The sequence below is a fragment of the Streptomyces doebereineriae genome, assembly GCF_031845645.1.
Taxonomy (GTDB): domain Bacteria; phylum Actinomycetota; class Actinomycetes; order Streptomycetales; family Streptomycetaceae; genus Streptomyces; species Streptomyces canus.
In genome coordinates, this window is the sequence record NZ_JAVREZ010000005.1 from 1 (window position 1) to 456,394 (window position 456,394).

Sequence of the window (456,394 nt, forward strand, 5' to 3'; positions counted from 1 at the left end):
GGCCAGCCGCCGTACGCGCAGGCGCACGATGACCGGGCGGCCGTCAACCGGCACGTCCCTCACCGTTCGGCGGTGATAACCGTGCACCTTCGCTGTCGGCGTCCCGCACACCGGACACGGCACCGCCCCGTCCCGGGTCCGGGCCGAGACCACCACCACGTCACCGCCGTCCGCCACGTCCTCGACAACCAGCGCCGAAAGCCCCGAAAACACCGTCCCCATAAGGGAGTTGATATCCACCACAAGATCATGATTAAGGGCGGCTACTCGGCGTCACCACCGACTACGGGCCAGAGCCAAAAACAAGACACTCCCCACTATTGGCTGAGAATGGGCATTTGCAGTGCAAGGGCAGGACGGCAAACCCGACCAGTTCGGAAGGTGGGGGTTCCGTCCCCGCTAAGCCGGATCCGGCACCGCGACGGCGTCCTTCGCGTCGACGACGACGGTCAGCGGCTGTTGAAGCCGGGTGCGAAGCGCTGGGCGAGGTCGTCGGAGGCACGGCGCTCGGTGCTGGAGCTGGGCTTGGTCCCGTCGCCCGGCATGCCCAGCCGGAGGCCGAGCACGGACACAGCGAGCACGATCAGCGCGCACCTAGATCCACGGGAACACTGCCGTTGCAGGCTCTGACCACCGCGAACTCGTCGTAACTCACCAGCTTGCACGTAACCCCGAGGCGGCGATCTTGTAGCGCTTGGGACGGAGGTCCAGCATGAGGAATTCCTGGGCCTCGGTGGAACTCCGTCACGCCGGTGGGCCGTGGTGCTGTTCAGCGGCTTGCGCGGATCATCACGGTGAGGACGGGCGAGGCCACTGACGGCTGGCTCTGCCCGATGTCCTCGTATCCCCATGACTTGTAGAGCGCGTGGACCTTTCCGTCCCCAGCGGCCGGGTTGACCATGAGGGTGACGAAGGGCTCGTCACGTGTGGCGAGGAGGGCGTCGTGGATACGCCGGGCAGTGCCGGTCTTCCGCCAGGCCGGCCGGACGCCGATTTCCTTCAGGGCAATGGCCGGTCGCTGGGTGTACTTTTCCGCCGGAGCGGGGCTGGTGCGCTGCCAGTACCGATCGCCGTGATCAATGGTATTGCCGTAGGCGTAGCCGACCGGATGCTTGCCCGCGTACGCGAGGACAGCCGCGAACCCAGGCTCGGTGCTGTGTCGGTCCAGACGTTCGCCGAACGCGGTGACCGCGTAGTTCGGCAGGTGGAGGAGTGGGGCGCGCACTTCGGCGTACACGTCGAGGAGGTCGCCGCGGGCGGTGTCGAGGGTGGTGAAGGTGCGCAGTTCGATGGCGGGAGCCGTGGTCATGCGGCCATCCTCCAGGTGGCAGCGTGCTCGGTCCAGGTCTGCACGCTGGAGCTGCCCGGCGCGGTGGCGCGCAGTGCGGCCCCGAACTCCTGCAGCATGCGCGTGACCCGGGCGTGCTGGGTAGCGGCCTCGGCGGGGACCTTCTTCGCGGTGGCCGTGGCGGCGTCGGCGGCGCCCTGTGCGAGCTGGGCGTGCGCGAGCCGGGTCGTGGTGATGGCCCGGGAGCGGATCATGTGGGGCCGGAGGGCGGACAGGCAGCGGTGGGCGTGGTATTCGGCGGTCGAGTAGTCGCCGAGCGCCAAGTGCGCTGACAGGGCGAGGGAGTCCAGTTCGGCCTGGTCGTAGAAGGCGAGCATCCACACCGGTCGGTAGTCGGCGGGGTCGGCGCGCAGCATGGCGTCCTGGGCCTGTTCGAAGGCCCGGCGGGTGCCGGTGCGGTCCTGTGCCGCGCCGTGGATGGCGCCTTGGCGGGCCAGGCCGAGGGAGGCGAACAGAGGGTCTCGGCGGGTGAGGTGCAGGTTGCGGGCTACGTCGTTGGCCGCGAACGCGTCTGCGGGACGGCCCATGTGCCGGTACATGGTGCCTGCGTGGCTCCAGATGCGGAACTTGATCGCTTGGTCGCCGGACATCTCCGCGAGGGCCTGGGCCTCACGCATGTGCGCCTTGGCGATGTCGTAGCGCCGGCCGTCGATGGCGGCCCACATCGCTGAGGAACGGAACGCCGCTGCGGAGGCGTAGAGGCTGCTGCGTACCCGTTGGCTGGCGCTGCCCGCGTTCTGGAGATTCAGGGCCTCGTCGGCGAGAGCGGCGGCTCGCTGCTCGATGCCGAGCTGGCCGCCATGGCGGTGGTCGCTGGCGATGATCTCAGCGAAGCGCTTCTGTAGACGGTCGACGTCGCTCATGCCGATGCGGCGCTGGGATGCGGTGCCGGGAGCGGCGGCTGCCGCGGCGGCAACCGCCGCGATCCCGCCGACGAGGGTACGGCGCTTCATGTCGAGGTCCTCCTGCTGCGGTGGGGCTGGGGTGGACGGAGTCCGGCCCCGTGGCACGAACCCTAGAGCGATGGCGGGCAGGCCGCTGACGTCTTCAAGCGCCTTGCGGGTAGCCGACTTGGGCCACGTGACCCGGCCTGCTTTCCAGTCCCGGACCGATGAACCGTCGAGGCCGCCATGTCTTCCGGTCAGTTCCTCTAAGGCCCTGTTCACAGCGTCAGCAAGGCTGTTGGAGCTGTAGCCGTGTTCGGCCATCCACGCCTCAAGAACGGTGTTGCGCGCGGTGTCCATGTCCGCACGGTAGCCCTCACCTCCCCTGACCCGCCAGGTAAAGAGAAGGTCAAATCACCCTAGGTCCTTCCGATGGGCGGACGGCTGATCGCCCTAATCACCTTGCGCAGGAAGGGAGTTGTCTTGGTGTCGGTCGCCCGCCACGCCCGCCGTGCGGGCGGCTGTTGACGGCCCGGCCCGCCCCTGAGGTTCCCCCGCGGGGACGGGCCGGGCGCCGAGACGACGCGAAGGCTCAACCCCAATGACGAGTCCCCTTAAGCCAGTTCAGGCCGCCCCCACAGGCCACCCCGCCTACAGCCAGACATTCCCGTGCGAACCGTCCACGGCCAAAATCGGCCGCAAGCTCGTCCGTGACGTCCTCGGCGTATGGCACCTCGACAACCTTGCCGACGTCGCCGCGCTGATCATCTCGGAGCTGATCGCGAACGCTGTCAGGCACACCCCGTGCGGCTCGATCCGCCTGATTATTGGGCGGCCGAGTGCGACACGGTTGCGCGTTGGGGTGGTGGACCGGGCGCCATCGCGCAAGCCGGTGCTCGGGCAGGTCGGGGAAGACGACGAGTCAGGCCGTGGCCTGCTCCTGATCGACGGCATCGCCGACCGCTGGGGCTATGACCTGCACGGCCCGGACGAGCGCCCACGGTGCAAAGAGGTCTGGGCCGAACTCTTCATGAAGGGCGACGAGTGAAGCCGGCCGTGGCTACTCCGCCCGTGCCGGACGTCGCCCGCCTCCGTCCCCGCCAGCAGATGGCCATGGAGTGCGCACGCTGTGCCCGGTACCTGGGAACGAGCGGCGAGATCTTGGGAGACGTACGTCATCGGGGCCTGCTGTTCCAGCTCTGGGTGTGCGGGCCCACTTGCCGGTCGCCCACCCCTGGCTCGTGGACGGGAGCTCAGACGTGACCCCCCGCGTGCATGAGTGCTGGGTCACCGGTGAGTGCTGGCTCGGGTGCGAGCGCACCGGAGTGCCCGTGATCTGGCTCGGCCCACTGCAGTGGGACGGGCAGCACGCCCCGGTCCACGCCTGCGAGCCGTGCCTCGACCGGCTCAAGGCTCAGGCGCTCGCCTACTTCATGGAGCGGCGGCCGGCTTCCGTCTGACCAGACTCCCGCCTCCGGCCGTGCGGACTGTGCCGTACGGCCGGAGGCGGGCACCACCGCACAACAACATCCCAACCACTCAGAGGAGTTGGCATGACACGCAGCACCGTAGTACCGAGCAGCACTCATGTGAGCCAGCAGACCCCGAGGACGTCGGACGGCTTCGACCTGGACGTGTCCCTCGTCGAGGTCGCCGACGCCGCGGGTCTGGTCAACCTGACCGACGACAACTGCGGAACCACCTGCGGCGCCTGCACCACCAACGTCGCCTGACCCGAGGCCTCACGTCGCTCCGGGCTGGTGCCGCCGCGCCCTGTGGCGTGGCGGCACCAGCCGCCCGTCCCTCACCTACGGAGGTAGTGGTGGATGCTCCGCGCCCAGCGTTCCGAACCGGCACGACCGCTCTCGTACGAGCCGTTGCCCGGCCGACACTGCCGTGTCCTCCGCTTCCGGACCTCAACGATCACTCTCCCAACGGGTCCGCCACCTGTGTCGCCTGGCTGCGCGAGATCTGGGCGAGCGGCGACCTCGTCGAAGCCCTGGAACACGCCAGCCCGGTTCTGGCCGCGCAGTTACGGACCCTGTGCACGGCCGATGAGCCCTCAACGCGAGACGTCCGGCGCGCGGCACTGTCCGTGGCCCGCTACCTGCTGCGCTCCCAGCACCGGGCGACGCCATTCGGGCTTTTCGCCGGCGTGACCATCGCCGAATTCGGTCCGCAGGCGGGCGCACGCTGGGGTGTGGGGCACGTGGCCATTGGCCATGCGGGCGCAGAGTGGTTGGCCGCCGTCGTCGAGAGGCTGGAGTCCTGCCCCGGCCTCGTCGAACGGCTGCCGGTGGTCGTCAACAACACCGTGACGAGCCGCGGGGACCGGCTCATCGTGCCGTTTCAATCCGATGTCCACGACGATCGGACTCGCGCGGTTGAGGCGTCCCTGACCCTCACCGAGCCCGTGCGCGCGGTCCTTGCCGCAACGCGGGCGCCGGTCCGGGTCGGTGTGCTCGCGAACCAACTCCAGGCGGAGTTCCCCGAGGCCGGACCGGAGAAGGTGCGCCGGCTGCTGGAAGAGCTCATCCAGCGGCGTGTCCTGATCACGACCTTGCACACCCCCAGCACCGCGACCGACGCCCTCGGGTATCTACTCGACCGACTCGACGCGATCGACACCGACAGCCTCCCCCCGGTCGCGGAGATGCTGCGCGAGCTACGGGCGATCCGGACCGGCCTGAAAGAGTGCACTTCGCGGGGCGGGCGGGACAGCGTCGCAGCGCGCATGAGGGCCCTCGTGCCAGGTCTGCGCCGCCACCCTGTAGCACTCGACCTGCGCCTGGACGCGCAGCTCGTACTGCCAGAAGCGGTCGCCCGCGAGATCGAGCGCGCGGCCCTGATCCTGACCCGAGTCAGCGCCCGCCCGTACGGCACCGCGGCATGGGGCGCGTACCACCAGCGGTTCTACGAGCGGTACGGCATCGGAACGATGGTGCCGCTCCAGGAAGTCGTCGCGGATAGTGGTACTGGCTACCCCGAGGGCTACCCAGGCACCCCGCCCGGCGCCCGTCGACCTCGCGTGTCCGCTCGGGATGACGCCCTCGTACGGCTGGCGCAGGCCGCCGTGCTCGACGGCCGCGACGAGGTGGTCCTCACTGACGAGTTGATCGACGCTCTGGACGTAGGGCCCGACGAATCGCGGGTGCCGTCACACCTGGAGGTGGGGGTGCGCGTCCATGCGGCAAGCGTTGGCGGGCTGCAGCGCGGGCAGTTCCGGCTGGAGGTCCTGAGCGTGTCTCGCGGCGCTGGCGTCTCCACAGGCCGGTTCCTCAGTGTCCTGGCCTGCGCCGACCGTGTGGCCCTGGCTGCCGAGCTGGCTGACCTTCCGACCGCTGACAGGAACACCGTGCCTGCGCAGCTGTCCTTTCCGCCGCTCCTGCCCGAGAGCGCCCACATCACACGCGCGCCGCGAGTCCTGCCCATCGTGATCAGCCTCCAGGAACACCGGGCTCCCGCTGACGATGTCCTCACTCCTGCGGACCTGGCGGTGGGGTGCGACGGCCGCCGCATGTACCTGGCCGCCCCCGAGCGCGGCCAGCGCATCGAGGCCGTCGGGATGCACGCGCTGAACCTCCACACGCATACTCCGCCGCTGGTGCGATTCCTCACCGAGTTGTCGCGTGCGCAAGGCGCGCAGGTCACTGTCTTCGACTGGGGTGCTGCGGCGGCGATGCCCTTCCTGCCGCGCCTGCGGTGCGGGCGCACGGTGCTTTCCCCGGCCCGCTGGCGGCTGGAGGCGACCGAGCAGCCTGGTCGCGCATGTCCTTGGGCGGAATGGGACTCCGCCCTCACCGACTGGCGGGCTCGGCGGCGGCTACCTCGGCGGGTCTACCTCGTGGAGGACGACCGGCGTCTCTTCCTTGACCTCGACGAGGCCGGCCACCGGACGCTGCTGCGCCAGCACCTCGACCGAGTGGGCCTGGCCGTGCTCGTCGAGGCGGCGGAACCGGGGGCGTTCGGTTGGTGCGACGGTCGCGCCCACGAGGTAGTGGTGCCGCTCAAGGCGGTCCGGCCGCCGGCGTGGCCGGCGCTTCCCGCGCCCACCCCGGCTCGCGCCCTCTCCCCAGCCCAGAGGCAGACCCCGGCCTCTTCGTCGCTGTTGCTGGCCACCTTGTATGGAGACGCACGCCGCCAGGACACCCTGCTCTCCTGCCACTTGCCCGATCTGCTCGAACGGCTCGGTGGCCCGCCGTGGTGGTTCATTCGCTTCCGCGACCCCGAGCAGCACTTGCGTCTGCGCATCGCGCTACCCACGTCGGAGGCGTTCGCCGAAACGGCTCGAACCGTGAGCGCGTGGGCCGACGAGCTGCGCGGCACCGGTCTGCTGGCGGACTTGCGGTACCCCACCTCCTATCGAGAGATGGGCCGTTGGGGATCCGGCCCTGCATGGGACGCGGCCGAGGAAGTGTTTCGGGCGGACTCGCGCGCCATCCTGGCCCAGCTCTCGCAGCCGCGGCGCCCACACGAGCGCACGCTGGTGGCCGCACACACGGTCGCCATCGCCTCCGCGTTCCTCGGCAGCACTCAAGCCGGGATGCGCTGGCTGATCGACCACATCCCGCACACAGCGCCCGTGCCCGTACCGCGCCCGCAGTTCACCGATGCCGTACGTCTGGCCGACCCTGGCGACGACTGGGCGGCAATGCGCGGCGCCCCGGGAGGAGCGGCGATCGTGTCGGCGTGGGCCGATCGCGACGCGGCGCTCGCCGCGTACCGCCAGCACCTGCCAGGTCCCCACACGCAGGGCATCGCCCTCGACGACGTCCTGATCTCCCTGCTGCACGTCCACTTCGTACGGCACATCGCGGTGAACTTCCCCGAAGAAGAGGTCTGCCGCTACCTCGCTCGCGCTGCAGCCCTGGCCTGGACCGCCCGCACCATTGGGAGGACACAATGACCACACAGGCTGCGATGGACCTGACCGAAGCCGTCGCCGAGCAGCTCGCCGACCCCCACACGCCGTACCTTGGGCCAGTGGTCTCTGATCGGCAGCACCTTGCCTATGGCTTGCCCGGCATCGCGCTCCTGCACATCGAGCGGGCTGCGGCCGGCCTGGGGCCGTGGCAGCGCGCCCACGACTGGCTCGCCGCCGCCTCCCGCGAACCGCTCACCAGCGGCCCCGACAGCCACCCCTTCTACGGGGCGCCCGCCTTCGCGCACGCTCTGGCCTGCGCCGCCCATCACCTGCCCGGCGCCTACCAGCGCGCGCTCGACACTCTCGACCGACAAATGGCTAACGACGTGAGCCGCCGCGTCGACGCCGCACACCGCCGCATGGACGCCGGACTCCTCCCAGCACTCGCGGAGTTCGACACCATTCGCGGCCTGAGCGGATACGGCTCCTACCTCCTGCGCCGCAACCCTGGCAGCGCCGCCCTTCGTGCCGTACTCGACTACTGCGTACGCCTCACTCAACCGATCACACACGACGGCGAGAACTTGCCCGGCTGGTGGACGGACACAGGGCCCTCGGGCCACCCGGACGACCGTTTCCGAGGCGGACACGCCAACAACGGCATGGCGCACGGTATCGGCGGCGTGCTCGCGCTCCTGGCGCTCGCCGCCACGCAGGGCACCGTCGTCAACGGCCACGACGACGCACTGGACCGGATCCTGGTGTGGCTGGACCGATGCCGAGAGGACACCGGCCGAGGCCCGGCGTGGCCGTATTGGGTCACCCGAGACGAGCTGCGCACCGGCCGCCTCACCTCGTCCACGCCGAGGCGGCCGTCATGGTGCTACGGCACCGCAGGCCTCGCCCGCGCCCAGCAACTCGCCGCACTCGCCCGCCGCGACGACAGCCGCCAGCTGGACGCCGAGAACGCGCTCGTCGCCGCCCTCACCGACCCCGCTCAGCTCAAGGCCACGACGGACAACGCCCTGTGCCACGGCTTCGCCGGCCTCGCCCACGTCGCCGCCCGCGCGGCCGACGACGCCCACCCCTCAACCGCCGGACAGCTCCGCGCCACGATCCCGGCACTCCTAGCCGCAGTCCAACCGCCGGGCACCGACCCCGCACACGCCGCCACGACACTCATTCAGGACGAGGACCGCGGCCCCGGCCTCCTCGACGGCGCAGCCGGTATCGCACTGGCCCTCCTCGCGCCCAGCACCGCCGAACCGCCCCGATCCACCTGGGACGCCTGCCTGCTCATCGCCTGACCCCATCGACCGAAGGACACCCGCATGCCCCCGGACCGCTCCGACCGCTGGCAGCAACACAACATCACCTTCGCTAACCGCGAGAGCGCCCAGCGCACCATCGTCGAACGCATCGCCCCTGTCCTCCTCGCCACCGAAAGGGACGGGCAGCTCACCGGCTGGTGGTTCATGAACAAGCAGCCCTGGCCGCTGCGGTACCGCGCGCACGAGCCTTCACCCGCCGTAGAAGCGCTGCTGAGCGACCTCGTCAAGAACGGCACGGCCGTGTCATGGCTGCCCTACATCTACGAACCCGAGACCCACGCCTTCGGCGGGACCCAGGCTATGGACGTCGCCCACGACCTGTTCCACAAGGACAGCCGCCACCTGCTCACCCATCAACCAGGCCCAGAGCAGCTGGGACGCCGGGAAACCGCCGTGCTGCTGGCAAGCGTGATGATGCGGGCGGCCGGCCTGGACTGGTTCGAGCACGGCGACGTATGGGTAAAGGTCGCCGCCCTCCGACCGGCCACCGGCCTTGTGCCCTCTGCGCGGGCCGCCGAACTGGCGCCCGCGATGCGGAAGCTGATGACGGTAAACGCCCATAGCCTGTGCCGACCGAACGGCCCGCTCGCCGGGCACAACGAGTGGGTCGCCGCTTTCGAGCGGGCGGGCACCGCGCTAGCCGACCTCGCAGGCCGCGGCGCCCTCACCCGCGGTCTGCGAGCCGTCATTGCCCACCACATGATCTTTCACGCCAACCGCGCCGGTCTCCTCCGGGACGACCAAAGCGCCATGTCCAACATCGCACGAGAGGTAATCATGGGAACGAGTGACCACACCGAGTCACCCACCGAGGCAACGGCCGAGACGCATAGCGTCAGGGCGGTGCACACCAACACGATCGCCACCCCCACGGCTGACGCCGAACGCCTCCGCAACGCCCTGGTCGACCAGCTTCGCGCAGATGGGCACGCCCGCACGGCCGCAGTCGAGAATGCGCTGCGGACTGTGCCCCGTCACGTGTTCGTGCCGAATGCGTCGCTCGAAGACGCCTACGCCAACGCACCAGTGCACATCAAGTACGACACCGACGGCACATCGATCTCGTGCGCATCCCAGCCGGGCGTCGTCGCCCTCATGCTGGACCAGCTCGACGCCCAGCCCGGCGAGCGCATCCTCGAACTCGGCGCCGGCACCGGCTACAACGCCGCTCTCCTCGCCCACCTGGTCGGGGAGAACGGGCACGTGACCACCCTCGATGTCGACGACGACCTTGTGAAGGGCGCTCGCGCACACCTGGCCGCAGCCGGTCTCACCAACGTCCAGGCCGTGACCCGCGACGGGGCCCTCGGCTACGCCGAAGGAGCGCCGTACGACCGGATCGTCGCCACCGTGGGCGCTCACGGCGTACCGCACGCCTGGATGCAACAGCTCGCCCCCGGCGGGCGGCTCCTCGTCCCCCAGCGCCTGAAGGGCACCGTCTCCCGGTCCATCGCCTACGAGCAGCGCGACGGTCGATGGGTGTCTCTTGGCAGCGAGATGAACACGTTCATGCCGCTCCGGCGGGGCATCGCCGACGACGACCGCCGCGTCATCCCGCTCAGCGCAGACGGCACCGTCCGGCTTCAGGCCCCCGCTGGGCAGAACATCGACGCCGATGCCCTGGCCGGAGTCCTGGGCCAGCCGCGCAGTGAGGAGTGGACCGGCATGACGGTCCGCGCCATGGAGTCGCCGGAGTGGATGGAGCTGTTCGTCACCTGTTCCCTTCCCTCCGGCCTCATCCGGATGCTGTTCCCCCAGAACGCCAAGGGCACTGCGCTCACGGAGGACCCCTACCCCTCGTCGACTGCGGCCGTCGACAAGGGCGCCGTCACCTACCTGGCGCGACGCGTGTCGGAGAAGAAGACCCCCGAGGGCGACAAGCTCTGGGAGTTCGGCGTCATCGGCCACGGTCCCGGCAGCGACGAGCTCGCCACGAAGGTCGCCGACGCCATCCGCACCTGGGACCGCGAATACCGTGGTCGCGAGGCCACGTTCGAAATCCAGCCCCTCGACGCCCCTGCCATCGAGCAGCGCCCCGGACTCTTCGCTCTCGACACCCCGCTGAACCGCATCGTCGTCGACTGGCGGTGACGCTCCTTGCATAGCGGACGGTGCCCGCCGGCGTACGGCTCGCGGGCACCGTCGCCCCAGCACTTCTCACTCACGCCCGGGGAACCCATGGACCCGCACGGACCCATAGCCCAGCGCTTCCCGCTCGTCGCCCGATTCCGGCCCGCCTGTCTGCCCCTGCCCGAACGCGTGGGCGGCCTCGTCGACCTCGCCGAGACGGCGGTGAAGAAGGGCGACCAAGGGCTCGCATCCGCCGTCTACAACCAGGCCGCGCTCATCGCCTCCGATCTCGGCCTTCCCGATCTCGCCCGCGAGATGTGTCACCAGCACGCCGCCGCCTACCTCGACGCGTGCCCCCTGCCCGGCATGAGCGCAATCCGAGGGCTGGAACCGGTCGTCAACCTCGCCCGCCTCCAGATCCGCGCCGGCCACACCGATGAGGGACGTCAGCACCTACTCGACCTGTACAAGGCCGTCGAGGCAGGCACAGCTGCCCGGTTCGAGGGCGTCGCCGTACCGGCGGACATCACTGCGACCGGCGAGGACCGCCACGAGGTCCGCGCGTGGCTGTGGCGCGTGCTCCTCGCCGACGGAACGCGCACGCTCACCACCGAGGGACGTTGGGCGGAGGCCCTGAGACGCCTCGAGACTCACCTCGGCGTAGGCAAACGCATGCTCGACGGACGCCAAGTTGCCATACTCACTGCCCTCGTTGCAGGTGACACGGCATGGGCAGCTGTTCTCCTTGCCGAAACGATGCCCGGCGATCCGTGGGAGCAGGCCATCACGGCATGCTTGACCGTCCTGTGCCGCCGCTACGCCGAGCTGCCGGTCGAAGACGAATTGGCGGCGTTGGCGAACACCTATCTGGAGTGGCCGGCCGAACCTGGGACGACCGTCTTCGACATCCGTCTCGGCCTTACCGTCCTCGACGCGATCGGTTCCGCCGAGGCTCCTACCGCCCACCGCATCGTCGAGGACCTCCACCGCAGGACGGCCGGTGCCGAAGACGGCTACGCGGCCCGCGAGAACCTGGCGCACCGTCTGTTCACCGCGATCGCCACGGACAGGCAAACCCAGGACTGCCGCGCTCTCATGCATGCCTGCGCCCTCGGGGCAGGGACCATCCCGGACGAACTGCAAGGACGGCTGACGTCGGCTCTAAGCGCCAGCGACATTGTGATCCGGGACAGTCTTGCGCGCCCCTCCAAGTCCGGGCGTACAACTCGGTGATCTGCATGAGTGATCAGCCAGGCACGGGATTTGGTGCCGACCTCGGTCAGCTGATCACTGCAGCGCAGCAGCACTGGACCATCGGCATCGCAAGCATCGGTCCCCGTCCGAGAAGTCGGCCTGATCCATGGCGGGGATCATTAAGGGGTGAGTGGGTCTGTGTGACGAGGCTCCGGCATTCGCCCACGGCAGACGAGGAAATGGCCCACGGGTCTGGAACCCCGTCCGGGATCATGTCAACGTACAACGACCCTGAAAACGCCAGGTCAGCCGCAGGGCGCCATCGAAGGTCAGCCTGCGGAAGGGCTGGCCGCTATGGCAGTACGCATGCCGAGCTCGGTCTCACGACCGCGTCCCGCTCCGAGGAGGTCCGCCTGTCGAGTCCCGCCTTCCGATTCGCCTTCATCACGCGCCCTATCCCGCTCGGCGCCGCGAACGCCTGGGCTGACCCGGAGACGGAGGGCTTTGACGCCATTTCGAAGGCCCTGCCTCTCTTGTCTGCACGCCAGGATCTATTGGCGAGGATCTGCTGTAGCGCGGTTGCCGCCGTGGCTGAGAGGCCCCCACATACATCGCTGCGCACCGCAGCACAGCAACGCGCCACGGCCCCTGGGATGTTGGCGCTGTGAGGTCGTGGGGCCCGAAACCTCGATCGGCTCACCGGCGGCAGCAGGGCGATACATAGCAGAAGATGCCCGGTTACCGAAACCGGGGATCTTACAGAGCATTGATGGTGTTCGCATTCGGCTGTGCTTGGCGGTGGAGCCGTGACGGACGCAGTTGCTAGAGCCGCAGGTATTCGTGAGGAGGAAGTAGGGCGAGCGTGTGGTGGGACGGCATGCCGGGCAACAACCGACGCGTACTGGCCGATTCATTCGCCCCCACACACCTGGGGGTGGTCCTGCACGTCCCAGCGCATTGCTGACCCCGTTTGCAACATGACGACGTCGCCGACGTCGCGCCAGCCCGTTCGCTTGTGACGTCGGCGAATGGGAGCAGGCCATGTCCTCAGCAAATCTCCGAAGCAGGCTCAACGCTGGGCTCATGCAGGACGGCTCCTTGGGTCTCGACTGAGGGATCGTTCAATTGCTCAGCTATTTAAACAGAAAGGCGATGAAATGTCGCAGGGCGGAAGCTATCGACTCCTAACCTCGGCAGAGGTAGCCGAGTGGTTGCAGGTGAGTGAGATGACCATCAAAAATAAATACCGGGCTTGGGGCCTCCGTCCTCAGAAGGTTGGACGGCTGTTGCGGTTCCGGGAGCGAGACGTTATCGCGTATCTGCAATCTCGATACGGATAAACCGCAGGATCTGGTGCGTGCGTAGAATGGGGAATTTTGGCTAAGGTCTTCCAGAAATGCAAGGAGGACGAGAAGAGTAAGTACTATCTCTGTCTTGCCAGTAGGTGCGGACACCCGTGGACTGTGCGATACCGGGAACCGGGCGGAAGGTCGGGAAGCCAGCGGGAGAAGTCCTTCGAAAAGAAGACGCCGGCTGACCAGTTCGCGGCCAAGGTTGAGCGTGAGAAGGACCTCGGAACCTACATCGCTCCGTCGGGGTTCTTGACCCCCTTGGTGACGGTGTACCGGGAGTTCATCAAATCGGGAGACAGGGTTAGCGGAACTCGATACCAGTACGAGACCAGCCTGCGCCTGCACATCGAGCCGTACTTTCAGAGTCAGCCGATCGGTGCCGTGAAGCCCAAGGACCTGGTGAACTGGCTCCGATGGATGGTCGAAGAGCGCGGGTACGAAGAGTCAACGGCTGTCAACCGCTATGAGACTCTCAGTGGCGTCTTCAGCTACGCCGTGGCCAACGACTACATCACCAAGAACCCCTGCCATCACATGCGAGCCGGCCGTCAGCGTGCCAAGCGCAGGGCGAAGAAGACGATCCGACTTCCCACGCTTGCTGAGATAGCCGCGATAGCCGCCAACATGCCTGGTCAGTACCAGCTGCTGGTCTGGCTGATGGCGGGTTGTGGCCTGCGGATAGGTGAGGCCATGGCAGTGACCTTGCAGCAGTTCGACTTCGAGGCAGGTCTTCTCTACGTCGATCGTCAGATCACGCAGGACGGAGCGAACGAGGAGCCGAAGACCAAGCGGCAGAAGGTCATCACCAAGGGGCGCGGGCGCGCCCACATCATCCGCCACCTCAAATGGCGCGACCACGATGAAGTCCGAGCTGTGCCGCTTCCGCGAACGATCGAGGCCAAGGTGAAGGAGCACCTGATATTGCATGGGACCTTCCGGGTGGAGAAGGGCCTGAACCGCATGGAGGGCGACTACCTGTTCGCCAACGTCGGGCGCACCAATATCCTCATGTACTCGCTCGTGGACCGGCTGTGGCGCAATGCCCGGAAAGCCGCAGGTATCACAAGGAAGATCACGACGCACTGGATGCGCCACTTCTTTGCCTCGGCAGGCCTCGCGCGCGGGGTGCCCGTGACGGACATGGCGGAGTGGCTCGGGCATCGGGATCCGAAGATCACTCTTCAGACGTACGCTCACGTCATGCCCGACGCGCCGGACCGCTTGCGATCTGTCATGGACGCGGTCTTCAACCTGGAGACAGAGCTCAGTCTGCCGCTCGAGTTCGAAGCGGTCGTCGAGGCGGCGTAGCCCGCGCCACTCCTGAGGCCGCTGGCCACCTACCAGGTCAGCGGCCCTCGCGGCCGAATCTGGCGGGCCCCTGTCACGGATCGCGAACAACTACTGTGGTCGGCCGACTTCGTGAGGCGAGATGGTCCCGTTGCGTCGGGTGCACTTGACGGAGCGATCGTGAAGGTGAGTTAGAGGGGGGAGCACGCCATCGCGCCGCCGTAGGGCGCCGCGCCTGGCCCGGCGCACGCCTTGGACAGGTCCTTCAGACGTTGCCGGGACAACCGCGCGCCTGTGGTGCGCCGTGCGTGCTCCCTTTGCGCCCTGCGCACGCTCCAACTCCGCCTGTTTCAAGGTGACTTTGTCTCTTACGTTGGTCTGTTCGCTTCAACAAAGGCGGGCTCCGGTGCGGTGTGGGCCGGCTCGGGTGACCGGTTCAACTCAAGGGGTGACACGTGGAAGCGATCACGGGGCATATACGCCGGCAGACGGTGGCCGCCCGGGCGCGGCAGTGGGCCGACGCGCTGGTCGACTTCGGGCCCTACAACACGCTCTTGCATTTCAAGGACACCAAGACGGCGTCACTGGATGTCACTGGTGCTGTGCCGCAGTCTGTGACCTCGCTGCTGGCAGGCCGCCGGACCCGCCTGGCTGCCCTCTTCCCTGATACCGCCGACCACATGGCGGCCTGTACCCGGGCACGTAGCCTGCGCCGCAAGATGGTGGAATTGGATGAGGAACAGGGCATCGAGGCTGGCCGCTTGGCTCTGGGATTGCTGCGTGTTGAGCCCCCGCCCACCCGCGGCAGGACGCCTGTCCCTGCCCTGCGCGCCCCGCTTCTCCTGCAGCCTTTGAGTATCCAGCCGCGCACCGCCACCGAGAACGACTTCGTCCTCGAGACGGCGGGCGAGACGGAGACCAACCCGGTACTGCTGTATGCCCTCAGCCGCCAGTACGGTCTGGACGGCGACACCGAGGAACTGGCCGACAAGATCACCACGGGCATCGAGGAGTGCGCGGATCCGGCCGACTACATGCGCCTTGCCTACGGGATCCTTCAGGCAGCGTGCGCTCGCAGCAACCTGACGGTGGAGCTGGAAGAGCGCATCGTGGCGGGCGTCTTCAGCTTCGACCGGCTCCCCATGGTCAAGGACCTCACCAGCGCCACCGACCTGCTGGCAAGCCACCCCGTGATCGCGGCCCTCGCTGGCGACAGGGAAGCCAGCCGCGCCCTGGCCGAAGACTCAGGTCCCCGTCGGCCAGCCAGCGCCGACGACATCCCGCCCAGATCGGAGTACCTGGGTCCTGGACGCGGACGCCTCCCAGCAAAAGGCCATCAGCGCGGCCCTTACCGGCTCCCACCTGGTGATCGAAGGCCCGCCCGGCACGGGCAAGAGCCAGACCATCGCCAACCTGATCGCCGTCTTCTCAGCCCAGGGCAAGCGGACGTTGTTCGTCGCTGAGAAGCGAGCTGCGATCGAAGCGGTCACCGACAACCTCGCCCGCGTAGATCTGGACGGGCTCGTATTCGACCTCCACGGCAACAAACTCAGCCGTCGCCAGACCGCCCAGCAACTGCACGACGCGCTGGAACGAGCCGGCCAAGAAGCTCCGCCCCGTCCCGCCGACCTGCACACGAACCTGGCACACCACCGCCAGCAGGCCCTGCAGCACATACAGGAGTTCCACCAGCCGATTGAGCCCTTGCAGATCAGCGCACACCAGTTGATCACCGGCCTGATGGGCAGCCCACCCGATCACCACACCCGCCGGCGCCTGCGAGGCCACCAATTGCGCCGCCTTCATGGCGATCACTTCCGCCAGACCGAACAGGACCTGCGGGCCTTCGTCGCCAAGAAGGGCCTCGCCGTCCGTCGCGGAGAGTCACCCTGGTCCCACCTGCCCGCCCGCACCGACGGCGAACTGCACGCCGTGGTGACCAGCTTCGATCAGCTGACCGGCCGGGCCCTGACCGACACCCGTCGCGCCCTGGAGAAGCTGGTGGACACCGCCGGACTGCGCCGAGCCGATGACATCGAAGGCTGGCATGCCCTGCTCACGCTGCTGCACGACGTCACCGAGACGCTGGCCCGCTTCGAGGCGGCCGTCTTCGCCCCCGGCCTGGACGACCTCATCGCCGCCACCGCCGACCGAAGCTGGCGTAAGGAGCACCAGCGGAACATCGGCTGGTGGCAGCGCCGAAAGCTGATCAAAACAGCACGCGGCCTGTCCAAAGAGGGCCAGCGCGACCGCTCCGCCCTGCATTCCGCCCTTCGCCAGGCTGCTGACCAGTACACCCGCTGGCAGACACACGCCACGACCCGCGACACAAGCCCCTGGACCGTTCCCGGACTGACCGGTGTCGCAGCCACGTTCACCGAGCTGCGCAACTAACTGGCCGCGATAGCCCTGTGCGTACGCTGGGGCGACTGGGAGACCACCGCCACCGACGAGGTGGACAAAACCATTCAGCGGCTCGACCAGGACCGCGACACCCTGCTGCGGATGCCCGAGCTCAACCAGCTCACCGACCGCCTCGAAGCCGCCGGACTCGGCGGCCATCTGGACGAGCTGGCCCAAGCGGACGCCACCCCCGACACCGCCGTCGGCACCTTCCGCCACCTGTGGTGGTCATCTGTCCTCGATGAAGCGCGCATGCGCTCCCCCTACCTGCGCTCCTTCACACGCACCGAACACGACCACACGATCGAGCAGTTCCAACGCCTCGACCGCACCCACCGCGACACCAACCCCGCACGCGTCCGCTACGAAGTCGCCACTCACCTCAGGCAGACCCGCGACGCCCACCCCGACCAAAGCACCCTCGTGCGCACCCAGGCCGACCGCAAGTCCCGGCACCTGCCGCTCCGCAGGCTCGTCGACAAAGCCCCCGACGTACTGATGGCCGCCAAACCCTGCTGGGCCATGTCCCCCCTCGTCGTCAGTCGTGTCCTGCCGGCCGCGCGCCTGTTCGATGTCGTCATCTTCGACGAAGCCAGCCAGGTCCTGCCGCACGACGTGATCACCTCCATCATGCGAGCCCGCCAGGTCATCGTCGCCGGCGACCCCCACCAACTGCCGCCCACCACCTTCTTCCACCGCCTGCTCAGCGGAACAGACGAACACATCCACGACGATGACGACGAGGCAACCCCGGACGTCTTCGAATCACTGCTGGACATGGTCTGCAGCCACCTGCCCCATGTCCACACCCTCAAATGGCACTACCGCAGCCGCGACGAACGCCTCATCGCCTTCGCCAACCACACCATCTACAACAACGCTCTCGTCACCTTCCCGGGCACCACCCAGGCCAGCCCTCTGCGCCTGGAGACCGTCGACGCCCACACCCGCCCAGGCCACCACGGCTCCTCCGAGGAAAAAGTACACCGCGTCGTCGACCTCGCCCTCGCCGCCAACGCACCGGTGCCTGGGGCGACCCGGCGTGGTCCGCCGCGGGCTGCATGGCGGACCTGCTCGCGGTGCTCTTCCAGCCCGGGGATCAAGGAGCGGGTCAGGCCGCTGAGTTGCTTGCGGGACATGCCGGTCAGCTCGGGTGCTGCAGGTCGTGGACCGTGAGGGGGCGAGATCCCTCAGCTGACCCCCGCCTTGCCAGGGAAGGTATGGGGCCGGTTGATGATCTGCTGGGTGAAAGGTGTAGTTCCAGTTCTCCGTGGAAGCGGTGGCGTGTGATCGGCAGGGCGGCGATCACCTATTCGCTGATGCGGATGCCGGTGGGGTACTCACCGCTGTCGAATTCGGCGTGCACCGTCAGACCGGTGCGGCTGGTTGTCGCGGCAATAGACTGGAGCATGACTTCATGGCTGGTCAGAGGCCTGCCGCGCCAGTTCATGGTGATGTGGGAGAACAGCCGGAGCTCGATCTTGTTCCACTTCGAGGTGCCGGGCGGCAGGTGACACACGGTGATCTCCAGGCCGGTCTCGGCGGCGAGGTCCGTCAGGTGGGTCTTCCAGCCTCGGGTGCGGTAGCCGTTGGAACCCCCGCCGTCGGCGGTGATCAGCAGCCGACGTGCGCGGGCCTGCCACCAGCGGCGGATCGAGGCGACGGCGAACGCCGCCGTGTCGTGATCGGTGCCGATGCTGACCGCCGGTGTTTGCCGCCCTGTCGTAGATCCCGTACGGAATCGCCTTCTCGGCTTGGCCGGGAAAGTCGTCCGTGTTGACCCTCACGGGCTGCCCGGTGGGCCGCCATTCGTGCCCGGCGTTCTTGTACTCGCCGATCAGTTCCTTCTTCTTGGTGTCCACGCTGATCACCGGGTCTCCGGCGTCCCCGGTGGCCAGGTGCCTGCTCGTTGAGGTAGCGGAACTTGGCGTCCCTATCCGGGTGCTGAGCGCCTTCAATGGTCTTGGCGTTGGCCTGCAAGCTGAAGCCTTCCTCCGGCAGCAGGCCGGCGACTGTGTCGGCGGAGACCCGGTGGCCCTGCCCGGTCAGCTCCGCCGCCGCTTCCGAGTCGACTTCGTCGTCCAGCGCAACGGCGACATCGGATCGCCCCGCTCGTAGGGCTCGACCAACGCCAGCAGCGCTGGCCGCAGCCCCGCATCCAACTCGGTCACCTTCATCCGGCCTCCACCAGACCGACGCACCGCCCCAACGGGGCCTGGCCGGACTCCAGTTCAGCCACGCCGCGAGGACTGTGCCCTCCCGAACCCCGGCCGCAGCGGCGACGAGCCTGATCCCGCCATGCCCTAGCGACCGCGCTTCCGCCCCTCTGGCCAGCCGACGCTGACGCTCGTCCAGGTGGGGCAACAGCACTTGGACCTTCGCGGCCAGGATGGCCTCGATTCCCTCCGGTCTCCCCATACCAGAACAACGATCCCCGCAGCTGGAAGCCACGACTTGTTTCCCGGCAAGCCATTAGCGGGAACACACCCGGAAACGTTCTAGTTGTTGCGCTCGGCCGTTTCCCGGATCGTGAGGTCCAAGACGAAGGACCGCAGTCTTATATTGTGGATAGCGCTGAGTCGCATAGCCTGGTCATGCAAAGTCCGACGCAGCTCTGCGACTGTCTGTTTTCTGATAGAAGCCGGACGTCTCCTGTACTTGTCCGGGGCTGTCCACTGCGACGCGGGGAAGTAGAGCGTGAGATACAGGCCATGTCCCGTCTCCACGCTGGGAACATAGTCGTTAGCGAGCTGGTGTTCCATGGCGGTGCTTAGTTTGGGGTGCCAGTTCCCTTTGACTTCGATGATCACCGAAGCAATTGGGGGATTTGGGCGTTCGGAGAGTCCGGGCTGAGGCTGTGATGATGCGGGGATCTGGAGAAGGAGATCGATTCGGTCGCCGGTTCCCCCGATATTGCGGTTTATCTGCACCTCGCGATTGATGAGGATTCCCTGGTCGGTGAGCTTGCGGCGAAGGAGGTCGGCCAAGTAGTCCGAGATGAGGTTTTCGTCCTTGGGGAAGCGCAGGCGCTGCCGAGTGCCCTTGCTGCCCTGGGCTTCGCCCGGCACCTCGTTCCACAAGATCGCGGCTGGGTGAGTTCCCTGTGTGAGGTCATTCTGCAGGGCCGCGAAGGTTTCGATGACGAGGTCTGTGAGGTCATCTCCGTCATGGACGAGGCGAGTGCGGGAGTCTCGAATGAGGGCGGCCAGCTCTTGCGGTGTGGGGCGCTTCCAGGACTTCTCCCGATGCGTCCGCTCGGATTCCCGTACCAGCGCAGCAAGTGCCTTGCTGTGCGGTTGTGTAGCCGACAGGCGCACCAAGAGCTGAACTGCTTCTGCGGTCCCCCTGGCTGCCAGGCGTTCCAGGGTGGTGTCCCGGTGCTGCCGAGTTCGCTCTTCGGATGTGACCCAGCCAGATGTTGGCTCGATGGGGAGTGTAGGGAAAGGATGCTGAGCGGCCAGCAGACCGGCAAGTTCCGCCAGGTATGAAGTGGGCAGTCCGATGAGCCATGCCGACCCCGCACGATCGAAGAGATGGGCCATGATGAGATTCAGCCCGCTGTCGTCGGCACGTATTCTCGCTGCTACGCAGGGCCAGTATATCTCCGGTGCTTCGTTGAGAAGCACGGCCATGAGTGCGGCGTGAAGTCTGGAAACGGGGGTGGGTGGACCCTCGAATAGTGCCTCGCTGACAGCTTTGAGTGATCTGGTCCGTGCAGCTGGCTCGGAGTGCTCCAGAAGCATGCGAAGAACAGTGGTGACCGAGTACTCGACGTTTCGCTGCCTGTCGTTGTCGCAGTGCCCCTCTGCCTGGAACGCCAACTGAATAATTCCGGCCAAGGAATTAGATAGTTGGTCCTCCAGGTGCTGCGTCCACATGTGCTGGGCCAGCGCTGCCTCGATGCATGGGCTGCCGTCCCGAAGACAAGTGCGGATCAGGTGCAGGTAGGTGTCGCTCAGTTCCTGGTGCGCATGCGTTCGGGCGTGCCTGAGTAGGTCAGCTTGGCGCTCTGTCCCGTCCGTCCCACCGAGACCGGCAGGGAAGGCCAGAACAAGGGGTGCCCATCGTCGCCACGTCTGAGGAGAGATGGATGTGGGACCGCTTGGGTGTCGCGAATGCAAGTCGAGTGCAAGGTAACCGGCCCATGCCGGCCAGTAGATGGTGTCCGTGCCGATCCATTCAGGGGAAGGCTCAACGGCGGTGAGATAGTGCACGGCAGCGGTCCTCAACCGGTCGTCGGCACCTGCGGGAAGGATGCGGACGCCGGGTAGGGCAAGAATGTCGTGGCCGATGTCCGTGCCGGACCGACCCGTGTCGGGGTGGAATCGCAGCTGAGTGCACAGACGCCAGAAGCTGTCGGTCATCCCTGCTTCAGCGTCCTTCAGCAAGTCGGCTGTGATTTGGACGTACTCTTCATAGCCGTCCCAGGTACGGGGGGCCGGCTTTCTCGCAGCGCGTGTCAGGTAGCTCTCACGCTCAGCCTCAGCACGCGGACTGTCCAAGGGCAGCGCCTCAAGATGCCAGGCGAAGACTTCCTTCCACACCCGGGTCCCTTCTCGGGCCCAAGCCGCCTCCTGAGCTTCCGAGTCCTGCGATGACCAGATCCACCTGATGACTGACCATGCCTGCGGTGCCGCATCCAGACTCAGGCCGGCTTCCAGGTCCAGGAGCCAACTGAGGTCTTCTCCGTCCAGCAGATGGTCGCGTTCGTCATCCAGCCGTGGTCCAGGCTGGGTGCGTTGTCGGTGCAGCTGGTACGCGGAGCGTCGGCTCCACCCCTGTACCAGCAGGTATCCGTCCTCATCATCCTGCGCCAAACTGATAAGTTCTGCCGCCAGAAGGCGTCGGAGAGCCCGAGCCTGCTCCGCGGTAGGGGAGTCGGGAGGAACGCACAGAGGCGCAGGAACCGACAGGGATGGATACAACTTCAAGGCCCGATGCAGCCAACGCGCAACTGCGGGAATGCGCTCGACTGCCGCCGGACCATGGAGGGACCGGTCGAGGAGTCCTTGCGTCATTTCGTCCGCGCGTGCCCACCCCGCCCAAGCCGCTGTTGCCGATCCCGACGAGCTACCGATCAGAGTCTCGCCAGCCCACTTCAGCACCGGGATCACATCGTCTTCGGCCAGTTGATCGGGCAGCGCGGAGCAGAACCGGGCGTACTCGCCACTGTAGTTCTTCCTACGAGGCGAAGTGAGGGCGGTGAGCATTTCGCTGACCGTAAGGCAATTGGGCCAGCAGGCTTGCAGGACCGCACCGCGCAGTCCGTCGTTGAGATCTCGCTCTGGGTGATCCATGAGTTCACGCAGGACGGGCTTCATTTGCGGACCGGTGGCCAGGAGGTCGAGGGAAGCAGCTACGTTCACCGCCAGTCGCCGGATGTCTGCGGTCCGTCGCGTATCGAGAGCTAGCCGAATCACCTCAGGCAGAAGGGCCGACTGCTCATTCTGAGCAGCCAGAATCAGGGCGAGCTCGGCCTCCTCGTCGGAATATCGGGAGGAAGATTCGGCAGCGTGTTGCTGATCGGCGAACTGAGACTTGAGAGCCGTTCGAAGCTGGTGTGTGAGTCTCGGGTGGTCGAGTCGATACCGGTGGCGGTTCCACCATGGTTCTGCGTGGAGGTCGCCGTCACGAGCCAGGCACAGCAGCCGTTCGACGATCAAGTGGTGGCAGTTAGAGTCATCAATGTATGCGCTGTAGGAGGCGATAGCTTCGGTGTCTGCCTCGATGAGCCACGGTGCGAGACCCGGTCGGAGCGCGATCAGCCAGGCAGCCGTCTCCCGCAAATCACTGCGGATACCGGGAGAGCCGATCTCGCCGCGCTGGATGAACAGTCCGCGCAGCTGAGCGTCAGGCAGGTGATGATCCGCCAGGTAACGGGCAGCCAGGTATGCAGCGATGGAAGCATGTGCGACGCCTACGACACCGGGGCCGTTACTGACGAACAGTGGGCTGCTGAGCACACTTTCCACCAGCAATGGGTCCAATGTAAATGCTCCTTGGGGCGCGCTTTCCACGGCGCCGATCAAGTCATCGATGGCAATGTGGTGATCGTCCGTGAACGGCCGACGGGTGGTGTCGACAGCCGATGCTCCGGTCAGCAGGCTGTAGCAGGCCAGCCGGGCGGCCACCATGAACCGCTGCTCGTGACTGCCCGCCAGCTCAACCTGATTCCGGTTGTCGCCTTGCCCCATTACCATGAGCGGAAGGGCACGGCCGTAGAGCTCAACCCGGCGGGCCGGAAGGCGCCGCTCCGCCAGATACAGGTTGAGGAGCAAGGACAAGGTCAGGGGCGTCCGGGCCAGAGCGCCCGCCCCCGCTTTGGCTACTGCCGTGCGAAAGCGTTCCGGATCCAGACCATGTGACAATGCTGCCTGGTCGAGGTCAAGGCGTCTCAGCGGGGCAAGCACGTGCGCTTGACTGATTCCGAAGGCTTTCTTCACGGCCCGACGCATCGCATCGGTGTATGCCATGCTTCGGCAACCGATGAGTACCTGGAGCTGTGTGCAGTCGAAGTACTCGGAAAGGTCGGTCAGCCAGCCGGTGATCTCCTTGGGCCTGGCCTTGCACTCGTCCACACCGTCCAGTACCAGCAGCACTCGCCCGGAAGGCCGCGGGCCGGGAACTGGCCTCAAGCCTGCAACCGGCGTGCGCTGGAGAAGATGGCTCAGGGCGGGAGACGCCTTCCGGATCAGATCCTCCCAGGTCCTCACCTCGCCGAGGTCTACCCAGCGATGGGCCACGATGGGGCCGGTCGCCGACCGGGCAGAGTGGGCGTCCACGACCGTCTGGAGAGCATAGGTCTTGCCCGCTCCGGCTTCGCCTAGAAGCACTGCTGACTCGGTGCACGCATCGAGGAGAGGGATGAGCCCAGGCGATAGCCCTTCGGAGAGGGGGCCCCTCCAGCGATCGATCAGGAACCCGTCTTCGTCAAGGCGCGGAAAGTCGCCCTCCACAGTGCAATAACGGTCCAGCTGCACACGCCGCTCCCTCGGGCCATGACCTACTCCCCAGAAGGCTAGGCCCGACCAGTGACAGTCGTACCCCCGTACAGGCCGCAGGGTGTTGTCTTGCTGAGGGGCCATCGCCTTGCACAGCGGCCAGGGGGCTTGCCTGGACGCCAAGAGGCGGCAGTTGTGCGCGGTGCCGTGGGCGTCGGTCTGACTGCTGGCGTAGGTTCCGGATGATCCGACGGGTCCTGGCGAGACGGGTGTCCAAGCCATCGGTCACCGCGAGCGCCCCCGTACACGCCATGTCCTGCCGCTCCTCCCAGTCCCGCTCGGCGGCCTGTAGCAACATCACAGTGGCGGACAGGTATGTCGTGCAGATCCAGGGTGAGGAGCTGTGGGAGGTATCCTCCAGCCAGGTCGAAGGTGGCGGCGACGATGACGTCGTGCGCGTTGCCGGTGAGCTGCACCTGGTGCTGGCCGGGCGCTACAGTCCAGTCGTACCGGCTGATGTCCCATCCCGACATGGAGTGAAGGCAGTCGGCACGACGACAGTCATTGCCGCCGGCGCTTGCCGGTTGCCCCAGTCGTGCGGGCAATGAACGCTGCCCTCCCCTCTCCCATGGCTGTACCGTCCGACATACGACGGGCAGTGGCGATGAAGCAGCGCAGCCGCAGGTCGGCGAGACTCTCGATGAAGTACCGGTCGGAGAGTGACGATCCCGGTGGGTGTGTGAGCTTCGCGCTCATCCACTCCACCAGGGTGGATCCTGCCCCGCGTGCGGTCCGGGGCCGGTCGAGGTGGGCCTGGTCCTCCCGGCCGCCGGTTGCCCGCGTCCAGGTTTGGTCGAGCGCGGTTCGGACCTCGTGACGCAAGGCGTCGAGTTCGTCCATGCTTGCGTGGACGAGGCGATCCAGTCGCTCCTCGGGCGACGTCTCTTCCCGGCGCGCCATCTGGGATGCGTGGTTGATGGCGGCCATTTCCCAGACCGGTAAGGGGTCGTTGCTCTCTGCATCCGAGTCCAGGGCCAGCGCCGCTTCCAGGTCGGCCATGAAGGCGAGGTCGTCTTCGGGTAACTCCGGCAGGTTGAGGCCGGTGAATACTCCAAGAAGGCGCTCGTCGACTTCCGCCCGGGGTGCGCGGGAGAGTTCGGGAACGCGACGCAGGTTGATGCGCATCTGCCGGATGGCCCTTCCTCCCCGTTCGAGATCGAGGCGGGCCTCGGCCTCAGCTTCTTCGTATTGCGGCGTCAGCTCGCCTCGCCACTCCTGAGGCACGGATGCCGCAACTTTCGCGACCTCGTCTTCCTGGGAGAACCGGCTGGTGAAGTAGACACGGGCCAGCGCGAGTTTGAGCGCGGACTCAGGTACGGGAGCGCCATCGAAGAATGCCATCAGGGCGAGGTCGTCCACACTGCGGCGTGGGCCGGCATGTCGGGCCAGTGAGAGCACCAGTTGCTCGGTTCCGGGCGGGTACTCCGTCCTGGTGCCGGCCCGGCCCATGTAGTCGACACGGGGGCGGGGGAGGAGGCCGTGCTGTCGCCAGCGTTCGAGCTGGGTGGCGCTGACCGGGTGGCCGGCGGCGGTTGCCGCGTTCATCAGATGCTGATCGGCGCGGCTTGGTGCGGTTCGTGGCATGAGGGAACGCTACGGATCCAGGCGGGGTACTTACTCGGCGGAAGACGCGGGGGTCTAGTAGCCCGGCATCGCGGATCAGCCTGGAGGGCACCTGAGCATTGCTGGGCGGCGCAGCGCGCCTCGCCGACGGGGCTGTACGAGGCGCGGCGTCCGCGACGGTGACGCACACGTCGATGTGGACGGCTTGGCGCGCGGGGGCCGCGCGGGGGGCCGCGTGCAGTGATCGGGGGCTGACTACGGAGTGTGACTTCAGTGGGCGGTGTCCTGACTGCTGCGGGTTGATCGATCCCGCGTCTACCGCCCGAACCAGCACGCTCCAGTTCCGGTGCTGGTTCCGTGCTGACTCATAGGCCCTCGAAAGAGGAAAAGCCGCAGGTCCTAGCCCCGATCGAATGAGTTGTCGTACCACTCGATGGTGGTGCCGATGAGGCTCGCTGTGACAACTCTGCGCATGTCGCGCGGGGTTGGGGCGGGCGCTGCGGGTGCGGTCATATCGGTCACTTCCGGGCGGGTGCGGGGGTTCTTCGGGTGCTGCCCAGGCTAGGAATGGCCGCTGAGTCATCCCATGTGGCGTAACCACATACTTTGACGCGTTCCGGTGGTGCGGGAGGCTGTGGAGTTCATCTCGTCAGGGGCCCGCTGCTGTCAGGGGGCCCTGCACAACGGCTCCGCACCCCGTGCGAGGGGTGCGGAGCCGTTCACCGTGCGGTGGCTCAGCCGACGGCCATCTTGTTGATCCAGCCGCCCCCGCTCTTGCTCACGATCTCCGTGCCGGAGCCGGCCAGCTCGCTCCGGGAGCCGGAGTAGAAGCGAACCGCGCCGTCGGTGCGGACCGTCCAGATGTCCGGGATGTTATCGCCGTTGGCGTCGGGCGTGCCGAACAGGAAGCGGATGTTGCCGCTGCCCCATCCCGAGGCCCCGTACTGTTCGTCCGCCCCGGCCGAGGAGTTGACGCCCGCCGCCAGCGAGTTGAGATCGACCCCGCCGTCCGACGCGGCCGGTTTACCGGTGCGCAGCAGGAGCCGGCTGGAGACGTCGGTGCGGTAGACCAGGTCGGTGATCCCGTCGCCGGTGATGTCCTGGACGGTGACGATGTCACGCTCGGTCCAAGCAGAACTGGATAGCCGGACGGCCTGCTCGATGCTGGCGCCGTTGTAGCCGGTGAAGGCCCAGAACGCGTCGCCGACGGTGAGGAAGAAGTCTGTCTTCCCGTCCCCGGTGGCATCCCCGGCCGCCACGATCTGGGTGATCGCCGAGGGGGTGGGTGCGTTCGACGGCAGCAGCACCCGCTGGCGCTTGTCGATGTTCACGGCACCGTAGCCGTCGCCCGGATAGACCCACAGCGCGTTCTCGCGGACGGCCACGAGATCCTGGAGCCCGTCACCGCCGTAGAAGTCGCCGAGATGGGTGATCAGGGTGTTCTTCCAGTACCCGGAGGGCGCGGCGGCGTAGGCGGGAAGACCGTCGTCGCCGTTGGGGTCCTTGGCGGGGTTGCCGCGGTAGGCGCCCGACATGGAGTAGTCGAGGTCGCCCGTGCCCTTGGCCAGGTCCGTCGTGGACTCGGACGGGTAGAGCCGCAGATTGCCGTTGGCGTCGACCACCATCAGGTCGGGCCGCCGGTCACCGGTGAAGTCGCCCGGCGCGTCGGCCTTGTCCCTCGGGGTCACGTAGAAGAAGTACTTGAGCGGCTGAGACGCGTTTCCGGCGTCGTCCACCGCACGTACGTACAGCACGTTCGGTCCGGCGAGCGGTGGTTTGACGTTCGTGATGGAGGTCGTCGTGGTGGTCGGTGCGCCGTTGGCGCGGCCGGCTGAGAAGGGGTATGACGCCTGGTTGAAGCCGTACTCATAGCGGACCACGTCCGTCTGCCGGGCGCGGAAGACGAAGGTACCTGCCGTGCCGAAGGTGACCGTGCTCCACTTCGAGTCCTCGGAGTCGTTGGCGAATCCGTTGTCGGCGGCATCGGCGTCCGGGAACTGCGTGGAGGACGCGAGCGGCGGTGAGGGCTTTGAGGTATCGAACACGAAGCGGCAAGGGATCTTGCTGTGCGAGTAGGCGGAGGCGGCGCCGTACTTGTCGACGGCCTTGGCGCGCCAGGAGTACGTGGTGCCGTTCACCAGCTTCAGCCCGGTGCTGCCCGTCGAGAACGGATCGGTGTGCACGCGCGCGGAACTGTTCTGGCTGCCGACCGAGACCTTGCCCTTGCTGCCGAGCAGGTTGGCCGTGCTGCCGTTCGTCGGCCACAGTTCGAAGTTCACCGAGGCGAGGTTGCCGTCCTTGTCGGAACTGTTGCCCCAGAAGGTCAGCGACGACGCCCCGACGTTGATGTACGGCGACGTGGTGTCGCAGCTCAGGTCCGGGTCGAGGTCGAGGCTGCTCGGCGTGGCGGGCGGACGGTTGTACGACAGGTCGACGTACGGGTCGTTGCCGCCGTTGGCCTGGAACTTCTTCCACGAGTACTGGGAGTTCTCGTCGGAGGCGCGCATCCCGATCGTCATCGTCTTCCAGCCGCCGGCGACGGCCTTGACCGCGCTCGGCTTGACGTCGAAGACGACGTATTCGTCGGGACATGAACCGGACTTCCAGCCGTGCGCGAAGCTGCCTCCGCCGATCTTGTTGCCGCTGTTCATCGCCGGGGCGTTCTTCCAGTTCGTCTTCGAACTGATCGTCCCGGTGAGATGGACGGTCATGGCGCGGGCGCTGCACGACCAGGAGTACGTCTCCAGGGCGCGCAGTTTGGCGCTGTGCACCGTGGAGCCCTTGAGGTCCGGGTCCCAGTCGATGCTGAAGAAGGAGCGCGAGGTTCCCCAGGTGTCCGACTCGAATCCGACCCGAGCCTCGTCGGTGCCGCCCCGGTTGAAGTTCTTGCCGTTGTAAAACGTGGCGTTGGGGTGGCGGCTGTAGGCGGTCGTCCAGTCGTTGGTGTGCTTCTTGATCGACGGGTCGACGAAGACGGGGTACACGGTCGTCGGGTCGGCGAGAAACGTCTGGTCAGGGCTGAACGCCCAGGTTCCGGCGTCGAGGTCGACGTCCACGAGCGAGCCGTGGGAGTCGGGCTGCGGGCCGTTGACGCCGGACAGGGAGAGCGTGGCGGCGGCTCCGGTCTGGGAGGGCAGCGGGCTGGGCTCCGGCGGTACGGGCGGTGAGGTGCCCTCCATCTCGGCGATGACGGAGGGGTCGGCTGCCTCGTCGGTCGCCGCCGGCAGCGTCTCGGGAGTGAGGTCCTCCTGATCGGTGTCGGCGACCTCGTCGGTCGGCTCGGGCGACTCGGACGGCTCCTCCTGGGGGCTGCCGGTCACGTCCGGTTCGGAGGGGATGACCTCGGGGGCGGTCGGTGAGGCGCTGCTGCCCGCTTGGCCGTCGGTGAGGGCCGGGGTGCCGGCGCTGTCCCACATCAACGGGGTCGGTGCTTCCGCCACGTCGGCGCCGTTCGTGTCGGTGGCCGACACGATGCCGGTGACCGGATCGAGCGCGAAGTCGAGGTCCGGGGAGCTGAGGCCGTACGCCAGACGCGCCACGCGCGGATCGGTCGCGGCCTGACGGTTCTTGACGACCAGGAGCTGAGCGAACCCGCTGTCGGCCGCCGTCAGGACGAGATCGACGCCGGGCAGGATCTCCGGGTACAGGGCCCGCGGCCCGTCGATGACGGGGGTCGGCACGGCGTCCGGCCAGGTCAGCATGATGGCATGACCGTCCACCGTGAGCGTCACCAGCGGGTTCGCGGTGGCGGTGGCGGCGGCACTCAAGGCGGAGGCGTTCGCGGCGCTGCCGAGCAGGGGGACCTGGCGCGGAACGGAGCGGGTGGTGTGCCGGGCGGCGTGTACACCGGTGGCGCCCGCGCCCGTGGTCCCGTCGGCGTACGAAGCGCCCCGGGCGCCCGTCGGACCCGCCGGCTTGTCCGCACCGCCCGAGAAGACCATGCCCACGTTGGTCGCCTTGGGCGCCCAACCGCCGTCCACCCGGCGCAGATCCGTGCCGATGGCCTGCCAGACCCCGTCCACCTTGGCCCGGATCGGGCTCGCGTGGATCCGGCGCTGGAGCAGTCCGTCCGGGCGCGCCCAGGTCGTCGCGTACGCCGTGCGCAGCGCGGTCGCCTCGACGGCCTTGCCGGTCTTCTTGGCGCGTGCGGCGGCGACGGTCTCCGTCAGAGGCGCCGCCTGGCGGGCGTGGGCAGGGCGCCGTGGCTGGTCCTCTTCGCCACCGCTCAGAGCGACGACCGTGAGGCCGGACGCTGCGATGACGGCGGCGGCGACGGCCGCGACCGTTCGGCGCGCGGGCGAGCGGCGCCATCGGCGCCAACGGCTCGGCATGAGAATTCCCTTCCCCCTGTGCAACAGCTGTGGCAGATGCGGCGACAGCCGACAGATCATGGCTCAGCTCCCGGAGGCCGTCACCCGGCGTTGTGGCGCGGACGGCGCCGGGCGGCGTACGGAGTCCCGCGCCGTTCGCGGCCCGCACATCGGCCCGTGGCGTTCCCGCAGAGGTGCACGGGCGCCCATTCGGCGCACAACAGGACATGCCTGGAGGGAATTTGGGAGGACTGCTCCGCAAGCGGGTGACACACCCCAAAGGCGACGCAGATGCCCATGAGCCTGATCGGCGGCATCAGTGGCTCTTTGCCGCAACTGGCGCCAGGGTAGCCCGATTTGTGGCCGTGATCATCATCACATGACTACAGGTCGTCTGGTTTTTCTTCACAAGTGCCGCACAGAATCAGCCCGTTCACTGGCCGCACCTGCGCACTGACCGGGTGCGGCCTTCTGTCGCCCGGGGGGACTCTGTTCGTGCCTGCTTTCCTGTCCGCGCGCCGCGCTCGTCGCATGCGCCGTGGCCCCCTGCGCTCAGCGTTGGCGCCCGTCGTCGGTGCGATCCTGCTGGTGGGGCTGACCCCGTTGACGGCCGTCGCCCAGCCGCCGAACCCCGGGGCGGCCGAAGTCGCCCGCGAGGACGTGTCGTTGGTGGAGATCCCGGCCGAGCAGCGGGTCGCCGGCAACACGCACAACGCCGGGCTCGACAGCATCGAGGCCGCACCGCCCCCCGACCTGGAGCAGGCCCCGGCCGGCACCGTCACCCCGCCCACGGGCGGCACCGGCTCGGTCACCTTCGGCGCCGCGGCCGCCCGGCAGGCCGGTATGCGGGCCACCACCGGTACCGCCGTTCTCGAACCGGTCGGCACCCTGCCCGTGAAGCTCGGCCAGGCCCCCGGCGCCGCCCTGCCCACCGGAACCTGGCAGGTCGGCGTCTCCCCGCGCACCGCCCCCGAGGCCGACGGCATCGACGGCGCGCTCGTCACGGTCACCGCCCCCGCCACCGGCTCCGTCCCCGTCTCGGTGCAGCTCGACTACAAGGCGTACCAGAACCTCTACGGCGCCGACTGGGCTTCCCGGCTCACCTTCGTGCAGTTTCCCGAGTGCTACCGCACGACCCCCGACGTCGAGGAGTGCCGGGCCTACGAGGAGCTGGAGACGGTCAACGACGCCAGCGCCAAAACCCTGACCGCCACCGTCGACACCGCCGCCGACGGCACGGTGACACCCGCCTCGTCGACCGCGTCCGCGGCGACCGGCACCGGCGCCGTCCAGGCGGCCTACCGCACCGGAGCGAGGCAGGCGGCGGCCGGCGGTGACAGCGCCGTGATCGGCGCGGTCGACTCCGGCGCGGGTGAGAGCGGCTCCTTCAAGGCGACTCCGCTGGAATCCAACGGCAAGTGGTCGGCGGGCGGCTCGTCCGGCGCGTTCACCTGGTCGTATCCCATCGACGTTCCGCCCACGCCCGCCGGTCCCGCACCGGAGATCTCCTTCGACTACAACTCGCAGAGCGTGGACGCGAAGACGTCCACCTCCTCGCCGCAGGCGTCGTGGATCGGCGAGGGCTGGGACTACAACCCGGGCTACATCGAGCGCCGTTACCGCACCTGCAAGGACGACCGCGAGGACACCGCGGCCGGCGCCGCCAACAACACGGCGAAGAAGGCCAAGACCTCCGACCTGTGCTGGGTGTCCTACAACGCCGTGATGTCGCTCGGCGGCGCCACGACCGAACTGGTCCGCATCGGAGAGACCGACCGCTACCGCCCGCAGCACGACGACGGCACCCGCGTCGAGCTGAAGACCGGCGCCGCCAACGGCGACAACAACGGCGAGTACTGGGTCGTCACCAAGCGGGACGGCACCGTCTACACCTACGGTCTCAACAAGATCGGCGGCGGTCACCAGGACACCCAGTCCGTCTTCACCGTGCCCGTCTTCGGCAACCACCCCGGGGAGCCGTGCCACGCGGCCGCGTTCGCCGACTCACGCTGCCAGGGCGACACCACCAAGCAGCAGGCCTGGCACTGGGGGCTGGACAAGGTCACCGACGTCAACGGCAACGTCATGGTCGTCAACTGGCTGCAGTCGGCGAACTACTACGCCGTCAACAAGAAGTTCAAGACGCCCGAGAAGTACATCCGCGGCGGTCTGCCCGATTCCATCGAGTACGGGCTGCGCGAGGACGCCCTCGGCGCCACCCCGGCCGCGAAGATCGACTTCCTGCTCTGGCAGCGCTGCCTCCAGGACACCACGGTCTGCGACTCTGCGAAGTTCGACGACACCAAGAACCCCGCCTCCTACCGCCCCTGGTGGGACAGTCCCGGCAATTTGAACTGCAAGAGCGACTCCAAGCTGTGCCCCGCCTTCCCGTCCTTCTGGAACCGGCTGAGGCTCGGCGGCATCACCACGTATGCCCAGCGGCCCGGTGTCGCGGGTCTGTCCAAGGTCGACACCTATCTGCTCAACCAGTCCTTCCCGCGCGACTGGTACGACACTTCGCCCGGCCTGTGGCTCAACTCCATCCAGCATTACGGCTTCCGTCCCGGCGACACCAGCGGCACCCTGCTCACCGAGTCCGGCGTCAGCTTCCAGCCGTACGTCGTCGGCACCGGCTCCGCGCACCCCCTCAGCACATATCTGAAGGACCAGCAGCTGCCCAACCTGGTGCCCCGCAGCTCCTCCGACCCGCGCCCAGGGTTCACCCGGCCGCGCATCGGTGCCGTCGCCACCGAACACGGCGCGGACATCGAGGTCACGTACAAGGGCGGCTGCCGTGTGCAGCCCGGCGTGGCCCCCGAGGACAACCACGGCACCTGCTTCCCCGTCCGCTGGTCGCCCGACGCCGAGGTCGAGAAGCCCGCGCTGGCCTGGTTCAACAAATACGTCGTTCACACCGTGACCGAGACCGACCGGATCACCGGCGTCTCCGCCCGCATGTCGACGCGCTACGACTACTCGGGCGCCGCCTGGGGCAAGAGTGACGACGAGTTCAGCAAGCCCGCCCTGCGCACCTACAGCGAGTGGCGCGGTTACCAGCAGGTGGCCACCTCGAAGGGCAACAAGATCTCGCCGGCCCCGGGCCGCCCGCAGACCCAGTCGTACTCGGTCACCCGCTACTTCCGCGGTGCCGGCGGGCCGGTCAAGGACTCCACGGGCAACGTCACCCTGGCCGCCGACGACATCGCCCCCTACGCGGGCATGACCGCCGAGACGATCACGTATACGGGGACCGGCGGCAAGATCGCCAGCCGGGTCCTGAACCGGCCCTGGGCCAAGCAGACCGCCTCCCGGCAGCGCGATGGCGACCTCACTGCGCTGACGGCCTACCGCAGCGGCTTCCAACGCAGCGACACCCTGCAGACCGTCGGCAGCAGCTGGCAGGGGGTGCGCACCACCACCGTCGTCGACGACGTCTACGGACTGCCGCAGCAGGTCGAGTCGGCCGTGGTCAAACCCGACGGCAGCGGCGGTGAAACCCTCAGCGACCAGAGCTGCGTCAAGACGCTCTACGTCATCAACGAGGCAGCCAACCTCGTCGGTCTGCCCAAGGAGATCCGCACCACCTCCACCTCCTGCGCCGGCCACGCCACCGCCGACCCGGCCACCCAGGTGATGAGCGCCGTCCGCACCAGCTACGACGGCGGAGCCTGGGGCGCCGCGCCCACCAAGGGCCTGGCCACGACCACTGCGACGCTCAACGACGACGGCACCGCCTACTCGACCGTCATGACCAACACCTTCGACCCGCTGGGCCGGGTGCGGAAGATCACCGACCCGCTCAAGGGCGTCTCGGAGACTCAGTACACCCCTGGCGACACGGGGGGACCCGTCACAGCGATCAAGAAGATCAACCAGAAGGGGCACGCCTCCACCACGGCCCTGGACCCCGGCCGCGGCCTGGCCCTGTCGGTGACCGACGCCAACGAGCACGTCTCGCGCATGGAGTACGACGCCTTCGGCCGCCTGGTGAAGGGCTGGTCGGCCGACGCCGCGATGCCCGACGTCCTCATCGACTACCAGATGGCGACCGCCACCCCGACCGTCACGCGGCCCACTGCCGTCACCGTCCGCTCCCTCAAGGACAACGGCGGCTACAGCCGACAGGTGACCGTCTACGACGGCCTGATGCGCCCCGTGCAGACGCAGAACGAAGCCCACGGCCCCGGCCGGATCGTCCAGGACACGCGCTACGACGACCACGGACTCGTCTCCGAGCAGACGGGCTCCTATCTCGCCAAGGGCGAGCCGGAAACCGGCCAGTTCAAGCGGGTCAGCGACTCCCTGGTGCCGAATCTGGTGCGCAACACCTACGACGGCCTCGGCCGCCCGGTGCGCAAGACCACCGTGCAGAGCGGCAGCCCCGTCTGGTACGACACCGTCGAGTACGGCGACAACTGGACCATCTCCCGCCCGGCCGGCGGCGCCTCACCCGCCGTTCGCGCCTACACCGACCCGCGCGGCCGGATCACCCGTGTCGATCACTCCACCAACCGCACCCAGGACGAGTGGCGCACCACCCGGTACTCCTTCGACGCCCGGGGCAACCGCACCCGCATCGAGGACCACGCGGGCAACCTCTGGACGTACGGCTACAACGCCCGGGGTCTGCTGGCCTCGGCCACCGACCCCGACATCGGCAGTGCCTCCTTCACCTACGACGCGCTCGGCCGGCAGGCCAGCGCCACCGACTCGCTCCAGCGCACCACGTACACCGAGTACGACGCGATCGGACGCGTCCTGAACGTCCGTCAGGGCTCCACGACCGCCGACCCGGTCAAGTCCTTCACGTACGACCTGCCGGGCGCGCTCGGCAAGGCGGCGAGCTCCACCCGGCACGAGGGCGGCGCCGACTGGACCGACCGGATCACCGCCTACGACGACAAGTACCGCCCGACGACCCGGGAGATCGTCGTCCCGTCCCAGGCCGGGCCCAAGCTCGCCGGCACCTACACCTACCGCTACGCGTACACCGAAAGCGGCAAGCAGCTCTCCGTCAGCGTCCCGGCGATCGGCGGTCTGGCCGCCGAGAAGGTCATCACCCGCTACAACGAGGACGGTCTGGCCGAGTCCACCTCCGGCCTGAGCTGGTACACCTCCGACGTCACCTACTCCGCGTACGGCGAGCCCCTGCGGACCGTCAGCGGGCCCCAGCCCTACCGGGTGTGGACCACCAACTTCATCGATCAGGAGACGGGCCGCCTCCAGCGGACCGTCTGGGACCGCGAGACCGCGTCCTCGCACCGCATTTCCGACTCCTACTACTCCTGGGACCGCGCGGGCAACCTCACATCGGCGGCCCGCAAGCAGGCCGACGGCGCCACGTCCACCTGGGACAACCAGTGCTTCACCTATGACTACCTCGGTGAGCTGGTCCACGCCTGGACCTCCGGCCTCGACGTGACCGCCGCCACCGGCTGCAAGTCTGCCTCCGGCACCGCCTGGGGCTACCGCAGCGACGGCCAGAGCAGCGCCGGGCCCATCGCCGAGGCGCCGGACGCCGTCACCGACGCCGCCGCGCCCGACGCCGAGATGCAGGCGTCCCTCGACGCCGCGGCGCCGGCCACCGGGTCGGTCGCCACCACCGCCGGCTCCTACTTCCAGTCCTTCACCTTCGACGCCGTCGGCAACCGGGCCTCTCTCACCGACCACGACCCGGCGAACTCCGCCCTGGACGTCCGTACCGCGTACGGCTACGGCAAGACCGTCGCGGGCAACGGCACGAGCGCTCCCACACTCACCCAGCCCCACCTGCTCAGCAAGGTCGACCGGCCCACCGGCACCGACCCCAGTTACGTCAACGACGCCACCGGCAACACCACCGAGCGCCACCTCACCGGCGGCGACCAGATCCTGGACTGGAACGCTGAGAACAAGCTCGCCTCGGTCACCGGCACGGGCGACGGCGCCGGACCGATCACCGGCCTGAACGGCAAGTGCGTCGACCTGCAGACCAACGTTCTCACGGACGGCACTCCGATCCAGCTCCACGGCTGCAACAGCACGCCTGCGCAGGCGTGGCAGACCACCGGCGACACCCTGCGCATCCGCGGCAAATGCGCCACCGTCAACGGCGCCCTCGTCCAACTCGCCGCCTGCAACGGCAGCACCACGCAGAAGTTCACGCTGCGCAGCACCGACAAGGCCTTCGTGCACGCCGCGACCGGCAAGTGCCTGGCGGTGCCCGGCGGAACCGATGCCGACGGCACCGACCTCCAGGTCGCCACCTGTGCCGCTGGCGCCGCACAGCAGTGGACGCTCGCCGACCGCACCACGTACGTCTACGACGCGGGCGGCAACCGCATCCTGCAGAAGTCCGCGGCCGGGACCACCCTGTTCCTGGGCGAGACCGAAGTCACCACGGACCCCAAGGGAAATCTGCTCAAGGCCAGCCGTATCTACCAGCACCCCGGCGCCCCCTCCGTCGTCCGGGTCAGCAAGTACGGTGGCTCCGACCACGTCCTGAGCGTGCTGCTGAACGACACCGTCGGCACAGCCACCACCTCCGTGGAGCAGAGCACCGGCCAGCCCGTCACCCGCCGCGCCTTCAAGCCGTACGGCGAGACACGCGGCAACCGGCCCGAGACCTGGCCCAACGCGCGCAGCTACCTCGGCACCGGCATCGACGACACCTACTCCGGACTCACCCACATCGGCGCCCGCGAGTACGACCAGTCGACCGGCCGCTTCCTCTCGGCCGACCCCGTGGTCGACTTCGCGGACCCGCTCCAGATCAACGGCTACGCCTACGCCAACAACAACCCGATCACCAAGAGCGATCCCGACGGGCTCCAGCCCATCGAGTGCTGGGAAGGCACCGCCGTCTGCCGCGGCGGACGCATCATCAGGGTCAAGAACGACGACGTGAAACCCGATGAGGCGCTCACGGAGGCCAAGGTCTCCAAGGGCGGCAAGACTTATCGCGTCTTCTATGACGACCGGGGCGTCCCGCACACCGTCGGCTCACCGCAACCGCTCCAATCGGAGCGCGTCGCCATCAAGTTCATGAACGACGACCTGCGCTCGTCGCTCAACCTGTACGACCCGAAGACCGGCAACGGCAGCGAGTACCTCTGGCAGGACGACAAGGGAGTGATTCCCGAGAAGAAGGGCCTGGTGCACGACGCGAACGGCAACCACCGGGTGGCCGGCGTCACAGCCGACTTCATCAAGGTCACCTGGAAGAACGGCAAGATCGTGGATGTGGAGACCTGGGACGCGAACGAATCCAAGCGCGCCGTCGACGCGGAATCCGTCGACGCCATCCGGAAGACCATCAACCGCAAGCTTGACGTCGATGGCACCAAACCGCAGAGCCAGAAGGTCGTCTTTGTCGCGCACAGCATGGAACAGGCCCAAGCCGTCGCGGACAAGTTCGTCGGCAACGCCAACGTGCGAGTGATCTTCGCGGGTGACGGCAAGCCGGGATCCACGATGTTCGACACCCATATGTCGGGCGGTCTGCGCGGCGGGAGCGTCTCGGGGAGCCCCAGGTCGGGCAGCGGCGAGAGCGGCGGCGGCAAGCGCGGCGGCGGCGGTCTCGGCGGCAAGCTGATGAACGGCGCCGGCATTCTCGGCGACCTGACGTTCATCTGGGAGGGCTGGAAGACCTTGGAACGCGGCTGCGACGACGTCGTCGTCTCCTGCGGACCCCCGCCCACCGCCTGACCGGCGCGGCCTGCCAAGGTGGGCCGCGCACCGCACCACACCGCACCACCCGCACCGAGCACGGACTGCACCGCAGGAGGAACACCATGGGCAAACAGCGCATCACCGTCTGTCTGCCGCCCGTCGGCCCCGACGGGCTCAAGCAGGCGATCGGGCAGGCCATGGACCCCTTCTGGTACGACCGTGAGGACCGTCCCCATCCGGACTGGGTGGGGGAGTGGAGCTACTGGTTCGTCTCCGGGGCGGGCTGTCTCTTCGACGTGCTGCCCGGCCACGAGGACGACCCCCGGCTCGTGCGCTACGACGACTGGACCGAACCCCCGGAGGACCTGCCGCCCTCCCGCTGCCACGGCGGCCCGCGCGGCATCCTCGACCTCGACACGCCCCGCGCCGCCGAGGCTCGCCGGGCCGGCGACACCTGGACGGCGTACCGGGCCTTCTCCGACCGCTACCCCCCGGCGCTTCCCTTCCACCACTTCGCCGAGCGGGCCAGGACCCTGGACCCCGAACACGCCAGGGAGGCGGCCGTGACCGCCTTCCGGGAACAGCCCCTCATCCGGGCGATCAAGGCCAACCCCGCGCTGGAGGAGCGGTTCGGCTCCGACCCCGCCTACCACTTCGACGAGGACCTCGGGACGTACGTGACCCGCCACGTGGCCGCAGTGTTGCCCACCGCCGCGTTGCTCACCCTCGACGGGCGGTGGGTGGAGGGCGGCGGCCTCGACTACGAACGCATGTTCAACAGCTATCTGGACGGTCTTCCTGCCGACACGATGGTTGTGCGGGTGCTCTACCACTCGTGACGCGGCAGGGCATCGGCGCTCGTGCGATGACGGAGCGACGCGCGATGGGCGTTCGGGTGCGAGAAGTTGACTATGGTCCTTGAGATCTACTGGCGGCCGTTCTGCTGTCGGCCGAGAAAGTCGCGGCTGCGACAGCGTGGGCGCCAGGATCGTCCCATGCAGCCGGTCTTCGTTCTTGTGCACAGTCCGTCCGTGGGGCCCTCGACCTGGCACCCCGTCGCCGAACACCTGGTGGCAGCGGGGCATCAGGCACGGGTGCCGTCCCTCCTGCACGTGGGCGCCGGCCCCGCGCCCTTCTGGCCCCGTGCGGTCGACGCCGTACGCGACGACCTCAGCGAGGTCCCGGTCGACACACCCCTCGTGCTGGTCGCTCACAGCAACGCAGGCCTGTTCCTCCCGGCGATCCGCTCCGGCCTCGACCATCCGGTGGCCGCGTCGGTCTTCGTCGATGCGGCGCTGCCGGCCCGGATCGGCCCCACCCCTGTCGCCCCGCCCGAGTTGCTGGAGTTCCTCCGCCCGAAGGCCGTGAACGGCAGGCTGCCGCGCTGGACCGACTGGTGGGACGAGGCAGACGTCGCCCCCATGTTCGCCGATCCGCAGGTGCGACAGAACGTGGTGGAGGAGCAGCCCGCTCTGCCCCTGTCCTACTACGAGCAGCACATCCCGGTCCCCGACGGCTGGGACGACCACCCCTGCTCCTACCTGCTGTTCGGCCCGCCGTACGAGGGACTTGCCGATGAGGCGCGCCAACGCGGCTGGCGGGTGGCCCACTTGCCCGGCGCACACCTCCACCAGATCGTCGATCCCACCGGCACGGCCCGGCACCTCGTCGAACTCTCCGCTCACTGAGAAGTAACCGGTGTACGGCCGCAGTTGGGAGAAGGCTAAGGTCACCCAGACCGCCCTTTCGACGCCGTACGCGATCGGGGCCGTGGCGGTCCGGCAGGCCGAGTCGGAGAGGAAAGGGCGGTACGACGTGCCGAGTTGGGATCGCAGGCTGACGGCCGCCGGTGTGCGGGAACGTGCCCTGCGCGAGGACTACTCGACGGCTGCGCGGGTCTTCGCCCGCAGAATCCTCGCCCACTACGCCGCCGTACGTCTGCTGGTGGCTCCGGCACTGCACCCGCACGTGGTCGCCGCCTACGCCTTCCTGGCCCGTACCGACGACCTCGCCGACCAGGGGCCGCTGCACGAACGCCTGCCCCGCTGGCGGGCCTGGGCCGAACAGGTCACCGTGGGGCTGGAGTCCGGGCGCGCCGACGACCCCGTCCTGCGGGCCTTCCTGCACACCGTGGCCGCACGGCGGCTGCCCCATCACTGGGTGCACACCTATCTCAAGGCCACCACCGAAGAACTGCACTTCACCGGCCACGCCACCGAAGCCGACTTCCAGCGCTACGTCGACAACCTCGCCCTGCCGGCCCTGATGCTGATCGAGGACCTGCAGTACGAGGGCGGCGGCGACGAGGTCTTCCGGTCCCGCTGCCGGTCCTTCGCCGAAGGTCTGCAGCGACTGGACTTCCTGACCGACCTCACCGACGACCTGGCCGAAGGGCGCCTCTACCTGCCGCAGGAGGACCTGGACCGCCTCGGCGTCACCCGCACCGACCTCGAGCAGGGCCAGGACACCCCGGCCGTAAGGGAGTTGGTGGCCCTGACCTGCCGTAGGACCAGAAAGTCGTTGACCGACTCGCGAGCTCTCCTGGACTCCACCGTGCCGGGCTTCCGGCCATTGCAGCGGGCTCTGCTGGACCTGGCCGAGCACCAGTTGGCCCGTGTCGAGAGCACCGGTACGTCCGTCACGAGGCGCGCGGTGGGCTACGGCATCCGCGTGCCGGTCGCCGTCCTGCTCCGAGAGAGGCGTCAACTCACGGGCAGTGCACCGCTCGACGGGTGAACGGGCTTAGTCGGACTGCCCGTGCGACCGAATCCGTGCAGTGGTCGCCGCCCACCGGATCGGGCTGGTCGGCGCGATCCGGCAGACGGCACTGGGTTGATCTGCACGCCTTCGGGACGCGCCGACCCGTCAGTGGCGCACCTTCACCTTGCTGAGCGCGGCCACCCCGAGCGCGGCCACGGCGATCTGGATCAGCCACTCGACCCAGTCGACCCCGTCGGTGTCGGCGACATCGAGGCCTGCCGCGATGCCCGTGCCGATGAAGGCGGCCACGATGCCGATCAGGATCGTCCACAGGATGCCTATGCGCTGGCGCCCGGGGACCACGAGCCGGCCGAGGACACCGATCACGATGCCGATGACTATCGCGCTGATCACGCCTGAGATCTCCATGCGGTGTCACCCCCTCTGTAGTTGGTGACGCACGAGTGCCCGCCGAAGGGGTGCACACTCCACAGCCTTGGCCATTGCTTTGGCAACGTCTCGCTGAGCAAGGAGGCTTCGGTGCCGGTATCGCCTCCGATTCCGGCGTCAACGTCTGGCTGCCACTCAGGGAGACGGTGTGAAGAGCCCGTCCGGCCTGAACCGGGAGGACCGCGCGGATTTCGAGAGGGTGTGGTGTCTGGCCCTCAAGCCAGGACTGTCCGGCCGCTCGAGGGGCGCAGGGCCCCGGCCAAGACTGGCAGATTTCCCACGGCGGCAGCCGTACTCGCGCCGCTCGTGTCGGCTGCCGCGGCGGCCCTTTCCTGTTCATCGAGTACTAACTGCGCCTCGCTGCCCCGATGGTGGCCGACGCCGCTGGATGGCCCTTCCGTCGGGCCGGATCAGTTCCGCGAGTTCCCGAACAGCAGGCGATAGCCGATCAGCAGCACCAGGGAGCCGCCGATGGCCGCGCCCCAGGTGTAGAGGTCGAAGAAGTGACTCTCCACCGGGCGGTCGAGGAAGCGCGAGGAGAGCCAGCCGCCGACGAACGCTCCCGCGACCCCGATGAGGGTGGTGCCGATCAGGCCGCCCGGGTCGCGGCCCGGCAGCAGGATCTTGGCGATGGCTCCGGCGAGCAGACCCAGGATGATCCAGCCGATGATGCCCACGTTGTAGTCCTCCAGTCGGGACGGGACCGGGGAAAGTCCGCCGGGCGCCGACCCTTCGAGTTGCCTGATTGCGCAAGCCTAAGGACTGATGAGTGGGACGAAGGAGCTCTGCCGTGCCTGGTGACAAGTCGTCGATGTTCTTTCACACGCTTATTACATTGCGCAATCGATGAACTGGAGGCGCTCTCGTGGACCGCGCCCCGCCGCCCTTACACTGAGACAGCACGCGTGCGTCGACAGTGACCGGGACGGGAGGGGACCGTGGCGACACTCGCCGGTGGGGAGGATCCGTCCGCCGAAGTGCTGACGGAAGCGGCCGCCGTGTTCGGACTGCTCGCCTCCGCCGCCCGGCTGCACATCATGTGGGCGCTGTCCCAGGGCGAGAGCGACGTCACCCATCTCGCGGACCGGGTCGGCGGCGCGTTGCCCGCGGTCAGCCAGCACCTGGCGAAACTGAAACTCGCCGGGCTCGTCCGCTCCCGCCGTGAGGGGCGCCGACAGGTTTATTACGTCGACGACCCCGACATCGTGACCGTGGTCCGCGTCATGGTCGGCCAGCTCACGGCCCGTACAGCCCCGGCCGCGGCGCGCGGCCCCGTCTCGGGCATGCCTTGATTCCGCCTCCGTAAGTGAAGGCGAATATGTCCGCAAGGTTGCCGCGATCGTCCATGAGATCTCTCACCTGTGAAATCTGGCGGGCTCTGTGATGCCCGGGCCAGGGGTTTGTTAGATTGCGCAACTACGCAACCCAGGCCGAAGTTCCTGCTTGGCCTGCCTGTACTCCGCCGCGCTTGCCCGGCCGCCCACCCCATGGCCCGGCCTGAGAGGCCCGACCGTTTCCTGGGAGTGGTAGATGAGCGACCCGTGGGACGGCCCGGGCGGTCAGGCCACGCGCAGCCGCACCGGCCGGGTGCCGGAGCAGCGGGCGGACGAGCCGGGCGGAGCGCCTCGGCCCGGAGGCCGGGCCGCGGCGCGGGCAGCGGCCCGCTCGCACGGTGGCAAGGGCTCGCGTCGCCGGGCCCGCCCGGTGCGGCGTGGCAGGCGGGTGTTGAAGATCGTCGGAATGTGTCTGGCGATCCTCGTCCTGGCCACGGCCGGTGCCGGATGGTGGTTCTACCAGCACCTCAACGGCAACATCAACAGCGTCTCGCTCGACGGCAAGGGCGGTTCGGAGAAGGCCGACGCGTTCGGGCGCACCCCGATCAACATCCTGGTCATGGGCTCGGACGGCCGGACCAGCAAGGCGGACTGCAAGCTGGGCGGCGGCTGCTCCCAGACCGGCGTACAGACCGGAAACGGCAACGCGGACGTACAGATGGTGGTGCACATATCCGCGGACCGCTCCAACGCCACCGTCATGAGCATCCCCCGCGACACCATGGTCGACGTCCCGGCCTGCAAGGACAGTGAGAGCGGCCAGTCCACGTCCGGCTACTACGGCCAGATCAACAGCGCCCTTCAGTACGGTCCCGCCTGTCAGGTGGCCACCATCCACCAGCTCACCGGCATCCCCATCGACCACTTCGTCAAGCTCGACTTCTCCGGCGTGGTCAAGATGTCCGACGCGGTCGGCGGTGTCTCCGTGTGCGTCGACCACAACGTGTACGACACCTACTCGCACCTGAAACTGTCCAGGGGCAGCCACACCCTCAAGGGCGAGGCGGCCCTGGAGTTCGTCCGCTCCCGCCACGGCTTCGGGGACGGCAGCGACCTCGGCCGCACGGTCTCCCAGCACATCTTCCTCAGCGCGATGATCCGGAAGTTCAAGAGCGCGGGCACGCTCACCGACCCCACCGCTGTCTACGACCTCGCGGACGCCGCCACCAAGGCGCTCACCGTGGACGACGGCCTCGGCAGCGTCAAGAAGCTGATCGGGCTCGCGGCCGACGTGAACAAGGTCCCCACCAAGCGGATGACCTTCACCACCATGCAGACCGTCGCCGATCCCAACAACACCAACCGGGTCGTGGTGGGCGCGGGTGCCAAGGACCTCTTCTCCAGCATCGCCGACGACCAGTCCCTGACCAACGGCTCCGGCAAGAAGTCCGCGGCGGCCTCCGCAAAGGCCACGGCCTCGGCGGTACCCGCCTCCGAGATCGCCGTGACCGTCGAGAACGGTACCGAGATCACCGGCCGCGCCTCCGCGATCGCGAACGCGCTCACCGGCCAGGGCTTCAGCTCCGCGACGACCACCGCCAACGCGCCGAGCCCGGCGACCACCACCACCCTCACCTACGGCACCGGTCGGAAGGCCGAGGCCCAGACGGCCGCCAGGGCGCTCGGGCTGTCCACCTCACACCTCGAGGAGGGCGCCGGTACCGGTCTGACCCTGGTGATCGGCAGCGACTGGACGAGCGGCACCACGTATCCGGGCGGTTCGGCCTCGCCGGCGCCCGCCGACACGAAGGCCGCGGTCTCCAACGCACACGCCCAGACCGCCGACGAGGCCAAGACCTGCGCCAAGGTCAGCCCCTACAAGACGGTTTCCCTCAACGGGGTCCCGATGACACCGGAGCAGGCGTACGCGGCGGCGCCCAACAAGAAGGACTCCGACGAGTGAGGCGGGGACGGGGGCTGCGGTTGTACAGTTGCGCAAGTTGGCAACCGTGAGTGTGAGAAGGGACGTGCGGCATGCTGCGCAACGGACTGGAGCCCTGGCACCTGCTGGTCGTGGCGGTCATGATCATCTTGCTGTTCGGCTCGAAGAAGCTGCCCGAGGCCGCCCGCGGGCTCGGCAAGTCGATGCGCATCCTCAAGAGCGAGGCCAAGGCGATGAAGGAGGACGGCACCGCGCACTCCTCCGCCGCCCCGGTTGAGTCCGAGCAGCATGTCGTCCGGTCCGCGCCTGGAGAGACCACGGCAGCGCAGCCGACGGCCGAGAACGACCCGGCCCACTGAGCTTCCGTACGGCGTCCTTGACCGGGCGACGGTCTCCTCGGCATGGTCGAAGAACCCGCCGTCGATCAGGGGGCCCAACGGCCGTACAGCAGAGGCGTGTTGCGGCGCGGAGCGGCATGGGCGGCGGCGATCGCTGTCGGTGGGGGCCACTAAGCTCCCGCCCATGAGTGAGGCAGACGAAGTCCCCGGCAGACGAGTCGTCGACGGGCGCTTCGAGTTGGAAGCCCGTCTCGGCGGCGGCGGGATGGGCACGGTCTGGCGGGCCAGGGATCTGGTGCTGCACAGGATGGTCGCGGTCAAGGAGGTCCGACCGCCCGACCGGGACCTCGCCGAGTACGACCCCGACAGCGCGCGGATGCTGCGCGAGCGGGTGTTGCGCGAGGCGCGGGCCCTGGCCCGGATCGATCACCCCGGCGTCGTCACCATCCACCACATCGTCGACGGCGGCGACGGCACCTACCCGTGGATCGTCATGGAGCTGGTCAGCGGCGGCTCGCTCGCCGACCGGCTGGCCCGGGGGCCGATGCCGCCGGCCGAGGCGGCGCGGATCGGCCGGGGCGTGCTGGCCGCGCTGGCCGCCGCACACGAGGCCGGAATTCAGCACCGGGACGTCAAGCCCGCCAACGTCCTGCTCAGGTCCGACGGGCGCCCCGTCCTCACCGACTTCGGCATCGCCGCGATCCGCGAGACGACCAGCCTCACCGTCACCGGCTCGATCATCGGCACCCCCGACTTCATGGCACCGGAGCGGATCTCGGGCCACGAGGGCGGTGCCGCCTCCGACCTGTGGTCACTCGCGATGATGCTGTACACCGCCGTGGAGGGCCACCACCCGCTACGCCGGGGCAACACCCTGGCCACCCTCGCCGCCGTCCTCAACGAGGACGTGCCGCCGCCGGTGCTGGCCGGTGCCCTGGGGGACGTACTGATGAGCGTGCTCGTACGGGATCCGGCGGTGCGGCCGTCGTCCGCAGTGTTGGACCGACGGCTGGCCGAGATCGAGTCGGGGTCCACCGGTCCGGTCACCGCGTGGCCGCAGTCCACCACCCCGTACCCGCTGAACCCGCCGTCCGCCGGTGCGGCCCCTGCGTACCCGGGGGCCTTCGCCCCGCACACGGCTCCCCTCGCCGGAGCCCCCGCTCCGGCGGGTGCAGCAGGCCCCGGCGGATTCGGGCCGCCGCCCGTCCCCGCCGGGCACGGCCAGCCGGTGACCTCGCCCGTCCGAGCGGGACGTAAGAGCCGGCCGGGACCGCGTGTCCTACTCGGCGTCTCGGGAACCTCGCTGGCCGGCGCCCTGGTCCTGATGTGGTGGCTGCTGCCCTTCGGTGGAGACTCGGGCGGATCGGGCGACGCGGCGGACAGCGGCGCCTCCTCCTACTCTGCCTCCTCCTCCGTCACATCGGCCCCCGAGCCGACCGGCTCCCCGGCCGCCGCCCCGGCCGTCCAGCAGTCGAAGGACACGACGACCACGAACCTGCTCACCCCCGGCGGCATCCGCACCGCCATCCAGGCGTTGCAGCAGGAGACCGGCCGGGACAGGTTCGGCGACTTCACCGTCTACGAGGACTTCGCGTCGGCGGAGCTGATGGTCAACGGCAGCGACAGCAAGTACGACACCTACACCTACCGTCCGGGACAGGGCGTGGAGAAGGGCATCATCAAGGGCACCCTGTCCGGCGGCGACCAGCCCTTCCGCCTCGACGGCTTCAACTGGGACAAGATGCCCACGCTCCTGGAAGAGGCCCGGAAGAAGCTCAACGTCGACCATCCGAACACCCGTTACGTGATGGTGAGACAGCCCAACGACATCTTCGACACCCCCCTCGGCGTGGCCGTCTACCTCAGCAACGAGTACAGCCAGACCGGCTACCTCGAGGCGAACACCAAGGGCAAGGTGACCCGCGTCATGCCCGCGGAGGACTGAGGGCCGTTCGGTCTCACAGGCGGATGACGACGAGAGCGGTGTCGTCGGCGTTGCCGGTGGGTGGGAGCAGGTCCGCCAGCAGCGCGTCGGCCAGGACCTCGGGGTCGGCGCGGCGGTGGCGGGTGAGCGCGTCGGCGAGGCGCGCCAGCCCCGTGTCGATGTCCTCGGTGCGGCGTTCGATCAGACCGTCGGTGTACAGGACCAGCGTGGCGCCCTCGTCGAAGGGCGTGATGGCCTCCGGACGGATGGTGTGTTCGAGGCTGGCACCGAGCGGCGGGTCGGTGGCCCGGTCGAGGAAGGTGACCGTGCCGTCGGGGTGGAGCAGGGCGGGCGGGAGGTGGCCCGCGCTGCTGTACGTGAGGGTGTGCTCGCCCCAGTCGACGAAGGCCGTCGCCGCCGTCGTCGACTCGGCGCCGTCGACGGAGCGGGCGTACAGCCCGAGCGCCTCCAGAGCCCGGGCAGGGCCGTCGGCGACGCGGGTGGCGGCGCTCAGCGCGCTGCGCAGCTGGCCCATGACGCAGGCGGCCGCCAGGCCGTGGCCGACCACGTCACCGACGGCCACCGCGAGACAGTCGTCGGGCAGGTCGACGAGGTCGTACCAGTCACCGCACACGTTCAGGGAGCCGACGGCGGGCCGGTAGCGCACGGCCGCCTGATGGTGGCCGAGGGGTCCGGGGGCGGGCAGCAGGGCCTCCTGCAGAGCCAGGGCGACCTCGCGTTCGCGGGCGTGTGCCTTGCGCAGGCGTTCGTTGACCTCCTGGAGTTCCCGGGCGCGGGTGTACAGCTCGGCCTCCAGCACGCGTGCCCGGCTGTCGCCGCCCGGTCCGCCGCGGGCGCGAATGAGTTCGGTGACCTCCTCCACCCGGTGCACGAGGAGTTTCACCTTCCCGTCGGTGCCGAGGACGGGCGCGTTGACCGGGCTCCAGAAGTGCTCATGCCAGTGGCCGGGCCGCTGGGGATCCTCGATGTCGTAGCGGAGAACCGCCATCGTGTCGCGCTCCCCGGTGGCCACCGCACGCAGCATCGACTCCCGCGTCTCCCGCATCCCGGCCGCGGCCGAATCATTGGGGTTCTCGGGGAAGACGTCGAAGATGTAGTGGCCCAGCAACTGCTCGCGGGCGCGACCGGTGAGCCGTAGGAAGTCGTCGTTGACGTCGACATACACCAGCTCGGGCGTCAGCAACGCCACCATGCCGGGCAGAGCCCGGAATACCGCCGCGTAATCGATCTGCGGTTTCCTCATGTGCAGCCTGCCTCGACACGAGCCATCATGATGTGATTTTCCACGATAGAGGGGAATGGGCCGCAGCCTCGACAGCTACCGTCATCACGCGACAGCGAACGACATGGTTGGTTTTCTCATGGGCGCGGTCCCCGGCCGCTCGCCCGAGTCCCGGAAGGACCCACTCGAATGCGTTACGCAGTCCTCGGTACGGGCATCGTCGGCCGGACGCTGGCCGGCAAACTCGCCTCCCTCGGTCACGACGTCGTCATCGGCACCCGCGATCCAGGGGCCACCCTCGCCCGCACCGAACCCGACGGCATGGGCAACCCGCCGTTCGCCCAGTGGCACGCCGACCACGACCAGGTGCGTCTGGAGACCTTCGAGGCGGCGGCGGCCTTCGGCGAGACGGTCGTCAACACCACCGCGGGCGAGCGGAGCCTCGATGCCCTGCAAGCGGCCGGCGCACCCCGTCTGAGCGGCAAGGTCCTCATCGATGTCGCCAACCCGCTGGACTTCTCCGCCGGGCGGCCGACGCTGGACCCGGTCAGCACCGACAGCCTCGGCGAGCGCATCCAGCGGGCCTTCCCCGACGCGAAGGTCGTCAAGACCCTCAACACCATGAACTGCTTCGTCATGGTGGAGCCGGCCCGCGTGGCGGGGGAGCACACCGTGTTCGTCAGCGGTGACGACACCGGGGCCAAGAAGGCCGTCACGGCACTGCTGGGCTCCTTCGGCTGGCCCGAAGCGAGCGTCATCGACCTGGGCGACATCACCACCGCCCGCGGCGTCGAGATGCTCCTGCCGATCTGGCTGCATCTGTACGGCACGCTCGGCCACGGCGACTTCAACTTCCACATCCAGGGGGCCCGGCCCGGCCGCTGACCCCGGGGCCCACTGATCCGGCGTGAGCCGTTGAGCAGGGCTTCGAACGGCGGAGGGGTGCGGTCCGGGCGGCTCGAGCTCATGCGGCGCGTGGAAGGCCTGGCGCCGCGCTGAGCCCAGGGGCTTGGTGGGTTTCCGTTCGCGGCGATGAGTTCCGGCCGGGTCGGGAGTCTGCTCCGGAGACCGTCATAGCGACCGTACGACCAGACATCACGGAGGAACCATGACCACCACACCGGACGACGACCCGAGCACCGCGCTGCCCGACCGCCCGCCCGTCGTCGACCTGGCCACCTGGCAGAGCGCCCGTGACGAGCTTCTGGTCCGCGAGAAGGCCCACACCCGCGACGGCGACGCCATCGCCGCGGCTCGCCGCCGGCTGCCGATGGTGGAGTTCGACGGGACGGTCGAGGTCGTCGGCCCCGACGGCCCGGTGCCGTTCCTGGACCTGTTCCAGGGGCGCGACGAGCTCGTGGTCTACCAGCACATGTGGTACGACGGCGCTCCGCACCAGGGGCAGTGCGAGGGCTGCACCACCACGGCCTGGCACCTGAAGGACGCCGTCTACCTCAACGCGCGCGGCGTCTCGTTCGCCATCGTGACCACGGGCCCATGGGACGAGGTGGCCTCCTACGTCGAGTTCATGGGCTACTCCCAGCCCTGGTACTCGGTGCGTGGCGTGGACGGGCCGGTCGGCGGTGACATGGGGTACCTCACCTGCTTCCTGCGCGACGGCGATCGCACGTTCCTCACCTACTCCACGACGGGCCGTGGCAACGAGCGGGTCAGCGGCTCCCTCGGCCTGCTCGACATGACCCCCTACGGCCGTGGCGAGACATGGGAGGACAACCCCGAGGGCTGGCCCAAGGGACGCGGTGCGTGCTGGACCTGGCGCTCCGACGCGGAGGGGAACCCCACCTGGGGCCCGACCGGCCGCCCCGTGCCGCAGTGGACCCGCCCCGGCGCGACCCCGGTGCAGACCCTCGGCCGACGCGGTCACCACCACTGACAGGCCTTCGTCGACGGCGCCGGCGAAGGGGCCCGGCGCCGCTCTGACCTTCGAAGGACGTACCTGTCGGCGTCCCCGACAACCGCTGCCCCGCTTTACAGCGCTCTCTCAGCCGGCAGGCGGACGCACCGAATCCCGGATCACGAGCTGCGTGCTCAGCACGACGTGGTTGTCGGAGGTGAACCCCACCTCGCGGTCCAGGGCTAGGCGTACGGCGGTGCGGCCCAGCTCCTCGTACGGGACCCGGACCGTGGTGAGGGCCGGGGTCAGGTCGGCGGCGAACGGGACGTCGTCGAAGCCGACCACGGAGACCTCGCTCGGGACGCTGAGTCCGGCCTCGCGCAGGGCGGCCAGCGCCCCCAGCGCGACCACGTCGGACCCCGCGAACACCGCCGTGAACCCGACGCCCGCGCTCAGCGCTTCCCGGGTGCGCAGGTAACCCGAGGCGCGGGTGTAGTCCCCGCTCGTGTCCAGCTCGTCGGCGTGCGGCACGCCATGGGCGCGCAGCGCGTCGCGGTAGCCGAGGCGGCGCTCCTCCGCGCTGCTGAAGCCCGGCGCGCCGCCGAGGAAGAGGACACGCCGGTGGCCGGCCGTCAGCAGGTGCGCGGTGGCCTGGAAGGCACCGCCGCGGTTGTCGTAGTCCACGACCGTGGCCGGTACACCCGCGGGCAGCGGCGGCCTGCCGCACAGCACCAGCCGGGACCCGGCGGAGTCCAGCGCCTTTGCATAGCCGGCCATACGACGGTGATAGGCGTCGTCCGTCACGGTGCCGCCCACGAGGAGGACCGCCGCCGCGTGCTGCTCCCGCATCAGCTGGACCAGGTCGTCCTCGCGCTTGGTGTCGTCCTTGGTCGAGCAGACCAGGCTGAGGCGGCCCCGGCTGCCGGCCTCCTCTTCCACCCCCGCCGCCACATGGGCGAGGGAGGGGCCGGTGATGTCACGCAGGACGAGGGCGATGGGCCCGGCGACCCGGCCGGAGAGCGCCTTGGCGTGGACGTTCACGACGTAGTGGAGGGAGTCGACGGCGGCCATGACCCGCTCCCTGGTCTCCGCAGACACCGGGTAGTTGCCCGCCAGCGTCCGGGAAACGGTTGCTACGGAAACACCGGCCCTCGCGGCGACGTCGCGGATCGTGCTGGGCCTGTCCGCCGGCCTCCTCTTCCGCTTCGCCCTCTTCGGCTCCTGGGCGCCGACTGGCCCCTCTTCCTCGTCCGTCACGACTCCGACGTTACTGCACCGGCTCAGGCTTGTGACTTCCGTCGGTCGGAAAGCGCTCTGTCGGGGCCAGTAAGCGTTTACTGCGGATGGCTGTCACGGCTGCCGCCGAAGTCAGACCGCCCGGTCCGCATCAGGCACTGTTGACCAGATCCGCCCTGCGCACCGCATGCGCGAGCGGCAACCCCGCGCAGAGCAGCGTCAGTTCGTCCACGACCGTGCGCCCGAGCCGTTCCAGCTCGTTGCCGAGCGAGCCCGCGATGTGCGGGGTGAGGAAGACGTTCGGCAGCCCGTACAGCGGCGAGTCCGCGGGCAGCGGTTCCGGTTCCGTCACGTCGAGCACCGCGCTGATTCGCCCGCTGACCAACTCGCGCTGGAGCGCGCCGGGTTCGACGAGCGCGCCCCGTGAGGTGTTGACGAGGACCCCGCCGTCGGGGATCAGTGCGAGCCGCCGGGCGTCGAGGATGCGGTAGGTCTCGGGGGTGTCGGGCGCGTGCAGACTCACGATGTCGGCGGTCCGCAGCAACTCGTCCAGCGGCAGCGGTACGGCGCCCAGGGCGGCGGCCTCGGACGCGTCGACGTAGGGGTCGTACAGCGACACGGCGAAGTCGAAGGGCCGGAGCAGCTCCAGAACCCGGCGTCCCACCCGGGAGGCCCCGATGATCCCGACGCGTCTGCCGACGTTGCCGACCGCGGCGTGGTCGCCGGTGGCCGGGAAGACGTGCTCGGCGCGGAACCGCTCCCGCAGCCGGAAGGCGTCCTTCCCGGCCAGCAGGATCGAGGCGAGCGTGAACTCGGCGACCGGCAGGGCGTTGGCGCCCACCGCGCTGGAGACGGCGATGCCGCGCTCCCAGACCGCCTCGCCGACCCAGTCGCGCACGCTTCCGCCGGCGTGCAGCAGGGTCCGCAGCCTGGGTGCTGCCGCCAGCGCGTCCGTGTCGACGGGCGGACAGCCCCAGCCGGTGATCAGCACCTCCGCCTCCGCCAGGGCGCCCGCCACGTCGGGATCGCCGAAGTCCCGTACGACCAGGGTGGGATCGATGCCGGCGAGCGACCGGAGCCGGGCCATGAGCCGGGTCGGGAAGAGCTCGGGAAGGTGCACCGGGTTCATGGCGAACACGGCGCGGGGCAGCTGCGGCATGGGCTGGCATCTCCGGCTCAAGGGACCTGGTTTCAGTAAACGTATTCCAGCCTAGGGACAGTTCTGTCGACCGGTCAATGCTCGTCGTGAGGTGAGTTCCGCGCCGTCCCTTCCGCTCCCCGAGGACGAGACATGAGGAGAAAAGGCAGGTAGAGGGAGTGTTTGGCCACCTCGGAGAAAGCTGGGCGAAACATATGAGTCCCTTCCCCTTGTCGAAAGCTGCCCACAGGTCCTACCGTCCACCCAGCAAACGGTTACTAAATCCGTTTCCTTCCTCGCCGGCGCTGTCCCGCCCGCCCCCTCCCGGAGGACCGATGAGCACCACCATGCGTACGAGAGCCGTGGCCGGTGCGGCCGTCGCGCTCTCGCTGTCCCTCGTCCTGTCCGCCTGCGGAGGTGGGGACGACACCGACTCGACGGCCAAGACCACCAAGGGCGATGTGCAGTTGGAGTTCTGGAGCTGGACCGAGGGGATCCAGCAGCAGGTCGCGGTCTGGAACAAGGAACACCCCGAGACGCAGGTGAAGTACGTCAACGCGGCCGGCGACACCGTCTACCAGAAGCTGCGTGCCGCGATCACCTCGGGCAACGCGCCGTGTCTGTCGAAGATGGACGGGATGAACCTGGCGAACTTCGCCGCCGACGGACTGCTCACCGACATCACCAAGCAGGCCGCCCCGTACAAGTCCCGCTACACCACACCCGCTTGGAACGCCGTGAGTCCGGGCGGTGCCACATACGGCATCCCCACCGGTTCCTCCCCGCTGTTCACCGCCTACCGGGCGGATCTCCTCGCGAAGTACGGCGTCCAGGCCCCGAAGACCTGGGACGACGTCATCGCCGCGGGCAAGGCCGTGCAGAAGAAGGACAAGAACGTCAAGATCTTCAACATGGCGGGCGAGGACCCCAGCACCCTCGTCGACCTGTCCTGGCAGGCCGGCGCACAGTGGTACAGGATCGCCGGCGACCACTGGGGGATCGGCTTCACCTCGCCCGAGGCGCTCAAGGCAGCCGACGTCGTCCAGCAGTTGGTCGACAACAACCTCGCCTCCAACGCCTCCTACGCTGACCCCGGCGTCTTCAAGACCTGGGACCTCGGCAGGACCATCCTGATGACCACCTCCACCTGGCAGTTGCCGATCTACGACACCAACTTCCCCAAGTCCAAGGGGAAGTGGCAGCTCGCCGACGCGCCGGTGTTCGACACCGCCAAGCCGCAGACGTCCAGCAACTTCGACGTCACCGCCGTACTCAAGGGCTGCAAGTACCCGGACCGCGCCGCCCAGTTCGCGACCTGGCTGTCCAGCAGCAAGGAGTCGCTGACCGCGCTCACCGACCCCGCGTCCAAGTCCGGGCTCTTCCCGGCGGTCAAGGACGTATCGCCGTACGTCGACAAGATCATCCCCACGGAGATGTTCAACGGGAAGTCGGACAGCGCACAGGTGATCACGACGGCCGCGTCCCGAGTGGGGGAGCAGTGGCAGTACGGGCCGGACTACGCGGCCATGTACTCCGAGATGCAGAAGCAGTGGGGCAAGGTCATGAAGAAGCAGCTCACCGTCACGGCGATGCTGACGGACCTTCAGGACTGGGTGCTCGCCGACCTGAAGAACAAGGGCGTCAAGGCCGTCGCGGCCGGCTGATCGGGAGACTGCCTTGTCCACCCTCACACGACCGCCGAAGGTCGCCACCGACTCCCCGGTCCGACGGACCTCCCCCCGCCGGACCGGGAGCCGGGGAGCCTACAAGGGCCTGCTGTTCCTGCTCCCCTTCCTCCTCGGCTTCGTCCTCACCTACGTCCTGCCGATCGCCTACGCCTTCAGCCAGAGCCTGCACGAGAAGAAGAGCAGCGGCATCGGCTTCGGTCCCACGAAGACCGTCTACACGGGCTTCTCGAACTTCGCGTCGATCCTCTCCGACGGCACCTTCTGGACCGGCGTACTGCGCACCCTGCTGTTCGGCGGTGCGCAGATCACGGTCATGCTGGGCATCTCCCTCTTGTTGGCACTCCTCCTCGACGGCATCGCCGCCCGAGCGGTCCGCTTCTTCCGCGCCGGCCTGCTCATCCCGTACGTCATCCCGGGTGTCGTCTCGACGCTGATCTGGCTGTTCCTCTACAGCCCGACCGCCAGCCCCATCCTCGACATGGCCGACAGAGCGGGCCTGCACTTCGACTTCTTCGGCGGCCTCAACACGTATGTGTCGCTGGGCAATCTGCTCACCTGGCAGGGCATCGGCTTCAACATGATCCTGATCTCCGCCTCGCTTCAGGCGCTGCCGCGCGAGCTGTACGAGGCCGCCCGTCTCGACGGTGCGAAGGAGTGGCGGATCGCCTGGTCGGTCAAGATCCCCAACATCACCGGGATCCTGGTGCTGACCGGCATGTTCTCCCTGATCGGGAGGCTCCAGCTGTTCACCGAGCCGCTGTTCCTGCGCTATGTGGCGCCGGAGTCCATCAGTACCGACTTCACCCCGATGCTGGAGATCTTCGACCGGGCGTTCAAGACCGGCGACTACCAGTACGCGGCGGCCGAGTCGCTCGTCCTCGCGGCGGTCACCGGCATCCTCGCCTTCGTCTTCTACCGCGTCACGAACAGGAAGATGTCATGAGCAGCATCGCCACCGGGGGCGGTGCGCGCCCCACCCGCCGCGCGGTGGCCCTCACCACCGGCCTCCTGATCGTCTTCCTGCTCTACTCCCTGGCCCCCACCTGGTTCCTGCTGGTGTCGTCCACCAAGAACCAGACCGACCTGTACTCGACCTTCGGCCTCTGGTTCTCCTCCAACCACCTCGCGGACAACTTCCAGGCCGTCTGGGACTACCACGACGGGGTCTTCGGCCGCTGGATCCTCAACTCCGTGCTCTACTCCACGGTCGGTGCCGCGGGCTCCACCCTGATCTCGCTCGCCGCCGGATACGGCCTGTCGAAGTTCGGCTTCCGGGGCCGCGGTGCCCTGTTCGGGATGATCGTCGGTGCCTCACTGCTGCCCAGCACCCTGCTGGCGTTCCCGCTCTATCTCGTCTTCGCGGAGATCGGCCTGACCAACACCGTCTGGGCGGTGCTGATCCCGTACTTCATCAACCCCTTCGGCGTGTACCTCGGCAAGGTCTACGCCGACAGCTCGGTGCCCACGGAGCTGATGGAGGCGGCCCGCATCGACGGCGCGAACGAGCTGCGCATCTTCGCGTCGATCGCGCTCAGGCTGATGCGCACCGGCGGCATCACCATCTTCATGCTCGACTTCGTCAACATCTGGAACAACTTCTTCCTCCCCCTCTTCATGCTCAACGGCGAGCGCTCCTTCCCCGTGACCCTGGGCCTCTTCTCCTGGGTGCAACAGGCGCAGACCTCCCGAGACATGAACACCCTCGTCCTCACCGGATCCCTGCTGTCGATCATCCCGCTCGCCGTGTTCATGTTCGCGCTCCAGAAGTACTGGCGCAGCGGAATCCTCATGGGCAGCCTCAAGTAAAGGAACGCCATGCCCAACTCACCCGGACGTCGTGAGGTGTTGAAGTACGCCGGTACGGCGGGTGCCGCCGTCGCCGTGCTCGGACTGCCGTCGGCCCCCGCGGCGGCCGCGCCGCTCGGGACGCGCGAGCCCGCACTCCTGGACATCGTCGTCCTCGGCGACGCGGACTCCGAAACCGCACACAGCCTCACCGCGACCCTCTCCGACACGGTCACCGGCGGTCTCGGCCAGCCGGCACGGGTCCTCAACCCCACGGTCCCGGCGTCCTATTGGGGCGGCACGCTCACGTTCGACGTCGCCGTCCACCCGACCGGCACCACCTACGTCACGGTGCGACTGTGGGGAGACGACCACGACGACACCTCCGACGAGGCGGCCTCCGGTACGAACATGTGGCGCCTCCAGCTCTTCTGCGAGGGCAAGCAGGTCGGCTATGAGGACCAGGGCGCCGTCGACAGCCTCGACATCCTCGACACCGCGCCGCGCACCCCGGGCCGCTTCTTCTTCCACACGCTGCCGCTGCCGGAGAAGATGACCGCCGGCAAGGACAAGGTGACGCTGGAGATCCGCGCGATGGGCCGCATCTGGTCCTACGGCCAGGACGCCTCGCAGCTCTACCGCACCATGACCACGCCCTCGCGCGGCATCTACCGCGTCTACACCCACACCGACCCCTGCTTCGTGCCGCCCAAGGGCGAGGTCCAGGGCACCGCGCCCGACCCGAAGACCCGCACCGGCGGTGAAGAGGTCCTGGACGCCATCAGAGCTCGGGTGCAGAAGGACCAGAGGGACCTCCTCACCACCGCCGACCCGGCCACCCTGGACGGCTGGGCGATGCAGTCGCTGGCCGAGGGCTACCTGTGGTCCGGCAGTCCCGCGCACCAGAACCCGGCCGCCCTGGACCGCGTGCTCCAGGCCATCGACGGCCGCTACCTGGCCTGGAAGTCCGACGCCACCGTCATGACCGGCTCCGACCAGCAGTGGCAGGGTTTCGGCCGGGTCGGCCTGGTGCTGGCCCTGCTGTGGGAGCACCTGGGGAACCAGCTCGACGCACAGGTCACCGGATCGCCGTACGCGATCACCAACCCCGGCTTCGAGAACGGCGCCGACACGCCCACCGCCTGGCAGATGCCCGGCTGGGCCGCCGCCGGCGGCGGCACCTGGGCCCGTGACACCACCGTCTCCCGCTCCGGTACGGCCTCGCTCAAGCTCCAGGTCGGCACCACGAACGGCTACAGCTACGTCAACTCCGGTGCCAGGGTGAAAGTCGGCTCCGGCACCTACACCTACGGCGCCTGGATCAGGACCGACGGTGTCACCGGTCTCGGCGCCCACATCGACCCGCTGTTCTACGACGCGAACGGCAAGCTGGTCGGCAGCGACCACAAGGTGTACGCGAGCAAGGGCACCCACGACTGGGAGTACGTCACGCTCGTCTTCGCCACCCCGACCGGCGCGACCCAGATGGAGATGCATCTGCGCCTGTCGGGTCCCGGCACCACCTGGTTCGACGACGTCACCCTCGTCGCCCCCGCCGACACGACCACCCCCGTGCCACCGGCGCGCCAGGACGCCTACGTCGACATGCTCAGGTCGAGCCGGGACTACTGGCGACAGCACTTCCCGCACTACAGCAACCAGGCGCAGATCTGCGCGATCGGCCTCTACCAGACCAACCGCGGCCTGAAGCTCCTCGCCCCGGACCTGGCCCTGCCCGAGGACAGGGCCCGCGACTACCTGTACCAGTCCATCGGCATGGTCCCCTACCTCGGCCCGGAGGACGCCGACGGCAACCCGACCAAGCCGCTCGGCGACAGCTACTACCAGGTGACGAAAGCGGGCCTGACCCGCGAACTCGGGTACGTCGGCAGCTACGGCGAGGTCGTCGACTGGCTGGTCATGATGTACGAGTCGGTCACGCGCGGGCACCAGGGCCAGGAAGCACCCGAACTGCGCGAGCAGATGGTCAGGATGACCAAGGCACGTGGCAGTTTCCGTGTCATCGACGTCGACAAGGACCACTGCCGGATCTCCCGTATCGAGACCGTCATCGGCTGGCGCAACGAGGTCTATCCGGGCGAGACCGCCTACGCCTCGCGCACCGCCTGGGACTCCAACCCCGTGATGTCGGCGGCCGTGTTCAAGGACCCCGACATCGTCGGCTGGACGCAGGAGATGGTCGCCGACGGCCAGCTCTACCCACAGCTCAACCTCCAGGCCACCCACCCCTGGACCCGCGTCGGCCTCAACGCCCTGCGTTTCCTCTCGCGTGACTTTCCCGAGTTCCAGTCCATGCCCGCCCGGCCCGGCCGTATCCCCACCGCCTGGGACCGGCCCGACTTCGTCCTCACCGACGAGGAGAACGGCTGCGTCGCGGTCAAGAACGGGGCGGAACTCCTCTTCGCCTCCCTCTACTTCCGCTCCCGCCAGGGTGTGAACAACTACGCCCGCGTCCACCACGTCACCCCCGTCGACCAGCGCTCGGCGACCGTCCGGGAGCGCTCCGCGGGCACCACCGACCAGACCTTCACCGCCCGCGACTGGGTCCTGTGGGACTACGCCATCAACGACCCCGGCGCCTCCCACATACCGCCCGGCGGCTTCCCGCCCCCCGGCGACGCCCTCCACCAGGCCCTCGAAGGCGACGTCTACCACCTCGCCCCCGTACCCGACGACGTCCCCGACCCCACCCTCGGCGTCCACTTCGACGGGGTCGAGACCATGCTCGTCGGCCGCGCTCCCTTCTATCTGTGCGAGTACGGCGACTACCTGATCGCCATGAACACCAGCACCGACAAGACGGTCACCCTGCCCGCACGCCCCGCCTTCGGTCCCGCACGGGACCTGGTCACCGGGAAGACTGTCGGCGCGGGACACCGGCCCAGGCTCGGGCCGCTCAGCACACTTGTCCTGTACCGGGGCTGATCCACGCCCCGGGTCGGACCCGCGTGCGACCTACCGGGAGGGAAGCGCCTGATGGGCCGAGTCCGTCTGTTCCACACCGACCTCGGTCCCGCCGGAGCACCGGCACTGCTGCTGGTGCACGGCTGGGGCGGTGACGGCAGGGAGTGGTCCCCGCACGCGGAGACGCTGGCGGGCCGGTTCCGTCTCGTCGTACCGGATCTGCGGGGGCACGGCCGCTCACCGGTGCCGTCGGACGGCAACACTCCGGTGGCCATGGCCGACGATCTCGCGGGGCTCCTCGAATCCCTGGGCACCGGTCCGGTGGTCGCCGTCGGACACTCCATGGGCGGGCAGGTGGCCAACCTGCTGGCCGTACGGCATCCCGCACTCGTCCGGTCGGTGATCGCCCTCGATCCCGCACATGGCGCACACGGCGCCGAGGTGGACGGGATCCCGGCCCGGCTCGCCGCATACCGGGAACGGGGGGCCCGCGCGGCCGCCGAGTTCGTCGCCGGGGCGTTCGGCCCGGACGCACCGCAGGGCCTGCGCACGGCCCACGTCCGCACCATGCTGGGCACGCCCGACCATGTCATCGCCCAGGCGTACGCCGGCATGTACACCGACCCGGGCGCGGTCGGCATCCGCCCGCACAGCGAGGTTCACCTCCGGCTGCGCACCCAGCCCGCGCTCACCGTGTGGACGTCGGAGGAAGCGGCCGCATGGGAACGCGGCACACTGCACGCGCCCGGATCCCGCGTGGAGCACTGGCCGGACTCAGGGCACTATCTGCACGAGGAGCACGTCGACCGCACGATCCGGCTGCTCCGCGACTGGGCGGATCGGGCGGCCGAGGGCTGAGAGACCCGCACCGACGGTCAGTCGCCGAAGTAGGCCCTGGCGACCGCGTAGGTGTCCTCATAGAGGTGGTAGCGGGTGATCCGGCCGTCCCGGACCGTGGTGTGCAGGGCGAACGCGGTGTCGATGTCCCGTCCTGTCTGCTTGACCTCGGAGACCATGCGCCCGATGAGCACCACGTCCTCGCCCTCGGCGATGACCTGGCGGAGGTCGACCTCCTTGGCCCGCACATGGGTCTGCAGCAGTTCGAAGAAGGTCCGCATGCCGTCCCCCGAGTCGACCTCCGGTACCCACGGAATGCCCGGCGGGTGCGGGATGGAGAACGAGACGGAGTCGGCGAACAGAGCCGCCGCCTCCGCGCTCTTCCCCTCGGCGAGCAGCGGGAACAGGCGTTGCACAGTCTGCGTCGGTGACTCTGCTGTCATGTGCGTCGACGTTACCGCCCGCTGACTCCGGAGCGGGGTCAGCTCGGCTTCAGGACGACCGCCTGGCCGCCCGCCGGGGCCATGGCCACGCTCAGTGTGCTGTCCGCGGTGACGGACCGGGTGCTGACCACGACCGGGGTCTGGTACGGCGCGGCCCCGGGGGTGCCGTCGGCGTACACGGTTGCCGTGTAGGTGCCACCGCCCAGGAACGACAACGGGATCGCCAGGACCCGGGAGGTCTCGTTGGTCATGGCCCCGAGGTACCAGGTGTCGCCGCTCCGACGGGCCACCGCCACGTACTCGCCGATCGACCCGGCCAGGGTCCGGCTCTCGTCCCAGGTCGTGGGGACGGCGTTGAACCAGGGCAGTCCCGGCCAGTTCGCCGGGTTGGCGTACTTGGACGGCTTGTCGTACCAGAAGAGGAAGTTGAGGGGCTGGTAGTACACCGCGGCCATGGCCATCTGGTGGGTGTTGGTCGTCTTGTCCCGTGACTGGCCGTAGCAGATGGTGTAGTCCATCGGGCCGCCGATGTTGCGGGCGAAGGGCAGCGTCACGTTGTGCGTGGCGGTCGGGAACTGCTCGTTGCCCCGGACACCTTCCAGGCTGATCCAGTTGGGGTAGGTGCGTTCGTAGCCGAACGGCCGCACGTCGTCGTGCATGTCGATGAGCAACTGGTACTTGGCGGCTGTCTTCGCCCAGTCGGTGATCTGGTCGGTCATCGTCCGCGTACCGTCGTTGATGAAGCCGAGCTTGATGCCCGCGACACTCCAGCCCTTGTAGAGGCCGAAGAGGGAGTCCGCGTCGGTCAGCGCGAGCCGGTTGACGTAGAGGAAGACACCGATGCCCTTGCTCGTGGCGTACGAGATGACGGACGGGAGGTCGATGGCCGCTATCGGTTCGGTCGCGTCGGTGGTCGTGAACTCGGGGCCGTACCAGCCGGCGTCGTACTCGACGTACTCCAGGCCCCGGGCCACGGCGAAGTCGACGCCCGCCAGGCCCGCGGCGGTGCTGAGCTCGCAGCGGAAGACCTTGCCCGGCTTGATCCACGAGGTGTCGGCCAGGGCGCCGGGCGGGGCCAGGTTGAGGATCAGCTCGGCGTTGTCGACCAGTTCGGCATGGGCGGAACCGATTACTACCGCGCGCCACGGCGTGGCGAAGGGAGTCGTGACCGTGCTGGCCGGCTCGACCGGGCCGGTGCCACGGGCGGTGTGTTCCATCAGGAAGGCGGACAGGGTGCCGGGCTGCCCGTCGGTCGAACCGAGCATCAGGCGCGGGAAGCCGAGCCGGGCCGACTCGCAGACGCAGGCGATGAGCCCGTCCGTGAGGGTGGCGGTGAGCGGCAGGTCGGTGAGGGGGCCGTTGTCCGTGGTGGAGGTGCCGGTGACCGGGATGGAGCCCGGCGCCACCGGGAGGTAGGCGTCCTCGTCGCGGGCGCTGTAGACGGTGGTGTCGTCGGGGAAGGCGAACGTGGTCAGTTCACCGGCGATGGTGGCGGTGCCTTCGTCGAGCAGGAGGTAGCGCAGCGCGACACCGGTCCGGTAGGCGCGGATCTGGACGCCGAAGCGGGCCCCCGAGGCGGTGTCCCGCAGGTTCCACCGCTGCTCCTGGTAGTGGTCGGTGACGGTGGCGTTGCGCCCGTACACCGGGTTCCAGGTGGTACGGGCGGTCCCGTGCTGGTTGCGGGTCACCTTCACGTCGCTGCCGAGGACGGTACCGTCGCTCAGTTCGAGGCCCAGGACGGACGTGTCGACGACCGTCCTGCCGTGGTGGTGGACGGACCACCGGAGCGCTCCGTCCACCACCGACATCGTGATGGCGTTGCCGCCCATGCGCGCGGTCGCGCAGTCCGACTGCCCTGAGCCGGCCGCTCCTTCGGCCGCGTGGGCCGGCTGCGCGGTGCCGGCCCCCGCCGCGGCCAGACCGACGGTGACGGCCGTGCCCTTGAGGACACCCCGACGTGACAGCGCCCCCGGGCTGCCGGCTCCGTTCCGCGCGGGCTCTTCCCGGTCCTGTGTGGTTCTCATGGTGGACGCGGCCTCTCCATCGAGTAAACGTTTTCTACTGGAGAACGTTGTACGTGTCCGAGGGAGCGGGGTCAAGACCTGCGGGAGGCCCAGGCGCCATGGATCGGCCTGGGCCTCGGGGGCGAGTCGGCGTCGATGCGCAGCCTCCCGCCGGCACGCCATGACTTGGTTCTCTAGATCTTCCGCATGCGGACGGCGACGAAGAACGGCGTCCGAAGAGTCTTGAGGTAGCGGACCTCGTCGACCTGGCGGGCGGCCTCCGTGGCCCGTGGCTCCACGAATCGCTCCAACGCGAAGCCGGCGTCGAGGAGTTCGCCCAGGAAGGTCTGCATCGTCATACGGCGGTGGGAGTTCGTGGTGCCGCTGTCCCCGAAACGCGTCTCGACACGGTCCTCGTCGAAGTAGGAGCCGCCGTGCCAGACCCAGTCGGCGGTCGGGTGGACCGTGGAGACCAGCAGGATCCCGCCGGGACGCAAGCCGCGGTGCAGTTCGGCCAGCAGTTGCCGGCGGGCCTCCAGGTGATGGTGCACCAGGGCCATGACCACCAGGTCGAACGAGTCGTCCGGCAGGAAGCCGAGTGGTTCCTCCAGATCGTGGTGGTACAGGGTGACGGCGGCATCGTCGCCGATGCGGTCGCGGGCATGGCGCAGCAGCGTCGCGCTGCCCTCGACGCCGACCACCTCGGCCGCGCCGCGCGCCCGCAGTTCCGTGACGTAGTGCCCGGCGCCGCAGCCGATGTCCAGGACCCGCAGCCCGGTGACATCACCGGCCAGGGCGAACATGGCGGGCCGGTCGGTGTGAGCGTTGTAGGGGCCGTCGGTCGCGTTGTCGGCGAAGTAGTCGCCGAGGGCCCCCTCGTAAGCGGTGTTGATACGCATCACCGCATGCTGCCAGGGATTCAAGCAGGGACAACAGACGAGGGCATGGGCTCGCGGTCCCCGGCCAGCCGCAGTGTCACGAAGGCCGCCAGTCCTGCCGTGACGCCGAAGGTGAGGGCGGCGGGGACGCCTGAGCCCAGAGCGGAGAACACGTGCACGGGACCCCACACGGCGGCGGTGTCGTCGATCGCCATGTGCAGGACCTGGCTTGCGAAGAGTCCCAGCACGGTCGCGCAGACCGTGCCCACCGCCATCGCCGGCACGGTGGTCCGGGTGAGCAGGCCGGGCAGCAGACGCAGTGACCACCACACCACGCCCAACAGGAGCCCGTCGGCGGCCCGGTACAGCAGCCAGTGTCCGAGGGGCGCGGTCGACGGCCCCGCCCAGGCGCCGAGCAGCAGCCACTGACGCAGCAGGTCACCGGGCTCGGACAGCAGGCCCGCGCCACTGAACGTGGTCTGTATCCAGGCCGCCGCCGACTGGTACGACAGGACCACCAGGGACAGCGCGACCACGGCGGTTCCGACGCTCGCCGCCAGTCGGGCGGGGCGCGCCGGCACATCGCGCCGGGGGAGTGGTTCCGCGCCCTTGGCGCAGACACGCGCCACGAGCACCGTGAGCAGGGCGGTCAGCAGCCCCGCGAACACCGGGACCGGTCCGCTCGAGGCGATCACCCCCGCCAGCTGCGTCAGGACCCGGTAGCTGCTGTGCGGCCGGGACGCGATCAGCCAGGGCGCGGAGACCGTCACGGCCAAGGTCGCGGACACCGGTGCCCAGGCCCACAGGGCGAGCAGCGTGGCCGGGGTACGGCCCCGCGTCGGCGGGATCCTGCGGAGCAGGAGCAATGTGCCGGCCAGGAAGAAAGCGAAGACGGCCACGAATCTGATCTGCATAGCGGTGCTGTACAGACTGGCGTACCGGGTGTCTCCGCCCGTGCCCGCGTCCGCGGATCCGTCGGAGGGCAGGGCCACCGAGGAATCGTACGACCAGGGCATGAGCCATCGCCGGAGTTCGTTCACGGAGTCCACGTCGAACACGCTGGTGCTGCCACGCAGTTGCAGTGCCTCCGCGCTCGCCCCCGCCCACCACAGCAACAGCGTGAACAGCAGGCCCCCGACCAGGGCCGGTATGACCGCGCGCCGGTATGTCATGTTGCTTCCCCCGTCTTGCCCCTGTGTCCGTGGGTGTCTCGAACAGAGGAAGAGTAGGGGCAGGTGATCGCGCGCGAACGGGCGGGGTGATCCGCTTCCAACTGATCCTTTTCGAGCGCGCATGACTCCCGGAGCCGACCCACCGCCGATACTGTCCACGTCGGCTGAACCAACGACCAAGGCAGAGAAGTTGACCTCGCAGACCCACCCCGTCGATCACGAACTCGTCCAGGCCGCGGCGCACGTCGCTCGCACACGGTGCCGAGGCGACAACCACACCATGGCAGCCGCGGCCCGTGCCCGCGACGGGCGGATCATCACCGCCGTGAACGCCTACCACTTCACGGGAGGCCCCTGCGCCGAACTGGTCCTCATCGGCACGGCGGCCGCCCAGGGCGCCTACGAACTGGAGACGATCGTCGCCGTGGGCGACCGCGACCGAGGGGTCGTTCCGCCGTGCGGCCGGTGCCGTCAGGTCCTCCTCGACTACTTCCCCGACCTCGAGGTGATCGTCTGCGAAGACGCCCGCACGCGGACCGTGCGCATCACCGACCTGCTGCCCGAGAGCTACGTCTGGGCCGACCATCAGCTCGCCGCCGAGTGACACCGACCGCCGCGACGACGGTGGCGACGGACGCGTGGCATGGTCATCGGTGTAGTGGACAGCAGCCTCGTAAGCCTGCCCGGGAGCCGGCGGCCCACCCGACACAAGGAGCGACAACCATGCGGTACCGCACACTCGGTAGCTCGGACCTGAACGTCTCGGAGATCTCGCTCGGGTCCTGGCTCACCTACTCCGGCGGCGTCGAGGCGGACGCGACCCGTGCCTGCACCGAGGCGGCCTTCGACGCGGGCATCAACTTCTTCGACACCGCCAACGCCTACGGGCGGGGAGCCGCCGAGACGGCCTGGGGCGAGATCCTGTCCGCCCACCCCCGTGACTCCTACATCCTGGCCACCAAGGTCTATTTCCCGATGTCGGACGACCCTGCCGACCGCGGACTGTCCCCCGCCCACATCGCCCAGCAGATCGACGCCTCCCTCACCCGCCTCAGGACCGACCATGTCGACCTGTACCAGGCCCACCGTTTCGACTCCAGTGTGCCGATCGAGGACACCGTCGAGGCGTTCCAGAAAGTCGTCGAGCAGGGCAAGGCCCGCTACATCGGCTTCAGCGAGTGGACCCCCGAGCAGATCCAGGCGGCGATCGACCTCGCCGGCCCCGATCTCTTCGTCTCCTCCCAGCCGCAGTACTCCATGCTCTGGCAGGCACCCGAGGCCGAGGTGTTCGGCCTGTGCGCCGCCAACGGCATCTCCCAGATCGTCTGGTCGCCGCTGGCGCAGGGGGTACTGACCGGCAAGTACAAGCCCGGACAACCCGTCCCCGAGGGAAGCCGGTTCGCTTCCGCGGACATGGCGGTCTCCCAGGACCTCGTCTACAGCGACGCCATCCTCGAAGCGGTCCAGCGCCTCGTCCCGATCGCGGAGGAGGCGGGGACGAGCATGGCCACCCTGGCGCTCGCGTGGGTCCTGCGCCGCGGCGAGGTCGCCTCCGCGATCACCGGTGCCTCCCGCCCCGACCAGGTCCACGCCAACGCCGCCGCCTCCGGCGTGGAACTGTCCGACGACCTGCTGACCGCCGTCGACCAGGCCCTCGGCGACGTCCCCGTCACCGAACCCACCCTCGCCCCCGGCGCCCAGGCCGGCATCAAGCACCGCTGAACTCGTACGGCTGACCGCCCTGGTGGGGCCCGCCGGAAGGCCCCGGTGACGCCGGTGCACCGGCACGAAACGGGCCAGGGAGACCGCCTGTCCGCCGTGGTGCGTCATCGGCGAACCCTGCCGATCCGGTGCGCGAGGAAGCAGCCCGCCACCACGGCACCGGCCGCGGCGGCGATGACGCCGGGCCGGCTCGGGCCGACTGATGCGGCCGCCGCGCTCGCGGGGAGAGCACGCTCACCGCTCCGCCCCGGTGTGCCGGACGTGAGCGGGGGCAGGTTCGCCCCCACCGTTCAGCGGCCGGTGCCGTGTGTTCAGCAGCTGCTGGTCCAGGTGTGCGAGTCCCCCCGGTCGTTGGCGCCCGCGTTGTACGGCACCTCCTGGCCGGGGCTCAGGCAGATGGTGACGCCGCCGCCCTGCCAGGCACTGGCGTACACCTTGACGTGGTCCTTGATGCCCGGGCCCGAGATGCCGTGGTTGGCCCACGAGCTGTCCTCGTCCGCGATGTTGCTCTCCCACCAGCCGTCGTCGCCGGTCCAACCCACCGCCAGTCCGCCGTAGTTGGCGTCGGTGTAGGCGCAGAAGCTCCCCTGGCCGCAGGGTGCGGCGGCCTGGGCCGTGCCCGGTACAACGGCCAGGGCGGTGCCGGCGGCGAGGAACAGTCCGGCCGCGGTGATGAAGGTCTTGCGCATGATGTCGATCCCTTCGATGTGGTGTTGGTGAGGTGACAGGAATGAGCCTCAGAGGCCGTGTCGCACGGCGTACCGGAGCCCGTGGTCCCGCAGCTGCCGGTGCTCGGCGATCACGTCGGCGTACTCGGCGCGCAGTTCGGCGGCGTACCGCTTCTCCAGCCGCGCACCGGTCCGGGCGAGGTCCGTGCGCCGCACGCACCGCGCCTCGGTCACGGCGTACCGCTGTTGCAGAGCGGTCGCTTCCCGTGGAGCGAGGCCACGGGCCCGGCGCTGCCACGCACTGCGCAGCTCCCCGGGGGTGTCGGCCTCCTGTACGGGTGCGACACAGTGCGACCAGCGGGCGAGCGCGGCCCGGTAGACCGGGTCCTGGGTCACCCGCCGGTGAGCGGCGGCAGCGAGGTTGTTGACCGTGACCTCGGTGCGGAACCAGCGGCCCAGGTCGCCGTAGAGGACCCGCTGTGCCTCGGCGAGACAACCGTCGCTGTTGGCCTGGACGACCAGCCCGGTGGCCGTGCGGGTGGACAGCTCGCGGCGCCCGGTGCCGAACAGGGCGTCGGACAGGCGCTGTTGCTCCTCCGAGGCACTGACCCCCGGCTCCCGAGAGCCGCGCTCCACCGGGATGCCGAAACCGTGCCGGGCCGCCCAGCCGGGATCGTCGATCCCGTACGGGAACTCCCGCTGCGGTGCGACTCCCCGACCCTGCCCATCGTCGCCGACGGAACGCGTCGGTATCTGTCGCTCCGTCAGACACCGTCGTACAAGCGCCGATTCGGCGCTCTTCAGCAGATCGTCCTGGGCACGGACGGACCGTGGTACGGACCCCGGACCGCTCCCGTCGCCGCCGTCCGCGCAACCGCCCCCCAGGGTGGTCACACACACGGACAGCGCCACTGCGGAGACAAACCTCGAAGCCCGCACCGCGGACACCCCCGTCCTTCCCCGGCCGTACCACAGCGGGCTCAGCCGTTTCCGACCTCTCGTCGGCTCGCAATCCAGTACAGGGGAGCGCGGGACGGCTGTGATCCTCGGAAGTCATAGGGCGGGTCTGGCAGGCGTTGCGTGATTGACGCCCCCGCGCCCCCTGCCTACCGTCGCCCCAACACATCTGAACAGGCAGGTTCGACGATGACAGACTCCTCGGGATCCCCCGACAGCAGATCCACCGTCCGGCAGCTCCAGGTGGAGACCCACGGGCTGGACGTGATCGGCGACGCCGAACGCAAGGGCACCCCGCGGACGCTGTTCTGGCCGTGGTTCGGCGCCAACGTGTCCATCCTCGGCCTGAGTTACGGCTCCTTCGCGCTGGGCTTCGGGATCTCCTTCTGGCAGGCGCTGGTGGCCGGCGTGATCGGGATCGTCTTCTCGTTCCTGCTGTGCGGCTTCGTCGCGGTCGCCGGCAAGCGGGGCTCCGCGCCGACGATGGTGCTCAGCCGTGCCGCCTACGGGGTGCGCGGCAACCGCCTTCCGTCGGTGGTCTCCTGGGTGCTCACCGTCGGCTGGGAGACCGTCCTGTGTTCCCTCGCCACCCTGGCCACGGCGACCGTCTTCGGACGGCTCGGCTGGGGCGGCGGCACCGAGACCCAGGTGATCGCCCTGATCGTGGTCGCGGGGCTCACCGTCGTCGGCGGGGTGATGGGCTTCGACCTGATCATGCGGCTCCAGACCGTGATCACCGTGGTGACGGGCGTGCTGACCGTCGTCTACGTCGGGCTGGTCGCCGACCACATCCACTGGAGCACCGTCAGCGCCCTCCCGGCAGGCTCCGCCCAGGAGTTCATCGGCGCGCTGGTCTTCATGATGACCGGCTTCGGTCTCGGCTGGGTCAACGCCGCCGCCGACTACTCCCGCTATCTGCCACGCACTTCGTCGAGCCGGGGCGTGGTCGGCTGGACCACCTTCGGCGCCTCCGTGGCCCCGCTGCTCCTGCTGGTCTTCGGACTGCTGCTGGCCGGATCGTCCACCACGCTCAACCAGGCCGTCGCCGCCGACCCGATCGGCGCGCTCACCACCCTCCTGCCCACCTGGTTCCTGGTGCCCTTCGCCGTCGTCGCGGTTCTCGGACTGGTCGGCGGCGCAGTCCTCGACATCTACTCCTCGGGCCTCGCCCTGCTCTCGGCGGGCATCAGGATCCCGCGCCCGCTCGCGGCACTCGTCGACGGCGTCCTGATGATCGCGGGCTCCCTCTACATCGTGTTCTTCGCCGACGACTTCCTCGGCCAGTTCATGGGCTTCCTCACCACCCTCGGCGTCCCCATCGCCGCCTGGTGCGGCATCATGCTCGCCGACCTCTCCCTGCGCCGCCGTGACTACGACGAGACCGACCTCTACCGTCCGAGCGGCCGCTACGGCGACGTGCCGCCCACCCCGCTGATCCTGACGGTTCTCGCCACCGCCCTCGGCTGGGGCCTGGTCACCAACTCGGCCGCGAGCTGGCTGGACTGGCAGGGCTATCTCCTCGACCCCTTCGGTCTCGGCGGCAAGTCCGGCGCCTGGGCCTACGCCAACCTCGGGGTGCTGGCCGCCCTGGCGCTCGGCTTCCTCGGCACGCTGGCCCTCGGCCGCGGGTGCGTCCGCGCACAGGAGGGCGCCGTATGACGACCGGATTGCTCGCCGTCATCGACATGCAGCGCGTCTTCGCCGAGCCCGGCAGTCCCTGGGCCACCCCTCGTTTCACCGAGGCGGCGGCAGGCGTACGGCGGCTGCTGCCGGCCTTCGCCGAACGGGTCACGTTCACCCGCTTCGTGGCCCCCGACGAGCCCGCCGGTGCCTGGCGGGCGTACTACGCGCGGTGGCCCTTCGCTCTGCAACCGCCGGACGCCCCGCTGTGGCGGCTCACCGACGAGTTCGCCGACCGGGCACCGCACATCATGGACGCGACCACCTTCGGCAAGTGGACCCCCGAACTCGCCACCCGTGTCGGCCCCGGGGGCCGCCTGGTCCTGGCCGGTGTCAGCACCGACTGCTGCGTCCTGTCCACGGCCCTCGCCGCCGCCGACGCGGGGGTCGAGACCCTGGTGGTGTCCGACGCGTGCGCCGGCGTCGACGACGACTCGCACGCCAGGGCGCTGGACGTGATGGAGCTGTACGGGCCGATGGTCCGGGTCGTCACCGTGGATCAACTGATCGGAGCCTGAAGGCGCTTGGCGATATCCGGTCGGTACCGGGCAGCGCTCGGCCGTGTTGAATCGCTCGTAGCGCAGCACGAACGGACGACTCCCACCCGCCAGGAGGCATCGTGACCGCCGCACCCGAGACCGGCCTCACCGAGCGGGAGATCATCGAACGGGCCGTGGCCCTCAGGCCCGCGCTGCTCGCACGCCAGGCGGAGACCGAACGGCTCACGCACTACCCCGAGGACACCCACGACGACTTCCTGAGGGCCGGCTTCTACCGGATCCTGCAGCCGCGCCGCTACGGCGGCCACGAGTTCGGCCTGCCCGTGTTCTACCGTGTGGTCGTCGAGATCGCCCGCGGCTGCCCCTCCACCGGCTGGGCCCTGTCCCTGACCGCCGCCCATGTCCTCCAGGCCTGCACGGTCTTCGACGAGAAGGCCCAGGACGAACTCTTCGGCACCGACGGCGACTTCCGGGCCGCCTCCACCGTCGCGCCGGTGGGCATCGCACAGCCCGACGGCCCCGACCATGTGATCCTCGACGGCACCTGGCCCTATTCCTCGGGCGCCCCCTACTCCACGCACTACCTCGGCCAGACCCTGCGCGCGGGCACACCCGTGCTGTTCGTCGCCCCGCGCTCGGCGTGGACGGTCCTCGACGACTGGCGGGGCGCCCTCGGTCTGCGCGGCACCGGATCCAACAGCATCCGCATGGACCAGGCCCGTGTCCCCGCGCACTTCACGCGTGAGACCAGCCTCCTGGACCTGCCCGTGGAGGGCGGCAGCGTCGGCTCCGAACTGCACGGCAACCCGATGTACGCGGGACGTGCGCCGAGCTTCTTCCACGGCGAGCTGGCCGCCGTCATGGTCGGCACCGCGTACGCCGCCGCCGACGAGTACGCCCGGATCGTCGCGGCCCGCCCCCTGCTCCTGGAGCCCGACCGCACCCGCGCCGACCTGCACGACTACCAGCGCCACCTCGGCGAGGCCCTCGGCGTGATCCACCTGGCCGAGGCGGCCCTCAGACAGACCTCCGAGGACTGGATGGAGGCCTGCCGCCGCAACGTCAGCGGCGAGGCACCCTTCACGGCGGTCGAGGACAACCGGCTCGCCCTGACGTTCCTGAACGCGGGGCGTATGGCCTGGGACGTCCTCCAGGGCATCCTGTTCCGCACGGCAGGCGCCCGTCACGCACGCGACGGCGAACGGATGCAGCGCTACTTCCGGGACGCGGCCACGTACTGGACCCATGTGGGACCCGGCATGTACGAGCCTCTCCTGCGGCGGGTCGGATGCGACACCCTCGGTCTGCCCTCCGAGCACATCGCGCTGATTCCCTGACGTCCCGAACGCATGCTCTGGGCACGCTCGGGTACGCGAGCAGCACCGCGCCCCGGGCGATCATGTCCGCGGGCGGGGCCGCACGACCGCCGCTACCAGGGGATCTGCCATGGACACACCCGCCAATGACAACACCGTCACACCGGCCCAGCGGGCGCTGGACGCGCTGACGCAGAACACCGAGGACGCGACGGCGCTGGACACGCTCGCCACCAGCGACGTGCTCATTCCGGTGCCCGACGACGCCGCGGACGAGGACACGACCGTGGCGCTGCCCGTGCTGGAACAGCAGGACGGCGCTCCCGTGGTGCCCGTGTTCACCTCGGAGACGGAGATGGCCGAACTGCTTCCGTTCGTCTCCCGCTACCGTCTGGTGCCGCTGGGCGCGCTCGCCGCGCAGTGGCCGGACGGGGATCTGTCGCTCTCGATCGACGCCAGCTCCTCGCATCCGCTGACGCTCACGTCCGAGGGCGTGCGCACACTGCTGGCTCGGCCCTAGGGGCTGATCACGCAGTGGGGCCCGGCCACCACATGCGACGGAGGGGGAGCGGCCGGGCCCGCAGAGGGGTGCGCACTGCTCCCGCCGCCGCACCCCGGTTCTCGCCTGCGAAAACAGAGATGAGCGGCGCCGACCCTGCTCATCCCCGGCGCGCGGTGCGATCGCCGTGACCCGACCATAGGACCGATCCGGCAGGCCGTCGCTCCGGAATACGTGGCGCATGTCCGCAAAACGCGGCGGATCGGCGGGCGCAACGGCTCATGCGGCGCGCAGGGTCTGCGAGGGTGACTCCCCGTAGCGCTCCCGGTACCGCCGCGCGAACCGGCCCAGATGGACGAACCCCCACGCGTGAGCCACTTGCGTCACGGTCGTCGTGCCCGGCGCCGCCGCCCGCAGCTGCCGGTGGACGCGCTGGAGCCGCACCTCGTGGACGTATGCCATGGGCGACATGCCGACATTGCTGCGGAAAGCTTCCTGCAGGGTGCGCAGACTGACCTGGGCGATGTCCGCGAGCCGGTTCGCGTCGTACGGCTCGGCGGGCAGCTCCTGAACGGCCTCCATGACCCGCTTCACCGACGCCGGGCGCATCGGTGGGGGAGGGGCCTCCAGCGCGTCGCGGAAGGTGTGGTCGGTGGCCAGCAGCATTCCCTCCAGGAGGGTCTGCTCGAGACGGCCGCGGATCATCGGATGGCTCAGCAGTCCGAGCGGGACGTTCCGCTCGAGCAGGTTCCACATCGCGAGGCGCATCCAGCTCAGGCCCGGCCCGCGAGAGACGTCCATGTACGGCCCGAAGCGCGGCGGGCGCCGCACCGACCGGCCCAGCAGCACCTCCAGCTGCCTGAGCACGGCCGCCTTGTCGATCTTGACGGTGAGTGCCTGGCAGTCGGCGGACCAGGTGTCGACGAGGATGTCCCGCGCCGGATCGAAGACCAGCGCCCGCCGCTCGGTCGCGAAATCCGTGCCCCCGTGCCCCTCCTGGACGCTGAAGCAGCCGCCGAAGGGCACGGCGACGTGGTACACGCCCGGCTCGCCGAAACTCATCCGCATCTCGGTGCCGAAGCGGACATCGCCCACGGTGAGCGCGCCGAGGTCGACGACACTGAGCCTGGTCTCGAACTCCGTGGCCCGGCCGATTACTTCGAGACGCAGGTCGTAGTAGTGGGCCGCGATGGCGTCGTGCGCCTCCTCGAGGGAGTTCGTCGCGTAGCTGTGGAACCCGGCGGCCCGGTCCTCTCCCACGGCCAAGGCGGCCACCCCCTTCCCCGCTCGGCGTCTGCTGTTCAACATGACCCGCGGACGGGCGGTCATGCCGGGCAGGAGCGGACGCGGGTTTCACAGCGCCTTTCCGGGGTTGAGAATGCCCCGCGGATCGAACACCTCCTTGATCCGGCGCTGCAACGCGTGCGCGGCGGGACCGAGTTCCTCGGCCACCCACTGCCGCTTGAGCACGCCCACCCCGTGTTCGCCGGTCAGCGTGCCCCCGAGCCTGAGCGCCAGCGCGAAGATCTCTCCGGCCGCCTCCCACGCGGCGTCCGGCAGCCGGTCCAGGTCCGGGTCGACGACGATGATCGGGTGCAGGTTGCCGTCCGCCGCGTGCGCGATGGTGAACACCGGAACGTCGTGCCGGGCCGAGATCGCCCGGATCTCCCGCACGGCCCGAGCGAGCCGGGAGCGAGGTACCGCGATGTCCTCGATCAGCGGCCGGCCCAGCCGCTCCAGCGCGGGCAGCGCGAGCCGGCGGGCGGCCAGCAGCGCCTCGGCCTCGACGGGATCCTCCGTCGTCTCCACCGTCGAGGCGAGGGGCTCGAGCAGCCGGGCGACGACTGCCGCCTCGGCCGCCGCACCCGCCCCGTCGCACTGCACCACCAGCAGCGCGGCCCCCCGCTCCCGCAGCGCCGGGTCGATGGCGTGCAGCACGGGCCCGTCGACGAGCTCGGCCAGCGCGGGTTCGACCCCGGCCCGGGCGATCGCGTACGACGCCTCGGCCGCCGCCTCGAAGGACGGGAAGTAGGCGGCGAGCGTGGCCGTCGCCACGGGAACCGGCCTGAGCCGAAGCGTCGCCGAGGTGATCACCGCGAGGGTGCCCTCCGAGCCGGTCAGCAGCGCGGTGAGGTCATAGCCGGTGACCCCCTTGACCGTACGACGACCGGTGCCGATCACCGTCCCGTCGGCGAGGACGGCCTCCAGACCGAGCACGCTGTCCCGGGTCACCCCGTACTTCGCGCACCGCAGACCGCCCGCGTTGGTCGCGATGTTCCCGCCGATCGTGGACAGGGCCGCACTCGCCGGATCGGGCGCGTACCGCAGTCCGTGCGCGCCAGCGGCCCGGTCCAACTCGGCCGTGATCACGCCTGGTTCGACGACGGTGAGCTGGTCGTCGGCCGAGAGTTCGAGGATGCGGTTCATCCCGGAGAGGTCCAGCACCAGGGCGCCCTCGTCCGCCGTCGCCCCGCCCGACAGCCCGGTGCCCGCGCCCCGGGGGACGACCGGGACGCGCAGTTCGTGGGCGTGCCGCAGCGTGACGGTCACGTCCTCCGTGCGCCGGGCATGCACCACGGCCAGCGGTTCGCCGGTGGGCCGGGTGCCCGAGCGGTCGGTGGCGTGGGCGGTGAGCACGCCCGGGTCCGTGCTCAGCCTGTCGGGCGGCAGATCGCGGGCCAGCAGCCCCAGGAAGCGCGCCGACACGGTGGTGTCCCGCGTTGCCGTCATGGGTTCAGCGCCTTCGTTCCGATCGCGAGCAGGGAGATGTCCTCCTGGGGCGCGTGCACCGGCGCGCACTGGATGTCCCGGAAGTGCCGCTCCAGAGGATTGCCACGCGACAGCCCCGGATTACCCAGCAGCCGTACCGCCAGCTCCACGGCCCGCACACCGTGCCGGTCCGCCAACACGCGGGCCCCCAGGGCCTGTTCCGGTGTGTATGACGTGTCGCCGGTGTCCAGTTTCGCGGCACCGTCGAACACCAGCTGCTCGGCGGCGGCCAGCAGCACCTCGATCTCCCCGGCCGTACGACCGAAACGTTCCGTACGGGCCACCGGGTGACCGAGGTTGGCGGGCACGCGTGCGTGGGCGAACGTGTGGAAGAACGCCTGCGCGGCCCGGGCGACGCCCAAGTAGAGGGCGGCGAGGGGGAGATGGAGGGCGGCGCCGGCCCGGTTGTCCTGCTCGGCGGCAGGGCCGTGCGGCCCGATCCCGATCACCTGCCCGTGCGGCACCTCCACGTCCCGGAAGGTCACGTCGTGGCTGCCGCTGGCCCGCAGCCCCAACTGGTCCCAGCGGCCGGTGATCTCGATTCCGGGCGAGCCGCCGGACACCACAAAGGTGCCCACGCGCGGCTCGTCCTCGTCGGTGGTCGCCCACACCAGGAACCAGTCGAGCCCCTCGGCCCCCGTCACGAACCGCTTGGTGCCACTGACCGCCCACCCGTCCGCCGTGCGCCTGGCGCGGGTCGCGGGCAGCCCGCCCCGTGCGGGGGACCCCAGATCGGGCTCCACGCGCGCGTGGTTGAGGAGCACGGGACGCTCGAAGGACTCCTTCACCACGCGCGCGTACAACTCCTCGGGCCAGTGCGGCTGTACGGCCTGACGGGCGTGGCCGGCGAGCGTCATCGCCGCGATCAGGGCGACGGACGGGTCGGCCCGGCCCAGGGAGTGCAGGATGCGGGCGCTCTCCTCGACGCCCGCGCCCCCGCCGCCGTACTGCTCGCCGATGGTGGCGGTGAGCAGCCCCGCTTCGTGGGCGATGCGCAGGGAGTCGGCCGGAAAGGCGGCCGTGCGGTCGTACTCCGCGGCCAGATCCGCGATGCGCCCGGTCACAGGGCCTTCTCGAGATCGGCGTTGAGCTCGGTCGTCCAGAACGTCTTCACGTCCAAGTGCTCCTTCAGCGCTCCTAGTTCGGTGAACACGTCCGCGACCTTCTGCTGCGAGGCGATGGCGTCGTCGCCCACCGTGCGGGCCTGCGTGGGGCGTTGCGCCTGGGCGTCCGTGAGGTCCTTCCTGGCCTGGGCGAGGGGCTGGTGGGTGGCGTCGGCGGTGACCTGGGCGAAGCCGTCGAGGCGGCCGTCGCGGACGTAGGCGTACGCCTTGGTGATCCGGGCGATCAGGTCGGCGGCGGCGGCCTTCTGCTTCGGGCTGTTCAGCACGCTGTCCCGCGCCGACCAGAGGAAGTTGCCGGACAGGATGTCCTTGCCGGAGCCGACCGTCGTGGCGCCCTGCTGGTGGGCGGTGATGATCGAGGTGCCGTAGGAGGCGAAGGCGTCGATGCCGCCGCCGTTGAGGGCGGCGAGGCCGTCGTTGGGGAGCAGGGGTTTGGCGTCGACGTCGGACCACTTCAGGCCCGCCTGCTTGAGCAGTTCGTAGAGGAAGTAGTGGGCGGTGGTGTTCTGGACGTAGCCGATCCTCTTGCCCTTGAGGCCGGCGATGCCGGTCACCTTCGAGCCCTTGGGCACGACGATCTCCTGGTTCAGGGTCGCGCCCTTCCGCACGGCGACGACCTTGAAGTTCGCGCTGCCGTCGGCGGCGGCGAAGACCGGTGGGATCTCACTGGAGGAGGCGAGGTCGAGGGCGCCTGCGCGGATGGCCTGGAGCTGCTGGTCACCACCCTGGAAAAGGCTCCATTTGATCTTGTACGGGGTCGAGTCGAGACCCGCGTATTTCAGGACGGCCTCCTCGGCCTTCCAGCCGGTGGCGCCGACGGTGAGGGTGACGGTGGAGGACTCCGCCTGCGCGTCGGTCCCGCAGGCCACGGCGAACGGCAGGAGCAGGGCGAGAGCGGCGGCGGACGTGCGCAGGGAACGTCGGAACAACACGGGGTCTCCATCAGGCGGCTTGGCCGGTGGCGGCGCGGTGGGCGAGTTCCTGCCGCACGAGCGGCAGGACGTGACGGGCGTAGTCGATGGCGTCGTTGAGCGGGTCGTAGCCGCGGATCGACAGCAGGTCGCAGCCGATGTCGACGTAGTCGAGCAGGGCCTGTGCCACGGTCTCCGGAGAGCCGACCAGGGCGGTGGACGCGCCGGCCGCGTTGGTGGCGACCGCCGGGGCGGTCCACAGACAGCGGTCGTGGACCTCGCCCCGCTCGGCGATGTCGAGGAGGCGCTGCGAGCCGACGTTCGCCGGGCGCCCGGCGGTGCGGTAGTGCCGCAGCAACTCGGTGTTGCGCGCCTGGTCCTTGAGGACGCCGAGCGTGCGGTGCGCCTTCTCCCAGGCCAGTTCGTCGGTGGGCGCGATGATCGGGCGGAACGACACCCAGATGCGCGGGTGGGGGCGTCCTGCGGCCTCGGCGACCGCGTTCACGGCGGCGATCTGTTCGCCGGTCTCCTTCAGCGGCTCGCCCCACAGGCCGAAGATGTCGCCCTGCTGTCCGCCGACCCGGTACGCGTCCGGCGAGGAGCCGCCGACGGAGATGGGGATCAGCCCGTTCACCGGCTTCACGTCCGAGTAATAGCCCTCGAACCGGAAGTGTTTGCCCTCGTGCGAGACCGGCCCGTCGGCCTGCCACACCTTCCTCAGTATCTGGATGTACTCGTCCGAACGCTCGTACCGCTCGGCCTTGTTGAGATAGTCGCCCTCCCTGCGCTGTTCCTCGTCGCTGCCACCGGAGATGATGTGGACGCTCAGCCGCCCGTCGCTGATCCGGTCCAGCGTGGCGAGGGCACGGGACGCGTGCGTGGGGAAGACGACGCCCGGCCGGTGCGCCAGGATCGGGCGGATGCGCTCGGTGTGGGTCGCGACGAACTGGGCGACCTGGAAGGCGTCCGGCGACGCCGAGTGATAGGCGACCAACGTGTGGTCGAAGCCGCCGTCGTCCAGGGCGCGGGCGTACCTGCGCAGATGGTCGCGGTCGAAGCCGGTGCGGCTCGCGGCGGCGGGACCGGAGGCTCCGGAGTCGGTGTGGACGGCACTGATGAACTCGACAGGCATGAGGGCTCCTAGTTGAGAAGAGACGTGTCGGACGACTTCGCCACGTCCACGTTCGGCTCCAGAACCCCGATGCCGTTCATGAGGTCGGCCACGTCCTGGACGGTCTTGTTCACGTCGTCGGTGATCGGCAGGACCTTGCCGTACGCCGCCGAGGCCAGCGTCCTCGCCACGGAGGCGTCGGCGCCGTTGCGGGCCTCGATGGTCTTGGCGTAGGCGTCCTGGTGGGTGCTGGTCCATTCCAGGGCGGTACCGAGCCGCCTGAGGAAGTCGGCGAGCGCGGCCTTCTTCGAGGGGTCGGCGAGGGCCTGGTCGGAGGCACCGACGAAGCCGTAACCGCTGACCCGGCCGTCGGCACCGTCCACGAGCAGCTTGCCGCCCTGCTCCAGACCGACGGCCTGGTAGACGCCGAAGGTCGCCCAGGCCTTGATCTTCCCGGAGGCGAAGGCGGCCTGCGCGTCGGTCGGCAGCAGGTACTGCACCTTCACGTCCGAGTAGCTGAGCCCGTTCTGCTCGAGCACATTGGCCAGCAGGTACTCGGCGATGCTGCCCTTCGCCGAGGACACCACGACCTTCTGGCCCTTGAGGTCCTTGACGCTGTCGATGCCGGAGTCCTTGCCCACGACGATGCCGACATGCCGGCCGTCGTTCTTCAGGGCGGCCACGTTCTTGAACTTCACCCCACCGCTGAGCGCCTGGAGGGCGGGGAGATCCGCGGAGTACGTCGTGTCGGCGGCGCCCGCCTGCACGGCCTGGTAGAGCGGGGCGGCGCCCTCGAACTCGGCCCACTTCACCTTGTACTTGGCGCCCTTGAGGGCATCGGAGGCGGCGACGATGGTCTGGAGGGTCTTGGCCTGGTCGCCGATGACGAGGGTGCCGTCCTTCGACGAGGCGTCCGCCGAGGAGTCCGCGCCGCAGCCGGTCAGCGCCAGCAGGGCGGAGAAGCTCAGGGCGGCGGCTGCGATTCTGCGGATCACGACGGGGTTCCTTCCAAGGTACGGGTCACGCCGAGCCAGTTCAGGAGGCGGGCGCGCAGGGAGACGAACTCGGGGGCGGTCAGATCACGGGGGCGCGGCAGGTCGACGGTGAGCTCGTGGGCGATACGGCCCTCGTCCATCACCAGGACCCGGTCGGCGAGCAGCAGTGCCTCCTCCACGTCATGGGTGACCAGGAGGATCGCGCAGCCGTGCCGCTGCCACAGCTCGGCCACCAGCTGCTGCACCCGGCCCCGGGTGAGGGCGTCCAGGGCGCCGAACGGCTCGTCCAGGAGCAGCAGTTCGGGCTCGCGGACCAGGGCGCGGGCCAGGGAGACGCGCTGGGCCTGGCCCCCGGAGAGCGTTTTGGGCCACACGGAGGCGCGGTCGGCGATGCCGACCTCGGCGAGGGCCCGCTCGGCCAGGGCACGGTCCGGACGCCCGGGCAGCCCGAGGACGACGTTGCGCCACACCTTCAGCCACGGCAGCAGCCTCGGCGACTGGAAGGCGGCACTGCGGCGGGCGGGCACGGTGACCTCGCCGCCGATCTCCTCGTCGAGCCCGGCGAGGATCCTGAGCAGCGTCGACTTCCCGCAGCCGCTGTGGCCGAGCAGGGCCACGAACTCGCCCTCCCGGATGTCGAGATCGAGTGCGTGCAGCACGGTGTTGCCGTCGAAGGCCCGCGAAAGCCCCCGTATCTCCACACTGTCGGCCATGTCTATGCCCCGCCCTCGAAGTTGGCCCGCCAGGTCAGCAGGCGGCGCGAAAGGATCCGTACGGCGAAGTCACAGGCGAGCCCCAGCAGCGCGTACACGACGAGGCAGAGCACGATGACGTCCGTGCGGAAGTACTGCTGGGCGTTGCTCATCAGATAGCCGAGCCCCGCGTCCGCGTTGATCTGCTCGGCGAAGACCAGCGCCAGCCAGGCGGTGGACAGCGCGTACCGGAGCCCCACGAGGGCGCCGGGCAGCGCGCTCGGCAGGATCACGTACCTGATCAGACCCAGCCTGCCGAGTCCCATCATCCGTGCGGCCTCGACGAGTTGGGAGTCGGTGGAGCGGATGCCGCCGTAGATGTTGAAGTACAGCGGATACGTCACGCCGAGCGCGACGAGGGCGATCTTCGGCGTCTCCTCGATGCCGAACCACACGATGAACAGCGGGATCAGACCCACCCACGGGATCGCCCGGAACATGCCCATCGAGGAGTCGATGACGTCCTCGCCGAGCCGGAACAGACCGGCGAGCAGGGACAGGCTCAGCGCGATCGCCGCGCCGATGAGGAATCCGGTCGCCGCACGGCGGCCCGACGCGGCTATGGCGCTGGGGAGTTCGCCGTTCCTGGTCAGCTCCACAGCCTGTTTGAGCACGTCGACCGGCGAGGCCAGGACGGTCTCGGGGAGGACCCCGGTGGCCGAGGTGAGGAACCAGAGCAGGACGAGACCGAGGGGGCCCGCCGCCCTCCGCACGGAACGGGGGATCGTGGCACGGCGGCCCGTCTTCGTGGTCCCGCGGATGGTGATCCGGGAGGGCTTGTCCAAGGTGGTCGGCAGTGCCGGTGAATGCGTCGTCATGGCCGGCTTCCCTTCGTGGCCGGGCGGTCCGGGTCGGCGGACCACGCGGACCAGGAACCGGGGAACAGGGCCGCTTCGAACCCGGCGATCTCCAGCGCGGCGATCTCGTGGGCGGCGGTGACGCCCGAGCCGCAGTACACGCCGATCCGGCCCGCCGTACCGGCACCCAGCTCCTCGAACCGCTTCCGGAGCTCCTCGGCCGGCAGGAAGGTGCCGTCCGCGGCGAGGTTCTCCCCGGTCGGCGCGGACACGGCGCCCGGGATGTGACCCGCGCGCGGGTCGACCGGCTCCACCTCCCCGCGGTACCGCTCGCCCGCCCGTGCGTCCAGGAGCAGCCCGGAAAGGGGCAGTTCGGCGGCTTCCTCCGCATCGAGAACGGGGAGCGCGTCCGCGCGCAGGACGACGTCACCCGGCGACGGATCCGGCGGAAGCCCTGACTCCAGGGGCAGTCCGGCGGCCCGCCAGGCACTGAGTGCGCCGTCGAGCAGCGTCACCCGGTCGAGCCCCGCGTGCCGCAGGAGCCACCAGGCCCGGGCGGCGGCCGTGTTGCCCAAGTCGTCGTAGACGACGACCGGTCGGCCCTCGCGGACGCCCCAGGCGCGCGCCGCCTCCTGAAGGTCCCCGATCGCGGGCAGCGGATGCCGGCCGCCCCCGGGGTTCGGGGCGGAGGCGAGTTCCGTGTCCAGGTCGACGTAGACCGCGCCCGGGAGGTGTCCCTCGGCGTAGTGCTCGCGTCCGTGTGGATCGCCCAGCGCCCAGCGGACGTCCAGCAGGGTCGGGGGAGTGGTGGAGGCGAGCTGCTCGCGGAGCTCCGCGACGGTGGTCGTGACGGTCATGCCCGCTCCTCGGCGATCAGCGGCAGCCCCGGGGACAGGCGCAGCCGCTCCAGGAAGAGGACGACCGTGGCGGCGGCGGTGCGGTGCAGGGCGTCGTTGAGGACGTCGTGCCGGCCACCGTTGAACAGGACCGTCCGGACACCCGCGTACGCGGCGAGGGCTTCGTCGACCGGGCTCACCGCGTCGTCCTTGCCGTGCAGCGCCAGGACGGGGATCTGAACGCGGTCGAGGTGGAGTTCGGGCAGTTCGGGGGCCGAGTCGAGCGCGCCCCGCCGGAAGTGCGGGTCATTCGCGAGGCGCCCCTGGTGGGTGGGGCAGCCGGTACGGGCCTCGATCTCGGCCTCCCAACTTCCCGATGTCCAGGGGGAGGTGGGCAGACCGGCGAGGATCAGGGCGTCGGCGCCGGGCGTCCGCTCGGCTGCCAACCGGGCGGCATACAGCGCGCCGGTGTCGGAGCCGACCAGCACCTTCGGGCCGGGCAGCGACTCGTCGGCGAGGAGCTTGGCCGCCTCGTCGAGCACGGCCGGGTCGGCGGACGCGTCGCCGAGGGCGCGGACCCGGTAGGCGTCGAAGGCGAGTCGGCGGCCGAAACGCTCGTACACACCGCCGTGTTCGCCACGGCCGGCCAGCACGATCAGGGTGCCGCGCGCGGCGAGACCTTCGGGTTCGTCCCAGGAGAAGGATGAGGGCATGAGGGGGTCAGCTCCCGTTTCAGGGCAGGGGGCATCCGTACGGAAAGGAGCAGCCGGAGACGGCTGTCACGTGTCAGCGGGAAGAGAGCGCGGTCGACTCGGACCGCGAGGAGTGGTTGCGGAGGATCAGCGACAGCGCGCGCTGCACGCCACGCCGAAGTCGATGACTCGGCGCTGCGTCAGAAGGGCAGCGGTAGCGGTCGCGTGCAACATGCGTTCATCATGACCGGCCGTGACGCACCGCGTCCAACGACGATTCCGCATCGAAACCGATCAGGGATCGCGATCGATCGCGCCGAGCGGCTAGGGTCGCGGCATGCCCCAACCCGTCCTGGACATCGTGGCCCTGCGCAGCCTGACCGCGATAGCCGACTGCGGCGGCTTCCACCGCGCCGCTCTGGCCCTCACCCTGAGCCAGTCCGCCGTCAGCCAGCACGTGCGCAAACTGGAGAAGGTCCTGGGGCGGCCCGTCGTGGAGCGTGAGGGACGCGGCACCCGCTTCACCGCCGAGGGGCGCCTGCTGCTCGAACAGGCCCGCCGGATCATCGCCGTCCACGACGAGGCCGTACGCACACTCCTCGGTGCCGACGGCGACACGGTCACGATCGGTTCCACCGAGCACGCCGCCGACCAGTTCCTGCCCCGGCTGACCGCCGCTGTCGAGGCGGTACGGCCCGGCTGCCGGGTCCGCTTCCGCATCGACCGTTCCGCACGGCTCGTGGAGGCCGTGGAGCGCGGGAGCGTGGATGTCGCGGTGTACGTCACCGAGGCCGCCGCGACCGAGGGCACCCGCGTCGGCGGCCTGCCGCTGACCTGGCACGCTGTGCCCGGCTGGGAGCCGCCGCGGGCGCCCGCTCCGGTGCCGCTGGTGGCCATCGAGGACCCGTGCGCGATCCGCCGCCGGGCCATCGCGACCCTGGCCGCGCGAGGAGTGCCCGCCACGGTCGTCGGGGACGCAGGCTATCTGGCGGGCGTCCTGGACATCGCCCGTACCGGGCAGGGAGTGGCGCTGCTCGCGGCGGTCGGCCCTGCTCCCGACGGGCTGACTCCCTACGAGGGTCTGCCCGAGGTCACCCCGATCCCCATGAGCGCGCTCGCCCGCCCGGGCGCGGATCCGGCAACCGTCGAGGCCGCCTTCGCCGCCGTACGGGAGTTGTTGGCGTAGAACGTGTCAGCCACTCACAGAGACGGAAGGGGCCCCCGCGGCACGGAGCGCGTCGATGACGGGAGCCCAAGCGGTCTCGCCGAGTGAGGCGTCGGCGTGCGGGGTCCCGCCGTAGCGGAATGTCTTCGAGGACTCGGCGGGGCCCTCGCCGGGGAACCGCGGCCGGTGCCCCGCGTCGTCATGGCTGATCAGGCGAATCGAGCCGCCGGCCGCACGGCGTCGGGCGGCCAGTTGTTCGGCATAGCGCAGCGAGGGCCACATGGCGTCATCACCACCCGCGATCAGCAGCACGTCGGCGCGCGCCCGCTCCACCGGAATCGCGGCGGTGTCCAGGTGCGTGGCGAACGTCCGCTCGCTGAGGTCGTACCACCCGCCGATGGCCACCGGGCCGTCGGCCCGCTCCGTCGGCCGCCAGGAGTCGTCCATGGGCACGAAAGGCAGGGGCCGTCCCCGCCAGGTCCAGGAGGAGCGATACGGATGCCGGTGGCCGTCCAGGCCGGGTCCGACGTTGCACCAGACCAGTGCGGTTGGCGACACGGCGACCACCACGTCCACGAGCGGCTCGTGGACCGCCGTGAGCAGGGCGGCCTCGGCGCCCTTGGACACGCCGAGCACGCCGACGCGCTCCACTCCGCGAGACCGCAGCAGGTCCACTCCCGCGACGAATGTCTCCAGGGGGATCTCGCAGATCCCGGCCGGCTGGCCGGGCCCGCCGAACCAGCGTATGGCCAGGGCGACAAGGCCCTGCTGAGCCAGAAGCCGCGCTCGCCGTCGCTCGACACGACCACTCGACCCCGCCAGGACCAGGACCCCGGCGCCGCCGCCGGCGGCCGGCTCCACCAGGACGCCTTCCCAGGGAGCCGTCACCTCGTGCTCGACGATCTCCGACACGCTCGCTCCGTCACGCATGCGCGGGATCCGCGTCTTCGATCACCACGCAGGCGTCCCTAGCCGTCGAGCATCTTCGCCAGCACTCCGCGCTGCAGCGGCAGCACCTCGGAGTGCAGGTCACGGCCCTTGCGGGTGAGGGACACCCATACGCCCCGCCGGTCCTCCACGCACATGGACCGCTCCACCAGGCCGTCCTTCTCCAGGCGGCCGATCAGCCGGGACAGCGCGCTCTGGCTCAGATGAACCCGCCCGACGAGATTCTGCACCCTGCACTGGTCGCCCTCCCGGGGCGACTCGGTGGCGAGGATGTCGAGCACCTCGAAATCGCTCGCTCCCAGCCCGTGCGGGTGCAGCACGCGGTCGATCTCGCACATCGTGCGCGCGTGCACCGCCAGGATGTCCCGCCACCGTTCCTCGAGGCCGGTCGAGACCGTGTTCACCGCCATACATGCACGGTAACACCGAGACGGCCATTTGTTTACTGTGCAACTAGTGCATGCGCAAGGAAAAGCGTCAGGCCTGCGGATCCTGGGTGATCCCGACCAGGTTGCCGTCCGCGTCCTTGACGAAGGCGATCAACTTGCCGCCGCCGACGTCCTGGACGTCCTGCAGCGTCTCGGCCCCGGCCGCCACCAGCGCCGCGAGCGTCGCCCGGATGTCGTCGACGTGCCAGTACGGCACCGGGCCGGTCATGCCCCGGGCGTGCCCGTTCGGGTCGAGGCCGACGTCCTGTCCCGCGTCCTTGAAACCGACGTAGTACGGCTCATCCGCATACGGCTCCACCCCCAGCAGTGCGCTGAACAGGGCCTTCGCCGCGGTCAGGTCCTTGACGGGGTAGATGATCGTCTTGAGGCCGGCGGTCATGGCGTGCTCCTTCGTGAGGTTCCCGACGGTCGTTGTCGGTGGTCTCACGCTAGGCCGGGGGAGGGCAGGCGCGCTTCTCCGATCCTGATCGGTCACCGCGCGCCGGAAATGAAGGCGCCGGTCAGGTCGTCGTGAGCGCGTTCCGGCGCACACTCGGCCGGTCGGGCGGGGCCGCCTTCTCTTCAACGGCTTGCCGGGCGCTGCCGCGTCGGGCGTGGGCGGCGGCTGGGAGGAGGGATGGTCACATGGTTGAGCTGCGGGCCCGACCCGGCCCGACCGTGTGAGCGTTCACGCGCGGGCCGATCCGGTCGCCCCGCCAGTGACCGCCCGCACCTACCGGCGCCCGCTGCTCGACGTGGGACCGAGGAGCGCCGACGACTGCATCGCCGGGCAGCCCGAACGCACCGAGCAGGACCGACTTTTCCGCAACCCTGCCGGCCCCGAAGCCCGGCCTCAGGTCGACTCGCGGCGGACCAGCTCCGTGGGCAGGATCACCGCCGCCGGATCCTCGCCACCCAACTGGGCCAGCAGCACCCGCACCATCTCGGCGCTGATGCGGTCGTAGGGCTGGCGGATCGTGGTGAGGGGAGGGGTGGCCTCGGTCGCGGCGATGGAGTCGTCGAAGCCGCCGACGGCCACGTCCTCGGGGATCCGGCGGCCGGCCCGGCGCAGTGCCGTCAGGGCGCCCAGCGCCATGAGGTCGGAGGCGACGAACACGGCGTCCAGGTCCGGAGCCTGCGCCAGCAGCCGTTCGGCGCCCGCCTCCCCGGCGGCCCGGCTGTAGTCGCCGGAGACGACGAGCCGCTCGTCGATCCCGATGCCCGCCTCCGTCAGCACCTCCTTGTAGCCGGCGAGACGGTCGACCCCGCCCGGTGAGTCCAGCGGGCCGGTCACGATGCCGATCCGGCGGCGGCCCAGGGACAGTAGATGGCGCACCATGTCACGGGCGCCGTCGCGGTCGTCCGCGGCCACGTAGCTCACCTTCGAGCCGGACCTCATGGGCTTGCCGCACTGCACGACGGGCACGCCCGCTTTGTGGAGTTCCTCGGCCACCGGGTCCGCGGAGTGGCTGGTGACCAGCAGCACGCCGTCGAGGTGGCCCGCCGTGATGAACCGCTTGATCCGGCGCCGCTCGTCCTCGGTGCCCGCCAGCATCAGCAGCAGGGGGATGTCGTGCGCGGCCAGTGCCTGGGTGCAGCCGCGCAGCAGGACGTTGAAGTTGGGGTCCTCGAAGAACCGCTCCTGGGGCTCCGTGAGCAGGAAACCGACCGAGTCGGAGCGGCCGGTGATCAGCGAGCGGGCGTGCCGGTTGACGACGTAACCCGTCTTGCGGATGGCGGCGTTGACCGCCTCCAGGGCGGGCGGGCTGACGTAGTGTCCGCCGTTGAGGACGCGCGAGACGGTGCCCCGCGAGACCCCGGCCTCGCGGGCCACGTCGTGGATCGTCGGTGGTCTGCGCCGGCCCCCCGCATTGTTCATGGTCAAGACTCTATGCCCCCGTGAGCGGCACGAGGGTGCTCGAGCAGCGGGACGGCACGGGCAGGATGCGACTGTGCTGGGATCGTGCACAGAAAAGCCTGCTGTAAGGCACTTGGCAAGGGTTACCTCTGTACGGTTATCTTGGGCCGCACACTTCTGGAGCCGTGTGTGCACGTTCCCAACGACTCGAAACGGGAGAGACCATGCCGGAGACCACCCCCAGGGGCCTCACCAGGCTTGCCTTCGGCGGGGACTACAACCCGGAGCAGTGGCCCGAGAGCGTCTGGGACGAGGACGTCCGGCTGATGCGCGAGGCCGGGGTCACCATGGTCAGCGTAGGGATCTTCTCCTGGGCGCTCCTGGAGCCGGAACCGGGCGTGTACGACTTCGGCTGGCTGGACCGGATCCTCGGCCTGCTGCACGAGAACGGCGTCCGCGTCGACCTCGGCACGCCCACCGTCGTCCCGCCCGCCTGGTTCTACCGCGCCCATCCCGACGCACTGCCGGTCACGGCCGACGGCACCCGCCTCGCGTTCGGCTCGCGCGGTGCCATCTGCCACAGCAACAGTGCCTACCGCGCGGCCGCCGCGAACATCACCACCCAGCTCGCAGCGCGTTATGCCGACCACCCGGCCCTGGCGATGTGGCACGTGCACAACGAGTACGGCGTCCCCGTGTCCGCCTGCTACTGCGACTCCTGCGCCGCCCACTTCCGCCGCTGGCTCCAGGCGACGTACGGCGGCGTCGACGCCGTCAACGAGGCCTGGGGCACCGCCTTCTGGGGCCAGCACTACACGAGCGTCGAGCAGATCGACCCGCCGCGTACCGCGGCCACCGTCGGCAACCCCGGCCAGGCGCTGGACTACAAGCGGTTCGCCGACGCCACCATGCGCGAGAACTTCGTAGCCGAGCGGGACATCCTGCACCGGCTCTCCCCGGGCGTCCCGGTCACCACCAACTTCATGACCGCGCTCAGCCAGTGCGACTCCGTCGACTACTGGGCCTGGGGCCGCGAGGTCGACATCGTCACCAACGACCACTACCTCATCACCGACGGCCGCCGCACCCACGTCAACCTCGCCATGGCCGCCGACCTCACCCGCTCGGTAGCGGGCGGCGCCCCCTGGATCCTGCTGGAACACTCCACCTCGGGCGTCAACTGGCAGCCCCGCAACCCCGCCAAGGCGCCCGGCCAGATGGCCCGCAACTCGTTGGCGCACGTGGCCCGCGGCTCCGAGGGCGCCATGTTCTTCCAGTGGCGTCAGTCCCGGCGCGGCGCCGAGAAGTTCCACTCGGCGATGGTCCCGCACGGCGGCACCGACACACGCGTGTGGCGCGAGGTCGTCGAACTGGGCGCCTCTCTGGACTCGTTGAGCACGATCCGCGGCACCCGCACCCAGGCGGACGTGGCCGTCCTGTGGGACTGGCACTCCTGGTGGGCGCAGAACCTCGACTGGCGCCCCAGCGAGGACCACGACGCGCGCGAGCGTGCCGACGCCTTCTACGAGGCCCTCTACGACCGACACCTCACGGTCGACTTCGCCCACCCGGAAGCCGACTTGTCGGCTTATCCCCTTGTCGTCGTCCCCGCCCTGTACCTGATGACGGAGGCTGCCGGGAACAACCTCAGGGCTTACGTCGAGAACGGTGGCACCCTCGTCGTGTCGTACTTCTCCGGCATCGTCGACGAACACGACGCCGTCCACGCGGGTGCCCATCCGGGCGCGCTGCGGGACGTCCTGGGCCTGACCGTCGAGGAGTTCTCGCCGCTCCTGCCGGACCAGCTGGTGCGGATCACCGGACCAGACGGCTCCGAGCTCACCGGCGACGTGTGGACCGAGTTCGTCGTGCCGCGCGGCGCCGAGACGGTGTGGACCTACGCCGACGGCCTGGCCGCCGGTCACCCCGCCGTCACCCGGCACCGCCACGGCGAGGGCACGGCCTGGTACGTCTCCACGCGCCTGGCCGCCCAGGGCCTCGACGCGCTGCTCGGCTGGGCCGCCGAGGACGCCCAGCTCCCCTCGCGCGCCGACCTGCCCCACGACGTCGAGGTGGTCCGGCGCAACGGGGAGTCCGGTTCCTACGTCTTCGTGGTCAACCACACCGCGTCGGAGGCCAAGGTGCCCCTGGACGCGGCGGGCACCGAACTGCTGACCGGCGAACGTGCCGCGGGCCGTCTCGCCGTCCCGGCGGGCGCCGTCCGGGTCGTACGGCTCGACGCCTGAACCGACTCCCCTCCGCCCGCGAGACCACGAGCCGCGGGCGGAGGGGGCTTCACTCCCAGGGGGTCGCAAGCCCGCGGACCGGCCTCACGGGCCCGAATCCGCCCGCGGTACGGGTTGGCCTCGTGGCCGGGCTTGGCCCCCGGGTTTCGGCTCGGCCCCCGGGTTCCGGATCGGCCTTGCGGTCCGGATCGGCCTTGCGGTCCGATGGGGCCTACCTCAGGGGGCGCAAGCCCGCGGGCCGGCCTCACGGGCCCGAATCCGCCTGTGGCCCGAATGGGCCTCACGGCTGGGCTCGGGCCCCGGGTTTCGGCTCTGCCTCGCGGTCCGGATCGGCCTTGCGGTCCGGTGGGGCCTACCTCAGGGGGCGCAAGCCCGCGGGCCAGCCTCACGGGCCCGAATCCGCCCGCGGTACGGGTTGGCCTCATGGCCGGGCTCGGGCCCAGGGTTTTCGGCTCTGCTCGCGGTCCGGTGGGGCCTACCTCAGGGGCCGCAAGCCCGCGGGCCGGCCTCACGGGCCCGAATCCGCCCGTGGCCCGAATCCGTCCGCGCCCTGAATCCGTCCGCGGTCCGCATCGGCCTCGCGGCTCGGCTCTGCCTCGCGGTCCGGATCGGCCGCGGGTCCCGGCTCTGCCACAAGCCCGCAGATTGGCCTTACGGCCCGTACCGGCCCCTGTCCCGTACCGGCCCCTGTCCCGGGCCAAGCCCCGAACCCCGGGCCAAGCCCCGAACCCCGGGCCAAGCCCCGAACCCCGGGCCAAGCCCCGAACCCCGGGCCAAGCCCCGAACCCCGGGCCAAGCCCCGAACCCCGGGCCAAGCCCCGAACCCTCCAAACGCAGCCGCGTTTTCCTCACCGGCCCCCGAGCGTGCCAACAGCCCTCTGTCCCAAAGGAGTTCCATCTCGGACAAGCTCGGTGACTCCGGGACAGGGCGGCTTCGGCTGCGGGACAGTGGACGCACGCAGAAGCAGGGGCGGAGGGGACGAGATGCTGAGGATCCCGGCCGGCCAGCGGCGCCTGGACATCCTGGAGTGGCTGAAGGACCCGGCTGCCCACTTCCCGGCGCAGCGGCACGGCGACCCCGCCCGGGACGGAGTCACCGCCGGCACGGTCGCACGCAAGCTCGGCGTGCCCCGCTCCGTCGCGGAGACCCACCTCGGCGTGCTCGTGGACATCGGCCTGCTGCGTACCAAGAGAATCCGGTGGCGTACGTACTACCGTCGCGACGAGATGCGCATCGCCGAGGTGGCGCGCATGTTCGAGAAGGGCTGGTAGCGACCCGCACCGGAAGGGCAGGCACCTGATGGACCGTTCCACCGCACTGACTCCCCGCCACTACGTCGCGATCGGCGGCCACGGCCCCGAGGACGTCGTCTCCGACACCCGCGGCCGGGTCCTTACCGGAGTGGCGGACGGCCGCATCCTGCGCATCGACGGACTGACGGAACCGCTCGCCGCCCGCGTCGAGGTGCTCGCCGAGACCGGCGGCAGACCGCTCGGCCTCGAACTCCTTCCGGACGGCGCCCTGTTGGTGTGCGACGCCGAACGCGGACTCCTGGGCGTCGACCTCGCCGACGGCACCGTACGCGTCATCGCCGACGAGGTGGCGGGGGAGCGGCTGCGGTTCGCCAGCAACGTGGTCGCGCTGTCCGACGGCAGCGTGTACTTCACCGTCTCCAGCCGTCGTTACCCCCTGGAGCAGTGGATCGGCGACATCGTCGAACACACCGGCACCGGCCGCCTCCTGCGCCTGGCGCCCGGCGACGACACTCCCGAAGTCCTGCTGGAGGGACTGCAGTTCGCCAACGGCCTCGCCGCGAGCGGCGACGAGTCCTTCCTGGTCGTCGCCGAGACCGGAGCCCGCCGGCTCACCCGCTACTGGCTCGACGGACCGCAGGCCGGACGCGCCGAACCCCTCGCCGAGAACCTGCCCGGCATGCCCGACAACATCTGGCGCGGCGGACCCGACGGCCCGGTCTGGGTCTCGCTCGCCGGTCCCCGCGTGCCCCCGCTCGACCTGCTGCACCGCGCCGCCCCACCGGTCCGCCGAGCCGCCGCCCGCATCGCCGTACGCGCCCCCTACCGCCCCACGGGCAGCATCGGCGTCCTCGCGGTCGACGACACGGGCGAGGTCGTCCACCACCTCGCCCGCAACCGTTCCCGCTTCCGCATGGTCACCAGCGTCTGCGAGGCCTCCGGCCACCTGGTCCTCGGCAGCCTCTGGGAGCGTGGCATCGCGCTGTGCGAGCCGCCCGCCGCGAAGTGACCCCGGTGGCGCCCCGGCGTTACCCTGGTCCTCGGTCGCGATCACCCTCGCGGCGCGGCGGTGGGGCCCGCCGTACCCGAACCGCGGCGAAGGCGCCGCCAACGGTCCCTACTTGCGACGGAGCGCGCCCGTGTGCCCGGGCCCCGGCGAGTAGGAGAGACACGACCATGACAGCCCCGGAGAGCCTCCGCGCCCCCGCCAGATCCGGGCGCCCGTCGCTCCGGCACGGTCAGGCGCCGGTCGTCGCGGTGGTCGCGATCGGCGGCGCCCTCGGGGCCACCGCCCGGTACGCCCTCTCCCTCCACTGGCCCACCCCGCCCGGCGGATTCCCCTGGGCGACCTTCTGGACCAACGTCGTCGGCTGTGCCGTCATCGGCGTGTTCATGGTCGTCATCACCGACGTGTGGGCCGCCCACCGCCTGGTCCGCCCCTTCTTCGGCACCGGCGTCCTAGGCGGCTTCACCACCTTCTCGACCTACGCCGTCGACATCCAGAAGCTCGTCGATCACGGTCGGCCGGCCATCGGCCTGACCTATCTCGCCGCGACGCTGCTCGCGGCCCTCACCGCGGTGTGGCTCGCGTCCACAGCGACCCGCCGCGTCCTGAAGTGGAGGCAGCCATGACGAGGCTGACCGGCAGCGCCCTGCGCGTGACCGTCTACGTCGGCGAGAACGACACCTGGCACCACAAGCCCCTTTACACCGAGATCGTGCACCGCGCCCACGCGGCGGGGCTCGCCGGGGCCAGCGTCTTCCGCGGCATCGAGGGTTTCGGTGCCTCCTCCCTGATCCACACCTCCCGGCTGCTGTCCCTCAGCGAGGACCTGCCGGTGGCCGTCGTCATCGTCGACACCGAGACCCGCGTACGGGAGTTCCTGCCGCAGCTCGACGAACTCATCACCGAGGGCCTGGTGACCCTCGACGACTGCGAGGTCATCCGGTACGTCGGCCGCGACGGGACCCAGAGCGCAAGTCAGGGCAGAACGGGCAGGAAGGGTAAGAAGTCGTTGTGAACTGGCTGCTGGTCGTCACGGGTGCCATGGTCGGTGCCCCGCTCCGCTATCTCACCGACCGCGCGGTGCAGTCCCGGCATGACTCGCTCTTCCCCTGGGGCACCTTCGCCGTCAATGTCACGGGCTGTCTGATCCTCGGCCTGCTCACCGGGGCCGTGGCGGAGGGGGCCGCCGGATCCCACCTCCAGCTCCTCCTGGGCACCGGTCTGTGCGGGGCCCTGACGACGTACTCGACCTTCTCCTACGAGACCCTCCGGCTCAGCGAGACCGGGGCACGCTTCTACGCCGCGGCCAACGTGGCCGCGAGCGTGGTGGCCGGTCTCGGAGCGGCCTTCGCGGGGGTGGCGCTGGCGCAGGCCGTGTGGGCGTAGGCCTCGACGCTTGTCCGCGTGTAGTAAGACTGTGCCCTCCGCACCTGCCGTCCCCTGAGAAGAACTGGATCCCATGAGCGTCATCAGCGTCGGTCAGGCCGTCGTCCTCGGAGCCGTCGAAGGGGTGACCGAGTTTCTGCCCGTCTCCTCCACCGGCCATCTGAAGATCGTCGAGGGCTTGATGAACATCCCCGTCGACGACGACGCCGTCGTCGGGTTCTCGGCCGTCATCCAGGTCGGCGCGATCGCCGCCGTGCTCGTGTACTTCTTCAAGGACATCGTGCGGATCGTCTCCGCGTGGGGGAGAGGGCTGGTCAACAAGGAGGAGCGCTACCACCACGACTACAAATTCGCCTGGTGGGTGATCGCCGCGACCATTCCGATCGTCATCGTCGGCCTGGCCGCCAAGCCGCTCATCGAGGGGCCGCTCGCGTCCCTGTGGGTGGTCGCGGGCTCCCTGATCGTCGGCAGCGGTGTGATGTGGGCGGCGGACCAGATGGGGCGGCACAAGCGCGGTGAGGACGACACCTCTTTCAAGGACGCGATGCTGGTCGGCAGCTCGCAGATCCTCGCGCTGCTCTTCCCCGGCTTCTCCCGCTCCGGTGCGACCATGTCCACGGCCCTGATGCTCGACCTGGACCGCGTGGCCGCCACCCGCCTGTCGTTCTTCCTGGGCATTCCCGCCCTCACCGGCGCCGGCCTCTACGAGCTCAAGGACGCCCTCGGTGCGGGCGTGGGGGCGGCTCCGCTCGCCGTCGGCACGGGCGTCTCCTTCGTCGTCGCCTACGCCTCCATCGCCTGGCTGCTGAAGTTCGTGGCCAAGCACTCCTTCAACGCCTTCGTGGTCTACCGGATCGTCGTGGGCCTGCTGCTCTTCGGCCTGCTGGCCACGGGGACACTCGGAAGCTGACCGCCACGGGGGTGCGAGGCGGCTCTCACTCCTCGCACCCCGTACGCCCGTCCCCTTGACAGCACCCTCCCACCGCCCGGAGTATCTCTCCCGTGAACCTGTCAGACAGCCGGACAGCCAGTCAGCCTCCGCGGCGCATCAGCGCCATGGAGGCGGTGCTGGCGCATCTGCGTGATGCCATCGAGCGCGGGGAGTACGCCATCGGCGACAAGCTCCCCTCCGAGGCGGAGCTCTGCCGCACCCTGGAGATCAGCCGGCCCGTCCTGCGCGAGGCCCTCAGGGCCCTGCAGACCATGGGCCTGACAGTCTCCAAGACCGGCAAGGGCACCTTCGTCGTGGCCAACGCGGTGGAGGACCCCACCTTCGGCGACTACGCGGCCAGCGACCTCCTGGAGGTGCGCCGCCACGTCGAGATCCCGGTCGCCGGGTACGCGGCCCGGCGCCGCACCCCGGAGAACCTGGACCACCTGGCCCACCTGCTGGACCGGATGGAACGGGAGACCGACACCACGGCGTGGGTCGCGATGGACACCCTCTTCCACCTCGCCGTGGCCGAGGCCGCCCAGAACCCGGTCTTCCGCCGGGTCATCGAGGAGATCCGGGACGCACTGGCGCGTCAGTCGGCGTTCCTCAACGAGCTGGGCGGCCGCCGGGAGCAGTCCAACCGCGAGCACCGCGCGATTGTCGAAGCGCTGATCGACGGTTCCGAGCACGACGCGGTGGAGGCCATGTCCCACCACCTCGACCGCGTAGAGACCACCCTCACCGACATCGTGCGTTCCCCGAACACGGGCACGGACACCCCCACGGAAGGCGAGTCCCAGGCGTGAGCGAGCAGTCCCTGCACGACGGCGTGCAGAAACGTTCCGGCCATGTCGACGCCGGAGACGAGGGCTACAGCAAGTCCCTCAAGTCACGACACGTCAACATGATCGCCATCGGTGGCGCGATCGGCACCGGCCTCTTCCTGGGCGCCGGCGGCCGCCTGGCCGACGCCGGCCCGTCCCTCTTCATCGCCTACGCGGTCTGCGGCGTCTTCGCCTTCCTCGTCGTGCGCGCCCTCGGCGAACTCGTCCTGTACCGGCCCTCCTCCGGCGCCTTCGTGTCGTACGCCCGGGAGTTCCTCGGCGAGAAGGGCGCCTACGTCGCCGGCTGGATGTACTTCCTGAACTGGGCCACCACCGGCATCGCCGACATCACCGCCGTCGCCCTCTACACGCACTACTGGGGCATGTTCTCCGACATCCCGCAGTGGGTGATCGCCCTCATCGCGCTCGCGGTCGTCCTCACCGTCAACCTCATCTCGGTGAAGATGTTCGGCGAGCTGGAGTTCTGGTTCGCCATCATCAAGGTGGGCGCGCTCGTGGCGTTCATGCTGATCGGCATCTTCCTGCTGGCCACCCAGCACCCGATCGACGGCCACCACCCCGGCCCGTCCCTGATCACCGACAACGGCGGCGTCTTCCCCAGCGGCCTGCTGCCCATGCTCCTGATCATCCAGGGTGTCGTCTTCGCCTACGCCTCGGTCGAACTGGTCGGCGTCGCCGCGGGCGAGACCGAGAACCCCGAGAAGATCATGCCCAAGGCGATCAACTCGATCATGTGGCGCGTCGGCATCTTCTACGTCGGCTCGGTCCTCCTGCTCTCGATGCTGCTGCCCTGGAACAAGTACACCGCCGGCGAGAGCCCCTTCGTGACCGTCCTGTCCAACATCGGCATCCCGGCGGCCGGCGGTGTGATGAACCTCGTCGTCCTCACCGCGGCCATGTCCTCGCTCAACTCCGGCCTGTACAGCACCGGGCGCATCCTGCGCTCCATGGCGATGTCCGGCTCCGCCCCGAAGTTCACCGGCGTCATGAGCCGCAGCCAGGTCCCCTACGGCGGCATCCTGCTCACCAGCGGCATCTGCGTCCTCGGTGTCGGCCTCAACTACGTGGTCCCCGCCGACGCGTTCGAGATCGTGCTGAACTTCGCCGCCATCGGCATCCTCGCCACCTGGGGCATGATCATGGTCTGTCACCTGCTCTTCTGGCAGAAGACCGAGAAGGGCGACCTCACCCGCCCCGGCTACCGACTGCCGGGATCCCCCTGGACCGAACTCGTGACGCTGGCCTTCCTCGCCTCCGTCCTGGTCCTCATGTACGCCGACGGCGGCGCCGGCCGCACCACCGTGCTGTGCCTCCCGCTGATCGTCGCGGCCCTGGTCGCCGGGTGGTTCGCCGTCCGGGGCAGGGTCTCCCGCACCTCCACCGAGAGCCAATCCACCGGCGCGTGATCGCTCGCGCGCACACCGAGCCCGAATCGACCGGCACGCACGCGTGACCCGCGTGACGTTCCCGGAGAAGCAGGAAGTGATGTACAGCAGTCCCGTCGCGGCCGCACCCCTGGTCCGTGAACCCCTCCACGCTCCCGTCGCCCACCTCATCCGCGGTGGGCTGATCGAGGGCACCCACTACGGTTCCGTCGTCGTCCTCGGCGGCGACGGGGACGTCCGTTTCCAACTCGGTGACATCGAGGCCGCGTTCTATCCGCGGTCCGCGCTCAAGCCGGTCCAGGCCGTCGCCATGGTCCGGGCCGGGCTGCCGCTGGACGGCGAGCTCCTCTCGCTCACCGCGGCCAGCCACTCCGGCGAGGAACGCCACCTCGCCGGGGCCCGGCGGATCCTGGAGCTCGCGGGTGTGTCCGAGGACGCCCTGCGCAACGTCCAGGACATGCCGTTCGGCCCGGCCGTCCGGGACGAGTGGATCCGGGAAGGCCGCGCGCCCTCGCGGCTCGCACAGAACTGCTCCGGCAAGCACGCGGCGATGCTGTACACGTGCGTGCTCAACGACTGGCCTCTCGAGGGGTACCTCGACCCCTCGCATCCGCTCCAGCAGGCGATCGCCGAGATCGTCGAGGACCTGACCGGGCAGCGGATCGCGAGGGTGACCGTCGACGGGTGCGGTGCGCCTTTGTTCTCCGTCTCGCTGCACGGCCTTGCCCGGGCCGCGGCACGGATCACCTCGGCGGCTCCCGGTACCCCTGAGGCCCGGGTCGCCGACGCGATGCGGGAGCATGCCGAGATGGCGTCCGGGGCGGGGCGGGACGTGGCCGCGATGATGAAGGCCGTGCCCGGGCTGCTCGCGAAGGACGGGTTCGAGGGCGTTCAGGTCGCCGCGCTTCCGGACGGGCGCGCTGTCGCCGTGAAGATCTCCGACGGGGCGAATCGGGCGCGGGTGCCGGTTGCTGCGGCGGCGTTGGCGTGGGCCGGGGTTTCGCCGGATCTGCTCACGGAGTTCCAGGGGGAGGCGCTTCTTGGAGGCGGCCTTGAGGTCGGGTGTGTGCGGCCCGTGCGTTCGCTGGAGCCGGTTGTTGCCTCGGCGTGTGCCTGAGGGCTCGGGCCGACATGTCGTTGTGCGGCTGCGCCTCGGCTGTGGCTGGTCGCGCCCGCGCGGCGGAGCCGCACATCGATACAGCCCCGCGCCCCTCAAAAAAACTCACCTGACCCCCTTCAGACAAGGACCCGTACCCTCATGACCGCCGTCATCCGCCGTGAGCACGACCTCCTCGGCGACCGCGACGTCCCCGTCGACGCCTACTGGGGTGTCCACACCCTGCGTGCCACCGAGAACTTCCCCATCACCGGTACGCCGATCTCCGCCTACCCGCATCTCATCGACGCGCTCGCCGCCGTCAAGGAGGCCGCAGCTCTCGCCAATGAGGAGCTCGGGCTGCTGGAGCCCAGGAAGGCCGCCGCGATCGTCGAGGCCTGCCGGGAGATACGCGACGGGAAGCTGCACGACCAGTTCGTGGTCGATGTGATCCAGGGCGGGGCCGGTACCTCGACCAACATGAACGCCAACGAGGTCGTCGCCAACCGGGCGTTGGAACTGCTGGGGCACGAGAAGGGGCAGTACTCCTTCCTGCACCCCAACGAGGACGTCAACCTGGGCCAGTCGACAAATGACGTCTACCCGACCGCCGTCAAGATAGCGACGGTCTTCGCGGTACGTGGACTGCTCGACGCGATGGCCGTACTTCAGGACGCGTTCGCCCGTAAGGCCGTCGAGTTCCGCGAGGTGCTCAAGATGGGCCGTACACAGTTGCAGGACGCGGTGCCCATGACGCTGGGTCAAGAGTTCTCGGCGTATGCCGTCATGATTGACGAGGATCGCAGCCGCCTTGACGAGGCCGTCCAGTTGATCCATGAGATCAACCTGGGTGCCACGGCGATCGGGACAGGACTCAATGCTCCCGTCGGGTACGCCGAGGCCGCCCGGCGCCACCTGGCCACCATCACCGGGCTGCCGCTGGTGACCGCGGCCAACCTCGTGGAGGCGACGCAGGACTGCGGTGCGTTCGTGCAGATGTCCGGTGTGCTCAAGCGGGTCGCGGTCAAGCTGTCCAAGAGCTGCAACGACCTGCGGCTGCTGTCTTCCGGGCCGCGCGCGGGCCTCGGTGAGATCAACCTGCCGCCGGTGCAGGCGGGTTCGTCGATCATGCCGGGGAAGGTCAACCCCGTGATCCCGGAGGTCGTCAACCAGGTGGCCTTCGAGGTGATCGGCAACGACGTGGCCATCACGATGGCCGCGGAGGCGGGACAGCTCCAGCTCAACGCCTTCGAGCCGATCATCCTGCACTCCCTGTCGGAGTCCATCACCCACCTGCGCGCGGCCTGCCTCACCCTCGCCGAACGCTGCGTGGACGGCATCACCGCCAACACCGAGGCGCTGCGCCGGACCGTCGAGAACTCCATCGGCCTGGTCACCGCCCTCAACCCGCACATCGGGTACACAGCCGCCACCGACATCGCCAAGGAGGCCCTCGCCAGCGGCCGGGGAGTGGCCGAACTCGTCCTGGAAAAGGGCCTGTTGCCCGCTGAGACCCTCGCCGACCTGCTGCGGCCGGAAGTCCTCGCGGGCAGCGGCTCCCCTCGGGCCTGACGGCGCCCGGCCTACCGTGACACCCACCAGGACCGGCCCGGAGGCACAATAGTGATCATGAACACGACGTCGTCGCTCGCCTTCCAGCCGGTCCTGGAACGCATCGCCGAGGAGATCGAACGGACCCCGGGCCGGGGCCGCGCCGCCGACTACATCCCTGCGCTCGCGGCCTGCGACCCGCGCAGCTTCGGTATGGCCGTCGCGGAGCTGGACGGCACGGTGTACGGGGTGGGCGACTGGCGGGAGCCGTTCTCCACGCAGTCCATCACCAAGGTCTTCACCCTCGCGCTCGACCTGGCCCGCGAGGGCGACGAACTGTGGGAGCACGTGGGCCGTGAGCCCTCCGGCAACCCCTTCAACTCCCTCGTCCAGCTGGAGTACGAGAACGGCATCCCGCGCAACCCGTTCATCAACGCGGGCGCCCTCGTCGTCACCGACCGCCTCCACAGCCGTACCGGAGACGCGGCGGGCGAGTTGTTGTCGTTCCTGCGCGCGGAGAGCGGCAACCCGGCCCTGGACTTCGACGAGGAGGTGGCCGCCTCCGAGTCCGCCCATGGCGACCGCAACGCCGCCCTGGCCCACTTCATGGCCGCGTACGACAACATCGACAACGACATCCCGGTCCTGCTCGACCAGTACTTCCGCCAGTGCTCGATCAGGGCGTCCTGCGCCGACCTGGCCCTGGCCACCACCTTCCTGGCCCGCCACGGCATCCGCGCCGACGGCACCCGCCTCCTCACCCTCAGCCAGGCCAAACAGATCAACGCCATCATGCTGACCTGCGGCACGTACGACGCGGCAGGCGACTTCGCCTACCGGGTGGGCCTGCCGGGGAAGAGCGGCGTGGGCGGCGGAGTCATCGCGGTGGTCCCGGGCCGCTGCACCCTGTGCGTATGGGGACCGGGTCTGGACGAGCGGGGCAACTCCGTGGCGGGGGTGGCGGCCCTGGACAGGTTCACGACGCTGACGGGTCTCTCCGTGTTCTGAGAAGGCGAGCGCGGGTCCCGCACCCGACCACGCACCGGTCACACCCCGGTCGTCACCTCGTCGCCTTCCAGCCACCCGAAACTGACACGCTGCCGACGTGTTGGCCAAGGTTCCCGTAGATCTCCGTCGTTGCCAGATCCTCGGTCTGGTCGGCACCGCCTTCCTCGCCGCAGGTGGTGAGACCTCAGGAGCTCTGCCCGCCCGCGAACTGCTCACCCCGGCCGCGCCCCAGGCGGCACTCGGCCTGGTCGGTGCCTACTTCGGCGTGGTCCTGCTGATCGCGGCCTGGCTCCTCCTCGGCCGCCTGGTGCGCAGCCCCACCAAGCGGCCCAGCACGCGCGAGCTCATGGCCGTCCTCGTCATCTGGTCTCTCCCGCTGCTGCTCGCCCCGCCCCTGTTCAGCCGGGACGTCTACAGCTACCTCGCCCAAGGAGCCATGGCCGACGCCCACATGGACGTCTACAGCCATGGCCCCGCCCTGCTCGGCGGTCCCCTCGCGGACGAGGTCGCCCCGATGTGGCGCAACACGGCCGCCCCGTATGGCCCCGTGTTTCTCGGCGTGGCCTCCGCGCTGGCCAAGGCGTCCCACGGCGAACTCCCGGCCGGTCTGCTCGGGATGCGGCTCGTCGCCCTGCTCGGCGTGGCTCTCATGGCGGCCGTCCTGCCCCGCCTGGCCCGTCACAGCGGCGCGGATCCGGCTGCCGCGCTCTGGCTCGGCGCCCTCAACCCGCTCGTACTGCTCCACCTGGTCGCGGGTGCCCACAATGACGCCGTCATGCTCGGTCTCCTCGGCCTCGGCCTGGTCGCCGCCCTTGGCCGGTGGCCGATCCTGGGCGCCGTCCTCGTGACGCTCGCCGCGCTGGTGAAGGCGCCCGCCGCCCTGGGACTGGCGGCGATCGTCGTGCTGCGGATCCGGGCCGGTGACCACCCGGCGAGGGCCGTCCTGACAGCCGCCGTCTCGGCGGCCGCCACCACCGTCGCCGCCACGGCCGTCGCGGGCACCGGTTACGGCTGGATCGGCGCCCTCAACACCCCCGTGTCCTCCGGGAACTGGGCCCCCACCAGCCTCCTCGGCCGCGCCACCGGAGCCCTGCTGGAACGTCTCGGCAGCGACCTGGCCCCACTGGCCGTCCCGGCCTGGCACGCCCTCGGCGTCGCGATCGCCGTCGTCGTCATCGGCCACATATGGCTGCGTCTTCGCCCGCGCCCCGTCTACGCCCTGGGCCTGAGCCTCGCCACCGTTGCCGCCCTCGGCCCGGCGATCCGCCCCTGGTACGCCCTGTGGGGACTGTTCCTGATAGCGGCTGCCGCGCCCAGCGCCTCGGTACGGCACCGGGTGGCCGCCGTGACGGGTGTGCTCGCGCTCGCCACCCTCCCGAGCGGCGGCCCGGCCGACGCCGGTCAACTCGTCCTCGCCCTCTCCGGAGGCGTCCTCGCCCTGGTCGTGCTCGTCCAGGCCCACCAGACGGTCCAGGCCCCGGTGACGGGACGTACGGCATGAGGACGTACGGCATGAGGGCGCCGGCCACGGATCGCGGCCGGCTGCTGCTGGCCCTCGTCGCCGTCGCGGCCGTCACCGCCTTCACGGCGACCGTGCCGCTCCTGCGCGACTGGTTCGACCTGCGCGTCTATCACGGAGCCGTCGACACCTGGGTCCACCACGGCGGACGGCTCTACGACTACCGGGTGCCGGGGACGCCGTACGGGTTCACCTATCCGCCGTTCGCGGCCGTCGCCATGCTCCCGATGGCCCTGTTCGACCTGCCCACCGCGATCGCGGTGGGCCTGCTGCTCAACCTGGCGGCCCTGGCCGTGGTCGTGCGCCTCCTCACCGGACGGGCCTGGCGCCGTCACGGCTGGTACGGCTGCGCTCTCGGCGCCTGCGCACTCGCGCTGTTCGAACCGTTGCGCGACACCTTCAGCTTCGGCCAGGTGAACCTCCTGCTGTTGGCGCTCGTCCTGGTCGACGCGTGGCTGCTCGGGACGGGTCGGGGACGCCGGGCCGGTGTCGGTATCGGTCTGGCCGCCGCGGTGAAGCTCACGCCTGCCCTGTTCATCGGCCTGCTTCTGGTCGCCCGGCGCTGGCGCGCGGCGGCGGTCGCCACCGTCGTGGCCCTGGCGGCGACGGGGTTCGCGGCTGTCGTGGCCCCGGACGCCTCGCGTTTCTACTGGACCGGCGCCCTGTGGGACACGACCAGGGTCGGCCGCCTCGACTATGTCTCCAACCAGTCGCTGCAGGGCATCCTGGCGCGGCTCGGCGAACCGGACCGCGCGGTCTGGGCGGTGGCCGTGGTGCTGACCCTCGGGGTGTGGGCCGTACGGGGCCGGCGGGCCGTGGTGGCGGGGGACTGGGCGGCCGCGTTCGCGCTGACCGGGCTGACCGCGTGTCTGGTGAGCCCGATCACCTGGGTGCACCACCTGGTGTGGCTGTTGCCCTCGTTCGCCGTGCTCGTGCGTACCGGGCACCTGCGGATCGCGGGCGCCCTGTACGCGGTGCTGTGCACGAGCGTGGTGTGGTTGTGGTTCGACGACGCGTCGGGCATCGACGGCTTCCTCGGCAGCAACACCTACACCTGGATCACCCTGGGCCTGCTGCTGTGGCTGCCGGTGGGTCAGCCGCGAGCCGCACGCCCGATCCGGGACCGCAGGGCCACGGCCATCGACCCCGCACCGAGTCCGGCGGCGCCGAGGATGGCCCAGGTCTCCAGCCAGCCCGGCCCGTCGTCGTGCGCTGCGACCGCCGCCGCGACCGGTACGGCGTCGGGCCCCGGCCGCGGTCTCGCCCGCAGCGCGTCCAGCGAGCCCACCGGATCCACCCGCCCGGCGGCGCCGAACCCCCAGTCGAGCAGCCGGCGCGCCTCCTCGTAGACCGCGAAGCCACCGCCCGACTGAGGGTTCATCACCGTCACGACCAGCGTCCGGCCGCCCCGGCGGGCGGCGGCGACGAGCGTGTTGCCGGCATGACTCGTATAGCCGTTCTTGATCCCGATCAGCCCGTCGTAGGGCTGCACCCCATCGGCGCCGGTCAGCAGCCGGTTGGTGTTCCGGATCCCGTACGACCATCCGCCCGGGCCGGGGAACGTCGCCTCGGCCGTGCCGCAGTACCGCGCGAAGTCCGCGTTGCGCAGCCCCGCCCGGCCGAAGACCGCGAGGTCGTACGCGGAGGAGACCTGCCCCGGGGTGTCGTAGCCGTCGGGGGAGCGGACATTAGTGTCACGGGCGCCCAGGGCGCGCGCCTTGGCCTGCATACGGGTGGCCGTCGTACGCCAGCCGCCGCTGAGCCGGGCCAGGACGTGCACGGCGTCGTTCCCGGAGTTGAGGAAGACCCCGCGCCACAGGTCGGCCACCTGGTAGGTCCGTCCCTGGGCGACCCCGACGAGACTGCTGCCGGGGCCGACGCCCGCGAGGTCCTCCGCGCCGACCGTGTGCCTGAGGCCGCCGGGCAGCACCGGCAGGACGGTCAGGGCGAAGAGGGTCTTGAGCGTGCTGGCCGGCGGGAGCCTGCGGTGGGCGTCGTGCGCCGCGAGGACCTCCCCGCTGTGGGCGTCGGCCACCACCCACGACAGCGCGGACACGTCAGGGATCCGGGGTGCGCCCCGGTGCGGCCGGACCTGGGTGCCGGAGTGGTACAGCAGGTCGGGCGCAGCGGCCGCGGCCAGTGGTCCGCCGGGCGCGGCGGGGTCGGAGCCCGTGTGCGCGGCCGCCGTCGAGGGGGCGCACACCAGAAGTCCCGTCATGCACAGTGCGCAGGCCGAGACGGCAAACCGGGAGGGAAATCCGATAGTCATACCGCAAAGCTAGGAACGGACCGGCCCTGCATCGCGCTGGCCGGGCCGTGGGGCGCCCGCGAGCACCCGGATGCCGCACACCGCCGGCGTGTCGCGGAGGGCGCGGGCTAGCCGGCGGGCAGCGTCGGCTGGATCCGGCGCAGGAAGGTCGCGTTGTCCGCCGTCTCGCGCATGCGTTCCAGGAGGGTCTCCAGGTTGGCCTGGCCGTCCCGGCTCTGCAGCGCCCGGCGCAGACCGTGCACGGTCGCCAACTCGGCCGTAGGCAGCAGGAGTTCCTCGCGGCGGGTGCCGGAGGGGTTGATGGCGACGGCCGGGAAGACGCGCCGGGAGGCGAGCTCGCGGTCCAGCCGGAGCTCCATGTTGCCGGTGCTCTTGAGCTCCTCGAAGTAGAAGTCGTCGGCGCGCGAGCCGGTCTCCACCAGGGCGGTGGCGAGGATGGTGAGCGAGCCGCCCTCCTCGGCGAGCCGGGCGGCGCCGAAGAACTTCTTCGGCCCGATCAGCGCCGTGGCGTCGACGCCCCCGCTGAGGGTGCGGCCGTTGCCGGGGGCCGCGTTGTTGTGGGCCCGGCACAGCCTGGTCAGGGAGTCGAGCAGGATCACGACGTCCTCGCCGGCCTCGACGAGCCGCTTGGCCCGTTCGATCACCAGCTCGGCGAGCGCGATGTGCTCCTTGGGCGTGCGGTCGAACGTCGAGGCGTACACCTCGCCGCGCACGGAGCGCCGCATGTCGGTGACTTCCTCGGGGCGTTCGTCGAGCAGTACCACCATCAGGCGGCACTCGGGGTGGTTGCCGGCGACGGCGGCCGCGATCTGCTGAAGCAGTACGGTCTTGCCGGTCTTGGGCGGGGCCACGATCAGCCCGCGCTGACCCTTGCCGACGGGTGCGATCAGGTCGGCGACCCGCCCGGTCAGGCCGGACGCCGGGTGTTCGAGACGGATCCGCTCGCGCGGATGCAGCGGAGTCAGGTCGCGGAAGGCCCGGCGGTTGGTGCCGGGCGTGCGGCCGTTGACCCGGGCGACCTCGGTGAGGGCGCGCTGGGTGCCGCGCACCCCGTCGACGAGATCCCCCTTGCGCAGGCCGAACCTGCGGATCAGCGCGGGGGAGACCTGGAGGTCGGTGGGCGAGGGCAGCAGGCCGGCGGCGCGCAGGTGGCCCTTCCCGCCCGCGTCGATGTCGAGGACGCCGGTGACGGCGCGGACCGGGGGCTGCTGCTGGATTGGAGGGTGTTCGAGAGTGGTGGTCATGGTGGTCGGTCCTTTCGAGGACGGAAGGCATGGGACATGCGGAAGGAAAGGGGGAAGCCGCGAGAGGGAAGGCGGACAGCGCCTTCGGCGGCGGGAAACAGCACCTCGGGTGTGGCAGGGCCACTGATCACGAGGTGGTGAGGAGAAGCCGGTACATCGACCGGCGAACTGAGGAGGAACTGGCACCGGCGCCCACAACAGGGCGTACACAAGTGCTGTCGGCAGCGTAGCACGCGACGGTCAGCGGTGGGCCAGAAGTCCGTAGAGAAGCGGGATCCGCGGCTCGGGAAGCCGCCACCAGCCGGACGGCGTGCGGTTCATGTGAGGCCAGCGCGGCCACGGCAGCTCCTCGCTCTCCCGGAGCCGCCGGACACTCAGACCCGCCCCCGTCAACGCGCCCAGGACCTCACCTATTCCGTGCATCCACTCGTAGCTTTCGGTGGCCCCCTCGACGGGCGGGCCGTCGGTGTAGGTGTGGGTCGCGTCCCGGTGCACGGGCCCCTCGCCACCCAGGTAGTCGTGGCGCAGCAGCAACTCGGGTCCCTCGCCCGGGGCGGGCTTCGGGCCCAGCGAGTTGAGCAGCGGATGGAACTCGACCACGTACAACAGGCCGCCCGGACGCAGCAGTTGGGCGATCACGCCTGCCCATCGCTCGAGGTCGGGGAGGTAACACAGGGCGCCCTTACCGGTGTAGACGACGTCGAAGCGCCGCCCGCCCAACGCCTCGACGGCGTCGTAGACGTTCGCCTGCACGTACTCGACGGCCACACCCGCCCGCGCCGCGACGGCGGTCGCGGCCGCCACCGACGCCTCCGAGAAGTCGAGCCCCACCGCGCTGGCGCCACGGCGGGCCAGTGCGAGAGTCTCCGTGCCGAGATGGCACTGGAGGTGGAGCACGTCTCGGCCGGTGAGGTCGCCGAGGTCCTCCCACTCGAAGGCGGCGAACCAGCGCTCGGGATCGAGGTCCTGGTCGAGGCCGTAGAACCGGCTGGCGAGGTGGACGGGGGTGCGGGCGTCCCAGTTGGCCTGGTTGGCCCGCATCAGCCGCGCGTGCTCGTCGGACGTCATGGCACCATCCAACCAGCCGTACGCGTGCCCCTCACTTTTCGTGCGCGTCGAGTGTCGATTCGGGTCGGTCCCGTTCGTCGGGTGGGTGTAGGAAGCTCATGAGGACCGGGAGGAATCCATGAAGTACATGCTGCTCGTCTGCGGCGACGACACCAACGACGCCTCGGGCATGGCCCCCGTAGAACCCTGGGTCGAGGAACTCGGGGACCGTGGCGTACGGCAGCACGGGCACCGGCTCGCGCTGCCCGCCGACGCGGTCACCGTGCGGGTGCGCGGCGGTGAAGTGCTGCGCACCGACGGGCCGTTCGCGGAGACCAAGGAGTACGTCGCCGGCTTCGACATCCTGGAGTGCGACAGCCTGGAGGAGGCCGTCGAGGCGGCCGCGAAGCACCCCGTGGCCACGATCGGCGCCATGGAGGTGCGCCCGTTCTGGGAGGACGAGGATGCCGAGGGGGAGATCCGCCGGCTCGACACCGAACTGACGGACGCGGCGCGCGCGGGGGACGTCGAGCGGGTGGTCGCCTGCTACGCGCGGGACGCGGAGGTCGTGGAGAACGGCCGACACCGCAGGGGCGTCGAGGCGCTCCGCAAGGCCTGGGAGGCGATGGGACCGGTCACCCGCGAGGTGCTGGAGTTCCGGGTCCACGTCGACGAGAGCATCGCGTTCGGCCACGCCCTCGTCCGCACCGACGGAAACCTGCTGCGCGTCACCACCGGCTACCGCAACGTCGGACCGCGCTGGCTGATCGTCCACGAACACGTCACGGAGGCCACGTCATGAAGTACGCCCTGCTGATCTGCACCCCCGTCGGCGGCGCGGAACTGAGCCCCGCCGAGATCGCCGAAGACCCCCGCTTCACCTCCTACATCGAGGAGGTCCGCAGCCGCGACGTCGTCAAGGGCGGCGCCCGTCTGCGTCCCGCCTCCGACGCCACCACCGTGCGCGTCCAGGGCGACGAGGTCCTGCTCACCGACGGGCCGTTCATCGAGTCCAAGGAGTACATCGCCGGCATCGACATCATCGAGGTCGCCGACCTGGACGAGGCGATCTCCCTGGCGTCCCGGCATCCGGCGGCGCTCGGGGGCGGCTCGGTGGAAGTACGGCCAGTGTGGGAGTGACGGCTGAAGAGGCGGTCGCCGCCGCCTTCCAGGAGGAGTGGGGCCAGGTCGTCGCCACCCTGATCCGGGTGACCGGCGACTGGGACCTCGCCGAGGAGTGCGCGCAGGACGCCTTCGCCCAGGCCCTCGACCGGTGGCGGCGCGACGGCGTCCCGCGCCGCCCCGGCGCCTGGCTCACCACGACCGCCCGCCACCGGGCCATGGACGTACTGCGCCGGGAGGCGGTCGGGGCACGGAAACTACGGGAGGCGGCGATGCTCACAGCACCCGAGGAGCCGTACGACGACAGCGGTGTCCAGGACGACCGGTTGCGGCTGATCTTCACCTGCTGCCACCCCGCGCTGCACATCGAGGCCCGGGTCGCCCTGACCCTGCGCACCCTCGCGGGCCTGACCACACCGGAGATCGCCCGCGCCTTCCTCGTCCCCGAGGCGACGATGGCCCAGCGCCTGGTGCGCGCCAAGAAGAAGATCCGCAACGCCGGCATCCCCTACCGCGTACCGCCCGCCCACCTCCTGCCCGAGCGCACGACCGGCGTGCTCGGCGTGCTCTATCTGCTGTTCAACGAGGGATACGCGGCCACCTCGGGGGCCGATCTCGTACGGCGGAACCTCTGCGCGGAGGCGATCCGGCTGGCCCGCGTGCTGGCCCGGCTGATGCCCGACGAACCCGAGGCCCTCGGTCTGCTCGCGCTGCTGCTCCTGCACGACGCCCGCCGCGAGACCCGTGTGGACGCGGACGGCGAACTGGTGACGCTGGAGGACCAGGACCGCACCGCCTGGGACCGCGCCGAGGTCGACGAGGGCGCCGCCCTGCTGGAGACCGCGCTGCGCCGCGGCCGTCCCGGGCCGTACCAGATCCAGGCCGCCATCGCCGCCTGTCACACCACCGCCGCCACGGCCGAGGACACCGACTGGGCCGACATCGCGGCTCTCTACGGCGAGCTGGTCCGCTTCGTGCCCTCGCCCGTGGTCCGCCTCAACCGCGCGGTGGCCGTCGGCATGGCAGAGGGCATGGACGCGGGACTGGCGCTGGTCGCGGAACTGGAACAGGAGGGTGAGCTGAGCGGCTACCACCTGCTTCCGGCCACGCGCGCCGACCTGCTGCGCCGCAGCGGCCGTACGACCGAGGCGGCGCAGGCGTACGAGCGGGCCCTGGAGCTGGTGGAGAACGACGCCGAGCGGCGCTTCCTCGAAAAACGTCTCGGGGAGTGTCGATCCGCTTAGCCGCCGTTCGTCGGTGGGGTGAAGGCAACCCCGAGACACCGGAGGCCCCCATGACCGCCGCCGACTCCCGCCGCTGGTACGCCCTTTGTCTGCTCTGTGTCGCCGGTTTCATGGTGATCCTGGACGCGCAGATCGTCGTCCTGGCCCTGCCGTCGATCGCCGACGGCCTCGGGTTCTCCGCGAGCGGCGCGCAATGGGTGATGAGTGCCTACCTGCTCAGCTTCGGCGGACTGCTGCTGCTCGGCGGCCGGGTCGCGGACCTGCTGGGCCGCCGCCGGGTCTTCATGACCGGCACGCTGCTGTTCGGGCTCTCCTCGCTGCTGTGCGGGTTCGCCGGTACGGCGGCTGTTCTGGTCGCCGCGCGTGCGGTGCAGGGCGTCTCGGCCGCTGTCATGGCGCCCACCGCGCTGTCGATCCTGCTGAACACCTTCGAGGAGGGCCCCGAGCGCAACAAGGCCCTCGCCCTGTGGTCCGGCAGCGGCGGCTTCGGCGCCACCGCCGCCCTGCTGATCGGCGGCCCCCTCACCGACGTCCTCGGCTGGCAGTGGGTCTTCTTCCTCAACGCACCCGTCGCCCTGGCCCTGCTGGCCCTGAGCCCGCTGCTGCTGCGCGAGAGCCGCACCGAGGCGCGCACCCGCTCCTTCGACCCGATCGGCGCCCTCACCGCCACCGGAGCCCTGGTCGCCTGTGTGTACGCCGTCGTCGAGGCACCCCGCGCCGGATGGCTGTCGTCGCGGACGACCGGCCTGCTGGCCCTCGCCGTCGTCCTCGCCCTCGTCTTCCTGCGTACCGAGTCCAGGACCGCGGCCCCGCTCGTCCCCCTGCGCCTGCTGCGTTCCCGGACGGTGAGCGGCGCCAACCTGGTCGTCTTCCTGCTCGGCGCCACCGCCTTCGGGATGTCGTACACCCTGTCCCAGTACGGCCAGGGCGTCCTCGGCTGGTCGCCGCTGCGCTTCGGCCTCGCCAACGTGGTGATGCCACTGGGCGCGGTCGCCGGGTCGTATGCCGGACAGGCCCTGGTCACCCGGATCGGCGCCCGCCCGGTCGCCGTGGGCGGACTGACGCTGTGCGCACTCGCCGCACTGCTGCTGGCCGGGGTGCCGGTGGACGGCGGCTTCCTGCGCGACCTGCTCCCCGCGCTGCTGCTCTTCGGACCGGGCGTCGGGGCCTGCGCGGTCGCCGGGTCCATCGCCGCTCTGACCGGCGTCGGCGAGCGGGACTCGGGAGTCGCCTCCGGCATCCAGACGGCCGCGTTCCAGATCGGCGGGGCTTTCGGGGTCGCCGTCGTCACCTCCGCGAGCGTGTCGCACACCGTCGGCACCGAGCGGCTCACGGCCCTGACGGCGGGCCATCAGGCGGCGTTCACCGCGTGTGTCGCGCTCGCGGTGGCCGGCATCGGCTGCGCGTCGGTGCTGCTGCGCGCGCCGCGGAGCAGCACTGCGGAGCCACTGCCGAAAGCCGCGGTCACGCGCCGTCGAGTGCGTTCGTGATCGCCTTCACCGGGCACGTGCCTCCGCCTCCTTCGCGATCTGCTCGAACCGTGCCCCCATCGCCGCCGCCAGGGCCTGCGCGCCCGACAGCGGACGGACCATCACCATCAGCCGGTCGATCAGGCCGCTCTCGTCGAGGTGGATGAAGTCGCAGCCGTCCAGCGCCCGTTCGCCGACCCGGGTCGCGAAGACCAGCGCGTGGTCGCGACCGTCCTCGCTGCTCAGCTCGCTCACATAGCGGAAGTCCTCGAAGACCTTGACGACAGCGCCCAGGATCGCCGCCGTGATGGCCCTGCCGTCGTACGGCTTGAACACCACCGGACTCGTGAAGACCACGTCCTCGGCCAGCAAGGCCTCCACGGCGTCGAGGTCGCCCGCTTCGACGGCTTCTCGGAACGCTCGCTGGCGAACTTCTGGCCCGCGACACCTCAGCAGCTCTACCGCGAACTGGAACGACTGGCGCGGGACGGGCTGATCGAGGCCCGCGTGGTGCAGCAGGAACGCAGGCCCAACAAGCGGCTGTTCACCCTCACCGAGACCGGCCGACGCGAGCTGAGCGCGTTCGCCGCCGAACCGCCCCGCAGACCGGCCGCCCTCCGTGACGAGTTCCTGATCAAGATCCAGGCCATGGACGGCGTCGATCCCGAGGCCACCCGGGCGCTGGTCGAGGAGCGCATGTCCTGGGCGCGCGGAAAACTCGCCCGCTACGAGCGCGTACGGGAGCGGCTCCTGGACGGCCGGACCGAAGAGCGCTATCTCGCGGAGGCCGAGCGGATCGGCCCCTACCTCACGCTCATGGGCGGAATCACCCTCGAAACGGACATCATCCGCTGGTGCGAGCGCGCTCTTGCCATTCTGAAACGCCGCGCTCCCCTAAGCTGACGCGGATGTTCAGCCCAGAAGGCCCCAGCCTCCGTGAACTCGCCGTCCAGGCGCTGTCGTCCGTCGAGCGCGGCTACGACCTGCTCGCCCCCAAGTTCGACCACACCCCCTTCCGTACGCCGGACTCGGTGCTGGACGCGGTCGCGTCCGCGCTCCGCCGCATGGGCCCCTTCGACGCCGGGCTCGACCTGTGCTGCGGTACCGGCGCCGGAGCCCGGGTGCTGACACGGGTCTGCCGGGAGAGCGTGACCGGGGTCGACTTCAGCGCCGGGATGCTCGACGTGGCCCGGAAGCGGACGCGGTCCGGGGGGCCGCGCGTGTCCTGGGTGCGGTGTGACGCACGCGCCCTGCCGTTCGCCCCCGCCTCCTTCGACCTCGTCGTGAGCTTCGGGGCCTTCGGCCACTTCCTGCCGGCCGAACTGCCCGGCCTGTTCGCCCAGGCCAGCGAGGTGCTCCGGCCGGGCGGCACGTTCGCCTTCCCGGTCGTCGCCCCGCCCCGCCCGTCGTCTCCCGCCTACTGGACGCTCCTCGGTTTCGACGCCGCGATGCGGGTGCGCAACGCCCTCTGGCGGCCGCCGTTCGTCATGTACTACCGGGACTTCCGGCTCGGGGACGTACGACGGGAACTGGAAGGGGCCGGCCTGCGGGTGGAGCTGTACGCCCTGCCCGAGTTCGGCGTGCGCCGGGACGGCAGCCCACGGGTCCGGATGGTCGTGGCGAAGCGTCCGGTCCAGGCGGTCCGGACGTCCACCTTGTCCGGACCGTCGTGAACCCTCGCGGATGCCCCGCCGTCACAGCACGCTGTACAAGGCGTCGATCAGCGCCATCTTCCGGGGATCGTCGGCTATGTGAGGACCCATCCGGTTCATCACATAGCCCAGGGAGACTCCCGCCTCCGGATCGGCCAGGCCGCACGATCCGCCGAAGCCGTCATGTCCGAAGGCCCGCGGATTCGGCCCGTACGAGCCGTTCGGTCCGCTGAGCCACAGGCCGAGCCCGAGCTCCGTCTCGCTGTCGAGGCCCGCGCCCAGCACCAGGTCGCGGCACCTGCCCTGGCTCTCGCGGACCCGCTCGGCGGCCTCGGGGGACAGGACCCGGTGGCCGTCATGGGCACCGCGGCCCGCGAAGATCCCGTAGAGCGCGGTGACGGCCCGGGCGGTGCCGTGGCCGTTCGCGGCGGGGATCTCCGCGGCTCGCCACTCGGGTGTGTTCGCCTCACCGGCCCCCACCATGGGGTTGGCCAGCGCGGCGATCGCCGCGGGCGCCAACTGGGCGAAGATCGCGGCCTGTTCGCTTGCCGACGCGGCCGGCGGATGCACCAGCTCGGCGGCCCGCCCGGCCTCCTTCTCCGGCAGCCCGATGGTGAAGTCGATGCCGAGCGGCCCCGTCACCTCCCGCTCCAGGAAGGCGCCCGGCAACAGCCCCGAGACCCGCCGGACGACCTCCCCGACCAGGAAGCCGTACGTGAACGCGTGATACCCGGACACCGTGCCCGGCTCCCACCAGGGCTCCATCGCCGCGAGCCGCTCCGTCGTCAGCTCCCAGTCGAAGAGCTCGGCGAGTGAGTGGGGTGCGCGCAGCCCGGCCAGCCCGGCCCGGTGCGACAGCAGGTGCCGTACCAGGACCTTCTCCTTGCCCCCGGCGGCGAACTCCGGCCAGTAGGCGGCCACCGGGGCGTCGAAGTCGAGCAGGCCCCGGTCGGCGAGGATGTGGGCGCACAGGGCCGTCGGGCCCTTCGTCGTCGACCACACGTTGACCAGCGTGTCGCGCTCCCAGGGGCGGGTGCGTGCCGCGTCGGCCCAGCCGCCCCACAGGTCCACGACCGTCTCGCCGCCGACCATGACGCTCACCGCGGCGCCCAGCTCGGCACGGTCCCGGAAGTTCTCCTCGAACGCCGTGCGCACTGCCGTGAAGCGCGCGTCACAGTGGCCGTGGACAGGTGGCTGGTGCTCGGACATGGGCCCTCCGTCGTCGCCGGAAGCCCGGACCGCGACACTGCGATCCGGGTCTCCCGAACATACCGACTGGTCGGACTGGAGGGAAGATTTCCGGCAGGACTCAGGCGTACGAGCGCAGCCAGCCCAGCTTCGCTGCCTCCTGGTAGGGGCCGCCGCCTTCATGGTCGTTGAAGTCGTAGACCTCGATGGCCTTGTCGTCGTGGCCCCAGGCGTTGAAGGCCGCGAAGACGGTGGAGGGCGGGCAGGTCTGGTCCTCCAGGGCCGCCGAGAAGAGCGCCGGCGCACGGCCGCGGCTCGCGAAGTGCACGCCGTCGAAGTAGGCGAGGGTGCCGAGGACGTCTTCGGAGCGGCCGCGGTGCGTCTTGAGGTAGAGGCCGATCTCCCGGTACGGATGACGGTCCGTCACGGTCGCCGCGCGCGGGAAGTCGCACAGGAACGGCACGTCCGGGGCGACCGCCGCCAGATCGGGGACCAGGCCGCCGACCGCGATCGAGATCCCCCCGCCCTGGCTGCCGCCGAGCACGACCGTGCGCGCCGGGTCGGTCAGCGGGTGCGAACGGGCCGCCTCCACCGCACGCACCGCGTCCGTGAACACCCGGCGGTAGTAGTAGTTCTCGGGCGCGTCGATGCCTCGCGTCATGAACCCGGGGTATGCGGGAGCGCCGGCCACCGGGTCCGCGGTGCCGCCACCGCCGCCCCAGGCACTGCCCTGACCACGGGTGTCCATCACGAAGTGCGCCCGGCCCGTCGACGCCCACAGCAGATGCTCGTGCGGCAGTCCGCGCCCGCCGCCGTAGCCGATGAACTCCACGACCACCGGCACCGGGGCGGAGACCTCGGCGGGGATCGTGAACCAGCCCTTGACCGGGTGGCCGCCGAACCCGGCGAACGTCACGTCGTACACCTTGACCGTGGTCAGGCCGGTGTCGACGAGGTCGAAGCGGGCGTTCAGATCGAACTCGCGGGCCTCCTGAAGGGTCTTGGACCAGAACGCGTCGAAGTCCTCGGGCTCGGTGGACTCGCTGCGGTACTCGCGCAGCTCGTCGATGGGGAGGTCGAACAGGGCCATGTAGGACCGCCTTTGCGAAAGGGACAGTGCCGGATGATCACACCGTACGTGCGTGGTCGGACGACTCGCCAGGCCTTTGCCGTGTCGGCTGGCTACCATGACGCCATGTCGACAGCCGTGGACCTGCTGGTCAAGGACGCCGGACTGCTGGTCGTGGACGGCGAGCGGGAGATCGCCGGCGGCTGGCTGGCCGTTGCGAATGGTCGGGTCACCGCCGTCGGCAGCGCGGGCACCGAACCCGAGGCCCGGACGGTCCTCTCGGCGGCCGGCCGCCTCGTCACCCCGGGCCTGGTCAACACGCACCACCACATCTACCAGAACCTCACCCGCTCCTACGCCCCCGCCGTGAACGGCTCCCTCTTCGACTGGCTGACCACCCTCTACCCCCTGTGGGCCGCTCTCGACGAGGAAGCCTCCTACGTCTCGGCGTACGTCGGCATGGCCGAGCTGCTCATGGGTGGCTGTACGTCGTCCTCGGACCATCTCTACGTCCATCCGCGCCCCCACCTCGTCGACGCGGAGATCCGCGCCGCCCGGGACATCGGCTTCCGCTTTCATGCGACGAGGGGTTCGATGACCCGCTCGGTGGAGGACGGCGGGCTCCCGCCGCGGAGCGTCACCCAGACCGAGGAGGAGGTCCTCGCCGACAGTGAGCGACTCATCAAGGCGCACCACGACGCCTCGCCGGGCGCGCTCATCAGGGTCGCCCTCGCTCCCTGCTCCCCGTTCTCCGTCACCAAAGAGCTGATGACGGCGACCGCCGAACTCGCGGAGCGCTACGACGTCCGGCTGCACACCCACCTCGCCGAGGACCGCGACGAGGACAACTACTGCCTCGAGACGTACGGCTGCCGGCCCGTCGAGTACTTCGAGGAGACCGGTTGGATGAGCGACCGCACCTGGGTCGCGCACTGCATCTACCCGAACGACGCCGAGCTGCGCCGCCTCGCGGCCGCGGGCGTCGGCGTCGCCCACTGTCCGAGCTCCAACATGCTCATCGGCGGAGGGACCGCGCGGGTGGCGGAGATGCGCGAGCTCGGGATGCCGGTGGGTATCGGCTGCGACGGTTCGGCCTCCACCGACCACGCCTCGCTCTGGATGGAGACCAGGGGAGCGCTGCTGCTCGGCCGTTACCGGGGCGGGCCCGGCGCGATGACCGCGCGCGACGCGCTGGACCTCGCGACCAGGGGCTCGGCCCGTTGTCTGGGCCGCGCGGACGAGATCGGTCACCTGCGTCCGGGGGCCTGCGCCGACCTGGTCGTCTGGGACCTGCACGAGGTGGCGCTCGCGGGCGCGCTCACCGACCCGGTGGAGGCGTGGCTGCGCTGCGGTCCGGCCCGCGCCTGGACCACGGTGGTCGGCGGACGCACCCTCGTGGACCGGGGCGAACCGGTGCTGCCGGGGCTGACGGACGCACTGCGCACACACGGGACCATCGCGCGCCGGATGCAGCAGCGGGCGTAGGCGCACCTGCCTGGAGAGGGGCGTCGGGAGCGGGCCCAGGCCGCTCGGTCAGGCGCGGCGGTGGGTCCACAGTGGTTCGGTGAGAGCCCAGTCCCGTTCCCACTCGGCGAGCCGGTGGCGGGCCGCCGCACCGCGGACGAGTGAGTGGCCGAGGAGGATCACGGCGATCGCGGCGCCCGCGCCACAGGCACCCATCGTCACCGTGTGCTGCCAGACCGCGGTCTCGTCCGGCGGCGGGGCCACGCTCCGGCCCCGGGAGTCGAACCACACGTCGACCTTCTCGCCCTGGTCGGTACCCGACGGGACCCGGGCGGTGGCCGTCTTCGCGGCGCCCCCGGCCTCCGTCCAGCGCACGGTCACCCGGTAGGAGCGCTCCCGGCCGCCCTGGACCGTGGGCAGCGAGTCCGGGACCCTGCCGACGACCTCCGCGCGGACCCGGTGGCGTTCGGAGCGCTGCGTGACCGCCACCGCACGGGCGTCGCCATGCGCCCACCAGCCCACGACCGCGCCCACCAGTGGCGCACCCAGCAGCATCAGAGCTGCGACGGCCAGCACCGTCCACGCCTCGACAACATCAGACCGGCGCCTGAGCGGATTACGCCGCCAGCGCCAGCCGCGCACCCGGGTTCGCATGTCGACCTCCGCACCACGCCCGCCTGCGAGTGGTCACACAGATGTAGTACCCCTCCATCCGCGTCGTTCACTTGTGGCGGAGCGCACATACGCACCACCGTCAGCCGAAGCGCTCGATCCGGATACGGTCCACCGGCTGACCGGCCTCCACCAGCAGCCGCGAGGCGTGCTCGGCGAACGCGTTGGATCCACACACATAAGCCTCCCACCCACCCTCGGGCTGCGCAGCCAGGAGCGGCGCGACATGTGCGGCCGCCATACGTCCCACCGGCACCCCAGGGGGAGCGCTCCGTGTGAACACAGGCGTGGTCTCGGCGCCGAACTCCCGCGCGTAGATGAGTTCTTCCGGGCTGCGCGCCGACACCAGCAGCCGCAGTGGCACGGACAGCCCGCGTGCCCGGTGGTGTCGCACCATCGACATCAGCGGTACGACACCGGAGCCGGCCCCGATCAGCAGCGCGGGCAGGTCACCGGGCCAGGCGAAGAACCCGCTGAGCGGACCGCGTACCTCGACCTCGTCACCGGGCTTCGCGACCGTGTGGAACCACCCCGAGACCTCACCGCCCTCGACATGGTCCAAGGTCAGCTCGATGTGCCCGGAGTCCTCCGGCGGGGAGGCGATCGAGTAGTGGCGCTGGGCCGTGTAGCCGTCCTCGGCGGTCAGCCTCAGCATCAGATGCTGGCCGGGCAGATGTCCCTGCCAGGCGGGCACCGCGAAACGGAACGTGGAGGCGTACGGGGTCTCGCGGCGGACCTCGGTGAGCGTGGCGGTCTGCCACTCGGCGGCGGCACGGTTGCTCACCGCGATACGTCCTGGCACCGCGAACCGCGTGACGGGGGCGAAGATCTCAGTCACCGGAGTACCGCTGCTCCTCCCACGGGTTGCCCCGCGCGTGATAGCCGTTCTGCTCCCAGAAACCCGGCTCGTCGTGATCCAGCAGCGTCAGCCCCGCGACCCACTTGGCGCTCTTCCAGAAGTACAGGTGCGGCACCAGCAGCCGGGCCGGCCCGCCGTGTTCGGAAGGCAGCGGCTTCCCGTCGTACTCCCACGCGATCCACGCCCGTCCGCCGGTCAGGTCCGCGAGCGGCAGGTTCGTGGTGTACCCGGTGTGCGAGTACGCGACGGCATGGGTGGCGGACCCATGGGGCCGCACCACAGCCAGGAACGCGTCCAGTGACACACCCGCGAACCGCACCCCGAACTTCGACCAGCTCGTCACACAGTGGATGTCACCCTCGTAGGCCGACGCGGGCAGCGTGTGCGCCTCGTCCCAGTCCCAGGTGCGCGGCTGTTCGACCAGTCCGTCCACCCGGAACGTCCAGTCGGCGGGCGACAGGTCCGGCGTGACCTCGGCGGAGAGCACGGGCCAGTCGTCGCCCGCGTCGTACTGGCCCGGTGGGAGCCCGGTGTTGTGGACGCGAGGGCGTCCGGTGAAGCCTCGGGTGACGTTCATGCCATAAACCGTACGCTGTCGCCGGGCGGCCTCCGTCCCAGGTCAGTGCCCCGATCATTGCGGCCGTATGAACACTGCTCGGGGCCGGGAATAGCCGTCGCGCGCCGCTCCTTGGCGCTGGAGTGCCGGGCCGGTGTCCCGGTGACAGTGCGAGGAGAGCGAGGAAGCAGATGCCGAAGGCGTACGTCTTCACGCGGTACGGCGGACCGGAGACCGAGTCGTTCGTGGACGTGGACCGGCCGAGTCCCGGGCCCGGTCAGCTCCTGGTGGCCGTCCGTGCGGCGGGCGTGAACCCCGTGGACTGGAAGATCCGCTCGGGCTACCGGCGACCCGGCGACAGCGGTGACCGCGCCTTCCCCGCGGTGCTCGGCAGCGAGGTCTCCGGTGTCGTGGCGGAACTCGGCGAGGGTGTCGAGGGGTTCACGGTCGGGGACGAGGTCTTCGGGAACACGCTCAGCGGGGGCTACGCCGAGTACACCCTGGTGCCGGTCGACATCGCCGCGCACAAGCCCGCCGCACTGTCCCACGTGGCCGCCGCCACCCTGCCCGTCGCCGCCGCGACCGCCTACGACGGCGTCCGCCAGCTCGATCTGCCCCCGGGCGCGACACTGCTGGTGACCGGCGCGGGCGGGGGAGTCGGCGCGGCGGCCGTGCAGATCGCCCGTGCCTTCGGACTCCGCGTGGTCGGCGTCGCGAGCGAGGGCAAGAAGGACTTCGTCGAGTCGCTCGGCGCCGACCACGTCTCCTCCGGGCCGGCCTGGACCGAGCGGGCCCGGGCGGCCGCGCCGGACGGCATCGACGGGGTGTACGACCTCGTCGGCGGCGAAGTGCTCGCCGAGGCCGCCGAGTTGCTCACCGACCGGACGAGGCTGATCACCGCCGGCGCCCCGGAGGAGGACGTGCGGCGGCTGGGTGGTACCCGCGTGACGCGGGCCCGCAACGCGGCCGTACTGGAGGAGCTGGCGCGACTCGTGCTCAAGGGCGACCTGGACCCGCACGTCACCGGAACGTTTCCCCTCGAGCGCGCCGGCGAGGCGCTGCGTGCGGTCGAGGACGGCCACGCCCGCGGCAAGACGGTCATCGAGGTCGCCCGATGACCGCCGGCGCCCCGCACGTCCTCGACAACCCCGCCCTCGCCTCCCTGACCGGCCCGCACGCCCACTTCGCCGAGAAGCGCGGCCGTGTCCTCCGTTACCCGGTCGACGTCTCGCCGTGGCTGGCCCTGCCCGACGCGCCCGATGCCGGCGACTGGGCCGACCTCGCGGCGCTCGCGGGCCCCGGCGCAGAGGTACCGCTGACGGCTTACGCGGGACAACTCCCGGAGGGCTGGGAGATCACGTTCCACGTCGAGGGCGTGCAGCTGGTGGACGACGGCCTCACCACCGCACCCGACCCGGAGGCGGTCCGACTCGGCCCCGCCGACGTCCCCGAGATCCTCGACCTGATCGAACGGACCCGGCCGGGACCCTTCCTGCCCCGCACCATAGAGATGGGCACCTACCTGGGCATACGCCGGGACGGCGCCCTCGTCGCGATGGCGGGGGAACGGCTGCACCCGCCGGGCTGGACCGAGATCAGCGCGGTCTGCACCGACGCCGCCGTCCGCGGTCAGGGCCTTGCGACCCGGCTGATCCTCGCCGTCGCGCACGGCATACGCGAGCGCGGCGAGACCCCCTTCCTGCACACGGGCGCGAAGAACACCGGTGCCATCCGGCTCTACGAGTCCCTCGGCTTCCGGCTCCGGCGCACCACCGCCTTCCTCGCCGCACGGGTGCCCGAGCGGTTGCCGGAGGCGGTGTCCTAGTCACCGTCAGTCGGACCGCGGCCAGGCGTTGTAACGCACCAGGTACCTGGCGAACCGCTCCAGGTCCTCCGGCGTCCAGTCCGCGAGCCGCTCGCCGACGGCAGCGCGGCGGCTCACGGTGACCTGGCCCAGGATGTGCCGGCCCGCCTCGGTCAGATGCAGTACCTGGACCCGGTGGTCCTCCGGGTCCTGGCGCCGTTCGACGAGGCCGGCCCGCTCCAACGCGGCGACCTGGCGGCTCACCGTGGACTTGTCCAGGGCGTAGTGGGCGGCCAGGTCGGTGGCGCGGCAGCCGTCGCGCTCCTCCAGATGCCCGAGGAGCGTGTACGACACCAGCGACAGCTCGGGATGCAGCCGGCCCGCCGAGGCCCGGGCCCGTCGCGCGAAGACCGTCATCTCGCGCTGGATCGTCTCCACGGCCGTTGCTGCTTCCACCGGACCTCCCTCGCAGTACTGGTTGCAGAATACAACTCGTGTCGTTCTGGGGTAGGGTGGCGCTCCGGCTGAGGGCGGTCCCAGTCGTGCGGGACCAAGGAGGTGAGACCCATCGACGCTGTGTCAGATCGGGTGCTCTCACCTCGAATCGGCGCGGATCACCGCCCGTAGGTGACCGCGGGAGCACCCTTCGGCTTCCGAAAGGCTCTCGGCTTCCATGCCTTCACTCTCTCCCCGCTTCACCTCTGCCGACTCCGTCGTCGCCGCACTCCGCACCGCGGGCTGTGTCTTCGCCGAGGACGAGGCACGGCTGATCCTCGCCGCCGCCCGCACCCCCGACGAACTGGTCGGCATGGTGGACCGCCGGGTCACCGGCCACCCTCTCGAACTCGTCGTCGGCTGGGCGGAGTTCCGCGGACTGCGGATCACCGTGGGCCCCGGCGTCTTCGTGCCCCGCCGTCGCACCGAGTTCCTCGTCGAACAGGCCCTCGCCCAGGTGCCGGGCGCCTCGGTCGTCGTGGACCTGTGCTGCGGCTCCGGTGCGGTCGGCGCCGCGCTCGCCGCCGCGCTGGGCCCGGTCGAGCTGCACGCCGCCGACATCGACCCGGCCGCGGTGGACTGCGCCCGCCGCAACACCGCCGACGCGGGCGGCCGGGCCCACACCGGCGACCTCTTCGACGCCCTCCCCGCCGACCTGCGCGGCCGGGTGGACATCCTCGCGGCCAACGTCCCCTACGTCCCCAGCGACGAGGTCGCCCTCCTCCCCACCGAGGCCCGCGACCACGAGCCCTTGGTCGCCCTCGACGGCGGTGCGGACGGACTGGACATCCTGCGCCGCGTCGCCACCGAGGCCCCTCATTGGCTCGCCCGCGGCGGCTGCCTCCTCGTCGAGACGAGCGAACGGCAGGCCTCCGCCGCCGTCGACGCCTTCACCCGCAGCGGCCTGACACCCCGCCTCGCGGTCTCCGAGGCGCTCTACGCCCACGTCGTGATCGGCACCAGGGCCTAGGCCCAGCCAGGAGCCCACGTCCCCACGCCCGGCGGTTCGGGCCGGGTGGCGTGCAGGTGTGCCCGGAGGGCGGCGAGTGCCGGGTGGGGGTTGTCGGCGCGCCAGATCAGGGAGTGGGGATAGACCGGCGTGGGCCTGTGCACCGGGATGCGGCGCAGGTCCTGGTCCGACGGCCAGACCAGACGGGTCAGCTCGCCGACGAGGGTCGCCAGGGCCGGGGAGTCGGCGATGGTGTCGAGAAGGGGGTCGGTGCCGAAGTCGGGGCCGGTGACCTCGATGGTGAGGCCGAAGGCGGCGGCGAGGTCGTCGTAGTAGGTACCCCACTCGGTTCCGGTGACCAGGCCGGGCATCCAGATGCGGTGCCCGGCCAGTCTGGAAAGTTCCACCGAGCGGGCTCCCGCGAGCGCGTGGTCGGGGCCGGTGAGCAGTTGGACCGGCTCGTCGTAGACCCGTACGGACTCGATACCGTCGGTCGACTGCCCCGCGGAATGCGGGACAGCCCGGAAGGTGGCGTCGATCGTGCCGGACCGGAGCGCGTCGACGGCAGCGTCGGCGTCGAAGAGGGTGACGACGTCGAGTTCGATGCCGGGGTGCGTGCGGTGGAAGGCGCGCAGCAGTTCGGCCGGCGCGAGGCGGCGGCCGATCACGTCTACGCGCAGGGCCCGGCTGCCCGGCCGTACCGAAGCGGCCGCCCGTTCCGCGGCCCGGAGCAGTTCGCGGGCGTGGGGCAGGAACGCCTGTCCGTCGATGGTGAGGCGGGCACCGCGCGGGGTGCGGGTGAACAGCCGCGCGCCGAGGTCCTTCTCCAGCGCGGCGACCCGCTTCGACACGGCCTGCTGAGTGACCGCCAGCCGGTCGGCGGCCTCCTGGAACCGCCCCGCGTCCGCCACTGCGACAAAGGTGCGTACGGCGTCGAGATCCATGCCGGAAGGCTAGACCGTCATGGCACAACCACAGGTTGTGGGCCGTCGGTGCCGTGGTTGTTTGATCTGCGGACCCGGCACTCGGTTGGATGGCGTCGGTCAACATGAGGTTGTCGACGAGGGGGTTTCGGGAGTGGGCGGGAGGCGGTCGCTGGGGCGGCGGTTCGGGTGGCTGTGGGCGGCCTACACGGTCAGTGCGCTGGGCACCTCGTTGTCGTTCGGCGCCTTCCCACTGATCGCCGTCCTGGTGCTGCACGCCGGCCCTGCTGCGGTGTCCGCGCTGGCGGCCGCGGGGCTCGCGGTCGGGGCCGCGGTGGCGGTGCCGCTCGGACCCTGGGTGGAGTTCCGCCGTAAGAGACCGGTGATGGTCGCGATGGACCTCGTCCGGTTCGCCGCCCTGCTGAGCGTGCCCGTCGCATACGCGCTCGGTGTGCTCGGGTTCGTGCAGCTGCTGGCCGTGTCGGTGGTCGTGGCGGCCGCCGACATCACCTTCGGCGCCGCCTCGGGAGCCTTCCTCAAGTCCCTCGTCGGCGGGGACGACCTGTTGATCGCCAACGGGCGGTTCGAGGCCACGAACTGGACCACCATCGTGATCGGGCCTCCCCTCGGCGGTGCCGCCATCGGACTCTTCGGTCCTGTGACGACCCTGCTGGCCGACGCCGTCAGCTATCTGCTCTCCGCACTGGGGATCCGGGCGATCGGTGGCGGCGAGCCACGGCCCGTGCCCGCCGGGGCGGCGAAGGGGTCCCTCCTGGAGGGCTGGCGATACATCCTGGCCAGTCCCGTCCTGCGTCCGCTGTTCTTCAACACGGTCCTGGTCAACGCCCTGATCATGGTGCCGGTGCCGCTGCTGACCGTCCTCATGCTCGGCCCGCTGGGCTTCGCCCCCTGGCAGTACGCCCTCGCCTTCTCGGTGCCCTGTCTCGGGGGCCTGCTCGGCTCACGGATCGCGCGCCCCTTGGTCGCCCGTTACGGACGGCACCGTGTCCTGCTCACCTCGGGCGTCCTGCGCGCGTGCTGGCCGCTCGGCCTGGCCTTCGTCGGTCCCGGTACCGCCGGGCTGCTGCTCGTGATGGCCGTCGAGCTCGGGGTGATCACCTCTTGCGCGGTCTTCAACCCGGTGTTCACCACCTTCCGGCTGGAGACGACGCCGACGGACCGGGTGGTCCGCACCCTCTCCGCCTGGTCGGTCACCGGCAAGCTGACCACCGCGGCCCTGACCGCCCTGTGGGGTCTGCTGGCCACCTTCACCGGAACCCGTGAAGCGATCGCGCTGGCCGGTCTGCTCCTGCTGGCCACCCCGCTCCTGCTGCCCCGACGACCCGCCGCCGTGCCCGAGGCGGGCCAGGACGCCCTGCGTTCCTCCGCCGGGTCCGCCTGACGCCGGTCTCCCTTGCCGTGCCGGGAGGCCCGCCGAGGAGGGTCGTTCCCAGGTGCCGGTGAAGCCCTGGGCGGCGGTCCTGGTGTCACCGCGGTGAGCCTGCCGGTCCCACCGTGGCGCCCTTCTCGAGCGCGTCGGCCCCCCTGGTATCGCTTTTCACGGTGACCCGGTCGCCGTCGATCTCCTCGACGGTGCCCGCTGAACCGCGGTCCCCTGCCGTCCGGTGACTGCGACGAGGACGCCGCCGCCGGAGTCGTACCGTCGGAGGGGCGTATGGGCCGTGCCGCCGGCGGCCAGGACGCCTGTCGGTACCGGTGGCGGCAGACCCCGTCAGGCCACAGGCGTCTGCACCCGTGCGATCAGCAGCGCCACGTCGTCGGAGTTGTCCGGCTGGTGCAGTGTGCGCAGCAGCAGGTCGCAGATCTCCTCCAGTGGACCGTCGGGGCCGTCGAGCAGGTCGAGGAGTGCGTCCAGGCGCTCGTCGAGCGGGTGCTGCCGCGTCTCGACGAGACCGTCCGTGTACAGGACGAGCCGGTCCCCGGGTGCGAGATCGACGGTGGTCGTGGAGAAGGCGACACCGCCCACGCCCAGTGGCGCCCCCGTGGGCAGTTCGAGCAGCTCGGGCGGGCGGCCGGGGCGCAGCCGTACCGGAGGCAGGTGCCCGGCGTTGGCGATCCGGCACTGTCCGAGCCGCGGATCGTGCACGGCGTAGACACAGGTGGCGATGGAGTGGTCCAGGTCCTCGGTGATCCGGTCGAGGTGTTCGAGGAGCTTGGCGGGGTCGAGGTCGAGGGAGGCCAGGGTGTTCGTCGCGGTGCGCAGCCGGCCCATGGTCGCGGCGGCGGTGATGCCGCTGCCCATCACGTCGCCCACGACGAGGGCGGTCTTGCCCTCGCCCAGCGGGATCACGTCGAACCAGTCGCCGCCGACCTCGGCCGTGGCGCCCGCGGGCTGGTAGCGGGAGGCGACCTCCAGGCCGCCGGTCACGGAGGGATGGCTGGGCAGCAGACTGCGCTGCAGGGTGAGAGCGGTGTTGCGGGCGTCCTGGTACCAGCGGGCGTTGTCGATCTGCACCGCCGCGCGGGCCGCCAGCTCCCGCGCGAGCAGCAGGTCGTCCTCGCCGAACGGCTCCGGATGGTGGACGCGCTTGAGGTCGAGGGCGCCGAGCACCTCACCGCGCGCGATCAGCGGTACGGCCAGATAGGAGTGCACGCCGGCCTCGGCCAGCAGAGTGGCCGCCTCCGGTGAGCGGGCGATACGGGCGAGGTCGTCGGGCCCGACCTGCGCCACCAGGACCGGGCTTCCCGTGCGTACGCACTCGGTGACCAGGCGCTCGGGGGCGTAACGGGCGACCTGCCCGGGCGGATCGGCCGCGCTCAGAACCTCCGGGGCACCGGCCGCGTCGACGGCCAGGGGACGCATCACGGCGGGTTCGGTGGGGCCGAGGGTGCTGGGTCTGCCCTGCACCACCGCCTCCAGCAGGTCCACGGCCGCCACGTCCGCGAGCTCCGGCACGGCCACGTCGGCCAGCTCACGGGCGGTGCGGTCCAGGTCGAGGGTGGTTCCGATACGGGCGGAGGCGTCGGCGACGAGCGCGAGACGGCGCCGGGCCGTCTCGGCCTCCACGGTCGCCAGATGCTGCTCGGTGACGTCCAGCACCGAGCCCGCCACTCCCAGGACGGTCCCCAGCGCGTCCTCGAGCCGGTACAGCGAGACCGACCAGGCGTGCTCCCTGTCCGGGTCCGCGGGCGTGTAACCGACCGTGTGCTGGTCGACGAGCGGTGTGCCGGTGCGCATCACCTCGCGGGCGGCGGCCTCGAAGGCGGCCACGTCGAGATGGGGCAGGACCTCGCCGATCTTCCGCCCGACGTGTTCCTCGGCCGGTACACCGTTCAGCTGCTCCAGGGCCGGATTCACCGAGACGTACCGCAGCTCGGTGTCCAGCACGGCCAGCCCGATCGGGGACTGCGAGACCATGCGCGTCGAGAGCGCCACGTCCCGCTCCAGCCGGCGCACGGTCTGCTGGTCGGCGCACAGGCCCAGCGCGTAGACGTCCCCGTGGTCGTCCAGCAGCCGCATGTTGCGGAACTCGACCAGCTTGGTGCCGCCGTCCTTCTGCCGGACGGGGAAGGCGCCGGCCCAGCTCTGCCCGGTCGCCATGACGTCGGCGAACAGCTTGACGACCAGGTCGGCATGCTGTTCGTGGATCATCAGATGCGCCGCGTACTGCCCCAGCGCCTCCCGCGCGGTGTAGCCGAACAGCTCCTCGGCCTGCGGGCTCCACAGCACGATGCGCCCCTCGGCGTCCAGCACCACCGAGGCCATGCCCAACTCGTCGAGCAGCCCGCTCGGCCGTACCGCCCCGCGCGGGGGCTCTGCGCCCTCGGCCGCGGGTATTCCGGCTGCACCCATTGCACGAACCGCCTTAGACCGTCCTCGCGGCACGCCGTACCCCCGTGCCGACTCCCCTTGTTCTACCGCGCTCAACCGTCTCCGTGACCACGCGGTCGTGTTCTTCCACCATCCCTCAACACGGGGGCGCGCGTCCGGTGAAGTCCGACGAGGTGACGAAAGCCGCTCATTCATTCGATTGGCCTGTACATGACTGCCGTGGGGGCGCCAGACTGTCCGCCGACCCACCTCACCCCCCGCACCAGGAGCCTCAGGAGTCCTCCATGCCCCTGCGCGCCGGACAGCGTTGTCACGCGCTCCTCGCCGCCCTCGTCACCCTCACCGCGACGGCCCTCCTGGCCGCCGCTCCGCCGGCCTCCGCCGCCGATACCTGGACGGAGAGCGGTTCCGACCGGGCCAACCCGCTCACCGAGAGCCAGGGCCTGACCTCGGTCGAGGTCCCCGCCGGAGCCGCCAACCGGTACACCGGCATCGGCACCATCCCCATCGGCGTCTCCAGTCGCGGCTGGAACCACGTGGGCGACCCCGACGCCTCCTACGACGGCCACTACATCGAGCCCTACCAGGCCGACTCCGGCACCGCGAAGATGTTCCGGGTGCAGGCGCCGGACGGCACCTGGTCCGAGTACGTCCACACCCTCAGCTCCGGGGAGGCGCTCAACAACTCCTGGGCCGCGATCTCGCCCGACGGACAGTGGATGCTCTCCGGTGAGTGGGGCACCATGACCCGCCTGCTGGTCTTCCCCACGCCCGGCGTCAACGGGAGCACCTCGCCCTCGGCGAACCTTCCGCAGGCGGCCACCGTCACCCTCGACCACGCCGTCCGCGACGTACAGGGCTGCGACTTCCTGAGCGCCACCCAGTTGCTGTGCTCCTCCGACGACCCGGCGGGCACGCTCTTCGGCTACACCAAGCCGCTCCTCCAGATCGACCTGTCCGCCGCACCGACCGGTTCGGCGAACGTCACCGGCCATGTCACGGCACTGCGTCAACTGCCCCTCAGGAGCTCCTGCTCGGGCGAGTTCGAGGCGGAGGGCATCGACTACGACCGCCGTACCGGAACCCTGCGGGTGATCGTCGTCTCCCCGGGCTTCTGTGTGCTGACGGACAGCAAGACGTACCGCTTCACCAGGAGTTGAGCCCCTCACGGGCGGGTGCCGGCCCTCGCGGAAATGAGGGTCGGCACCGATGGCGGGGTCCCGCGGCCGGGTGCGACGGTGACACGAACACCCCCGACCGACAAAGGGAGATCCCGCATCCACCCCCGTGAAGCACAGCCCGCACGTCCTTCTGCGCCCTCGCGGGAGGTGAAGCATGGGACACGCTGACACCCTGCTCGCCATGGGCGGCGCCTTCCTGGCCGCCGCGTTCCTCGCCCGCCTCGGCGGCCGGATCGGACTGCCGACCATCCCGCTGTTCATGCTCGCCGGGATCCTGCTCGGCCCGCACACCCCTGGCCTGGTCCTCGTCGAGGACGCACACGACTTCGAGATGCTCTCCGCGCTCGGCCTGGTGCTGCTGCTGTTCTACCTGGGCCTGGAGTTCCACGTCGACGACCTGCGCACCGGCGGCAGGCGCCTGCTCGCCGCGGGCGGCATCTACCTCCTGGCGAACGTCGGCGCCGGTCTCGGCTTCGGGTTCGCCCTGGGCTGGGGGACCCGGGAGGCACTGGTGCTCGCCGGGGTCCTCGGCATCTCCTCGTCCGCGATCGTCACCAAGATCCTCATCGACCTGGGGCGGATCGGCCGTCCCGAGACCCGGCTGATCCTCGGCGTGATCGTGGTGGAGGACATCTTCCTCGCGCTCTACCTCGCCGCGCTCCAGCCGGTCATCAGCGGCGCGCGCGGGCCGATGGAGGTGCTCCTGCAAGCGGGCAAGGCCTTCGGGTTCCTGCTGGTGCTGGCCGTCGCGGCCCGGTACGGGACGCGCTGGATCGGCCGGCTGATCCATGTCCGGGACAACGAACTCCTGGTCATCAGCTTCCTCGGCGCCGCGGTCCTCGTCGCCGGAGTCTCAGAGGTCCTCGGTGTCGCCGACGCCATCGGCGCCTTCATGGTGGGCCTGATCCTGGCCGGCACGCCCTCCGGCCCCCGCATCCGCCGACTGGTGCACCCGCTGCGCGACGCCTTCGCCGCGATCTTCTTCTTCGCCTTCGGGCTGTCCATCGACCCCGGAGTCGTCACGTCCGTCGCCGGACCCGTCGCCGCCGCGGCGGCCGTGACCGTCGTGATGAACGTCGTCGCCGGCCTGCTCGTCGCCCGTCTCTACGGCTACGGCGCCCACCCTGCGGCCGACATCGCCACGACCCTTGTGGCCCGGGGGGAGTTCGCCCTGATCCTCGGCGCGATGGCGGCCAGTGCGGGACTCGACGCACGTCTGGCGCCGTTCATCGCCGGGTATGTCCTTGTCCTGGCCGTTCTCGGCCCGGTGGCCGCGGGGCGGGCCCATCTGCTGGCCCGGGTGCTGGGGTCACGTCGTGCCCGGGAGCAGGGGGACGACGTCACACCGGAGCCGGTTTCGGTCGCGGTGGGGGCTGACGCCGAACGGTAGGGCCCCTGCGAAGGAGGAGTCATGCGCCAGCCCGATGACGAACACCTGGTCGATCTCGCGGCACGGCTGGAGCGTGACGACCCACGGTTCGCCCGCGCACTGGGGTCGGGCCGCCCCGCCCGGCCCCGCGAGTACCGGCGCACCCGCGCCTGGGGGAGTCTCGGCGTCGCCGTGACCCTCCTCGCCGCGGGAATGGCTCTGCCCGAGGGCATTCTCGTGGCCGCGGGCCTGGTGCTCGCCGGTATCGCCGTCCCGCTGTTCGACCCGCACCGGGATCGCCCGCCTCGCTGACCCCGCCGCCGGTAGTGCTCCGCGAAAGGTGGTGCTTTTCTGAGGGTGTGGCGCGGTTCGCGGGGAACCCGGCGGTCCGGTCATCGCCACGAGAGGAGCGATCACGATGGATCGTGAGCGAGCGCACGAGGAGTCCGTCTCCCTGGAGATCAGCGGTTGCAGCAAGGAGGACGCCCGGATCGTCTTCGACACGCTGGCCGCGTGCTTCGAGTCGGACCGGGGTACCGACGAGGTGCCGCAGCAGCTGCATGAGTCGCGGCCGATGGTGTGGCTGGGGACGTTCGAAGTGACGGAAGCGCGTTCATGCCCGCCGCCGGCACCGTTGTCGTCCTCTGTCGAGGCCGATGCGCAGGGAGGTTACTGGGCCATCGAGAGGCTTCGGACGACGTTGGACTCGATGTTCACGGTGCGGGACCTCGCGTCAGCGTCGGGGGATCAGGAGCGGGAGCTGCATGTGCGGCTCGAGAGTCGTTGACGGGTTGTTGATTTTCTACGGCGCCCGGTGGCCGGTCGCGCCCTCTCCGCACCCCGCGGGCGCGACCGGCCACCGTGTGATCAGCCCTGCCGCACCGGCACCACCACCATCTCGGCGACGTTGACGTTCGGCGGGGCCGCGACGGAGAACGCGATGGCCTCGGCGATGTCCGGCGCGGTCAGGGGCTCGAGGTCGGTGCGCATGCGGGACAAGGACGCGCGTGTCTCGTCGTCCCGCATGCCCGCGCCCAGCTCGGTGGTGGTGACCCCGGGCTCGATGTTCTTCACGCGGACGCCGCGCGGCCCGAGTTCGGCGCGCAGATTGCGCGTGAGGTGGGCGACGGCCGCCTTGGTGGCGCAGTAGACGGACCAGTCGGGGAAGAGGAGATGCCCGCCCACCGAGCCGACGTGGACGAGGTCCGCCGGGCCGCCGCGCGAGGCCGCTGCCAGGAGGTCGTCCGTGAAGGCGCGGGAGGTGTGCAGCAGACCGCGCAGGTTGACGTCGATCATGCGATCCCACTCGTCGGTCCCGGCCCGCTCGAAGGGGGCGCCGAGCATGACGCCGGCGTTGGCCACGACCAGGTCGACGGCACCGAGCTCTCCGGTGACGGCTTCGGCCGCCGCCGTGACGGCCTCGGCGTCCGTCAGGTCCACGGCGACGGGCAGGACCGATCCGGTGGCCGTGGCGCGCAGCTCGTCGGCGAGTGCCTTGAGGCGGTCCTCGCGGCGGCCCAGCAGCGCGACGCTCGCTCCGCCGGCGGCGAGGCGCCTCGCGGTGGCCGCGCCGATCCCGCTGGTGGCCCCGGTGACGACCGCGACGCGGTGGTTGAGGTTCCAGGTGTGTGTCATGCCGTCAACGGTGGGGCCCGCCCTGACCTGGGCCCAGGCCGTATCACCCCGAGGAGAGCGGATCGTAGGAGTACCGCGGCCACCTTGCGGACTCCCGTGGGCCCGTGACCGGACCTAGGGTCGACGGCATGGACAGTGACAACCGGCTCGGCCTCTTCCTGCGCGCCCGCCGTGCCCTCGTCCGGCCCGAGGACGCGGGGCTGCCGGCCGGGAGCCGGCGCCGGGTGGCGGGCCTGCGCCGGGAAGAGGTCGCGGTGCTGGCCGGGGTCAGCACCGACTACTACGTCCGCCTGGAGCAGGGACGCGAGCGGAACCCCTCGGCTCAGGTGATCGAGGCGCTGGCACGCGTCCTGGGCCTGGAGGAGGACGCCGTCGACCACCTGCACCGGCTGGCGCGTCCCGTCGCCGGCCGTACCCAGGGCCCTTCGCGCCCCCGGCCGGTCAGCCCCGCCCTGCTGCGGATGATGGAGGGCTGGCACCGCACTCCGGCAGTGGTCCTGGACCATTGCCTGACCGTGCTGGCCCACAACGTTCTCGGCGGCGCGCTGTTCGCCGGTCACACCCACAGCGGGGACCTGCTGCGGCTGGTCTTCCTCGACCCGGACGCCCGGGAGTTCTACCCGGACTGGGAGCCAGTGGCGGTGAACACCGTGGCCGCGCTGCGGGCCGCCGCCGGAACCGGTCACGAGGACCCGCGGCTGTTCGCCACGGTCGGCGAACTGTCGCTGCGCAGCGAGGAGTTCCGCAGGCTCTGGGCCCGCCACGACATCCGCCGCAAGACCCGCGAGAGCAAACGCTTCCAGCATCCGCTGGTCGGCGAACTGACCCTGGACTACGAGTCGTTGACCGTCAACAGTGCCCCGGGCCAGCAACTGGTCGTCTACCAGGCCGTTCCGGGAAGCCCGTCCGAGCAGGCGCTCTCCCTGCTGGGGAGTCTCGCCGCGGACGCGGCTCACTCCGACGAGGCCGCCGACAAGGACGCACACACCTGAGGGCACCGACGTGGTTCGTATCACCCCTCCCTGGTTATGCAACTAGTTGCACAAAGATGCCGCGGTCCTCTACAACAGAGAGGCACGAGACCGCGACGGAGGGGCCCCATGAGCCGATACCCGCACCTGCTGAACCCGCTCGACCTGGGCTTCACCACGCTGCCCAACCGCGTCCTGATGGGCTCCATGCACGTGGGCCTGGAGGAGGCCGAGCGCGGCTTCGAGCGCATGGCCGCCTTCTACGCGGAGCGAGCGCGCGGGGGAGTGGGCCTGATCGTCACCGGCGGCATCGCGCCCAACGACGAGGGGCGGCCGTACGAGGGCGGTGCCAAGCTCACCACCGACGCGGAGGCCGAGCAGCACCGGGCCATCACCGAGGCCGTGCACCGCGAGGGCGGCCGGATCGCGATGCAGATCCTGCACTTCGGCCGGTACGCCTACCACCAGGACCTCGTCGCCCCCAGCCCCCTGCAGGCGCCGATCAGCCCCTTCCCGCCCCGCGAGCTCACCGACGCCGAGGTCGAGCGGACCATCGGCGACTACGCCCGCGCCGCCCGCCTCGCCCGGCAGGCCGGCTACGACGGCGTGGAGATCATGGGCTCCGAGGGCTACCTCATCAACGAGTTCATCGCCGCGCAGACCAACCACCGCACCGACCGCTGGGGCGGGTCGTACGAGAACCGCATGCGCTTCCCCGTGGAGATCGTGCGGCGAGTGCGCGAGGCGGTCGGCGAGGACTTCATCATCGTCTACCGGCTGTCCATGCTGGACCTCGTCCCGGGTGGCTCGACGCTGGACGAGGTGATCACGCTCGCCAAGGCCGTCGAGGCCGCCGGGGCCACGATCATCAACACCGGCATCGGCTGGCACGAGGCCCGCATCCCCACCATCGCGACCTCGGTGCCGCGCGGCGCCTACACCTGGGTGACGAAGCGGCTCATGGGCGAGGTGTCGATCCCGCTCGTCACCACCAACCGCATCAACACCCCCGAACTGGCCGAGGAGTTGCTCGCCGACGGGTACGCGGACATGGTGTCGATGGCCCGCCCGATGCTCGCCGACCCGGAGTTCGTGAACAAGGCGGCCGAGGGCCGTCCCGAGGCCATCAACAGCTGCATCGGCTGCAACCAGGCCTGTCTCGACCACACCTTCAGCGGGAAGATCACCTCCTGCCTGGTCAACCCGCGCGCCTGCCACGAGACCGAACTGGTGCTGTCCCCGACCCGGCTGCGCAAACGCGTGGCGGTCGTCGGAGCCGGCCCGGCGGGACTCGCCTGCGCGGTCTCCGCCGCCGAACGCGGCCATGACGTCACGCTCTTCGACGCCGCGAGCGAGATCGGCGGCCAGCTCAACGTGGCCCGCCGGGTCCCCGGCAAGCAGGAGTTCGACGAGACGATCCGCTACTTCCGCCACCAACTCGACGCCCACGGCGTGGACGTACGGCTGAACACCCCCGTGGACGCGGGGGACTTGTCCGCCTACGACGAGGTCGTCGTCGCCACCGGCGTCACCCCGCGCACCCCCGACATCCCGGGCGTCGACCACCCCAGCGTGGTCGGCTACCTCGATGTCCTGCGCGACGGCGCCCCCGTCGGCGACCGGGTGGCGATCCTCGGCGCCGGGGGCATCGGCTTCGACGTCGCCGAGTTCCTCACCGACGGCGGCGACAAGGCGCACGAGAACCCCGAGACGTACTTCCGCCAGTGGGGCGTCGACATGGACTACACGGCACCCGGCGGACTCGCGGCCCCCGAACGCCCCGCCCCGCCGCGCACCGTGCACCTCCTCCAGCGCAAGACCAGCAAGGTCGGCGCCGGGCTCGGCAAGACCACCGGCTGGATCCACCGCACCGAGCTCAAGCACCGGGGCGTCACCATGGTCCCGGGCGTGCGCTACGACCGTATCGACGACGCAGGACTGCATGTCACCGTCGGCGAGGAGAGCACGGTCCTGGAGGTCGACACCGTCGTGCTGTGCACCGGGCAGGATCCGCGCCGGGATCTGTACGAGGAGCTCGTCGCCGCGGGCCGCAGCGCGCACCTGATCGGCGGGGCCGACGTGGCCGCCGAGCTGGACGCCAAGCGGGCGATCAAGCAGGGCACCGAGGTCGCGGCCGCCCTCTAGGGGGCGTCCCTAGGATGACTCCATGTCACTCCCGCACGCGATCCTCACCGCTCTGCTCGAAAGGCCGTCGGCGGGGCTGGACCTGACCCGTCGGTTCGACAGGTCGATCGGCTACTTCTGGTCGGCCTCGCACCAGCAGATCTATCGCGAGCTGGGAAAACTCGAGGCCGAGGGCTTTATCCGGGCCCTGCCCGCAGCCCAGCCGACCCGCGGGCAGAAGAAGAGCTACGAGGTCCTGCCCGCGGGCCGCGCCGAACTCGAACGCTGGACGGCCGCGGCGCAGGACCCCAAGCCGCACCGGGACACGCTGCTGCTGCGGCTGCGCGCGGCCGCCGTCGTCGGCACGGAGGGCCTCGAAGCCGACCTGCGACGCCATCTCGACCTGCACCGGCGGCAGTTGGCCGAGTACGAGGACATCGAGAAGCGCGACTTCCCGCCCGGGAACGACAGCGCGCAGGCCAGGCTTCAGCACCTGGTCCTGCGCGCGGGCATCGAACTGGAGACCTTCTGGACCCAGTGGCTCACCGAGGCACTGGAGGAGTTCGCCGGACTCCCGGACAGCTGAAGGGCTTTCAGAGGCGGTACGGCCGCGACCGGCGACGCAGGAACCAGACAGCGGCCACCCCGCCGACCGCGACCAGGCCGCCGCCGACTGCCAGCGTCAGGGTGCCGTAGTCCTTGGTGGCGCCGCCCAGGCCGCCCATGACACCACGGGACGGGGAGGCCGTTGCCGTCGCCGAGATCGTGGGTGTCGCGGCCCCCGAGACGATGATCGACTGGGTGCCCGCGGTGCTGTTGTTGAAGGCGCACCTTACGATGACGGTGTACGTCCCGGGGCTCACGCTCGACCAGGCCGCGGACTGCAGGGAAGTGGTTCCCGACAGGGCCACCTGGCGGCCCTGGCTGAAGTTCGCCTGGCTGCTGGTGAGCAGCGAGGCGGTGCCCCAGCCGCCGGTGGGCGCGGTGCGGGAGCATGCCGTGGTCGTGACGGAGACCGTGGATCCGGAGGTGCTCACGGAGATGCCCGGCGCGGCGGCGGCCGGCCCGGCGGTCAGGGCGAGCGGCAGCGCGGCGACGGCCGCGACGGTCAGGCCGGAGCGGAGAAGTAGCTGAGTAGTGCGCATGGACTGCCCTCCGGCGGCACGGTTGGCGGTACATCCGTGGCGCCGCCGAGGTGGGGGAAGGGCCGTGCTGCCTCAGGGAGAGCCAACGTGCATACGGTCCGGCCCGCATGCGGAGCGCCGCCGGGCAGGTGACGGGTTCCCCCGTCCGGCGCAGGCGTGAAGAGCCGTCACCGGTCACTGGCAGAGCCCGTCGTCACCGTCCTTTCGGCCGACAGTCCGCCCCAGGTGCCGTCGGGCAGCCGCGCCCGGATCCGCACCCGGTGGCTCTCCCCGGCCTCGCGTCCCAGGTAGAAGCTGTACGTCGCCCTGCCGCGCGGAGGCGTCCCGCCGAACACGAGCGAGGTGGCCGCCCTGCCGTCGAGGCGGACCTGGTACTCCGTGACGACGCCGTCCGTCTCGGGCGGCACCCAGGCCAGGTCGAGGTAGTACGCGCCGTCGGCCTCCCGCCGGGTGGTCGCACGGAAGTCCACCGGTGCGGTGCCCCGGCCGTCGTCGCTGCCCGGCGTGGTCAGACGGACGCTGTCGCCGGCCGGCGAGAGGTTGTCGGCCGCGTCCCGGGCCCGGACGGTGAAGGAGTAGCGGGTGCCCGGACGCAGCCCGGTGACCACGGCCGCCGTCTGGTTCCCGCCCACACTGTGGATCTTCGTATCGCCCTGATAGATGTCGTACGACACCACGTCCCGGTCGTCCGCCGAGGCAGCCCACGTCAGCTGGACGGCCCGGCTGCCCGCCGTCCGGCCGCGCAGCTCGCCGGGGCGTGTCGGGGCCGAGCGGTCCGCCGCCGTGGCCGCCGGAGTCGTCGCCCGCACCTCCCGGCTGGGTGGGCCGAGGCGTCCCTCCGTGTCACGGGCCCGCACGCTGAAGACATACGGAGTGGCGGGCCTGAGTCTGGTGACATCCACCATGTGCTGTGAGCCCGGCACATCCTTGACCTTCGTGGTGCCGCGATATACCTCGTAGCCGTGGATGCCCGCCTCGGAGGACACGGCGTTCCACATCACGTGCACGCTGGTCGCGCTGCCCGCGGCGGCGGTGACACCCACGGGTGCGGCGGGCAGCCGGTCGCTCTCGCCGTCCCCGGTCCCGCCCCACGCGCAGGAGGCGAGCAGCGCGAGCAGTGCGCAGAGCAGCGCGGAACGTCGTAGGGGAACGGGCACGTCGCTGCCTCCCCGGTGAGGGCATCACTGCAATGGTCCGGACCAATATGGCGCCGCTGTGTGTTCGTATCAAGAGGGCGGACCATATGGGTCGGGCTCGGCAGGGTTACGTATGCTGAGGGTCTTCACGGCCGAACTCTCCATGAGGAAAGGGGAGTTCGCGCTGGTGGCGCGGGCTGCTGTCGTCGCTGTCCCCGCGCCGGTACGGGTGGCCGGGAGGCCCGGGTTCGTCGAGGGCTCGGGCTCCCGGTCCTGCCCCGTCCGGACCCCTACGGTGGCCGCATCGCTGAGTCGGCATCAGATTGGGCTGAGTGCTCGTCGATGCCTCCAAGGAGAGGGTCCCTTATCGTGCGTGTCCAGTCGCTGACGCTGGCCGCGGCAAGTGCCGCTCTGCTCGCCCCGACGACGTCCCCCGCCACGGAACTCGCCGCCGCCCGGACGGAGCAGGCGGTGCGGCGCGAGGGCGACGTCGAGGCCGCCGACCTGCTGGCCAGGGTGCGGGAGTGCGCCCCCGTCTCACGCGGCCACTACCGCAGTGACGACGGCACGGCGGCGACCATCCCGGTCTGCGGCACCCGTCAGGCCGTCTTCTGGAAGGCCGACATGGACATCGACTGCGACGGCCGGCCCGGCAGCCACTGCAACCGCCGCACCGACCCGCTGTTCTCCGACGCCACCGCCTACCAGCAGTCCGACGGCCGCTACCTGAGCGCCGAAACCCTGCCGTACATCGTGGTGCCGGCCCCGAGCGGGATCTGGGACTACCGCGAGCACGGCGTGCGCGGCGGCGCGGTCGCGGCCGTCGTGTACGGGGACCGGGTGCAGTACGCCGTCGTCGGGGACGTGGGCCCGGACCGCATCATCGGCGAGGCGTCCTACGCCACCGCGAAGGCCCTCGGGATCCGTCCCGATCCGCGCGGCGGCGGAGCGCCCTCCGGCGTCACCTACATCGTCTTCAAGGACGTGCAGGTGAAGCCGATCGAGGATCATGCCGCCGCCGTCGCAGCGGGGGAGCGGCTGGCGAGACTGTTCGTAGGGGCGAAATGACGCGGGGCTAATCCGTCAGACCGCCGACCAGCCGTCGTCCACGGGCAGGACCACGCCGTTGATGTTGCTCGCCGCGTCCGAGGCGAGGAACACGATCGCGGCGGCCTGTTCCTCGGGCTCGGCCAAACGGCCGGCATTGACGAAGTGCGGGCCGAGCGCCGCCGGGCCGTGGGCCTCCCGGTCGGCGTCCACGACGATGGAGGTGGCGGTGCCGCCCGGGGCGATGGCGTTCGCGCGGATCCCCTGCTTGCGGTACATCACCGCGAGGTTCTTCGTCAGACCCACCAAGCCGTGCTTCGAGGCCGTGTAGGCGGCGCCCGCCGTGCTGCCGCGCAGGCCCGCCTCGGAGGCGGTGTTCACGATCGCGCCCCTGCCCGCCGCCAGCATGTGCGGGAGTACGGCCCGGGTGAGCAGGAAGGGCGCGGTCAGATTGACCCGTATGACCCGCTCCCACTCCGCGTCGCTCACGTCCGCGAGCGCCGACATCCGGTCCATGATCCCGGCGTTGTTCACCAGGACGTCCACGCCGCCGAACCGTTCCACGGCGGTTCGCGTCACCTGGTCCACCACGGCCTGCTCGCTGAGGTCGCCCGTGACGGCGACCGCGGTGCCGCCCGTCTCGTCGATCTCCTTGACGACGGTTTCCGCGGCCACGGCGTTGAGGTCCGCGACCAGGACCCGGGCACCCCGGGCGGCGAAGGCCAGGGCTGCCGCGCGCCCGATGCCCGAACCCGCTCCGGTGACGATGACGCCGCGTCCCTCGAATTCTCCGGCCATGGGGTGCTCCCTTCGGTCAGTGCCTGGTCCCGCGCGGGTGCTCCGTCGTGCGCTGTCGCCACCCCGGCCACGTTCACGCGACCGCCGACACGGGCACCAAGCGTGCGACGGCGGAGACCGAGCTGATGGATACCTTGCGCTCGGCCCTCGCCGTCGCGGCGAGAGGGGTCGGATAGTGGCTGTGGCGGGTGCTGTCACACCTTCCGGTAGCTGTACGCCTCCGCGGCGGCCGCCTCCACCGCCGCGAGGTCCGCTCCCGTCGCGGCCGTGACGACCGCGGCCACCGCGCCCTCGACGAACGGAGCGTCCACCAGTCGGGTGCCGTCCGGGAGTTCGTCGCCCTCCGCCAGCAGCGCCTTGACCGTGAGCACCGCGCTGCCGAGGTCGGCCAGAACGGCGATCCCGGCTCCCCGGTCCACGGCCGCGGCGGCGCCGGCGATCAGCTCCGCACTCGTACCGAGTCCGCCGCCCTCGGTGCCCCCGGCCGCCGCGACGAGCACCTCCGCGCCACCGCCCACGAGCCCCTTCGCGAGCTCCGCGACGGACGCGGCGACCTCCGCGCTGTGCGACACCAGCACGATTCCGACCAGCTTTGCGTCACTCACCTGCGGCCTCCGCGAGCGCGGCGATCAACAGGGCGGCCGAGGTCGCGCCCGGGTCCTGGTGTCCGATACTGCGCTCGCCCAGATAACTCGCCCTCCCCTTGCGGGCCTGCAACGGCGTGGTGGCCAGGGCCCCCTGTTCGGCGGCCGTCCGGGCCGCGGCGAAGCCGGTACCGAGTGCGTCGACGGCCGGCACCAGCGTGTCGATCATGGTCTTGTCGCCCGGGGCGGCCCCGCCCAGCGTCATGACCGCCTCCACCCCCGCTCGCAGCGCCTCGGCGAGCTGTTCCTCACTGACCTCACCGGCGTCGCCGAGTGCCTTGCCGGTCCGTCGCAGCAGGGTCCCGTACAGGGGCCCGGAAGCGCCGCCGACCGTCGAGATGAGCTGCCGTCCGGCGAGGGTGAGGACCGCCCCCGGCGTGTCCGGGGCCTCCTTCTCGAGGGTCGCGGCCACCGCGGTGAATCCGCGCTGAAGGTTGCTGCCGTGGTCGGCGTCCCCGATGGGGGAGTCGAGGGCGGTGAGGTGTTCCGCCTCGCGTTCGACGGAGGCGGCGGTCACCGTCATCCAACGGCGGAAGAAGTCGGCGTCGAGCACTGGATCTCCTTGCGTGGTCGGTACGTTGATCGCTTGCTCACACGCCCCAGCGCAGCCCCGGTGTCCTCACCGGCGCGTCCCACAGCCGCAGCAGCTCCTCGTCCACCTGGCACAGGGTGACCGAGGCACCGGCCATGTCGAGCGAGGTGACGTAGTTGCCGACCAGGGTGCGGGCGACGGCGACCCCACGGTCGGCGAGCACCCGCTGGACCTCGGCGTTGAAGCCGTACAGCTCCAGGAGCGGGGTGGCTCCCATGCCGTTGACCAGGACGAGGACGGGATTGCGTGGGCTCATGTCGTCCAGGATCGCGTGCACCGAGAAGTCGGCGATCTCCCGCGAGGTCATCATCGCCCGCCGCTCCCGGCCGGGCTCGCCGTGGATGCCGACCCCCAGCTCCAGCTCGCCGGCCGGCAGATCGAAGGTGGGGCTGCCCTTGGCGGGCGTGGTGCAGGCGCTCAGCGCGACGCCGAAACTCCGGGAGTTCTCGTTGACCTGCCGGGCGACCGCCTCCACCCGCTCCAGCGGCTGCCCCTCCGCCGCCGCGGCGCCCGCGATCTTCTCCACGAACAGGGTGGCGCCGGTACCCCGCCGACCGGCCGTGTAGAGGCTGTCCGTGACCGCCACGTCATCGTTGACCAGGACCTTCGCCACCTGAATGCCCTCGTCCTCGGCGAGTTCGGCGGCCATGTCGAAGTTCAGCACGTCCCCCGTGTAGTTCTTCACGATGAACAGCACACCGGCCCCGCTGTCCACGGCGGCCGCCGCCCGCACCATCTGGTCCGGGACCGGGGACGTGAACACCTCGCCCGGGCAGGCCGCGGACAACATGCCGGGTCCGACGAAACCGCCGTGCAGCGGCTCGTGCCCCGAGCCGCCACCGGAGATCAGGGCGACCTGCCCGGCGACGGGGGCGTCCCGCCGTACGATCACACGGTTCTCGACATCCACGGTCAACTCCGGATGGGCGGCCGCCATACCGCGCAGAGCGTCCGCGACCACGGTTTCCGGGACGTTGATCAGCATCTTCATGAGTTCCTCCGGGTCAGGATGGCAGATGGGCTCGTCGTCTGCGTTCTAACAGTTCAGAACCAGTGTGGCCAGTAGCCCCCGCCCAGTCGTACCCCCTGGCCTTCCGCCTCGATTCTCCCGGCACGATGCCGTCACCGCATGCGCCTGGCCGAGCGGCACCTCACGTCGCGAGCAGTTCCCGGCCCAGCCAGTCGGTGGAGCCGTGGACGCCGGGCAGGGCGAAGAAATAGCCGCCGCCGGTCGGGGAGATGTAGTCGACGAGGGGTTCGTCGATCAGACGGGTCTGGGTGGCCTCGAACTGGCGCTGCACGTCCTGCTGGTAGCAGCAGAACACCAGGCCCATGTCCAGGTTGCCGACATCGTCGATCCCGCGGTCGTAGTTGTAACCCCGGCGCAGGATACGGGAGTTGTCGGTCCTGCTGGTGCGCGGGTTGGCGAGGCGGATGTGGGCGTCGAGGGGTATCGCGGTGCCGTGCGGATCCTTGGCATAGCGCGGGACGTCGGTCTCCTTGGCACCGTCGAGCGGGGCGCCGGTGTCCTTGCGGCGGCCGAACATCAGCTCCTGCTCGGACAGCGAGACCCGGTCCCAGAACTCGACGAGCATCCGGATGACACGGATGACCTGATAGGAGCCGCCGGTCGCCCAGGCCGGCTCGCCCTGCCCGGCCCCGACCCACACGAGACGGTTCATCTCACGTGCCGAGGTCACCTCCGGGTTGGCGATGCCGTCCTTGAAGCCGAGGAGGTTGCGCTGGGCGCCGCTGGGGCGGGGGACGTTCTGGAAGCCGTCGACGCGCCACTTGATCTGCATCGCGCCACGGGTGTGCTTGGCGATGTCGCGCAGCGCGTGCAGCACCGTGTCCTGGCGGGCGGCGCAGAGTTGCAGGGACAGGTCGCCGTGGCAGGCGGCCGGGTCCAGGTTGTCGTTGGGGAAGGTCCGCATCGGGGTGAGCCGGCGCGGCTTCGCCTTCGCGAGGCCGTAGCGGTCGTCGAAGAGGGAGGCTCCGACACCCACGGTGACGGTGAGGGCGTCGGCGGGGACGTCCGGGCCGAGGATGCCGTTGTCGGAGGGCGGGGCGCCGACGCCGAGGTCGGCGGGGGTGCCGCCGGAGGTGAGGTAGCGGGCGCGTGTCGTCAACGTCCGTAGCAGGTCGGCCAGTTGTGCGCGGTCGTCGGTGATGACGTCGAAGGAGACGAAGGTGGCCGCGGCCGGTGCCGGGGTGAGGATGCCTGCCTGGTGGGCGCCGTGGAAGGGCACTTTCGCGGTGCCTGGGGTGTCCGCGGCCTGCGCCTCGGCCGTGCCGCCGCTCGCGCTCAGGGCGAAGGCGCCGCCGGCCAGTGCGGCGCTCGCGGCTGAGGCACCGAGGGCCGTCCGCACGAAGGAGCGGCGGCCGGCCCCCGCGGGACAGCCTGATGCTTCGGTCGACGGCATGGGGTGGTTCCCTTCGGGGCGTTCGTGGTCGTGGGTCTTCACGCGGACTTCCTGATCTCCAGCAGGTCCGGCACCGGCGAGAGGTCCTCCAGGAGCTGGCCTGTGGCTCCGTTCAGCCGCGCCCGCGCGGTCGCGTCGAGACGGTCGACCGGGGTCCAACTCCCGCCGTGGTGCGCGGAGTCGAGCAGCTTCTGCAGCCGGGCGGTGTCCGCGTCGACGGTGGGGAGCAGGTGCGGCGCGCGGGTGGTCAGCAACGGCCGCAGGACGGTGAGGAGTTCGCGGGTGCCGGTGAGGTTGGCGTCGGCGGTGGCGAGTTCGGTGCCGCTGCCCTGGTCGGCGTCGCCGGTGAGTTCGAACTGGAGGGTGTTCTCCAGGATCTCGTGGGCGCGCAGGGGCAGGTCGCCGGGATCGAAGTCCTGGGCGGGAAAGGCTTTGCGCAGGCCGGCCGCGTCGGCGGCGAGTTGCTGTGCGGGCGCGGTCAGTTCGCTCGCGGTCTGGCCGTGCCACAGCCCGTACTCGATCCGGTGGAAGCCGGTGAAGTCCTTGTCGTGCACTCCGCCGGGCAGCCCGTCGGGCCTGCCGTCGATCTTCTGGTCGTAGTCCTGGAACGTGCCGTAGGCGGCGCCGAGCGAGGAGTAGGTGCGCTGCGCGGTCAGCCAGTCGGTGCGGGCCGCACCGAGATGGCCGGCCGCGATGTCGTCGCTGAGCCGGAGGGTCCGGGCGACGAGAGTGGCCAGACCGCCGTCGACGTATGCCTTGTACGACGTGAGTGGCGCGGCGAGGTCGTGGGCGGAGACGGGAAGGACCGCGGTGGCCCCACCGCCACCCGTGACCCGGACCGCGCGGGAGGTGACCGCCTTGCCGCTGCTGGGCACACAGCGCCAGGCGTACGTGCCGCCCGCGACGGTCGCCACCAGGTCGCGGGTGGTGCCGGGAGCGAGGCCCTCGACCTCGCCGTAGACCGCGCCGGTGCCCGGGTCGATGAGGTACACCTCGGAGGTCTTGTCGCCGGTGTTGCGCATCTGGAAGGTCTGCCGCCCGGCCTTCGGCGCGGTGAAGCCCTTGCCGCAGTCCGTCTGGGACACGGCCACGGTCTGGCCGTCTGCGGGCCGGGAACCACCGAGGGCGACGGCTGCTCCCGCCAGTACGGCGGGTGCGGCGACGACCGCGACGGGGGCCACCCAGGCGGGGCGGCGGCGGGCGGGATGCGGACCAGCGGGCTTCGTCGCTCGCGCCTTCGGGACGGTCTTCGCGGGCCGGGTCGACGCGCCGCGCAGGAAGAGCGTCATCACGACCGCGAGATAGCCGGCGTACCCGGCCACCTGGAGCCAGGTCATGGTCGGCGTCAGGTTGAACACGCCCTGCACGAGGGTGCTGTACCAGGCCCCCGCGTCCACGCTGCCGCCGAGATCGACGGCGTACGACGTCCCGCCGGGCAGCACCTTGCCCTCCTGGAGGTCGCGCAGCCCGTACCCGAGCACGCCGGCCGCGATCACGATGAGGACGGCACCGGTGGCGGTGAAGAACTTCGTCAGGTTGATGTGCAGGACGCGGCGGTACAGCGCCCAGCACAGGCCCGCCGCGAGGACCAGGCCGATCCCGGCGCCGGTCAGCGGACCAGCGGACTCGCCGGCCGCGCGGGCCGTGGTCCACAGGAACAGCGCGGTCTCCAGACCCTCGCGGCCCACCGCCAGGAACGAGGTGACGATCAGCATGCCCGCGCCCATGCCCAGCGCTCCGGTGACCTTCTCCCGGATCTCACGGGAGAAGGTGCGCGCCGAGCGGCGCATCCAGAACACCATCGCGGTGACGAAGCCGACGGCCACCACGCTCAGCGCGCCGCCGAACGCCTCCTGGGCGGTCGCGGACAGGGACGCGGCGGTGAAGGTCAGCACCGCGCCGAAACTCAGCGCGAGGGAGATCGCGGCCAGGACGCCCGTCCACACCTGCGGCAGCCGGGACCGGGCACCGGACCGCACCAACGTGGCGATGAGAACGGAGACGATGAGCCCGGCCTCGAGACCCTCCCTCAGCCCGATGAGAAAGCTCGGAAACGCGTCGTCCCACATGGCTGCGGCGACCCTTCCTGACAGTTGACCTCGGCCGCCGTCGTCGTTTGGTTAGCGAAGGCACGCCTTACCTACGCCGACCATCATGCGTGCGGGTATGCCGCTGTCCGGTCATGGATCAGCAGTTATCCGGTCATGTCAGCGCAATGGGGCAGCAAAGATCGCCGTCATCTCAAGCGGCGCGACGCCGAACTCAACGACGCGCGCCGCCACTCGACCCCGTGGTGACCGGGTGGGGAGTCAGGCCCGCAGCGGATTGGCGCGGGACGCGGCCAGGAGGTACCAGGCGGTGGCGCCGGTGTGCCGGTAGGGGTAGTAGCCGAACCCGAAACCGGTGTCGAGCGGGCTGCTCGCCGAGACGACCCCGGAGCGGGCCGGGAGGGCCGTGCCACCGACCGTCTGGGCGTCGCCGAGGAGGTCCTGGGCGCGCTCGATCGAGCCGAGCAGGCGGCGGGCGCGCTTCTCGTCGCCGGAGTGGCCCCGGTCGCGCAGGGCGAGCGCGAGGTGGGCGGTCCCCTCGAACCAGACGCCGTTGCGGTCCGGCCTGGGCTGGCCGTCGGCTATGGGGGCACCCTCGTTCGCCGACAGGCTCGCGGAGCTGAAGGTGACGCCCTCGTAGGGCTGACCGGAGGGGACCGTGCTGTTGGGGCGGTCGGCCGTGTCCAGCACGGCCAGCTCGGTCGCCGCCCAGTCGAGGGAGCGGGAGTGGGCCGGGGAGGCGAGAGCGAGGTGGGTCCAGGTCTGGGTGTCCTCCGGGATCGGGGACTTGTTGATCGTCACACCGTCGTTGCTGCCCGTGTAGAAGAAGCCCCCCGACGGCTCCCACATCTTCTCGACGAAGGCCCTGGCCCGCGCACGGCGCTCCCGCCAGACCTTGTCGCCGGTCAGCCGGGCGAGCCGTCCGAACAGGCCGACCAGGTCGGTGTTGTGCTCGGTCGAGGTGAACGGCAGTTTCTCGTCGGCCCCGTTGACCCCGAACTTGTAGCCGCCCAGCGGCTCGTCGGTCCGTCCCACCCGCTCGATCCACTCGCCGATCCGCACCGCGCCGGTGAGGAAGCGCCGCTCACCGGTCCGCCCGGCGAGCGCGCTGAGCGCGATACCGGCCCACGCCATGTCGCCCACGGCGGTCCCGGTGAAGCCGAACTGCGTACCGACGTTGGCCGTGCCGTCCGCCTTGACGAACCCGTCCGGCTGCGGGGAGCCGTCGTAGAAGGTGTACGGCCCCACGTTGTAGGCCTGCCGCAGTCGGCCGTCGTCGTACACAGGGTCGTGGGCCTGGGCGTACAGCAGCGCGTCACCGAGGGCCACGGCCCGCGACTCGCCCGCGGGGCAGGCGAGATGAGCCAGGATCGCGAGGGCGTTGTCGTAGGTGAACGCCGTGCTGAACAGTCCCGCCTGGTCCGTGTAGCTCTGGGTGAGCCGGATCGTGCCGTGGTCCGGGTAGGCGTCCATGGCGACGGCGAGGAAGGCCTGCGCACGCCGTGGCGCGGAGGCCGCGGAGGTGGGCTGTGCGGCGCGGGCCGTACCGCTGCCGGCCGCGGTGAGGACCGCGACACCGAGACCTGTCCCGATGAGCGTACGGCGGCTGAGGGGTGGGCGGGGGCGGCCGGTCATGGGTCTCCTCGGGGAGGTGCGAGCGAGTCGTGAGAGCGCTCTCAAAGTGGCGGGATCATTCTGCTGTTGGTCCAGGAGCCGGTCAACGCTTCTGATCCGAACAGCAGTTGGCGCTCGGAAGAAGCGATGATCAGGCGAGGGGACGCGTTCGGGAATCGATCAGCAGGCGGCGCCGTCTGCGGGCGGGTGCTGATCTTCGGCGTGTCTTCATGCAGGCCCCGGAGGGACCAGCCTGCCGTGGGCGATGAGGGACGCGGCCTGTTTGAGGCGGCGGACGCGGATGCTGACGCTGTAGGCGTCGATGCCGGGGACAGCCGCCACGCGGGTCGTGAGGTAGCGGTAGAAGTCCTCCGCATCACGGCAGTTGGCGACGACCATGATGTTGTGGTCGCCGCTCATGGCGCCGGCGAAGGCCACCTCGTCGTGTCCGGCCAACTCCTCGCCGACACGGTGGAGATGGGCCGGGGCCACCCGCAACCAGAGAGTGGCGTTGAGGTGGTGGTCCAGACGCTCGGGGAGCAGGTCGACCTCGTAGGAGAGGGCACCCGAGGACTCCAGGGCGTCGAGCCGGCGGGTGACGCGTGCCTTCGACCAGCCGGTGAGTTCCGCGAGCCGGGTGTGGGTGGTACGGCCGTCCTCGGCGAGGGCTTCGAGGAGCGGGGTGTCCTCGGCGGTGGGTGGCTGGAGGGTGCTGGAGGGCGCGGGCGGCCGGTCGGCGGTGAGCCGGGCCACCTCGTCGGGGGTGAGATGGCCGCCGTATCCGGACCATTCGGAGGTGCCGACCGTGCCGAACGGGTGGATCAGCAGGTCGATGCTGACGTCCAGCACGGAGGCCGCCTTGGGCAACTGCCGGAGCAGGATGTCGTCGCGAGGAGCGTCGACCGGTGAGTGGATCATGCAGATGATCTCGGAGCCACCGGAGGCGAGACCGACGTAGGCGATGTCGGGCCGGCGGGTGAGGGCGTCCGCCAGCGGGGCGACACGGTCGGGACGGCAGCGGATGCGGGTGATCCAACGGGCCTGGCCGTGCGCCTCCGGGTTGATCAGGCCGATCACCCGCATCACGCCCTCGCGCCGCAGGGCCTGGTAGCGGCGGGCGGCGGTCTGCTCCGAGACTCCGGCGACCTCGCCGATGAGCCGGAACGAGGCACGGGGTGAGTAGCGCAGGGCGCGGAGGATTTTTCTGTCGATCTCGTCGGGCATGAGGGAAGTCTGGCACCACGAGGGGCATGGGTGGATGTTTCTGTTCACTTGTGGCTGTGGCGTTGGGGATCTGGCTCGCTCTCACCGATGCTGGCGCCAGCGAATCACTGAACGACCGCGGCGCGTGTCGCCGTAGAGGAGAGTTCCCCGTGAATGTCACGACTCCGGCACATGGGTCGGCGGACCGGCGGGCGGCCACGCTCGTCATGGCCTGCCTCGGCGCCTTCGTCGCCTATCTGCCGGTCACCACGGTCGCCGTGAGCCTGCCCGCCATCCAGTCGGCGCTCGGCGCGACGACCGCCCAACTGTCGTGGGTCCAGGACGCGTTCGTCCTGCCCATGGCCGCGTTCATCCTGACCGCAGGGGTCGTCGGCGACGTCCACGGGCGCAAGAAGGTGTTCCAGGCAGGGCTGCTGTTCTCCGCGGCCGGTGCCGTCGTCGCGCTCACCGCGCAGTCGGCGCAGGTGCTGTGGATCGGGCAGGCCCTCGCCGGACTCGGCGCGGCCACGCTGCTGCCCATCACGCTGGCGCTGATCAGTCACGCGGTGCCCGACCATCGGGAGCGCGGCAAGTTCATCGGCCTGTGGGCCACCTCGCTCATGGCGGCGCTGGCCGTCGGACCGATCGTCGCCGGAGTGATCCTCGACCACTTCGCGTGGCGCTGGATCTACCTGCTGGCGATCCCTGTCTCGCTGCTCGCCACCGTCTTCGCGGCACGGCTGCTGACCGACTCGCGTGCGCCCTACGAGCGGCGGCTGGACTGGCCCGGCCAGATCACCGCCACGGTGGCGGTCACCGCCCTGGTCTACGGCGTCATCGAGGGCGGAGCCGACTCCTTCACCGCCCCGAAGGTGCTGACGGCCCTCGCGGTGGCCGTCGTGGCCGGTGTCGCCTTCGTGCTCGCCGAGCGGCGCAGCGACAGTCCGATGCTCGACCTCGCGCTGTTCCGCAGCCCGGCCTTCACCGCCACCACGCTCGTCGCGATGATCGCCTTTCTCGCGCTGATCGGCTTCTTCTTCCTGCTCAGCCTGTACTTCGGGATGGTGCAGCAACTCGACACCCTGCAGGCGGGCTGGCGGATGCTGGTGGTGACCGCCTGCGCCATCCTGGTCGGCGGACCCGTCGGGCGCCTCATGCACCGGGTCTCCGCACGTGTGCTGATCACGGGCGGTCTGGTCGTCACCTCCGCCTCGCTGTTCTCGCTGACCGGTGTCGGCGCGGACACCTCCTTCGTCTCCCTGGCCTGGCGGCTGGCGCCGCTGGGGCTGGGAATGGGGGCCGTCATGACGCCGATGACCGCGACGGCCGTGGCCTCCGTGCCGCACCACCTGGCCGGTATGGCCGCGGCGGGCAACAACGCCTTCCGCCAGCTCGGCGGTGCGCTCGGCCCGGCCGTCCTGGGGGCGCTGCTGACCACCCGGGCGCTGGACAGCTTCCCGGCCCACCTCACCGACGCCGGGATGACCGGGGCGGCGGGGGAGCGGATCGCGACCGCGGCTGACCAAGGAGGCCTGGGCGCGGTCGCGGGGCTCGACCTCGGGGCGGACACGGGGCGCGTCATGGGCGCCTTGGGGGAGGCCTTCCTGGACGGTCTGCGCCTGTGCCTGACGGTCGCGGGGTCGCTCACGCTGCTGGCCGCGGTGGTGGCAGTCGTTCTGCTGCGCCGGCCCCGGAGCGCGGGGTCGGGGCACACGCAGGTCGCCGCGTCGGGTGGGGCGGGGGGTGCGGCGGCCGTCAAGGTGGTTGAGGTGTGACACCCGGGGTGGGTGGTGGGGCCGGTCCCGCGCCCGCCCCACGCTCCGCCACCACCGTTGACCGTCCCGCCCCTTGGGTACCCGTACGCCATGAGCACCCCCTTCCCGCCCCATGCGCTGCACGACTACGCGCTGCTGGCCGACGGAGAGCGCGGGGCGCTCATCGGGCCCGACGGCGCCATCGGGTGGCTGTGTGCGCCCACCTGGCACGACGAGGCTGTCTTCAGCGACCTGGTCGGGGGGCGGGGCGCGTACGCCGTCACTCCCACCGGCCGGTACGTCGTCGGCGGCTATTACGAAGAGGGCACGCTCATCTGGCGCAGCCGCTGGGTCACCGACGACGGAATCGTCGAGTGCCGTGAGGCGCTGGCCTTCCCCGGCGACCCGGACCGGCTCGTCCTGCTCCGGCAGCTGCGCGCGGTCGACGGGCCCGCCCGCCTCTCCGTGCTCCTCGACCCGCACAGCGGGTACGGCACAGCACCGGTCGAGTCCGTCCGCCGCAGCGACGACGGAGTATGGGAGCTGCGCACCGGCAGCCACCGATTGCGCTGGCAGGGCGCCCCACAGGCCGTCGCCGGAGAGCGGGGCCTCACCGCCGACATCGAGCTGAAGCCCGGCGAGCGGCATGAACTGGTCCTGGAGTGCGCCGTATCCCCACTGCCGGCCGACCTTCCGAAGCCGGCGCAGGCCTGGGCGGCGACCGAAGCGGCCTGGCACGAGACGGTCCCCGCGCTCGACGACACCGTCGCACCCGGCGACGCGCGGCGGGCGTACGCCGTCCTGCGCGGCCTCACCACGCAGGGTGGAGGCATGGTCGCGGCGGCCACGACCAGCCTGCCCGAGCGCGCCGAGGAGGGGCGCAACTACGACTACCGGTACGTGTGGATCCGCGACCAGAGCTACGCCGGACAGGCCGCTGCCGCCGTAGGAGCCCACGACCTCCTCGACGCCGCCGTCGGCTTCGTCACCGCACGCCTGCACGCGGACGGCCCCCGCCTGGTGCCCGCCTACACCGTGCACGGCGACCCGGTCCCCGCCCAGCGCGAACTCGACCTGCCCGGCTACCCCGGCGGCTTCGACCGCGTCGGCAACCAGGTCGGCGAGCAGTTCCAGCTCGACTGCTTCGGCGAGGCCCTGCTGCTGCTCGCGGCCGCCGAACGCCACGGGCGTCTCGACGAGGGCCACTGGAAGGCCGTCGAGACCGCCGTACGGGCCATCGCCGACCGCTGGCGCCAACCGGACGCGGGTATCTGGGAGTTGAGCGACCGGCTCTGGACCCACAGCAGGCTCATCTGCGTCGCCGGCCTACGGGCCGTGGCCGCCGTAGCGCCCCGCCGTCCACTCGCCGGCACCTGCACCGCCCTGGCCGACACCCTCCTCGACGCCGCCGAGCGGACCTGCCTCCACCCCGACGGCCACTGGCAGCGCACCCCCGACGACCCGTCGGTGGACGCCGCCCTGCTGCTGCCCGGCGTGCGCGGCGCCCTGCCCGCCGCCGATCCGCGCACCCGGGCCACCCTGGCCGCGTGCCGCCGCGAACTGGCCGACGACCACTTCCTCTACCGCTTCCGCCACGACGAGCGCCCTCTGGAAGAGGCTGAGGGCGCCTTCCTGCTGTGCGGGTTCGTCATGGCGCTCGCCGAACACCAGCAGGGCCGGGCCGTCGAGGCGTACCGCTGGTTCGAACGCAACCGCGGCGCCTGCGGCGCGTCCGGCCTGTACGCCGAGGAGTTCGACATCGCCCAGCGCCAGCTGCGCGGCAACCTCCCGCAGGCCTTCGTCCACGCACTGCTGCTGGAGACGGCCGCCCGGCTCGGCGAGTGAGTGAGCCGGGCGGCCGCCTCCAGCTGTGGCAGACCTGTTCCGACGGCGACCGCGAGGCAGACCGCGCGACACGGCCCGCGACACGGCCGTAGAGATGCCGGCCGGGCGCCATGGCCGTGGAAGATGTCAGCCGCGCCCCGGCCCGCCACTGCCGAACGAGCCGCTGCTGCCCTCGTTCCAGCGAGGCCGTTCTTGCGCCGGGCCCGTCCGGGTCGGACTGTTGCCGTGGCCCGGCAGCTCGTGCGGGGTCAGCCGGGTGTCGCTCCTGGGCACCTCGTCGGGCTCCCGGTTCTCCCTGACCTCACGGACCGGCCCGCCCTCCGGCATCCTCGGCTGTTCCTCGGGGGTGGGCGGCGGCGACTCGCGGCGCTTGACGCGGGCGCCCAGCCAGAAGGCACCGATCAGCACCGCCACGACCACCACACCCGCCGCGATCACTCCGGCCGCAAGGGCGCCCCGGCCCGCGGCCATGTCCATCCATTCGGTGTTCAGGGCTTGGTTCATGGCACGCGAGTACCCCTGGCACCCCGGGCGAACCGACTCGTCCCCCGGACGGAGGAAACCCCGGGAACACCGGGTTTGGCGGCTCGGACCGCGGCTACCCGCTCCGTGTGACGACTTCGACTTCCCAGCAGGAGCTCTTCCGGTTCCTGGAGGACCGCTTCGCGTGCGCCCAGGCGTGCACCGAGTGCGCGCGGGCCTGTGCGCTGCGTGCGAGCCTGGTCGATCCGGACGGGACCGAGGAGCAGGAACTACTGCGACGCAAGGGCATCATGTGCGCCGAGGTGTGCGACGCCACGTGCCGTGTGCTGTCCGAGGACAACCATCTTGACGAGGCCGGCATCCGTGTCCAGCTGGAATGGTGCCGGTCGGTCTGCCTGGAGTGCGCGCAGGTCCTCGACCGGCATGCCGGCGCCGAGGACGCCGCCAAGGCCTGCCGTGAGTGCGCCCAGGCGTGCACGGACTTCATGGCGACCCTCGTCTGAAAGAGCCTCTTCAGCGCCCGGGACGCGCGCGCCCGTGCCCGACGGACCCCTCCTGGCCGTTCCCAATTTCTGGAACACGTTCTACGGTGTGCGCCGTCAGGACCGGTTCAGGGGAGCCCTGGAGGCGCCGTGCATCTCGACCACACACCCGAGCAGCAGCGGCTGCGCACCGAACTGCGCACCTACTTCGCCGAGCTCGTCCCGGACAACGCGCACGCCCGCTTCACCGACCGCGACGCCCAGAAACGCTTCTACCGTGACACCATCCGGCGCCTCGGAACGGACGGCTGGCTCGGCGTCGGCTGGCCCAAGGAGTACGGCGGCCGTGGCCTGACCGCCATGGAACAGTTCATCTTCTTCGACGAGGCCGCCCAGGCCGGCGTACCCCTGCCGCTGATGGCCCTCAACACCGTCGGGCCGACGATCATGCGGTACGGCACCGAGGAGCAGAAGTCCTGGTTCCTGCCGCGCATCCTGTCCGGGCAGATCGACTTCGCGATCGGTTACAGCGAGCCCGGCGCGGGCACCGACCTGGCCTCCCTGAAGACGCGCGCGGTGCGGGACGGCGACGAGTACGTCGTCAACGGGCACAAGATCTGGACCACCAACGGCGACACCGCCGACTGGGTCTGGCTCGCCGTGCGCACCGACCCGGACGCCCCGCCGCACAAGGGCATCACCATGCTTCTGATGCCGACCACCGACCCCGGGTACTCCTGCACCGTCATCAACACCCTCGCCTCGCACGACACCACGGCCAGCTACTACGAGAACGTCCGCGTCCCCGTCTCGCACCGGGTCGGCGAGGAGAACCAGGGCTGGCGGCTGATCACCAACCAGCTCAACCACGAGCGGGTCACCCTCGCGGCCCACGGCACCATGGCGATCCGCGCCCTGCAGAACGTGCAGCGCTGGGCCATGGAGACCAAGCTCGCCGACGGCCGCCGCGTGATCGACCTGCCGTGGGTACGCCGACGCCTCGCCCAGACCCACACCCGCCTCGACGCGCTCAAGCTCCTGAACTGGCGGATGGTGGGCGCGGTGGAGGACGGCACCCTCACCCCGCAGGACGCCTCCGCGGTCAAGGTCTACGGCTCCGAGGCCCGCCGGGACGCCTACGCGTGGCTCATGGAGATCGTCGCGGCGGCCGGCGCACTGAAGGAGGGCTCTGCGGGCGCAGTGCTCCACGGAGAACTGGAGCGGGGCTACCGCTCGGCGGTGATCTTCACCTTCGGCGGGGGCAACAACGAGATCCAGCGGGAGATCATCTCGTGGATCGGGCTGGGGATGCCGCGGGTACGGCGGTAGCTGTGTGTGACGAGGTTTTTTTGTTGGCACTAAAGATGGATAGTTGGCACCAAGATCACGCCCGTGTGATCGGTGGCTGCTGCCAGGCGAGGCTCACCTGTGCGCCGGCTTCCGCTCGCGCTGTAGACACGAGGCTTGCGTAGGGGCCCGCGACGGTCGCGGCCTCGATCTGGAGCCATGCCTGGTGGAAGGCCATTCGTGCCAGCAGGCTGCTGACCTCGTCGGTGAGTTGTTGCCGTACGGCGGACGAGGGCTCCGGTCGGCGCCGTATGCGGTATGGCATCTCGAGTTACGCCTCGACCGCCGTCAGCGCTTCGGCGAAGGTCCTGGCCCGGTGTTCCCTTCGCACGGCGCGTTGGCTGAGGGCGTAGGTCAGGAAGGCGCCGAGGAGCGCGATGCACGGGACGATCAGCCCGGCTGTCTGAGCCCAGGTCCAGCCGCTGTCCGTCGCTTGAGCCGCCGAGACGACCTGCACACGTCACTCCCCGGGATGCCGTGCGGGGCATCCTTCACCAACCACTGGCCGCCGGACCCACCGCCGGTGAGCCGCCAGTAGTGTCGTGTGCCGTTCAGCTGGCTGAAAACTTTGACAGCCGGAGATCTGAAGCGCAAGCCGCTCGAGGAGCCCTGTCGCTCCCCGCGGCGGCATGACCCCTCCTCGGTGCAAACGCCATGTTGCGCGAGTGTTGACACCCCGTGGCCCAAGCATCGAGTATCTCGCCTACGAACACCCGATTGAATCGATTCAGTTCGCTTGGGTGCCGTTCAGCGCGATGCCGCCCCCTTCACGCTGCACTCCGCACAGCGAAAGTAGGAGTCCACGATGAACCATGTATCGCGCCGGTCCGCCCTGCGCTCGGCCATAGCCGTGGCTCTCACGCCCACTTTTGGTTCTCTTGCGCTTCCGGGGCTCGTGTCGACGGCGTCCGCAGCGGTTTCCTGGTCGGCGAGGTGGATCTGGGCGCCTTCCAGTGCGACGAACCAGTGGGTGGCGTTTCGTAGATCGTTCACGTTGGGTTCGGCTCCGTCGAAGGCGGTCACGCAGATCGCCGCGGACTCGAAGTACTGGCTGTGGGTGAACGGCACGCTGGTGGTGTTCGAGGGTGGGCTCAAGCGGGGCCCCAACCGTACGGACACCTACTACGACGAGATCGACCTCGCCCCGTACCTGCAGGCCGGTGGCAACACGGTCGCGCTGCTGGTGTGGTACTTCGGCAAGCAGGGCTTCTCGCACAGCAGCAGCGGCAAGGGTGGGCTGCTGTTCCAGGCCGACATCACGACTGGCTCCACTGTGACCCGGCTCGTCAGCGACACCGGTTGGAAGCACATCGTGCACCCGGGCTATTCGAACAACACGAGCGGAACGCAGGTCAACTTCCGGCTGCCGGAGTCGAACGTCTACTACGACGCCCGCAACGCCACGGGTATGGCCGGCTGGCAGTCCTCCGGGTTCGACGACAGTGGCTGGACGGCACCGACCGACTTCGGTGCCACGGGTGCGGCACCTTGGAACGCCCTGGTCGAGCGGCCGGTCCCGCAGTTCCGCTACTCCGGTCTGAGGTCCTACACCAACGCCGCGTCCCTGCCGGGCACCGGGCGGGGTTCCACCGCGATCTCGGGCACCCTGCCGTCCAACCTCCAAGTGACCCCGTACTTGAAGGTGGACGCCCCGGCCGGGGCGGTGATCGGCATCCAGACCGATCACTACGACGACGGTGCGGGCCTGGTGGGCATCGAGCCCGGAACGCAGTACAACATGCGCGCCACCTACGTCTGCTCCGGCGGAGTCCAGGAGTTCGAGCCACTGGCCTGGATGAGCGGGACGGCCGTGCGGTACACGATCCCGGCGGGCGTGACGATCCTGGAGCTGAAATACCGCGAGTCCGGCTACGACACCGACTTCGCCGGGTCCTTCGGCAGTAGCGACCCCTTTCTCGACACGCTGTGGACCAAGGCCGCCCGCACCATGTACGTCAACATGCGGGACAACTACATGGACTGCCCCACCCGCGAGCGGGCCCAGTGGTGGGGCGATGTGGTCAACCAGCTGAAGGAAGGCTTCTACACCTTCGACACCCGCTCCCACGCGCTGGGCAAGAAGGCCATCGCCCAGCTGACCTCCTGGCAGGAGTCCGGCGGGGTGCTGTACTCCCCGATCCCCACGACCATCTGGACCAACGAACTGCCCGTCCAGATGCTCGCCTCGGTGTGGTCGTTCTGGACGTACTACCTCTACACCGGCAACGCGGACGCCGTCACGGGCGCCTACCCGGCGGTGAAGAAATACCTGAACCTGTGGAGCCTGGACGCCGACGGCCTGGTCAACCACCGCGCCGGGGACTGGGACTGGGAGGACTGGGGCTCCGACATCGACGCCCGCGTCCTGGACAACTGCTGGTACTACCTGGCCCTCGACACCGCCGCAAAGCTCGCCGACCTCAGCGGCAACAGCGCCGATGTCGCCGGATGGAAGGCCCAGCGCGACAGCATCAAGGCCAACTTCGACCGCGTCCTGTGGAACTCCGCGCGCAACGAGTACCGCTCACCCGGCTACACCCGCGACACCGACGACCGCGCCCATGGCCTCGCCGTCGTCGCGGGCCTGGCCCCCACCTCCCGGTACCGGGCGATCACCGAGGTGCTGCGCACCCATCTCAACGCCAGCCCGTACATGGAGTTCTACGTCCTGGAGGCGCTGTATCTGATGGGCGCGGCCACGGTCGCCGAGGAGCGGATGCGCAACCGCTTCGCCGCCCAGGTCGCCGACCCCGCCTGCTACACGCTGTGGGAGGTGTGGGACAAGGCGGCCGGCACCGACAACCACGCCTGGAACGGCGGCCCGCTGTACGCGCTGTCCGCCTACGCCGCCGGTGTCCGCCCGACCAAGCCGGGCTGGCAGACGTACGAGGTGATCCCGCAGACCGGCACCCTCACAAAGATCAACACCGTGACGTCCACCGTCGCGGGTGATATCCGCTTCGGTATCACCCGCGACGGAACAAAGGTGACGCTGACCCTTACCTCCCCGAGCGGAACGACTGCGCGCGTGGGCGTGCCCACCTACGGTGGAGCGCAGCCGGTCATCAAGGCGAACGACACCACCGTCTTCACCGGCGGTTCGTCCACCGGCGGCGTCAGCGGACTGACCTACGACGGCAAGGACTCCTCGTACGTGTACTGGGTCGTCCAGCCCGGCACATGGACCTTCACGGCGACCGGCGTGGGCCGTCTCGACAACCTTGCCCTGGGCCGACCGGTCACCAGCAACAACAGCCTGGAGAACAGCAACTGGGGCCGCGGACGCCTGACCGACGGCACGCTCACCAGCGTGACCGGCGCCAAGGGCTACACCAGTAACGACTTCGCCTCCGCCGACGTCAGTGCCAGCCCTGTCTGGGTGGAGATCGATCTCGGCACCGACACCGACCTTGACGCCATACGCCTCTTCCCCCGCACCGACACTCCCGCCGCCGGCGGTGGCGGCACGGCGGGCTTCCCCGTCGACTTCACCATCCAGACCCGGCCCGACGGATCCAGCACCTACACCACCGTCCGCACCGTCACCGGACAGGCGAACTCCGACGGGCTGGTGCAGACATACGGCTTCAGAACCAGCACCGCCCGCTACGTCCGCCTGCAGGCCACGCGCCTCGGTACGCCCGCCTCCGATGAGACCACCAAGTACCGCCTCCAGTTGGCCGAGCTCACCATCCCCACCGCCGGGACCACCGCCACCGCCAACTACACGCTGGAGAACAGCGACTGGGGGAAGACCCGGGTCCTGGACGGCACCACCACCAGCGTGACCGGCGCCAAGGGCTTCACCAGCATCGACTTCTCCTCCGCCGACGTCAGTGACACTCCCGTGTGGATCGAGATCGACCTCGGCGCCGACCGGGCCATCGGCTCCGTCACCCTCCACCCGCGCACCGACGCCGGCGGGGCCGGCGGCGGCTCGGCGGGCTTCCCCGTCGACTTCACCTTCCAGACCCGCACCGACGGCGGAACCACGTACACCACTGCCCGCACCATCACCGGCGAGCCCAACCCCAACGGAGCCGCCCAGACCTACACCCTCACCTCCGCCAACGGCCGCTACCTGCGCCTGCGCGCAACCAGGCTCGGCAGGCCCGCCTCCGACGAGACCAGCAGGTACCGCCTGCAGTTGGCGGAGATCCGCATCAAGTAACACGCCCTTGGTCAGAGAGCAGCCCTCGGGGCCCGGCGTGTGCGCGAATGCGGCGATGGTTAGGGGTGGTTCTGAGCAGGACGATGCCGCGAACGTCCGGCGAATCTCCCGCGGCGATGCGGGCAGGCGCTCGCAGCAGAACAGCACCGGCAGGAAGAGCAGCAGCACGGGGTGGGAGGCGCAGCCGGTGTCCGGTGCCCTCCCCGAGCAGGAAAGCCGAGACCCAAGGCCACGATGAGTGCCTGGAGAAGGACTGGTCCTGGCCGGGACGCTCGCCGCACCGTCGGCGAGTGCATCGCCGGCGGCGGTAGGCGTCCGATGGACGGCCGGCGGTCGGCCATGAGCGAGCGGGACCTCCGCAGACGACTCGGGCCGAACCGGTCACCGACCCCGCACCCGCTGCCAGTAGTCGCGGCGCGCGTGTCCTTGGCGGTCACGGCGTTGCTGCTGAGGCTGCTTCGTTGATGTCGGCCGGGGTCAGGACGCGGTGCCTCCCGCCGCTACGGGCCGTCTGGATCATGGCCTGGCCCAGCTGCACACTGGTGGTGACGTAGCGCGGTGCGATGCGCCGCAGCACCGGGTACAGCGGACTGAGGACCCGGTACGCCAGGACGTGGACCCTGGCCTTCGCCTTGGTACCCGGCAGGGGCAGGACGAACGCAGGGCGGAACATGTGGGCCCGCGGTGACAGCTCCAGCAGGGCATTCTCCGTCTCGCCCTTCACACGCGCCCACATCATGCGGCTCTTGCCGGTGCTGTCGGTGCCGACGCCGGAGATGTAAGCGAAGGCGAGGCCGGGACTGACGGCCAGCAGGGCGCGGGCGGCGGCGAGCGGGAACTCGTGGGAGACGACCCGGTAGTCGGCCTCGCTCATGCCGATGGCCGAGGTCCCCAGGCAGTAGAAGCAGGCGTCGTAGCCGGTCAGCCGGTCTTGAACGGCGGTGAAGTCGGTGAAGTCCTCGTGGCGGAGCTCATGGAGCTTGGGGTGAGCGCGGCCGGTGGGGGTGCGGCCGACGACGAGGACGTCGGTGACGTCCTTGTCGCGCAGGCAGGCTTCCAGAGCCCCCTGGCCCACCGCGCCGGTGGCCCCGAAGATGATGATGCGCACAGTGAACCTCTTCTGTCATACGGCTTGGTCGGCCGGATGGCGGTTGGGCGCCTCAGACGGGGAACGTGACGTCGGTGAGCTGCTCGGACACGGCCCACAGGCGCTGCTGAACGGCGGTGTCGCGGGACTTCTTGCTGGAGGTGACCACCTCGGGGTAACCGCGGGTTCCGCCCATGCCGTTGGGGCCGTAGAACTGGCCGCCGGTGACGGCGGGATCGGTGGCCGCCCTCAGGCTGGGCAGCGCTCCCATGGAGGCCGGCTGGGCCAGCAGAGGCTGGAGCAGGTTGGCCCCCTTGCGCGCCAGGCCGCTCATGTTCTGATTGAGTTCGGTATCCGACGCGCCGGGATGCGCGGCGGCGGCGATGGTGGTGTGGTGCGGGGCGAGGCGGCGCTGGAGTTCGTAGGTGAACATCAGGTTGGCCAGCTTGGCCTGCCCGTAGGCGACAACCCGGTTGTAGGAGCGGTCGAACTGCAGGTCGTCGAAGTGGATGTCGGCCCGGATGCGGTGGCCGAAGCTGCTGACGGTGACCACCCGGGAGCCGGGCACGGGCAGCATCAGGTCCAGCAGCAGGCCGGTGAGCGCGAAGTGCCCGAGGTGGTTGACCCCGAACTGCATGTCGAACCCGTCCTCGGTCTTCTGCCGGGGGGTGTACATCACGCCCGCGTTGTTGATGAGCAGGTCGATCTTCGGGTGTGCCGCGTGCAGCTCATCGGAGGCCGCGCGTACCGACTTGAGACTGCCGAGGTCCAGGCGCTGGAGGCTGAGCTTGGCGCCCGGGGCCCTCTCGCTGATGCGGGCGAGGGCCTGGCGGCCCTTGTCGAGGTTGCGCACGGCGAGGACGACGTGCGCGCCGTGCTCGGCCAGGGCCCGCGCGGTCTGCAGTCCGAGGCCGCTGTTGGCGCCGGTGATGACGGCGACCCTGCCGTCCTGGGCGGGGATGTTCTGCTCGGTCCACCGGTCGGTCGTGCTGGCCATGATGATCAACCTCCATAACGTGAATGATGCTTCATGTTGTATGGTGAAGCATCATTCATCTTTCGTCAAATGATGCCGGAGGGCCGCCCTCATGACCTCACCCCGACCGCTGCGCGCCGACGCGGCCCGCAACCGCACCCGGATCATGACCGCGGCGCATGAGCAGATCACCGAGCACGGGCCAGAGGTGTCGATGGAGCAGATCGCCGCTGCCGCGGGCGTCGCGGTCGGCACCCTGTACAAGCACTTCCCGAACAAGAACGACCTGGTCACGGCCGTGGTCGCCGCCTCGTTCGAAACACTCGCCGACGACGCCGAGGAGTGCCTGCAACGCCAGAGCCAGGGTTCACCCGCCATGGCGGAGCTCACCGGATTCCTCAGCCGCGTGATGGACACCGTCGCCCACAACCGCGCTGTCAAAGCAGCCGCGTACGTGCTCAGTGCCGACCACACCGCTCACCCCGCCATGCGGGACGTGGAAACCCGCGTCACCCAGGCCCTCGGTCAGCTCGTCCGCAGCGCACAGGCTCAGGGCGGCCTGCGCGCCGACTTCACCCTCGACGACCTGTACCTGATGCTCTCCACCCTCCCCGCCGACCAGCCGCCCACCGCCCGTGCCCGATGGCTCGCCCTCCTGCTCACCGGCCTCACTGCACGCTGACCGGCCGCGCGGCCGGTGTGCACAGCGCTGTGCACACACGACTCGGAAGCAGCGGGGTGCTGCCCTGCCCATGTATCCGCCGGTCCAGGTGGGCAGCATTCACCCGGCGCCGCAGCAGGTCAGGGGCCAGTTCGGGCATAGCGTGCACCATCGTCGTACGGGGCGACGCGCACGGTCAGCTCCTTCCTCCTCAGCCTGATGAGCTTTCGCCGCAGGAGCGTGGGTGGGTGTGTGCAGTGCCGATTGTGCAGCTGTCTCCTGAGCGCTTTCCCGGTGCGGATGGCACGCTGGAAGAGCTCCATGACCTTCACCGGCACCGACGCGCGACGGGGTTTCTGCTCACTGGGCTGCCAGTCGAGTGCCGCACCTGCGCCCTCTGCGCTGCGGATTTCGAGTCGATCGCCAGGTTCAGCGATCCCAGGCTTTTCGCCGTCTGCCCGCCGCCATGCAGTCAGGCCTGCTGCCGGCCGACCCGCGACCGCCCATCTCGCCGGCCCGCGGGCGTCATCATCTCGAACTCCTGCACCGCAACGGTCCAGTTCGCCAGGCTCACGACCGCCGGCGCAGCGAGTCGGCAGGTCGGGGGGTGGCCGTCCAGCTGGCGAGGAGTTTGAGTCGTTCTTCGTCCGGGGTGCCCGGCTGGGCGGTGTAGATGGTCAGAGAGTGCGCCTCGCGGGCGGAGATGGGCAAGTCCAGTGGCTGGTAGGTGAGTTCCAGGGGGCCTGCGTCGGGGTGGTGGAAGCGTTTGACGCCGCCGTGGTGGATGCGCACGTTGTGGGCGGCCCACCGGGTGCGGAATTCGGTGCTGATGGTGGACAGCTCGCCGACGAGTTCGCGCAGTGCCTTGTCGCCTGGGTAGCGGCCGGCTTCGGCGCGCAGCAGGGCGACGGTGGTGTTGGCGGCGCGGTCCCAGTCGTCGACGAAGTCGTGGGCGGCGTCGTCGAGGAAGTAGTACCGGGCGAAGTTGGGGAGGCTGCGCTCACTGGTGGTGCGGCTGTCGAACATCGGCGCGAACAGGGCGCGGGCGAGTGCGTTGGTGGCCACGATGTCCAGGCGGGCGTTGGTGACGAATGCTGCGGACAGCGTCATGGAGTCGAGGAGCCACTGGACGTGGGGCGGGACGTCGACGGCTTTGCGGCGGCGCCGCGTTGCCGGGCTGGGGTGGGCGGCTTTGGCGAGGTCGAACAGGTAGATGCGTTCGTCCTCGCTCAGCTGCAGGGTGCGGGCCACCGCGTCGAGGACCTCCTCGGACACGCCGCTGATGTGGCCTTTCTCCAGCCGCGTGTACCACTCGGTGCTCACCCCGGCGAGGACGGCGACCTCCTCGCGGCGCAGCCCCGGTACGCGGCGCCGGCCGCTGGTGGGCAGGCCGACCTGTTCGGGGGTGAGCTGGGCGCGCCGGCGGGCGAGGAAGTCACGGATGTCGGCGCGGTTGTCGGGGCGGGGTTCCATGCTTTCCACGCTACGGCCCGTAACCCCGGGCAGGGGGGTTGAGCTTGTACCCCCTATAAACGCAGCCTCCCGCGCGGGCGGCAGGAGCGGTTTCGTGGGATGCGCACCCCGATCTCGATCGCTGCGGAGATGATGCATGACCACGCGAGGAGGAGCCCTCCACGCCCCTGCCGATGTAAGCGCCGGTGACCGCGGGCGTCCGCCTGCCCGGCTTCCGCTCGTCGTGTACGTGCTGGCCCTGGGCACGTTCCTGATGGGCACGACCGAGTTCGTGGTGGCGGGACTGCTGCCGGAGATCGCGGGCGATGTGCAGGTCAGTGTGGCCCGGGCCGGGCTGCTGATCACGGTCTTCGCCATCGGGATGATCGTCGGCGCGCCGCTGATGGCGATGCTGACGCTGCGGCTGCCTCAGCGGCTGACGCTGATCCTTGCCCTGGGCGTCTTCGCGGCCGGACACGTCATCGTCGCGCTCGGCTCCAGCTTCACGCTGCTGCTGGCCGCACGGTTCCTGACGGCGCTGGCAACAGGGGCGTTCTGGGCGGTGGCCAACGTGGTGGCCACCCGCGCTGCCGGCCCCGCCGCGAGCTCCCGCGCCCTGGGCGTTGTGGGCGCCGGCGCGATGCTCGCCAACGTCGTCGGCGTGCCGCTGGGCGCCTTCGCCGGACAGCTCATGGGCTGGCGGGGACCGTTCTGGGCCCTGGCCGTTTTCGGAGCGGCCGCCATGGCACTCATCGCTCGCCAGGTTCCGCACGACACCGACGGCGGCCAGACGATCTCCGTGCGCTCCGAGCTGGCGGCTCTGCGTTCGGGGCGTCTGTGGCTGGCACTCGCGGCCTGCACGACCACCACCGGCGGCGTGCTGTCGACGTACACCTACATCTCACCGCTGCTGACCGACCGGGCGGGTCTGGCCGCCGGCCTCGTGCCGCTGGTGCTGGTCGGCTTCGGCGTCGGTGCCCTGGCGGGATTCCTCGTGGGAGGCCGCCTGGGGGACCGTCGTCCGCACGCGACGACGATCGTGGCCCCCGCGGTGACCACAGCCCTGCTGCTGGCCATCTGCCTGCTGTCCACCCACGCCGTGCCCACGGTCGCACTGATCGCCCTGCTGGGACTCTTCGGGCTGGGCGCCAACCCGGTCCTCATTTCCCTGGGCGTGCGCTTCGCAGGGAAGGCGCCCACCCTGGGGTCAGCGCTGACCGTGTCGGCGTTCAACCTCGGCACCGCCATCGGTTCCTGGATCGCCGGACTCGCCCTCGAATCCTCCTTGGGCACCACGGGCCCCGCCGTCATTGGCACCGTCATTGCCGCATTGACCCTGATCCCCACGATCGCCATCGCACTCATCCAGCGCCGTCGCTTGGCGACATGAGTCCCATCAACCCAGCAGGTCGCGGCACTGCCGTGCCTTCCGCAACACGAACCGGCGCCGTAGGCGCCAGCACAACAGAGCAAGGAGAACCACCATGCGTGGAGTAGTGATGTACACGGCCGGCGACGTCCGGGTGGAGGAGCGCGACGATCCGAAGATCGTCGAGCCGACCGACGCCATCGTGAAGCTGACCGCGACCTGTATCTGCGGCTCGGACCTGTGGCCGTACCGCGGCATCGAGCCCGCCGATCACCAGGTCATGGGGCACGAGTACGTCGGCGTCGTCGAGGAGGTCGGCTCAGAGGTCAAGAACGTCAAGGTCGGCGACTTCGTCGTCGGGTCGTTCGTCATCTCCGACAACACCTGCGAGATCTGCCAGGCCGGCTTCCAGTCCAAGTGCGTGCACGCCGAGTTCGTCGCGCAGACGATCGGCACCCAGGCCGAGAAGGCCCGCATCCCGCACGCCGACGGCACCCTCGTCGCCACTCCGGGACAGCCCGAACCCGAGCTGATCCCTTCCCTGCTGGCCGCCTCCGACGTGCTCGGCACCGGCTGGTACGCCGCCGTCGCCGCCGATGCCGGGCCCGGCAAGACCGTTGCGGTCGTCGGCGACGGCGCGGTCGGCCTGATGGCCGTCCTCGCAGCCAAGCAGCTGGGTGCGGAACGCATCATCGCGATGTCGCGTCACCCCGAGCGGCAGAAGCTGGCCCGCTACTACGGTGCCACCGACATCGTCGAAGAACGCGGCGAGGAGGGCGTCGCGAAGATCAAGGAACTCACGGGCGGCCTCGGAGCGCACTCGGTGGTCGAGGCGGTCGGCACCCAGGAGTCCTTCATGCAGGCCGTCGGAGCCACGCGCGGTGGTGGGCACCTGGGCTATGTGGGCGTCAACTACGACGTGAAGATCCCCGGCATCGAGCTGTTCTTCGCCGGTATCCACACCCTCGGCGGCCCGGCCCCCGTGCGCCGCTTCCTGCCGGACCTGATCCAGCTCATCTGGGACCGCAAGATCGACCCCGGGAAGGTCTTCGACCTCACCCTGCCGCTGGAGCAGGCCCCCGAGGGCTACAAGGCGATGGACGAGCGGCGCGCCACCAAGGTGATCCTCACCTTCTGACCCGCATTTCGCGTCCTTGTCCGCCCCTCCACACCATCGCAGCAGACAGCGCTGGCCGAGGAACTCGTCTCCTCAGCCGCTCTGTCACCCCCATTGCGCGCCGACGTGTTGCTCTGACCCCGGAGCCGTCAAGGACCGTCCAGGCCGGCCTGGCCGCCGCCCCCCCGTCCGGCTGCCGGGCCATCCAGGGCCGCCGCCGCTTCCCACTCCCCGGAGGGTGCGGCGGCGGCCCGCCCCACCACACGAAGAAGCACACGCCGGAGGCAGTCCATGCTCAACATCGCAGACGTACTGCACCGCTGGTGCCGCACAGCCCGCCCCTTCGCCCTGGCCACCGTCGTCGACGTCACCGGCAGCGCACCCCTGCCCATCGGCACGTCGGTCGCGGTCGACGAAGCAGGCAACGCGGTCGGCAGCATCTCCGGCGGCTGCGTCGAAGGCGCGGTGTATGAGCTGTGCCAACAGGTGCTCCATGACCGGGGCGCCCCACAACGCGCCTGGTTCGGCTACTCCGACGACGACGCCTTCGCCGTCGGCCTGACCTGCGGCGGCGAACTCGACGTCCTCGTCCAGCGGATCGACCCCACACAGCAGCCCCACCTGACCGCCGCCCTTGCCGAGGTCACCGAGGGCCGACCGGCCGCCGTGGCCGAGATCGTGGACGGTCCTGACCACCTCCTCGGCGCGACTCTCAGCATCCTCGGCGACGGCCTCGCCGCCCAGGGGACCATGGACAGCGGACCGGTATACCGCGCGGTAGCGGACCAGGCCCGTGCCCTGATGCGAATGGGGCGCACCGGACGCGCGGAGGCTGGCGGCGGAGGAGAGGCTTGTCTCGAACCGCTGTCCGTGCTGGTACACGTCCACGCCGCCCGCCCGCGCATGCTGATCTTCGGAGCCGTCGACTTCGCCGCCGCCCTCAGCGAGGCCGGGGCCTTCCTCGGCTACCGCATCACCGTGTGCGACGCCCGCCCCGTCTTCGCCACCACGGCCCGCTTCCCGCACGCGGACGAGGTCGTGACCGACTGGCCTCACCGCTACCTGGAACACACCGAGGTGGACGAACGCACCGCCATCTGCGTCCTCACCCACGACGCCAAGTTCGACATCCCTCTGCTGCGCCTGGCGCTCGGCACTTCTGCCGCCTACATCGGCGCGATGGGCTCGCGGCGCACCCACCACAAGCGCCTGCACCTGCTGAGGCAGGCCGGCCTGGCCGAGGACCAACTGGCCCGGCTGCGATCCCCCATCGGTCTCGACCTGGGCGCCCGCACTCCGCAGGAGACCGCCGTCTCCATCACAGCGGAGATCATCGCCCACACCAATCGGGGCACCGGGCTGCCTCTGTCGGTGACCAGCGGCCCGATCCACCGGCCGGCCGTGAGAGAACGAGCTGCCATGAAGTGAGCCGGGCATTGAGTGCTTGCCGAGGCGGCGCTCCACGCGACGGAAGTAGTGGGTCGCACCGGACAGCTACCTCACGGGTCACGTGTATGACAACACCGTCCTGAACGAGGTGACTTGTCGGCTGTCCGTGGCGCTCGACCGGCCAGCGACGGCCGCACGCCCCGGCGACTACTACTTCCTCCGCTTCGAAGCCGTCGGCATTGGGCACGAGTGGCACCGCGACTTCACCCGCAACGTCGGCCGCGTCGCACCCGGTACGCCAGTACGCGTGCCATCTCCGAATGGTTGTCGGCTTGGTCGCCAAGTGTCAGGGGTTCATGGCCCAGATGGTAGTCGTGGGCCTGCTCAGGAGGGGGGTTGAGTTTATGCCCCCTATAGACACGACCTTCTTCATGCGCGGCTGATCCGGTTTTCTGAAGCATCGCAACTCGATCACGTCCCGCATCCCGTAATGCACGACTTCCCGCTTGAGCTGCCGCAGCGCCCTGTGCGCGGCTGATCCGTCCGTGATGTGAAGGCGTACGTATGTCCACTGAACTCCCTCAGTCCTCCGTTCCTCCCCCCACCGGAGTCGACGAGCCCTCCTCGGCCCCCACCCGGCGTACCTTCATCGCCACCACCGCGGTCGGTGGTGCCGTCGTTGCGGGCGGTGTGATCGGAGGCACCTTGCTCGTCGATGACGAGGCGGCCGCCGCCGAGGCCCCGCCTGAGAGCTGTGTCTCCCTTACGGTCAACGGCACCCGGCGGACCGTGACCGTGGACAACCGCACCTCGGTGCTGGATCTGCTGCGCGAGCACTTCGGCCTGACAGGGTCCAAGAAGGGCTGCAACGCGGGTGCTTGCGGGGCCTGCACGGTTTTGGTCGACGGGCGTCGGGTGAACTCCTGTCTGACGCTCGCGGTGCGGCTGGAGGGCGCCGAGGTCACCACCATCGAGGGCCTGGCCGACGGCGACGAACTGCACCCGCTGCAGCAGGCGTTCATCGACGAGGACGCCTTCCAGTGCGGCTACTGCACGCCCGGCCAGATCATGTCCGGGGTGGGCTGCATCAAGGAGGGCCACACCGGCTCCCCGGAGGAGATCCGGGAGTGGATGAGCGGCAACATCTGCCGCTGCGGCTGCTACGTGAAGATCGTGCGCGCGGTCGAGCAGACCGCCGCCCGGAAGTAAGGAGCCGCTGACATGCATCCCTTCTCCTTCACGAAGGCAGCCAACACCCGTGAGGCTCTCAATGCCGGTCGCGCGGGCGGCCGTTACATTGCCGGCGGCACCACCCTCGTCGACCTGATGCGCGAGACCGTCGAGCGGCCCGAAACCCTGGTCGACATCAGCGACCTGCCACTGCGCGAGGTCAGCGTCACCGAGCGCGGAGGCTTGCGCATCGGCGCCCTGGTGAGCATGGCCGAGAGCGCCGCCCACCCCAAAGTGCGCTCCCTCTTCCCTGTCGTCTCCGAGGCCCTGGAGCTGAGCGCGTCGGCCCAGCTGCGGAACATGGCGACCATCGGCGGCAACATCATGCAGCGCACCCGCTGCACGTACTTCCGGGACGTGAGCGCCGACTGCAACAAGCGTGAGCCCGGCTCGGGCTGTGCAGCGTTGCACGGCTTCAACCGCATGCACGCGATCCTGGGCGCCTCCGACGTGTGTGTGGCCACGCACCCGTCCGACGTGGCGGTGGCCTTCGCGGCGCTGGAGGCGACCGTGCACCTGCTGGGCCCGGACGGGGAGCGCACGGTGCCTTTCGCCGACTTCCTGCTGCGGCCCGGCAACACCCCCAACCGTGAACAGGCCTTGCGCAAGGGCGAGTTGATCACGGCAGTGGAGATCCCCGCCCTGCCGCGCCCGTTGAAGTCCGGCTACCTGAAGGTGCGTGACCGGCAGTCGTACGAGTTCGCCCTCACTTCCGCCGCCGTGGCGCTGCACATCCGCAGCGGGGTGATCCGGGAGGCGAAGGTCGCCGCCGGGGGCGTGGGCACGGTGCCGTGGAAGCTGCCCGCCGTCGAGAAGCACCTGGTCGGTGAGCGCCCCTCGGAGTCGTTGTGGGCAGCCGCCGCCGAGCGAGCCGCCGACGGGGCACGTCCCCTTGACCACAACCGGTTCAAGGTCGTGCTGCTCAAGCGGACCGTCGAACGTCAGCTGCGCATCGTAGGAGGTACCAAGTGAGCCCTCAGCCCCAGGCAGCCGTGGGTGCGCCGCTGTCCCGGGTGGACGGGCGGCTGAAGGTCACCGGCAAGGCGCGGTACGCCGCCGAGTTCGACGTCGACGGGGTGGTGCACGCGGTCATCGTCGACGCGAGCATCGGACGCGGCCGTGTCACCGGCGTCGACACCCGCGATGCCGAAGCCCATCCGGGCGTGCTGCGCGTGATCCACCACGGCAACGCGCCGAAGCTGCCGTACCGCGACAACCCCGGGTCGAACAACCTGCCCGGCCGCCGTCTGCGGGTCTTCCAGGACGACAAGGTCCTCTTCCACGGCCAGCCGGTCGCCGTCGTGGTGGCCACCACGCTGGAGGCCGCGCAGCACGGCGCGAGCCTGGTGAAGGTCCGCTATGAAGCCAAGCAGCCCTCGACCGACCTGACCGAGGCCAAGGCGGGCGAGCCGACCGAGTACGCGCGCGGTGACGCCGAAGCCGGCCTGCGCGACTCGGCGGTGCGGATGGACCTGACCTACCGCATGGCACGCAACCACCACAACCCGATGGAGACCCACGCCACCATCGCCCGCTGGGACGGGAACAAGCTCACCGTATGGGACAAGACCCAGTGGGTGGTGGGCACCCAGACGGAACTCTCCACGGTGTTCGACGTGCCGCTGGACTCCGTGCGGGTCATCAACCCCTTCGTCGGCGGCGCCTTCGGCAGCGGACTGCGCTGCTGGCCGCACACGGTCGTCGCCGCGCTGGCCGCCCGCGAGATGAAACGTCCGGTCAAGGTGGTCCTGACCCGCAAACAGATGTACTTCGGCACCGGCTTCAGGCCCTCCTACGAGTACCGGCTGAGCCTGGGCAGCGACCGGCGGGGCCGCCTGAAGGCCACGACCCACGAGATAGACGCGGAGACCTCGTCGTACGAGACGTTCGAAGAGGCCATCATGCTCGCCGGCCAGATGTTCTACAGCACACCGAACGTCAGCCAGGCGTACCGCAAGGTGCCCCTGGATGTGAACAGCCCGATCTGGATGCGCGGTCCGGGCTTCGCGAACGCCTCCTTCGCCATCGAGTCGGCCATGGACGAACTCGCGCACCGCCTCCGCATCGACCCGATCGAACTGCGCCTGCGCAACGAACCGGCCGAGGACGAGTCGAACAACCTGCCCTGGTCCACCCGCCGGCTGCGCGAGTGCTACACCGTCGGCGCCCGGGAGTTCGGCTGGCACCGGCACAACCCGAAACCCCGCGCGAGGCGTGACGGCGACTGGCTGATCGGTCTGGGCATGGCCGCGGCCGTGTACGACCCCAACAACATGGAGGCGCACGCACGGGCCCGCCTGAACGCGGACGGCACCGCGGTGGTCGAGGCCGCCGCCAGCGACATGGGCCCGGGCACCTACACCTCCCAGACCCAGGTCGCCGCCGACGCCCTCGGGCTGACCATGCGCGCGGTGACCTTCCGGCTCGGCGACTCCCTGTATCCGCAGACCCCGCCGCACGGCGGCTCCATGACCATGATGTGCGTCGGCTCCGCCAACCTCGACGCCTGCAACAAGATCCGCCGACAGGCGATCGAACTGGCCGTCGAGGACGAGGCATCACCCCTGTACGGCGCCAAGGCCGAGGACATCGTCGTGCGCAGCGGGCGCCTGCACGTGCGGGGCAACCCGGCCCGCGGCGAGACCTACCAGCGGCTGCTGGCCCGCAACAAGCTCACCCACCTCGAAGCCGACGGCTCGTGGTCCGGGCCACAGGATCCCGAGCGGCACTCGTATTACTCCTACGGCGCGGTCTTCACCGAGGTCGGTGTGGACGCGGCGCTGGGCCTGGTGCGGGTGCGGCGGATGCTCGGCGTGTACGACTGCGGCCGCATCGTCAGCCCCAAGCTCGCCGACAGTCAGGCACTGGGCGGCATGGTCGGCGGCATCGGCCAGGCGCTCCTTGAGCACACGGTCACCGACCACCGTGACGGCCGGATCGTCAACGCCGACCTTGCCGGCTACCTGGTCCCGGTCAACGCCGACATCCCCGAGATCAAGGCGATCTACCTGGAGGGCGAGGACATGCAGGCCGACCCGCTCGGCGTCAAGGGAGTCGGAGAGATCGTCCAGGTCGGGGTAGCGTCCGCCATCGCCAACGCCGTCTTCAACGCCACCGGCCGACGAATCCGCGAACTGCCCATCACGGCCGAGGCGTTGCTCTGAACCGGAGCGCCCCGGGCCACTGAGGAGCGGCCCGGTCGCCCGGGGCGCTCCATGCTCGTCCGGCAGTCGGTCCCCCGTCCGGCTGTCGGACTTCCTCGGTGGGCTGCCGTCGCGTACCCGCCTCGTCGGGCGCGGCGGCGGCCCGCCTGTCGCTCCGATCCCCTCGACCCACACGGAGAAATCCACCCATGCTGAACATCGCGGAGACGCTCAACCGTTGGTGCCGCGAAGCTCGTCCCTTCGTCCTGGCCACCGTCGTCGACGTTCGGGGCAGCGCACCGCTGCCCACGGGTACGTCGGTCGCGGTGGACGCGGAGGGCAACGCGGTCGGCAGCATCTCCGGCGGCTGCATCGAGGGCGCCGTGTACGAACTGTGCCGACAGGTGCTGCGCGGCGGGGGCACCCCGCAGCGGTCCTGGTTCGGGTACTCCGACGATGACGCCTTCGCTGTCGGGCTGACCTGCGGCGGCGAGCTCGACGTGTTCGTCCAGCCCGTCGACTGGTCCGACGGACCCCACCTCGCGGCAGCTCTGGGCGAGGTTGTGGACGGCCGACCCGCAGCCGTGGCCCAGGTTGTCGACGGCCCGGACGACGTCCTCGGCTCCACCTTGAGCATCCTCGCCGACGGCAGTATGACCCACGGCACGCTGGGCGACAGATCGGCGGACCGGCTGGTGGCGGAGGAGGGCCGGGCCCTGCTGCGGGCGGGCCGCAGCGCCCGCGTCATGGTCGGTGGCAGCGGGGGGGCGGATGCCCCGAACCGCCGACCGTCCACGCGTCGCACCCGCGCATGCTGGTCTTCGGCGCGGTCGACTTCGCCATCGCGCTCAGCCAGCGCGGTCGGCGCGCGGCCGAGAACGCCTGAACTATCACCCGTCAAGAACCGCACCCAGAGTGCCGATCAAAACGGACGCTCGGGCACGCGGGTGAGATGACGGCCGACCACCGGCGCCCCCACCGCGTCCACCGGGCCGGGCCCTGGACATGGCAAGGAACCGTCCCGGCCGCCTCGGTGGCCGACCCGAAACCGCAAAGGAGCAACTCCATGCGCGCTGCAGTACTGCACGCCCCCGGCGACGTACGTATGGAAGAGATCACCGCCCCGACCGATGCCATCATCCGGCTCTCAGCTTCCTCCGTCTGCGGCTCGAACCTGTGGCCCTACCGCGGCGGCGAGGCCATCGACGGCCCCACCCCATGGGACCCAGTACGTCGGTGTCGTCGAGGGGGTCGGCCATGAATCCGCACGGCGTCAGCCGCCGCAAACTGCTGGGACTGATCACCGCCGGCTCCGCTGCCGCAGCGGGGCTCCTGGCCGTGAACTGGCAGAACGCGTCCGGCCCCGGCTGGCCGGGCATCTCCCCGGTCAACGCCGGGGGCACACCACCAAGGCGGGGCGACAAGACTTTGGTCGTCTTCTACTCCAAGACCGGCAGGAACTTCCCCGACCTCAACCTCGAAGTCGGCAACACCGCCCAGGTCGCCGGATTCATCCACGACCGGGTCGGCGGGGACAGATACGAGGTTGTCCCGTCTGAGCCGTACCCGGCCGACTACGACGAGACCGACAGGATGGCGCAACGGGAGGCGAGTGAGCGCCTCTACCGTCCCATCAAGCCCGGCACACCCGACACCGACCAATACGGCACAGTCTTCCTCGGCTTCCCGGTCTGGTGGGGCGAACAGCCGATGGCGATGCAGACCTTCATGCGGGATCACGATCTGAACGGAGCCAGGATCGTGCCCTTCGTCACTCACGAAGGCTCGCAGTTCGGCAACTCACTTGAAATCCTCGAGCGCTACTACCCCCAGGCAGACGTCCTGGACGGCTACGCCCGGCAGGGCCAGCAGGTCTACCGCGATCCTGACGGCACCCGGACCCAGGTCAACTCCTGGCTGGAAGGACTGGGGTTCTGATGGCCAGGACGCTACTGCTGTGGGGCCTTGCCGCGGTGTTCCCGCTGCCCCTCGTGCTCACGCTGAACGCCCAGCTCACGGACGTGACGAGCATGCGGCTCTACATATCCCTGGGGCTGGTCGCGTACTGCTGGTGGCTGCTGGCGATCCTGCTCAGTGTGCGCCCGTCCTGGCTGGACCGGGCCGTAGGGCTGCGGCACATCTACGCGCTGCACAGTGTGCTCGGCATCCTCGCCCTCATCCCGGCATATCTGCACCGCGAAAATACTTTCGCCCCGAGCACCTGGGCCAGGGACCTCGGTGACTGGGCGCTCTGGGCGGCGTTCGCGGTGCTGTGCTATTCGCTCCTGTTCATGAGCGGATGGCTGACCGACAGGTCGCCTCTCCTGCTGAAGGTGAAGAGCCTGCTCGAACTTGTCTTCCGGCACCAGATCTCGGTCTGGATACATCGGCTCAACCTGGCCGCCGTCCTCCTGATCTGGCTGCACGTCCACCTGATCGACCGGGTGGCCCAGCACTTCGCGTTCATGGTCCTCTTCGACCTTTACACGGTGGTGGTGCTCGGTATCTACGTCTGGAAGAAGTGGATCGCACCAGACAGCTACCTCACGGGAAGAGTGCAGGACAACGTCGCACTGAACCGGGCGACCCGCAGGCTGGCGGTCACACTTGACCGTACGTCGACGACGTCACGGCCCGGCGACTTCTACTTCCTCCGTTTCGAGGACCCCGGCATCGGCCGGGAATGGCATCCCTTCTCCGCGACCGACGACCGTCACGACACCCTGACGTTCACGATCCGGCAGACCGGCGACTACACCCGCAAGGCCGGCGGCGTCGCGCCCGGAACACCAGTACGCCTGGAAGGGCCGTTCGGACAGTTCGACCAGACTGTCCGGCAACACCCTGCCGGTGCACCGCTCGTGCTCGTGGGCATGGGCGCTGGTGTCGCACCGCTGCTAGGTCTGATCTCAGCCCATCGCGGGGATCGGCGCATCCACCTGCTCTGGTCGGTCCGCCGTCCCGAGGACGCCTACTACGGCACCCTTCTGAAAGAGTACGAAAACCTCAGCGGCGGTCGCCTCACCATAACTGTCCGGACCGGGCGGTTCACCCGAGACGATCTGGCGCATGCCCTGTCCGAGGAGGAGGTCGCGACTGGGGCGTTCTTCGTCGTCGGGCCCAACCCGGCCGTGCTGGCCACCCAACGCACGCTGCGCCGCATCGGGGTATCAAGAGGCCGCACCCACCACGAGCGACTCACGATGTAGTTCCGGCTCATGCCAACTCAGCCGCCCCCATGGATAGTTCGCTGTTGACGCCGATGATCCGGTCCCCGTTCTCGTCGCTGGTCTCCAGCACGTCGGCGGCGAGGCCGATGCCCCGCGACGTTGGCAAGCACTGCCGGAGGGCCGACCGCCAGCGCGATCTGCCGGGCCACGTCGCCCAGAGAGCGGGCGTTCCTCAGATCGGCGCGGAAGACGGTGGCCTCGGCTCCGGTGTCGGACGGCCGTGTGGCGGTGTCGGCCAGGCCGGGTTCGTCGACGTCGATGAGGACCAGAGGCCGCTGTTGGCGTCGGCGGCACCGCGGTGCGGCCGCTCTGGTCGGGATGCGGCTCGCGTTCAGCCCGTCGTGGCGGAGTTTTGCCAGGGCAGGGGGCCGCAGACACCTACGAGTCGTCAGGCCGAGGATCCGCTGTCGATGACCAGGTCGGCGCCTACTACCGCGCCCGCTGCAGGCGAGGCGAGGTAGAGCACCGAGGCCGCCACTTCTTCGGCCTCCGCGACCCGGCCGAGCGGGTTGCCTGTCTTAACCCGCTCGGCACGGTCGGCCTCGGTCTCGCCGGGCAGCAGCGACATGGGAGCGGCGGAGGCGCCGGGGCTGACCGCGTTGATGCGGATGCCCTGGTGGATGTGGTCGAGAGCGGCGGCGCGGGTCAGCGCGGAGACCGCTGCCTTGGAGGTGATGTACGCGGCGCCGTTCGGGATCCGCAGGTGGGCGCCCAGGATCGAGGAGATGTTGACGATGGCGCCGCCGCCGTTCTCCTTCATGTGGGCGATCTCGTGCTTCATGGCCAGCCAGACGCCGGTGACATTGGTCCGCAGCACCGCCTCCCAGTCCTCCTCGCTCACCTCGCCGACGGGTACGGTTCCGCGGAGTATCCCGGCGTTGTTGACCGCGATGTCCAGTCCACCGAAGCGGGTGACGCTCTCGCGTACGAGGTTCTGGAGCTGGCCGGAGTCGGTGACATCGGCGGTGACGGCGGCGGCCGTGCCGTGCGCGGCCTCGATGAGGCCCACCGTCTCGTCCAGGGACGCCGCGGTGCGTCCTGCCGCGACCACGGATGCGCCCTCGGCGGCGAAGGCGAGCGCGATCGCGCGGCCGAGGCCGGAGCCTGCGCCGGTGACGAGGACGGTCTTGCCGGTGAAGCGGTTCATTTCGTCGACTCCCTTTGGATGGACTACTTGGTGCGGTGTCTCATTGGTGCGGTGTTTCAGGAGAGGGGCCGTGACGGAGAGGGCTGCCAGGGGGCGAGGCGTCGCTGGGGAGCGTGGGCAGGACGGCGAAGAGGACGGTGGGGAAATTTGGTGGCGGTGTCAGCACGCCACCCGCGAGCCCGGCCTGCTTTGAGTGCACGCCCTCGGTCTGTGCCGTTGGTTCTGGTGCTCAGTGGGCTGGGTGGATTCCCGGCCGCTGGTTTTCAGGGAAGCTGGGGGTAGAGCGTCGAGACGCCCCCCGACAGTGCGGCCTGTGCCTGGTGGGCGGCGTCGTCCGCGAGGATCTCGTAGGCGCCGGCGGCGATGCCGTCGATGGCGATGCGGGCGATGTCGGCGGGGTCGGACTTGGGCGCGTCGGCGGCCCGGGCCATGTCGGTGTCCATGTAGCCGACGTGCAGGCCGGCCACGCGGATGCCCTGGTCGGCGAGTTGGAGGCGCAGGGTGTTGGTGAGTGACCATTGCGCGGACTTGGCGGCGCAGTAGGCGCCGGCCTCCGGGAAGCTGAACCAGGACAGGCCGGAGAGGATGTTCAGGATCGCGCCGCCGCCGCCCGCTGCGATCTGGGGTGCGAAGGCCCGGACCACCGAGAGGGTGCCGAAGTAGTGGGTGTCCATCTCCAGGTGGATGTCGTTCAGGTCGGCGGCCAGTAGATCGGCCCCGGTGGAGGACCCTGCGTTGTTGATCAGGACGGTCACGTCGCCGGTGGCCTTGGCTGCGGCCGCGACGGAGGCGGGGTCGGTGATGTCGAGCGCGATCGGCTTGGCGCCGGGCAGGTCGACCTGGTCGGGGTTGCGGGCGCCGGCGTAGACCGTGGCGCCGCGGCTGAGCAACTCGGTGGCGAGGGCCCGGCCCAGGCCCCTGTTGGCTCCGGTGACGAGGGCGGTGCTGGTGGAGAGGTCCATGAAAAGCTCCTCGCGATGTGGGAAGGGCGCTGTGGAGGCGCATCGGCTGCGCCTGCTGAAGGGCTCCCTCGAGCAATTAAAGTACGATCATAATTCTATAAACTCGGTGACCACAAGACTTAAGGAGGCGGCCCGCGCCCTCGTCGTGTGGGGCTTCGAGGTGATCGGAACCGCTCGTAACACCGCGCGAGTCACCGCGCTCCCGTGTCGCGCAACGCCGGCTGCCGCTTGCGTTCAGAGCACCAGTGCGGAGGCGAGCGCGGGGCCGATCGCGCCGCCGAGGAGGTAGAGCAGGGTGAACAGCCCGATCGCTGTCGGCTTGTCCTGTTCGGGCACGGCGGCTGTGGCCGCGATGACCTGGGTGGCGTTGGCCGAGGTCGCGGCGAACAGCGCCAGGAAGATCCCGGACAGCAGGAGAACCGGCACGCTCGCGAAGATTGAGGCGAGTACGGCAACGGTCCCGGCTGCGACGAGGACGATCCGTACGTTCGTGCGGGAGAACCGGGCGGCGATGGAGGTGAATCCGAGGGTGGCGAGCGAGGCCAGCACCATCGCGACGAGCTGCCCGGTGGCGGCGGCGTCTTTGGTCCAGTGGGCGCGGGTGATGAGCAGTTGCGGGATGACGAACAGCAGGGTGAAGTACCCCGCGGAGAGAGCGAGTGTCAGGCAGGTGGCGGTCTGGAACCGCGTGGACCGGATGGTCGTCATCGGCACATAGCCGTCGGGGCGGCGGCGCGTATGGATGATGAGCAGGGTGATCGAGATGGCCGTCGCTGCCAGGGCCAGGCAGCGGGTTCGAGGCGACCATCACGACGCTTCCGGAGAGCACCCACTGTGCGGACTTGGCGGCGCAGTAGGCGCCGGCCTCCGGGAAGCTGACCCATGACAGGCCGGAGAGGATGTTCAGGATCACGCCACCGCCGCCCGCCACGATCTGGGGTGCGAAGGCCCGGACCACCGAGAGGGATCCCGCGACCGCTTCCACCCGGGCCGGTCGATGGGCGGGCCCTGTATCCGTTTCCGATGGGCCGCTTCCGCCGTGGGGGCTCATCCGACAGGCCGGTGGTGGTACCGGCCTGTCGGGGGCGCTTTCGGTCAGGCGAGGTTCTTGGTGAAGAACTCGTCGAACCTGTCGAAGGGGATGAGGTCTTTGCGGTCGTACAGGTCGACGTGGTCCGCGCCTGGGACGATTACGAGGTCGATGCTGTCGGGTGCCTTGGCCTGGAGGTCCTCGGAGTAGTAACGCGAGTGCGCGTCGGCGCCTGCCACCAGGAGGGCCTTGCGGGGTGCCAGCATGTCGATGTTCGTCGCCAGCTGGAAAGCGAAGAATGACATCGGCGTGGTGCCGGTGAATGCGGTGGTGGAGTTGATCGAGCGCGGGTGGTAGCCGCGCTCGGTGCGGTAGTAGTCGAAGAAGATCGCCGTGATCGGGTCGGCGTCTGCCGGGAGGGTCTCGGGAAGGACGCGGTTTGTGGGGGCGACGTTGCCGTTGTCGTCGAAGGGGACCTCGTGTGAGAGTCGCGCGTAGGTGCCGTTCTTGGCGTCGATCCAGCGCTGCCGGCTGAGGTGGTCCACGACCTTCTGGCGCTGCTCACGTGTGTAGTAGTCCTTGTGGCCGCGGGACATGCTGCGCGACATGTCGTACATCGAAGCCGTGGCGACCGCCTTGATACGGCTGTCTGCAGCCGCCGCGGTGAGCGCCATAGCGCTCAAGCCGCAGACGGCCTGCGCGCCGATCCGCTTGCGGTCAACGATCTTCTGCAGGCCGAGGAAGTCGACGGCGGCGCTGTAGTCCTCGGTGTAGATGTCTGGCGAGGCCACGTCGCGCACCGTGCCGCCGCTCTCCCCGGAGAAGGAGGGGTCGAAGGCAAGGGCGACGTAGCCGCGACGGGCGAACTCGTTGGCGTAGAGCCCCGAGGACTGTTCCTTGACCGCGCCGATCGGGCCGCTGACCACCAGGGCGGGCAGCTTGCCCCTGGCGTTCTTCGGCACGTAGAGGTCCGCAGCGACCTCGATGCCGTAGCGGTTCTTGAACCGCACGGAGGACCGCTCGACGTTCTTGTCCAGCGCGAAGGTGTAGCCGCCCTTGTCTCTGGCCTTGCCCTGTCCTGTAGCGCCCGCGGCGCGGCTCGTCTCCGCACCGAAGGAGGGCACAGCCGCGACGGAGGCGGCGGCGGTGGCGGCGCCGGTAGAGGCGATCAGTCCGAGCGCTTTACGACGTTCCATGGAGGCGACCTCATACTCGATCGGTGGAGGAAGGGCGCGACGGTCGGGATCTCGTGACCGAGGCGCGATTTCAGGAAACCGCTTCTGCGCCAGGCGTGGCAGGTCGCATTTATAGGGGGTACAAGCTCGACCCCCCACCCCCGCGGGGTGTGTGTCGTAGCGAGGAAGGCGCAGCGCACCGACGCCTCGGCCAGGCCGCCGCCATGTCCGAGGGCGGCCCAATTGGTGCAGGCGCCTCGGGCGGACGGCGTCCTTACTGGAGGAGTGCCGAACCGGGCGCGGACGAGCGCTGAGCGACAACGAACCGCGACCGCTTCCACGAGGCCCAGTGGCGACGATGCCTCGCCGCAAAAATCTTGCCACGGCCTGGCCCGCGCCATCTGCCACGGTGGCCGGGACGATATCCGCCGGCGTACCGCGAGGTCTGGGAGGACCAGTTTGCCGCCCTCGGCCTGGTCCTCGACACCGGCCTTATGGAACAACTCCCGCTACCTGGGCGCCGAGCTCCACTCGGAGGCCCAAACCACATCAGGGCCGGGGACGTCGTCCTCCCTGCTCAACGACCGGCACATCAGTTTCCGGCCAGCTGCCTGCTCAACATCAAAGAGAGGGAATGCGCCCGCTGCTGTCCAGCGCGGTTGGTGGGTGTGCTGGGGGACTCTACGGGGGCGCCGCGGTCTCCAGACTGAGCCCGGCGGGTACCGGGGCGAAGAGCTCTTGCGGTGCGCTGACGAATTCCGCGTAGGTTCCGTGGAGCCGGGTCATCTGCTTGACCACGCCCATCACCCGGTCGCCCACCCGGAACCGGGAAACCTCTGAGCCGACGGCGTCGATGGTTCCCGCGACATCCCATCCGAGCACGGCGGGGAAGGTGAGATCGAGTCCGGGGTTGCCTCGTCGGGTCCAGATGTCGACCGGGTTGACCGCGGCGAAGGCCGTCTTCACCCGGATGTCGTGCGGCCCGGTCTGCGGGAGCTCCACATCGGCGTAGGTGAGTTCGTCCGCCGGTCCGGTGCGGACGATGACTGCTGCTTTCATGCTGAGTTCCTTTCGGGGATCACCGTGAGTTCAGGGCGCTGATTTCGGGCTGTGCAGCGAGCAGAACACCAGTGCGGAGGCCGACGCGGGGCCGATCGCTGCGCCGAGGGGGCAGAGGGGGGTGAACACTGCTCGGGCACAGAGGCTGTGGCCCCGATGACCTGGGTGGCGTTGGAGGAGGTCTCGGCGAGTACCGCAAGGGTCCGGGCTGCTACGCGGACGATCCGCCGGAGACCGGGCGGTCATGGACGTAGATCCGAGGGTCGCGAGCGAGGCCAGGACTGATACCGAGTTGGCGGAGCCGTGGTGGGCGGTGCCGAGGGACGCCGTCTCGCATCGGCCGATGCTGGGCTTGCCCATCTGCAGAGCGATCTCCCGCACGCGGTTCCCGGTCTGCTGTCGGCGTCGACCGCTCCACCGTCATCCGCGCCGCGGGAAAGTTCGACCGGGTGACCGACAGCGGCGGCCGCCGCCGTGCGGCATTCTGCTGCGCGGCGGCGGCCTCATGTGTAGTGGTCGGGTCAGGACTTGGTGACGACCACTTCGTAGGTGGGTGAGGCGGGCGGGTCCTGCGGCGTGGGGCGGGTGTCGAAGTGGGCGTTCACCGCGGCGAGCAGGTGGCCGAAGCGCGCCGCCGTCGCCGGGACGCCGTAGGCCGGGCTGGTGATCTCCTTCCCGAGGGTGCCGCTGCGCAGGTCGCCACTGAGCTTGAAGCGGGAGATCTTGTTGTCGAAGCCCTGCACCACCCACAGGTCTCGGCCGTGGAGCACGAGACCGTCGGCGTTGGGTGCCTTGACGCCCTTGATCACCGTGGAGGCACCGGTGTGCGGGTTGATGGTGTAGATCCGCTGGTTCGCGAAGTGACCGACGATCAGCGTCTTGCCATCGGGCGTGGCCTCGATCCCGTTGAGGTTGTACTCGCCGCTCAGCTCGGCGGCCGGGCCGGTGACGTCGAGGGCGCGGACCTGTCCCAGGGTGCCCTGCTTGCCGACGGGCACGAAGTGGAGTTTTGCCTGGGCGGAGTCGGTGAACCAGGCGCCGCCCGCGGTGAGGACCACGTCGTTGATGAGGCTGGTGGTGCCGGGGGCGGCGAGTTGGAGGGTGGCGACCTCCGCACCGGTGGAGGTGCTGTACACGTACGCCTGGCCGCTCTTGTCACCGGCGACGAAGAGCAGACCGTGGCGCATGTCGGCCTTCATCCCCACTGCCGCCCGGCCAGCCGGGGCGTCGATGAAGCGTTCTGCGGTGCCGGTGCGGATGTCGCCGCGGTAGATGTCTCCGGCGTACAGGTCGCCCGCGTAGAAGGTCGTGCCCTTGCCTGCCGCGATGCCCTCGGCGGAGGTGGCGCCGGGCAGCGTGATGACCTTGTTCTGTACGGCCACGTGGTGGGCGGTGGGGGTGGCGGCGACAGCGGTGGTCGCCGTGTGGGAACCGGCGACGAGCAGTCCCGCCGCGAGAAACGTGACGGGTACGCCCTTCAGGACACGGGTGGACGAACGCTTCCAGAGGACTGTGCGCATGGCGTCTTCCTGTTGTGTGAGTTCGGGTGAGTCCTGGCCCCACCTGTCAGGTGGGGCGGATGCGGCCCTGCGGGGTGGCATCGGGTGTGTGTGCTGGCGCCGTGGCGGACGGGCCCGTGACGCGCAATGTCGGCTGCGGTGCGCGTCAGAGCACCAGCGCGGAGGCGAGCGCGGGGCCGATCGCGCCGCCGAGGAGGTAGAGCAGGGTGAACAGCCCGATCGCTGTCGGCTTGTCCTGTTCGGGCACGGCGGCTGTGGCCGCGATGACCTGGGTGGCGTTGGCCGAGGTCGCGGCGAACAGCGCCAGGAAGATCCCGGACAGCAGGAGAACCGGCGCACTCGCGAGGACCGCGGCGAGTACGGCAACGGTCCCGGCTGCGACGAGGGCGATCCGTACGTTCGTGCGGGAGAGGCGGGCGGCGATGGAGGTGAATCCGAGGGTGGCGAGCGAGGCCAGCACCATCGCGATGAGCTGCCCGGTGGCGGCGGCGTCTTTGGTCCAGTGGGCGCGGGTGATGAGCAGTTGCGGGATGACGAACAGCAGGGTGAAGTACCCCGCGGAGAGAGCGAGTGTCAGGCAGGTGGCGGTCTGGAACCGCGTGGACCGGATGGTCGTCATCGGCACATAACCGTCGGGGCGGCGGCGCGTATGGATGATGAGCAGGGTGATCGATATCGCCGTCGCTGCCAGGGCCGGCAGCGGGTTCGAGGCGACCATCACGATACTTCCGGAGAGCACCGCGACCAGCAGCGCGCCCCCGGCGTCGAAACGGCCGATGCCGGCTGTGTCTGGTGCCAGGCGGCGGCTGACGACGGGTACGGCGATCAGCGTGATCGCCAGCATGGAGAGCGCGACGCGCCACGACAGGACGTCGGTGAGCTGGGTGCCGATCAGCGGACTGACCGCACCGAACAGCCCCATCCCGGCGCTGATGGCACCGATCCTGCGGGCGGAGCCGGCCAGGGCGATGGCGAGCACGTTCAGGCCGGCTCCGCCGGCGGCCTGGGTGGCCCGTCCGGCCACGGCCAGGGGCAGCCAGGGCGAGACCAGGACGATGAGCGTGCCGGCGGCGACGAGCGCGGCGCTCGTGAAGAGCACCGTGGGCCTGCCGCGATGCCTCATGAGCGCGGCTTGCAGCGGTGTCGCAACCGCCAGGGCGAGCGCGAACACGGTGGCGAGCCAGGAAGCGGTCGCGGCGGTCGTGTCCAGCGCGGTGCCGATGTCGTCGAGGATGAGCACCGTCGCGTTGTTTGCGGCGGCCACCGGCGACGCCATGAGCACGAGCCACAACACCGGCACCAGTGGCCGGGAGAGCTCCCGCGCGGGGCTCTGGCTGGACGTGTGTGAATGTGCGGGTGAGTTGTCCGTCATGGTCTCCGCGCCTTCGGGGTGCGGGCGGGGGCTTCTCCGGTCGCCGACCGCCGGCGCCCCGCCCTTGAAAGGGCGGCAGGGCCAGGACCGCATTCTCGGTGCTGACCCTGCGCATCGGGTGTTACCAGGGCAGGATCTGCTCGTCCTGGTAAAAGGCGCCGGTGCCCGCCTCGGCGGGCAGGTTGACGACGTGCTTGATGCTGGCCGCGCCCTCCGCGAGGGGACGGCCGCCCTCACCACCGAGATCACTCGCCGTCCAGCCCGGGCTCGCGGCGTGAACGGTGATCCCGTCCTCGGCGAGCTCCGCGGCCAGCGAACGGGTCAGCGCGTTCAGAGCCGCCTTGGACGCGCCGTAAGCAGGAGTGCTCGCCCCCATGCGCGCCAGCGACGCGGCCTCGCTGGACACGTTGACGATGCGGGCACCCTGCGCCTTGCGCAGCAGCGGCAGCATGGCCTGGGTGACACGCCACGTGCTGAAGAGGTTGATCTCCAGTGCTTCCTGCACCACGCCGAGGTCGGCGGTGGATGCCTGCTGGGCGTAGTCGAAGATGCCACCGACGTTGTTGACCAGCACGTCAAGACGGCCGTGCTCGGCCTCGACCTTCTGCGCCGCGGTCTTGATGCTCGCCGGGTCCGAGGCGTCGAGCTGGACCGGGTGGGTGTCGCCGCCGATCTCTGCGGCTGCCTGAACTGCGGCATCGCCGTTGCGGGCGCTGAGCAGCACGGTGTCGCCGTCCGCGGCGAACTGGGCGGCGAGCTCGCGGCCGATGCCGCGGTTCGAGCCGGTGATGAGGATGACGCGTGCCATAGCTGTGTCTCTTCCTTGCGGGGGGATGGGTGGGGGCCGGCCGATACGGCCGCTGATGCGGCGTCCACTACGGACGCGCCCTCGGTCACCACCTTGGTTCCGCGAGAGCACAATGTCAAACAATCAGGCCCTGAAATCTGCTAGAGTTCAACATTATGGAATCTGAGTCGTCATCCGGCCGCGTGCTCCAGTCCGTGCAGCGGGCCTTCGAACTGCTGGAACGCGTCGCGACGCATCCCGAAGGCGCGCGATTGAGCGAACTCGCCGACGGCGCCGGCCTCAACCGCAGCACCGCACACAATCTGCTCGCCTCCCTCGAAGGGCTCGGCTACATCACCCAGGACAAGAAGGGCGCCGCCTACCGGCTGACCGGCAAGCTCAACCGCCTGCTGCGCCTGGACGCCGAGGCGGAGCACGCGCTGCGCGCCCGCATCCGGCCCGTGCTCAAAAACGTGAGCCAGGCATCGGGTGAGTCCACCTTCCTCGCGTTCGCCACCGGCACCGACTACCTGTGCGTGGACGCCGTGCAATCGGACCAGCCCCTGCACCTCGCCGTCAGGCCCGGCGAGCGAAAGCCGCTGATCGGCGAGGCGCTCGGCCACGCCCTGCTCGCTGCCGACGCAGACCTCGCCCACTTGGTCCGCGCCGATGACCCGGACCGGTGGGAACGCCACGCGCAGGAGATCGCCGACGCCAAGCACCACGGCTTCGCCCTCGACCTGGACAGCCAGCAGGTAGGTATCTCGTGTGTCGCGGTCGCGGTCACCCCACGCGCCGCGATCGCCGTCGCCGGGCCCACCACCCGCCTCCCGGAATCACGCCTCATCACGATCGGCCAGAAGATCCGCGAGGCACTGGACAAAGTGCGACCGGCCAACCAGGAATGGCTGTGACCCTGAACCACTCGAAAGCGGAAAGCCAGCGCATGTGAGAGCGCGCCGGCCTTACGGCGTAATCGGTCCGGTGGTCTGGGCGCAGGCTCTTCTTCAGGTGCGCCCAGACCACCCGCGGCCGGATTGAGGTCGGGGGTGTAGGTCGGGAAGCGGAAGACCGTCAGCCAGGGCCGTTTGCCGATCAGCTCGCGCATAGCGGCGTCGACGCGGTAATCCGGGTTCTCTCCGGCACACTGGTGACTGTGCTGCAACTCGGCCCCTGCTCTGCTGCATTGAGTGGAAGGCATCGCCGAACGCGGTACGCGCAGGCCTTCTGTCGCCCTCGGTGGGCGCGCATGGGTATCCCATGTTTCGGTGAAGCGGGCGTGCCGTGAGAGCGCCTGGACGGTCTTCGGATCATGCTGGCCTGGTCCGCCGGATTTGCTGATCGGGCGCCGCGCAGGAGGTGCGCACGAATCCGTAGAGGCGCTCACTCCGCGCGGTGTCGACGCGCCCTGTGCGTAGGAGGCGCCCTGCTGTGGTACCTACCAGTCGTGAGGGGCCATCTCCCCCCTGCCGCTGTGCCGCAATGACGGTCGCGCACTGCTGTCTGAAGTTGGGTGACCTGACGTGTCCATTTCCAGCCATGGGGGGATTCGTCAAACGAGGCACCAGTGTCGCGGTGAATCGTATGATGCGTCAGAACCGCATGCGGGTGGGGCACTTGAGGCGGTTACAACCGCCTGTGTCGTCGAGGCCGCGGGCCTCATCGCTCGGGGGATGCCGGTATACCTTGCCTGTCTGTATGCGGAGAACTTCCGGATCTTCGGCGCGGCGCCGTAGAAGGAAGGCGACAAGGACGCCAGCCTGAGCCTGGACTTCGGTCCTGCCACGAACGTCCTCGTCGGCGAGAACGACAGCGGCAAGACGGCCATCATCGACGCGATCCGCCTATGCCTGCTGACAACCGCGGCTGACTTCTACCGCATCACACGCGACGAATGTTCAGGGGCTCCGCTCGGCCTCGACTTCGTGCCCCTGATCGCAACTGATTCTGCTGAGGGTACACATGACTTTGTGCCTGCTCGACGTGGTTTCAACATGATGGAGCTTATGCCAGGGAGGCAACACATCGCTGGTTTCGGAAAGCCATACGCACTATTGATTACGGAAGGCGAGAGGGCGAGCCGGCTCAGGCATGGCGTCTGCCGGTCCGGCGGCGGCTGGCGTTGAGGGAACTCGACGCGTAGAGGGGCTTGAGCCCCGCCGTGCCCCCTGCGCTGCCGCTGCTCATGCTGAGCCTCGCCACACGAGGTCGGATAGAGGCACGCACACCCCGCGTGGAAACGCGAACACGCAACGCAGGAAATGCTTTGCCCCTCTCACCGGGACCCTGTGAGGCACGAGCAGACGCCTGCAGCTACGTGTGAAGCTCCTCCGCTCTTGGCAAGTTGGCCCCGTGCTCCTGGCGAAACACTCTGTGACCTGCGCTGTACCAAAGTGCCAACTATCTCTCTGATTCCGCGCCTCAAGGTGCTGGAGCTAATTGGCATCAGCGCAGGTCCCGAACGTGGCCTAGTGCCAACTACCGATCCTGGTCACACTCGCTGTGACGAGGATTTTTAGTTGACATAAAAGCGGGATGGTTGGCACTGAGCGGAGCGCTTGGCCTGACGCGCGATGGGCTTGGCTTGTTGGCGTCCTAGGCCCGCTGACCTTCTAATTCCTCCTTCAGGGCGTCGACGGCACGCAGCTCGGCCGCAGCCGGGAGTCCCAGAAAAGTCCCAGGGGACTCCCACCACCCCCGTCGTTCATGCATCCGCCCCCGGCAGTGATCCGACGAGTCGGCGCTCCAGGTCTGCCAGGAACCGGACTATCTCCTGCGACGGGAGGACAGCGGTGTCCATTCTCAAGGACACGACGAACTCGTTCGCCTCCTGGTGAGCGTTGAGGAAGAACTCCCAGTCATCCTTCTCCGTGCCTTGCCCTTGGGAGAACCGGGTCTGCGGCATCAGCTTCTCCGCCTGCTCCCTGGTGGTCACTTCTGGGCCGTCGACGCCGCGTGTCACGGTTCCGGATCGCGGAAGAACAAGTTGACGGCACACGATAGGTCCGCTCCGTCACCTCCGTCGTCAAAGACGGCCCGCAGCATTGCCGTGACATCGTCCGGGTTGCCCTCGCATGACAGAGCGGACTTCAGCGTGGCGAAGTGGGTGCGACGGACCTGCTCCTCCAGTGAGCCGGTGGCCGCCAGTTCGACGCAAAGGGGGAAGCTCTGGACCAAGGTGCCGGAGTACGAGTCGGTTTCCTCGGCGAACCGGTTGTGGGCGAGCATGAGAAGCCCGCAGCTCTGCTGACCGGACGCTTTCCCCAGGAGCTCCGCCGCGCACGCGAGGATCACGGAGTCAACGCTCGCCCGCCAGATCCTGGAGAGTCCGATCGCTGCGGCGCACACGGCCTTGGAACGCATGATGTGCTCGGCCAGACGGGGCTTCTCCGGGGCGTGCACGGCAGGAGGCATGGTGCGTCGCGGGAACTTCCCGACCTCCTGCTGCCAGTGCTCCACCGCGCGCGCGGATCGCTTGAGCCCCTCCGGGCTTGTCTCGATGAGCACGCGTTCCGCGGGGTGGGAGACCGGAGGCAGGTCGGGGCTGACGGTGCCTGCCGCGCGGGCCTGCATGATTGCCTGTAGTTCCTGAGTGACCTGCCGCAGCCCCGACGCGTCGGTCGCCATGTGGAACATGCCCAGTACCAGGGACTCGGGGACGCCTGCCGCGGTGACCACGGCGGCCCGGAGGGATATCTCGGGAATCGTGAACGGCGTGCCGGTGAGTTCTCGCCCGAGTTGTTCCACGGTCTCCGGGACATCCCCTCTCCCGGCGTGCCGACCTCGACCCTGAGCTGTCCGGCTGCGGGGACAACCTGGCGGGGGTCTCCGTGTTCGTCCAGGAAATACCGTGTACGCAGTGTCTCGTGCCGTTCGAGGACGGTCGTCAGAGCTGCGAGGACGTCATCCAGAGAGCAGCCGGTGGGGACGTCGACGGTGGCGGGCCAGCCGAGGTATTCGTAGCCCGGTGCGTGCCCGATGAGTCCTTGCCAGATCCAGCGCTGACCCCAGGTGAGGGGGTGGACGCCCGAACGGGTTCCGGAAAAGCTGACGGTGCGGAAGGTGGATGTGGTCATGGTCCGTCCTGGCACAGTGGTGAAATCGTCAGGGCTTCCTGGCTCTTCCACCAGGCTCTGCCGGCCGGCGGAAGGAGGTGGATCGGGAGCGGCTCGCTGGGACGGTGTGGTGCCCATGGTCCGGGATTCCGCGCGTGGACTGCGGGGACCGACCCCGCAGGAGCTGACCGAGATGCTGGCCACCGTCGGTTCCACCCCAGCCGGTTGGACGGTCGCCGTCCCCGGACGGACGAGGGTCACGGATCTCGCCGCGGCCCGTGCCCACATACGTGACCACCACTCCCGGGGAGCCACGAGGTGGCTGGAGTCGTTCGACCCCTGGTCACGAGATCCCCGCGAGGCACTCGACTGGGCGAACCACGGATCGCCCCATTGATCCGGAACGTCGGTGCCGCGCCCCCGGGACCAGGCCGGTCAGGCCAACTGCCCCTGGTCCGGGCTCCGTTCGGTCGACGCGTGCCCACCGGTCCCGGGTGCCTGCGGGGCAGTTCCCGGCCCTTGTGGCACGGGTCGCAGTCGGCGTCGGCAGAGGAAAGCAATGAGCAGGGCGAGGACCGCGGCGCCGGCGGGCAGCGCGAACGCGGTCCGCGCGCCGAAGGAGTCGACCAGCACACCCGCCGCGGAGGCGCCGATCGAGACGCCCAGCGTCAGGCCGGTACTGGTCCACGTCATGCCCTCCGTCAACTGGCCGCGCGGAACGAACCGTTCGACGAGCGACATGGCTGTCACCAACGTCGGGGCCACGGCCAGGTTCGAGACGAACAGGGCCACGGCCAGCAGCCAGAGGTTGTCGGCCGACAGCGGCAGGAGGGTGGTGACGGCCAGGAAGCCGACACCCAGCAGGAACCGCTGATGAGGAGGGCGCCCGGGGCGCAATGTCCCGAACACGATGCCGGCCACGCAGGAACCGAGGGCGTACGCCGCCAGTACAAGGCTGGCTGCCGCTTTGTGGCCCCGCTCGTCGGCGAAGGCGACAGTGGTGACGTCCACTGCTCCGAAGACCACACCGATGGCTGCGAACGTGCTGATCAACACCTTGAGCCCCGCGGAACGCAGGGTGCCGGGGCCGGACTTGCCCTCCTGCGGGTGCGGCGGCGGTTCGGTGGCGCGCCGAGCCACCAGCAGATACCCGCCGACGGTCAGAAAGACGACCGCGAGCAGCGGACCCGCCGCGGGGAACCAGACAGTGCACAGCCCGATGGACAGAATCGGCCCGACGATGAAGACGACCTCGTCGAAGACGGATTCCAGGGAGAACGCCTTGTGCATGAGCGGGGAATCCCGGTTCAGCTCCGACCACCGGGCCCGCGTCATGTTGCCCAGGCTCGGTGTGACTCCGGCCGCGGCCACAGACGAAGAGTGTCCAGTCCGGCGCGTCCAGGTGCACGAGAACCAGGAACGCGAGGACGGCGAGTACGGTCACGGCGACAGCGGGAGCGAGCACGCGACGTTGACCGTGGCGGTCCACCAGCAGGGATGTGTAGGGCGCCAGCACCGCTCCGGACAGCGCGAGCACGGCGGACAGTGCGCCGGCGATGTCGTAGCGCCCGCTGACCTGCGACATCATGGTCACGACGCCGATGCCGAGCATGGACAACGGCATGCGGCCCACCACCCCGGCCAGGAAGAATCCCTTGGTGCCCGGTGCCTGGAATATCGAACGGTAGGGGCTGCTCAAGACGGATTCCCGGGGATGTGTGGGGTGGATACTTGTCAGGAGATAAAGGGCAATTGGTCTAGAGCAGACGCTCTCTCAGTATGCGGGCGACAGTGGCGAGGTCCGTCAACAGGGTCTTGTCGCTGGGCCTGGCTGTGTGGATCCCACGCCACAGGGCGCGGCGGGGAGATTCGAAGCGAGGGCGGCCGGTGTGGGTCCCAGTGGCGTCGAAGCGGGCGATGCTGACGGGGCGAGCCGAGTCGTGGGCCGGCATGTCAACGCGCCAGCGTTCCTTGGGAGAAGCCGTGGTGAGGGCAAGGCCGGCCGGCCCGACAGTGCCGGAAAGAGAGAGGAACACACCACTCGCCGTATCGCCCTTCCCCGTGACGACGTAACCCCGGTCCGGATCGACAGTTACCAGCTCCACGGCGACGGTCCCGAGCAGCGAGCGGGCCATGACGAGCTGGGTCAGAAGGCCATCGGCGAGCTCGTCGGGACATGGCACAGCGACGATCGACTCGATCAGGGCCGCAGCACTGTCCAAGGAGTCCTGGATGCGCGGGAGAGTTTCGGCCCATATCGGTGCGGCCGCATATCCGGTGTCGACATAGAGCTCGATACCACGAGGGAGATCGTCGTCGTCAGGACGGGGACGGTCGACTAGGACCGCACGAGCCCCCGTGCACGAGGACGGCCAACCCGGGACCGTTCCGTCGACGACCAGGATGTCGGCGTGGGACAGCACCACACGGAAGTGGTCAGGCAGGCTTGCGAGGACAGGTGCGTGCCGTGCAGCAGTGACCGGGCCGTCGAAGGAGACGGAGACAGGGGTCATGACGCCGCCTTCAAGAGGGCTGTGGCGTCGTCAGCCAGGTCAAGGGCGTACAGCATGTCATCGAGGACCGCGGGCACATCAATCATGAGTTCGGTCCTCCCCTCCACCACATCGGCGAGGTGCAACCATTCGGCCTGGTAACCGTTGCTGGGAAACTGCCAGCCGCAGACGCTGCCCTTCGTGTCGGTGAGGGTCACCGTGGCGGATCCCGCCAAGACGTATGGCGGAGGGTAATCCACTCGGAGCCGGGTATCCGGAGCCCACGCCTCGAACGTCCAGTCCTGCTCCCAGGCTCCAGGCAGCAGGGCGAACAGTTCGGCGGTACGACCGTACTGGTCTCCTTCTCCTGTGAGCACCAGTCGGTAGCCGAACGGCTCCAGTAGTTCAGCGGAGACTACTCGGGCGCGACCGGGCATGAAATGCCGCAACGGCGGAATGACATGTGTGGCCAGACCCAGGACGCAGCCCCGCAGCAGATCGACAGCGGAGGGCTGCTGCTCTGAAGACGTGGGCGGATTCACGGGTGGAGGGCTTCCTGTGGCCAGGTCAGTGGCCAAGTCAACGAATTCCTCGTTGGGCGGCAGGTATACCCGGGAGCGCACCAAGTGGGTCCGGTCAGGCAGATCACCCCATGACTCCTTGGCAGCCGTCCACGCCGGGTCGTACGCATGCATCGCGCCCACCACAAGAGGGACGCCGCTCGCCGAAGCGGCCCTGGCGATCTGTTCGACCTCAGCTCTGCTCGTGGCCAGCGGCTTCTCACACAGGACGCCCCTCTTCCCGGCCGACAGGGCGGCGACCACATGCTCTGCGTGGAGTGAGTTCGGGCTGCACACCGCCACTACGTCCACGCTCTTGTCGGCGAGCAACTCCTCCACAGTGCTGCTGTGCCGTGCACCCACCCGGGCCGCGACCGTGGCCACGACGTCCGGGTCGACTCCCATGACGTGCGTGACATGCAGACGCTCGGCCAGGGTGGCCAGCGTCGGCAGGTGCACAGCCTGGGTGACGGGACCGGCGGCCAGCAGACCAACGCCCAGTGGCCTGTTCGTCGACCTCATGCCGTCACCTCGTGTTCGGCGGCGTCCTTGGTGCCCGCAACGCCGGGCCCGTTCCGCTGAGCGGTGCACGGGGATGCCTCGGCAACCGTCGAAGGGGCGGCGGTGCGGAACCATTCGATCGTCCGGCGGAGCCCTTCCTCCAACGACACCGTCGGTGACCAGCCGAGCAGTTCGCCCGCCAGAGAGATGTCCGGCCTGCGCCGGACCGGGTCGTCCTGCATGGCCGGGCAGTAGGTCACTTCGGCATCCACCCCTGTCAACTCCGCTACGGTGCGGGCGAGTTCCAGGATGGTGACCTCCGCCGGGTTCCCCAGGTTGATGGGGCCCGGGTGCTCCGATTCGAGCGTGAGCACGAGGCCGGCGATCAGGTCGTCCACGTAGCAGAAGGACCGTGTCTGTCCGCCCGTGCCGTTGATCGTGAGGCGCTCCCCCCTCAGGGCCTGTGTGACAAAGGCCGGGACAGCCCGGCCGTCGTCCGCCCGCATCCGAGGGCCGTAGGTGTTGAAGATGCGGACGATCGACGTCGACACGCCGAAGTGACGAAGGTAGGTCATGGTGGCGGCTTCACCGAAGCGCTTTCCCTCGTCGTACACGGAGCGCGGGCCTGTTGGATTCACCCGGCCCCAGTATTTTTCCGACTGCGGATGAACCTCCGGATCCCCGTACGTCTCGCTCGTCGAGGCATACAGGAGTCTCGCTCCCTTCTCCTGTGCGAGAGCGAGAGCGTTGAGGGTGCCGAGGGACCCCGCCTTCAGCGTTTCCAGCGGAATTCGCAGGTAGTCCTGCGGGCTTGCCGGACAGGCGAGGTGCGCCACCGCGGTGACCGGCCCCTCACACCAGACCTTCTCCGTGACGTCCATCTCAAACAGCGTGAAACGCGGGTTCTCAAGGCAAAGAGCCAGATTGGCCCGGGAGCCGGTGACGAAGTTGTCGATACACGTCACGTGGTATCCGAGGTCCAGAAGTCGCTCGCAGAGGTGAGATCCGAGAAACCCCGCTCCGCCGGTCACCACGACGTGTCGGTTGTCTCCATCAAGTTCAGGCATCGACAAAGGCACAGGACCATCCCGTCCGATAGAGGAATGAGGCAAGCGATGAATCACAGTGCGGGTGCGAGGTCTTCCAACCGCTGACCGGCCACCTGAGTCGGGGTGACGTCGAAAAGATTGCCCTCGACCTCCAGCTCGACCAGACGCGTGAAGCCGTCCAGCCATCCGGGCAGGCTGGTCAGGGACGCATGGGCGATCTTCAGCCACACAAGGTCGTTCAGCTCGCGGAGGCACTCGGGCAGCCTGTGCAGCGGATTGGAGCTGAGCCCGAGCCAAGTGAGACCCCTCAGCTCGGAGAACTCCGGCGGGAGGGTATCCAGGTGGTTGCCGCGCAGGTCGAGCCGTGTGAGGCCGCGCAGTGTCGGCAAGGACCCGGGGATGTCCCGGAGCAGATTGTCGCTGACATCCAGGCAGGTGAGTGAGTGCAGTGAGCCCAGCCGCTCAGGAAGAACCGGGATCCGATTGCCTCCAAGGTCGAGGCGCCGTAGCCGGCTCAAGCCGCACAGCGCTTCGGGGAACGCACGCAACTCGTTTCCGCTGATGACCAATGTGGTCAGACCGTCGAGTTGTCCGAGCCACTCGGGCAACTGACGCAGGCGGGTGTCTGCCAGCTGGACGACCGAGAGGCGCGACAGTTCGCGCAAGCTCTCCGGAACCTCGGACAAGCCGTTACCGCCGAAGTCGGCAACCGTCAGCTCCACGGCTTCCGCCAGACCGCCGGGGATACCACTGAGCCGGTTGCCGTGCAGATCGAGTGCGGTCAGACGAGGGAGGCAAAGGGCGTCCTCCGGAATGTCACCGATCTCGTTCGCCGCGAGTTTCAGCTGGAGCAGGGATCGTAGCGCGGTCAACTGCTCTGGGAATTCAGTCAGTTGATTGCCACTCAGATCCACGAGCGTCAACCGCTCCAGGTGGCGGGCTGACTCAGGTAGCCGGGTCAGCTGGTTACCGGCGCCCTCCAGCCAGGTCAATGACCCCAACTCGCCTAACCAGTGCGGTAGGTCGGCGATTTGGTTGTCCGCGATGTCCAACCAGGACAGTTCACGCAGAGCGCGAACCTCCTCCGGAAGACTGCTCAGCCCCAGCCCGGACAGGTCGAGAACACCCGAGTCCGCCGCGCGCTCGATCCGCTCATGGATCAGTACGTGAGAGTCCATGCCCAACCCTCCGCCTCGTCGGCCATCTCGTCCCAGAGCGAGTGATCGGTGTAGTCACGGCCGCATGGTGCGGTCCTCAGTTCCGGATCGTCGACGTCGATCCGTCCGCCGTTTGCGTCCAGATGCGCCAGGGCGGCCTTCGCCTCTCTGATCAGGGCGTAGTGCTCCACCGGCCAGCGTCCCCGGCTCAGGGAATCCACCCGGTGCCGCATGCGCCGCACCACCGATTCGGTCCACTTGAAGTGATGGACCTGGATGAAGCCTTCCGCCCGGGGCAGCCCGTTTCCGCCCACCGTTCCGTGATGTCCGACCAACAGCTCGACCCGTCCTCGCACGACCCCCGTCTTGAGCGGGAGCGCCTTGGAGATGCCGGTACTGACCGCGCCGGCGAGCGGATAGCGCTTCCAGAGCGGTGTCGCGTCCACCTCCAGGAGTTCGCCGCCGGCACCGACCCGGTCCAGGAAGCAGCCGTTCACATGGTCGGCTCCTGAGCGCTCACATTTCTCCAGGAGTTCATGGACGGGATGGCTGTAGACATGGAACTCGTCGACGTCCGCCACGACATACCAATCATCCGGCCGACGGCTCATGGCGTACGCCTTCAGCTTCTGGTTCAACCTGTCGCGCCAGGGCCCGAAATGCGAGTGCAGGGGCTCTACACCGACCGATCGGCAGGCGTCGCGCAAATGAATGTAGCCCTCGTCCGAAGGGTCCCCGGCATGGCAGATCAGCCGGAAGGAATCCACGCCGATGCTTCGGTAGTGCTCGACGAAGTGCGGCAGGAGGGCCGCGTCCTGGGATCCTACAACACTGACCACGTGCACAGGCGATGTGCTGGCCATGAGAAATCCCCCTCATTCTCATCAGTGATTGGGCGATGAAAGGAGTCGAGATAGATCGAGAATAAGTTGGCTGATCTGGCCTCGAATGTCAGATTCAGAAGCGTTCATCGCCAGATCCTGTGGATGGTTCTTCGCTACCGACTCAGGAGGAAGCGGCCACGCCAGAATGGCAGCCTGCACGGCCACGAAAGCAGTGCTCCGACGTCAATGGAGGTGGCCTACAAGCGCCTCCCCACGTGAATCCGGTCGACAGGCTTCGCAGTCCCGGATCAAGCGGTGCTGACGGCAACAAACTGCGTTTAGGCGCCGGTAGCCGAAAAAGGGACTGTCGAAGTATCGAAGCGCATCGAATAAAGCACAGTGACAGTAGGTCACGAGACAGCTGACGTCAATGTGTCTTCCCGCTGGAGCCGCCGGCAATCATGACGAGACTGGTTGGTCCGCGATAGTGCCGTAAGGAGACTAGGTGGCAAATGCCCCATTTGTTGCCGATCTGGCATCGATTCGATGCCCTCCGAGAGGCTCCGACCCTGCAGGACCGGCCATAGATGGCTGGAAAACAACCCTTGGCTCCCTTGTGCCGCATCCAGGGCACGGTCTAGCGTCGAGAAGTCGAAGCGCTTCGACTGTGGATAGTGATGACGACTGGATGCATCGTCAATTCACCGGCCTGCAGCTGGCGTTCACCGACTGGTCCCGGGGCCTCTGGCGCGGAGACCTTAAAGATTGCGAAAAAAGTCCCTACAACTCCAGTAGGTCACCCCGAGGCAGGCGCATCCTATGCAAGGGACAGGTTGACGCCTTGTTCTGGGCCTGCGTAAAGTCAACTTAGATAGCGCTTTCTAACAGGTGTATGCGGCTTATCGCGAGAGGCGATGGGCAAGAGCGACCGTTAGGGGAGTCGAGTTGCCGGACACGCTTGTTGTGACGTCACCGCACTATCGAACTTATGTGGCCGGAAATGTCGATGTTTCGCTCCTCTTCGGCGAGCTGGAGAAGAACGTTGACGGCGTAAGGGTTGCCCCATTCTCGCTGGAATCCGCTGCGGCCGGCGCTTATGACGTCATTCACGTGTACTGGCCGGAATGGGTGATAACTCGAGACCGCGGGACTCTCGCTGCCCGCCGGAGCGCGGAGGTGGTGCTGACTGCCCTGACAAGTGCGCGGCGGCGCGGCGCGAAGCTCGTCTGGGATGCGAATAACGTCCGCCCGCACGAGCCGGTCTGCGGTGAGGTCACCGCGAACTTCTTCCGGGACTTCTCCCGGATCTGTGACGTGCTTCTCGTGAGCAATGGCTCTCTGGCCGACGAATTCATCGACGAGTATCCTGCACTTATATCAGTCAGACGTGCACATCTCGGAAATTTGAACTATGCGGGAGCCTATCCCTCCGAGGGGATCGACAGAGATACCGCAAGAGCCCGACTCGGACTCCCTCCGGATAAGAGGATTGCCCTCGCGTTCGGTGTGGTCCGCCGATACAAGAACCTCCCGAGTCTGATGACGACCTTTCGAAGGTTCAGTCTGACGACGAGCGATGACGTTCATCTTGTCGTGGCCGGAAACGCCACCGACGTCCAGCTCCGCCGCGAGATCGAGGAGGTTGCCGCGCTCGCTCCGGACCTCTTCACCTTGGATCTCCGCAGCATCCCGGAGGAGCTCGTTGCGGTCTACTTCCGCGCAGCGGACGTCGTGTTGATCGCGACAAGCCAATCCGTGAAGTCGGGGGTCGCGGGACTGGCGATGACGCTCGGCACGCCCGTGTGGCTGCCGCGCCGCGGGGCGGCGATCGACTATGCGGACGAGGTGGGGAGGCCGGCTCTCAATCTCTACGAGGGCGGGATGACGGAAGGAATCATGCGTGAGGCGCTCAGCCCGGTTTCAACGGAGGCGCTTCCCACGCCGACCGCGCTCCTCGACGGGCGCCTTGGAGAGACCTGGCGAAGCTATGCCATGCGTGTGCTCGCGGTTTACCGCTCGTTGTTCGAATGAGAGGGACTGGAGTTTTCGTGGAGATCTTGGTGATGTCGGACAGAGGCTGCCTTCTATGGAAAAGGTCACGCGCCTTGGCTTCATGAGGTGATCCCGTGGGTCAGAGCAGCCTTCGAGAAGGGGAGCACATGAAGCAGACGACCGTTTCACCGTCGCCCCGAAGAGTTGACGTACCCTCAGAATTCGGACGCGTGGTCGTGATCGGTGGCTGCGGAGCTATCGGAGCCGACTTCGTGACGGCAGTGGCACCCTTCTTCGACATCAGCGTGATCGACCGGGACGTCGAAAAGGTCAGATTATGGCGCGATCGATGGGCCCAATATCCTGCGCTGAATGTCAAGGATGTGTCGTGCTCCTACGAAGCGCTTCGGGGAGCGGACGTGGTGGTTGTCACGATCGGCACCGAGGGCCCTGAAGGCGTGACCCGTGGCAGTCTCTTCGAGCTCATCGAACAGATCGCTTCGTTCCTGACCGATTCACAGCTCGTGATCCTTCGGACCACCATTGATCCGGGGACGACGCGAAGGCTGATGTCGATCGCCGACACCATCGCACCCTCGGAGTTGGACGTCGTGGTAGCCCCTGAGCGTTCGCTTGAGGGAGCGGTGGAGCGAGAGCTGCTCACGATCCCGCAACTGCTGGGCGGCCCTGCAAGGGCGGTTGACCGGGCAGAGCGGTTCTTCAGCACGATGGGCGTGGACGTTATTCGCCTCCCCGACTGGGAGTCAGCGGAACTGGCGAAGCTGATCTGCAACGGATACCGATACATGAGCTTTCAGCTCGCGAATCACTTCGAAATGCTCGCTTCGGAGTACGACTGTTCGTACGACGCCATCCGGCATGCGGTGCAGCGGGACTATCCACGCGCGTATGGCCTGAGCGCGGCCGGTCTGGTCGGCGGCCCATGCCTCCCGAAGGACACACGGATGTTGTCGGACGCGACCCCTGACGGGATGGTGGATCTGGCCGCCGCGGCCACCGCGATATCGGACGAGTACGAGGCGTGGGTCGCCGATCGGATCGAACGTCGGCTGATGGGCTTACGTGAACGGACGATCGGGGTCCTAGGGATGGGCTTCAAGGCCGGGTCCCAGGATCGGCGTGCCTCCCGCTCCATCTGGTTGGCCGAGCGTTTGGCAGCCGGCGGAGCGGTCGTCGTTGAGCTTGACGGCGTCGAACAGGCTCGTGACGTCCCGATGGATTGTCTCGTGGATGTCTTCGGCATGACAGAGACGGGTTATCTGCCGACCACGCGAGCCGGAACACCCGCGGCCGTATATGTCATAGGGGTCGGTTGGCGTTCGGGCCCGGGATCGCGAGATGACTGACGCGCCGGTGTTCGAACGCCTCCTCGCGGCGATGCGAGAGCGCGGCGGCGCCCCGGCTCTTGAGGATGGGCGGGAGTCTCTCTCGTACCTGACTGTGGCGTCCATGATCGACACCTGCCGTGCGGATCTCGCCACGGCTGGGTTGGTCGATGGCGACCGGGTCTCCGTGGTCATCCGCCAACGGTGCTCGGACGTCGTCAATTTGCTGGCCGTGATGACGGCCGGCGGGGTTGCCGTCCCCTGCGACGCTGTGTGGCCGGAGCACCGCCGGTCGCTGACGGAGAGCAACGCTGACGTACGGATGCGGCTCGATGGGGAGACATGCGTCGTCCTGAACAAGCCGGGCGCGTCGACCCGGCTGAAGCGGGACCCGAGGACCGATTCCCTGGCGCTCCTGATGTACACATCGGGCTCCACCGCGGAGCCCAGGGGCGTCATGGTCCAGGCGGACCAGATCGAGTTCTGTACCGAACGCATCGGCGAACGGTTGGCCTACACCGTGAAGGACCGAATCGCATGCCCGGTCCGCCTTTCATTCGATTACGGGCTGTATCAGATTTTTCTGGCGTTCTCGACGGGAGCCACATTGGTCCTGTGCGACGTGACCGACCCGTTCGGGTGGTTGCGAGACGCGATTCGCCATGCCCGTCCGACGGTGCTTGCGCTCACGCCGTCGATGGCCCGCGCCGCTGTCTCGAAGTGGCACCGGTCCGGGGAGGACGATCGTGTACGCCTCGTCACGTTCACAGGAGAATCGGTGGATCGCCGTGTAATCGCCGGGATGACAGACGCCTTCCCTCATGCCTCGATCGTGCTCATGTACGGGGTGACCGAGTGTAAAAGAGTCTCGATTTCCGAACCCGACGAATGGAGACGCGACCCCACCAGCGTCGGTCGACCCTTGACAGGTACCTCCGTCGTCATCCGCGACCAACGCGGTGATGAACTTCCCGCTGGCGAGGTGGGGGAGATCCATGTTCTCGGTCCGAATCTTTCGTCCGGCTACTGGCGAGATCTCGAACTCACAGAACGGAAATTCCCTCTGTACTCGGGACGGCGAGAGCTCGCGACAGAAGACCTTGGGTACGTCGATTCGTCCGATCGCCTGCACATCGTTGGCCGCATTGGCGACACGTACAAGGAGCGAGGACAGCGCGTGTCGGCTCAGGAGGTAGAAGCCGCGGCGCTGAGCTGCGACGGCGTCAGGGGAGCGGTCTGCATACCGCCGCGGGCCGAAACGAAGTCAACGCTGTTCGTGTCAGCGGACGATCGAGTCACCCAGCACGATCTCCTCGTGAGGCTCGGCCAGATACTGGGTACGGACCGTATCCCTCGTCGAATCGCCCGGGTCGACGAACTGCCCCTGACGCCAAACGGTAAAGCGGACAGGGTACAGCTCCGCAAGATCGCCGGCGAGAGCACGGGAAGCGCATGGTGACGGCAGAGTGGGTAATCGTCGCGTGGTCTCATCGCGGGGCGGTGACATGAACGACTTCGGTCCTTCAGAAGTCATAGATGCGGCGACCGGCGATCGAGCGTCATGGGGAGAACTCATGCGCGAGGCGAGCAAGCGCCTCGCCGAATGGCGCGGTGCCGACGTGAGTGGTGCGCCCACCATCGCGTTGACGCCACGTCGAGGCATCCCGGGAATCATCGACCTACTGGCCGCCTACCAACACGACGGTCATGCCGCAGTGGTGCCGGCCCAGTACCACACGGCGCCATCCTGGAGGCTGGACGTACCCACGAGCACGCCGAGCTCGACCGGCACCATCTCCGTACAGAACGGTGAACCGAGCCGCCTTCGCCACGAGTTGCCGTTCAGTACCTTCACGTCGCGGCTCGCGGGGAGACGGCTGTTCGCGGCGAGCGGTGGCAGCACGGGAACCCACCGGGTCGGCGAGGTCCCGGTAGGGAAACTCGACCCGTTGCCGGCCGCGTATCAAATGACCGGCCTGGGGCGGAACTCCCGCATGTACGTGGGCGGGCCGTGGTCACACTCAGCGTTCGTCTGGGCCTTCTATTCCGCACTCGAGTCGGGAATCACGGCAGTCGTCGCCAGCCACTTCAGGCCACGACAAGTCGTGCGTGCCCTCGATGACCTGAGTGTGGACTGGGCCCTGCTCCCGCCCACCGAGTTCCACGCCCTCGCGTCCACCATCCGGCAGGACGCGTGGAGACCTCGAAGCCTGCGAACCGTGGTGACGACGGGCGGGGCGACGCGCCCGGCGGCGCGCGACACCTGGTACGGCGCACTGGCACCCGACCGGGTGTTCGACATGTTCGCTACAACCGAGGGAATCGGCGTGCTCCTCGCCAACGGAGTGGAACAACTGGAGCGCCTGGGTACGTCGGGCCGTCCGGTCTGGGCCAAGGTACAGATCCGAGACAGCCGAGGCCGAGTCCTCGACCGGCCTGGCGAGGTCGGTGAACTCTTCATGAGATCGCTCTCCCGAGCCTCCACAGAGGCCGCGCCCTTCAGAAGCGCGGGGGACAGAGCCCGAATCGACGAGGACGGCTATGTCTTCCTGATGGGACGAACCGACGACGAGGTCGTGATCGAGGGGCAGAACATCAACCTGCACGAACTCGCGCGCGCGATCGAGCGCGCGACGAACGTCGACGAGGCAGTCGTCATCGAGGCCTCCTTCGGTGACGGGCAGAGCCCTCAACTGGGTGTTGTCGTCGTCAGCGATGAGACGGGTGTCGACGAGTTGCGACGCTGCGCGGCGCCCGTGATCGGTGAACTGTTCGGACCGCTGGCCATTCCGCGGCGATGGGTTGCCGTACGCGCACTGCCCACCACTCCGAACGGCAAAGTCGATTGGCGCAAGTTGACGCAGTTGCTCGACAGGACGAGTGCGCGCGGCGTACAAGGGGGAAAAAGTGAAGGTACGGAGCATACCTGCGAAGGCACTTGACGGTGCCGCCGTCGGAGAGTTGATCCGCGACATGTGGGATGACGAGGGGCAGCGTCTGTCGAGCCCGCTCCTTTTCGAGGACGTCAGGCACCGAGGAACGCCGGAGGAATGGCTGCCCCGCATCTGTGAGACGGCCGGCATCCACACAGTCGAATACATCGGCGGCAACTCACCACGAACGAAGGTCGCCGACACCGTCTATACCTCGACTGAATATCCGCAGAGGGAGACGCTGAGCCTGCACCAGGAGCTCTCCTACGAGACCCGTGCTCCGGAAGTTCTCTTGTTCGTCTGCGTCAATCCCCCGTCCATGGGAGGAGAAACGCCCGTTTGCGATGCTGGGGAGCTGCTGTCCGGACTTCCCGACTCGCTCACCGAACGCTTCGCGAAGCTCGGCGTACGGTACCGGCAGCATCTCCCCGCTGACGAGCGTCGTCCTGGGAAGACCTGGATGGCGCAGTTCCAGACGGAGTCCCGATCCGAATGCGAGAAGCACCTCGATGAGCGATCGCTGCGCTACTGGTGGGAGCCCGACGGGACCCTCCGCATCGACAGGGACCGGAAAGCCGTTCGCCACCACCCCCGTACTGGTCACCCGCTCTGGTTCAACCAGGCCGACCAATGGGACATCGGCATGAGCATGAATCAGCGCCAACTCTCCGTCTTCACGAGGATGTTCGGGCCCGACGCCGCTCCGCACTCTGTCACCTACACGGACGGCACCACCATCGACATGGGCGACCTTCGATTGATCAAGCAGACCGCGATACGTCTCGCCGACAAACCGCCCTGGGAACGCAGCAACGTACTCGTCGTCGACAACCGGCAACACATGCACGGCCGTATGCCGTTCGAGGGTGATCGACAAATCCTCGTCAGCATGGGTGATTTCGGAGGTGGAGAGTGAAAAACCTCCCGTGGGACACGTTCACCGCCCTCGTTGCGCAATTCCTGGTGAGACTGACCGGGGACGTCGAACGTGGCACAAAACTGGAAGAAGCAGGACTGGACTCACTGTCGTTGGTCGAGCTGGTCGCAGAGATCGAGACCCGGTTGGATGTCGAGTTCCCGGTCGAGATGCTCAACTGGGACACCTTCGCGACGGCGGGAACTCTCCATGCCGCGACAGTAGGTCTACTCGATGATGAAGAAAACTCGTCGTGACCGAACCCGGTGACCCGCGATTCGGGGCGACACATCGTCGGTTCGTCATTCCCACGGTCATCTCCCGCGCAACCATCGGCGGATCCACGTGCCAGATCGTGGTGGGCGTGCTGTCGAGTGGCTCGGCCACGCAGCGATCACAACGAGGCGAGCTCCGTGCCGAGTTGTTGCGCATCGCGTTGCGCGGTCAGGGGCTTGCCGATCCGTGCACCGTAGGCGTCGAGCACGATGCCAACGGTGCACCCGCGTTGTCATCGCCGCACATCGGATCCGTCTCCTTCTCCTACGACGGAATCTGGGCGGTTGTCGCGATCTCGCCGAGCGAGGGCCGGATCGGCGTGGACATCCAGATGCCACGGAGGGTCTCCCCGACGGTGCTGCGGAGATTCGCGCCGGATCTGGCCACGCGAGCCGACGACAAGAGCACCTACAGCGAGTTCGCACGTCGCTGGGCTGCGCGCGAGGCGGCAAGCAAAGCCGCCGGCACGGGCCTGCGCGGCGAACTCCTCAGAACGGTCCTTCCCGTCGCGCGTGCCGGACGGGACTTCGGCGCGACGTACACCGTGCTCGATGGATGGACCTTTCCCGCGCTGTCACTGGCCCACAAAGACTAAGGAGGAGCGTTGCTCAGATCCGGCCTGTGGGTCTGTCGTTCCAGTTTCAAAGCCGCACCGTGGACTTCGTCTGCCGTCGCGATGTTCTCCGTGCTGTTCGCCTGCGTTCCAAGCGCGCAGGTGCTCCTCATGGCTTCGCTGCTGAAGCAGCTCAGTGGTGACCGCGTTGGTCCGGGGTCCGTGGCGGTGACCCTGGCGTTGATCGTGATACTCGTCGGGTTGATAGGCCCGCTCCGGTCGGTTCGCGACTTCGTGGCCGAGCTCGTGCATCTCGATACGTGCGCCGCCCTGCAGGGACGCCTCGCGGATCGGGCGTCCCAGCTGACGCCGGCCGAGATCGCCGCTGAGGATCTCGCCTCTCAAATCGAGGGTCACAGCCGAGCAGTTGTTGATTACACATCTCGCGTGTACACAGACGCTTTGCTGGCCGCGGAAGCGATCTTCGGTGCCATCGGAATCGTTACCACGATGGCCGAGTACAGCTGGGTCGCGAGTGCTCTCACCGCCTTGAGTATCGTGCCGACTTTGGTGATCGGCTTTTATGTGAGCAAGGAGATGAAGACTACGTGGCTTCGTCTGGGGCGTATTTACAGGCGTGAGCGCTACATCCGGGAAACGCTGAGCAGCCGTTCTGCGCTCCTGGAGCTCACCGCTTTCGGGACCATGACCCGTATCGGCCGACTCGAGAAGGAGGCGCAAGCTGAAATATGCGCAGTAAGGAAGGATCCGATTCGCGCGGGGCTCCGAGTGACTGGAATTTCCGCAGGGGCAAGTGCGATTCTGTTCGGATTGGCCATCTTCAGTGTGTTCTCCAGCGTCGGCTATGAGCCGGAGGCCGTCGCTGCCGTGTACGGAGTATTCGGTGCGGTGAACGCCGTTGCACAGGGCGGGTCACGGGTATCGACGATTGTCCAGTACATTCCGACGATCGACGCTTTCGTGGAGTTTCTCGATCGACCAGAAGCCGAATCGAGCGCGCCGGCATCCTGGGGGAAGCCAGAGATAGATAAGATCGAAATGCGTGACGTGCACGTTTCGTACGGCGATGGCGTATTTGCGGTCCAGGGGGCGACGCTGCAGGTTTCGCGCGGAGAGATGATCGCGATAGTCGGGAAGAACGGCGCGGGCAAGACAACTCTCCTCAACGCATTGCTCGGCCTCGTTCCCATCTCTAAAGGGACTGTACTGGCGAACGACCGACCGGTTCACCCGGCGGCGCAGGAGTGGTGGCTGCGTGGGTTTGGCGCCATGGCACAGGACTACGGGAAATACGAGGTCACCGTGGAGGAGTCTGTCCGGCTGGGGTGTGCGGAAAGTACTGATTCACATGCGGTTGACTCCGCCCTTCGCGCAGCGTGTGCCGCCGACTTCGTCGAGAAACTTCGTGATCGTGAAAAGACCCAGCTCGGTGAAATCTGGGGGGGAACCGGTCTCTCAGGTGGTCAATGGCAGCGTCTGGCGCTCGCGCGTGTCTATCTGCGTGACGCGAACGTCTGGATCCTGGATGAGCCGTCCTCAGCAATAGATGCCGAGACCGAGGTGACACTTTTCGAAGAACTCCGCCGAACGAGCGGGACCCGCTCGACTGTCGTCGTGTCGCATCGGGCATGGACTCTCCGCCCGATGGATCGGATCTATGTCATGGACGAAGGGCGAATCGTCGAGCAGGGTTGTTTCGATGAACTCGTGCAGCAGAACGGCGCCTTCGCACGTCTCTTCCGAGAACAGACAATGAGCCTTTCGTGATAGAGCGGAAGAACAGTGAGGGGTATCGGGTGGATAAACGACGTGAACTGCACAGGGCCATCGAGGAAATCTACGGGCGGCCCCTGAAGGAGACTGACGACGTTTTCAGTCTCGGTGGATCCTCACTGCAGGCGCTGCAACTGGTCGTCCAGTTCGAAGAAGTGCTCGGGGTCCCCGTCGACGTCGAACGGCTCATCACGGCCGAGACCATCTCGGAGCTGGTCGACGAACTGGCGGCTGACGAACCCCGACTGGCAAGGGAGTGAGTAGACCGTGAGCCAAATCGATGGCACCCCGTCTCTCCGCTCGGCTGGTGAGATCCGGTCGAGATGCCCACGGCATCGTTCCGCGTTCGTGGCTCCGTCGGCGGATCGCGCCTGGACGCTGGGGGACCTGCTACAGGGGCCGCGCGAGGGGGAGTGGCACCAGGTCCTCGATGACGGGGCCCGTGCCCTCGTGATCTGTCGTGCGGGACGTTCCCTGGACGAGGTTTCCGCGGTCCTTCGACTGCTCGACGCGGCCGTGCCGATGGTGCTCGTCGACAGCCTGAACGCACGACAGAGCGAGGACGTGATCGAGACACTCGGGGCAACCCACGTGTTCGAACGGGGCGCGTTCCACCGCCGACATGGACGCCGCGCGACATCGGTTCATCGGGATCGCATGGTCACGCTTCCGACCGCCGGCTCCTCCGGGCATCCGAAGTACGTCGCGCTGAGTGCCGAGAGCGTCATGGGAAACGCTGCCGCCGTGGCCGCGAACCTGGGACTGAGGGACGACGACGTAGGTGTGACGACCCTGTCGCCGGCCTACTCGTACGGGTTGTCGAACGTGCTCGCACACACGCTTGCCGGCGCCACCATGCTGTGCGTGGACCACTCCATCGCGAGCCGGCGATTCTGGGAGACCATTCGCGACGAGGGTGCAACCAGTCTTGCCTTCGCGGCGAGTTCCGCCCCGTTGGTAGTCACAGCACTGAGACGCTCCATGATGCCAAGAACGTTGCGGCGAATCATGTTCGCAGGCGGAGCAGTCGACCGGTCTCTGGTGCCCGAGCTCTATCGTGAAACCGCCCGGGTCGGTGCTTCCCTGCATGTGATGTACGGACAAACAGAAGCCGGACCGCGCATCGCGATCAGCTCGCCCGATACCGAACCGAAGCACTGGGGCACCGTCGGTACGGGAATCCATGGGGTGCGCACCCGCGTGGTGGACTCAGCCGGCGCAGAACAACAGGCTGGTAAGGAGGGCCGGATCCAGGTCGCCAGCCCCTACATCATGGCGGGCTACAGTCAACGCGCCAGCGATCTGGCATCTCCAAGGGATCAAATTGATTGGCTCGATACGGGCGACCGAGGTCGGCAGGATGCCACCGGGCGGATGTGGATCAGCGGCAGGGCAGACGAAATACGGAAGGTCTCGGGATACCGGATCGACCTGAGAGACGTACGTGAACAAGCCGCGACCGTCTTCAGATGCTCCGCCGCGGCGCTCACCGGTCCGCATCTTGTGACTGTGTGCTTGGAGACAGCGGACCGCATTTCGTCTGATCAGCCGCAAGTGACCGAACTGGCCGAGCGATTGAATCTGCCCGCCGAACTCATCCGCATCGTCACGATCCCGAAACTTCCGCGTGGGGCCAGCGGGAAAGTGGACCATGTCGCGCTCGCAGAACGCACGGGATCCGCAGTGATCGAAACCGTGGAGGAAGAATGAACTCGAACAGCCGGATACTGATGACAGCCGAACCCTACGGTTTCGGCCCTTCGTCGAAGGCGCTCGCCATCGCGCGGGAGTTGGCTGAAGCTCATGGGATGAGGGCCTACTTCACGGGACTCGGCACAGCGTACTCCGCGGCGACTCGGGAAGCGGAGCTGTTCAGCGCCATCTCGACATCCGCGCGATACGACACCGACCTCCTCGCCGAGGAGGTGCGTGGACACGATCTGGTGATCTCCGTAATGGAGCCTTCACTTGCGCTCGCGGCAGCCGCCGAGGAAGTGCCGTGCCTGTACGTTGATTCGTTGTTCTGGATGTGGGACTGGCCCGACGAGTTCGCAGACCTTGAGGGGCCCCAGGAGCAACAGATCCGCCGGATCACCGAAGGTACGCGTCAGCAGCGTCGGGGCGCGCTGCGAGAAGCCATCAATCTTCCGATGCACGAGGCACAGTATGTTGCGCACAGGGTGGCGGCCCAGGTGTGCTACCAACGCTACGGCGGCGAGGCGGAGCCAACGCGATCGAGGGCACGCGACGCTTGCGCGGCGAAACCTACCGGAGCGATCGTCGACCGTGTGCCGGCGGCCAGGCAACTCGGCGGTGATTCACCTGCTTTGATAGTCAGCGTCAGTGGACTGTCGAACGAATTCACCGAAGAGTCATACGCGACAGGATGGACACGGGCGGTCATCGACACGATTGCCGATGCGATCAAGGGAACAGCCTTCGAGGGCAGCGGAACTCGTGTCGGCGGCAACGCTGACATTCTCGACACGCTGTCGGTGGGCGCCGACCGCTCGCTGGAGATCAAACCGTGGCACAGCCACGAGGACTTCATGCTCGACCTGAGCCGGGCTGCCGCGTTCGCCGCACCACCCGGCATCACGTCCATCGCCGAATCATGGGCGATCGGCGTGCCGTTCTTCGCACTTCCGATCCAGCACTACGCACATGCGTCGATCTTGCAGCGTATGCGTGGCAGCAACGCCGATGCGTTCCCTGGAATCGACGCGGGGGCCACACCGACGACGGGTGACCTGGTCGATGTGACCGCGACCGTGCTCAACTCCGTTATCGCGGATCTCCTTGAGGGAGGGCGGGCACGTACGGCAGCCGTCGATCATGTGCGAGAGTTCCTGGTCGGCCTCGCGGAGAACCGGACCACGTTCATCGCGCGCCAGGACCTTTGGCTTTCCCAGCTGTTCGGAAGCGCCGACGGCGCCTCGGAGGTTGTTCGTGAAGCGCACCGGCTCTGCTGAACGGCATGACGGTGACCTCGCACGTTCGGTTCAGGAAACGGTTCGGGGGAACCCCGGCAACAATGCCGGGGTTCCCCCGAACCGGACGCCGCTACGAAACCGACGCGCCTCAACTCACCGGTTGACCGTCCGACCGCCACAGCCAGCGGAGGGCATCGGGAAGCAGGACACCGCCGTGGTTGGGGCTGTGGCCGCCGTCGCCCAGGACGAGGCGGAAGTCGTAGTCGGCTTCCGCGAGCGCAGCCGCGACGCGCAGGTTGTTGGCGAGCCAGTTTCTGTCGGGCTCGTTCCAGCGCAGGTCACGATGGCCGGCTTGCATGAAAATGCGCAGCGGCTTGCGAGGGACACGGGGGATGAGGTCGGGGTAGGGGTTGCCGTCCGGCATCTGGGTGAAGCTGGACAAGTACCCGATCACCCGGCGGAATTTGTCCGGACGCAACCACGCCGCGGTGAAGGCGCAGTTGCCGCCGCTACTGCCACCGCAGATGCCCCACTGGTCGGGGTCTTCGGAGATCGAGTAGCGCTTCGTGACCTCGGGGAGGATCTCCGTCAGGAGGAAGTTGACGTACCGATCATCGAAGGCGTCGTATTCGGTGTTGCGGTTCTTCGGGTTCTCGGCATCGGGGAAGACGCCGGGGTCGACGAAAACGCCGATGGTGACCGGGATGTCACCGCGGTGGATGAGATTGTCCAGGGCGATCCCGCCGCGTACCTCCCCTTCGGGGTCCAGGTACCACCATCCGTCCTGGAACACCATCAGCGATGCCGGCTCCGAGGGGTCGTACTGCGCGGGTACGTGTACCCAGAACTTCCGTAAAGTTCCCGGGTAGATAGCGCTGTCATTCCATTCGAACTCGATCGTCTCCCCGACGGGTACACCAGGCTGCACGACGGAGTCGGGGCCATAGGCATAGCGAACGTCTGATTGATGAACAGGGAGTTGCTGGTAGGGCAGCTCGGTCGTCATGGGAGCCATCCTAGGAGAGATCGCGAACGGCCTCAACGGGTGTATGACAAGGATTTAAAGGATTTACGTGTTCTTCGGGAAGTCTTCGCCGTCTTGACTCCGTCGCGGAGAGGTGGCGAGGCGGGTGTCCGGTGGTGTCCCCGCCCGTGGTGCGGCTCGCTGGTCCCGGCTCGGCGAGCCCCAACGAGGTTTGCGGCGCGGCAGATTCAGCCGCGACCTGGGGATCGGTGTCTGGCCAGCGTTGCCCCTGGCCCGACCGACGGGGAGTCGCTGTGGTCGGCTGTCCGGATGGTCTGCCGTCGAGGCCGAACCTTTTCTCCAAGCCGTCAACTTCGGCCGACGGGGGCGGTGGGCTCGGTTCCGCCGTTCATAAACGTCCTCTGGGAGGTCACTACTCCAACCGGAGCTTCGAAACAGTCCTGCGTGAACAGGGCCGATCAACTTCACGCAAAGACCATGGGAGCTCTCTTCCTTTTCGATCGTCCAGCTGGGATAGTGAGAAACAGGAGAAAGCGCTTGCCGTCGGAGGGTCAGAAGGAAGGAGGAGTGCGTCGATCGCCGGCATTCATCAGTATCCAGCGGGAGGGCATGCCGTGGCTGTCACGAGGGCTGAACGAATGACGTGGGGCCAGGAGGAGATGTGGACTCTGTGGCAGGGGTATCCCGCTGCCCCTGAGTTACTTCTGTCCAGGGTGGAGATTTTCGACAGCACGGTGGAAGTCGAAAACCTTGTCAAAGCCCTGGACTTCGTCCGATGGCGACACGAGGGACTGCGAACGGTCTATGGCTTGTCCCCTCGGGGCGAGCCGACACAGTACGTACGAGACGACCTGGTGCCGGCGGTCGAGATCGTCCCCGTGGCCGATGACGAGGTGGAAGGTGAGTCGGCACGACAGAAGGCACGAATGAAAGGGGACTTGTTCTCTCTCACGGAAGAAGCCCCGTTCCGAGCTGTCATCGTGACTGCACCGACCAGAGGACATGTGCTGGTCCTGGTGATGCATCACATTACTGCCGATCACAACGCGATCCAGTTGCTCATAGCGGAGATAAAAGAATTTCTGGCGGGCGGGGCCGCCCGTCTGCCCGCGGCCTATCAGCCGACCGATATGGCAGCCGAGGAGTGTTCCTCCGCAGGCCGGCAACGCAGCGAACGATCGCTGGAACGGGCCGCGCAGATTTTTGCACAGGGACCGCAGGCCGTCTTCCCGGGCACCGTGGCCTCGACGGAACCCAGATATCTAGAGGCGTCGCTGTTCTCCCACAGAGCCTTTGACCATGCCGACCGCGTCGCGCAGCGAATGCGAATATGGCAGCCCTCGCTGTGGCTTGCCATCTTCACGGTTGTTCTTTCTGCGGCCTCCGGGCAGCGTCGATGCCTGTTCGAGATCATTGTTTCCAACCGCATCGACAGGCGCAGACTTGGAATTGTGGGGCATCTCAGCTCGACAACTCCCGTGCTCCTGGAAATGTCAGCCGGGCAGAGCTTCCGTGAACTCACGAAAGAGGTCGTGAGGGCGTCCCTCGACGTCGTCAAGTACGGCGACTCCGCCCGTTTGCAATACTGGGACCTGAAGGACGCTCAGATGCGGAAGCGAGGTCTCGAATATCGCAACCAGGTGACTTTCAATTACGTTCAGGAGTCGAATGCCAAGTCCCGCTCCAAGGCTCATCGCGTGATTCGTAGAAGGGCCCTCGCGGAATGTCGAGGCCTTGATTTCTACGTGGATCCAGGCACATCAGAGATCTTTGTCAGGTCCGACCGGCTCTTGGCCGGTGACCCGCAGGATTTTCTGGAGGAAATGGAGCGGGTGCTCGAGAGCCTGGTGGAAGGCGATGTGAACGCGGACGCCGTGGCCGCGGACCATCTCGCGAAGCTGAACCTTGAGAAGCCCCCCGGAACGACGATGTGCGATGGCAACTGGGTGAGGCCTGATCTGGTGCGCGCTGTGCTCTGCGAGCATCCGGCGGTCGGCTCGGTCGACCTCGTAGACGGTGATCGAAGGACGTCCGGGCTGAGGGTGCGGGCCCGTGTGAACAGAAGAGACGTGACAGAAGAGGACCTGCGTCGGTACATGGCCTCTCGCATGCTGGAAGATCCCGGGCTGGTAGTGCCGGACATCGCAGTCGTCACAGACCTGTGAGTCGCGTCCTGAGCCGGCTGACCGGCGGGTGGAGCAGACAGACACGGCCGACCCGGCGCTGACTGCTCGACACGGAGGGGACGGCCGCGTGACCGGCGGAGCCGTCGAACGCCCCGCCCTCTGAGGTACTTCGGAGAAAGGCAGACACCACTGTGACCACATTTTCCGTACCGTCCCCGATCCAGGTGACCGTGTGGGGCGAGAACCGCCACGAGAAGCGCGATGAGCACGTGGCCAAGATCTACCCACAGGGCATGCACACCGCGATCGCCGAGGGCATCGAGGAGAACCTCGGTGACGCCTGCACCATCCGCACGGCGACGCTGGACGACCCCGAGCACGGCCTGACCGAGGAGGTGCTCGCCGGGACCGACGTCCTCACCTGGTGGGGACACACCGCCCACGACGAGGTGTCCGACGAGGTCGTGGAACGGGTACACCGGCACGTGCTGTCGGGCATGGGCCTGTTGGTGCTGCACTCCGGCCACTGGTCGAAGATCTTCGTCAAGCTCATGGGCACCACCTGCACCCTGCGGTGGCGCAACGAGCACGACCGCGAACTGCTGTGGACGGTGAACCCCACGCACCCGATCGCCCAGGGAGTCCCGCAACCGCTCGTCGTGGACGAGGACGAGATGTACGGCGAGTTCTTCGACATCCCCGTACCGGACGAGCTGGTGTTCGTCAGCTCGTTCACGGGCGGTGAGGTTATACGCAGCGGCTGTACGTTCCGCCGCGGCCACGGCAGGGTCTTCTACTTCAGCCCCGGCGACCAGGACTACCCGGTCTACCACAACAAGGACATCCGCCGGGTGATCGCCAACGGCGTGCGGTGGGCTCGCACGGACCGGCCCGAACGCGGCCTGCCGGAGCTGCGGCGCCACGACACCGGCGACTTCTTCGACAGCCGGTCCTCCGCGGAGCCGCTGCGATGACCCACCGGACGATTCCCTGCGGGCCCGGCAACCCCCTGCGCGTGGTGGTGGTCGGTGCCGGCGCCATGGGACAGAACTGGCTGACCGCCGTCACCGACGAGCCCGGGACCGAGCTCGTCGGCATCGCCGACCTCGACTTGGACGTCGCCCGCCGGTCCGCCGCCGGCCTGGGGCGGCCGGACCTGCCAGTCGGCGCCGACGCGGTCGCGCTCGCGGCCGACACCGACGCCCAGGCGTTGGTCAACGTGACGGTTCCCGCGGCTCACCACCCCGTCACCGCCACCGCACTGTTCGCCGGGTTGCCCGTCCTCGGCGAGAAGCCGGTCGCCGACACCCTGGGCCGCGCCCTGTCCCTCGCGGCCGCCTCCGAGGTGACCGGCGAGTTGTTCATGGTGAGCCAGTCACGGCGCTGGAACCGCCAACTGTTCGCCCTGCGCGGGATGCTGGAGGAACTCGGCGCGATCGGCACGCTGACGACCGAGTTCTTCACGTCCCCGCACTTCGGCGGCTTCCGCGAGGAGATGGCGTACCCGCTGCTGATCGACATGGCGATCCACACCTTCGACTCGGCCCGGTTCCTGCTCGGCGCCGAACCGGTCTCCGCCTACTGCCAGGCGTACAACCCGCCGTGGAGTTGGTTCAGCGGCGACGCCGCCGCGAGCGCCGTCTTCGAGATGGAGGGCGGAGCGCGCTATGTGTACAACGGCAGTTGGTGCAGTCCGGGCGCCGAGACGTCGTGGAACGGCGCCTGGCGGGCGAGTGGTGAGAAAGGCTCGGCGCTGTGGGACGGCGACAACGAGCCGGTTCTTGTCGCGGACATACGACCTGCCGAGCGGCCCCGCTCCCCGTACGAGGGTGTCGGCGGAGCGCTGCGGGTCTTCGCCGAGTCGCTGCGGACGGGCAGTACGCCCATGGGCGAGGTGCACGAGAACACCATGAGCCTGGCGATGGTCGAGGCCGCGGTGCTGTCGGCCCGCACCGGACAGCGCGTGCTCCTCGACGACGTCCTGGACCAGGCGCGCGCGGCGGCGCTGCGCGAGGAGACCCGCTCGGACGTGCGTGCCGCTCTTGCCGGCTGGCCCTCGATTCGGGGCGTCCTCGCCTCCCGGCACCAGGCGCCGCCCGCCGCAGCTCCGGCCTGATTCTTCCGACTCAACGAACTGAACCCTGATTGGAGCCGATCAATGATTGCGTTTCTCCTGACGATTCGAGTTCGATCCGGAGCACACGACGGCACTGAGCGAGAGACACTGAAGCGATGGCTTGATCGCTATCCGATGCTCAGCGACAAGACCGTGCACAGCTGGGCGTCGTCGGCCGATGGGTCGGTCACCTGTCACTGGGGCGGGCATTCGGCAGATCATCTGGGCGGTGTGCGGTACTCGGCTACGGAGAGGGAAAAGTTCGCTCTGTTCGGCGGCAGGCCCGTTCTGTGGAGGAACGGCGAAGCCGATGGTCGTACGTCGATCGACCCGAAGACCTATCTCCGCGAACCAACGGAATGGTCACAGGACCTCGACGGGCGCCACGTCGTGGTCCGCGTCGACAACCGCACGGTCCATGTCCAGACCGACGCCGCGGGGTTGTTGCCCGTATACATTTCTCGAAATGCTGAGGGAATTCAGATCAGCAACATGGCTGCTCTGGTCACGCCAGTCGGTGCGCAAACTCGCCCACGAGCCTTGGCCGGACTGCTGGCAGGAGGGTGGAGTATCACGGGCGAGCCTCTGCGTGAAGGTGTCGAACGAGTGGTTCCCGGTACGGCGACCTCCATATCCCGCGACGGAGTGGTCACAACCGCGCACCTTCGGACCGATTATGCGGAATTGCTCGCAGCTGTCCCCGACTATGCGGAAGCCGAGCGACTCATGACTTCCCTTGCCCGCGCATTCGCCGACTGGCCTGGCAGGGAGACTCAACTGGCTCTCACGGGAGGTCGCGATTCCAGGGTCATCGCCGCTGTCCTGAGGAAGGCCGACATCACACCAGCCGTAGTGACGAACGCGTTCGCTGGGCAAGTCGGCTATCCGGAAACCGGGGATGTGCAGGCGGCTCGTCATCTTTCCATGATGTTGGGCTGGGAACATTCGGCCACCAAGACACGTGAGACCGCCGCGGTATACAGTCGGACACACTCGGTGCTGGAGTTGCTGCAACTCACATCAGCACAGACAACGTCTCTCACGGACATCATGGATGTCGATCTGGAGCCGGTGAACTCACTGCCGATCCTTTTCGACGGAGTGGCCGGGGAGATCGGACGCGGCGCCTGGACGGCTTACCTGGGTGGAGAATGTCCGACCGGGCAGACAGTCGATGAAATGGCTGCATCCCTCTTTGAGAAGATCACGCCTGGTTCGCCGCCCGCCCTTCTGAACGGCGACGGAAAGGCCCTCATCTACGACTGGCTGCGGGAATTCTCTCGTGAACAAACCGATCGAGGAGTCGCACTGGCGGACATACCGGAAGTGCTTCACCTGGAGCGACAGGCGTCATGGCACGGTCCGAACCTGTCGAATCGAGACCATCGCGAGGACACCGCGTCGCTGTATCTCTCGCCCAGGATCTGGCCGCACATGATAGGCCGTGGCGGAGGTGGCCATGTCGACGGAAAGTTCAATCGGACCCTTCTCCAGTCACTCGGACCGGATCTGGCGAAAATTCCCTACGAGACGGCCGACGCCTCCTGGCTGCAAGACAACTCGGTCGGCGCCACCATGAACGAAGAACGCAGGCGTAACACGCACATGATTCCCGTCGAGCCGATCGGTGCAATCCTGGATGTGGCTCGCACCGCCGCTCACTCCCACAGTGATCACCCCGCATGGGACGTCCTCGACCGTAAGCGCGTCGTGGAACTGCTGGAACGTGACCCGGAACAGATCCGAGGCGTTGAGCGCTATCAGCTGTGGAGCTTGGCGACAGCATTGGCCATGCCCGAAGGCTTGCGCTGACGCGCAAAGGAGGACTGGTGGGTTCCGTTGTCGCAATGGAGATGTCCTGGGGGCAGGCGCAGCAGTGGCATTGGATCAATGACATGCAGCGCGACCCCAGCCGATGGGCAGTCATCGGTGACGTAGTCGAATTCGGGTGTGAATCCAAAACGGCTCTGGAGGACGCCCTGCGTGTCCTCTTGGCGGACTACGAGCTGGATCTCTGGGCTGTAGCCGAGGCGCCCTCAGGCGAAGCACGGCTCTGGCAGAGCCCCCGTGAAGTTCCGGTCGAATGGACTGATCTACGGGGTGGTCCAGCATGGGCGGTACACTTGATTCACACCCGATTCTGTCATGGATACTATGAAATCGACGTGCATAAGGCGCCGATCCGCTTGTTCGGTTACACGCGCCAGGACGGGCGATTCTCGGTGGTCGCTGCCGTATCGCATGTCTTCGCCGACGGCGCCGGCCTGAAGGGGTTCGCGCGAGTCCTGTCCGATCGTCTTGCGGGGCGCCAGGTCCCCGTCGCCTCCCTTTCCGACGTGGTGCTGGCACAGCGGGCGGTGAGACGTCGAACAGCCGCGCCCGAAGCGGAGGTGTCCGACGGGTTCGACACCTACCATGCGTCCAACCACTGGGGTCGACTCAAGGCCCGCGAGAGCGGTGAGCTGGTTTTCCGTGCGGAGAAGGGTTCCGTTATCGGCGATACAAGGGCGATGACCACGTCCGGAACCATGGTGGCCGCGCTCGGTCGCGCCTGGAGAATGTGCCTGGGAGCGGACGCGAACGCGAAGGTTCCTCTGACGCTGCTCCACAGGCTTCCGAGCCCCGTAGCCGGCCGTGCTTACATGGGTCCGGGCGATGTGAACATCCTCCTCTCGGCTCCAGACCCCGAGGCGGACATCGTGGAGGAGGGCGCACATGTCTGGCGCTCTGTCGTCACTCAATCCCGGAAGCTACTCACTGATCCCCCGCTTGAAGCCGGGACTGAGCCGTGGAGGGCTGAACAGGAGAGATTCCAGCGGATGTTGCGCCTCAACGTCCGGGCGAACGCGTCGGAACTGGCCAGAAAGCCCGGCAGCGACCGGTTTAGCGTGCAGACGTCTTTGAACAACGGCCGTTGCCGAGCCCTGGCGGAGGTTGCGTTCACTCCTCAGGTGGTCACCATTTCCTGGGACATCCCCAGGGCTGCGGCGGCCCAAGGTCAAGCCGAGACGTTCGGACAGCTGGTTCTCACCAAGCTCCTCACCGCCGGTTGAACCGCCCGGGTTCGCCGCTTCCGGCCCCCGTCTCCTGCCGGCCGGTCCGGTCACCGAGGCTCACGCCTCGGTGATTTGCCGACCGACAGGCACGCTGACATCATCGTGAGCGTGATCACTGCCGACGTGTCGAACTGCCTGATATTGACGGGCATGCCGGGGGCCGGAAAGTCCACTGTGACCAGGCTCGTCGCCGAGCGACTGCCGCGTTCCGCCCGCCTCAGCGGCGACGAGCTCAACAGGATGATCGTCAACGGTTTCGTCTGGGCCCTGGGCGAGCCCGCTGACGAAGCGGCGCGACAAGTGGAGCTGTTGCACCGCAATCTGTGCGCGCTGGCCAACAACTTCACCGACGCCGGCTTTACGACGGTGATCGATGCGATCATCCCCTCCCGCGAAGAGCTGGACTTCTTCCTGGATCTCCTCGCCCCTCGACAGGTTCTGTTCGTCGTCCTCGCACCGGGCATCGAGATCTGCCAGTACCGAAACTCCATCAGGAATCCAAGCGATCGGTTCGACTTCGACGGTTACGAAGGCCTCGACGCCGATATGAAGCGCGAATTCGGGGACGCTGGCTGGTGGTTCGACACCGCGGCCCTCACTCCGGACGAAACCGCCGACCTCATCGTCCGCGAAGCCGGTCACCGAGGCCTGGTGAAATGACCGCACCGATGGGGGAGCATGGTGGGGCTACGCCCGCGATCTTGCGGAACTGGCCGCACAGAGAGCAGCCGCACAGAAACAGGGGCGGTGCACTGGACGTCGATCGTTCACGCTGTTCTCCGCCGACCGACCCAGTAGGTCTCCACGGCTGGACCGATCCACGCCCCAGGGCACGCGAACCCACGTCAGACCGTGCGTGATCGGGTGCAGTCTGCCACCAGTTCCCAACCTGAGCCCTTCAAGATTCGGCGAACCCGTCGGTTTCCGGTGACTCCATGATCAGCGCGGCGATCTGTGACGGCGATCTGTGACGGCGACATCGTGACGTACGCAGGCAAGACAGCGCCGATCAGGGCGACATCGTCGCCGCGCTCTTGGACGACGAGGCCACAGTCAAGGTCCTGCGCCGGCAGGACGGGCAGGTGTGGCTCATGCCCCGCAATCCGGCCTACCAGCCGAACCCCGGCGACCAGGCGCAGATCCTCGGCAAGGTCGTCGGCGTCCTGCGCCTTCTTTGAGAGACGGAAATCCCTTGGAGGCGGACCTGTTGGTCATGTCAAGCTGTCACCCATCAGCGGGTGTAGCTCAGGTGGCCAGAGCGCCGGCCTCCAAAGCCGGATGCCGCAGGTTCGACTTCTGCCGCCCCAGTCACTGAGGTCTTTCAGGGTGGCCACCGATCGGGTGACAGGCGTCGTGGCCGCAACGCACAAGGCTCCCGTGCCGTTGAGGGAGGTGTTCGAAGTCTCAACCCATCGGCGCAGGAGCCTTGTTGGTCCCTCATCCTGCCGCACTCGACCTGCCCCATGAGCTCATCGAGTGGGTCACGATGCTCATCGTCACCCGCGAGGGTGACCGCCGCTGCAAGCTCCCGCCGCACCTGCGTGCCCTGGTCGCTCTGGTGTACCTGCGCAAGCACGAGCCCTTCGCACAGATCGCCGCCGGGTTTGGCATCTCGGTCGGCACCGCGCACGCCTACACCACCGCGGTCATCGATCTCCTGGCCGCCCGCGCACCCGGCCTGTTGCGCGCTCTGCGCGAGGCAGACCCCGAGTTCGTGCTGCTCGACGGCACCCTGGCCGAGTGCGACCGCCTCGGCGACGGCCGCGCCGACTACTCGGCCAAGCACCGTCGGCACGGGGTGAACGTGCAGGTGGTCACCGATCCACACGGCGAGGTGCTCTGGTTGTCGCCGGCCCTGCCGGGGCGCTGCCATGACCTGACTGCGGCCCGTGCCCATCGGATCATCAGGATCTGCGAGCGCCAAGGGGTGCCGATCCTGGCCGACCGCGCTTACATCGGTGCCGGCGCGTGGGTGACCACACCGGCCAGACGGCCTGCGGGAGGGGGGCTGTCGCTCACCCAACAGACCGTCAACCGGGCGCTGTCGAGGGCGCGGGCCCCGGTCGAGGGTGGAGTTGCCCGTCTCAAGTCCTGGCGGATCTTCCGCAAAGCCGCGGTGCAGCCCGAATCGAATGACGTCAATCGCAGCAGCGGTCCTCGCTCTGGAGCGGCAACGCTGAAAGACCTCACTGATCCTCCTCTGCTGCGGGTCTAGAGCGCGAAAGCGCATTCAGCCCAGGTCACGGATCCCAGGTCATCAAGGCCTCCACCGCAGACCGCGGCCACCGGCGGGGCGACTCCGCGACCACGCGTCTTCCTCACCCCGAGATAGCGCCGCCCGTTGCAGAGCTGAGAAGGCGGCCGCTGGTCGACGGCTTCGTGTCCTGCGCCTGGACAACTGCGGCGGCGGTACGTTCGCGGTCGCTGTGGCAGGGGCGGCACTCGCTGTCGGCGGCGATGCCGGCCTCGGGGGTAGACAACGCTCCGCAGGCGGCACCGCACATTGCAGAGGGCCGCTCGCGATCTCCGCGAAGTTCAGATGCGCCGGCAGCACCCGCAAAGCCGTCCGCCCCCGCTCCCCGCGCCAGGGCGTCGTCTCGATCCGGTCCCGCAGCGCGGCGAGAACCTCGTACGCCTGGTGGCGCGACTCCAGGACTCGCGTGCTACTCACCAACGCCGAGGCGCTGGCCCACACCCGGCCGTTGTAGTCCAGCGAGCGCGCCTGCCCGGAGCGCAGCGCGATGTGCCGGGCGTGCGCCGACCACCCTCGTGGTCGGGGTGGAGCAGCAGCCGGGTCAGCTCGTCGACGGTTCCGCCGGCGCGGGCGACCTGGCAGGCGATGGCCGCCGTGATCGGGTGCCCATGCTCGGCCGCAGTACGGTGCGAACAAGCTCATTCGGCCCTCGGGGTGGCCCACGGCAAAGCTTGTACGGCCTGACCAGGCCACATGTAGCGGAAGTGCCACAACACCGGCAGTGGGGCCTGCCAGGTCTGCAAGCCTTTCGGGCAGGCGGCGACGATCGCCGCAGGTCAGGAACGTACACCGGTGCCAACTAAAAAGCCTGGGCACATCGCTTTTTGCGCAACGAGAGTCGAGTCTCTTTGTTCCAGGTTCGGCCGTGCGCTCACCGATCCGATCCGCTGCCGCATCCTGCTCGCGCTACGCGAAGCCCCGGCCTACCCCGCCGATCTCGCTGACGCGCTTGGCATCTCGCGTACCCGGCTCTCCAACCACCTCGCATGCCTGCGTGACTGCGGGCCTGGTCGTCACCGTGCCCGACGGCCGCCGCACCCGCTGGAGACGGACGGCGCGTGCGGCTGCCGCCCAGGCTGCGATTGCTGTAACTGACCGTCCGCAGAAGCCCGGAGGATGTCGGATCGGACCGCGAGACGCTCCTCGATTTGCCGATCTCCGTCAACTCCCCAGCGCGAGGAGGGCTGCTATGACGGAGATCAGAGCGAGTGCGATGAACAGGCTGGGATAGCCGCCGAGCGGTCCGGCCAGCGCGGCTCCCGCGAACGGGGCCAGGGCGGATGCGATGGTGGCCGGGGCGGCCAGCAGCCCGGACAGACGCCCGTACTGCATCGTGCCCCACCGGTCGGTGACGGCCGTGGCCTGGAGCAGGGTGAGGTTGCCGCGCACCATTCCCGCCACGATCGCGATGCCCACGAGGAGGGGGAAAGGGCCGGAGACCATCGCGAATGCGGCGGTGGTGATCCCGCCCAGAACGATCAGGGCGACAGTGCGGGTCGTGACACCGGTGCGGCAGGCGAGCGTGGCGTACAACGTACGGCCGAGGGTCTGTCCTGCGCCGCCCAGACCGAGGGCCCAGGCGGCGGCCGTGGGGCCGGCCCCGCGTGCGATCAGCAGGGGGACAACCGCGATGACGACGGCGTACATGGCGAAGCTGTTCAGCGTGAGCGCGGTGGCGAGCATCAGGAACGGTCGGCTGTGGACCACCGAGCCGCTGCGGGCTTCCCGTGGGGAGGGCGGCGTCGGTGCGGGCGGCCAGGGTGCTCGTAGCGCCAAGGCGTGGGCGGGGATGGTCACGAGGGCCAGGATCACCGCGAGTACGGCGTACGTGGCGCGCCAGCTCAGGTGCTCGGCGAGTGTGGCGGTGAGTGGAGCGAAGGCGGTGGAGGCCAGACCGCCGGCCAGGGTGACAACAGTGAGGGCGCGGACGCGGTCTTCGCCCCACCAGCGGGTGAGGGCGGCGAAGGCAGGCTGGTAGAAGGTGGCGGACATCGTCACGCCGGCCAGCAGCCAGGCGGCGGTGAAGACCGCGAGGTTGGGCGCGTAGGCGATGGTCGGTACGGCGACGACGCCCAGGACGGAGCCGGTGGTCATGACGGCGCGCGGGCCTCGGCGGTCGAGGATGCGGCCGACGGGTATGCCGGCGAGGGCGGAGACCAAGAGCGCGCCCGAGAAGGCGGCCGTGGTGGCGGTCGTCGACCAACCCGTGGCCGCGGTGATCTGCGGATTCAGCACGGGGAAGGCGTAGTAGACGACGCCCCAGCCGGTGATCTGGGTGACGCACAGAGCGGGCAGCGCGGCGCGAGGCCGTGACCGGTCCCCTGTTCCGGTCACGGCCTCGCCGGCACGGAGGTCGGTCATCGGCGGATCAGCAGCAGCCGCCCGCGACGGACGGTTCCTTCACGGTGACGGCGGTGTCGGCCGGGGCGGTGCAGCAGGTGCTGCCCTGCTGCTTGGCCAGGGAGTCGGCGTCGGCCTTGACGACGTAGACCTCCCAGCGTTCCTGGCCGGGGCCGTGGACCCAGACCTTGTCCTGGACGGCGTAGCAACAGGTCGTGTCGTCCTCCACGTCGGTGGCCAGGCCGGCCTTACCCAGGCGGGCGGTGGCGGCGTGCACCGCCTCGGTGGTCTCGACCTCGACGCCGAGGTGGTCCATGCGCGTTGCCTCGTCCACCGTTCCTTCGATCAGGACGAGCTTGAGCGGGGGATCGGCGATGGCGAAGTTGGCGTAGCCGTCGCGGAGTTTGTCGGGCGCGGTGCCGAACAGTTTGCTGTAGAAGGCGACCGAGGCGTTGAGGTCGGGGACGCGGAGGGCGAGTTGTACGCGGGGCATGGCGAATCTCCTTGTGCAGGTGGGGAGTTCAGCAGCTGCTGGAGGCGGTGACCGGGGCGCCGATGCCGATCTGGAGGGTGGCGGGGGCCGCGCAGCAGCCGCCGACTTCAGCGTCCTGTGCCGCCTCGGGGGAGTCGAACAGACCCGCGCCGCCGCACACGCCCGTGTCCGGGAGGGTCAGCTCGACGCGCTCGGCGGCCTCCTGGTCTCCGGCGAGGGCGGCGGCGATGGAGCGGACCTGCTCGTAGCCGGTCATGGCGAGGAACGTGGGGGCGCGGCCGTAGGACTTCATGCCAACCAGGTAGAGGTCCTTCTCCGGGTGGGAGAGCTCGTTGACGCCGTGCGGGTAGACGGTGCCGCAGGAGTGCTGGTTGGGGTCGATGAGCGGGGCCAGCGCGGTCGGGGCCTGCAGGCGCTCGTCGAGGCCGAGCCGGAGCTCGGAGAGGAAGGAGAGGTCGGGGCGGAAGCCGGTGAGGACGATGACCTCGTCGACCGGGTTAAGGCGGCGGCCGTCCTCGCCGACGAGGACCAGGCGGCCGTCGGTTTCGCGCTCGATGGCGTCGGTGCGGAAGCCGGTGACCGCGTCGGCGTGGCCGTCGTCGACGGCGGCTTTGGCGGCGAGGCCGAGGGCGCCGCGGGCGGGCAGCTGGTCGGCGGTGCCGCCGCCGAAGGTGGAGCCGGACATGCCGCGGCGCAGGATCCACACGGCCTTGGTGCCGGTGCCGTCGTCGGACGTGGCGAGGTCGGCGAGGTAGGCGAGCGCGGTGAAGGCGGAGGCGCCGGAGCCGATGACTGCGGTGTGCTTGCCCGCGTAACGGGCGCGCACGGCCGGGTCCTTGAGGTCCGGCACGCGGTAGGTGATCCGGTCGGCGGCCGCCTTCTCGCCGAGGGCCGGTAGGCCGCTGGCGCCGGCCGGGTCGGGGGTGGTCCAGGTGCCGGAGGCGTCGATCACCGCGCGGGCGAAGAGCCGCTCCTCGCGGCCGTCGGCGTGGGCGATGTGGACGACGAACGGCTGGGTCTCGCGGTCGGCGTCCACGATCCGGTCCCGGCCCGCACGGGAGACGCCGGTGACGGTGGCGCCGAAGCGCACCTGATCGCCGAGGACGTCGGCGAGCGGCTGGAGGTACTGCTCGGCCCAGTCCCCGCCCGAGGGGTAGGTGGCAGCGGCCGGCTTCACCCAGCCGGTGGGGGCCAGTAGCTTCTCGGCGGCCGGGTCGGTGACCTCGCCCCAGGTGGAGAACAGCCGCACGTGCGACCACTCGCGCACCGCCGCTGCGGCGACCGGGCCGGCCTCCAGGACCAGCGGGGTGAGGCCGCGGTCGACCAGGTGGGAGGCGGCAGCGAGTCCGGCGGGACCGGCTCCGATCACGACGACGGGCAGCTCGGTGGTGGCAGGCGCGTTCACGGTCGGCTCCTCGGTGTTTCGACATCCGTCGATGGCTTGTGCGGCCAGCATGGCACCTGATTCGACAAGCGTCAACATAGACATTCATCAAATCAAAGGGGGTTCGTTCATGGAGCACATCGACGTCGCGGTGATCGGGGATGGCCAGTCCGGGCTGGTCGCCGCGCATGCTCTTCTCGGGCACGTCGCGACTGGCGGCGGGGTTGTGGTCGCGCTACGCCGTCGACCCGGCTGGTCATCGACGACGGCTGCTACGGGGCCGCTGTCACCTCCGGACGGCCGGACCGTCGCCCGGTGTTCACCGGTGCCAGCGGCACGAGGGTCATCTGGGCCGACGGAAGCGCGGTGGAAGTGGACGCGATCGTGCTGGCCACCGGCTGCCGCCCCGACCTGGGCTACCTCGCCACCGTGAAGGGATGTCGCTGACGCACCCTGGGCTGGCGTACGTCGGGCTGGAGTGGCAGCGCAGCCTGTCGTCGAACTCCCTGCGCGGGGTCGGACGGGATGCCACCCGGGCCGCGCGGCATGTCGCGGCTCGCCTCTCCCGGGCCTGAGGCCGTCCGGCCTCGCCCCACTGGTTCGACATGTGTCAACATAGATGCATGTCGAATACGAAGGTGCTGCCGCTGCTCGAACCCGAGGTGTCCGAGGCTGTGGCGCCGTGCTGCCCACCTCTGACCGAGCGCCCGTTCACCGCGGAGGAGGCCGAGACGGCCGCGGGGATGTTCAAGGCGCTGGGTGACCCGGTGCGACTGCGACTGTTCTCGGCGGTCGCCTCACACGAGGGCGGCGAGGCCTGCGTGTGCGACATCTCCGACGTCGGGGTCTCCCAGCCGACCGTCTCCCACCATCTGAAGAAGCTCAAGGAGGCTGGCCTGCTCACCTCCGAGCGACGCGGCACCTGGGTCTACTACCGCGTCGAACCGTCCGTACTGGCCGCGATGGGCAAGCTGCTGACCATCGCCCCGGCCGCGGCCTGACCCCGACCTACGCGAGCAGGCCGGCGATCTCACGGGCAGCCTCGCGGGCAGGGCGTGCGACCCGGATGAGGGTGGCGGAGGCGGGGCCGGTCCAGTCGCCGTAGCCGAGTAGATGCAGCCGAGGCTCGCCGACCGCACGGATGTCCGTTGTGGCGATCTGGCCGCGTCGGCCGCGGAGTTGGAGCGGGGCCAGGTGGGACAGGGCAGGGCGGAACTCGGTGCACCAGATGACCGCGTCCCGCGGCGCGGGTGCCGTCGGCCCACTCAACGCCGCCAGGGACGAGGCGGGTGAACATCGGGCTCGCCTTGAGCAGGCCGCGGTCCCGGATCTCGCGGACAGGTGGGACGGCGACGATGTCGCCGAGCGAGCCGACGCCGCCGGTGTCGGTGCGGCCCTCGTCGAGTGCGCGGTGGCGGGCGGTGGCCGCGTCGAACAGGGCGCGGCCGTCGATGTCGTCGGCCAGAAAGCGCGGCGGACGCTGGGTCACCCAGGTCAGGTCGGTGTCGGTCGTGAGCAAGGTCGGCAGCGATCTGAGCGCGGGAGTTGCCGCCACCGACCACAAACAACCGGCGGCCCGCGAAGTCCTGGGGCCGCCGGTAGCCGACGGTGTGCAGTTGCCGGCCGCCGAAGTCCGCGCAGCCGGGGACGGCTGGGAGGGAGGGGCGCCACCAGGTGCCCGTCGCGCTGATCACCGGGCGCGCCAGGTGTCCGAGTCCGTCTCCACGTGCAGGAGTTGGCCGTCCTCGCATACTCCCAGCACGCGCACTGGTGGCTGGACCGGCAGCTCGTAGTCGCGCTGCGGCATGGGCCGCCCCGGCAGGGAGGAAGACCGCCGGGGAGAACAGGTGAAGCGAGTCCCAGGTGTGCTGCCGGCCCGGCCATGGCAGGCCAGCGCACTACAACACCTCGCCGGGGGCTGTGTGCTGATCCCCTGGCGCACGTCCAGGTAGCAGCGCAGCCGGACACTGGCTGCCGCGGATCCCACCAAACCCCGGCGGTGCCGCCGGTACGGCCGAGAGATCTGAACCGATACCGGGAATCAGGCGGCGACGAGCTCCTGCTCGCGGTCCGGCATTTCGACCTTGGGCTTCTTGTTCGGCAGCGAGAGCCGGAAGACCTTGTGCCACGCGGAGAACACCTGCTTGGGCAGCGGGCCGGTGACGTACTCCAGCTCGTACTTCTCGAACAGCGCGCGCACCTTCACCGCGACCTCGGCGTACCGGTTGCTCGGCAGGTCCGGGAACAGGTGGTGCTCGATCTGGTGCGAGAGATTGCCGGTCATGAAGTGCATGGCCTTGCTACCGCTGATGTTCGCCGAGCCCATCATCTGGCGCAGGTACCACTGGCCGCGCGTCTCGCCCTTGATCGACCGGCGCTCGAAGACCTGTACGCCCTCGGGGAAGTGCCCGCACATGATCACCGAGTGGGTCCAGATGTTGCGGACCAGGTTCGCGGTGAACGTGGCGGCGAGCGTGGGGAGGAACGACGGGCCCGACAGCAGCGGGTGGATCACGTAGTCCTTGAGCACCTGCTTGCGGATCTTGCGGCCCACGGCCCTGGCCTGCGCGCGGAACTCCGGGTTCTTGCGGCGGCGCTTGTGCAGGTTCTTGCCGAGCTCCAGGTCGTAGGCGGCGATGCCGTATTCGAAGAAGCAGGCGTTGAGGAAGTTCCACAGCGGCTGGCCGAGGTGGAACGGGTGCCACTTCTGGTCCTCGTCGACGCGCATGATGCCGTAGCCGAGGTCGTTGTCCTTGCCGATCACGTTGGTGTACGTGTGGTGCAGCTCGTTGTGCGAGTGCTTCCACTGCTCGGACGGCGAGACGTGATCCCACTCCCAGGTGGTGGAGTGGATCTTCGGGTCCCGCATCCAGTCCCACTGGCCGTGCAGGATGTTGTGGCCGATCTCCATGTTGTCCATGATCTTCGCGACGGAGAGCCCGGCGGTGCCGAGCAGCCACGCGGGCGGGAAGATCGAGAACAGCAGCACGCCCCTGCTGACCATCTCGAGTTTGCGCTGCGCCGAGATGACCTTGCGGATGTAGGCGGCGTCTTTCTCGCCGCGGTCGGCGATCACCTCGTCGCGGATCGCGTCCAGCTCGCGGCCCAGCTCCTCGATCTGCGCCGCGGTCAGGTGGGCGGTGGGGTCGATGGCGGTCAAGGTGCTCCTACCGGTCGATGTCGCAAGGGCCCGCCGCGGCGGACACGCAGGTCTGGATGAGGACGCCCGGCTCGGCCTCGGTGATCTCGCCGGTGCGCAGGTCGCGGACGGCGCCCGCCTTGAGCGGCGTGACGCAGCCGAAGCAGATGCCCATGCGGCACCCGGACGGCATGAGCACGCCGGCTTCCTCGCCGACGTCCAGCAACGGCGTGGCGCCGTCCGCGTCGACGGTCTTGCCGGTGGTGCTGAACGTGACCTCGCCGCCGTCGCCGGCGACGACGATGCTGGGGCGGAAGCGTTCGGTGTGCAGGCGCTCCGGGACGCCGTGCTCGCTCCAGTGCTTTTCGGCGGCGTCGAGCATGCCCGTCGGCCCGCAGGCCCAGGTCTCGCGCTCGGCCCAGTCGGGCACGAGTTCGGCGAGACGGGCGATGTCGAGCTGGCCGTCCGTGTCGCTGTGCACCTCGGTGAGCCGCAGCTTCTTGTCCGCGACCAGGTCGTGCAGTTCGTTGCGGAAGATCACGTCGTGCGGCTGTGGCGCGCAGTGGACCATGACGACGTCGTCGAACTCGGTGTCGCGCAGCATGCCCATCACGGGCGTGATGCCGCTGCCGGCCGTCAGGTAGAGCACCTTGGCGGGCTTGGCCTGCGGCAGCACGAAGTCACCGGTCGGCTGGTCGAGCTGGATCAGCGTGCCCGGTTTGGCCCTGCGGACCAGGTGGTTGCTGACCTTGCCGTCCGGGATCGCCTTCACGGTGATCGTGACGCGGCCGTCCTGGCGGTTCGTCGGCGAGGTCAGGGAGTAGGCACGCCACAGGCGCACCCCGTCGACGTCGACCCCGATCCGCACGTACTGACCGGCTGTGTGGCCGCGCCAGCCCCGTCCCGGCCTGATCACGATCGTCGCGGCGTCACCCGTCTCGGGGTGCACGGCCTCGATGCGCCCCCGCAGGTCAGCGCCCGCACGCAGCGGGCTGACCAGGTCGAGGTAGTCCGACGGCAGCAGCGGCGTCGTGACCATCTCCAGCAGTTTCCACGCCCTGCTGCGCAGGGCTGTACTCGTCATGACTCCAGCTTGCTGCGCCTCAAGGCGTAAAGTCCTGACCGCAGGACGTAAATCTGGTCGGCTGAATTGTTCGCAGGGAACAAAAACATGAGCCATGCAATCCAGAGGGCCAGCGAACTGGCCCTGGACGAGACGACGGTCACCGCACTGCGGGCCGCGCTGAAGACCACCGCCGACGAGGTCGTCCAGGCGATCATCGACGAGGTCCCTCCCTACGCCAACGCCCTTTCGGGCCACATGGGCGCCACCATCCGCCGAGCCGTCCGCACCGCTCTGGGACACTACCTGGACCTCGCGAGCGGGAACGCCACAGGCGGCGACGCTGGTGACGCAGCCTACGAGCTGGGCCGCGGCGAGGTCCGCGACGGGCGTTCGATGGACGCCCTGCTCAGCGCCTACCGCGTCGGCGCCCGCGTGGCCTGGCGATGCCTGGCAGCGGGTGCCGTACCCGCAGGTCTGCCCGCCGCGGAGGTCGCAAAGTTCGCCGAACTGACCTTCGCCTACATCGACGAGCTCTCCGCCGCGAGCGCCGCGGGCCACGCCGACGAACTGGCCGCCCGGGGCAGGGACCAGGAACGCCACCTGGAACACCTGGCCCGCGATCTCGTCGCCGGCGCGAGCCCGGACGTGCTGCTGGCCTCTGCTCAACGGGCCGGGTGGCAGCCTCCGGTTTCGCTGACCGCGGTCCTGCTGCCCGCCGGCCAGGCCCGGCCTGCCTACCGCGCGCTCGACCCGAGCACCCTCGTCCTCGACGATCTGCCGGATGCCACCGGCGTATTGCTCGTCCCCGATGCCGACCGATCACATCTCCTGCGCCAGCTGACCGACCGCGCCGCCGTGGTCGGCCCGGCCCGGCCATGGGCTCGTGCGTCCGCCTCGTACGCACGAGCCCAACGCGCGCGCCTGCTCTCCTCTCATATTCGCGACACCGAGGACCACCTGCCCGAGCTGGTGCTGAGCGCCGACGTGGACGCGTTCGCAGACCTGCGTGCCCGAGCCCTCGCACCGTTGCGGACCTTGCCTGTCGCGACCGCACGGCGGCTGGAGGAGACGTTGCGGGCCTGGCTGCTGCACCAGGGCAGGCGGGACGAGGTGGCAGCGGCGTTGTTCGTCCATCCCCAGACAGTCCGGTACCGGATGTCGCAGCTGCGGGAGCTGTTTCCGGATCTCGCATCGCCACACCGCGTCCTTGAACTGACGCTGGCGGTCGGTCTTGGGGTCAGCTGACGCGTCTTTCGACCGTTGGATCCGGTGGACGATGCGCACATCGAGCATCTGGTCGGTGACCGGCAAGGCGGCCAGGCCGGGTCACCAGGGGCGGGGGCCGGGCCGCTCGCGCCGGGGACCACCGTGGTTCTGCGACGGCCCCGTGCCTCCCTTCCGACAGGTCAGCCGGACGACCGACCGGGCCCGGCCTGACACACCGCGCGAGGGATGATGGGGATGGGATGACGGAACGTGAGGTCAGGAGCTTCCATGGCGACGCGTGTTCACCGCCCCCGTGAGGACGCGGAGTTCAATTTCATCCTCGGGGTGAGCAAAGTTCCGGTCCTCGCATACTTCACCGGGACATGGCCCAAGGCAATCGAGCCCTGCCGGGTGATGGACCTCGTCGTGGGTGGCATCGCCGACGAGTACGCGGGCCGCCTGACGGCCGTCCGCACCGACATCACGCGTTGTCCGGCCGCAACCGAGCGATACGGGATCACCGGAGCCCCGTCCTACGTCCTGCTGAAGGAGGGAGAGGCGGTGGCGCACGCCACGGGGCCTATGACCATCGCCGAGGTACGGAAGTTCCTGGACGGCCACCTCTGAGCGGCCGCTGCGGCACGTGGCCGCGACGCCCGTCACGTCTCGGGGTGGCGTCGGGCAGGTGCGCCGCCGTGGCAATGATCTCGGGGAACGAAGCCGTCAGATCCGGACCCGGCCTCCATCCCACCGGCCAAGAAGCGCCCGGTAGCCGTCCCCCTTGGGCTCGGCCGCGTGCCCTGGGACCAAGGTGGGATCCGGCATGGGTGTGGCGAGCATCGCTTCCGGCAGCGACCAGGTCTCGGGCGAGGTCTTCCACCCTGGGTGGCGAGTGGTGAGCTGTTCGCCCGGTCGGCGGGTGGCTGAGGTCAGCCGGGCGCGGGCGGGCGGTGCGAGGACGGTGGCGCCCTGGCGCAGGGCGGTGTTTTCCAGGGTGAGTTGTCGGATGGCCCTCTTCGTACAGCTCCAGCACGTCGTACGCGGTGCGGCGCCGGCGGTAGCCGCGAGAGGCGAGCGGCGGGGCGAACAGGTAGCTCTGACCGGACGGTTGGAAGTGTTCCAGCACGGCGACGGCTCGGGTCACCGGCACCGACCGGCCCGCCATCCGCACCCCCGGCCGGGACGGGTCCTCCATCAGCAGCGACCGGCGGCCCGGTGTGTAGAAGCCGCGCGAGCGGCCGTAGTCGAGGCCACCCTTGGGCGCGGCGTAGGCGGCCTGGCCGATCTGGCCGTCGTAGGTGGCGACGAGGACGCCCCGCTCGCCGTCCACGGGCTCGGACTCGGTGATGCGCTGGGCGGTGAGGCGGAGGACGTTGAAGGTGCCGACGAGGACCACGACGGCCTTCGCTCCGCTCGCGCCGAGCCTCAGGGCCACGGCGGACGGTGCGAAGGCGGTGAACGGTGGTACGTGGACGGCCCCGCGGCGCCGGATGCCGTGCAGGGCCACGACCAGATCGGCGGACTTGCCCTTCAGGGTGGCGACCGCGTCGCCGGGCCCGATCCCCAGGTCGGCGAGCGCGGCATCGAAACGGGCCGAGTCGCGGCGCAGCTACCCGTGCGTGGGGTCCGTGGCCGTCAGGTCCTTCCCGAGACCTTGAACCACCGCGTCCGCGGGATGCCGGTCGCAGAGCACTTCCGCGGCACAGACATCCGGAGCACCGAAGAGGCCCAGCAACTCCCGCACCCGGTCGGCCGACGGCCCGTCGGCGGTCGCGGTCACCACCGAGGCCGATCGTTCGTTCATGGCCACGTATTTTCGAGAGGCACGGCATCGTCACCCGCACCGCCTACCCGGAGATCCCCTCGCGGGTCGAGTACCGGCTCACCCCGCTCGGCGAAGGACACGCGCGCCGTCCTCGACACCATGGCCACCTGGGCCGTGACAGTCCCGGACGGCGAGCCCACAGCCACCGCGTGACCCGCGGACCAGCGTTATCGGATCGAGGATCCGATGGAGATGCCGCCGTCCACGTCCAGGACGACGCCGGTGATGTAGCCGGCGGCTTCGCTCGCGAGGAAGGCTGCGGCTTCGGAGATGTCCTCGGGCGTGCCGGTGTGGCGCATCGGGATCTTGTTGGTGAGTTTGTCGCGCGCCGGGCCGTTCATGGAGGCGAGCATGGGTGTGTCGATGAGGCCGGGGGCGATGGCGTTGGCGGTGATGCCGTAGCGGGCGCCCTCCAGCGCGAGAGTGCGGGTCATGCCGACGATGCCGGCCTTGGCAGCCACGTAGTTGGTCTGCCCGAAGTTCCCGCGCCATGACATGGACGAGAAGCTGACGATGCGTCCGTAGCCCTGGCGTTTCATCGGGCCGAAAGCGGCGCGCGCGCAGTGGAAGCCGCCGGTGAGGCTGACGTCGATGACCGCGTGCCAGTCGTCGTCGGTGATGTCCTCGACGCGGTTGTCGCGGATGATGCCGGCGTTGTTGACCAGCACGTCGAGGCGGCCGAGAGCGGCGGTGACGCCGGTGATCCAGTCATTGACCTGGGCGGAGTCGGTCACGTCCACCACGTCTGTGCGGAGTTTCGCGTCGTGGGCGTCGGCGATGGTCCGGGCGGCGTCGGTGAGGGCCTGTGCGTTGACATCGGCCAGCGCTACGGCGGCGCCCTCCGCGGCGAACCGGGTCGCCATGGCGAGGCCGAGGCCTTGTGCCGCGCCGGTGATGGCGACGACGCGTCCGTGGTAGCGGTTCACTTGGTGTCTGCTTTCGTGGAGTGGGGTGCGAGGAAGGCCCGCAGGGCGTCGGCCACCGAGCTCGCCGGCCAGTTGTCGGCGAAGGTGGCCAGTTCCTCGCGCAGGGCCTGCTCGGGGGCGATGCCGTCGATCCGGTGCAGGAGCGTTTTGAGCCGTTGCTGGGCGGGGCTGCTCTGGTCGGCCAGTTGTCGGCAGATGCGGGTGGCGGTGGCGTCGAGGTCGGCTGCGGGCACGATCGCGTGGATCCAGCCGGTGTGCGCGAAGGCGGTCGCGGGCAGCAGTTCGCCGGTGAGCAGGAGCCAGCGCGAGAGTCCTCGCCCGACCGCGCCGGGAAGTCGGACGCTGGATCCGCCGGCCGGTACGAGCCGCCGCTTCAGGTGGCCGTCGCCGATGAGCGTGGTGTCGGCGGCGACGACGACATCGCAGGCCAGCGCGAGTTCGAGGCCCCCGGCGACGGCGTGACCGTGCAGGACGGCCACCCAGGGTTTCGGGCTGGCCGCGATGCGGCTGAAGCAGGCCGACACGTCGGCCAGGAAGCCGACCGGGTTGTCGCCCCGCTCGTGCAGCTCCAGGAACTGGTGGAAGTCCCCGCCGGCACAGAAACTCGGCCCGTTGCCTGCCACGGCGATGACCGCGGTGCCGGGGTCGGCCTCGGCGCTGGTGATCTGCTTGTCCAGGGCTTGTACGAGGGTGACGTCGAGGGCGTTGCGCCGCTCGGGGCGGTTGAGCAGCAGCCACCGGACGGTGCCGCGTTGCTCGACGATGAGGGGGGCCGTGTCGGTCACTGTGCCTCTCGGCTGGAAAGTTCGGTGCGCCGGCGGCTGCGCAGCAGGTACCGCTGGGTCTTGCCGCTGGGCGTCTTGGGCAGGGCGTCGATGAAGTGGATGGTGCGCGGGTAGGCGTGGGCGGCGTAGCGGGTCTTGACCAGCAGCTGGAGTTCGGTGGCCAGGTCCGGCGAGGCGTCGTGGCCGTCGCGCAGGACGACGTAGGCCTCGATGACCTCGCCGCGGACGTCGTCGGGTGCGCCGATGACGCTGCACTCGGCGACGGCCGGGTGCTGGGCGAGGACGCTCTCGATCTCGAACGGGCCGATCCGGTAGCCGGCCATGATGATGACGTCGTCGTCGCGGGAGGAGAAGAAGAAGTCGCCGTCGGCGTCGATGCGCCCGGCGTCGCCCGTGAGGTACCAGCGGCCGTCGGCGGTGAATTTCGCGCCGGCCTGCCCGGGGATCTGGTAGCCGCCAAAGGTCATCAGCGGGCTGGCGGCGACGTCGATCGCGACCCGGCCGAGCACGCCTGGTTCGGCGGGCTCGTCCTTCTCGTCGGCCAGGACGGTCAGGCTCCAGCCGGGCACCGGCCGGCCCATCGATCCCTCCTTGAGGGGGTGGGCGAGTTCGGGATGGTGATGGTTGGCCAAGGGCATGCCGACCTCGGTCTGGCCGAAGTGGTCGTGCACGGCCAGGCCGAGCGCGGAGCCGGCCCACTCGTTGACCTCGGGAGTCAGTGGCTCACCCGCGCTGGACGCCCGTTCCAGCCGCAGACCCTGTGGAACCGGCACCGGCGAGGAGCGCAGTCCTCGGTACACGGTCGGGGCGGCTGCGAAGTCGGTGACCTGGTGGTCGACGAGGGTGCGCCAGGTCGTCTGGGGGGAGAACCCGCCGGACAGCAGCAGGCTGGGAATCCCGGCGGCCATCGGAGCGACGATGGCCGCGTACAGACCGTAGGCCCAGCCGGGGTCGGCGGCGCACCAGTAGCTGCCGTCCCGGGTGACGCCCAGGCCGTACTCCAGGTAGACCTGCCATCCGGCGATGTACGAGACGGGGTGGACGACCCCCTTGGGCTTGCCGGTGGTACCCGAGGTGAACATGTGCACCAGCGGTCCGTCCCCGCTGGTGGTGACGGCGGGCACCGGCTCCGGCGACGCGGCCGCGACGAGGTCGGCCAGCGACGCGTCACCGCGCTGCCCGCCGGTTCCGGTGACGACGACGCGGCGCTGGGGGTCGTCCGGCATGTCGGGGCCCGGGTCGAGTTTGTGGCGCTGGTCCGGGTCGACGACCACGACGTGCGCACCCGAGCCTTCCAGACGCAGGGCGATGGCCTGGGGCGCGAACGCGGTGAACAGCGGGACGTAGACCGCACCGAGCCGCCAGATCGCCAGGATGACGGTGACCAGGTCGGTGCTCTTGCCCATCAGGGTCGCCACCCTGTCACCCGGGCCGACCCCGAGCCCCTGCAGCGCCCGCGCACAGCGGTGGGAGTCCGTGGCGAGCTCTCCGTAGGACAGTGCGGAAGGCTCACCGGTGCCGTCGACGACAGTGAACGCGGCGCGGTCGGCGGGGTGTTGGTCGCACAGCAGCCAGGCCACATTCAGGGAAGGCGCCGTGAAGGTCGCGGTCAGTTCGGTGACCCGGTCGGCGGCGCTCACTGCTGGTCCTTGCGGTCGATGACGGGCAGGAGCAGGCGGCTGGGGTGGTTCGGGCCGTGATGGATGTGGTTGACCGCGGGGATCATCTGTTCCTCGCTCTCACGGGCTATGACGCCGCCGGTGTTGGTGTTGCGGTCGTAGCGGGGGAAGTTGCTGCTGGAGACGTCGACGCGGATGCGGTGCCCGGGGAGGAACACATTGGATGTGGCGGTCATGTCGACGGTGATTTCGTAGACCGTGCCGGGCTTCATGAGTTCTTCCGTGGCGAGACCATTGCGGTAGCGGGCGCGCAGGATTCCGTCGCACAGGTTGATCGCTTTGCCGTCGGGGAAGACGTCGACGAGTTTGGCGGTGAAGTCGGTGTCCACCGCCGAGGAGGACACGAACAGGGTCAGGCTGACCGGGCCGGTGACCTCGACAGCCTCATTGAGTACGGCGGTTGCGAAGCACAGGACGTCCTCGCGGCCGGCGACACTCCGCTGGTCGACCGGGCCGCCGAACCCCGGCGTCATCGGCAGGCACGCCCCGCCGACTGTGGGAACCGGGCGGCGCGGATCGTAGAGGTAGGTGTCGTGCCCGGCACCGGTCGGCGGCTCGGTGGTCAACGCGCCGTCGCCGTCCGCTGTGTTGGCGTGACCGGCGCTGGTCAGGTGGAAGTCGGTCCACTGCGTGTCGGGCAGCGGCCACTCCTGCTCATCACGCCACTGGTCGATGCCCATCACGAAGAGCTTCACGGGTGCCACGTCGTCCAGAGCGGTGGTGTCGCCCCGGAGCCAGCGGTCGAAGAACTTCACATGCAGGCCGGTCAGGCCCATCATCTGGGCACCGGCCAGCGGGCCGAAGGAGCGGTCGGGATAGACGCCACTCGTGGACATGTGATCCCACGGACCGATGACCAGCCGTTGCCCCTCACGCGCCTGCGCACTGCCCGCCTTCTGGCGGGCGGTGGTGTAGGTACGCACGGTCTGGCCGATGTACAGGTCGTACCAGCCACCGATGTTCAGCGCCGGGGCGGTGACGTTCTTGAGCTCGGGGGTGAGCTCCATGGCGTCCCAGTACCCGTCGTGGGAGGGGTGGGCCATCCAGTCGTCCCACCACTTGCCGTACGCCGCCAGGACCGGAACCTCGCCCGTCGGCAGCACATCGTTGAGAGACTCGGGAAACAGCGCCGCCTGTCCCAGCTGCCGCAGCTGGGACAGGGTGTCCTCGCCGGCCGCCAGGGACCGCTGCGCGTCGGCCGCGTACATCAGGGCGTTCCACCACGTGACCAGACTCAGTGACAGCGCGCCGCCCGCGGAGAACCAGGGCGCCTCGTAGTTGTCGATCGAGGTGAAGGTCGGCGCGATCGCCTTGAGAGCGGAGGCGCCGGTGGCGGCGGTCTCCCACTGGACCATCCCCAGGTAGGACGGCCCGAACATGCCCACCGTGCCGTCCGACCACGGCTGGTCGGCGATCCAGGCGACGGTGTCCTCACCATCGGCCCGGTCCGCCATATGCGGAACGAACTCACCTTCCGAGCGGTAGGTGCCCCGGCAGTCCTGCACCACCACCGCGTACCCGGGCTCCACCAGAGCCAGGAGGTCGGGGAAGGCTGACTGGCCGAAGCCCATCACGTCCTTGCCGTACGGCAGACGCACGAGCAGCGTCGGCGCCTTCCCCTCGGCCGGACGCCACACGTTGGCGGCAAGGGCTACGCCGTCACGCATCGGAACCCGGACATCTATCTCGTACAGGTGCTGCATCGGTGCTCCTCGTTGAGCCGACGGCATCGCCCTCGGATGTGGGTACGTTAAGAGGTACGTTCGTACCCTGTCAATTACCGTAGGAAGTCTCCTGCGATTCACCTGCGCGGGCTCCCCCGCCTGCGCTGGCGGACAGATGGCCCACGACGGGAATTCGGCGAGGGCCCCAGGCCCGCGAGGCGTGTGGATGCGTGGCGCTTCGCGCGAGCTCCTCAATGCCGCCGCGGTCGAGGGGTGGCTTCCGGGTGGCCGTCCGGCCGATGAGCACCGGGCCCAGGCACTGCTCTTCCGGCTCTTCCCGGCGCAGAAGCAGACTTCGTCGCGGTCGTGATGTGGAGTATGGAAGACATCCGCCTGGCTTTCGAGCGGGCGGCCGGCGGTGTTGAGGGCGGCGAATGTGCCCTAGACGTTGATGCTGATGCCGACGGGACCGCCCGACCTTCTTCGCACACGGCATGCTCATCAACACGCTCATGGCCATTGGGTTTCCCTCGGACTGACGGGGAGCAGGGCATGGAGTCATGCGAGCTGCTCCGGCTGCCGAGGCGGGCATCTACCCGGGGAGCGCATCGGTCGCCGAGGCTGCCCGGCGCGGCTTCATGGTCGTCGGCCAGGACACCGCGGCCGGTTCGTGTCCGACGGGAAGTGGGAGCGATGGACGTACGGGGAGAGCAACAGCTACGACACCGTGCTGTGTTTTCGCCCAGAACCTCAGGCCAGCGCGGATGGGGCGCGGGCAGAAGAGGCGGGGAGCAGCTGCTCCGCCCAGATGACCTTGCCTTCGCGGTTGTGTCGTGTGCCCCAGTGCTCGGTGAGCTGGGCCACGAGGAGCAGGCCGCGGCCGCCCTCGTCGAAGACCCGAGCGCGGCGCAGGTGCGGGGCGGTGCTGCTGGCGTCGAAGACCTCGCACGTCAAAGCTGACTGAAGGATCAGCCGCAGTTGGATGGGGCTCTTGCCGTAGCGAATGGCGTTCGTCACCAGCTCGCTGACCACGAGCTCGGTGACGAAGGCCATGTCATCCAGATCCCAAGCGGCCAGTTGATCGGCTGCGTGGGCGCGGGCCTTGGAGACGACTGCCGGGTCGCAGGGCAGAGCCCACGTGGCGACGTGACCGGCGTCGAGGGCGGTGGTTCGTGCCACGAGGAGGGCGACGTCATCTGCCGGCCGGCTGGGCAGCAGTGCGGACAGCACTTGGTCGCAGGTCTCCTCGAGCGATGCCGGCGCGCGGGCGAGCACGTCACGCAGCAATGCGAGGGCGGTCTCGACGTCACGAGAGCGGCTCTGGACGAGGCCGTCGGTGAACAGCACCAGCCGACTACCTGGAGGCAGTTCGAGCTGCGCGGATTCGAAGGGCAGTCCGCCCAGGCCCAGGGGCGGGCCGACCGGCAGTTCCGAGAAGTCGACCGCGCGCGGCGCGGAGGCGTCGCCGTCAGCGGGCGGGGCGGTCACCACGGCGGGCGGAAGGTGTCCGGCGCTGGCCAGGGAGCAGAGGCGGGACACGGGGTCGTAGACCGCGTAGAGGCAGGTGGCGCTGATCTCGTCCGTGCCCCGTTCCTCCTCGCGCTGCAGGCGGATGACCACGTCGTCGAGGTGGGTCAGCAGTTCGTCGGGTGTCAGGTCGATGTCCGCCAGAGTGCGGACGGCCGTCCGCAGCCGGCCCATGGTGGCCGCGGCATGCAGGCCGTGACCGATCACGTCGCCCACGACGAGCGCTACGCGGGCTCCGGAGAGCGGTATCACGTCGAACCAGTCGCCTCCCACGCCCGCCCGCGATCCGCTGGGCAGGTAGCGCGATGCCGTCTCGACGGCGGACTCGTCCGGCACGTGGTGCGGCAGCAGGCTGCGTTGGAGGGTGAGTGCGGTGGAACGCTCCTGGGTGTAGCGACGGGCGTTGTCGATGTTCACCGCCGCTCTGGAGGCGATCTCCTGGGCCAGAAGCAGCTCGTCGTCGTCGAAGGGCTCCGCCGTCTGACGGCGGACGAACTGTGCGAGTCCCAGGGGGCTTCCGCGAGCCCACAGCGGGACCAGGAGCATGGAGCGCGGGCCCAAGGCGCGCAGGGCGAGCTCGTGGTCCGCCGACAGCGCCAGCCATGGGGGGACGTCGTCGGCGGTGATGCGGAGCCGGGAAGGTTGTCCGGTGGCCAGTACCCGAGCCGGCTCCGAGTCTTCCCGGTAGGTGTGCGTCTGTCCTGTGACGACTGCTGGGTCCGGGCAGCTGTCCGAGACGGCCTGGGCGATGCGGCGGAGCGTCGCAGGACCGGCCACCGGGTGCGTCTCCTCCTCTTGGAGGGCGGAGGAAAGGAGGTCGACGGTGACGAGGTCGGCGAGGTGGTCGGCGCCGACGTCCGCCAGTTCCTGCGCGGTGCGGGTGGTGTCCAGGGTGGTCCCGATCCGTGTCCCGGCCTCGTTGATCACGATCAGCCGCCGCTGCAGCCAGCGGTCGCGTTCCTTCTGGTAGACCACTACAGCCTGTTCCGCCGTGCGATCGGCGTACTCGAAGGCCATCGCGCTCAGGGTGAGCGTCGTCGTGTTGATCAGCTCCTGGGACCCGGCGACGCGTGCCGTTTCCGTATTGAGCTGATCCAGCACACCTGCGTGGACGATCCGATGGACACGAAGGAGCTCACTGATCGGCACCCCGTGCTCGGCGAGTAGGCGGGCGAACTCGATGGCGGCGGGTGGCGTCCTGACCTCGGTCATACCAAGGCCGTGCTCCAGGAACTCCAGAATGTTGGCCATGTGTTCGGACAACGCCACGGGCGCCACGGAGGCGATGTCCTCGTACTTCCAGACCTCGGGAAGTGCGTCGAGCAGTTGGCGCAGCACGACGTCGGTCAATTGATCTGCTCGGGGTGCGAGGCCCCGAGCGAGATCGCTGAGGAAGGCATGGGTGTCGATTCCCATAATCAGAAGGTACCCCCACCCTGGCCGACGGACCGTGCCGCGCGGAGTCCGGTGGACGCGCTCGCCCACCGCCGGCCAGGGCGCGGTCAGCCGTTCACGGGGTGTGACCTGCGCGGCGGAGAACAGGGCGCAGGGTCTCGATGACGCCGGGGTCGTCCACCGTGGACGGGATGGGTTCGTCGCGGCCGTCGGCGATGCCGCGCATGGTCTTGCGCAGGATCTTTCCCGAGCGGGTCTTGGGCAGGGCGGCCACGACCGTGACGTCCTTGAGGGAGGCGACGGCTCCGATGCGCTCGCGTACGAGCTGGACGAGTTCGGCCTCGACCTCACCCGGTTCGCGGCCGGTGCCTGCCTTGAGGACGACGAGGCCGCGCGGTACCTGTCCCTTGAGTTCGTCGGCGACGCCGATGACGGCGCATTCGGCGACGTCGGGGTGGGCGGCCAGGGCCTCTTCCATGCTGCCGGTGGACAGCCGGTGTCCGGCGACGTTGATGACGTCGTCGGTGCGGCCCATGACGAAGACGTAGCCGTCGTCGTCGAGGTGGCCGCTGTCGCCGGTGAGGTAGTAGCCGTCGTAGCCGGACAGGTAGGAAGCGATGTAGCGGTTGTCGTCGTTCCAGAGGGTGGGCAGCGCGCCGGGTGGCAGGGGGAGTTTGACGACGATCGCGCCGTCGACACCCGCGGGCACGGGCTCACCCGAGGCGTCGAGGACGCGGACGTCCCATCCGGGCAGCGGGCGGCTGGGGGAGCCGGGCTTGATGGGGGTGGCTTCGATGCCGACCGGGTTGGCGACGATGGGCCAGCCGGTCTCGGTCTGCCACCAGTGGTCGATCACCGGCGTGCCCAGGAGCGCGCTCGCCCAGTGATAGGTCTCGGGGTCGAGACGCTCGCCGGCGAGGAAGAGATAGCGCAGGTGGGAGAGGTCGTAGCCGGCGGTGAGCGCGCCCTTCGGATCCTCCTTCCTGATCGCCCGGAAGGCGGTCGGCGCCGTGAACATGGTCTTGACCCGGTACTCGGCGGCGAGGCGCCAGAACTGGCCCGCGTCCGGCGTGCCGACCGGCTTGCCCTCGTAGAGGACCGTCGTGGCGCCTGCCAGCAGGGGCGCGTAGACGATGTAGGAGTGGCCGACGACCCAGCCGACGTCGGAGCCGGTGAACATCGTCTCGCCCGGGCCCACGTCGTAGACGGCGCCCATCGACCAGTGCAGGGCGACCGCGTAGCCGCCGCAGTCACGCACGACTCCCTTGGGCTTGCCGGTCGTTCCGGACGTGTAAAGGATGTACAGGGGATCAGTGGCGGTGACGGGAACGCAGTCGGCAGGCGGCGCGGCGGCGACCAGGTCGGCCCAGTCGAGATCGTCGGACCCCAACTCGGCACGTTCCTGCGGACGTTGCAGGATCACGCTCTTCTCCGGCTTGTGGGCCGCGAGTTCGATCGCCCGGTCGAGCAGGGGCTTGTACGCGATGACGCGCTTGCCCTCGATGCCGCAGGACGCGGAGACGACCACCTTGGGGGCCGCGTCATCGATACGGAGGGCGAGCTCGCGCGGGGCGAACCCGCCGAAGACGACCGAGTGGACCGCGCCGATACGTGCGCAGGCCAGCATCGCGACGGCGGCCTCGGGGACCATCGGCATGTAGATCACCACGCGGTCGCCGTGCCCCACACCGAGCTGAGCGAGCGCTCCCGCGAAGGCCGCCACTTCGTCCCTCAGCTGCGCGTAGGTGTAGGTGCGGCGGGTGTCGGTCACGGGGGAGTCGTAGACGAGCGCGGGTTGGTCGCCACGGCCGGCTTCCACGTGCCGGTCGAGCGCGTTGAAACAGACGTTGAGGCGCCCGTCGGGAAACCAGCGGTAGAAGGGTGCGCCCGAGGAATCCAGGGCGCGCTGCGGAGTGACGTCCCAGTCGATGCCCTCGGCCGCCTTCAGCCAGAAGCTCTCGGGGTCCTCGTTACTGGCGCGGAAGACATCCTCGTACGTTCCCATCGCGCACTCCTTTGTGGCATCGAGGGACGGTGGTGGGACCGCGTGCGAAACGGTGTCGGACACAAGTACCGCATGCCGGCCGGTACGGTCGAGCCGTCAGTGCGGCTGCTGCTCACGCGCCGAGGTGCTCACGGAGCCACTGGCCCATCTGCTGGATGGCCTGGTCCACCTCGGGTACCCGCCCCGCGCCCAGGACGAACGAGTGCTGTCCTTCGGGCATCGGGTGGACTTCGGAGGTGACCTTGAAGTCCGCGAGCCGGCGGCCGAGCTCGGCGCCGTCGTCGGCGAGGGTCTCGTACTCGCCGTAGTGGACGGTCGTGGGCGGCAGGCCGGTCAGATCGGCGTTCGCGATGCTGATCTCGGGTGAGGTGAAGTCCACGGCGGGGTCCTGCAACCAGGCTCCGCGGAAGAGTTCCAGCGTGCCCCGGCTGAGCATCTTGTCGTTGTCCTCGTTCTCGTCCACCGACGGGTTCTGGAGGGTGAGGTCGGTCCACGGGGAGACGCTGACGATCGCGCCCGGCGTCGCCTCGCCCTTCGCGAGCAGACGCAGCGGCAGCAGCACCGCGAGGGTGCCGCCGATCGAGTGACCGGTGCTGCCGATGTTCCGCGGCTCGTAGCCCTGCGAGAGCAGCCAGCGGTAGGCCGTCTCGGCGTCGTCGAGCTGGGCGGGGTAGGGGTGTTCGGGCGCCAGGCGGAAGTCCACGACGAGGGAGCGGGCTCCGGCCGCCTTCGCGATATGGCCTGCGGCCTTGCGGTCCGAGTGCATCGAAGCGGTGACCGACCCACCGAAGTGGAAGTGGAGCAGCGCCCGGTCGGGGTCGGCCCCTTCGGGGATGGCCCACAGGGCGGGGACGCCGCCAGCGTCCACCTCGGCGTAGGTGACGCCTTCCGGCTCGGTCGACGCCTTGTGGTTCGAGTCGACGATGTCGCGGATGACGGCCAGGTCGAGGCCGGGTGTGGCCGACTTCGCGCTCACGCTCGCCAGGAACTCCGCGAACTCGTGTGCCTCTGGGCTTACTCCCATGGTTGCGCTCCTTCTCGGACGGTGCAGGGCGGGGGCTTTCCCGCGGCGGCCGGGTCGATGTGGTCGTCATGACGCTACTTGCTGAGTATAAGAAAGTAAACTTAGGAGAGTCGGGATCACCCCATGAATGCGCGAAGGCGAGGCCCCTCTATTTCGCGACGGGCGGGCTGCGGTTCGGAAATGTGAATCGACCTTCAGGCTCACCGACGCGGTCCTGTGTGTGGACGTGGTCATGCGGCGCGGTGGTGGGGCGCCAGGGTGGTGTGGATCTGGTCGCGGATGTCGGCGAGGACGACTTCGTCGCTGCGGTGCAGGTACACGGTGGCGGTGGTGCCGATGTGGATGATCGCGGTGATCACCCGCGCCAGCGTTGCCGCGTCGGCGGCACCGATGTACTCGTCGCGGGTGAGCAGGTCGGTGATGCCGTCCTCAAGGCGGCCGGCAAGGGCCAGGCCCGCTTGCCGGTAGGGCTCGGCCGGGTCGCCGAAGACGAGTTCGTGCAGGTATGTGCGGCCGTTCTCGATGTGTTCCCTCAGGCACTCCACCACGGGACGGATGAGAGCGACGACCGGCTCCAGCACGCCCTGCCCGTCGGTGGCGTTCGCGGCGGCGAGGCCGACGTCGATGGCCGTGGCGAACTTCTCGTTCTGCACCATGATCAGCAACTCGGCCTTCGTGGACGCGTACAGGTAGAGGGTGCCGATCGCGACGTCGGCCCGGCGGGCGATCTGTTGCGTCGTGACCCTGCTGACGCCGTGTTCGGCGAACAGTTCGCGGGCTGCGGTCATGATGCGCTCGCGCTTGGCCTGTTTGGCCAGCTCGCGGCGCCCGATCGGCATGTGACCGCGTCCCATGGGGACCTCCCTTGACATTAATTCTGAGTAGACTCATAGTTGAGTGTACTCGGATCGATTGAGTGGGGCGAGACCCCAGGTGTCGCGCTGAACTGGCCGATCCAGCCTCAAACCTGGATAAATAGGATGAAGACAAGGAGCGGCGCCCGATGAGAGCGTTCGTCGTCACGAAGTACAAGGAGCCGCTGCAGGAGGCGGACGTCCCCGAGCCCACCGTGGGGCAGCACGACGTGCTTGTGCGGGTGGAGGCTGCCGGGCTGAACCCGCTGGATGAGAAGATCCGCGACGGTGAGTTCAAGCAGGTCCTGCCCTACAAGCTGCCGCTGATCCTGGGCAACGACGTCGCGGGCACCGTCATCGGCGTCGGGGCGGCGGTTCGCGGCTTCAAGCCCGGAGATGAGGTCTACGCCCGGCCCGACCAGAACCGCATCGGCACGTTCGCCGAGCGCATCGCCGTAGCGGAGGGCGACCTGGCGCTCAAGCCCGCTTCGATCAGCATGGAAGCGGCGGGCTCGCTGCCGCTGGTCGCGCTTACGGCCTGGCAGGCCCTGGTGGAGCGCGGGCAGGTGCGGCCCGGGCAGAAGGTTCTCATCCACGCCGGCGCCGGCGGGGTCGGTTCGATCGCGATCCAGCTCGCCGCGCACCTCGGCGCGAGCGTCGCCACGACCGCCAGCGGTTCCAACGCGCAATTCGTGCGCGCGCTCGGCGCGGACACGGTGATCGATTACCGCAGCCAGGACTTCGAGCAGCTCCTGACCGGCTACGACCTGGTGTTGGACAGCCTCGGTGGTGAGAATCTCGAGAAGTCGCTGCGGGTGCTCAAGCCCGGCGGCAAAGCCATCGGGATCGCCGGCCCCCCGGACCCCGCGTTCGCCCGCGAGGCCGGTCTGAACCCGCTGCTGCGCCTGGCGGTCGCAGGCCTGAGCCGCAAGATCCGCAAGCAGGCGAAGAAGCTCGGGGTGACGTATGAGTTCCTGCTTATGCGCGCCAGCGGCGACCAGCTCCGCCAGATCACCACCCTCATCGACCAGGGCGTGGTGCGCCCGGTCGTGGGCAAGGTGGTCGGCTTCGACGAGACCCCGCAGGCGCTGCAGTTCCTGTCCCAGGGTGGCATCCGCGGCAAGGCCGTCATCAGCAACAGCTGACTCGCCGCAACCGCGACGGGCGACACAAAACACACGAGGAGAATCCGTCATGAGTAGCACCGACACCCCGAACGAAGCCGTCATCACGGCCTACGCGAAGGCCCCGGCGCGCACCGTCAGCGCCGGTGGCGTCACCTACGCCTACCGCGAGCTGGGACCGAAGGGCGGCATCCCCGTCGTCTTCTTCGTCCACCTCGCCGCAACCCTGGACAACTGGGACCCCCGCATCATCGACCCCGTCGCGAAGGGCCGTCACGTCATCGCCTTCGACAACCGCGGGGTCGCGGCGTCCACAGGCCAGGTGCCGGACAGTGTCGAGGCGATGGCCGACGACGCCTACACCTTCATCAAGGCGCTCGGGTACGACAAGATCGACGTCTTCTCCTTCTCCCTCGGCGGCATGGTCGCCCAGGCCCTGGTGGTGAAGCACCCCGAGCTCATCCGCAAGCTTGTCCTCACCGGCACCGGGCCCAAGGGCGGCAAGGACATCGACAAGGTCGTCGGCACCACCTACTGGGACATCCTGCGCGCCACCCTGACCCGTTCGGACCCCAAGGAGTTCCTGTTCTTCAACCGCAACGCCGTCGGCAAGGCCGCCGGGCGCGCGTTCGTCAACCGGCTCAAGGAGCGCACCGTCGACCGTGACGCGAAGATCAAGACCAAGGCGTTCCAGACGCAGCTGAAGGCGATCCAGAAGTGGGGGCGCTCCACCCCCGACGACCTGGCGAAGATCACTCATCCCACGCTGATCGCCAACGGCGACAACGACCGCATGGTCCCCTCGGTCCTCTCCGATGACCTGCACCGGCGCATCAAGGACAGCGAGCTGATCATCTACCCCGACTCGGGTCACGGCGGGATTTTCCAGTACTACGAGGAGTTCGCCCCGGTCGCGGTCGAGTTTCTCGCCCGTTGACCACCGCCTGGCAGGAAGAGCCGGCCAGGGAGAGGGCCATCTCCGCCGCCCCGGGCCAGGAGGAGTACCGCCAGATCCACCTCGCCGAACACAACCCGGGCCGGTGGCCGGCGGAGTGGAGACCTAGATCCCCGTCGACCGGGAGATCGACGGGGTCGCGGAAGTCACCTTGCGATCGGCGCTCTACTCCGGCCCACCGAACTCGTCTCGCTGGACGTCGCGCCCACTGACGCCCCGTCGCCGACCGACATCCATCACGCATCTGGAGCCAGACCATGAGCGAGCAGAGCACCATCCACTACGAGCGCACCTCACCCAAGGTCGCGAAGATCACCTTCGCCAACCCGCCCGTCAACCTCATCGTCGGCGAGACCGTCCTGCGCCTCATCGAGATCGTCGAGACACTGGCCACTGACCCGGACATCCAGGTCGTGGTGTTCGACAGCGCCACCCCCGACTTCTTCTACAACCACTTCGACCTGGCCGCCGCCGCCGACTTCCCCGCCCCCGAGGACGAGAACGCAGTGCCGGCCTGGACGAGCCTGGTCCTGGCACTCTCCAAAGCGCCCTACATCACCATCGCGGCCATCCGCGGACGCACCCGCGGCGGCGGGAACGAACTCGCCCTCGCCCTCGATCTGCGGTACGCCAGCCGGGAGAAGGCGATCTTCGGGCAGCCGGAGGTCGGCAGCGGACTGCTCCCCGGCGGTGGCGGCACCGAACGCCTTCCCCGCGCCATCGGACGCGACCGCGCCCTGGAAGCCATCCTCACCAGCGACGACTACGACGCCGACACCGCCGAACGCTGGGGCTGGGCCACCCGTGCCCTCCCCGACAGCGAACTCGACGCCTTCGTCGACACGATCGTCGGTCGGCTCGCCTCCTTCGACCGCACGTCACTCGCCTCGGCCAAAGCCCAGGTCAACCGGGCCTCCCTACCCCCGGACGCCGATCTGATCGCCGCCTACGGCGAGTTCGCCCACTCCCTCACCCTCCCCGGGTTCCTCGCCCGCGCCGCCGGCACACAGGCCATCGTCGAGCAGGCAGGCATCGACTTCGAGTACCGCCTGGGGGAGTACATCGGCATCGCCAACCAGCAGCTCTGACAGCCCATCATGAAACGGACGCCGACGCAGCAGATGCTGCGGCGGTGCTCGTTTGTCGTGGGGGTCACCTGGTTCGTCGTCTCGTCCGTGCCGATCAGGAGCCGTTCAGGAGAAGAACATGGCGAGAAACTCCGTGACTACCGGAAACGGCCGATGGATCGGCGCTGTGGACGCGGTGGTGTTCGACGTCTTCGGCACCGTGGTCGACTGGCGCACGGGCGTCGCGAGGGAATTCGAGCGTGCCGGCACCCGCGCCGGGGTGCAGGCCGACTGGCTGGGACTCGCGACCGCGTGGCGCAGCCGATACGCGCCGACACTGCTGCGGGTGGTGTCGGGAGAAGTGCCTTGGCGGTCGCTGGACGAACTGCACCGGATGATGCTCGACGACGTGCTCACCGAGCATGGCCTGACCGGGTTCACGGACACCGACCGGGCCGAACTCGTCAGTGCCTGGCACCGCCTGAGCCCATGGCCCGACAGCCGCGACGGTCTGTCCCGGCTGCGCGAGACCCATATCACCGCCACCCTGTCCAATGGCAGCATCGCGCTGCTCATCCACCTTGCCCGCGTCGGCGGATTGCCCTTCGACGCCATCCTGTCCGCCGAACTGATCCACAGCTACAAGCCCGACCCAAAGGTGTACCTGATGGCCGGCGACCTACTCGAAGTCCCAGCGCCCAGGCTGCTGATGACCGCCTGCCATCTCGAAGACCTGCGTGCCGCCGCCGACGTCGGACTGCGCACCGCATACATTCCACGTCCGCTGGAATGGGGCCCCGGCCATCCGGCCGCACCGGCGCCGGACTGGGTCGACCTCATCGCCACCGACATCCCCGACCTGGCCCGACGACTCGCTCCATAGCGGACGATCCGACGCCGCCGGCCAACCGTCCGACCGCCATGGATCGCGGAACCCCGACCTGAAAAGACCACGTCGGGCCTCGGACCCACGCCTGGAAGGGGGACAGGCTCAGGCGTTCGTGCTGTGCAGGTCCGGGTAGGGCGCCTCGACCGGGCCGCTCACGGCCGACTTGACCTGTACGGTCAACTCGTCGGCCAGGACCTCGTGTTCGCCGGCCTCGACGGCGTCGTAGACCGTCGTCACCAGCTCCGCCGGCAGCAACTTCGGTCCGTCGGCGTGCGCGGCCATAGGGGCGTCGACGTAGCCCATGTGCACTGCCGTCACGTGGACTCCCTTGGGCGCGAGCTCGATGCGCAGAGAGTGCGAACGCGCGGGCGAGGAGGACGGGACCGAAGCAGTTCGTCTCCGCGCAGGCTCGCGTTGGGCGGGGATCGCACCCGCGTTGTTGATGAGCACGGTGACATCGAGCGTGAGGGGGACGATGCTCTCATCGACTCCTCGCCCGGCCGTGGGAGAATGAGCGGAGCCACATTCGAGCCCACACGGTAGTGACTGTCATCATAATTGATCGCAGTCAGGAATCTATTCCTGGAGGACACCGCCATGTCTGTCGCCCCCCAGTCGGTCGGACGGCGCGAGCGGAACAAGCAGGAGAAGTTCGACCGCATTGTCGCTGCCGCCAGTGAGCTGTTCGCCGAACACGGCGTCGATGAGGTCACGACCCAGCAGATCGCGGACAAGGCCGACATCGGCACCGGGACCCTGTTCCTTTATGCCAAGACCAAGGGCGAACTCCTCCTGCTTGTGCAGAACGCCAAGTACGCCGAAGCGCTCGAGCAGGGCCTGGCGGACGCCGAGACCGTCCCAGGCGTGCTGGACGCTGTGCTGGCGATTGTCCGGCCGATCGTCGAGTGCAACCGCACCCAGATCGACAACGGACGTACCTACCTTCGAGAGATGGTCTTCGGCGACCCCGAGGAGCCCCGGCACAGCGCAGCACTCGCCATCGTCGGGCAGGCCGAGGAGGCCATCGCCGCCGTGCTCCGCCGAGACGAGCGGGTCACAGCGGGCGACGCCGCGACGCTGGCACACATCGTGTCCGCCGTGATGTTCCTCAGCATGGCGATGAGCGTGAACATCGCCTTGAGCGTCGAGGAGATCGTGCAGGACATCCGGGGTCAGGTCGACGTCCTGCTGCCTCGCTGAAGTGCGGCCTGCGGAGTTGGCTGCTCCGCATAGGCCGGCTGCGCCGACGAGGGGAAGGCGGCGGAGGAATGCGCCTCCCGCGCCGACGGCGACAACATCGGACGCCCGCCAGTCCGGTTCGATCGGCGGGAGTTCACCGCACCGGACTCTCCTTGGCGTTCACTCCGGAAGCAGTTCATCGGCCCGTTCGGCGACCTCACGCCGTAGGGCGGTCCACAGGGCATGTACGGCGGGGTGCGTCACCGCTTCGCGGCGGACGGCCAGGGTGATGGGGAGCCGGATGTCGATCTCGTCGGCGAGCAGTCGGCGCAGTCGCGTCCGCTGGGCCAGGAAGGCCGGCAGGACGCCGATGCCGGCCCCTTGCTGGGTCGCTTCTAGCTGGGCGAAGACGTTCGTCGAGGAGAATGACGGGGTCATACCGGGAAGGTGACGTTCGATGTCGAGGTCGCCGACCTGCAGCATCGACTCGATGTAGAAGATGAGCGGGTGCTCGCGCAGCTCGGCCACCGTCTCAGGGCGGCCGTACCGGGTGAGGTAGTCGTCACTGGCGTAGAGCCCCAGCGTGTAGTCGGTGAGGTGCTCGGTCACCAGGTGACTGCTGGCGGGGACGCCGATGACGAGAGCGAGATCGAAGCCGGACGGGCGCAGGGCGAGCTGCCGTGTCGCGGTGATGAGTTCGACCTGCAGCCGGGGGTGCCGGCGGCGCACCCGTACGAGGGCGGGTGTGGCGAAGACGGTGCCGAAGCCGTCGGGCGCGCTGACGCGGACCGTGCCGTGCAGGGACGGCGAGTCCTGGCCCGCCACGGTGTCGACGACGCGGTCGATGGCCTCCTCGATCACGCGTGCGCTCTCCGAGACGGCTCGTCCGATGTCCGTCAGTGTCCATCCCTCCGCGCCCCGCTCGATGAGGCGCAGGCCGAGGCTCTTCTCCAGTGCGGCGATACGGCGTGACACGGTGGTGTGATCCACGCCGAGTGCGTCGGCGGCTGTCACCAGACGGCCGGTACGGGAGACCGCGAGCAGGTAGCGCAGATCGTCCGCGCGGAGTTTGCGCGGATCGACCGAGCGGGAGCCGACCGGCCGCGGAGCGGGGTTCTCGTCCGGGGAGTGGGGGCGCACGGCCCGACCGTATCTGCATTTCTGCACAGCGGCTGTGCGCTATTGGCCGTTGTTCGCACTTGGCGCGGGACCCCACAGTCAGGGCAGTGGGCGCCACCTGCCCCGCCGTGCTTGCCGAAAGGGCCGCCATGATCGCCAGCCTTTCCCTCCCGAGGATCCTGCGCGTCGGCGGCGGTGCCGTGGGCGAGCTGGGTGACGTCGTCGCAGGGCTGGGCCTGCGCCGTCCACTGCTGGTGACGGACGCGTTCCTCGCCGGCACCGGTGCGGCGGAACGACTGATGGCGACGCTCAGGGATGCCGGATCGCGGCCGCGCCTGTTTGCCGGCACCGTCCCTGATCCGACGACCGACTCGCTCGACGCGGGCCTGACCGTGTTGCGCGAGCACGGGGCGGACTCGGTGATCGGATTCGGCGGCGGCAGCCCGATGGACACCGCCAAGGCACTCGGCCTGTTGGGCGTCCAGGGCGGGCGGATGCGGGACTACAGAGCCCCGCACGTCAACCTCGGCCCGGCGCTGCCGGTGATCGCGGTCCCGACGACCGCGGGCAGTGGCTCGGAGGCTACTCAGTTCACCATCATCACCGACAGTGCCACGGACGAGAAGATGCTTTGCCCGGGGCCGGCATTCCTGCCGGTCGCCGCTGTCGTCGACTTCGAACTGACGCTGTCGATGCCGGCCCGGCTGACCGCCGACACCGGCGTCGACGCGCTCACCCATGCCGTGGAGGCGTATGTGAGCCGCAAGGCCAATCCGTTCTCCGACGGCCTCGCCCTGAACGCGATCCGGACCATCGGCCGCCACCTCCGCCGCGTCTACGCCGACGGGCGAGACCTCGAGGCTCGCGAGGCGATGATGCTCGCCGCGACCCAGGCCGGCATCGCCTTCTCCAACTCCAGCGTGGCGCTGGTGCACGGCATGAGCCGCCCGATCGGCGCTCACTTCCACGTGGCCCACGGTCTGTCGAACGCCATGCTCTTCCCCGCGGTGACCGCGTTCTCCGCGCCGGCCGCCGAGAGCCGGTACGCCGACTGCGCCCGCGCCCTCGGAGCCGCCACCGAGGGCCACAGTGACGCCTTGGCCGCCGACAAGCTCGTAGAGGCACTGCGATCACTGTGCAAGGATCTCGACGTGCCCACCCCTCGGGCCCACGGCATCGACAAGGACGAGTGGTTCCGCCTGTCGCCCCTCATGGCCGAGCAGGCGCTCGCGTCCGGGTCGCCCGCCAACAACCCCGTCGTACCCACCGTGGACGAGATCCAGGATCTCTACGCGCAGATCTACGCCTGACACCCGGCGCATGAGGAAGAGGAACATGATGGCCACGACAGCCAGGTCCGCGCGGACCACGAGGTGCTGACCCATGACTGACGCCGCTGCCACAGAGATTCTCGCCGACGTCCACCGGGGCGTCGGCCGCATCCTCTTGAACCGCCCCAAGGCGCTCAACGCCCTGACGACAGGCATGGTCGCCGCCATCGACCGCGTGCTCGCCGAGTGGGAGGACATCCCGCTGTCCGCCGTGGTGCTCGCGAGCACCAGCACGAAGGCGTTCTGTGCCGGTGGAGACATCCGCACGATCCGCGAGCACAGCCTCTCCGGGGACGCCGAGGCAAGTGAGCGGTTCTTCGCCTCCGAGTACCGGCTCAACGCCCGCATCGCCGAATATCCCGTGCCGGTCGTGTCGCTCATCGACGGAGTGTGCATGGGCGGCGGCCTCGGTCTGTCCGTCCACGGCAGCTTCCGTGTCGTCACCGAGCGCGCGGTGCTGGCGATGCCCGAGACCGGGATCGGGTTCTTCCCGGACGTGGGGGCCAGCTACTTTCTGCCGAGGCTGCCCGGCGCGATCGGTATGTACCTGGGCCTCACGGGGCACCGGCTCGACGCGGCCGACACCCTGTACACGGGGCTGGCCACGCACTTCGTCCCCGCGGACGGGCTCGACGCGGTCGGCGACGCGCTGGCCGACAACCCCGGCGACCCGGTGGACGTGGTCCTGAACCGTCTCGGCGGCCGTTCCCCGGTGGCGGAGAGCAGGCTGGCGGAGGTACGCGGGGAGGTGGACCGGGCGTTCGGCGCGGCGACCCTCGGCGAGATCGAGAAACGCCTGCGTCACCTCGACACCCCCTGGGCGGCAGGCGCACTGGTCGCCTTGGAGTCCGCCTCGCCGCAGAGCCTGGAGATCACTCACGCCCTGTTGTCCCGGGGCAGGCAGCGCACATTGCGCGAGTGCCTCGCCGCTGAACTCGCCCTCGCACGTACGACCATCCGCACGCCGGACTTCCTGGAGGGCGTCCGTGCGGCCCTGGTCGACAAGGACCGCACTCCCGACTGGCAGCGTGTGGCGCTCGGCGGACGGACATTGCCGTCCTGATCATGCCCGCGAGGAGGGCATGGCCCAGCGCCGGGGGCCGGCCGTGCGGGAGGGGTGGGTTGCGGTGACCGTGCCGTACGCAAGGGCTGGTGCCGGCACGGTCTCAGTCGTTGTCGGGCACCATCGAGACCACGACCTTGCCCGCCTTGGTGCGGCCCTGCTCGACGTACGCCATCGCCTCTAGCGTCTGGTCGAACGGGAAGGTGCTGTCGATGACCGGGTGGAGCTTCCCGCTGTCGTAGAGGGCGCCGAGCTTGCGCAGTTGGGAGCCGTTGGCCTGCATGAAGAAGAACTGGTAGCGCACGCCCAGCGCCTTCGCCTGCTTGCGGACCTTGCGGCTGAGCATGCTCATCGCCAGGCCCATGAAGGAGGGGGCACCCAGTTGCTTGGCGAACCCGGGGTCCGGCGGGCCGACGACACTGATGGCCAGACCGCCGGGCTTCAGCACGGTCAGCGACTTCTCGAGGTTCGCTCCACCCACGGAGTCCAGCACGAGGTCGTAGCCGGACAGCATCTTCGAGAAGTCTTCTTTGGTGTAGTCGACGACGATGTCGGCGCCGAGGCTGCTGACCACCTTCTCCGTGTCGGTGCTCGTGGTCGTGGCGACCGTGGCGCCGAGGTGCTTGGCGAGCTGGATGGCCGTCGAGCCCAGTCCACCGGCACCGGCGTGGATGAGCACCTTCTGGCCCGGCTGCACGTGGGCCCGGTCGACGAGGATCTGCCAGGCGGCCAGGGCCACCAGCGGCACGGCGGCTGCCTCGTGGAGGGTGAGGGAGGCCGGCTTGGGGGCGACATCGTCCATGTCGATCGCGATGAACTCCGCGAAGCCGCCGATCCGCAGGTCGCGCGGACGGGCGTAGACCTCGTCGCCGATTTCGAGGCCGTGCACGGCGGAGCCGACCCGCGTCACGACGCCTGCCACGTCGTGGCCGAGCACGAACGGAGGCTTGTACTTCAGGAGCTGTTTGAACTCCCCGTTCCGGACCATTTTGTCCAGCGGATTGATACTGGCGGCGCTCACTTTGACCAGTACGTCGCGGTCTCCGACAGTGGGCTCGGGTACGTCTGCGGCGCGTACGCCGTCCTTGCCGTACTTCTCGACGACGAATGCCTTCATGCCGGCCGCCTTTCTGTGTGGGTTTTTCAGTACTCGATGTGATTCTTCGCGCAAGTCACCCTGCGCGCCCGTTCGGGTTGGTGTGCCGACCACGACGCTACTTACTGAGTATGGAAAAGTAAACTCAGGTGAGCCGGGGTCACCGCCATGGATGCGCTCAAGGGCATTTGGGTGACCGCTGTCGTGCCGACCCCGGAGGGGGCGGCGGTCCTGGAGGTGAGGTCGCCCGAGTGAGCTGAGGACTCCGCCGCGGCGGGGCGTGGGGGAGCAGTGGCGGTTACGGGCAGGGGAGCGGACCGGAAAACGCCGGGCGCAGCATGTGCGGGATGGCGCTTCCGTTGCCCAACGACCGCTCAATCGCGTGGTGTCGGCCCTGGACGCGCAGTACCCGCGTCCAGGGTTCCGGGTCAAGAACCGTGTGGCGCGGTCAGGGCTTCGTGGGTGGACTCCAGGATCTTCTCCGACAGCTCTGTGCCAGCCGTGGCCCGGGCGAGCAGGATCGCGCCGACCAGGGTGGCCACCATGGCAAGGCCGTCGTCGGCGTCGGTGGACATCCACGCGGCGAATTTCTCGACGCCGGCCGCGTACGTTTCGAGGACCTCCCCGGCTGCGGGCTCGCGAGCCATGTCCCCTGCGAAGCCCGCGGTGGGACAGCCGGTGCCGGGCCGGTCGCGGTGCTCGGCGGACAGGTAGTAGTCGATGAGGGTGCCGCGCGCGGTGTCGTGATCGCCCTGGGCAGTGTCGAACGACTCCAGAAGCAGGTCGAGGTCCCCGAACGCGGCTTGGGCCGCCTCGACGATCAGCGCCTCCTTGGAGGGGAACTGCTTGTAGAAGCCGCCCGTGGTCAGCCCGATGGACTTCATCAGATCGGCGACGCTGATGCCGTTCACCCCGCGCTCCCGGAAGAGCTGGGAGGCCGCGGCGACCGCGCGCCGGCGGTTCTCGAGCGCTTGTGCTTGCGAAACGCGACTCATCATTCACCTGCCACGTTAGATACCAAGGTGCATCTATCGTATGCGAAGTGTCGTGCGGTCGGCCGCAGTGCCGAGCCGCATCTCTGGAGGCGGCCCTGTAGTGCTCGGTATGCGGGCGGTGGGCACGTCTCCGAAGGAGGTCGCCGGGCCGTGAGGGCCTGACGCGAAGTCGTCCTTGGCGACCATGCGCCCCACGAGTCTCCGTCCGAACCTGATCGGCAGTCGGCCTCGTGGCCCCGCGTGCACGTTGACTGGATCGCTTTAGATATCTATCGTAATCTAAAGCGAGATCGGAGCCGACGCTTCGGTCCCCACTCATCCGCCGGCCCAGAATCGAGATCCCCCCATGACCACGCAGAACAAGACCGCTGTCGTCACCGGTGCGTCCGCCGGCCTGGGTACCGCCTATGCGCAGCGGCTTGCCGACCGGGGCTACGACCTGATCCTCGTCGCCCGGAACACTGCGCGGCTGGAAACGCTGGCGTCGGACATCCGCAGCCGCACGGGCCGCGCGGTGGACGTCGTCGCCGCCGACCTCACCGACGCGGCGCAGATCTCCGTGGTCGAGGAGCGCCTTCGGACCGACGAGAGCATCGAGGTACTGATCAACAATGCCGGCGGTGCGCTGCTCACGCCGCTGACCGGCTCCGACGCGGCGGCCTACGAGGCGCTGATCAACCTCAATGTGACAGCGCTCACCAGGCTGACCATCGCGGTCCTGCCGGGGCTGACGGCCCGCGGGCGCGGCACCGTGGTGAACATCTCCTCTGCCATGGCTCTCAACATCCTGCCCGTCAGCGCCGTCTACAGCGGCACCAAGAGCTACGTGCTGACGTTCACCCAGGCCCTGCAGCAGGAACTCGCCGAGAGCCCCGTCAGGGTGCAGGCCGTACTGCCGGGCGCTGTCCGCACGGAGCTCTGGGACGGCTCCGGCGTCGACCTCGAGGCGTTCCCCGACGAGATCGTCATGAGCGTGGACGACGCCGTCGACGCGGCGCTCGCCGGCCTTGACGCCGGGGAGCCCGTCACCATCCTGTCCCTGCCGGAGATCAGCGACTGGGAGTCGTTCGAGAAGGCGCGTCAGGCGCTCGTCCCGAACCTGTCCCGGAAGGTCCCGGCCGATCGCTACCGCGGCTGACCGCCGCTCCGGCACGGGCGCCGTCGACCACCGACCACTTTTCTCCACGCGGCTGGTCATCGCATACGCGTTGGTTCCCGCGAGGCAGGCAGCCTGCCACCCCGCAGCTCACTCTCACCCTTACTTGAGGAAACATCCATGTCGAACGCCCTGTGGAACCCGATCGTCGCCGGGGAGATCTCCCTGCCGCACCGACTGGCGATGGCCCCCCTGACGCGCAACCGGTCCACCCCGGAAGGCATACCCACCGAGCTGAACGCCGAGTACTACGCCCAGCGCGCCTCGCACGCCCTCATCATCACCGAAGGCACCCAGCCCAGCGCCGACGGCCAGGGCTACCCGGTGACCCCCGGCATTTACACCGAGGAGCAGATCACCGGCTGGCGCAAGGTCACCGACGCCGTGCACAAGGCCGACGGACGCATCGTCATCCAGCTCATGCACGCCGGACGGATGTCCCACCCCGACAACACCCCCCACCACCGGCAGCCGGTGGCCCCCTCCCCGGTCCAGCCGACGGGCGAGATGTTCACCGCGTCCGGCCTCCAGGAGATGCCGGTGCCGCGCGAACTGTCGACCGAGGAGGTCGCCGCGACGGTCGACGACTTCCGGCGCGCCGCGGCGGCCGCCATCGCGGCCGGCGCCGACGGCGTCGAGATCCACGGCGCCAACGGCTACCTCCTGCACCAGTTCCTCGCCGACAACACCAACCAGCGCACCGACCAGTACGGCGGCTCCATCGAGAACCGCATCCGTTTCGCCGTCGAGGTGGCCACTGCCGTGGCCGACGAGATCGGCGCCGGCCGCACCGGCATCCGGATCTCCCCCGGGAACCCGTTCAACGACATCGCCGAGAGCGACACCCACGAGCTGTACCCCGCCCTGGTGCGCGCCCTCGCCCCGCTCGACCTCGCCTACCTGCACATCGCCCACGGCGGCGACGACGAACTCCTGCACACCCTCCGCAAGCTGTGGCCGAACACTCTGGTCCTCAACCGGGCCGGCACCGACATCGACACCCGCGCCAAGGACGTCGAAGACGGCGTCGCCGACGTCGTCACCGTCGGCACCATGGCGCTCGCCAACCCCGACCTGGTCGAGCGCGTACGCACCGGCGCGCCCCTCAACGCCCCCGACCCCGCCACCTTCTACGGCGGCGACGCAACCGGCTACACCGACTACCCCACCCACGCTGCCTGACGAACTCCGGCGATACCGGTCCTGGCGGGCCGGTATGCCCTCATGGCCGCATGGAGGTACCACGTGTCCGGCAGGCTCCTGTTGAAGGGCGGGCCATTGGGGCGAACCCCCGTCCGAGTCGGATGCGGCGCGCATCCAGGCGGAGCCGGGAGGTGGACGCGGGCGGTGTGCCGGGAATCCGGTGCGAACCCGTCGACGCCGACACCGACCACGTTCTCCTGCACAGTCACGTCGGGGGCTCCGTGCCGGCGTCGGCACCCGTCGACCGAAGGCTCGGCGGCCACATCGCCAAGGCTGCCGGGGCACCCGTACTGGTCCAGGACTTCCGGCGGGCACCGGTAGCCCTGGCGCTTCGCCTCCGCGACAAGAAGCAGCCCTTGCCCGGCGCCATCGTGCCGATCTCTCCCTGGTGCGAACGTCACCTGCGACGCACGCGACCTCGTCCCGATCCGGCGGGTGACGAGTCGTGGCGGAGTGCACGGCGTTCGGCTGATGTCCGACCGCTGTCCTGCCTACGACCGCGGCCGCGAGGTCGATGGCTCAGGGCCGGAGGCGGGCGCCGCTTCCCAGCCGTGCGGTGACGTCGCGGGGGGTGAGGGCGGAGTGGTCCGCGGAGCATTCGACGACGACGCGGACCGGGGCGTCGCAGTCGGTGTGGGTGACGTCCAGGACAGGCCCCTCGGGGCCGAGGGCGTATGCCTCGCCCCACTGGGTCAGGGCCATCAGGACGGGCCACAGGTCCCAGCCCTTGCGGGTCAGGCGGTATTCGTTGCGGGGGCGGCTGCCGGGCTCCCGGTAGGGGACGGTCTTCAGGATGCCGGCCGAGGTCAGCTTGCGGAGGCGGTCGCTGAGCACGGCTTCCGAGAGGCCGATGTGGAGGTGGAAGTCGTCGAAGCGGCGGACGCCGTTGACGGCGTCACGCAGGATCAGCAGTGTCCACTTCTCCCCGATCACGTCGAGCGTGCGCTGGACGGGGCAGTTCTCCGTGCTCGCCTCAAGCCACTCCATCCCCCCATCGTAAGGGACCTGGCTTCTCCATTGACAGCCAGGTGAACAAAAGTCTAGCTTCGCTTGGAAAAGTCAGCTGGCAGTCAGAGGGAAGGGCGCTGGACCGTGGGGCGAACGCGTACGTATCAATGGGACGATCCCGCGATCTCGGCGGAGGCAGCCGGACGTATGGCCGGCATCGACTTCCTGCGCGAGGTGCAGGCGGGCGGGCTTCCGCGGGCGCCGATCAGTCACACCGTCGACTTCGCCCTGGACGAGGTGGAGCCCGGCAGGGCGGTCTTCTCGCTGACCCCGGGGGAGGAGCACTACAACCCGATCGGCAGCATGCACGGCGGCGTCTTCGCCACGCTGCTGGACTCGGCGGCGGGCTGCGCCGTACAGACGCTCCTCCCGCAGGGGATGGCATACACCTCGCTCGACCTGACGGTGAAGTTCCTGCGGCGGGTCACTGTGGACACCGGCCCGGTGCGCGCCATCGGCACGGTCGTCAACAAGGGCCGCCAGACCGCCCTCGCGCAGGCCCAGTTGGTCGACGCCGAGGACCGTCTCCTCGCCCACGCCACCAGCAGCTGCATGCTCTTCCCGGTACCCGCCCCTCAGGTGTGACTCCGCGGGCAAGGCGGTCTGGGGCTGAGGGGGCACGCCCTGGCCGACACGCTCCTGGCTGCGGGGCACCCCGACGACCGTGTGGAACCGCTCCGCTGACAGGGGCGCGGACCGGATCGGTCGCGGTGCACGCCGGGCAGGCTCGGCAGGCGAAGCGATTTCCACGCCGGTTTTGAACACGAGACCCGAAGCGGCCCCTGCCGGTCGGCGCCAACGGGCTCAGGTTCCACAACGGCGCCCTGTGGATCAGCAACGTCAACAAGGGCACCCTGCTGCGCGTAGCGATCACCCAAGCCCGTCCTGACCAGCACGGACGGCCTCGCCTCGCCCTCCGCGCCGGCCGGCGCGGCCCACTGACCCGACCACGGACGGCAGCTGCGGCACCCGCCCCGGCTGCCGCGATGGAGGAACGCATCGTGCGCTACCCGAAGGAACACAAACACCACACCCGGCAGCGGATCATCACGACGGCCGGCCGCCGCCTCAAGCAGGACGGCATCGACGGCTCCGGCGTCGCGACCCTCATGAAGGACGCGGGCCTGACTGTCGGCACCTTCTACGCCTACTTCACCTCCAAGGACGATCTGGTCGCCACCGCGGTCGCCGACCAGATGCGCGCCCAGCACGAGAACATCGTCGCGCAGGCAGCTCCCGGCCGCGCCGGACTCGAGCAGATCATCCGCTGGTACTTCTCCACCCAGCAGCGCGACACCATCGACGACGGCTGCCCCAACGCCGCCCTCCTCGACGAGATCGCACGCTCCACGGACACCACCCGGCAGGCCTACACCGACGGCGCCCTGGTCCTCATCGACGGCTTCGCCGCCCGCCTGGCACCCCACGACCCACCCTCAGCACGCCTGAAGGCACTCAGCCTCCTCGGCATGATGGCCGGCACCCTGCAACTCTCCCGCGCCCTCACCGACCGGCAACTCGCCGACCAACTCCTCGAACAAGGCATCCACAACGCCCTCGCCCTGATAGACGCCGAACAGCACAACTGACACGAAGATCCGCCGTGGCGTGGGGGATGGCCGCTTGCGTCGCCGAACGGAGTGGGAGTGCAGATGCTGGGCCGGTGCCTGGCCTCACTGATGAAACCCTCGGGCTCGCTCGCCCGTCGCCTCCGTCGACTCTTTGGATTACGTTTGCAATACCATAGACTGGCTGAGTCGGTGAAGGGCAACCGGTCCTTCCGGCCGGCGAAGGAGTGTGTGGCGTGGTGCGGTACGGAAAAGAACACAAGTCGGAGACGCGGCGGCGGATCATCGAGACCGCGGGCCGCCGGTTCAAGCAGGACGGTATCGACGGCTCCGGGGTCTCGACGCTCATGAAGGACGCGGGGCTGACCAATGGTGCCTTCTACGCTCACTTCGCATCCAAAGACGACCTCGTCACCACGGCCATCGCCGACCAGTTGAAGGTGCAGGCCGAGAGCGTCGTCGCGCTGGCCGAGCCTGGCCGTGCCGGACTTGAGCAGATCGTGCGGGGGTACCTTTCGCCTCAGCACCGTGAAAGGCTCGGCGACGGCTGCCCAAACGCCGCTCTGCTCGACGAGATCGGTCGCTGCGCCGAGACAACAAGGCAGGCGTACACCGACGGTGTGCTGATCCTGGTCGAGGGCATCGCCGCCCGCATGGCGCCCGAGGCCCCGTCCTCCGCACGTGTGAAGGCACTCAGCCTCCTCGGCCAGATGGCCGGGACGCTGCAGCTTTCCCGCGCCTTGACCGACAGTCGGCTCGCCAACGAGCTCCTCGATCAGGGGGTGGACAACGCCCTGGCCCTGCTGGACGCCTGGCAGCGCGGCTGACGCACTCCCGCGCGCGGACCGGCCGCTCCAGTCCGCCTCCGCACCGGACGATCCGATCCGGGCGGGTCGGCGACGCCGGATCGTCCAGCCGGAGCGCTCCCTGACTTCATCATTGACAGTCAGGCAGGCCATGGCTAGGTTCATTTCTCGAACCAAGGTGGAGAGGCAGGGGCGTGGGACGGACGCGTACGTATGAATGGCAGGATCCCGCGATTGTGGGAGCAACCGCGGGACGCGTCTCGGGCGTGGAGGTGCTGCGCGACCTGCTCGAGGGACGCCTGCCCCCACCGCCCCTCGTAGCCGCGCTGGACTTCGCCCTCGAGGAAGTGGAGGAGGGCCGCGTCGTCTTCTCGCTGATGCCGGGCGAGGAGCACTACAACTCCCTCGGCAGTGTGCACGGAGGGGTCTACGCCACCCTGCTCGACTCGGCGGCCGGCGGGGCGGTCCAATCGACCTTGCCGCAGGGCACGGCATACACCTCGCTTGATCTGACCGTGAAGTTCCTCCGGCGGATCACCGTGGACACCGGTAAGGTCCGCGCGATCGGTACAGTCGTCAACAGAGGACGCCAAACCGCTCTCGCGCAGGCCCAGTTGGTCGACGCCGAGGACCGTCTGCTCGCCCACGCCACCAGCAGTTGCATGCTCTTTCCGCTCCCCGCGCCCTGATCCGCCACGGACGAGGATGCGCGACAGAAATGGGTTGCAGCTGAAGATCGCGACGCGAATGCTTCCACCATGAAGATGCACGCCAACCAGCTGACTGTGTCACCTGAGACGGTGCGCATATTGGTAGAGCGGCAGTTTCCTGAGTGGCGGAGCCTGCCGGTCAGGAGCATCGCGGCACAGGGCACGGTCAACGCCGTCTTCCGTATTGGCGACCGGTTCGCAGCCCGATTCCCTCTTGAGTCCGCAGACGTCGAATCAACGCGGCGCTGGCTGGAGTCCGAAGCGCAAGCGGCTCGCGAGCTGGCAGGTCGCACGCGTTTCCCCACACCCGAGCCGGTCGCGCTCGGTGAACCCGGGGCAGGCTACCCGCTTCCGTGGTCGGTGCAGACATGGCTGCCCGGCGTCGTGGCCGTCAACGAGGACCCAGGCGAATCGTCCGTGTTCGCCCGTGACTTGGCCGATCTCATCGGCGAACTGCGCGCGATCGACACGCACGGCCGCACGTTCGCCGGCACAGGCCGAGGAGGCGACCTGCGGTCCCATGACGCGTGGATGGAGACCTGTTTCAGAAACAGCGAGCATCTCTTGGATGTCCTTCGGCTGCGCCGTATCTGGGCGACTTTGCGTGATCTGCCGCGAGGTGCAGCTGAGGACGCCATGGCCCACTGCGATCTGATTCCCGGCAACGTGCTCGTGTCCGCCGGCCGGCTTGCGGGGGTTCTCGACGTTGGCGGCTTCGGGCCGGCTGACCCTTCGCTGGATCTTGTGAGTGCGTGGCATTTGCTCGAGGCTGAGCCGCGGCAAGTGCTCCGTGATCACCTGGGTAGCGACGACCTCGAATGGGAGCGAGGCAAGGCGTGGGCTTTCATTCAAGCGATGGGGCTGGTCTGGTACTACGTCAAAAGCAACCCGGTCATGAGCCGGACGGGTCAACGATCCCTGGAACGCATCCTTGCGGACAAGTCGCTCGCGTGACCTGATGGGTTCAAGCGGTGCGCCGGCTCATCGCCGCGTTGGCGGAGCGGGAGCTGCGCGGTAATTCTCAGGGTGCGGGGGACAGGGTGCCGCGGAAGGTGCGCCGGTAGGCGAGCGGTGAGATGCCGACGGCGGCGTGCAGGTGTTCTCACAGTGATGTGCCGCCGGCGAAGCCGACTTGGCCGGCGATCTCGTCCACCGGCCGGTCGGTGGTTTCCAGGAGGTGCCGTGCCCGGTCGACGCGCTGCTGGATCAGCCGGCGTCCCGGGCTCATGCCCGCCTCTTCGGTGAAGCGGCGGGCGAAGGTACGCAGGCTCATGTGGGAGTGTTCGGCGAGATCCGTCAGCGTCATGGGCTCGTGGAGGTTCTCCAGCGCCCACTGGCGGGCAGTGGCCGTTCCGCCGGCCGTGGCCTCGGGCACCGGATGCTGGATGCACTGCGCCTGTCCTCCGTCCCGCCACGGAGGGACGACGCACATGCGGGCCACCTGGTTGGCGACCTCACTGCCGTGATCCTTGCGGATGATGTGCAGGCAGACGCCAGCCCGGAAGCCGCACCGGCTGAGGTCAGCACATCTCCGTCGTCGATGAACAGGACGTCCGGATCGAGTGCGACCTGTGGGAAGCATGCGCGGAAGAGGTCCGCGACCATCCAGTGCGTGGCGGCCGGCCGACCGTCGAGCAGACCGGCCGCGGCGAGAACGAAGGCGCCGGTACAGATGGATACGAGACGCGTGCCGGCGGTGACGGAAGCGAGCGACTCCACCACGGCTTGCGGTACTTCCGTCGTGACGGTGGTGGGGGTGAAGGGCGGGATGACGACGGTGTCGGCGGTGCGCAGGGCCTCCGGGCCGTGCTTCGCGGCCCATGTTCCGCATACGGTCTTGCCGATGATCACCGCCCCTGCGGAACGCAGCCGTCGTACCGCCTCGGTGTCCTGTTCAGGCACGTAGTCCTTGAGATCGGTCCGACCACAGGCGGTCCGCAGACCAGCGGTGTCGTAGCTGTCCTTCAGCGTGATCGGCAGGCCGAGCAGCGGGCTAAGCCGCGCTCCGCGCCCGTTCGACGTCGAGGGTGACGATCGCGTCGAGCGTCTCGTTGTGGGCGTCGATGCGGTCCAGGTAGACCTCGCGGGAGGCGCGCCAGAGCGGCCGGACATCCCATCACGCGGCTGTCCGGGCATCCGGAGCGGCGAATGCCGCTCCAAGGGCAGCCGATCAAGCTCAGGACTCGAGAAACCCGAGCGCCCTTGCGACGAAGTCCTCGTGGTTCTGGAAGACCCCACCATGGGCGGCATCGGGATAGAGGGGGACGAGCTCGCTCTTGGGCAGGCGGGCGGCCAGGTCGATCGTGTTCCGGCTGGGCACCATCCGGTCGTTCTCGCCGTTTGCCACGAGTACCGGTTGGTGAATTGCCGACAGGTCTGACGGTGCCTGGCGGCCCCATCTTTTGATGGCCTTCATCTGGGCGCGGACCGACGTCAGCGAGATGTCCTTGTCGCGGTTGTCCGTACGCTCCTCCAGCCGCCGCAGGAAGGCGCGTCCTGCCCTCCGGCCGCTCGCGGTGTCGGTGAAGAAGATGGAGAGCTTCGGATCCTGGCGAGTCAGGGCGCCTCTGATCGTGGCCCGAACGGCCAGGGTCGGGACCTTGTCGATGCCGTGGCCCCCGGCGGGGCCGGTGCCCGCGAGGATGACCTTGCGGACGAGGTGCGGTTCTTCCGCCGCAATGACCTGTGCGACGAAGCCGCCCATCGACAGACCGAACAGATCGACCTGGTCGAAGCCGAGCGCGCGGATGAACCGCACCGCGTCGTGGGCCATCCCTTCGATGGTGTCCGGCGTGGAGCCGCCCGACCCGCCCACCCCGCGGTTTCCGAAGGTGATCACCCGATGCCGTGTGGCGAGCCCGTCGACGACTCTCGGGTCCCAGTTGTCCAGGTTTCCGGCCAGGTGGATCAGAAGGACCAGTGGCACGCCGTCCTCGGGGCCGAGTTCGCGGTAGGCGAAGTCCACCCCGTCCACGGACACGGAACGGGTCGGCGCGTTCTTGTACGACGATCGTGAGGGGGAAGGGGAGTTTCGCGGTGCGCTCATGGCCAGGTCTTTCATGTAGGTGGAGCAAGTAGACGAGTGGGCTGTCCGTCCCGGGCTTCCTCCGCGCCGGAAAGTGCTCTGATTCCGTGTGGCCGACGACAGTGCGCGCGTAAGGCGCGCGGGCGCGGTGCCCGACGCCGGCACCAGGCTCCCGCAAATTGAATTACGCTCATCATGCTAAGCGGCTGGTCGGCGGGCTGCAAGTGGAACCGTTGTCCCGCACGTGCCTCGTGGCCGGCGGCCCGCGTGACGCGATGTCCTCGTCGCTCCAGCGCCTCGCCAACCTCACCCCTACGGTCCGCGTACCGGCGTCGGCCGCGTCGGTTGCTACTGGGGGCAGGCCATGGGCGTGGCGTAAGGCCCGGTCGTCGGCCGATGTGCCCCGGCGGTGTGACCTCATGTGGGGCGCACCCCTTGCGAACGCATTGGAGTATGGCCATAATTCAATGGTCGGTGTGATGCTGAAGGGCTCAACCAGGCAGGGTTCCGAACCCTGCGGACCTTCTGCCGTCGTCCGGGTCGGGGCCGCAGCCGCAGTCCGGAACCCACGCAGAAGGGCACGGCCGTGAACGACGCAGAAGGAATACGGGGCGACGTGGTGACGTCGTACAGGAAGGCACCCACCCGCACCCTCACCGCCGGGGGAGTGACCTTCGCCTACCGCGACCTCGGCCCGAAGGCAGGTGTCCCGGTGGTCTTCATCACCCATCTCTCCGCGGTGCTCGACAACTGGGACCCCCGGGTCGTCGACGGCATCGCCGCCAGGCATCGCGTCGTCACCTTCGACAACAGGGGCGTCGGCGCATCCAGCGGCTCGACACCGAAGACCATCGAGGAGATGGCGAAGGACGCCGTCACCTTCATCCGGGGGCTCGGGCTCGAACATGTCGACATTCACGGCTTCTCGATGGGCGGCATGATCGCCCAGGTGATCGCGCAGGACGAACCGCAGCTCGTCCGCAGGCTGATGCTCACGGGCACCGGCCCCGCGGGCGGCGAGGGCATCAAGAACGTGACCCGGCTGTCCCATCTCGACACCGTCCGGGCCCTGTTCACCCTCCAGGACCCGAAGCAGTTCCTCTTCTTCACTCGCACCCCGGGCGGGCGCCGAGCCGGAAAGCAGTTCCTGGCGCGGCTCAAGGAGCGCACCCAGGACCGCGACAAGGCGATCTCTCTCACGTCCTACTTCGCCCAGCTCAAGGCCATCCACCGCTGGGGGCTCGCGCAGCCCCAGGACCTCTCCGTCATCCATCAGCCCGTGTTCGTCGCCAACGGCGACAACGACAGGATGGTGCCGACGAAGAACTCGTTCGACCTGGCCCGGCGACTGCCGAACGCCGACCTGGTCGTCTACCCCGACGCCGGCCACGGAGGCATCTTCCAGTTCCACGAGCAGTTCGTGGCGGAAGCCCTCGACTTCCTTGAGCGGTAGCGGGTGTCAGGGGTGGGCGGGCGGCGCGTTTGGCCGGGAGTGGGCATAGCCGAATGCCCGGAAGAGTCCTCGCCTCCGGGCATTGGCTCGATGCCTGCGCGTACCGCCCGCCGGAGGCCGACCTCGAACCGCCGCCATTGTTGCGGCGTGGTCGCGCCTCTCGGTCGATGAACGTCGGGGCGTTCTCGATTCCCCGATCGAGGACCTCGTCGGCGAGTTTGCGGTCGGTGAGGGCGCGGGACAGCTGCAGCGTCCCCACCATCATGGTGAAGAACCCGATGGCTCTGCCGCGAGCGGACTGCGGATCCGCGGGCGCCAGACGGGCGGCGCTCTCTTCCACGATGGCCGTCGGGCCCTCGGTGTACGCCTGTTTGGTGCCGTCCGCGCAGCCGCCGATCTCGTCGAGCAGCGCGGCGGAGGGGCATCCGGTGCCGGGCCGGTCACGGTGCTCGGGCGACAGATAGCCGCGAACGAAGTCCTCAAGTCCCTCTCGACCTGGCCGCAGCGTCGCACTGATCCGCCCGTGTGCGCAGTTCATGGGCGACGACGTTGGCGACGAGGTCGTCCTTGGAGGCGAAGTGGGCGTAGAACGCTCCATTGGTGAGCCCGGCGTCCGCCATCAGTGTGGAGATTCCCGAGCCGTCGATGCCGTCCTGCTTGAATCGGTGCCCGGCCGTCTCGATGATCCGTTGTCGCGTTACCTGCTTGTGCGCCGCGCTTGCTCCCCGCGGCTGAGTCTCTGAAAGTAAACTCAAACGGTTAGAATCGCTCACATGGATACGTGGACCGAAGTTCTCCAAGACACCGGCCTGGATCCCCGGCTCGACCGGGACACGTCGAACTGTTCCATCGCGCGGACTCTTGAGGTCGTGGGTGAGAAGTGGACGATCCTGATCTTGCGTGAGGTCTGGTACGGCTCGTCCCGCTTCAGTGAGTTCGAACGGGTCCTCGGCTGTCCTCGTAACCTGCTCGCGGCACGGCTTCGGATGCTGGTCGAGGAAGGGATCCTGGCCACCGAGACCTACAAGGAGCCGGGCTCGCGGAGCCGGCCGAAGTATGTGATCACGTCCAAGGGGATGGATCTGGTGCCGGCCGTGTTGGGACTGCTGAAGTGGGGTGACCGCTACCGTGCCGACCCGGAGGGGCCGGCGGTCCTGGCGCGGCATCGCGAGTGCGGTGCGCACGTCGACGTCCAGCTCCGCTGCGAACAGGGCCATCCGGTGCAGGCAATGGACATCGAGAGCGTCCCCGGCCCGGCCTTTCGGGTGAGGTCGCCCGAGTGAGCTGAGGCGGTCAGTCGTCCGCCATCGGGCCGCTCTGTCGTGAACGCGCCTGATGGAGGCGGACCTTGGTGCGGTTTCCGCAGCGGGACATGGAGCACCATCGGCGGTTGCGGGCAGGGGAGCGGTCCAGGAATCGCAGAGCGCAGCGGTCGGCTCCACAGACGCGTACGCGCCGGATCTCCGCGGACAGAAGCAGGTCGACGGCGTCCTGGGCGATGAGCGCCAGGGCGAGTTCGGGGTCGGCGGCGAGGGGCGTGGGCCCGGCGGGCTCCAGGCGGTCGTCGGTGATGACGAGTTGCAGGGCGGGTCTGGGGGCCGCCGCTGCCGACCGGTTGAGCAGCGTCACGTCGCCGTATGTGGGCGGTCGGCCGTCGGCGACCGCAAGTACGGCCCTGTCGACGCTCTCGCGCAGCCGCCGGGCGGACATGAGAACGGCCGCCGTGGCGGGCTCGGTGGTCGCCGGTGCGAGCAGAAGGGCCTCCCGGAGCCAGCCTGTCAGGTCGTCCGGTTCCCGGAGGGTCTCCACCGGAGTGGTTCTCCACCGGCTTCGCAGGGTGTTGGCGAAGTCCAGGCAGAGCCGTCCGCCGTCCCAGATCCACATGTCGTCCGTTGCCACGCCTTCATTCTGCACGCTAGCTTAACCGTCTAAGACGGTTAGCTCGTGTTGGCTCGTAGCTCACGTCAGGAAGGCGCACCCATGGGACAGCCGACAGTCACGACCGGAGTGACGCAGGTGGACGGGGTCCGCCTGCACTACGTCCGAGCCGGGGCCGGCCCTCTGCTCGTCCTGCTCCACGGCTGGCCGCAGACCTCCGACTGCTGGCGGCCGGTACTGGCGGATCTCGCCGCCGACTACACCGTCGTTGCGCCGGACCTGCGCGGATACGGCCTGAGCGACAAACCCACCACGGGATACGACAAGCGGCGGATGGCCGCCGACATCGCGGGCCTCGTCGAGGCGCTCGGCTTCGAGCGGGCCATGGTCGTGGGCCACGACCGCGGTGCTCGCGTGGGGCACCGCTGGGCGCTGGACCGCCCGGACCAGGTGGAACGGCTGGCCGTGCTCGACATCGTTCCCACCCGGGAGATGTTCCGCCGCCTGGACGCCTCACTCGCCTCCGGGTACTGGCACTGGCTGTTCCACATGCAGCCCGATCTGCCCGAGCGCCTCGTGGGACGCGACATCCGCGGATACCTCGAGTACTTCTTCGAGCGCTGGACCTACAACCGCCACGGACTCACGGCCGACGCGGTCGACGGCTACGTCCGTGCGTTCTCCCGCCCGGGCGCCCTGCGTGCGAGCCTCGACGACTACCGCGCCCTGGAGGAGGACACCGCGCTCGACGACATCGACGCCGCCGAAGGCCGCCGCCTGGCCATGCCGTTGCTGGCGCTGTGGGGTTCCGCGGGGCTGCCTGCCCGCCTGCCGACGCTGGAGATCTGGCGTGACTACGGGGACGACGTCACCGGTGCCGAGATCCCGGAGTGCGGCCACTTCATCCCGGAGGAGCAGCCGGAAGCCCTGTTGGCGCATTTGCGGCCCTTCCTGGCCGGTGAGGCGAGCCGCTGAGCAGCCCCCGGTGCCACCGGTGTCCCATGACCGGGCACGCCTGGGCGGGCGAAAGGCCGAGGGGCGGCCCCGCCGTAACCGGCTGAGCCGCCCATGGGTCCTGGCTTCAGGCCGTGACCGTGACGCCGGGCGGAGTATCTCCCAGGGCAAGGCCGGGGGTCACGCGGTCGGCCTTGCGCCGGCGGGGCATCAGCAGTGCGACGGCGGCGGCGAGGGCGACCGCGCCGGCTCCGACCCAGAGCGCCGGGATCAGTCCGTCCACGAACTGTGACGCGGATCCGTAGCCGCCCTGGGCGGAGAAGACCGCGGCCAGCGTTGCGACGCCGATGGCGCCGCCGACCTCGCGGATGGCGTTGTTGGCGCCGGAGGCGATGCCCTGCTCCTCCGGGCGGACGGTGCTCATGACGAGGTTGGCGCTGGGAGCGAAGAACATGCCCAGGCCGATGCCGCAGACGATCAGTGCGGGCAGCAGGTGGGTGTAGGCGACGTGGGGCTCGACGGTGATGGCCCAGAGGCCGAGGCCCACCGCGTTCAGGGCCATGCCCGCCGTGACGACGGGTGCGCCGCCGATGCGGTCGGACAGTGCCCCGGCCAGCGGTCCGGCGATCATGGGCATGGCGGTCCAGGGCAGCATCCGCACGCCGGCCTGCATCGGCGAGTAGCCGCCGACGGTCTGCAGGTACTGGCTGAGCAGGAAGATCGACCCGAACATGCCCAGCAGCATCAGCAGGCTGGCGGCGTTGATGGCGCTGAAGGAGCGAATGCGGAACAGGCGCATCGGCAGCATCGGGTGCTTGGCGCGCAGTTCGTACAGGACGAAGCCGACCAGCAGGGCCGTACCGGCGAAGAAGCCGCCCAGCACCGTGGCGCTGCTCCAGCCGTCGGTGTTGCCGCGTACCAGGGCGTAGACGATGCCGAACAGACCGCCGCTGGCCAAAACGGTGCCGACGAGGTCGAGGGTCGGGGTCGGGCCGTGGCTCTCGTTCAGGCGCAGCAGGGCGAGCGGGATCAGCGCCAGACCGAGGGGGACGTTCACCCAGAAAATCCACTGCCAGGACAGGTTTTCGGTGAGTGCGCCGCCGATGAGCGGTCCGGTGGCGACGGCTATGCCGCTGGCCGCGCCCCAGACACCCAGGGCAGCGCCACGCCGCTCGGCGGGGACGGCGGCCGACAGCAGGGTGAGCGTCAGCGGTGTCACGATCGCGGACCCGACGCCCTGCGCCGCCCGCGCGGCGATCAGTTCACCCATCCCCGGTGCGAGTGCGGCCGCGGCCGAGGCCGTGGTGAAGATCCCGAGCCCGATGGCGAACAGTCTCCGGCGGCCGAAGCGGTCACCCAGCGAAGCACCGAACATCAGCAGGACCGCGAAGGTGAGGGTGTAGGCGCTCACCGTCCACTCGAGGTCCTCAAGTCCGCCACCGAGATCCTCACGGATCGAGGGGAGCGCGGTCGTGACGATCAGGTTGTCCAGCGCGGTGATGAACCCGGCCGCGCTGGTGATGACCACGGCCCAGACGGCACTGCCGCCCCGAACCCGTTGCTTACTGTGCTGTTTCATGGCGTTCCCTGGGCAGACGTACTGGCCGATGGATCAATGACGTGAATGCCGGCGGGCGACGGCACGGGGAAGCGACAGCGAGCACCGGCATCCGTCGGACTCGGGGCTGATCGCTGGGCGGCTGCTCTCAGGGGAGCTGCGGGTAGAGCACGGACACGCCTCCGGCCAGTGCGGCCTGCGCCTGGCGGGAGGCGTCGTCCGCGACGATCTCGTAGGCGCCGGCGGCGATCCCGTCGACGGCGATCCGCGCGATGTCGGCCGGGTCGGACTTGGCCGCGTCGACGGCTCGGACCATGTCGGTGTCCATGTAGCCGACGTGCAGGCCGGCCACGCGGATGCCCTGGTCGGCGAGCTGGAGTCGCAGGGCGTTGGTGAGCGACCATTCGGCGGACTTGGCGGCACAGTAGGCGCCGAAGTCCGGGAAGCTGACCCACGACAGGCCGGAGAGGACGTTCAGTATCGCGCCGCCGCCGTTGGCCGCGATCTGGGGTGCGAAGGCGCGGGTCACCGACAGGGTGCCGAAGTAGTGGGTGTCCATCTCCAGGCGGACGGCGTCCAGGTCGGAGGTCAGCAGGTCGGCGCCGGTGGACGACCCCGCGTTGTTGACCAGGACCGTGACATCGCCGGTGGCCTCGGCGGCGGCCGCGACGGAGGCGGGGTCGGTGATGTCGAGCGCGATCGGCTTGACGCCGGGCAGGTCGACCTGGTCGGGGTTGCGGGCGCCGGCGTAGACGGTGGCGCCGCGGCTGAGCAGTTCGGCGGCGAGGGCCCTGCCGAATCCCCGGTTGGCTCCGGTGACGAGAACGGTGCTGGTGGAGAGGTCCATGGAGGTTCCTGGTGAAGTAGGTAATTGAATTACGATCATAATCTAAACGGGGAGGGGTGATGATCGCAAGTGCCTGCGCGGAGAGGATGCGCACGCCCCTGGCGCGCGACCGGCCCGCACATGACGCGAAAGGGGGCCCGCCCTACGCGGGCAGGCCCCATCGCGCGGTCCGGCAAAGGCGGACTCAGAGCTTGACGATCATCTTTCCGACGTTCTCGCCCCGCATCATGGCGAGGAACGCGTCCAAGGTGTTCTCCAGGCCGTCCCGGACGGTTTCGCGGTAGTGGAGCTTGCCCTCGGCGAGCCAGCCGCCGACCTCGCGGACGAAGTCAGGCTGGAGGTCCAGCTCTTCGCTGAACATGAACGCCAGGATGTCCGAACGCGTGACGGACAGGTTCCACAGGTTGCGCGGGCCCACGACCTTCTCGCCGTTGTACTGGGAGACCATCCCGCACAGGACGATCCGTGCGTGCAGCTTGAGGGCGCCGATCGCCGCCTCCAAGTGCTCGCCGCCGACGTTGTCGAAGAAGACGTCGATGCCCTCCGGTGCCGCCTGCGCCAGCTGCTCGGCGACCGGCCCGTTCTTGTAGTTGAACGCCGCGTCGTAGCCGTACTCCTCGATGAGCAGCTTGACCTTCTCGTCCGAGCCCGCGCTGCCGATCACCCGGCCGGCACCCTTCAGCTTGGCGATCTGGCCGACCTGGGTGCCGATGGCGCCAGCGGCACCGGAGACGAAGACTGTGTCGCCCTCCTTGATCTTCGCGAACCGCTCCAGGCCGATGTACGCGGTGAGACCGGGAACGCCGAGCACGCCCAGGTAGGCGGGGAGCGGTGCGAGATTCGGGTCCACCTTCTGAGCGCCTGCCGCGTCGAGGATCGCGTGGTCGCGCCAGCCGAGGGCGTGCACCACGTAGTCGCCGGGAGCGAAACCCTCGGCATGGGAGGACAGGACGCGGCCCACGGCGGGTCCGTCCAGCGGCGCGCCCACCTCGTAGGGATCGATGTAGGACTTCTTGTCGCTCATCCGGCCGCGCATGTAGGGGTCGACGGAAAGGTACTCGTTGGCGATCAGGAGCTGGCCGGGGCCGGGTGCGGGGAGGTCCACCTCGCGCAGCGAGAGGTTGGACGCCGTCGGTCGGCCCTCAGGGCGGCTGTCGAGGTGCCAGGCGCGGGCGGTGGTGGGCAGAGTCTGCTCGGACATGGATCGAACCCTTCGGTGGAGGTGGTGCTCTTCGGTGGAAGTGGTGCTCCGGCATTGCGAACAGAAAGGTCTGTCTACTAAAGAGAAAGGTTTGTCTGTACCGTCCTGGAGTGAGCCGCGAACGGCTGGCTCCAGGAGTTATCGGGGGCAGGCTGCGTCGAGGAGGTCGCGGGCCGTCCGCTTGGCGGCCTCGGCGGCGGCGTCGGCCCGTTCGACGCGTGTCGCCGCCAGCGTGCCGTCAATGAGGAGCGTGAGCTGGAAAGCGAGCATGTCGGGTTCCGCGGCGCCGGCCGCGGCCGCCAGGTCGCGCACCCAGTCGCGTACGGCGCGCTTGTGCTCGACGGTGATGGTGTGCGCCGTGCTGCCGGGTTCGTACTCCGCCACCGCGTTGATGAACGCACAGCCCAGCGTGCCCCCTCGTGCCGCGTGTTCCATTGCGACGAAAAGGCCGAAGAGCTGGTCGCGCGGGTCGTCGCCGGCCGCGGACGCCGCCGAGCGCAGCTGGCGTCGCCATCTGTCGTCCATGCGGCGCAGGTAGGCGGCGACCACGTCGTCCTTGCTGGGGAACTGCTTGTACAGCGTGGCCTTGGCGACTCCCGACTCGGCGATCAGCCGGTCCACCCCCACCGCGTGGATGCCGTGGGCATAGAACAGCTCGCAGGCGGTGTCGAGAATGCGGTCCCGGGCCGGGAGTCGCTTTGGCGCAGTACTCATGAGACGCAAGTTAACAGACAGGTCTGTCTGCTTCAATGGGGAGTGGCAGTGCGCGGCCCTCCTGGAGGGGCCGCTCTTTCATCCGCGAGGAGAGTTCGATGGGCAGCATTGATGGCCTGGATCTCGGGACGTTCGGGCTCTACACCTTCGACTTCGAGGTCCAACCGGCGGCGCTGATACGCGAGTCGGTACAGGAACTCGAGGAACGGGGCTGGCGGGCGTTGTGGGTTCCCGAGCTTCTCGGGCGCGACGCGCTCACGCACGCCGGCTATCTGCTCTCCAGTACTGAGCGGATGCGCGTCGTCAACGGCATCGCACAGATCTGGTCACGCGGAGCCCGGTGGGCGTATGGCGCCGCCCTCCTGTTGGCCGACGCCTATCCCGACCGGCATGTGCTCGGTCTGGGGTTCGGCGGCGGGCAGGGCCCGGGGACCAAGCCCCTGGCGGCCATGACGGCGTACCTCGACGAGATGGACGCGGTCGAGACTCCCAATCCACTGCCGAAGACTCCGATGCGCCGCATCATGGCCGCGTACGGGCCCAAAATGCTCGAGCTGGCTCGCGAACGCACGGCCGGCGCGCAGACCTATCACGTCAACGTGGCGCACACCGCGCAGGCGCGCGAGATCCTCGGACCGAACGCGTTCCTGGGCGTCGAGCACGCGGTGCTGTTCGAGTCGGACCCCGACAGGGCCCGCGCGATCGCGCGAAAGCACCTGCACGTCTATCTGAACTCCCCTTACAACATCGCGAAGTTCCGTCGACTGGGCTACTCCGAGAAGGAGATCGCCGATGGCAGCGACCGCATCGTCGACGACCTCGTGTTCTGGGGCGACCTGGACACCATCGTCGAGAAGCTCCATGCCCATGTCGAGGCCGGAGCCGATCATGTCGCCGTGCAGGTGATCGGGGTCGAGCCGGGCGAGTCCGCGATGCCGTACTGGCGCATGCTCGGCGAGGCACTCCTGCCCCAGGGAGGCGACTCCTGATTCGCGGTTCGTGCAGGGTGCCGCGTCCCATGACGGGTCGCGGCGCCCTGTGACCGGGGGCCTGCCTGAGCAGCCGCGCGGCCGGTGTCACGCGTTGGGGGAGGGGAGATCCTCGCGGAGGATTTCGCTCGACGCCGACTCGGAGACGGCGTCGACGAACTCGACCGGCCGGACCTTCCCTCCGACGCACCGAGGTGATTGACAGTGCCTACGGATCACTGAGGTGCCTCAAGGGCGCCATTCCGCATCTGCGCCGCGCCCGGGCCTTCGACGAGAGCGGCAGTGGCAGCGGCCCACTCGCTCCTGACCGGTGAAGCCCGGGACGCTGTGGGCCGCTCTGGAACCACGTTGATCAGGATCGGGCAGAGCGTGCGGCGTGGCCGGCACGCAGCGAGGTCTTGTCGATCTTGCCGACCGCGTTCTTCGCGAGGGCTTCCACCACGAAGAACGCGGTCGGGCGCTTGTAGCCGGTGAGGCTGCGCGCACAGAGGGCTTTCAGGGCCGACGGATCGACGGTCGACCCCGGTCGCGGCTGGACGTAGGCGACGACCACCTCGCCCCACTTCTCGTCGGGTACGCCGATCACGGCGGCCTCGAGCACGGCCGGGTCGCTTGCGAGCACGTCCTCGATCTCCTTGGGGTAGATGTTCTCCCCGCCGCGGATGATCATGTCTTTCGAGCGCCCGACCAGAGTCAGATAGCCGTCGGCGTCGAGGTGGCCGACGTCTCCCGTGTGCAGCCAGCCGTCGACGATGACGCGGGCCGTTTCGTCAGGCCGGCCGAGATACCCACGCATGACGTTGGGGCCCCTCACGACGACTTCACCGTCCGTGCCCGGCGCCATTTCGGTGCCGTCGGTGTCGACGATCCGGATCTCCTGGCCGGGGAAGGGAAGCCCCACGGTTCCGGCGCGTCGAGGGCCGGCGACGGGGTTGATGGTGGAGCCGCAGGTCCCTTCGGACAGGCCGTACCCCTCGACGAGCGGGAACCCGTACCGGGCCTCGAACCGGGTCAGCAGTTCGGCCGAGGCGGGTGCGGCGCCGCAGACTCCGAACCGCAGCGACGAGGTGTCGGGCCGGACGTCGTCCGGGAGCGCCGCGAGCATGCTGTAGATCGTCGGCACCGCGCTGAAGAAGGTGGGGCGCTCCTGCTCGACGAGTTCGAAGAAGGTGCGGGGGGCGAAGCGGCCCGCGATGACGACGCTCGCGCCCACGAGCAGCGGCAGAAGGACGCTGACCACGATGCCGTTGACGTGGAAGAGCGGCAGGATCAGCAGGCACCGGTCGGCCGGCCCGACCTCCAGCGCCCGGCGCCCCATCTCCACCATGGCGTCGATGTTGGCGTGGTCGAGCATCACGCCCTTGGGCACTCCGGTCGTACCACTGGTGTAGATGAGCAGGGCCGGCGTGGCCGGGTCCAGAAGCGGTGCTTGATCCGGCTCTGTTGTTCCTTCGTACAGTTCGCCGACCGCGAGTACGGCGACCTCGTGCGCCATGACGGCCGTACCGTCCTCGACCACCAGCAGGCGCGCACCGGAGTCCTGGAGCTGTCGGACCACTTCGACGTGGGTCATGCTCGGGTTGACCGGCGTGACGGTGGCGCCGAGCCGCCAGGAGGCGAACAGCAGGACCACGAACTCGACGCGGTTGGTCAGCTGGAGGGCGACGACGTCACCGGGACCGATCCCGTGGTCCTGGAGCTGACGCGCCGCCGTTCGGACCCGGCTCAGCAGTTGCGTGTTGGTGAGGGACCGGTGCCCGTCGGAGACCGCGGCTCCATGGGGGTCGAGCTCGGCACGGCGGTCGGGCAGAGAAGCGAAATTCATGGCGGGCGTACCTGTCTCGGGGTGATGCGATCCGGTCAGGGAGTCTGGACGGCGGGCGCCGGGTGCAGCCGGCGGACGAGGAACTCGGTCTGGTCGCGGACCAGTTGCTCGAAGGTCTCGCCGGTGTAGAAGTCGAAGTGGCCGGCGTCGTACCTCTTGATCTCTCCCCGGGGCGCGGTGCCCGCGTACCGGAGGGTCTGGGCGGGAGGCGTGACCGAGTCGGTGTTGCTGACACAGAAGAGGATCGGCATGGTGACCTTCCTCGCCGCACGCCCGGGCCGGTAGGCGGCGATGGTCGGGATCACCCGTGCCGCCACCTCGTTGCGGAATGTCGTGCCGGGCGGCTGGAGCGCCTGGTATCCGGGCAGGGCGTCAGGGGCGTTCATGAGGGCCGGTGAACCGGGGGAGGCGGCGATGGGAACCATCGCGGGCGCCCTGCCGCGGACCCTCGTCGCCAGATCACGGGCGAACACGGGGGTCATCCTGAGTGAGGCGAGCGGGCCCAGCGCGAGCGCGGAGGCGAGTCCGTCGGTGAACGGACACTGGGCCACGGCCGCACGCAGTTCTGGATGGCGTGAGGCGACGGTGATGGCGTGGCCGCCGCCGAAGGAGCTGCCCCAGACCGCGACCCGGGAGCGGTCGACGTCGGAACGGGTCTTGACGTGGGCGAGGGCGGCATCCCAGTCGGCGAGCTGACGCTTGATCGACAGGAGCTGGCGCGGGTGGCCGCCGCTGTCGCCGAAGTGCCGGTAGGTGAAGGCCACGGCGGCGATACCGGCCTGTGCGAAACGCTCGGCGAAGGCGTCCAGGCGCATCTCGCGGGTTGCGCCCAGGCCGTGTCCGAGGACGACGACGGGCGGGGAGGTGACACCCGTCGGGAGGTAGAGCCATCCGGCACACGTGCTGTCGCCGGAGGGGAACGTGATGTCCTGACGGGTGAAGGAGTGCGCGGTGGTCATCGTCGACTCACCGCCGCGTCGACTGCGTCGAGCGGTGCCCGGGCACACTGCCCGAGGTGAGCGCCTGCGCGTAGGTGTCCGGCCGGTAGAGCGGGAGCTCGCCGGTGGCGTCCGTCGTCTCCATGTAGTCGAGCATCAGTTCCTGCCCCTCCTTCGACATGACTCTGGTGAAGAACTCGGCGCGTTCGACGTGCAGGCCGTCCTTCAGCGACATCGAGCCGCCGAAGTACACCGACCTCTTGGCGGACGCGACCGACCCCTTCGACCGCTTGCCGAAGCGTTCCGCGAGTTCGACCGCCTGCGCGAGCACCTTGTGCTGCGCAACGACCTCGTCGACCGCGCCGTTGGCGAGAGCCTCCGCGGGCGTGAACGGCTTGCCTTCGAGGATCGCGGCCAAGGACCGGTGGGTGCCGATCAGACGGGTCAGCCGTTGGGTGCCGCCTCCGCCCGGGATGATGCCGAGGAGGATTTCCGGCTGGCCGATGAAGTAGTCCCCGTCGGCCATGACCCGCAGATCGCACGCCCAGGCGAACTCGGCGCCGAGGCCGAGAGCCGAACCGTTGAGGGCGGCGACGAAGAGGACACCGCTGGCGTTCATCCGGAGGAACGTCGTGTGCAGGCGCTCCAGTTGAAGGGCTCCGCGCATCGGGGTCCTGCGCATCAAGGGCCCGAGGAGACGGGACCGGTCCACGTGCTTCGCCGCGCGTACGACGGCTGCGGCACCCCGTCGGCCCACCGAAGGGCTCGCGGCGCCCTCTTCCTGCAGCCACCGCACCGCGGCATGGCTGACGAACCGCTCGGGGTGCGCCCCGGTGAAGACGACGGCACGGATGCCCGGATCGCGGTCGGCCCGGGCTACCAGCTTGTCCAGCTGACGGGCGATATCGAGGCCGAACTCCTGATGCGGGCCACCGTCGACCCGGACGATCAGGACGGCCCCGCGATCTTCGATCTCCAGATGGCCCTTGTCTTTGTACGGCATGGATTCTGCTCCCGTGCTGAGTTCAGGGGGATGGTGTGCGCGGACAGGCGCGGAGTGGACGCGGGTCGCGGCGAGGGGGGTCGGATGCGCCCCGACGGGCCGCGTCCGCACCGGCGCGTGATGAGGTGTCCAAGGGTGGACGCTGTGTCCGAGACGGCACGGCATGTGCGATGTGTACTATTGCCGTGACGAATGACATAACCAAGTTATTTCATGTGTGTCAACGGTGGAGGGGTGCGGGACATGGCAGGGCGGGCGAGGCTTGACGACGCACCGGAACGGCTTGTGCGGGCGGCCATCGGTCTGCTGGCCGAGCAGGGGCCATCGGCTTTGAAGGCGCGCACGGTGGCTTCCGCGAGCGGTCTGTCGACGATGGTGGTCTACAGCCACTTCGGTGGGATCCCCGAGTTGATGGGCGCCGTTGCCGACCATGGGTTCAGGGAACTCGGCAGCGCGTTCGCCCGGGTACCGGTGACGGAGGACCCGATCGCGGATCTCTTCGCCATGGCCTTGACCTGCCGTCGGCTGGCCCGCGAGAACCCTCACCTCTACGACCTGATGTTCGGGCTGTCGACTCGGGCGACGTACCGGCCCCTGTCGGATGCGGACCTTCGCCTGAGCGGGCATTCCCCGGCCTTTCGGGAAGCCCACGCTCATGTGATCGCGGCGTGCGAACGGCTGGTGCTCTCCGGCAGGGTCGCGCGGCAGGAACCCGAAGCCATCGCCGCCCAGTTGTGGAGTTTCGTACACGGTTACATCACCCTTGAACTGGCTGAGCACTTCGTCGAGTTCGACGACGCCGTGGCGCAGGTGCTCCTGCCGATGGGCGTGAACTTCTCGGTCGGGCTGGGTGACGAGCGGGAACGTGCCGAGGCCTCGCACGAGGCCGGCGCGCGCCTGTACGACTCGATCGGCCAAGTCCGGTAAGACGCCAGGGGGTTGGGCGCAGCCCGGTGCGCCGGTGCGCGGCTATGGCGACATGGTCTCCACGGCGGCGGGAGCATCGGTACCCGGCGTGACTTGGTCATGCCTCCCCAGCGCTGCGACCTCCCGTTCGAGGGACGGAACCGCCCGGGCCGCGAAGCGCCTTGCCCACGGCCAGGCCAGCGGTGAATTCAGCGCTCCCTTCGCCCAGTTGGCCACGGCGACCGCGCGAGGCACATACACGCGGCTGCGTCGGCGCACGAGCCCGTCGACGATCGCGGCAGCCGCCCGGTCGGCGCTCGTGGTGACGTTGCCCGGATAGGGCAGCCGGTTTCGCAGTCCATGGAAGGACGGGAGATCCGCTTCGGCGCCCCGGACGAGGTCCGTGTCGATCCAGGAGGGGTGCACCAGGCCGACCGTGACCCCGAGGTGTGCCACCTCCTGGCGGTAGGTCAGGGCGAGCAGCTCGGCCGCCGCCTTGCTCGCGCCGTACGAGGCCATCGCGGCCAGCGGCATGAACGACAGCGCGGACGCCACGACCAGCACGTGACCCCGGCTGCGCTCCAGATGGGGCGTCGCGTACTTGAGGGTGCGGAACACGCCGTTGAGGTTGATGTCCATCACCCGCTCGAACGATGCCTCGTCCGTCTGCCGCACCGTCCCGTACGCCACCACGCCGGCATTGGCGACGACGAGGTCGATGCCGCCCATGACCTCGGCGGCCTCGTCGATCGCCGACCGCAGAGCGGCGCCGTCGCGCACATCGGCCTCACACCATGAAGCGGCGGGGCCCAGGTCGTCGGCGAGGTCGCGCAATCGATCGGGCTCCAGCCCGATCACGGTCACACGAGCACCTCGGGCGGCGGCGAGGCGCGCCACCTTCTCGCCGATGCCGCGTGCCGCTCCGGTGACAACCAGCCTTCTGCCCAGCAAGTCACGTTTCATGGCGGCAACATAACTTCGTTATTGATGGAACACAAGGGGCCGTGCAGGCCGCTGCTCGCTTTACCTGCTGGGTCTCACGACTGGACGAACCTATGCTGGCCGTCATGAGACGGACATCCTTTGCGCAGTGGCCCTGCTCGATCGCGCGGACCATGGACCTGCTCGGGGACTGGTGGACGCCGTTGGTGCTGCGTGAGGCGTTCTACGGGATCCGGCGTTTCGACGCTTTCCAGGAGTCGCTCGGGATCGCCCGCAACACGCTGACGGACCGGCTGCGCCGGTTGGTGGAGGAGGGGCTGCTGGAGAAGCGGCCGTACCAGACGGAGCCGGTTCGGCACGACTACGTGCTCACCGAGATGGGGCGCGACTTCTACGGCGTGCTGCTGGTGATGAACCGGTGGGGAGACCGCTGGCTGGCCGGGGAAGCGGGCCCGCCGGTGACGATGCTGCACGATGTGTGCGGGCGGGAAACCCATGCCGAGGTGGTGTGCGCCGCCTGCGGCGAGCCCATGACCGCGGACAACACCCGCGCGCGGATGGGCCCCGGCTATCCACCGCATGTGGCCGAACGGCCGGATGTGCGGGAGCGGTTCGCGGGCTGAGTCGCCGGCTCCGTGGCGCCCGTACCCAGCCTTGACAAGTAAGTCCGTTTACGCAACTTTACTGGTCAGGTACTCGAATGAGGATTCTCGGTAGAGGCAGGGAGTCGCAGGACCATGGAGTGGACAGGCGCGCGCTACGCGGATAAGCCGGCGGTTGAGGTCCACACCTGGATCGCCGCCCCGCCGGCGCGGGTGTGGGCGCTGGTTGCCGACATCGATCTGATGCCGCGGCTGAGCTCCGAGCTCCAGTCGGTCGAGTGGCTGGACGGCCGGAGCGGCCCCGCTCCGGGAGCCCGGTTCATCGGCCGGAGCAAGCATGAGGCGTTCGGGGAGTGGGCCACCACGTCCCACATCGTCGAGTACGAACCGTCGAGGACGCTCGCCTGGGCGGTCGAGGATCCGCAGCATCCGTCGGCGATCTGGCGGTTCACGGTGGCGCCGCAGGACGGCGGCACTCTCCTCACGGAGTGGATGCAGATGGGGCCGGGCCGCTCGGGCCTCTCCTTCGCCATTGATCGCATGCCGGAGAAGGAGCAGAAGATCGTCTTCGTACGGATGCGGGAGTTCGAGGCCAACATGACCGTCACCCTCGAAAAGATCAAGAAGCTGGCCGAGAGTACTGAGGGCACCGAGGGAACCGGGACCTCGGGCGAGGTGGGTCTCTGATGCGTACCTCCACCACGATCGAGGCCTCCGGGGGCGACTGGCGGGAGCTCGTCGACTATGTCACCGAGGGGGAGAAACTCGGTCTGGACATCTGCTGGGTCGCGGAAGCATGGGGTTCCGAGGCGCCCTCGCCGTTGGGCTACCTCGCCGCGAAGACCGAGCGCATGCTTCTCGGATCGGGGATCATCCAGCTCGGTACCCGCACTCCGGTGGCCATCGCCCGCGCCGCGATCACGTTGTCGCAGCTTTCTCAGGGACGTTTCCTCCTGGGACTCGGCCCCTCCGGACCGCAGGTGATCGAAGGGCTGCACGGCGTGCCCTTCGCTCGACCCCTGTCGCGCATGCGGGAGACCGTCGAGATTGTCCGACAGGCCGCCGCCGGAGAAAAACTCTCCTACGAGGGGCGGGAGTTCCAGATCCCGCTGCCGGGCGGGGACGGCAGGCCCATGCGCCTGTCCATGCGCTCCGACTACGACATCCCCGTCTACCTGGCCACCCTCTCGCCGAAGATGCTGCACCTGACCGGCGAGATCGCCGACGGCTGGCTGGGCACCAGTTTCGTACCCGAAGGCGCCAAGGAGGCGTACTTCGACCACCTGGACCAGGGCTTGGCCGCCGCCGGCCGTACCCGCTCCGACCTCGACATCTGTCAGGGTGCCGAGGTCGCCTTCGCGGACGACGAGGACGTGCTGCGCGCGATGGTGGCCGGGCGCAAGAAGGAGCTGGCCTTCAGCCTCGGCGGCATGGGCTCCGCGACCACGAACTTCTACAACAACGCCTACAGCCGCCAGGGATGGGCCGAGGTGGCGGCCGAGGTCCGGACCCGCTGGCAGGCCGGAGACCGGGACGGCGCGGCCGGCCTGGTCACCGACGAGATGGTGCTGGCGACCACACTGATCGGAACCGAGGCCATGGTGCGCGAGCGGCTGCGCGTGTGGCGCGAGGCCGGTGTCGACACGGTTCGTCTCTATCCCGCGGGCGAGACCATTGACGCCCGCCTCGTCACCCTGGGCCGGGCCATCGACCTGGTCCGCGACATCGAGGACGAGGCGGCACGGTAGCGACGGGCCATGGCGACCGAGGCGGCGCGCCCGGTCGCGAGGGCGGAACCCGCTCCGGGCGCGAGGACCTCACCACGGAAGGCGCACGTCGGGCGCGCCACCAAGCGGGTGCGCACCCGGTCTGCCGGAGGTCTTCCCCCAGCTGGAGAGCGTTGAGGTGGGCCTCGGGTTGGTTCGGTCGGTGGACGCGCCCCGTGCAGATCGCCGCCGGCTCGGCACAGGCCGATGCCGTCCTCGAGCCCGGTGTGCGCAGCCCGGTCGCCGCCTTCGGCCTCGACGCGCGCAGGACGGGTGCCGCCGAGGCAGGAGTACACGAAGTCGACGGGGCGACGGTCCGCCGTCGATGATGGCGGAGCGGGCATAGATCACGGCGCCGGGGCGCTGAAGCGGACGTCCGGGGAACTGGGCTGCCGAGGTGGTGCATCATGTGGTCGCTTCACTCGCCGTCCACCGGCTCCCCGGCGGCGGGCGGTGGCGAATGCCGCCGCTGTCGAGTTGATGACCAGGTTGTTCGATCGGAAGGAAGCCGTCCATGGACGAGCAGGGTGAGCACTTCGACGTCGTCGTACTCGGCGCGGGCCCCGGCGGATACGTAGCCGCCATCCGGGCCGCCCAACTGGGCAAGCGTGTCGCGGTCGTCGAGGAGAAGTACTGGGGCGGCGTCTGTCTGAACGTGGGCTGTATCCCCACCAAGGCCCTGCTGCGCAATGCCGAGCTCGCGCACCTCTTCACGCGCGAGGCGAAGACCTTCGGCATCAAGGTGGACGGTGAGGTCTCCTTCGACTACGGGGAGGCCTTCCGTCGCAGCCGGAAGGTCGCCGACGGCCGGGTCAAGGGCGTCCACTACCTGATGAAGAAGAACAAGATCACGGAGATCAGCGGTCGCGGTACGTTCGTCGACCCGCACACGCTCCAGGTGGCCGACTACGACGGCAACACCCGGACCATCGGCTTCGATCACTGCATCATCGCCGCCGGGGCGAGCCCCAAGCTGCTGCCCGGCACGCGCCGTACGTCGCGCGTGGTGACGTTCGAGGAGCAGATCCTGGCCGAGGACCTGCCGCAGTCCATCGTGATCGCGGGCGCCGGCGCGATCGGCGTCGAGTTCGCCTACGTGCTGCACAACTACGGCGTGAAGGTGACGATCGTCGAGTTCCTGGACCGGGTGGCGCCGCTGGAGGACGCCGAAGTCTCCGCGGAACTGGCCAAGCAGTACCGGAAGTTGGGCATCGACGTCCTCACCTCGACCCGGGTCGAGTCGATCGACGAGTCCGGCCCGCAGGTCCGTGTCACGGTCACCGGCAAGGACGGCGCCCAGAAGATCCTGGAGGCGGACAAGGTCCTGCAGGCGATCGGCTTCGCCCCGAACGTCACCGGTTACGGCCTGGAGAACACCGGCGTGCGCGTCACCGAGCGCGGTGCGATCGACGTCGACGGCCGTTGCCGCACCTCCGTCCCGCACATCTACGCCATCGGCGACGTCACCGCGAAGCTGATGCTCGCGCACGCCGCCGAGGCGATGGGCGTGGTCGCCGCTGAGACGATCGCGGACGCGGAGACCATGGAGCTGGACTACGTGATGATCCCGCGGTCCACGTTCTGCCAGCCGCAGATCGCCAGCTTCGGCTACACCGAGGCGCAGGCGAGGGAGAAGGGCTTCGACGTCCAGGTCGCCAAGTTCCCGTTCACCGCGAACGCCAAGGCCCATGGCCTGGGCGACGCGACCGGCTTCGTGAAGCTGATCAGCGACGCCAAGTACGGCGAGCTCCTCGGCGGTCACCTGATCGGCCCGGACGTCACCGAACTACTCCCCGAGCTGACCCTGGCCCAGCAGTGGGACCTCACCGTCCACGAGGTCGCCCGCAACGTCCACGCCCACCCGACGCTGGGCGAGGCAGTTAAGGAAGCGGTCCACGGCCTCGCCGGCCACATGATCAACATGTAGCTCGGGGGAATGACCCAGCAGTGTTGAGGGAACGATCCGGAGTGACCTCGGATGCGGGGATCGGTGTGATGCTCTGGAGACAGGCGGAGGCTGTGGTCACACCTGGGCGTACGGCAGGCGCAGCCGGCTTCGAGGCCGGCGATCCCGGGCTGTTCACCCCGGACTCGGTGACCTGGCAGATGCACGGCGACCCCATGATGTGGGTCGCCGGCATCCGCGCGCTCTACCTCCAGGCCCTGCACCCGCGTGCGGTGCGCGGGGTCATGCAGAACTCCGACTTCGGGCGCGAAGCCTGGGGCCGGCTGATGCGCACCGCCAACTTCGTCGGCACGACGACCTACGGCACCACGGAGGCCGCCGAGAAGGCCGGCGCCCGGGTCCGGAAGATCCACAGCATGCTCGGAGCGACCGACCCCGACACGGGCGAACGCTACGGCGTCGACGACCCCGAACTCCTGCTGTGGGTGCACTGCGCCGAGATCGACTCCTACCTCCAGGTCGCCCGCCGCTCCGGCTTCCGCCTCACCGACGAACAGGCGGACCGCTACCTGTCCGAACACCGGGTCAGCGCCCGCCTGGTGGGCCTGGACCCCGACGCCGTGCCGGCGAGCCGGTCGGAGATGGCCGCCTACTTCGAGAAGGTGCTCCCCGAACTCGCCACTACGCCCGAGGCCCGCGAAGTGGACGACTTCCTGCTCCGCCCGCCGACGCACCCCCTCCTCGTCCCGGCGCGAGAGGTGCTGTGGCGGCGCGTGGCGCAGCTGGCGTACGCCGCCCTGCCGCCGTACGCCCACGAGCTGTACGGCAGGAAAGCGCCCAAACCCACCACCGTCACCCGCCAGTTGCGCGCCACGGGCACCCTGCTGCGCTGCGTTCCCGCACGTCTGCGCTGGCAACTCCCGCCCAAACACATCCTGCGTGCCATGGCCCGCCTCGGGCCGGGCTCCCGGCCCGCCCCGTACAAACTCGGACGATAGGTCGCCATACTGGACGAGCCATGGGAGGGCGGGGCGAACTTTACGGGGGCGGTCGCAGGAGATGGGGGACAGCAGGCTCATCCAGGGGCGGTACCGGCTGCTCGATCCGATCGGGCGCGGGGGCATGGGCGAGGTGTGGCGGGCGCGCGACGAATCGCTGGGCCGCCATGTCGCCGTGAAGTGTCTCAAGCCGCTGGGCGGGCAGCACGACCAGACCTTCACCCGGGTCCTGAGGGAGCGGTTCCGGCGCGAGGCGCGCGTGGCCGCCGCCCTCAGCCACCGCGGCATAACGGTCGTCCATGACTTCGGCGAGTCCGACGGCGTCCTCTACCTGGTGATGGAGCTCCTGGACGGCCGCAACCTCAGCCAGCTCCTGGAGGACAACAAACAGCACCCGCTGCCCGTCGCCGATGTCGTCGAGATCGCCGACCAGGTCGCCGCCGCCCTCGCCTACACCCACCAGCAGGGCATCGTGCACCGGGACCTGAAGCCCGCGAACATCGTCCGGCTCACCGACGGCACCGTGAAGATCTGCGACTTCGGCATCGCCCGCCTCGGCCACGACGTCGACTTCACCTCCCGGCTGACCGGCACCGGCATCGCGATGGGCACCCCGCACTACATGTCGCCGGAGCAGATAGGAGGCTCCGAGGTCGACCAGCGCAGCGACCTGTACTCCCTGGGATGTGTGCTGTACGAGATCGCCACCGGGGCACCGCCGTTCGACCTGGAGGACGCGTGGGCGATCCTCGTCGGCCACCGTGACACCCCACCCCGGCCGCCGCGCAGCCACCGCGCCGAACTCCCGGAGTACCTCGACAAGGTCATCCTCGACCTGCTGGCCAAACAGCCCGAACAACGCCCGCACGACGCACGTGAGCTGGGCCGCCGGATCACCTTGGGCCGCACCACCCCGGCGTACGTGCCCACTGTGGTGACCCCGCGGCCCGACTTCCGGCCGCCGGAGTCCGCCGAACCCGCCCGCCCCCGCGAGACCCGGCTGCCGTCCTGGACCCGTGGCATGACCACCGGCCACAAGGCCACCGGCGCCGGCCTCGTCACCACACCCCCGGACGCCGGGGCCGGCCTCACCGGCGAGTGGATCGCCCGCTCCGCCACCGGCCGCGCCGAGGAACCCGTGCCGGACGAGCCGCCGGTGCCCTCCGCGCAGGCCCTCGCGGCACTCGCCGGACGGCACAACGCGGGACTCAGTCTCGGGCGCCTGGGCCGCTGGGCCGAGGCCGGCGAGGTGCACCGCGCGGTCGCCGCCGAGCGCGAGCATCTGCTCGGCCCCGACCACCCCGACACCCTCGCCAGCCGCTACGAGGTCGCCTTCACCCTCAGCCGCACCGGCCGCGCCGCCGACGCCCTGCGCGAGTACAAGCACGTGGCCGCGAGCAGAACCCGCGCCCTGGGTGCCGATCACCCCGACACCCTCGCCGCCCGCCAGGAAATGGCGTATGTCCTCGGCCAGTTGGGCCGCCACTTCGACGCCCACCAGGTCTACAACTCGGTGCTCACCGCACGGGAACGCGGTATGGGCCCCGATCATCCGGACACCCTCCGCTGCCGCCACAACCTCGCCTTCAACCTCAGCAGGCTCGGCCGTCTGGAGGACTCGTACCGCATGGCCTGCGAGGTGGCCGCCGACCGCGCCCGGGTGCTGGGCCCCCATCACCCCGACACGCTGGTCACCCGCTACGAAGTCGCCTACGCCCTCGGCCAGTTGGGGCGCTGGGCGGAGGCCCTGCAGACCTACCACGAGGTCGCCGAAGCCCGCGCCCAGGCTCTCGGCCCCGACCACCCCGACACCCTCGCCGCCCGTTACGAGGTCGGCATCAGCCTCGGGCGCCTCGGCCGCAGCGCGGACGCACTCCAGCTCTACCGCGACCTGATCGAGGACCGCACCCGCATCCACGGCCCCGCCCACCCCGAGACCCTGCGCGCCCGGCACGGCCTCGGCGTCAACCTCGGCCGCCTCGGCCGCTGGGAAGAGGCCCTCGCCGAGTCCCGTGACGTGTGCGCGATCCGCGAACGTGTCCTCGGGGCCGACCATCCGGATACCCTGGTCAGCCGTCGCGAGGTCGCCGTGGGCCTGGGCTGGCTGGGCCGCTGGGCGGACGCCCTCAGCGAGTACCGCAGGGTGGCGACCGCCCGCGAACGCGTCCTCGGCGCCGAACACCCCGACACCCTCGCCAGCCGCAACGACGAGGCCCACTGCCTGGAGCAGCTGGGGCGCGGCGCGGAGGCGGTGGAGCTGTACCGCCGGGTGGCGGTCCTGCGGCAGCAGCGGGCGTCGGGAGCGCAGTGACCGAGACCGGCGCCGTGGACCGGCTGCCGTCCACCTCTGGCCGACCTAGATCACCACGTGTTACGAAGAACCATGCCTGCACACGAGGGACACCAGCGCAGTTACGACGCCGTCATCGTCGGCGGGGGCCACAACGGACTGGTCGCCGCCGCCTATCTGGCCCGGGCCGGGCGGTCCGTACTGGTGCTCGAGCGGCTCGGGAACACCGGGGGCGCGGCGGTCTCCACGCGGCCGTTCGCGGGGGTGGACGCCCGGCTGTCGCGCTACTCGTACCTGGTCAGCCTGTTGCCCAAGAAGATCGTCCGCGATCTCGGGCTGGACTTCCGCGTCCGCACGCGCAATGTCTCGTCGTACACCCCCGTGGAACGCGACGGCAGGCCGACCGGTCTGCTCGTCGGCGGCGGCGAGCGCCGCACCAGGGAGGCCTTCGCCCGGCTCACCGGCGGCGAACGCGAGTACCAGGCGTGGCAGCGGCTCTACGACATGACGGGCCGCGTCGCGCAGCGGATCTTCCCCACGCTCACCGAGCCCCTGCCCACCCGGGACGAACTGCGCCTGCGGGTGGACGACGAGGAGGCGTGGCGGGTCCTGTTCGAGGAACCGATCGGTGCGGCCGTGGAGGAGCGCTTCGCCGATGACCTGGTCCGGGGTGTCGTCCTGACGGACGCGCTCATCGGCACCTTCGCCGACGCCCACGACCCCTCCCTCAAGCAGAACCGCTGCTTCCTCTACCACGTGATCGGCGGCGGGACCGGAGCCTGGGACGTCCCCGTCGGCGGCATGGGCGCCCTCACCGATGCCCTGGCCACAGCGGCACGGGACGCGGGCGCGGTGCTCGCCACCGGGCACGAGGCCGTAGGGATCGACACGGACGGCAGCGCGGCGGAGATCACCTATCGCACGGCCGACGGAGAGGGCACCGTCGCGGCCCGGCACGTCCTGGTCAACGCCTCCCCGCAACAACTCGCCGTGCTCACCGGCGACCAGCCGCCCACCCCCGCCGAGGGCGCCCAGCTCAAGGTCAACATGCTGCTCAAGCGACTCCCGCGGCTGCGCGACAGCGAGGTCGACCCGCGCGAGGCGTTCTCCGGCACCTTCCACATCGCCGAGGGCTACGAGCAACTGGCCACCGCCCACGCCGAGGCGGCCGCCGGCCGGCTTCCCACCGCGCCGCCCTCCGAGATCTACTGCCACTCCCTCACCGACCCGACGATCCTCGGCCCGGACCTCGTCGAGCAGGGCTACCAGACCCTCACCCTGTTCGGCCTGCACACCCCGGCCCGGCTCTTCGACCGGGACAACGACGCCGTACGCGAGGAACTCCTCAAGTCGACCCTCGCCCAGCTCGACGCCCACCTCGCCGAGCCGCTGGCCGACTGCCTGGCCACGGACGTGGACGGCCGGCCCTGCATCGAGGCCAAGACCCCGCTCGACCTGGAGCGGGACCTGCGGCTGCCCGGCGGCAACATCTTCCACCGGGACCTGTCCTGGCCGTACGCCCAGGAGGGCACCGGCCGCTGGGGCGTGGAGACCCGGCACGCGAACGTGCTGCTGTGCGGGGCGGGCGCCGTGCGCGGCGGCGGGGTGAGCGGCGTGCCGGGGCACAACGCGGCGATGGCCGTGCTGGAGGAACTCGGCGACTGACGCGGGCTGCCGCCTGGCCTGCCTTCAGGCCCGGCGGGCGTGCGCCGCTCGCGGCTGCCCACCCCTCATGCCTGGCTGGCGTGCGCGGCTGGTGTGCGCCTGCCTTCAGGCCCGGTTGCCGTGCGCCGCTCGTGGCCGCCCACCCCTCACGCCCGGCTGGCGCGTGCCTGCTCGTGTGCGTGTGTCTTCAGGGCTGGCTGGTGTGCTTGCATGCGGGCGCCTGCCCTCAGACCGGCTGCCGTGCCCAGCTCGCGGCGCCTCCTCTCACGCCCGGCTGCCGCCGTCGACCTGGAGCACCACTCCGGTGACGTACGAGGCCCGGTCGCTCAGGAGCCAGGCCGCGGCCTCGGCGATCTCGGCCGGGTCGGCGCCCCGGCCCAGCGGAGTCTGCGCGACGAGCTGCTCGACGATGCCCGGGGAGTTCGTCTCCCAGTCGTCGATCATCTCGGTCAGCGTGGTGCCCGGGGCGATGGCGTTGACGCGGATGCCTTCAGGCCCGTAGGTGGCCGCGGCCGACGCGGTCAGGCTGTTGACCGCCCGCTTCGCGGCGCCGTACGCGGGCAGCCAGGGGTTGGCCATCAGGCTGCCGACACTGGAGTTGTTGACGATCGCACCGGTGCCCGCGGTGGCCCGGATCGCGGCGATCTCGGCGTTCATCGCCAGCCAGGGGCCCTTGAGGTTGACGGAGATGACGTGGTCGAAGTCGGCCTCCGACAGTTGGTCCATCGGGCCGGGCTGCTGGCTGGTCGCACCGTTGTTGAAGGCGATGTCCAGCCTGCCGTACAGCTCGACGGCCCGGTCCACGGCAGCCTGGACGCTCGCCTGATCGGCAAGGTCGCACAGGACGTAGTCGGCGGTGCCGCCCGCCGCCCGGATCTCCTCGGTCACGGCCTTGAGCTGGGTCTCGGTGCGGGCGGCGAGCAGAACGCGGGCGCCCTCCCGGGCGAACAGCCGCGCGGCCGCCGCGCCGATGCCACGTCCGGCACCGGTGACGAAAGCGACCTTGTCGGCGAGCAGGGGTGTGATCGTGGTGTTGGTCATGCCTACGAGCCTTCCTCCGGTCGCGATCCGCATCCAGGCACCGTTGGTACCTGGCTGAGCGGCCCGGAACCCGCACACACTGGGAACGTGGACCGACAAGAACTGGCCGACTTCCTGCGCAGCCGACGCGAGCGCATCACCCCCGCCGACGTGGGCCTGCCCGTGGGACCGCGCCGCCGCACTCCGGGCCTGCGCCGCGAGGAGGTGGCACAGCTGGCGTACATCTCCACCGAGTACTACACCCGGCTGGAGCAGGCGCGCGCACCCCGTCCCTCCCTGGAGGTCCTGGCCCAGGTCGCCCGCGCCCTGCGGCTGTCGGACGCCGAACGCGACCACCTCCACCATCTCGCCGGCACCCCGCCGGGCCCGCCGCCTGGCCCCTCCCGCGAGGTGCGCCAGAGCATCGTCGACCTGCTGCACCGGCTGCCGCAGGCCGCCGCGATCGTCATCTCGGCCACCTACGAGGTCATCGCCTGGAACGACCTGGCCGCGGCCCTCATGGAGGACTTCTCCGCCCTTTCCCGCCGCGACCGCAACCTCGTCCGGCGGGCCTTCCTCGGCCCGCACCCGGAGGGCCGGAGGCTGTACGGGGTATCGGACAGGGAGGAGTTCGCGCTCTCCTCGGTGCAGCAGCTGCGCGCGGCCTCCGCCCGCTATCCCGACGATCGCGAGCTGACCGGCCTGGTGGCGGAACTCCTAGACGGAAGCGAGGAGTTCGCCCGGCTGTGGGCCGCCCACGACGTCGAGTCCCGCCCCACCCTGTGCAAGACCTTCGACCACCCGGTCGTCGGCCCCGTCGCCGTCAACTGCGACGTTCTGGACATCGCCGACCGCGACCAGCACGTCGTGATCTACACGGCCACTCCCGGATCCCCGTCCGAAGAGGCGCTACGACTGCTGTCGGTCGTCGGCACCCAGCGGCTGGACGTCCCCGGCTGACCCGTCAGTCCCCGGACGCCGTCCAGCCGACGGCCTCGATCCGGGCCGCGTCCGCGGGACGTGACTCGTCGAACAGGACGCAGTCACCCGTGCCGATGCGCAGCCCGTCGACGTACGCGCCCCGGCCGACGTACAGCCGGTCGGTGGCGTACCGCCAGCGCAGGGCAAGCCGGCGATCCGCCGGTAGGCGGGCCGTGAGCCGGTACCAGGTCCGTCCCGACCAGCCGGTGACCGAACCGGCGGGGCGATCCTGCGCGCCGTAGTGCTCCGTGGTGAACGGCACCGGCTGCCAACTCGCCCCGCGGCCGCGCGTCACCCGACTTGGAGCAGAATCTGACGGAGCATCAGAAAACCTCTTCCGTCGTCCGGTGGTCTGCGGCATCCTGCGGCCATGCAGACGGAGCTGAGCAAGAAACTGGGAGTCGAGCACGCCGTCTTCGGCTTCACGCCGTTCCCCGCCGTCGCCGCGGCCATCAGCCGGGCCGGCGGTTTCGGAGTGCTCGGCGCGGTCCGTTACACGGCCCCCGACGAACTCAAACGCGACCTCGACTGGATCGAGGCGCACGTCGACGGCACGCCGTACGGCCTGGACGTCGTGATGCCCGCAAAGAAGGTCGAGGGGGTGACCGAGGCTGACGTCGAGGCCATGATCCCCGAGGGGCACCGGCAGTTCGTCAAGGACACCCTCGCCAAGTACGGCGTGCCCGAACTCGCGGAGGGTGAGGCGTCGGGGTGGCGCATCACGGGCTGGATGGAGCAGGTCGCCCGCAACCAGCTGGACGTCGCCTTCGACTATCCGATCCGGCTGCTCGCCAACGCCCTCGGCTCCCCGCCCGCCGACGTGGTGGCCCGCGCGCACGATCAGGACGTCCTCGTCGCGGCCCTCGCGGGCAGCGCCCGGCACGCGGTCAAGCACAAGGAGGGCGGCATCGACATCGTGGTCGCACAGGGCTACGAGGCCGGCGGCCACACCGGTGACATCGCCTCCATGGTCCTCACGCCCGAGGTCGTCGACGCCGTGGACCCGCTGCCCGTGCTGGCAGCCGGTGGCATCGGCAGCGGGCAGCAGATGGCGGCCGCACTGGCACTCGGGGCTCAGGGGGTGTGGCTCGGCTCCATATGGCTGACCACCACAGAGGCCGAACTGCCCTCGCCCAGGCTCATCGAGAAGCTGCTGGCGGCCGGCTCCGGCGACACCGTCCGCTCCCGTGCGCTGACCGGGAAACCCGCGCGCCAGCTCCGTACGGAATGGACCGACGCCTGGGACTCCGCCGACGGACCCGGCACTCTCCCGATGCCCCTGCAGGGCCTGCTGGTCGCCGATGCCGTCTCGCGCATCCAGAAGTACGAGGTGGAGCCACTGCTGGGCACGCCCGTCGGCCAGATCGTCGGACGGATGACCAGCGAACGCAGCGTCCAGGCCGTCTTCGACGACCTCACCCGCGGCTTCGAGAAAGCCGTCGATCGCATCAACCGCATCGCCGGAAGGAGCGGCCAGTGACGAGCACACCCCCAGCGGGCTTCTGGGCCCAGGCCACCCAAGACCCTTCGCGTACGGTGCTCATCGCCCCGGACGGCTCGCCCTGGACGGCCGGTCGCCTCCACGCGGCCGCCAACCAGCTCGTCCACGGCCTGCGCGCCGCCGGACTCGAACGCGGTGACGCCTTCGCCGTCGTCCTGCCGAACAGTGCCGAGTTCTTCACCGCGCACCTCGCCGCCAGCCAGGCCGGCTTCTACCTGGTCCCGATCAACCACCACTTCGTCGCCCCCGAGATCGCCTGGATCGTCGCCGACTCCGGCGCCAAGGTGCTCATCGCCGACGAACGCTTCGCCGCCGCGGCACGGCAGGCGGCCGACGAGGCGGGCCTCCCGGCGAGCCACCGGTACGCCGTCGGCGAGATCGAGGACTTCCGGCCGTACGCCGAACTCCTCGACGGACAACCGGAGTCGGCACCCGCGGACCGTGAGCTCGGCTGGGTCATGAACTACACCTCGGGTACGACGGGCCGCCCGCGCGGCATCCGCCGGCCCCTGCCCGGCAAGCGGCCGGAGGAGGCGTACCTCGGCGGGTTCCTCGGCATCTTCGGCATCCAGCCCTTCGGCGACAACGTCCACCTGGTCTGCTCGCCGCTCTACCACACGGCCGTCCTCCAGTTCGCGGCCGCGTCCCTGCACATCGGGCACCGGCTGGTCCTGATGGACAAGTGGACACCCGAGGAGATGCTGCGGCTGATCGACGCGCACCGGTGCACCCACACCCACATGGTCCCGACCCAGTTCCACCGCCTGCTGGCTCTGCCGGAGGAGGTCCGGGCGCGCTACGACGTCTCGTCCATGCGGCACGCCATCCACGGGGCCGCCCCCTGCCCCGACCATGTGAAGCGGGCGATGCTCGACTGGTGGGGGCCCTGTGTGGAGGAGTACTACGCGGCCAGTGAGGGCGGTGGCGCCTTCGCGACCGCCGAGGACTGGCTGAAGAAGCCCGGCACGGTCGGCAAGGCCTGGCCCATCAGCGAACTCGCGATCTTCGACGACGACGGCAACCGGCTGCCGTCCGGCGAACTGGGCACCGTGTACCTGAAGATGAACACGGGTGGCTTCGCCTACCACAAGGACGAGGCCAAGACGAAGAAGAACCGCATCGGAGACTTCTTCACGGTGGGCGACCTGGGTCTCCTGGACGAGGACGGCTACCTCTTCCTCCGCGACCGCAAGATCGACATGATCATCTCCGGCGGGGTGAACATCTACCCCGCCGAGATCGAGTCCGTCCTGCTCCAGCACCCCGCCGTCGCCGACGCCGCCGCCTTCGGCATCCCGCACGACGACTGGGGCGAGGAGGTCAAGGCCGTGGTGGAACCGGCCCCGGGCCACGCGCCCGGGCCGGACCTGGCCGACGACCTCCTCGCCCACTGCGCCGCACAACTCGCCGGCTACAAACGCCCGAAGAGCGTCGACTTCATCACCGAGATGCCCCGCGATCCCAACGGCAAGCTGTACAAGCGACGCCTGAGGGATCCGTACTGGCAGGGGCGCTCGCGGCCGGTGTGAGCCTCACGGGCGCACCCGCACGACCCGCAGGGCCGGCGAGGACAGGATGTCCTTCTCGCAGAACCGGGACGTCACCCACTTCTCCGCCGAGAACAGCCGCGTCTGGTCGCTGAAGTGCGGCGAGTTCGGGTTCGAGGACTGGGAGTACGTCAGCAGGGTCCGGGCCACCGGGCAGCGACCGCCGTCCCAGCCCACCGCCTGGATGTAGCTGGACCCGGTCGTCACCTCCGTGTATCCGCCGCCCGCCGGGTTCCACACCGGCTCGACCTTGTTCCACACCCCCAGCGACTCGGTGCCGCCCGGAACGGCGATGCGCTTGCCGTTCCGGGCGACGAACTGGTGCTCCCCGAGCCGCGAGTCCAGCGGGACACCGGCCGCCCCGAGCTCGGTCACCGTGTCCGCGAGGGCCGTGGCGAAGGCCGGCGCGTCGGTGTTGAGCGTGTTCGGGGTGCCCACCGGGTCGGCCGCCGAGAACGGCACCTTCCACAGCGAGGAAGTGGGCAGTTTCCGCCAGAGCCGGTCGAAGAGCAGCGCCCCCCGGCTGTCGGTGTTCGCGGTGCGGTCCCAGGCCGCGAGCACCCCGCAGGCCTCGCGAACGTCAACCGCCTTGCCGTCACTGCCCGTTGCCGTGCCACCAGGAAGCGCGGCACATGCCTTCGCCGCGTCCGCCGCCGCGAGGTCGCCCGCGGTCACCCGGTTGGCGAACTGCTGCGCCTGAAGGTCCCGTACGGTCAACCGCCCCCGCGCGGCCATCGCGGACACGTCCTGCAGGGCACCGCGGGTGCGCATCGAGCGCTGCGTGCCCACGGTGCCGAAGACCCGCTCGTACCCGGTGATCGGCCGCTCGGCATTGGCCAGCCAGGCACTGTCGTTGGAGTTCTCCGCGTACGGCGCGTCCGTGAGGACCGGCATCTTCGCGGGCCCGAAGATCCCCGGCTGTACGGCGCCCGGATCACTGCCGAGGGCACAGTCGCCGCGCGAGCCGTCGAGGATCGCCACTCCCGAGGCGGGGTAGGTGACCCTGCCCAGGGGAGTGGAACAGCGCTGGGCCAGCTCGACGGTGATCCGGGGGAGCACCTGGGACTGCGTGAACAGCGTGTGCCCCCGCGAGTCGGCGGCGATCGTGTTGACCCAAGGCAGCCCCTGGGTGCGCTTCAACGCGCCCAGAACGTCGCTCGTGCTGCGGGCCTTGCTGAAGCCGAGGGCCGTGTCGGAGGCGCGCAGGTTGGTGGCGTTCGGATCATTGAGGGCGTACGCCGTCGTGGTCGTCCAGGGCAGCGGCAGCGAGGCGCCGAGCGAGGTGACGACCGGGCCGTACCGCGTCCACCACTGGGTCCTCGTCACCGGTTCGCCGCCCTGGACGCGGACGGTCACCCGGCGCTCGGTCATCCGCTCCGGTTTGCCGTCGACGAGATACGTGGTCGGGTCGGCCGGGTCCAGGGTCAGCTGGTGCACGTTGAGGGTGACACCGGTGGCCACGGTGTGGCTCCAGGCCACCTGCGCGTTGTGACCTATGGAGATGGTCGCCGAGCCGAGCAGTGAGCCGCCCGCGATGTTCAGTTCGCCGGGGATGGTCTGTTGCGACTGCCAGAAGCGGCGGCCACCCTGCCAGGGGTAGTGCGGGTTGCCGAGGAGCAGCCCGCGGCCGTTGGCCGTCGTGGCCCCACTGAAGGCGACCGCGTTGGAGCCCATGTCGGCGGAGTCGGCGGCGAACAGTTCCCGGGCCGCGCGGGCGGTGTCCCGGGCGTCCGGTGCGTCGGCCGTCGGGGTGGTGGACGCGGGCGGCTGCGCGGCCGTGATGCCGTCCACGGCCCGGCCCTGACCGCCGAGCACGGCCAGCGCGAAGTTGCGCGCGGCCACGTCCTGGACCGTCACCGCGCGCACCCAGCCGGCACCCTTGCACGCCGGGTCGGTGATCCGGTTCTTCCGCAGCCAGGCGTTGTAGCCCGCCGCGAAGCCCCGCATCAGCTCCTTCACCGCACGGCTCGGACCGCGCGGCGCAGGTGTGGCCATCAGCTTCTCCACCGTCCCCGCCTCCCGCACCCCGCGGAAGTACAGGTCGCTGGAGAGGTTCCTGGTGGCCGAGGAGAGCGCGGAGTCGGAGGCCGCGTCGGCCCCGAAGAAGCGCGAACGCTCGCCGCGCACGGTCACGAACCCGTCGGCGAGCGTGCACACCTGGTCGGTGGCCTGCGCCCACCCGGTGCCGAAACCGAGGTCCGCGTAGTTCTTCGCGAGGATGTGCGGGATGCCGTACTCGGTGTAGCGGATGGTGGCGGACAGACCGCCGTGGGACGGATGTTCCTGTTTCTGCTGGTTCTGCGCGGCTGCGGCCGGCAGCGTGCCGACGGCGGTGAACAGGGCCACGGCCGCGACGACGGCGTGTCTGAGACGGGTGCGCATCGTGCCTCCCAACGTCATTGAGGGAAGGAGCGGTTGAGCGTACCAACCGGTAGGTTGTCCCGTATGACGCCTGGACACGGCAGTACGGTTGACGGGGTGCTGCGGCGCAGCGCCCGGCGCACCCCGGCGCGCGTCGCGGTGGAGTACGGCGAGCGCTCATGGACGTACGAGGAACTCGACGACGCCGTCTCACGAGCGGCGCGTCTTCTCCTCGACCAGGGCCTCGAGCGGGGTGACCGGGTCGGCGCCTACGGGCACAACTCGGACGCGTATCTGATCGGCTTCCTCGCCTGCGCCCGCGCGGGGCTGGTGCATGTGCCGGTCAACCAGAACCTCACCGGCGACGATCTCGCGTACATCGTCGGCCAGTCGGGCAGCACGCTCGTCCTCGCCGATCCCGACCTCGCGGGGCGGCTGCCGGAGGGTGTGCGCACGGTGCCCCTGCGGGACGCCGACTCGTCGCTGCTGGCCCGCCTGGCCACGGCATCGCCGTACGACGGCCCCGAACCGCGCAGCGAGGACCTGGTCCAGCTGCTGTACACCTCGGGGACGACGGCCCTGCCCAAGGGCGCGATGATGACCCACCGCGCCCTGGTCCACGAGTACCTGAGCGCGATCACCGCCTGCGATCTCAGTGCGGGTGACCGGCCCGTGCACTCGCTGCCGCTCTACCACTCGGCCCAGATGCACGTCTTCCTGCTGCCCTACCTCGCGGTCGGCGCGACGAACATCATCCTCGACGCGCCCGACGGCGACCGCCTCTTCGACCTGATCGAACAAGGCCGCGCGGACAGCCTGTTCGCGCCGCCCACGGTGTGGATCGGACTGTCCAACCGCCCCGACTTCGCCACGCGTGACCTCGGCGGGCTGCGCAAGGCGTACTACGGCGCCTCGATCATGCCGGTGCCCGTCCTGGAACGGCTCCGCGAGCGCCTGCCGAAGCTGGCCTTCTACAACTGTTTCGGCCAGAGCGAGATCGGCCCGCTCGCGACCGTCCTCGCGCCCGACGAGCACAAGGGGCGGATGGACTCCTGCGGCCGCACCGTCCTGTTCGTCGACGCACGGGTCGTGGACGAGAACGGCAAGGACGTGCCGGACGGTACGCCCGGCGAGATCGTCTACAGGTCACCGCAGTTGTGCGAGGGCTATTGGGGCAAGCCCGAGGAGACCGAGGCGGCCTTCCGGGACGGCTGGTTCCACTCCGGGGACCTCGCGGTGCGGGACGCGCACGGCTACTTCACCATCGTCGACCGGGTGAAGGACGTCATCAACTCCGGTGGCGTGCTGGTCGCCTCACGTCAGGTCGAGGACGCGCTGTACACGCACGACGCCGTGGCCGAGGTCGCCGTGATCGGCCTGCCCGACGAGCGGTGGATCGAGGCCGTCACGGCGGTCGTCGTCCCGCGCGGCGAGGTCACCGAGGCCGAGCTTCTCGACCACGCCCGGGAGAAGCTCGCCCACTTCAAGGCACCCAAGCGGGTGCTGTTCGTGGACGAGCTGCCGAGGAACGCGAGCGGGAAGATCCTGAAGCGGGAGCTGCGGGACCGGTTCGCGGACTAGCGGGGGCGCAGGTCGACGATCCGGCGGATCTTCCCGACGGACCGCTCCAGGGACTCCGGTTCGACGATCTCGACGGCGACCGACACCCCGATGCCGTCCTTGACGGCCGTCGCGATGGTCCGTGCGGCCGCGTCCCGGGTCTCGGGTGTGGCGCCCGGCCGGGCCTCCGCGCGCACGGTGAGGGCGTCCAGGCGGCCCTCGCGGGTGAGCCGGAGCTGGAAGTGGGGTGCGACGCCCGGGGTGCGCAGGACGATCTCCTCGATCTGGGTGGGGAAGAGGTTCACCCCGCGCAGGATCACCATGTCGTCGCTGCGGCCGGTGACCTTCTCCATCCGCCGGAACACCCGGGCCGTGCCCGGCAGCAGCCGGGTCAGGTCCCGGGTCCGGTAGCGGATGACGGGCATCGCCTCCTTGGTGAGCGAGGTGAACACCAGCTCACCCCTCTCGCCGTCCGGCAGCACCTCCCCGGTGATCGGGTCGACGATCTCGGGGAAGAAGTGGTCCTCCCACACATGGAGCCCGTCCTTGGTCTCCAGGCACTCCTGCGCGACGCCCGGGCCGATCACCTCCGACAGCCCGTATATGTCCACGGCGTCGATCGCGAACCGCTCCTCGATCTCCCGGCGCATCTCCTCGGTCCAGGGCTCGGCTCCGAAGACGCCCACGCGCAGGGACGTGCCGCGCGGATCGACACCCTGCCGCTCGAACTCGTCGAGAAGGGTGAGCATGTACGACGGGGTCACCATGATGATGCCGGGTTCCAGGTCCTGGATGAGCTGGACCTGGCGTGCCGTCATGCCGCCGGACGCGGGGACGACCGTACAGCCGAGCCGTTCGGCGCCATAGTGTGCGCCGAGTCCACCGGTGAACAGCCCATAGCCGTACGCCACATGCACCACGTCCCCGGACCTGCCGCCGGCCGCCCGGAGGGAACGCGCCACCATGTCGGCCCACAGGTCCAGGTCGTTGTCGGTGTAGCCGACGACTGTGGGGTGCCCGGTGGTGCCGCTGGAGGCATGGATGCGCCGCACATGGTCCCGGGGCACGGCGAACATCCCGTACGGATAGTTCTCGCGCAGGTCCGCCTTGGTGGTGAACGGGAACCGGGCCAGGTCGGCCAGGGAGCGGCAGTCGTCCGGCCGGACACCCGCCTTGTCGAAGGACTCCCGATAGAACGGCACGTGCTCGTACGCGTGCCGCAGAGACGCCCGCATGCGCTCCAGCTGCACCGCCCGCAACGCCCCGGCATCCAGTCGTTCCCCCGAGTCCAGCAGCTCCGCCGCATCCGCCATCGGAACGTCCCTTTCGCCAACCGCGTCATCACGGGCGACCGATCATTCGGTCGTGGTGCTGGGGATCAGTAATCCAGGCGATCGGCGCGGAGGCAAGTCACTTCGCGAACGCCGTCATGAAGCGGTCGCGGAACTTGTCCATGCCCCACTCGGGCGCGTTGTCGGCGGGCTTGAGCCCGTCCGTCCAGTTCCAGTCGTCGACCCGGTCCAGCACCTTCGGGTCCTTGGCGACGATCGTGATCGGCACGTCCCTGCTGGTGGATCCCTCGGTGACGGTCGGGACGGGCTGGTGGTCACCGAGGAAGACGAGGACCGTGTTCTCGTCGCCGTAGCGCTGCATCCACTGGGTCAGGCTGTCCACGGAGTACTGGATGGCCTTGCGGTACTCGGTGCGCACCCGCTCCTGGCTCTTCCAGACCTCCGTCGGGTTCGTGCCCTCCTTCTTGATCTGCTCGAAGACGGAGCCGTCACCGAGGTCGTTCCAGTCGATCGTGTGGGCGATCGGCGACCAGGGGTTGTGGCTGGACGCCAGGATGATCTCCGCCATGATCGGGTCACGGTTCTCCTTGCCGTGCTCCAGCTTCTGGAAGGCCTCCAGGCTGAACTGGTCCGGCACGGGCGTCCAGCTGAAGTACGGACCCTTGTAGCCGAGGTGCGTGGAGTCGTAGATGTGGTCGAGACCGAAGTACTTGCCCTCGGGCCACGACTTGCGCACGCCCGGCACGATGCCCACCGTGCGCCAGTCACCGGTCTTCTGGAAGTAGCTGGTGAGGGTCGCGCGGTCACTGGAGGTGAGGTTCAGGTACCGCTGCTGGTTCTTGACCCACAGACCCGACAGGAACGTGGAGTGCGCCATCCAGCTGCCGGCGCCCGTCACGGGGGACTGCAGCCAGCCGCTGCGCGACGCGAAGCCGGCCGCCTTGAGCGTCGCGTCGCCCTTCTTCAGCGTCGCGTCCATCTCCGGTGCCATCGCCGGGTCGTCGATCGCCACCCGGCCGTAGCTCTCGATGAAGGTGAACAGGACGTCCTTGCCGTGCAGTCCGGTCAGGAGCTGGTCGGGAGGCGTGGCGGCGAAGGCGTCGACGGCGGACTGCTTCTCGAAGACCTCGGCGTCGCCCAGTCCGTTGCGGACGTTCTGGATCCGGTTGGCGAGGAATCCGGTGTAGCCCTTGGTGGCGATGGCGACCCCGCCGAACTGCACGCCGAGGTTGAAGCAGGTGACCCACACGGTTCCGAGGACGAGTGTGGTGAGAACCGCCCGGGGGCGGTGCCGGGACATGACGTTCGTCAACCGCACCACCGCGAGCGTGCACAGCACGAGGACCGCGATGAACAGGATGATCACCCCGGCGATCGCGAGCACCTCGCCCGTGCGCCCGAACGACTCCCGCAGCCAGTCCGTCGCGTTGCCCAGCATGATCCAGTCGAAGACCAGGTCGAACGGCCGGGCCATGGTCTGGCGGAAGCCCATGTCCATCAGCTTCAGGAGGGTGAGCAGCCCGATGAACGCCCCGAAGAACACCGCCGCGATCCGGCGGACCTTCGGGGGCAGCACCAGCAGGACGGCCGCCAGGACGATCGCCTCGACGGGGAGCCGCAGGAACGCCTGGAGGTTCATGCGGTCGAGCCGGGCGGGGGAGAGCAGCACGACCAGCAGCAGAAGACCGGCCAGCACGCTCGTCCCCACGGACACACCACGGGCCGTACGGGGATAGCGGCGGCGCCAGCCGAACCAGCCGGGGCGTGGGGAGTCGCCGGCCTCGGAGGTCTCGGCGGCTTGAGTGGTCTCGGCAGCCCCAGCCTCCTCTACGACCTCTTCCGTCACGTCTTCCCCCGTCGCACCCCCACCATCCGCTTCCGCCTCGCCCCCAGTGGTAATCGGCAGTTGGCGAGAACGAGTGAAGAGCGACACCCGGTGGTCCTTCCGTGCGGTCTTGCTGTGGCGTGCGGTCATGCAGCGACGGCATGACGATCGGGGCCCGCTGACCGAGCCTGCCACCACCAGTACGTTCGCACGTCACGTTCGGTTCAATCGCACGGGGTCGGGATTCGACCGTCACCCGTCCGCCGCCACCGCCACCTTCTGCGCCCACCGGTAGTCCGCCTTGCCGCTCGGGGACCGGCGTATGGACTGAGCGATCACCAGCTGGCGCGGCACCTTGTACCCCGCGAGCCGCTCCCGGCAGTGGCTCTGGAGGTCGTCCAGGGACATCCGCACCGCACCCTCACGCAACTGCACGACGGCCGCCACATGGTGCCCCCACTTCACGTCCGGCACCCCGGCCACGAGCGCGTCGTACACATCGGGATGCGCCTTGAGCGCCTGCTCGACCTCCTCCGGGTACACCTTCTCGCCGCCCGTGTTGATGCACTGCGAGCCCCTCCCGAGGACGGTGACGACCCCTTCCTCGTCGACGGTGGCCATGTCCCCGAGCAGTACCCACCGCTCGCCGTCCTTCTCGAAGAAGGTGTCGGCGGTTTTCCGCGGGTCGTTGTAGTAGCCGAGCGGCACATGGCCGCACTGGGCGACCCGGCCCACCTCGCCCACGGCCACCGGCTCGTGCGTGGCCGGATCGACCACCTGGGTACGGGCGTTCACCCGGACGCGGAAGCCGCGCTCGGGGCCGGAGTCCTCCGTCGCCGTCCCGTTGAAGCCGGACTCGGAGGAGCCGAAGTTGTTGAGCAGCATGGCGTTCGGGACGAGGGCCCGGAACTGCCGGCTCACCGTGTCCGACATGATCGCGCCCGACGAGGACACACTGAACACCGACGACATGTCGGTGCCCTTCATCGGGCCCTCCAGTGCGTCGATGAGCGGCCGTAGCATCGCGTCACCCACCAGCGACATGGCGCTGACCTTCTCCCGCTCCACGGTCCGCAGCACCTCCTCGGGCACGAACTTGCGGTGCAGCACGACCCGTTGACCGAAGTTGAAGCCGATGAGGGCGGTCAGCGTGGAGGTGCCGTGCATCAGCGGGGGCGTGGGGAAGAAGGTGATCCCCGTCCCGCCTGCCGCGACCCGCTCGGCAAGCTCCTCGGGCCGCTTGACCGGCTCACCGGTGGGTGCGCCCCCGCCCAGTCCCGAGAAGAACAGGTCCTCCTGACGCCACATGACACCCTTGGGCATCCCGGTGGTGCCGCCGGTGTAGATGATGAACTGGTCGTCGGCCGAGCGCGCCGGGAATCCACGCACCGGCGACCCGCCCGCCTCGGCTTCCGTGAAGTCCACCGCCGACAGCCGACCCGGTTCCCCGTCCCCGACCCGCACCAGGTGCCGCAGCCGTTCCGCCTGCGGCAGCGCTGCCGCCACCCGGTCCGTGAACTCCGCGTCGAAGACCAGCCCCACCAGATCGGCGTCCCGGTAGAGATAGACGAGCTCTTCCTCCACATAGCGGTAGTTGACGTTGACCGGGACGATCCGCGCCTTCATGCAGCCCAGCAGCGTCTGCAGGTACTCCACGCCGTTGTACAGGTGCAGCCCGACGTGCTCCCCGGGCCGTACTCCGCTGTCGAGCAGATGGTGGCCGATGCGATTGGCCGCGGCGTCCAGTTCCGCGTACGTCAGCCTGCGCTCCGCACCCGTACCGGGAATGTCGATGTACGCGAGCGCCTCACGGTCAGGCACCACGTCGACGACGGACTCGAACAGGTCGGCAAGGTTGTACTCCACCGCTCCTCCTGACCCAACACGGCCTGCTTCTCCGACGGTTCGCCGGTCATCAGAGCAAAGGGCGGCGTGACTGTGAAGGGTTCGCGCGAATAAATCTGACTGACTGTCAGAAAACTCTTGAAGTGCGTCGGCGCCTCCTGCAACCTGTTCTCGTTCTGGCAGAGGGGAGACGGGCGATGGGTGGGACGGAACACCTCAACATCCAGCGCGAGGGCGCCACACTGGTGCTCACGCTCAACAGGCCGGAGGCGAAGAACGCGCTCTCGTTGCCGATGCTGGTCGGTCTCTACGACGGCTGGCTCGAAGCGGACGCGGACGACTCGATCCGCTCGGTCGTCTTCACCGGCGCGGGCGACTCGTTCTGCGCCGGCATGGACCTCAAGGCCCTCGCGGGCAAGGGCACCGGCGGCGAGCAGTACCGGGACCGGCTGACCGCCGACCCGGACCTGCACTGGAAGGCCATGCTGCGCCACCACCGCCCCCGCAAGCCGGTGATCGCGGCGGTCGAGGGCTACTGCGTCGCGGGCGGCACGGAGATGCTTCAGGGAACCGACATCCGGGTCGCAGGCGAGTCCGCGACCTTCGGCCTCTTCGAGGTCAGGCGCGGCCTGTTCCCGATCGGCGGCTCCACGGTCCGGCTGCAGCGCCAGATCCCGCGCACCCACGCGCTGGAGATGCTCCTCACCGGCCGCCCGTACACCGCACGCGAGGCCGCCGACATCGGCCTGATCGGTCACGTCGTCCCGGACGGCACGGCACTCACCAAGGCCCTGGAGATCGCCGAACTGATCAACGCCTGCGGCCCGTTGGCGGTGGAGGCGGTGAAGGCCTCGGTCTACGAGAGCGCCGAGATGACCGAGACCGAGGGCCTGGCCGCCGAACTCAAGCGCGGCTGGCCGATCTTCGACACCGCCGACGCGAAGGAGGGTGCCCGCGCCTTCGCGGAGAAGCGGCAGCCCGTCTACCGGCGCGCGTAGGCGATGTCGTCGCAGGTGCGTCGGACACTGCGGGCCGTCGGTGGCCGGTCGCGCAGTTCCCCGCGCCCCTTGGGCGTCGCACCGCCGAGCCTGCCGAGCCACCGTCCGCCCACCCACGCGCGTCCGTCCTCGAAGGAGGCACGCCCTCGATGCCCGAAGTACTCAAAGCCCCCCTGGTCGTCGAATTCCCCTTCACCCGCTCCCTCGGCCCCGTCCAGAGCGCCTTCCTGACCGGCCTGCGCGAGCGCCTCGTCCTCGGCGTGAAGACCCGCGACGGCCGCACCCTGGTCCCGCCCGTCGAGTACGACCCCGTCACCGCCGAGGAGATCCGCGACCTCGTCCACGTGGGCACCACCGGCACCGTCACCACCTGGGCCTGGAACCACGAACCCCGTCGCGGTCAGCCGCTGGACACGCCCTTCGCCTGGGTGCTGGTGAAGCTCGACGGCGCCGACACCGCACTGCTGCACGCCCTCGACGCCCCCGGGCCCGACGCCGTCCGCACCGGCATGCGCGTCCGGATCCGCTGGGCCGGGGAACGCTGCGGCGCCATCACCGACATCGCCTGCTTCGAGCCGTACGACGGAGACGATTCCACCGTCACCGTCCACGCGGGCGAGTTCGAGGACCCCGTCCACGGCATCGTCGCCCAGGCCCGCCTCGACTACACCTACTCACCGGGCCGCGCCCAGACCGCCTACATCAACGCCCTCGCCGAACACCGTGCCGTCGGCGAGCGCTGCCCGGCCTGCCGCAAGGTGTACGTCCCGCCGAGGGGTGCCTGCCCCACATGTGGCGTGGCCACATCGGAACAGGTGGAAGTGGGTCCTGCCGGCACCGTGACCACCTTCTGCATCGTCAACATCAAGGCGAAGAACCTCGACATCGAAGTGCCGTACGTCTACGCCCACATCGCCCTCGACGGCGCCGACCTCGCGCTGCACGGCCGGATCGGCGGCATCCCGTACGACCAGGTGCGCATGGGGCTCAGGGTCGAGCCGGTGTGGAGTGAGGGCGGCCGCTACCCGGACCACTATCGGCCGACCGGCGAACCCGACGCGGACTACGAGACGTACAAGGAGCTCCTTTGACCAGTCACGCAGCCCCGGAGCCCCGCGACATCGCCGTCGTGGCCTTCGCCCAGTCCGACACCCTGCGCTCCACCGCGGAAGTCTCCGAGGTGGAGATGCTCATGCCGGTCCTGCACGACGTCATCGCGCAGACCGGTCTGAAGACCGCCGACATCGGCTTCACCTGCTCCGGTTCCTGCGACTACCTCGCGGGGCGTGCCTTCTCCTTCACCCTGGCGCTGGACGGCGTGGGCGCCTGGCCGCCCATCTCCGAGTCGCACGTCGAGATGGACGGGGCCTGGGCCCTGTACGAGGCGTGGACCAAGCTGCTGTCCGGGGACGCCGACACCGCGCTGGTGTACGCGTACGGCAAGTCCTCACCCGGCTCCCTGCGCGACGTGCTCACCCGGCAGCTGGACCCGTACTACGTCGCCCCCCTGTGGCCCGACTCCGTCGCCCTCGCCGCCCTCCAGGCCCAGGCGCTGATCGACGCGGGCGACACGGACGAACCCGAGCTGGCGGCCATCGGCGCCCGGAGCCGCGCGACCGACAACCCGCGCGCACAGCTCAAAGGGCCTGTACCGCAGGGGGATTACCTCGTACGGCCACTCCGCACCGGCGACTGCCCGCCCATCGGCGACGGGGCCGCCGCCGTGGTCCTCGCGGTGGGGGAGCGGGCCAGGGAGCTGTGCGAGCGCCCCGCCTGGATCCGCGGGATCGACCACCGCATCGAGGCGCACTCGCTCGGCGTCCGCGACCTCACCGACTCTCCCTCCACCCGCCTGGCGGCCGAGCGGGCCGGGGCCTTCGAACGGCCCGTGGACACCGCCGAGTTGCACGCGCCGTTCACCTCGCAGGAAGTCGTCCTGCGCAAGGCGCTGCGGCTCGACGACTCCACCCGGGTCAACCCGTCCGGCGGCGCCCTCGCCGCCAACCCGATGATGGCCGCCGGCCTCGCCCGCATCGGTGAGGCCGCCGCCCGGATCCACCGGGGCGAGTCCGACCGGGCCCTCGGCCACGCCACCTCCGGGCCCTGTCTGCAACAGAACCTGGTCGCCGTACTCGAAGGGGATCCGCGATGAGCAAGGAGCCCGTGGCCGTCGTAGGGATCGGCCAGACCAAGCATGTCGCGGCCCGCCGGGACGTGTCGATCGCCGGGCTCGTCCGGGAGGCCGCCCGAAGGGCGCTCGACGACGCCGAGTTGACCTGGGCCGACATCGACGCCGTGGTGATCGGCAAGGCGCCCGACTTCTTCGAGGGCGTCATGATGCCGGAGCTGTATCTGGCCGACGCGCTCGGCGCGGTGGGCAAGCCGATGCTGCGGGTGCACACGGCGGGCAGCGTCGGCGGCTCCACGGCGCTGGTCGCCGCGAACCTGGTGGCGGCCAGGGTGCACTCCACCGTCCTCACCCTCGCCTTCGAGAAGCAGTCCGAGTCCAACGCCATGTGGGGCCTGTCCCTGCCGATCCCCTTCCAGCAACCCCTGCTCGCCGGAGCCGGCGGCTTCTTCGCGCCGCATGTGCGCGCGTACATGCGGCGCACCGGCGCGCCCGACACGGTCGGGTCGCTGGTGGCGTACAAGGACCGTCGCAACGCGCTCAAGAACCCTTACGCGCATCTGCACGAGCACGACATCACCCTGGAGAAGGTTCAGGCCTCGCCCATGCTCTGGGACCCGATCCGCTACTCCGAGACCTGCCCGTCCTCGGACGGCGCCTGCGCGATGGTGCTCACCGACCGGGCGGGCGCCGCGCGGGCGCCCCGGCCGCCGGCCTGGATGCTGGGCGGCGCCATGCGCAGCGAGCCGACGCTCTTCGCGGGCAAGGACGCCGTGTCGCCCCAGGCGGGCAAGGACTGCGCGGCCGACGTGTACCGGCAGGCCGGGATCGCCGACCCGCGCCGGGACATCGACGCCGTCGAGATGTACGTGCCGTTCTCCTGGTACGAGCCCATGTGGCTGGAGAACCTCGGCTTCGCCGACGAGGGCGAGGGCTGGAAGCTCACCGAGGCCGGCGTCACCGAGCTGGACGGGGATCTGCCCGTCAACATGTCGGGCGGCGTGCTGTCCACCAATCCGATCGGCGCCTCCGGCATGATCCGCTTCGCGGAGGCCGCGCTCCAGGCGCGCGGACAGGCCGGGGAACACCAGGTGGAGGGCGCCCGGAGGGTGCTCGGGCACGCCTATGGCGGCGGATCCCAGTTCTTCTCCATGTGGCTCGTGGGGTCTGAGCCCCCTGATGCGTGAATTGACTCCTGAAAGGTCCCCCTCACGTGGCCTGTCGGCGGTCGGGCACGATCGCTAGGCTGGCCGCGGACGACGCAATCGGGAGGAGCACGGACGTGGCCGAGACCACCATCCAGCAGCAGCCGCTCATGGGCTGGGAGAAGCCGGAGCTGGACCTGAGCAACGCCGATTGGCACTCGAGCAGCCGCGGTCGGGGGGATGTTCAGATCGCCTTCGTCGAGGGGTTCATCGCGATGCGCAACAGCGGCCGCCCGGAGAGCCCTTCCCTGATCTTCACCCCCGCGGAATGGGGCGCGTTCGTGTCAGGGGCGCGGGAAGGAGAGTTCGACCTCACCTGAGGGTGAGCGCAAAGGGGCCCCGGCAAACGTGTTAATGGATGCGGCGGAACCTATCATTAGCCGCATGCAGGACACGATCAACAGGGACGCCCGTCTCACCCTGGACCTGGCCCTCACCATCCGGCACGACGGACACGGCGGCGTCGCCGACGACCTGGCCGACCTCGCGGGCCTCACCGCCTGGGTCCGGGAGCACGCCGAGACATTGCCGGACGCCTCGGACTTCGTCGCCGACGAGGGGACCCTCGCGGCGGTCCGTGATCTGCGGGCCGCCCTCCGAGCCCTCTTCGCCCGCTCCGTGCGTCCCGGCGAGCCCAGCCCCGCCGACGCGGCACGCCTGCTGCCCGTGCCGGAAGCCGTGGCCCGCCTCAACGCGGTCGCCGCCCGCACCCCGACCGTCCCCGTGCTGCACTGGACCGACGACGCCGAACCCGTCGTACACCGGCAGCCGGTGCCACCGGGGACCGACCTCACGGCCGTACTCGCGCAGGCCGCGATCGCCTTTCTCGCCGGAGCCGACCGGCGGCGGCTGCGCGCTTGCCATGCCCCGCGCTGCGTGCGCTACTTCCTGAAGGATCATCCGCGGCAGGAGTGGTGCAAGCCCTCCTGCGGCAACCGGGCGCGGGTGGCCCGGCACCATGAGCGTCACAGGGAGCAGGGGAGGGGCCGTGACGTCGAAGGCGGCCAGACGGCGGTTCAAGAAGGCCGAACGCCTGCGGACGTTCCGGCAGACGCAGCGGAAGAAGCGGGGAGAGCAGCGGGGTGAGCGGTTCCGTTCTGCCCTGGCCGCTCTGGTCGGCCTCGTGTTCGGCGTGGTGCTGACCGGCTACTGCGGGCTGATGCTCGCGGGTGCCGTCGGACTCTCCGGAACCGCGGAGAGACTGCACGTCGACTCGTGCGAGGTGGTGCGGACGTACAACAACAAGCCGACCACCGAATGCCATGGCCAACTGCTGTCGGCCGGCGGTCGGTTGATCGACACCGACGCGGTCATCGAGGCCGACGCCCGCATCGGTTCCACGATCGCGGTACGCGACCAGCCACTGGCCGGGCTCGAAACGCTCGGCTTCAGGGCGATCGCCGGCTGGGCGACCCTGACGGTGATGGGGCTCTTCGTCCTCGCCTTCGGAATCGTCTCGGCGCTCACCCTGTGCGGCTGGGGCGCCGCCGCGACAGCCGGGTCGCGCTACATCGCCGCGCCGGCCGCAGCCGTCGGCGCCGGAGGGCTGATCTACTTCCTCGCCGTGCTGTACGAACACGTCTTCTAGCCATGCCCGAGGTGGGTCGACACGGGCCCGCCCGGCACCCCGCAGGCGTACGCTGAGGTGCCTGTAGGTCACGGTGTGCGCTCGCTCCCCGCGCGGGTGGGCCTCCGTGACGGGGGGTGCGCCATGGTGCAGCGCAGTGTGCGGAGCAGAAGGACTCTCCTGGAGCGGGAGAGTGAACTCGCCGCCGTCGACGAGGCGTTGGGAGAGCTCACCGGGCTGCGTACGGACGGTGCCGAACCGCGCGGGCGCTCCCGTGGAGCCGTGCTCGCCGTCGCCGGCCGGGCGGGCATCGGCAAGACGACCCTGCTCACCGAGGTCCGCCGCCGTGCCGCCGCCCGGGGCTGCACCGTGCTGGCCGCCCGCGGCGGCGACCAGGAGCAGCGGGTCGCCTTCCATGTCGCCCGGCAGCTGCTGCAGCCGCAGTTCGCCGGCGCGGGCGAAGCCGATCTCCGTGCCCAGCTGGGCAGTTGGTTCGACATCGTCGGCCCCGCACTCGGCCTGTGCGCCCCGACCGACGGGGCGCCGCCCGACCCGCAGGGCCTGCGGGACGGACTCGACTGGGTGCTCACCCATCTCGCCGTCCTGCGCGCCCCGATGGTCCTGGTGCTCGACGACGCCCACTGGGCCGACCCCGAATCGCTGCGTTGGCTGGCCGCGTTCGCACCCCGCACCGAGGAGCTCCCGCTGCTGGTCGTCGTCGCCTACCGACCCGACGAACTCCCCGACCACGCCGAGTCGTTCAGGGCACTGCCCGGCCGGGCCGGCGGACGCCCGCTCGACCTGGAACCGCTGAGTGCCGTCGCCGTCGCCCGTCTCGTACGGGAGACGCTCGGCGCGCACGCCGACGACGCGTTCTGCCGGGAATGCTGGGCCGTCACCGCGGGCAACCCCTTCGAGACGGTCGAACTGGCCGCCAAGGTGCACGACCGCGGCGTCACCCCGACCGAGGACGCGGCGCACCTCCTGCGTGATCTCGCGGCCGCCGTCAAGGGCAGTGGCCTGGTCGCCCGCCTCGAACGCCTCGGCGCCTCGACCGTCCGCTTCGCCTGGGCCTGCGCGGTCCTCGGCACCGAGATCCATCCCCAGCTCGCCGCCGCCGTCGCCGGACTCGGCCACGAGGAGGCCGCCGATGCGGCCGACGCCCTGCGCGGCGCCCGCATCCTCACCGGGGGCGAATCCCTGGAGTTCGTCCACCCGCTCATCGCCACCGCCGTCTACCGGGCCATCCCGGCCGGATTCCGCGTCGCCCTGCACGGCCAGGCCGCCTGGTGCGTGGTCGACGACGGACGCGGCCCGGCCGCTGCCGCCCGCCACCTCCTGGAGACGCATCCCGACGGCGACCCCTGGGTCGTCCAGCAACTGCGCGCCGCCGCGGCCGAGACCCTGCGCTCCGGCGCCCCCGACACCGCCCGCAGCTGTCTCGCCCGCGCCCTGCGCGAACCTCCGCCCTTCGAGGACCGGGCCGCCGTCCTGTACGAACTGGGCAGCGCCTCCCTGCTCACCGAACCGGCCACCACGGTCAACCACCTGCGCGCCGCCCTCGAAGAGCCCATCGCCGACTCCGCTCTGCGCCACCGCATCGTCTACCGGCTCTCCCAGGTCCTCGCCCACAGCGACCGACTCGCCGAGGCCTCCGACACCCTCGCCCGCGAGATCAAGGTCACCGGCGACGCCCGCGTCAGGCTGCGCATGGTCGCCGAGCAGTTCATGTGGGACGCCTTCCGCGCGGACGAACCCGACCACCCCTCCCGCTCCCGCCGCATGGCGAGGCTCGCAGACCGTCTCACCGGCCGCGACCTCACCGAGCGGTACATCATCGGCCTGCGCACCTGGGACGCCGTCCTGCGCGGCGAACCCGCCCACATCGCCCTCCATCACGCCGAGCGCGCGCTCGCCGGCGGCCTCGGCTGGGCCGATCCCGACCGCGGCTTCGAGGTGCCCGTCCTGGTCGCCCTCGCCTTCACCTACGCCGACCGCCCGGGCCGCACGGAGGAGCTCTTCGCCGCCGGGATCGCCGACTTCGAACGGCAGGGCTGGCGCGGCGCCCACCTCTCCTTCGCCTACACCCTGCTCGCCTACGTCCGTTTCCGCCGCGGCCGCCTGGCCGAGGCCGAGGACTTCGTCCGCGCGGGACTGCGTCTCGCCGAGCGCGTCGGGCCGGGCACCCCGGCCCAGTGGTACGCCGTGGGCATCCTCATCGAGGTCCTGCTCGCCCGCGGCCGGGTCCACGAGGCCGCGCAGACCGCCGAGGACCACTCCTTCTGCGCCCCCTTCCCGGCCGTGGTGGTCTTCCCCGACGCCCAGACCGTGTACGGCGAGCTGCTGCTGGCGCGCGGCCTCACCAAGGACGCGACAGCCGAGCTGGCCGCCGCCGGCCGCCGCCTGGAACCGCGCGGCATGCGCAACCCCGCGTGGTGCCCCTGGCAGCTCCACCTGGCCCGCGCCGAGAGCCACGACACTCCGGAGCAGGCGGTCGCGACGGCCCTCGAAGCGGTGGCGCGAGCCCGGCAGTTCGGGACCCCGTCGGCGGTGGGCCAGGCACTCCGGCTGGCTGCCGAGGTCTCACCGGGCTCGGCCCGAGTCAAGCTCCTGGAGGAGTCGGTCGCCCACCTGGAACGTTCCCCGGCCGCGTACGAGCTCGCCTGCGCGCTGGTGGCGCTGGGCACGGAACTCCGTCGCACAGGTCGCGCCCGGGAGGCGGCGGAACACCTCTACCGAGGCCTCGAAACAGCCGTCCAGTGCGGCGCCGACGGTCTGATCGAGACGGCCCGCGACGAGCTGACCGCCGCGGGCCTCCGCCCCCGCCGCCTGCACAGCACGGAGACGGACACGCTCACGGCACGCGAACGTACGGTGGCGAACCTGGCTGCGCTGGGGCACACCGAGGAGGAGATCGCGAAGGAGTTGAACGCCGATGAGCAGACGGCGACACGGTTGCTGTCGGCCGTCTGTCGCAAGCTGGGAACGGACAGTACCGGACTGCGAACGGTGAGTGGTCCCGCCTGAGGGCGCGGGAGGTCCCCCACACACCTGCACCCGCACGACCACGTGACTGCCCATTACCATTGGCGCATGTCGTTTCTCCGCCGCCGTAGTGCCACCCCCGCCGGTCCAGACTTCGATGTCCTGGCCATGGACCCGGGCGACTGGCCCGGCAACCTCGGCGCGGGGCTCCTGCCCGCCCCCGACGGCACCTGCCAGGGCGTCTTCCTGCGCTACGACCTCTTCGGCGGCCGCGGCCCCGCGATGATCATCGGCAACCTCCCCGAGGGCTCCCCGGCCCGCGAGGTCCCCGACGGCGAGGTCCCCTTCGAGGTGGCGCAGCTGCTGATCGCGCTGGAGAACGACGAGGAGGTGACCGTCACCGACACCGAGGAAATGCCGGTGATGCAGGGCGACAACCTCCTGATCGTGCGCCGCCTCAAGCTCTCCGAGAGCCGCATCTCCTGCGTCCAGTTCGACCGCAGCGACAACGTCCTGGTGACCATCGCAGCCTGGGACCGACCGATCACGGACGACCTGTACGCCCTCCTCAAGCCCTTGCCGGCGGAGCTCTTCCAGCAGGGTTGACCGTTTGGCCGCGCCGCCCCGGAAGGCCAGGTTCCCCGTCCATGGCCTTCCGGAGCCGCCAACGGCCACGTGTCCTACCGGCGCCGGCCCGAGGGCTTCACATCGACGTCCGCCGCTCGCACGAACGCCACCCGGTGGCCGTACTGGATCTCGTAGTACAGGTCCTGCCCGACCACGACCTTGTGCGAGTCCGTCGTGAAGGTGACCGCGTAGTAGTACTCGCCGGGCACCTTGTCACCGATCACATACGTCTGGCCCTTGAGCACCTTGTACGGCAGCGGCGACACCGCCTGGGCGGGGATGCCCGTCGGATAGGCGGAGGCCTCGGGGTAGGCGCGGCCGTACACCGGGACGCTGTCGAGGCCCTCCTTGGGGGTCACGACGAGACCGGAGGCGCTCACCGCGGTCGGGTTGCTCCTGGGGTTCTTGAACCAGGCCTTCTGGCCCAGGTACCAGATCGCCGTCCAGTCGCCGTCCCGGTCCGCGACCGCGTACTGCTGGCCGGTGGAGACCCGCGACGAGAGGTCGTTCACGTCGGTCGTCGGAGCCCTGCCGCCCATACCGATGTCCGTGATGAGAGCGGAGTTCTCGTCGGGGGCCGAGTAGAGCCGTACCTCGCTCGAACCGTGGGACGCGCAGGGCTCGCCCTTGGCGACGCAGCCCGTGTACTGCGGCTGGTTGGTCGCGTAGTCGGGCCGGATCGTCACCAGGCCGCCCCGCTTGGTGGAGGTCGCCTTGAACGGGTGGCCCAGCAGCTCGAAGTAGTGCCGCCAGTCCCAGTACGGGCCGGGGTCCGTGTGCATGCCCGAGACGGTCGAGGTCGTCGGGCCGGGCACGTTGTCGTGGCCGAGGATGTGCTGCCGGTCCAGCGGGATGCCGTACTTCGCGGAGAGGTACTTCACCAGCCGCGCCGAGGACCGGTACATCGCCTCCGTGTACCAGGCGTCCGGATTCGCCAGGAAGCCCTCGTGCTCCAGACCGATCGACTTGGCGTTGATGTACCAGTTGCCCGCGTGCCAGGCCACGTCCTTCGCCTTCACATGCTGGGCGATGTGACCGTCGGTCGAGCGCAGGGTGTAGTTCCACGACACATAGGTCGGGTCCTGCACCAGGTTGAGGACGCCCTCCCAGGCGCCCTCCGTGTCGTGGATGACGATGTACTTGATGCTCTGCGAGGCCGGCCGGTTCCCCAGGTCGTGGTTGCCGTAGTCGTTGTCCCCGAACTCCTCGTAAGGTGCCGGGATCCACTCGCAGGACACCGTCTTCGGGCACTCGGTGTCGCCGCTGCCGAGCGTGCGCAGGCCCGTCCGGGCGAGCTGCGCGGTGTCGGGGGCCAGCGTCGGCCGGCCGGCCAGGGTGATCCGCTGGCCGGCGTCCGTGGTGCGCTCCTCGCCGGTGCGCAGCACGTCGAAGACGTCGTTCGCGTACGCCGCAGCCGTCGCGCTGTCATCCGCGCCGGAGAAGCGGGCCACCGCGCCGTACCAGTCCGCCGGGTCCTGGCTCAGCGGCTCGCCCAGGTCCTTCTGGGCGGCTGCCAGCAACGCGGCGCCGCCGGCGATGTTCGCCGCGGGGTCGGTGCGCAGGTCCCCGGCGCTCAGGCCGCTCAGCTCGGCCGCCTTCGGCAAGGTCTCCAGCCGGGCCGGGAGCTCGGTGGGCGTCGGCACCTTCGTCTGAGGGAGCAGCGCCGGGCGGGCGCTGTCGCCGCGGGCGTCCTCCGTGCCCTCGCTGTGGTGCGGTGCCGAGGCGAGTGCGGTACGGGCGTCGGTGAGGTGCATCGGGCCGTAGCCACCGGTCACACTCGGCGCTCCGTCGTGGCCGTCCCAGCGGGACTGGAGATAGGAGACGCCCAGGAGGACGCTCTGCGGGACGTGGTACTCGGCGGCCGCCGAGGCGAAGGCCTGCTGGAGGCCGGCCGAGGAGTCTTCGGCCTGCGACGGGGCCGCGCCGAGCAGGGGCAGCAGCAGGGCGGTGCCGGCCAGTGTGCCGACCACCCTCCGGGTGGCTCTGTTGGGGTCGGTCGTGGGTCCTCGCAATGCAGCCTCCTGGGACGGTCGGGCGCGATGAGCCGTGCGGGGCCGGGCGTGCGTCAGTGGTACCGGCTTGCCGACGATCCGTCAATCATGCCCAGGGGCAGGCGTTTTCCCCTGTCAATGAGGGGTGGCGGGAGTTTCGTGGCGGATGCATCCAGGCCTGCGGGGCGTCAGTGGCGTACACCAATGTCCCGTGGCGAGGAGCCGCACATACGACGGTCCGCGGTGCGCCTCCGTTCTTCGGGGCGCACCGCGGACCGTCGTCCCCGTCAGCGAGTGCCGACCGCCGCGCGTACGGCCCGACGGGCCAGCTGGCAGTCGTCGTGCAGCCGCCTCAGCAGCAGCCGCTGTTCCTCGCCGGACGGCGCAGCACCCGGATGGGCCATGCCCGGTGCCGCCGGGGTCGAGTCGTGCATCGAACGCTGCACGGCCGTCTCGTACGTACGGATCTCACGGGTCAGTACGAGCATCAGGTTCACCAGGAAGGCGTCCCGCGAGGCGGGGCCCGCCGACTGGGCGATCTGGCTGATCTGACGGCGTGCCACCGGGGCGTCGCCGAGGACCGACCACAGCGTCGCCAGGTCGTAGCCCGGCAGATACCAGCCCGCGTGCTCCCAGTCCACCAGCACTGGACCGGCCGGTGAGAGAAGGATGTTCGAGAGCAAAGCGTCGCCGTGGCAGAACTGGCCCATGCCCTGCCGGCCCGCCGAGTGGGCGATGCCGTGCAGCAGCTTCTGGAGGTCGCCCATGTCCCGGTCGGTCAGCAGCCCCAGCTCGTGGTAGCGGGAGATACGGGCCGCGTAGTCGAGCGGGGCGTCGAAGGTGCCCGCCGGGGGCCGCCAGGCGTTGAGCCGGCAGACCGCGCCGAGCGCCGCCCTGATGTCCGCACGGGGCGGGGCCTCCGCCGGATGCCGGTGCAGCGCGGCCACCCGGCCGGGCATCCGCTCGATGACCAGGGTGCAGTTGTCCGGGTCCGCCGCGATCAGCCGAGGAACGCGCACCGGCGGCCGGTGCCGGACGAACGAACGGTACGCGGCTATTTCGTGCCGGATCCGCTCGGCCCATACGGGGGAGTGGTCGAGTAAACACTTGGCGACAGCCGTGCTGCGTCCCGTCGTACCGACCAGGAGCACGGAGCGTCCGCTGCGGCGCAGCACCTGCACCGGGGCGAACTCCGGGCAGATCCGGTGCACCGACGCGAGCGCCGTGCGCAGCTGGGCGCCCTGAGGGCCGGACAAGTCGATTCTCCCGCTGAGCGGTTGGGTGCCGAGCCCCGGAACGCGCCGCGTCCTGCCCGTACCCGGTACGGGGGCCGTCGGCCGCGCGGGGTCGAGGTAGGGGCCGCTGCCCGCCTGGCGGAGATGCGGCGACCGGGGCGGGGCGGACACAGAGGACGATGCTGCGTACATGGGCGAGACAGATCCCTTCGTGTGCCTGCTGTGCCTGGAGAAGCAGTGCGCTGCCCGACCCGGAACACCGGGCGCACCCTGGGGAATGTCCCTGTGAGGTCCGGGTCGGGGTGGCGCGTTCCTACCTCACCGCAGATGCGCACTGGCACACCATCTGGCGCACCCTGGCGAACCCTGGCGAATAGTCCCGGAGCAACTGACACGGGGCTACTGTCAACTCAGCCGAGAACCTGGGGGCTTGATGTGAGCGGACAACCCAACACTCGACTTTCGGACCTGTTCGGCCTCGCCGGCTGGTCCAAGGGTGAACTCGCGAGGCTGGTCAACCGGCAGGCGGCGGCCATGGGCCATCCCCAGCTGTCGACCGATACCTCGCGGGTGCGGCGGTGGATCGACATGGGAGAGATCCCGCGCGATCCGGTGCCGCGGGTGCTGGCGGCTCTGTTCACCGAGCGACTCGGCCGTGTCGTGACCATTGAGGACCTCGGTCTGGTCCGGCACGGGCGTACGGGGAAACGGCAGGGCGACGGGAGCGTGGAACATCCCGACGGCATGCCGTGGGCGCCCGACCGAACCGCCGAGGTCCTCACCGAATTCACGGGAATGGACCTCATGCTCAACCGACGCGGCTTGGTGGGCGCGGGTGCCGCGCTCACCGCGGGATCCGTACTCAGCAGTGCCATGCACGACTGGCTGCACACCGATCCGGCCCTCACCGCCGATGCCCCCCAGTTCGACGACCCCCTGCACGCCGACCCCGCTGGGTTCGACCGTTACGAGGCCGCCCCCATCGGGTCGCAGGAGATCGAGGAACTGGAGCGCTCGGTCGAGGTGTTCCGGGCCTGGGACGCGGCCCGCGGCGGCGGGCTGCAACGCAAGGCGGTCGTGGGCCAGCTCAACGAGGTGGGCGGCATGCTCGCCTACCGGCACCCTGACCATCTCCAGCGGCGGCTGTGGGGGGTCGCCGCCAACCTGGCCGTCCTCGCGGGCTGGATGTCCCACGACGTAGGCCTCGAACCGACGGCCCAGAAGTACTTCGTCATCGCCGCCCATGCCGCGAGAGAGGGCGGTGACCGGCCCCGCGCCGGCGAGGCGCTCTCCCGCGCGGCCCGCCAGATGGTGCACCTGGGCCGGCCCGACGACGCGCTCGACCTGATGAAGCTCGCCCAGTCCGGTTCCGGCGAACAGGTGCTGCCCCGCACCAGGGCGATGCTCTACACCATCGAGGCCTGGGCACAGGCTTCCATGGGCAAGGGCCAGGCGATGCGCCGCACCCTCGGACAGGCGGAGGACCTCTTCGTCTCCGACAAGAGCGACGTGCCACCGCCGAGCTGGATGCAGACCTTCAAGGAGGAGGACCTGTACGGCATGCAGGCCCTTGCCTACCGCACGCTGGCGGAGCACGAGCCGGGTGCGGCCGCGCACGCCCAGCACTACGCGGAGAAGGCCCTCGCCCTGCGGGTCGACGGACGGCAGCGGTCGAAGATCTTCGACTTCCTGTCGATGGCCTCGGCCTGCTTCATCGCCGACGACCCCGAACAGGCGGACCGCTATGCGCGGTTGGCGCTGGTGTCGATGGGCTCCAACTCCTCCCACCGCACCTGGGACCGGCTGCGTCAGATGTACCGGCTCACCGCCGAGTACTCCGGCTACCCGAAGATCAACGAGCTGCGCGAGGAGATCCGGCTGGCGCTGCCGAAGCCGAAGGGAAGGGGTGGAAACAGCGCTCGGGCGTGAGCACCGGCCTTGACCACCGGCACAGTGTTGCTATGAAGTCACCCTGGCGATGAGCACGCAGGCGTCGTCCTCGCGCTCGGTCTCGCCGAACTCCTCCATGACCATGCGCACACAGTCCTGCGCGGTGCGCGCCCCGTCGAACCGGGGGGCCAGGTCGAGGAGCCGGTTCACGGCAGCCGTACTGCTGCGCCCGGGCACCAGTCCGTCCGTGTGCAGCAGGAGCAGGTCGCCCGGTTCGAGGGTCTCCTCGGCCTGCGCGTAGACGGCTCCGGAAGTCGCGCCGAGGAGCACACCGTCGGGTGAGTTCAGCCTGCGCCCCGTCCCGCTCCGGAACAGCAGCGGGGCGGGGTGCCCGGCCTGCGCCCAGACCAGGGTGCGGGTCTCGGGACGGTAGCGGCAGCAGACCGCGCTGCCGAGGGCCGGCTGCACGGTGGCGTCGAGCAACTGGTTGAGCAGGGACATCAGTTGGCCGGGCTGGGTGCCCGCCATCGCCATGCCGCGCACGGCGCCGAGGAGGGTCGCCATGCCGGAGGCCACGGCGACTCCGTGCCCGGTGAGGTCGCCGACGCTGAGCAGGGTCTCGCCGTCGGCCAGTTCGAGTGCGTCGTACCAGTCGCCGCCGATCAGGGCGCTGGCCGACGACGGCAGATAGTGGGCGGCCAGGTCCAGGGTCTCGGTGCCCTGGTGCGGGAGCCGCAGGGAGCCACGCCACGGCGGCAGCACGGCCTCCTGCAGCTCGACCGCGAGCCGGTGCTCGCTCTGGGCGCGCTGCCTCTGGCGTTGTAACGAGTCACGGGTCTCGCCCACCGCCCTTTCACTGCGCCGCAGTTCGCTGACGTCACGCAGCACGGCCCACATCGAGGCGGTACTGCCGTCGGCGGCGAGCACGGGCTCGCCCATCATGTGGACGGTGCGCACCTCGCCGTCCGGGTGCACGACTCGGAACTCGCCGTCTATGCGTTTGGCGTCGACCAGGCAGTCCGTGACCATGCCCGTCAGTCTCGGCCGGTCCTCGTCGAGCACCAGGGAAGGGAGCTCGTCGAGGGTGAGCGGGGGAGCGGTGCGGTCGCGGCCGAGTATCCGGTACAGCTCCCCGGACCAACTCGCCTCGTCCGTAAGGAGGTTCCACTCCGCGCTGCCGACCCGGCTGAGCAGCGAGCCGCGCCGGGGAGCGGGCGGCGCGGTTCGCGCGGCGGACTGCGCCCCGGGTACCGACGGCACGGGCGGCGGGCCGTCCCGCAGCTGCGCCAAGTGCTCGTCCAGGTCGCTGAGTTGGTGAAGTGCGAGGTCGTACAGCGCGCGCTGCCAGCGCTCCTGGGGGTCCAAGCCGTCACTGGGCGCGTCCCGTCGCACGGCGTCCACGTCGCCCTTGAGCCGCCGCGTCTGCGAAATCAGCGCGTCGACCGAGCCGCGTCCTGGCGGCTGGGCGGCGGGGTGGTCCGCGGAGAGGTGGGACGGCATGACGCACTCCGATGCGGGGACGGTTCGACCTGGGCGGGACGGAGGGACCGTTACGACTGTTGCACAGGGCGCCACGCGCTGTAAGGGATTTGGCGGCACACGATACGGTGGTGCTTCTGGCATATGCCACAGTCTTCGCGGAGCGGTCGGGCGGAGCGTGTTGTCTACGCTCTTTGATGTCTCAAGTCGTAGGCGTTGTACGCGACTTGGCGGGTCGGTGGGGTGGCCGATCCGGTGTTCATTTGTGTGTTCGACGATCCTGTGTTCTAAGGAGTCTGGCAAGACCTCGTGGTGAAGTCGAGGAATCTTGCTATGTGACGCAGGTCACATTAATTCACCCCCGCTCAGGCGTAATGCAAACGGCACCTGCGAGGTCCTAAGTACACGTCGGCACAACCGGCCGACCTCTCGCCCGCAGTGGAGACCGTATGGACACGACCTTCGAGCAGCCTGCCCGCGCCCGGCTGATCACCGCGGAGAACCAGGAACTGCCCGTCCCCGCCATCCTGCGCTACGACTCCACCGACCCGCTGGCCCTCTGCGTCGACTTCCCGCCCGAGGTCTCCCTGGACGGACAGGGGGTGACCTGGACCTTCGCCCGTGCCCTGCTGGAGGAGGGGCTGCGCGGACCGGCCGGCGGCGGGGACGTGCACATCTGGCCGTGCGGCCGGAGCACGACGGTCGTGGAGTTCCACTCGCCGTACGGCCTCGCCCTCCTCCAGTTCGACACGCCCGCCCTGCGAAGCTTCCTGCTGCGGACCTATGCGGTGGTCGGCGCGGGACAGGAGAACCTCGGCGAGGCCGTCGAACAGGGGCTCAGCGCGCTCTTCGGGGGTGTCTGAGTGGCGTACAGCGGCCTCGGGCCTCCGCTCAGTACCGCAGCACCCCCGCGATGCCGTCGGAGCCGCCCAGCGTGCCGTCCGGTACGAAGCGGACGTCGGCACCGGTCTCCAGGCACTGTTCGACGATCTCGTCCACGATGTCCTCGCGGGCGTCGAGGTCGCCGCTCTCGGCCGGGATCAGATGGTCGCCGCCCCCGTCGCGGACCGTCACCCGGTAGTTCTCCTCGACGGCCAGCAATCGCAGCCGGCCCTCCCGGGCGCTCTGCCAGATCTCGTCGACACCGGCCGCGAACGCCCGCCGCCCGCGTGCCGCTTCGAGCTCCAGGGTCACCGCGTCGGTGCTCTTGCGGGCCTCCGCGGCGACCAGCGGCCGGACCGCATGCCAGACCGCGTCCGGGGTGCCGTGCGCGAGACCGCCGTGCGGGACGTGCACCGCGTCCTTGGTGACGCTGCCGACGTCGTCCAGCGCGGACAGCGCCGCGGTCTCGCCGGTGATGTACAGCGGCCTCGGCTCCTCGCGCAGGAGCTTGGCCAGCGCGGTGTCGGCGTCCCGCAGGAAGTGCCGCGTGTCCTCGTCCCGGAAGGTGCTCGGCATGTCACCGATCCGCTCCAGGCGCTCGGCGTCGAAATTCTCGCGGGTCCTGGTCAGCGGAAAGCCGCCGGCGCGGTGCTCGGTCACGCGGTCGACGCCGCCGTTCCACAGTGTGGCGCGGTCGGCCGAGACCGACAGCACCCAGAACGGGCGCTCCGACGCCTGGGCGGAGACGAGGTTGCGGGTGAGGAAGGTGTCCGAGAGCACCACGCGCTCCGGTACGGCACGGGACAGGGACCACACCTGGTGCTCGCCCGGAGCGGCGAAGATCACCAGACCGTCCTCGGCGTGCGCCAGATCGACGTCGGCGAGGGCCAGGTCGAGTTGCCGGACGACGTCGGCGCGCCGCTCCCGGGGAACCGCCGGGTCGGCCTCCAGCTGTTTCTTGGCCTCGGCCACCACATTGCGCAGCCGGACCGGATCCTGGGCGTTCTCGGGTTCACGGCGGTGGGTCGGCGTCAGTACGGACACCGCCGGATAGGCGCGCGGGCGGCGCAGTTCGGAGAGGGTCGCAGGGCTCAGTGCGTGCTCCATAACAGCACCATAGGACCGATCGGCCGATCAGGCATATGGGGCAACTTGATCGGGCATTCAGGGCAGACAGCTCATGTCTTGAGCGTCTCGAGTACGGCGATCGAGCCCTGGGCCACCGCGCACAGGGTCTCGGCGCCGTCCGCGCCCACGGTGCTCAGGTCGCAGCGGCACACCACGCGGGTGCGGCCCGCCCGTACGACCCGGGCGCGGGCGCGCAGCAGTTCACCGTGGGCCGGACGCAGGAAGTCGATGGAGAAGCCGGCGGTGGTCACCGCGGAGCCGGCCACCGAGCCCGCCGCGAAGGAGAGCGCGTTGTCCGCGGCGTAGCCGAGCACTCCGCCGTGCACGGTTCCGTGCTGCTGGAGCAGGTCGCCGCGGATGTCGAACTCCAGAGTCGCCCAGCCCTCCTCGAAGGCGGTCAGACGGGCGCCGACCAACGTGCTGAACGGCTGTGCCGCCAGGACCTTCCGGGCGAGCTCCAGGTCCAGGGTCCGAGTCATCTCCCCACCTCCGTCGGGCTCTCACTTCACTAGTGAAGTGAGACTGGCGTGAACCCCTCCCGTCTGTCAACATCGGCGCATGCCCGACCCCGACGACCAGCGTCTCTACTTCCTGCTCCAGCGGGCCGCACACCGTTTGCGGACCACTGCGGACCGGCGCTGCCTGGCCGCCGCGGGGGTCACCACGGCCCAGCTCGGCGCCCTGTTCGCGGTGCACGACGAGGCCGGCGTCACCCAGCAGCAACTGGCGCGCACGCTCGGACTGCGCGAGTCGGCCGTGACCGGGCTGGTCGGCCGGCTGACTGCGGCGGGCCTTCTCGCGAAGAGGCCGCACCCGCGTGAACACCGGGCCGTCGTACTGGAGTTGACCGACGCCGGCACCGATGCCCTGCGGGCCGCCCAGCCCGAGATCGACCGCTTCAACACAGAACTGCGCGAGGCGCTCGGCGACGACGGTTTCACCGGGGCGGCGACTGCCATGCACCGGCTCGCGTACTGGGAGTCCTAGGGGGCCCAGCGCTCGGGTTGCGCCACACGCTGTGAGGCGACGTTCGCCGGACGCACGCGGGCGATCAGCGGGATGTCCGGCACGTGCGCCGCTGCCCAGGTGGTGACCGCGGTGGCGGCTTCGCCGGCGAAGCCCTGGCCCCAGGCCGAGGCGGCGAAACGGTAGAAGAGGTTCAGCACCTGTATTCCGTGGAGTTCCATGGGCTTGATCCCGCAGAAGCCGAGCTGCCGGGCGCTGTCGCGGCGCCCGACGACCCAGTAGCCGTAACCGTGCTGCTCCCACTGCTTGTCCCAGCGCCGGTAGAGCTGTTCGGCCTCCTCGTGCCGGGTGAGTGCGTCGGAGGGGTTGTGCACGCAGGTCTCGGGGTCGCTGTGGACGTCGAGGATCACGTCGATGTCGGCTTCTTCCGGGCGCCGCAGCCACAGTCGGGCGGTCTTCAACTCCTCGGCCGTTTCGCTCCGTTCACTCATGCCGGGATCGTAGACGGAGTGGATCTCAGTCGTCGCGTTCGGGCCCGCAGGAGCTGCCGTCGGGCGGGAGAGTGCCGTACAGCAGGAAGTCGTCGACCTTGCGGCGCACGCACTTGGAGGAGCCGTAACCGGTGTGGCCCTCGCCCTTGTTGTCGAGGACCACGGCCGAGTCGCCGAGGCGCTTCGCTGTCTCCACGGTCCAGCGGTACGGCGTCGCGGGGTCGCCACGGGTGCCGACGAGGAGCATCTTCGGGGTGCGGACCTCGCGCACCTTCTCGCGGATGAAGTCGGTGCCCTTCGGGCGGCCGTAGCAGATCAGGTACTCGGTGAGCCGGTAGCGGCCGAAGACCGGCGACGCCTGCTCGTAGGCGGCACGCAGCCGGGCCAGGTCCTTGGTGATCCGGTCGGCGCCGGGGCGGTCGGGATCGTCCGCGCAGTTGATCGCCATCAGCGCCGCCGGAAGATTGTCGAACGGTATCTCCTCCACATCGGCGAGGGTGCTGTGCGTCGGGTCGTCGGATGGAGGCCGCGCGCGGGTGAGGACTTCGGAGCCGCCGCCCGCGAAGCCGAGGACGCCCGTTGTGTCGCCCTGTTCCACCAGCTCGGCGAGCGCCCGCTCCAGCGAGGGCCACAGATCCTTGCTGTAGAGGGCCTGGCCGATGGCGCCCACCAGGTCCTGTCCGGTGAAGGCAGGGCCGAAGTCGGTCGGCACCGGGTCCTCGTCCAATGACGCCACAAGTTGCAGGACCTGTTCCCGGGCGCCGCGCGCGTCGGTGCCGAACGGACAGGCGATGTCCTTCACGCACCAGTCGACGAAGTCCTCCAGCGCCCTCTGTTGCCCGGCGGCGCCCGCCACGCCCTGTTCGGCCAGCGGCTCGGTGAGGGTGTCCACGCCGTCCAGCACCAGCCGGCCCACCTTCTTGGGGAACTGGGCCGCGTACACCGCGCCGAGCCGGCTGCCGTACGAGAAGCCGAGGTAGTTGAGCTTCTTGTCGCCGAGGGCCTGGCGCATGATGTCCAGGTCGCGGGAGACGTTCACCGTGCCTATGTGCGGGAGCACGGGCCCGGAGTGCTTGCCGCACTGGTCGGCGGCCTTCCGCAACGTCCCGAACACGGCCTGCGGGTCCCGGTCGAAGGCGGTGTCGTCGTTGGTGGCCGCCAGCGCCTCGTCGGTGCCGTTGCCACAGCTGACCGGGGAGGACCTGCCCACGCCGCGCGGATCGAAGGACACCACGTCGTACTCGTCCGTGAGGGCCATGAAGTCGTCGCCGCCGGCCGCGAGTGCGGGCACGCCCGCGCCGCCCGGGCCGCCGAAGTTCAGCAGCACCGAACCACGCTTGTGCTTGGTCGTGGCCCGGTAGCGGGCGAGTGCCAGTTCGAGGGTGCCCGCGCGGGGCTTCGCGTAGTCGAGGGGAACAGTGACCTTTCCGCACTGCAGGTCGGCGGGGGCCTCCATGCCCACGCACTTCGACCACTTGATCTTCTGGCGGTAGAAGCGCGACAGATCCGGTCCGGAGCCGTCCGTGACCACGGACGGCAGTCCGGCGCCGAGCAGGGCCAGCCCCACGGCTCCGGAGACTGCGCATCGCCGCCTCGTCACCTTGGCGAGCATCCATGCCTCCAAGGACGCCCATCGGCGCCCTCGATCACGATAAGCGGCCCTTCGACGGGACGCCTCCGGGGGAGCGCGATCACGGAATGTGCCCTGATCCGTGCCCGCTCGGACGCATGTGTCAGCTCTGATGGAACCGGCCGTGCAACTGCCGCACACGCTCCACCAGCTCGGGCACCGGTCCCTCCACGACCACGCCGGGGGCGACCTCGTTGACCGGCAGTGCCCGCACCGGTGGTGCCGGGACCCCCAACTGGGTCAGCCACTGGGCCAGTTGCTCGGACGAGGCGACGTACACGATACGTCCGAGGCCCACCCAGGCGTGGGCGGCCGCGCACATCGGACAGTGCTCGCCTGAGGTGTACACGGTGGCCGCCGCCCGCTCCTCGGGCGTCATGTGCGCCGCCGCCCAGCGGGCCAGCTCGAACTCGGGGTGCCGGGTGCGGTCGCCCGAGGCCACGCGGTTGTGGTCCTCGGCGAGGATCTCGCCGGCGGCGCTCACCAGGACCGAGCCGAACGGTTCGTCCCCGGCCTCCAGCGCCTCGGTGGCCAGCTCGACGCAGCGGCGCAGATACGGCAGTTCTGTGTCCTTCACGACCATGGAATACGGCCTCCTCGCCACGAGCCTAAGGTCATCGCCGCGTCGCCGGAAACGCCTTTCGGGCCGCGGTGACCACCCCGAGGGCCACCGCGACCAACGGCAACGCGGTCCACGGCAGCGCCCCGGCGCCCCAGCCGTCCAGTGCGAGACCCCCGGTCAGCGAACCCACCGCGATCCCGGCGTTGTACACCGTCGTCTGCAACGACGTCGCCACGTCCGCCCGCTCCGGACCCGACGCGTCGATCAGCGCCGTCTGGATCAACGTCGGCGCACCGCCGAAGGCGACGCCCCACAGGGCGACCGAGATCAGCAGCACACCAGGTACCCCGGCGGCCAGCCCCAGCGCGAGCATCACGGCCGCGCACAGCGCCAGCGCGGCCACGAGCGTCGGCCGCAGATGCCGGTCCACCAGCACCCCGGTGATCCAGATCCCCACCACCGTCGCCGCCCCGAACACCAGCAGCACCAGTCCCGTACGGCCAAAACCGGCATGCGCCGCGAACGGGGCGACGTACGTGTACATCACCTGGTGCCCCACCAGCAGAAACAGCGTGACGGACAGGACGGCCGGGATGCCCGGCAGCGCGGCGACCCGGGCGAGCGGCACGCGCGCGTGCGGCGTCTCGCCCGGGAAACCGGGCACCCGCCACCGCACCCAGCCCACCAGCAGCACCGCGAGCCCGAACAGCAACCCGAACGCCGTGCGCCAGCCCACCGTCCCGGCCAGCGCGGTTCCGGCCGGGACTCCCAGGGCCAGGGCGAGGGTGATCCCGGCGAGGACGATCGCGATCGCCCGGCCGCGCCGCTCGGCCGGCACCATCCGTGCCGCGTACCCGGCGAGCATCGCCCAGAGCGTCCCGCCCATGCCCCCGGCCACCAGCCGTGCCCCGAAGGTGAGGGCGTACGACGAGGACACCGCCACCACCGCGTTGCTCACCGCGAAGCCGATCAGCGCCCCGACGAGCACCGGCCGGCGTGGCAGCCCGCGCAGCAGAGCGGTGAGCGGGATCGCGGCGGCGAAGGACGCGAGCGCGTACCCGGTGACGAGGAAGCCGATCCGGGCCTCCGAGACGCCCAGATCCGGGGCCATGCGGGGCAGCAGACCCGCGGGCAGCAGCTCGGTCAGCACAGCGGTGAAGGCGGCCGTCGACAGGGCGAGGAGCCCGGACCACGGAAGCGGGGCGGACACGGGCGGGGCTGTGCCCTTGGCCGGGGAGGTGGTGGACATGCGACCATGCTCGGACCTTCACATCAGTGTGAAGGCAAGGGCGACCCGGGAGTACGTGATGAGGATCGGTGAACTGTCCCGCCGTACCGGAGTCCCCACCCGGTTGCTGCGCTACTACGAGGAGCAGGGCCTGCTGCACCCCGAGCGCACCGACAACGGCTACCGCGCCTTCGGAGAGGCGGCGGTCCGGGACGTCCAGCAGATCCGCGGGCTGCTGGACTCGGGTCTGACCACGGAGATGATCCGCGCGATCCTGCCGTACCTTTCGGGACCGGAGGAGATCCTGCTGCCGCCCGAGCATCTGACACCTCGGACCGCGGCCCTCCTGGAGGCCCACGTCGATCGCATCCAGGCCCGGATCGACTGTCTGGCCCGCAACCGCGACCGGCTCAGCGCCTACCTGGCGGCGGTGCGCGCGGAGGCCGGGCGGCCGTAATCGCCATTGCCGCAAAGGCGTCCGGGTGATGAAGTGGGCCCATGGATCATGTTGCGGTACTCGCCCTCTTCGACCGGGACATGCGCGAAGGCGCACAGCCGGACGGTCCCGGTGCCCGTGTCGAGCGGGTCGGCGGGGTGGTCCGCCAGGTCGCCGCCGAGCACGGCTGGAACGGCGTCGTCTGGTCCGACCTGGACGACTCGAGCGCCGACAAGGCGATCGCCGAGCAGATCGCGTACTACACCGGGCTCGGCCGCGAGTTCGAGTGGAAGCTGTACGGCCACGACCTGCCGTTCGATCTCGGACAGCGGCTCAGGGCGGCCGGATTCACCGCCGAGCCCGAGGAGACGCTGATGATCGCCGAGGTCGCCGACCTCACCCTGGACGTCGAGCCGCCCGAGGGGATCCGTTTCCTTCCGGTCACCGACCGGGCGGGCGTCGACCTCGTGGCGGACGTGCACGAGAAGGCCTTCGGCACCGACAGCTCCCGGCTGCGGCACCAACTCCTCGCCCGGCTGGACGACCCCGACAGCGTGGTCGCCGTCGTCGCGCTCGCCGGGGACGAGCCGGTCAGCGCGGCCCGCATGGAGCTCGTGCCCGGCACCCGCTTCGCCGGCCTGTGGGGCGGCGGCACCGTCGAGAGCTGGCGCGGCCGCGGGATCTACCGCGCCCTGGTCGCGCACCGGGCCCGCGCCGCCGTGGAGCGTGGATACCGCTACCTCCAGGTCGACGCGCTGGCCACGAGCCGGCCGATCCTGGAACGCCTCGGGTTCGAGCCGCTGACGATCACGCAGCCGCACGTGTACCAGCCCTAGAGCCCGGTGGCCGCGACAGCTGTAGAGCCCGGCGGCCGCGATGTCACATCCGGGCCCGCCCGATCCGTCGCACCGGTATGACGACGAACCAGAGCCAGAGCATCCTCCTCGCCGGCGCGAGCGGCGTCCTCGGCCGCCACATCGCCAGGGCCCTGACCGACGCGGGCCACAAGGTCACCGGACTCGGCCGGAGCGAGGGCAACGGCGTCCGGGCCGACCTCATGGACCGCGACGCCCTGCTGCGGGCCGTGGACGGACAGCACTTCGACACAGTCGTCCACGCGGCGACCGCCCTGCGCAAGCCGCCCATGCGCCACCGCGACATGTACGCCACCGACGCGCTGCGCATCGAGGGCACCGCCCACCTCGTCGAGGCCGCCCGGGCCACCGGCGCCCGCCGCTTCGTCACCGAGTCGATGGTCTTCGGATACGGGTACGGCGACTTCGGCGACCGACCGATCACGGAGGACGACGAGTTCGGGCCGCGCGGCACCGACCCGGAGCTGGAACGGCACCTCGCCGGGATGCGCGCGAAGGAACAACTCACCTTCGAGGCAGCCGGGTTGGAGGGCATCGCACTGCGCTTCGGCCTCTTCTACGGCCCCGGCGGCACCGAGAACATCCTGACCCTGCTGCGCAAGCGGCAACTGCCCGCCCCCGCCGACCACGGCCGGGTCCTGCCGTGGGTCGAACTCACCGACGCGGGCCGCGCGGTGGCCGCGGCGGTCGTACGCGGGCGTCCGGGGCAGGCGTACAACGTCGCGGACCGCACACCGCTCGGCTTCCGCGCCCATCTGCTGTGTGTGGCCGAGGAGTTCGGACTGCCGAGGCCGATGACCGTACCGCTGTGGCTCACGAGGCCGATGAGCTACGCGCACACGATGTTCTCGGCGAGCCTGAGGGTGTCTGCCGAGAAAGCCGAGCGGGAACTGGGCTGGACGCCCGCGTACCCCTCCAGCCGCGACGGGCTGGCCGCACTGCGGGCCGCGACGGCCCGGTGATCACAGATCGAGCTGGTACTCCACGGACTTGTGCGTCGACAGGTAACCGAGTGAGTCGTTGACGGCGAGCATCGGTTTGTTGCTCTCCGCAGTGTCGGTGCACAACCCGGACAGCCGCGGGTGCCGTTCGAGGGCGTGGCGGACGGCCGCGGCCTTCATCCAGCGGGCGAGGCCCTTCCCGCGGTGCTCGGGCAGCACGGCGGTGCCGTAGTGCTGGCCGTCCCCCGACCCGTCGCCCGGGACGACCAGTTCGGAGAAGCCGACCACGCTGCCGTCCTTCGCGTCCACGGCGGCGACGGTGTGCAGCAGCTCTCCCCGTCGCGCGACCGCCTCCGCGGCCGCGACCACACGCTCCACGTCCCAGACGACCCTGCCGAAGTCCGTGCCCTCCATCGGCATGTCGTCCATCGCCCGCCGCGAGTCGGCGAAGGACCGCGCCAACGCGTCCGGCACGGTGCCCTCCCACTCGGTCAACCGGTAACCGGGGTGGGGCAGTTCGACGAGTGCGTCGATCGCGGCACGATCGACGTCGGCCAGCGGGAGCCGGGCGTACGTGAGCGCCAGGACCTGCCGGAATCCCCGCGCGGCCAGGAACAGATCGGCGGGGGAGCCCTGTACGGCCTGCGCGATCACCGACCGCCGCCGTTCCGCCTTCGCGGCGTCCACGACCGCCCTCAGCAGCCGGCTTCCGACGCCCTGCCGCCGCTCGGCGCCGTGCACGGCGAGTTGCAGTTCGGCGAGGTGATCCTGCCCCTCCTTCGTGAACAGCCGCAGGAAGGCGGACCCGAGCGGGACCCCGTCGTCACCGGAGGCCAGCCAGGCCAGACGGCGGCTGGAGGCGGCGGGTTCGGGATCGGCGAGCGGGGTGATGTGAAAGCGCAAGCGAGTCTCCGTCACGGGAGGAGGGGCGGCGGGCGCTTGAAGCCTGCCGTCGTACTCCGGCGGGCGCAACGGGATTTGACGTCGGGGCCCCACAGTCGTCGGAGCACCCACACTCAGGGCATCCACGCGCGGCGGCGCGCCGGAGTCTCCGGCGCGCCGCCGCGCGTGCTGGTGTGGTGCCTGGTCCCGTACGACCGTCAGCGGCGCGCCTTCGACCGGTCCAGCGCCGCCACGCCGAGCGCGGCGAGGCCGATCTGGATGAGCCACTCGACCCAGTCGACGCCCTTGGTGTCGGCCACGTCGAAGGCCCCGGCGATCGCCGAGCCGATCAGCGCGGCCACGATGCCGACCAGAATGGTCCACAGAATTCCGATGCGCTGACGGCCCGGAACCACGAGCCGGCCCAGGACACCGATGACTATGCCGATCACGATGGCACTGATGATGCCGTCGACTTCCATCTCCGCCCCTTTTTCGATGAGCCCCGATGTAGTCCGGATGCCCCCTGGGAGCGGCGTCAGTCCGGCTCCGTCCCAAGCGTCGGTCAACACCCGGTCAATCCTGTTCGGGAGGACCGGACGGTTCTGTTCAGCCTTCTTGGTGTCATGTACCTTTCAAATTGATCGGGTATCTATGCGCGTAGTTCCCCTCCCGCACCATCCTTCCCCCACTCCTCACGGAGGTATGCCGGATGCTCGGACTCACCGTTCCCCGCCACAGACTCGGCGCCGTCCTCGCCGGATTCAGCCTCGTCGCCGCAGGTGTCGCCGTGCAGGTGACCGCCACCCCCGCCGCCGCTGCCACCCCGCACCGGATCCTCTTCGACAACGCCCACGCCGAGACGGCCGGCAACGCGGACTGGATCGTCTCCACCAGTCAGCCCGACCCTCTGGGCCAGGACTCCTCGCCCTCCGCCGAGTCCGACTGGACCGGCGCCCTCTCCTCCTGGGGCGTCGCCCTCCAGAAGACCGGCGACTACAGCCTCAAGACCGCGACGAGCGCCCTCACTTACGGCGGCTCCTCGGCCACCGACCTGTCGAACTTCGACACCCTGGTCCTGCCCGAGCCCAACACGCTCTTCACCACCGCCGAGAAGACGGCGATCATGACCTTCGTGAAGAACGGCGGCGGCCTCTTCATGATCTCCGACCACACCGGCGCCGACCGCAACAACGACGGCGAGGACGCGGTCGAGATCCTCAACGACCTGATGACCGACAACAGCGTCGACTCGACCGACCCGTTCGGCTTCTCCATCGACTCGCTGAGCATCAGCTCGGACTACCCGAGCGCCATCAGCGACAGCAGCAACCCCGTCCTGCACGGCTCCTTCGGCACCGTGACCAAGAGCCTGATCGCCAGCGGCACCACGGCCACCCTCAAGCCCGCCGACAACTCCGCCGTCAAGGGCCTGCTCTACCGCACCGGTTACTCCGGCAACACCGGGGCCTTCTTCGCCACCAGCACCTTCGGCAGCGGCCGCGTCGCCTTCTGGGGCGACAGCTCACCCATGGACGACGGCACCGGCCAGTCCGGCAACACCCTCTACGACGGCTGGAACGACTCCGGCGCCACCAACGCGGCCCTCGCCCTGAACGCCACGGAATGGCTGGCCGGCGGCAGCAGCAGCGGCGGCGGCGATGACGGCGGCGGCGGTTCCACCTGCACGTCCGCCCAGCTCCTCGGCAACAACGGCTTCGAGTCGGGCAGCAGCACCTGGAGTGGCACCAGCGGCGTGATCACCAACTCCGGCGACGAGTCCGCCCGCACCGGCTCCTACTACGCCTGGCTCGCCGGCTACGGCTCCGCGCACACCGACACCCTGTCCCAGTCGGTGACCGTCCCGGCCGCGTGCACCACGGCCACGCTCAGCTTCTACCTGCACGTCGACACCGCCGAGACCACCACCAGCACCGCCTACGACACCCTCAAGGCGCAGGTCCTGAACAGCTCGGGCACGGTACTGAGCACCCTGGCCACGTACTCGAACCTCAACGCGGCCTCCGGCTACACCCAACGCAGCTTCAGCTTGGCGGGCTACGCCGGACAGACCGTCACCCTCAAGTTCACCGGCACGGAGGGCTCCACCCTCCAGACGTCGTTCGTCATAGACGACACGGCACTGAACGTCAGCTGACCCACGCCGGAACCCACCCGGTCGCGGCCGTCACCTCGGCCGCGATGTCGACCACCGTGCGCCCGCCGGTCCCCACGCGCAGCGTGCCGGCGGGCGCACGCTGGTCCAGCATCCGCCCCGCATCTCCTGCTCCCGGATCGCCCTCGGGCGCCGCATGCACCTGCCCCATGAAGTCCCCATACGGCGAGAGCGGCACGCCAAGTCCCCGCAGGGGCACGGTGTTTCAGGCACGCAGGCGCCACGTGCGCAGGACGATCTCCCGGCCGCGCGACACCCTCCTGACCGGCGGCTCGTGCGTGAGGTCGAACGCACAGGACCGGGCGACCGCCTCGCTCGCCGTGTTGGCTGCGTCGATGCGCAGCACCACCCGGCGGGGCCGGATCTCCCGGACCGCGTACTCGGCCGCGAGGCGCACCGCCCGCCCGGCGAGCCCTTGGCCCCGGTGGGCGGGCCCGATGCCGTAGGCGAGCTCCAGGTCACGCTCGTCCGAACCGCTGCGGAACAGCAACACCTCCCCGCGGGGAAGGAGCCCGTCCGTGGTGACGGCCAACTGGATCTTCCGTCCCTCGGCCTGCCCCTCCCGTGCACCGGCGAGATAGGCGCGTGCCGCGTCCAGGTCGAACGGCGAGGCCACCGGCGTCCAGCGGGCCATCTCCGGATCGTCGTAGAGCGCGACCAGGTCGGCGAGGTCGGCGTCCGCCCACTCGCGCAGCCGGACGCCGTAGCCTTCGAGACGTGCGGGCGGAACGAGGGTGAAGGTCTTGTTCGTGTCCATGGGTCGATCCTGCCCCGGGAGGCGGTCGGATGGAGGAGTCGGTGCTCGGCGGCGGCGCGGTCAACGAGGTCGTCCGGGTCGGCGAGACCGTGCGACGCACACCGTCGCAACGGTCGGCGTTCGTACGGGAGTTGCTCGCACTGTTCGAGAGCGCCCACTGGCGGGGCGCGCCCCGGTTCCTCGGCATCGACGAACACGGCCGGGAGACGTTCGGCTACCTCGAGGGCAGGGCCGCGGTGACCTCGACCGAGCGCGTCGCCGTCCGTGACGACGAGGCCCTCGTGGAGGTCGCCCGACTCGTCCGGGCCTTCCACGACCTGACCCACGGGACGCCGCTCGCCGGCGATCGGGACGTCGTCTGCCACAACGACCTCGCGCCGAAGAACACCGTGTACGCCGTGGCGGCCGGCGTATGGCGCCCTTCGGCCTTCATCGACTGGGACCTGGCCGCTCCGGGCGCCCGGATCCACGACGTCGCCCACGTGTGCTGGCAGTACCTCGACCTGGGGCCGACCGTCACCGACGTGGCGGAGGCCGCTCGCCGGATCCGGCTGGTCTGCGACGCCTACGGCCTCGACAGGCGGAACCGGCTGCTGGACACGGTGCTGTGGTGGCAGGACCGGTGCCGGCGCGGGATCGAGGCAGGGGCGCTGCGAGGCGAGCCGGCCATGGTCGGGCTGCGGGACCAGGGGGCCGTGGACGAGGTACGGGCCGCGTGGGAGTGGGTCGCCGGTCATCGGTGCGAGCTGGGCTCCCTCCTGGGGTGACGGCATGCGGAGGGAGGGCCGGTCCACCGGGCGTGGACGGGCCCTCCCTTCTCCCGGGTCGAGGATCCTCTACGGCTTGGGGGCGCTCTTCGCCGCCGTGACGGTGCACATCAGCCCCAGGATCACCGCGAGGGCGCCGATGATGATGTTGTTCAGCGCCACACCGGCGTCGGGGCTGTCGCCGACCACCCAGGGGGCGACGATCATCCAGATGCCGACCGCGCAGAAGGCCCAGCTGAGGCCGTACATGCGCTCAGGGGTCTGGGTGAAGCCGAGGGCCAGCAGACCGATCGCTATGCCCACGATGAGGTTGTGGGTCACGAGGGCGGGCTGGCTCGTCGTGTAGTGGAGTATCCAGGGGGACACGGCGCAGTACAGACCGAGCAGGAACACCGGTCCGTCCACGAGCGCCACATCGCGACCGCCGAGCATGCGGGCGTAGCGTTCCCGCATTTCTGGAGCGTCGGGGTGGCTGGTGATGTCACCCCTGGTGTGCGAGACGTTGGCCATGACTCGTCTCCTTTGACTTACTGGCCTGACCGCGTGTGGTGCGGTGTGCGGTAAGCGCCGCCTGCATACATTCTGCGCTTATTTTCCCTTTATGTGTAGAGGTGGCAGGCCCCGTCTCCCGGCTGACCTCAGTCACGGCCACGGGCCCTTTTGAAGCGGGCGAGCCCCTCGGGCAGGTCCACGATCGGGTCCGGATAGTCGAGCGCGGCGCGGTCCGGGCCCCGAAGCTTCCACGGCTCGTGCACCACGGGCCCCGGCAGCGCGGCCAGTTCGGGCACCCAGCGGCGGACGTAGGTGCCGTCGGGGTCGTACCGCTTGGCCTGGGTGACGGGATTGAGGACGCGGTTGGGCCGGGTGTCGGTGCCGGTACCCGCCATCCACTGCCAGTTGAGCTGGTTGTTGGCGAGGTCGCCGTCGACCAGCAGATCCAGGAAGTGCCGGGCACCGACGCGCCAGTCCACGTACAGCGTCTTGGTCAGGAAGCTCCCCGTCAGCAGACGCCCACGGTTGTGCATCCACCCCTCGTGGCGCAGCTGGCGCATTGCCGCGTCGACGATCGGGTAGCCGGTGCGGCCCTCCTTCCACGCCTCGATGTCCTCGGCTGCGGCCCGCTCGGAGCGCCAACGGTCGTGCCGGGTGCGGTAGTCGGCGCCGGCCGCGGCCGGGCGGGCCGAGAGCACCTGCCGGTTGAAGTCGCGCCAGGCGAGCTGCCGTACGAAGGCCTCGGCACCCGGACCGCCCGTCCGGCGCGCCCGGTGGACGAGTTCGACGGGGGAGAGGGTGCCGAAGTGAAGGTGCGGGGAGAGCCGGGAGGTCGCGTCGCCGGCCAGGTCGTCGTGGCGGTCCTCGTACGCGCTCACGCCCGCCCGCAGCCAGGTGGTGAGCCGCTCGCGGCCCACCGTCTCACCGCCGGCGGCGAGTCCTTCCGAGAGTCCCGACAGGTCGTCACGGGACGGCAGGAGCCCGGACCCGACGCCGGACGGAACCCGCACGGTCCGCGGGGCCGCGAGCGGGTCCCGCAGCCGCTCCTGGGACCAGCGCCGGAGGTAGGGAGTGAAGACGGCGAAATGGTCCGAGCCGGCCGGGACCACCGCGCCGGGAGCGACGGCCGTGGTCACCGTGTCGTGGACGTGCAGCCGTACGCCCTCCCCCTCCAGGGCCCGGCGCAGCCGCTCCTCGCGCCGGTGGGCGTGGGCGCTGACGTCGGACGCCATGTGCACCTCGTCGGCGTCCGCCTCGGCGGCGACCTTGCACACCTCGTCGACGAGGCTGCCGTGGCGCACGACCAGCCGGCCGCCCCGCTCGCGCAGACCGGCGTCGAGGTCGCGCAGACAGTCGGCCAGGAACGCCAGCCGGTTGGGGGCGGCGAATCCGGCGGCGTCCACGGCCCGGTCCCGCACGAACAGCGGGACGACCTGCTCGGTGCCGTCCACGGCGGCTCTGAGCGGCGGGTGGTCGTGCAGCCGCAGGTCGCAGGTGAACAGGACGACCGAGATGCTCATGGTGCGTACTCCGGGATGCAGGCAGGAGCCGGGAGGTCAGTGGGCAGGGGTGTGCCGCGGATCGCGGGCCGCCGAACCCGCCGCGGCCCGGGCGATGTTGCGGGCCATGCCGCCGAAGACGATCGCGTGGAAGGGGGAGACGCTCCACCAGTAGGCCTGGCCGAGCAGACCGTGCGGATGGAACAGGGCGCGTTGCCGGTAGCGGGTGCGGCCGTCCTCGTCCGTGACCGCGCCCATCTCCAGCCAGGCCAGGCCCGGCAGCCGCATCTCGGCCCGCAACCGCAGCAGCCTGCCGGGCTCGATCGCCTCGACCCGCCAGAAGTCCAGCGAGTCGCCGACCCGCAGCCGGGCCGCGTCCCGGCGCCCCCGGCGCAGCCCGACCCCGCCCACCAGCCGGTCCAGCCGGCCCCGCACCGCCCACGCGAGCGGGAAGGAGTACCAGCCGTTCTCGCCGCCGATGCCCTCGATGACCCGCCACAGCGCCTCCGGCGAGGCATCGACCCGGAGCTCCCGGTGGTCGCTGTAGAGACTTCCGCCCGCCCAGTCCGGGTCGGTGGGCAGCGGATCGCTGGGGGCGCCCGGCACCGAGGCCGACGACCACCGTGTCGTGACCCGCGCTTCCCGCACCCGCTGCAGAGCCAGTCGTACGGCCTCGTCGAAGCCGATCGGGCGACCGGGCGGGCCGGAGAGATGGCGGGCGATGTCGTCCTCGTGGCAGACCACCTCGTGCCGCAGCGACTCGGTGAGCGGCCGGGCGATCGAGGCGGGCACCGGTGTCACCAGGCCCACCCAGTGGCTGGAGAGCCCGGGGGTGAGCACCGGCACCGGAAGGATGATCCGGCGCGGCAGTCCGGCGACCGCCGCGTACCTGAGCATCATCTGCCGGTACGTCAGCACCTCCGGTCCGCCGACGTCGAAGGCCCGATTGACGTCCGACGGCATGCGGGCGCTGCCGACGAGGGCCCGGAGAACGTCGCGGACCGCCACGGGCTGGATGCGGGTGTGCACCCAGCTCGGGGTGATCATCACGGGAAGGCGTTCGGTGAGGTACCGCAGCATCTCGAAGGACGCGGAACCCGACCCGATGACGACGGCCGCCCGCAGGACCGTGGTCGGGACCCCGGAATCGAGCAGGATGCGGGCCACCTCGGCACGGGAGCGCAGGTGCGGGGAGAGCTCGTGCTCGGGTACGCCCGCCGGGGTGAGCCCGCTGAGGTGCACGATCCGCCGTACGCCCGCGATCCGGGCCTGCTCGGCGAAGATCAGCGCCGCCCTGCGGTCGGTCTCCTCGAAGCCCTTGCCGGAGCTCATCGCGTGCACCAGGTAGTACGCCACATCCACCCCGTCCAGTGCGCGGGCGACGGACGCGGCGTCGGTCACGTCACCGGCCACCACCTCGGCACGGTTCGCCCAGGGATGGTCGCGCAGCCGGTCGGGGGAGCGGGCCAGACAGCGCACCCGGTGTCCCGCCGAGAGGAGTTCGGGGACGAGCCGGCCGCCGATGTACCCCGTGGCGCCGGTCACCAGGCAGCGCAGTCCCTCTCGCGTGTCGTCGTGCTCCATCGGCCCTCGGTCCTTCGTCCAGGTCCCCCCTGCTGATCACTTCCGTGCCGTGGCTCGCTTCGGATGCGGTGCCTCGTGAACTCGTCGGCGGGGCGAACCGCGGGCCCGGTTCCTGCTGACGGCCGACGCCCGTGGACGAAAACGCGGGCTCGGGAACATGATCGCGCGCATCGCGGGAAGCCGCACTCGTACGAGACAGGACGGTTCGAGTCGTACATCGATGCTGGAGGTGTTCGCCGCTATGGGCGCGAAGGTGTTGGAGCGGTTTCCTGCGGGAGCTCCTCGCGGATCGTGGCCGGCGGAGGAGTACGCGGCGGAGCGAAGGGCCAAGGGCGAGCCCGCGACCGTCGTGATGGATCTGAAGTCGGACGCGTTCCTCGTGGTCGTCCCGGGGCGGGACGAGGACTGAACGAGCACGCTCCTCCTTGGAGCGGCTCAGCCGGGCGGGGTGAGCGTCCCGCCCAGGTGCCGGGCCCGGCGGACGAACACCTCGTGCAGGTCGCGGGCCGCCCGCGGCACGGACTCGGCCCTGCGGCGCTGAAGCATCAGCAGCACCCGGGTCGTGTCGCCCTCGATCGGCCGGTGGGTGATCGTGCCCTGCCGCTCCAGCGGATCCCCGACCACGCTGAAGTCGGGCAGCACGGTCACCCCCAGCCCCTCGGCCACCATCAGCTTGCCCATCTCGGCGCCGTCGGTGGAGTACGCGAAGGACGAGCCGCGGTGTCCCAGCAGCCGGTGGACGAAACGGTGCATGACATAGCCGGTGCGCATCGCGATCAACGGCTGGGTGAGCAGGTCGTCCACCGACACACAGGGCCGCGCGGCCAGCGGACTGTCCGGGCGCAGGCACACCACCGGCCGCCCCCGCAGCAGCTGCGTGGACTCGAATCCCGCGGGCGTGTCGTCGCCGTCGAGGTGATTGACCAGACCGAGGTCGAACCCGCCCTCGGACAGGGCCCGGTGGATGTCCGTCTGCTGTGCGCCGACCACCTCGACCTGGGTGACCGGATGCGCGGCCCGGAAGTCCTCGACGGCCGGAATGAGCAGCGGCACGGTCGCCGCGTTCACCGTGCCGACCCGGACCATACGGCTGATGCGGTGCTGCTCGCCCGCCGCCTCCCGCAGCCGGTCCACCGCCTCCAGCACGCCGACGATGTGCGGCAGCAGCTCCCGGCCCTCCGCGCTCATCGTCGCCCCGGACCGCTTGCGCTCCAGCAGGTCGACCCCGAGCTCCCGCTCCAGGTTCCGCACCGTCTCGCTCAACGCGGGCTGCGACAGGCGCAGTTCGTCCGCCGCCCGGCGCAGTGAGCCGAGCCGGGTCACCGCGGCGATGTATTCCAGCTGTTCCGTCCGCATGCCCGCAGAATGCGGGCGATTTCCCGCCCGGTTCAAGGGTTTCCCTGTCACACGTTCGTGAAATTCAATGGTCCGCGATACGAGACCGGTCGGGTTTACCTTGACGCCTCTCGCCACCGGCTGTCACGATCGACGACATGAAGATGCGACTGGACCTCACGCGGCGACGCCATGTCGACCTCGCGCGCGTCTCCAGTGCCTCCTGTTGCGCCGCGGCCTGATCAACCTCCTGTGATCCGCCGCGCTTTCCCTCTTTCCGAGGCTTTCCCCGCCTGAATTCCTTGTGCCCGCGCACCTCTTGAATTCGGCGTGCCCGAAAACATTCCGCAACAGGAGTCACGCATGCCTGCCGCGCCCGTGAAATTCGCCTACTGGGTCCCCAACGTCAGCGGGGGACTGGTCACCAGCAAGATCGAGCAGCGCACCGACTGGGGCTACGACTACAACCGGGAACTCGCCGTCCTCGCCGAGAACAACGGCTTCGACTACGCCCTCAGCCAGGTCCGCTACATGGCCAGCTACGGCGCCGAGTTCCAGCACGAGTCGACCAGCTTCAGCCTCGCCCTGCTGCTCGCCACCCAGCGCCTGAAGGTCATCGCCGCCGTCCACCCCGGCCTGTGGCACCCCGGCGTCCTCGCCAAGCTCGGCGCCACCGCCGACCACCTCTCCAAGGGCCGCTTCGCCGTGAACGTCGTGTCGGGCTGGTTCAAGGGCGAGTTCACCGCCCTCGGCGAGCCCTGGCTGGAGCACGACGAGCGCTACCGCCGGTCCGAGGAGTTCATCACCGCCCTGCGGAAGATCTGGACCGAGGACCACGCCGAACTCGGCGGTGACTTCTACCGGTTGCGGGACTTCTCCCTCAAGCCCAAGCCCCTCAACACCGAGGACCGGCCGCACCCGGAGATCTTCCAGGGCGGCAACTCCAGTGCGGCCCGCGCCATGGCCGGCCGGGTCTCCGACTGGTACTTCTCCAACGGCAAGGACTTCGACGGAGTCGTCGAGCAGATCACCGACGTCCGCAAGTCCGCCGCCGAAGTCGGGCGCAGGGCACCGAAGTTCGGCCTCAACGGCTTCCTCATCGCCCGGGACACCGAGGCCGAGGCCCGCGAGACCCTCCGGGAGATCGTCGCCAAGGCCGACACGGAGGCCGTCGAGGGATTCGGCGCGGCCGTGAAGCAGGCCGGACAGTCCACCGGCGACAAGAAGGGCATGTGGCAGGACTCCACCTTCGAGGACCTCGTCCAGTACAACGACGGCTTCCGCACCGGCCTCATCGGCACGCCGGAGCAGATCGCCGAGCGGATCGTCGCCTACAAGAAGCTCGGGGTGGACCTCCTCCTTCTCGGCTTCCTGCACTACCACGAGGAGGTCGAGTACTTCGGCAAGCGAGTGCTGCCGCTCGTGCGTGAGCTGGAGGCCCAGCTCCCGGACTCCGACGCCTGATCCCCCACCCGCGAAAGAGGTCACCCGCATGAGCACCGTCACGCCCACCGACTGGCAGACCCGCCCCGCCCCCGAGACCGCCCAGGACTGGATCGCCCGCGCCGCCGAGGTCGCCGCCGTCCTCGCGACCGACGCCGCCGAACGCGACCACGTGGGCGCCACCCCGTACGCCGAGGTCCAGCTCCTGAAGGACGCCGGCCTGGTCACCCTGCTCGGTCCCACCGAGCACGGCGGTGGAGGCCAGGACTGGCCCACCGCCTACCGGGTCGTCCGCGAGGTCGCCAAGGCCGACGGCTCCATCGGCCAGCTCCTCGGCTATCACTACCTGTGGTTCTGGGCCGCCCGCCTGGTCGGCACCCGGGAGCAGTGGGAGCACGTCGAGGCCGAGGCGTCCCGCAACCGCTGGTTCTTCGGTGGCGCGGTCAACCCGCGCGACAAGGACGTCGTGGTGACCGAGGACGGCGACGACCTCGTCTACACCGGCCGCAAGTCCTTCTCCACCGGCAGCAAGGTCTCCGACGTCACCGTCCTTGAAGGCGTCCTGGAGGGCACCGACCAGCACATCTTCGCGATCGTGCCCTCCGACTCGGAAGGCCTGACCTTCCACGACGACTGGGACAACATCGGTCAGCGCCTCACCGAGAGCGGCCGCGTCACCCTCGACGGCGTGCGCACCCCGTGGTCGAACGCGGCCGGATATGTCGACAAGGTGTTCCAGCCGCGCGTCTACAACACCCTCAACGTCCCCACCATCCAGCTGGTCTTCGTCAACTTCTACCTGGGCATCGCGGGCGGCGCGCTGGAGACGGCCGCCACCTACACCCGCGAGAAGTCCCGCTCCTGGCTGCACGGCGGCTACGAGCGCGCGGTCGACGAGCCGTACGTCATCGACATCTACGGCGACCTCACCGCCAAGCTCTGGGCGGCCGAGGCCCTCGCCGACGCCGTCGCCGCCGAGGGACAGAAGCTCCACGACGACCCCGACGCGGTCACCGAGCAGACGCGAGGCGACTTCGAGGTCCGGGTGGCCGCGGTCAAGGCCCGTGCCACCGACGTGGCCCTGGAGATCTCGAACCGGATCTTCGAGGTGACGGGCGCCCGCTCCACGGCCACCTCGGAGGGCCTGGACCGCTTCTGGCGCAACGTCCGCACCCACACCCTCCACGACCCGGTCGCGTACAAGCGGCGCGAGGTCGGCCGCTGGGTCCTGGAAGGCGAGCTGCCCGAGCCCACCTGGTACTCCTGACCCCTTCTCCAGGGGCGCCCCCTCCTGAACCGGGGGCGCCCCTCCTCCCCGAAAGAGGACCGCATGGCCACCGTCCTGTCCGTCTCCGGCAGTCCCTCCGCCTCCTCCCGTACCAACCGGCTGCTGCGCCATCTCGACCGGCGCCTGTCCGCGCAGGGCCACGAGGTGATCCCGCTCGACGTCCGCACCGTTCCCGCCGAGGCCCTGCTCGGCGCCGACTTCAAGCACCCGGCGATCGTCGAGGTGACCGAGCTCTTCGAGCGCGCCGACGGGATCGTCGTAGGGACTCCCGTCTACAAGGCGTCGTACTCCGGTGTCCTCAAGGCCCTGCTCGACCTGCTCCCGCAGTACGCCCTCCTCGGCAAGACCGTGCTGCCGCTGGCGACCGGCGGCTCCACCGCCCACGTCCTGGCCATCGACTACGCGCTCCGTCCGGTCCTCAGCTCCATGGGCGCGGCCCACATCGTGCAGGGCTGGTTCACCCTCGACAAGGACATCACCGTGCAGGAGGACGGCTCGCTGACGGTGGCGCCGGCCGCGACCGAGGCGCTCACCCAGGTCGTCGACCAGTTCTCGACCGCTCTGGGGCGGCGGCCGGTGCTGGCGGCGGCGGGCTGATTCCCATGACAGCCCATGTGATCGCCGACGACGCGGAGGCCCTCGCGGTCGCCGCGTCGCTCGCCGGGGAGTTCCGCGCGGGCGCCTCCGCCAGGGACGCCGAACGCAGGCTGCCACGCGAGGAGTTGGACCGGCTCTCGGCCTCCGGGCTGCTCGCCGTCACCGTCCCCGCCGAGCACGGCGGAGCGGACGTCGGCGCGCCGACCCTCGCCGAGACCTTCCGGCTGCTCGCCTCCGCCGACGCGAGCCTCTCCCAGATCCCGCAGAGCCACTTCGTCTACGTCAATGTGATCCGCCGTCATGGAACCGACGAGCAAAGGAAGTTCTTCTTCGCCGAGCTGCTCGCCGGCCGCCGCTTCGGCAACGCGCAGTCGGAGGCCGGAACCAAGCACGTCCAGGACATCCGCACCCGGCTGCACCCGGGACCGGCCGGCTCGTACGTCCTGGACGGAGTGAAGCACTACTCCACCGGCGCCCTGTTCGCCGACTGGATCCCCGTGCTGGCCCGCGCCGAGGACGACAAACTGCACGTCGCCTACGTCCCCAGCAACACCCCCGGCCTCACGGTGATCGACGACTGGGACGGACTCGGCCAGCGTACGACGGCCAGCGGCACCGTCCGCCTCGAAGGCGTCGAGGTCCCGGCGGACCGGGTCCTGCCCCACCACCTCACCTTCGAGGGCCCTCAACTCCATGGAGCTTTCGCCCAGTTGTTGCACGCCGCCATCGACGCCGGGATCGCCGGGGGAGCGCTCGCGGAGGCGGCGGAGTTCGTCCGGACGAAGAGCCGTCCGTGGTTCGAGAGCGGTGTCGAGACCGCCGCCGAGGACCCCCTCCTGATCCAGCGCTTCGGCGAACTGGCCATCCAGGTGAGGGCGTCCGAGGCCCTGCTGCGGGACGCCGCCCGTGCCGTGGACGCCGCCCGGGCCGACCTCACCGACGACTCGGCGGCCGAGGCGTCCATCGCCGTGGCCGCGGCCAAGGTATCGGCGGCGCAGGCCGCGGTGGAGGTCGCGAGCGCCCTGTTCGAGGTGGCCGGCACCCGCTCGGCACTCAACTCCCTGAACCTCCACCGCCATTGGCGCGACGCCCGCACCCACACCCTGCACGACCCGACCCGCTGGAAGATCCAGCACATCGGAAGGTACGTGCTCAACGGCACCCGGCCACCCCGCCACGGCCTCCTCTAGCGAACTGCGGACCTTCCAGATCGGAGCCCCCATGTCCCTCACCTTCCACTGGTTCCTGCCCACCAACGGCGACAGCCGCCATGTCGTGGGCGGCGGTCACGGCACGCCCGCCACGGTCTCCGGACGGGACCGGCCGCCGACGGTCGCCTACCTGAGCCAGATCGCCCGCGCGGCCGAGGACCTGGGCTTCGTGGGGGCGCTGACGCCCACCGGCGCCTGGTGCGAGGACGCGTGGCTGACCACCGCCATGGTCAGCCAGAACACCGAGCGCCTGAAGTTCCTGGTCGCCTTCCGGCCCGGCTTCGTCTCACCCACCCTCGCCGCGCAGATGGCGTCCACCTTCCAGCGGCAGACCGGCGGGCGGCTCCTGCTCAACGTGGTCACCGGCGGGGAGAGCCACGAGCAGCGGGCCTACGGGGACTTCCTCGACAAGGACGCCCGCTACCGCCGTACCGGCGAATTCCTGGACGTCGTACGGGGGTTGTGGGAGGGCAAGACCGTCGACCTGCACGGCGAGCACCTCCACGTGGAGGACGCGAAACTGGCGCGCGTGCCCGACCCGGTGCCCGAGGTGTACTTCGGCGGGTCCTCGCCCATCGCCGGCGAGGTCGCCGCCAAGTACGTGGACGTATACCTCACCTGGGGCGAGCCGCCCGCGCAGGTCGCCGAGAAGATCGCCTGGGTCCGGGGGCTCGCGGCCAAGGAGGGCCGCACCCTGCGCTTCGGGATCCGCCTGCACGTCATCACCCGTGACACCTCCGAGCAGGCCTGGGCCGAGGCGAACCGCCTCCTGGAGGGCTTCGACCCCGAGACCGTCAGGTCGGTGCAGGCCGGGCTCGCCCGCAGCGAGTCCGAGGGGCAGCAGCGGATGCTCGCCCTGCACGGCGGCGGCGGTCGCGACGGTCTGGAGATCCACCCCAACCTGTGGGCCGGTATCGGCCTGGTGCGCGGCGGCGCGGGGACCGCGCTGGTCGGCAGCCACGACGAGGTCGCGGAACGGATCAAGGAGTACCACGCCCTCGGCATCGACGAGTTCGTGCTCTCCGGGTACCCGCATCTGGAGGAGGCCTACTGGTTCGGTGAGGGAGTCCTGCCACGCCTGGCCGCACAGGGGCTGTGGCAGCACCCGTTCGGCACCCCGGCCGCGCCCTCGGCGCAGGTGCCGTTCGCGAGCTAGGCCGTCACCCCGTACGCTCACGGGCTCGACCTGCGAAACCGTCGAGAGGAACAGCCCGTGAGCGACTGGCCGTTGACCAGGACCTTCCGCAGCAGCTCCGGTGAGGTCCGCTGGGACAGCCTCGGAGACCCGGGCCGGGAGCCGGTCGTCCTCCTCCACGGCACGCCCTTCTCCTCCTATGTCTGGCGTGCCGTCGCCCGCGCCCTCGCCCGTCGCCACCTCGTGTTCGTGTGGGACATGCCCGGCTACGGGGCCTCGGAGATGTTCGTCGGCCAGGATGTCTCGCTGGCGGCCCAGGGCAGGGTCTTCACCGAGCTGCTGGCGCACTGGGATCTCGACCGACCCCGGGTCGTGGCCCACGACTTCGGCGGTGCCGTGTCCCTGCGGGCCCATCTGCTGCACGGCGCCCGCTACGGTTCGCTCGCCCTGGTCGACCCGGTCGCGCTGGCCCCTTGGGGGTCGCCGTTCTTCCGGCTCGTCGGCAAGCACTCCGACGTCTTCGATCAACTGCCGCCCGCCCTGCACCGGGCCCTCGTCCGCGAGTACGTCGGCTCCGCCAGCAGCCCCGGCCTGCACCCCGCCGTCCTCGACCGGCTGGTCGAACCCTGGCTCGGCGACCCGGGCCAGGCGGCCTTCTACCGCCAGATCGCCCAGGCCGACCAGCGCTACACCGACGAAGTGCAGGACCGGTACGGCGAGATCGCGGTCCCGACCCTGGTGTGCTGGGGCGAGGACGACACCTGGATCCCCGTCGACAAGGGGCACGAACTCGTCGCCCGCATCCCGGGCGCACGCCTCGAAACCGTCCCCGGCGCCGGTCACCTCGTCCAGGAGGACGCCCCCGCACACCTCACGGCCGCCCTCGTCGACTTCCTGGCCTAGGGCCCTTCTGATGGACCTCCGCGGCGTCACGACGCCCGGCACGCACGCTCGCCGCACGGCGCAAAGGGACAGGTGGTTCCGCCACATGACCCTTCGCACCGCACGCCGATCGCACGCACCGGACGCCGCTCCTTCCTCCACGGAGATCCATCAGAAGGGCCCTAGAGCTGCGCCAGAGCGTCCAGATGTGCGCGGCGCACGTCGGTGGTCTGTCCCTGCACGAGCAGGAACATCCCTTCGCGGAACAGCCGTTGGGCCGTACCGTCGAGCCCCATGGCCCGGCCGCCCCCGGCCACGACGGCCGCGGTCGTGGCGGCGCGCATCAGGTCGTACGACCGTGTCTTGAGCGCCAGCCGTTCGGCGACGCGCTCATATGGGACGGGGTGGTCGGCCAGGGCGTACACCTGCCCGCGCACTTCGTCGAGGCGGCCACGAAGGGCGCCCGCGGTCTCGGACTCCCCGGCGTCCTCCAGCACGCGGAGCGCCGCGTACGCCACTCCGAAGACGGCGGGGGAGGCGTTGGTGTTGCGGGGCCGGTCCACCAGCGCGAACTTCTCCTGCGGAGTGTGCAGCACCACCGCGTCATCGGGCAGCCACAGGCCGTCCAGCTCCAGGGAGACCGTCCGGGCCGCGGTGAGCGCCGCCAGCCGCATCGGCTCCGACGCCCGCAGTCCCGGCTGCTCGCGGGCCTCGGTGAACGCGAACACCACCTCGTCCGCCTCGGTCACCCCGGCCAGCAGCATCACGTCGTTCAGACCCCAGCCGGTGAACCACGGCACCGTCCCGTCGAAGCGCCAGCCGTCCCGCTCGGCCGTCACCCGCACCGGCACCCGCGGAAAGGCGCGGACGTGCGCGAACGCGATCCCGGCCAGCGACTCGCCGGTCGCCAGCGGCCCGAGCAGCCGCTCCCGCACCGGCAGGGCGGACTGCGCGAGTATCCGCACCGGCGAGTGGTGCTGGGTCTGCACGAACCATGTGGAGCAGCACGCCCCGGCGAGGATCTCCTGGATCTCCCGCGCCACCGCGTCCGGGGCGCCCGCACCGCCGTACTCCTTCGGTGCGCTCACCCCGAGCAGGCCCGACCGCCTGATCGCTTCGAGGTGGCTCGCGGGCACGCCCGCCTGGTCGACCCGTGCCGCGTGCGGGGCGAGGAGGCCGGTCGCGAGGGCGTGGGCGGTGGCGAGGAGCGGGTGCGGTGCGGTGGTCATGAACAGGATTCTGCCGATCCCGTCGCGCGCGGTGTCGATCCGGGGGTGTGCCGTTCGTGTAGGAGGTGAGACACACTCACAGGAGGAGAGCGACATGCAGTACTACCTGCTCAACGTCATGCAGCCCGGCTGGGACGAGCTGCCCGCACCCGAGGTCCTGGCCGAGATCGGCAAGCGGCTCGACGCCTTCCACCAGGAGCTGCGCGAGGCCGGGGCCTGGGTCTTCGCCGGGGGACTGCACAGCCCCGACTCCTCGACCGTGCTGCGGCCCCGTGACGGCGACGTGCTGATCACGGACGGGCCGTACGCCGAGGGCAAGGAACAGCTCGGCGGTCTCTGCATCGTGAAGGCGCCCGACCTGGACGCGGCCCTGGAGTGGGGGCGCAAGGCGGCTCTGGCCACCACGCTGCCCATCGAGGTGCGCCCCTTCCAGCACGAGTCCGAGGACTGATGACCCTGGACATCGAGGGCGTCTTCCGCGAGGAGTACGGCCGCGCGGTCGCGGTCCTGGTCCGCTTCCTCGGCGACATCGACCTCGCCGAGGAAGCGGTTCAGGACGCCTTCACCACGGCGGTGCGGCGCTGGCCCCGGACCGGTGTGCCGCCCAGCCCGGCCGGCTGGATCATCACCACCGCCCGTCACCGCGCGATCGACCGGCTGCGCCGCGAGTCCACGAGAGAGGCCCGCCACGCCGAGGCCGTCCTGCTGCACGCCCCCGACGCACCGCCCGAGGAGGGCCCCGTGCGCGACGAACGGCTCCGGCTCATCTTCACCTGCTGCCACCCCGCCCTCGCGCCCCAGGCGCAGGTCGCCCTCACCCTGCGCCTGCTCGGCGGCCTCACCACCGCCCGGATCGCCCGAGCCTTCCTCGTCCCCGAGCCGACCATGGCCCAGCGCCTCGTCCGCGCCAAGGCCAAGATCCGCGACGCCCGCATCCCCTACCGCGTCCCCCGCGACGCCGACCTCCCCGACCGGCTCAAGGGAGTGCTCGCCGTCGTCTACCTGATCTTCAACGAGGGGTACGGCGGTACGGCCGACCTGTGCACGGAGGCCGTACGCCTGGGCCGTCTGCTGGCCGAGCTGATGCCGGACGAACCCGAGGTCACCGGTCTCCTCGCCCTGATGCTGCTCGTCGAGTCCCGCCGGGCCGCCCGCATCGATGCCAGCGGTGAACTCGTGCCGCTCTCGGAGCAGGACCCCGGCCGCTGGGACCGCGCGCTCATCGCGGAGGGTCAGTCACTCGTACGGCGGTGTCTGCGCCGCAACCAACCGGGGCCGTACCAGATCCAGGCCGCCATCCAGGCCGTGCACAGCGACGCGCCGACCGACTGGGGGCAGGTCCACCGGCTGTACGACCAGCTGATGGCCGTGGCTCCCGGTCCTGTCGTGGCCCTGAACCGGGCGGTCGCCGTGGCCGAGACCGACGGACCCGCGCAGGCCCTCGCCCTGGTGGACGCGCTGGACCTGGACGGTTACCACGTCCTCCACGCCGTCCGGGCCGACCTGCTGCGCCGGCTCGGACGCCACGCGGAGGCCGCGGACGCGTACGCGAAGGCCGCGGAACTCACCGAGAATCCGGCGGAGCGTACCTATCTAGAACACCGCCGCCGCTCGCTGTCAGCTCGTCACGGAAAGTCCTGACGGCGGCCCGGAATTTACCCGGCCACAAAAAGGTTGCAATATACATCTGACCGTCGAGACCGAGGCCGCAAGGCCCGCCCACCCCAGCGAGGCACCCGTGAACCACCCCGCCCCCGAGCAGCCCGCCGACGTCGTGGCCCGGCTGCGCGCCACCTTCCGCAGCGGCCGCACCAAGCCCGTCGAATGGCGCACGACCCAGCTGCGCCGCCTGCGCGAGATGCTCACGGAGAACGGCACGGAGCTGGCCGCCGCTCTCCACGCCGACCTGGGCAAGAGCTCCACCGAGGCCTTCCGCACCGAGATCGACTTCACGATCCGCGAGATCGACCACACGCTTGACCACCTCACCGACTGGCTGCGGCCCGAGTCCGCCCCGGTCCCGGCGCACCTGGGCGCCGACGCGAGCGCCCGGACGCAGTACGACCCGCTCGGCGTCGTCCTCGTCATCGCCCCCTGGAACTACCCGGCCCAGCTGCTGCTCGCCCCGGTGGTCGGTGCCCTCGCCGCGGGCAACGCGGTGGTCGCCAAGCCGAGCGAGCTGGCCCCGGCCACCTCCGCCGCCCTGGCCCGGCTGTTGCCCGCCCACCTGGACACGGACGCGGTGGCCGTCCTCGAGGGCGGCATCCCGGAGACCACGGCCCTGCTGGCCGAGCGCTTCGACCACATCTTCTACACCGGCAACGGCGCGGTCGGCCGTATCGTCCTGCGGGCTGCCGCCGAGCACCTGACGCCGGTCACCCTCGAACTGGGCGGCAAGTCCCCGGCGTTCGTCGACCGCGACGCCGACCTCACCGTCGTCGCCGACCGCCTCGCTCGCGGCAAGTTCCTCAACGCCGGGCAGACCTGCGTCGCCCCCGACTACGTCCTGACCGACCCGGAGACGGCGGCCGCCCTGGAGCCGCTGCTGGCCGGCGCCGTGGAAACGCTGTACGGCAGCGAGCCCGCCGATTCCGGCGAGTACGGACGCATCATCAACGAACGGCACTTCGACCGCCTCACCGGCCTGCTCGACTCGGGCCGCACGGTGGTCGGCGGTGCGAGCGACCGTACGAGCAAGTACATCGCGCCCACCGTCCTCGCCGACGTGGACCCCAAGTCCCCGGTGATGCAGGAGGAGATCTTCGGCCCGATCCTGCCGATCGTCACCGTCCGCGGCCTCGACGAGGCCATCGACTTCATCAACGACCGGGACAAGCCGCTCGCGCTGTACGTCTTCACCGACTCCGACACGACCCGGCGCCGCATCGCCGACGAGACCTCCTCCGGCGGCCTCGGCTACGGCCTGCCCCTCGCCCATCTCACCGTCTCCGACCTGCCGTTCGGCGGGGTCGGGGAGAGCGGCATGGGCAACTACCACGGCCGCTACTCCATCGAGACCTTCAGCCACCGCAAGGCGATCCTCGAGAAGCCCCTCGGCTAGGGCGCGTGTCACGGGTTCCGGGCGGGTGCCTTGTCCGGGGCCCGAGGGCCCCGGCCGCGTGCCCGCCCGGGTGGTGTGTCAGATCATGGCGAGCCGGTCCACCAGCAGCTCCACCCTCGGTTCGGCGTCCTCGGGCAGCAGGCGGCCCGTGCGGGTCAGGGTCGCAAGACCGTGCAGGGCCGCCCAGAACACCTCGGTGAACTGCCCCGGGTGGACGCCGTCGCCGGTGACCTCGCCGAGAGTCTCCAGCAGGGCGGCGAAGGCGTCCTTCAGAGGCTCGGGGGTGTCCTCCTGCGCGTACGCCAGGCCGCCGTCGAGCTGGAACAGGGCGTCGTAGACCGCCGGGTTGCGCGCGGCGAAGTCGAGGTAGGCGCGGGACAGGGCGGCGACCCGGGCGCGGGGGTGGCCCGCGGCGGAGGTCGCGGCCCGCACCGCCGTGGCCAGTTCGGCGGCCCCCTGAAGAGCGACGGCGCCGATGATCTCGCGCTTGCCTCGGAAGTGGCTGTAGAGGACGGGCTGACTGTATTCGATGCGCTCGGCGAGCCGGCGGGTGGTGACTGCGTCCCAGCCCTGCTGCTCGGCGAGTTCGCGGGCTGTCGCCACGATGAGGCGCTCGCGCTCCGCCCGTTCGCGCTGCTTGCGTTCCTGTACCGACATGAAGCGATCCTAGCACCGCTAGACAATCGAGCGACAGTAGTACTAGCGTTGCCTCATCAGCTAGCAACGCTAGTTCAACGGAGGGATCGTCATGCTCAACGCACTCGGGGTCGTCACCACCGTCGTCGTCGGCCTGATGGTGGGGGTGGAGTTCTGCGTCGCCTTCATCATGAGCCGCATCCTGGACGCGCTTCCCGGGGACAGCGGCCAGCTCGGCCACGCCCACGGCGGCCGGATGCTCGGCACCCTGATGCCGTTCTGGTACATCGGCTCGCTCGTCCTCAGCGCTATCTGGGCCGTCGCCGGATGGGACCACCACGGCGCCCGACTTGTCGCCACCGCCGCCGGACTGCTGATCGTCAGCGTGGTGATGTCGATACTGCTGCTCGTCCCGATCAACAACCGGAACAGGACCTGGACCCCCGAGAACCGGCCCGCCGACTGGAAGGAGCAACTGCACCGCTGGGAGCGCTACCACTACGTCCGCGTCGCCGTCATCATCGCCGCCTTCGCCCTGCTCGCGTCCGCCCTCGTCTGACGAACTCTCACAAGGGGAAGAACAGTGTTGCTGAAGAAGATCAACACCGTGCTGGTCGCCGCCTTCATCCTCTTCATCCTCTGGTTCGGGACGGAGTTCATCCTGAGCCCGGAGACGACGGCGCCGGGCTTCGGCCTGCCGAGTTGGCCGTCCGATGACGGCGGCGGCTTCCTGATCATCAAGGGAATCCGCGACGTCGTCCTGGCCCTGGTCCTGGGCATCCTGCTGGTGACGGGCCAGCGCCGGGCGCTGGGCTGGGTTCTGCTGGTGGAGGCCCTCGCCGCGTACGGCGACATGAGTACGGTGCTGGCCCACCACGGCTCCGTGGCCACCGCACTCGGCGTCCACGGCCTGACCGCGACCCTGATGGTGGTCAACGGCCTGCTGATATTGCGCGAGACCCGCAAGGTCGCGGCCGCTCCGGTCACACCCGCCCCGCAGCCCGCCTGAGGCGCGGATCGGCAGACCGTCGTGCGGACGCGCGCAACTGACGAGTACGGGCGCGCGATGACCTTCCGAGCGCGTCGTAGAGTTTCAGGTGTCGGCCGCCGAGACCCCTGGACCACCAGGCGGGACGGCGAGTCCGAGGAGCGGTTCGACGTGCTGCCCGCCTGGCTGATGGAGGATCTCCCCGGTGGCCGGGTACGCGTCCCGACGGCCTGACCGCACATCCGCACCCCCGCAGAGAGTTGACGTCATGACCGACAAGCTCACCGTGAGTGTCCTGGGCACCGGCATCATGGGCGCCGCGATGGCCCGCAACCTCGCCCGCGCCGGACACACCGTCCGCGCCTGGAACCGCAGCGCCGGCAAGGCGCAGCCGCTGGCCGCGGACGGCGTCGAGATCGCCGACAGCCCCGCCGAGGCCGTGCGGGGCGCCGACGTCGTCCTGACCATGCTGTACGACGGTGCCGCGGCCCTGGACGTGATGCGTCAGGCTGCCGAGGGGCTTCGCCCCGGCATCGCGTGGGTGCAGTCGACCACCGCCGGCGTCGAGGGGATCGCCGACCTGGCCGCCTTCGCCCGCGAGCACCGACTGGTCTTCTTCGACGCGCCCGTTCTGGGCACCCGCCAGCCAGCCGAGGCCGGTCAGCTGCTGGTCCTCGCGGCCGGCCCGGTCGATGGCCGCGATGCTGTGACCCCCGTCTTCGACGCGGTCGGCGCGCGCACGGTGTGGACCGGCGAGGACGGCGCCGAGGGCAGCGCGACCCGGCTGAAGCTGGTCGCCAACAGCTGGGTGCTCGCGGTGACCAACGCGGCCGGAGAGGTCCTCGCCCTCGCGAAGGCACTCGGCGTGGACCCGCAGGGCTTCTTCGACGCCATCGACGGCGGTCCCCTGGACATGGGCTACCTGCGGGCCAAGTCGGGCCTGGTCCTCAACGACCAGTTGTCACCGGCCCAGTTCGCCGTCTCCACCGCCGCCAAGGACGCCCGCCTGATCGTCGAGGCCGGTGAGCGGGGAGGAGTCCGCCTGGACGTGGCCGCCGCGAGCGCCGAACGCTTCGAACGCGCCGCAGCCCAAGGCCACGGCGACGAGGACATGGCCGCCGCCTACTATGCAAGTTTCGACGAGAACGCCTGAACCCGAGGCTCCCGAGGAGGAACCCTTCGTGCCCAAGCCTCCGCTGCCGCCCGCTGCCGTCGAACTGCTGCGCCGCCCCAACCCCTGTGTGATGGCGACCCTGCGCTCCGACGGAACGCCGGTGTCGACCCCCACCTGGTACCTCTGGGAGGACGGCCGTGTCCTGATCAACCTGGACGAGGGCCGGATCCGGCTGAAGCACCTGCGCCGCGACCCGCGCGTCACGCTCACCGTCCTGGACGGCGACAACTGGTACACGCACGTCACGCTCATCGGCCGGGTGATCGAGACGTACGAGGACGAGGGCCTCGTCGACATCGACCGCCTCTCCACCCACTACGGCGGCCGTGCCTACCCGAACCGGATCCGGACCCGGTTCAGCGCCTGGATCGAGGTCGAGCGCTGGCACGGCTGGGGCGAGATGAAGGACAGTGACCAGGCCTCCGGGTGAGGCGGACCGACCAACGGCGGCCGGGGCTTCTCAGCAGCCTCAGACGGCGCTGCTCAGCGGGTGGCTGAAGCCCTGGCCGGAGATGAGGCGGGCGCCCTCGGCGAGCTCCGTGGCGAAGCGCTCGACGGCCTCGTAGGGAAAGCGGTGGCTGGGGCCGCTCAGGGAGAGGGAGGCGACGACCTTGCCGGTGCGGCCGGTCACGGGCACGGCCACCGCGGTGAGCCCCTCGTCCCACTCGCTGCTGCTGACGGCGTAGCCGCGCTCGGCCGCCTCCGTGACCCAGGCCCGCAGCCGCTCGACATGTGCCTCGCCCTGCGGTGAGGCGGCGGCGACCCGGCGCAGGAACACCTCGGAAGCGTCCCGCAGCAGGATCTTCGAGGAGGCGCCGGCCCACAGTGGCTGTTCGTCGCCCACGTCGACGACATGGCGCAGCGGGTGCGGGCTCTCCTCGTGGGCGACGCAGATGCGGTGGACGCCTCGGGCGACGAAGAGATTGACGGTCTCGCCGAGCCGGTCCGCGAGATCGCGCATGATCTTCCGGGTCTCCTGCGGCACCTCCCACTGGCTGCGCGCGAGATAGGCCCAGCGCCACAGCGCCGGCCCCGCGGTGTAGCCGGACGGGTGCGAGCCCAGCAGGCCGGTCTCCTCCAGGGTCTGCACCAGACGCAGCGCGGTCGTCTTGGCGAGCCCCGTCGACTCGGTGATCTCCCGCAGGGTGATCACCGGCCGGTCCTCGGTGAGCAGGGTGAGGATGTCGAAGGCCCGCCGCACACTGCGCACCCCGCCGGCCTGCTGGTCGGAGTCGCCCCCCGCCCGCGCCTGTCCCTCACTCACCCGCTGCCTCCCCGTCCGTTCCCTGCGGCCCTCGGCCGATGTTGTCCCGACCGTAGTCCGCTGTGCGGACCAAGGAAACCTGGGCCCTTGCTCGAGGAGCCTACGCCCCCTACGCTGACCGCACAGCGGATCACTAGGACCATCTAGTGGTCGTCTTGGAGTCCCAGTGACGGCCTCGGGAGCGAGTATGCGTAAGTCCATCGCCACCGTCTGCCTCAGCGGCACCCTCACCGAGAAGCTGACGGCCGCCTCACGGGCCGGCTTCGACGGCGTCGAGATCTTCGAGAACGACCTCCTGGCGAGCCCGCTCGCCCCCGAGGAGATCGCCGCCCGAACCGCCGACCTCGGCCTGGGCATCGACCTCTACCAGCCGATGCGGGACATCGAGGCGGTCCCGGAAGAGATCTTCACCCGCAACCTGAGGCGCGCCCGGCACAAATTCGAGCTGATGCACAGGCTCGGCGCCGACACCGTCCTCGTCTGCTCCAGCATCGCCCCGCAGGCCGTGGACGACGACGCTCTCGCCGCCGAGCAGCTCAGCCGACTCGCCGACCTGGCACAGGAGTTCGGCATCCGGGTGGCCTACGAGGCACTCGCGTGGGGGCGGCACGTCAGCACATACGGCCACGCCTGGCGGATCGTCGAAGCCGCAGACCATCCTGCGCTCGGCACCTGCCTGGACAGCTTTCACATCCTCTCCCGGGCTTCCGGACCCGAGGACCTCAAAGGCATCGCGGACATCCCCGGCGACAAGATCTTCTTCCTCCAGCTCGCCGACGCCCCGCTGATGGCCATGGACGTCCTCCAGTGGAGCCGCCACTACCGCTGCTTCCCCGGCCAGGGCGGCTTCGACGTGGCCGGACTCCTCCGCCACGTCCTGAACGCCGGATACGACGGACCTCTGTCACTGGAGGTCTTCAACGACGTCTTCCGCCAGGCGGACGCGGGCCGCACCGCGCTGGACGGGCTGCGCTCCCTGCTCGCCCTCGAGGAGAACGCCGGCGTCTCCCCGCTCCCGGCGCCGGTGATCCCCTCCGGTGTCGCCTTCGCGGAACTCGCCACCAGCGACCCCGAACCCGTCGGTGAACTCCTCACCGCCCTCGGCTTCACCCGCACCGCCCGCCATCACGGCAAGCCGGTCGACCTCTGGGCGCAGGGCGAGGCCCGCGTCCTGGTCAACACGGGTGCCGCGGGCCGCCGTACCGACACCACTCTGGCCGCCGTAGGCCTGGAGACGGCGGATCCCGCAGCCTCCGCCCGCCGCGCGGAAGCCCTGCTCGCGCCCGCCCTGCCCAAGCGCCGTGCCGCACAGGACGTTCCGTTGGAGTCGATCGCGGCCCCAGATGGCACCGAAGTACTCTTCTGTGCGACCAGCCGCCCCGAACTTCCCAGCTGGACCGACGACTTCACGTACACGGCCGAGAACGGACCCGGGGACGCCATGGTCATCGACCACCTCGCGCTGACCCAGCCGTGGCACCACTTCGACGAATCGGTGCTCTTCCACCGCACGGTGCTGGGTCTCAGCCCGCACGAGACCGTCGAACTCGCTGACCCCTACGGCCTGTTCCGCAGCCGAGCCCTGTCCGCCTCGTCCGACGGGCCCCGGCTGGTCCTCAACCTCGCCCCCGCTCCGGAGGAGGGCGGCGAAATCCGGGCCCGGCACGTGGCGTTCGCCGTCGGCGACATCGTGGCCGCGGTGCGCCGCTTCCGGGCGGCCGGGGCAGGGCTGCTGCGCGTCCCGGCGAACTACTACGACGACCTCGAGGCGCGATTCGAGTTCGCGGAGGGGGAGTTGGAGACTTACCGCGAGCTGGGCATCCTCTACGACAGTGACGAGCGGGGCGGCGAGTTCCGGCACTGTTACACCGAGACGGTCGGCCACGTCTTCTTCGAGTTCGTGCAGCGGAGCGGCGGTTATTCGGGGTTCGGTGCGGCGAACGCGCCCATCCGGCTGGCCGCACAGCGAAGGTGAGAGTTCGCAAACTGCCGACGGTGGTGGGCCGCAGGTGTGTCATCATCCGCCGATGACCTCCGAAACGATCACCGCGGACGCGGCAGGCACCTGGACACTCGGCGATCTCACCGTCAACCGCATCGGCTTCGGCGCGATGCGGCTGACGGGCAGCGCGGCTTTCCACTTCGGCACCCCGAGCGACCGGCAGCGGTCGATCGCCGTACTGCGCAGGGCTGTCGAGCTCGGCGTGAACCACATCGACACGGCCGCCTTCTACTTCTCCTCGCTGCGCTCCGCCAACGAGATCATCAACAGCGCACTGTCCCCGTACTCCGACGACCTCGTCATCGCCGCAAAGGTCGGGCCCTTCCGGGACTACACGGGCGAGTGGGGCACCTCGGCCCGACCGGAAGACCTGCGCGGTCACGTCGAGGAGAACCTCCGCCAGCTCGGCCGCGACCACCTCGATCTGGTGTATCTCCGCCGGATGCGCCAGGACTCGGTCGCCGAGCACTTCGGGGCCCTCGCCGAACTGCGCGACAAGGGTCTGATCCGGCACCTCGGCATCTCCGACGTCGAGCCCCGGCACCTCGCCGAGGCGCAGGCCATCGCGCCGGTGGTGTCCGTGCAGAACCGTTTCGGGCTCGACTCCCGCAACCGGGTCACCGACGACATGGTGCGGATCTGCGGGGAACAGGGCATCGCCTTCGTGCCGTTCTTCGCGATCGCCGGGGACGCCGGAGCCGAGGGTGCCACCACCGCCCACGACGAGGCGGTGCTCGCCGTCGCACGGGCGCACGACGCGACCCCCGCCCAGGTCCGGCTCGCCTGGACCCTCGCCCAGGGCCCGCACGTTCTGGCGATCCCCGGCACCGGCAACCCCGACCACCTCGCCGAGAACATCGCGGCAGGCACGCTGAGGCTCACCGACGACGAGCTGGACATCCTGAACTCACTGCATCAGAAAGCGGGTTGAGAGATCACACGGCCCACACGCCGTCCTGCATGACGTGCCGCCCGCGCATCTCGTGCTGTCCGTGAAGGGCCTGCACCGTGCGCGGGCGCACCCGGAAGAAGGCGTAGGAGGCACTGTCACGGCGCGGGTCCCAGCCCGTCTTCGCCATGAAGACGTCGATCGCCGCGGCCGGCACGTCCTCCCCGCCGTAGGTCCGCACGTCCCCATCGATGAGCACGACGTCCTGGGTGTCCCCGAACGCCAGCCGGGTGCGCCCGCCGTCGCGCAGATTGCGGCCCGTGGGATTGGTGATCCGCGTGGACAGCCAGACGGACTCGCCGTCCCAGACGAACCACAGCGCGACCAGACACGGCAGGCCGTCGGCGTCCGCCGAGGCCACCCAGATGTCCGTCTCGCGCTCCAGCCGGGTCAGCACGTCGCGCTTGCGCTGTTCGAGGGTGCGGCTCTCGGTGATCGTCATGGCCGGGACGGTACCGGCCGCTTGGGCTCGGCGCCTCGGTCCGGGGCCCTACGACCGCCGACCGAGGCGGTGCCCTCCCGGGGGGTGCCTCTATGTCTTTCGTCAAGCGGGGCGTGGGGTTCTGGGTTCGTAGAACGTGCCGTCGCGGAGCATCGCGAACAGCACGTTGATCCGCTGGCGGGACAGGCGGGGAAGGGCCTGGGTGTGGGTCTTTCCGCGGGCCCGGCATCGGTCGTAGTAGGTGCGGGAGGCGGGATCGTGCAGGGTGGCGAACGCGGACAGGAACATCGCGCGTTTCAGTTGCCGGTTGCCGCCTCTGGGCGCGTGTTCGCCGTGGATCGAGGTCCCCGACGACTTGGTGGTCGGGGCGGGGCCGGCGTAGGAGGCCAGGTGGGCGGCGGTGGGGAAGCTGGTTGCGTCGCCGACGGTGACCAGCAAGGTGGCGGCGGTCCTGACCGCGACCCCCGGAATCGAGGTCAGGACCGCGGAAAGAGGGTGGGCCTCCAGCAGCTGTCCGATCTGCGTTTCCAGGGCCCTGCGCTGTTCGAGGAACCTCCCCGACGCGACCCAGGGCACTACGAACCGCAACGCCAACGATCCGTGAAGTGGAGTCGATTGGGCTCGCCTCTCAGTGGGCGGCAGACCATTGAATCCTGGACAGGCGCGGCACATGGGCCGGGAGTTATCGTGAGAAAGAGCGGATGAGCCACAGGACGGCCCGACGCCCGGAGAAGCGCAGACGGAACCGAGCGTGACGGTGCAGGTACCTTCGAGGTACTCCCGAGAGCGTTTGCCCAGGGGACACGGATCGAGCTTCGCGGAACGGGCTGGACAGGCCGGCGGACGCCCAAGCTCAGGTTCGACGGGCACTCCATCGCGATCAGTCGCGTCCCGCAGGGCCTGGGTCGCCCCCAAACCGCAGACGGAGCCATCGGAGCGCAGCCATGGCAGCACCAGTCCTGAAAGACCACCCCATCCCGTGGACGTCGACCATCCCTGCGAACAAGGACAAGCCCGCCACGCTCTTCGTGCGGGAGCGCAACGGCACCAAGCCGAACAAGCCGCGCGAGCCCGTCCTGATGCTGCACGGACGCAGTGTGCCGGCGCTGGCGGGCTTCGACCTCCAGTACGGCAAATACAGTTGGGCCGACTTCCTGGCCGACGCGGGCTACGACGTGTTCGTCATGGACCTCCAGGGGTCCGGCCGGTCCACGCGCCCCGAAATGGAAGACCCACGCAATGTGAACCCTGCCCAGAGGCCCCTCCTGGCAGACCATCCAGGAGGCGTGTCGGGCCCTGTGCAATATCCCTTCCAGCTGGACAACTCCCAGAGCAACTGGGACGAGGTCCACAAGGTCGTCACTTACATCAAGAACCTCACGGGCGCGTCCAAAGTCGACCTCATCGGCTGGTCGGCCGCCGCACAGCAACTCGGCCCGTATGCCATCCAGCACAAGGAGAACGTCAAGAGCCTGCTGCTGCTCGCCCCGATCTTCCCTCCCAACGGCAGGCAGAGCAAGCCCGGGACGCGCTGGGACGCGCCGGTGCCGCTGCCGCAGAGCGAACCGGCTTCCGTGTTCGGCTTCCCCATGACCCTCACCAGCAAGACGGGTTTCGCCACGGCGTGGGACAGGGACGTGAAGTGCCACAAGCAGCGGGAGGAGGGGATGGTCGAGGTGGTGTGGAAGGCGATCATGGAGAACGACACCACCGGTGCCACGTGGGGTCCCGACGTGGCGGGAAAGCCCTCGGGCGTCATGCGGGTGAAGAACCAGTACTGGTGGGGCTGGAACTCCACCACTGTGCCACTGGACGGCATCCTCGGCTCCGACGTCCCCGTGCTCATCATCTACGGAGACCTCGACACCACGGTCAACACACCGGCCAACCTCGGGCTGCTGCACTTCTCGGTGCCCGCGCTCTACGACGCCATCCCCGGCGCGCACAAGCTGATGTTCCGCGTCGCCTGCGCATGCCACCAAATCCCCTGGGAGCGCCAGGCAATGGCAGTGCACAGGATGTCCCGGCAATGGCTCAAGGACGGCACCGTGGAGGGCCTCACGAAAGGCAGCTACTTCCTCGACGAGGACGGGGTCCTCACTCCGATGGACTGACAGCCCCGCACTCTGCCGGGGTCTCGAGATGCGCCGCAATCGCAGGGAGCGAAGGTGAATCCCATGTCGTTCGAGATTACGCCGAACGTGCACGAGCAGCGGGACCGAGGCGGTCGGCTTCGCCATCTGGAACATGTGCAGGAGCCCTACAGAGCGAGCACCGCCGTCGAGCTCAGTCCCGGTGTGGCGGCGAACGAGTATCTGCGTGAGGTGGCACCTTTGTACGAGGTCCCCTCTGAGTGGATCGCCGGCCTGGGTTCGACGGATGGACAGGTGGGCGCACCTGGTGAGGTGAGGCTGAGTTGGGAGCACGAGTCGTCCGTCATGGAGACGTCGGTCGTCTCGTATCAGCAGTCGTACGAGGGGTTGCCCATCTGGGAGGCGGGCCTTTCCATCACGGCTCACGACTCGCCGGCCAGAGTCACCAGCTCCACGAGCTCACTTCACTACGACATCAAGATCGGCAGGCCGCAGCCCCCGGCAGGCACAACAGAGGGATACGGCAAGGAGTTGAGCGAGGGCGAGCTGCTGACGGTCTTGGGAATCAGCCGTCAGCCGAGTGGTCCTGACGGCGTGGGGACCGAGCGGACCGAGCGGAACATCAGGATCAACGGTCGGCGGCAGCTCGTCTTCCAGTACGACCCGACGCAGCGCCTCCATCCAGAAACGTCCGAGGAAGCCCGTCGGGGACCGCTGCAGGCAGCTCCGCCCACCCTGCCCCTGCCGCCTGTGCCAGAGCAGATCCGGCCGGATGAGCACTACTTGGTCACGGAGTACCTCTTCACGTATCCGATGCCGGAACTCGGTGAGGTGCATTGGCGGGCGTTCGTGGAGCCGTCGACCCGATCCGTGCTCTACCTGCGCGCGTTCGCGGCCTGTGCGACGGCCAGCGTGTACACCACGGACCCCATCACCAGGACCGGCAACGCGGCCCTTTCCGCGACTGCCGCCCCTGGCCCCCTCACGACCACCAACCCCGGCGAGCTCAATTACTGGCGCGCTTCTGTCACTCTGCCCCACCTCCCGTCGACGAGCCCGCAGGGCCTTGTCGGATCGCGGGTGTCGGTCGTCGACTTCCAGACGCCCACCGCACCGCCGCCGACCTCACCGGCACCCGGCTCGTTCGACTATTCCGTGCCCAGCGACGACTTCGCCGCAGCCTGCGCCTACAACAACATCGAGTCGCTTTTCCAGTTGATGGAGGGAATGGGATTCAACCTGGCCGCGTATCTCGACGGCACGACGTTCCCCGTGGAGATCGACCATCGCAGCGAGACCGACGTCAATGCGCACTCCCTGGGCAACGCAACCGGCACCGGCATGGGGCGTTACACGTGCGGCCTGGTGCAATCCGGGTCGACGGTCAGCATGTCCTGCGACGCCAGAGTCATGGTCCACGAGTTCGTCCACGGGTTGCTCTATGACACGGTGCACTCGCCGAACCTCGGCTTTGTCCACAATAGTGGCGACTCGTTGGCGGTGATTCTGCATGCCCCCGACTCGCTCGCGCCGGACCGCTTCGTCACCTTCCCCTGGGTACCGCTGGTCACTCGTCGCCAAGACCGTCAGGTGAGTGAGGGCTGGGCCTGGGGCGGAATTCACGACGACGGGTTCTACGAGAGCGAGGAGATCCTGTCGACGACGATGTTCCGCATTTATCGGTCGACAGGCGGCGACTCGGGGTACCCGGACACTCGCCGGTTCGCCGCCCGCTACTTGGCATACCTGCAGCTTCGGGCCATCGGCTCGCTCGCGACCAGCCCCATCACGCCCACACCCGATGCCGGGGTCTTCGCCACCACACTGATGAACGCCGACCATGGCACCGCCATCTTCGAGGGCCACCCGGGTGGCGCGTTCCACAAAGTCGTTCGGTGGAGTTTCGAGAAGCAAGGCTTCTACCAGCCGCCCTCGGGCCCTACCCCGGTGACGACTCCCGGCGCGCCCCCGGCAGTCGACGTCTACATCGACGACGGACGGGCCGGCGAGTACGCGCCGTACCTGGAGAACTTCTGGGAGACGACCGACATCTGGAACCGCGTCACAGCCGATGGCGGTACAACCCACGAAACACCGATCCTGAATGTTCCCAACTACGTCTACTGCCGGGTCAAGAACCGGGGGACACAGAAAGCGCAGGACGTCGTCGTCAAGGGCTATCACTCCCGCCCCACCGCCGGGTTGATATGGCCGAGCGACTGGCAATCCATGACGACCCCATCCCTTTCAGTCCCCGGGGGCTTGGCTTCCGGTGGCACTACTGTGGTCGGGCCCTTCGCATGGACCCCGGCCGTGGAAGGGCACGAATGCCTGCTGATGACAGTCTCGGCCGACGGAGACCTCCCCAACACCGAGACCGTGAACGGCCCGATTCCTCCCGCACGCCTGGTGCCGTTCGACAACAACGTTGCACAGCGCAATGTCGCACCCATCCCCGGCGGCGGTGGAGTCGAAGGTCTCGTCGGCGCCTTCGCGGGACGGCGATTCCAGGTCAACAACCCCTATTCCCGGACGGTTTCGGTCAAGCTGGAAGCGACTCTGCCGAAGCCCCTGGCAATCCGGAACTGGCGCATGAAGTTCGCCAACCCCGGGGGCGCTGCGTTCGAGCTCGGCCCACTGGCAAGCCGGGAGGTTCGGCCACGCCTGATCCCGGGCGGCGGCTTCCACGCGAACGAAGTCGCAGGCACGACCATCAGCATCCGCAGCCTCGTCGACGGCATGGTCTCGGGAGGCATGAGCTACGCCATCGAGGCGGAGCTCCATGAGCTGCCCGACGAGCAGCCCGGCCACTCAACCGAGCGAGATCAATCTCCCGAGGCAGCCGCTCGACTGCTTGGCTGCCTCGACCTGCCGAACGATGACGTCCAAGGAGTACACGTGCGGCGGGTCACTGTCGACATCGAGCTGGGCCCAGAGCAATAGGGCAATAGGCAGTGGTGACACCGGGGGGGGTGCCTCTATGTCTTTCGTCAAGCGGGCGTTGATCCGAGCCGTCGCAGGGCATCCCGCTTTGCAGCCGGCCCAACCCGCCGCAGGGCACCCCCGTCTCGCAGCCGCCCCGGTCCTCAGCTCATTCCCTAGCCCAGCCGCTCGTGCAGGAACGGCACCGTGCTCTCCCACGCGCGGGTGGCGGACTCGGCGTCGTAGACCGGGCGGCCGTCGTTGAAGAAGGCATGGTTCGCCGGGTAGAGGCGCAGGTCCGGGGTGATCCCGGACTGCTCCCGGACGGCCTCGCGCAGAGCGTCGAGGCTCTTCGCCGGGATGCTCTCGTCCAGCTCGCCGTAGTGGCCCAGGATCTCCGCCTTCAGGCCCGAGAAGTCGGGCAGCTCGCCCTGGATCACGCCGTAGAACGGCACCGCCGCGCTCACCCGGGAGTCGGCCGCCGCCAGGTACAGGACGAATCCGCCGCCCATGCAGAAGCCGACCGAGCCGACGGTGTCCGAGGTGACCTCGTCCAGCGACAGCAGGTGGTCGACCGCGCCGGAGAGCAGTTCCACACCCCGTGAGACCGGGAGATCCTGCATCATCCGCAGGGCTTCGGCGCTCTCGTGGGCGACATTGCCGCCGTACAGGTCGGGGGCGAGGGCCACGAAGCCCTCCGCTGCCAGCCGGTCGGCGACGTCGGCGATGTGGTCGGTCAGGCCCCACCACTCCTGGATGACGATGACGCCCGGCCCGCTCCCGGACGGCGGCAGAGCCAGATAGCCGTGCGCGGTGGTGCCGCCGCTCGGGAAGGTGACGTTCTGGCGGGCGGGAGCTCCAGTCGACTTCGGCAGTTCTGTCATGGTGCTCGACTCCTGTGCGGCAGTCCGGTGATGGGGCGCCGGAGCCGTGACCCCGGCGGTGATCACCAGCCTGTCACGCGGCGCACGGCTCACGCGCAGGAGCCCCTGCGGACCGGACTGGCGCCAAGGGGGTTTTACGTATAACCTCTCCCGTCAACCACCCGTCCGAGAGGTTCCGATGAGACGCATCGCCCTGGTCACCCTCGTCGTCGGCGACTACGACGAGGCGATCCGCTTCTACACCGAAGCCCTCGGTTTCCGGCTCGTCGAGGACGCGCCCCGCCCCGACGGCTCCCGCTGGGTCGTCGTACGGCCGGACGACCGCGAAGCCGGCACCGACCTGCTGCTCGCCCGCGCCAAGGACGAGGCTCAGCAGGCCCGGGTGGGGGACCAGACCGGCGGGCGCGTCGGCTTCTTCCTGCACACCGACGATTTCGCCCGCGACCACGCCCGCATGCTCGGCGCGGGCGTGACCTTCCTGGAGGAGCCGCGCCACGAGCCCTACGGCTCGGTCGCCGTCTTCCAGGACCTCTACGGAAACCGCTGGGACCTGCTCCAGCCCGCCGACTGACCTCCACACCACACCCTGTTCGAAGTCCGAGGAAGACCCCGCCATGACCGCTACGCGCGTAGACGCCGACCTGATCCGCCGCCTCCCCAAGGCCGTCCTGCACGACCACCTCGACGGCGGCCTGCGCCCCGCCACCGTGGTGGAGCTCGCGGCGGAGGTCGGCCACACCCTGCCCACCACCGACCCGGACGAGCTCGCCGCCTGGTACTTCGAGGCCGCCAACTCCGGCGACCTGGTGCGCTACATAGCCACCTTCGAGCACACCCTCGCCGTCATGCAGACGCGCGAGGGGCTGCTGCGCACGGCCGAGGAGTACGTCCTCGACCTTGCCGCCGACGGCGTCGTGTACGGCGAGGTGCGCTACGCCCCCGAGCTGAACACCAACGGCGAACTGACCATGGCCGAGGTCGTCGAGACGGTGCAGGAAGGCCTGGCCGCCGGTATGGCGAAGGCCGCCGCCGCGGGCACCCCGGTACGGGTCGGCACGCTGCTGTGCGGGATGCGGATGTTCGACCGGGTGCGCGAGGCCGCCGACCTGGCCGTGGCCTTCCGGGACGCCGGTGTCGTCGGCTTCGACATCGCGGGCGCCGAGGACGGCTTCCCGGCCGCCGACCACCGGGACGCCTTCGAGCACCTGCGCCGCGAGAGCGTGCCGTTCACCATCCACGCCGGCGAGGCCCACGGCCTGCCCAGCATCCACCAGGCCGTGCAGGTGTGCGGCGCCCAGCGCCTCGGCCACGGGGTGCGGATCACCGAGGACATCGTCGACGGCAAGCTCGGCCGGCTCGCGGGCTGGGTCCGGGACCGCCGGATCGCCCTGGAGATGTGCCCGACCTCCAACCTCCAGACCGGCGCCGCCACCTCGATCGCCGAGCACCCCATCACCGCCCTGAAGGACCTGGGCTTCCGGGTCACCCTCAACACCGACAACCGACTCGTGTCCGGCACGACGATGACCCGGGAGATGTCCCTGCTGGTCGAGGACGCGGGCTGGACGGTCGAGGACCTGCGCACGGTCACGGTGAACGCGCTCAAGAGCGCGTTCATCCCCTTCGACGAGCGCAGGGCCCTCATCGAGGACGTCGTCCTGCCGGGCTACGCGCTCTGATACAGCCCCCGCAGATAGACGGCCTGTCCGACGTGCTCGTAGTCGTCGGACAGGACGCTGACCAGCCGGACGCCCAGCGTGACCGGCGGATCCCAGTTCTCGTCCACGACCCGGTCCAGGTCCGCGGCGGTCAGCCCGCGCAGGGCTTCGAGGCTCTGGGCGTGCACGGCGTCGTAGTAGCCGGTCAGCAGGTCGGCGGAGTCGACCCGCACCTTGGCGACCTGCGCGGAGGTGTGGCCGTACCCGATGTCACGGGGCTTCAGGTCCAGGCCGAAGCGCTTCTCCCAGTCCTGCGTCAGCCAGACCTGGTCGAGGTCGAAGGCGCCGGCCACGTGGTCGTCCTGGACGCGGGTGAGATGCCAGACCAGCCAGGCGACGGAGTTGGCGTCGGGGCCGGGGCGACGGTGGAGGTCGTCGAGGGAGAGGCCTTCGACGGCCGCGTGGACCTCTTCCTGGATGCGGGTGTACGCGTCGATGAGGATGTCCTTTGCATGCATGGTGTCCACCATCGCGCATCGCGCCGCGTCACGCGTCGGGAATCCAGCTCCCGTGGAAGCCCAGCGGCACCCGCCCCGGCAGATGGATCCGGGCGACCGGCTCGCCGCTGAAGTCCTGGGCCGCGAGAATCACCAGGTCCGAGGCCCCGCGATCGGGGTTGTGCACATACGCGATCGCGTACCCGTCGTCCTCGGCGGCCCGCTCGTCGCAGGGGTCGGACGGCACGAACACGGCCTCGCTCGCCGCCGCGCCCCGGGGCAGCCGGTGCACCTGCGAGGTGCCGCGCAGCAGGTCGTGCTTGATGAGCGCGTTGCTGAACGCCCGGTCGGGCGGGTTGCCGTCGACCGCCTGATAGGCCAGCACCATCTCCGCGGCCGCCGCCGAGTAGCCGTAACGGTGCCGGCGGGACACCAACGCCTCGTTGACGCGCGGGAATTCCTGCGGGCGGTCGTCGAGGGTCCGGGTCCGTACCCGCCCCTGACGCAGGTCGACCGTCCAGCGGTCAAGCCGGGGGGTGCCCGCACCGTACGGCCCTCCCGAGCCGTTGCCCGCCACGAGGAAGGGCGCGTCGAAGTTGGTCATGTCGATGACCAGGTTCGGGCCCTCCTCGTACGCGTTGAGGGTGTGCGAGTAGTACACCGGGTCGACCTCGAACCAGCGGACCGCACCCCCGGCTCGAGGCAGCACGCCGACCCGTGCCGGATGCCGGTCGTTCCAGACGTACGGCACGATGTCGCCGCGCTCGGCGCCCGCCGGGTCGAAGGTGACCGGCATGTCGAGGATCACCACATGGTTCTCGGTGAGCGCGAAGTCGTGGATCATCGGCGCGTCCGCCACCGGGATCCGCGTGCTGCGCGAGACGCGGCCCGCCGGGTCCACGACCAGGTGCCGCACATGGTCCCAGGTCGGGTAGTAGGCGATCGCATGCAGTTCACCGGCATGGACGTCGTACTTGGTGTGCGCGGTGAACGCGCCCTCCAGGGTGCCCCGGAACTCGTACGTGCCCACGGTGTTCAGCTCGTCGTCGAGCTCGTACGGCAGCGGCCCGCTCTCCTGGAGCGCCAGGATCCGCCCCCGGTGCGGGATCACATGAGTGTTGCAGGGGAAGTCGTCCGGCGGCACCGGGCCCGGGTAGGGCTCGCCGAGCTTCTTCGCCACCTGGGACGAGCGCACCCAGCGGTTGCGGTACCACTCCGCACGGCCCTCGCGCAGCCGGACGCCGTGCACCATGCCCTCGCCGAGCATCCAGTGGTGGGCGCGCGGATCCTCCAGGCCCAGCACGTTGGGGCCGGTGCGCAGGTAGCGGCCGTTCAGCTCGCGGGGGACGCGCCCGGTGACCGGCAGGTCGAAGGCCGTCAGCTCCTCGGTGACCGGTTTGAAGGCGCCCTCCAGGAACGGGAAGTGGCGCGCCGGCGTCGGGTGCGGCACCGCGGAGGCGGGCCCCGCGCCCACTCCCGCGCCCGCCAGACCTCCCGCGGCCGCGACCGCCGCCGCGCCGCGCAGTACGTTCCGTCGTGTGGGGTCCGTCATCTTCCCTACTCCTGACCGTGGTTGTCCTCGGGAACGGTCATGAGTCTGGTGCGCGGGTCGGATCAGGTCACGAGGTGTGGGCCCCCTTCGGGGGTGTACTCAGACCCCCTGTTCGCCCCCGGTTTCCAGCAGCGCCATCAGCGCCCGCGCCGCCGGGCTCGTCGCCTGCGAGGGCGGCAGCAGGGCGACCGTCTCGTACACGGTCTCGCCGGTGCCCTTGACCGGCAGAGCCGTCAGCGACGACCGCTTGTGCCGGAAGTGCTGGGGAACGACGGCCACGCCGAGGTTCTCGTCCACGAGGTCGAGGAGACTGTGCACGTCGTTGACCTCCAGCGCGACGTTGCGGCGCAGTCCTGCGGCGGCGAAGGCGGCGTCGGTGGTGCGGCGCGGGCCCCAGTCCGGATGGAAGTCGACGAAGACCTCGCCGCCCAGATCCTCCGGCGTCACGGCCGCACCGAGGGCCGAGAGCCGGTGGCTGGGGTGGCACAGCACGGTCATGGGCTCGCTCGACAGCGGTACGACGCGCAGCTGGTCGGTGTCCTGTTGCGCCGCCCGGACGGCGAAGGCCAGATCGAGGCGTCCGGCGGCGACCTCCTCGGCGAGGGCGGCGGACCCCGCCTGGCGCAGACAGATCTCGACGTCCGGATGCTGCCGCCGGAACGCGGCGAGCAGCCCCGCCACATGCAGTCCGGCGATGCACTGCTCGGAGCCCAGCGCCAGCATCCCGCGCAGCACCCCCTGCACGGCCGCCACCGCCTCGTGTGCCGAGCGCACCTGCGCGAGGATCCGCTCGGCCTCACCGAGCAGTGCCCGCCCCGCCGGGGTGAGCGTCACCCGGCGCGTGGTCCGCACGAACAGCGGGGTCTGCAGCTCCCGCTCCAGCGCCCGGATGGACGCGGACAGTCCCGACTGGGACACCAGGAGCCGCTCGGCGGCCCGGGTGAAGTGCTGGTCCTCGGCGACCGCCACGAAGTGTTGGAGATGGCGCAGTTCCATGATTGAGAAGCCTATCCGCTGAATTCCATCGGATTCTTCTGTTGGACCAATGCCCCCAGGTCGCGAAAGAGTGGACACAGGTTCAAGACCCTGGTTCCACCGTGCCAACCCCTCTGGAGTCGCGTTGTACACCGCACACCCCGACCGCTACGCGGAGATGCCCTACCGGCGCACCGGACGCAGCGGCCTGAAGCTTCCCGCGATCTCGCTCGGCCTGTGGCACAACTTCGGCCCGGCGGACCGGACGGTCGAGACCCAGCGGGCCATCCTGCGCCGCGCCTTCGACCTCGGCGTCACGCACTTCGACCTCGCCAACAACTACGGTCCGCCGCCCGGCGCCGCCGAGTCCGCCTTCGGTGAGGCGCTCAAGGCCGACCTCGCGGCCTACCGCGACGAGCTGATCATCTCCACCAAGGCCGGATACCTGATGTGGCCCGGCCCGTACGGCGAGTGGGGTTCCCGCAAGTACCTGCTGTCCTCGCTGGACCAGAGCCTCACCCGGATGGGCCTCGACTACGTCGACATCTTCTACTCGCACCGGCCCGACCCGGAGACTCCCCTGGAGGAGACGATGGGCGCCCTGCACACCGCGGTCCAGCAGGGCAAGGCGCTCTACGTCGGCATCTCGAACTACTCGGCCGAGCAGACCCGCGAGGCCGCCCGCATCCTCGGTGAGCTGGGCACCCCGCTGCTCATCCACCAGCCGCGCTACTCGATGCTGGACCGCCGCCCCGAGGACGGCGGCCTGCTGGACGCGCTGGACGAGCTCCAGGTCGGCTCCATCGTCTTCTCCCCGCTGGAGCAGGGCCTGCTGACCGGCCGCTACCTCGACGGCATCCCCGAGGACTCGCGAGCCGCGAGCGACAGCCCGTTCCTGAACTCGGACGCGGTCACCGAGGACCTGGTGCAGCAGCTCCGCGAGCTCAACGACATCGCCAAGGGCCGCGGCCAGACCCTCGCGCAGCTGGCCCTGGCGTGGGTCCTGCGCGGCGGCCGCGTCACCTCGGCCCTCGTCGGCGCCAGCAGCCCGAAGCAGATCGAGGACAGCGTGGGCACGATCGCCAACCTGGACTTCGACGCGGAGGAACTGGCGAGGATCGAGGCGATCGTCAAGGGGGCCTGATCAGCCGGTTCGCTCCTCGATGTGCACCGTGACCCTGTCCCCGGCCTCCTTTCCGATGGCCTTCCGCACGTCGGCCTTCACGGGCAGCATGTGGGTGCCGTCCCCGAGCGCCATGAAGGAGCTCTGGAAGGGGTGTCCGTCGATCGTCCCGCGGACCTTCACCAGTCCGCGGGTACCGAAGAACTCGACGGAGGCGGGCCAGTGGACACAGGTCCAGCTGCCCTTCTCCGGTTTCCTGCTGAGGACCGCGGTGAATTCCGCGTCCACTTCTCCGGTAGTGGCCATGAGGTCCTCCCTCGCCGGTGGCTTCTCTTCAAGAGACCACCGGCGAGGGGAAAACTCATCGCGGCCGTCGCTCACGCCCCGTCCGGAACCCGGTCGAGGAAGCCGAGCACGCTCCTGATCCTGCCGTCACCGGCCAGCGTGATCACGTCCGATCCGGCGACGGGCGCCGAGCCGTCGACTTCACTCACGAGCTCCCACGAGAACCGCGCGGTGTCGTGATGCCCTTCAACGGTTCCGGTGAGCCGGAAGGCGAAACCGGGGAACTGCTCGTGGGCCGCCGCGATGACCCCGGCGATCTGCTCGTGGCCGACCACGTCGGCGAGCGGGTCGGTGTATCCGCCGCCCACCGCCCAGGCGGCCGCCACGGCTTTCGTACGTGCCTTCGGCTCCCTGGCGTTCCAGGCTTCGAAGTAGCGGCTGACGGCGTTCTCGTATCGATCTGTGTTCGCGGGCATGGGTGATCAGCCTCCGTCGAGGTCGTCTGTGCTGGTGGGACCTGGTACCGCAACCCTGCCCGCGACCCTCGGAACCGTCGATTACTTCCCGGGTAATGACGTTTGAGTGTGTACCCGTCAGATTTCGGCCAGGAGGGTGGGCGAATATGCCAGGAGACTGGCCAAAAAGATGTGGTGACAGTGTTTCAGTAGTGAACATACTCGACTGACAGGTCCTTCACATCGAGCGAAGTGTCCGTCACATACAGCAGTGAGAACCGCGTACCGCACATGAGCCGCACCGAAAGCGAGGCCCTGCCGCCAGGTGAACGGAGCAAGCGGGGGAGTGGATCGTGCACGACGAATTCCTGTGCCATGTCACGGGGTACGGCATCTGCGACGGGCGGCGCATCGGCGTACCTCTCGGAACCTATCGCGCACCCACCCTCGCCCTCGCGCTGTGGTGGTTACGTGACCGGGCCTCGTGGATCGCCGACCGATTAGACCCCCAGCCCGAGGCCGAGTACTTCCCGGCGGGCGCCCTCGCCCCCGTCGCCGGCACCGTGCTCGACGTGCCCGCCGTCATGCGGGCCTGGTGTGCCGACCTGTACCAACAGGATCTGGTCGCCGACGAGTTGGCGGCCGGCCGGCTGGTCCGGATCGCCGCCAGTGACGACACCACCGAGTACGAACTGCTCGCCGAGTCCGTGGACGCGGTGAGAATGCACCGGATGGCCTCGGCGCTCTTCACGCCGGTCGCCTGATCCGCGTCGCCAGGCGGCATAGGTGGTGAATCGGTAGAATTCAGGCATGGCGGAGCGGCCGGTCGCACCGACGGCGCCCGAGCTCGTCCTGGAGACCGACACCGGCTCCACGGTGATGAGCCCGGGCCACGACTACCATGTCGGGCGCGACCCGTTGAGCGACATCGTCATCGACGATGCCCGGGTCTCGTGGCACCACGCGGTGCTGCGGCCCGACGCCGACCACTGGACCATCGAGGACGAGAACAGCACCAACGGCACCTACGCCGACGGCCGCCGCGTCCGCGAGTGGGACGTCGGCCCCGGCAGCGTGATCCACTTCGGCAGCCCCGCCGACGGCCCCTGCGCGGTCCTGCTGGGCCGCCTCGCCCCCGAGCGCCCTTCCGCCGTCTCGATGCCGGGCCTGACCGGCACCTTCCGGCGGCCCACGGCGGTACGCCCGCTGCCCACCCGCATGGTTCGTATCGGCCGCGCCGACGACAACGACCTCGTCATCGACGACCTGGTCGTCTCCCGCCACCACGCCGAGCTGCGCGCCCTGCCCGACGACAGCTACGAGATCGCCGACCTCGGCAGCCACAACGGCACCTATCTCAACGGCCGGCCGGTCACCGGCGCCGTCATCGGCCCCGGTGACATCGTCGGCATCGGCCACTCGGCGTTCTGCCTGGTCGGTGACACGCTCCAGGAGTACGTCGACACCGGCGAGGTCTCCCTCGACGTCCAGGACCTCACGGTCACCGTCGATCACGGCCGCAAGACCCTGCTCGACCACGTGTCCTTCCCGGTGGGGGAGAAGTGCCTGCTCGCGGTCGTCGGCCCGAGCGGCGCCGGAAAGTCCACCCTCCTGAACGCCCTCACCGGACAGCGCCCCGCCGACCACGGCACCGTCCTCTACGACGGCCGCGACCTCTACCGCGACTACGCCGAGCTGCGCCAGCGCATCGGCCTGGTCCCGCAGGACGACATCCTGCACGCCCAGCTCACCGTCCGCAGCGCCCTGTCCTACGCCGCCGAACTGCGCTTCCCGCAGGACACCGCCAAGGCCGAGCGCCGGGCCCGGGTCGACGAGGTCATCCGGGAACTCGGCCTGGAGCAGCGAGCCGCCCAGCCCGTGCACAGCCTGTCCGGCGGCCAGCGCAAGCGGGTCAGTGTGGCCCTGGAGCTGCTGACCAAGCCCTCCCTGCTGTTCCTCGACGAACCGACCTCCGGCCTCGACCCCGGCATGGACCGATCGGTGATGCACATGCTGCGCGGCCTCGCCGACGACGGCCGCACGGTCATCGTCGTCACCCACAGCGTCCTGAGCCTCGACGTCTGCGACCGCCTCCTCGTCCTCGCTCCCGGAGGCAAGATCGCCTACTACGGCCCGCCCGAGGACGCCCTCGCCTACTTCGGCTTCGAGCAGTGGCCGGAGGCCTTCGAGGCCTTCGAACGGGACCAGGACCGGGACTGGTCCGGCGACTTCCACACCTCGCCCTTCCAGCACCAGTACGTCACCGAGGCCACCGCACAACCCCGGATGCCCCGCTCCGAGCCGGTCATCATCGCGCCCCCGCCGAGGCCCCGCAGCCGCGGCGCCCAGCTCGGCACCCTGATCCGCCGCTACAGCGCCGCTCTCGTCGCCGACCGCACCTTCCTCGTCATCATGATCGCCCTGCCGTTCGTCATGGGCGCCATGGCCCGGGCCCTCGCGGGCAGCCAACTCACCCGCGACACCGCGATGAACGCCCTGCTCATCCTGTGCGTCGGAGGCGTCCTCACCGGCGCCGCGAACGCCGTGCGCGAGCTGGTGAAGGAGCGGGTCATCTACCAGCGCGAACGAGCCGTCGGCCTCTCCAGATCGGCGTACCTGATGTCCAAGGTCGTCGTGCTGGGCACGATCACCGTCGTGCAGGCGGTGGTCCTGACCCTGGTCGCCCTCCTCGGAGTCGACCTCAACGCGCCCGGTGGCGAAGGCGTGTTGATGCCGCCCCTTGCCGAGATCACGATCGCAGTCGCCCTTCTGGCGTTCACGGCGATGATGCTCGGTCTGCTCGTGTCCGCGCTGGTGCGCAAGGAGGAGGTGACGATGCCGCTGCTCGTGCTGCTCGCCATCGTCCAGGTCGTCTTCTGCGGGGCCCTGCTCAAGCTCGACGGTGTGCCCGGCCTGGAACAGCTGTCCTGGCTGGTGCCCTCGCGCTGGGCGCTCGGAGCGATGGCCGGCACGATCGGCCTCGCCCGGATCGTGCCGGGCGACCTCACGGGCGATCCGTTGTTCAAGCACTCGGCGGGCGTGTGGCTGCTGAACATCGGCATGCTCATCGTTCTCTCCGTGCTCTTCGGATACGTCGTCTCCCGGCTGCTGCGTCGCCACGAACCCGCGGTCATGCGGAAGTAGGCCGCCGATGACGACCCCCGGCTTCCGGCCCACCCACGTCGTCCCCGGCCAGGGCATGCCCGCCTGGGAGGCACCCGACCCGGCCCGCCCCACCGTCCCCCTCGACCCGCTCCTGCCCGTCCAGCTCGTGGAGCGACGCGGCGACTGGGCCTACGTCCTGTGCGCCAACGGCTGGTCGGCCTGGGTCGACGGCCGCCACCTGCTCGCCGTACCGCAGGATCCCCCCGCCCCCGAAAGCCCGCTCACCCGCGCCGCCGACCCCCGCCCGCTGCTGGCCCGCGCCGACGAGACCCTCGCCCGCTACCGGGCCGCCGTCGAGGAGCTGGCCGGCGGCGGCCTCGACGGGGAGGCGTTCCGCGGCCGCACGCGGGGACTGCGGATCGGGGTGGTCGTCGACGGGGAGCACGTGTGGCTGTACGACGCCCAGCACGGACGCTGGGTGTACGCGGACGGGACCCGGCTGAACACCTACGCCACCGATGACGGGCCACAAGCGGACGGGCCTCAAGCGGGCGGACACGCCCCGACCCAGGTCGTGACACGCGATGGCACGTGAGACCAGCCTCTTCTCCGGCAGCCCCTCCGAACTGGTCGGCGGACAGGTCGCGAGCTACCGCATCGAGCAGGAGATCGGACGCGGTGGCATGGCCGTCGTCTACCGGGCCAGGGACCTGCGCCTGGACCGCACGGTGGCGCTGAAGCTGCTGGCCCCCGAACTGGCCCGCAACGACACCTTCCGCAACCGCTTCAGCCACGAGTCCCGGGTGGCCGCCGCGATCGACCACCCGCACATCGTCCCGGTCTTCGAGGCGGGCGAGACGGACGGCGTCCTGTACATCGCCATGCGGTACGTCGCCGGCAGCGACCTGCGCCATCTCCTGGACCGCCAGGGCCCGTTGCCCCTCCCGACCGCCTTGCGGATCGCCGCCCAGATCGCCTCCGCGCTCGACGCGGCCCACGAGCACGGGCTGGTCCACCGGGACGTGAAACCCGGCAACATCCTGGTCGCCCGAGGCACCGACAGCGACCACCCCGAGCACACCTACCTCACCGACTTCGGCCTCACGAAGAAGTCCCTGTCGCTGACCGGGTTCACGACGGTCGGCCAGTTCGTCGGCACCCTCGACTATGTGGCACCCGAGCAGATCTCGGGCCGTCCCGTCGACGGCCGCTGTGACGTCTACGGCTTCGCCTGCGTGGTCTACGAGTCCCTCACGGGCCACCCGCCGTTCCGCCGCGACGACGACATGGCCCTGCTGTGGGCCCACCAGTACGACGCCCCGCCTGCCCTCTCCGAGTCCCGCCCCGGCCTCCCGGCACCACTCGACGCGGTGTTCGCCAAGGCCCTCGCCAAGTCGCCCGACGACCGCCACGACTCCTGCCTGGCCTTCGTCGCGGCCCTCCGCTCGGCGGCGACGGGCGCTCACCCGCCGACGGAGGTCGCCCTGCCGACCGTAGAACCGCAGGAAACCCGGCCGAAGCCCCCGCCCCGCTGGGCGGAGCCGGTGGTCCGGGGGCGGTAGTCAGCCCTGGCCCAGCCCGTTCAACGGCAACTTTCGCGCCAGCAACCTGCGGTGGCTGATCCGCCACTGCGCACCGACGCGGATCACGGTGTCCTCGTACGTGACCGAGCCGCACGAGCCGTCCGCCATGACGCCGAGGCCCTTGGAACGGGTGTGGACCCGGTCGTCGCCGATCTCCTCGACGAACACGTTGGTGACGTGGTGTGCCACGGGGTTTCCGGCACCGAGAGCCAGGGACGCCTCCTTGAGCGCGACGAGCCCGGTGAGTTCACCCTGGCCGAAGTCGGACAGGTCGTAGACGACATCCGCGGTGAAGACCTCGTCCATCCGGTCCAGCGCCCCGGCGTCCACCAGGTGTCCGTGCAGCGCGATCAACTCGGTTACGGCAAGGCGGTCTTCGAGAGCCAACGTCATGCGGAGCCCCTTCCTCGGCTGAGCGCACCCTGCCACGCCCCGCGTCACGCGTCATCCGGTTTGATCTCTCCTTTGCGCCGCACCGGCCGTGCCGGCAGTGCACCGAGGAAACCGGTGACCAGACCCCACAGGGCGCCGAGGCCGACCGCCGTCCAGAGCTCCGGTTCGAGGAACAGCTTTCCGCCCAGACCGCCCCCGAGGTCGCCGATGCCGAGTACCGACAGGCCGTATTGGGCGGAGATCCGGCCCACGAGGCAGATCATGAGAACCGTCAGGGCGAGGGCAACCGCCATATGCACGGCGTGCTGCCAGGCGCGGACCCGGGCGGGTGAGCGGGCCGCCATCAGGAACGCCACGGCCAGCAGCAGGACCGCGTCGACGACCACCAGCCACCAGACCCGGCCGTCGTGCTCGGCGAGGGTGCGCAGATCGAGCGTGGCGGTGTCCTTGGAGCGCAGCACCTCGTCCAGGACGTGCGGCATGGGCAGTCCGAAGGGTCCTTCCACCCGGCCGTTCCAGGTGGCTCCCAGCCCGATGGTCAGGGTGAGCCAGACCAGGTTCGGCATGCCCAGCAGGATCACCGCGAGCGTCTCGGGCGCATGACCGCGCGTCACGGCGACGACCAGGGCGACGAGGATGCCGAGGACGACGTAGGCGAGCAGCAGGACGACCATGGCGTGCGCGGCAGGCCGTACCGACTCCTGGAACGGCAGCAGCCGACCGGGCAGCGGAGCCCGGGCCGACACCAGCAGGGCCAGCACCAGTACGCCGGCCATCCACAGCAGGCCGAACAGAAGGGTCTGCGGCACGTCCGTGGTGAAGCCGACCTCAGGCGAGACACCGAAGAGATCTCCCAGGTCGCTCAGCGTGTCGTCGCCGAGGGAGAGCTTGAACGTCTGGCGGGCCGCGTAGGCCAGGGCGAGGAGCGCCGGCAGCCACAGGACGACGATCCGGGCGGCCCATCCGGCGAGCTCCCGGCCGCCCGCGACCGCCCGGTGCCGCAGCGGACGCAGAAAACCACCACCGAGCACCAGCGCGCCGGTCAGGGTGACGGAGAGGGGGATCACGGTGAGCCCGGCCTTGGTGTCGGCGAGCCCTCCCGCGCTTCCCGACAGCTTGATCGTGCCGCCGACGGCGGTGACGACGGTCGCCGCGACGACCCGGGGGAACGCGTGGTCCGGAAGGTCGGACGCACCCGCCGCCCACAGCCCCAGCGCGGCCACCACTCCCATGGCGCCCAGCGCGACCAGGACCGTGGCCACGGCCTGCGGCCAGCCGTGGCGAGTGACGACTGCCTGGTCAAAGGGGGGTTGCGGGATCACCCTGCCACGCTAAGCAGCCCCGGCACGGCGCGCCCGCCGGGAGGTCCGTCCGCGTCCGCTTGCGGGCGGCACAGAGGCGGAGCAAACAATGGGTAGGTCACGGAAAAATGTGGCTGAATCGGGCAAACGCATCTCAGTCGCAGAAATCCCGAGTCGGGAAGAAGAGCTCGTGAGCGTCGAACCTCCGTCGTCAGGCCGTCCCACGGGGCCGCCCTCCGGCCCGCTCTCGGGCCCCTCGCAGCCGCCTTCGGGCCCGCCCTCGCAGCCCCCGGGCAGCAGCAGCGGCGGGGCATCCGCGCCCGAACCCCGCCGCCCCTGGTGGCGGTCGGCGCCCCGGGTCGCGGTGATCGCCGCCGCGGTGGTGGCCGCCGTGGTCCTCGCGGTCGTCTTCACCCGCCCGGACGGCGGCTCCACCTCGGCCGGCGGCGACGGCGAGGTCTTCCTCCAGGCAGCCGCCAAGACCGGCCCCGAGCCCTTCACCGAGTCGACCGCGAAGGACAGCTCCGCCCCGCCCGTCTCCGCCTCCGCGACGGACGCCTCCGAGCCCGCGAACGCCGTACGCGGCGTCGACGGCGGCGCCCCCGGTCTCTACGGCGGCACCCGCAACGTCTCCAGCTGCGACGTCGAGAAGCAGGTCAAGGCCCTCCAGGCAGACCCTTCGAAGAACAGGGCGTTCGCCTCGGTCGCCGGTGTTCAGCCGACCGGGGTCCCGGCCTACCTGCGCTCGCTCACACCCGTCCAGCTGCGCATGGACACCCGCGTCACCAATCACGGCTACCGCGACGGCGCCCCCACCAGCTACCAGGCCGTCCTCCAGGCCGGCACCGCCGTGCTCGTCGACTCCCACGGCGTGCCCCGCACACGCTGTGCCTGCGGCAACCCGCTGACACCGCCGGTCGCCCAGCAGACCACGCCGAAGCGCACCGGTGACACCTGGCCGTCGTACCACCCCTCGAACGTGGTCGTGGTCGCGCCCTCCACGACGGTCATCAACATCTTCGTGATCTACGACCCCGACCATCACGACTGGATCGCCCGGCACCGCGGCGACACCGGGGGCAAGGACCACAAGACCCATCCGCCGACCAGGCCCTCCCCGTCGGTGAGCGCGTCCACGCTGCCCCCGCCGACCTCTCCGTCGCCCTGCGTCTCCACGTCCAAGGGATCCACCGCGAGCCCCTCCGGATCGGCGAGTCCGTGCCCGCCGACCTCGACCGCCCCGTCCTCACCGGCCCCGAAGACGCCCTCGACGAAGCCGCCCACCAGCGAATCCTCGGGTGACGAGTCCGTCACGCCCGACTCCTCGGCACCGCAGTCGCCCCACGCCTCCGACACGACGCCCGGCACCACACAGTCGGCGTCCCTGTCCAGCGATCCGGTGTCCTGGGTGGTGTGACGCGTCACCTGGACTGCGGGGCGCGGCTCGGGGTACGAGCACTGGTGCAGCAGCGTCCGGCCAGTCCGGCTTCCGAGAGAGAAACGCATGATCGAGCACCTGGACGGGGCAGTGATACCGACTGGTTTCGACGTGCCCGTGGACCCCCTGAGGCAGGCGGCGCACTACACCGGGGAGCCTGGAAGCATCGCCGAGGCGCGGTCGTTCGCCGCGGACTTCCTCGGCAGGCTCAGAACCGAGTGGTGTGCCGCCATCGGTGACCGCACCGAGGAGGAGGTGCTCCTCGTGGTGAGCGAACTCGTCACCAACGCCGACCGGCACAGCAACGGGCCGTACATCCTTGAGCTGGAGGGCACCGACGCCGCGGTCGTCGTCACGGTCTACGACAGCAACGCCACCCTGCCCCGCAGGTTTCCGCGGGATCCTGAGCGCGTGGGCCGGCACGGCCTGGAGATCGTGCACGTCCTGGCGCGCGAGGTCGCGGCGGAACGCGTACCGGTGGGCAAGCGGGTGAGGGCCGTACTGGGCTTCGGCGCCAAGGAATGAGCCCGCCCGGTCGTGCGGCGGGTGCCGTCCGTGACGGCACCCGCCTCTTCGCTGTCCGTGTGCGTCAGGCGCAGCCCAGCTCGCCCAGCATGCCCTCGCGCAGCCGTGTGATGATCCGCTTGATCAGCCGGGACACATGCATCTGCGAGCACCCGAGCCGCTCACCGATCTCCGACTGGGTGGCCTCCTCCACGAACCGCATGTGGATGATCTGCCGGTCGCGGTCGCTGAGCTCGGCCATCAGCGGGGCGAGTGACTGGAAGTCCTCGACGAGCCGCAGCCCGTCCTCCTCCACACCGATGAAGTCGGCGAGCACCGCTTCGCCGCCCTCGGGGCCGTCGCCGGTCAGGGCCGCGTCCAGAGACGAGGAGTTGTAGCCGTTCGAGGCGATCTGTGCCTCGATCACCTCGTTCTCGGAGATGTTCATCAGGGTGGCGAGTTCGGCCACCGACGGGTCCCGGTCCAGACGGCTGGCGAGCTCCTCGCGCGCCTTGGCCAGCTCGACGCGCAGCTCCTGCAGGCGCCGGGGGACGTGCACCGCCCAGGTGGTGTCACGGAAGAAGCGCTTGATCTCGCCGACGATGTAGGGCAGCGCGAACGACGTGAACTCGACCTCGCGGGACACCTCGAACCGGTCGATCGCCTTGATCAGGCCGATCATGCCGGTCTGGACGATGTCCTCCATGTCGTCCCCGCGGCCCCGGAACCGTCCGGCCGCGAAGCGCACGAGCGACATGTTCATCTCAATGAGGGTGTTGCGCGCGTACTGGTACTCGTGCGTCCCCTCCTCGAGCTCGGTCAGACGGTGGAAGAACTGACGGGACAGCTCCCGCGCGTCCCGCGGTGCGACGGCCCGCGGTTCCTCGACTCCCGGCAGCGGTGTCTCACCCGTCCTGGTCCCGCTGGCGTGCTCGGTGACCTGTGCCTCCGAACGATTCACGGCGGTGACGGCGGTATGCATTACCTCTCCCACGAAAGTCACGGCTCGACGTCTGCCTCTTCGGCCTGGGTTGTCTCGGGTCCTGCGGATGGTGTGCGGCCTGCCGTGTACCCAGAACGCGACGACATATGCGTCCCCGGCCACCGGCCGACCAACCGCCCGCAGCTCCCTCACCTTGCGCGTACCCGAGGAGTGACGACGCATGCCCGACAAGTGGCCGGGTGGCGCGAAATCGACGCTGCTCAGTGAGTGGCCCGGGGATCTCCGACAACAGCTGGAGCCGCAGCCCGGGCGGTGTGGCCGGATCCAGCCCTCGAAGTCCGTGTGAGCACCTCGACACGGGGAATACGGCCAAATCGCCCAGTTCCGGTTCCCGCACTTTCCCGTCGGTCGATTCCACCCAGGGCGGAATGCCGGACCCTTCCCATGGCGGCCACGGAATCTAGGCTGATCCGGTGAGCAACGAAGCGCCGAACCAAGCCCGCGTGATCCCCCTGCGCCCGCAGTCCGTGCGCCCGGGGACCGCCCGCCCAGTGTCCGAACGCCCCGCCACGAAACCGCCGGGGGAGCCCGCCGCCAGGCAGACCAGGGAACCCCTGTGGCGAGACCTCGTCGGAGACGTCCTGCGCCGCGAGCGTCTCGCCCAGGAGCGCACGCTCAAGGACGTGGCCGACGCGGCCCGGATCTCGATGCCCTACCTCTCCGAGGTGGAGCGCGGCCGCAAGGAGGCCTCCTCGGAGGTCCTCGCGGCCGCCGCCCACGCCCTGGGCCTCGGCCTCGGCGATCTGCTCTCCCTGGCCCAGGGGGAGCTCACCCGGCACTCGGCGCGCGGCCGCCGTGCGGTGCCGGGAGCGCCGTACAACGGGATGTGCCTGGCGGCCTGAGGCGGCGGGGCCGGTGTCTCAGACCGTCACGAGGCGCCGGCTCACCACCTCGTCGGCCAGCCCGTACTCCACGGCCTCCTCCGCGGTGAACACCTTGTCGCGGTCCATGTCCGCGCGCAGGGTCGCGATGTCGTGGTGGGTGTGGCGGGCCAGCACTTCCTCGACCTGGGAGCGGATGCGGACCATCTCCTTGGCCTGCAGGGCGAGATCGGAGATCGCGCCGCGGCTGCCGCCGGAGGCGGGCTGGCCGAGCAGCACGCGCGCGTGCTCCAGCACGAGCCGCCGCCCGGGATCCCCGCCGGCCAGCAGGACGGCCGCGGTGGAGGCCGCCTGCCCCACGCAGAGCGTCGAGATCGGCGCCTGCACGTAGGTCATCGTGTCGTAGATCGCCATCAGCGAAGTGAACGATCCGCCGGGGGAGTTGATGTAGATCGAGATCTCGTTCTCCGGTGCCGCCGACTCCAGATGCAGCAGCTGCGCGATCACCACGTTGGCGACGCCGTCGTCGATCTCGGTGCCGAGGAAGATGATCCGCTCGGAGAGCAGCCGGCTGAACACGTCGGAGGACCGCTCGCCGTGCGCGGTGCGCTCGACGACGTACGGAATCGTGTAGTTCGCCATGTCACAGCCCCATCCGTCGCTTCGAGGCGGCCGGGCGGACGTCGGCGAGCGACTCCAGGACCCGGTCCACCATGCCGTACTCCCTGGCCTCCTCGGCCGTGAACCAGCGGTCGCGGTCGCCGTCGCGGGCGATGGTCTCCGGTGTCTGGCCCGTGTTCTCGGCGAGGAGCCGCTCCATGGTCTGTTTGCTGTGATCCAGGTTCTCCGCCTGGATCAGGATGTCGGCGGTGGTCCCACCGATGCCCGCGGACCCCTGGTGCATCATGATCCGCGCGTTGGGCAGGGCGTACCGCTTGCCGGGCGTGCCGCCGCAGAGCAGGAACTGGCCCATGCTCGCCGCGAAACCCATGGCGAGCGTCGACACGTCGTTGGGGATCAGCCGCATCGTGTCGTAGATGGCGAGGCCCGCGTACACGGAGCCGCCCGGACTGTTGATGTACAGACTGATGTCGGTGCGCGGGTCCTCCGCGGACAGGACCAGCAGCTGGGAGCAGACCCGGTTGGCGGAGACCTCGTCGACCTGAGTGCCCAGCAGCACGATGCGCTGGGCGAGGAGTTGGGCGGCCAGTTGGTCGTCGAAGCGGGTGGGAGGGGTGTCGCCCTCCTCGGCCCGGATGGAAGTCATGGGCTGTCCTCGTGGTCGTAGGGATGCCGTTGGCTCCACTGTTGACCTCGGACGATGCCCCGAAGCGGTTTCTCTGCCGGTGGCAGATTCGCCACCGGCAGAGCGCGGGGCCGGCGGCCGCTCAGTCCTTCTCGCGCAGTTGCCGGAAGAACGCCCGCACGTCGTCGACCAGCAGGTCCGGCTCCTCCATCGCCGCGAAGTGGCCACCGCGGTCGAACTCGGTCCAGCGCACGAGGTTCTCGGTGCGTTCCGCCTTGTGCCGCAGCGGGATCTGGATCTCCGCCGGGAAGACGGCGACGGCGGTCGGCGCGGTCGACGGTTCGGTGGGCCGGGCCGCCCTCCCGCCCGTGGCGTGCGCCCGCTCGTAGTAGATCCGGGCGGCCGAACCGGCGGTCCCGGTCAGCCAGTACAGCATCACGTTGGTCAGCAGCCGGTCCCGGTCCACGGCCTCCTCGGGCAGCTCCGTGGAGTCGGTCCACTCCTGGAACTTCTCAACGATCCAGGCGAGTTGGCCGACCGGCGAGTCGGTGAGCGCGTAGGCGAGGGTCTGCGGCCGGGTGGAGTGCAGAACGGCGTACCCGGTGCCCTCGCCCGACCAGGCGCTCCACCGGCGCCAGGACTCCAGCGCGCGCTCCCGTCGCTCCGGTGCGAGGGGGGCGAGTTCCTCCTCGGTCGGTTCGTGCGTCGCCTGCGCGCCCGGCAGCAGGTTGAGGTGGACGCCGATGACCCGCTCGGGGTGGGCGCGGCCCAGCTCCCGGGAGATCGCCGAGCCCCAGTCGCCACCCTGCGCGCCGAACCGCTCATAGCCGAGCCGTGTCATCAGTTCGGCCCATGCGTCGGCGACCCGGCCCGCCTCCCAGCCGGTGTCGGCGGGCGGCCCGGACAGCCCGAAACCCGGGATGCTCGGTACGACGACATGGAAGGCGTCGGCCGGGTCGCCGCCGTGGGCTGCCGGATCGGTCAACGGGCCCACCACGTCCAGGAATTCGACGATCGAGCCAGGCCAACCGTGCGTGATGACCAACGGGGTGGCGTCCGGCTCGGGGGAGCGGATGTGGGCGAAGTGCACGGTCGTCCCGTCGATGACGGTCGTGAACTGCGGCCACTCGTTCAGCCGCGCCTCGGCCGCGCGCCAGTCGTAGGAGTGCCGCCAGTGGTGCGCGAGCTCGCGCAGATAGCCGGCCGGCACCCCGTACGCCCAGCCGGTGGCCGAGAGGTCGTCGGGCCAGCGGGTGCGGTCGAGCCGGTCGTGGAGGTCGTCGAGGTCGCTCTGCGGAATGTCGAGGCGGAAGGGCCGGATCAGGTCCGTGTGCTCTGTGGGCGCAGACGTCATGCCCGGATGCTAGTTCGCACGGGTGTATCGGCCATCTGGATTAATCGGCCGTCCGACCGATGAGTTCCGCGGCGAGGATCGGTCGACACAGATGACGGACGTTCCCACACCCAGGAGGTACGCATGACCACCGACGGTTTCACCACGTGTCTCTGGTTCGACGGCCAGGCGGAGGAGGCCGCCCACTACTACGTCTCCGTCTTCAAGAACTCCAGCATCGGCGAGGTCGCCCGCTATCCGGAGGGCGCGCCCCAGCCCGCCGGCACCGTGCTGACCGTCGAGTTCACCGCCAACGGCCACCGGTTCCTCGCGCTGAACGGCGGCCCCGAGTTCAAGTTCACCGAGGCGGTCTCCTTCATGGTCTTCTGCGAGAACCAGGAGGAGATCGACTACTACTGGACCAAACTCACCGAGGGCGGCGGCGAGCCCGGCCCCTGCGGCTGGCTGAAGGACAGGTACGGCCTGTCCTGGCAGGTGGTCCCGGACCGGCTGCAGGCCATGGTCACCGACCCGGACCCGGCGAAATCGGCCCGTGTGATGAAGGCGTTCATGGCCATGAGCAAGTTCGACATCGCTGCCCTGGACAAGGCCTACGCGGGCGAGTGAGCGCCCATCGACCGCTCTCGAACCGTCTCAGGACGATCCGATCACCCGCGTGATCTCCCGGGCGATCCGCAGGATGCCGGGGGAGCGGGCCGGGCAGGGCCTGGGCGTGGACGTCGTGGGCGCCAGACAGAAGTGCAGATAGTCCTTGTCGAGGTGCAGGGCGGTGCGATCGCGGTCCGGCTGGGTGCAGTAGTCGGAATGCTCGTGCTCGTAGGAGGTGCACGGCAGGTACTGCACCCAGGTGTACCGGGACCCGGCGGGTGCCACCGTCGCGCCTGCGTCGGCGACGACGTCCCCCGAGGCGGCCGCCTGCTCCTCGTACAGCTCGTTCACGCGCCGGACCCGGTCGGGGGTGATCGGGTCCGGGCCCTGTGCCACCCACACGATCCGCGGCCGCCGCTCGCCGCCCGCCGCCGCGATCTGGTCGGTCAGCCGGCGAAGGTCGGCCCGGTACCTGCTGAAGTACTTCTGCGGCGAGGCGGCATGGCTGATCCCGTCCATGCACCACGTGTAGCCCCACGCGTTGCCCCAGAACTGCAGCACCACGAAGTCCGGGTGCAGCGCGCGGACCAGCGCGGCCGCCTTGTCCCGGTCGGGCACCAGCGACTTCTTCCCGGTGCCCTCCAGGTAGTCGCACGGCGTGGTCCCCGAGTACGGCGCGCTCGTGTACGTCGCCCGCAGCTCCCGGCGCAGCTCCTGCCCGAAGACCTGCTGGGCCTCCATGGCGAGCGAGTCGCCGAGATACAGCACCCGCGGGGCGACCGCGGCCGCGGAGGGGCTCGGGGAGGACTGGGCGCGCTGATGCGTGGTGGCCGCACGGGAGACGTCCGGGGTCGGTGGCGCCGTCTCCGGGCCGTCCGACGGGTCGCTGCAGGCACCGAGCAGCAGGACTGCGGTCAGTACCCCCACGATCCACGATGTCCGCATGCGCGACTCCCGCCCCGGTCGCCGAAAAACGGTTCCCCAGGCAAGCACAGCCGGGCCCGAGGGGGAAGACACGCGGCGCGGTTCAGTCGCCGTCCCGACGCTCCAGGATGTCCGTCAGCTCGGCCAGCGGCAGCGGCTTGGTCAGATGGGCGTCGAACCCGGCCGACCTGAGTGCCCGCAGCAACTCGAGGCCGCTGCCGTCCGGGAGGCCCAGGTCCAGAATCGCGAGGTCCACGCGGCTCTCGTGGAGCACGGACTTTCCGGCCCGGGCGTCCATGGCCCAGGTGATGGTGAAGCCGGCCCGCTCCAGATAGGAACGGCACATCAGTGCGAAGTCGGGCTCGTCCTCGATCAGGGCGAGGTGCGGACGCATTCCGCATCACCTGGCCCGCCCGGCACCCGCCCGTTGTGTCGCTATGAGCGGGCGTTGATGCCCAGACCATGTGGCGAAGGTGGAACAGGAGGCGCCACGGTTCAAGGGGGAGCCGCCCGGGGGAGTTCCGGCGCGGACACGTGCGGTGCGGGGATCGCGAAACCGCCGTACGCGTCCGCGCCGGAGTGAATGCCCCGGCGCGGACGGCCCGGTCCTCCGGTTCAGACGCGGTCGGCAGCGATCAGCAGGTACTGGAAACTGCCGTTCCGGTAGGCGGTCAGGAAGGTGTCCTCGATTCCCGTGACCAGATGGTCGGCCTCCTTGCGCAGCTCCCAGTAGGGCAGGGCCGCCTCGGTGAGGTCCTCCACGTGCACCGGCACCAGCCGGTTGCGGGCCATGGCGCGGAAGTACGCCGAGCGGGGATGGATGTCGCAGATGTAGTGGGCGTTGATGAGCGAGACCTCGCGGGAGGCCTGCCCGTAGGTGTCGTTGTAGCAGCCGGTGATCACCACATAGCGTCCGCCGCGGCGCAGCAGCCGCGCGTGCTCGGCGAACAGCAGGTCCAGCTCGACGTACATGGTCGACTCGTTGTTCCAGGAGGCCGCGTAGGCCCCGGAGGGCAGCCCGGTGTCGAGCATGTTGCGGTGGTGGTAGCGCACCCGGTCGTCGATGCCCCGCTTGCGGGCCTGGGCGTTGGCGAACTCCGCCTGCTTCTCGGAGATGGTGACGCCGTCGGCCTGGCAGCCGTGGCGCAGATGTGCCACGACACTGCCGCCCCCGCGCCCGCACCCCGCGTCGAAGACACGGTCCTCGGGCGAGAGCGGGCCGAGCCGGGCGGCGAGGAATTCGGCCTGGGCGTGTTCGAGGCGGTGCAGTTCGGCGGTGATCCGCTCACGCCGCCGTACCGGATCGGGTTCCTCGAGGACGGAGCGGTCGGCCTCTCCGATGCCGTAGTGGTGGTGGTAGAGGTCGTCGAGCTTTCCGAGTTCGAGGTTGACCGGGTTCTCCTCGGCGTTCCAGTAGTCCGCGACTCGGGTCTGGTACGTCGACTGGGTCGGCACGGAAAGGGTCCGGGCGCCGGCGTGGGGGGCGGTGGTCAACGGTGACTCCTCGTGCTGGTGCGTGTGACGTCCTGTCATGCGATCGCGCTTTACCAGTAGTTGGGCAGGTGGTAGCGGTGGCTGTTGGTGGCGTGCCACTCGTGGTTGCCGGCCACCCAGTCGGACAGGCTCCGGGTGTAGCGCTCCACGAGCGGTGAGGTGGCGGAGAGCAGGGCCGACTCCTCGTCGAAGGCCTCCATGATCCGGTTGTGGATCTCGACCGATCTCAGATACGCGGCCTTGAGCCCGCACCGCTCGTTGGCGGCGACGACCTGCGGCAGATTGAGGTGGGTCGGGTCGCTCGCCAGTTCCTTGGTGAAGGAGTAGAGGTCGTTGACGATCGTGGTGGCGTTGCAGGCCAGTGCCGTGACCCGCTGGATCTCGGGACGGGCGTAGAGCGCCTCGGGCAGTTCGTAGCCGTCGACCGCGTCGACGATCGACAGACAGGGACGGAAGTTGTTGAACTGCCGCATCACCAGGTACTCCCAGACCCGCGGCGCATAGCGGGTCTCCGCCCAGGAGGCCTCGGCCAGGTAGCCCAGATGCAGCCGGGCGATGTCGTGCACGAACCGGTCCGTCTGGCTCGGGGTGGCGAGGGCGGCATAGTCCCTGAGCGCGAAGTGGTAGGAGCGCAGCGGGCCGTCGGCCCGTACGCCCTCGCGCCACTCCTCCTCCAGTTCGGGGACGCCGTGGTACGGGTCGATGGCGGACTGGGCCATGATCAGCCGGCCGCCGAGACCCCGGCGCGCTCCGCCGCGGCCCTCGTCCTCCTCGCAGTAGCAGGAGTCGACGACGTTTTCGGCGAGCAGCAACTCGCCGGCGACCGTGAGCCGTTCGAGGTCTGCCGCCTCCGGGTGTTGCAGCACCACCGCCCTGCCGAACTGGAACCCGGAGAAATCCCCCTTCCACGCCTCGGGGAACAGATCGAGCCGCCTGGCCCAGGCTTCCAGCCTGCGGTCGATCTCCGCGGCCTTCGCCGGATCGGCGGGGGCGACCTTCCGGTACCTCAGACCGGGGATCGCCCCGCCGGGCCGGCCGGCGCGCAGGGTGCTCGCGATGTCGGGCGGGCCCGGCAAGGACGGGGTGCTCATCGCGGTCACTCGGCCGTCCGGCCGATCTGAGCGTTCTCCAGGATCCCGACCGCGTCGGGCACGAGGATGGCCATCGAGTAGTAGGCGGTGACGAGGTAGCGGATGATCGAGTTGGTGTCGATGCCCATGAACCGTACGTTCAGGCCGGGTTGGTACTCCTCGGGGATGCCGGTCTGGTAGAGCCCGATGGCACCCTGGTCGCCCTCGCCGGTGCGCAGCGCGATGATGCTGCTGGTGTGCTGCGGGCTGACCGGGATCTTGTTGCAGGGGAAGATCGGCACCCCCCGCCAGGCGGGGATCTCGTGCCCCTCGACGCTCGCCGTGCCCGGCACCAGACCGCGCCGGTTGCACTGCCGGAAGAACGCCGCGATGGCCTTCGGGTGGGCCAGGAACAGCTTGGTCTTGCGGCGCATGGCGAGCAGTTCGTCCATGTCGTCGGGGGTCGGCGGTCCGGTGAAGGTGCTGACGCGCTGGCCGTGGTCGGCGTTGTGCAGCAGCCCGAACTCCCGGTTGTTGACCAGCTCCCACTCCTGGCGTTCGCGGATCTCCTCGATGGTGAGCCGGAGTTGCTGCTCGGTCTGGTCCATCGGGTTGTTGTAGAGGTCGGCGACCCGGGTGTGGACCCGCAGCACGGTCTGTGTGAGGGACAACTCGTACTCGCGCGGGGCGAGTTCGTAGTCGACATAGCCGCCGTTGATCGTCGGTTCCCCGACGTGGCCCGCCTGGACGGGGACGTCGGCCTCGCCCTTGCGGTTCATCGGCAGGCTCTGCCGCCGCGCGTAGGCCTCCAGATGGGCCGCCAGGGACGGCACCCGCTCGGTGAACTCGGTGACCACCGACCAGGGCAGGGCCAGCACCACGCCCGCGGTCTCGGCCCGGACCGAGCACAGCCAGAGCGGATCGGGCTGTCCTACGGCCTCGTCGCCCATCTGGGCGCCGTCGGTGACGACACCGACGATCTCCTCCTCGCCGTACTTGCCCTCGGTGAATCGGGTGAAGCGGCCGTGCACGACGAGGTAGGCCTCAGTGACCGGCTGCCCGGCCTCGACCAGGACCTGGCCGGCGCGGATCTCCCGGACCCGGAAGCGGGTCGCGAGCTCTTTGAGGACCTCGGTGTCGGAGTAGCCGCGCAGAGTGGGGAGTTCGGTGAGTGTCTGGGGGATGACCCTGATGTCGTCGGCGCCGTTCTGCTCGAACTGCACCCGGCCCCGGCCCACCCGGAGCTGGAGGCGCCGGTTGACCCGGTAGGTGCCGCCCTTCACGTCCACCCACGGCAGCATGCGCAGCAGCCAGCGGGAGCTGATGGCCTGCATCTGGGGTTCGGACTTGGTGGTGGTGGCGAGTTGCCGGGCGGCCGTGGTGCTGAGGCTGGTGAGCTGAGCTTCGGACGGGGGGTCGGGTTCGTCGACGGCGGGGCCGGTGGCGCTGTCCGGTGTGGACACATTCCCTCCTGGGAGGTGAGCGGGCTGGCCTTGCGCGAGGTTTAGCCAAACAGCTGGGGCGGCCTCTTGATCAGGGCGTGAAGGGGGCGGCTTCACGGGCGGGAAGTTGTAAACCTTGCAGGTGAGGCAGTCGGCGCATCATGAGTGCCCCCGCGCTCCTCAGGACAGGTCGTTCACCAGTACGGCCGCCCCGTCGAAGCGCCCCGCCTTCAGGTCCCGCAGCGCCCGGTCGGCCTGCGACAGCGGATACGTGTGCGTGGTGGCGTGCACGCCGTGCCGGGCGGCCAGGGCCAGGAACTCCCTTCCGTCCTCACGGGTGTTGGAGGTGACGCTGCGCACCTCCTTCTCGTAGAACAGTTCGCTCTCGTAGTGCAGCGCGGGCACGTCGCTGAGGTGGATCCCGGCGATCGCCAGCACCCCGCCCCGGTCGAGGGCCCGCAGTGCCAGGGGGACCAGGTCACCCACCGGAGCGAAGAGGATCGCGCTGTCCAGCGGCTCGGGAGGCATCTCGCGGGAGTCCCGCGCCGAAGCGGCTCCCAGCTTCAGCGCCAGCTCCCGCGCGGCCGCACCACGGGTCAGGACGTGCACGGTGGCGCCCTCGGCCAGGGCCACCTGTGCGCACAGATGGGCGCTGCCCCCGAAGCCGTAGAGCCCCAGGCGCCCGCCCGGTGGCAGCGAGGCCCGCCGCAGCGCCCGGTGGCCGATGATCCCCGCGCACAACAGGGGAGCGAGCGACACGTCGTCGACCCCTCCGGGCAGCCGATAGGCGAAAGCGGCCGGTACCACCGTGTACTCCGCGTAGCCGCCGTCGGCGTCCCAGCCCGTGTACCGGGAGGCCGGGCACAGGTTCTCGGACCCGCGCACGCAGTACGCGCACGTCCCGTCGGTCCGCCGCAGCCAGGCCACCCCCACCCGCTCACCGACCTCGAAGCCGCGCACCGCCGCTCCGAGCCCGGCCACCACGCCGACGACCTCGTGCCCCGGCGTCACCCCCGGCCGGTGCACCGGCAGATCCCCCTCGGCGACGTGCAGATCGGTGCGGCACACCCCGCACGCGCGCACGTGCACCAGAAGTTCGTCGTCACCCGGCTCCGGGACCGGCCGTGCGACGAACCGGAGGCCGCCTTCCTCGACCGGTCCCGGAGCCGCCACCGACCACGCCCGCATCGTCATGGGATTCCCGCCCTCGGAGAGTGTCCTTTCTGTCCAGTCTGAAGCGGAATCGTCCGTTCGACGCGCGGTCGCACGCACCCGTGACTAGCGTGTGGAGTCGTACCGACCACCGATTCGGGAAAGGCCGCGATCATGGCCGTACAACCTGAGGGAACCCCCTGTTGGGCCGACGCGATGTTCAGCGACGTCGAGGGGGCCAAGAGCTTCTACGGCGACGTCCTCGGCTGGACCTTCGGCGAGGCGTCGTCGGAGTTCGGCAACTACACGCAGGCCTACTCGGACGGGAAGGCCGTCGCCGCCGTCGTGCCGCCGATGCCCGGTCAGGAGGGCCATTCGCAGTGGTGCCTGTACTTCGCGTCCCCGGACGTCTCCGCCACCGCCGGCAAGATCCGTGACAACGGCGGCGAACTGCTCATGGAACCGATGCAGGTCGGTGACTTCGGCACGATGTGCCTGGCCCGCGACCCGAGCGGCGTCGTCTTCGGCGTGTGGCAGGCGGGCACCCACGAGGGCTTCGAGGCGCCGCCCGAGCAGACGGGGGCGTTCTGCTGGGCCGAGGTCTACACCCGCGAACCCGAGAAGTCCGACGCGTTCTTCCCGGCCGTCTTCGGCTACAGCGCCCGGCAGATGCAGGACGACGCCGTCGACTTCCGCATGTTCAATCTCGGCGACCACACCGTTCTCGGTCGCATGAAGATGACGGACGACTTCCCGCCCGAGGTGCCGGCGTACATCAACGTCTACTTCAGCGTCGACAACTGCGACGACGCCGTCGCCCGCGCCACCAAGCTCGGCGGCATCCTGCGCTTCGGGCCCATGGACTCCCCGTTCGGACGGTTCGCCGCCCTCAGCGATCCGCAGGGCGCGAGCTTCTCGGTGATCGACGTGACGACGACCCAGGGCGACATGCCCCAGATCTCCGACGTGCCCTAGTCGCTGCGCACCGCCGTGACCACCACGGCGGTGTAGTGCATCGAGAAGCTCCCGCCCATCGCGTCGACGGCGTCGCCGAGACCGCCGAGCAGGGCGTCGAGCTGCTCGGCGGGCAACTGCCCGTGGCCGCCGAAGGTGGGTACCTGGTCCAGCCACTCCTCTCGGGTGTAGACCCGGTCCCACTCGAAGCGCCACTCCTCCGGCTCACCGAAGGCGGCCGCCTTGCGGATCCCGTCGGCCGCGGTGGCGCAGACGCCCGCGTAGGCGTCCGGGCCGGTCATCCGGCGCCAGTCCATCGGCATGCCGGGCACGGCCCGGGTGTACGCCTCGGTGAACGCCTCGGCCACGTCGCTCGAGGGCTGGAAGGCGTTCCAGAAGACGGCCAGCCGTCCGCCCGGCCGCAGCACCCGGGCCGCCCGGTCCGCACCCGCGACGGGGTCGACCCAGTGCCAGACGGTCCCCGCCACGACCGCGTCGAAGTCGCGGCCGGCCGGATCCCAGTCCTCGAACTTGGCGACCTCGACGTCGAGTCCCTTGTGACGCGCGAACGCGGCCATCCGGCTGTCGGGTTCCACCCCGAGCACCCGGCAGCCGTGCGCCCGGAACGCCAGCCCGGTGATACCGGTGCCCGTGCCCACGTCCAGGACATCCCGGCCGGGACTCTCGGCAGCGATCCGCTCCACCAGGGCGTCGGGATAACGGGGACGGGTCCGGTCGTAGCGCTCGGCGTCCGAGCCGTACGACTCGGCGATCGCACGCTGGGTGTGCGGCTGCTGTTCCTGAGGGCGAGTGGGCATGCGCCCACTATAAGTGGGCGCATGCCCACTCGACAAGAATCAGGGAGGATGTTCGAGGAAGAGTGAGGTGGGCCGTGCCGACAGGGATCGCCATCCGCGATGTGCGGGAGCAGCTGCTCGACGCCGCCGAGCGGATCCTGCTGCGGGACGGGGCGAACGCGCTGACCAGCCGGGCGGTCACCACCGAGGCGGGGGTCGCCAAGGGGGTTCTGCACCGCCACTTCGAGGACTTCGACGCGTTTCTCGCCGAGTTGGTGCTCGACCGCATCGGGCGTATCGAGGCCCGCTCCCGGGCCCTGCGCGAGTCGGCGGGGACCGGTGCCGTCGTCGACAACCTCACTGCCGCCCTGACCGACATCTTCGGGACGATCGCCCTGCGGATCGTCGGCCTGGTCATCGCGCGCGACGTCCTGCGGGCCCGGTTGCGCGAGGCGAGGGGTGGGGGAGTGCCGGTGCTGCGGGAGGCCACAGCGATGGTGGCCGGCTATCTCGCCGCGGAGCGCGACCTGGGGCGCGTCCCGGCCGGCGCAGAGGTGGACCTGCTCGCCCCCGCGCTGATCGGGGCGGCGCATCTCCTCTTCGCCGACACGGAAGGGGCGGCGCCCGGGGACGGGGAGGTCCGCCGGGTCGTGGCCACGGTGATCACGGTGGAGTGAAGGGGTGTCCGTCGGCTCATGGCATGATCGAGCGCATGCGTGAACGACTGGTGGCCGCGTGCGACGGCGCTTCGAAGGGAAATCCGGGACCTGCGGCTTGGGCCTGGGTCATCGCCGACGAATCGGAGACGCCGGACCGCTGGGAGGCCGGGCCGCTCGGCAAGGCCACCAACAATGTCGCCGAACTCACTGCGCTGGAGCGGCTGTTGGCGGCGACCGACCCGGATGTGCCACTCGAGATCCGGATGGACTCGCAGTACGCCATGAAGGCCGTCACCACCTGGCTGCCCGGGTGGAAGCGCAACGGCTGGAAGACCTCCGCGGGCAAGCCGGTCGCCAACCAGGAGCTGGTGGTCCGGATCGACGAACTGCTCGACGGGCGTTCGGTCGAGTTCCGTTACGTCCCCGCCCACCAGGTCGACGGCGACCCGCTGAACGACTTCGCCGACCGCGCGGCCAGCCAGGCGGCGATCGTCCAGGAGCCCGCGAGCAGCGAACTCGGATCTCCGAAGCCACCGCCGTCGCCGGACACCCCGAAAGCCGACCGCCCCGCCCGGGCCAAGTCGCCCAAGCGGAGCGGCGGTTCGTCTTCTCGTACGCTCAAGGCCAAGTTCCCCGGCCGGTGCCTGTGCGGACGTTCCTACGCGGCGGGCGAGACCATCGCGAAGAACGCCCAGGGCTGGGGGCACCCGGAGTGCCGTACGGAAGCGGCCGGTTAGAGGCCGGTCGGAGCGCGACGGGCGACGGTCAGATGACCGCCCCGCGCCACTCACCGGTCTCCTGACCACGCTCCTCGATGAACGTCTTGAAGCGCTCCAGGTCGCCCTTGGTCTGCCGCTTCACGAACCCGAGCTTGTCGCCGACCTTCTCGGTGATGCTGTCCGGATGGAAGTCCATCTGGAGCATCACCTTGGTGTGGGCGTCGTCGAGGCGGTGGAAGGTCACCGCGCCGGCCTGCTTGGCCTCGCCTGCGATCGTGGTCCACGCGACCCGCTCGTCCGGGATCTGCTCGGTGATCTCCGCGTCGAACTCCCTGTGCACCCCGTTGACGTTGGTCACCCAGTGCGTGAGCGTGTCGGTGCGCTGTTCGATGCGCTCGACCCCGCTCATGAACTCGGGGAAGGTCTCGAACTGCGTCCACTGGTTGTAGGCGGTGTGCACCGGCACGCCGACCTCGATGGACTCCTCGACCTGCGACACGGGTGAATCCCTCCTTCGTCTTCTCGGTGTGTAGGGCGCGGGTACCGCACGACCTGCGGGGCAAACCGGGCGAGACGATCGTCATTCGCTGTCGTAGGTGTAGCGGCGGGTGTGGTCCAGCGGGTCCGCGGGGAACGGCAGTTGCTGTGCGCCCTGGAGCTCGTCCACGGCGGCCGTGCGGCGGCGCGGGTGCCGGGGCGTGGTGGCTGACGACGCCGATCCAGCTGCCATCGGCGTTGCGCCTCATGTGCAGCTCCCTCCCGTCGACCGTCACGGCGTAGCCGTGATGACCTCCCGGAGTCGACGGACTCGGCATGCCCATCGTCCTCGCCCAGCGAGCGGGCCCGGGCCTGCCTCACGTGCGGAAAGCGACGCGATCCGAATCGGAGGTCGCGCATCCCCGGACTGCTACTCTGCGTTGCCAATCGACCGCTTTGAGTAATTACTAGGGGTGCGTGTGAAGGTCGCCTGCGTCGGCGGCGGGCCCGCCGGCCTGTATCTCTCGATCCTGCTGAAGCGGCAGGACCCGTCCCACGACATCACTGTCCACGAGCGCAATCCGGAGGGCTCGACCTACGGCTGGGGCGTCACCTACTGGCGCGGACTGCTCGACAAACTGCACGCCCACGACCCCGAGTCGTCCCGCGCGATCGAGGAGGCCTCGGTCACCTGGAACGAGGGCGAGGCCCGGGTACGGGACCTGGTCACCCGGCGCGGCAGCGACCCGGGCTTCGGCATCGGCCGCCACCGCCTGCTGGAGATCCTCGCCGAGCGGGCCCGCTCGCTGGGTGTGCGGCTGGAGTTCGAGCACGAGATCACCGACGGCAACCTCCCCGAGGCCGACCTCGTCGTGGCCGGCGACGGCGTGCACAGCGCCCTGCGCACCGGGCACGCCGACCACTTCGGCGCCGAGACCAGGGAAGGCCGCAACCGTTACATCTGGCTCGGCACCAGCAAGGTCTTCGACTCCTTCACCTTCGCCTTCGTCGAGACCGACCACGGCTGGATCTGGTGCTACGGCTATCCCTTCAGCCCCGAAGGCAGCACCTGCGTCGTCGAGTGCGCGCCCGAGACCTGGGCCGGCCTCGGCCTCGGCAGTGCGAACGAGGCCGACGGACTCGCCCTGCTGGAGAAGCTGTTCGCCGACGTCCTCGACGGCCACCCCCTGATCGGCCGGTCCGCGCGCTCGGGCAGCGCCCAGTGGCTCAGCTTCCGCACCCTCACCAACCGCACCTGGCATCGCGGCAACCTCGCCCTCCTCGGCGACGCCGCCCACACCACCCACTACTCCATCGGCGCCGGTACCACCCTCGCCCTGGAGGACGCCATCGCCCTGGCCGACGCCCTGCGCCGGGACGCCGAGCTTCCGCAGGCCCTCGTCCGCTACGAGCGGCAGCGCAAGGCGGAACTGCTCTCCATCCAGAGCGCGGCCCGCTACAGCGCCCAGTGGTACGAGAACCTGCCGCGCTACATCGGCCTGCCCCCGGAGCAGATGTTCGCCCTGCTCGGCCAGCGTCACTCGCCGCTGCTGCCCTATGTCCCGCCTCAGCTCTACTACCGCCTCGACAAGGCCGCCGGGCAGTTGGAGGCGCTGCGCAGGATCAAGCGCTGGCTCGGGCCGAAGGTGGCGCGCAGCGTGCACGCACGGGAGCTGGCTTCTCGCAAGTAGCTCGGCGGCCCTGGAAAGGGTATTGGGTGAATGGCGATTCACCGCTAAAGTGAATTTTCATTCACCCAGCTTTCCGTATCGAGTCCGGAGCGCCGATGGACCAGCAGGGCCCGATATCCCCGCCGCCCGGAACAAGCCTGCGGACCCGGCTCACCGTCCCGGTGCTGGCGATGTGCGGCACGCTCATGGCCGTCATGCAGACCGTGGTCGTCCCGCTGCTGCCGGACCTGCCCCGGCTGACCCACTCCTCGCCCGGCGCCGTCTCCTGGATGGTCACGGCGACCCTGCTCGCCGGTGCGGTCCTCACCCCGGTGCTCGGCCGTGCCGGTGACATGTACGGCAAGCGGCGGGTGCTCACCGGCGCCCTCGGCCTGATGACGCTCGGCTCGGTGATGTGCGCCCTGTCGTCCGACATCACCGTGCTCATCACGGCTCGTGCCCTGCAGGGTGCCGCCGCCTCCGTGGTGCCGCTGTCGATCAGCATCCTGCGCGACGAACTGCCGCCGGAGCGCCGGGGTTCCGCGGTCGCGATGATGAGCTCCACGGTCGGCATCGGCGCCGCGCTCGGACTGCCGCTGGCCGCGATGGTCGTCCAGTACGCCGACTGGCACACCATGTTCTGGATGACCAGCGCCCTCGGCGCCCTGGGGGTCACGGCCGTGTCGTGGGCGGTCCGCGAGTCGCCCGTACGGCAGCCGGGCCGCTTCGACGTGCAGGGCGCCCTGGGACTGGCCGTGGGCCTGGTGAGCCTGCTGCTCGGGGTGTCCCAGGGCGGGCAGTGGGGCTGGGGCAGCCCCCGGGTCCTGAGTCTGTTCCTGGTGTCCGTCGCCGTCCTGGCCCTGTGGTGGTGGCGCCAACTGCGCACCGGCCAGCCCCTGGTCGACCTGCGGCTGGTCACCCGGCCGCGGGTCGGCCTGTCGCACGTGGCCGCCCTGCTCACCGGCTTCGCGTTCTACGCCAACTCCCTGGTCACGGCCCAGCTGGTGCAGGCACCGAAGGCCACCGGCTACGGACTCGGTCTGTCGATCGTGGCCACCGGCCTGTGCCTGCTGCCGGGCGGAGTCACCATGCTCCTGTTCTCACCGCTCTCGGCCCGGATCTCCGCCACCCGCGGTCCGCGCATCACGCTCGCCCTCGGCGCCGCGATCATCGCGTTCGGCTACGCGGTACGCATCGCGGACAGCCGCGATCTGTGGATGATCATCCTGGGCGCGACCGTGGTGGCCACCGGCACCACCCTCGCCTACTCGGCGCTGCCCACGCTGATCCTGCGCGCCGTCCCGGCCGAGCAGACGGCCTCCGCCAACGGCGTCAACGTCCTGATGCGCACCGTCGGCCAGGCCGCCTCCAGCGCGGCGGTCGCAGCGGTCCTGGTCCACCACACCAGCCCGGTCGGCGGCGTACTCGTGTCCACCCTGCACGGCTACCTGCTGGCCTTCGCCATGGCGGGCGCGGTCGCTCTCGCGGCGTGCGCGGCGGCGCTGACCATCCCCGGCGACTCCGCGCCCGAGAGGACCCGCCGGGCCAAGGGCCGCACCCGGGGCGCGCGGGACGAGGCGATGGAGGGAGCATGAGTGCCGTGAGCACACCGCCCCCCACCACCACGACCGCCCGCCGGGACGCCGAGGCGACCAAGGCCGCCATCCTCAGGGCGGCCCGCTATCTCCTGGCCCGCACCCCCCACGCCGACATCACCCTCAAGGCGGTCGCCGAACGCGCCGGGGTCAGCCCGCCGTTGATCGTGAAGTACTTCGGCAACAAGGACGCCCTCTTCGCCCGCGTGATGTCCTTCGAGTCCGACGCGACGGCCCTGCTCGACGCCCCCCTGGACGAACTGGGCCGTCACATGGTCCGCCATGTCCTCACCGGCCAGATCGAACGAGGCGCCGACCCCCTGCTCCGGATCGCCTTCGCCCCCGTCCAGGGCGAACACGGTGACATCCTGCGCGTCAACTTCCGTTCCCAGGTGGTCGAACGCCTCGCGGAACGCCTGCCCGGCCGCGACGCCGGGCTGCGCGCCGAACTGGCGGTGGGCACCCTCCTGGGTCTGGGCGTGATGTACGGCATCGCCCGGGGCACCGAGCTGAGGGCGAGTGCCGTGGAGGACGTGGTGGACCGGTACGCCCCCACGGTGCAGGCCCACTTGACGCCCTAACGGAACAGCCGGTCCAGGAAGGCGTTGCCGAACACGCCGTGCGGATCGAGCCGGTCCAGCACCCCTGCGGCCTGGCCCCACACCGCCTCACCGAACGAACCGGGAATGGCCGTCCCCAGTACCTCCTCGTCCTCCCACACGGCGTCGTCCGTGTAGGCCCACCCCTTGGACCACTCGACGCGAGTCCCGTCGTAGCCCTCGAGGAGGAACTGCTCGATCTCCCGCAGGAAGGCCTCCGCGTACGGCGTCCCCGGCAGCGTGAGGATGTCCAGCCACACCGCCGTGTCCCATTCGGGATGCTCCTGGTCCGCCCGCAACGCCGACAGCAGCGGAGCCCGCGCCCCCTCCAGCTCGGCCTCGGCCGGATCATCGAGCCCGGTCACCCTGATCTCCACCGTTCCGTTGACCGGGAACCGTCCCTGCGCCGTGTACGCGGCGAGCCGCTCCCGGTAGAAGTCCGTGAACTCGGAGACGACCCGCTGCACTTGGTCCCGGCTCGTGAGGACCGCGTACCCGTTCGCGGTCACCCTGAGCGTCGTCGGCTTGATGTAGAGCAGCGTGTTCTTGGACGGCCCCCAGATGTCCGCCGACAGCGTCGCCGTGAGCCCCACGGTCGCCACGTCGAGCTGTGCGTTCCCGAGCACCGGCGCCAGATACCAGGCCGCGTCCGACACCATCCGCCCGGCCAGATCCGCCACCAGGGTCGGAACGTTGTCGGAGAAGGGATAGTTGTACGGCGCGGTCACGCGCCGCGAGGTCAGCGGCCTGGTCGGCGCCACGCTCCACACCTTCAGCCACGGGAACTCCGTGTAGGCGAACCAGATCGCCTCGACCCGTCCGGCCTCCTCCAGGAAGCTCGCGAAGGTCCGCCCGTCGCCGCCGGGCGCCGCGAAGAGCTCGGCCGCCGGAATGTCGACCCGGCTGACACACCGCAGATTGCTGTTGGCGCCGACCCGCAGCACGACCTCGGTGACGAAGGCCCGCCCGAGATGGGTGAGCAGGGCGGCACTGTCGGCCTCGGCACGGCTGAACTCACGCAGCACGTACGCCCCGCTGTCCTCGTCCCACACCACCGCCGTCAACGACAGGATGCGATTGCTGAGTGAGCCGTACGTCTGTCCCGGCAGCCGCTGCTCCCCGTCGGCCGGAACGGCGGTGCCGTGCGCGTCGACCGCCAGCGCGCCGCCCAGGGTGAGGTCGCCGGGGGCGGGCGCGGCGGTGACCCCGAGCCCGTGCTCCTCCAGATAGGTGAGCAGCGCCTCCAGCGTGACGCCGGTGCCGGCCCGCACGGCGGAGGCGGAGTCCAGGGACAGGCCGGTCAGGTGGGAGGCGGTGTCGACGAGGAGGACGGGCGCGTCCGACGCCGTGCCCTCCGTGACGGTGAGGGGGGACCAACCGTGCGAGGAGCCCCGGGCGCGCACCCGCCAGCCGTGCCGCCAGGCCCAGTTGACGACCTCGGCCACCTGTTCCGGGCCGGTCGGGGCACAGGCCCACAGCCCGTCGGCGGTGATCTCGCCGACCCAGTTCCGGTACGCCGAACGGTGCAGGGCCACGCCCGCCGGGAAGTCGGGCAGCTCGTCGGCCGCGGCCGCCGGGTCCGCCGGCAGCAGAATCGGTACGGCGGCCAGGGCCGCGGCGCTGAGAAGGAAGCCGCGACGGGACCAGGACGAGTCGTCCTGCGGATGGTTGCTCACTGAACGATCAGTCACGGGGTCACGCTAGGCGCTCGTTGACACGTGCATGCCTTACGTCGAAGCGTGTCACCCATGTGAGTGAATAATTTACCGACGTCGGCCCGGAGCGACCCGTTCCGCGCAGGTCGGCGACGGATGACAGACTGACGCCATGGACGAGCGCACATTCGGCAGGTCGCAGCAGCACGCATCCGTAGTTGGACTCGGCACCTGGCAGCTGGGGGCCGACTGGGGGGACGTCGACGACAAGGAAGCCCTCTCGGTGCTGGAGGCGGCGGCCGAGTCGGGGGTGACCTTCTTCGACACGGCGGACGTGTACGGCGACGGACGCAGCGAGCAGACCATCGCCACCTTCCTGAGCGGCCGGCCCGACCTGCACGTGCTGGTCGCGACCAAGATGGGCCGCCGGCTCGACCAGATCCCGCAGAACTACGTCCTCGACAACTTCCGTGCCTGGAACGACCGTTCGCGCCGCAATCTCGGCGTCGACCGCATCGACCTGGTCCAGCTGCACTGCCCGCCGACGCCCGTCTACTCCACCGACGAGGTGTTCGACGCCCTCGACACCCTGGTCGAGGAGGAGCGCATCGCCCACTACGGCGTCAGCGTCGAGACCTGCGAGGAGGCGCTCACGGCGATCGCCCGGCCGGGTGTGGCGAGTGTGCAGATCATCCTCAACGCCTTCCGCATGAAGCCGCTGCGCGAGGTGCTCCCCGCCGCGCGGGAGGCGGGCGTCGGCATCATCGCCCGGGTCCCGCTGGCCTCGGGCCTGCTGTCCGGCAAGTACACCAAGGACACGGTCTTCCCGGAGAACGACCACCGCGCCTACAACCGGCACGGCGAGGCTTTCGACGTCGGCGAGACCTTCTCCGGCGTGGACTACACGACGGGTGTCGAGGCCGCCGCGGAGTTCTCCGCGCTCGCCCCCGACGGTTACACGCCGGCCCAGCTCGCCCTGCGGTGGATCATCGAGCAGCCGGGCGTCACCACCGTCATCCCCGGCGCCCGCTCGCCCGAGCAGGCCCGTGCCAACGCGGCCGCCGCCAAGCTGCCGCCGCTGTCCGACGAGACCCTCGCGGCCATCGGAGACCTCTACGACCGCCGGATCAAGGACCAGGTCGAGAACCGCTGGTGACCCACGCCCGGCTCCGGGAGGCGGCTTTCGGACGCTCCCGGAGCCGCGCTGTTTGAACGATCAGCCACCGGATACCCGTACCGCATGGTCGAGACGGTGAGACGGACGGGCCGCGACGAGACCGAGGAAGAGCGCGCGGACCGCATGTGGGGCGAACTCATCCAGGAGATACGCGTCGCCCAGACAGGTGTCCAGATCCTGTTCGGCTTCCTGCTCACCGTGGTGTTCACACCCAAGTACGACGACCTCGCCCACACCGACCAGGTCATCTACATCGTGACCGTGGTCCTCGGCTCCTGCGCCACCGGAGCCCTCATCGGGCCGGTCTCCCTGCACCGCCTCGTCTCGGGGCGGCGCATCAAACCCCAGGCCGTACGGATCGCTTCCCGGCTGACCTTCGTGGGGCTGGTTCTCCTGCTCACGACGATGACGGCCGCCCTGCTGCTGATCCTGCGGGTCGCGACCCACGACTCCTGGGTGCCCTGGCTCGTCACGGCAGTGGTGGCCTGGTACCTGCTGTGCTGGTTCGCGGTGCCCCTGTGGACCCGGCGCCGCTATACGACGAGGTGACGCGCAGCCCGTCCAACTGCCGGTCGTGCAGGCGGCTCAGCGACAGCACGGACACGGTGGCGCCGATCAGCGCGCAGAACATGTCCCACTGGGTGTCCCACACATCGCCCTGCGTGGCCAGGAAGGCGTCCGCCGCCTGACCCCCGGTCACCGCGGCCGCCCACTCCAGCATCTCGAAGACGGCACTGAAGGCCAGACACGCGCACACCGTCAGCGGCGCCAGCCAGCGGCTGCCCCGCAGTGGTGAGGTACGGCAGAGCAGCTCCCGCACCAGGACCGCCGGCACGAAGCCCTGCATGAGATGGCCGAAACGGTCGTACGGATTGCGGTCGAGCCCGAAGGCGTCCCGCACCCAGTCGCCGAGCGGGACCTCGGCGTAGGTGTAGTGGCCGCCCACGATCAGTACGAGCGCGTGGACCGCCAGCAGACAGCACAGCAGGCCGGTCAGCGGGAAGCGGCGCCACGTCAGCACGATCAGCGGCAGGCCCACCAGGACCCAGACGGTCTCCAGGAACCAGGTGGTGCGGTCGCGCGGGCCCCAGGCCGACAGGGCGAGCGCGGCGACCACGGCCCAGGCGAGCAGGACCGGCAGGGGCCGTCGCACAGCGGTCATGAGGTGCTCCTTGTCGTCGGAGCCCTCATCGTCGGGGCACGGGGCCGACGGCGGCATGAGTACGGCTACTCAGCCCGCGTGCGCATCAAACCCGTCCCCGCCTCCGGCTCAGCCTCCCGCGATGACCGAGGCCAGGAAGTCGTCCACGCGGACCTCTTCCTGTCCCGGCGGCACGATCTCGCGGGTCTCGCGCAGGAAGGACGCCAGCGCCGGGGCCCAGGCGAAGACCACGGCGTGCTGGCGGCCCCCGTCGGAGCGGGCGTCGCCGTAGAACTCCATGCGGAGCTCCTCCCAGACGCCGGTCGAGACGGGGCTGAGCCGTACGTCCCCGATTCCGACCGGACCGCGCAGGCCCTCGGCGAGCATCTCCCGGTCCAGCCGCCACCGTGCCAGCACCCGGCCGTCATGGCTGAACACCGCGGTGACGGCGAACGGGTCCGCCGCGTCGTAGCCGAGGTGGGCGAGCACGGGGCAACGGCCCGTGCCGCCCGCCTGCAGTTGCACGACCAGAGTCTTGTGCGCGGTTCTGGGGACGAAGGAGTTCACCTGAAGGCCTCCGGGAAGAGCGACGTGTCGCCCTCTAGTACCCCTCACACGCCCAAGATGCTCAGCCGTCCGGGTGATTCCCCTTCGCGGTGCGCAAGGCGGTGATGCACGAGGCGATGGCCTGCTGCAGTTCCTCCAGTTGCTGGACCATGTCGTCCTCGTAGAAGTCCTGGGCGTCGTCGAAGGTCAGCTCCTCGAACACCTTGGTGGCCTTCTGGAGGCTGTTGTAGAACTTCGTACGCCGTTCCTGGACCCGGAGTTCGGGGTCGGCCTCCACGGTCTCGGCGACGAGGGACTTCATGGTGTCGAAGGCTTCGGCCGCCCACTCGCCGGTGTCCTCGTCCTCCTCCAGCTCCTCGAGGAGGGACAGGTGCCGCTCGGCCTCCTGACGCAGGTCCACGGGTGCGTCGATGGTCTGCCCGGCCGGGGTCCTGACCTGACCGGACTCGGCGATCTGGCGGACGTATCCGATCCGGTCGGCCGCTCGGCTCTCGGTGGCCACGGCCTTCTTCAGGTCGTCCGTGCGCACCACGTCCCGGGCCAACGAGGCCTGGAGCTCCGGGTCCTCCTTGATCCGGTCGAGCAGTGCGCTGCGCGCGGCCCGGGCGGTGGAGGGGTCGGCGAGGATGGCGGCACGCAGCGCGGTCGGGTTCTCGGCGACCTCCAGGGCCTTGGTGGGCCGGATGCCCTCGGCCTCGGCGGCCTCGGCGATGGCGGTGCCGCGCTCGGAGGTCGCGCTGTTGCGGGAGACGTAGTAGTCGAGCCACACGTCCGCGTCCGGCAGCTCCACCTCCTGGCCCGGCACCAGCGCCTCGAAGTGCGGGACCATGCCGTCGTCGGCGGCCCGGTCCCAGGCCTTGTAGTAGCGCATCACGCGCTCGGGCGAGCAGCCGGCGAGCTGGGCGAACTCCTTCGCGGACACCTTCGGCGTCTCGTCCGCGCTCTGGCCGCCGGGCCGCACGCTGCGCGCCACCATCAGGCCGAAGGCCCATCCGCCGGTCCGCGCGTAGACACCGAACTCCCGGGCGTCCCGCGCGACGAGGTCGGACATGGGCGCGCCGGACGTCTCGGCCGAGGCCTCGGAGGACGTGTCGGACGGGTCGATCGCTAGGGTCACGGGTGCTTCTCCTGGGCAGGCTCGTTCGGACCGCACGATGTGCGGGTCGGAAGCCTATTGCACGCTCCGTTGCCGCCGGGCGGTCCGGCCCGCTCAGGCGAACGCGTCGCGCAGCGCGGGCAGCAGCGTCTTGGCCGACCAGTCCAGGAACTCCGGTTGCGAGTCCCCGCCGATCTGCACCAGGGCGATCTCGGTGAAACCCGCCTCCGCATACGGCCGTACGGCCTCGACGAAGTCGTCCGGGTCGTCGCCGCAGGGAATCGACTCCGCGACGTCGTCGGGCGTGACGAACTGGGTGGCCGCCTCGAAGGCATCCGGGTGCGGGAGCTCGGAGTTGACCTTCCAGCCGCTGCCGAACCAGCGGAACTGGGAGTGCGCCCGCTTGATCGCCGTGTCCCGGTCGGGGTCGTAGCAGACGGGCAGCTGTCCCACGCGCGGCTTGCCCTCGCCGCCGTGCCGGTCGAACGCGTCGAGCAGGCCCGCCTTGGGCTCCGTGGCGATGACCAGGTCGGCGAGGCGGCCGGCCAGTTCGCAGGACTGTTCGCCGGAGACGGCCAGGCCGATCTGCGGCGGCTCGTCCGGCAGGTCCCACAGCCGGGCCGACTCCACGTCGAAGTGGTTCCCGCGGTGATTCACATGGCCGCCCCGGAACAGCGCGCGGATGATCTCCACCGCCTCTTCCAGCATCTCGTGCCGTACGTCGGCCGAGGGCCAGCCGCCGCCCACCACATGCTCGTTGAGGTTCTCGCCGGAGCCCAGCCCCAGCCGGAACCGGCCCTCCGAGAGCAGCTGCATCGTCGCCGCCTTCTGCGCCACCACCGCCGGGTGGTAGCGGAAGGAAGGACAGGTCACGTACGTCATCAGCGGAATGCGGGAGGTCGCCTGGGCGGCCGCCCCCAGCACGCTCCACGCGTACGGCGAGTGACCCTGCGACCGCAGCCACGGGAAGTAGTGGTCCGAGGTCACCGAGAAGTCGTAGCCCGCCTCCTCGGCCCGCACCACATGGCCGACGAGGTCTCGCGGGCCGGCCTGCTCGGTCATCATCGTGTATCCGATTTGCACCATGGGTGCCGAGTCCCCGGTGACCGGAGGGGAAAACGGGCTTCCGGGGCCCTCTCGATCACGTCCGGAGAACAAGAGAGGATGCCCTTATGAGCTCCCTGCCCACGAGCACCCCCGCCGCCCAGGGCGTCGACGCCGCCGGCATACAGGCCTTTCTCGACGCCCTCGAATCCGACCCGGCCATCGAGCCGCACAGTCTGATGCTGCTGCGCCATGGCCGGGTCGTGGCCTCGGGCTGGTGGGCGCCGTACGCCCCGAACCGGCCGCAGCTTCTCTACTCGCTCAGCAAGAGCTTCACCGCGACGGCCGCCGGGTTCGCCCTCGCCGAGGGACTGCTCGGGCTCGACGACCCGGTGATCTCGTACTTCCCGGAGTTCGAGGCCGATGTCACCGACCCGCGCAGCCGCGCGATGCTCGTGCGGCATGTGGCGTCGATGGCCAGCGGTCATCTCGAGGAGACACTGGACCGGGCGCGCGCACAGGACCGCGACGAGCTGGTCCGGGGCTTCCTGCTGGTGCCGCCCGACCGGGACCCGGGCACCGTCTTCGCCTACAACCAGCCCGCCACCTACACCCTCGCCGCGATCGTCCAGCGCGTCACGGGCCAGAAGCTCACCGAGTACCTGCGGCCCCGGCTGTTCGAGCCGCTCGGGATCGGCGAGGTGGCCTGGATCCCCGACCGCACGGGCCGTGAGCTCGGCTTCAGCGGGCTGCACGCCACCACCGACGCCGTCGCCCGGCTCGGCCTGCTGTACCTGCGGGGCGGGGTGTGGGAGGGCGAGCGGCTGCTGCCCGAGTCATGGGTGGCCGAGGCGACGCGGGCCCAGATCTCGCACGGGGCACCGCCGGAGGGCGGCTGGTCGGACTGGCAGCAGGGCTACGGCTTCCAGTTCTGGATGGCGCGGCACGGTTACCGCGGGGACGGGGCGTACGGGCAGTTCTGCGTGGTGCTGCCCGAACAGGACGCGGTGCTCGCGATCACCTCGGAGACCGTGGAGATGCAGAAGGTGCTGGACCTGGTCTGGGAGCATCTGCTCCCCGCCTTCGGGGCCGACCCGCTGTCCGGCCGCGAGGGGGCGGACGCGGCCCTGGCCGACCGTCTGGCACGGCTCGCGCTGCCGCCCGCGGAGGGCAAGGCGACCCCCGCGGACCGGGTGGAGGACTGGAACACCGCCTTCACTCCCTACGGCGGTGCCTGCGCCGACCAGCCGTCCCTGAGCGCGGTCGAGGTGGACCCGGGGGGCCGCGTGACGCTGGTCGACGACGGCGACCGGCTGGAGCTGGGGCTCGGAACCGGGGAGGCCGGCTGGACGGTGGCCGGCGAGCCCGTGCCCGTCGCGGTGAGCGGCGGCTGGACCGACGCGGAGACCCTCGCCGTCGACGTGGCTTTCCTGGAGACACCGCACCACCTGCTGGTGACGTGCTCGCTGGGGGACCGGACGTTCACCGCGCGCTGGCGCACCCAGCCCCTGCACGGCGGACCGCTGCGGCGGATGCGCGCGCCGCGCTCAGTCTGAGGGCACGTGGAGGGTGCTCAGGAAGGTGTCCAGCGCCGCCTGGTTCGCGGCGTCGTTCCAGTCGGCCGCCGGGGTCGTCCAGCGCAGTGAGTAACCGCGGCCCCCGCCGATGAGGAAGCCGCGGCCGAACGTGCGCACCCGGGTGCCGTCCACGTCCTCGATCCACTGCATGTCGGCGGCCTCGCGGCCCTGGTAGGTCGTGGCGCGGATGTCACCGAGGCGCTCGTAGCCGGGGTTGTCCTCGAGGCCCGGTTCCACGTCGTCGCGCCACACGGCCACGGCGTCCGTGCCGACGGCCTTGCTGTAGGTGACGGCGACGGTGCGCGGGTCACCGGAGGCGCCGAAGGTGACGCGGTACGCCAGGTCGGCCTGGCGTTGAGTCTCCAGCGGCTTCCAACCCTTGGGCAGGGCGATGGAGAAGCCTTCGGGAGAGTGGTACTCGCTGTATCCGGGCGGCAGCCCCGTGCCCGCGGTGGGAGAGGCCGTTCGGCTCGGCGTGGGTGTCGGCGTGGGTTTGGGCGTCGCGGGCGGTTCGACGCTCTCGTCGGTGCGGCTGCCGGGTGCGGTGACCGACGGGGAAGGGGCCGGAGGCGGTGGGGCGGGAGCGGAGGCGGAGGCCGACGCGGACGGGGCGGGAGCCTCACCTGTCGTCGCACTGTCGCCGCTGGGCAGCGCCTTGGTGACCGTGAGGACGGCGGCGGCCACCGTGACGACGGCCAGGGCGGTCCCCGCGATCAGGAACCGGCTGCCGCGGCCCGGAGCCACCCCGTGCAGGACGCGCAGCCGGGACCGGGGTCCTTCCTCCGGTGGTGTGTCGGGGTCCTCGTCGAGAACCCTGAGGAGGGCGCCCCGCACGGCGGTGCGGCTCAGCCGCTCCCGGGAGTCCTTGCGCAGCAGCCCCTGCACGGTCTGGGTGAGGGGCCCGGCGCGCACCGGCGCCCGCAGCGGCAGCCGGTCGACCCCCTTCAGGGTGGCCGCGGGACGGTCGCGGTCACGGAAGGGCGGACGTCCCTCGACCAGCGTGTAGAGGATCGCGCCGAGCGCCCACAGGTCGGCGGCCGGCCCGATGCGCTCGTCACGGGCCTGTTCGGGGGAGGCGTACGACGGTGCCGAGAGCCGGGGGGCGAGGGTCGCGCCGGCCAGGCCCCAGCCGGTGACGACGACGGAGCCCTGGTGGTGCACGAACACCTGGCCCGGGCTGAGTTCACCGTGCGTGATGCCCTCGCCGTGCGCCGCCTCCAGCACCTCCAGCAGCTCCAGGCCGATGCGCGCCGCCCGCACGTGGTCGAACGTCCCCTGGCGGCCGAGGAGTTCGCCCAGGGGGATGCCGTCGACCGGCTCGGTGACGGTCCACAGGGTGTCCTCCTGCGCCACGGCGTCCACGACCGCGGCGATCCGGCCGGGAGAGAGCACCCGCATGGTCTTGGACATCCGGACGACTCCCGCGGCGGTGCGCAGTGAGGTCTCCTCGTCGGTGCCGGCGGGCAGCCCTATCTCGGTGAGCAGACAGGGGCGTTCGGTCGAGACGTCCTCGCCGTACCAGCAGGTCCGGTTGGTCTCGCGGTGCAGGATGTCCAGGGGCCGGTACCGTCCTGCGACCAATTCGTGTGTGGAGACGTGCGCCTTGACCATGGTCATCCCTCGCTGAACCCCTGGCTCTCACCTTTCACAGAGGTACGGCGGGTGCGGCGGGGTATGTTCAATCAAATCGTCAACCGATGGAATCCGCTTTCTGGTTGCTCGGTTTCTGACTCAGAAGTCAGTAGAACGAACGCAGTCGAGCACTTCTCTCACCGCAGCCCGAACCGCCCGGCCCAGGCCATGACGTCGGCGGTGGTCGCGTTGCCGCCGCACACGACGAGGCCCAACCGGCAGTCGTCGCCGACGCGCTCCAGCACCCGCCGGGCGGCGGGCAGAAGACACCCGGCCGCCGGTTCGCCCCACACCTTGGCGTGGTCGGCGAGGTCGAGACAGCCCTGCACGGCCTCCCGGTCCGGGACCACGAGGACCTCGGTGACCAGGGCCGCCACATGGTCGTACGTCAGCTGCGAGACGGACGGGGCGCTCAGCGTGGACACGACGGAGGACAGCGCGACCGGCACCGGCCCACCCGCGGCGAGCGCCCGGGACATGGCCTCGGCGCCCTCGGTCTCCACACCCCAGACCCTGACACCCGGACGAAGCGCCCGCAGTGCCGCCGCGACCCCGGCGATCAGGCCGCCGCCCCCGACGCTGACGAGGACGTCGGTGAGGTCGCCCGCGTCGTCGGCGAGTTCCCGTCCGACGGTCCCCTGCCCCGCGATCACCAGGGGGTCGTCGAAGGGGTGGACCAGTGTCAGCCCCTCGTCCCGCAGCCGGTTCACGAGCGAGAAGGCACCGTCCATGTCGTCCGTCAGCCGCAGCGACGCCCCGGCCGCCGCCACGATCTCCACCGAACGGGCGGGCGCCGAACGCGGCATGACCACCGTCGTCTTGACGTCGAGCGCCGCCGCCATGTGGGCCAGGGCGATCCCGTGGTTGCCGCCGCTGACCGCCACGACCCCGGCCGCCCGCTCCGCCTCGCTCAGCGACAGCAGCTTGGCCGTCGCCCCACGCGCCTTGAACGAGCCGGTGCGCTGGAGCAGTTCGAGCTTGACGGTGACGGGAGCACCGAGCAGCGCGGACAGGCCGGGGCTGGGCAGGGTCGGCGTGCGGACGACATGTCCGGCGATCAGCCCGGCCTGCTGCTCGATGTCCGTGATCCCGATCAAGACGGTTCCTTCCGGCGGGGAGAGCTCTTCTCGAACCCTGTCCCGACGACCGGCCCCGGTCAACTCGGCATCAGAGATCGCGCCGCAGCAGGTAGTCCAGCAAAGGCCGCAGCTCGTACGCCGTCTCCGCCAGGGCCATGCGACGGCGGGCCTCGGCGAGCGCGGCCGACCGGCCGCCGCACTCCTCGACCAGGTCCGCCATCTCCCGCAGGGGCCCGTCCGACTCCAGGAGCCGCGCCAGACGCGCCGCCGCAGTTGTCGGTGAGTCGAGCGCGGCCAGTACCGGGAACGTCTTCTTCCGCTCCCGCAGATCGCCGTGCACGGGCTTGCCCGTGACCAGAGGGTCGCCCCAGATCCCCAGGACGTCGTCGACGATCTGGAACGCGACCCCCAGATGCCGCCCGGCCCGGTCCAGGGCGGCCACCGTGGCGGGGGGCGCCCCGCCGAGCAGGGCGCCCAGCGCCGCCGCGCAGCCCAGCAGCGCCCCGGTCTTGTGCTCGGCCATGGTCCGGTACTCCTCCGGCCGCACCCGCTCCGGTCCGGTCCAGGGGCGGGTGGCGAACAGGAGGTCGTCCGCCTGCCCCCGCACGAGGTCGGACAGTGCCCCGGACAGCAGCCGAACGGCGTCGGAGCCGGCGTCGGCCAGGGTCTCGACGGCCAGCGCGAACAGGGCGTCACCCGCGAGAACGGCCGGGCCGGTGCCGTACGCCTTCCACACCGTGGGGCGGCCGCGCCGGGCCGGGTCGCCGTCCATGATGTCGTCGTGGAGCAGCGAGAAGACGTGCACCAGTTCCACCGCGACCGCCGCGGGCACCCCGGCCCGCCCGGGCGCGCCGGCCGCCTCGGCACCCAGCACGGCGAGTGCCTGGCGCACCCCCTTGCCGCCGGACGCGACGGCCGGGGCGCCGCCGACCTCGCACCAGCCGAAGGAGTAGGCGGCCATCTCGCTCACCCAGGGGTGCAGTCGGCCGACGGCCTCCTGGAGCGCAGGCTGGACCAACATGCGGCAGCGGGTGAGGACTTCGGGAGCGGCGAGCGTGGTCACCGTACCGCCTCCGTCCGCACACCGAACTCCTCCTGGGCCCGCGCCACCATCTCCCGCGCGTGCCGCAGCCCGGTCCGCTCCAGCACGCGGGCCAGATCGTCCAGTTCGGCCGCGGTCCCGGCGCGGTCGCGGCCCAGGTGGGCCAGGGACTTGGCGAGTCCCAGACGGGAAAGAGCCTCCCCGCGAGGTTCGCTCATGGCGCGGAACTCGGCGAGCGCCTGCTCGTACAGGTCGCGGGCCTCGGGGTAACGCCCCGCGCGGTAGAGAACGTTGCCGCGCATCTTGTGGTTGTAGGCCAGCGCGCTGGACAGATTCATCTCGCGGCAGGTCGTCTCCGCCTCGGACAGCAGGGCGAGGGCCCGTCCCGTGTCGCCGTCGCGCACGGAGACGAGGTCGGCGAGCCCGCGCAGCGCCCAGGCATGACCGCGCCGGTCGTCGGCGCCCGCGGCGATCCGGGCCGCCTCCTCGAACATGGCGAACGCGGTGTCGTAGGCCCCGGTGTTGCGGTGCATCTGCGCGATGCCGGACAGCGCCCACACCGTGTGCCGTGCCTCGCCACGCCGTCGGGCCTCGGCCAGCAACTGTTCGTGCAGCCGGCCGACGGCCTCGTAGTCGCCCTGGATACGGCCCGTCTCGGCCAGCCCCGCCAGCGAGTAACCGCGCACTACGACATCCCCGCCGAGCTCGCCGAGTTCGGCCGCCAGCCCCAGCAGCCGCCGGGCCAGGGCGAATCCGCCGCGTTGGCGGGCCAGCGTGCCGCCGCTCCACAGCGCCCAGGCCATGCCCGCGGTGTCCCCGGCCCGGCGGGCGGCCCGGTAACTCGCCTTCCAGGCGCGGTCGGCGTCGGTGACCCGGCCGAGCCTGCGCAGCGCCTCGGCGACCGCGAGTCCGGAGCGGGCCACCTCCCCGTGCCGGCCGGCTCGCTCGGCCGCTCTCAGTTGCTCGGTGCCGGCGGCCAGGACCTCGTCCAGCGAGGAGTTCACGGAGAGGGTGGTGAGTGCGCCCTGGTACTCCGGGGCGAATGCCTTGCCGTACATGCATGCCTTTCCGTCCGTATACACCTCATCTATACATGCTGTGTATACATGGTGTGCATAGTGCCTCGAAAATGAGCCCCGGCCAGGGGCCGGGGCATCATCCGCTGCCGGTCAAGACGTGGACGGAGCCGGACGGGTTGCCTGTGAGGCGCAGATCACTGCCTGGGGCCTCAGTGCTGCTGAGCCTTCTGCGGGGTCACCTCGCTCGGCCGTACGACGACGTATCCCGAGCCCTGCAGCACCAGCTGCACCGCCTCCCCGGAACCGCCGCGCAGCATCGACCCGATGGACTGCGAACGGTGCAGCGAGGTCGCGAGGCCCGCCGTCCAGCCGACGACCGCGTCCGTGTCGACGTACACCGGGAACTCCGGCGAGACCGGGATCACCAGCGGGTTGCCCTCGCAGACGAGCCCGAGCCTGCCGTGACCCGTGAAGACACTGTTGAACAGACCGCCACCGGCTATGCCCGCGCCCTTCACGGTCGATATCCGGTACGCCAACGAGGCGTCGAAACACAGGACGTTGCGACCGTTGACCGTGAACTCGTCACCCTGTTCCACGTCGACGATGAAACAGTTCTGCGCCTCGTGCGCGAACCAGGCCTCGCCCTGCCCGCGCACCGCCATCAACGGCAGTCCCTCGCCGGTGACGGCCCGCTTGAGCATCCCCCCGACGCCCTGGCCCTTGCGCTCGAACTGGAGATTGCCGCGGTAGGCGACCATCGCCCCCTGGCGGGCGAGCATCTCGCCGTGCACCGCGTACCTGACGCACTTGGAGTTCTCGACCGTCATACCCGGCGCCGTGGCCGGCTGCACCATGTGCTCACTGGAAAAGAGGTCACCCTTCATGGGGGCATCCTGGCCCGGAGGGATCCCCTCCGCCAAGATCGTGGCCCAACTCTCGTCCGCGGGCTCGCTCAGGCGCCGAACAACTGGGTCCAGTACGTGCCCGCCGGTCCGCCGCCCGCGAAGCCGATCCCGATGTGGGTGAAGCCGGGCTTGAGGATGTTGGCGCGGTGACCCGGGCTGTTCATCCAGCCCTCGACGACCTCTGCGGCCGAGCGCTGGCCGCACGCGATGTTCTCCCCGATCGAGCGACGGGTCGAGCCCGCGGCGGCGGCCCGGTCCCAGGGCTGGGTGCCCTCGGGTGAGGTGTGGGAGTAGAAGGCGCGGACCGCCATGTCGGTGCTGTACGCCTGCGCGGCACGGACGAGAACGGGATCGACGCCGAGCGGCGGCAGACCGGCCCGGGCGCGCTCGCGGTTGGTGAGGCCGACGACCTCGTCGGCGGTACGCGTCAGGCCGGCGGGCGTGAGCGGCCTGGCCCACAGCGCCGTCCAGTACACATCGCCGGAGCGGCCGTTGGTCGCGTGTGCCAGACCGACGTGGCTGAAGGCCGGATCGTGCAGGGTCCGCCGGGGTTGCTCGGTGCTCAGGCAGTACTCGGCGAAGTCGGACGGGTTGCGGGGGCCGGAGACGAGGTGCTCGCCGACGGTGAGGTACGCGTATCCGGTGGCGGTGAGCCGCTGGAAGACGGAGACGCCGTCCGGACCCTCCGCACCGAGGCGGTCCGCGGAGGCCATCGCGGAGGCGTGGCCGCGGGCGGCGTCGGTGAGACGGGGGTCGAGCGTCACCGGGGGCGAACCGGCCGTGGAGCGCGCCGAGTTGACCAGGGTGAGGAAGGCGGCCGGGTCTGGGGAAGCGGCGGGCGCGGGGGAGCGGGGGAGGGGCGCGGGGCGGGCCGGAGGCGGCGGGTAAGCCGGGGACGATCCCGAGGGCGACCGGAGGGCGGGCCCAGCGGCAGGACGTGCCCCCGATACCGTCAACGGCACGGAAGGCACCGCGGTCGTGGGCGTGTCGTCCATGACATCCACCCCGAAGTCCCGCGCCAGCCCCGCGAGCCCGTCCGCGTACCCCTGCCCCAGCGCCCGCAGCTTCCAGCCGTCGCCCCGCCGGTAGATCTCCGCGAGCAGCAGGACGGTCTCCTGCCGTGGCCGCGCCGGCGCGAACCGGGCGAGCGGGCGGCCGCCCGCACCGGTGACCTGAAGGACCGGGGCGGGCAGCCGGCCCAGGGGGGTGCCGGGATCGGCCGGGCTGACGACCACCGTCAGCCTGGAGGCGCCCGCGCGCAATCGCCGGGGATCGATGGTCAGGGTGTCGCCGGAGAGCCGGGCGCCGGGAGCGGAGGGCTGGTTGTAGAAGACGAAGTCGGCGTCGCCCCCGACCTTGCCGTGGTCGTCCGTGACGAGGGCGGACACGTCGAAGGGGCCGGCCACCCGCACGGTGACGGCCCCTTCGGGGAGGGGCAGATTGCCTCCGGGGACCAACTCGCTCATCGTGCCGCCCTGGTGTCGTCGCTCGCCGGGAAAACGCACACCAGGGCGCAGGGGTTCCCGGCGTGCTCAGTCCAGCGTGACCGCCGGCGCCATGTCCTCGTGCCGCTCCACCGGCGCCTTGCCGCGCGGAGCCTTCGTCGCCTTGCCGCAGAACGCGGAGTCGAGAGTGCGCAGCATCGTGTTGAGGACCGTGCCGTTGTTGGAGGTGTTGGCGACCGCGGCGAGCGCGCGCTTGCCGTCCTTCGAGGCGAACGCGTACGTGTAGAAGCCCTGCACGGCACCCGTGTGGCCGTACACCGAGACCCCGCACGACAGATCGCGACGGCGCAACCCGAGGCCGTACGCCTGACCGCTTCCCGCCGGCATCCACCGCTCCATCTGCGCCAGTTGCGCGGCCGAGGTGAGCCGCCCCCCGAGCAGGGCGGACAGGAAGGTGTTCAGGTCCCGGGTGCTGGAGATGAGGGCGCCCGCGCTCTGCGCCCACGACACGGTCTGCTCGGTCGCGTCGACGAGTGGGGCGCCGGCCTGGTCCGGGGTGAGATAGCCGCGGGCATGAGGGCCGGGGATCTTCATGCCGGGGTGGACATAGAACGTGTCCCGCAGCTGGAGCGGTTCGATGATCCGCTTCTCGTACTCGGTCCGCACCGGGTTCCCGGTCAGCTTCTCGATCAGCATTCCGGCGACGACGAAGTTGGTGTTCGAGTACGCGTACACCGCGCCGGCCGCGTTCGTGCGCGGTTTGCGCAGCGAGCGCTTCACCAGCTCCTCGGGGGTGAAGACCTTCTTGCGGACCGCCTCGAAACCCTGGACCGTCTTGGCGAACATCTCGTTCGTGTAGTCGTACAGGCCGCTGCGGTGGCTCAGGACGTGCCGCACCGTGATCCGGTCGTCCGGCAGCAGCCCGGGCAGATAGCGGTTGACCGGCGCGTCGAGTTCCAGCTTCTTCTCGTCCACCAGCTGGAGCAGGACGACGGCGGTGAAGGTCTTGGTGACGCTGCCGATACGGAACCGGTCGGTGTCGCTCATCGTGTGCTCGCTCTTGCGGTCCCCGACTCCGGCGGCCGCCCGGTACACCGAGTTCCCGTCGTCGATCCGGGCCATGGACCCCGGCGCGCCCTGCTCCGTCGCGGAACGCAACACGCCGAGCAGGCCTGTGAGATCCACCGCGGGTGCGGCGGGCGACCCGGCGTGGGCGGGGACCGCGAGAAGGGGCAGCAGGACCGCTCCGGCCACCGTCCCGACCACCACTCGTGCTGATGCCATCCGGCTGATCTCCTGTCGTTTCGTCAGTTTCCATACGAATGAGGAGAGTATGTCGATGAAGAGCACGAAAAGTGATGATTGACCGCTCCGGTCGGCACAGAAGTCCCTTCGAGAACGCACAGTCAATCCTGCTTCTTTTATTGACGAAGGAAAAGAACCCCTCTAAGTTCCCGGCCATGCGCCCCACCCCTCGCGCCGAGACGTTCCCCGCCAACACACCCGCCGCCTCGCAGGTGTTCACCACCGTGTTGTCCCAGGGCCCCCTGCCCCGTCTGGAGGTGGCCCGGCGGGTCGGTCTGTCGCCGGCCGCCGTCACCAAGGCGGTCCGGCCCCTCATCGAAGCCGGATACCTGGTGGAGGGCGCGGACGAGGAGGCCCGCCCGGCGCTCGGGCGGCCCGCGAACCTCGTACGGGTCGACGGAGGGCGGGCCATGTTCATCGGCGTCAAGGTCACCGGCGACGAGATCATCGGGGTCCTCACCGACCTGTGCTGCCGTATCCGCGTCGCCCGGCATCTGCCGCTGCCCGACCGCGAGCCCAAGACGGTGCTCGCGAGCATCGCGGAACTCGTCCAGCTGCTTCTCGCCGAGGCGGACGGCTTTACGGCCCCGGTCCTCGGTCTCGGCATCGCGGTCTCCGGTGACGTCGACCGGGGCGAGGGCGCGGTCCGCTACTCGCCCTTCCTGGAGTGGCGCGACGTCCCGCTCGCCGAACTCGCCGCCATGACCACGGGTTTGCCCGTCACCGTCGACAACGACGTACGCGCCCTGACCGTCGCCGAGCAGTGGTTCGGCGCCGGAGTGGGCCTGTCCGACTTCGCCGTGGTCACCGTGGGCGCGGGCATCGGCTGCGGCCTGGTGGTGCACGGCCGTGTCGTCGCCGGGGCGCACGGAGTGGCCGGGGAGATCGGCCATGTGACCGTCGACCCGGCCGGCCCGCTCTGCCACTGCGGCAACCGCGGCTGTGTCGAGGCGATCGCCGGGGAAGCCGCGATCGTCCGGCAGGTCCGCGAGGCCACCGGGGCCGAACTCCCCGACGCCGCCGCGGCCTTGCACCTGGCCCGCGAAGGAGTCGCCGGAGCCCGGGACGTGTACGCGCGCGCGGGCGAGGCGATCGGCCGGGGCATCGCAACCGTTGCCAACCTCCTCGGCCCCGAACGCGTGATCATCTCCGGCGAGGGACTCGCCGCCTACGACCTGTTCGCCGAGCAGATCCGCGACGCCTTCGTCGCGGCCGCCTTCGGCTCCGCCGCCCAGTGCGACGTCCGCACCCACCCGCTGCCCTTCGACGAGTGGGCCCGCGGAGCCGCCGCCACCGCCATCCAGTCCTTCATCACCCCGGACCCGAGCCGATAACACCCCGCACCCCATTGGAGGTACGACCCATGCGGTCATCCTCGTACTTCGCCCTGCCCGCCAGAGCCCTGCTGGTGCTCGCTCTCACGGCGGTCGCCGTCCCCACGGCCCATGCCGCCGACACCCCCGCCCCGACCCTCGCCGCCAAGCCCTACATGGGCTGGTCCAGTTGGAGCATGCAGTCGTCCAAGTACCCCGGCCTCAACCCGGACGGCGACTACAGCTACCTCACCGAGGCCAACGTCCTGAAGCAGACCGACGCCATGGCCGCCAAGCTGAAGAAGTACGGCTACGAGTACGTCAACATCGACGCCGGCTGGTGGATGGACAAGGCCTGGAAGTCCGGGTTCGACCAGTACGGCCGCCAGAAGCCCGACCCGGTCCGCTTCCCCCACGGCATGAAGGCCGTCGCCGACCGCATCCACGCCAAGGGCCTCAAGGCCGGCATCTATCTCCCGGCCGGCCTGGAGAAGGGGGCGTACGGCGACGGGAAGACGCCGATCTGGAACGCCGACGGCTGCACCACCGCCGACATCGTGTACGACGATCTGCGCACCACCAACGGCTGGGACAGCGCGTACAAACTCGACTTCTCCAAGCCGTGCACGGACAAGTACATAGATTCCCAAGCGCAGTTGATCGCCCAGTGGGGCTACGACTTCCTCAAGCTCGACGGGGTCGGCCCCGGCTCCGGGAAGAGCGGCGACCAGTACGACAACGTTGCCGACGTGGCCGCCTGGAACAAGGCGATAGCCGGAACCGGCCGCACCGTCCACCTCGAACTCTCCTGGTCCCTCGACATCGGACACGCCGCCGACTGGAAGAAGAACTCGCAGGGCTGGCGCATCGACACCGACGTCGAGTGCTACTGCAACACCCTCGTCAGCTGGGAGAACTCGGTCGACGACCGCTGGGACGACACCCCCGCCTGGACCCGGCACGCCGGACCCGGTGGCTGGAACGACCTCGATGCCCTCGATGTCGGCAACGGACAGATGGACGGCCTCACCAAAGCCGAACGGCAGAGCTACGCCACCCTGTGGGCCATCGCCAAGTCCCCCCTCTACACCGGCGACGACCTCACCCGCCTGGACTCCTACGGTCTGTCCCTGCTGACCAACCGCGAGGTCATCGGCCTCAACCAGGGGCCCAACCCGCCCGCACACCCGGTCACCCCGTCCGACCCGCAGCAGGTCTGGGCCGCCAAGAACCCCGACGGCACCTACACCGTCGCCCTGTTCAACCTCGCCGACGCCCCCGCCGCCGTCACCGCCGACTGGACCACCCTCGGCTTCACCGGTAAGGCGTCCGTCCGCGACCTGTGGAACCACGAGAACCTCGGCACCTACAAGAACAAGGTGACTGAGGCTCTGCCCGCCCACGGCTCGCGCCTGTTCACGGTCACCCCGCACGGCACCGCACTCGCCTTCACGGGATACGAGGCCGAGTCCTCAGCGAACACCCTCGGCGGCAACGCCTCCGTCGCCGACTGCTCCGCCTGCTCCGACGGAAAGAAGGTCGGCAACTTGTACCTCGGCGGGACCCTGACCTTCCGCGACGTCGTCGTCGCCAAGGCCGGCACCTACCAGATCAAGGTCTCCTACATCAGCGGTGACGCCCGCTCGGTGGACGTCTCCGCGAACGGCGGCGGCGCCACCCGCCACAAGCTCCCCGCCACCGGCGACTGGGGCACCGTGTCGAGTGTGTACGTGCCCGTGACGCTCAAGGCCGGCGCCAACACGATCACCTTCGACAGCGGCACCGGCTACGCACCGGACATCGACCGGATCGACGTACCGAAGTCCTGACCGAGCCTCCAGGAGCCGCCATGACCCCCGACCCGTCCAGACGCGGTGTCCTCGCGCTGACCGCCGCACTCGCCGCGCTGCCCACCTTCACCGCGACCGCGGCACCTCAACGCCCCGCCGACGCACCCGCCCTCGACGCCGACCCACGCCACCGGCTCCGGTGGCAGGCTCCCGCCGACGAACACTCGATGATCGAACAGGGCCTGCCCGTCGGCAACGGCCGCCTCGGCGCCCTCGCGAGCAACGACCCCGGCCGCGAAGTCCTTCTCGTCACCGACGCCACCCTGTGGACCGGCGGCCTCAACGACACCCTCGACACCGACGGCCAATTCCCCTACGGCCGCCAGGACTTCGGCTCCTTCACCCTGCTGGCCAGGCTCACCGTCGACATCCCCGGCCACGACCTGTCCGCCGTCTCCGGTTACCGCCGCTCCCTGGACCTCGCTCAGGGCGTGAACGAAACGTCGTACGTCCGCTCCGGCGTGACCTACCGACGCCAGATCTTCGCCAGCCGGCCCGACGACGTCATCGTCCTGCACTTCGACCAGAGCGGAGGAGGCCGTTACACCGGCACCATCACGCTGGAGGGAACCCACGGCGAGGAGCCCGCGGTCTCCTTCGGCGCCGCCCTCCCGAACGGACTGAGATACGGGGCCGCGATCGCGGCGTACGGCTCCGGCGGCAGCGTCACCGTCGAAGGGACTCACATCGGCTTCACCGGGTGCAGGGAACTCACGGTCGTCCTGAGTGGGGGCACCAACTACACACCCGACGCCGCCGCGCAGTTCCGCGACCCCTCCCTCGACCCGCAGCAGCTCGCACGCACCAAGGTCCGGGCCGCCGCCCGGCACTCGGCGAACACCCTGCTCCGCACCCACACCGCCGACCATCACGCCCTGTTCGGGCAGCTGGACGTCTCGCTGGGCACCTCCTCCGCCGAGCAGCGCTCCCTCGACACCTGGGAGCGCCTGCGCGCACGCGCCCGGGACGGAGTCCCCGACCCCGAACTGGAGGCCCAGTACCTGCAGTTCGGCCGCTACCTGATGATCGCGGGATCACGCGGCAGCCTCCCGCTGGGCCTTCAGGGACTGTGGCTCGACGGCAACGACCCGGACTGGATGGGCGACTACCACACCGACATCAACATCCAGATGAACTACTGGGCGGCCGACCGGACCGGCCTGTCCCAGTGCTTCGACACGCTCACCGACTACTGCGTCGCCCAGCTCCCGTCCTGGACCGACCTCACCCGCAGGCTGTTCAACGACCCCCGCAACCGCTACCGCAACTCCACGGGGAAGAACGCCGGCTGGACGGTCGCCATCTCCACCAACCCGTTCGGCGGAGGCGGCTGGTGGTGGCATCCGGCGGGCAACGCCTGGCTGTGCAACTCCCTCTGGGAGCACTACGAGTTCACCGCCTCCCGAGTCCATCTGGAGAAGATCTACCCCCTCCTGAGAGGCGCCTGCGAGTTCTGGGAGGCGCGGCTGTTGACCACGACCCTCCCGGGCACCTCACGGGAGGTCCTGATCGCCGACAGCGACTGGTCGCCCGAGCACGGCCCGCTCGACGCCAAGGGCATCACCTACGCCCAGGAACTCGTGTGGGCGCTGTTCGGCAACTACTGCACGGCCGCAGCCGAGTTGAGGAAGGACGCGAAGTTCGCCGCCACGATCGCCGGCCTCCGCAAGCGCCTCCACCTCCCCCAGGTCAGTCCCACCACGGGCTGGCTGGAGGAGTGGATGTCCCCCGACAACCTCGGCGAGACCACCCACCGCCACCTGTCGCCGCTCGTCGGTCTCTTCCCCGGCGACCGCATCCGCCCCGACGGATCCACCCCTGCCGACATCGTCGAGGGTGCAACCGCCCTGCTCACCGCACGCGGCATGGAGAGCTTCGGCTGGGCCAACGCCTGGCGCGGTCTGTGCTGGGCCCGCCTCAAGAACGCCGACAAGGCCTACCAGCTGGTGGTCAACAACCTTCGGCCCTCCACAGGAGGCAGCAACGGCACCGCCTTCAACCTCTTCGACATCTACCAGGTGGAACAGGGCCGCGGAATCTTTCAGATCGACGCGAATCTGGGTACCCCTGCGGCGATGATCGAGATGCTGCTCTACTCCCGCCCCGGCCACCTGGAACTCCTGCCCGCACTGCCCGACGCCTGGGCCGCCTCCGGCTCCCTCACGGGAGCGCACGCACGCGGCGGCTTCGTCGTGGATCTACGCTGGCGTGATGGGAAACCGACCGAAGCACGGATCCGCAGCGCCGGAGGCCGCACCACGACGGTCGCGTACGCGGGAAGCTCCCGCACGGTGACACTCAAGCCGGGCGCCACGGTCACCCTGAAGGGCTTCGACCGATGAGGCGTCGCACGGCCCGAGGGGCCCGGCTCCTCGCGGTCACGGTCGCGGCCGCCGCACTCCAGGCCACGCCCGCACCGGCCGCCGTCAGCCCGCCCGACGGGGTGATCACCTGGGGCACGAGCGCCTACCCCATCGGCGACTCGGCCGCCGACCGCGGCTACCGCATGGTCGTGCACACCAGCGTCGGCGGAAGCGAACCCCGCATCCGGCTCTCCAACGCGTTCGGCCACGAGCCGGTCACCTTCGACAGCGTCTACGCCGGTCTCCAGCTGAAGGACGCCGAGCTGGTGCACGGCACCAACCGGCAGCTCACCTTCGACGGGTCGTCCTCCGTCACCGTGGAACCCGGCAGCACGCTGTACAGCGACCCCTTGTCCGGCAGGCTGGCCGCCGGGTCGAACCTGGTCGTCAGCCTCCACACCCCGGACGCGGCGGGCCCGGTCACCGGCCACTGGATGGCCCTGCAGACGTCGTACGCCACCCAGGGCGACCACACCGCCGAGGAGAGCGGCGCCCACTGGACCGAGGGCATCGGGTCGTGGTTCTACCTCGACGCGGTCTCGGTGCGCCCGCCCGGGGCCACCGGTGCCGTGGTCGCACTCGGCGACTCCATCACCGACGGCTGGCAGTCCACCAGCGACCACAACCGCCGCTGGCCCGACTACCTCGCCCGCCGCCTCCAGAAGGCGCACACCACGGTCAAGGGCGTGGCCAACGAGGGGATCGCCGGCAACAAGGTGCTGGCCGACGGCGCCGGGCCGAGTGCCCTGAACCGGCTGGACCGGGACGTCCTCTCCCAGCCGGGCGTGCACACCGTGTTCCTCTTCGAAGGGGTCAACGACCTCAAGGCCCACACCGGCGTCACCGCACCGGATCTGATCGCCGGCTACCGCGAGATCGTCGACCGGGCCCACGACGCCGGTAAGTGCGTGGTCGTCTCCACCATCGCCCCCTTCAAGGGCTGGCCGGAATGGGACCCGGCCGCCGAGGCCGTACGACAGGAGGTCAACGACTTCATGAGGAGCCACAGCGACGAGTTCGACGCGGTCACCGACTTCGACCGCGTCCTGCGCAGCCCCTACGACCACGAGCGGATGCTCCCCGTCTTCGACGGCGGGGACCACATCCACCCCAACGACAAGGGCATGCAGGCGATGGCGGACTCCGTCGACCTGAACAGCCTGGACTGCGCACGCCACTGAGGCAGCGTCAGCCGCGAGCCGTCGTCTCCGGGGCGATCAACCCCTTGCGGTAGGCGACGGCCACGGCCTCGGTGCGGCTCGCCGCGCCCAGCTTGGCCAGGATGTTGGAGACATGCACACTCGCCGTCTTGCCGGTGATGAACAGCTCTTCACCGATCTGGCGGTTGCTGCGCCCCCGGGCGAGCAGCCGCAGCACGTCCTGCTCGCGGGCCGTGAGCAGCGACGCGGTGGGCGGGGCCTCGGCGAGCCGACCGCGCCGGATCAACTCGTCCACCTGCTCCAGCAGCACCGTGGCGCCGAGCCGGGCGAACACCTCACGGGCGGCACGCGCCTCGGCCGCGGCCTCCTCACGTCGGTCGGCGGCGAGCAGGGCCTCGGCGTACCGCAGCCGGCAGCGCGCCGGTTCGTACACGTCACCGAAGTCGAACGCGGCGACCGCCCGCGCCCAGGCCTCCGGATCCGGCCCCGACAGGGCCCGTGCCCACTCCGCCTCGGCCCGGGCCAGCCAAGCCTGTCCCTCCGGGCCCTGCGGTATCCCACGCTCGCCGTGCCCGGCGGTGGTCCTGGCCGGCTCGATCAGCTCGGTCGCGGTCTCCGCCCAGCGACGCGCCCCGGCCTGGTCCCCCTTGCGGCGCAGATCGTCGGCCCGGTCGGCGACCGCGGACAGCGCGAGGGTGGCCAGCCGGACGGTGACGTGAGGAAGCGCGCCCGTGTCGTCGGTCAGCGCCGCGACGGTGGACCGCATCCGCTGTACGGCGTCCTCCGGATCGCCCCGCAGCGCCGCCGCGTCGGTCAGCGCGATGCCCGCGACGAGCGTGGCCATCCAGTCGAAGGGCCCCTCCAGCAGCGCCCGCGCCCGGTCGGTGGCCCTGAGGTCGCCGCGCGCGAGCCCGACGTACAGGGCGGGCGCCATCGTGTACCCGCCGGCCGCGGGCAGCACCTCGGCATCGGCGTGGGCCGCCCGGACGCAGTCGTCCCAGCGACCCAGCGTGTAGAGCACCAACAGTCGCAGGTAGCGCATCTCCATCGGATACGGCGACGACAGCAACCCGGCGCGACGGGCGCGGTCCAGCCCTTCGGTGAGCCAGGGCAGACACTCGTCGAGGTGCCCCGACTCGAAGCAGCCGACGGCGAGATTGAACAGCGCGCGCATCTCCACGGGGGTGCTGCCCGCCCGCCGGGCCAGCTCCCGGGCCTGACGCAACCGCTCCCGCCCCGCCTCCGTGCGGCGGCCGCCGCCTTCGAGGACGGCCAGGGAGATCAGCAGATCCGCCTGGGCGTCCGGCACGCCCAACTGCTCGGCGGTGCCGAGGGCCTGCCGGGCGACCCGCAGCGCGACCTCGTCCTCCCCGACGTGCCGGGCCGCCATCACGTGGGTGGCAGCCGCCCACACCCAGGTACGGGACGGGGGATCGGCGGGGATCATGGCGAGCGCCTCGCTGCTGTAGGCGAAGGCCGCGGTGAGGTTGTCGACGCTCATCAGGTTCCCGGCGAGCGTGTAGCGCACCCGGGCGGCGAGTTCGGAGTCCGCCTCCTGGCCGACACCGGCGAGCGCGGCCCGCGTGAGCGAGACCGCCCGGTGCAGTTCGCCGGTGTGCGCGGCCGCCGCCGAGGCCCGCAACATGAGCCGTACCCGGTCGACCCCCTCACCCGAGGGCCGTGCCGTCGGCTCCACAGCCGACCACAGGTCGAGGGCCGCCTCCAGATGCCGTAGCTCCTCGGCGGGTGCTCCCACCCGCAGGGCGTGGTCCGCGGCCTCCAGTGAGGCGGCGAGGGCCTCGGCCAGGTCATGGCTCTCGCGGTAGTGGTGGGCCCGCTCCGCCGCGCTCTCGGCCCGATGCCCCCGCCCGTCGAGCAGCCGGGCGAACGCCCCGTGCAGCCGCGCCCGCTCGCCCGGCAGCAGATCGGCGTACACGGCCTCACGGGCGAGGGCATGCCGGAACGCGTACGTGTCCCCTTCGCCGGGCACCAGCAGCTGTCGCCCGATGGCCTCCCGCAGCGCCGCTTCCAGCTCTTCCTCGGGCAGTCGTACGGCATCCCGCAGCAGGTCGTGCTCGACGCGCCGCCCGGCGACGGCGGCGGTGCGCAGCACCTGCTGAGCGGTGTCGGACAGCTGCTCGAACCGGATCAGCAGCACATCGGCGAGCCCACTGGGCACCCCGCCGTCCCCGCTCCCCGTGGCGGCGAGCAACTCCTCGGCATAGAACGCGTTGCCCTCGGCCCGCTCGACGATCCGCCGCACGGTGTGGTCCGGCAGTGGCCCCTCCCGTAGAGACCGCACCAGCCGGGCCACCTCGCCGTCGGCCATCGGCCGCAACTCCAGCCGCTCGACGCCGGGCAGCCGCACCAGCTCGGCGAGCAGCGGACGCAACGGATGCCGCCGGTGCAGATCATCCGCCCGGTACGAAGCGAGAACGGCCAGCCGGTGCGTGGGCGCCCCACCCGCCGACCGCTGGAGGATCCCCCGGCTGAGCAGGAACCGCAGCAGATCGCGGGACGACTGATCGGCCCAGTGCAGATCCTCCAGGACGAGCAGCAGGGGAGTGATGTCCGAGAGATCGGCGAGCAGCCCGGCGATCCCCTCGAACAATCGAAGCCGTCCACCGGAGTCGCCGACAGCGCCGCCGCCCAGCAATCGTCCCACCGCCGGGTACGCGGCGAGGGCATCGGCGAACCGCTCGTCCTGGGCGAGCGCTCCCAGGACCTCGGTGAACGGCAGGTACGGCAGGCCGACATCACCGAGATCGACACAGTGCCCGGTGAGCACGGTCATCCCCGCCGTCGCGGCCCGTCCCGTGACCTCGTCCAGCAGCCGTGTCTTGCCGACCCCGGCGTCCCCGGCGACGAGGACAGCCCGGGCCTCCCCGCTGCGGGCATGCTCCAGCACACCGGAGAGCCGGGTCAGTTCGTCTTCCCGGCCGATGAGAGGCGTACTGATGGAGATCTGCGACACGAATACATCCTGGCACTTGGTACTGACAGCGGTGCGACCTAACCAGTGGCGCGGGGAGGTCGCCCCGAGCTCAGCCGCGCAACGTCCGCGCCCAATCCGCCGGCACCCGTCCCTCCGGCCCAGGAGCCGGCTGACCCGCCGGATGACTCACCGGCGCCGCGAGCTCAGGCCCCGCCTCGAACATCTCGTTCGTCTCGAAGTTCCAGAACCACTCCTCACCCGGCTCGAAACTCTGCACCAGAGGATGCCCCGAGTCCCGGAAATGCCCGGTCGCGTGCTGCCCGGGCGAGGAGTCGCAGCACCCCACGTGCCCGCACTGCGCACACCGCCGCAGATGGAACCACCATCCGCCCGCCGCGTCGCACTCCACGCACCCGTCCCCGCTGGGCGGCACGCTCGGGTCGAGCCCCTTGATGTCGGTCACTCCGACTCCTCGGTCGTGTCGTTGTCCACGGCGGTCAGCGGAAGCAGCACCTGGAAGCGGGTGTCGCCCGGTGACGACTCCACCTGAAGCGTCCCGTGGTGCTTGTTGACCACGATCCGCCAGGAGATGTCGAGCCCGAGCCCCGTCCCCTCGCCCACGGGCTTGGTGGTGAAGAAGGGATCGAAGATCCGCCCGCGGATGTCCGGCGGTACCCCGGGCCCGGTGTCCCGGAACTCCACCAGCAGCCGGTCGTGTTCGAGCGCGGTCCGGACGGTCAACGTCCCGTCACCGCCGACGCTGTTGATGGCCTGCACCGCGTTGTCGATCAGGTTCGTCCACACCTGGTTGAGCTCGGCGGGGTAGGCAGGGATCCTCGGCAGCGTCCGGTCGTACTCCTTGACCACCTTGATCTGCTGCCCGATCTTCCCGGACAGCATCAGCAGCGTGCTGTCGAGGAGTTCGTGCACGTCGGCCACCTGATACGGCGCCCGGTCCAGCTGGGAGTACTGCTTCGCCGCGTCGACGAGATGCGAGATACGGGCCGTGGAGTCGTTGATCTCGTCCATCAACAGCTCGGTCTCGACGGTGTAGTTGAGCCAGCCGATAGCGTTCGGCAGGATCTCCTCGTCCACGGCCGCCGCGATCTGGTCCAGCCAGTCCACGTCGAGGCCCGCCTGCACGAAGGTGGGCGCGATCCGCCAGCCCTCCTGGATGCCGTGGTCGTCGAGCCAGTCGCTGAGCGCGTCCTCCCGGTCGGAGGCCTCCAGCGGGCTCAACACGGGCGCCTTGGCCACCCGTTCGGCCGTGCGCTCCTGGATGTCGATGAGGTTCGCCATCACCTCGGGGCTGTAGGAGCCCTGCGCGATGACGGCGAGCTTGTGCCGCATCTTGCCGACCCGCTCGCGCAGCGTCGCCGTGGCCCGTACGGCTGCCGCCGCCGGATTGTTGAGCTCGTGCGTGAGACCGGCGGACAACGAGCCGAGCGCCAGCAGCCGTTCCCGCTGCCCGACGGCCCGCTGGGTGTTCTTCGAACCCAGGAAGAGCCCCTCCAGCAGATGGACCGCCATCGGGAACCACTCCTGCATGAAGGCCGAGAACATCTCCGCGGGCAGCACGAAGAACCGCGAAGGCTCCGTCACCCGCATGGAGTTGTTGTAGGTCTGCCGCACCCGGTCCCCGAGATAGGCCTGCATGGACCCCGCGTACACCCCGCGCTGCGAGGTGCGGCTGACCTCCACGTCGTCACCGCCGACCCGGCGGGAGAGGACGACCGTGCCCTCGAGCATCACGTAGAAGCAGGTGGCGGGTTCACCCTCGGTGTACACCGGACCCGGTTCGAACCGCTCCACCCGGCCCGCGGCGCACAGCTGGCCGAGCTGCTCGGGGGTGAGCTTCTCGAACAGGAACAGCGCCCCGATCTCCCCGGGGCTGCACGGCATCAACTGCCCGCTCATGACTGCTCCAGATACCGGTGGACGAGCATCACGGCCATGGCTCCCTCTCCGACGGCGGACGCGACCCGCTTCGCGGACTCGGCGCGCGCGTCGCCCGCGACGAACACGCCCGGAATATTGGTCTCCAGGTGGTACGGCGGCCGGTCCAGCTCCCAGTCCGCCGGCGGACGCCCGTCGGGGGTGAGGTCGGGCCCGGCCAGGATGAACCCGTGCTCGTCCCGCAGCACCGTGCCGTCCAGCCAACCGGTCAGCGGGGCCGCGCCGATGAACACGAACATCCACTGCGCGTCGACGAGTTCGGTCTCCCCGGTCTCGGTGTCGCGCAGGGTCAGCTGCTCCAGGTGGCCGGAGCCGTGCGCGGCCTCGACGACGGTACGCGCGCGTACCGAGATGTTGGGAGACTCCTCGATCTGCTGGATCAGGTAGTGCGACATCGAGGCGGAGAGATCGGGGCCGCGCACCAGCAGGGTCACCGACTTGGCGCCCCGGGACAGGTACATCGCCGCCTGCCCCGCGGAGTTGGCGCCACCGACGATGTAGATGTCCTGCCCCTGGCAGGAGGCCGCCTCGGTGAGTGCCGAGCCGTAGAACACCCCGCAGCCGGTCAGGTCCGTGCAGCCCGGCGCCTCCAGCTGCCGGTACGACACGCCGGTCGCCAGGATCACGCTGTGCGCGGCCACCGCAGACCCGTCCGAGAACCGCACGGTGCGGGCCGCGCCGTTGACCTCCAGGCCCGCCACCTCACGGGCGGTGAGGATCTCCGCGCCGAACTTCGTCGCCTGCCGGCGGGCCCGGTCGGTGAGCTGGGCGCCCGACACACCGTCGGGGAAGCCCAGGTAGTTCTCGATCCGTGAGCTCTGCCCGGCCTGTCCGCCGGTCGCCGAGCGTTCCACGAGCACGGTCCGCAGCCCCTCCGAGGCCCCGTACACCGCCGCTCCGAGCCCGGCCGGACCGCCGCCGATGACGACGAGGTCGTAGAAGTCGGCGGTCGGGGTCGTGGCGAGGCCCACGTGGGCGGCCAGGTCGGGTGCCTCCGGCTTGACCAGGGGCGTGCCGTCCGGGGTGATCACCACCGGCAGCCGCTGCCCGTCCTGCCCCGCGGCGGCCAGCAGCCGCTGCCCCTCCGGCTCCTCCGTGGAGTACCAGCGGTACGGCACCTGGTTGCGGGCCAGGAACTCCCGCACATCCGAGGAACGCGCCGACCAGCGGTGTCCGATCACCTTGGTGGCGGGCACCGGTCGGTAGTCGCTGCAGCGCCACGCCTCCAGGAGGTCGTCCAGCACCGGATAGAGCTTCTCCTCGGGCGGGTCCCACGGCTTGAGGAGGTAGTGGTCGAGATCGACGACGTTGATCGCGTCGATCGCCGCGCTGGTGTCCGCGTACGCCGTCAGCAGCACGCGGCGGGCGCCCGGATACACGTCCAGGGCCTGTTCGAGGAACTCGATGCCGTTCATCTGCGGCATGCGGTAGTCGGCCAGGATCACCGCCACCAGGTCGCCGCGCAGCTTCAGCTCCCGCAGCGCCTCCAGCGCGGACTCGCCGGACTCCGCGCGCACGATCCGGTACGACTCGCCGTAGCGCCGCCGAAGATCGCGGGCGACGGCGCGGGAGACTCCCGGGTCGTCGTCCACGGTCAGGATGACGGTCCGCGCCGATTCGGCGGCCTGTGCCATACGTCTCCCACCCCGAGCGGTCGGTCAGGGCCCAGCGCCCCCCGTGGTCACCGGCCCGGTCCCGCCCATCGTATGTTCGATCGCCGGGCTACGCGCACGTATGGCAGACCCTGCCGGGGTCAGGCTCGGCGCTCGCCCAGCACGCAGAACTCGTTGCCCTCGGGATCCATGAGCGTCACCCAGGACACCTCGCCCTGCCCCACGTCCGCGTGCCGGGCTCCCAGGGCGAGGAAGCGGGTGACCTCGGCCTTTTGGTCGTCCGGGCGGAAGTCGAGATGGAGCCGGTTCTTGACGGTCTTCGCCTCCGGCACCGGGACGAAGAGCAGCCCCGGCATCCGGTCCTTCTCGGGGCGGATCTCGAACTCGTCCGGGGCCTCCCCGACCACCACCCAGCCCAGCGCCTCGGCCCACCAGCGCCCGAGGGCGACGGGATCGGCCGAGTCCACGATGACTTGTTCCCATTCCAATGCCATACGGGCAGCGTAGTGAAGACTGGACGGCACGCACGTGACCGCGAACAGGGAGGCCACCGCATGACCCGCCCGATCACCGCAGGGATCGACGGAACCGAGGAGAGCATCGCCGCGCTGGACTGGGCCGCGCGGGAGGCGGTCCGGCGAGACGTGGCGCTACGGGTGGTGCACGCGTGGCGGTTCCAGCCGTACGAGGGGATCGACGCGGGGGACCGGGACACCCAGGAGGGCTGGGCGCGGGACGCCGTGGGCGAGGCCGTCCGGACGGTCACCGGGCGGCACACCGGCCTCGACGTGTCCACCGAGGTCGTCGAGGGCGGCAGCGTGGACGTGCTGGTGGCCGCCGCGGCCGAGGCCGAACTGCTGGTCCTGGGCTCCCGCGGGCACGGGCCGGTCGTCGGCTTCCTGCTGGGCTCGGTCGGCCAGCAGGTGATCGCCGAGGCGGCGCGGCCCGTCGTCCTGGTGCGCGCCGGGGACCAGGCCACCGCGGAGGCCTCAGGACGCGAGATCGTCGTGGGCCAGGAGGGCGACCCGGAGGACAGCGCCGACGTCCTGCGGTTCGCCTTCGAGACGGCGGCGGCCCGGGGGGCCACCGTGCGTGCCGTACGGGCCTGGACGCTGCCGCCGGTGTTCGCCTACAGCCCCGGCTCGCTGAGGCTTCTGGACGAGGCCGGAGGACTGGAGCCGTACGAGAGGAAGGCCCTGTCCTCGGCGCTCCAGCCGTGGCGGGAACGCTTCCCCGGCGTGCCGGTCGTCGAGCACATAGAGATGGGCAGCGCGGGGCAGGTGCTGCTGTCGGTGACCGCGCGGGCCCAGCTGATGGTCGTCGGCCGCCGGGCCCGCCGTACCGCTGTGGGGGCCCGGATCGGATCGGTCGCGCACGGCGTGCTGCACCACGCCGACTGCCCGGTGGCCGTGGTGCCGCACGCCTGAGGTCAGTCCGCGGTGGCGGGGGTGGGCTGGAGCGTCTCCCGGGCCTTGGGGAGGATGTTCGTGATGTAGTCGTCCACCGCGGTGTCCAGCCCGATGTCGTGCTGGGCCCGCTCGGACAGGTACCAGCGGTGCTCAAGGAGCTCGTGGTAGATCTCGGCCGAGTCCATCGAGCCGCGCATCTCGAGCGGCACGGCCCGCACCGTGGGCCGGAAGACGTCCCGCACCCAGCGGTGGGCGAGCACCTCCGGGCGGGCGCCGAGCGGGTCGCCCGGAGCGTAGTCGTCCTGGGTGGCCATCCAGCTCTCCAGGTCGTTCAGGAGCCGGCGGGCCTGGTTCTCCTCGGTGTCCAGGCCCGTCAGGCGCAGGAGCTGGCGCTGGTGGTGGCCCGCGTCCACGACCTTCGGCACGAACGTGACCGTGTCGCCGTTCGGCGCGTGCTCGATCTGCATCTCGGCCACGTCGAAGCCGAGTTCGTTGAGCCTGCGGATCCGGCGCTCTATGTAGTGGTACTTGCCCGCCGGGTAGACGGACCTGCGGGTCAGCTCCTCCCACAGGCTGTTGTAGCGCGAGCAGATCTCCATGCCGAACTCGATCGCGTCCACCGAGGGGTGCAGCGCCCCGGAGGCCTCCAGGTCGAGCAGCTCGCCGCTGATGTTCACACGGGCGAGGTCGAGGTCGTAGTCCCGCTGCCCGGGGCTGAGTTGCGGATGCAGGTCACCGGTCTCGGCGTCCACCAGATAGGCGGCGTAGGCGCCGGCGTCCCGTCTGAAGAGCGTGTTGGACAACGAGCAGTCGCCCCAGGCGAACCCGGCCAGGTGCAGGCGGACCAGGAGGACGGCCAGCGCGTCCATCAGGCGGTGCATGGTGGCGGGACGCATCGTCGTCTCGAACATCGAGCGGTACGGCATCGAGCCGCCCAGATGCCGGGTGACCAGCACCGGCTCCAGCGGGGCCTCCTCGCTGTCGGCGCGCCCGGTGACCACGGCGAGCGGATCGACGGCGGGTATGCCGAGCCGGTCCAGGTCGCGCAGCAGTTCGTATTCGCGCAGCGCCGGGCGCTCGGCGAGCTCCTTCACGGCGATGACCTCGTCACCGGCCCGGGCGTAGCGCACCACGTGGCGCGATATGCCGCGCGGCAGCGGGACCAGGACCTCCTCCGGCCACTGCTCCAGCGGCAGCTGCCACGGCAGTTCGAGCAGGAGCGCGGGGTGCTCCGGGTTCGTCGCGCTGATCTGCAGTGCCATCGGTGCTCTGTCCTTGCCTGGTCGGTGATCGTCACCTCACCTTAGAGCGCACGGTCCCTGGCCTGAAGTGCCGCTTCACGGACTGGACCACGGTGTACCGGTCCGTGCCCCGGCAGCAGCACCTCGCCCTCCAGTTCCGCGAACACGTCCAGCGACGCCACGGCACGGGCGCGCTCGTGATGGAACATGTCCGGCAGCAGCTGGGGCCCCTTGACCCGCGAGGTGGGGTGACCGCTCACCAGGCCGTCGCCGGAGATCACCACGCCGCGCTCGGGGAGGTGGAAGGCGCAGTGCCCGTCGGTGTGGCCCGGCGTGTACACGGGCACCGGACGGCCGGGCAGATCGAGCGTGCCCTCGGCCGGGAACGGCTGCGGGGAGGCGACGGGCACATGGGCCGTGCCGCCCACCCGGATCGCGTGCACCGCCCACGGCAGCACACCGGGCCGCCAGCCGTTCTTCAGGACCGTCCCCACGGACACCTGGTGCAGGAACTCCCGCCGCGCGTGCGGCACTTCGGCCTCGTGCAGGTAGACCGGCGTGCCGTAGGTGCTGCGCAGGTACTCGGCGGAGCCCAGGTGGTCGTTGTGGGCGTGCGTGATGAGCACGGCGGTGACCGCCTCCGGGGAACTGCCCACCTCCGCGAGGGAGGCGAGCACCTGCTCCCGGTCGCCCGGGTAGCCGGTGTCGACCAGCGTGGCGGCGCTTCCCTCGGTCAGAATCACCCAGTTGGTGTTGCTGCCGTGCACCAGATAGGTGCCGTCCGCGACTTGCTGCACGCCTGCGCTCATGATCGCCCCGCCCCGATGAGTCCCTGCCCGACGGCACACAGCAAAGCAGACGCTCAGGTGATCCGGAGCGGCGGGTACCGGTCTTCCAGCGGTCAACTTCCTTGGTGACAAGGCTGCCTCCGGCACCGTCCGCGTGGCTGCCGCGCCGGGGGCGCGGCGCCGGACAGAGGGGTTGGCGTCCTCCGTCAGCCTTGAACACCACGGGACCGGCGCGCACCCCGGGCCGGGCACGCTCCTGGAGACCTGCGCCCCCGGGCTCCCGGCCCGCCCACGCCACGGTTTCGTCCTCCGGGCCCGCCGCCGCAGCGGCCTGTCGCCGGTCCTCCTCGTCCGGCCCCCGGAGGGACGAGGCTGCCTCCGGCACCGTCCGCCGGAGGCAGCCCCCGCGTGCGGCGGAAGCAGCCGCCTCTCTGCCTCAGCGCACGCCGTTCGGGCGGAACTGGATGCTGATGCGCGGTCCCGTGGCGCGCGTGGACTTCGGCACGGCGTGCTCCCAGGTGCGCTGACAGGAGCCGCCCATCACGATCAGGTCGCCGTGCCCCAGCGGCCGTCGTACGGTCCCGGCGCCGCCGCGCACCGGTCGCAGTACCAGGTCGCGTGGCGCTCCCACGGAGAGGATGGCGACCATGGTGTCCTCGCGGGCGCCCCGCCCGGTCCGGTCGCCGTGCCAGGCGACGCTGTCCCGGCCGTCGCGGTAGTAGCAGAGCCCGGCCGTGGTGAAGGGTTCGCCCAGCTCCTCGGCGTAGTGCGCGGTGAGCGCCTCGCGGGCCTCGGTGAGTACGGGATGCGGCAGCTTGTCGTCCACGCCGTAGAAGGCGAGCAGGCGCGGTACGTCGACGACGTGGTCGTACATCGTGCGGCGCTCCGCCCGCCACGGCACCTCGGCGGCCAGCTGTTCGAACAGGGCGTCGGAGCCGCCGAGCCATCCGGGCAGCACGTCGATCCAGGCGCCGAAGCCGAGCACGGTGCGGCGGATCCCGTCGAGGGGGCCGAACCGCAGCTGGTCGGTCTGGTCGAAGAGGGAGCCCTGGAGGTGCGCGGTCATGGATCCAGCGTACCCCTTATTCGAAAATCTGTTCCAATGAAATCCGCCGAGGTGTTCGACTCTTTCGATGCATCGCTGTATCGGATACATTCGCGTATCGAACGGAGGATCCGACATGGCGACACAGGACACGACCAGACGCGTGACCAGGCGCCGGGTCCGCACACGTGCCAATCTCCTGGACGCGGCCTTCGCGGTGTTCGCCGCCAAGGGCTTCGGGCGCGTGTCGATCGAAGAGGTCTGCGAGGCCGCCGGATACAGCCGGGGCGCCTTCTACTCGAACTTCGACAGCCTCGACGAACTCTTCTTCGCGCTCTACCAGCAGCGCGCGGACCTGATCGCGGAACAGGTCTCCGGGGCCCTCGCCCTCGACGGGCCGGGGCTCGACGTGGTGGCCGCCGTCGACCGGGTCACCGAAGTGCTGCTCCTCGACCGGGACTGGCTCCTGGTCAAGACCGACTTCCTGGTGCACGCCGCCCGCGCGCCCGAGGTCGCCCGGACCCTGCTCGAACACCGGGCGCGGCTCAGACAGGCCGTCGCCGACCGGCTGGCACGCGCGCGTGGGCACGCCGAACTGCCCGCCGTGCTGGCCGACGTCGAGGAGGCCGCCCACGCCGTGGTCGCCGCCTACGACGGTGTCACCGTCCAACTGCTGCTGGACGGGGACCTCGAGCGGGCCCGTGTCTGGCTGAAGCAACTGCTCACCGCGCTGCTCACCGACGGCAGCGACACCACCGTATGAAGGAAGGGATGGTCGCCATGGACGCCGACGTCATCGTCGTCGGAGCGGGGCTCGCGGGCCTGGTCGCCGCGCACGAGCTCACCAGCCGCGGCAAGAGGGTCGCGCTGGTCGACCAGGAGAACGCCGCCAACCTCGGCGGCCAGGCCTTCTGGTCCTTCGGCGGACTCTTCCTGGTCGACTCCCCGGAACAGCGGCGCCTCGGCATCAAGGACTCCTTCGACCTCGCCTGGAACGACTGGCAGGGCAGCGCGCAGTTCGACCGCGTCGACGACGAGGACTCCTGGGCGGTGCGCTGGGCGCGCGCCTATGTCGAGTTCGCGGCGGGGGAGAAGCGGTCCTGGCTCGAGGGGCACGGGATCAAGTTCCTGCCGACCGTCGGCTGGGCCGAGCGCGGTGACCTCACCGCCCACGGACACGGCAACTCCGTGCCCCGCTTCCACGTGGCCTGGGGCACCGGCACCGGAGTCGTCGAGCCCTTCGTGGGGTACGCCAAGCAGGCCGCGCGCGACGGACTGCTGACCTTCTACCACCGCCACCAGGTCGACGAACTGGTCGTCGAGGAGGGCACCGCCCGAGGCGTGCGCGGCACGGTTCTGGCCGAGGACAACTCCGCGCGCGGGGTCGCCTCCAACCGTGACCGGATCGGCGACTTCGAGCTCACCGCCCACGCCGTCGTCGTCACCACCGGCGGTATCGGCGCCAACCACGACATCGTCCGCCGCTACTGGCCCGAGCGGCTCGGCACCCCGCCCGCCGAGATGGTCACCGGCGTGCCCGCCTACGTCGACGGCCGGATGCTCGACATCAGCGCCGGCGCCGGCGTCCGCCTGGTCAACCGCGACCGCATGTGGCACTACACCGAGGGCATCCAGAACTGGGACCCGATCTGGCCCGGCCACGGCATCCGCATCCTGCCCGGCCCGTCCTCGATGTGGTTCGACGCCCTCGGCCGCCGGCTGCCCGAGCCGTACCTGCCCGGCTACGACACCCTCGGCACCCTCCGGCACCTGCGCACCACCGAGGACATCGCGGAGCACGACCACTCCTGGTTCATCCTCACCCAGAAGATCATCGAGAAGGAGTTCGCGCTCTCCGGCTCCGAGCAGAACCCCGACATCACCGCCAAGGACCGCGCGGGCTTCCTCAAGGAGCGCATCCTCGGCAAGGGCGCGCCCGGACCGGTGGACGCGTTCCTGCGCAAGGGCGCGGACTTCGTGACCGCCCCGAACCTGGAACAGCTCGTCGAGAAGATGAACGGGCTCACCGACAAGGCCCTCCTGGACGCCGCCTCGCTCCGCCGCCAGATCGAGGCCCGCGACCTCCAGATCGCCAACTCCTACAGCAAGGACGCCCAGGTGCAGGGCATCCGCAACGCCCGCCGTTACATCGGCGACCGCCTCGGCCGGGTCGCCACCCCGCACCGCATCCTCGACCCCGCCGCCGGCCCCCTCATCGGCGTCAAGCTGCACATCCTGACCCGCAAGACGCTCGGCGGCATCCAGACCGACCTCGACTCCCGCGCCCTGGGCACCGACGGCAAGCCCCTCGAAGGCCTGTACGCGGCGGGCGAGGTCGCCGGTTTCGGCGGCGGCGGTGTGCACGGCTACAACGCGCTCGAGGGCACCTTCCTCGGTGGCTGCCTCTTCTCGGGGCGCGCGGCGGGCCGGGCGGCGGCCAAACAGGTCGGCTAGGACTCCAGCAGGCGCACCAGCACGGTGGCGTGGCTCTGCTCCGGCGTCTTCGACGCGGTCAGCAGGGTCACGTCACCCTTGCTCGCCAACTCCCGGACCCGGTCGAGAAGTCCGGCCGCCTCGGGATCGGCCAGCTCCGCCTCGTAGCGCTCGGCGAACTCCTCGTACGACCCCCCGCCCTCGTGGTACCAGCGGCGCAGCTCGGTCGACGGGGTGAGTGCCTTCGGCCACTCGTCCACGCGGGCCGCGTCCTTGGACAGCCCGCGCGGCCACAACCGGTCGACCAGGACGCGCACGCCGTCCGCGGGCTCGGGGGGTTCGTAGACACGGCGGATGCGAACGCTCACGGACGACCTCTCGACGAAGGGAGGGAGTGCGTCGGGAGCGTACTGCGCGGCCGGGCGCGACTTGACCTCATCAAGGGTGAGTTGCGGCGGAGGCGGCCTTTAGTGTGAAGCCGTTGCCCACCCCCCGACCTGTAGGAGCGCACGTGCCGAAGGCCGTCAGACGCACCTTCGTCCTCGCCACCACCCCCCTCGCCCTCGTGGCGCTGCTCGGGGCCGGCGCACCTCCGTCGACGGGCTCGTCCGGAGCCGGCGATCCCTACTTCCCGCTCGCGGGAAACGGCGGATACCACGTCGACCACTACGATCTGACGCTCGGTTACGACCCCGGCAGCGGCCATCTCGACGGCAAGGCGGTCCTCACCGCCCGCGCCGGCCAGCGCCTCAGCCGCTTCGACCTCGACTTCAAGGGCCTGACCGTCACCGGTCTGACGGTCGGTCACGCCAAGGCCGGCTTCCGGCGCGACGGACAGGAACTGGTCGTCACCCCACGGCGCGCCCTGCGCAAGGGGGAACGGTTCACCATCACCGTCACCTACCAGGGCAAGCCCGGTCCCGTCACCGACCCGGACGGTTCGCTCGACGGCTGGATCCCCACCGACGACGGTGCCTTCGTCGCCGGGGAACCGCAGGGCGCCATGACCTGGTTCCCGGCGAACAACCACCCCACGGACAAGTCGTCGTACGACTTCACGATCACCGTCCCCAAGGGGCGCACCGCGGTCGCCAACGGCGTCCTCCTCTCGCAGCGGACCACACACGGAAAGACCACGTTCCGCTGGCGCCAGAGCGAGCCCATGGCCGCCTACCTGGCCACGGCCACCGTCGGAAAGTTCGACGTGCAGCAGTTCACCACCAAGAGCGGCATCCGGGTCTACAACGCCGTCGACCCGCGCGAGGCCGCCGCGGCAGCCCCGGTCCTCAAGAAACTGCCCTCCGTCCTGGAATGGGAGAGCAAGCTGTTCGGGCCCTATCCGTTCCGTGCCGCGGGCTCCATCGTGGACCGCGCCCCGAACGTCGGCTACGCGCTGGAGACCCAGAGCCGTCCGGTCTACGACCGGGCACCCGGCCTGAGCACCCTCGTCCACGAGAACGCCCACCAGTGGTTCGGCGACTCCGTCTCCCTCACCTCGTGGAAGGACATCTGGCTCAACGAGGGCTTCGCGACCTACGCGGAGTGGCTCTACGCCGAGCAGCACGGCGGCGACAGCGCGCAGAAGACCTTCGACGACCTGTACGCGAAGCCCGCGAGCGACGGCCTGTGGGAGTTCCCGCCCGGCGACCCCGGCAGCGGCGCCAACATCTTCGGCACCCCCGTCTACGCCCGTGGCGCCATGACCCTGCACGCGCTGCGCACGAGGGTCGGCGACCGGGCGTTCTTCCTGATCCTGCGGGCCTGGGCATCCGGGCACCGTGACGGCAACGGGACCACCGCGCAGTTCCAGCGCCTTGCGGAACGGGTGTCGGGGAAGGATCTGGACGGCCTGTTCCAGACCTGGCTCTACACACCGGGGAAACCGAACCGGCTCTAGAACCTGACGAGTTCCTCAAAAGTGTCGGCCAAAGTCATTCCATGATCACACGCAGAACCCACGTGGCCCTGCTCGCCGCATCCCTGCTTCTCACCGGATGCGGCGGCGGTGCCGTGGCCAGCACGCAGGGCACGCCCACGCCTTCTCAGGAGACTTCGGAGCCCACGCCCACGCCCACGCCCACGCCGACGCCTTCGCCGGAGATCTCCGTCGAGGTCGCCCCCCAGCAGATACCCGGGCTCGGTCCGAAGACGTGGGCGAAGGTGCCGGCCGACGCGCGACAGGCCGTCGTGGTCACCGGGCGGGGCCGCGACTCGTCGGCCTCCACCGTGGTCCTGTACGAGCGCACCGTGGCCGGCTGGCGGGCCGGTGCGAGCCGGCCCGCGCACAACGCCCTCAACGGCTGGACCGACCACCACCTGGCGGGCGATCTGCGGTCACCGATCGGCGTGTACACCCTCACGGACGCCGGAGGGCTGCTGAAGGACCCCGGCACCAAGCTGCCGTACGACCGCGGCGTCGGCTTCACCGCACGCGGCACGGGCTTCGAGGGCGAGCCGCTGGCCGGATCCTTCGACTACGTGATCGCCATCAACTACAACCGGCAGCCCGGGACTTCACCCCTGGACTGGACACGGCCCCTCGGCGCTGGGCGCGGCGGCGGGATATGGCTCCACGTCGACCACGGCGGACCCACCCACGGCTGTGTGAGCATCGCCGAGGACCACATGAAGGAGCTGCTCCGCACCCTGGATCCGGACCTTCATCCGGTCGTCGTCATGGGCGACGCCAAGTCCCTGTCCCGCTGACCGCTTAGGATCCGCCGGGTGTGCGCACATGTGCTGGTTGCCGAGGACGACGAGATGCAGGCCGAACTCATACGGCGCTCCCTGCTCGCGGAGGGCCACACCGCCACCGTGGTCCACGACGGGCGGGCGGCCCTGGACGCGGCCCGGCGGCTCGCCCCCGATCTCGTCGTCCTGGACCTGATGCTTCCGGTGATCGACGGCTTCGGCGTGTGCCGGGTGCTGCGCCGCGACGAGGACATTCCCGTCGTGATGCTCACCGCGCGGTCGGAGGAGGACGATGTCCTGCTGGGCCTGGAGCTGGGCGCCGACGACTACATGACCAAGCCGTACAGCCCGCGCGAACTGATGGCCCGTATCCGGACCGTCCTCAGGCGCAGCGGACGGGGCGCGGTCGCCGACCGGCCCGAGGATCCCGTCGTGCGCGCCGGAGGCCTGGCGGTCGATCCCGTACGGCACGAGGTGCGCTGCGACGGGGCGCCGGTGGAATGCACGCCGGCCGAGTTCGAGATCCTCCTCGCCATGGTCGCCGAGCCGGAACGGGTCTTCTCACGGCGGCAGTTGCTGGAGGTCACCCGGGGCACCGACCGGGCCTCCACCGAACGGGCCGTGGACGTGCACATCATGAACCTGCGCCGCAAGATCGAGGCCGACCCGCGCCGGCCGGTGCGGCTGCTGACGGTGTTCGGGGTGGGCTACAAGCTCAGCGGCGGCCGCGGGTGAGCGCTCGTATACCCCTGCACAAAAGGCTGCTGGTCCGCCTGCTGATCACCTCCGGGCTCATCGCCGTGTGCTCGGTTGCCGCGACCGCCTGGCTGGCCGTGGCGACCACCACCCAGGCCCTGCGCGAGGAACAGGGGCAGGCGCTCGCCGACGACATGGAGGTCCTCGCCGAGCTCAGCGGCTACGCGGCGACCCACCCCGACTGGACCGGCGTGGGCGCCACCGTGCGGGAGCTGTCCGCGAAGACCGGCCGGCGCATCGCCCTCGTCACCCCCGAGCGCAGGACCGTCGCCGACTCGGCTGCCCGCGGCACCGCCCTGCCACCGAGCGCCGCCGCCACCGTCGACCCGCTGCGCACCGACACGTACAGCGAACGCGGCGCCCAGATCGGCGGCATCGACCCCCGCGTGGTCGGCCCGTACCGGCTCACGCAGGGGGAGCGTGCCGAGATGGACGCCAACGCGCGCAAACGCCAGTCCTGCTTCGCCCGGAACGGCATCGAGACCACCATCGTGCACACCCCGAGCGGCCGGGCGGTCCTCATCGAACCCGACAGCTCCGTGCAGCCCTCCTATGTGCCCGACGCCTGCGCCGACGGAGTCCTGAACACGCCGATGCCCACGGAGCAGAAGGCCCTGGACGCACTCCAGGCAGGGGCGCGCGCCTGTCTGACCCGCAATGGCCTGAGCGCCGAGACACCGCTGAGCGTCGGCGCCGGGCGCGCGGGCGCCGACTTCCGCTCCCCGTCGTCGGCACCCACGTTCGCCAAACAGGACGCGAAGGAGGCACGCGAGGCCCAGGCCTGCCTCGACGACGCCCGCCGCGCCCAGCTCGACCCGTACGTGGCCCCGGTGGCCGAACTCTTCCTGGGCACCGGCGACACGCCCGCCGTGCTGTTCGACATGTCCCCGGCCAACAAGGCCAAGGTCGTGGGCACCGCAGGTCTCGTGCTCGCCGTCACCGTCGCCGCGACCGCACTGGTCGCCACCCGGCTGGTGCGGCCGCTGCGCGCGCTCACCGCTGCGGCCCAGCAACCGCCCGAACTCCATGTGCGCGTCCCCGTCACCACCCGCGACGAGACCGGCATCCTCGCCGCGGCCTTCAACGACCTGACCGAACGCCGCGAACGCCTGGAGGCCCAGCGCAAGGCGATGGTCAGCGACATCGCCCACGAACTCCGCAGCCCGCTCACCAACATCCGCGGCTGGCTGGAGGTCACCCGGGACGGTGTCGTCGACCCCGACCCCGCCCTGCTCGCCTCCCTGCACGAGGAGGCCCTCGTCCTCCAGCGCGTCATCGACGACCTCCAGGACCTCGCCGCCGCCGACGCAGGCACCCTGCGCCTGCACCGGGAGCCCGTCCGCTGCGACGAACTCCTCCAGCAGGTCGCCGCCGCCCACCGCGTCACCGCCGGCGCGGCCCGGGTCGAACTGCGCACCGACATCGAGGGCGAGCCATGGCTGGACGCCGACCCGCTGCGGATGCGGCAGGCGCTCGGCAACCTGGTCTCCAACGCCCTGCGCCACACCCCGGCCGGCGGCACGGTCACCCTGTCCGCGCGCCGGGACGGCGACGACATCGCCTTGGCAGTCGCCGACACCGGCACCGGCATCGCGGCGGACGACCTGCCCCACGTCTTCGACCGGTTCTGGCGCGCGGAGAAGTCCCGCAGCCGCCGTACCGGGGGATCGGGCCTCGGCCTTCCCATCGTCCGCCACCTGGTCGCCGCCCACGGCGGAACGGTCGAGGCGACGAGCGAGCTCGGCATCGGCAGCCTCTTCACCCTGCTGATGCCCGGGGGTACGCCACCTCAGCCGTACACCTGATTTTCTTCGTGGCGCGCGGGGTACCCCGTATGCCTGCGAAAGGAGAGGGAGGTCGGGACATGAGCGTGTCGGACGGGTTGCCGGTGGTAGGGACACTCGCGGAACTCGGGAGCCTGACCGAGCGGCACGGACAGTTGTACGTCCGCTGGTCCCGTGGCCCCGAGGTCGATCTGGCCCGTGCGTCCAGCACCGACGACCTCACCGGCGTGTCGCTGCCGGGACTGTCGGCGAACCCGCTCGACGTGGAGGAGTGGTGGCAGGGCCGACCCGTGCAGCTGTGGGTGGCCCGACGCCTGTACGACTACTCCCACCTTCCTCACGAGAAGGGCCCGTACGTACGCCCCTGGGTCCTCCAGGGCCGCGAGCGGGGCCGGGGGCCGGACAACGAGCCGCTCATCACGGACGTGCGGCCGATGTGCTGGATCGACCCCCGGGTGATCGACGAGGCACGGGCCGAAGTGGACCGGCAGGAGAACTCCTGGGGTCCGCTGCGCCGCACGGGCCGCTGACCGGGCCCCGGTCGCCGGCCGGAGCGCGAGGCGCGGGCGCTGCGCGCGGAACTCCTCACGCGCGCCGCCGGGCTCGGGCGCGCCGCTGACCGGGCCCGGTCGTCGCACGTGGCGTCGACCGGGCCCGATCGTCGGACCCGCTGAACGGACCGGTCAGCCGGACCTTCTCCGCGCGGCGGCCGCGCGCCGGGCGAGTGCCCGGCGTTCCGTCTCGCTCGTGCCGCCCCAGACGCCGATGCCCTGCCCGGTGTCGAGGGCCCACTGCAGACACTGCTCCTGGACGGGACAGCGCCGGCAGACGGACTTGGCCTGCTCCGTCTGGACCAGTGCGGGGCCGGTGGTGCCGATCGGGAAGAAGAGGTCCGGGTCCTCGCGGCGGCACGCGGCATGGGTTCGCCAGTTGTCCATCAAAAGTCACCTGCGATCGAAGTCGTACGTGCCCTCGTGCATGCCTTACTCGTTTTCGGGTCACCTGTCGATGCGCGGTGAAACAATCGGGTCCTGTGGGACGCGCCCGGTCACTGCTCCCGCAGGCCCCACGGGGAGCCGTAGGCGGTCAGCAGATCCAGGAAGGGACGGGCCGGAAAGGCCTCCGGACCGAGGACGCCGGCGCCGGACCAGGCGCCGGTGGCGAGGAGTTCGAGGGCGACGACCGGGTTCACGGCGGTCTGCCACACCACCGCCTGACAGCCGTACTCCGCCATGGACCACTGGTTGTCGACCACGTGGTAGAGGTACACCTCGCGCGGCGCCCCGTCCTTGACACCCTTCACCCAGGTGCCCGCACAGGTCTTGCCGTGCATCCGCTCGCCCAGCGTCGCCGGATCGGGCAGACACGCGGCCACGACGTCCCGCGGCGAGACCGCGACCGGCCCCGCGGCGCTCGGCACGGTCACCGGCGCGGTGCGGTCCAGGCCGAGCAGATGCAGGGTCTTCAGCGTCTCCACGAACTCGCGGCCCAGTCCGTACTTGAAGGTGACCCGGCGCGCACCGACCCAGCGGGGGACGAGCAGCACCTCCTCGTGCTCCACGTTCACGCACTCGACCGGGCCGATGCCCTCGGGGAAGTCGAAGACCTCCGGCTCGCTGAAGGGTTCCGTCGTGAACCAGCCGCGGTCGGCCTCGTAGACCACGGGAGGGTTCAGGCACTCCTCGATGGTGGTCCAGATGCTGAAGGAAGGGGCGAAGTCGTAGCCGTCGACGGTGAGATCCGCGCCGTCGCGGACACCGATCTCCTCGATCTCGTCGAAGAGTTCATCGGCCGCGTGCCGGGCGAAGACGTCCGAGAGGCCCGGCTCCACGCCCATGCCGACGAGGGCCAGAGCGCCCGCCTTCTCCCACTCCTCGGCCTGCGCGAACTGCTCGTCGCCCAGCTTGACCCCGCACTCCTTGTACGGCCGCTCGGGATGCGGACGCGACAGGGACATCGCCATGTCGACATAGGCCGCCCCTGCGGAGCGCGCCGCCCGGAACAGGGGCATCACGAACCGCGGGTCGGTGGCGTTCAGGAGGACGTCGCAGGCGTGCCGCTCCAGCAGGGTGGTCACGGCCGACTCGTCGCTCGCGTCTACGCGCTCGGCGCGGAACCGGTCGGCCCGGTCGCCGAGCGCGGTCACCGCGGCCTCGGCGCGGGCCGGGTCGTAGTCGGCGACGACCATGACGTCGAAGAACGGCCGCCGGGCAGCGATCCGGGTGATGGCCGTGCCGACGCCCCCGGCGCCGACGAGCAGTACACGCATGACAAACACTCCCTCACGGGTCAAAGGTCGCAGATGTACGGGGCCCTGGCGGAGATGCAACGCCGTGCACTCGTTTAAGGTCAATGGCGTTGGCATAAGGAGGCCGCCATGCCGAAGCCCGTGGTCCCCGAGAACAAGCGCCGTCGCCGCAGGCCCACCAGGAGCGGGACCGTGCTGTCCGAGGGGCTGATCGTCGAGACGGCTCTGCGCATGCTCCGCGAACATGGCAGCAAGGGCCTCACCGCCCGCCGCCTGGGCCTGGCCCTGGACGCCGATCCGAGCACGCTCTACCGCTACTTCCGCGGCATGGACGACTTGACGCTGGCCATCGGCGACGCATTGATCGGGCAGGCGCTGGAGGGCTGGGCGCCGACGGGGCGGTGGCGGCACGATCTGCGCGAGGTGGGCCTGCGCATCCACGCCGCGTATGTCGCCCATCCGCAGGCCGCCGTGCTGACGACCAGCAGGGTCACCGGCCGGGCCAACGAACTGGCCGCGGACGAGGCGGTCCTGGACATCCTGCGCAGGGCGGGCTTCCCGCTCCCGGACACGGTGCGGATCTACCACGCCTTCATCGACCAGACGCTGGCCTTCGCGGCCCTGGACGCGGCGTCTCTGGCCCTGCCGAGCGCGGCGCTGGACGCCGACGAGTCCATGTGGCGCTCGACGTACGCTCACTTGCCCGGCGACCGCTACCCCCGCATCGCGGAGGCGGCACCTCTTCTGGCCACCCGTATGGTCACCAGCGCGTACCCGACGGCGCTGGAGATGCTCCTGGACAGTGTGGAGGGGCAGGCCGGTGGCGCCCCTCAGGGGCGCGGGGAACTGCGCGATCGGCCACGACGGACCTGAGGCCACCGACGGCGGATCTCATCGGAGCGTTTCCGACGCGGCCGCTGTCACCGCCTCCGCCACCGCGGCCAGCGCAGGCGAATCGAGTTTCCACTGCTGCCAATGCAACGGAACATCCACCGGTTGATCCGGCACCAGCGAGATCAGCCGCCCCTCACGCAGCAACGCCCCCGCCTGAATCTCCGGCACCATTCCCCACCCCAGTCCCAGCGCGACTGCCTCCACGAACCCCTCCGACGCCGGCACCGCATGCCGCAACCGGCTCGCCCCACCGCGGCCCAGCTGCCGCAGGAACCCGTCCTGGATGTCGTCACTGCGGTCGAACGTCACCACCGGCGCCTCCGCGAGCCCCTCCCGCGACGACCCCTCGAGATACCGCGACACGAACCCGGGACTCGCCGCGGCGAGATACCGCATCCGCCCCAGCGCCCGCACGGAACACCCCGCCACGGCCTCGGGCGAAGACGTCACCGCCGCCATCACCAGCCCCTCCCGCAGCAGCTCCGCCGTACGGGTCTCGTCCTCGCGCCGGAGCTCGAAACACAGCCGCTCCCGCTCGGGAACCCGCGTGAGCGCCCCGAGGAACCAGGTGGCCAGGGAGTCCGCGTTCACCGCTACCGAGACCCGGGTCACCTCCCCCTCGCCCGGCATGCCCAGCTCGGCGAGAGCGTCCCGCTCCAGCCGGGCCAGCTGCCGGGCGAACCGCACCACCACCTCGCCCGACTCGGTCGGCCGCACCGGCTTCGTGCGCACCAGCAGCACCCGCCCCGTGCGCTGCTCCAGCGCCTTCACCCGCTGACTCACCGCCGAAGGGGTCACATGCAGAGCGGCGGCCGCGGCGTCGAACGTGCCCTCGTCGACCACCGCGAGCAGGGTCCGCACCTGATCCAGGGGAAGCTCGCTCATCATCACGACAGCTAATGATACGTAAGAATCTTTAGCTGTACGTGCAGTGATCGTCTCCGTACCGTCGAAGCCATGCCCGCTTCCCTGTCCGCCGCTGCCGCCGGTTTCGGCACCGGCCTCTCGCTCATCGTCGCCATCGGCGCCCAGAACGCCTTCGTCCTGCGTCAGGGGATCCGCCGCGACGCCGTCCTCGCCGTCGTCGGCATCTGCGCCCTGTCCGACGCTCTCCTCATCGCTCTCGGCGTCGGCGGTGTCGGCGCCGTGGTGGTCGCCTGGCCGGGCGCGCTGACCCTGGTCGGCTGGATCGGTGGCGGATTCCTGCTCTGCTACGGCGTCCTCGCAGCCCGCCGGGTCTTCAGGCCGGCGGAGGCGGGCCTGCGGACGGAGGGCGACGCGACGGGCTCCCGGAAGCGCGCGGTGCTGACCTGTCTGGCGATGACCTGGCTCAACCCGCACGTCTACCTCGACACCGTGTTCCTGCTCGGATCCGTGGCCGCCGACCGCGGCCCGCTGCGCTGGACCTTCGGGCTGGGCGCCGTGCTCGCCAGTCTGTGCTGGTTCGCCGCGCTCGGCTTCGGGGCCCGGCTGCTCAGCCGCTTCCTCGCCAGGCCGACCGCCTGGCGCGTCCTCGACGGACTCGTCGCCGCCACGATGGTCGCCCTCGGCGCCACGCTGGTGGCCGGAGCGTGAAGTCATCAATGGCCGGTTCCACAAGCTGAGATACCGCGTCCCGGACTCCTGGACGGTGCTGCGATAGTGAAGCCTGGATCCGTTAGATGTAACGAGCAACCAGGACACGTGTGGACACCGGCGAGAGCAGCACCGAACCCAGGACACCGGCCGCGGACGAGGCGCCGCCGCTCCGGCGCGGCTGGCGTCGCTGGGCGATGGACACCCGCCCGCTGCGCATCCCTGCCTACCGCCGGCTGTGGAGCTCGACCATCGTCACGGCCGTCGGCAGCCAGCTCACCGCCGTCGCGGTGCCCAAGCAGATCTACGACATCACCGGCTCCTCGGCCTGGGTCGGCGCCGCGAGCATGGCCGGACTGCTGCCGCTGATCGTGTTCGCGCTGTGGGGCGGCGCGGTCGCCGACAGCATGGACCGCCGCAAGCTGCTGCTGATCACCAACACCGGAATCGCCGTCACGTCGGTCCTGTTCTGGCTCCAGGCCGTCAGCGGACTCGACTCGGTGGCGGCACTGATGGTCCTGCTCGCCGTGCAGCAGGCGTTCTGGGGTCTGAACGCCCCCGCGCGCAACGCCTCCATCGCCCGTCTCGTCCCCGAGGCCCAACTGCCCGCCGCCAACGCCCTCGGTTCCACCGTCATGCAGACCGGCCAGGTCGTCGGCCCCCTGCTCGCGGGTGTCCTGATCCCCGTGATCGGCCTGCCCGAGCTGTACCTCATCGACGCCCTGGCGCTGTGCGTCACGGTGTGGGCGGTGTACCGGCTGCCCTCGCTGCCGCCGCTCGCGGCCGCTGTGGCGCGTCGGGCCGGTGTCCGCGAGATCGCCGAGGGCTTCCGCTACATCTCCGCGCACAAGGTGCTGTTGCTTTCCTTCCTCGCCGACATCATCGCCATGGTCTTCGGCATGCCCCGGGCCCTGTTCCCGCAGCTCGCCTCCGAGACCTACGCCCCGTACGGCGAGGGGCGCGCGCTGGGCCTGCTGTTCGCGGCCATCCCGATCGGCGCGGTGGTCGGCGGGCTGGTCTCCGGCACCTTCGCGCGGGCCCGTCGGCACGGCTGGATGGTCATCGGCGCGGTCGTCGCCTGGGGCGTGGCCATCACCGGCTTCGGTCTGAGCGGCAGTCTGTGGCTCGCCGTGGTGTTCCTGGCCGCGGCCGGGGTCGCCGACATGGTCTCGATGGTCTTCCGCGGGGCGATCCTGCTCTCCGCCGCGACGGACGAGATGCGCGGCCGGATGCAGGGTGTCTTCACCGTGGTCGTCGCGGGCGGCCCCCGCCTCGCCGACGTCCTGCATGGCACCGCCGGTTCGGCCTTCGGCGCCCGGCCCGCGGTCGCCGGCGGCGGCATCCTGGTCGTCGCCGTCATGCTGACCCTGGCCTTCACCGTCCCGGCGCTGCGCCGCTACCGCGTCTGAGACCGGGAGAGCCTCCTGCAGCCACAGCCCTAGAGACCACCGCGCCGGTGCGTGCCGTAATGCTCCATGAGCTTGCCCCGGGTCGTCTCCAGCCGGTGGGCGAGGATCTCGGCGACGCTGCGGACCAGGATCATGCCGAGCTGCTTGTCCTCCTCGCACAGCCGGAGCACCGCCGCCGCGTCGAACTCGTGGGCCCGTACGGGACTGAAGGCCTCCGCGCCGAAGTCCCACTGGTACGGCGGGAACAGCCAGGACCAGCCGAGCAGGTCGCCCGAGCCGAGTCCGCCGACCGTCACCCGGTGATGGGCGGTCACCTGCTGGGTCAGCGAGACCGCTCCGGAGCGGATGACCCAGAAGCGGTCGGCCGTACCGCCCGCCTCGAAGATGTGGAAGTCCTCGGGGAAGGAGACCTCCTTGGCGAGCGTCATCAGGCTCTGGCGCTGCGGCTGCGGCAGTGCGGTCAGCAGTTTTATCGCTTTGGTCATGACGCGGGGCTCCTCGCCGGCGATGGATTCCGGTGTTGTGCCTACGCCCATTTCAGCGGCTGCTGCCGTCCGGGGCACCTCGGCGGAGGTGAGGATCTGGCCGGGGCATGAAAAAGCCCTGGCTGGACGGGGGAGGCCAGCCAGGGCAGACAGAGGTGGTGTCGGAGGACGGTATGTCGACCCCGTCACCACGTATGAATGAACCGTAAACCATCCATGGCGATTTCGCGCAATCGAAACCGAGGTGCGTGACCTGTTTCACTCGGCGGACGCGTTTACCACCCTGATCGTCTCCAACTCCGCGTCGGCGGGATCGGGCAGGTTCATGCCCGCGGCCAATCCGGTCCGCAGATATTCCAGTATGGGCTCGGTCAGCAGTTCACCGGGCAGCACGGCCGGGATCCCCGGCGGGTACGGCGTGATCATCTCGGCCGCGATCCGCCCGGCGGCCTCGGCGACCGGCACGTTCTCGGCCGGACCGAAGAACGCGTCCCGGGGAAGCCTGGCCTGCTCCATCCGCAGCTCGGACGGCGGCGGTACCTCCACCCGTGGGGCCGGGTCCAGCTCCGGCGCCGCCCGGGCGAGATCCCGGAGCGCCGCGAGCAGCTCGCCGGTCGTCTCCTCGTCGTCGCCGTGGGTGATCTGCATCCCGATCCGCCGGTGGTCCGTGAGGTGGGCGTCGATGTGACGATGCTCGCGCAGCCAGTCCGCGGCCTGGAATCCGGTGATCCCGAGCCCGTCGAGGTCGATGACACCGGGCAGCGGATCGAAGTCGTCGGCCAGGCCGGGTCCGCAGAAGTCGTCGCGGTCGTCGACGTGCATCCCGTCGATCTCCTCGATCGCGGAATGGACCCGCGCCGCGAGATCCAGCGCCCCGCCCATCAACTCCTTGCCCCGCAGCGCCATCTGCCGGCGCCATCCGTCCAGGCCGGCGTACAGCAGCACCGAGGGGCTGGTGGTGCCCAGCAGGTCGGCGCGCATCTTCAGCAGATCCGGCGGGACGAGGTCACCCCGCAGATGGAAGACCGACCCCTGCTCCAGACCGCTGCCCATCTTGTGGATGCTGGTCACACAGATGTCGGCGCCCGCGTCCATGGCCCAGGACGGCAGATCGGGATGGAAGGGCAGGTGCGCGCCCCACGCCTCGTCCACGATCAGCGGGACCGAACGGCGGTGGCAGACCTCGGCGATGTCCCCGAGGGCCGCGCAACTGCCGTAGGGCGTCGGGCTGGTGACCAGGGCGCCCTTCGCGTCGGGATGGGCTTCGAAGGCCCGCTCGTACTCGGCGGCGGACGGCGGGTGCGCCAGGTGGCGTTCGGCGTCCCACCGCGGCTCGATCCAGACCGGCTCGATCCCCGACAGGATCAACCCGGACACCACCGACTTGTGGGCGTCCCGCCCGATCAGCAGCTTCTCGTGCGGACCCGCGACGGCCAGCATCGCCGCCTTCACCGAGAGGGAACTCCCGCACGTGGTGAAGAACGTGTGCTCGGCGTGCACGGCGTCGGCCATCAGCTCCTCGGCCCGCTCCAGCACCCGGCCCCGGGTCAGCCGGTCGTCCAGACCGCCCGACGCCAGCACGTCCCCGAGGAAGACCGCGTCACCCAGCGTCTCCCGGACCGCCGGGTCGGCCCCACGGGCCTGTTTGTGTCCCGGCGGCGTGAAGGACAGGTGTCCCAGGCGGTGGTAGTCGGCCAGAGCTTCCAGAACGGGTGCTTGGGTGTGGTCGACAGTCATGGCACCCGGGTGCCCGGCCCGGACGTCCGTCAATCAGCCGCACCGGACCACCGACGGTCAGCGACTGCCGGGCCTGAGCACCTCGTCCAGCACCCTGATCACGGCCTCGTAGGCCAGGGTGCGTACGGCGGCGTCCCCGGCGGCCTCCGGATCGGAGGGCCGCAACTCGTCGCTCCGCGCCCGCCAGGACCGCTCCTCCTCCGCCGCACAGGCCCGGGCCCGCTGGATCCGGCGCAGCAGTTCATCTGAGTCCACGACATCCGTCATACCGTCCGCGTACCCCGGGAACGCGATCGAATGGCTCAACATGCCGCCCGAAACGGGGAGGTTTGACCGGGCGCGGAGAGGTCAGCCGATTACCAGAGGCTCACGGAGAAAGCGCACCGTACAGGGGCACCGTGTCCGTGGGTCGAGCCGGGCCCGGCCTCCGCTGCACCGACCCAAGAGCCAGTCGATCCATCGATCAGGAGCCACCTCATGTGCGAGGAGCACAGGGCCGAAGCCACCCCCGAACTCGCCGTCGCGCACCTGCGCGCACGGTCATGGCCGTGCCGGCCGGCCGAGGCACGCCGGGCGGTCGAGCGGGCCGTGTCCGAGCGCTGCCGCACCACGCACACCACGTGCGATGCGCAGGCCCTCTCGGACGCGCTGCTCGTCGCCTCCGAACTCACCACCAACGCGATCCTGCACGGCGGCGGCATCACCGACTTCCACGTCGACGTCGGGGGCCGGGGCGTGTGCCTGTCGGTCAGCGACCGCAGCGCCGAGCTGCCGGTCGCCAAGGAGCCCGTCGACCCGCAGGGCAGGTGGCGGCCCGGCGGCCACGGCTGGCCGATCGTCTGCCGACTGGCCCGCGACGTCCGCGTGACCGACCTGCCCTCGGGCGGGAAGCGCATCACCGCCGTGGTGCCCCTGAGCTGATCCGGCACCTCTGTGGAAGCTGCCGGAAACGGAGTTTCGACAGCGGAGTTTGGGTCGCATACAGCAGGGCAGACGCAGTTTCGTGCTTCGGACCGGAGGCGCGCCAGCGGGAGCTGCATGGCTGCTGCGGGCCCCTTTTCGGCGGTCCCGGCGGCATTCCTCCCGCGGTCAGTCCCTGAACCCGTTCTTCAGGAGCGAATCCGCATGCTCACCGACACGTCGACCAGCCGTCCCACCACCCAGGTCCGCCCCACCACCGCCGGCAGGCGGCGGCACGACGACGCCCCCGACACCATGGCCCTCTTCGCCCGGCTGGCCGGGCTGGAGGAAGGTCCCGAGCGCGACGCCCTGCGCGACGAGCTCGTCACCGCCTGGCTGCCCATGGCCCACCGCATCGCCGGCCGGTTCCGTGACCGCGGCGAATCGCTGGAGGACCTGCGCCAGGTCGCGGCCCTCGGGCTCGTCAAGGCCATCGACCGGTTCGAACCGGAACGCGGAGCCTTCGAGAGCTACGCCGTGCCCACCATCACCGGCGAGGTCAAGCGCCACTTCCGGGACCGCATGTGGGCCCTCAGGGTGCCCCGCCGCGTACAGGAACTGCGCAACAAGGTGCGGGTGGCCCGGCGCGAGCTCACCCAGAACCCCGGTTCCCCCGAACCGACGCCCGCCGACCTCGCCGCCCACACCGGCCTGACCGAGGACGAGGTCACCACCGGCCTGGAGGCCCTCGAAAGCTTCAGCACCCTGTCCCTGGACGCCGAGCTCTCGGCCGGCGACGACGGCTACAGCCTCGCCGACACCCTGGGCGCCCCCGACACGTCGTACGACGTCGTGGTCGACCGCGAATCCGCCAAGGAGGGCCTGCGGCGGCTGCCCGAGCGCGAGCGCGCCATTCTCTACATGCGTTTCTTCGAGGACATGACACAGAGCCGCATCGCCGACCAGCTCGGCATCTCGCAGATGCACGTCTCCCGGCTCATCAGCCGCAGCTGCGCGCGCGTGCGCGACGAGGCGCTCGCGGACCGGGCGCGGAGGCAGGCCGCCGACGGGCCGGGCGAGGCGTGAGCTTACGAGGAGTGAGCCGGATGCCGATACCCGACCGCGCGTTCCTGCGCCGTCTCGTCGACGCGTATGAGGCACTGCGGGCCGAGGAGGCCGCGAAGGTGGCCGAGCCGAGCCCGCGGGCCCGGGATCTCGCCTACACACTCTGTGTTTCCACCGGCACGCGGGACGTGCGGCTGGCCCTGGAGACGGCTCACCGTCTCCTCGGGGCCAGGCCCGAACGCGCGCGACTGGCCGACTGACCGCATTCCGTGTGACCGCCCACCAGGACGGCATCCGGACTTCAAGGGGGGTCGACATGACCACGAGCTCCACGGCACAGACCGGCCGGATCCAGGCCAGGCGCGCGGCACGCGGTTCCGTCATGGAGGGCGCCGCCCGCGCGGGTTTCACCGCCCGCGGAGTGATCTATCTACTCGTCGGTGTACTGGCCCTGCAGATCGCCTTCGGCGACGGCGGGCACCAGGCCGACCGCGGCGGTGCCCTCGCCACCCTCGCCGACAAGCCCTTCGGTTCCGTCGTCCTGTGGGCGCTGGGCATCGGGCTCGTCGGCATGGCCCTGTGGCGACTGTCCGAGGTGGTGTTCGGCGCGGTCGGTCCTGACGGGCGAAAGGCCACGAAACGGCTGTTGTCGGCGGCCCGCTGCGTCTTCTACGCGTTCGTCGCCTACTCCGTGCTGTCCTTCGCCGTCGGTTCCGGCAGCGGAGGCTCGAGCGACAAACAGTCCAAGGACATCACCGCCCGGGCCCTGGAGTGGCCCGCAGGGCAGTGGCTCGTGGGTGCCGCGGGCGTCGGCGTCGCGGTGGCCGGTGTCTGGATCGCCGCACAGGCGCTGCGCAGGTCCTTCCACGACAAGCTCAAGCTCGCGCAGATGGGCCCGCGGGTCAGGAAGCTGGTCGATGTGACGGGTGTCGGCGGCGGAGCGGCGCGTGGAGTGGTGTTCACCGCGGCGGGGGCGTTCGCCGTCCGCGCCGCGGTCGACTACGAGCCCAAGAAGGCGAAGGGCCTCGACGACACGCTCCGCTCGTTCGCCGAGACACCCCTTGGACCGTGGCTGCTCGTCCTGGTCGCGGCAGGGCTGGTGCTGTTCGGGGTGTTCTCGTTCGCAATGGCTCGCTGGCGACGGGTCTGAGCGGCGGGACACGGGGAACCCGAGGGGCATGAACGAACCCGAGCTTCCGCCCGACGGTAGGCCCGTGGACGTCTACCTGAATCTGTTGCGCATCCGCATGGCCTCGGAGCACTACGAGCTGCTGCTCGACGTGGTCCGCCCGGTCCTGCGGGCGATCGACGAACATCAGCTGCCCGCGTTGGACTTCGCCCTGGAGGACAGCCAGCAGGAGGGGCTGCCCCAGGAGGTCCGCGACGAGGCCGCCCTGGTCATCGCCACCGCCGTCACCGGCCGACTGGACAACAAGGTGATCGAACTCCATGTCGACGACGACGCCAGCCCGATCCGGGTGGTCACCGACGCGGACACCGCCGAAGACCCGGTCCGCCTCGGCGAGATCGCCGACTACATCCGCGAACGCCGTCGCCTCGACGACGAACTGCGTGGCATCGCCGAGGTGAGCGGTCTGCCCACGGACCTCTGAGCCCTATCGCTTCGGCGCCGCGACCGGCACGTGCAGCGGCCTGGCCAGACCCACCACGGTCTCGTCCAGGCGCTGTACGTGCCGCAGCACGCGGTCGGTGACACGGCCGAAGCGCGGAGTGCCGGGGACTTCGGTGTCCAGCAGGGACGCGATGCTCGGCCCGGTCTCGACCCGGTCGGTGGAGCGCTCGTCGGCGACATGCGCGGCGATCGCCCCGATGTTGTCCCCGATCCGCCGGCCGGCTCGGCGCAGCCGGGGATCCGCCGCGATCGAGGGGTGCGTGGACAGCAGTTCGGCCGTCGCCGCCAGCGAGCGCGCGTGGTACGCGCACGTCTCCAGGAGCGCCACGACATAACGGGCCGTGTCGCGCCGGGCCCGCAGCGGTGTGATCGGATGCGTGAGCGGCTGGGTCGCCGCCCGCAGATCGGCCAGCGCCTGGTCCAGGTCGCGCGCCTGGTCGAGCAGTTCGACGGGGGAGCCGCCGCTGAGCTGGTCCACGGCGGCCTCGGTGACCTCGTCTAGCCGCTCCAGGACGGTGACGAGCAGGTCGTTCGTACGGCGGTCGGTGCGCACCGGCAGGACGAATGCCGCCGCTATCACTCCGCAGGCCGCACCGAGCGCGGTCTCCTCCACACGCAGCACCAGCACCGAGAGGCTGTAGGTGTGCAGCAGGGTGTAGAGGAGCCCCAGGGCCGCGGTGACGAAGAAGGACATCAGCGTGTAGGAGAGCGGCGCGGTGTAGAACATCGCGAACACCAGCACCAGCACCAGGGCGAACGCCGTCCAGGTGTGCTGCCCGACGGCCCCCGCCAGCACGATCCCGGCCAGCACGCCCAGAATCGTCCCCACCAGCCGGCGATAGCCCTTGACCAGGATCTCGCCCGTGGACGCGGTGTTCATGAAGACGATCCAGCAGGTCAGCACCGCCCAGTACCAGCGCTGGCTGGAGAGGAACTCGCCCCCGACGATGGCGAGCGAGGACCCCACGGCGACCTGTACCGCGGCCCGCGTCGTGGGCCGCCCGAGTCCCGTGAGCTCCTCCTGCGTCCCGGCGTCCTCGTCACCGGCGTCGATGACCGCGTCCTCGGCGTCCAGTTCCTCGCGCGAACGGGCCGTCGCGGGGGAGTCGTCCGACTCGTCCTGCGGACCGTCCAGGGCGATCCTGAGCCCCAGCACCGCGCGGGCGGCCTCACCGACACCTCGGAAGACGTCCTGGACGGCCGGCGGCGCGGGCGGCAGGTTCTCCTCCTCGCGGTAGCCGAGGAGCCGGTTGCGGACCTGGGACAGCGCCGTGCTCGACCTGGCGGCGACGGGACGCAGCACCAGCAGTCGCAGCGCCTCCAGATCGCGGCGCACCCGGGTCATCGCCTCGTCCCGGCCGGTCATCCGGCCCGCTCGCGGCGCCGGCGCGCCGGGCAGATGAAGGGTCAGCGTGTCCGCCCGCTCGGCGCTGCGGGCGCTCAGCAACAACAGACCGAGTCGCTCGGCGGCGATCTCGGCGTCCGCGATACGCCGCTGCACGAGCCGGGCCGCGGCCGCGTCGGACGTCCCCTCCTCGAGCCGCCCCTGGATCATCAGCGCGGTCTCGTGCAGTCGCGCGGTCCCCTCGCGTACGTCCTTCAGCGCCTCGTCGATCTCCTCGGGCCCGGCGTCCAGCAGCTGGAGCTGCGCGGACACCAGCTGGGCCAGCCTGGCCCGGAAAGCCTCCCGCAGGCGTTCGAGAAGACCTGCGGGAGTCTCCGGCACCAGCAGGAAGCGTGCCGCCGCGCTGCACAGGAAGGCGACGCCGAGGACGCCGTACAGCTCGGGCAGACCGGAGACGGTCGCCCCGACGAACAGGGACACGAAGTAGACCTGGAAGCCGATCAGTCCGAGCGCGGTGCCCCGGTCGCCGAAGCGGCGGCCGTAGACGGCGCAGAAGATCAGCACGACGAAGAAGAGGTCACCGGCCACCACGCGGGAACTGAGGAGCGCGCCCAGGGACATCGAGGCCAGTGCCACCGGGAGACCCAGGGCGAGCGTCACGGCCTGCGGGGCGCGCTGCTTCTCCCGGATGGCGAACGTCGCGACCATCGCCGCGATGGCGCCCGCCACCAGATGCGGGACATCGGCCTTCAGCAGACCGAGCACGGCCAGCGTGAGCGCGATCGCCCCCACCGTGCGCAGCCCGGCGGCCAGCCGGAGCAGCCCCGGGTCCGACGCGGCGACCCGATCGCGCAGCCTCGCTGTGTTCACTCCGCCGTACTCACTCCCGTGTCACGTCATGATCCGTTCCAGCATGGCACGGCGGGGTGGCTCCGGTGATGTGCGCCCCTCCTACTGGTCCAGTGCCCGTGTTCCCTCGACCTGCTTCCGGACCTGTTCCGGCGTCAGATACGCGTCGGTGTACTCGAAGTCCTTCAGCTTGGCGGGCTTGCGGGCCTGGAAGCCGGTGCGGACGAAGTCGTCTCCCGCGATGGCGTTGAGCGTCCAGTTCGTCGCCACGCGGACCTTGGCGACGTTGGTGCGCAGCGCGGCCCAGTGGTAGCCGCGGGCCGCGAACTGGGCGGGCAGGCCGCGCAGTTCGATGCCGAGCGGCTTGGACACGGCATCCGTGCCGCCGAGGTCGACGACGAGGCCGAGGTCCTTGTGGACGTACGGCTTCAGCGCCTGGCCCCGCAGGGTCGCGATGACGTTGTCGGCGACCACCTTGCCCTGGCGCATGGCGTGCTGCGCCGTGGGCGGGCAGATCGCGCTGTCGTCGTCCTTGGCCTTGTCGGGCACGGCGGCGGAGTCGCCGAGAGCGAAGACGCCGTCCTGGCCCGGCAGGGTCATCTCGGCGGTGACCGCGAGCCGCCCACGAACCGTCTCGGCGCCGAGCGTGGCGATCAGCGGGCTCGCGACGACCCCGGCCGTCCAGATCAGGGTCCTGGTGGGGATCACCCGGCCGTCGGTGAAGGTGACCTCCTCGGGGCCCGCCTTCTCGATGGAGACGCCCAGCGACACGTCGATGCCGCGCCGGCGCAGGATCTCCTGCGCGCTGTGTCCCAGCTTGTCGCCCAGCTCCGGCATCAGCTTCGGGGCGATGTCGATCAGATGCCACTTGATCAGCGACGGGTCGATGCGCGGGTAGCGCTTGACCGCGGCGTGGGTGAGCTTCTGCAGACAGGCGGCGGTCTCGGTGCCGGCGTATCCGCCGCCGACGACCACGAACTGCAGCCGGGCCGCGCGCTCGGCCGGGTCCTGGCTGGCGTCCGCGAGATCGAGCTGGGAGATGACGTGGTCGCGGATGTAGGCGGCCTCGGCGAGGGTCTTCATCCCGAAGGCGTGCTCGGTGAGCCCGGGGATGTCGAAGGTGCGGGTGATGCTGCCGGGAGCCAACACGATGTAGTCGTACGGCTCGTTGATGATCTCGTCCGTGATGGTGCGGATCACGCAGACCTTGGACTTGAGATCCACGCCGATCGCGCCGCCCGGGATGATACGGGTGCGGTACTTCTTGCTGCGGCGCAGCGAGACGGCGATCGACTGGGGCGTCAGCACGCCGGAGGCGACCTGGGGCAGCAGCGGGAGATAGAGCTGGTAGGCGAACGGCGTCACCAAGGTGACGTCGGCTTCGTCCGGGGAGAGTTTCCGCTCCAGCCGGCGAACGCATTCGACACCGGCGAAGCCGGCGCCAACCACCAGGATCCTGGGTCGTGTCACGGTGTTCATCCCTTTCTGCGGCTCCAGGCGGTTTGCCTCGAACGCCCTTCGTCTGCCCATGCGGGCGCGACGAATGCGTCGAGGACCACCATGCCCGTCCTGGCCTGAAAGTGCACCGGGAGAAAAGTGAAGGAGGTGCGCGGACCGGACGCGGGGAAACCGCTTGTGAGGGTGCCGGTCGCCGAATGTGTGTGCGGCAGAGGGGTATTGGGTGCTGTGGGCCCGCTCGCAGCGGAGAGCCGGGGCCGTGCAGTGCCAGGGAGGGAAGGAGCAGCGTGACCACCGACAGAATCTGGTCGTACGCGCCGGACAGCGGATACGTCGAGGGACAGGACCTGACGGGCTTCACCGTCGTCGCGAGCGACGGCACGATCGGCCACGTGGACCGGCAGGCCGCCCCGCACGGCATGGGACACCTCGTCGTCGACACCGGCGTCTGGATCTTCGGCAGGAGCGTCCTGGTACCGGTGGGCGTCGTCACCGGCGTCGACACCCGGGGCCGCCGGGTCACGCTGACCTGCACCGGGGCGGAGGTGAAGGCGGCCCCGCGCTTCGGGACGGACAGCGAGACCAGGGACCGCGAGTACCTTGCGGCGGTCGGCGCCTACTACCTGCGGCTCGCGGCCACGGCCTGACCGGGGCCGGGGGAAGTCACCACGGCAGGAAAGCGTGCACGTCCTTGCCGCGGTCGTCCGTGACCACGCTGACCTGGTCGCACAGCGCGTGCACGAGGTGCCAGCCGACGCCCCCGCCGCCGCTGCGCGGATCGAAGGAGCGGGGCGCGGGCGGCGTTGGGTTCGTGTCGCGCAGGGTCACGTGCACGCCGTCGAAGGTCCGGCGCAGCCGGAGGGCGAAGGGGCCGGGAGCGTACTGGACCGCGTTGGCGGCGAGTTCGGTGACGATCAACAGGATGTCGTCCCAGTGCTCGGCGCTCGCGGGCGGCACCCTGTCGGCCAGGTCGCCGAGGAATTCCTCAGCGGCAAGCCGCGCGCCCGTCACGCACTGCGGTTCTCCCGCGAAACGGGTCGTACGGCTCGGAATCGCCTCGGAAGTCAGTGTCTCGTCCCAACGCGGCTCGGTCGCCATGCCGGAGTTCACCCCCGTGGAGTCGGCAAGGCTTTGTCCTTTCACTGGCATCGCCATTGTGCTGTGTTCCCGAGGGGACGCGCCCCAATCGTCCTTGAGCATGTCGGCTCCGGCGCATCACCGGAACACGTTGTCCGAGTCGTCCCAGCTCAGCAAGTCCTCCGCCGGTGTGCGCCGGGCACCGGGCGAGCGGGCCTGGTACATCGCGTCGATCTCCAACGCGTACCGGCGCACGATCTCGTCCCGGCGCAGCTTCATCGACGGCGTCAACAGGCCGTTGGCCAGGTCGAAGGGTTCCGACAGCACTCGGAACACCCGGATCGACTCCGAGCGCGAGACCGTGCTGTTGGCGGCGGCCACGGCCCGCGCGATCTCCTCCCGCAGCGCGTTCTCCTCCCGCGCCGAGGGGTCCTGCTGGGCCACCAGGACCCCTCGCCAGTGGGCCAGGAACACCGGGTCCAGGGTGAGCAGGGCGCCCACGCAGGGCCGGTTGTCGCCCACCACCACGGCCTGGTGGATGAGCGGGTGCATCCTCAGCCGGTGTTCGAGGGCGGCCGGCGCCACGCTCTTGCCGCTGGTGGTGACGATGATGTCCTTCTTGCGGCCGGTGATCGTCAGATAGCCGTCGGCGTCCAGCCGCCCGAGGTCCCCGGTGGCCAGCCAGCCGCCGTACAGCGCGGCCCGTGTCGCGGTCTCGTCGTTGACATACCCCTGGAAGACCGACTGCCCGCGCACCAGGATCTCCCCGTCGTCCGCCACCCGCAGGTCCACGCCCGGCAGGGGCCGGCCCACGGTCCCGGACTTCTCCCGGCCCAGCGGCTGCATGGTGATTCCGCCGCACGTCTCCGTGAGCCCGTATCCGTCGTGGACGTAGACACCGATGCCCTCGTAGAACAGGGAGAGTTCACGGTTGAGGGTGGAACCGCCGGAGGTGGCACGCCGGGCCCGGCCGCCCAGCGCTGCCCGCAGTCTTCGGTACACCGTCCGTTCGTACAGGGCGTGCTGGAGCCGCAGGTCGAAACCGGGACCGGGGCCCTCGCCCAGCCGCTGCCGCTCGCAGGCCAGGGCGAAGTCCCGTGCCGTGTCGGCGGCCCGCTCGAACAGGGCGCCGCGGCCCGCCTGCTGGGCGGCGCGCAGGAAGTTCTTGTAGATCTTCTCGAAGACCGAGGGGACGGCGTAGAAGTAGGTGGGGCGGAAGGAGTTCAGGGCGGCCGCCAGCGCCTCCTCGCTCAGGTCGGGCTCGTGGGCCATGAGCAGACCGCCGCGGATGCACACGCCCTGGATCATGAGGCCGTACACATGGGAGAAGGGCAGGAAGGCGAGCACGGACGGCTGCTGTCCCGCCGGTGCCGTGATCTGGCGCCAGCCCTCGATCAGCGTGTCGACGGGGCTCGCGAGGCCGCGGTGGCTGAGTGCGCAGCCCAGCGGACGGCCCGTGGTGCCGGAGGTGTAGGCGATGACCGCCGTGGAGTCCGGCAGCACGATGCGGCGCAGCGACTCGACCGTGGCGAGCGGGATCATGCGGCCCCGCTCCGCCAGCGCTTCCAGCGCGTCCGCGTCCAGCTGCCAGACATGGCGCAGCCTGGGCAGCGAGGCGCACACCGAGCCGACGGTCATCACCGCCTGCTCGTCCTCCACCACCACAGCCACACAGCCGGTGTCCCGCAGGATCCACTCGACCTGTTCGCGCGACGACGTCGGATAGATCGGCACGACCTCGGCGCCGACCGTCCACAGCGCGTAGCTGAGAACCGTCCACTCGTAGCGGGTGCGCGCCATGATCGCCACCCGGTGACCGGGCGAGATCCCGGACGCGACCAGCCCCTTCGCGAGGTCCACCACCTCGTCCCGCAGCTCCACGGCCGTGACCTCCTGCCAGCCTCCCGAGGAACCCTCGGGACGGCGGGCGAGCACCGGCAGGGTGGGGTCGAGTTCCGCCCTCTCGAAAACGCTGTCGGCCAGACCACCGCTGGAGCGCGAGATGGTCCGGGGAGCGAGGGCGAAGTCGCGCATGCGCTGCTCCTGACGTGTACGGGCTGTGACTGAGCCGACGAGCTCGGTCATCGGCGGTGCTCGAATCTAGCCCAGGTGTGAGCGGGCGGTACCTGGAATACGGAAGTAAGCGGTCACCCGTGATCTGGTTGAGATCGGGGCACTCGGACCGCATGAGTTACACGAACCCCGATCCCGAACCCGAACGCACCACCGGACTGGAACCGGGCGGCGGCGTACCCCCGGGCGAGACCCCGCCCGCCGAGAGCAGCCTGCCGGAGGCGGGCCCCCGGGAGACGCACAACCCGACCAAGGGCTGGGCCAAGGGGCCGCTGGCACTGATCCTGCTCCTGGTCGTGCTCGTCGCCGCCTTCTTCCTGGTGTACGCGATCGTCCTGGCCCTGTGACGACTACGCCTGGGTCAGCCGCACGCACTCGGTGACCACGTCCCGCAGGCTCCCGGTACGCTCCAGCAGCTCGCGCTGCACCCGGGCACCGTTGCCGTGCCGCAGCAGTTCGGCACAGGACTCGCGGGCCCGGTCCAGGTCGCCGCTGTCGGCGAGCGCGTCCTCGACGTGCTCCAGCAGCGCCCGCACCACCGTCTTTGCGGGCATCCGGTGCATGGTCGCCGGGTGGAGCAGCTCCTCGGACAGCCCGGAGCGCGCGGCCCGCCAGGCGGCCAGCCGCAGCAGGCTCACGCTGTGCGTCACCGGCTCCCGGTCCGCCCGCCACTCACGCGCGGCCGTCTCCACCAGCCCGCGGGCGAGGGTCGCCAGGAGAACGGCCGTGTCCGCGTGCAGACACACGTCCGAGACCCGGATCTCCACCGTCGGGTAGTTCCGGGACAGCCGGGCGTCGAAGTAGATCATTCCCTCGTCCAGGATGACGCCGGTCGCCACCATGTCCGCGACCCGCCGGTGATAGCGCTCCGCCGAGCGGAAGGGCTCGGTCGGACCGGCCGAGGGCCAGCGCTGCCACACCCGGCTGCGGTAGCTGCTGTAGCCGGTGTCCTTGCCCTGCCAGAAGGGCGAGTTGGCGCTCATCGCGGCCAGCACGGTCAGCCAGGGCTGCATCCGGTCGACGACGGCGACGGCCTCCTCGTCGGATTCCACGGACACATGGACGTGACAGCCCATGACGAGCTGCTCGCGGGTGGCGATGCCGTACTGATCCGCCATCCACTGGTAGCGGCGGCCGATGCCGACCGAGGGGCTGACGGGCAGCGGCGAGGTGGCCAGGGAGGCCACGGCACAGCCACTGTCGCCGGCGAGCCGGGCGGCCTCCTTGCGGCAGCGCACGATCTCGGCGCGGAGTTCGTCCATGCCCGACTGCGGGTGGGTGGCGAACTCCAGCATCTGGTTGTGCAGCTCCTTCTCGAAGACGTCCTGGTCCGGACCGTCCTGCGCGGCCCGCGCGAGCACGGCGGCGGACAGCGCCTGCGGTTCGCCGGTCTCCGGGTCGACCAGGAGGAGTTCCTCCTCCACTCCGACGGTGCGCACGTGATACAGCCCCTTCTGTGGCCCTCGGCGACGACGAGGATGCTCGTTCTCGTACGACCCCGACTGCCCCTTCGGGACCGGTCGGACACCTCCGCGTCGCCCGCGGACTCAGCCGGGCACCGGGACCAGCCACACCGTCGCGAGCGGCGGCAGGGTGAGCCGCAGCGCCCCGTCCTCCGCCTTGACCGGGTCACGCCGGACGATGTCGCCGCCGCCGTACCGCGCGGCGTCGGTGTTGAGGCACTCCTGCCACAGGGGGAGTCCGTCGGGAACGGTGAGGCGGTAGTCGTCGCGCACGACGGGGGAGAGGTTGGAGACCGCGAGCAGCGGGCTGCCCGCCGCATCGAACCTCAGGAAGGCGAAGACGTTGTCCTCGGCCGCGTCCCCGATCACCCAACGGAATCCGCCGGGGTCGGTGTCGCGCTGCCAGAGCGCGGGGGTCGCCCGGTAGGCGGTGTTCAGATCGCGCACGAGGTCACGGACGCCCCGGTGGTCGGCCTCGGCCCCGTACGCCGGGTCGAGCAGCCACCAGTCCGGACCGTGGGACTCGGACCATTCGGCGCCCTGGGCGAACTCCTGGCCCATGAACAGGAGCTGCTTGCCGGGGTGGGCCCACATGAAGCCGAGATACGCACGGTGGTTGGCGCGCTGCTGCCACCAGTCGCCCGGCATCTTGGACACCAGCGCCTGCTTGCCGTGGACGACCTCGTCGTGGGAGATCGGTAGGACGTAGTTCTCGCTGTACGCGTACACCATCGAGAAGGTCATCTCGTTGTGGTGGTACTTGCGGTGCACCGGCTCGTGGCTGATGTAGCCGAGGGAGTCGTGCATCCAGCCCATGTTCCACTTCAGGCCGAAACCCAGACCCCCGCTGTCCGTGGGGCGGGTCACGCCGTCCCAGGCCGTGGACTCCTCGGCGATCGTCACGACGCCCGGCGCCCGGCGGTACACGGTCGCGTTCATCTCCTGGAGGAAGGCGACCGCGTCGAGATCCTCGCGCCCCCCGAACACATTGGGGCTCCACTGGCCGGAGTCGCGCGAGTAGTCGAGATAGAGCATCGAGGCGACCGCGTCCACGCGCAGCCCGTCGATGTGGAACTCCTCGCACCAGTACACGGCGTTGGCGACCAGGAAGTTGCGCACCTCCACGCGCCCGAAGTCGAACTCGTACGTCCCCCAGTCCGGGTGCTCGGCCCGACGGTCGTCTCCCGGCTCGTACAGGGGGTCCCCGTCGAACCGGGCCAACGCCCAGTCGTCCTTGGGGAAATGGGCAGGCACCCAGTCCATGATCACGCCGATGCCGGCCCGGTGGAGGGCGTCGACCAAGTACTTGAAGTCGTCCGGGGTGCCGAGCCGGGAGGTCGGCGCGTAGAACCCGGTGACCTGGTAGCCCCAGGAGCCGCTGAAGGGGTGCTGCGCGACCGGCATCAGCTCGACATGAGTGAAGCCCAGGTCCCTGACGTACGACGGCAGCTCGTCGGCCAGTTGCCGGTATGTCAGTCCTGGGCGCCAGGACGGGAGATGGACCTCGTAGACCGAGAACGGCGCCACGTGCACGGGCGTGTCCCCGCGGTGGGCCATCCAGTCGTGGTCGCCCCACTCGTAGCGCGAGGAGGTCACGATGGACGCCGTGTCGGGCGGCACCTCCGCGCGGCGGGCCATCGGGTCGGCCTTGAGGAATCGGCCGCCGTGGCGAGAGGTGATCTCGAACTTGTACCGGGTGCCCTCTCCGATGCCGGGCAAGAACAGCTCCCACACCCCGGACGCGCCAAGGGACCGCATCGGGAACGCCTGCCCGTCCCAGAAGGTGAACTCGCCGGCCACCCTGACCCCTTGGGCGTTGGGTGCCCACACCGTGAAGCGGGTGCCGGTCACCCCTTCGTGGGTCATCGGCTCGGCGCCGAGCGCCTTCCACAGCTGCTCGTGGCGGCCCTCGCGGATGAGGTGGAGGTCGGTGTCGCCGAGCGCGGGCAGGAAGCGGTACGGGTCGTGCACCTCCTGCTCCCCGTCGGCGTACGACACCACCAGGGTGTAGTCGGGGATCGTATCGAGAGGCAGCAGACCGGAGAAGAGGCCGTCGCCCTCCGAGGCCAGCCGCATGCGCTCGCCGTCGGTCACGACGCACACCGCGCGGGCGAACGGGCGCAGCGCCCGGAAGACGATCCCGCCCGCGACCGGGTGGGCGCCGAGCAGCGCGTGCGGGTCGTGGTGGGCGCCCGCCAGCAGCCGGCCCCGGTCCGCGGGGTCGAGCGGCGGGGCCGGAGCACAGCGCGCCACTCCGGACGGCTCGGGCAGTGAGGTGTCGCGCAGGGCCACGGCTCAGTCTCCTCTCACGGCGAGGCGTTCGATCGCCGCCATTGGCACGGGCAGCCAGTCCGGCCGGTGTCGTGCTTCGTACAGGACCTCGTAGACGGCCCGGTCGGTCTCGTAGGCGCGCAGCAGGCCGTGCTTCTTGCGCGGATCCCACCCGGCGAGGGCGGCATAGCCCCCGCAGAAGGCCTCACGGCAGCGGCGCGCCCACTCCGGCCGCCAGGGCCGGCGCTGCCGGGCCGCGTAGTCGAAGGAGCGCAGCATGCCCGCGATGTCCCGCACCGGGGACTGGGCGGCGCACCGCTCGACGAGCGGGCGGGACGGCTCGCCCTCGAAGTCGATGACGAACCACTCGCGGCCCGCCCGCAGCACCTGCCCCAGGTGCAGGTCGCCGTGGACGCGCTGTGCGGGCGGCCCGGAGTCGCACGTGGCCAGCGCGCCGAACGCGCTTTGCAGGCCGGGGACGAACGGCCGCAGCGCGGGCACGCTGTGCGCGGCGGAGTTCAGGCGCTCGGTCATCGCGGCTGCCGTGGAACCGTTGTCGTCGTGGCCGCTGCCGGGGAAGGCGGCGGCCAGCGCGAGGTGCACCTCGGCCATGGCCCGCCCCAGCTCGTGGGCCTGCACGGTGAAGTCGTCACCCGAGGCCAGCGCCTGCAGGGCCAGAGCCCAGCCGTCGGACGCGTCGCGCAGATACGGCTGCAGCACGCCGAGCGTCGCCCCCTGCGGATGCGTGGTCCGGAACCAGGCCACCGGCGCCGGCACCCGACGGCAGCCCTGCCCGGCCAGCGCGACCGGCACCTCCAGGTCCGGATTGACGCCGGGCTGGATGCGGCGGAAGACCTTCAGGATGAACTCGTCGCCGTACACCAGTGAGGAGTTCGACTGCTCGGTCTCCAGCAGCCGCGGTGGGAGCCCGGCGGGCACCGGCACCGAAGGGTCGCCCTCGAAGCGCAGGGGACCGGCCGTGCCGGGATGCCGCAGCCGCTCCAGCAGCAGCTGCGCCGAGCGCGGGTCGTGCAGGGCGTCGTAGATCGTCAGACCGGCCAGCGGACCCCGCTCCGCACGGCCGATGAGGGCACGGCCGAGACGCGGGGAGAGGTTTTTGCGCACGCCGAGCAGCAGCTGGTAACAGTCACCGGCCGAGGAGCCGCCGGGCCCGGGCACCCCGCCGTGACCCGTGTGGACCAGCAGATGCAGACAGCCCGGGAACAGCTCGGTCATCGACAGCAGACCGAGCTCGCTCACGGGGCGGTCCTTGCCCGCGAACCAGCGCTGCCGCGGCAGCCATTGGCGCAGCAGCTCGCCCAGCGAGGTCATGAGATCGGTCGCGAGCGCGGGCCTCGGGCTGACCGATGCGGTCTTCGGCATGGTGACGCGTCCTTTCGTCGGCACGCTCAAAGGCGTCGGCCGATGCGGGATGCGACTCGGGAGAGCCGGAACCAGTAGAAGCCGTGCCCGCCGAGGGTGAGCAGATACGGCAGTTCACCGATGGCCGGGAACCGCACCCCGCCGAACAGCTCGACCGGGTGCCGGCCGTCGAACTCACGCAGATCCAGCTCCGTGGGCTGCGCGAACCGGGAGAAGTTGTTCACGCACAGGACGAGGTCGTCCTCGTACTCCCGCAGAAAGGCGAGCACCGCGGGGTTGGAGGACTGCAGTTCGGTGAAGCTGCCGAGACCGAACGCGGGGTTCTGCTTGCGGATCTCGATCATCCGGCGGGTCCAGTGCAGCAGGGAGGACGGCGAGGCCATCGACGCCTCGACGTTGGTGACCTGGTGCCCGTAGACGGGGTCCATGATGATCGGCAGGTTGAGCCGGCCCGGATCGGCCGCGGAGAAGCCCGCGTTGCGGTCGGGGGTCCACTGCATGGGGGTGCGTACGGCGTCGCGGTCGCCGAGCCAGATGTTGTCGCCCATGCCGATCTCGTCGCCGTAGTAGAGGATCGGCGAGCCGGGCAGGGACAGCAGCAGGGCGGTGAAGAGCTCGATCGTGTCACGGTCGTTGTCGAGGAGGGGCGCGAGCCTGCGGCGGATGCCGATGTTGGCGCGCATACGCGGGTCCTTCGCGTATTCGGCCCACATGTAGTCGCGTTCCTCGTCGGTGACCATTTCGAGGGTGAGCTCGTCGTGGTTGCGCAGGAAGATGCCCCACTGGCATTTCGACGGGATGGCCGGGGTCTTGGCGAGGATTTCCGAGATGGGGTAGCGGGATTCGCGGCGGACCGCCATGAAGATGCGGGGCATGACGGGGAAGTGGAACGCCATGTGGCATTCGTCGCCGCCGGCCTCATAGTCGCCGAAGTAGTCGACGACGTCCTCCGGCCACTGGTTCGCCTCGGCCAGCAGCACCGTGTCCGGATACATCGCGTCGATCTCGCGGCGCACCCGCTTCAGGAACTGGTGAGTGGCGGGCAGGTTCTCGCAGTTGGTGCCCTCCGCCGCGTACAGATAGGGGACGGCGTCGAGCCGGAAGCCGTCGATGCCGAGGTCGAGCCAGAAGCAGAGGGCGGCCAGGATCTCCTCCTGGACGGCCGGGTTCTCGTAGTTGAGGTCTGGCTGGTGGGAGAAGAAGCGGTGAAAGTAGTACTGGCCGCGGACCGGGTCGTGACTCCAGTTGGAGGCCTCGGTGTCGACGAAGATGATCCGGGCGTCCTGATACTGCTTGTCGTCGTCGGCCCACATGTAGTAGTCGCCGTAGGGGCCGTCGGGGTTGGCGCGGGACTCCTGGAACCACGGGTGCTGGTCGCTGGTGTGGTTCATGACGAAGTCGATGATCACGCGCATGCCGCGGTGGTGGGCGGCGTCGACGAACTCCACGAAGTCGGCGAGGTCACCGAACTCCGGCAGGACGGCGGTGTAGTCGGAGACGTCGTAGCCGCCGTCCCTGAGCGGTGACTTGAAGAACGGCGGCAGCCACAGGCAGTCGACACCCAGCCACTGCAGGTAGTCGAGTTTGGCGGTCAGGCCCTTGAGGTCGCCGACGCCGTCGCCGTTGCTGTCCTGGAAGGATCGGACGAGGACCTCGTAGAAGACCGCACGCTTGAACCAGTCGGGATCCCGATCCTTCGCCGGGGTGTCCTCGAAGGTGTCGTGGACGGGCTCGTTGACGGTCACGCTGGGGACCCTCCGATCTGCGGCACCGACCTCCGGACCTGGAACACGTGCGCGGGTGCTCGACCGGGCTCCAGACGCACATAGTTGTTGCTGCTCCAGTGGTAGGTCTCACCCGTCAGTTCGTCGTGCACGGACAGGGACTCGTGCCTTTCCAGGCCGAGTTGCGGCATGTCCAACGAGACCGTGGCCTCCTGGGTGTGGTGCGGATCGAGGTTCACGACCACCAGCACCGTGTCGTCACCGGTGCGCTTGCTGTAGGCGATGACCGCGTGGTTGTCGGTGTGGTGGAAGCGGATGTTCCGCAGGCGTTGGAGGGCGGGGTGCCGGCGTCTGATGGTGTTGAGCTGGGTGATCAGGGGGGCGAGGCTGTCGGGGGAGTCCCAGTCGCGGGCCTTGAGCTGGTACTTCTCCGAGTTCAGGTACTCCTCGCTGCCCGTGCGCACGGGGGTGTTCTCGGCGAGTTCGTAGCCGGAGTAGATGCCCCAGGTGGGTGAGAGGGTCGCGGCCAGGATGGCGCGCAGGGCGAACGCGGGCCGGCCGCCGTGCTGGAGGAACTCGTGCAGGATGTCGGGGGTGTTGGCGAAGAAGTTCGGCCGCATGTAGGAGGCCGCCTCACCCGAGAGCTCGCTCAGGTACTCGGTGAGCTCCTCCTTGGTGGTGCGCCAGGTGAAGTAGGTGTAGGACTGCTGGAAACCGATCTGGGCCAGGGTGTGCATCATCGCCGGGCGGGTGAACGCCTCGGCCAGGAAGATCACGTCCGGGTCGGTGGCGTTGATGTCCGCGATCACCCGCTCCCAGAACACCACCGGCTTGGTGTGCGGGTTGTCCACCCGGAAGATCCGCACCCCGTGGTCCATCCAGTGCCGCAGCACCCGCAGCGTCTCCGCGATCAGGCCTTCCAGGTCGGCGTCGAAGGCGATCGGGTAGATGTCCTGGTACTTCTTCGGCGGGTTCTCCGCGTACGCGATGGTGCCGTCCGGACGGTGGTGGAACCACTCCGGGTGCTTGTGCACCCAGGGATGATCCGGCGAGCACTGCAGGGCGAAGTCCAGCGCGACCTCCAGACCCTGCTTGCCGGCCTCCTGCACGAACCAGTCGAAGTCCTCGAGCGTGCCCAGATCCGGGTGGACCGCGTCATGGCCGCCCTCCGGCGAGCCGATCGCCCACGGCACGCCCACATCGTCGGGCCCGGCGGACAGGGTGTTGTTGCGGCCCTTGCGGAAGGTGCTGCCGATCGGATGGATCGGCGGCAGGTAGACCACGTCGAACCCCATCGCCGCGATCGCCGGCAGCCGGCGGGCCGCGGTACGGAACGTGCCGTGCGGCCGCTCAGGGGTGCCCTCCGAGCGGGGAAAGAACTCGTACCACGACCCGAACAGCGCCCGCTCCCGCTCCACCAACAGCGGCAGCGTCTCCGACGCCGTGATCAACTCCCGCAGCGGATGGCGGGCGAGCACCGCGTCCACGTCCGGCGTAAGGGCCCCCGCCAGACGGGTGGCGACCGGCAGCGAATCGTCGGCGAGCGTCTTCGCCGCCGCTACCAGCACCGCGTGCTGCGGGCCCTCCGGGACGCCCGCCGCCGCACGGGTGTGGAGCTCGGCGCCCTCCTCCAGGACCAGACCCGTGTCGAGGCCGGCAGGAACCTTTATGCGGGCGACGCGGCGCCACGTGCCGATCGGGTCGCTCCAGGCCTCGACGCGGTACGTCCAGCGGCCCTCGACGTCCGGAGTGACCTCCGCACCCCAGCGATCGCTGCCGGGGGCCAACTCCCGCATCGGGGTCCAGGGGCCGTGGCGCCCTTCCGGATCGGTCAGGACGACGTTCGCGGCGACCGCGTCATGGCCCTCGCGGAACACCGTCGCGGTGACCTCGAACGTCTCTCCCACGACCGCTTTCGCCGGACGCCTGCCGGACTCGACGGCAGGGCGGACGTCCCGAACCGGGATGCGGCCGATGACCGGGGTGGAACTCATGCTCTCGCCTCCGCCGTGCTCGAGGCCGGGCGCTGACTGCGCCCGGCCGGGGATCGAAGCTGCGCCGGAAGGGGCTACCTCCCCGCGGGGGAACGTTCCGCGGATCTCGGCGGACCACGCCTGGCCACGCCCCCCGTGCAGGGCAGGTCGCTCTGCTCCTGGAGGTAGGCCCCCACGCTGGTGCGCAGATAGCGCTCGGCGGCCTCGGCCGCCTCACGCGCGCAGCGCTTGCCCATCAGCACGCACAGCGTGTAACCCGAGTCCTCGAAGGTGGCCCGGACGGTGCGGTCGGCGGGGGAGGCCAGCATGACGCGCTCCCAGGCGCGATACCGCCGAAGTTGCCGGGCGACTTCGGCTTTGGCCGGTAGCAGCATGGCGCCGTACACCTTTCCGGGCTGGAGCAGATGCGGGACTCGCGAGATCTTCACTCATGGTGCACGGGTAACGACTCAGCGTCTTGTTGGGTCTTCAACCACCTCACCGATCGCTCGTGTTGCACGAATGGCGTAGCACTCCCACTCTGGAGTGACTCTGAAGCGATCAGCACTCACGCTCCGTGTTTCGGGGTCCGGTCCCGCGGGGGCCGGGAGGAGCGGGAGCTTCGCCGGTGAGGAGTGACGATGAAGACCGCAGTGCCCTGCTACTACCACCTCGACGTGGAGGTCAGCCCGGAACGGGTCGGGCAGGTCAGGCGCATCCTGGCCGCCCATCTACGGCTCTGGGACCTCGAGACCCTGGTCGAGCCCGTCTGCGGTGGTGCCGAACTGCTGCTCAAGGCCATCGACGAGCACGCGAGGGACAAGAACACCTCGATCGAGCTGTGGTGGAACGGCCAGCACCTCATCACCGCCGTCGCCGAGAACGACAGCGAGCTGCGCCCGGACCTGGATCTGCGCGCCTGCCTGGAGCGGATCGCCGCGATGAGCGACGGCTGGGGCTGCTGC

General features: G+C 69.9%; 405 protein-coding genes, 1 tRNA gene and 18 pseudogenes (1 of these 424 cut by a window edge). 223 read left to right on the top strand and 201 right to left on the bottom strand.

Translation table 11 applies throughout. The annotated features are described in order from the left end of the window. The 4 genes from RNB18_RS16215 to RNB18_RS16230 form a co-directional block, all read right to left on the bottom strand. On the bottom strand, positions 1-243 hold a 243-nt coding region (locus RNB18_RS16215; RefSeq protein WP_449657637.1), incomplete at its 3' end, for a transposase family protein. Positions 244-449: 206 nt separating this feature from the next. Continuing rightward, positions 450-581 (bottom strand): hypothetical protein, encoded by a 132-nt coding sequence (locus RNB18_RS16220; RefSeq protein WP_311715234.1) that lies wholly within the window; start codon positions 579-581, stop codon positions 450-452. A gap of 188 nt (positions 582-769) precedes the next feature. Further along, positions 770-1,309, bottom strand: coding sequence for a GNAT family N-acetyltransferase (locus RNB18_RS16225; protein WP_311714779.1), 540 nt, complete (start codon positions 1,307-1,309; stop codon positions 770-772). Further along, entirely contained in the window at positions 1,306-2,592 is a 1,287-nt protein-coding gene (locus tag RNB18_RS16230) for an XRE family transcriptional regulator (RefSeq protein WP_311714780.1), read from the bottom strand. The genes RNB18_RS16225 and RNB18_RS16230 overlap by 4 nt, the downstream gene beginning before the upstream one ends. Before the next feature lie 241 nt (positions 2,593-2,833). Between RNB18_RS16230 and RNB18_RS16235 the strand changes: the two genes are divergently transcribed. The 13 genes and pseudogenes from RNB18_RS16235 to RNB18_RS53680 all read left to right on the top strand — a co-directional run. Then, the gene (locus tag RNB18_RS16235; RefSeq protein WP_311714781.1) at positions 2,834-3,280 is read left to right on the top strand and encodes an ATP-binding protein; all 447 of its coding nucleotides are present in this window, start codon (positions 2,834-2,836) and stop codon (positions 3,278-3,280) included. Between the two features lie 211 nt (positions 3,281-3,491). Further along, positions 3,492-3,692: a hypothetical protein gene (locus RNB18_RS16240; RefSeq protein WP_394817627.1), complete on the top strand. Its 201-nt coding sequence runs from the start codon at positions 3,492-3,494 to the stop codon at positions 3,690-3,692. Positions 3,693-3,785: 93 nt separating this feature from the next. Further along, a complete protein-coding gene (locus tag RNB18_RS16245) occupies positions 3,786-3,965 on the top strand; it encodes an FxLD family lanthipeptide (RefSeq protein WP_311714782.1) in 180 nt (59 codons plus the stop codon). 236 nt (positions 3,966-4,201) lie between these two features. Continuing rightward, complete coding sequence (locus RNB18_RS16250) at positions 4,202-7,138, top strand: lantibiotic dehydratase (RefSeq protein WP_311715215.1); 2,937 nt, start codon at positions 4,202-4,204, stop codon at positions 7,136-7,138. Then, positions 7,135-8,403 carry a lanthionine synthetase C family protein gene (locus tag RNB18_RS16255; RefSeq protein WP_311714783.1) on the top strand — a complete coding sequence of 423 codons (1,269 nt, stop codon included), beginning with the start codon at positions 7,135-7,137 and terminating at the stop codon, positions 8,401-8,403. Before RNB18_RS16250 ends, RNB18_RS16255 begins: the two co-directional genes overlap by 4 nt. Before the next feature lie 24 nt (positions 8,404-8,427). Then, positions 8,428-10,518, top strand: a complete 2,091-nt coding sequence (gene fxlM, locus RNB18_RS16260; protein ID WP_311714784.1) for a methyltransferase, FxLD system — start codon at positions 8,428-8,430, stop codon at positions 10,516-10,518. Positions 10,519-10,605: 87 nt separating this feature from the next. Beyond that, positions 10,606-11,730, top strand: coding sequence for a hypothetical protein (locus RNB18_RS16265; protein ID WP_311714785.1), 1,125 nt, complete (start codon positions 10,606-10,608; stop codon positions 11,728-11,730). Between the two features lie 1,118 nt (positions 11,731-12,848). Next, a complete protein-coding gene (locus RNB18_RS16270; RefSeq protein ID WP_311715216.1) occupies positions 12,849-13,031 on the top strand; it encodes a helix-turn-helix domain-containing protein in 183 nt (60 codons plus the stop codon). Positions 13,032-13,067: 36 nt separating this feature from the next. Next, positions 13,068-14,351, top strand: a complete 1,284-nt coding sequence (locus RNB18_RS16275; RefSeq protein ID WP_311714787.1) for a tyrosine-type recombinase/integrase — start codon at positions 13,068-13,070, stop codon at positions 14,349-14,351. Positions 14,352-14,785: 434 nt separating this feature from the next. Beyond that, on the top strand, positions 14,786-15,793 hold the full coding sequence (locus tag RNB18_RS16280; protein WP_311714788.1) for a DUF4011 domain-containing protein: 1,008 nt from the start codon (positions 14,786-14,788) through the stop codon (positions 15,791-15,793). After that, positions 15,696-16,076, top strand: a pseudogene (locus tag RNB18_RS53675) (AAA domain-containing protein); the annotation flags it as partial. The gene RNB18_RS16280 and the pseudogene RNB18_RS53675, both read left to right, overlap by 98 nt. Positions 16,077-16,121: 45 nt before the next feature. After that, the gene (locus RNB18_RS16290; RefSeq protein ID WP_311714790.1) at positions 16,122-16,724 is read left to right on the top strand and encodes a hypothetical protein; all 603 of its coding nucleotides are present in this window, start codon (positions 16,122-16,124) and stop codon (positions 16,722-16,724) included. 531 nt (positions 16,725-17,255) lie between these two features. Then, positions 17,256-17,411: pseudogene (locus tag RNB18_RS53680) on the top strand (AAA domain-containing protein); the annotation flags it as partial. A gap of 326 nt (positions 17,412-17,737) precedes the next feature. Here the strand turns inward: RNB18_RS53680 and RNB18_RS16300 are convergent. The 4 genes and pseudogenes from RNB18_RS16300 to RNB18_RS16315 form a co-directional block, all read right to left on the bottom strand. Continuing rightward, positions 17,738-19,151, bottom strand: a pseudogene (locus tag RNB18_RS16300) (ISAzo13 family transposase); the annotation flags it as partial. Between the two features lie 80 nt (positions 19,152-19,231). Continuing rightward, the gene (locus tag RNB18_RS16305; protein ID WP_311714792.1) at positions 19,232-23,956 is read right to left on the bottom strand and encodes an NACHT domain-containing protein; all 4,725 of its coding nucleotides are present in this window, start codon (positions 23,954-23,956) and stop codon (positions 19,232-19,234) included. 279 nt (positions 23,957-24,235) lie between these two features. Further along, entirely contained in the window at positions 24,236-25,318 is a 1,083-nt protein-coding gene (locus tag RNB18_RS16310; protein ID WP_311714793.1) for a hypothetical protein, read from the bottom strand. A gap of 713 nt (positions 25,319-26,031) precedes the next feature. Further along, a complete protein-coding gene (locus tag RNB18_RS16315) occupies positions 26,032-29,628 on the bottom strand; it encodes a DNRLRE domain-containing protein (protein WP_311714794.1) in 3,597 nt (1,198 codons plus the stop codon). A gap of 510 nt (positions 29,629-30,138) precedes the next feature. Between RNB18_RS16315 and RNB18_RS16320 the strand changes: the two genes are divergently transcribed. The 4 genes from RNB18_RS16320 (at position 30,139) to RNB18_RS16335 (ending at position 39,993) form a co-directional block, all read left to right on the top strand. Further along, a complete protein-coding gene (locus RNB18_RS16320) occupies positions 30,139-37,293 on the top strand; it encodes a ricin-type beta-trefoil lectin domain protein (protein WP_311714795.1) in 7,155 nt (2,384 codons plus the stop codon). Between the two features lie 86 nt (positions 37,294-37,379). Next, the gene (locus RNB18_RS16325; RefSeq protein WP_311714796.1) at positions 37,380-38,096 is read left to right on the top strand and encodes a hypothetical protein; all 717 of its coding nucleotides are present in this window, start codon (positions 37,380-37,382) and stop codon (positions 38,094-38,096) included. A 192-nt stretch (positions 38,097-38,288) separates the two neighbouring features. Continuing rightward, positions 38,289-38,945, top strand: a complete 657-nt coding sequence (locus RNB18_RS16330) for an alpha/beta fold hydrolase (protein ID WP_311714797.1) — start codon at positions 38,289-38,291, stop codon at positions 38,943-38,945. A gap of 10 nt (positions 38,946-38,955) precedes the next feature. After that, positions 38,956-39,993, top strand: a complete 1,038-nt coding sequence (locus tag RNB18_RS16335; protein WP_311714798.1) for a squalene/phytoene synthase family protein — start codon at positions 38,956-38,958, stop codon at positions 39,991-39,993. 129 nt (positions 39,994-40,122) lie between these two features. On the opposite strand, the gene RNB18_RS16340 is transcribed toward RNB18_RS16335, so the two are convergent. Then, entirely contained in the window at positions 40,123-40,386 is a 264-nt protein-coding gene (locus tag RNB18_RS16340; RefSeq protein WP_057617751.1) for a GlsB/YeaQ/YmgE family stress response membrane protein, read from the bottom strand. Between the two features lie 431 nt (positions 40,387-40,817). Beyond that, positions 40,818-41,084, bottom strand: coding sequence for a GlsB/YeaQ/YmgE family stress response membrane protein (locus RNB18_RS16345; RefSeq protein ID WP_057617750.1), 267 nt, complete (start codon positions 41,082-41,084; stop codon positions 40,818-40,820). Positions 41,085-41,345: 261 nt separating this feature from the next. On the opposite strand from RNB18_RS16345, the gene RNB18_RS16350 reads away from it, so the two are divergent. The 4 genes from RNB18_RS16350 (at position 41,346) to RNB18_RS16365 (ending at position 45,906) form a co-directional block, all read left to right on the top strand. Continuing rightward, complete coding sequence (locus RNB18_RS16350; protein WP_311714799.1) at positions 41,346-41,699, top strand: ArsR/SmtB family transcription factor; 354 nt, start codon at positions 41,346-41,348, stop codon at positions 41,697-41,699. Positions 41,700-41,937: 238 nt separating this feature from the next. Further along, complete coding sequence (locus RNB18_RS16355; protein ID WP_311714800.1) at positions 41,938-43,644, top strand: LCP family protein; 1,707 nt, start codon at positions 41,938-41,940, stop codon at positions 43,642-43,644. Positions 43,645-43,715: 71 nt separating this feature from the next. Continuing rightward, positions 43,716-43,982 carry a Sec-independent protein translocase subunit TatA gene (gene tatA / locus RNB18_RS16360; RefSeq protein WP_311714801.1) on the top strand — a complete coding sequence of 89 codons (267 nt, stop codon included), beginning with the start codon at positions 43,716-43,718 and terminating at the stop codon, positions 43,980-43,982. Between the two features lie 163 nt (positions 43,983-44,145). Continuing rightward, the gene (locus RNB18_RS16365) at positions 44,146-45,906 is read left to right on the top strand and encodes a serine/threonine-protein kinase (protein WP_311714802.1); all 1,761 of its coding nucleotides are present in this window, start codon (positions 44,146-44,148) and stop codon (positions 45,904-45,906) included. A 13-nt stretch (positions 45,907-45,919) separates the two neighbouring features. Here RNB18_RS16365 and RNB18_RS16370 read toward each other — a convergent pair whose 3' ends face one another. Then, complete coding sequence (locus RNB18_RS16370; RefSeq protein ID WP_311714803.1) at positions 45,920-47,149, bottom strand: PP2C family protein-serine/threonine phosphatase; 1,230 nt, start codon at positions 47,147-47,149, stop codon at positions 45,920-45,922. A 168-nt stretch (positions 47,150-47,317) separates the two neighbouring features. Here RNB18_RS16370 and RNB18_RS16375 point away from each other — a divergent pair, with 168 nt between their 5' ends. After that, positions 47,318-48,013, top strand: coding sequence for an NADPH-dependent F420 reductase (locus RNB18_RS16375; protein ID WP_311714804.1), 696 nt, complete (start codon positions 47,318-47,320; stop codon positions 48,011-48,013). Positions 48,014-48,236: 223 nt separating this feature from the next. After that, the gene (locus tag RNB18_RS16380; RefSeq protein ID WP_311714805.1) at positions 48,237-49,022 is read left to right on the top strand and encodes a DUF899 domain-containing protein; all 786 of its coding nucleotides are present in this window, start codon (positions 48,237-48,239) and stop codon (positions 49,020-49,022) included. 108 nt (positions 49,023-49,130) lie between these two features. On the opposite strand, the gene RNB18_RS16385 is transcribed toward RNB18_RS16380, so the two are convergent. After that, positions 49,131-50,099, bottom strand: a complete 969-nt coding sequence (locus RNB18_RS16385) for a LacI family DNA-binding transcriptional regulator (RefSeq protein WP_311715217.1) — start codon at positions 50,097-50,099, stop codon at positions 49,131-49,133. Positions 50,100-50,370: 271 nt separating this feature from the next. Then, a complete protein-coding gene (locus RNB18_RS16390; RefSeq protein WP_311714806.1) occupies positions 50,371-51,378 on the bottom strand; it encodes a hydroxyacid dehydrogenase in 1,008 nt (335 codons plus the stop codon). Positions 51,379-51,692: 314 nt separating this feature from the next. Between RNB18_RS16390 and RNB18_RS16395 the strand changes: the two genes are divergently transcribed. The 5 genes from RNB18_RS16395 to RNB18_RS16415 are packed head-to-tail and all read left to right on the top strand — an operon-like array spanning position 51,693 to position 58,613. Further along, a complete protein-coding gene (locus tag RNB18_RS16395) occupies positions 51,693-53,021 on the top strand; it encodes an ABC transporter substrate-binding protein (RefSeq protein WP_311714807.1) in 1,329 nt (442 codons plus the stop codon). 13 nt (positions 53,022-53,034) lie between these two features. Then, positions 53,035-53,988 carry a carbohydrate ABC transporter permease gene (locus RNB18_RS16400; protein ID WP_311714808.1) on the top strand — a complete coding sequence of 318 codons (954 nt, stop codon included), beginning with the start codon at positions 53,035-53,037 and terminating at the stop codon, positions 53,986-53,988. After that, a complete protein-coding gene (locus RNB18_RS16405; protein ID WP_311714809.1) occupies positions 53,985-54,851 on the top strand; it encodes a carbohydrate ABC transporter permease in 867 nt (288 codons plus the stop codon). The genes RNB18_RS16400 and RNB18_RS16405 overlap by 4 nt, the downstream gene beginning before the upstream one ends. 9 nt (positions 54,852-54,860) lie before the next feature. After that, on the top strand, positions 54,861-57,776 hold the full coding sequence (locus RNB18_RS16410; RefSeq protein ID WP_311714810.1) for a Tat pathway signal sequence domain protein: 2,916 nt from the start codon (positions 54,861-54,863) through the stop codon (positions 57,774-57,776). 51 nt (positions 57,777-57,827) lie between these two features. After that, entirely contained in the window at positions 57,828-58,613 is a 786-nt protein-coding gene (locus RNB18_RS16415; RefSeq protein ID WP_311714811.1) for an alpha/beta fold hydrolase, read from the top strand. Between the two features lie 17 nt (positions 58,614-58,630). Here the strand turns inward: RNB18_RS16415 and RNB18_RS16420 are convergent, their stop codons facing one another. The 4 genes from RNB18_RS16420 to RNB18_RS16435 all read right to left on the bottom strand — a co-directional run bounded on the left by RNB18_RS16420 (position 58,631) and on the right by RNB18_RS16435 (position 63,088). Then, positions 58,631-59,035, bottom strand: coding sequence for a nuclear transport factor 2 family protein (locus tag RNB18_RS16420; protein ID WP_311714812.1), 405 nt, complete (start codon positions 59,033-59,035; stop codon positions 58,631-58,633). A 38-nt stretch (positions 59,036-59,073) separates the two neighbouring features. Continuing rightward, on the bottom strand, positions 59,074-61,059 hold the full coding sequence (locus RNB18_RS16425) for a glycoside hydrolase family 97 protein (protein ID WP_394817628.1): 1,986 nt from the start codon (positions 61,057-61,059) through the stop codon (positions 59,074-59,076). A 173-nt stretch (positions 61,060-61,232) separates the two neighbouring features. Continuing rightward, on the bottom strand, positions 61,233-61,937 hold the full coding sequence (locus RNB18_RS16430; RefSeq protein WP_311714813.1) for a class I SAM-dependent methyltransferase: 705 nt from the start codon (positions 61,935-61,937) through the stop codon (positions 61,233-61,235). A 20-nt stretch (positions 61,938-61,957) separates the two neighbouring features. Beyond that, complete coding sequence (locus RNB18_RS16435; protein WP_311714814.1) at positions 61,958-63,088, bottom strand: hypothetical protein; 1,131 nt, start codon at positions 63,086-63,088, stop codon at positions 61,958-61,960. A gap of 190 nt (positions 63,089-63,278) precedes the next feature. On the opposite strand from RNB18_RS16435, the gene RNB18_RS16440 reads away from it, so the two are divergent. Together RNB18_RS16440 and RNB18_RS16445 are read left to right on the top strand one after the other, a co-directional pair. Further along, a complete protein-coding gene (locus tag RNB18_RS16440; RefSeq protein ID WP_311714815.1) occupies positions 63,279-63,692 on the top strand; it encodes a cytidine deaminase family protein in 414 nt (137 codons plus the stop codon). Positions 63,693-63,811: 119 nt separating this feature from the next. Beyond that, positions 63,812-64,810, top strand: coding sequence for an aldo/keto reductase family protein (locus RNB18_RS16445; RefSeq protein WP_311714816.1), 999 nt, complete (start codon positions 63,812-63,814; stop codon positions 64,808-64,810). Between the two features lie 311 nt (positions 64,811-65,121). Here RNB18_RS16445 and RNB18_RS16450 read toward each other — a convergent pair whose 3' ends face one another. Beyond that, positions 65,122-65,499 (bottom strand): peptidase inhibitor family I36 protein, encoded by a 378-nt coding sequence (locus RNB18_RS16450; protein ID WP_280855744.1) that lies wholly within the window; start codon positions 65,497-65,499, stop codon positions 65,122-65,124. Between the two features lie 48 nt (positions 65,500-65,547). Then, entirely contained in the window at positions 65,548-66,372 is an 825-nt protein-coding gene (locus RNB18_RS16455; protein WP_311714817.1) for a hypothetical protein, read from the bottom strand. 252 nt (positions 66,373-66,624) lie between these two features. Between RNB18_RS16455 and RNB18_RS16460 the strand changes: the two genes are divergently transcribed. The 4 genes from RNB18_RS16460 to RNB18_RS16475 all read left to right on the top strand — a co-directional run bounded on the left by RNB18_RS16460 (position 66,625) and on the right by RNB18_RS16475 (position 70,451). Continuing rightward, entirely contained in the window at positions 66,625-68,094 is a 1,470-nt protein-coding gene (locus tag RNB18_RS16460) for a purine-cytosine permease family protein (RefSeq protein WP_311714818.1), read from the top strand. Continuing rightward, positions 68,091-68,633, top strand: a complete 543-nt coding sequence (locus RNB18_RS16465; RefSeq protein WP_311714819.1) for a cysteine hydrolase family protein — start codon at positions 68,091-68,093, stop codon at positions 68,631-68,633. The genes RNB18_RS16460 and RNB18_RS16465 overlap by 4 nt, the downstream gene beginning before the upstream one ends. Before the next feature lie 101 nt (positions 68,634-68,734). Further along, positions 68,735-69,952 carry an acyl-CoA dehydrogenase family protein gene (locus RNB18_RS16470; RefSeq protein ID WP_311714820.1) on the top strand — a complete coding sequence of 406 codons (1,218 nt, stop codon included), beginning with the start codon at positions 68,735-68,737 and terminating at the stop codon, positions 69,950-69,952. Positions 69,953-70,061: 109 nt separating this feature from the next. Continuing rightward, a complete protein-coding gene (locus RNB18_RS16475; RefSeq protein WP_062050704.1) occupies positions 70,062-70,451 on the top strand; it encodes an SseB family protein in 390 nt (129 codons plus the stop codon). A gap of 258 nt (positions 70,452-70,709) precedes the next feature. Here the strand turns inward: RNB18_RS16475 and RNB18_RS16480 are convergent, their stop codons facing one another. The 10 genes from RNB18_RS16480 to RNB18_RS16525 form a co-directional block, all read right to left on the bottom strand. Beyond that, on the bottom strand, positions 70,710-71,690 hold the full coding sequence (locus RNB18_RS16480) for an AraC family transcriptional regulator (RefSeq protein WP_311715219.1): 981 nt from the start codon (positions 71,688-71,690) through the stop codon (positions 70,710-70,712). Positions 71,691-71,783: 93 nt separating this feature from the next. Next, a complete protein-coding gene (locus tag RNB18_RS16485; protein WP_311714821.1) occupies positions 71,784-73,160 on the bottom strand; it encodes an FAD-binding oxidoreductase in 1,377 nt (458 codons plus the stop codon). Beyond that, positions 73,157-74,263 (bottom strand): acyl-CoA dehydrogenase family protein, encoded by a 1,107-nt coding sequence (locus RNB18_RS16490; protein WP_311714822.1) that lies wholly within the window; start codon positions 74,261-74,263, stop codon positions 73,157-73,159. Before RNB18_RS16490 ends, RNB18_RS16485 begins: the two co-directional genes overlap by 4 nt. Next, positions 74,260-75,255, bottom strand: a complete 996-nt coding sequence (locus RNB18_RS16495; RefSeq protein ID WP_311714823.1) for a PhnD/SsuA/transferrin family substrate-binding protein — start codon at positions 75,253-75,255, stop codon at positions 74,260-74,262. The genes RNB18_RS16490 and RNB18_RS16495 overlap by 4 nt, the downstream gene beginning before the upstream one ends. A gap of 10 nt (positions 75,256-75,265) precedes the next feature. Beyond that, a complete protein-coding gene (locus RNB18_RS16500) occupies positions 75,266-76,366 on the bottom strand; it encodes an LLM class flavin-dependent oxidoreductase (protein ID WP_057617728.1) in 1,101 nt (366 codons plus the stop codon). A gap of 8 nt (positions 76,367-76,374) precedes the next feature. Continuing rightward, a complete protein-coding gene (locus RNB18_RS16505) occupies positions 76,375-77,340 on the bottom strand; it encodes an ABC transporter substrate-binding protein (protein WP_311714824.1) in 966 nt (321 codons plus the stop codon). Further along, positions 77,337-78,053 (bottom strand): ABC transporter ATP-binding protein, encoded by a 717-nt coding sequence (locus RNB18_RS16510; protein ID WP_280855734.1) that lies wholly within the window; start codon positions 78,051-78,053, stop codon positions 77,337-77,339. Before RNB18_RS16510 ends, RNB18_RS16505 begins: the two co-directional genes overlap by 4 nt. Before the next feature lie 2 nt (positions 78,054-78,055). Next, positions 78,056-78,910 (bottom strand): ABC transporter permease, encoded by an 855-nt coding sequence (locus tag RNB18_RS16515; protein WP_311714825.1) that lies wholly within the window; start codon positions 78,908-78,910, stop codon positions 78,056-78,058. Further along, entirely contained in the window at positions 78,907-79,746 is an 840-nt protein-coding gene (locus RNB18_RS16520) for a sulfurtransferase (RefSeq protein ID WP_311714826.1), read from the bottom strand. Before RNB18_RS16520 ends, RNB18_RS16515 begins: the two co-directional genes overlap by 4 nt. Next, on the bottom strand, positions 79,743-80,438 hold the full coding sequence (locus RNB18_RS16525) for an alpha/beta hydrolase (RefSeq protein ID WP_311714827.1): 696 nt from the start codon (positions 80,436-80,438) through the stop codon (positions 79,743-79,745). Before RNB18_RS16525 ends, RNB18_RS16520 begins: the two co-directional genes overlap by 4 nt. A 316-nt stretch (positions 80,439-80,754) precedes the next feature. Here RNB18_RS16525 and RNB18_RS16530 point away from each other — a divergent pair, with 316 nt between their 5' ends. Next, on the top strand, positions 80,755-81,603 hold the full coding sequence (locus RNB18_RS16530; protein WP_311714828.1) for a LysR family transcriptional regulator: 849 nt from the start codon (positions 80,755-80,757) through the stop codon (positions 81,601-81,603). Positions 81,604-81,609: 6 nt separating this feature from the next. On the opposite strand, the gene RNB18_RS16535 is transcribed toward RNB18_RS16530, so the two are convergent. The 4 genes from RNB18_RS16535 to RNB18_RS16550 form a co-directional block, all read right to left on the bottom strand. After that, positions 81,610-82,512, bottom strand: coding sequence for an acyl-CoA thioester hydrolase/BAAT C-terminal domain-containing protein (locus RNB18_RS16535; RefSeq protein ID WP_311714829.1), 903 nt, complete (start codon positions 82,510-82,512; stop codon positions 81,610-81,612). Between the two features lie 38 nt (positions 82,513-82,550). Continuing rightward, the gene (locus RNB18_RS16540; protein WP_057617721.1) at positions 82,551-82,940 is read right to left on the bottom strand and encodes a MarR family winged helix-turn-helix transcriptional regulator; all 390 of its coding nucleotides are present in this window, start codon (positions 82,938-82,940) and stop codon (positions 82,551-82,553) included. A gap of 67 nt (positions 82,941-83,007) precedes the next feature. Beyond that, positions 83,008-83,358 (bottom strand): VOC family protein, encoded by a 351-nt coding sequence (locus RNB18_RS16545; protein WP_280855727.1) that lies wholly within the window; start codon positions 83,356-83,358, stop codon positions 83,008-83,010. A 453-nt stretch (positions 83,359-83,811) separates the two neighbouring features. Then, positions 83,812-84,843 (bottom strand): LacI family DNA-binding transcriptional regulator, encoded by a 1,032-nt coding sequence (locus tag RNB18_RS16550; RefSeq protein WP_311714830.1) that lies wholly within the window; start codon positions 84,841-84,843, stop codon positions 83,812-83,814. A gap of 197 nt (positions 84,844-85,040) precedes the next feature. Here RNB18_RS16550 and RNB18_RS16555 point away from each other — a divergent pair, with 197 nt between their 5' ends. The 14 genes from RNB18_RS16555 to RNB18_RS16620 all read left to right on the top strand — a co-directional run bounded on the left by RNB18_RS16555 (position 85,041) and on the right by RNB18_RS16620 (position 100,395). After that, complete coding sequence (locus RNB18_RS16555; protein WP_311714831.1) at positions 85,041-87,062, top strand: beta-galactosidase; 2,022 nt, start codon at positions 85,041-85,043, stop codon at positions 87,060-87,062. 984 nt (positions 87,063-88,046) lie between these two features. Beyond that, the gene (locus RNB18_RS16560; protein WP_311714832.1) at positions 88,047-88,334 is read left to right on the top strand and encodes an ArsR/SmtB family transcription factor; all 288 of its coding nucleotides are present in this window, start codon (positions 88,047-88,049) and stop codon (positions 88,332-88,334) included. A 28-nt stretch (positions 88,335-88,362) separates the two neighbouring features. Continuing rightward, a complete protein-coding gene (locus RNB18_RS16565; protein ID WP_311714833.1) occupies positions 88,363-89,325 on the top strand; it encodes an SMP-30/gluconolactonase/LRE family protein in 963 nt (320 codons plus the stop codon). 167 nt (positions 89,326-89,492) lie between these two features. After that, positions 89,493-89,948 carry a fluoride efflux transporter CrcB gene (gene crcB, locus RNB18_RS16570; RefSeq protein ID WP_311714834.1) on the top strand — a complete coding sequence of 152 codons (456 nt, stop codon included), beginning with the start codon at positions 89,493-89,495 and terminating at the stop codon, positions 89,946-89,948. Next, the gene (locus tag RNB18_RS16575) at positions 89,945-90,337 is read left to right on the top strand and encodes a DUF190 domain-containing protein (protein ID WP_311714835.1); all 393 of its coding nucleotides are present in this window, start codon (positions 89,945-89,947) and stop codon (positions 90,335-90,337) included. The genes crcB (RNB18_RS16570) and RNB18_RS16575 overlap by 4 nt, the downstream gene beginning before the upstream one ends. Next, positions 90,334-90,708, top strand: coding sequence for a fluoride efflux transporter CrcB (gene crcB / locus RNB18_RS16580; RefSeq protein ID WP_059208719.1), 375 nt, complete (start codon positions 90,334-90,336; stop codon positions 90,706-90,708). Before RNB18_RS16575 ends, crcB (RNB18_RS16580) begins: the two co-directional genes overlap by 4 nt. 73 nt (positions 90,709-90,781) lie before the next feature. Continuing rightward, entirely contained in the window at positions 90,782-91,618 is an 837-nt protein-coding gene (locus tag RNB18_RS16585; protein ID WP_311714836.1) for an undecaprenyl-diphosphate phosphatase, read from the top strand. A 92-nt stretch (positions 91,619-91,710) separates the two neighbouring features. Further along, positions 91,711-92,448 carry a FadR/GntR family transcriptional regulator gene (locus RNB18_RS16590; RefSeq protein ID WP_079072497.1) on the top strand — a complete coding sequence of 246 codons (738 nt, stop codon included), beginning with the start codon at positions 91,711-91,713 and terminating at the stop codon, positions 92,446-92,448. Next, positions 92,445-93,893 (top strand): amino acid permease, encoded by a 1,449-nt coding sequence (locus RNB18_RS16595; RefSeq protein ID WP_311714837.1) that lies wholly within the window; start codon positions 92,445-92,447, stop codon positions 93,891-93,893. Before RNB18_RS16590 ends, RNB18_RS16595 begins: the two co-directional genes overlap by 4 nt. A 79-nt stretch (positions 93,894-93,972) precedes the next feature. Continuing rightward, complete coding sequence (locus RNB18_RS16600) at positions 93,973-94,989, top strand: asparaginase (protein ID WP_311714838.1); 1,017 nt, start codon at positions 93,973-93,975, stop codon at positions 94,987-94,989. 141 nt (positions 94,990-95,130) lie between these two features. After that, entirely contained in the window at positions 95,131-96,540 is a 1,410-nt protein-coding gene (aspA, locus tag RNB18_RS16605) for an aspartate ammonia-lyase (RefSeq protein WP_311714839.1), read from the top strand. Positions 96,541-96,597: 57 nt separating this feature from the next. Beyond that, the gene (locus RNB18_RS16610) at positions 96,598-97,527 is read left to right on the top strand and encodes a glutaminase (RefSeq protein ID WP_311714840.1); all 930 of its coding nucleotides are present in this window, start codon (positions 96,598-96,600) and stop codon (positions 97,525-97,527) included. A gap of 97 nt (positions 97,528-97,624) precedes the next feature. Next, entirely contained in the window at positions 97,625-99,028 is a 1,404-nt protein-coding gene (gene mptB, locus RNB18_RS16615; protein WP_311714841.1) for a polyprenol phosphomannose-dependent alpha 1,6 mannosyltransferase MptB, read from the top strand. A gap of 11 nt (positions 99,029-99,039) precedes the next feature. Continuing rightward, the gene (locus RNB18_RS16620) at positions 99,040-100,395 is read left to right on the top strand and encodes a glycosyltransferase 87 family protein (protein WP_311714842.1); all 1,356 of its coding nucleotides are present in this window, start codon (positions 99,040-99,042) and stop codon (positions 100,393-100,395) included. A gap of 83 nt (positions 100,396-100,478) precedes the next feature. Here the strand turns inward: RNB18_RS16620 and RNB18_RS16625 are convergent. The 3 genes and pseudogenes from RNB18_RS16625 to RNB18_RS16635 all read right to left on the bottom strand — a co-directional run. Then, positions 100,479-101,315 (bottom strand): annotated as a pseudogene (locus RNB18_RS16625) (D-alanyl-D-alanine carboxypeptidase family protein); the annotation flags it as partial. A gap of 107 nt (positions 101,316-101,422) precedes the next feature. Further along, a complete protein-coding gene (rho, locus tag RNB18_RS16630; protein ID WP_311714843.1) occupies positions 101,423-102,559 on the bottom strand; it encodes a transcription termination factor Rho in 1,137 nt (378 codons plus the stop codon). 240 nt (positions 102,560-102,799) lie between these two features. Further along, on the bottom strand, positions 102,800-103,627 hold the full coding sequence (locus RNB18_RS16635) for a class I SAM-dependent methyltransferase (RefSeq protein ID WP_311714844.1): 828 nt from the start codon (positions 103,625-103,627) through the stop codon (positions 102,800-102,802). Between the two features lie 118 nt (positions 103,628-103,745). On the opposite strand from RNB18_RS16635, the gene RNB18_RS16640 reads away from it, so the two are divergent. Genes RNB18_RS16640 through RNB18_RS16655 form a run of 4 tightly spaced genes read left to right on the top strand, consistent with a single transcriptional unit; the run spans position 103,746 to position 107,462 of the window. Further along, positions 103,746-104,408 (top strand): YciI family protein, encoded by a 663-nt coding sequence (locus RNB18_RS16640; protein WP_311714845.1) that lies wholly within the window; start codon positions 103,746-103,748, stop codon positions 104,406-104,408. After that, positions 104,405-104,746 (top strand): YciI family protein, encoded by a 342-nt coding sequence (locus RNB18_RS16645; RefSeq protein WP_311714846.1) that lies wholly within the window; start codon positions 104,405-104,407, stop codon positions 104,744-104,746. Before RNB18_RS16640 ends, RNB18_RS16645 begins: the two co-directional genes overlap by 4 nt. Next, complete coding sequence (locus tag RNB18_RS16650) at positions 104,743-105,972, top strand: RNA polymerase sigma factor (RefSeq protein ID WP_311714847.1); 1,230 nt, start codon at positions 104,743-104,745, stop codon at positions 105,970-105,972. The genes RNB18_RS16645 and RNB18_RS16650 overlap by 4 nt, the downstream gene beginning before the upstream one ends. A gap of 50 nt (positions 105,973-106,022) precedes the next feature. Then, positions 106,023-107,462, top strand: coding sequence for an MFS transporter (locus RNB18_RS16655; protein WP_311714848.1), 1,440 nt, complete (start codon positions 106,023-106,025; stop codon positions 107,460-107,462). Positions 107,463-107,468: 6 nt separating this feature from the next. Here the strand turns inward: RNB18_RS16655 and RNB18_RS16660 are convergent, their stop codons facing one another. Continuing rightward, on the bottom strand, positions 107,469-107,813 hold the full coding sequence (locus RNB18_RS16660; protein WP_394817629.1) for a nuclear transport factor 2 family protein: 345 nt from the start codon (positions 107,811-107,813) through the stop codon (positions 107,469-107,471). Between RNB18_RS16660 and RNB18_RS16665 the strand changes: the two genes are divergently transcribed. Then, positions 107,697-108,344 carry a PadR family transcriptional regulator gene (locus tag RNB18_RS16665; protein ID WP_394817637.1) on the top strand — a complete coding sequence of 216 codons (648 nt, stop codon included), beginning with the start codon at positions 107,697-107,699 and terminating at the stop codon, positions 108,342-108,344. The genes RNB18_RS16660 and RNB18_RS16665 overlap by 117 nt on opposite strands. Before the next feature lie 5 nt (positions 108,345-108,349). Continuing rightward, positions 108,350-109,114, top strand: a complete 765-nt coding sequence (locus RNB18_RS16670) for a class I SAM-dependent methyltransferase (RefSeq protein ID WP_311714850.1) — start codon at positions 108,350-108,352, stop codon at positions 109,112-109,114. A 21-nt stretch (positions 109,115-109,135) separates the two neighbouring features. Here the strand turns inward: RNB18_RS16670 and RNB18_RS16675 are convergent, their stop codons facing one another. After that, entirely contained in the window at positions 109,136-110,302 is a 1,167-nt protein-coding gene (locus tag RNB18_RS16675; RefSeq protein WP_311714851.1) for a serine hydrolase domain-containing protein, read from the bottom strand. 100 nt (positions 110,303-110,402) lie between these two features. Then, positions 110,403-111,371: an acetylxylan esterase gene (locus RNB18_RS16680; RefSeq protein ID WP_311714852.1), complete on the bottom strand. Its 969-nt coding sequence runs from the start codon at positions 111,369-111,371 to the stop codon at positions 110,403-110,405. Between the two features lie 105 nt (positions 111,372-111,476). Here RNB18_RS16680 and RNB18_RS16685 point away from each other — a divergent pair, with 105 nt between their 5' ends. Continuing rightward, positions 111,477-112,835, top strand: a complete 1,359-nt coding sequence (locus tag RNB18_RS16685) for an 8-oxoguanine deaminase (protein ID WP_311714853.1) — start codon at positions 111,477-111,479, stop codon at positions 112,833-112,835. 48 nt (positions 112,836-112,883) lie between these two features. On the opposite strand, the gene RNB18_RS16690 is transcribed toward RNB18_RS16685, so the two are convergent. The 3 genes from RNB18_RS16690 to RNB18_RS16700 all read right to left on the bottom strand — a co-directional run bounded on the left by RNB18_RS16690 (position 112,884) and on the right by RNB18_RS16700 (position 114,922). Then, the gene (locus RNB18_RS16690) at positions 112,884-113,468 is read right to left on the bottom strand and encodes an Rv1733c family protein (RefSeq protein ID WP_311714854.1); all 585 of its coding nucleotides are present in this window, start codon (positions 113,466-113,468) and stop codon (positions 112,884-112,886) included. A gap of 100 nt (positions 113,469-113,568) precedes the next feature. Continuing rightward, complete coding sequence (locus RNB18_RS16695) at positions 113,569-114,324, bottom strand: ferredoxin reductase (RefSeq protein WP_311714855.1); 756 nt, start codon at positions 114,322-114,324, stop codon at positions 113,569-113,571. Beyond that, positions 114,317-114,922 (bottom strand): sulfite oxidase-like oxidoreductase, encoded by a 606-nt coding sequence (locus RNB18_RS16700; RefSeq protein WP_311714856.1) that lies wholly within the window; start codon positions 114,920-114,922, stop codon positions 114,317-114,319. Before RNB18_RS16700 ends, RNB18_RS16695 begins: the two co-directional genes overlap by 8 nt. Before the next feature lie 170 nt (positions 114,923-115,092). Between RNB18_RS16700 and RNB18_RS16705 the strand changes: the two genes are divergently transcribed. Together RNB18_RS16705 and RNB18_RS16710 are read left to right on the top strand one after the other, a co-directional pair. Next, positions 115,093-116,019 (top strand): quinone oxidoreductase family protein, encoded by a 927-nt coding sequence (locus RNB18_RS16705; RefSeq protein WP_311714857.1) that lies wholly within the window; start codon positions 115,093-115,095, stop codon positions 116,017-116,019. Further along, positions 116,016-116,726, top strand: coding sequence for a GNAT family N-acetyltransferase (locus RNB18_RS16710; RefSeq protein WP_311714858.1), 711 nt, complete (start codon positions 116,016-116,018; stop codon positions 116,724-116,726). The genes RNB18_RS16705 and RNB18_RS16710 overlap by 4 nt, the downstream gene beginning before the upstream one ends. 6 nt (positions 116,727-116,732) lie before the next feature. On the opposite strand, the gene RNB18_RS16715 is transcribed toward RNB18_RS16710, so the two are convergent. After that, positions 116,733-117,122, bottom strand: a complete 390-nt coding sequence (locus tag RNB18_RS16715; protein WP_394817638.1) for a MarR family winged helix-turn-helix transcriptional regulator — start codon at positions 117,120-117,122, stop codon at positions 116,733-116,735. 256 nt (positions 117,123-117,378) lie between these two features. Here RNB18_RS16715 and RNB18_RS16720 point away from each other — a divergent pair, with 256 nt between their 5' ends. Next, entirely contained in the window at positions 117,379-118,170 is a 792-nt protein-coding gene (locus RNB18_RS16720; RefSeq protein WP_311714860.1) for a putative protein N(5)-glutamine methyltransferase, read from the top strand. On the opposite strand, the gene RNB18_RS16725 is transcribed toward RNB18_RS16720, so the two are convergent. Then, positions 118,167-119,093, bottom strand: a complete 927-nt coding sequence (locus RNB18_RS16725) for a LysR family transcriptional regulator (protein ID WP_311714861.1) — start codon at positions 119,091-119,093, stop codon at positions 118,167-118,169. The two genes, RNB18_RS16720 and RNB18_RS16725, sit on opposite strands and share 4 nt — an antisense overlap. A 133-nt stretch (positions 119,094-119,226) precedes the next feature. Between RNB18_RS16725 and RNB18_RS16730 the strand changes: the two genes are divergently transcribed. Then, entirely contained in the window at positions 119,227-120,474 is a 1,248-nt protein-coding gene (locus RNB18_RS16730) for an MFS transporter (protein WP_311714862.1), read from the top strand. 330 nt (positions 120,475-120,804) lie between these two features. On the opposite strand, the gene RNB18_RS16735 is transcribed toward RNB18_RS16730, so the two are convergent. Then, positions 120,805-122,886, bottom strand: coding sequence for a SpoIIE family protein phosphatase (locus tag RNB18_RS16735; RefSeq protein WP_311714863.1), 2,082 nt, complete (start codon positions 122,884-122,886; stop codon positions 120,805-120,807). Between the two features lie 263 nt (positions 122,887-123,149). Between RNB18_RS16735 and RNB18_RS16740 the strand changes: the two genes are divergently transcribed. The 4 genes from RNB18_RS16740 to RNB18_RS16755 all read left to right on the top strand — a co-directional run bounded on the left by RNB18_RS16740 (position 123,150) and on the right by RNB18_RS16755 (position 126,202). Continuing rightward, positions 123,150-124,025, top strand: coding sequence for a hypothetical protein (locus RNB18_RS16740; protein WP_311714864.1), 876 nt, complete (start codon positions 123,150-123,152; stop codon positions 124,023-124,025). A gap of 175 nt (positions 124,026-124,200) precedes the next feature. Further along, the gene (locus RNB18_RS16745; RefSeq protein ID WP_311714865.1) at positions 124,201-125,436 is read left to right on the top strand and encodes a cation:proton antiporter; all 1,236 of its coding nucleotides are present in this window, start codon (positions 124,201-124,203) and stop codon (positions 125,434-125,436) included. Between the two features lie 21 nt (positions 125,437-125,457). Then, positions 125,458-125,727, top strand: coding sequence for a DUF3040 domain-containing protein (locus RNB18_RS16750; RefSeq protein WP_311714866.1), 270 nt, complete (start codon positions 125,458-125,460; stop codon positions 125,725-125,727). Between the two features lie 106 nt (positions 125,728-125,833). Further along, positions 125,834-126,202, top strand: coding sequence for a hypothetical protein (locus RNB18_RS16755; protein ID WP_280855678.1), 369 nt, complete (start codon positions 125,834-125,836; stop codon positions 126,200-126,202). An 80-nt stretch (positions 126,203-126,282) separates the two neighbouring features. On the opposite strand, the gene RNB18_RS16760 is transcribed toward RNB18_RS16755, so the two are convergent. Then, positions 126,283-127,050 carry an SDR family oxidoreductase gene (locus RNB18_RS16760; RefSeq protein ID WP_311714867.1) on the bottom strand — a complete coding sequence of 256 codons (768 nt, stop codon included), beginning with the start codon at positions 127,048-127,050 and terminating at the stop codon, positions 126,283-126,285. A gap of 128 nt (positions 127,051-127,178) precedes the next feature. Here RNB18_RS16760 and RNB18_RS16765 point away from each other — a divergent pair, with 128 nt between their 5' ends. From RNB18_RS16765 to RNB18_RS16775, 3 genes are all read left to right on the top strand, one after another. Further along, positions 127,179-128,042 carry a helix-turn-helix transcriptional regulator gene (locus tag RNB18_RS16765; protein WP_311714868.1) on the top strand — a complete coding sequence of 288 codons (864 nt, stop codon included), beginning with the start codon at positions 127,179-127,181 and terminating at the stop codon, positions 128,040-128,042. A 108-nt stretch (positions 128,043-128,150) separates the two neighbouring features. Beyond that, a complete protein-coding gene (locus RNB18_RS16770) occupies positions 128,151-130,166 on the top strand; it encodes an NADPH-dependent 2,4-dienoyl-CoA reductase (RefSeq protein ID WP_311714869.1) in 2,016 nt (671 codons plus the stop codon). A gap of 22 nt (positions 130,167-130,188) precedes the next feature. After that, a complete protein-coding gene (locus tag RNB18_RS16775; RefSeq protein WP_311714870.1) occupies positions 130,189-130,731 on the top strand; it encodes a PadR family transcriptional regulator in 543 nt (180 codons plus the stop codon). A 7-nt stretch (positions 130,732-130,738) separates the two neighbouring features. Here RNB18_RS16775 and RNB18_RS16780 read toward each other — a convergent pair whose 3' ends face one another. After that, the gene (locus RNB18_RS16780) at positions 130,739-131,290 is read right to left on the bottom strand and encodes a hypothetical protein (protein ID WP_311714871.1); all 552 of its coding nucleotides are present in this window, start codon (positions 131,288-131,290) and stop codon (positions 130,739-130,741) included. A 167-nt stretch (positions 131,291-131,457) separates the two neighbouring features. Further along, positions 131,458-132,447: a fibronectin type III domain-containing protein gene (locus tag RNB18_RS16785; protein ID WP_311714872.1), complete on the bottom strand. Its 990-nt coding sequence runs from the start codon at positions 132,445-132,447 to the stop codon at positions 131,458-131,460. Positions 132,448-132,795: 348 nt separating this feature from the next. Here RNB18_RS16785 and RNB18_RS16790 point away from each other — a divergent pair, with 348 nt between their 5' ends. Beyond that, complete coding sequence (locus RNB18_RS16790; protein ID WP_311714873.1) at positions 132,796-133,494, top strand: glycoside hydrolase family 75 protein; 699 nt, start codon at positions 132,796-132,798, stop codon at positions 133,492-133,494. 15 nt (positions 133,495-133,509) lie between these two features. On the opposite strand, the gene RNB18_RS16795 is transcribed toward RNB18_RS16790, so the two are convergent. The 8 genes from RNB18_RS16795 to RNB18_RS16830 form a co-directional block, all read right to left on the bottom strand. Then, positions 133,510-134,271, bottom strand: coding sequence for a glucose 1-dehydrogenase (locus RNB18_RS16795; RefSeq protein ID WP_311714874.1), 762 nt, complete (start codon positions 134,269-134,271; stop codon positions 133,510-133,512). 194 nt (positions 134,272-134,465) lie between these two features. Further along, entirely contained in the window at positions 134,466-134,876 is a 411-nt protein-coding gene (locus RNB18_RS16800) for a PTS sugar transporter subunit IIA domain-containing protein (protein ID WP_311714875.1), read from the bottom strand. Continuing rightward, a complete protein-coding gene (dhaL, locus tag RNB18_RS16805) occupies positions 134,869-135,468 on the bottom strand; it encodes a dihydroxyacetone kinase subunit DhaL (RefSeq protein ID WP_311714876.1) in 600 nt (199 codons plus the stop codon). The genes RNB18_RS16800 and dhaL overlap by 8 nt, the downstream gene beginning before the upstream one ends. Positions 135,469-135,505: 37 nt before the next feature. Next, complete coding sequence (gene dhaK, locus RNB18_RS16810; protein WP_311714877.1) at positions 135,506-136,498, bottom strand: dihydroxyacetone kinase subunit DhaK; 993 nt, start codon at positions 136,496-136,498, stop codon at positions 135,506-135,508. Positions 136,499-136,658: 160 nt separating this feature from the next. Next, positions 136,659-137,930, bottom strand: coding sequence for an iron uptake transporter deferrochelatase/peroxidase subunit (efeB, locus tag RNB18_RS16815; protein WP_311715220.1), 1,272 nt, complete (start codon positions 137,928-137,930; stop codon positions 136,659-136,661). Between the two features lie 38 nt (positions 137,931-137,968). After that, positions 137,969-139,999, bottom strand: coding sequence for an iron uptake transporter permease EfeU (efeU, locus tag RNB18_RS16820; protein WP_311714878.1), 2,031 nt, complete (start codon positions 139,997-139,999; stop codon positions 137,969-137,971). A 240-nt stretch (positions 140,000-140,239) separates the two neighbouring features. Beyond that, complete coding sequence (locus tag RNB18_RS16825) at positions 140,240-141,613, bottom strand: Tat pathway signal sequence domain protein (protein ID WP_311714879.1); 1,374 nt, start codon at positions 141,611-141,613, stop codon at positions 140,240-140,242. A gap of 207 nt (positions 141,614-141,820) precedes the next feature. Next, a complete protein-coding gene (locus tag RNB18_RS16830) occupies positions 141,821-142,816 on the bottom strand; it encodes an Lrp/AsnC family transcriptional regulator (RefSeq protein ID WP_311714880.1) in 996 nt (331 codons plus the stop codon). A 149-nt stretch (positions 142,817-142,965) separates the two neighbouring features. On the opposite strand from RNB18_RS16830, the gene RNB18_RS16835 reads away from it, so the two are divergent. Then, a complete protein-coding gene (locus RNB18_RS16835; RefSeq protein WP_394817631.1) occupies positions 142,966-144,570 on the top strand; it encodes an MFS transporter in 1,605 nt (534 codons plus the stop codon). A 90-nt stretch (positions 144,571-144,660) separates the two neighbouring features. Further along, positions 144,661-146,394, top strand: a complete 1,734-nt coding sequence (locus RNB18_RS16840; protein ID WP_311714881.1) for a glycoside hydrolase family 15 protein — start codon at positions 144,661-144,663, stop codon at positions 146,392-146,394. A 126-nt stretch (positions 146,395-146,520) separates the two neighbouring features. On the opposite strand, the gene RNB18_RS16845 is transcribed toward RNB18_RS16840, so the two are convergent. Then, a complete protein-coding gene (locus tag RNB18_RS16845) occupies positions 146,521-146,898 on the bottom strand; it encodes a DUF6479 family protein (protein WP_311714882.1) in 378 nt (125 codons plus the stop codon). A gap of 107 nt (positions 146,899-147,005) precedes the next feature. Between RNB18_RS16845 and RNB18_RS16850 the strand changes: the two genes are divergently transcribed. Then, on the top strand, positions 147,006-147,380 hold the full coding sequence (locus RNB18_RS16850; protein ID WP_059208767.1) for a ferredoxin: 375 nt from the start codon (positions 147,006-147,008) through the stop codon (positions 147,378-147,380). A 129-nt stretch (positions 147,381-147,509) separates the two neighbouring features. Further along, positions 147,510-148,688, top strand: a complete 1,179-nt coding sequence (locus RNB18_RS16855; RefSeq protein WP_311714883.1) for an acyl-CoA dehydrogenase family protein — start codon at positions 147,510-147,512, stop codon at positions 148,686-148,688. Positions 148,689-148,743: 55 nt separating this feature from the next. On the opposite strand, the gene RNB18_RS16860 is transcribed toward RNB18_RS16855, so the two are convergent. From RNB18_RS16860 to RNB18_RS16870, 3 genes are all read right to left on the bottom strand, one after another. After that, a complete protein-coding gene (locus RNB18_RS16860; protein ID WP_311714884.1) occupies positions 148,744-148,971 on the bottom strand; it encodes a hypothetical protein in 228 nt (75 codons plus the stop codon). A gap of 6 nt (positions 148,972-148,977) precedes the next feature. Further along, positions 148,978-149,163: a hypothetical protein gene (locus RNB18_RS16865; RefSeq protein ID WP_311714885.1), complete on the bottom strand. Its 186-nt coding sequence runs from the start codon at positions 149,161-149,163 to the stop codon at positions 148,978-148,980. Between the two features lie 290 nt (positions 149,164-149,453). Then, on the bottom strand, positions 149,454-149,774 hold the full coding sequence (locus RNB18_RS16870) for a hypothetical protein (protein ID WP_311714886.1): 321 nt from the start codon (positions 149,772-149,774) through the stop codon (positions 149,454-149,456). Between RNB18_RS16870 and RNB18_RS16875 the strand changes: the two genes are divergently transcribed. Next, positions 149,764-152,877 carry an alpha-L-rhamnosidase-related protein gene (locus RNB18_RS16875; protein ID WP_311714887.1) on the top strand — a complete coding sequence of 1,038 codons (3,114 nt, stop codon included), beginning with the start codon at positions 149,764-149,766 and terminating at the stop codon, positions 152,875-152,877. The genes RNB18_RS16870 and RNB18_RS16875 overlap by 11 nt on opposite strands. 433 nt (positions 152,878-153,310) lie before the next feature. Here the strand turns inward: RNB18_RS16875 and RNB18_RS16880 are convergent, their stop codons facing one another. Further along, entirely contained in the window at positions 153,311-153,985 is a 675-nt protein-coding gene (locus RNB18_RS16880; RefSeq protein ID WP_311714888.1) for a Rossmann-fold NAD(P)-binding domain-containing protein, read from the bottom strand. Between the two features lie 52 nt (positions 153,986-154,037). Further along, on the bottom strand, positions 154,038-154,961 hold the full coding sequence (locus tag RNB18_RS16885; RefSeq protein WP_311714889.1) for an SDR family NAD(P)-dependent oxidoreductase: 924 nt from the start codon (positions 154,959-154,961) through the stop codon (positions 154,038-154,040). 91 nt (positions 154,962-155,052) lie between these two features. Here RNB18_RS16885 and RNB18_RS16890 point away from each other — a divergent pair, with 91 nt between their 5' ends. Then, positions 155,053-155,622 (top strand): TetR/AcrR family transcriptional regulator, encoded by a 570-nt coding sequence (locus RNB18_RS16890; protein WP_311714890.1) that lies wholly within the window; start codon positions 155,053-155,055, stop codon positions 155,620-155,622. Positions 155,623-156,171: 549 nt separating this feature from the next. On the opposite strand, the gene RNB18_RS16895 is transcribed toward RNB18_RS16890, so the two are convergent. After that, on the bottom strand, positions 156,172-157,074 hold the full coding sequence (locus RNB18_RS16895) for a helix-turn-helix domain-containing protein (RefSeq protein WP_311714891.1): 903 nt from the start codon (positions 157,072-157,074) through the stop codon (positions 156,172-156,174). A gap of 136 nt (positions 157,075-157,210) precedes the next feature. On the opposite strand from RNB18_RS16895, the gene RNB18_RS16900 reads away from it, so the two are divergent. The 9 genes and pseudogenes from RNB18_RS16900 (at position 157,211) to RNB18_RS16945 (ending at position 168,510) form a co-directional block, all read left to right on the top strand. Beyond that, a complete protein-coding gene (locus RNB18_RS16900; protein ID WP_311714892.1) occupies positions 157,211-158,443 on the top strand; it encodes an MFS transporter in 1,233 nt (410 codons plus the stop codon). A 94-nt stretch (positions 158,444-158,537) separates the two neighbouring features. After that, entirely contained in the window at positions 158,538-159,560 is a 1,023-nt protein-coding gene (locus tag RNB18_RS16905; RefSeq protein WP_311714893.1) for a zinc-dependent alcohol dehydrogenase family protein, read from the top strand. Positions 159,561-159,830: 270 nt separating this feature from the next. Further along, the gene (locus RNB18_RS16910) at positions 159,831-160,967 is read left to right on the top strand and encodes an XdhC family protein (RefSeq protein ID WP_311714894.1); all 1,137 of its coding nucleotides are present in this window, start codon (positions 159,831-159,833) and stop codon (positions 160,965-160,967) included. 525 nt (positions 160,968-161,492) lie between these two features. Continuing rightward, positions 161,493-162,137, top strand: a complete 645-nt coding sequence (locus RNB18_RS16915) for a (2Fe-2S)-binding protein (RefSeq protein ID WP_311714895.1) — start codon at positions 161,493-161,495, stop codon at positions 162,135-162,137. A 12-nt stretch (positions 162,138-162,149) separates the two neighbouring features. Beyond that, on the top strand, positions 162,150-163,130 hold the full coding sequence (locus RNB18_RS16920) for an FAD binding domain-containing protein (RefSeq protein WP_311714896.1): 981 nt from the start codon (positions 162,150-162,152) through the stop codon (positions 163,128-163,130). Further along, complete coding sequence (locus RNB18_RS16925; RefSeq protein ID WP_311714897.1) at positions 163,127-165,322, top strand: xanthine dehydrogenase family protein molybdopterin-binding subunit; 2,196 nt, start codon at positions 163,127-163,129, stop codon at positions 165,320-165,322. The genes RNB18_RS16920 and RNB18_RS16925 overlap by 4 nt, the downstream gene beginning before the upstream one ends. 188 nt (positions 165,323-165,510) lie before the next feature. After that, positions 165,511-166,166: pseudogene (locus tag RNB18_RS16930) on the top strand (XdhC family protein); the annotation flags it as partial. Between the two features lie 392 nt (positions 166,167-166,558). Beyond that, a complete protein-coding gene (locus tag RNB18_RS16940) occupies positions 166,559-167,239 on the top strand; it encodes a flavodoxin (protein WP_311714899.1) in 681 nt (226 codons plus the stop codon). Next, positions 167,239-168,510, top strand: a complete 1,272-nt coding sequence (locus RNB18_RS16945; RefSeq protein WP_311714900.1) for a ferric reductase — start codon at positions 167,239-167,241, stop codon at positions 168,508-168,510. The genes RNB18_RS16940 and RNB18_RS16945 overlap by 1 nt, the downstream gene beginning before the upstream one ends. A 409-nt stretch (positions 168,511-168,919) precedes the next feature. On the opposite strand, the gene RNB18_RS16950 is transcribed toward RNB18_RS16945, so the two are convergent. The 8 genes from RNB18_RS16950 to RNB18_RS16985 form a co-directional block, all read right to left on the bottom strand. Next, a complete protein-coding gene (locus RNB18_RS16950; protein ID WP_311714901.1) occupies positions 168,920-169,678 on the bottom strand; it encodes an SDR family NAD(P)-dependent oxidoreductase in 759 nt (252 codons plus the stop codon). Between the two features lie 263 nt (positions 169,679-169,941). Continuing rightward, positions 169,942-170,640 (bottom strand): SDR family oxidoreductase, encoded by a 699-nt coding sequence (locus RNB18_RS16955; protein WP_311714902.1) that lies wholly within the window; start codon positions 170,638-170,640, stop codon positions 169,942-169,944. A 234-nt stretch (positions 170,641-170,874) separates the two neighbouring features. Then, positions 170,875-171,348, bottom strand: a complete 474-nt coding sequence (locus tag RNB18_RS16960; protein ID WP_311714903.1) for an MFS transporter — start codon at positions 171,346-171,348, stop codon at positions 170,875-170,877. Positions 171,349-171,735: 387 nt separating this feature from the next. Then, the gene (locus tag RNB18_RS16965) at positions 171,736-172,866 is read right to left on the bottom strand and encodes an alpha/beta hydrolase (protein WP_311714904.1); all 1,131 of its coding nucleotides are present in this window, start codon (positions 172,864-172,866) and stop codon (positions 171,736-171,738) included. Between the two features lie 660 nt (positions 172,867-173,526). Next, a complete protein-coding gene (locus RNB18_RS16970) occupies positions 173,527-173,904 on the bottom strand; it encodes a quinone oxidoreductase family protein (protein ID WP_311714905.1) in 378 nt (125 codons plus the stop codon). Positions 173,905-174,425: 521 nt separating this feature from the next. Continuing rightward, positions 174,426-175,424 (bottom strand): SMP-30/gluconolactonase/LRE family protein, encoded by a 999-nt coding sequence (locus RNB18_RS16975; RefSeq protein ID WP_311714906.1) that lies wholly within the window; start codon positions 175,422-175,424, stop codon positions 174,426-174,428. Between the two features lie 145 nt (positions 175,425-175,569). Continuing rightward, a complete protein-coding gene (locus RNB18_RS16980; protein WP_311714907.1) occupies positions 175,570-176,796 on the bottom strand; it encodes an MFS transporter in 1,227 nt (408 codons plus the stop codon). 121 nt (positions 176,797-176,917) lie between these two features. Next, positions 176,918-177,604 carry an SDR family NAD(P)-dependent oxidoreductase gene (locus RNB18_RS16985; protein ID WP_311714908.1) on the bottom strand — a complete coding sequence of 229 codons (687 nt, stop codon included), beginning with the start codon at positions 177,602-177,604 and terminating at the stop codon, positions 176,918-176,920. 155 nt (positions 177,605-177,759) lie between these two features. On the opposite strand from RNB18_RS16985, the gene RNB18_RS16990 reads away from it, so the two are divergent. Beyond that, entirely contained in the window at positions 177,760-178,497 is a 738-nt protein-coding gene (locus RNB18_RS16990; protein ID WP_311714909.1) for an IclR family transcriptional regulator, read from the top strand. Between the two features lie 82 nt (positions 178,498-178,579). Here the strand turns inward: RNB18_RS16990 and RNB18_RS54085 are convergent. Continuing rightward, positions 178,580-178,709: pseudogene (locus RNB18_RS54085) on the bottom strand (IS630 family transposase); the annotation flags it as partial. A gap of 640 nt (positions 178,710-179,349) precedes the next feature. On the opposite strand from RNB18_RS54085, the gene RNB18_RS53685 reads away from it, so the two are divergent. After that, positions 179,350-179,709, top strand: a complete 360-nt coding sequence (locus RNB18_RS53685; protein ID WP_394817639.1) for an AAA family ATPase — start codon at positions 179,350-179,352, stop codon at positions 179,707-179,709. 578 nt (positions 179,710-180,287) lie between these two features. Here RNB18_RS53685 and RNB18_RS16995 read toward each other — a convergent pair. Together RNB18_RS16995 and RNB18_RS17000 are read right to left on the bottom strand one after the other, a co-directional pair. Continuing rightward, positions 180,288-180,545 (bottom strand): hypothetical protein, encoded by a 258-nt coding sequence (locus RNB18_RS16995; protein ID WP_311714910.1) that lies wholly within the window; start codon positions 180,543-180,545, stop codon positions 180,288-180,290. Further along, positions 180,542-181,330, bottom strand: coding sequence for a condensation domain-containing protein (locus tag RNB18_RS17000; RefSeq protein WP_311714911.1), 789 nt, complete (start codon positions 181,328-181,330; stop codon positions 180,542-180,544). Before RNB18_RS17000 ends, RNB18_RS16995 begins: the two co-directional genes overlap by 4 nt. A gap of 444 nt (positions 181,331-181,774) precedes the next feature. Between RNB18_RS17000 and RNB18_RS17005 the strand changes: the two genes are divergently transcribed. Beyond that, positions 181,775-182,035, top strand: a complete 261-nt coding sequence (locus RNB18_RS17005; protein ID WP_311714912.1) for a hypothetical protein — start codon at positions 181,775-181,777, stop codon at positions 182,033-182,035. A gap of 38 nt (positions 182,036-182,073) precedes the next feature. Here the strand turns inward: RNB18_RS17005 and RNB18_RS17010 are convergent. The 6 genes and pseudogenes from RNB18_RS17010 to RNB18_RS17035 all read right to left on the bottom strand — a co-directional run bounded on the left by RNB18_RS17010 (position 182,074) and on the right by RNB18_RS17035 (position 188,236). Next, positions 182,074-183,337, bottom strand: a pseudogene (locus RNB18_RS17010) (MFS transporter). Positions 183,338-183,395: 58 nt separating this feature from the next. Beyond that, on the bottom strand, positions 183,396-184,064 hold the full coding sequence (locus tag RNB18_RS17015) for a hypothetical protein (protein ID WP_311714914.1): 669 nt from the start codon (positions 184,062-184,064) through the stop codon (positions 183,396-183,398). Between the two features lie 83 nt (positions 184,065-184,147). Beyond that, complete coding sequence (locus tag RNB18_RS17020; protein ID WP_311714915.1) at positions 184,148-185,212, bottom strand: Gfo/Idh/MocA family protein; 1,065 nt, start codon at positions 185,210-185,212, stop codon at positions 184,148-184,150. Next, positions 185,209-186,258 (bottom strand): UDP-glucuronic acid decarboxylase family protein, encoded by a 1,050-nt coding sequence (locus RNB18_RS17025; protein ID WP_311715222.1) that lies wholly within the window; start codon positions 186,256-186,258, stop codon positions 185,209-185,211. Before RNB18_RS17025 ends, RNB18_RS17020 begins: the two co-directional genes overlap by 4 nt. 53 nt (positions 186,259-186,311) lie before the next feature. Further along, complete coding sequence (locus tag RNB18_RS17030) at positions 186,312-187,418, bottom strand: leucine-rich repeat domain-containing protein (RefSeq protein WP_311714916.1); 1,107 nt, start codon at positions 187,416-187,418, stop codon at positions 186,312-186,314. Next, on the bottom strand, positions 187,400-188,236 hold the full coding sequence (locus RNB18_RS17035) for a glycosyltransferase family 2 protein (RefSeq protein WP_311714917.1): 837 nt from the start codon (positions 188,234-188,236) through the stop codon (positions 187,400-187,402). The genes RNB18_RS17030 and RNB18_RS17035 overlap by 19 nt, the downstream gene beginning before the upstream one ends. 930 nt (positions 188,237-189,166) lie before the next feature. On the opposite strand from RNB18_RS17035, the gene RNB18_RS17040 reads away from it, so the two are divergent. The 11 genes from RNB18_RS17040 (at position 189,167) to RNB18_RS17090 (ending at position 201,003) form a co-directional block, all read left to right on the top strand. Next, on the top strand, positions 189,167-190,252 hold the full coding sequence (locus RNB18_RS17040; protein WP_311714918.1) for a glycosyltransferase family protein: 1,086 nt from the start codon (positions 189,167-189,169) through the stop codon (positions 190,250-190,252). A 128-nt stretch (positions 190,253-190,380) separates the two neighbouring features. Continuing rightward, the gene (locus tag RNB18_RS17045; protein WP_311714919.1) at positions 190,381-191,580 is read left to right on the top strand and encodes a Rossmann-fold NAD(P)-binding domain-containing protein; all 1,200 of its coding nucleotides are present in this window, start codon (positions 190,381-190,383) and stop codon (positions 191,578-191,580) included. Further along, positions 191,573-193,018, top strand: a complete 1,446-nt coding sequence (locus tag RNB18_RS17050) for a class I adenylate-forming enzyme family protein (RefSeq protein ID WP_311714920.1) — start codon at positions 191,573-191,575, stop codon at positions 193,016-193,018. Before RNB18_RS17045 ends, RNB18_RS17050 begins: the two co-directional genes overlap by 8 nt. Before the next feature lie 115 nt (positions 193,019-193,133). Next, a complete protein-coding gene (locus RNB18_RS17055) occupies positions 193,134-194,501 on the top strand; it encodes a class I adenylate-forming enzyme family protein (RefSeq protein WP_311714921.1) in 1,368 nt (455 codons plus the stop codon). After that, on the top strand, positions 194,467-195,408 hold the full coding sequence (locus RNB18_RS17060; protein WP_311714922.1) for a TauD/TfdA family dioxygenase: 942 nt from the start codon (positions 194,467-194,469) through the stop codon (positions 195,406-195,408). The genes RNB18_RS17055 and RNB18_RS17060 overlap by 35 nt, the downstream gene beginning before the upstream one ends. Next, positions 195,405-195,665 (top strand): phosphopantetheine-binding protein, encoded by a 261-nt coding sequence (locus RNB18_RS17065; RefSeq protein ID WP_311714923.1) that lies wholly within the window; start codon positions 195,405-195,407, stop codon positions 195,663-195,665. The genes RNB18_RS17060 and RNB18_RS17065 overlap by 4 nt, the downstream gene beginning before the upstream one ends. Continuing rightward, positions 195,662-196,279 (top strand): 4'-phosphopantetheinyl transferase superfamily protein, encoded by a 618-nt coding sequence (locus RNB18_RS17070; protein WP_311714924.1) that lies wholly within the window; start codon positions 195,662-195,664, stop codon positions 196,277-196,279. Before RNB18_RS17065 ends, RNB18_RS17070 begins: the two co-directional genes overlap by 4 nt. Positions 196,280-196,408: 129 nt before the next feature. Further along, positions 196,409-198,025: an ABC transporter ATP-binding protein gene (locus RNB18_RS17075; RefSeq protein WP_311714925.1), complete on the top strand. Its 1,617-nt coding sequence runs from the start codon at positions 196,409-196,411 to the stop codon at positions 198,023-198,025. Next, positions 198,022-198,291, top strand: a complete 270-nt coding sequence (locus RNB18_RS17080; RefSeq protein WP_311714926.1) for an acyl carrier protein — start codon at positions 198,022-198,024, stop codon at positions 198,289-198,291. Before RNB18_RS17075 ends, RNB18_RS17080 begins: the two co-directional genes overlap by 4 nt. A gap of 88 nt (positions 198,292-198,379) precedes the next feature. Then, complete coding sequence (locus RNB18_RS17085) at positions 198,380-199,741, top strand: AMP-binding protein (RefSeq protein WP_311715223.1); 1,362 nt, start codon at positions 198,380-198,382, stop codon at positions 199,739-199,741. After that, positions 199,738-201,003 carry a hypothetical protein gene (locus RNB18_RS17090; RefSeq protein ID WP_311714927.1) on the top strand — a complete coding sequence of 422 codons (1,266 nt, stop codon included), beginning with the start codon at positions 199,738-199,740 and terminating at the stop codon, positions 201,001-201,003. Before RNB18_RS17085 ends, RNB18_RS17090 begins: the two co-directional genes overlap by 4 nt. A gap of 109 nt (positions 201,004-201,112) precedes the next feature. On the opposite strand, the gene RNB18_RS17095 is transcribed toward RNB18_RS17090, so the two are convergent. Continuing rightward, positions 201,113-201,970: an alpha/beta hydrolase gene (locus RNB18_RS17095; RefSeq protein WP_311714928.1), complete on the bottom strand. Its 858-nt coding sequence runs from the start codon at positions 201,968-201,970 to the stop codon at positions 201,113-201,115. A gap of 593 nt (positions 201,971-202,563) precedes the next feature. Between RNB18_RS17095 and RNB18_RS17100 the strand changes: the two genes are divergently transcribed. From RNB18_RS17100 to RNB18_RS17145, 10 genes and pseudogenes are all read left to right on the top strand, one after another. Then, entirely contained in the window at positions 202,564-204,114 is a 1,551-nt protein-coding gene (locus tag RNB18_RS17100; protein WP_311714929.1) for a condensation domain-containing protein, read from the top strand. Between the two features lie 152 nt (positions 204,115-204,266). Beyond that, positions 204,267-205,049 (top strand): ThuA domain-containing protein, encoded by a 783-nt coding sequence (locus RNB18_RS17105; RefSeq protein ID WP_311714930.1) that lies wholly within the window; start codon positions 204,267-204,269, stop codon positions 205,047-205,049. Then, positions 205,046-206,191: a Gfo/Idh/MocA family protein gene (locus tag RNB18_RS17110; RefSeq protein WP_311714931.1), complete on the top strand. Its 1,146-nt coding sequence runs from the start codon at positions 205,046-205,048 to the stop codon at positions 206,189-206,191. The genes RNB18_RS17105 and RNB18_RS17110 overlap by 4 nt, the downstream gene beginning before the upstream one ends. A 42-nt stretch (positions 206,192-206,233) precedes the next feature. Continuing rightward, a complete protein-coding gene (locus tag RNB18_RS17115) occupies positions 206,234-208,003 on the top strand; it encodes an asparagine synthetase B family protein (RefSeq protein ID WP_311714932.1) in 1,770 nt (589 codons plus the stop codon). Positions 208,004-208,020: 17 nt separating this feature from the next. Beyond that, positions 208,021-209,244 carry a hypothetical protein gene (locus RNB18_RS17120; protein WP_311714933.1) on the top strand — a complete coding sequence of 408 codons (1,224 nt, stop codon included), beginning with the start codon at positions 208,021-208,023 and terminating at the stop codon, positions 209,242-209,244. 111 nt (positions 209,245-209,355) lie between these two features. Next, positions 209,356-209,907 carry an AAA family ATPase gene (locus RNB18_RS17125; RefSeq protein WP_311714934.1) on the top strand — a complete coding sequence of 184 codons (552 nt, stop codon included), beginning with the start codon at positions 209,356-209,358 and terminating at the stop codon, positions 209,905-209,907. A gap of 260 nt (positions 209,908-210,167) precedes the next feature. Next, positions 210,168-210,425, top strand: a pseudogene (locus RNB18_RS17130) (LexA family protein); the annotation flags it as partial. 56 nt (positions 210,426-210,481) lie between these two features. Beyond that, positions 210,482-210,554 (top strand) — tRNA-Trp (locus tag RNB18_RS17135). Between the two features lie 122 nt (positions 210,555-210,676). Next, positions 210,677-211,427: pseudogene (locus tag RNB18_RS17140) on the top strand (transposase family protein). An 890-nt stretch (positions 211,428-212,317) separates the two neighbouring features. Further along, positions 212,318-212,546: pseudogene (locus tag RNB18_RS17145) on the top strand (ArsR/SmtB family transcription factor); the annotation flags it as partial. A 116-nt stretch (positions 212,547-212,662) separates the two neighbouring features. On the opposite strand, the gene RNB18_RS17150 reads toward RNB18_RS17145, so the two are convergent. From RNB18_RS17150 to RNB18_RS17160, 3 genes are read right to left on the bottom strand one after another with little or no spacing between them, the layout of a single operon-like run. Continuing rightward, positions 212,663-213,862 (bottom strand): MFS transporter, encoded by a 1,200-nt coding sequence (locus RNB18_RS17150; RefSeq protein ID WP_311714935.1) that lies wholly within the window; start codon positions 213,860-213,862, stop codon positions 212,663-212,665. Positions 213,863-213,869: 7 nt separating this feature from the next. Next, complete coding sequence (locus RNB18_RS17155; protein WP_311714936.1) at positions 213,870-214,334, bottom strand: ArsI/CadI family heavy metal resistance metalloenzyme; 465 nt, start codon at positions 214,332-214,334, stop codon at positions 213,870-213,872. 28 nt (positions 214,335-214,362) lie between these two features. Continuing rightward, a complete protein-coding gene (locus tag RNB18_RS17160) occupies positions 214,363-215,739 on the bottom strand; it encodes an NAD(P)-binding domain-containing protein (protein WP_311714937.1) in 1,377 nt (458 codons plus the stop codon). 294 nt (positions 215,740-216,033) lie between these two features. Here RNB18_RS17160 and RNB18_RS17165 point away from each other — a divergent pair, with 294 nt between their 5' ends. Genes RNB18_RS17165 through RNB18_RS17175 form a run of 3 tightly spaced genes read left to right on the top strand, consistent with a single transcriptional unit; the run spans position 216,034 to position 216,719 of the window. Then, a complete protein-coding gene (locus RNB18_RS17165; protein ID WP_311714938.1) occupies positions 216,034-216,165 on the top strand; it encodes a hypothetical protein in 132 nt (43 codons plus the stop codon). Beyond that, positions 216,156-216,293, top strand: a complete 138-nt coding sequence (locus RNB18_RS17170; RefSeq protein ID WP_311714939.1) for a hypothetical protein — start codon at positions 216,156-216,158, stop codon at positions 216,291-216,293. The genes RNB18_RS17165 and RNB18_RS17170 overlap by 10 nt, the downstream gene beginning before the upstream one ends. 48 nt (positions 216,294-216,341) lie before the next feature. Next, positions 216,342-216,719: an ArsR/SmtB family transcription factor gene (locus tag RNB18_RS17175; protein ID WP_311714940.1), complete on the top strand. Its 378-nt coding sequence runs from the start codon at positions 216,342-216,344 to the stop codon at positions 216,717-216,719. Between the two features lie 7 nt (positions 216,720-216,726). Here RNB18_RS17175 and RNB18_RS17180 read toward each other — a convergent pair. The 3 genes and pseudogenes from RNB18_RS17180 to RNB18_RS17190 form a co-directional block, all read right to left on the bottom strand. Further along, a pseudogene (locus RNB18_RS17180) lies at positions 216,727-217,589 on the bottom strand (NAD(P)-binding domain-containing protein); the annotation flags it as partial. 170 nt (positions 217,590-217,759) lie between these two features. Next, on the bottom strand, positions 217,760-218,878 hold the full coding sequence (locus RNB18_RS17185) for a fatty acid desaturase family protein (protein WP_311714941.1): 1,119 nt from the start codon (positions 218,876-218,878) through the stop codon (positions 217,760-217,762). A 7-nt stretch (positions 218,879-218,885) separates the two neighbouring features. After that, a complete protein-coding gene (locus RNB18_RS17190) occupies positions 218,886-219,941 on the bottom strand; it encodes a ferredoxin reductase (protein ID WP_311714942.1) in 1,056 nt (351 codons plus the stop codon). An 87-nt stretch (positions 219,942-220,028) separates the two neighbouring features. On the opposite strand from RNB18_RS17190, the gene RNB18_RS17195 reads away from it, so the two are divergent. Both RNB18_RS17195 and RNB18_RS17200 read left to right on the top strand, forming a co-directional pair. Next, a complete protein-coding gene (locus RNB18_RS17195; RefSeq protein WP_311714943.1) occupies positions 220,029-221,168 on the top strand; it encodes a helix-turn-helix domain-containing protein in 1,140 nt (379 codons plus the stop codon). 249 nt (positions 221,169-221,417) lie between these two features. Further along, positions 221,418-221,756, top strand: a complete 339-nt coding sequence (locus tag RNB18_RS17200; RefSeq protein WP_311714944.1) for a thioredoxin family protein — start codon at positions 221,418-221,420, stop codon at positions 221,754-221,756. Here the strand turns inward: RNB18_RS17200 and RNB18_RS53690 are convergent. The 10 genes from RNB18_RS53690 to RNB18_RS17250 all read right to left on the bottom strand — a co-directional run bounded on the left by RNB18_RS53690 (position 221,710) and on the right by RNB18_RS17250 (position 234,813). Continuing rightward, on the bottom strand, positions 221,710-222,738 hold the full coding sequence (locus RNB18_RS53690) for an AMP-binding protein (RefSeq protein ID WP_394817640.1): 1,029 nt from the start codon (positions 222,736-222,738) through the stop codon (positions 221,710-221,712). The genes RNB18_RS17200 and RNB18_RS53690 overlap by 47 nt on opposite strands. After that, positions 222,739-222,933: a hypothetical protein gene (locus tag RNB18_RS17210; protein WP_311714945.1), complete on the bottom strand. Its 195-nt coding sequence runs from the start codon at positions 222,931-222,933 to the stop codon at positions 222,739-222,741. A 188-nt stretch (positions 222,934-223,121) separates the two neighbouring features. Next, positions 223,122-223,880, bottom strand: a complete 759-nt coding sequence (locus RNB18_RS17215) for an SDR family oxidoreductase (RefSeq protein WP_311714946.1) — start codon at positions 223,878-223,880, stop codon at positions 223,122-223,124. Continuing rightward, positions 223,877-224,665 carry an enoyl-CoA hydratase/isomerase family protein gene (locus tag RNB18_RS17220; RefSeq protein WP_311714947.1) on the bottom strand — a complete coding sequence of 263 codons (789 nt, stop codon included), beginning with the start codon at positions 224,663-224,665 and terminating at the stop codon, positions 223,877-223,879. The genes RNB18_RS17215 and RNB18_RS17220 overlap by 4 nt, the downstream gene beginning before the upstream one ends. Further along, complete coding sequence (locus RNB18_RS17225) at positions 224,662-226,305, bottom strand: AMP-binding protein (protein ID WP_311714948.1); 1,644 nt, start codon at positions 226,303-226,305, stop codon at positions 224,662-224,664. The genes RNB18_RS17220 and RNB18_RS17225 overlap by 4 nt, the downstream gene beginning before the upstream one ends. Beyond that, a complete protein-coding gene (locus tag RNB18_RS17230; RefSeq protein WP_311714949.1) occupies positions 226,302-228,047 on the bottom strand; it encodes a CocE/NonD family hydrolase in 1,746 nt (581 codons plus the stop codon). The genes RNB18_RS17225 and RNB18_RS17230 overlap by 4 nt, the downstream gene beginning before the upstream one ends. A gap of 711 nt (positions 228,048-228,758) precedes the next feature. Then, the gene (locus RNB18_RS17235) at positions 228,759-230,951 is read right to left on the bottom strand and encodes an ATP-binding SpoIIE family protein phosphatase (protein WP_311714950.1); all 2,193 of its coding nucleotides are present in this window, start codon (positions 230,949-230,951) and stop codon (positions 228,759-228,761) included. 94 nt (positions 230,952-231,045) lie between these two features. Beyond that, positions 231,046-232,935, bottom strand: coding sequence for a propionyl-CoA synthetase (locus tag RNB18_RS17240; RefSeq protein ID WP_311714951.1), 1,890 nt, complete (start codon positions 232,933-232,935; stop codon positions 231,046-231,048). Between the two features lie 112 nt (positions 232,936-233,047). Beyond that, positions 233,048-233,959, bottom strand: a complete 912-nt coding sequence (locus RNB18_RS17245; protein WP_311714952.1) for an alpha/beta hydrolase — start codon at positions 233,957-233,959, stop codon at positions 233,048-233,050. Positions 233,960-234,189: 230 nt separating this feature from the next. Then, entirely contained in the window at positions 234,190-234,813 is a 624-nt protein-coding gene (locus RNB18_RS17250) for a TetR/AcrR family transcriptional regulator (protein WP_311714953.1), read from the bottom strand. Between the two features lie 149 nt (positions 234,814-234,962). Between RNB18_RS17250 and RNB18_RS17255 the strand changes: the two genes are divergently transcribed. From RNB18_RS17255 to RNB18_RS17270, 4 genes are all read left to right on the top strand, one after another. Further along, positions 234,963-235,958 (top strand): NADP-dependent oxidoreductase, encoded by a 996-nt coding sequence (locus RNB18_RS17255; protein ID WP_311714954.1) that lies wholly within the window; start codon positions 234,963-234,965, stop codon positions 235,956-235,958. Positions 235,959-236,007: 49 nt separating this feature from the next. After that, positions 236,008-236,874, top strand: a complete 867-nt coding sequence (locus RNB18_RS17260) for an alpha/beta fold hydrolase (protein ID WP_311714955.1) — start codon at positions 236,008-236,010, stop codon at positions 236,872-236,874. Positions 236,875-237,149: 275 nt separating this feature from the next. Continuing rightward, the gene (locus RNB18_RS17265; protein ID WP_311714956.1) at positions 237,150-237,980 is read left to right on the top strand and encodes an enoyl-CoA hydratase/isomerase family protein; all 831 of its coding nucleotides are present in this window, start codon (positions 237,150-237,152) and stop codon (positions 237,978-237,980) included. A gap of 166 nt (positions 237,981-238,146) precedes the next feature. Then, positions 238,147-238,842 carry a haloacid dehalogenase type II gene (locus RNB18_RS17270; protein WP_311714957.1) on the top strand — a complete coding sequence of 232 codons (696 nt, stop codon included), beginning with the start codon at positions 238,147-238,149 and terminating at the stop codon, positions 238,840-238,842. Positions 238,843-238,950: 108 nt separating this feature from the next. Here the strand turns inward: RNB18_RS17270 and RNB18_RS17275 are convergent, their stop codons facing one another. Then, entirely contained in the window at positions 238,951-239,166 is a 216-nt protein-coding gene (locus RNB18_RS17275; RefSeq protein ID WP_311714958.1) for a Rossmann-fold NAD(P)-binding domain-containing protein, read from the bottom strand. A gap of 279 nt (positions 239,167-239,445) precedes the next feature. Between RNB18_RS17275 and RNB18_RS17280 the strand changes: the two genes are divergently transcribed. Next, positions 239,446-240,048 carry a TetR/AcrR family transcriptional regulator gene (locus tag RNB18_RS17280; RefSeq protein WP_311714959.1) on the top strand — a complete coding sequence of 201 codons (603 nt, stop codon included), beginning with the start codon at positions 239,446-239,448 and terminating at the stop codon, positions 240,046-240,048. A gap of 159 nt (positions 240,049-240,207) precedes the next feature. Here RNB18_RS17280 and RNB18_RS17285 read toward each other — a convergent pair whose 3' ends face one another. After that, on the bottom strand, positions 240,208-241,167 hold the full coding sequence (locus RNB18_RS17285) for a LysR family transcriptional regulator (protein WP_311714960.1): 960 nt from the start codon (positions 241,165-241,167) through the stop codon (positions 240,208-240,210). A gap of 128 nt (positions 241,168-241,295) precedes the next feature. Between RNB18_RS17285 and RNB18_RS17290 the strand changes: the two genes are divergently transcribed. Then, entirely contained in the window at positions 241,296-242,456 is a 1,161-nt protein-coding gene (locus RNB18_RS17290; RefSeq protein WP_311714961.1) for an iron-containing alcohol dehydrogenase, read from the top strand. Positions 242,457-242,529: 73 nt separating this feature from the next. After that, positions 242,530-243,540, top strand: coding sequence for an enoyl-CoA hydratase/isomerase family protein (locus RNB18_RS17295; RefSeq protein WP_311714962.1), 1,011 nt, complete (start codon positions 242,530-242,532; stop codon positions 243,538-243,540). A gap of 103 nt (positions 243,541-243,643) precedes the next feature. Here RNB18_RS17295 and RNB18_RS17300 read toward each other — a convergent pair whose 3' ends face one another. Next, positions 243,644-244,657 (bottom strand): NADP-dependent oxidoreductase, encoded by a 1,014-nt coding sequence (locus RNB18_RS17300; RefSeq protein ID WP_311714963.1) that lies wholly within the window; start codon positions 244,655-244,657, stop codon positions 243,644-243,646. 407 nt (positions 244,658-245,064) lie between these two features. Beyond that, positions 245,065-245,631 carry a TetR/AcrR family transcriptional regulator gene (locus tag RNB18_RS17305; RefSeq protein WP_311714964.1) on the bottom strand — a complete coding sequence of 189 codons (567 nt, stop codon included), beginning with the start codon at positions 245,629-245,631 and terminating at the stop codon, positions 245,065-245,067. 346 nt (positions 245,632-245,977) lie between these two features. Here RNB18_RS17305 and RNB18_RS17310 point away from each other — a divergent pair, with 346 nt between their 5' ends. Together RNB18_RS17310 and RNB18_RS17315 are read left to right on the top strand one after the other, a co-directional pair. Further along, positions 245,978-246,769, top strand: coding sequence for an SDR family NAD(P)-dependent oxidoreductase (locus RNB18_RS17310; RefSeq protein WP_311714965.1), 792 nt, complete (start codon positions 245,978-245,980; stop codon positions 246,767-246,769). Positions 246,770-246,907: 138 nt separating this feature from the next. After that, complete coding sequence (locus RNB18_RS17315) at positions 246,908-247,969, top strand: alkene reductase (RefSeq protein WP_311714966.1); 1,062 nt, start codon at positions 246,908-246,910, stop codon at positions 247,967-247,969. 540 nt (positions 247,970-248,509) lie between these two features. Here RNB18_RS17315 and RNB18_RS17320 read toward each other — a convergent pair. Beyond that, positions 248,510-248,977, bottom strand: a complete 468-nt coding sequence (locus RNB18_RS17320) for a winged helix-turn-helix transcriptional regulator (RefSeq protein WP_311714967.1) — start codon at positions 248,975-248,977, stop codon at positions 248,510-248,512. 105 nt (positions 248,978-249,082) lie between these two features. Between RNB18_RS17320 and RNB18_RS17325 the strand changes: the two genes are divergently transcribed. The 5 genes from RNB18_RS17325 (at position 249,083) to RNB18_RS17345 (ending at position 253,036) form a co-directional block, all read left to right on the top strand. Continuing rightward, positions 249,083-249,583 (top strand): PaaI family thioesterase, encoded by a 501-nt coding sequence (locus RNB18_RS17325; protein WP_311714968.1) that lies wholly within the window; start codon positions 249,083-249,085, stop codon positions 249,581-249,583. Between the two features lie 413 nt (positions 249,584-249,996). After that, positions 249,997-250,587 carry a TetR/AcrR family transcriptional regulator gene (locus RNB18_RS17330; RefSeq protein ID WP_311715224.1) on the top strand — a complete coding sequence of 197 codons (591 nt, stop codon included), beginning with the start codon at positions 249,997-249,999 and terminating at the stop codon, positions 250,585-250,587. A gap of 215 nt (positions 250,588-250,802) precedes the next feature. After that, complete coding sequence (locus RNB18_RS17335; protein ID WP_311714969.1) at positions 250,803-251,393, top strand: TetR/AcrR family transcriptional regulator; 591 nt, start codon at positions 250,803-250,805, stop codon at positions 251,391-251,393. A 173-nt stretch (positions 251,394-251,566) separates the two neighbouring features. Next, complete coding sequence (locus RNB18_RS17340; protein ID WP_311714970.1) at positions 251,567-252,061, top strand: PaaI family thioesterase; 495 nt, start codon at positions 251,567-251,569, stop codon at positions 252,059-252,061. Between the two features lie 69 nt (positions 252,062-252,130). Next, positions 252,131-253,036 carry an aminoglycoside phosphotransferase family protein gene (locus RNB18_RS17345; RefSeq protein WP_311714971.1) on the top strand — a complete coding sequence of 302 codons (906 nt, stop codon included), beginning with the start codon at positions 252,131-252,133 and terminating at the stop codon, positions 253,034-253,036. 67 nt (positions 253,037-253,103) lie between these two features. On the opposite strand, the pseudogene RNB18_RS17350 reads toward RNB18_RS17345, so the two are convergent. From RNB18_RS17350 to RNB18_RS17355, 3 genes and pseudogenes are all read right to left on the bottom strand, one after another. Then, a pseudogene (locus tag RNB18_RS17350) lies at positions 253,104-253,894 on the bottom strand (GlxA family transcriptional regulator); the annotation flags it as partial. Between the two features lie 63 nt (positions 253,895-253,957). Beyond that, positions 253,958-254,332, bottom strand: a pseudogene (locus RNB18_RS53695) (amidase family protein); the annotation flags it as partial. Beyond that, the gene (locus tag RNB18_RS17355) at positions 254,259-255,128 is read right to left on the bottom strand and encodes an alpha/beta fold hydrolase (RefSeq protein WP_311714972.1); all 870 of its coding nucleotides are present in this window, start codon (positions 255,126-255,128) and stop codon (positions 254,259-254,261) included. The pseudogene RNB18_RS53695 and the gene RNB18_RS17355, both read right to left, overlap by 74 nt. Positions 255,129-255,693: 565 nt before the next feature. Between RNB18_RS17355 and RNB18_RS17360 the strand changes: the two genes are divergently transcribed. Further along, complete coding sequence (locus RNB18_RS17360; protein WP_311714973.1) at positions 255,694-256,560, top strand: alpha/beta fold hydrolase; 867 nt, start codon at positions 255,694-255,696, stop codon at positions 256,558-256,560. 163 nt (positions 256,561-256,723) lie between these two features. Here the strand turns inward: RNB18_RS17360 and RNB18_RS17365 are convergent. Next, positions 256,724-257,315: pseudogene (locus RNB18_RS17365) on the bottom strand (TetR/AcrR family transcriptional regulator); the annotation flags it as partial. A gap of 18 nt (positions 257,316-257,333) precedes the next feature. On the opposite strand from RNB18_RS17365, the gene RNB18_RS17370 reads away from it, so the two are divergent. Beyond that, positions 257,334-257,843 carry a winged helix-turn-helix transcriptional regulator gene (locus RNB18_RS17370; protein WP_311714974.1) on the top strand — a complete coding sequence of 170 codons (510 nt, stop codon included), beginning with the start codon at positions 257,334-257,336 and terminating at the stop codon, positions 257,841-257,843. Positions 257,844-257,853: 10 nt separating this feature from the next. Here RNB18_RS17370 and RNB18_RS17375 read toward each other — a convergent pair whose 3' ends face one another. Beyond that, a complete protein-coding gene (locus RNB18_RS17375) occupies positions 257,854-258,459 on the bottom strand; it encodes a CGNR zinc finger domain-containing protein (protein WP_311714975.1) in 606 nt (201 codons plus the stop codon). Positions 258,460-258,540: 81 nt separating this feature from the next. Here RNB18_RS17375 and RNB18_RS17380 point away from each other — a divergent pair, with 81 nt between their 5' ends. Then, positions 258,541-259,413: an alpha/beta fold hydrolase gene (locus RNB18_RS17380; protein WP_311714976.1), complete on the top strand. Its 873-nt coding sequence runs from the start codon at positions 258,541-258,543 to the stop codon at positions 259,411-259,413. Positions 259,414-259,519: 106 nt separating this feature from the next. On the opposite strand, the gene RNB18_RS17385 is transcribed toward RNB18_RS17380, so the two are convergent. The 4 genes from RNB18_RS17385 to RNB18_RS17400 all read right to left on the bottom strand — a co-directional run bounded on the left by RNB18_RS17385 (position 259,520) and on the right by RNB18_RS17400 (position 263,712). Next, positions 259,520-260,971 carry a DHA2 family efflux MFS transporter permease subunit gene (locus RNB18_RS17385; RefSeq protein ID WP_311714977.1) on the bottom strand — a complete coding sequence of 484 codons (1,452 nt, stop codon included), beginning with the start codon at positions 260,969-260,971 and terminating at the stop codon, positions 259,520-259,522. Positions 260,972-261,098: 127 nt separating this feature from the next. Continuing rightward, complete coding sequence (locus tag RNB18_RS17390) at positions 261,099-261,797, bottom strand: SDR family oxidoreductase (protein ID WP_311714978.1); 699 nt, start codon at positions 261,795-261,797, stop codon at positions 261,099-261,101. A 184-nt stretch (positions 261,798-261,981) separates the two neighbouring features. Continuing rightward, positions 261,982-262,998, bottom strand: a complete 1,017-nt coding sequence (locus RNB18_RS17395; RefSeq protein WP_311714979.1) for an NADP-dependent oxidoreductase — start codon at positions 262,996-262,998, stop codon at positions 261,982-261,984. A gap of 138 nt (positions 262,999-263,136) precedes the next feature. Beyond that, positions 263,137-263,712, bottom strand: a complete 576-nt coding sequence (locus tag RNB18_RS17400; RefSeq protein ID WP_311714980.1) for a TetR/AcrR family transcriptional regulator — start codon at positions 263,710-263,712, stop codon at positions 263,137-263,139. A gap of 98 nt (positions 263,713-263,810) precedes the next feature. Between RNB18_RS17400 and RNB18_RS17405 the strand changes: the two genes are divergently transcribed. Beyond that, positions 263,811-264,701, top strand: a complete 891-nt coding sequence (locus RNB18_RS17405; RefSeq protein ID WP_311714981.1) for a TIGR03620 family F420-dependent LLM class oxidoreductase — start codon at positions 263,811-263,813, stop codon at positions 264,699-264,701. Positions 264,702-265,053: 352 nt separating this feature from the next. On the opposite strand, the gene RNB18_RS17410 is transcribed toward RNB18_RS17405, so the two are convergent. The 3 genes from RNB18_RS17410 to RNB18_RS17420 are packed head-to-tail and all read right to left on the bottom strand — an operon-like array spanning position 265,054 to position 268,467. Further along, positions 265,054-266,526 carry a class I adenylate-forming enzyme family protein gene (locus tag RNB18_RS17410; protein WP_311714982.1) on the bottom strand — a complete coding sequence of 491 codons (1,473 nt, stop codon included), beginning with the start codon at positions 266,524-266,526 and terminating at the stop codon, positions 265,054-265,056. 35 nt (positions 266,527-266,561) lie between these two features. Further along, positions 266,562-267,485, bottom strand: a complete 924-nt coding sequence (locus RNB18_RS17415; RefSeq protein WP_311714983.1) for an alpha/beta hydrolase — start codon at positions 267,483-267,485, stop codon at positions 266,562-266,564. Positions 267,486-267,492: 7 nt separating this feature from the next. After that, a complete protein-coding gene (locus RNB18_RS17420; RefSeq protein ID WP_311714984.1) occupies positions 267,493-268,467 on the bottom strand; it encodes an enoyl-CoA hydratase/isomerase family protein in 975 nt (324 codons plus the stop codon). 243 nt (positions 268,468-268,710) lie between these two features. Between RNB18_RS17420 and RNB18_RS17425 the strand changes: the two genes are divergently transcribed. Then, positions 268,711-269,394, top strand: a complete 684-nt coding sequence (locus RNB18_RS17425) for a TetR/AcrR family transcriptional regulator (protein ID WP_311714985.1) — start codon at positions 268,711-268,713, stop codon at positions 269,392-269,394. Positions 269,395-269,436: 42 nt separating this feature from the next. On the opposite strand, the gene RNB18_RS17430 is transcribed toward RNB18_RS17425, so the two are convergent. Continuing rightward, complete coding sequence (locus RNB18_RS17430; RefSeq protein WP_311714986.1) at positions 269,437-270,336, bottom strand: short-chain dehydrogenase/reductase; 900 nt, start codon at positions 270,334-270,336, stop codon at positions 269,437-269,439. Positions 270,337-270,440: 104 nt separating this feature from the next. On the opposite strand from RNB18_RS17430, the gene RNB18_RS17435 reads away from it, so the two are divergent. The 8 genes from RNB18_RS17435 (at position 270,441) to RNB18_RS17470 (ending at position 279,542) form a co-directional block, all read left to right on the top strand. Then, positions 270,441-270,938 (top strand): winged helix-turn-helix transcriptional regulator, encoded by a 498-nt coding sequence (locus RNB18_RS17435; protein WP_311714987.1) that lies wholly within the window; start codon positions 270,441-270,443, stop codon positions 270,936-270,938. Positions 270,939-271,052: 114 nt separating this feature from the next. Further along, positions 271,053-271,604, top strand: coding sequence for an SRPBCC family protein (locus RNB18_RS17440; protein WP_311714988.1), 552 nt, complete (start codon positions 271,053-271,055; stop codon positions 271,602-271,604). Next, complete coding sequence (locus RNB18_RS17445) at positions 271,604-272,665, top strand: LLM class flavin-dependent oxidoreductase (RefSeq protein ID WP_311714989.1); 1,062 nt, start codon at positions 271,604-271,606, stop codon at positions 272,663-272,665. The genes RNB18_RS17440 and RNB18_RS17445 overlap by 1 nt, the downstream gene beginning before the upstream one ends. A 194-nt stretch (positions 272,666-272,859) precedes the next feature. After that, positions 272,860-273,012, top strand: coding sequence for a hypothetical protein (locus RNB18_RS17450; RefSeq protein WP_311714990.1), 153 nt, complete (start codon positions 272,860-272,862; stop codon positions 273,010-273,012). A 185-nt stretch (positions 273,013-273,197) separates the two neighbouring features. After that, positions 273,198-274,610 (top strand): dihydrolipoyl dehydrogenase, encoded by a 1,413-nt coding sequence (lpdA, locus tag RNB18_RS17455; RefSeq protein ID WP_311714991.1) that lies wholly within the window; start codon positions 273,198-273,200, stop codon positions 274,608-274,610. A gap of 179 nt (positions 274,611-274,789) precedes the next feature. After that, positions 274,790-275,587 (top strand): oxygenase MpaB family protein, encoded by a 798-nt coding sequence (locus tag RNB18_RS17460; protein WP_311715225.1) that lies wholly within the window; start codon positions 274,790-274,792, stop codon positions 275,585-275,587. 61 nt (positions 275,588-275,648) lie between these two features. Then, positions 275,649-277,898, top strand: coding sequence for a serine/threonine-protein kinase (locus RNB18_RS17465; protein ID WP_311714992.1), 2,250 nt, complete (start codon positions 275,649-275,651; stop codon positions 277,896-277,898). Positions 277,899-277,970: 72 nt separating this feature from the next. Next, positions 277,971-279,542 carry a phytoene desaturase family protein gene (locus RNB18_RS17470; protein WP_311714993.1) on the top strand — a complete coding sequence of 524 codons (1,572 nt, stop codon included), beginning with the start codon at positions 277,971-277,973 and terminating at the stop codon, positions 279,540-279,542. A gap of 264 nt (positions 279,543-279,806) precedes the next feature. On the opposite strand, the gene RNB18_RS17475 is transcribed toward RNB18_RS17470, so the two are convergent. After that, positions 279,807-280,616 (bottom strand): SDR family NAD(P)-dependent oxidoreductase, encoded by an 810-nt coding sequence (locus tag RNB18_RS17475; protein WP_394817633.1) that lies wholly within the window; start codon positions 280,614-280,616, stop codon positions 279,807-279,809. A gap of 54 nt (positions 280,617-280,670) precedes the next feature. Here RNB18_RS17475 and RNB18_RS17480 point away from each other — a divergent pair, with 54 nt between their 5' ends. Next, positions 280,671-281,522 (top strand): helix-turn-helix transcriptional regulator, encoded by an 852-nt coding sequence (locus RNB18_RS17480; protein ID WP_311714995.1) that lies wholly within the window; start codon positions 280,671-280,673, stop codon positions 281,520-281,522. A 4-nt stretch (positions 281,523-281,526) separates the two neighbouring features. On the opposite strand, the pseudogene RNB18_RS17485 reads toward RNB18_RS17480, so the two are convergent. Beyond that, positions 281,527-281,829: pseudogene (locus tag RNB18_RS17485) on the bottom strand (serine hydrolase); the annotation flags it as partial. Between the two features lie 84 nt (positions 281,830-281,913). Between RNB18_RS17485 and RNB18_RS17490 the strand changes: the two are divergent. Together RNB18_RS17490 and RNB18_RS17495 are read left to right on the top strand one after the other, a co-directional pair. Beyond that, positions 281,914-283,023: an NAD(P)H-dependent flavin oxidoreductase gene (locus RNB18_RS17490; RefSeq protein WP_311714996.1), complete on the top strand. Its 1,110-nt coding sequence runs from the start codon at positions 281,914-281,916 to the stop codon at positions 283,021-283,023. Further along, positions 283,020-284,573 (top strand): acyl-CoA synthetase, encoded by a 1,554-nt coding sequence (locus tag RNB18_RS17495; RefSeq protein ID WP_311714997.1) that lies wholly within the window; start codon positions 283,020-283,022, stop codon positions 284,571-284,573. Before RNB18_RS17490 ends, RNB18_RS17495 begins: the two co-directional genes overlap by 4 nt. Before the next feature lie 3 nt (positions 284,574-284,576). Here the strand turns inward: RNB18_RS17495 and RNB18_RS17500 are convergent, their stop codons facing one another. Further along, a complete protein-coding gene (locus RNB18_RS17500; protein WP_311714998.1) occupies positions 284,577-286,973 on the bottom strand; it encodes a penicillin acylase family protein in 2,397 nt (798 codons plus the stop codon). A gap of 63 nt (positions 286,974-287,036) precedes the next feature. Here RNB18_RS17500 and RNB18_RS17505 point away from each other — a divergent pair, with 63 nt between their 5' ends. Further along, the gene (locus tag RNB18_RS17505; protein ID WP_311714999.1) at positions 287,037-288,533 is read left to right on the top strand and encodes an acyl-CoA synthetase; all 1,497 of its coding nucleotides are present in this window, start codon (positions 287,037-287,039) and stop codon (positions 288,531-288,533) included. Here RNB18_RS17505 and paaK read toward each other — a convergent pair. From paaK to RNB18_RS17520, 3 genes are all read right to left on the bottom strand, one after another. Further along, entirely contained in the window at positions 288,530-289,825 is a 1,296-nt protein-coding gene (paaK, locus tag RNB18_RS17510; protein WP_311715000.1) for a phenylacetate--CoA ligase PaaK, read from the bottom strand. The genes RNB18_RS17505 and paaK overlap by 4 nt on opposite strands. 97 nt (positions 289,826-289,922) lie before the next feature. Continuing rightward, entirely contained in the window at positions 289,923-291,779 is a 1,857-nt protein-coding gene (locus RNB18_RS17515; RefSeq protein ID WP_311715001.1) for an LTA synthase family protein, read from the bottom strand. Between the two features lie 102 nt (positions 291,780-291,881). Beyond that, positions 291,882-293,495 (bottom strand): acyl-CoA synthetase, encoded by a 1,614-nt coding sequence (locus tag RNB18_RS17520; protein ID WP_311715002.1) that lies wholly within the window; start codon positions 293,493-293,495, stop codon positions 291,882-291,884. 176 nt (positions 293,496-293,671) lie between these two features. Here RNB18_RS17520 and RNB18_RS17525 point away from each other — a divergent pair, with 176 nt between their 5' ends. From RNB18_RS17525 to RNB18_RS17565, 9 genes and pseudogenes are all read left to right on the top strand, one after another. Next, positions 293,672-294,472 (top strand): crotonase/enoyl-CoA hydratase family protein, encoded by an 801-nt coding sequence (locus RNB18_RS17525; protein WP_311715003.1) that lies wholly within the window; start codon positions 293,672-293,674, stop codon positions 294,470-294,472. Between the two features lie 149 nt (positions 294,473-294,621). Next, positions 294,622-295,563, top strand: coding sequence for an OB-fold domain-containing protein (locus tag RNB18_RS17530; RefSeq protein ID WP_311715004.1), 942 nt, complete (start codon positions 294,622-294,624; stop codon positions 295,561-295,563). Then, positions 295,560-296,624, top strand: a complete 1,065-nt coding sequence (locus tag RNB18_RS17535; RefSeq protein WP_311715005.1) for a thiolase domain-containing protein — start codon at positions 295,560-295,562, stop codon at positions 296,622-296,624. The genes RNB18_RS17530 and RNB18_RS17535 overlap by 4 nt, the downstream gene beginning before the upstream one ends. Further along, complete coding sequence (locus tag RNB18_RS17540; RefSeq protein WP_057611500.1) at positions 296,621-297,787, top strand: thiolase domain-containing protein; 1,167 nt, start codon at positions 296,621-296,623, stop codon at positions 297,785-297,787. The genes RNB18_RS17535 and RNB18_RS17540 overlap by 4 nt, the downstream gene beginning before the upstream one ends. A 95-nt stretch (positions 297,788-297,882) precedes the next feature. Then, positions 297,883-298,125, top strand: coding sequence for a DUF397 domain-containing protein (locus tag RNB18_RS17545; protein ID WP_028807758.1), 243 nt, complete (start codon positions 297,883-297,885; stop codon positions 298,123-298,125). A gap of 64 nt (positions 298,126-298,189) precedes the next feature. Next, positions 298,190-298,786 (top strand): annotated as a pseudogene (locus RNB18_RS17550) (CGNR zinc finger domain-containing protein); the annotation flags it as partial. A gap of 142 nt (positions 298,787-298,928) precedes the next feature. After that, the gene (locus RNB18_RS17555) at positions 298,929-299,393 is read left to right on the top strand and encodes a hypothetical protein (protein WP_311715006.1); all 465 of its coding nucleotides are present in this window, start codon (positions 298,929-298,931) and stop codon (positions 299,391-299,393) included. Between the two features lie 123 nt (positions 299,394-299,516). Further along, positions 299,517-302,399 (top strand): ATP-binding protein, encoded by a 2,883-nt coding sequence (locus RNB18_RS17560; RefSeq protein ID WP_311715007.1) that lies wholly within the window; start codon positions 299,517-299,519, stop codon positions 302,397-302,399. Positions 302,400-302,465: 66 nt separating this feature from the next. Beyond that, positions 302,466-302,963, top strand: a complete 498-nt coding sequence (locus RNB18_RS17565) for a hypothetical protein (RefSeq protein WP_311715008.1) — start codon at positions 302,466-302,468, stop codon at positions 302,961-302,963. A gap of 74 nt (positions 302,964-303,037) precedes the next feature. Here RNB18_RS17565 and RNB18_RS17570 read toward each other — a convergent pair whose 3' ends face one another. Next, positions 303,038-304,996 carry an N-acetylmuramoyl-L-alanine amidase gene (locus tag RNB18_RS17570; protein WP_311715009.1) on the bottom strand — a complete coding sequence of 653 codons (1,959 nt, stop codon included), beginning with the start codon at positions 304,994-304,996 and terminating at the stop codon, positions 303,038-303,040. A 266-nt stretch (positions 304,997-305,262) separates the two neighbouring features. After that, positions 305,263-306,402 carry an aminoglycoside phosphotransferase family protein gene (locus RNB18_RS17575; RefSeq protein ID WP_311715010.1) on the bottom strand — a complete coding sequence of 380 codons (1,140 nt, stop codon included), beginning with the start codon at positions 306,400-306,402 and terminating at the stop codon, positions 305,263-305,265. Between the two features lie 243 nt (positions 306,403-306,645). Between RNB18_RS17575 and RNB18_RS17580 the strand changes: the two genes are divergently transcribed. Further along, the gene (locus RNB18_RS17580) at positions 306,646-308,139 is read left to right on the top strand and encodes a DNA-binding protein NsdB (protein WP_311715011.1); all 1,494 of its coding nucleotides are present in this window, start codon (positions 306,646-306,648) and stop codon (positions 308,137-308,139) included. 30 nt (positions 308,140-308,169) lie between these two features. On the opposite strand, the gene RNB18_RS17585 is transcribed toward RNB18_RS17580, so the two are convergent. Then, positions 308,170-309,600, bottom strand: a complete 1,431-nt coding sequence (locus RNB18_RS17585) for a PP2C family protein-serine/threonine phosphatase (protein WP_311715012.1) — start codon at positions 309,598-309,600, stop codon at positions 308,170-308,172. 428 nt (positions 309,601-310,028) lie between these two features. Here RNB18_RS17585 and RNB18_RS17590 point away from each other — a divergent pair, with 428 nt between their 5' ends. After that, a complete protein-coding gene (locus RNB18_RS17590) occupies positions 310,029-310,442 on the top strand; it encodes an SsgA family sporulation/cell division regulator (protein WP_311715013.1) in 414 nt (137 codons plus the stop codon). Positions 310,443-310,470: 28 nt separating this feature from the next. Here the strand turns inward: RNB18_RS17590 and RNB18_RS17595 are convergent, their stop codons facing one another. Continuing rightward, the gene (locus RNB18_RS17595) at positions 310,471-311,568 is read right to left on the bottom strand and encodes a baeRF3 domain-containing protein (RefSeq protein ID WP_311715014.1); all 1,098 of its coding nucleotides are present in this window, start codon (positions 311,566-311,568) and stop codon (positions 310,471-310,473) included. A 71-nt stretch (positions 311,569-311,639) separates the two neighbouring features. Continuing rightward, positions 311,640-312,068 carry a PaaI family thioesterase gene (locus RNB18_RS17600; protein WP_311715015.1) on the bottom strand — a complete coding sequence of 143 codons (429 nt, stop codon included), beginning with the start codon at positions 312,066-312,068 and terminating at the stop codon, positions 311,640-311,642. A gap of 79 nt (positions 312,069-312,147) precedes the next feature. Here RNB18_RS17600 and RNB18_RS17605 point away from each other — a divergent pair, with 79 nt between their 5' ends. Beyond that, positions 312,148-312,576, top strand: coding sequence for a MarR family winged helix-turn-helix transcriptional regulator (locus RNB18_RS17605; protein ID WP_311715016.1), 429 nt, complete (start codon positions 312,148-312,150; stop codon positions 312,574-312,576). Here RNB18_RS17605 and RNB18_RS17610 read toward each other — a convergent pair. From RNB18_RS17610 to RNB18_RS17625, 4 genes are all read right to left on the bottom strand, one after another. After that, positions 312,573-313,046: a GNAT family N-acetyltransferase gene (locus tag RNB18_RS17610; RefSeq protein WP_311715017.1), complete on the bottom strand. Its 474-nt coding sequence runs from the start codon at positions 313,044-313,046 to the stop codon at positions 312,573-312,575. The two genes, RNB18_RS17605 and RNB18_RS17610, sit on opposite strands and share 4 nt — an antisense overlap. Positions 313,047-313,071: 25 nt before the next feature. After that, on the bottom strand, positions 313,072-314,658 hold the full coding sequence (locus RNB18_RS17615) for an alpha/beta hydrolase (protein WP_311715018.1): 1,587 nt from the start codon (positions 314,656-314,658) through the stop codon (positions 313,072-313,074). Between the two features lie 121 nt (positions 314,659-314,779). Beyond that, positions 314,780-315,259 (bottom strand): nucleoside deaminase, encoded by a 480-nt coding sequence (locus RNB18_RS17620; RefSeq protein WP_311715019.1) that lies wholly within the window; start codon positions 315,257-315,259, stop codon positions 314,780-314,782. Between the two features lie 31 nt (positions 315,260-315,290). Continuing rightward, entirely contained in the window at positions 315,291-316,487 is a 1,197-nt protein-coding gene (locus tag RNB18_RS17625) for an MFS transporter (protein ID WP_311715020.1), read from the bottom strand. 58 nt (positions 316,488-316,545) lie between these two features. Here RNB18_RS17625 and RNB18_RS17630 point away from each other — a divergent pair, with 58 nt between their 5' ends. From RNB18_RS17630 to RNB18_RS17640, 3 genes are all read left to right on the top strand, one after another. Then, a complete protein-coding gene (locus RNB18_RS17630) occupies positions 316,546-316,923 on the top strand; it encodes a MerR family transcriptional regulator (RefSeq protein ID WP_306985925.1) in 378 nt (125 codons plus the stop codon). Between the two features lie 41 nt (positions 316,924-316,964). Beyond that, a complete protein-coding gene (locus RNB18_RS17635; protein ID WP_311715021.1) occupies positions 316,965-317,738 on the top strand; it encodes a GNAT family N-acetyltransferase in 774 nt (257 codons plus the stop codon). Between the two features lie 77 nt (positions 317,739-317,815). Next, positions 317,816-318,739, top strand: coding sequence for an NAD-dependent epimerase/dehydratase family protein (locus RNB18_RS17640; protein ID WP_311715022.1), 924 nt, complete (start codon positions 317,816-317,818; stop codon positions 318,737-318,739). On the opposite strand, the gene RNB18_RS17645 is transcribed toward RNB18_RS17640, so the two are convergent. Together RNB18_RS17645 and RNB18_RS17650 are read right to left on the bottom strand one after the other, a co-directional pair. Then, entirely contained in the window at positions 318,740-319,621 is an 882-nt protein-coding gene (locus RNB18_RS17645) for a GNAT family N-acetyltransferase (protein ID WP_311715023.1), read from the bottom strand. Between the two features lie 197 nt (positions 319,622-319,818). Continuing rightward, positions 319,819-320,082, bottom strand: coding sequence for a GlsB/YeaQ/YmgE family stress response membrane protein (locus RNB18_RS17650; protein WP_057611480.1), 264 nt, complete (start codon positions 320,080-320,082; stop codon positions 319,819-319,821). A gap of 230 nt (positions 320,083-320,312) precedes the next feature. Between RNB18_RS17650 and RNB18_RS17655 the strand changes: the two genes are divergently transcribed. Beyond that, positions 320,313-321,758: a hydrolase gene (locus tag RNB18_RS17655; RefSeq protein ID WP_311715024.1), complete on the top strand. Its 1,446-nt coding sequence runs from the start codon at positions 320,313-320,315 to the stop codon at positions 321,756-321,758. Here the strand turns inward: RNB18_RS17655 and RNB18_RS17660 are convergent. Then, positions 321,751-321,927: a hypothetical protein gene (locus tag RNB18_RS17660; RefSeq protein WP_311715235.1), complete on the bottom strand. Its 177-nt coding sequence runs from the start codon at positions 321,925-321,927 to the stop codon at positions 321,751-321,753. The genes RNB18_RS17655 and RNB18_RS17660 overlap by 8 nt on opposite strands. Positions 321,928-321,981: 54 nt before the next feature. Continuing rightward, on the bottom strand, positions 321,982-322,533 hold the full coding sequence (locus RNB18_RS17665) for a GNAT family N-acetyltransferase (RefSeq protein ID WP_311715025.1): 552 nt from the start codon (positions 322,531-322,533) through the stop codon (positions 321,982-321,984). 29 nt (positions 322,534-322,562) lie between these two features. Between RNB18_RS17665 and RNB18_RS17670 the strand changes: the two genes are divergently transcribed. Next, on the top strand, positions 322,563-323,300 hold the full coding sequence (locus RNB18_RS17670; protein ID WP_311715026.1) for a phosphotransferase: 738 nt from the start codon (positions 322,563-322,565) through the stop codon (positions 323,298-323,300). Between the two features lie 69 nt (positions 323,301-323,369). Here the strand turns inward: RNB18_RS17670 and RNB18_RS17675 are convergent, their stop codons facing one another. The 3 genes from RNB18_RS17675 to RNB18_RS17685 all read right to left on the bottom strand — a co-directional run bounded on the left by RNB18_RS17675 (position 323,370) and on the right by RNB18_RS17685 (position 326,875). After that, positions 323,370-323,810: an SPW repeat protein gene (locus tag RNB18_RS17675; RefSeq protein WP_266520285.1), complete on the bottom strand. Its 441-nt coding sequence runs from the start codon at positions 323,808-323,810 to the stop codon at positions 323,370-323,372. 128 nt (positions 323,811-323,938) lie between these two features. Beyond that, entirely contained in the window at positions 323,939-325,312 is a 1,374-nt protein-coding gene (locus RNB18_RS17680; RefSeq protein ID WP_311715027.1) for a cryptochrome/photolyase family protein, read from the bottom strand. Positions 325,313-325,348: 36 nt separating this feature from the next. After that, entirely contained in the window at positions 325,349-326,875 is a 1,527-nt protein-coding gene (locus RNB18_RS17685; protein ID WP_311715028.1) for an SDR family oxidoreductase, read from the bottom strand. Positions 326,876-327,095: 220 nt separating this feature from the next. Here RNB18_RS17685 and RNB18_RS17690 point away from each other — a divergent pair, with 220 nt between their 5' ends. Then, the gene (locus RNB18_RS17690; RefSeq protein WP_059208846.1) at positions 327,096-327,284 is read left to right on the top strand and encodes a hypothetical protein; all 189 of its coding nucleotides are present in this window, start codon (positions 327,096-327,098) and stop codon (positions 327,282-327,284) included. 26 nt (positions 327,285-327,310) lie between these two features. On the opposite strand, the gene RNB18_RS17695 is transcribed toward RNB18_RS17690, so the two are convergent. After that, complete coding sequence (locus RNB18_RS17695) at positions 327,311-328,231, bottom strand: LysR family transcriptional regulator (protein WP_311715029.1); 921 nt, start codon at positions 328,229-328,231, stop codon at positions 327,311-327,313. Positions 328,232-328,374: 143 nt separating this feature from the next. On the opposite strand from RNB18_RS17695, the gene RNB18_RS53700 reads away from it, so the two are divergent. From RNB18_RS53700 to RNB18_RS17725, 7 genes are all read left to right on the top strand, one after another. Then, entirely contained in the window at positions 328,375-328,452 is a 78-nt protein-coding gene (locus RNB18_RS53700) for a putative leader peptide (RefSeq protein WP_350786652.1), read from the top strand. Positions 328,453-328,573: 121 nt separating this feature from the next. After that, a complete protein-coding gene (sfnG, locus tag RNB18_RS17700; RefSeq protein ID WP_311715030.1) occupies positions 328,574-329,674 on the top strand; it encodes a dimethylsulfone monooxygenase SfnG in 1,101 nt (366 codons plus the stop codon). 28 nt (positions 329,675-329,702) lie between these two features. Next, positions 329,703-330,920 (top strand): acyl-CoA dehydrogenase family protein, encoded by a 1,218-nt coding sequence (locus RNB18_RS17705; RefSeq protein WP_311715031.1) that lies wholly within the window; start codon positions 329,703-329,705, stop codon positions 330,918-330,920. A 63-nt stretch (positions 330,921-330,983) separates the two neighbouring features. Continuing rightward, complete coding sequence (ssuE, locus tag RNB18_RS17710; RefSeq protein WP_311715032.1) at positions 330,984-331,538, top strand: NADPH-dependent FMN reductase; 555 nt, start codon at positions 330,984-330,986, stop codon at positions 331,536-331,538. 5 nt (positions 331,539-331,543) lie between these two features. Beyond that, on the top strand, positions 331,544-332,728 hold the full coding sequence (locus RNB18_RS17715) for an SfnB family sulfur acquisition oxidoreductase (RefSeq protein ID WP_311715033.1): 1,185 nt from the start codon (positions 331,544-331,546) through the stop codon (positions 332,726-332,728). 31 nt (positions 332,729-332,759) lie between these two features. Then, positions 332,760-333,905: an LLM class flavin-dependent oxidoreductase gene (locus tag RNB18_RS17720; protein WP_311715034.1), complete on the top strand. Its 1,146-nt coding sequence runs from the start codon at positions 332,760-332,762 to the stop codon at positions 333,903-333,905. 57 nt (positions 333,906-333,962) lie between these two features. Further along, positions 333,963-334,787, top strand: coding sequence for an alpha/beta fold hydrolase (locus RNB18_RS17725; protein WP_311715035.1), 825 nt, complete (start codon positions 333,963-333,965; stop codon positions 334,785-334,787). A gap of 161 nt (positions 334,788-334,948) precedes the next feature. Here the strand turns inward: RNB18_RS17725 and RNB18_RS17730 are convergent, their stop codons facing one another. Further along, entirely contained in the window at positions 334,949-335,995 is a 1,047-nt protein-coding gene (locus RNB18_RS17730) for an acyl-CoA dehydrogenase family protein (protein ID WP_311715036.1), read from the bottom strand. 94 nt (positions 335,996-336,089) lie between these two features. On the opposite strand from RNB18_RS17730, the gene RNB18_RS17735 reads away from it, so the two are divergent. The 3 genes from RNB18_RS17735 to RNB18_RS17745 all read left to right on the top strand — a co-directional run bounded on the left by RNB18_RS17735 (position 336,090) and on the right by RNB18_RS17745 (position 339,056). Further along, positions 336,090-336,446 carry a YciI family protein gene (locus tag RNB18_RS17735; RefSeq protein WP_069758532.1) on the top strand — a complete coding sequence of 119 codons (357 nt, stop codon included), beginning with the start codon at positions 336,090-336,092 and terminating at the stop codon, positions 336,444-336,446. Further along, entirely contained in the window at positions 336,446-337,636 is a 1,191-nt protein-coding gene (locus tag RNB18_RS17740) for an RNA polymerase sigma factor (protein ID WP_311715037.1), read from the top strand. Before RNB18_RS17735 ends, RNB18_RS17740 begins: the two co-directional genes overlap by 1 nt. Before the next feature lie 97 nt (positions 337,637-337,733). Continuing rightward, the gene (locus RNB18_RS17745; protein WP_311715038.1) at positions 337,734-339,056 is read left to right on the top strand and encodes an aldehyde dehydrogenase family protein; all 1,323 of its coding nucleotides are present in this window, start codon (positions 337,734-337,736) and stop codon (positions 339,054-339,056) included. A 78-nt stretch (positions 339,057-339,134) separates the two neighbouring features. Here RNB18_RS17745 and RNB18_RS17750 read toward each other — a convergent pair whose 3' ends face one another. Beyond that, positions 339,135-339,713 carry a TetR/AcrR family transcriptional regulator gene (locus RNB18_RS17750; RefSeq protein WP_311715039.1) on the bottom strand — a complete coding sequence of 193 codons (579 nt, stop codon included), beginning with the start codon at positions 339,711-339,713 and terminating at the stop codon, positions 339,135-339,137. A gap of 91 nt (positions 339,714-339,804) precedes the next feature. Here RNB18_RS17750 and RNB18_RS17755 point away from each other — a divergent pair, with 91 nt between their 5' ends. Genes RNB18_RS17755 through RNB18_RS17775 form a run of 5 tightly spaced genes read left to right on the top strand, consistent with a single transcriptional unit; the run spans position 339,805 to position 342,284 of the window. Next, entirely contained in the window at positions 339,805-340,251 is a 447-nt protein-coding gene (locus RNB18_RS17755) for a DUF1772 domain-containing protein (RefSeq protein ID WP_311715040.1), read from the top strand. 24 nt (positions 340,252-340,275) lie between these two features. Then, positions 340,276-340,701 carry a DUF4267 domain-containing protein gene (locus RNB18_RS17760; protein ID WP_311715041.1) on the top strand — a complete coding sequence of 142 codons (426 nt, stop codon included), beginning with the start codon at positions 340,276-340,278 and terminating at the stop codon, positions 340,699-340,701. A 57-nt stretch (positions 340,702-340,758) separates the two neighbouring features. Continuing rightward, complete coding sequence (locus tag RNB18_RS17765) at positions 340,759-340,914, top strand: hypothetical protein (protein WP_311715042.1); 156 nt, start codon at positions 340,759-340,761, stop codon at positions 340,912-340,914. A gap of 34 nt (positions 340,915-340,948) precedes the next feature. Beyond that, positions 340,949-341,833: an NAD(P)-dependent oxidoreductase gene (locus RNB18_RS17770; protein ID WP_311715043.1), complete on the top strand. Its 885-nt coding sequence runs from the start codon at positions 340,949-340,951 to the stop codon at positions 341,831-341,833. Positions 341,834-341,861: 28 nt separating this feature from the next. Continuing rightward, complete coding sequence (locus RNB18_RS17775; RefSeq protein WP_311715044.1) at positions 341,862-342,284, top strand: PPOX class F420-dependent oxidoreductase; 423 nt, start codon at positions 341,862-341,864, stop codon at positions 342,282-342,284. Positions 342,285-342,323: 39 nt separating this feature from the next. Here RNB18_RS17775 and RNB18_RS17780 read toward each other — a convergent pair whose 3' ends face one another. After that, positions 342,324-343,118, bottom strand: a complete 795-nt coding sequence (locus RNB18_RS17780; protein ID WP_311715045.1) for an IclR family transcriptional regulator — start codon at positions 343,116-343,118, stop codon at positions 342,324-342,326. A 187-nt stretch (positions 343,119-343,305) separates the two neighbouring features. On the opposite strand from RNB18_RS17780, the gene RNB18_RS17785 reads away from it, so the two are divergent. Both RNB18_RS17785 and RNB18_RS17790 read left to right on the top strand, forming a co-directional pair. Then, on the top strand, positions 343,306-345,093 hold the full coding sequence (locus RNB18_RS17785) for a bifunctional sugar phosphate isomerase/epimerase/4-hydroxyphenylpyruvate dioxygenase family protein (RefSeq protein ID WP_311715046.1): 1,788 nt from the start codon (positions 343,306-343,308) through the stop codon (positions 345,091-345,093). A gap of 52 nt (positions 345,094-345,145) precedes the next feature. After that, entirely contained in the window at positions 345,146-346,051 is a 906-nt protein-coding gene (locus RNB18_RS17790; RefSeq protein ID WP_311715047.1) for an aldo/keto reductase, read from the top strand. Between the two features lie 4 nt (positions 346,052-346,055). Here RNB18_RS17790 and RNB18_RS17795 read toward each other — a convergent pair whose 3' ends face one another. Together RNB18_RS17795 and RNB18_RS17800 are read right to left on the bottom strand one after the other, a co-directional pair. Beyond that, the gene (locus tag RNB18_RS17795) at positions 346,056-346,511 is read right to left on the bottom strand and encodes a pyridoxamine 5'-phosphate oxidase family protein (RefSeq protein WP_311715048.1); all 456 of its coding nucleotides are present in this window, start codon (positions 346,509-346,511) and stop codon (positions 346,056-346,058) included. A 102-nt stretch (positions 346,512-346,613) separates the two neighbouring features. Continuing rightward, positions 346,614-347,099 (bottom strand): annotated as a pseudogene (locus tag RNB18_RS17800) (transposase); the annotation flags it as partial. Between the two features lie 356 nt (positions 347,100-347,455). Here RNB18_RS17800 and RNB18_RS17805 point away from each other — a divergent pair. Both RNB18_RS17805 and RNB18_RS17810 read left to right on the top strand, forming a co-directional pair. Continuing rightward, positions 347,456-348,625 carry an alpha/beta fold hydrolase gene (locus RNB18_RS17805; RefSeq protein ID WP_311715049.1) on the top strand — a complete coding sequence of 390 codons (1,170 nt, stop codon included), beginning with the start codon at positions 347,456-347,458 and terminating at the stop codon, positions 348,623-348,625. Positions 348,626-348,688: 63 nt separating this feature from the next. Then, the gene (locus RNB18_RS17810; RefSeq protein ID WP_311715050.1) at positions 348,689-351,547 is read left to right on the top strand and encodes a hypothetical protein; all 2,859 of its coding nucleotides are present in this window, start codon (positions 348,689-348,691) and stop codon (positions 351,545-351,547) included. A gap of 155 nt (positions 351,548-351,702) precedes the next feature. Here the strand turns inward: RNB18_RS17810 and RNB18_RS17815 are convergent, their stop codons facing one another. Beyond that, a complete protein-coding gene (locus RNB18_RS17815) occupies positions 351,703-352,410 on the bottom strand; it encodes a dienelactone hydrolase family protein (protein WP_311715051.1) in 708 nt (235 codons plus the stop codon). Between the two features lie 178 nt (positions 352,411-352,588). On the opposite strand from RNB18_RS17815, the gene RNB18_RS17820 reads away from it, so the two are divergent. Next, complete coding sequence (locus tag RNB18_RS17820; RefSeq protein WP_311715052.1) at positions 352,589-352,981, top strand: VOC family protein; 393 nt, start codon at positions 352,589-352,591, stop codon at positions 352,979-352,981. Positions 352,982-353,024: 43 nt separating this feature from the next. Beyond that, positions 353,025-354,089 (top strand): adenosine deaminase, encoded by a 1,065-nt coding sequence (locus RNB18_RS17825; RefSeq protein ID WP_311715053.1) that lies wholly within the window; start codon positions 353,025-353,027, stop codon positions 354,087-354,089. Here RNB18_RS17825 and RNB18_RS17830 read toward each other — a convergent pair. The 3 genes from RNB18_RS17830 to RNB18_RS17840 form a co-directional block, all read right to left on the bottom strand. Continuing rightward, positions 354,077-354,586, bottom strand: coding sequence for a mycothiol transferase (locus RNB18_RS17830; RefSeq protein ID WP_311715054.1), 510 nt, complete (start codon positions 354,584-354,586; stop codon positions 354,077-354,079). The two genes, RNB18_RS17825 and RNB18_RS17830, sit on opposite strands and share 13 nt — an antisense overlap. A gap of 28 nt (positions 354,587-354,614) precedes the next feature. Then, complete coding sequence (locus RNB18_RS17835; RefSeq protein ID WP_311715055.1) at positions 354,615-356,117, bottom strand: carotenoid oxygenase family protein; 1,503 nt, start codon at positions 356,115-356,117, stop codon at positions 354,615-354,617. Positions 356,118-356,216: 99 nt separating this feature from the next. Continuing rightward, positions 356,217-357,113 carry a LysR substrate-binding domain-containing protein gene (locus RNB18_RS17840; RefSeq protein WP_311715056.1) on the bottom strand — a complete coding sequence of 299 codons (897 nt, stop codon included), beginning with the start codon at positions 357,111-357,113 and terminating at the stop codon, positions 356,217-356,219. Between the two features lie 124 nt (positions 357,114-357,237). Here RNB18_RS17840 and mgrA point away from each other — a divergent pair, with 124 nt between their 5' ends. Beyond that, complete coding sequence (gene mgrA / locus RNB18_RS17845) at positions 357,238-358,236, top strand: L-glyceraldehyde 3-phosphate reductase (protein ID WP_311715057.1); 999 nt, start codon at positions 357,238-357,240, stop codon at positions 358,234-358,236. Here mgrA and RNB18_RS17850 read toward each other — a convergent pair whose 3' ends face one another. Further along, positions 358,237-358,521 (bottom strand): DUF1905 domain-containing protein, encoded by a 285-nt coding sequence (locus RNB18_RS17850; protein ID WP_311715058.1) that lies wholly within the window; start codon positions 358,519-358,521, stop codon positions 358,237-358,239. A gap of 71 nt (positions 358,522-358,592) precedes the next feature. Then, positions 358,593-358,976, bottom strand: a complete 384-nt coding sequence (locus RNB18_RS17855) for a nuclear transport factor 2 family protein (protein WP_311715059.1) — start codon at positions 358,974-358,976, stop codon at positions 358,593-358,595. Between the two features lie 332 nt (positions 358,977-359,308). Between RNB18_RS17855 and RNB18_RS17860 the strand changes: the two genes are divergently transcribed. Genes RNB18_RS17860 through RNB18_RS17875 form a run of 4 tightly spaced genes read left to right on the top strand, consistent with a single transcriptional unit; the run spans position 359,309 to position 363,622 of the window. Further along, entirely contained in the window at positions 359,309-359,719 is a 411-nt protein-coding gene (locus tag RNB18_RS17860; protein WP_266553580.1) for a hypothetical protein, read from the top strand. A 46-nt stretch (positions 359,720-359,765) separates the two neighbouring features. Next, entirely contained in the window at positions 359,766-362,099 is a 2,334-nt protein-coding gene (locus tag RNB18_RS17865) for an ABC transporter ATP-binding protein/permease (RefSeq protein WP_311715060.1), read from the top strand. Positions 362,100-362,106: 7 nt separating this feature from the next. Continuing rightward, the gene (locus tag RNB18_RS17870) at positions 362,107-362,655 is read left to right on the top strand and encodes a hypothetical protein (RefSeq protein WP_311715061.1); all 549 of its coding nucleotides are present in this window, start codon (positions 362,107-362,109) and stop codon (positions 362,653-362,655) included. Then, entirely contained in the window at positions 362,645-363,622 is a 978-nt protein-coding gene (locus RNB18_RS17875; protein WP_311715062.1) for a serine/threonine-protein kinase, read from the top strand. Before RNB18_RS17870 ends, RNB18_RS17875 begins: the two co-directional genes overlap by 11 nt. Here the strand turns inward: RNB18_RS17875 and RNB18_RS17880 are convergent, their stop codons facing one another. Together RNB18_RS17880 and RNB18_RS17885 are read right to left on the bottom strand one after the other, a co-directional pair. Then, positions 363,623-364,036 carry a nuclear transport factor 2 family protein gene (locus tag RNB18_RS17880; RefSeq protein ID WP_311715063.1) on the bottom strand — a complete coding sequence of 138 codons (414 nt, stop codon included), beginning with the start codon at positions 364,034-364,036 and terminating at the stop codon, positions 363,623-363,625. A gap of 44 nt (positions 364,037-364,080) precedes the next feature. After that, on the bottom strand, positions 364,081-365,358 hold the full coding sequence (locus RNB18_RS17885) for a streptophobe family protein (RefSeq protein WP_311715064.1): 1,278 nt from the start codon (positions 365,356-365,358) through the stop codon (positions 364,081-364,083). 169 nt (positions 365,359-365,527) lie between these two features. Here RNB18_RS17885 and RNB18_RS17890 point away from each other — a divergent pair, with 169 nt between their 5' ends. Next, positions 365,528-366,754: a DUF6777 domain-containing protein gene (locus tag RNB18_RS17890; RefSeq protein WP_311715065.1), complete on the top strand. Its 1,227-nt coding sequence runs from the start codon at positions 365,528-365,530 to the stop codon at positions 366,752-366,754. Positions 366,755-366,841: 87 nt separating this feature from the next. Next, complete coding sequence (locus RNB18_RS17895) at positions 366,842-367,300, top strand: ATP-binding protein (protein ID WP_311715066.1); 459 nt, start codon at positions 366,842-366,844, stop codon at positions 367,298-367,300. 64 nt (positions 367,301-367,364) lie between these two features. Here RNB18_RS17895 and RNB18_RS17900 read toward each other — a convergent pair whose 3' ends face one another. Then, positions 367,365-368,261, bottom strand: a complete 897-nt coding sequence (locus RNB18_RS17900) for an RNA polymerase sigma factor SigF (RefSeq protein ID WP_311715067.1) — start codon at positions 368,259-368,261, stop codon at positions 367,365-367,367. A 434-nt stretch (positions 368,262-368,695) separates the two neighbouring features. On the opposite strand from RNB18_RS17900, the gene RNB18_RS17905 reads away from it, so the two are divergent. Beyond that, entirely contained in the window at positions 368,696-369,124 is a 429-nt protein-coding gene (locus RNB18_RS17905) for a helix-turn-helix domain-containing protein (protein WP_311715068.1), read from the top strand. Positions 369,125-369,142: 18 nt separating this feature from the next. On the opposite strand, the gene RNB18_RS17910 is transcribed toward RNB18_RS17905, so the two are convergent. The 3 genes from RNB18_RS17910 to RNB18_RS17920 all read right to left on the bottom strand — a co-directional run bounded on the left by RNB18_RS17910 (position 369,143) and on the right by RNB18_RS17920 (position 371,703). Then, on the bottom strand, positions 369,143-369,745 hold the full coding sequence (locus RNB18_RS17910) for a ClpP family protease (protein ID WP_020117991.1): 603 nt from the start codon (positions 369,743-369,745) through the stop codon (positions 369,143-369,145). 1 nt (position 369,746) lies between these two features. Beyond that, a complete protein-coding gene (locus tag RNB18_RS17915; RefSeq protein ID WP_059208879.1) occupies positions 369,747-370,370 on the bottom strand; it encodes a ClpP family protease in 624 nt (207 codons plus the stop codon). A 121-nt stretch (positions 370,371-370,491) separates the two neighbouring features. Beyond that, positions 370,492-371,703 (bottom strand): epoxide hydrolase family protein, encoded by a 1,212-nt coding sequence (locus RNB18_RS17920; RefSeq protein ID WP_311715069.1) that lies wholly within the window; start codon positions 371,701-371,703, stop codon positions 370,492-370,494. A gap of 123 nt (positions 371,704-371,826) precedes the next feature. On the opposite strand from RNB18_RS17920, the gene RNB18_RS17925 reads away from it, so the two are divergent. Continuing rightward, positions 371,827-372,309: a VOC family protein gene (locus RNB18_RS17925; RefSeq protein ID WP_311715070.1), complete on the top strand. Its 483-nt coding sequence runs from the start codon at positions 371,827-371,829 to the stop codon at positions 372,307-372,309. Positions 372,310-372,336: 27 nt separating this feature from the next. Here RNB18_RS17925 and RNB18_RS17930 read toward each other — a convergent pair whose 3' ends face one another. From RNB18_RS17930 to RNB18_RS17955, 6 genes are all read right to left on the bottom strand, one after another. Next, complete coding sequence (locus tag RNB18_RS17930; protein WP_311715071.1) at positions 372,337-373,236, bottom strand: SGNH/GDSL hydrolase family protein; 900 nt, start codon at positions 373,234-373,236, stop codon at positions 372,337-372,339. An 82-nt stretch (positions 373,237-373,318) separates the two neighbouring features. Then, positions 373,319-373,609, bottom strand: a complete 291-nt coding sequence (locus RNB18_RS17935; protein ID WP_311715072.1) for a response regulator transcription factor — start codon at positions 373,607-373,609, stop codon at positions 373,319-373,321. 221 nt (positions 373,610-373,830) lie between these two features. Next, a complete protein-coding gene (locus RNB18_RS17940) occupies positions 373,831-374,709 on the bottom strand; it encodes a geranyl diphosphate 2-C-methyltransferase (protein ID WP_311715073.1) in 879 nt (292 codons plus the stop codon). A 50-nt stretch (positions 374,710-374,759) separates the two neighbouring features. Next, positions 374,760-375,800 carry a family 2 encapsulin nanocompartment cargo protein terpene cyclase gene (locus RNB18_RS17945; RefSeq protein WP_311715074.1) on the bottom strand — a complete coding sequence of 347 codons (1,041 nt, stop codon included), beginning with the start codon at positions 375,798-375,800 and terminating at the stop codon, positions 374,760-374,762. 5 nt (positions 375,801-375,805) lie between these two features. Next, positions 375,806-377,242 carry a family 2B encapsulin nanocompartment shell protein gene (locus RNB18_RS17950; RefSeq protein ID WP_311715075.1) on the bottom strand — a complete coding sequence of 479 codons (1,437 nt, stop codon included), beginning with the start codon at positions 377,240-377,242 and terminating at the stop codon, positions 375,806-375,808. Between the two features lie 159 nt (positions 377,243-377,401). Further along, positions 377,402-378,409, bottom strand: coding sequence for a zinc-binding alcohol dehydrogenase family protein (locus tag RNB18_RS17955; protein WP_311715226.1), 1,008 nt, complete (start codon positions 378,407-378,409; stop codon positions 377,402-377,404). Positions 378,410-378,547: 138 nt separating this feature from the next. On the opposite strand from RNB18_RS17955, the gene RNB18_RS17960 reads away from it, so the two are divergent. Next, positions 378,548-379,348 (top strand): VOC family protein, encoded by an 801-nt coding sequence (locus RNB18_RS17960; RefSeq protein ID WP_311715076.1) that lies wholly within the window; start codon positions 378,548-378,550, stop codon positions 379,346-379,348. Here RNB18_RS17960 and RNB18_RS17965 read toward each other — a convergent pair. After that, a complete protein-coding gene (locus RNB18_RS17965; protein WP_311715077.1) occupies positions 379,345-380,145 on the bottom strand; it encodes a class I SAM-dependent methyltransferase in 801 nt (266 codons plus the stop codon). The genes RNB18_RS17960 and RNB18_RS17965 overlap by 4 nt on opposite strands. 74 nt (positions 380,146-380,219) lie before the next feature. Between RNB18_RS17965 and RNB18_RS17970 the strand changes: the two genes are divergently transcribed. Together RNB18_RS17970 and RNB18_RS17975 are read left to right on the top strand one after the other, a co-directional pair. Beyond that, positions 380,220-380,801, top strand: coding sequence for a TetR/AcrR family transcriptional regulator (locus RNB18_RS17970; protein ID WP_311715078.1), 582 nt, complete (start codon positions 380,220-380,222; stop codon positions 380,799-380,801). 23 nt (positions 380,802-380,824) lie between these two features. Continuing rightward, positions 380,825-381,520 (top strand): ribonuclease H family protein, encoded by a 696-nt coding sequence (locus RNB18_RS17975; protein WP_311715079.1) that lies wholly within the window; start codon positions 380,825-380,827, stop codon positions 381,518-381,520. A 28-nt stretch (positions 381,521-381,548) separates the two neighbouring features. On the opposite strand, the gene RNB18_RS17980 is transcribed toward RNB18_RS17975, so the two are convergent. Both RNB18_RS17980 and RNB18_RS17985 read right to left on the bottom strand, forming a co-directional pair. Continuing rightward, positions 381,549-382,001 carry an SRPBCC family protein gene (locus RNB18_RS17980; RefSeq protein ID WP_057611422.1) on the bottom strand — a complete coding sequence of 151 codons (453 nt, stop codon included), beginning with the start codon at positions 381,999-382,001 and terminating at the stop codon, positions 381,549-381,551. A gap of 81 nt (positions 382,002-382,082) precedes the next feature. Next, positions 382,083-382,305 (bottom strand): annotated as a pseudogene (locus RNB18_RS17985) (tyrosinase family oxidase copper chaperone); the annotation flags it as partial. A gap of 153 nt (positions 382,306-382,458) precedes the next feature. Here RNB18_RS17985 and RNB18_RS17990 point away from each other — a divergent pair. From RNB18_RS17990 to RNB18_RS18000, 3 genes are all read left to right on the top strand, one after another. After that, entirely contained in the window at positions 382,459-383,670 is a 1,212-nt protein-coding gene (locus tag RNB18_RS17990) for an FAD-dependent monooxygenase (protein ID WP_311715080.1), read from the top strand. A 95-nt stretch (positions 383,671-383,765) separates the two neighbouring features. Then, entirely contained in the window at positions 383,766-385,244 is a 1,479-nt protein-coding gene (locus tag RNB18_RS17995) for an MFS transporter (RefSeq protein ID WP_311715081.1), read from the top strand. Continuing rightward, a complete protein-coding gene (locus RNB18_RS18000) occupies positions 385,241-385,825 on the top strand; it encodes a TetR/AcrR family transcriptional regulator (RefSeq protein WP_311715082.1) in 585 nt (194 codons plus the stop codon). Before RNB18_RS17995 ends, RNB18_RS18000 begins: the two co-directional genes overlap by 4 nt. Here RNB18_RS18000 and RNB18_RS18005 read toward each other — a convergent pair. Then, positions 385,822-387,534 (bottom strand): cholesterol oxidase substrate-binding domain-containing protein, encoded by a 1,713-nt coding sequence (locus tag RNB18_RS18005; RefSeq protein ID WP_394817634.1) that lies wholly within the window; start codon positions 387,532-387,534, stop codon positions 385,822-385,824. The two genes, RNB18_RS18000 and RNB18_RS18005, sit on opposite strands and share 4 nt — an antisense overlap. Before the next feature lie 136 nt (positions 387,535-387,670). On the opposite strand from RNB18_RS18005, the gene RNB18_RS18010 reads away from it, so the two are divergent. Both RNB18_RS18010 and RNB18_RS18015 read left to right on the top strand, forming a co-directional pair. Further along, positions 387,671-388,654, top strand: coding sequence for an aldo/keto reductase (locus RNB18_RS18010; RefSeq protein WP_311715083.1), 984 nt, complete (start codon positions 387,671-387,673; stop codon positions 388,652-388,654). A gap of 84 nt (positions 388,655-388,738) precedes the next feature. Further along, positions 388,739-389,224 (top strand): DUF6328 family protein, encoded by a 486-nt coding sequence (locus RNB18_RS18015; RefSeq protein WP_311715084.1) that lies wholly within the window; start codon positions 388,739-388,741, stop codon positions 389,222-389,224. Here the strand turns inward: RNB18_RS18015 and RNB18_RS18020 are convergent. From RNB18_RS18020 to RNB18_RS18035, 4 genes are all read right to left on the bottom strand, one after another. After that, positions 389,145-389,837 carry a DUF2238 domain-containing protein gene (locus RNB18_RS18020; protein ID WP_311715085.1) on the bottom strand — a complete coding sequence of 231 codons (693 nt, stop codon included), beginning with the start codon at positions 389,835-389,837 and terminating at the stop codon, positions 389,145-389,147. The two genes, RNB18_RS18015 and RNB18_RS18020, sit on opposite strands and share 80 nt — an antisense overlap. A 108-nt stretch (positions 389,838-389,945) precedes the next feature. Continuing rightward, the gene (locus RNB18_RS18025) at positions 389,946-390,383 is read right to left on the bottom strand and encodes an SsgA family sporulation/cell division regulator (RefSeq protein WP_311715086.1); all 438 of its coding nucleotides are present in this window, start codon (positions 390,381-390,383) and stop codon (positions 389,946-389,948) included. Between the two features lie 61 nt (positions 390,384-390,444). Further along, a complete protein-coding gene (locus tag RNB18_RS18030; RefSeq protein WP_311715087.1) occupies positions 390,445-391,500 on the bottom strand; it encodes a hypothetical protein in 1,056 nt (351 codons plus the stop codon). 93 nt (positions 391,501-391,593) lie between these two features. Beyond that, a complete protein-coding gene (locus tag RNB18_RS18035; RefSeq protein WP_266376029.1) occupies positions 391,594-392,565 on the bottom strand; it encodes an LLM class F420-dependent oxidoreductase in 972 nt (323 codons plus the stop codon). 86 nt (positions 392,566-392,651) lie between these two features. Here RNB18_RS18035 and RNB18_RS18040 point away from each other — a divergent pair, with 86 nt between their 5' ends. Continuing rightward, entirely contained in the window at positions 392,652-394,079 is a 1,428-nt protein-coding gene (locus tag RNB18_RS18040) for a serine hydrolase domain-containing protein (protein ID WP_311715088.1), read from the top strand. Here RNB18_RS18040 and RNB18_RS18045 read toward each other — a convergent pair. From RNB18_RS18045 to RNB18_RS18075, 7 genes are all read right to left on the bottom strand, one after another. After that, positions 394,071-395,717, bottom strand: coding sequence for a serine/threonine protein kinase (locus tag RNB18_RS18045; protein WP_311715089.1), 1,647 nt, complete (start codon positions 395,715-395,717; stop codon positions 394,071-394,073). The genes RNB18_RS18040 and RNB18_RS18045 overlap by 9 nt on opposite strands. 152 nt (positions 395,718-395,869) lie before the next feature. After that, positions 395,870-396,829 carry a threonine/serine dehydratase gene (locus RNB18_RS18050; RefSeq protein ID WP_311715090.1) on the bottom strand — a complete coding sequence of 320 codons (960 nt, stop codon included), beginning with the start codon at positions 396,827-396,829 and terminating at the stop codon, positions 395,870-395,872. A 70-nt stretch (positions 396,830-396,899) separates the two neighbouring features. Then, positions 396,900-397,832, bottom strand: coding sequence for a polyprenyl synthetase family protein (locus RNB18_RS18055; RefSeq protein WP_311715228.1), 933 nt, complete (start codon positions 397,830-397,832; stop codon positions 396,900-396,902). 38 nt (positions 397,833-397,870) lie between these two features. Continuing rightward, positions 397,871-398,911: a tetratricopeptide repeat protein gene (locus RNB18_RS18060; RefSeq protein WP_311715091.1), complete on the bottom strand. Its 1,041-nt coding sequence runs from the start codon at positions 398,909-398,911 to the stop codon at positions 397,871-397,873. 170 nt (positions 398,912-399,081) lie between these two features. Continuing rightward, positions 399,082-399,759, bottom strand: a complete 678-nt coding sequence (locus tag RNB18_RS18065; protein ID WP_311715092.1) for an AIM24 family protein — start codon at positions 399,757-399,759, stop codon at positions 399,082-399,084. 68 nt (positions 399,760-399,827) lie between these two features. Further along, positions 399,828-401,246 carry a CAP domain-containing protein gene (locus RNB18_RS18070; RefSeq protein ID WP_311715093.1) on the bottom strand — a complete coding sequence of 473 codons (1,419 nt, stop codon included), beginning with the start codon at positions 401,244-401,246 and terminating at the stop codon, positions 399,828-399,830. Positions 401,247-401,312: 66 nt separating this feature from the next. Next, positions 401,313-402,509 carry a serine hydrolase domain-containing protein gene (locus tag RNB18_RS18075; RefSeq protein ID WP_311715094.1) on the bottom strand — a complete coding sequence of 399 codons (1,197 nt, stop codon included), beginning with the start codon at positions 402,507-402,509 and terminating at the stop codon, positions 401,313-401,315. Positions 402,510-402,685: 176 nt separating this feature from the next. Here RNB18_RS18075 and RNB18_RS18080 point away from each other — a divergent pair, with 176 nt between their 5' ends. Genes RNB18_RS18080 through RNB18_RS18095 form a run of 4 tightly spaced genes read left to right on the top strand, consistent with a single transcriptional unit; the run spans position 402,686 to position 409,237 of the window. Continuing rightward, the gene (locus RNB18_RS18080) at positions 402,686-403,864 is read left to right on the top strand and encodes an ROK family transcriptional regulator (protein WP_311715095.1); all 1,179 of its coding nucleotides are present in this window, start codon (positions 402,686-402,688) and stop codon (positions 403,862-403,864) included. Between the two features lie 29 nt (positions 403,865-403,893). Then, positions 403,894-405,672 carry an alpha-galactosidase D gene (locus RNB18_RS18085; RefSeq protein WP_311715096.1) on the top strand — a complete coding sequence of 593 codons (1,779 nt, stop codon included), beginning with the start codon at positions 403,894-403,896 and terminating at the stop codon, positions 405,670-405,672. A gap of 20 nt (positions 405,673-405,692) precedes the next feature. Further along, on the top strand, positions 405,693-408,035 hold the full coding sequence (locus RNB18_RS18090) for a glycosyl hydrolase family 95 catalytic domain-containing protein (protein ID WP_311715097.1): 2,343 nt from the start codon (positions 405,693-405,695) through the stop codon (positions 408,033-408,035). After that, positions 408,032-409,237 (top strand): SGNH/GDSL hydrolase family protein, encoded by a 1,206-nt coding sequence (locus RNB18_RS18095; protein WP_311715098.1) that lies wholly within the window; start codon positions 408,032-408,034, stop codon positions 409,235-409,237. The genes RNB18_RS18090 and RNB18_RS18095 overlap by 4 nt, the downstream gene beginning before the upstream one ends. 7 nt (positions 409,238-409,244) lie before the next feature. Here RNB18_RS18095 and RNB18_RS18100 read toward each other — a convergent pair whose 3' ends face one another. From RNB18_RS18100 to RNB18_RS18120, 5 genes are all read right to left on the bottom strand, one after another. Continuing rightward, positions 409,245-412,190, bottom strand: a complete 2,946-nt coding sequence (locus RNB18_RS18100) for a helix-turn-helix transcriptional regulator (RefSeq protein ID WP_311715099.1) — start codon at positions 412,188-412,190, stop codon at positions 409,245-409,247. 70 nt (positions 412,191-412,260) lie between these two features. Beyond that, a complete protein-coding gene (locus tag RNB18_RS18105; protein WP_311715100.1) occupies positions 412,261-412,614 on the bottom strand; it encodes a UBP-type zinc finger domain-containing protein in 354 nt (117 codons plus the stop codon). Then, entirely contained in the window at positions 412,611-414,068 is a 1,458-nt protein-coding gene (locus tag RNB18_RS18110; RefSeq protein WP_311715101.1) for an ATP-binding protein, read from the bottom strand. The genes RNB18_RS18105 and RNB18_RS18110 overlap by 4 nt, the downstream gene beginning before the upstream one ends. Then, on the bottom strand, positions 414,065-415,741 hold the full coding sequence (locus RNB18_RS18115) for an FAD-dependent oxidoreductase (protein WP_311715102.1): 1,677 nt from the start codon (positions 415,739-415,741) through the stop codon (positions 414,065-414,067). Before RNB18_RS18115 ends, RNB18_RS18110 begins: the two co-directional genes overlap by 4 nt. Before the next feature lie 119 nt (positions 415,742-415,860). Continuing rightward, the gene (locus tag RNB18_RS18120; protein WP_311715103.1) at positions 415,861-416,214 is read right to left on the bottom strand and encodes a VOC family protein; all 354 of its coding nucleotides are present in this window, start codon (positions 416,212-416,214) and stop codon (positions 415,861-415,863) included. Positions 416,215-416,274: 60 nt separating this feature from the next. On the opposite strand from RNB18_RS18120, the gene RNB18_RS18125 reads away from it, so the two are divergent. Further along, positions 416,275-417,147 (top strand): universal stress protein, encoded by an 873-nt coding sequence (locus RNB18_RS18125; protein ID WP_311715104.1) that lies wholly within the window; start codon positions 416,275-416,277, stop codon positions 417,145-417,147. 2 nt (positions 417,148-417,149) lie between these two features. Here RNB18_RS18125 and RNB18_RS18130 read toward each other — a convergent pair whose 3' ends face one another. The 3 genes from RNB18_RS18130 to RNB18_RS18140 form a co-directional block, all read right to left on the bottom strand. Continuing rightward, positions 417,150-418,391 carry a DUF4032 domain-containing protein gene (locus RNB18_RS18130; protein ID WP_311715105.1) on the bottom strand — a complete coding sequence of 414 codons (1,242 nt, stop codon included), beginning with the start codon at positions 418,389-418,391 and terminating at the stop codon, positions 417,150-417,152. A gap of 41 nt (positions 418,392-418,432) precedes the next feature. Next, complete coding sequence (locus tag RNB18_RS18135; RefSeq protein WP_311715106.1) at positions 418,433-419,179, bottom strand: MBL fold metallo-hydrolase; 747 nt, start codon at positions 419,177-419,179, stop codon at positions 418,433-418,435. A 415-nt stretch (positions 419,180-419,594) separates the two neighbouring features. Continuing rightward, on the bottom strand, positions 419,595-420,224 hold the full coding sequence (locus tag RNB18_RS18140) for an alpha-ketoglutarate-dependent dioxygenase AlkB (RefSeq protein WP_311715107.1): 630 nt from the start codon (positions 420,222-420,224) through the stop codon (positions 419,595-419,597). Between the two features lie 115 nt (positions 420,225-420,339). Here RNB18_RS18140 and RNB18_RS18145 point away from each other — a divergent pair, with 115 nt between their 5' ends. Both RNB18_RS18145 and RNB18_RS18150 read left to right on the top strand, forming a co-directional pair. After that, positions 420,340-420,966 (top strand): TetR/AcrR family transcriptional regulator, encoded by a 627-nt coding sequence (locus RNB18_RS18145; RefSeq protein WP_311715108.1) that lies wholly within the window; start codon positions 420,340-420,342, stop codon positions 420,964-420,966. 17 nt (positions 420,967-420,983) lie between these two features. After that, positions 420,984-422,657: an FAD-binding dehydrogenase gene (locus RNB18_RS18150; RefSeq protein ID WP_311715109.1), complete on the top strand. Its 1,674-nt coding sequence runs from the start codon at positions 420,984-420,986 to the stop codon at positions 422,655-422,657. On the opposite strand, the gene RNB18_RS18155 is transcribed toward RNB18_RS18150, so the two are convergent. Then, positions 422,654-423,004 carry a DUF488 domain-containing protein gene (locus tag RNB18_RS18155; RefSeq protein WP_311715110.1) on the bottom strand — a complete coding sequence of 117 codons (351 nt, stop codon included), beginning with the start codon at positions 423,002-423,004 and terminating at the stop codon, positions 422,654-422,656. The two genes, RNB18_RS18150 and RNB18_RS18155, sit on opposite strands and share 4 nt — an antisense overlap. 143 nt (positions 423,005-423,147) lie before the next feature. Between RNB18_RS18155 and RNB18_RS18160 the strand changes: the two genes are divergently transcribed. The 5 genes from RNB18_RS18160 to RNB18_RS18180 are packed head-to-tail and all read left to right on the top strand — an operon-like array spanning position 423,148 to position 428,397. Beyond that, the gene (locus tag RNB18_RS18160; protein ID WP_311715111.1) at positions 423,148-424,533 is read left to right on the top strand and encodes a M1 family metallopeptidase; all 1,386 of its coding nucleotides are present in this window, start codon (positions 423,148-423,150) and stop codon (positions 424,531-424,533) included. 41 nt (positions 424,534-424,574) lie between these two features. After that, on the top strand, positions 424,575-425,342 hold the full coding sequence (locus tag RNB18_RS18165) for a L,D-transpeptidase family protein (protein ID WP_311715112.1): 768 nt from the start codon (positions 424,575-424,577) through the stop codon (positions 425,340-425,342). A gap of 18 nt (positions 425,343-425,360) precedes the next feature. After that, positions 425,361-426,062 (top strand): response regulator transcription factor, encoded by a 702-nt coding sequence (locus tag RNB18_RS18170; protein ID WP_057611385.1) that lies wholly within the window; start codon positions 425,361-425,363, stop codon positions 426,060-426,062. Further along, a complete protein-coding gene (locus tag RNB18_RS18175; RefSeq protein WP_311715113.1) occupies positions 426,059-427,888 on the top strand; it encodes a sensor histidine kinase in 1,830 nt (609 codons plus the stop codon). Before RNB18_RS18170 ends, RNB18_RS18175 begins: the two co-directional genes overlap by 4 nt. Positions 427,889-427,947: 59 nt before the next feature. Then, positions 427,948-428,397, top strand: a complete 450-nt coding sequence (locus RNB18_RS18180) for a DUF6098 family protein (RefSeq protein ID WP_311715114.1) — start codon at positions 427,948-427,950, stop codon at positions 428,395-428,397. Between the two features lie 153 nt (positions 428,398-428,550). Here the strand turns inward: RNB18_RS18180 and RNB18_RS18185 are convergent, their stop codons facing one another. Then, positions 428,551-428,805, bottom strand: coding sequence for a WhiB family transcriptional regulator (locus RNB18_RS18185; RefSeq protein WP_057611382.1), 255 nt, complete (start codon positions 428,803-428,805; stop codon positions 428,551-428,553). Between the two features lie 110 nt (positions 428,806-428,915). After that, on the bottom strand, positions 428,916-430,136 hold the full coding sequence (locus tag RNB18_RS18190) for a saccharopine dehydrogenase family protein (protein WP_311715115.1): 1,221 nt from the start codon (positions 430,134-430,136) through the stop codon (positions 428,916-428,918). 108 nt (positions 430,137-430,244) lie between these two features. On the opposite strand from RNB18_RS18190, the gene RNB18_RS18195 reads away from it, so the two are divergent. Beyond that, on the top strand, positions 430,245-430,988 hold the full coding sequence (locus RNB18_RS18195; RefSeq protein WP_311715116.1) for a TetR/AcrR family transcriptional regulator: 744 nt from the start codon (positions 430,245-430,247) through the stop codon (positions 430,986-430,988). An 18-nt stretch (positions 430,989-431,006) separates the two neighbouring features. On the opposite strand, the gene RNB18_RS18200 is transcribed toward RNB18_RS18195, so the two are convergent. Continuing rightward, positions 431,007-431,897 (bottom strand): LysR family transcriptional regulator ArgP, encoded by an 891-nt coding sequence (locus RNB18_RS18200; RefSeq protein WP_311715229.1) that lies wholly within the window; start codon positions 431,895-431,897, stop codon positions 431,007-431,009. Positions 431,898-431,966: 69 nt separating this feature from the next. Here RNB18_RS18200 and RNB18_RS18205 point away from each other — a divergent pair, with 69 nt between their 5' ends. Next, positions 431,967-432,584 carry a LysE/ArgO family amino acid transporter gene (locus tag RNB18_RS18205; RefSeq protein ID WP_311715117.1) on the top strand — a complete coding sequence of 206 codons (618 nt, stop codon included), beginning with the start codon at positions 431,967-431,969 and terminating at the stop codon, positions 432,582-432,584. A 110-nt stretch (positions 432,585-432,694) separates the two neighbouring features. Beyond that, complete coding sequence (locus RNB18_RS18210; protein WP_311715118.1) at positions 432,695-433,993, top strand: MFS transporter; 1,299 nt, start codon at positions 432,695-432,697, stop codon at positions 433,991-433,993. A gap of 29 nt (positions 433,994-434,022) precedes the next feature. On the opposite strand, the gene RNB18_RS18215 is transcribed toward RNB18_RS18210, so the two are convergent. The 3 genes from RNB18_RS18215 to RNB18_RS18225 form a co-directional block, all read right to left on the bottom strand. Then, on the bottom strand, positions 434,023-434,478 hold the full coding sequence (locus tag RNB18_RS18215) for a cyclic nucleotide-binding domain-containing protein (protein ID WP_311715119.1): 456 nt from the start codon (positions 434,476-434,478) through the stop codon (positions 434,023-434,025). A 258-nt stretch (positions 434,479-434,736) separates the two neighbouring features. Beyond that, the gene (locus RNB18_RS18220) at positions 434,737-436,215 is read right to left on the bottom strand and encodes an aminotransferase class I/II-fold pyridoxal phosphate-dependent enzyme (RefSeq protein ID WP_311715120.1); all 1,479 of its coding nucleotides are present in this window, start codon (positions 436,213-436,215) and stop codon (positions 434,737-434,739) included. Between the two features lie 57 nt (positions 436,216-436,272). Then, positions 436,273-436,482 carry a hypothetical protein gene (locus RNB18_RS18225; RefSeq protein WP_311715121.1) on the bottom strand — a complete coding sequence of 70 codons (210 nt, stop codon included), beginning with the start codon at positions 436,480-436,482 and terminating at the stop codon, positions 436,273-436,275. A gap of 210 nt (positions 436,483-436,692) precedes the next feature. Here RNB18_RS18225 and RNB18_RS18230 point away from each other — a divergent pair, with 210 nt between their 5' ends. The 5 genes from RNB18_RS18230 to RNB18_RS18250 all read left to right on the top strand — a co-directional run bounded on the left by RNB18_RS18230 (position 436,693) and on the right by RNB18_RS18250 (position 439,793). Then, entirely contained in the window at positions 436,693-437,136 is a 444-nt protein-coding gene (locus tag RNB18_RS18230) for an ATP-binding protein (protein WP_311715122.1), read from the top strand. Between the two features lie 204 nt (positions 437,137-437,340). Then, the gene (locus RNB18_RS18235) at positions 437,341-438,201 is read left to right on the top strand and encodes a SigB/SigF/SigG family RNA polymerase sigma factor (RefSeq protein WP_311715123.1); all 861 of its coding nucleotides are present in this window, start codon (positions 437,341-437,343) and stop codon (positions 438,199-438,201) included. A gap of 20 nt (positions 438,202-438,221) precedes the next feature. After that, positions 438,222-438,440 carry a DUF5133 domain-containing protein gene (locus RNB18_RS18240; protein WP_311715124.1) on the top strand — a complete coding sequence of 73 codons (219 nt, stop codon included), beginning with the start codon at positions 438,222-438,224 and terminating at the stop codon, positions 438,438-438,440. 56 nt (positions 438,441-438,496) lie between these two features. After that, positions 438,497-439,330 (top strand): DUF1206 domain-containing protein, encoded by an 834-nt coding sequence (locus RNB18_RS18245; protein ID WP_311715125.1) that lies wholly within the window; start codon positions 438,497-438,499, stop codon positions 439,328-439,330. 28 nt (positions 439,331-439,358) lie between these two features. After that, positions 439,359-439,793 carry a hypothetical protein gene (locus RNB18_RS18250; protein ID WP_311715126.1) on the top strand — a complete coding sequence of 145 codons (435 nt, stop codon included), beginning with the start codon at positions 439,359-439,361 and terminating at the stop codon, positions 439,791-439,793. A 3-nt stretch (positions 439,794-439,796) separates the two neighbouring features. Here the strand turns inward: RNB18_RS18250 and RNB18_RS18255 are convergent, their stop codons facing one another. Continuing rightward, on the bottom strand, positions 439,797-442,028 hold the full coding sequence (locus RNB18_RS18255) for an FUSC family protein (RefSeq protein ID WP_311715127.1): 2,232 nt from the start codon (positions 442,026-442,028) through the stop codon (positions 439,797-439,799). A gap of 81 nt (positions 442,029-442,109) precedes the next feature. Next, positions 442,110-443,486, bottom strand: coding sequence for an NAD(P)/FAD-dependent oxidoreductase (locus tag RNB18_RS18260; protein WP_311715128.1), 1,377 nt, complete (start codon positions 443,484-443,486; stop codon positions 442,110-442,112). 266 nt (positions 443,487-443,752) lie between these two features. On the opposite strand from RNB18_RS18260, the gene RNB18_RS18265 reads away from it, so the two are divergent. Further along, positions 443,753-444,112, top strand: coding sequence for a PRC-barrel domain containing protein (locus RNB18_RS18265; protein ID WP_311715129.1), 360 nt, complete (start codon positions 443,753-443,755; stop codon positions 444,110-444,112). A gap of 16 nt (positions 444,113-444,128) precedes the next feature. On the opposite strand, the gene RNB18_RS18270 is transcribed toward RNB18_RS18265, so the two are convergent. After that, positions 444,129-444,563, bottom strand: coding sequence for an ATP-binding protein (locus tag RNB18_RS18270; RefSeq protein ID WP_311715130.1), 435 nt, complete (start codon positions 444,561-444,563; stop codon positions 444,129-444,131). Positions 444,564-444,680: 117 nt separating this feature from the next. Beyond that, entirely contained in the window at positions 444,681-446,576 is a 1,896-nt protein-coding gene (locus RNB18_RS18275) for an AMP-dependent synthetase/ligase (protein ID WP_311715131.1), read from the bottom strand. A 152-nt stretch (positions 446,577-446,728) separates the two neighbouring features. Here RNB18_RS18275 and RNB18_RS18280 point away from each other — a divergent pair, with 152 nt between their 5' ends. Next, on the top strand, positions 446,729-446,962 hold the full coding sequence (locus tag RNB18_RS18280) for a DUF6480 family protein (RefSeq protein WP_057611365.1): 234 nt from the start codon (positions 446,729-446,731) through the stop codon (positions 446,960-446,962). A 3-nt stretch (positions 446,963-446,965) separates the two neighbouring features. Here RNB18_RS18280 and RNB18_RS18285 read toward each other — a convergent pair whose 3' ends face one another. From RNB18_RS18285 to RNB18_RS18310, 6 genes are all read right to left on the bottom strand, one after another. After that, positions 446,966-448,054 (bottom strand): glutamate--cysteine ligase 2, encoded by a 1,089-nt coding sequence (locus RNB18_RS18285; RefSeq protein WP_311715132.1) that lies wholly within the window; start codon positions 448,052-448,054, stop codon positions 446,966-446,968. Positions 448,055-448,162: 108 nt separating this feature from the next. Continuing rightward, a complete protein-coding gene (glgB, locus tag RNB18_RS18290) occupies positions 448,163-450,370 on the bottom strand; it encodes a 1,4-alpha-glucan branching enzyme (protein WP_311715133.1) in 2,208 nt (735 codons plus the stop codon). A 3-nt stretch (positions 450,371-450,373) separates the two neighbouring features. Further along, positions 450,374-451,732 carry a maltokinase N-terminal cap-like domain-containing protein gene (locus tag RNB18_RS18295; protein WP_311715134.1) on the bottom strand — a complete coding sequence of 453 codons (1,359 nt, stop codon included), beginning with the start codon at positions 451,730-451,732 and terminating at the stop codon, positions 450,374-450,376. A gap of 26 nt (positions 451,733-451,758) precedes the next feature. After that, entirely contained in the window at positions 451,759-453,477 is a 1,719-nt protein-coding gene (gene treS, locus RNB18_RS18300) for a maltose alpha-D-glucosyltransferase (protein ID WP_311715135.1), read from the bottom strand. Then, positions 453,474-455,450: an alpha-1,4-glucan--maltose-1-phosphate maltosyltransferase gene (locus RNB18_RS18305; protein ID WP_311715136.1), complete on the bottom strand. Its 1,977-nt coding sequence runs from the start codon at positions 455,448-455,450 to the stop codon at positions 453,474-453,476. The genes treS and RNB18_RS18305 overlap by 4 nt, the downstream gene beginning before the upstream one ends. Positions 455,451-455,524: 74 nt before the next feature. Continuing rightward, the gene (locus RNB18_RS18310; protein WP_311715230.1) at positions 455,525-455,824 is read right to left on the bottom strand and encodes a DUF5133 domain-containing protein; all 300 of its coding nucleotides are present in this window, start codon (positions 455,822-455,824) and stop codon (positions 455,525-455,527) included. A 246-nt stretch (positions 455,825-456,070) separates the two neighbouring features. Here RNB18_RS18310 and RNB18_RS18315 point away from each other — a divergent pair, with 246 nt between their 5' ends. Continuing rightward, on the top strand, positions 456,071-456,394 hold the 5' portion of the coding sequence (locus tag RNB18_RS18315; protein ID WP_306986170.1) for a pep a2. 171 nt of this gene lie beyond the right edge of the window; only the first 324 of its 495 coding nucleotides appear in the window; the start codon lies at positions 456,071-456,073; its stop codon lies beyond the right edge, outside the window.

What these genes read in the sequence shown, in the direction of transcription:
- RNB18_RS16225 (WP_311714779.1), bottom strand. Translation starts at nt 1,309, where the DNA reads ATGACCACGGCTCCCGCCATCGAACTGCGCACCTTCACCACCCTCGAC.
- RNB18_RS16230 (WP_311714780.1), bottom strand. Translation starts at nt 2,592, where the DNA reads ATGGACACCGCGCGCAACACCGTTCTTGAGGCGTGGATGGCCGAACAC.
- RNB18_RS16235 (WP_311714781.1), top strand. Translation starts at nt 2,834, where the DNA reads ATGACGAGTCCCCTTAAGCCAGTTCAGGCCGCCCCCACAGGCCACCCC.
- RNB18_RS16245 (WP_311714782.1), top strand. Translation starts at nt 3,786, where the DNA reads ATGACACGCAGCACCGTAGTACCGAGCAGCACTCATGTGAGCCAGCAG.
- RNB18_RS16255 (WP_311714783.1), top strand. Translation starts at nt 7,135, where the DNA reads ATGACCACACAGGCTGCGATGGACCTGACCGAAGCCGTCGCCGAGCAG.
- fxlM (WP_311714784.1), top strand. Translation starts at nt 8,428, where the DNA reads ATGCCCCCGGACCGCTCCGACCGCTGGCAGCAACACAACATCACCTTC.
- RNB18_RS16265 (WP_311714785.1), top strand. Translation starts at nt 10,606, where the DNA reads ATGGACCCGCACGGACCCATAGCCCAGCGCTTCCCGCTCGTCGCCCGA.
- RNB18_RS16270 (WP_311715216.1), top strand. Translation starts at nt 12,849, where the DNA reads ATGTCGCAGGGCGGAAGCTATCGACTCCTAACCTCGGCAGAGGTAGCC.
- RNB18_RS16305 (WP_311714792.1), bottom strand. Translation starts at nt 23,956, where the DNA reads ATGGCTTGGACACCCGTCTCGCCAGGACCCGTCGGATCATCCGGAACC.
- RNB18_RS16310 (WP_311714793.1), bottom strand. Translation starts at nt 25,318, where the DNA reads ATGCCACGAACCGCACCAAGCCGCGCCGATCAGCATCTGATGAACGCG.
- RNB18_RS16315 (WP_311714794.1), bottom strand. Translation starts at nt 29,628, where the DNA reads ATGCCGAGCCGTTGGCGCCGATGGCGCCGCTCGCCCGCGCGCCGAACG.
- RNB18_RS16320 (WP_311714795.1), top strand. Translation starts at nt 30,139, where the DNA reads ATGCGCCGTGGCCCCCTGCGCTCAGCGTTGGCGCCCGTCGTCGGTGCG.
- RNB18_RS16325 (WP_311714796.1), top strand. Translation starts at nt 37,380, where the DNA reads ATGGGCAAACAGCGCATCACCGTCTGTCTGCCGCCCGTCGGCCCCGAC.
- RNB18_RS16340 (WP_057617751.1), bottom strand. Translation starts at nt 40,386, where the DNA reads ATGGAGATCTCAGGCGTGATCAGCGCGATAGTCATCGGCATCGTGATC.
- RNB18_RS16355 (WP_311714800.1), top strand. Translation starts at nt 41,938, where the DNA reads ATGAGCGACCCGTGGGACGGCCCGGGCGGTCAGGCCACGCGCAGCCGC.
- tatA (WP_311714801.1), top strand. Translation starts at nt 43,716, where the DNA reads ATGCTGCGCAACGGACTGGAGCCCTGGCACCTGCTGGTCGTGGCGGTC.
- RNB18_RS16365 (WP_311714802.1), top strand. Translation starts at nt 44,146, where the DNA reads ATGAGTGAGGCAGACGAAGTCCCCGGCAGACGAGTCGTCGACGGGCGC.
- RNB18_RS16370 (WP_311714803.1), bottom strand. Translation starts at nt 47,149, where the DNA reads ATGAGGAAACCGCAGATCGATTACGCGGCGGTATTCCGGGCTCTGCCC.
- RNB18_RS16375 (WP_311714804.1), top strand. Translation starts at nt 47,318, where the DNA reads ATGCGTTACGCAGTCCTCGGTACGGGCATCGTCGGCCGGACGCTGGCC.
- RNB18_RS16380 (WP_311714805.1), top strand. Translation starts at nt 48,237, where the DNA reads ATGACCACCACACCGGACGACGACCCGAGCACCGCGCTGCCCGACCGC.
- RNB18_RS16390 (WP_311714806.1), bottom strand. Translation starts at nt 51,378, where the DNA reads ATGCCGCAGCTGCCCCGCGCCGTGTTCGCCATGAACCCGGTGCACCTT.
- RNB18_RS16395 (WP_311714807.1), top strand. Translation starts at nt 51,693, where the DNA reads ATGAGCACCACCATGCGTACGAGAGCCGTGGCCGGTGCGGCCGTCGCG.
- RNB18_RS16405 (WP_311714809.1), top strand. Translation starts at nt 53,985, where the DNA reads ATGAGCAGCATCGCCACCGGGGGCGGTGCGCGCCCCACCCGCCGCGCG.
- RNB18_RS16410 (WP_311714810.1), top strand. Translation starts at nt 54,861, where the DNA reads ATGCCCAACTCACCCGGACGTCGTGAGGTGTTGAAGTACGCCGGTACG.
- RNB18_RS16415 (WP_311714811.1), top strand. Translation starts at nt 57,828, where the DNA reads ATGGGCCGAGTCCGTCTGTTCCACACCGACCTCGGTCCCGCCGGAGCA.
- RNB18_RS16420 (WP_311714812.1), bottom strand. Translation starts at nt 59,035, where the DNA reads ATGACAGCAGAGTCACCGACGCAGACTGTGCAACGCCTGTTCCCGCTG.
- RNB18_RS16425 (WP_394817628.1), bottom strand. Translation starts at nt 61,059, where the DNA reads ATGAGAACCACACAGGACCGGGAAGAGCCCGCGCGGAACGGAGCCGGC.
- RNB18_RS16430 (WP_311714813.1), bottom strand. Translation starts at nt 61,937, where the DNA reads ATGCGTATCAACACCGCTTACGAGGGGGCCCTCGGCGACTACTTCGCC.
- RNB18_RS16435 (WP_311714814.1), bottom strand. Translation starts at nt 63,088, where the DNA reads ATGACATACCGGCGCGCGGTCATACCGGCCCTGGTCGGGGGCCTGCTG.
- RNB18_RS16445 (WP_311714816.1), top strand. Translation starts at nt 63,812, where the DNA reads ATGCGGTACCGCACACTCGGTAGCTCGGACCTGAACGTCTCGGAGATC.
- RNB18_RS16450 (WP_280855744.1), bottom strand. Translation starts at nt 65,499, where the DNA reads ATGCGCAAGACCTTCATCACCGCGGCCGGACTGTTCCTCGCCGCCGGC.
- RNB18_RS16460 (WP_311714818.1), top strand. Translation starts at nt 66,625, where the DNA reads ATGACAGACTCCTCGGGATCCCCCGACAGCAGATCCACCGTCCGGCAG.
- RNB18_RS16465 (WP_311714819.1), top strand. Translation starts at nt 68,091, where the DNA reads ATGACGACCGGATTGCTCGCCGTCATCGACATGCAGCGCGTCTTCGCC.
- RNB18_RS16475 (WP_062050704.1), top strand. Translation starts at nt 70,062, where the DNA reads ATGGACACACCCGCCAATGACAACACCGTCACACCGGCCCAGCGGGCG.
- RNB18_RS16485 (WP_311714821.1), bottom strand. Translation starts at nt 73,160, where the DNA reads ATGACGGCAACGCGGGACACCACCGTGTCGGCGCGCTTCCTGGGGCTG.
- RNB18_RS16500 (WP_057617728.1), bottom strand. Translation starts at nt 76,366, where the DNA reads ATGCCTGTCGAGTTCATCAGTGCCGTCCACACCGACTCCGGAGCCTCC.
- RNB18_RS16510 (WP_280855734.1), bottom strand. Translation starts at nt 78,053, where the DNA reads ATGGCCGACAGTGTGGAGATACGGGGGCTTTCGCGGGCCTTCGACGGC.
- RNB18_RS16515 (WP_311714825.1), bottom strand. Translation starts at nt 78,910, where the DNA reads ATGACGACGCATTCACCGGCACTGCCGACCACCTTGGACAAGCCCTCC.
- RNB18_RS16520 (WP_311714826.1), bottom strand. Translation starts at nt 79,746, where the DNA reads ATGACCGTCACGACCACCGTCGCGGAGCTCCGCGAGCAGCTCGCCTCC.
- RNB18_RS16525 (WP_311714827.1), bottom strand. Translation starts at nt 80,438, where the DNA reads ATGCCCTCATCCTTCTCCTGGGACGAACCCGAAGGTCTCGCCGCGCGC.
- RNB18_RS16530 (WP_311714828.1), top strand. Translation starts at nt 80,755, where the DNA reads ATGCCCCAACCCGTCCTGGACATCGTGGCCCTGCGCAGCCTGACCGCG.
- RNB18_RS16535 (WP_311714829.1), bottom strand. Translation starts at nt 82,512, where the DNA reads ATGCGTGACGGAGCGAGCGTGTCGGAGATCGTCGAGCACGAGGTGACG.
- RNB18_RS16540 (WP_057617721.1), bottom strand. Translation starts at nt 82,940, where the DNA reads ATGGCGGTGAACACGGTCTCGACCGGCCTCGAGGAACGGTGGCGGGAC.
- RNB18_RS16545 (WP_280855727.1), bottom strand. Translation starts at nt 83,358, where the DNA reads ATGACCGCCGGCCTCAAGACGATCATCTACCCCGTCAAGGACCTGACC.
- RNB18_RS16555 (WP_311714831.1), top strand. Translation starts at nt 85,041, where the DNA reads ATGCCGGAGACCACCCCCAGGGGCCTCACCAGGCTTGCCTTCGGCGGG.
- RNB18_RS16560 (WP_311714832.1), top strand. Translation starts at nt 88,047, where the DNA reads ATGCTGAGGATCCCGGCCGGCCAGCGGCGCCTGGACATCCTGGAGTGG.
- RNB18_RS16565 (WP_311714833.1), top strand. Translation starts at nt 88,363, where the DNA reads ATGGACCGTTCCACCGCACTGACTCCCCGCCACTACGTCGCGATCGGC.
- crcB (WP_311714834.1), top strand. Translation starts at nt 89,493, where the DNA reads ATGACAGCCCCGGAGAGCCTCCGCGCCCCCGCCAGATCCGGGCGCCCG.
- RNB18_RS16575 (WP_311714835.1), top strand. Translation starts at nt 89,945, where the DNA reads ATGACGAGGCTGACCGGCAGCGCCCTGCGCGTGACCGTCTACGTCGGC.
- RNB18_RS16585 (WP_311714836.1), top strand. Translation starts at nt 90,782, where the DNA reads ATGAGCGTCATCAGCGTCGGTCAGGCCGTCGTCCTCGGAGCCGTCGAA.
- RNB18_RS16600 (WP_311714838.1), top strand. Translation starts at nt 93,973, where the DNA reads ATGTACAGCAGTCCCGTCGCGGCCGCACCCCTGGTCCGTGAACCCCTC.
- aspA (WP_311714839.1), top strand. Translation starts at nt 95,131, where the DNA reads ATGACCGCCGTCATCCGCCGTGAGCACGACCTCCTCGGCGACCGCGAC.
- RNB18_RS16610 (WP_311714840.1), top strand. Translation starts at nt 96,598, where the DNA reads ATGAACACGACGTCGTCGCTCGCCTTCCAGCCGGTCCTGGAACGCATC.
- RNB18_RS16620 (WP_311714842.1), top strand. Translation starts at nt 99,040, where the DNA reads ATGAGGGCGCCGGCCACGGATCGCGGCCGGCTGCTGCTGGCCCTCGTC.
- rho (WP_311714843.1), bottom strand. Translation starts at nt 102,559, where the DNA reads ATGACCACCACTCTCGAACACCCTCCAATCCAGCAGCAGCCCCCGGTC.
- RNB18_RS16635 (WP_311714844.1), bottom strand. Translation starts at nt 103,627, where the DNA reads ATGACGTCCGACGAGCACGCGCGGCTGATGCGGGCCAACCAGGCCAAC.
- RNB18_RS16640 (WP_311714845.1), top strand. Translation starts at nt 103,746, where the DNA reads ATGAAGTACATGCTGCTCGTCTGCGGCGACGACACCAACGACGCCTCG.
- RNB18_RS16645 (WP_311714846.1), top strand. Translation starts at nt 104,405, where the DNA reads ATGAAGTACGCCCTGCTGATCTGCACCCCCGTCGGCGGCGCGGAACTG.
- RNB18_RS16655 (WP_311714848.1), top strand. Translation starts at nt 106,023, where the DNA reads ATGACCGCCGCCGACTCCCGCCGCTGGTACGCCCTTTGTCTGCTCTGT.
- RNB18_RS16670 (WP_311714850.1), top strand. Translation starts at nt 108,350, where the DNA reads ATGTTCAGCCCAGAAGGCCCCAGCCTCCGTGAACTCGCCGTCCAGGCG.
- RNB18_RS16675 (WP_311714851.1), bottom strand. Translation starts at nt 110,302, where the DNA reads ATGTCCGAGCACCAGCCACCTGTCCACGGCCACTGTGACGCGCGCTTC.
- RNB18_RS16680 (WP_311714852.1), bottom strand. Translation starts at nt 111,371, where the DNA reads ATGGCCCTGTTCGACCTCCCCATCGACGAGCTGCGCGAGTACCGCAGC.
- RNB18_RS16685 (WP_311714853.1), top strand. Translation starts at nt 111,477, where the DNA reads ATGTCGACAGCCGTGGACCTGCTGGTCAAGGACGCCGGACTGCTGGTC.
- RNB18_RS16690 (WP_311714854.1), bottom strand. Translation starts at nt 113,468, where the DNA reads ATGCGAACCCGGGTGCGCGGCTGGCGCTGGCGGCGTAATCCGCTCAGG.
- RNB18_RS16700 (WP_311714856.1), bottom strand. Translation starts at nt 114,922, where the DNA reads ATGAACGTCACCCGAGGCTTCACCGGACGCCCTCGCGTCCACAACACC.
- RNB18_RS16705 (WP_311714857.1), top strand. Translation starts at nt 115,093, where the DNA reads ATGCCGAAGGCGTACGTCTTCACGCGGTACGGCGGACCGGAGACCGAG.
- RNB18_RS16710 (WP_311714858.1), top strand. Translation starts at nt 116,016, where the DNA reads ATGACCGCCGGCGCCCCGCACGTCCTCGACAACCCCGCCCTCGCCTCC.
- RNB18_RS16715 (WP_394817638.1), bottom strand. Translation starts at nt 117,122, where the DNA reads ATGACGGTCTTCGCGCGACGGGCCCGGGCCTCGGCGGGCCGGCTGCAT.
- RNB18_RS16720 (WP_311714860.1), top strand. Translation starts at nt 117,379, where the DNA reads ATGCCTTCACTCTCTCCCCGCTTCACCTCTGCCGACTCCGTCGTCGCC.
- RNB18_RS16725 (WP_311714861.1), bottom strand. Translation starts at nt 119,093, where the DNA reads ATGGATCTCGACGCCGTACGCACCTTTGTCGCAGTGGCGGACGCGGGG.
- RNB18_RS16735 (WP_311714863.1), bottom strand. Translation starts at nt 122,886, where the DNA reads ATGGGTGCAGCCGGAATACCCGCGGCCGAGGGCGCAGAGCCCCCGCGC.
- RNB18_RS16740 (WP_311714864.1), top strand. Translation starts at nt 123,150, where the DNA reads ATGCCCCTGCGCGCCGGACAGCGTTGTCACGCGCTCCTCGCCGCCCTC.
- RNB18_RS16745 (WP_311714865.1), top strand. Translation starts at nt 124,201, where the DNA reads ATGGGACACGCTGACACCCTGCTCGCCATGGGCGGCGCCTTCCTGGCC.
- RNB18_RS16750 (WP_311714866.1), top strand. Translation starts at nt 125,458, where the DNA reads ATGCGCCAGCCCGATGACGAACACCTGGTCGATCTCGCGGCACGGCTG.
- RNB18_RS16755 (WP_280855678.1), top strand. Translation starts at nt 125,834, where the DNA reads ATGGATCGTGAGCGAGCGCACGAGGAGTCCGTCTCCCTGGAGATCAGC.
- RNB18_RS16760 (WP_311714867.1), bottom strand. Translation starts at nt 127,050, where the DNA reads ATGACACACACCTGGAACCTCAACCACCGCGTCGCGGTCGTCACCGGG.
- RNB18_RS16765 (WP_311714868.1), top strand. Translation starts at nt 127,179, where the DNA reads ATGGACAGTGACAACCGGCTCGGCCTCTTCCTGCGCGCCCGCCGTGCC.
- RNB18_RS16770 (WP_311714869.1), top strand. Translation starts at nt 128,151, where the DNA reads ATGAGCCGATACCCGCACCTGCTGAACCCGCTCGACCTGGGCTTCACC.
- RNB18_RS16775 (WP_311714870.1), top strand. Translation starts at nt 130,189, where the DNA reads ATGTCACTCCCGCACGCGATCCTCACCGCTCTGCTCGAAAGGCCGTCG.
- RNB18_RS16780 (WP_311714871.1), bottom strand. Translation starts at nt 131,290, where the DNA reads ATGCGCACTACTCAGCTACTTCTCCGCTCCGGCCTGACCGTCGCGGCC.
- RNB18_RS16795 (WP_311714874.1), bottom strand. Translation starts at nt 134,271, where the DNA reads ATGGCCGGAGAATTCGAGGGACGCGGCGTCATCGTCACCGGAGCGGGT.
- dhaK (WP_311714877.1), bottom strand. Translation starts at nt 136,498, where the DNA reads ATGAAGATGCTGATCAACGTCCCGGAAACCGTGGTCGCGGACGCTCTG.
- efeB (WP_311715220.1), bottom strand. Translation starts at nt 137,930, where the DNA reads ATGCCGTCGACCGAAGCATCAGGCTGTCCCGCGGGGGCCGGCCGCCGC.
- efeU (WP_311714878.1), bottom strand. Translation starts at nt 139,999, where the DNA reads ATGTGGGACGACGCGTTTCCGAGCTTTCTCATCGGGCTGAGGGAGGGT.
- RNB18_RS16825 (WP_311714879.1), bottom strand. Translation starts at nt 141,613, where the DNA reads ATGACCGGCCGCCCCCGCCCACCCCTCAGCCGCCGTACGCTCATCGGG.
- RNB18_RS16830 (WP_311714880.1), bottom strand. Translation starts at nt 142,816, where the DNA reads ATGCCCGACGAGATCGACAGAAAAATCCTCCGCGCCCTGCGCTACTCA.
- RNB18_RS16840 (WP_311714881.1), top strand. Translation starts at nt 144,661, where the DNA reads ATGAGCACCCCCTTCCCGCCCCATGCGCTGCACGACTACGCGCTGCTG.
- RNB18_RS16845 (WP_311714882.1), bottom strand. Translation starts at nt 146,898, where the DNA reads ATGAACCAAGCCCTGAACACCGAATGGATGGACATGGCCGCGGGCCGG.
- RNB18_RS16860 (WP_311714884.1), bottom strand. Translation starts at nt 148,971, where the DNA reads ATGCCATACCGCATACGGCGCCGACCGGAGCCCTCGTCCGCCGTACGG.
- RNB18_RS16885 (WP_311714889.1), bottom strand. Translation starts at nt 154,961, where the DNA reads ATGGCCAGCACGACCGACCGGTGGACCGAGCAGAACATCCCCGCCCAG.
- RNB18_RS16890 (WP_311714890.1), top strand. Translation starts at nt 155,053, where the DNA reads ATGACCTCACCCCGACCGCTGCGCGCCGACGCGGCCCGCAACCGCACC.
- RNB18_RS16895 (WP_311714891.1), bottom strand. Translation starts at nt 157,074, where the DNA reads ATGGAACCCCGCCCCGACAACCGCGCCGACATCCGTGACTTCCTCGCC.
- RNB18_RS16900 (WP_311714892.1), top strand. Translation starts at nt 157,211, where the DNA reads ATGACCACGCGAGGAGGAGCCCTCCACGCCCCTGCCGATGTAAGCGCC.
- RNB18_RS16905 (WP_311714893.1), top strand. Translation starts at nt 158,538, where the DNA reads ATGCGTGGAGTAGTGATGTACACGGCCGGCGACGTCCGGGTGGAGGAG.
- RNB18_RS16910 (WP_311714894.1), top strand. Translation starts at nt 159,831, where the DNA reads ATGCTCAACATCGCAGACGTACTGCACCGCTGGTGCCGCACAGCCCGC.
- RNB18_RS16915 (WP_311714895.1), top strand. Translation starts at nt 161,493, where the DNA reads ATGTCCACTGAACTCCCTCAGTCCTCCGTTCCTCCCCCCACCGGAGTC.
- RNB18_RS16920 (WP_311714896.1), top strand. Translation starts at nt 162,150, where the DNA reads ATGCATCCCTTCTCCTTCACGAAGGCAGCCAACACCCGTGAGGCTCTC.
- RNB18_RS16940 (WP_311714899.1), top strand. Translation starts at nt 166,559, where the DNA reads ATGAATCCGCACGGCGTCAGCCGCCGCAAACTGCTGGGACTGATCACC.
- RNB18_RS16945 (WP_311714900.1), top strand. Translation starts at nt 167,239, where the DNA reads ATGGCCAGGACGCTACTGCTGTGGGGCCTTGCCGCGGTGTTCCCGCTG.
- RNB18_RS16950 (WP_311714901.1), bottom strand. Translation starts at nt 169,678, where the DNA reads ATGAACCGCTTCACCGGCAAGACCGTCCTCGTCACCGGCGCAGGCTCC.
- RNB18_RS16955 (WP_311714902.1), bottom strand. Translation starts at nt 170,640, where the DNA reads ATGGACCTCTCCACCAGCACCGCCCTCGTCACCGGAGCCAACAGGGGC.
- RNB18_RS16960 (WP_311714903.1), bottom strand. Translation starts at nt 171,348, where the DNA reads ATGACGACCATCCGGTCCACGCGGTTCCAGACCGCCACCTGCCTGACA.
- RNB18_RS16965 (WP_311714904.1), bottom strand. Translation starts at nt 172,866, where the DNA reads ATGGAACGTCGTAAAGCGCTCGGACTGATCGCCTCTACCGGCGCCGCC.
- RNB18_RS16970 (WP_311714905.1), bottom strand. Translation starts at nt 173,904, where the DNA reads ATGAAAGCAGCAGTCATCGTCCGCACCGGACCGGCGGACGAACTCACC.
- RNB18_RS16975 (WP_311714906.1), bottom strand. Translation starts at nt 175,424, where the DNA reads ATGCGCACAGTCCTCTGGAAGCGTTCGTCCACCCGTGTCCTGAAGGGC.
- RNB18_RS16980 (WP_311714907.1), bottom strand. Translation starts at nt 176,796, where the DNA reads ATGACGGACAACTCACCCGCACATTCACACACGTCCAGCCAGAGCCCC.
- RNB18_RS16985 (WP_311714908.1), bottom strand. Translation starts at nt 177,604, where the DNA reads ATGGCACGCGTCATCCTCATCACCGGCTCGAACCGCGGCATCGGCCGC.
- RNB18_RS16990 (WP_311714909.1), top strand. Translation starts at nt 177,760, where the DNA reads ATGGAATCTGAGTCGTCATCCGGCCGCGTGCTCCAGTCCGTGCAGCGG.
- RNB18_RS17005 (WP_311714912.1), top strand. Translation starts at nt 181,775, where the DNA reads ATGGTCCGGGATTCCGCGCGTGGACTGCGGGGACCGACCCCGCAGGAG.
- RNB18_RS17020 (WP_311714915.1), bottom strand. Translation starts at nt 185,212, where the DNA reads ATGAGGTCGACGAACAGGCCACTGGGCGTTGGTCTGCTGGCCGCCGGT.
- RNB18_RS17025 (WP_311715222.1), bottom strand. Translation starts at nt 186,258, where the DNA reads ATGCCTGAACTTGATGGAGACAACCGACACGTCGTGGTGACCGGCGGA.
- RNB18_RS17030 (WP_311714916.1), bottom strand. Translation starts at nt 187,418, where the DNA reads ATGGACTCTCACGTACTGATCCATGAGCGGATCGAGCGCGCGGCGGAC.
- RNB18_RS17045 (WP_311714919.1), top strand. Translation starts at nt 190,381, where the DNA reads ATGAAGCAGACGACCGTTTCACCGTCGCCCCGAAGAGTTGACGTACCC.
- RNB18_RS17050 (WP_311714920.1), top strand. Translation starts at nt 191,573, where the DNA reads ATGACTGACGCGCCGGTGTTCGAACGCCTCCTCGCGGCGATGCGAGAG.
- RNB18_RS17055 (WP_311714921.1), top strand. Translation starts at nt 193,134, where the DNA reads ATGCGCGAGGCGAGCAAGCGCCTCGCCGAATGGCGCGGTGCCGACGTG.
- RNB18_RS17075 (WP_311714925.1), top strand. Translation starts at nt 196,409, where the DNA reads ATGGCTTCGCTGCTGAAGCAGCTCAGTGGTGACCGCGTTGGTCCGGGG.
- RNB18_RS17090 (WP_311714927.1), top strand. Translation starts at nt 199,738, where the DNA reads ATGAACTCGAACAGCCGGATACTGATGACAGCCGAACCCTACGGTTTC.
- RNB18_RS17095 (WP_311714928.1), bottom strand. Translation starts at nt 201,970, where the DNA reads ATGACGACCGAGCTGCCCTACCAGCAACTCCCTGTTCATCAATCAGAC.
- RNB18_RS17110 (WP_311714931.1), top strand. Translation starts at nt 205,046, where the DNA reads ATGACCCACCGGACGATTCCCTGCGGGCCCGGCAACCCCCTGCGCGTG.
- RNB18_RS17115 (WP_311714932.1), top strand. Translation starts at nt 206,234, where the DNA reads ATGATTGCGTTTCTCCTGACGATTCGAGTTCGATCCGGAGCACACGAC.
- RNB18_RS17150 (WP_311714935.1), bottom strand. Translation starts at nt 213,862, where the DNA reads ATGACCGACCTCCGTGCCGGCGAGGCCGTGACCGGAACAGGGGACCGG.
- RNB18_RS17155 (WP_311714936.1), bottom strand. Translation starts at nt 214,334, where the DNA reads ATGCCCCGCGTACAACTCGCCCTCCGCGTCCCCGACCTCAACGCCTCG.
- RNB18_RS17170 (WP_311714939.1), top strand. Translation starts at nt 216,156, where the DNA reads ATGTCGCTGACGCACCCTGGGCTGGCGTACGTCGGGCTGGAGTGGCAG.
- RNB18_RS17175 (WP_311714940.1), top strand. Translation starts at nt 216,342, where the DNA reads ATGTCGAATACGAAGGTGCTGCCGCTGCTCGAACCCGAGGTGTCCGAG.
- RNB18_RS17190 (WP_311714942.1), bottom strand. Translation starts at nt 219,941, where the DNA reads ATGACGAGTACAGCCCTGCGCAGCAGGGCGTGGAAACTGCTGGAGATG.
- RNB18_RS17195 (WP_311714943.1), top strand. Translation starts at nt 220,029, where the DNA reads ATGAGCCATGCAATCCAGAGGGCCAGCGAACTGGCCCTGGACGAGACG.
- RNB18_RS17200 (WP_311714944.1), top strand. Translation starts at nt 221,418, where the DNA reads ATGGCGACGCGTGTTCACCGCCCCCGTGAGGACGCGGAGTTCAATTTC.
- RNB18_RS17210 (WP_311714945.1), bottom strand. Translation starts at nt 222,933, where the DNA reads ATGAACGAACGATCGGCCTCGGTGGTGACCGCGACCGCCGACGGGCCG.
- RNB18_RS17230 (WP_311714949.1), bottom strand. Translation starts at nt 228,047, where the DNA reads ATGCAGCACCTGTACGAGATAGATGTCCGGGTTCCGATGCGTGACGGC.
- RNB18_RS17235 (WP_311714950.1), bottom strand. Translation starts at nt 230,951, where the DNA reads ATGGGAATCGACACCCATGCCTTCCTCAGCGATCTCGCTCGGGGCCTC.
- RNB18_RS17240 (WP_311714951.1), bottom strand. Translation starts at nt 232,935, where the DNA reads ATGGGAACGTACGAGGATGTCTTCCGCGCCAGTAACGAGGACCCCGAG.
- RNB18_RS17245 (WP_311714952.1), bottom strand. Translation starts at nt 233,959, where the DNA reads ATGGGAGTAAGCCCAGAGGCACACGAGTTCGCGGAGTTCCTGGCGAGC.
- RNB18_RS17250 (WP_311714953.1), bottom strand. Translation starts at nt 234,813, where the DNA reads ATGGGACGCGGTCACATGCCGATCGGGCGCCGCGAGCTGGCCAAACAG.
- RNB18_RS17255 (WP_311714954.1), top strand. Translation starts at nt 234,963, where the DNA reads ATGAGAGCGTTCGTCGTCACGAAGTACAAGGAGCCGCTGCAGGAGGCG.
- RNB18_RS17260 (WP_311714955.1), top strand. Translation starts at nt 236,008, where the DNA reads ATGAGTAGCACCGACACCCCGAACGAAGCCGTCATCACGGCCTACGCG.
- RNB18_RS17265 (WP_311714956.1), top strand. Translation starts at nt 237,150, where the DNA reads ATGAGCGAGCAGAGCACCATCCACTACGAGCGCACCTCACCCAAGGTC.
- RNB18_RS17280 (WP_311714959.1), top strand. Translation starts at nt 239,446, where the DNA reads ATGTCTGTCGCCCCCCAGTCGGTCGGACGGCGCGAGCGGAACAAGCAG.
- RNB18_RS17290 (WP_311714961.1), top strand. Translation starts at nt 241,296, where the DNA reads ATGATCGCCAGCCTTTCCCTCCCGAGGATCCTGCGCGTCGGCGGCGGT.
- RNB18_RS17295 (WP_311714962.1), top strand. Translation starts at nt 242,530, where the DNA reads ATGACTGACGCCGCTGCCACAGAGATTCTCGCCGACGTCCACCGGGGC.
- RNB18_RS17300 (WP_311714963.1), bottom strand. Translation starts at nt 244,657, where the DNA reads ATGAAGGCATTCGTCGTCGAGAAGTACGGCAAGGACGGCGTACGCGCC.
- RNB18_RS17305 (WP_311714964.1), bottom strand. Translation starts at nt 245,631, where the DNA reads ATGAGTCGCGTTTCGCAAGCACAAGCGCTCGAGAACCGCCGGCGCGCG.
- RNB18_RS17310 (WP_311714965.1), top strand. Translation starts at nt 245,978, where the DNA reads ATGACCACGCAGAACAAGACCGCTGTCGTCACCGGTGCGTCCGCCGGC.
- RNB18_RS17315 (WP_311714966.1), top strand. Translation starts at nt 246,908, where the DNA reads ATGTCGAACGCCCTGTGGAACCCGATCGTCGCCGGGGAGATCTCCCTG.
- RNB18_RS17320 (WP_311714967.1), bottom strand. Translation starts at nt 248,977, where the DNA reads ATGGAGTGGCTTGAGGCGAGCACGGAGAACTGCCCCGTCCAGCGCACG.
- RNB18_RS17345 (WP_311714971.1), top strand. Translation starts at nt 252,131, where the DNA reads ATGAAGATGCACGCCAACCAGCTGACTGTGTCACCTGAGACGGTGCGC.
- RNB18_RS17355 (WP_311714972.1), bottom strand. Translation starts at nt 255,128, where the DNA reads ATGAGCGCACCGCGAAACTCCCCTTCCCCCTCACGATCGTCGTACAAG.
- RNB18_RS17370 (WP_311714974.1), top strand. Translation starts at nt 257,334, where the DNA reads ATGGATACGTGGACCGAAGTTCTCCAAGACACCGGCCTGGATCCCCGG.
- RNB18_RS17380 (WP_311714976.1), top strand. Translation starts at nt 258,541, where the DNA reads ATGGGACAGCCGACAGTCACGACCGGAGTGACGCAGGTGGACGGGGTC.
- RNB18_RS17385 (WP_311714977.1), bottom strand. Translation starts at nt 260,971, where the DNA reads ATGAAACAGCACAGTAAGCAACGGGTTCGGGGCGGCAGTGCCGTCTGG.
- RNB18_RS17390 (WP_311714978.1), bottom strand. Translation starts at nt 261,797, where the DNA reads ATGGACCTCTCCACCAGCACCGTTCTCGTCACCGGAGCCAACCGGGGA.
- RNB18_RS17395 (WP_311714979.1), bottom strand. Translation starts at nt 262,998, where the DNA reads ATGTCCGAGCAGACTCTGCCCACCACCGCCCGCGCCTGGCACCTCGAC.
- RNB18_RS17400 (WP_311714980.1), bottom strand. Translation starts at nt 263,712, where the DNA reads ATGAGTACTGCGCCAAAGCGACTCCCGGCCCGGGACCGCATTCTCGAC.
- RNB18_RS17405 (WP_311714981.1), top strand. Translation starts at nt 263,811, where the DNA reads ATGGGCAGCATTGATGGCCTGGATCTCGGGACGTTCGGGCTCTACACC.
- RNB18_RS17410 (WP_311714982.1), bottom strand. Translation starts at nt 266,526, where the DNA reads ATGAATTTCGCTTCTCTGCCCGACCGCCGTGCCGAGCTCGACCCCCAT.
- RNB18_RS17415 (WP_311714983.1), bottom strand. Translation starts at nt 267,485, where the DNA reads ATGACCACCGCGCACTCCTTCACCCGTCAGGACATCACGTTCCCCTCC.
- RNB18_RS17420 (WP_311714984.1), bottom strand. Translation starts at nt 268,467, where the DNA reads ATGCCGTACAAAGACAAGGGCCATCTGGAGATCGAAGATCGCGGGGCC.
- RNB18_RS17425 (WP_311714985.1), top strand. Translation starts at nt 268,711, where the DNA reads ATGGCAGGGCGGGCGAGGCTTGACGACGCACCGGAACGGCTTGTGCGG.
- RNB18_RS17430 (WP_311714986.1), bottom strand. Translation starts at nt 270,336, where the DNA reads ATGAAACGTGACTTGCTGGGCAGAAGGCTGGTTGTCACCGGAGCGGCA.
- RNB18_RS17435 (WP_311714987.1), top strand. Translation starts at nt 270,441, where the DNA reads ATGAGACGGACATCCTTTGCGCAGTGGCCCTGCTCGATCGCGCGGACC.
- RNB18_RS17440 (WP_311714988.1), top strand. Translation starts at nt 271,053, where the DNA reads ATGGAGTGGACAGGCGCGCGCTACGCGGATAAGCCGGCGGTTGAGGTC.
- RNB18_RS17445 (WP_311714989.1), top strand. Translation starts at nt 271,604, where the DNA reads ATGCGTACCTCCACCACGATCGAGGCCTCCGGGGGCGACTGGCGGGAG.
- lpdA (WP_311714991.1), top strand. Translation starts at nt 273,198, where the DNA reads ATGGACGAGCAGGGTGAGCACTTCGACGTCGTCGTACTCGGCGCGGGC.
- RNB18_RS17460 (WP_311715225.1), top strand. Translation starts at nt 274,790, where the DNA reads ATGCACGGCGACCCCATGATGTGGGTCGCCGGCATCCGCGCGCTCTAC.
- RNB18_RS17465 (WP_311714992.1), top strand. Translation starts at nt 275,649, where the DNA reads ATGGGGGACAGCAGGCTCATCCAGGGGCGGTACCGGCTGCTCGATCCG.
- RNB18_RS17470 (WP_311714993.1), top strand. Translation starts at nt 277,971, where the DNA reads ATGCCTGCACACGAGGGACACCAGCGCAGTTACGACGCCGTCATCGTC.
- RNB18_RS17475 (WP_394817633.1), bottom strand. Translation starts at nt 280,616, where the DNA reads ATGCGGATCGCGACCGGAGGAAGGCTCGTAGGCATGACCAACACCACG.
- RNB18_RS17490 (WP_311714996.1), top strand. Translation starts at nt 281,914, where the DNA reads ATGCAGACGGAGCTGAGCAAGAAACTGGGAGTCGAGCACGCCGTCTTC.
- RNB18_RS17500 (WP_311714998.1), bottom strand. Translation starts at nt 286,973, where the DNA reads ATGCGCACCCGTCTCAGACACGCCGTCGTCGCGGCCGTGGCCCTGTTC.
- RNB18_RS17505 (WP_311714999.1), top strand. Translation starts at nt 287,037, where the DNA reads ATGACGCCTGGACACGGCAGTACGGTTGACGGGGTGCTGCGGCGCAGC.
- paaK (WP_311715000.1), bottom strand. Translation starts at nt 289,825, where the DNA reads ATGGCGGATGCGGCGGAGCTGCTGGACTCGGGGGAACGACTGGATGCC.
- RNB18_RS17515 (WP_311715001.1), bottom strand. Translation starts at nt 291,779, where the DNA reads ATGACCGCACGCCACAGCAAGACCGCACGGAAGGACCACCGGGTGTCG.
- RNB18_RS17525 (WP_311715003.1), top strand. Translation starts at nt 293,672, where the DNA reads ATGGGTGGGACGGAACACCTCAACATCCAGCGCGAGGGCGCCACACTG.
- RNB18_RS17530 (WP_311715004.1), top strand. Translation starts at nt 294,622, where the DNA reads ATGCCCGAAGTACTCAAAGCCCCCCTGGTCGTCGAATTCCCCTTCACC.
- RNB18_RS17540 (WP_057611500.1), top strand. Translation starts at nt 296,621, where the DNA reads ATGAGCAAGGAGCCCGTGGCCGTCGTAGGGATCGGCCAGACCAAGCAT.
- RNB18_RS17560 (WP_311715007.1), top strand. Translation starts at nt 299,517, where the DNA reads ATGGTGCAGCGCAGTGTGCGGAGCAGAAGGACTCTCCTGGAGCGGGAG.
- RNB18_RS17565 (WP_311715008.1), top strand. Translation starts at nt 302,466, where the DNA reads ATGTCGTTTCTCCGCCGCCGTAGTGCCACCCCCGCCGGTCCAGACTTC.
- RNB18_RS17575 (WP_311715010.1), bottom strand. Translation starts at nt 306,402, where the DNA reads ATGTACGCAGCATCGTCCTCTGTGTCCGCCCCGCCCCGGTCGCCGCAT.
- RNB18_RS17585 (WP_311715012.1), bottom strand. Translation starts at nt 309,600, where the DNA reads ATGCCGTCCCACCTCTCCGCGGACCACCCCGCCGCCCAGCCGCCAGGA.
- RNB18_RS17590 (WP_311715013.1), top strand. Translation starts at nt 310,029, where the DNA reads ATGGACACGACCTTCGAGCAGCCTGCCCGCGCCCGGCTGATCACCGCG.
- RNB18_RS17595 (WP_311715014.1), bottom strand. Translation starts at nt 311,568, where the DNA reads ATGGAGCACGCACTGAGCCCTGCGACCCTCTCCGAACTGCGCCGCCCG.
- RNB18_RS17600 (WP_311715015.1), bottom strand. Translation starts at nt 312,068, where the DNA reads ATGACTCGGACCCTGGACCTGGAGCTCGCCCGGAAGGTCCTGGCGGCA.
- RNB18_RS17605 (WP_311715016.1), top strand. Translation starts at nt 312,148, where the DNA reads ATGCCCGACCCCGACGACCAGCGTCTCTACTTCCTGCTCCAGCGGGCC.
- RNB18_RS17610 (WP_311715017.1), bottom strand. Translation starts at nt 313,046, where the DNA reads ATGAGTGAACGGAGCGAAACGGCCGAGGAGTTGAAGACCGCCCGACTG.
- RNB18_RS17615 (WP_311715018.1), bottom strand. Translation starts at nt 314,658, where the DNA reads ATGCTCGCCAAGGTGACGAGGCGGCGATGCGCAGTCTCCGGAGCCGTG.
- RNB18_RS17620 (WP_311715019.1), bottom strand. Translation starts at nt 315,259, where the DNA reads ATGGTCGTGAAGGACACAGAACTGCCGTATCTGCGCCGCTGCGTCGAG.
- RNB18_RS17625 (WP_311715020.1), bottom strand. Translation starts at nt 316,487, where the DNA reads ATGTCCACCACCTCCCCGGCCAAGGGCACAGCCCCGCCCGTGTCCGCC.
- RNB18_RS17630 (WP_306985925.1), top strand. Translation starts at nt 316,546, where the DNA reads ATGAGGATCGGTGAACTGTCCCGCCGTACCGGAGTCCCCACCCGGTTG.
- RNB18_RS17635 (WP_311715021.1), top strand. Translation starts at nt 316,965, where the DNA reads ATGGATCATGTTGCGGTACTCGCCCTCTTCGACCGGGACATGCGCGAA.
- RNB18_RS17640 (WP_311715022.1), top strand. Translation starts at nt 317,816, where the DNA reads ATGACGACGAACCAGAGCCAGAGCATCCTCCTCGCCGGCGCGAGCGGC.
- RNB18_RS17650 (WP_057611480.1), bottom strand. Translation starts at nt 320,082, where the DNA reads ATGGAAGTCGACGGCATCATCAGTGCCATCGTGATCGGCATAGTCATC.
- RNB18_RS17655 (WP_311715024.1), top strand. Translation starts at nt 320,313, where the DNA reads ATGCTCGGACTCACCGTTCCCCGCCACAGACTCGGCGCCGTCCTCGCC.
- RNB18_RS17660 (WP_311715235.1), bottom strand. Translation starts at nt 321,927, where the DNA reads ATGGGGCAGGTGCATGCGGCGCCCGAGGGCGATCCGGGAGCAGGAGAT.
- RNB18_RS17665 (WP_311715025.1), bottom strand. Translation starts at nt 322,533, where the DNA reads ATGGACACGAACAAGACCTTCACCCTCGTTCCGCCCGCACGTCTCGAA.
- RNB18_RS17670 (WP_311715026.1), top strand. Translation starts at nt 322,563, where the DNA reads ATGGAGGAGTCGGTGCTCGGCGGCGGCGCGGTCAACGAGGTCGTCCGG.
- RNB18_RS17675 (WP_266520285.1), bottom strand. Translation starts at nt 323,810, where the DNA reads ATGGCCAACGTCTCGCACACCAGGGGTGACATCACCAGCCACCCCGAC.
- RNB18_RS17680 (WP_311715027.1), bottom strand. Translation starts at nt 325,312, where the DNA reads ATGAGCATCTCGGTCGTCCTGTTCACCTGCGACCTGCGGCTGCACGAC.
- RNB18_RS17685 (WP_311715028.1), bottom strand. Translation starts at nt 326,875, where the DNA reads ATGGAGCACGACGACACGCGAGAGGGACTGCGCTGCCTGGTGACCGGC.
- RNB18_RS17690 (WP_059208846.1), top strand. Translation starts at nt 327,096, where the DNA reads ATGCTGGAGGTGTTCGCCGCTATGGGCGCGAAGGTGTTGGAGCGGTTT.
- RNB18_RS17695 (WP_311715029.1), bottom strand. Translation starts at nt 328,231, where the DNA reads ATGCGGACGGAACAGCTGGAATACATCGCCGCGGTGACCCGGCTCGGC.
- RNB18_RS53700 (WP_350786652.1), top strand. Translation starts at nt 328,375, where the DNA reads ATGCGACTGGACCTCACGCGGCGACGCCATGTCGACCTCGCGCGCGTC.
- sfnG (WP_311715030.1), top strand. Translation starts at nt 328,574, where the DNA reads ATGCCTGCCGCGCCCGTGAAATTCGCCTACTGGGTCCCCAACGTCAGC.
- RNB18_RS17705 (WP_311715031.1), top strand. Translation starts at nt 329,703, where the DNA reads ATGAGCACCGTCACGCCCACCGACTGGCAGACCCGCCCCGCCCCCGAG.
- ssuE (WP_311715032.1), top strand. Translation starts at nt 330,984, where the DNA reads ATGGCCACCGTCCTGTCCGTCTCCGGCAGTCCCTCCGCCTCCTCCCGT.
- RNB18_RS17715 (WP_311715033.1), top strand. Translation starts at nt 331,544, where the DNA reads ATGACAGCCCATGTGATCGCCGACGACGCGGAGGCCCTCGCGGTCGCC.
- RNB18_RS17720 (WP_311715034.1), top strand. Translation starts at nt 332,760, where the DNA reads ATGTCCCTCACCTTCCACTGGTTCCTGCCCACCAACGGCGACAGCCGC.
- RNB18_RS17730 (WP_311715036.1), bottom strand. Translation starts at nt 335,995, where the DNA reads ATGACCACCGCACCGCACCCGCTCCTCGCCACCGCCCACGCCCTCGCG.
- RNB18_RS17735 (WP_069758532.1), top strand. Translation starts at nt 336,090, where the DNA reads ATGCAGTACTACCTGCTCAACGTCATGCAGCCCGGCTGGGACGAGCTG.
- RNB18_RS17740 (WP_311715037.1), top strand. Translation starts at nt 336,446, where the DNA reads ATGACCCTGGACATCGAGGGCGTCTTCCGCGAGGAGTACGGCCGCGCG.
- RNB18_RS17750 (WP_311715039.1), bottom strand. Translation starts at nt 339,713, where the DNA reads ATGTCGGTACAGGAACGCAAGCAGCGCGAACGGGCGGAGCGCGAGCGC.
- RNB18_RS17755 (WP_311715040.1), top strand. Translation starts at nt 339,805, where the DNA reads ATGCTCAACGCACTCGGGGTCGTCACCACCGTCGTCGTCGGCCTGATG.
- RNB18_RS17765 (WP_311715042.1), top strand. Translation starts at nt 340,759, where the DNA reads ATGACCTTCCGAGCGCGTCGTAGAGTTTCAGGTGTCGGCCGCCGAGAC.
- RNB18_RS17770 (WP_311715043.1), top strand. Translation starts at nt 340,949, where the DNA reads ATGACCGACAAGCTCACCGTGAGTGTCCTGGGCACCGGCATCATGGGC.
- RNB18_RS17785 (WP_311715046.1), top strand. Translation starts at nt 343,306, where the DNA reads ATGCGTAAGTCCATCGCCACCGTCTGCCTCAGCGGCACCCTCACCGAG.
- RNB18_RS17790 (WP_311715047.1), top strand. Translation starts at nt 345,146, where the DNA reads ATGACCTCCGAAACGATCACCGCGGACGCGGCAGGCACCTGGACACTC.
- RNB18_RS17795 (WP_311715048.1), bottom strand. Translation starts at nt 346,511, where the DNA reads ATGACGATCACCGAGAGCCGCACCCTCGAACAGCGCAAGCGCGACGTG.
- RNB18_RS17805 (WP_311715049.1), top strand. Translation starts at nt 347,456, where the DNA reads ATGGCAGCACCAGTCCTGAAAGACCACCCCATCCCGTGGACGTCGACC.
- RNB18_RS17810 (WP_311715050.1), top strand. Translation starts at nt 348,689, where the DNA reads ATGTCGTTCGAGATTACGCCGAACGTGCACGAGCAGCGGGACCGAGGC.
- RNB18_RS17815 (WP_311715051.1), bottom strand. Translation starts at nt 352,410, where the DNA reads ATGACAGAACTGCCGAAGTCGACTGGAGCTCCCGCCCGCCAGAACGTC.
- RNB18_RS17820 (WP_311715052.1), top strand. Translation starts at nt 352,589, where the DNA reads ATGAGACGCATCGCCCTGGTCACCCTCGTCGTCGGCGACTACGACGAG.
- RNB18_RS17825 (WP_311715053.1), top strand. Translation starts at nt 353,025, where the DNA reads ATGACCGCTACGCGCGTAGACGCCGACCTGATCCGCCGCCTCCCCAAG.
- RNB18_RS17830 (WP_311715054.1), bottom strand. Translation starts at nt 354,586, where the DNA reads ATGCATGCAAAGGACATCCTCATCGACGCGTACACCCGCATCCAGGAA.
- RNB18_RS17835 (WP_311715055.1), bottom strand. Translation starts at nt 356,117, where the DNA reads ATGACGGACCCCACACGACGGAACGTACTGCGCGGCGCGGCGGCGGTC.
- RNB18_RS17840 (WP_311715056.1), bottom strand. Translation starts at nt 357,113, where the DNA reads ATGGAACTGCGCCATCTCCAACACTTCGTGGCGGTCGCCGAGGACCAG.
- RNB18_RS17850 (WP_311715058.1), bottom strand. Translation starts at nt 358,521, where the DNA reads ATGGCCACTACCGGAGAAGTGGACGCGGAATTCACCGCGGTCCTCAGC.
- RNB18_RS17855 (WP_311715059.1), bottom strand. Translation starts at nt 358,976, where the DNA reads ATGCCCGCGAACACAGATCGATACGAGAACGCCGTCAGCCGCTACTTC.
- RNB18_RS17865 (WP_311715060.1), top strand. Translation starts at nt 359,766, where the DNA reads ATGGCGGAGCGGCCGGTCGCACCGACGGCGCCCGAGCTCGTCCTGGAG.
- RNB18_RS17870 (WP_311715061.1), top strand. Translation starts at nt 362,107, where the DNA reads ATGACGACCCCCGGCTTCCGGCCCACCCACGTCGTCCCCGGCCAGGGC.
- RNB18_RS17875 (WP_311715062.1), top strand. Translation starts at nt 362,645, where the DNA reads ATGGCACGTGAGACCAGCCTCTTCTCCGGCAGCCCCTCCGAACTGGTC.
- RNB18_RS17880 (WP_311715063.1), bottom strand. Translation starts at nt 364,036, where the DNA reads ATGACGTTGGCTCTCGAAGACCGCCTTGCCGTAACCGAGTTGATCGCG.
- RNB18_RS17895 (WP_311715066.1), top strand. Translation starts at nt 366,842, where the DNA reads ATGATCGAGCACCTGGACGGGGCAGTGATACCGACTGGTTTCGACGTG.
- RNB18_RS17900 (WP_311715067.1), bottom strand. Translation starts at nt 368,261, where the DNA reads ATGCATACCGCCGTCACCGCCGTGAATCGTTCGGAGGCACAGGTCACC.
- RNB18_RS17910 (WP_020117991.1), bottom strand. Translation starts at nt 369,745, where the DNA reads ATGGCGAACTACACGATTCCGTACGTCGTCGAGCGCACCGCGCACGGC.
- RNB18_RS17915 (WP_059208879.1), bottom strand. Translation starts at nt 370,370, where the DNA reads ATGACTTCCATCCGGGCCGAGGAGGGCGACACCCCTCCCACCCGCTTC.
- RNB18_RS17920 (WP_311715069.1), bottom strand. Translation starts at nt 371,703, where the DNA reads ATGACGTCTGCGCCCACAGAGCACACGGACCTGATCCGGCCCTTCCGC.
- RNB18_RS17925 (WP_311715070.1), top strand. Translation starts at nt 371,827, where the DNA reads ATGACCACCGACGGTTTCACCACGTGTCTCTGGTTCGACGGCCAGGCG.
- RNB18_RS17930 (WP_311715071.1), bottom strand. Translation starts at nt 373,236, where the DNA reads ATGCGGACATCGTGGATCGTGGGGGTACTGACCGCAGTCCTGCTGCTC.
- RNB18_RS17935 (WP_311715072.1), bottom strand. Translation starts at nt 373,609, where the DNA reads ATGCGTCCGCACCTCGCCCTGATCGAGGACGAGCCCGACTTCGCACTG.
- RNB18_RS17945 (WP_311715074.1), bottom strand. Translation starts at nt 375,800, where the DNA reads ATGAGCACCCCGTCCTTGCCGGGCCCGCCCGACATCGCGAGCACCCTG.
- RNB18_RS17955 (WP_311715226.1), bottom strand. Translation starts at nt 378,409, where the DNA reads ATGCGGGCGTGGTCGGTGGCGGCTCCGGGACCGGTCGAGGAAGGCGGC.
- RNB18_RS17960 (WP_311715076.1), top strand. Translation starts at nt 378,548, where the DNA reads ATGGCCGTACAACCTGAGGGAACCCCCTGTTGGGCCGACGCGATGTTC.
- RNB18_RS17965 (WP_311715077.1), bottom strand. Translation starts at nt 380,145, where the DNA reads ATGCCCACTCGCCCTCAGGAACAGCAGCCGCACACCCAGCGTGCGATC.
- RNB18_RS17975 (WP_311715079.1), top strand. Translation starts at nt 380,825, where the DNA reads ATGATCGAGCGCATGCGTGAACGACTGGTGGCCGCGTGCGACGGCGCT.
- RNB18_RS17995 (WP_311715081.1), top strand. Translation starts at nt 383,766, where the DNA reads ATGGACCAGCAGGGCCCGATATCCCCGCCGCCCGGAACAAGCCTGCGG.
- RNB18_RS18000 (WP_311715082.1), top strand. Translation starts at nt 385,241, where the DNA reads ATGAGTGCCGTGAGCACACCGCCCCCCACCACCACGACCGCCCGCCGG.
- RNB18_RS18010 (WP_311715083.1), top strand. Translation starts at nt 387,671, where the DNA reads ATGGACGAGCGCACATTCGGCAGGTCGCAGCAGCACGCATCCGTAGTT.
- RNB18_RS18015 (WP_311715084.1), top strand. Translation starts at nt 388,739, where the DNA reads ATGGTCGAGACGGTGAGACGGACGGGCCGCGACGAGACCGAGGAAGAG.
- RNB18_RS18020 (WP_311715085.1), bottom strand. Translation starts at nt 389,837, where the DNA reads ATGACCGCTGTGCGACGGCCCCTGCCGGTCCTGCTCGCCTGGGCCGTG.
- RNB18_RS18035 (WP_266376029.1), bottom strand. Translation starts at nt 392,565, where the DNA reads ATGGTGCAAATCGGATACACGATGATGACCGAGCAGGCCGGCCCGCGA.
- RNB18_RS18040 (WP_311715088.1), top strand. Translation starts at nt 392,652, where the DNA reads ATGAGCTCCCTGCCCACGAGCACCCCCGCCGCCCAGGGCGTCGACGCC.
- RNB18_RS18045 (WP_311715089.1), bottom strand. Translation starts at nt 395,717, where the DNA reads ATGACCATGGTCAAGGCGCACGTCTCCACACACGAATTGGTCGCAGGA.
- RNB18_RS18055 (WP_311715228.1), bottom strand. Translation starts at nt 397,832, where the DNA reads ATGTTGGTCCAGCCTGCGCTCCAGGAGGCCGTCGGCCGACTGCACCCC.
- RNB18_RS18060 (WP_311715091.1), bottom strand. Translation starts at nt 398,911, where the DNA reads ATGTACGGCAAGGCATTCGCCCCGGAGTACCAGGGCGCACTCACCACC.
- RNB18_RS18065 (WP_311715092.1), bottom strand. Translation starts at nt 399,759, where the DNA reads ATGAAGGGTGACCTCTTTTCCAGTGAGCACATGGTGCAGCCGGCCACG.
- RNB18_RS18070 (WP_311715093.1), bottom strand. Translation starts at nt 401,246, where the DNA reads ATGAGCGAGTTGGTCCCCGGAGGCAATCTGCCCCTCCCCGAAGGGGCC.
- RNB18_RS18075 (WP_311715094.1), bottom strand. Translation starts at nt 402,509, where the DNA reads ATGGCATCAGCACGAGTGGTGGTCGGGACGGTGGCCGGAGCGGTCCTG.
- RNB18_RS18080 (WP_311715095.1), top strand. Translation starts at nt 402,686, where the DNA reads ATGCGCCCCACCCCTCGCGCCGAGACGTTCCCCGCCAACACACCCGCC.
- RNB18_RS18085 (WP_311715096.1), top strand. Translation starts at nt 403,894, where the DNA reads ATGCGGTCATCCTCGTACTTCGCCCTGCCCGCCAGAGCCCTGCTGGTG.
- RNB18_RS18090 (WP_311715097.1), top strand. Translation starts at nt 405,693, where the DNA reads ATGACCCCCGACCCGTCCAGACGCGGTGTCCTCGCGCTGACCGCCGCA.
- RNB18_RS18095 (WP_311715098.1), top strand. Translation starts at nt 408,032, where the DNA reads ATGAGGCGTCGCACGGCCCGAGGGGCCCGGCTCCTCGCGGTCACGGTC.
- RNB18_RS18110 (WP_311715101.1), bottom strand. Translation starts at nt 414,068, where the DNA reads ATGAGCGGGCAGTTGATGCCGTGCAGCCCCGGGGAGATCGGGGCGCTG.
- RNB18_RS18115 (WP_311715102.1), bottom strand. Translation starts at nt 415,741, where the DNA reads ATGGCACAGGCCGCCGAATCGGCGCGGACCGTCATCCTGACCGTGGAC.
- RNB18_RS18120 (WP_311715103.1), bottom strand. Translation starts at nt 416,214, where the DNA reads ATGGCATTGGAATGGGAACAAGTCATCGTGGACTCGGCCGATCCCGTC.
- RNB18_RS18125 (WP_311715104.1), top strand. Translation starts at nt 416,275, where the DNA reads ATGACCCGCCCGATCACCGCAGGGATCGACGGAACCGAGGAGAGCATC.
- RNB18_RS18130 (WP_311715105.1), bottom strand. Translation starts at nt 418,391, where the DNA reads ATGGCACTGCAGATCAGCGCGACGAACCCGGAGCACCCCGCGCTCCTG.
- RNB18_RS18135 (WP_311715106.1), bottom strand. Translation starts at nt 419,179, where the DNA reads ATGAGCGCAGGCGTGCAGCAAGTCGCGGACGGCACCTATCTGGTGCAC.
- RNB18_RS18140 (WP_311715107.1), bottom strand. Translation starts at nt 420,224, where the DNA reads ATGACCGCGCACCTCCAGGGCTCCCTCTTCGACCAGACCGACCAGCTG.
- RNB18_RS18145 (WP_311715108.1), top strand. Translation starts at nt 420,340, where the DNA reads ATGGCGACACAGGACACGACCAGACGCGTGACCAGGCGCCGGGTCCGC.
- RNB18_RS18150 (WP_311715109.1), top strand. Translation starts at nt 420,984, where the DNA reads ATGGACGCCGACGTCATCGTCGTCGGAGCGGGGCTCGCGGGCCTGGTC.
- RNB18_RS18165 (WP_311715112.1), top strand. Translation starts at nt 424,575, where the DNA reads ATGATCACACGCAGAACCCACGTGGCCCTGCTCGCCGCATCCCTGCTT.
- RNB18_RS18180 (WP_311715114.1), top strand. Translation starts at nt 427,948, where the DNA reads ATGAGCGTGTCGGACGGGTTGCCGGTGGTAGGGACACTCGCGGAACTC.
- RNB18_RS18185 (WP_057611382.1), bottom strand. Translation starts at nt 428,805, where the DNA reads ATGGACAACTGGCGAACCCATGCCGCGTGCCGCCGCGAGGACCCGGAC.
- RNB18_RS18190 (WP_311715115.1), bottom strand. Translation starts at nt 430,136, where the DNA reads ATGCGTGTACTGCTCGTCGGCGCCGGGGGCGTCGGCACGGCCATCACC.
- RNB18_RS18195 (WP_311715116.1), top strand. Translation starts at nt 430,245, where the DNA reads ATGCCGAAGCCCGTGGTCCCCGAGAACAAGCGCCGTCGCCGCAGGCCC.
- RNB18_RS18200 (WP_311715229.1), bottom strand. Translation starts at nt 431,897, where the DNA reads ATGATGAGCGAGCTTCCCCTGGATCAGGTGCGGACCCTGCTCGCGGTG.
- RNB18_RS18205 (WP_311715117.1), top strand. Translation starts at nt 431,967, where the DNA reads ATGCCCGCTTCCCTGTCCGCCGCTGCCGCCGGTTTCGGCACCGGCCTC.
- RNB18_RS18215 (WP_311715119.1), bottom strand. Translation starts at nt 434,478, where the DNA reads ATGACCAAAGCGATAAAACTGCTGACCGCACTGCCGCAGCCGCAGCGC.
- RNB18_RS18220 (WP_311715120.1), bottom strand. Translation starts at nt 436,215, where the DNA reads ATGACTGTCGACCACACCCAAGCACCCGTTCTGGAAGCTCTGGCCGAC.
- RNB18_RS18225 (WP_311715121.1), bottom strand. Translation starts at nt 436,482, where the DNA reads ATGACGGATGTCGTGGACTCAGATGAACTGCTGCGCCGGATCCAGCGG.
- RNB18_RS18230 (WP_311715122.1), top strand. Translation starts at nt 436,693, where the DNA reads ATGTGCGAGGAGCACAGGGCCGAAGCCACCCCCGAACTCGCCGTCGCG.
- RNB18_RS18235 (WP_311715123.1), top strand. Translation starts at nt 437,341, where the DNA reads ATGCTCACCGACACGTCGACCAGCCGTCCCACCACCCAGGTCCGCCCC.
- RNB18_RS18240 (WP_311715124.1), top strand. Translation starts at nt 438,222, where the DNA reads ATGCCGATACCCGACCGCGCGTTCCTGCGCCGTCTCGTCGACGCGTAT.
- RNB18_RS18245 (WP_311715125.1), top strand. Translation starts at nt 438,497, where the DNA reads ATGACCACGAGCTCCACGGCACAGACCGGCCGGATCCAGGCCAGGCGC.
- RNB18_RS18250 (WP_311715126.1), top strand. Translation starts at nt 439,359, where the DNA reads ATGAACGAACCCGAGCTTCCGCCCGACGGTAGGCCCGTGGACGTCTAC.
- RNB18_RS18260 (WP_311715128.1), bottom strand. Translation starts at nt 443,486, where the DNA reads ATGAACACCGTGACACGACCCAGGATCCTGGTGGTTGGCGCCGGCTTC.
- RNB18_RS18270 (WP_311715130.1), bottom strand. Translation starts at nt 444,563, where the DNA reads ATGGCGACCGAGCCGCGTTGGGACGAGACACTGACTTCCGAGGCGATT.
- RNB18_RS18275 (WP_311715131.1), bottom strand. Translation starts at nt 446,576, where the DNA reads ATGCGCGACTTCGCCCTCGCTCCCCGGACCATCTCGCGCTCCAGCGGT.
- RNB18_RS18280 (WP_057611365.1), top strand. Translation starts at nt 446,729, where the DNA reads ATGAGTTACACGAACCCCGATCCCGAACCCGAACGCACCACCGGACTG.
- RNB18_RS18295 (WP_311715134.1), bottom strand. Translation starts at nt 451,732, where the DNA reads ATGCCGAAGACCGCATCGGTCAGCCCGAGGCCCGCGCTCGCGACCGAT.
- RNB18_RS18305 (WP_311715136.1), bottom strand. Translation starts at nt 455,450, where the DNA reads ATGAGTTCCACCCCGGTCATCGGCCGCATCCCGGTTCGGGACGTCCGC.
- RNB18_RS18310 (WP_311715230.1), bottom strand. Translation starts at nt 455,824, where the DNA reads ATGCTGCTACCGGCCAAAGCCGAAGTCGCCCGGCAACTTCGGCGGTAT.